At 39.7% G+C, this 461,373-nt stretch carries 413 protein-coding genes, 14 tRNA genes, 1 other RNA gene, 4 pseudogenes and 1 riboswitch (2 of these 433 running past the window's edge); of the genes and pseudogenes, 275 read left to right on the forward strand and 157 right to left on the reverse strand.

What is annotated here, in order from left to right; genetic code table 11:
- The 7 genes from AC27I2_RS05340 to speD form a co-directional block, all read left to right on the forward strand.
- Nucleotides 1–24 carry the 3' portion of an HDOD domain-containing protein gene (locus AC27I2_RS05340; RefSeq protein WP_487203663.1) on the forward strand. Its footprint begins 1,140 nt before the window's first position, so the window shows 24 of its 1,164 coding nt (coding positions 1,141–1,164); its start codon lies beyond the left edge, outside the window; the stop codon is at nt 22–24.
- Nucleotides 25–402: 378 nt separating this feature from the next.
- Nucleotides 403–1,608 (forward strand): aspartate aminotransferase family protein, encoded by a 1,206-nt coding sequence (locus AC27I2_RS05345; RefSeq protein ID WP_487203664.1) that lies wholly within the window; start codon nt 403–405, stop codon nt 1,606–1,608.
- Nucleotides 1,609–1,693: 85 nt separating this feature from the next.
- The gene (gene astA, locus AC27I2_RS05350; protein ID WP_058405972.1) at nt 1,694–2,710 is read left to right on the forward strand and encodes an arginine N-succinyltransferase; all 1,017 of its coding nucleotides are present in this window, start codon (nt 1,694–1,696) and stop codon (nt 2,708–2,710) included.
- Nucleotides 2,711–2,725: 15 nt separating this feature from the next.
- Nucleotides 2,726–4,195, forward strand: coding sequence for a succinylglutamate-semialdehyde dehydrogenase (gene astD / locus AC27I2_RS05355; RefSeq protein WP_487203665.1), 1,470 nt, complete (start codon nt 2,726–2,728; stop codon nt 4,193–4,195).
- A gap of 125 nt (nt 4,196–4,320) precedes the next feature.
- Entirely contained in the window at nt 4,321–4,668 is a 348-nt protein-coding gene (locus AC27I2_RS05360; protein WP_006791285.1) for a DUF3802 family protein, read from the forward strand.
- 90 nt (nt 4,669–4,758) lie between these two features.
- Entirely contained in the window at nt 4,759–5,172 is a 414-nt protein-coding gene (locus AC27I2_RS05365; RefSeq protein ID WP_487203666.1) for an OsmC family protein, read from the forward strand.
- An 88-nt stretch (nt 5,173–5,260) separates the two neighbouring features.
- Nucleotides 5,261–6,073: an adenosylmethionine decarboxylase gene (gene speD, locus AC27I2_RS05370; protein WP_006791283.1), complete on the forward strand. Its 813-nt coding sequence runs from the start codon at nt 5,261–5,263 to the stop codon at nt 6,071–6,073.
- 95 nt (nt 6,074–6,168) lie between these two features.
- Here speD and AC27I2_RS05375 read toward each other — a convergent pair whose 3' ends face one another.
- Together AC27I2_RS05375 and AC27I2_RS05380 are read right to left on the reverse strand one after the other, a co-directional pair.
- Nucleotides 6,169–7,512, reverse strand: coding sequence for a M24 family metallopeptidase (locus AC27I2_RS05375; RefSeq protein ID WP_487203667.1), 1,344 nt, complete (start codon nt 7,510–7,512; stop codon nt 6,169–6,171).
- A 126-nt stretch (nt 7,513–7,638) separates the two neighbouring features.
- On the reverse strand, nt 7,639–8,922 hold the full coding sequence (locus AC27I2_RS05380) for an aromatic amino acid transport family protein (protein ID WP_487203668.1): 1,284 nt from the start codon (nt 8,920–8,922) through the stop codon (nt 7,639–7,641).
- A 354-nt stretch (nt 8,923–9,276) separates the two neighbouring features.
- On the opposite strand from AC27I2_RS05380, the gene AC27I2_RS05385 reads away from it, so the two are divergent.
- From AC27I2_RS05385 to AC27I2_RS05425, 9 genes are all read left to right on the forward strand, one after another.
- Nucleotides 9,277–9,525, forward strand: coding sequence for a hypothetical protein (locus AC27I2_RS05385; RefSeq protein ID WP_487203669.1), 249 nt, complete (start codon nt 9,277–9,279; stop codon nt 9,523–9,525).
- Nucleotides 9,526–9,673: 148 nt separating this feature from the next.
- The gene (locus AC27I2_RS05390; RefSeq protein ID WP_487203670.1) at nt 9,674–10,063 is read left to right on the forward strand and encodes a hypothetical protein; all 390 of its coding nucleotides are present in this window, start codon (nt 9,674–9,676) and stop codon (nt 10,061–10,063) included.
- Nucleotides 10,064–10,156: 93 nt separating this feature from the next.
- Nucleotides 10,157–10,525 (forward strand): DUF7674 family protein, encoded by a 369-nt coding sequence (locus AC27I2_RS05395; protein WP_058405978.1) that lies wholly within the window; start codon nt 10,157–10,159, stop codon nt 10,523–10,525.
- A 163-nt stretch (nt 10,526–10,688) separates the two neighbouring features.
- Entirely contained in the window at nt 10,689–11,486 is a 798-nt protein-coding gene (locus tag AC27I2_RS05400; protein WP_487203911.1) for an alpha/beta fold hydrolase, read from the forward strand.
- Between the two features lie 291 nt (nt 11,487–11,777).
- Complete coding sequence (locus AC27I2_RS05405) at nt 11,778–12,140, forward strand: hypothetical protein (protein ID WP_257903628.1); 363 nt, start codon at nt 11,778–11,780, stop codon at nt 12,138–12,140.
- Between the two features lie 118 nt (nt 12,141–12,258).
- Nucleotides 12,259–12,540, forward strand: coding sequence for a hypothetical protein (locus tag AC27I2_RS05410; RefSeq protein ID WP_058405981.1), 282 nt, complete (start codon nt 12,259–12,261; stop codon nt 12,538–12,540).
- 47 nt (nt 12,541–12,587) lie between these two features.
- Nucleotides 12,588–12,842: a hypothetical protein gene (locus AC27I2_RS05415; protein WP_487203671.1), complete on the forward strand. Its 255-nt coding sequence runs from the start codon at nt 12,588–12,590 to the stop codon at nt 12,840–12,842.
- A gap of 71 nt (nt 12,843–12,913) precedes the next feature.
- A complete protein-coding gene (locus AC27I2_RS05420) occupies nt 12,914–13,327 on the forward strand; it encodes a hypothetical protein (RefSeq protein WP_487203672.1) in 414 nt (137 codons plus the stop codon).
- Nucleotides 13,328–13,363: 36 nt separating this feature from the next.
- A complete protein-coding gene (locus tag AC27I2_RS05425) occupies nt 13,364–13,660 on the forward strand; it encodes a hypothetical protein (RefSeq protein ID WP_138527320.1) in 297 nt (98 codons plus the stop codon).
- 116 nt (nt 13,661–13,776) lie between these two features.
- Here AC27I2_RS05425 and cysQ read toward each other — a convergent pair whose 3' ends face one another.
- Genes cysQ through cysG form a run of 6 tightly spaced genes read right to left on the reverse strand, consistent with a single transcriptional unit; the run spans nt 13,777 to nt 20,735 of the window.
- The gene (gene cysQ, locus AC27I2_RS05430; protein ID WP_487203673.1) at nt 13,777–14,544 is read right to left on the reverse strand and encodes a 3'(2'),5'-bisphosphate nucleotidase CysQ; all 768 of its coding nucleotides are present in this window, start codon (nt 14,542–14,544) and stop codon (nt 13,777–13,779) included.
- Between the two features lie 5 nt (nt 14,545–14,549).
- A complete protein-coding gene (cysC, locus tag AC27I2_RS05435) occupies nt 14,550–15,146 on the reverse strand; it encodes an adenylyl-sulfate kinase (protein WP_487203674.1) in 597 nt (198 codons plus the stop codon).
- 33 nt (nt 15,147–15,179) lie between these two features.
- Nucleotides 15,180–16,904, reverse strand: a complete 1,725-nt coding sequence (locus AC27I2_RS05440) for an SLC13 family permease (protein WP_138527319.1) — start codon at nt 16,902–16,904, stop codon at nt 15,180–15,182.
- A 31-nt stretch (nt 16,905–16,935) separates the two neighbouring features.
- A complete protein-coding gene (gene cysN / locus AC27I2_RS05445; RefSeq protein ID WP_487203675.1) occupies nt 16,936–18,360 on the reverse strand; it encodes a sulfate adenylyltransferase subunit CysN in 1,425 nt (474 codons plus the stop codon).
- Nucleotides 18,360–19,259: a sulfate adenylyltransferase subunit CysD gene (gene cysD, locus AC27I2_RS05450; protein WP_006791269.1), complete on the reverse strand. Its 900-nt coding sequence runs from the start codon at nt 19,257–19,259 to the stop codon at nt 18,360–18,362. Before cysD ends, cysN begins: the two co-directional genes overlap by 1 nt.
- 51 nt (nt 19,260–19,310) lie before the next feature.
- A complete protein-coding gene (cysG, locus tag AC27I2_RS05455) occupies nt 19,311–20,735 on the reverse strand; it encodes a siroheme synthase CysG (protein ID WP_138527318.1) in 1,425 nt (474 codons plus the stop codon).
- 278 nt (nt 20,736–21,013) lie between these two features.
- On the opposite strand from cysG, the gene deoC reads away from it, so the two are divergent.
- From deoC to AC27I2_RS05535, 16 genes are all read left to right on the forward strand, one after another.
- The gene (deoC, locus tag AC27I2_RS05460; protein WP_487203676.1) at nt 21,014–21,754 is read left to right on the forward strand and encodes a deoxyribose-phosphate aldolase; all 741 of its coding nucleotides are present in this window, start codon (nt 21,014–21,016) and stop codon (nt 21,752–21,754) included.
- 13 nt (nt 21,755–21,767) lie between these two features.
- Nucleotides 21,768–22,616 carry an SPFH domain-containing protein gene (locus tag AC27I2_RS05465; RefSeq protein ID WP_487203677.1) on the forward strand — a complete coding sequence of 283 codons (849 nt, stop codon included), beginning with the start codon at nt 21,768–21,770 and terminating at the stop codon, nt 22,614–22,616.
- Between the two features lie 106 nt (nt 22,617–22,722).
- Nucleotides 22,723–22,799: transfer RNA gene (locus AC27I2_RS05470), tRNA-Trp, on the forward strand.
- Between the two features lie 132 nt (nt 22,800–22,931).
- On the forward strand, nt 22,932–23,309 hold the full coding sequence (gene secE, locus AC27I2_RS05475; protein ID WP_058405990.1) for a preprotein translocase subunit SecE: 378 nt from the start codon (nt 22,932–22,934) through the stop codon (nt 23,307–23,309).
- A 4-nt stretch (nt 23,310–23,313) separates the two neighbouring features.
- Entirely contained in the window at nt 23,314–23,871 is a 558-nt protein-coding gene (gene nusG / locus AC27I2_RS05480; protein ID WP_006791264.1) for a transcription termination/antitermination protein NusG, read from the forward strand.
- Between the two features lie 214 nt (nt 23,872–24,085).
- Entirely contained in the window at nt 24,086–24,514 is a 429-nt protein-coding gene (gene rplK, locus AC27I2_RS05485) for a 50S ribosomal protein L11 (RefSeq protein ID WP_002958879.1), read from the forward strand.
- Nucleotides 24,515–24,517: 3 nt separating this feature from the next.
- Entirely contained in the window at nt 24,518–25,222 is a 705-nt protein-coding gene (gene rplA, locus AC27I2_RS05490) for a 50S ribosomal protein L1 (RefSeq protein ID WP_006791263.1), read from the forward strand.
- Nucleotides 25,223–25,544: 322 nt separating this feature from the next.
- Complete coding sequence (gene rplJ, locus AC27I2_RS05495; RefSeq protein ID WP_054206867.1) at nt 25,545–26,039, forward strand: 50S ribosomal protein L10; 495 nt, start codon at nt 25,545–25,547, stop codon at nt 26,037–26,039.
- Between the two features lie 73 nt (nt 26,040–26,112).
- On the forward strand, nt 26,113–26,475 hold the full coding sequence (gene rplL, locus AC27I2_RS05500; RefSeq protein ID WP_006791261.1) for a 50S ribosomal protein L7/L12: 363 nt from the start codon (nt 26,113–26,115) through the stop codon (nt 26,473–26,475).
- Nucleotides 26,476–26,745: 270 nt separating this feature from the next.
- A complete protein-coding gene (gene rpoB, locus AC27I2_RS05505) occupies nt 26,746–30,771 on the forward strand; it encodes a DNA-directed RNA polymerase subunit beta (RefSeq protein WP_058405991.1) in 4,026 nt (1,341 codons plus the stop codon).
- A 104-nt stretch (nt 30,772–30,875) separates the two neighbouring features.
- Nucleotides 30,876–35,051: a DNA-directed RNA polymerase subunit beta' gene (gene rpoC / locus AC27I2_RS05510; RefSeq protein ID WP_219422934.1), complete on the forward strand. Its 4,176-nt coding sequence runs from the start codon at nt 30,876–30,878 to the stop codon at nt 35,049–35,051.
- Nucleotides 35,052–35,245: 194 nt separating this feature from the next.
- Nucleotides 35,246–35,620 (forward strand): 30S ribosomal protein S12, encoded by a 375-nt coding sequence (gene rpsL / locus AC27I2_RS05515; RefSeq protein WP_002958885.1) that lies wholly within the window; start codon nt 35,246–35,248, stop codon nt 35,618–35,620.
- 97 nt (nt 35,621–35,717) lie between these two features.
- On the forward strand, nt 35,718–36,188 hold the full coding sequence (gene rpsG, locus AC27I2_RS05520) for a 30S ribosomal protein S7 (RefSeq protein WP_004588211.1): 471 nt from the start codon (nt 35,718–35,720) through the stop codon (nt 36,186–36,188).
- Between the two features lie 27 nt (nt 36,189–36,215).
- The gene (fusA, locus tag AC27I2_RS05525) at nt 36,216–38,330 is read left to right on the forward strand and encodes an elongation factor G (protein WP_006791258.1); all 2,115 of its coding nucleotides are present in this window, start codon (nt 36,216–36,218) and stop codon (nt 38,328–38,330) included.
- Nucleotides 38,331–38,392: 62 nt separating this feature from the next.
- Nucleotides 38,393–39,577 (forward strand): elongation factor Tu, encoded by a 1,185-nt coding sequence (gene tuf / locus AC27I2_RS05530; protein WP_006791257.1) that lies wholly within the window; start codon nt 38,393–38,395, stop codon nt 39,575–39,577.
- 320 nt (nt 39,578–39,897) lie between these two features.
- On the forward strand, nt 39,898–41,364 hold the full coding sequence (locus AC27I2_RS05535; protein ID WP_487203678.1) for an NAD(P)H-hydrate dehydratase: 1,467 nt from the start codon (nt 39,898–39,900) through the stop codon (nt 41,362–41,364).
- Nucleotides 41,365–41,369: 5 nt separating this feature from the next.
- Here the strand turns inward: AC27I2_RS05535 and AC27I2_RS05540 are convergent, their stop codons facing one another.
- Nucleotides 41,370–41,768, reverse strand: a complete 399-nt coding sequence (locus AC27I2_RS05540; protein WP_487203679.1) for a VOC family protein — start codon at nt 41,766–41,768, stop codon at nt 41,370–41,372.
- A gap of 79 nt (nt 41,769–41,847) precedes the next feature.
- Nucleotides 41,848–42,228, reverse strand: coding sequence for a hypothetical protein (locus AC27I2_RS05545; protein ID WP_487203680.1), 381 nt, complete (start codon nt 42,226–42,228; stop codon nt 41,848–41,850).
- Between the two features lie 324 nt (nt 42,229–42,552).
- Between AC27I2_RS05545 and AC27I2_RS05550 the strand changes: the two genes are divergently transcribed.
- Nucleotides 42,553–44,535, forward strand: a complete 1,983-nt coding sequence (locus AC27I2_RS05550; RefSeq protein ID WP_487203681.1) for a methyl-accepting chemotaxis protein — start codon at nt 42,553–42,555, stop codon at nt 44,533–44,535.
- A 120-nt stretch (nt 44,536–44,655) separates the two neighbouring features.
- Here the strand turns inward: AC27I2_RS05550 and groL are convergent, their stop codons facing one another.
- The 3 genes from groL to AC27I2_RS05565 form a co-directional block, all read right to left on the reverse strand.
- Nucleotides 44,656–46,305, reverse strand: a complete 1,650-nt coding sequence (groL, locus tag AC27I2_RS05555; RefSeq protein WP_487203682.1) for a chaperonin GroEL — start codon at nt 46,303–46,305, stop codon at nt 44,656–44,658.
- Nucleotides 46,306–46,354: 49 nt separating this feature from the next.
- Nucleotides 46,355–46,642, reverse strand: coding sequence for a co-chaperone GroES (locus tag AC27I2_RS05560; protein ID WP_006791252.1), 288 nt, complete (start codon nt 46,640–46,642; stop codon nt 46,355–46,357).
- A gap of 110 nt (nt 46,643–46,752) precedes the next feature.
- Complete coding sequence (locus AC27I2_RS05565; protein ID WP_058403830.1) at nt 46,753–47,229, reverse strand: FxsA family protein; 477 nt, start codon at nt 47,227–47,229, stop codon at nt 46,753–46,755.
- Nucleotides 47,230–47,399: 170 nt separating this feature from the next.
- On the opposite strand from AC27I2_RS05565, the gene cutA reads away from it, so the two are divergent.
- From cutA to AC27I2_RS05640, 15 genes are all read left to right on the forward strand, one after another.
- Complete coding sequence (cutA, locus tag AC27I2_RS05570; protein ID WP_058403829.1) at nt 47,400–47,720, forward strand: divalent-cation tolerance protein CutA; 321 nt, start codon at nt 47,400–47,402, stop codon at nt 47,718–47,720.
- A complete protein-coding gene (locus AC27I2_RS05575; protein ID WP_487203683.1) occupies nt 47,720–49,510 on the forward strand; it encodes a protein-disulfide reductase DsbD in 1,791 nt (596 codons plus the stop codon). Before cutA ends, AC27I2_RS05575 begins: the two co-directional genes overlap by 1 nt.
- Before the next feature lie 229 nt (nt 49,511–49,739).
- Nucleotides 49,740–50,192, forward strand: a complete 453-nt coding sequence (aroQ, locus tag AC27I2_RS05580; protein ID WP_058403827.1) for a type II 3-dehydroquinate dehydratase — start codon at nt 49,740–49,742, stop codon at nt 50,190–50,192.
- A 44-nt stretch (nt 50,193–50,236) separates the two neighbouring features.
- On the forward strand, nt 50,237–50,704 hold the full coding sequence (accB, locus tag AC27I2_RS05585) for an acetyl-CoA carboxylase biotin carboxyl carrier protein (RefSeq protein WP_008128370.1): 468 nt from the start codon (nt 50,237–50,239) through the stop codon (nt 50,702–50,704).
- Nucleotides 50,705–50,730: 26 nt separating this feature from the next.
- Entirely contained in the window at nt 50,731–52,071 is a 1,341-nt protein-coding gene (gene accC, locus AC27I2_RS05590; RefSeq protein WP_058403826.1) for an acetyl-CoA carboxylase biotin carboxylase subunit, read from the forward strand.
- Between the two features lie 126 nt (nt 52,072–52,197).
- Entirely contained in the window at nt 52,198–52,665 is a 468-nt protein-coding gene (gene tsaE, locus AC27I2_RS05595; protein ID WP_487203684.1) for a tRNA (adenosine(37)-N6)-threonylcarbamoyltransferase complex ATPase subunit type 1 TsaE, read from the forward strand.
- A 27-nt stretch (nt 52,666–52,692) separates the two neighbouring features.
- Complete coding sequence (locus tag AC27I2_RS05600) at nt 52,693–54,036, forward strand: N-acetylmuramoyl-L-alanine amidase (protein ID WP_487203685.1); 1,344 nt, start codon at nt 52,693–52,695, stop codon at nt 54,034–54,036.
- A gap of 36 nt (nt 54,037–54,072) precedes the next feature.
- Entirely contained in the window at nt 54,073–55,914 is a 1,842-nt protein-coding gene (gene mutL, locus AC27I2_RS05605; protein ID WP_487203686.1) for a DNA mismatch repair endonuclease MutL, read from the forward strand.
- A 10-nt stretch (nt 55,915–55,924) separates the two neighbouring features.
- The gene (gene miaA / locus AC27I2_RS05610) at nt 55,925–56,842 is read left to right on the forward strand and encodes a tRNA (adenosine(37)-N6)-dimethylallyltransferase MiaA (protein ID WP_487203687.1); all 918 of its coding nucleotides are present in this window, start codon (nt 55,925–55,927) and stop codon (nt 56,840–56,842) included.
- An 81-nt stretch (nt 56,843–56,923) separates the two neighbouring features.
- Nucleotides 56,924–57,187 carry an RNA chaperone Hfq gene (hfq, locus tag AC27I2_RS05615; RefSeq protein ID WP_006791241.1) on the forward strand — a complete coding sequence of 88 codons (264 nt, stop codon included), beginning with the start codon at nt 56,924–56,926 and terminating at the stop codon, nt 57,185–57,187.
- Between the two features lie 15 nt (nt 57,188–57,202).
- The gene (gene hflX / locus AC27I2_RS05620) at nt 57,203–58,486 is read left to right on the forward strand and encodes a ribosome rescue GTPase HflX (RefSeq protein ID WP_006791240.1); all 1,284 of its coding nucleotides are present in this window, start codon (nt 57,203–57,205) and stop codon (nt 58,484–58,486) included.
- Between the two features lie 106 nt (nt 58,487–58,592).
- Nucleotides 58,593–59,753 carry an FtsH protease activity modulator HflK gene (gene hflK / locus AC27I2_RS05625; protein WP_138530678.1) on the forward strand — a complete coding sequence of 387 codons (1,161 nt, stop codon included), beginning with the start codon at nt 58,593–58,595 and terminating at the stop codon, nt 59,751–59,753.
- A gap of 14 nt (nt 59,754–59,767) precedes the next feature.
- Nucleotides 59,768–60,646 carry a protease modulator HflC gene (gene hflC, locus AC27I2_RS05630; RefSeq protein WP_058403820.1) on the forward strand — a complete coding sequence of 293 codons (879 nt, stop codon included), beginning with the start codon at nt 59,768–59,770 and terminating at the stop codon, nt 60,644–60,646.
- 211 nt (nt 60,647–60,857) lie between these two features.
- Complete coding sequence (locus AC27I2_RS05635; RefSeq protein ID WP_008128387.1) at nt 60,858–62,171, forward strand: adenylosuccinate synthase; 1,314 nt, start codon at nt 60,858–60,860, stop codon at nt 62,169–62,171.
- Between the two features lie 111 nt (nt 62,172–62,282).
- On the forward strand, nt 62,283–62,921 hold the full coding sequence (locus AC27I2_RS05640) for a tetratricopeptide repeat protein (RefSeq protein ID WP_487203688.1): 639 nt from the start codon (nt 62,283–62,285) through the stop codon (nt 62,919–62,921).
- A gap of 96 nt (nt 62,922–63,017) precedes the next feature.
- Here the strand turns inward: AC27I2_RS05640 and AC27I2_RS05645 are convergent, their stop codons facing one another.
- Nucleotides 63,018–64,865, reverse strand: coding sequence for a cation:proton antiporter (locus tag AC27I2_RS05645; RefSeq protein WP_058552588.1), 1,848 nt, complete (start codon nt 64,863–64,865; stop codon nt 63,018–63,020).
- A gap of 832 nt (nt 64,866–65,697) precedes the next feature.
- On the opposite strand from AC27I2_RS05645, the gene proB reads away from it, so the two are divergent.
- Both proB and AC27I2_RS05655 read left to right on the forward strand, forming a co-directional pair.
- On the forward strand, nt 65,698–66,804 hold the full coding sequence (gene proB / locus AC27I2_RS05650) for a glutamate 5-kinase (protein WP_058403834.1): 1,107 nt from the start codon (nt 65,698–65,700) through the stop codon (nt 66,802–66,804).
- Nucleotides 66,801–68,048 (forward strand): glutamate-5-semialdehyde dehydrogenase, encoded by a 1,248-nt coding sequence (locus tag AC27I2_RS05655; protein ID WP_487203689.1) that lies wholly within the window; start codon nt 66,801–66,803, stop codon nt 68,046–68,048. Before proB ends, AC27I2_RS05655 begins: the two co-directional genes overlap by 4 nt.
- 61 nt (nt 68,049–68,109) lie before the next feature.
- On the opposite strand, the gene AC27I2_RS05660 is transcribed toward AC27I2_RS05655, so the two are convergent.
- The 4 genes from AC27I2_RS05660 to AC27I2_RS05675 all read right to left on the reverse strand — a co-directional run bounded on the left by AC27I2_RS05660 (nt 68,110) and on the right by AC27I2_RS05675 (nt 74,716).
- Nucleotides 68,110–70,317 carry a two-component system response regulator gene (locus AC27I2_RS05660; protein WP_487203690.1) on the reverse strand — a complete coding sequence of 736 codons (2,208 nt, stop codon included), beginning with the start codon at nt 70,315–70,317 and terminating at the stop codon, nt 68,110–68,112.
- 46 nt (nt 70,318–70,363) lie between these two features.
- Complete coding sequence (locus AC27I2_RS05665; RefSeq protein ID WP_487203691.1) at nt 70,364–73,228, reverse strand: ATP-binding protein; 2,865 nt, start codon at nt 73,226–73,228, stop codon at nt 70,364–70,366.
- Complete coding sequence (locus AC27I2_RS05670; RefSeq protein WP_487203692.1) at nt 73,228–74,490, reverse strand: ABC transporter substrate-binding protein; 1,263 nt, start codon at nt 74,488–74,490, stop codon at nt 73,228–73,230. The genes AC27I2_RS05665 and AC27I2_RS05670 overlap by 1 nt, the downstream gene beginning before the upstream one ends.
- A gap of 150 nt (nt 74,491–74,640) precedes the next feature.
- Nucleotides 74,641–74,716 (reverse strand) — tRNA-Ala (locus AC27I2_RS05675).
- 166 nt (nt 74,717–74,882) lie between these two features.
- On the opposite strand from AC27I2_RS05675, the gene AC27I2_RS05680 reads away from it, so the two are divergent.
- Nucleotides 74,883–75,278 carry a putative periplasmic lipoprotein gene (locus AC27I2_RS05680; protein ID WP_058403813.1) on the forward strand — a complete coding sequence of 132 codons (396 nt, stop codon included), beginning with the start codon at nt 74,883–74,885 and terminating at the stop codon, nt 75,276–75,278.
- Between the two features lie 2 nt (nt 75,279–75,280).
- The gene (locus AC27I2_RS05685) at nt 75,281–75,781 is read left to right on the forward strand and encodes a prolyl-tRNA synthetase associated domain-containing protein (RefSeq protein ID WP_058403812.1); all 501 of its coding nucleotides are present in this window, start codon (nt 75,281–75,283) and stop codon (nt 75,779–75,781) included.
- On the opposite strand, the gene AC27I2_RS05690 is transcribed toward AC27I2_RS05685, so the two are convergent.
- Nucleotides 75,748–76,896, reverse strand: a complete 1,149-nt coding sequence (locus AC27I2_RS05690; protein ID WP_487203693.1) for an MFS transporter — start codon at nt 76,894–76,896, stop codon at nt 75,748–75,750. The genes AC27I2_RS05685 and AC27I2_RS05690 overlap by 34 nt on opposite strands.
- 195 nt (nt 76,897–77,091) lie before the next feature.
- On the opposite strand from AC27I2_RS05690, the gene AC27I2_RS05695 reads away from it, so the two are divergent.
- The 4 genes from AC27I2_RS05695 to AC27I2_RS05710 all read left to right on the forward strand — a co-directional run bounded on the left by AC27I2_RS05695 (nt 77,092) and on the right by AC27I2_RS05710 (nt 80,250).
- Entirely contained in the window at nt 77,092–77,631 is a 540-nt protein-coding gene (locus AC27I2_RS05695; RefSeq protein ID WP_058403810.1) for a DUF2058 domain-containing protein, read from the forward strand.
- Nucleotides 77,632–77,813: 182 nt separating this feature from the next.
- Nucleotides 77,814–78,137 (forward strand): c-type cytochrome, encoded by a 324-nt coding sequence (locus tag AC27I2_RS05700; protein ID WP_058403809.1) that lies wholly within the window; start codon nt 77,814–77,816, stop codon nt 78,135–78,137.
- Nucleotides 78,138–78,280: 143 nt separating this feature from the next.
- Nucleotides 78,281–79,048 carry a class II aldolase/adducin family protein gene (locus tag AC27I2_RS05705; protein ID WP_487203694.1) on the forward strand — a complete coding sequence of 256 codons (768 nt, stop codon included), beginning with the start codon at nt 78,281–78,283 and terminating at the stop codon, nt 79,046–79,048.
- A 26-nt stretch (nt 79,049–79,074) separates the two neighbouring features.
- A complete protein-coding gene (locus AC27I2_RS05710; RefSeq protein WP_487203695.1) occupies nt 79,075–80,250 on the forward strand; it encodes a mandelate racemase/muconate lactonizing enzyme family protein in 1,176 nt (391 codons plus the stop codon).
- A gap of 70 nt (nt 80,251–80,320) precedes the next feature.
- On the opposite strand, the gene AC27I2_RS05715 is transcribed toward AC27I2_RS05710, so the two are convergent.
- The 8 genes from AC27I2_RS05715 to zapB form a co-directional block, all read right to left on the reverse strand.
- Complete coding sequence (locus AC27I2_RS05715) at nt 80,321–80,695, reverse strand: hypothetical protein (RefSeq protein ID WP_219422780.1); 375 nt, start codon at nt 80,693–80,695, stop codon at nt 80,321–80,323.
- A gap of 51 nt (nt 80,696–80,746) precedes the next feature.
- A complete protein-coding gene (locus AC27I2_RS05720) occupies nt 80,747–81,586 on the reverse strand; it encodes an amidohydrolase family protein (protein ID WP_138530695.1) in 840 nt (279 codons plus the stop codon).
- Nucleotides 81,583–82,311, reverse strand: a complete 729-nt coding sequence (locus AC27I2_RS05725; protein WP_487203696.1) for an SDR family NAD(P)-dependent oxidoreductase — start codon at nt 82,309–82,311, stop codon at nt 81,583–81,585. The genes AC27I2_RS05720 and AC27I2_RS05725 overlap by 4 nt, the downstream gene beginning before the upstream one ends.
- 20 nt (nt 82,312–82,331) lie before the next feature.
- Nucleotides 82,332–82,820 carry an FKBP-type peptidyl-prolyl cis-trans isomerase gene (locus AC27I2_RS05730; protein WP_058552576.1) on the reverse strand — a complete coding sequence of 163 codons (489 nt, stop codon included), beginning with the start codon at nt 82,818–82,820 and terminating at the stop codon, nt 82,332–82,334.
- 64 nt (nt 82,821–82,884) lie between these two features.
- Nucleotides 82,885–84,372 carry a LysM peptidoglycan-binding domain-containing protein gene (locus AC27I2_RS05735; RefSeq protein WP_487203697.1) on the reverse strand — a complete coding sequence of 496 codons (1,488 nt, stop codon included), beginning with the start codon at nt 84,370–84,372 and terminating at the stop codon, nt 82,885–82,887.
- Nucleotides 84,373–84,427: 55 nt separating this feature from the next.
- Nucleotides 84,428–85,450, reverse strand: a complete 1,023-nt coding sequence (locus AC27I2_RS05740; RefSeq protein ID WP_487203698.1) for an MBL fold metallo-hydrolase — start codon at nt 85,448–85,450, stop codon at nt 84,428–84,430.
- Nucleotides 85,451–85,512: 62 nt separating this feature from the next.
- Entirely contained in the window at nt 85,513–85,818 is a 306-nt protein-coding gene (locus tag AC27I2_RS05745) for a cell division protein ZapA (protein WP_058403801.1), read from the reverse strand.
- Nucleotides 85,818–86,048 (reverse strand): cell division protein ZapB, encoded by a 231-nt coding sequence (zapB, locus tag AC27I2_RS05750; RefSeq protein ID WP_058403800.1) that lies wholly within the window; start codon nt 86,046–86,048, stop codon nt 85,818–85,820. Before zapB ends, AC27I2_RS05745 begins: the two co-directional genes overlap by 1 nt.
- 448 nt (nt 86,049–86,496) lie before the next feature.
- Here zapB and AC27I2_RS05755 point away from each other — a divergent pair, with 448 nt between their 5' ends.
- The gene (locus AC27I2_RS05755; protein WP_058403799.1) at nt 86,497–87,336 is read left to right on the forward strand and encodes a 23S rRNA (adenine(2030)-N(6))-methyltransferase RlmJ; all 840 of its coding nucleotides are present in this window, start codon (nt 86,497–86,499) and stop codon (nt 87,334–87,336) included.
- Between the two features lie 94 nt (nt 87,337–87,430).
- Here AC27I2_RS05755 and AC27I2_RS05760 read toward each other — a convergent pair whose 3' ends face one another.
- Both AC27I2_RS05760 and AC27I2_RS05765 read right to left on the reverse strand, forming a co-directional pair.
- A complete protein-coding gene (locus AC27I2_RS05760; RefSeq protein WP_487203699.1) occupies nt 87,431–87,997 on the reverse strand; it encodes a PhnA domain-containing protein in 567 nt (188 codons plus the stop codon).
- A 75-nt stretch (nt 87,998–88,072) separates the two neighbouring features.
- A complete protein-coding gene (locus AC27I2_RS05765; RefSeq protein WP_235591411.1) occupies nt 88,073–88,813 on the reverse strand; it encodes a substrate-binding periplasmic protein in 741 nt (246 codons plus the stop codon).
- A 161-nt stretch (nt 88,814–88,974) separates the two neighbouring features.
- Here AC27I2_RS05765 and AC27I2_RS05770 point away from each other — a divergent pair, with 161 nt between their 5' ends.
- From AC27I2_RS05770 to AC27I2_RS05800, 7 genes are all read left to right on the forward strand, one after another.
- Nucleotides 88,975–90,240 carry an EAL and HDOD domain-containing protein gene (locus tag AC27I2_RS05770; protein ID WP_487203700.1) on the forward strand — a complete coding sequence of 422 codons (1,266 nt, stop codon included), beginning with the start codon at nt 88,975–88,977 and terminating at the stop codon, nt 90,238–90,240.
- Between the two features lies 1 nt (nt 90,241).
- A complete protein-coding gene (locus AC27I2_RS05775; RefSeq protein WP_487203701.1) occupies nt 90,242–90,859 on the forward strand; it encodes a paraquat-inducible protein A in 618 nt (205 codons plus the stop codon).
- Nucleotides 90,860–90,927: 68 nt separating this feature from the next.
- The gene (locus AC27I2_RS05780) at nt 90,928–91,293 is read left to right on the forward strand and encodes a hypothetical protein (protein WP_487203912.1); all 366 of its coding nucleotides are present in this window, start codon (nt 90,928–90,930) and stop codon (nt 91,291–91,293) included.
- 147 nt (nt 91,294–91,440) lie between these two features.
- On the forward strand, nt 91,441–92,799 hold the full coding sequence (locus AC27I2_RS05785; protein WP_487203702.1) for a TolC family protein: 1,359 nt from the start codon (nt 91,441–91,443) through the stop codon (nt 92,797–92,799).
- Nucleotides 92,799–94,298, forward strand: coding sequence for an efflux RND transporter periplasmic adaptor subunit (locus AC27I2_RS05790; protein ID WP_487203703.1), 1,500 nt, complete (start codon nt 92,799–92,801; stop codon nt 94,296–94,298). Before AC27I2_RS05785 ends, AC27I2_RS05790 begins: the two co-directional genes overlap by 1 nt.
- Nucleotides 94,295–97,414, forward strand: coding sequence for an efflux RND transporter permease subunit (locus AC27I2_RS05795; RefSeq protein WP_487203704.1), 3,120 nt, complete (start codon nt 94,295–94,297; stop codon nt 97,412–97,414). The genes AC27I2_RS05790 and AC27I2_RS05795 overlap by 4 nt, the downstream gene beginning before the upstream one ends.
- Nucleotides 97,415–97,592: 178 nt before the next feature.
- A complete protein-coding gene (locus AC27I2_RS05800; protein WP_487203705.1) occupies nt 97,593–98,048 on the forward strand; it encodes a hypothetical protein in 456 nt (151 codons plus the stop codon).
- Nucleotides 98,049–98,113: 65 nt separating this feature from the next.
- Here the strand turns inward: AC27I2_RS05800 and AC27I2_RS05805 are convergent, their stop codons facing one another.
- The 3 genes from AC27I2_RS05805 to AC27I2_RS05815 form a co-directional block, all read right to left on the reverse strand.
- On the reverse strand, nt 98,114–99,601 hold the full coding sequence (locus tag AC27I2_RS05805) for a Ppx/GppA phosphatase family protein (RefSeq protein WP_487203706.1): 1,488 nt from the start codon (nt 99,599–99,601) through the stop codon (nt 98,114–98,116).
- Nucleotides 99,594–101,681 (reverse strand): polyphosphate kinase 1, encoded by a 2,088-nt coding sequence (gene ppk1, locus AC27I2_RS05810; RefSeq protein ID WP_487203707.1) that lies wholly within the window; start codon nt 101,679–101,681, stop codon nt 99,594–99,596. Before ppk1 ends, AC27I2_RS05805 begins: the two co-directional genes overlap by 8 nt.
- Nucleotides 101,682–101,776: 95 nt before the next feature.
- Nucleotides 101,777–102,283, reverse strand: a complete 507-nt coding sequence (locus AC27I2_RS05815; protein ID WP_487203708.1) for a glycine cleavage system transcriptional repressor — start codon at nt 102,281–102,283, stop codon at nt 101,777–101,779.
- Nucleotides 102,284–102,647: 364 nt separating this feature from the next.
- On the opposite strand from AC27I2_RS05815, the gene AC27I2_RS05820 reads away from it, so the two are divergent.
- The 7 genes from AC27I2_RS05820 to AC27I2_RS05850 all read left to right on the forward strand — a co-directional run bounded on the left by AC27I2_RS05820 (nt 102,648) and on the right by AC27I2_RS05850 (nt 111,292).
- Nucleotides 102,648–104,882 (forward strand): ABC transporter permease subunit, encoded by a 2,235-nt coding sequence (locus tag AC27I2_RS05820; RefSeq protein WP_487203709.1) that lies wholly within the window; start codon nt 102,648–102,650, stop codon nt 104,880–104,882.
- 15 nt (nt 104,883–104,897) lie between these two features.
- A complete protein-coding gene (pstA, locus tag AC27I2_RS05825) occupies nt 104,898–106,547 on the forward strand; it encodes a phosphate ABC transporter permease PstA (RefSeq protein ID WP_058403785.1) in 1,650 nt (549 codons plus the stop codon).
- A 27-nt stretch (nt 106,548–106,574) separates the two neighbouring features.
- Nucleotides 106,575–107,402 (forward strand): phosphate ABC transporter ATP-binding protein PstB, encoded by an 828-nt coding sequence (gene pstB, locus AC27I2_RS05830; protein ID WP_006791197.1) that lies wholly within the window; start codon nt 106,575–106,577, stop codon nt 107,400–107,402.
- Between the two features lie 46 nt (nt 107,403–107,448).
- A complete protein-coding gene (gene phoU / locus AC27I2_RS05835; protein ID WP_058403784.1) occupies nt 107,449–108,150 on the forward strand; it encodes a phosphate signaling complex protein PhoU in 702 nt (233 codons plus the stop codon).
- A 144-nt stretch (nt 108,151–108,294) separates the two neighbouring features.
- The gene (locus AC27I2_RS05840; RefSeq protein WP_058403783.1) at nt 108,295–108,972 is read left to right on the forward strand and encodes a TIGR00153 family protein; all 678 of its coding nucleotides are present in this window, start codon (nt 108,295–108,297) and stop codon (nt 108,970–108,972) included.
- 39 nt (nt 108,973–109,011) lie between these two features.
- On the forward strand, nt 109,012–110,280 hold the full coding sequence (locus tag AC27I2_RS05845; RefSeq protein WP_010556661.1) for an inorganic phosphate transporter: 1,269 nt from the start codon (nt 109,012–109,014) through the stop codon (nt 110,278–110,280).
- Nucleotides 110,281–110,362: 82 nt separating this feature from the next.
- Complete coding sequence (locus AC27I2_RS05850; protein ID WP_058403782.1) at nt 110,363–111,292, forward strand: hydrogen peroxide-inducible genes activator; 930 nt, start codon at nt 110,363–110,365, stop codon at nt 111,290–111,292.
- Nucleotides 111,293–111,322: 30 nt separating this feature from the next.
- Here the strand turns inward: AC27I2_RS05850 and AC27I2_RS05855 are convergent, their stop codons facing one another.
- Nucleotides 111,323–111,535: a hypothetical protein gene (locus tag AC27I2_RS05855; protein WP_219422769.1), complete on the reverse strand. Its 213-nt coding sequence runs from the start codon at nt 111,533–111,535 to the stop codon at nt 111,323–111,325.
- 183 nt (nt 111,536–111,718) lie between these two features.
- Nucleotides 111,719–114,244 carry an EAL domain-containing protein gene (locus tag AC27I2_RS05860; RefSeq protein ID WP_219422768.1) on the reverse strand — a complete coding sequence of 842 codons (2,526 nt, stop codon included), beginning with the start codon at nt 114,242–114,244 and terminating at the stop codon, nt 111,719–111,721.
- 193 nt (nt 114,245–114,437) lie between these two features.
- Here AC27I2_RS05860 and queA point away from each other — a divergent pair, with 193 nt between their 5' ends.
- The 7 genes from queA (at nt 114,438) to AC27I2_RS05895 (ending at nt 122,723) form a co-directional block, all read left to right on the forward strand.
- Complete coding sequence (queA, locus tag AC27I2_RS05865) at nt 114,438–115,469, forward strand: tRNA preQ1(34) S-adenosylmethionine ribosyltransferase-isomerase QueA (protein ID WP_487203710.1); 1,032 nt, start codon at nt 114,438–114,440, stop codon at nt 115,467–115,469.
- Between the two features lie 184 nt (nt 115,470–115,653).
- Entirely contained in the window at nt 115,654–116,781 is a 1,128-nt protein-coding gene (gene tgt, locus AC27I2_RS05870) for a tRNA guanosine(34) transglycosylase Tgt (protein ID WP_058403779.1), read from the forward strand.
- A 25-nt stretch (nt 116,782–116,806) separates the two neighbouring features.
- Nucleotides 116,807–117,142: a preprotein translocase subunit YajC gene (yajC, locus tag AC27I2_RS05875; protein ID WP_058552555.1), complete on the forward strand. Its 336-nt coding sequence runs from the start codon at nt 116,807–116,809 to the stop codon at nt 117,140–117,142.
- 19 nt (nt 117,143–117,161) lie between these two features.
- Nucleotides 117,162–119,021 carry a protein translocase subunit SecD gene (secD, locus tag AC27I2_RS05880; protein WP_058403778.1) on the forward strand — a complete coding sequence of 620 codons (1,860 nt, stop codon included), beginning with the start codon at nt 117,162–117,164 and terminating at the stop codon, nt 119,019–119,021.
- 9 nt (nt 119,022–119,030) lie between these two features.
- Nucleotides 119,031–119,984 (forward strand): protein translocase subunit SecF, encoded by a 954-nt coding sequence (secF, locus tag AC27I2_RS05885; RefSeq protein WP_219422766.1) that lies wholly within the window; start codon nt 119,031–119,033, stop codon nt 119,982–119,984.
- Between the two features lie 129 nt (nt 119,985–120,113).
- Nucleotides 120,114–121,901: a bifunctional diguanylate cyclase/phosphodiesterase gene (locus AC27I2_RS05890; RefSeq protein ID WP_487203711.1), complete on the forward strand. Its 1,788-nt coding sequence runs from the start codon at nt 120,114–120,116 to the stop codon at nt 121,899–121,901.
- Between the two features lie 12 nt (nt 121,902–121,913).
- Nucleotides 121,914–122,723 carry a substrate-binding periplasmic protein gene (locus tag AC27I2_RS05895; RefSeq protein WP_487203913.1) on the forward strand — a complete coding sequence of 270 codons (810 nt, stop codon included), beginning with the start codon at nt 121,914–121,916 and terminating at the stop codon, nt 122,721–122,723.
- 63 nt (nt 122,724–122,786) lie between these two features.
- Here the strand turns inward: AC27I2_RS05895 and suhB are convergent, their stop codons facing one another.
- Nucleotides 122,787–123,590 (reverse strand): inositol-1-monophosphatase, encoded by an 804-nt coding sequence (suhB, locus tag AC27I2_RS05900; protein ID WP_058403774.1) that lies wholly within the window; start codon nt 123,588–123,590, stop codon nt 122,787–122,789.
- Between the two features lie 250 nt (nt 123,591–123,840).
- Here suhB and AC27I2_RS05905 point away from each other — a divergent pair, with 250 nt between their 5' ends.
- On the forward strand, nt 123,841–124,257 hold the full coding sequence (locus AC27I2_RS05905; protein ID WP_138530727.1) for a VOC family protein: 417 nt from the start codon (nt 123,841–123,843) through the stop codon (nt 124,255–124,257).
- Nucleotides 124,258–124,316: 59 nt separating this feature from the next.
- Here the strand turns inward: AC27I2_RS05905 and AC27I2_RS05910 are convergent, their stop codons facing one another.
- Complete coding sequence (locus AC27I2_RS05910; protein ID WP_138530729.1) at nt 124,317–124,973, reverse strand: LiaF domain-containing protein; 657 nt, start codon at nt 124,971–124,973, stop codon at nt 124,317–124,319.
- Between the two features lie 319 nt (nt 124,974–125,292).
- Between AC27I2_RS05910 and AC27I2_RS05915 the strand changes: the two genes are divergently transcribed.
- From AC27I2_RS05915 to AC27I2_RS05930, 4 genes are all read left to right on the forward strand, one after another.
- Complete coding sequence (locus tag AC27I2_RS05915) at nt 125,293–125,856, forward strand: BON domain-containing protein (protein WP_058403771.1); 564 nt, start codon at nt 125,293–125,295, stop codon at nt 125,854–125,856.
- A gap of 63 nt (nt 125,857–125,919) precedes the next feature.
- Entirely contained in the window at nt 125,920–126,078 is a 159-nt protein-coding gene (locus AC27I2_RS05920; RefSeq protein WP_006791179.1) for a YqaE/Pmp3 family membrane protein, read from the forward strand.
- Between the two features lie 286 nt (nt 126,079–126,364).
- Nucleotides 126,365–126,441, forward strand: a tRNA-Ile gene (locus AC27I2_RS05925).
- Between the two features lie 203 nt (nt 126,442–126,644).
- Nucleotides 126,645–127,226 (forward strand): outer membrane beta-barrel protein, encoded by a 582-nt coding sequence (locus AC27I2_RS05930; protein WP_487203712.1) that lies wholly within the window; start codon nt 126,645–126,647, stop codon nt 127,224–127,226.
- A gap of 72 nt (nt 127,227–127,298) precedes the next feature.
- Here AC27I2_RS05930 and AC27I2_RS05935 read toward each other — a convergent pair whose 3' ends face one another.
- The gene (locus AC27I2_RS05935; RefSeq protein WP_487203713.1) at nt 127,299–128,114 is read right to left on the reverse strand and encodes a DUF4437 domain-containing protein; all 816 of its coding nucleotides are present in this window, start codon (nt 128,112–128,114) and stop codon (nt 127,299–127,301) included.
- A 176-nt stretch (nt 128,115–128,290) separates the two neighbouring features.
- On the opposite strand from AC27I2_RS05935, the pseudogene AC27I2_RS05940 reads away from it, so the two are divergent.
- Nucleotides 128,291–128,959: pseudogene (locus AC27I2_RS05940) on the forward strand (substrate binding domain-containing protein); the annotation flags it as partial.
- Nucleotides 128,960–128,977: 18 nt separating this feature from the next.
- On the opposite strand, the gene AC27I2_RS05945 reads toward AC27I2_RS05940, so the two are convergent.
- Entirely contained in the window at nt 128,978–129,307 is a 330-nt protein-coding gene (locus tag AC27I2_RS05945) for a 5-carboxymethyl-2-hydroxymuconate Delta-isomerase (protein WP_058552548.1), read from the reverse strand.
- Nucleotides 129,308–129,511: 204 nt separating this feature from the next.
- Between AC27I2_RS05945 and AC27I2_RS05950 the strand changes: the two genes are divergently transcribed.
- The 6 genes from AC27I2_RS05950 to AC27I2_RS05975 all read left to right on the forward strand — a co-directional run bounded on the left by AC27I2_RS05950 (nt 129,512) and on the right by AC27I2_RS05975 (nt 134,515).
- Nucleotides 129,512–129,994: a CreA family protein gene (locus AC27I2_RS05950; protein ID WP_487203714.1), complete on the forward strand. Its 483-nt coding sequence runs from the start codon at nt 129,512–129,514 to the stop codon at nt 129,992–129,994.
- Nucleotides 129,995–130,012: 18 nt separating this feature from the next.
- The gene (locus AC27I2_RS05955; protein WP_487203715.1) at nt 130,013–130,786 is read left to right on the forward strand and encodes a hypothetical protein; all 774 of its coding nucleotides are present in this window, start codon (nt 130,013–130,015) and stop codon (nt 130,784–130,786) included.
- 11 nt (nt 130,787–130,797) lie between these two features.
- On the forward strand, nt 130,798–131,424 hold the full coding sequence (locus AC27I2_RS05960; RefSeq protein ID WP_487203716.1) for a LysE family translocator: 627 nt from the start codon (nt 130,798–130,800) through the stop codon (nt 131,422–131,424).
- A 26-nt stretch (nt 131,425–131,450) separates the two neighbouring features.
- The gene (locus tag AC27I2_RS05965) at nt 131,451–131,942 is read left to right on the forward strand and encodes a gamma-glutamylcyclotransferase family protein (protein ID WP_487203717.1); all 492 of its coding nucleotides are present in this window, start codon (nt 131,451–131,453) and stop codon (nt 131,940–131,942) included.
- A gap of 13 nt (nt 131,943–131,955) precedes the next feature.
- The gene (locus AC27I2_RS05970; protein WP_487203718.1) at nt 131,956–133,497 is read left to right on the forward strand and encodes a serine hydrolase; all 1,542 of its coding nucleotides are present in this window, start codon (nt 131,956–131,958) and stop codon (nt 133,495–133,497) included.
- A gap of 100 nt (nt 133,498–133,597) precedes the next feature.
- Entirely contained in the window at nt 133,598–134,515 is a 918-nt protein-coding gene (locus AC27I2_RS05975; RefSeq protein WP_487203719.1) for a histone deacetylase family protein, read from the forward strand.
- A 15-nt stretch (nt 134,516–134,530) separates the two neighbouring features.
- Here the strand turns inward: AC27I2_RS05975 and AC27I2_RS05980 are convergent, their stop codons facing one another.
- From AC27I2_RS05980 to rsmD, 14 genes are all read right to left on the reverse strand, one after another.
- Nucleotides 134,531–134,824, reverse strand: a complete 294-nt coding sequence (locus AC27I2_RS05980) for a DUF4144 family protein (protein ID WP_487203720.1) — start codon at nt 134,822–134,824, stop codon at nt 134,531–134,533.
- Between the two features lie 2 nt (nt 134,825–134,826).
- Entirely contained in the window at nt 134,827–135,636 is an 810-nt protein-coding gene (locus tag AC27I2_RS05985; protein WP_487203721.1) for a DUF2797 domain-containing protein, read from the reverse strand.
- Between the two features lie 23 nt (nt 135,637–135,659).
- Complete coding sequence (locus AC27I2_RS05990) at nt 135,660–138,200, reverse strand: EAL domain-containing protein (RefSeq protein ID WP_487203722.1); 2,541 nt, start codon at nt 138,198–138,200, stop codon at nt 135,660–135,662.
- A 109-nt stretch (nt 138,201–138,309) separates the two neighbouring features.
- Nucleotides 138,310–139,593, reverse strand: a complete 1,284-nt coding sequence (gene purD / locus AC27I2_RS05995) for a phosphoribosylamine--glycine ligase (protein ID WP_487203723.1) — start codon at nt 139,591–139,593, stop codon at nt 138,310–138,312.
- Between the two features lie 16 nt (nt 139,594–139,609).
- Nucleotides 139,610–140,431 carry a class I SAM-dependent methyltransferase gene (locus AC27I2_RS06000; protein ID WP_487203724.1) on the reverse strand — a complete coding sequence of 274 codons (822 nt, stop codon included), beginning with the start codon at nt 140,429–140,431 and terminating at the stop codon, nt 139,610–139,612.
- A 101-nt stretch (nt 140,432–140,532) separates the two neighbouring features.
- Complete coding sequence (gene purH, locus AC27I2_RS06005; protein ID WP_487203725.1) at nt 140,533–142,119, reverse strand: bifunctional phosphoribosylaminoimidazolecarboxamide formyltransferase/IMP cyclohydrolase; 1,587 nt, start codon at nt 142,117–142,119, stop codon at nt 140,533–140,535.
- Nucleotides 142,120–142,444: 325 nt separating this feature from the next.
- Nucleotides 142,445–142,735 carry a DNA-binding transcriptional regulator Fis gene (fis, locus tag AC27I2_RS06010; RefSeq protein WP_002957804.1) on the reverse strand — a complete coding sequence of 97 codons (291 nt, stop codon included), beginning with the start codon at nt 142,733–142,735 and terminating at the stop codon, nt 142,445–142,447.
- A gap of 19 nt (nt 142,736–142,754) precedes the next feature.
- Nucleotides 142,755–143,726 (reverse strand): tRNA dihydrouridine synthase DusB, encoded by a 972-nt coding sequence (dusB, locus tag AC27I2_RS06015; RefSeq protein ID WP_487203914.1) that lies wholly within the window; start codon nt 143,724–143,726, stop codon nt 142,755–142,757.
- Between the two features lie 281 nt (nt 143,727–144,007).
- Nucleotides 144,008–144,889, reverse strand: a complete 882-nt coding sequence (gene prmA, locus AC27I2_RS06020; protein ID WP_487203726.1) for a 50S ribosomal protein L11 methyltransferase — start codon at nt 144,887–144,889, stop codon at nt 144,008–144,010.
- A 66-nt stretch (nt 144,890–144,955) separates the two neighbouring features.
- Entirely contained in the window at nt 144,956–146,800 is a 1,845-nt protein-coding gene (gene rpoD / locus AC27I2_RS06025) for an RNA polymerase sigma factor RpoD (protein ID WP_058403752.1), read from the reverse strand.
- 124 nt (nt 146,801–146,924) lie between these two features.
- The gene (gene dnaG / locus AC27I2_RS06030) at nt 146,925–148,676 is read right to left on the reverse strand and encodes a DNA primase (RefSeq protein ID WP_487203727.1); all 1,752 of its coding nucleotides are present in this window, start codon (nt 148,674–148,676) and stop codon (nt 146,925–146,927) included.
- A 240-nt stretch (nt 148,677–148,916) separates the two neighbouring features.
- Nucleotides 148,917–149,363: a GatB/YqeY domain-containing protein gene (locus AC27I2_RS06035; RefSeq protein WP_487203728.1), complete on the reverse strand. Its 447-nt coding sequence runs from the start codon at nt 149,361–149,363 to the stop codon at nt 148,917–148,919.
- A 19-nt stretch (nt 149,364–149,382) separates the two neighbouring features.
- On the reverse strand, nt 149,383–149,598 hold the full coding sequence (gene rpsU / locus AC27I2_RS06040; RefSeq protein ID WP_002957797.1) for a 30S ribosomal protein S21: 216 nt from the start codon (nt 149,596–149,598) through the stop codon (nt 149,383–149,385).
- Between the two features lie 145 nt (nt 149,599–149,743).
- A complete protein-coding gene (rsmD, locus tag AC27I2_RS06045) occupies nt 149,744–150,349 on the reverse strand; it encodes a 16S rRNA (guanine(966)-N(2))-methyltransferase RsmD (protein WP_138530600.1) in 606 nt (201 codons plus the stop codon).
- A gap of 206 nt (nt 150,350–150,555) precedes the next feature.
- Here rsmD and ftsY point away from each other — a divergent pair, with 206 nt between their 5' ends.
- The 4 genes from ftsY (at nt 150,556) to rpoH (ending at nt 155,366) form a co-directional block, all read left to right on the forward strand.
- The gene (ftsY, locus tag AC27I2_RS06050) at nt 150,556–152,313 is read left to right on the forward strand and encodes a signal recognition particle-docking protein FtsY (RefSeq protein ID WP_487203729.1); all 1,758 of its coding nucleotides are present in this window, start codon (nt 150,556–150,558) and stop codon (nt 152,311–152,313) included.
- An 85-nt stretch (nt 152,314–152,398) separates the two neighbouring features.
- Nucleotides 152,399–153,076, forward strand: coding sequence for a cell division ATP-binding protein FtsE (gene ftsE / locus AC27I2_RS06055; RefSeq protein ID WP_058404528.1), 678 nt, complete (start codon nt 152,399–152,401; stop codon nt 153,074–153,076).
- A complete protein-coding gene (gene ftsX / locus AC27I2_RS06060) occupies nt 153,073–154,059 on the forward strand; it encodes a permease-like cell division protein FtsX (RefSeq protein WP_487203730.1) in 987 nt (328 codons plus the stop codon). Before ftsE ends, ftsX begins: the two co-directional genes overlap by 4 nt.
- A gap of 443 nt (nt 154,060–154,502) precedes the next feature.
- Nucleotides 154,503–155,366 (forward strand): RNA polymerase sigma factor RpoH, encoded by an 864-nt coding sequence (gene rpoH, locus AC27I2_RS06065; RefSeq protein ID WP_008128777.1) that lies wholly within the window; start codon nt 154,503–154,505, stop codon nt 155,364–155,366.
- Nucleotides 155,367–155,633: 267 nt separating this feature from the next.
- Here the strand turns inward: rpoH and AC27I2_RS06070 are convergent, their stop codons facing one another.
- From AC27I2_RS06070 to gpmM, 4 genes are all read right to left on the reverse strand, one after another.
- A complete protein-coding gene (locus AC27I2_RS06070; RefSeq protein WP_487203731.1) occupies nt 155,634–156,389 on the reverse strand; it encodes a divergent polysaccharide deacetylase family protein in 756 nt (251 codons plus the stop codon).
- Between the two features lie 76 nt (nt 156,390–156,465).
- On the reverse strand, nt 156,466–157,713 hold the full coding sequence (locus AC27I2_RS06075) for a S41 family peptidase (RefSeq protein ID WP_487203732.1): 1,248 nt from the start codon (nt 157,711–157,713) through the stop codon (nt 156,466–156,468).
- 34 nt (nt 157,714–157,747) lie between these two features.
- On the reverse strand, nt 157,748–158,887 hold the full coding sequence (locus AC27I2_RS06080) for a murein hydrolase activator EnvC family protein (RefSeq protein WP_487203733.1): 1,140 nt from the start codon (nt 158,885–158,887) through the stop codon (nt 157,748–157,750).
- A gap of 3 nt (nt 158,888–158,890) precedes the next feature.
- Nucleotides 158,891–160,435 carry a 2,3-bisphosphoglycerate-independent phosphoglycerate mutase gene (gene gpmM, locus AC27I2_RS06085; protein ID WP_487203734.1) on the reverse strand — a complete coding sequence of 515 codons (1,545 nt, stop codon included), beginning with the start codon at nt 160,433–160,435 and terminating at the stop codon, nt 158,891–158,893.
- A gap of 271 nt (nt 160,436–160,706) precedes the next feature.
- Between gpmM and AC27I2_RS06090 the strand changes: the two genes are divergently transcribed.
- The 4 genes from AC27I2_RS06090 to gpsA are packed head-to-tail and all read left to right on the forward strand — an operon-like array spanning nt 160,707 to nt 162,962.
- A complete protein-coding gene (locus tag AC27I2_RS06090) occupies nt 160,707–161,138 on the forward strand; it encodes a rhodanese-like domain-containing protein (protein ID WP_058404523.1) in 432 nt (143 codons plus the stop codon).
- Between the two features lie 32 nt (nt 161,139–161,170).
- Nucleotides 161,171–161,428, forward strand: a complete 258-nt coding sequence (grxC, locus tag AC27I2_RS06095; protein WP_058404522.1) for a glutaredoxin 3 — start codon at nt 161,171–161,173, stop codon at nt 161,426–161,428.
- Between the two features lie 34 nt (nt 161,429–161,462).
- Nucleotides 161,463–161,951 (forward strand): protein-export chaperone SecB, encoded by a 489-nt coding sequence (secB, locus tag AC27I2_RS06100; RefSeq protein ID WP_006794821.1) that lies wholly within the window; start codon nt 161,463–161,465, stop codon nt 161,949–161,951.
- 3 nt (nt 161,952–161,954) lie between these two features.
- Nucleotides 161,955–162,962: an NAD(P)H-dependent glycerol-3-phosphate dehydrogenase gene (gene gpsA / locus AC27I2_RS06105; protein ID WP_487203735.1), complete on the forward strand. Its 1,008-nt coding sequence runs from the start codon at nt 161,955–161,957 to the stop codon at nt 162,960–162,962.
- 72 nt (nt 162,963–163,034) lie between these two features.
- On the opposite strand, the gene trmL is transcribed toward gpsA, so the two are convergent.
- The gene (trmL, locus tag AC27I2_RS06110; RefSeq protein WP_058404519.1) at nt 163,035–163,499 is read right to left on the reverse strand and encodes a tRNA (uridine(34)/cytosine(34)/5-carboxymethylaminomethyluridine(34)-2'-O)-methyltransferase TrmL; all 465 of its coding nucleotides are present in this window, start codon (nt 163,497–163,499) and stop codon (nt 163,035–163,037) included.
- Nucleotides 163,500–163,604: 105 nt separating this feature from the next.
- On the opposite strand from trmL, the gene AC27I2_RS06115 reads away from it, so the two are divergent.
- Nucleotides 163,605–164,522 carry a cation diffusion facilitator family transporter gene (locus AC27I2_RS06115; RefSeq protein ID WP_487203736.1) on the forward strand — a complete coding sequence of 306 codons (918 nt, stop codon included), beginning with the start codon at nt 163,605–163,607 and terminating at the stop codon, nt 164,520–164,522.
- On the opposite strand, the gene AC27I2_RS06120 is transcribed toward AC27I2_RS06115, so the two are convergent.
- Genes AC27I2_RS06120 through AC27I2_RS06130 form a run of 3 tightly spaced genes read right to left on the reverse strand, consistent with a single transcriptional unit; the run spans nt 164,482 to nt 167,515 of the window.
- On the reverse strand, nt 164,482–165,429 hold the full coding sequence (locus tag AC27I2_RS06120) for an alpha/beta fold hydrolase (protein WP_487203737.1): 948 nt from the start codon (nt 165,427–165,429) through the stop codon (nt 164,482–164,484). The two genes, AC27I2_RS06115 and AC27I2_RS06120, sit on opposite strands and share 41 nt — an antisense overlap.
- Before the next feature lie 3 nt (nt 165,430–165,432).
- A complete protein-coding gene (locus AC27I2_RS06125) occupies nt 165,433–166,848 on the reverse strand; it encodes an ATP-binding protein (protein ID WP_487203738.1) in 1,416 nt (471 codons plus the stop codon).
- Nucleotides 166,826–167,515 carry a response regulator transcription factor gene (locus AC27I2_RS06130; RefSeq protein WP_138530584.1) on the reverse strand — a complete coding sequence of 230 codons (690 nt, stop codon included), beginning with the start codon at nt 167,513–167,515 and terminating at the stop codon, nt 166,826–166,828. The genes AC27I2_RS06125 and AC27I2_RS06130 overlap by 23 nt, the downstream gene beginning before the upstream one ends.
- 184 nt (nt 167,516–167,699) lie before the next feature.
- On the opposite strand from AC27I2_RS06130, the gene AC27I2_RS06135 reads away from it, so the two are divergent.
- A complete protein-coding gene (locus tag AC27I2_RS06135) occupies nt 167,700–168,191 on the forward strand; it encodes a Spy/CpxP family protein refolding chaperone (RefSeq protein WP_487203739.1) in 492 nt (163 codons plus the stop codon).
- Between the two features lie 97 nt (nt 168,192–168,288).
- Here AC27I2_RS06135 and yacG read toward each other — a convergent pair whose 3' ends face one another.
- The 8 genes from yacG to nadC form a co-directional block, all read right to left on the reverse strand.
- Nucleotides 168,289–168,519, reverse strand: coding sequence for a DNA gyrase inhibitor YacG (gene yacG, locus AC27I2_RS06140; RefSeq protein ID WP_487203740.1), 231 nt, complete (start codon nt 168,517–168,519; stop codon nt 168,289–168,291).
- Between the two features lie 110 nt (nt 168,520–168,629).
- Entirely contained in the window at nt 168,630–170,306 is a 1,677-nt protein-coding gene (gene pilB, locus AC27I2_RS06145) for a type IV-A pilus assembly ATPase PilB (RefSeq protein WP_138530578.1), read from the reverse strand.
- A 132-nt stretch (nt 170,307–170,438) separates the two neighbouring features.
- A complete protein-coding gene (coaE, locus tag AC27I2_RS06150) occupies nt 170,439–171,071 on the reverse strand; it encodes a dephospho-CoA kinase (RefSeq protein ID WP_487203741.1) in 633 nt (210 codons plus the stop codon).
- Between the two features lie 17 nt (nt 171,072–171,088).
- Nucleotides 171,089–171,982 (reverse strand): prepilin peptidase, encoded by an 894-nt coding sequence (locus AC27I2_RS06155; RefSeq protein WP_487203742.1) that lies wholly within the window; start codon nt 171,980–171,982, stop codon nt 171,089–171,091.
- Between the two features lie 111 nt (nt 171,983–172,093).
- Nucleotides 172,094–173,323 (reverse strand): type II secretion system F family protein, encoded by a 1,230-nt coding sequence (locus AC27I2_RS06160; RefSeq protein ID WP_487203743.1) that lies wholly within the window; start codon nt 173,321–173,323, stop codon nt 172,094–172,096.
- Between the two features lie 88 nt (nt 173,324–173,411).
- Nucleotides 173,412–174,608: an O-antigen ligase family protein gene (locus AC27I2_RS06165; protein WP_487203744.1), complete on the reverse strand. Its 1,197-nt coding sequence runs from the start codon at nt 174,606–174,608 to the stop codon at nt 173,412–173,414.
- 209 nt (nt 174,609–174,817) lie between these two features.
- Entirely contained in the window at nt 174,818–175,237 is a 420-nt protein-coding gene (locus AC27I2_RS06170; RefSeq protein WP_487203745.1) for a pilin, read from the reverse strand.
- Between the two features lie 528 nt (nt 175,238–175,765).
- Nucleotides 175,766–176,611: a carboxylating nicotinate-nucleotide diphosphorylase gene (gene nadC / locus AC27I2_RS06175; protein ID WP_487203746.1), complete on the reverse strand. Its 846-nt coding sequence runs from the start codon at nt 176,609–176,611 to the stop codon at nt 175,766–175,768.
- Nucleotides 176,612–176,827: 216 nt separating this feature from the next.
- Between nadC and ampD the strand changes: the two genes are divergently transcribed.
- From ampD to AC27I2_RS06230, 11 genes are all read left to right on the forward strand, one after another.
- On the forward strand, nt 176,828–177,382 hold the full coding sequence (gene ampD, locus AC27I2_RS06180; RefSeq protein WP_487203747.1) for a 1,6-anhydro-N-acetylmuramyl-L-alanine amidase AmpD: 555 nt from the start codon (nt 176,828–176,830) through the stop codon (nt 177,380–177,382).
- A 13-nt stretch (nt 177,383–177,395) separates the two neighbouring features.
- Entirely contained in the window at nt 177,396–178,247 is an 852-nt protein-coding gene (ampE, locus tag AC27I2_RS06185) for a beta-lactamase regulator AmpE (protein WP_058404509.1), read from the forward strand.
- Nucleotides 178,248–178,633: 386 nt separating this feature from the next.
- On the forward strand, nt 178,634–179,383 hold the full coding sequence (gene pdhR / locus AC27I2_RS06190) for a pyruvate dehydrogenase complex transcriptional repressor PdhR (protein WP_138530562.1): 750 nt from the start codon (nt 178,634–178,636) through the stop codon (nt 179,381–179,383).
- 90 nt (nt 179,384–179,473) lie between these two features.
- Complete coding sequence (aceE, locus tag AC27I2_RS06195) at nt 179,474–182,140, forward strand: pyruvate dehydrogenase (acetyl-transferring), homodimeric type (RefSeq protein WP_487203748.1); 2,667 nt, start codon at nt 179,474–179,476, stop codon at nt 182,138–182,140.
- 10 nt (nt 182,141–182,150) lie between these two features.
- The gene (aceF, locus tag AC27I2_RS06200; RefSeq protein ID WP_487203749.1) at nt 182,151–184,061 is read left to right on the forward strand and encodes a pyruvate dehydrogenase complex dihydrolipoyllysine-residue acetyltransferase; all 1,911 of its coding nucleotides are present in this window, start codon (nt 182,151–182,153) and stop codon (nt 184,059–184,061) included.
- A 334-nt stretch (nt 184,062–184,395) separates the two neighbouring features.
- Nucleotides 184,396–185,823, forward strand: a complete 1,428-nt coding sequence (gene lpdA, locus AC27I2_RS06205) for a dihydrolipoyl dehydrogenase (RefSeq protein ID WP_039038017.1) — start codon at nt 184,396–184,398, stop codon at nt 185,821–185,823.
- Nucleotides 185,824–186,073: 250 nt separating this feature from the next.
- Complete coding sequence (locus tag AC27I2_RS06210) at nt 186,074–186,766, forward strand: tRNA-uridine aminocarboxypropyltransferase (RefSeq protein ID WP_487203750.1); 693 nt, start codon at nt 186,074–186,076, stop codon at nt 186,764–186,766.
- An 802-nt stretch (nt 186,767–187,568) separates the two neighbouring features.
- Nucleotides 187,569–188,573 carry a Fe(3+) ABC transporter substrate-binding protein gene (locus tag AC27I2_RS06215; protein ID WP_487203751.1) on the forward strand — a complete coding sequence of 335 codons (1,005 nt, stop codon included), beginning with the start codon at nt 187,569–187,571 and terminating at the stop codon, nt 188,571–188,573.
- A complete protein-coding gene (locus tag AC27I2_RS06220) occupies nt 188,573–190,204 on the forward strand; it encodes an ABC transporter permease (RefSeq protein ID WP_487203752.1) in 1,632 nt (543 codons plus the stop codon). The genes AC27I2_RS06215 and AC27I2_RS06220 overlap by 1 nt, the downstream gene beginning before the upstream one ends.
- Nucleotides 190,205–191,254 carry an ABC transporter ATP-binding protein gene (locus AC27I2_RS06225; RefSeq protein WP_138529152.1) on the forward strand — a complete coding sequence of 350 codons (1,050 nt, stop codon included), beginning with the start codon at nt 190,205–190,207 and terminating at the stop codon, nt 191,252–191,254.
- Nucleotides 191,255–191,301: 47 nt separating this feature from the next.
- Nucleotides 191,302–192,201: a Dyp-type peroxidase gene (locus AC27I2_RS06230; protein ID WP_058404501.1), complete on the forward strand. Its 900-nt coding sequence runs from the start codon at nt 191,302–191,304 to the stop codon at nt 192,199–192,201.
- Here AC27I2_RS06230 and argR read toward each other — a convergent pair.
- A complete protein-coding gene (gene argR, locus AC27I2_RS06235; RefSeq protein WP_006794541.1) occupies nt 192,198–192,665 on the reverse strand; it encodes a transcriptional regulator ArgR in 468 nt (155 codons plus the stop codon). The two genes, AC27I2_RS06230 and argR, sit on opposite strands and share 4 nt — an antisense overlap.
- A gap of 224 nt (nt 192,666–192,889) precedes the next feature.
- On the opposite strand from argR, the gene mdh reads away from it, so the two are divergent.
- Entirely contained in the window at nt 192,890–193,822 is a 933-nt protein-coding gene (mdh, locus tag AC27I2_RS06240; RefSeq protein ID WP_487203753.1) for a malate dehydrogenase, read from the forward strand.
- Between the two features lie 81 nt (nt 193,823–193,903).
- Here mdh and ispB read toward each other — a convergent pair whose 3' ends face one another.
- Complete coding sequence (gene ispB, locus AC27I2_RS06245; protein WP_058404499.1) at nt 193,904–194,875, reverse strand: octaprenyl diphosphate synthase; 972 nt, start codon at nt 194,873–194,875, stop codon at nt 193,904–193,906.
- Nucleotides 194,876–195,296: 421 nt separating this feature from the next.
- On the opposite strand from ispB, the gene rplU reads away from it, so the two are divergent.
- From rplU to AC27I2_RS06270, 5 genes are all read left to right on the forward strand, one after another.
- Nucleotides 195,297–195,608, forward strand: coding sequence for a 50S ribosomal protein L21 (gene rplU / locus AC27I2_RS06250; protein ID WP_006794538.1), 312 nt, complete (start codon nt 195,297–195,299; stop codon nt 195,606–195,608).
- A 16-nt stretch (nt 195,609–195,624) separates the two neighbouring features.
- Complete coding sequence (gene rpmA, locus AC27I2_RS06255) at nt 195,625–195,882, forward strand: 50S ribosomal protein L27 (protein WP_002957747.1); 258 nt, start codon at nt 195,625–195,627, stop codon at nt 195,880–195,882.
- Nucleotides 195,883–196,023: 141 nt separating this feature from the next.
- Nucleotides 196,024–197,175, forward strand: a complete 1,152-nt coding sequence (gene cgtA / locus AC27I2_RS06260; protein ID WP_058404498.1) for an Obg family GTPase CgtA — start codon at nt 196,024–196,026, stop codon at nt 197,173–197,175.
- 71 nt (nt 197,176–197,246) lie between these two features.
- Nucleotides 197,247–197,738 (forward strand): type 3 dihydrofolate reductase, encoded by a 492-nt coding sequence (folA, locus tag AC27I2_RS06265; RefSeq protein ID WP_475604963.1) that lies wholly within the window; start codon nt 197,247–197,249, stop codon nt 197,736–197,738.
- Nucleotides 197,739–197,817: 79 nt separating this feature from the next.
- Nucleotides 197,818–198,192: a DUF3718 domain-containing protein gene (locus AC27I2_RS06270; RefSeq protein ID WP_487203754.1), complete on the forward strand. Its 375-nt coding sequence runs from the start codon at nt 197,818–197,820 to the stop codon at nt 198,190–198,192.
- Between the two features lie 157 nt (nt 198,193–198,349).
- Here AC27I2_RS06270 and AC27I2_RS06275 read toward each other — a convergent pair whose 3' ends face one another.
- From AC27I2_RS06275 to coaBC, 3 genes are all read right to left on the reverse strand, one after another.
- Entirely contained in the window at nt 198,350–201,124 is a 2,775-nt protein-coding gene (locus AC27I2_RS06275) for a S9 family peptidase (protein WP_487203755.1), read from the reverse strand.
- A gap of 161 nt (nt 201,125–201,285) precedes the next feature.
- Nucleotides 201,286–201,873 (reverse strand): nucleoid occlusion factor SlmA, encoded by a 588-nt coding sequence (slmA, locus tag AC27I2_RS06280; RefSeq protein WP_058404494.1) that lies wholly within the window; start codon nt 201,871–201,873, stop codon nt 201,286–201,288.
- A 101-nt stretch (nt 201,874–201,974) separates the two neighbouring features.
- On the reverse strand, nt 201,975–203,168 hold the full coding sequence (gene coaBC, locus AC27I2_RS06285; RefSeq protein WP_487203756.1) for a bifunctional phosphopantothenoylcysteine decarboxylase/phosphopantothenate--cysteine ligase CoaBC: 1,194 nt from the start codon (nt 203,166–203,168) through the stop codon (nt 201,975–201,977).
- Nucleotides 203,169–203,309: 141 nt separating this feature from the next.
- Between coaBC and radC the strand changes: the two genes are divergently transcribed.
- The 3 genes from radC to rpmG all read left to right on the forward strand — a co-directional run bounded on the left by radC (nt 203,310) and on the right by rpmG (nt 204,658).
- Nucleotides 203,310–203,984 (forward strand): RadC family protein, encoded by a 675-nt coding sequence (gene radC / locus AC27I2_RS06290; protein WP_487203757.1) that lies wholly within the window; start codon nt 203,310–203,312, stop codon nt 203,982–203,984.
- 270 nt (nt 203,985–204,254) lie between these two features.
- The gene (rpmB, locus tag AC27I2_RS06295) at nt 204,255–204,491 is read left to right on the forward strand and encodes a 50S ribosomal protein L28 (RefSeq protein ID WP_004335549.1); all 237 of its coding nucleotides are present in this window, start codon (nt 204,255–204,257) and stop codon (nt 204,489–204,491) included.
- An 11-nt stretch (nt 204,492–204,502) separates the two neighbouring features.
- A complete protein-coding gene (gene rpmG, locus AC27I2_RS06300; protein WP_058404491.1) occupies nt 204,503–204,658 on the forward strand; it encodes a 50S ribosomal protein L33 in 156 nt (51 codons plus the stop codon).
- 392 nt (nt 204,659–205,050) lie between these two features.
- Here the strand turns inward: rpmG and AC27I2_RS06305 are convergent, their stop codons facing one another.
- Nucleotides 205,051–207,186: a S8 family peptidase gene (locus tag AC27I2_RS06305; protein ID WP_138529144.1), complete on the reverse strand. Its 2,136-nt coding sequence runs from the start codon at nt 207,184–207,186 to the stop codon at nt 205,051–205,053.
- Nucleotides 207,187–207,516: 330 nt separating this feature from the next.
- Between AC27I2_RS06305 and AC27I2_RS06310 the strand changes: the two genes are divergently transcribed.
- From AC27I2_RS06310 to AC27I2_RS06335, 6 genes are all read left to right on the forward strand, one after another.
- Entirely contained in the window at nt 207,517–208,575 is a 1,059-nt protein-coding gene (locus AC27I2_RS06310) for a BaiN/RdsA family NAD(P)/FAD-dependent oxidoreductase (protein ID WP_487203758.1), read from the forward strand.
- A 184-nt stretch (nt 208,576–208,759) separates the two neighbouring features.
- Complete coding sequence (locus AC27I2_RS06315) at nt 208,760–210,871, forward strand: hypothetical protein (protein WP_487203759.1); 2,112 nt, start codon at nt 208,760–208,762, stop codon at nt 210,869–210,871.
- Nucleotides 210,868–212,976, forward strand: a complete 2,109-nt coding sequence (locus AC27I2_RS06320; protein WP_487203760.1) for a hypothetical protein — start codon at nt 210,868–210,870, stop codon at nt 212,974–212,976. The genes AC27I2_RS06315 and AC27I2_RS06320 overlap by 4 nt, the downstream gene beginning before the upstream one ends.
- Entirely contained in the window at nt 212,957–213,424 is a 468-nt protein-coding gene (locus AC27I2_RS06325; protein WP_487203761.1) for a hypothetical protein, read from the forward strand. Before AC27I2_RS06320 ends, AC27I2_RS06325 begins: the two co-directional genes overlap by 20 nt.
- Nucleotides 213,417–214,910, forward strand: coding sequence for a tyrosine-type recombinase/integrase (locus AC27I2_RS06330; protein WP_487203762.1), 1,494 nt, complete (start codon nt 213,417–213,419; stop codon nt 214,908–214,910). Before AC27I2_RS06325 ends, AC27I2_RS06330 begins: the two co-directional genes overlap by 8 nt.
- Before the next feature lie 15 nt (nt 214,911–214,925).
- Nucleotides 214,926–215,345, forward strand: a complete 420-nt coding sequence (locus tag AC27I2_RS06335; protein WP_487203763.1) for a hypothetical protein — start codon at nt 214,926–214,928, stop codon at nt 215,343–215,345.
- Nucleotides 215,346–215,671: 326 nt separating this feature from the next.
- Here AC27I2_RS06335 and AC27I2_RS06340 read toward each other — a convergent pair whose 3' ends face one another.
- On the reverse strand, nt 215,672–216,796 hold the full coding sequence (locus AC27I2_RS06340; protein WP_487203764.1) for a hypothetical protein: 1,125 nt from the start codon (nt 216,794–216,796) through the stop codon (nt 215,672–215,674).
- A gap of 76 nt (nt 216,797–216,872) precedes the next feature.
- Between AC27I2_RS06340 and AC27I2_RS06345 the strand changes: the two genes are divergently transcribed.
- The 3 genes from AC27I2_RS06345 to AC27I2_RS06355 all read left to right on the forward strand — a co-directional run bounded on the left by AC27I2_RS06345 (nt 216,873) and on the right by AC27I2_RS06355 (nt 218,135).
- The gene (locus tag AC27I2_RS06345; RefSeq protein ID WP_487203765.1) at nt 216,873–217,001 is read left to right on the forward strand and encodes a hypothetical protein; all 129 of its coding nucleotides are present in this window, start codon (nt 216,873–216,875) and stop codon (nt 216,999–217,001) included.
- Nucleotides 216,998–217,135 (forward strand): hypothetical protein, encoded by a 138-nt coding sequence (locus AC27I2_RS06350; protein ID WP_487203766.1) that lies wholly within the window; start codon nt 216,998–217,000, stop codon nt 217,133–217,135. The genes AC27I2_RS06345 and AC27I2_RS06350 overlap by 4 nt, the downstream gene beginning before the upstream one ends.
- A 100-nt stretch (nt 217,136–217,235) precedes the next feature.
- A complete protein-coding gene (locus AC27I2_RS06355; protein WP_487203767.1) occupies nt 217,236–218,135 on the forward strand; it encodes an NYN domain-containing protein in 900 nt (299 codons plus the stop codon).
- Nucleotides 218,136–218,351: 216 nt separating this feature from the next.
- Here AC27I2_RS06355 and AC27I2_RS06360 read toward each other — a convergent pair whose 3' ends face one another.
- Genes AC27I2_RS06360 through AC27I2_RS06370 form a run of 3 tightly spaced genes read right to left on the reverse strand, consistent with a single transcriptional unit; the run spans nt 218,352 to nt 220,721 of the window.
- Nucleotides 218,352–218,687 (reverse strand): hypothetical protein, encoded by a 336-nt coding sequence (locus AC27I2_RS06360; RefSeq protein ID WP_487203768.1) that lies wholly within the window; start codon nt 218,685–218,687, stop codon nt 218,352–218,354.
- Nucleotides 218,688–218,696: 9 nt separating this feature from the next.
- Nucleotides 218,697–220,187, reverse strand: coding sequence for a DEAD/DEAH box helicase (locus tag AC27I2_RS06365; protein WP_487203769.1), 1,491 nt, complete (start codon nt 220,185–220,187; stop codon nt 218,697–218,699).
- A complete protein-coding gene (locus AC27I2_RS06370) occupies nt 220,188–220,721 on the reverse strand; it encodes a hypothetical protein (RefSeq protein ID WP_487203770.1) in 534 nt (177 codons plus the stop codon).
- 93 nt (nt 220,722–220,814) lie between these two features.
- Here AC27I2_RS06370 and AC27I2_RS06375 point away from each other — a divergent pair, with 93 nt between their 5' ends.
- The 7 genes from AC27I2_RS06375 to AC27I2_RS06405 all read left to right on the forward strand — a co-directional run bounded on the left by AC27I2_RS06375 (nt 220,815) and on the right by AC27I2_RS06405 (nt 230,905).
- Nucleotides 220,815–221,060, forward strand: coding sequence for a helix-turn-helix domain-containing protein (locus tag AC27I2_RS06375; RefSeq protein ID WP_487203771.1), 246 nt, complete (start codon nt 220,815–220,817; stop codon nt 221,058–221,060).
- A 349-nt stretch (nt 221,061–221,409) separates the two neighbouring features.
- A complete protein-coding gene (locus tag AC27I2_RS06380; protein WP_487203772.1) occupies nt 221,410–222,987 on the forward strand; it encodes a type I restriction-modification system subunit M in 1,578 nt (525 codons plus the stop codon).
- On the forward strand, nt 222,971–224,176 hold the full coding sequence (locus AC27I2_RS06385; RefSeq protein ID WP_487203773.1) for a restriction endonuclease subunit S: 1,206 nt from the start codon (nt 222,971–222,973) through the stop codon (nt 224,174–224,176). Before AC27I2_RS06380 ends, AC27I2_RS06385 begins: the two co-directional genes overlap by 17 nt.
- Before the next feature lie 3 nt (nt 224,177–224,179).
- Nucleotides 224,180–227,425, forward strand: a complete 3,246-nt coding sequence (locus tag AC27I2_RS06390; protein ID WP_487203774.1) for a type I restriction endonuclease subunit R — start codon at nt 224,180–224,182, stop codon at nt 227,423–227,425.
- 17 nt (nt 227,426–227,442) lie between these two features.
- Nucleotides 227,443–228,831: a GmrSD restriction endonuclease domain-containing protein gene (locus AC27I2_RS06395; RefSeq protein WP_487203775.1), complete on the forward strand. Its 1,389-nt coding sequence runs from the start codon at nt 227,443–227,445 to the stop codon at nt 228,829–228,831.
- A gap of 17 nt (nt 228,832–228,848) precedes the next feature.
- On the forward strand, nt 228,849–229,946 hold the full coding sequence (locus AC27I2_RS06400; protein ID WP_487203776.1) for a DUF3696 domain-containing protein: 1,098 nt from the start codon (nt 228,849–228,851) through the stop codon (nt 229,944–229,946).
- A 5-nt stretch (nt 229,947–229,951) separates the two neighbouring features.
- The gene (locus AC27I2_RS06405) at nt 229,952–230,905 is read left to right on the forward strand and encodes a hypothetical protein (protein ID WP_487203777.1); all 954 of its coding nucleotides are present in this window, start codon (nt 229,952–229,954) and stop codon (nt 230,903–230,905) included.
- Nucleotides 230,906–231,037: 132 nt separating this feature from the next.
- On the opposite strand, the gene AC27I2_RS06410 is transcribed toward AC27I2_RS06405, so the two are convergent.
- Nucleotides 231,038–232,219 carry a BaiN/RdsA family NAD(P)/FAD-dependent oxidoreductase gene (locus tag AC27I2_RS06410; protein ID WP_487203778.1) on the reverse strand — a complete coding sequence of 394 codons (1,182 nt, stop codon included), beginning with the start codon at nt 232,217–232,219 and terminating at the stop codon, nt 231,038–231,040.
- Nucleotides 232,220–232,298: 79 nt separating this feature from the next.
- Here AC27I2_RS06410 and AC27I2_RS06415 point away from each other — a divergent pair.
- A pseudogene (locus AC27I2_RS06415) lies at nt 232,299–232,490 on the forward strand (NAD(P)/FAD-dependent oxidoreductase); the annotation flags it as partial.
- A 166-nt stretch (nt 232,491–232,656) separates the two neighbouring features.
- Nucleotides 232,657–233,469, forward strand: a complete 813-nt coding sequence (locus AC27I2_RS06420; RefSeq protein WP_235591518.1) for a tetratricopeptide repeat protein — start codon at nt 232,657–232,659, stop codon at nt 233,467–233,469.
- A gap of 237 nt (nt 233,470–233,706) precedes the next feature.
- On the opposite strand, the gene AC27I2_RS06425 is transcribed toward AC27I2_RS06420, so the two are convergent.
- On the reverse strand, nt 233,707–234,633 hold the full coding sequence (locus AC27I2_RS06425) for a manganese-dependent inorganic pyrophosphatase (protein WP_058405759.1): 927 nt from the start codon (nt 234,631–234,633) through the stop codon (nt 233,707–233,709).
- A gap of 118 nt (nt 234,634–234,751) precedes the next feature.
- Here AC27I2_RS06425 and AC27I2_RS06430 point away from each other — a divergent pair, with 118 nt between their 5' ends.
- Both AC27I2_RS06430 and mutM read left to right on the forward strand, forming a co-directional pair.
- Entirely contained in the window at nt 234,752–235,267 is a 516-nt protein-coding gene (locus AC27I2_RS06430) for a hypothetical protein (RefSeq protein WP_058405760.1), read from the forward strand.
- On the forward strand, nt 235,267–236,076 hold the full coding sequence (gene mutM, locus AC27I2_RS06435; protein WP_058405761.1) for a bifunctional DNA-formamidopyrimidine glycosylase/DNA-(apurinic or apyrimidinic site) lyase: 810 nt from the start codon (nt 235,267–235,269) through the stop codon (nt 236,074–236,076). The genes AC27I2_RS06430 and mutM overlap by 1 nt, the downstream gene beginning before the upstream one ends.
- A gap of 81 nt (nt 236,077–236,157) precedes the next feature.
- On the opposite strand, the gene AC27I2_RS06440 is transcribed toward mutM, so the two are convergent.
- From AC27I2_RS06440 to lptD, 7 genes are all read right to left on the reverse strand, one after another.
- Nucleotides 236,158–238,173 carry a methyl-accepting chemotaxis protein gene (locus AC27I2_RS06440; protein ID WP_487203779.1) on the reverse strand — a complete coding sequence of 672 codons (2,016 nt, stop codon included), beginning with the start codon at nt 238,171–238,173 and terminating at the stop codon, nt 236,158–236,160.
- Nucleotides 238,174–238,328: 155 nt separating this feature from the next.
- Nucleotides 238,329–239,129: a symmetrical bis(5'-nucleosyl)-tetraphosphatase gene (locus AC27I2_RS06445; RefSeq protein ID WP_487203780.1), complete on the reverse strand. Its 801-nt coding sequence runs from the start codon at nt 239,127–239,129 to the stop codon at nt 238,329–238,331.
- A gap of 12 nt (nt 239,130–239,141) precedes the next feature.
- Nucleotides 239,142–239,531 (reverse strand): Co2+/Mg2+ efflux protein ApaG, encoded by a 390-nt coding sequence (apaG, locus tag AC27I2_RS06450; protein WP_006793227.1) that lies wholly within the window; start codon nt 239,529–239,531, stop codon nt 239,142–239,144.
- Nucleotides 239,515–240,321, reverse strand: coding sequence for a 16S rRNA (adenine(1518)-N(6)/adenine(1519)-N(6))-dimethyltransferase RsmA (gene rsmA, locus AC27I2_RS06455; protein ID WP_010556602.1), 807 nt, complete (start codon nt 240,319–240,321; stop codon nt 239,515–239,517). The genes apaG and rsmA overlap by 17 nt, the downstream gene beginning before the upstream one ends.
- The gene (gene pdxA, locus AC27I2_RS06460; RefSeq protein ID WP_058405765.1) at nt 240,318–241,310 is read right to left on the reverse strand and encodes a 4-hydroxythreonine-4-phosphate dehydrogenase PdxA; all 993 of its coding nucleotides are present in this window, start codon (nt 241,308–241,310) and stop codon (nt 240,318–240,320) included. Before pdxA ends, rsmA begins: the two co-directional genes overlap by 4 nt.
- Nucleotides 241,311–241,312: 2 nt before the next feature.
- A complete protein-coding gene (gene surA, locus AC27I2_RS06465; protein ID WP_058405766.1) occupies nt 241,313–242,608 on the reverse strand; it encodes a peptidylprolyl isomerase SurA in 1,296 nt (431 codons plus the stop codon).
- A gap of 39 nt (nt 242,609–242,647) precedes the next feature.
- Nucleotides 242,648–244,894 carry an LPS assembly protein LptD gene (gene lptD / locus AC27I2_RS06470; protein ID WP_487203781.1) on the reverse strand — a complete coding sequence of 749 codons (2,247 nt, stop codon included), beginning with the start codon at nt 244,892–244,894 and terminating at the stop codon, nt 242,648–242,650.
- A 112-nt stretch (nt 244,895–245,006) separates the two neighbouring features.
- Here lptD and AC27I2_RS06475 point away from each other — a divergent pair, with 112 nt between their 5' ends.
- Genes AC27I2_RS06475 through djlA form a run of 3 tightly spaced genes read left to right on the forward strand, consistent with a single transcriptional unit; the run spans nt 245,007 to nt 247,549 of the window.
- Nucleotides 245,007–246,008 (forward strand): aminoglycoside phosphotransferase family protein, encoded by a 1,002-nt coding sequence (locus AC27I2_RS06475; protein WP_487203782.1) that lies wholly within the window; start codon nt 245,007–245,009, stop codon nt 246,006–246,008.
- On the forward strand, nt 246,005–246,670 hold the full coding sequence (gene murU, locus AC27I2_RS06480; protein ID WP_487203783.1) for an N-acetylmuramate alpha-1-phosphate uridylyltransferase MurU: 666 nt from the start codon (nt 246,005–246,007) through the stop codon (nt 246,668–246,670). The genes AC27I2_RS06475 and murU overlap by 4 nt, the downstream gene beginning before the upstream one ends.
- A gap of 21 nt (nt 246,671–246,691) precedes the next feature.
- Nucleotides 246,692–247,549 (forward strand): co-chaperone DjlA, encoded by an 858-nt coding sequence (djlA, locus tag AC27I2_RS06485; RefSeq protein ID WP_487203784.1) that lies wholly within the window; start codon nt 246,692–246,694, stop codon nt 247,547–247,549.
- Here the strand turns inward: djlA and AC27I2_RS06490 are convergent.
- The 3 genes from AC27I2_RS06490 to rapA all read right to left on the reverse strand — a co-directional run bounded on the left by AC27I2_RS06490 (nt 247,532) and on the right by rapA (nt 252,306).
- Nucleotides 247,532–248,437 carry a DUF3530 family protein gene (locus AC27I2_RS06490; RefSeq protein ID WP_487203785.1) on the reverse strand — a complete coding sequence of 302 codons (906 nt, stop codon included), beginning with the start codon at nt 248,435–248,437 and terminating at the stop codon, nt 247,532–247,534. The two genes, djlA and AC27I2_RS06490, sit on opposite strands and share 18 nt — an antisense overlap.
- Before the next feature lie 120 nt (nt 248,438–248,557).
- A complete protein-coding gene (rluA, locus tag AC27I2_RS06495; protein ID WP_058405772.1) occupies nt 248,558–249,211 on the reverse strand; it encodes a bifunctional tRNA pseudouridine(32) synthase/23S rRNA pseudouridine(746) synthase RluA in 654 nt (217 codons plus the stop codon).
- Between the two features lie 200 nt (nt 249,212–249,411).
- Complete coding sequence (rapA, locus tag AC27I2_RS06500; RefSeq protein WP_487203786.1) at nt 249,412–252,306, reverse strand: RNA polymerase-associated protein RapA; 2,895 nt, start codon at nt 252,304–252,306, stop codon at nt 249,412–249,414.
- 307 nt (nt 252,307–252,613) lie between these two features.
- Between rapA and AC27I2_RS06505 the strand changes: the two genes are divergently transcribed.
- Nucleotides 252,614–253,978, forward strand: a complete 1,365-nt coding sequence (locus AC27I2_RS06505; RefSeq protein WP_487203787.1) for a PhoH family protein — start codon at nt 252,614–252,616, stop codon at nt 253,976–253,978.
- Nucleotides 253,978–255,360 (forward strand): PhoH family protein, encoded by a 1,383-nt coding sequence (locus AC27I2_RS06510; RefSeq protein ID WP_276756676.1) that lies wholly within the window; start codon nt 253,978–253,980, stop codon nt 255,358–255,360. Before AC27I2_RS06505 ends, AC27I2_RS06510 begins: the two co-directional genes overlap by 1 nt.
- 207 nt (nt 255,361–255,567) lie before the next feature.
- Here AC27I2_RS06510 and AC27I2_RS06515 read toward each other — a convergent pair whose 3' ends face one another.
- Entirely contained in the window at nt 255,568–256,581 is a 1,014-nt protein-coding gene (locus AC27I2_RS06515; protein WP_276756678.1) for a hypothetical protein, read from the reverse strand.
- A gap of 221 nt (nt 256,582–256,802) precedes the next feature.
- Nucleotides 256,803–257,171, reverse strand: coding sequence for a hypothetical protein (locus AC27I2_RS06520; RefSeq protein WP_219422329.1), 369 nt, complete (start codon nt 257,169–257,171; stop codon nt 256,803–256,805).
- Between the two features lie 676 nt (nt 257,172–257,847).
- Between AC27I2_RS06520 and AC27I2_RS06525 the strand changes: the two genes are divergently transcribed.
- The 10 genes from AC27I2_RS06525 (at nt 257,848) to AC27I2_RS06570 (ending at nt 267,424) form a co-directional block, all read left to right on the forward strand.
- A complete protein-coding gene (locus tag AC27I2_RS06525) occupies nt 257,848–259,872 on the forward strand; it encodes a histidinol phosphatase (protein WP_487203788.1) in 2,025 nt (674 codons plus the stop codon).
- Nucleotides 259,853–260,149, forward strand: a complete 297-nt coding sequence (locus tag AC27I2_RS06530) for a hypothetical protein (protein WP_487203789.1) — start codon at nt 259,853–259,855, stop codon at nt 260,147–260,149. The genes AC27I2_RS06525 and AC27I2_RS06530 overlap by 20 nt, the downstream gene beginning before the upstream one ends.
- Before the next feature lie 114 nt (nt 260,150–260,263).
- Nucleotides 260,264–261,166: a hypothetical protein gene (locus AC27I2_RS06535; protein ID WP_487203790.1), complete on the forward strand. Its 903-nt coding sequence runs from the start codon at nt 260,264–260,266 to the stop codon at nt 261,164–261,166.
- Nucleotides 261,167–262,222: 1,056 nt separating this feature from the next.
- Complete coding sequence (locus AC27I2_RS06540; RefSeq protein ID WP_375164308.1) at nt 262,223–262,558, forward strand: type II toxin-antitoxin system RelE/ParE family toxin; 336 nt, start codon at nt 262,223–262,225, stop codon at nt 262,556–262,558.
- On the forward strand, nt 262,555–262,842 hold the full coding sequence (gene nadS, locus AC27I2_RS06545) for a NadS family protein (RefSeq protein WP_011074394.1): 288 nt from the start codon (nt 262,555–262,557) through the stop codon (nt 262,840–262,842). The genes AC27I2_RS06540 and nadS overlap by 4 nt, the downstream gene beginning before the upstream one ends.
- Before the next feature lie 279 nt (nt 262,843–263,121).
- Nucleotides 263,122–263,463, forward strand: coding sequence for a DUF4258 domain-containing protein (locus AC27I2_RS06550; RefSeq protein WP_008109362.1), 342 nt, complete (start codon nt 263,122–263,124; stop codon nt 263,461–263,463).
- Between the two features lie 9 nt (nt 263,464–263,472).
- Nucleotides 263,473–263,916 carry a helix-turn-helix domain-containing protein gene (locus AC27I2_RS06555; RefSeq protein ID WP_487203791.1) on the forward strand — a complete coding sequence of 148 codons (444 nt, stop codon included), beginning with the start codon at nt 263,473–263,475 and terminating at the stop codon, nt 263,914–263,916.
- A gap of 992 nt (nt 263,917–264,908) precedes the next feature.
- Nucleotides 264,909–265,859: a PIN domain-containing protein gene (locus tag AC27I2_RS06560; RefSeq protein WP_487203792.1), complete on the forward strand. Its 951-nt coding sequence runs from the start codon at nt 264,909–264,911 to the stop codon at nt 265,857–265,859.
- 93 nt (nt 265,860–265,952) lie between these two features.
- Nucleotides 265,953–266,987 (forward strand): hypothetical protein, encoded by a 1,035-nt coding sequence (locus tag AC27I2_RS06565; protein WP_487203793.1) that lies wholly within the window; start codon nt 265,953–265,955, stop codon nt 266,985–266,987.
- Nucleotides 266,988–267,139: 152 nt separating this feature from the next.
- A complete protein-coding gene (locus AC27I2_RS06570) occupies nt 267,140–267,424 on the forward strand; it encodes a hypothetical protein (RefSeq protein ID WP_487203794.1) in 285 nt (94 codons plus the stop codon).
- 204 nt (nt 267,425–267,628) lie between these two features.
- On the opposite strand, the pseudogene AC27I2_RS06575 reads toward AC27I2_RS06570, so the two are convergent.
- A pseudogene (locus AC27I2_RS06575) lies at nt 267,629–267,787 on the reverse strand (IS982 family transposase); the annotation flags it as partial.
- Between the two features lie 259 nt (nt 267,788–268,046).
- Nucleotides 268,047–268,355, reverse strand: coding sequence for a hypothetical protein (locus AC27I2_RS06580; RefSeq protein ID WP_487203795.1), 309 nt, complete (start codon nt 268,353–268,355; stop codon nt 268,047–268,049).
- A gap of 454 nt (nt 268,356–268,809) precedes the next feature.
- Here AC27I2_RS06580 and AC27I2_RS06585 point away from each other — a divergent pair, with 454 nt between their 5' ends.
- The 8 genes from AC27I2_RS06585 to AC27I2_RS06620 all read left to right on the forward strand — a co-directional run bounded on the left by AC27I2_RS06585 (nt 268,810) and on the right by AC27I2_RS06620 (nt 277,462).
- Complete coding sequence (locus tag AC27I2_RS06585) at nt 268,810–269,499, forward strand: ATP-binding cassette domain-containing protein (RefSeq protein ID WP_487203796.1); 690 nt, start codon at nt 268,810–268,812, stop codon at nt 269,497–269,499.
- Nucleotides 269,500–269,607: 108 nt separating this feature from the next.
- Nucleotides 269,608–270,819, forward strand: a complete 1,212-nt coding sequence (locus tag AC27I2_RS06590) for a DUF3440 domain-containing protein (protein ID WP_487203797.1) — start codon at nt 269,608–269,610, stop codon at nt 270,817–270,819.
- Between the two features lies 1 nt (nt 270,820).
- Nucleotides 270,821–271,453: a ParB N-terminal domain-containing protein gene (locus AC27I2_RS06595; RefSeq protein WP_487203798.1), complete on the forward strand. Its 633-nt coding sequence runs from the start codon at nt 270,821–270,823 to the stop codon at nt 271,451–271,453.
- A gap of 384 nt (nt 271,454–271,837) precedes the next feature.
- Nucleotides 271,838–273,238, forward strand: coding sequence for a tryptophanase (locus AC27I2_RS06600; RefSeq protein ID WP_487203799.1), 1,401 nt, complete (start codon nt 271,838–271,840; stop codon nt 273,236–273,238).
- Nucleotides 273,239–273,310: 72 nt separating this feature from the next.
- Nucleotides 273,311–274,570 (forward strand): aromatic amino acid transport family protein, encoded by a 1,260-nt coding sequence (locus AC27I2_RS06605; protein ID WP_487203800.1) that lies wholly within the window; start codon nt 273,311–273,313, stop codon nt 274,568–274,570.
- Nucleotides 274,571–274,581: 11 nt separating this feature from the next.
- Nucleotides 274,582–275,691, forward strand: coding sequence for a carbohydrate porin (locus tag AC27I2_RS06610; RefSeq protein WP_487203801.1), 1,110 nt, complete (start codon nt 274,582–274,584; stop codon nt 275,689–275,691).
- Between the two features lie 104 nt (nt 275,692–275,795).
- Nucleotides 275,796–277,004, forward strand: a complete 1,209-nt coding sequence (locus AC27I2_RS06615; protein ID WP_487203802.1) for an EAL domain-containing response regulator — start codon at nt 275,796–275,798, stop codon at nt 277,002–277,004.
- 101 nt (nt 277,005–277,105) lie between these two features.
- Nucleotides 277,106–277,462 carry a RidA family protein gene (locus AC27I2_RS06620; protein ID WP_487203803.1) on the forward strand — a complete coding sequence of 119 codons (357 nt, stop codon included), beginning with the start codon at nt 277,106–277,108 and terminating at the stop codon, nt 277,460–277,462.
- A gap of 564 nt (nt 277,463–278,026) precedes the next feature.
- On the opposite strand, the gene AC27I2_RS06625 is transcribed toward AC27I2_RS06620, so the two are convergent.
- Nucleotides 278,027–279,207 (reverse strand): IS3 family transposase gene (locus tag AC27I2_RS06625; RefSeq protein WP_487203804.1). Its coding sequence is split into 2 segments (ribosomal slippage): nt 278,027–278,949 and nt 278,949–279,207, totalling 1,182 coding nucleotides; the frame shifts between segments, so codons are not numbered across the junction.
- A 66-nt stretch (nt 279,208–279,273) separates the two neighbouring features.
- Between AC27I2_RS06625 and AC27I2_RS06630 the strand changes: the two genes are divergently transcribed.
- From AC27I2_RS06630 to AC27I2_RS06665, 8 genes are all read left to right on the forward strand, one after another.
- Entirely contained in the window at nt 279,274–279,669 is a 396-nt protein-coding gene (locus AC27I2_RS06630) for a hypothetical protein (RefSeq protein ID WP_487203805.1), read from the forward strand.
- Between the two features lie 64 nt (nt 279,670–279,733).
- On the forward strand, nt 279,734–280,525 hold the full coding sequence (locus tag AC27I2_RS06635; RefSeq protein WP_487203806.1) for a hypothetical protein: 792 nt from the start codon (nt 279,734–279,736) through the stop codon (nt 280,523–280,525).
- Nucleotides 280,526–280,902: 377 nt separating this feature from the next.
- Nucleotides 280,903–281,766, forward strand: coding sequence for a WYL domain-containing protein (locus AC27I2_RS06640; protein ID WP_487203807.1), 864 nt, complete (start codon nt 280,903–280,905; stop codon nt 281,764–281,766).
- Between the two features lie 101 nt (nt 281,767–281,867).
- The gene (locus AC27I2_RS06645; RefSeq protein ID WP_487203808.1) at nt 281,868–283,388 is read left to right on the forward strand and encodes a type I restriction-modification system subunit M; all 1,521 of its coding nucleotides are present in this window, start codon (nt 281,868–281,870) and stop codon (nt 283,386–283,388) included.
- Nucleotides 283,378–284,637, forward strand: a complete 1,260-nt coding sequence (locus tag AC27I2_RS06650; RefSeq protein ID WP_487203809.1) for a restriction endonuclease subunit S — start codon at nt 283,378–283,380, stop codon at nt 284,635–284,637. The genes AC27I2_RS06645 and AC27I2_RS06650 overlap by 11 nt, the downstream gene beginning before the upstream one ends.
- Nucleotides 284,638–284,652: 15 nt before the next feature.
- A complete protein-coding gene (locus AC27I2_RS06655) occupies nt 284,653–287,577 on the forward strand; it encodes an RNA-directed DNA polymerase (RefSeq protein WP_487203810.1) in 2,925 nt (974 codons plus the stop codon).
- A 13-nt stretch (nt 287,578–287,590) separates the two neighbouring features.
- Nucleotides 287,591–290,884, forward strand: coding sequence for a type I restriction endonuclease subunit R (locus tag AC27I2_RS06660; protein ID WP_487203811.1), 3,294 nt, complete (start codon nt 287,591–287,593; stop codon nt 290,882–290,884).
- Between the two features lie 5 nt (nt 290,885–290,889).
- The gene (locus tag AC27I2_RS06665; RefSeq protein ID WP_487203812.1) at nt 290,890–291,717 is read left to right on the forward strand and encodes a M48 family metallopeptidase; all 828 of its coding nucleotides are present in this window, start codon (nt 290,890–290,892) and stop codon (nt 291,715–291,717) included.
- A gap of 140 nt (nt 291,718–291,857) precedes the next feature.
- On the opposite strand, the gene AC27I2_RS06670 is transcribed toward AC27I2_RS06665, so the two are convergent.
- Genes AC27I2_RS06670 through AC27I2_RS06685 form a run of 4 tightly spaced genes read right to left on the reverse strand, consistent with a single transcriptional unit; the run spans nt 291,858 to nt 298,666 of the window.
- Nucleotides 291,858–292,331, reverse strand: coding sequence for a hypothetical protein (locus AC27I2_RS06670; protein WP_487203813.1), 474 nt, complete (start codon nt 292,329–292,331; stop codon nt 291,858–291,860).
- Entirely contained in the window at nt 292,328–294,412 is a 2,085-nt protein-coding gene (locus tag AC27I2_RS06675; protein WP_487203814.1) for a hypothetical protein, read from the reverse strand. The genes AC27I2_RS06670 and AC27I2_RS06675 overlap by 4 nt, the downstream gene beginning before the upstream one ends.
- A complete protein-coding gene (locus AC27I2_RS06680) occupies nt 294,409–297,192 on the reverse strand; it encodes a hypothetical protein (protein ID WP_487203815.1) in 2,784 nt (927 codons plus the stop codon). The genes AC27I2_RS06675 and AC27I2_RS06680 overlap by 4 nt, the downstream gene beginning before the upstream one ends.
- On the reverse strand, nt 297,179–298,666 hold the full coding sequence (locus AC27I2_RS06685; RefSeq protein WP_487203816.1) for a tyrosine-type recombinase/integrase: 1,488 nt from the start codon (nt 298,664–298,666) through the stop codon (nt 297,179–297,181). Before AC27I2_RS06685 ends, AC27I2_RS06680 begins: the two co-directional genes overlap by 14 nt.
- Nucleotides 298,667–298,753: 87 nt before the next feature.
- On the opposite strand from AC27I2_RS06685, the pseudogene AC27I2_RS06690 reads away from it, so the two are divergent.
- The 3 genes and pseudogenes from AC27I2_RS06690 to AC27I2_RS06700 form a co-directional block, all read left to right on the forward strand.
- A pseudogene (locus AC27I2_RS06690) lies at nt 298,754–299,002 on the forward strand (PhoH family protein); the annotation flags it as partial.
- Nucleotides 299,003–299,067: 65 nt separating this feature from the next.
- Nucleotides 299,068–302,856 (forward strand): hybrid sensor histidine kinase/response regulator, encoded by a 3,789-nt coding sequence (locus tag AC27I2_RS06695; RefSeq protein WP_487203817.1) that lies wholly within the window; start codon nt 299,068–299,070, stop codon nt 302,854–302,856.
- Nucleotides 302,846–303,745 carry a diguanylate cyclase gene (locus tag AC27I2_RS06700; protein WP_487203818.1) on the forward strand — a complete coding sequence of 300 codons (900 nt, stop codon included), beginning with the start codon at nt 302,846–302,848 and terminating at the stop codon, nt 303,743–303,745. The genes AC27I2_RS06695 and AC27I2_RS06700 overlap by 11 nt, the downstream gene beginning before the upstream one ends.
- A 41-nt stretch (nt 303,746–303,786) precedes the next feature.
- Here the strand turns inward: AC27I2_RS06700 and AC27I2_RS06705 are convergent, their stop codons facing one another.
- Nucleotides 303,787–304,167 carry a DUF3192 domain-containing protein gene (locus AC27I2_RS06705; RefSeq protein ID WP_058405812.1) on the reverse strand — a complete coding sequence of 127 codons (381 nt, stop codon included), beginning with the start codon at nt 304,165–304,167 and terminating at the stop codon, nt 303,787–303,789.
- Nucleotides 304,168–304,393: 226 nt separating this feature from the next.
- Nucleotides 304,394–305,338: a D-2-hydroxyacid dehydrogenase gene (locus AC27I2_RS06710; RefSeq protein ID WP_138529126.1), complete on the reverse strand. Its 945-nt coding sequence runs from the start codon at nt 305,336–305,338 to the stop codon at nt 304,394–304,396.
- A 102-nt stretch (nt 305,339–305,440) separates the two neighbouring features.
- On the opposite strand from AC27I2_RS06710, the gene zntR reads away from it, so the two are divergent.
- The 4 genes from zntR to AC27I2_RS06730 all read left to right on the forward strand — a co-directional run bounded on the left by zntR (nt 305,441) and on the right by AC27I2_RS06730 (nt 308,571).
- Nucleotides 305,441–305,851, forward strand: coding sequence for a Zn(2+)-responsive transcriptional regulator (gene zntR, locus AC27I2_RS06715; protein ID WP_058405814.1), 411 nt, complete (start codon nt 305,441–305,443; stop codon nt 305,849–305,851).
- The gene (locus tag AC27I2_RS06720) at nt 305,838–306,929 is read left to right on the forward strand and encodes an SO_0444 family Cu/Zn efflux transporter (protein ID WP_487203819.1); all 1,092 of its coding nucleotides are present in this window, start codon (nt 305,838–305,840) and stop codon (nt 306,927–306,929) included. The genes zntR and AC27I2_RS06720 overlap by 14 nt, the downstream gene beginning before the upstream one ends.
- 159 nt (nt 306,930–307,088) lie before the next feature.
- The gene (locus AC27I2_RS06725) at nt 307,089–308,213 is read left to right on the forward strand and encodes a 1-acyl-sn-glycerol-3-phosphate acyltransferase (protein ID WP_058405892.1); all 1,125 of its coding nucleotides are present in this window, start codon (nt 307,089–307,091) and stop codon (nt 308,211–308,213) included.
- 112 nt (nt 308,214–308,325) lie between these two features.
- The gene (locus AC27I2_RS06730; protein ID WP_058405816.1) at nt 308,326–308,571 is read left to right on the forward strand and encodes a DUF1289 domain-containing protein; all 246 of its coding nucleotides are present in this window, start codon (nt 308,326–308,328) and stop codon (nt 308,569–308,571) included.
- Here AC27I2_RS06730 and AC27I2_RS06735 read toward each other — a convergent pair.
- Nucleotides 308,568–309,266, reverse strand: coding sequence for a hypothetical protein (locus AC27I2_RS06735; protein ID WP_487203820.1), 699 nt, complete (start codon nt 309,264–309,266; stop codon nt 308,568–308,570). The two genes, AC27I2_RS06730 and AC27I2_RS06735, sit on opposite strands and share 4 nt — an antisense overlap.
- 125 nt (nt 309,267–309,391) lie before the next feature.
- On the opposite strand from AC27I2_RS06735, the gene AC27I2_RS06740 reads away from it, so the two are divergent.
- Genes AC27I2_RS06740 through AC27I2_RS06750 form a run of 3 tightly spaced genes read left to right on the forward strand, consistent with a single transcriptional unit; the run spans nt 309,392 to nt 314,532 of the window.
- Nucleotides 309,392–309,595, forward strand: a complete 204-nt coding sequence (locus AC27I2_RS06740; RefSeq protein ID WP_024596204.1) for a DUF3283 family protein — start codon at nt 309,392–309,394, stop codon at nt 309,593–309,595.
- Between the two features lie 2 nt (nt 309,596–309,597).
- The gene (locus tag AC27I2_RS06745; protein WP_487203821.1) at nt 309,598–309,999 is read left to right on the forward strand and encodes a GNAT family N-acetyltransferase; all 402 of its coding nucleotides are present in this window, start codon (nt 309,598–309,600) and stop codon (nt 309,997–309,999) included.
- Between the two features lie 24 nt (nt 310,000–310,023).
- On the forward strand, nt 310,024–314,532 hold the full coding sequence (locus tag AC27I2_RS06750) for an EAL domain-containing protein (protein ID WP_219422307.1): 4,509 nt from the start codon (nt 310,024–310,026) through the stop codon (nt 314,530–314,532).
- Between the two features lie 59 nt (nt 314,533–314,591).
- On the opposite strand, the gene AC27I2_RS06755 is transcribed toward AC27I2_RS06750, so the two are convergent.
- A complete protein-coding gene (locus AC27I2_RS06755) occupies nt 314,592–317,261 on the reverse strand; it encodes a bifunctional acetate--CoA ligase family protein/GNAT family N-acetyltransferase (RefSeq protein ID WP_487203822.1) in 2,670 nt (889 codons plus the stop codon).
- Between the two features lie 113 nt (nt 317,262–317,374).
- On the opposite strand from AC27I2_RS06755, the gene AC27I2_RS06760 reads away from it, so the two are divergent.
- Nucleotides 317,375–318,091 carry an SIMPL domain-containing protein gene (locus tag AC27I2_RS06760; RefSeq protein ID WP_487203823.1) on the forward strand — a complete coding sequence of 239 codons (717 nt, stop codon included), beginning with the start codon at nt 317,375–317,377 and terminating at the stop codon, nt 318,089–318,091.
- Nucleotides 318,092–318,325: 234 nt separating this feature from the next.
- Here the strand turns inward: AC27I2_RS06760 and AC27I2_RS06765 are convergent, their stop codons facing one another.
- From AC27I2_RS06765 to AC27I2_RS06800, 8 genes are all read right to left on the reverse strand, one after another.
- The gene (locus AC27I2_RS06765) at nt 318,326–318,994 is read right to left on the reverse strand and encodes a hypothetical protein (RefSeq protein WP_487203824.1); all 669 of its coding nucleotides are present in this window, start codon (nt 318,992–318,994) and stop codon (nt 318,326–318,328) included.
- A 119-nt stretch (nt 318,995–319,113) separates the two neighbouring features.
- The gene (locus AC27I2_RS06770) at nt 319,114–320,946 is read right to left on the reverse strand and encodes a DUF885 domain-containing protein (protein ID WP_487203825.1); all 1,833 of its coding nucleotides are present in this window, start codon (nt 320,944–320,946) and stop codon (nt 319,114–319,116) included.
- 85 nt (nt 320,947–321,031) lie between these two features.
- Nucleotides 321,032–322,168 carry a radical SAM family heme chaperone HemW gene (gene hemW / locus AC27I2_RS06775; RefSeq protein ID WP_487203826.1) on the reverse strand — a complete coding sequence of 379 codons (1,137 nt, stop codon included), beginning with the start codon at nt 322,166–322,168 and terminating at the stop codon, nt 321,032–321,034.
- On the reverse strand, nt 322,165–322,764 hold the full coding sequence (locus AC27I2_RS06780) for an XTP/dITP diphosphatase (RefSeq protein WP_058405823.1): 600 nt from the start codon (nt 322,762–322,764) through the stop codon (nt 322,165–322,167). Before AC27I2_RS06780 ends, hemW begins: the two co-directional genes overlap by 4 nt.
- A gap of 4 nt (nt 322,765–322,768) precedes the next feature.
- Nucleotides 322,769–323,215 (reverse strand): DUF4426 domain-containing protein, encoded by a 447-nt coding sequence (locus AC27I2_RS06785; RefSeq protein ID WP_058405824.1) that lies wholly within the window; start codon nt 323,213–323,215, stop codon nt 322,769–322,771.
- Between the two features lie 60 nt (nt 323,216–323,275).
- A complete protein-coding gene (locus tag AC27I2_RS06790) occupies nt 323,276–323,809 on the reverse strand; it encodes a YggT family protein (protein ID WP_058405825.1) in 534 nt (177 codons plus the stop codon).
- 26 nt (nt 323,810–323,835) lie between these two features.
- A complete protein-coding gene (gene proC, locus AC27I2_RS06795; RefSeq protein WP_058405826.1) occupies nt 323,836–324,657 on the reverse strand; it encodes a pyrroline-5-carboxylate reductase in 822 nt (273 codons plus the stop codon).
- Between the two features lie 17 nt (nt 324,658–324,674).
- Nucleotides 324,675–325,388 carry a YggS family pyridoxal phosphate-dependent enzyme gene (locus tag AC27I2_RS06800; protein WP_487203827.1) on the reverse strand — a complete coding sequence of 238 codons (714 nt, stop codon included), beginning with the start codon at nt 325,386–325,388 and terminating at the stop codon, nt 324,675–324,677.
- A gap of 2 nt (nt 325,389–325,390) precedes the next feature.
- On the opposite strand from AC27I2_RS06800, the gene AC27I2_RS06805 reads away from it, so the two are divergent.
- Together AC27I2_RS06805 and AC27I2_RS06810 are read left to right on the forward strand one after the other, a co-directional pair.
- The gene (locus AC27I2_RS06805; RefSeq protein WP_006793191.1) at nt 325,391–326,431 is read left to right on the forward strand and encodes a type IV pilus twitching motility protein PilT; all 1,041 of its coding nucleotides are present in this window, start codon (nt 325,391–325,393) and stop codon (nt 326,429–326,431) included.
- Nucleotides 326,432–326,440: 9 nt separating this feature from the next.
- Nucleotides 326,441–327,571, forward strand: coding sequence for a PilT/PilU family type 4a pilus ATPase (locus tag AC27I2_RS06810; RefSeq protein WP_010556578.1), 1,131 nt, complete (start codon nt 326,441–326,443; stop codon nt 327,569–327,571).
- 70 nt (nt 327,572–327,641) lie between these two features.
- Here AC27I2_RS06810 and ruvX read toward each other — a convergent pair whose 3' ends face one another.
- The 6 genes from ruvX to AC27I2_RS06840 all read right to left on the reverse strand — a co-directional run bounded on the left by ruvX (nt 327,642) and on the right by AC27I2_RS06840 (nt 332,181).
- On the reverse strand, nt 327,642–328,091 hold the full coding sequence (ruvX, locus tag AC27I2_RS06815) for a Holliday junction resolvase RuvX (protein WP_058405828.1): 450 nt from the start codon (nt 328,089–328,091) through the stop codon (nt 327,642–327,644).
- 128 nt (nt 328,092–328,219) lie between these two features.
- On the reverse strand, nt 328,220–328,777 hold the full coding sequence (locus AC27I2_RS06820) for a YqgE/AlgH family protein (RefSeq protein WP_058405829.1): 558 nt from the start codon (nt 328,775–328,777) through the stop codon (nt 328,220–328,222).
- 124 nt (nt 328,778–328,901) lie between these two features.
- Entirely contained in the window at nt 328,902–329,852 is a 951-nt protein-coding gene (gene gshB / locus AC27I2_RS06825) for a glutathione synthase (protein WP_219422302.1), read from the reverse strand.
- A 76-nt stretch (nt 329,853–329,928) separates the two neighbouring features.
- Nucleotides 329,929–330,663: a 16S rRNA (uracil(1498)-N(3))-methyltransferase gene (gene rsmE, locus AC27I2_RS06830; RefSeq protein WP_487203828.1), complete on the reverse strand. Its 735-nt coding sequence runs from the start codon at nt 330,661–330,663 to the stop codon at nt 329,929–329,931.
- 74 nt (nt 330,664–330,737) lie between these two features.
- Nucleotides 330,738–331,214 carry a hypothetical protein gene (locus AC27I2_RS06835; protein WP_058405832.1) on the reverse strand — a complete coding sequence of 159 codons (477 nt, stop codon included), beginning with the start codon at nt 331,212–331,214 and terminating at the stop codon, nt 330,738–330,740.
- A 73-nt stretch (nt 331,215–331,287) separates the two neighbouring features.
- A complete protein-coding gene (locus tag AC27I2_RS06840) occupies nt 331,288–332,181 on the reverse strand; it encodes a DUF350 domain-containing protein (RefSeq protein ID WP_058405833.1) in 894 nt (297 codons plus the stop codon).
- Nucleotides 332,182–332,258: 77 nt separating this feature from the next.
- On the opposite strand from AC27I2_RS06840, the gene glnE reads away from it, so the two are divergent.
- On the forward strand, nt 332,259–335,051 hold the full coding sequence (glnE, locus tag AC27I2_RS06845; RefSeq protein ID WP_487203829.1) for a bifunctional [glutamate--ammonia ligase]-adenylyl-L-tyrosine phosphorylase/[glutamate--ammonia-ligase] adenylyltransferase: 2,793 nt from the start codon (nt 332,259–332,261) through the stop codon (nt 335,049–335,051).
- Between the two features lie 102 nt (nt 335,052–335,153).
- Here glnE and AC27I2_RS06850 read toward each other — a convergent pair whose 3' ends face one another.
- The 3 genes from AC27I2_RS06850 to tolC form a co-directional block, all read right to left on the reverse strand.
- The gene (locus AC27I2_RS06850; RefSeq protein WP_058405835.1) at nt 335,154–335,726 is read right to left on the reverse strand and encodes a toxin co-regulated pilus biosynthesis Q family protein; all 573 of its coding nucleotides are present in this window, start codon (nt 335,724–335,726) and stop codon (nt 335,154–335,156) included.
- A 44-nt stretch (nt 335,727–335,770) separates the two neighbouring features.
- A complete protein-coding gene (lpxL, locus tag AC27I2_RS06855) occupies nt 335,771–336,697 on the reverse strand; it encodes an LpxL/LpxP family Kdo(2)-lipid IV(A) lauroyl/palmitoleoyl acyltransferase (RefSeq protein WP_138529101.1) in 927 nt (308 codons plus the stop codon).
- A gap of 98 nt (nt 336,698–336,795) precedes the next feature.
- Nucleotides 336,796–338,136 (reverse strand): outer membrane channel protein TolC, encoded by a 1,341-nt coding sequence (tolC, locus tag AC27I2_RS06860; RefSeq protein ID WP_487203830.1) that lies wholly within the window; start codon nt 338,134–338,136, stop codon nt 336,796–336,798.
- Nucleotides 338,137–338,287: 151 nt separating this feature from the next.
- Here tolC and AC27I2_RS06865 point away from each other — a divergent pair, with 151 nt between their 5' ends.
- From AC27I2_RS06865 to rraB, 9 genes are all read left to right on the forward strand, one after another.
- Nucleotides 338,288–338,926, forward strand: a complete 639-nt coding sequence (locus AC27I2_RS06865) for an NUDIX domain-containing protein (RefSeq protein WP_138529097.1) — start codon at nt 338,288–338,290, stop codon at nt 338,924–338,926.
- Nucleotides 338,927–338,959: 33 nt separating this feature from the next.
- Complete coding sequence (locus tag AC27I2_RS06870) at nt 338,960–339,418, forward strand: DUF1249 domain-containing protein (RefSeq protein WP_058405839.1); 459 nt, start codon at nt 338,960–338,962, stop codon at nt 339,416–339,418.
- Complete coding sequence (locus AC27I2_RS06875) at nt 339,405–340,190, forward strand: metallophosphoesterase (protein ID WP_138529095.1); 786 nt, start codon at nt 339,405–339,407, stop codon at nt 340,188–340,190. Before AC27I2_RS06870 ends, AC27I2_RS06875 begins: the two co-directional genes overlap by 14 nt.
- A complete protein-coding gene (locus tag AC27I2_RS06880; protein ID WP_058405841.1) occupies nt 340,175–340,735 on the forward strand; it encodes a YqiA/YcfP family alpha/beta fold hydrolase in 561 nt (186 codons plus the stop codon). The genes AC27I2_RS06875 and AC27I2_RS06880 overlap by 16 nt, the downstream gene beginning before the upstream one ends.
- A 42-nt stretch (nt 340,736–340,777) precedes the next feature.
- A complete protein-coding gene (parE, locus tag AC27I2_RS06885; protein ID WP_487203831.1) occupies nt 340,778–342,667 on the forward strand; it encodes a DNA topoisomerase IV subunit B in 1,890 nt (629 codons plus the stop codon).
- A 29-nt stretch (nt 342,668–342,696) separates the two neighbouring features.
- The gene (locus AC27I2_RS06890; protein ID WP_487203832.1) at nt 342,697–343,791 is read left to right on the forward strand and encodes a PQQ-dependent sugar dehydrogenase; all 1,095 of its coding nucleotides are present in this window, start codon (nt 342,697–342,699) and stop codon (nt 343,789–343,791) included.
- A 10-nt stretch (nt 343,792–343,801) separates the two neighbouring features.
- A complete protein-coding gene (parC, locus tag AC27I2_RS06895) occupies nt 343,802–346,099 on the forward strand; it encodes a DNA topoisomerase IV subunit A (RefSeq protein ID WP_487203833.1) in 2,298 nt (765 codons plus the stop codon).
- 225 nt (nt 346,100–346,324) lie between these two features.
- Nucleotides 346,325–347,038, forward strand: coding sequence for a 1-acylglycerol-3-phosphate O-acyltransferase (locus AC27I2_RS06900; RefSeq protein ID WP_058552433.1), 714 nt, complete (start codon nt 346,325–346,327; stop codon nt 347,036–347,038).
- Nucleotides 347,038–347,373 carry a ribonuclease E inhibitor RraB gene (gene rraB, locus AC27I2_RS06905; protein WP_058552432.1) on the forward strand — a complete coding sequence of 112 codons (336 nt, stop codon included), beginning with the start codon at nt 347,038–347,040 and terminating at the stop codon, nt 347,371–347,373. Before AC27I2_RS06900 ends, rraB begins: the two co-directional genes overlap by 1 nt.
- A gap of 217 nt (nt 347,374–347,590) precedes the next feature.
- Here rraB and AC27I2_RS06910 read toward each other — a convergent pair whose 3' ends face one another.
- Complete coding sequence (locus tag AC27I2_RS06910; RefSeq protein WP_487203834.1) at nt 347,591–348,562, reverse strand: zinc transporter ZntB; 972 nt, start codon at nt 348,560–348,562, stop codon at nt 347,591–347,593.
- A gap of 268 nt (nt 348,563–348,830) precedes the next feature.
- Between AC27I2_RS06910 and AC27I2_RS06915 the strand changes: the two genes are divergently transcribed.
- The 3 genes from AC27I2_RS06915 to AC27I2_RS06925 all read left to right on the forward strand — a co-directional run bounded on the left by AC27I2_RS06915 (nt 348,831) and on the right by AC27I2_RS06925 (nt 351,277).
- Nucleotides 348,831–349,253, forward strand: coding sequence for an ATP-dependent zinc protease family protein (locus AC27I2_RS06915; RefSeq protein WP_058552430.1), 423 nt, complete (start codon nt 348,831–348,833; stop codon nt 349,251–349,253).
- A gap of 73 nt (nt 349,254–349,326) precedes the next feature.
- Nucleotides 349,327–350,232, forward strand: coding sequence for a 30S ribosomal protein S6--L-glutamate ligase (rimK, locus tag AC27I2_RS06920; protein WP_058405848.1), 906 nt, complete (start codon nt 349,327–349,329; stop codon nt 350,230–350,232).
- Nucleotides 350,219–351,277, forward strand: a complete 1,059-nt coding sequence (locus AC27I2_RS06925; protein ID WP_058405849.1) for a succinylglutamate desuccinylase/aspartoacylase family protein — start codon at nt 350,219–350,221, stop codon at nt 351,275–351,277. Before rimK ends, AC27I2_RS06925 begins: the two co-directional genes overlap by 14 nt.
- Before the next feature lie 63 nt (nt 351,278–351,340).
- On the opposite strand, the gene AC27I2_RS06930 is transcribed toward AC27I2_RS06925, so the two are convergent.
- The 4 genes from AC27I2_RS06930 to recQ form a co-directional block, all read right to left on the reverse strand.
- Nucleotides 351,341–351,910, reverse strand: coding sequence for a mechanosensitive ion channel domain-containing protein (locus AC27I2_RS06930; RefSeq protein ID WP_487203835.1), 570 nt, complete (start codon nt 351,908–351,910; stop codon nt 351,341–351,343).
- Between the two features lie 120 nt (nt 351,911–352,030).
- On the reverse strand, nt 352,031–353,740 hold the full coding sequence (locus tag AC27I2_RS06935) for a BamA/TamA family outer membrane protein (RefSeq protein WP_487203836.1): 1,710 nt from the start codon (nt 353,738–353,740) through the stop codon (nt 352,031–352,033).
- A 198-nt stretch (nt 353,741–353,938) separates the two neighbouring features.
- Complete coding sequence (locus AC27I2_RS06940) at nt 353,939–354,223, reverse strand: DUF3630 family protein (RefSeq protein WP_008128966.1); 285 nt, start codon at nt 354,221–354,223, stop codon at nt 353,939–353,941.
- A 7-nt stretch (nt 354,224–354,230) separates the two neighbouring features.
- On the reverse strand, nt 354,231–356,054 hold the full coding sequence (recQ, locus tag AC27I2_RS06945) for a DNA helicase RecQ (RefSeq protein WP_058405853.1): 1,824 nt from the start codon (nt 356,052–356,054) through the stop codon (nt 354,231–354,233).
- A gap of 107 nt (nt 356,055–356,161) precedes the next feature.
- Between recQ and AC27I2_RS06950 the strand changes: the two genes are divergently transcribed.
- Nucleotides 356,162–356,617 carry a thioesterase family protein gene (locus AC27I2_RS06950; RefSeq protein WP_201020880.1) on the forward strand — a complete coding sequence of 152 codons (456 nt, stop codon included), beginning with the start codon at nt 356,162–356,164 and terminating at the stop codon, nt 356,615–356,617.
- Nucleotides 356,618–356,668: 51 nt separating this feature from the next.
- Nucleotides 356,669–357,589 (forward strand): EamA family transporter RarD, encoded by a 921-nt coding sequence (gene rarD / locus AC27I2_RS06955; RefSeq protein WP_487203837.1) that lies wholly within the window; start codon nt 356,669–356,671, stop codon nt 357,587–357,589.
- An 8-nt stretch (nt 357,590–357,597) separates the two neighbouring features.
- Here rarD and AC27I2_RS06960 read toward each other — a convergent pair whose 3' ends face one another.
- Nucleotides 357,598–358,833: a GGDEF domain-containing response regulator gene (locus tag AC27I2_RS06960; RefSeq protein ID WP_487203838.1), complete on the reverse strand. Its 1,236-nt coding sequence runs from the start codon at nt 358,831–358,833 to the stop codon at nt 357,598–357,600.
- 85 nt (nt 358,834–358,918) lie between these two features.
- Nucleotides 358,919–359,293, reverse strand: a complete 375-nt coding sequence (locus tag AC27I2_RS06965) for a MaoP family protein (protein WP_006793159.1) — start codon at nt 359,291–359,293, stop codon at nt 358,919–358,921.
- A gap of 92 nt (nt 359,294–359,385) precedes the next feature.
- On the opposite strand from AC27I2_RS06965, the gene AC27I2_RS06970 reads away from it, so the two are divergent.
- The 8 genes from AC27I2_RS06970 (at nt 359,386) to ung (ending at nt 367,025) form a co-directional block, all read left to right on the forward strand.
- Nucleotides 359,386–360,240, forward strand: coding sequence for a LysR family transcriptional regulator (locus AC27I2_RS06970; protein WP_487203839.1), 855 nt, complete (start codon nt 359,386–359,388; stop codon nt 360,238–360,240).
- 185 nt (nt 360,241–360,425) lie between these two features.
- On the forward strand, nt 360,426–361,355 hold the full coding sequence (locus tag AC27I2_RS06975) for a porin (RefSeq protein WP_058405857.1): 930 nt from the start codon (nt 360,426–360,428) through the stop codon (nt 361,353–361,355).
- Between the two features lie 47 nt (nt 361,356–361,402).
- A riboswitch (cobalamin riboswitch) is annotated at nt 361,403–361,541 on the forward strand.
- Nucleotides 361,542–361,617: 76 nt separating this feature from the next.
- On the forward strand, nt 361,618–362,418 hold the full coding sequence (locus AC27I2_RS06980) for an ABC transporter ATP-binding protein (RefSeq protein WP_487203840.1): 801 nt from the start codon (nt 361,618–361,620) through the stop codon (nt 362,416–362,418).
- A gap of 1 nt (nt 362,419) precedes the next feature.
- Nucleotides 362,420–363,424 carry a FecCD family ABC transporter permease gene (locus tag AC27I2_RS06985; RefSeq protein WP_058405894.1) on the forward strand — a complete coding sequence of 335 codons (1,005 nt, stop codon included), beginning with the start codon at nt 362,420–362,422 and terminating at the stop codon, nt 363,422–363,424.
- 2 nt (nt 363,425–363,426) lie between these two features.
- Nucleotides 363,427–364,908: a cobyric acid synthase gene (locus AC27I2_RS06990; protein ID WP_487203841.1), complete on the forward strand. Its 1,482-nt coding sequence runs from the start codon at nt 363,427–363,429 to the stop codon at nt 364,906–364,908.
- Entirely contained in the window at nt 364,901–365,500 is a 600-nt protein-coding gene (gene cobO / locus AC27I2_RS06995; RefSeq protein ID WP_058405860.1) for a cob(I)yrinic acid a,c-diamide adenosyltransferase, read from the forward strand. Before AC27I2_RS06990 ends, cobO begins: the two co-directional genes overlap by 8 nt.
- Nucleotides 365,500–366,363 (forward strand): cobalamin-binding protein, encoded by an 864-nt coding sequence (locus AC27I2_RS07000; RefSeq protein ID WP_487203842.1) that lies wholly within the window; start codon nt 365,500–365,502, stop codon nt 366,361–366,363. The genes cobO and AC27I2_RS07000 overlap by 1 nt, the downstream gene beginning before the upstream one ends.
- Nucleotides 366,363–367,025: a uracil-DNA glycosylase gene (gene ung, locus AC27I2_RS07005; RefSeq protein ID WP_058405862.1), complete on the forward strand. Its 663-nt coding sequence runs from the start codon at nt 366,363–366,365 to the stop codon at nt 367,023–367,025. Before AC27I2_RS07000 ends, ung begins: the two co-directional genes overlap by 1 nt.
- Nucleotides 367,026–367,094: 69 nt before the next feature.
- Here ung and AC27I2_RS07010 read toward each other — a convergent pair whose 3' ends face one another.
- Together AC27I2_RS07010 and tal are read right to left on the reverse strand one after the other, a co-directional pair.
- The gene (locus AC27I2_RS07010) at nt 367,095–367,283 is read right to left on the reverse strand and encodes a DUF3545 family protein (protein ID WP_006793150.1); all 189 of its coding nucleotides are present in this window, start codon (nt 367,281–367,283) and stop codon (nt 367,095–367,097) included.
- 296 nt (nt 367,284–367,579) lie between these two features.
- Nucleotides 367,580–368,530 (reverse strand): transaldolase, encoded by a 951-nt coding sequence (gene tal / locus AC27I2_RS07015; protein WP_058405863.1) that lies wholly within the window; start codon nt 368,528–368,530, stop codon nt 367,580–367,582.
- A gap of 221 nt (nt 368,531–368,751) precedes the next feature.
- On the opposite strand from tal, the gene yaaA reads away from it, so the two are divergent.
- Nucleotides 368,752–369,531: a peroxide stress protein YaaA gene (gene yaaA / locus AC27I2_RS07020; RefSeq protein ID WP_487203843.1), complete on the forward strand. Its 780-nt coding sequence runs from the start codon at nt 368,752–368,754 to the stop codon at nt 369,529–369,531.
- A gap of 125 nt (nt 369,532–369,656) precedes the next feature.
- A complete protein-coding gene (locus tag AC27I2_RS07025; protein ID WP_487203844.1) occupies nt 369,657–370,613 on the forward strand; it encodes a mechanosensitive ion channel family protein in 957 nt (318 codons plus the stop codon).
- A gap of 769 nt (nt 370,614–371,382) precedes the next feature.
- Here AC27I2_RS07025 and AC27I2_RS07030 read toward each other — a convergent pair.
- Together AC27I2_RS07030 and srmB are read right to left on the reverse strand one after the other, a co-directional pair.
- On the reverse strand, nt 371,383–371,703 hold the full coding sequence (locus AC27I2_RS07030; RefSeq protein WP_006793146.1) for a BON domain-containing protein: 321 nt from the start codon (nt 371,701–371,703) through the stop codon (nt 371,383–371,385).
- A gap of 240 nt (nt 371,704–371,943) precedes the next feature.
- Complete coding sequence (gene srmB, locus AC27I2_RS07035) at nt 371,944–373,170, reverse strand: ATP-dependent RNA helicase SrmB (protein ID WP_058405865.1); 1,227 nt, start codon at nt 373,168–373,170, stop codon at nt 371,944–371,946.
- A gap of 75 nt (nt 373,171–373,245) precedes the next feature.
- On the opposite strand from srmB, the gene AC27I2_RS07040 reads away from it, so the two are divergent.
- Complete coding sequence (locus tag AC27I2_RS07040; protein ID WP_487203845.1) at nt 373,246–373,947, forward strand: tRNA1(Val) (adenine(37)-N6)-methyltransferase; 702 nt, start codon at nt 373,246–373,248, stop codon at nt 373,945–373,947.
- A 151-nt stretch (nt 373,948–374,098) separates the two neighbouring features.
- Nucleotides 374,099–376,108, forward strand: a complete 2,010-nt coding sequence (locus AC27I2_RS07045; RefSeq protein WP_487203846.1) for an alpha-amylase — start codon at nt 374,099–374,101, stop codon at nt 376,106–376,108.
- Nucleotides 376,109–376,200: 92 nt separating this feature from the next.
- Here AC27I2_RS07045 and fldB read toward each other — a convergent pair whose 3' ends face one another.
- Nucleotides 376,201–376,722 (reverse strand): flavodoxin FldB, encoded by a 522-nt coding sequence (gene fldB / locus AC27I2_RS07050; protein ID WP_487203915.1) that lies wholly within the window; start codon nt 376,720–376,722, stop codon nt 376,201–376,203.
- 94 nt (nt 376,723–376,816) lie between these two features.
- On the opposite strand from fldB, the gene xerD reads away from it, so the two are divergent.
- The 15 genes from xerD to AC27I2_RS07125 all read left to right on the forward strand — a co-directional run bounded on the left by xerD (nt 376,817) and on the right by AC27I2_RS07125 (nt 390,903).
- A complete protein-coding gene (gene xerD / locus AC27I2_RS07055; protein ID WP_058405869.1) occupies nt 376,817–377,743 on the forward strand; it encodes a site-specific tyrosine recombinase XerD in 927 nt (308 codons plus the stop codon).
- Nucleotides 377,744–377,805: 62 nt separating this feature from the next.
- Nucleotides 377,806–378,534, forward strand: a complete 729-nt coding sequence (gene dsbC, locus AC27I2_RS07060) for a bifunctional protein-disulfide isomerase/oxidoreductase DsbC (RefSeq protein ID WP_006793140.1) — start codon at nt 377,806–377,808, stop codon at nt 378,532–378,534.
- Nucleotides 378,535–378,614: 80 nt separating this feature from the next.
- Nucleotides 378,615–380,336, forward strand: a complete 1,722-nt coding sequence (gene recJ / locus AC27I2_RS07065; protein ID WP_487203847.1) for a single-stranded-DNA-specific exonuclease RecJ — start codon at nt 378,615–378,617, stop codon at nt 380,334–380,336.
- A gap of 144 nt (nt 380,337–380,480) precedes the next feature.
- A protein-coding gene (gene prfB, locus AC27I2_RS07070; RefSeq protein ID WP_096801177.1) for a peptide chain release factor 2 occupies nt 380,481–381,579 on the forward strand; the annotation gives its coding sequence in 2 pieces (ribosomal slippage) (nt 380,481–380,555 and nt 380,557–381,579; 1,098 coding nt in all).
- 26 nt (nt 381,580–381,605) lie between these two features.
- Nucleotides 381,606–383,141, forward strand: coding sequence for a lysine--tRNA ligase (gene lysS, locus AC27I2_RS07075; RefSeq protein WP_487203848.1), 1,536 nt, complete (start codon nt 381,606–381,608; stop codon nt 383,139–383,141).
- 281 nt (nt 383,142–383,422) lie between these two features.
- Nucleotides 383,423–383,605: a hypothetical protein gene (locus AC27I2_RS07080; protein ID WP_058405874.1), complete on the forward strand. Its 183-nt coding sequence runs from the start codon at nt 383,423–383,425 to the stop codon at nt 383,603–383,605.
- Nucleotides 383,606–383,733: 128 nt separating this feature from the next.
- Nucleotides 383,734–383,826 (forward strand) — tRNA-Ser (locus tag AC27I2_RS07085).
- A 35-nt stretch (nt 383,827–383,861) separates the two neighbouring features.
- Nucleotides 383,862–383,938, forward strand: a tRNA-Arg gene (locus AC27I2_RS07090).
- A gap of 47 nt (nt 383,939–383,985) precedes the next feature.
- Nucleotides 383,986–384,062 (forward strand) — tRNA-Arg (locus AC27I2_RS07095).
- A gap of 49 nt (nt 384,063–384,111) precedes the next feature.
- Nucleotides 384,112–384,188 (forward strand) — tRNA-Arg (locus tag AC27I2_RS07100).
- Between the two features lie 260 nt (nt 384,189–384,448).
- Complete coding sequence (locus AC27I2_RS07105; RefSeq protein ID WP_487203849.1) at nt 384,449–385,624, forward strand: exo-beta-N-acetylmuramidase NamZ family protein; 1,176 nt, start codon at nt 384,449–384,451, stop codon at nt 385,622–385,624.
- Between the two features lie 9 nt (nt 385,625–385,633).
- Nucleotides 385,634–387,286 (forward strand): penicillin binding protein PBP4B, encoded by a 1,653-nt coding sequence (gene pbp4b / locus AC27I2_RS07110; RefSeq protein WP_487203850.1) that lies wholly within the window; start codon nt 385,634–385,636, stop codon nt 387,284–387,286.
- A 177-nt stretch (nt 387,287–387,463) separates the two neighbouring features.
- On the forward strand, nt 387,464–388,840 hold the full coding sequence (locus tag AC27I2_RS07115; RefSeq protein ID WP_058404842.1) for a Na+/H+ antiporter NhaC family protein: 1,377 nt from the start codon (nt 387,464–387,466) through the stop codon (nt 388,838–388,840).
- 309 nt (nt 388,841–389,149) lie between these two features.
- A complete protein-coding gene (locus tag AC27I2_RS07120) occupies nt 389,150–390,400 on the forward strand; it encodes an AAA family ATPase (RefSeq protein ID WP_487203851.1) in 1,251 nt (416 codons plus the stop codon).
- A gap of 8 nt (nt 390,401–390,408) precedes the next feature.
- On the forward strand, nt 390,409–390,903 hold the full coding sequence (locus tag AC27I2_RS07125) for an RloB domain-containing protein (RefSeq protein ID WP_487203852.1): 495 nt from the start codon (nt 390,409–390,411) through the stop codon (nt 390,901–390,903).
- Between the two features lie 16 nt (nt 390,904–390,919).
- On the opposite strand, the gene AC27I2_RS07130 is transcribed toward AC27I2_RS07125, so the two are convergent.
- From AC27I2_RS07130 to AC27I2_RS07140, 3 genes are read right to left on the reverse strand one after another with little or no spacing between them, the layout of a single operon-like run.
- On the reverse strand, nt 390,920–391,531 hold the full coding sequence (locus tag AC27I2_RS07130; RefSeq protein ID WP_487203853.1) for a hypothetical protein: 612 nt from the start codon (nt 391,529–391,531) through the stop codon (nt 390,920–390,922).
- Nucleotides 391,518–392,108, reverse strand: coding sequence for an RNA polymerase sigma factor (locus tag AC27I2_RS07135; RefSeq protein ID WP_487203854.1), 591 nt, complete (start codon nt 392,106–392,108; stop codon nt 391,518–391,520). The genes AC27I2_RS07130 and AC27I2_RS07135 overlap by 14 nt, the downstream gene beginning before the upstream one ends.
- Nucleotides 392,109–392,122: 14 nt before the next feature.
- Entirely contained in the window at nt 392,123–392,758 is a 636-nt protein-coding gene (locus tag AC27I2_RS07140) for an energy transducer TonB (protein WP_487203855.1), read from the reverse strand.
- 146 nt (nt 392,759–392,904) lie between these two features.
- Between AC27I2_RS07140 and AC27I2_RS07145 the strand changes: the two genes are divergently transcribed.
- The 3 genes from AC27I2_RS07145 (at nt 392,905) to AC27I2_RS07155 (ending at nt 394,491) form a co-directional block, all read left to right on the forward strand.
- Nucleotides 392,905–393,411, forward strand: a complete 507-nt coding sequence (locus AC27I2_RS07145; protein ID WP_487203856.1) for a DUF3087 domain-containing protein — start codon at nt 392,905–392,907, stop codon at nt 393,409–393,411.
- 21 nt (nt 393,412–393,432) lie between these two features.
- Complete coding sequence (locus tag AC27I2_RS07150; RefSeq protein WP_487203857.1) at nt 393,433–393,882, forward strand: low molecular weight protein-tyrosine-phosphatase; 450 nt, start codon at nt 393,433–393,435, stop codon at nt 393,880–393,882.
- Nucleotides 393,883–393,978: 96 nt separating this feature from the next.
- Nucleotides 393,979–394,491: a hypothetical protein gene (locus tag AC27I2_RS07155; protein ID WP_058552401.1), complete on the forward strand. Its 513-nt coding sequence runs from the start codon at nt 393,979–393,981 to the stop codon at nt 394,489–394,491.
- Between the two features lie 79 nt (nt 394,492–394,570).
- On the opposite strand, the gene AC27I2_RS07160 is transcribed toward AC27I2_RS07155, so the two are convergent.
- The gene (locus AC27I2_RS07160) at nt 394,571–395,683 is read right to left on the reverse strand and encodes an energy transducer TonB (RefSeq protein WP_487203858.1); all 1,113 of its coding nucleotides are present in this window, start codon (nt 395,681–395,683) and stop codon (nt 394,571–394,573) included.
- A 543-nt stretch (nt 395,684–396,226) separates the two neighbouring features.
- Between AC27I2_RS07160 and AC27I2_RS07165 the strand changes: the two genes are divergently transcribed.
- The 6 genes from AC27I2_RS07165 to csrA all read left to right on the forward strand — a co-directional run bounded on the left by AC27I2_RS07165 (nt 396,227) and on the right by csrA (nt 402,295).
- Entirely contained in the window at nt 396,227–396,850 is a 624-nt protein-coding gene (locus AC27I2_RS07165; RefSeq protein WP_219422276.1) for a GTP cyclohydrolase II, read from the forward strand.
- Nucleotides 396,851–396,927: 77 nt separating this feature from the next.
- Nucleotides 396,928–397,716 carry a BPSS1780 family membrane protein gene (locus tag AC27I2_RS07170; protein WP_487203859.1) on the forward strand — a complete coding sequence of 263 codons (789 nt, stop codon included), beginning with the start codon at nt 396,928–396,930 and terminating at the stop codon, nt 397,714–397,716.
- Nucleotides 397,716–398,168: a regulatory protein RecX gene (locus tag AC27I2_RS07175; RefSeq protein ID WP_006794350.1), complete on the forward strand. Its 453-nt coding sequence runs from the start codon at nt 397,716–397,718 to the stop codon at nt 398,166–398,168. Before AC27I2_RS07170 ends, AC27I2_RS07175 begins: the two co-directional genes overlap by 1 nt.
- 19 nt (nt 398,169–398,187) lie before the next feature.
- Nucleotides 398,188–400,788, forward strand: a complete 2,601-nt coding sequence (alaS, locus tag AC27I2_RS07180) for an alanine--tRNA ligase (protein ID WP_487203860.1) — start codon at nt 398,188–398,190, stop codon at nt 400,786–400,788.
- A gap of 6 nt (nt 400,789–400,794) precedes the next feature.
- Nucleotides 400,795–402,003, forward strand: a complete 1,209-nt coding sequence (locus tag AC27I2_RS07185) for an aspartate kinase (RefSeq protein WP_487203861.1) — start codon at nt 400,795–400,797, stop codon at nt 402,001–402,003.
- Nucleotides 402,004–402,103: 100 nt separating this feature from the next.
- Complete coding sequence (gene csrA, locus AC27I2_RS07190; protein WP_004587515.1) at nt 402,104–402,295, forward strand: carbon storage regulator CsrA; 192 nt, start codon at nt 402,104–402,106, stop codon at nt 402,293–402,295.
- A gap of 51 nt (nt 402,296–402,346) precedes the next feature.
- Here the strand turns inward: csrA and AC27I2_RS07195 are convergent, their stop codons facing one another.
- The 3 genes from AC27I2_RS07195 to AC27I2_RS07205 all read right to left on the reverse strand — a co-directional run bounded on the left by AC27I2_RS07195 (nt 402,347) and on the right by AC27I2_RS07205 (nt 403,364).
- Nucleotides 402,347–402,814, reverse strand: coding sequence for a YcxB family protein (locus tag AC27I2_RS07195; RefSeq protein ID WP_058404829.1), 468 nt, complete (start codon nt 402,812–402,814; stop codon nt 402,347–402,349).
- Between the two features lie 133 nt (nt 402,815–402,947).
- A complete protein-coding gene (locus AC27I2_RS07200; protein WP_006794346.1) occupies nt 402,948–403,139 on the reverse strand; it encodes a hypothetical protein in 192 nt (63 codons plus the stop codon).
- 51 nt (nt 403,140–403,190) lie between these two features.
- Nucleotides 403,191–403,364, reverse strand: a complete 174-nt coding sequence (locus AC27I2_RS07205) for a DUF1328 family protein (RefSeq protein WP_006794345.1) — start codon at nt 403,362–403,364, stop codon at nt 403,191–403,193.
- Nucleotides 403,365–403,887: 523 nt separating this feature from the next.
- Here AC27I2_RS07205 and AC27I2_RS07210 point away from each other — a divergent pair.
- From AC27I2_RS07210 to AC27I2_RS07230, 5 genes are all read left to right on the forward strand, one after another.
- On the forward strand, nt 403,888–404,133 hold the full coding sequence (locus tag AC27I2_RS07210; protein ID WP_487203862.1) for an OadG family protein: 246 nt from the start codon (nt 403,888–403,890) through the stop codon (nt 404,131–404,133).
- 9 nt (nt 404,134–404,142) lie between these two features.
- Entirely contained in the window at nt 404,143–405,924 is a 1,782-nt protein-coding gene (gene oadA, locus AC27I2_RS07215; protein ID WP_487203863.1) for a sodium-extruding oxaloacetate decarboxylase subunit alpha, read from the forward strand.
- Nucleotides 405,925–405,937: 13 nt separating this feature from the next.
- Nucleotides 405,938–407,068, forward strand: coding sequence for a sodium ion-translocating decarboxylase subunit beta (locus AC27I2_RS07220; RefSeq protein WP_058404826.1), 1,131 nt, complete (start codon nt 405,938–405,940; stop codon nt 407,066–407,068).
- Between the two features lie 139 nt (nt 407,069–407,207).
- Complete coding sequence (locus AC27I2_RS07225; protein ID WP_058404825.1) at nt 407,208–408,179, forward strand: aldo/keto reductase; 972 nt, start codon at nt 407,208–407,210, stop codon at nt 408,177–408,179.
- 12 nt (nt 408,180–408,191) lie between these two features.
- The gene (locus AC27I2_RS07230; RefSeq protein WP_487203864.1) at nt 408,192–408,368 is read left to right on the forward strand and encodes a hypothetical protein; all 177 of its coding nucleotides are present in this window, start codon (nt 408,192–408,194) and stop codon (nt 408,366–408,368) included.
- Nucleotides 408,369–408,520: 152 nt separating this feature from the next.
- Here AC27I2_RS07230 and AC27I2_RS07235 read toward each other — a convergent pair whose 3' ends face one another.
- Nucleotides 408,521–409,834, reverse strand: a complete 1,314-nt coding sequence (locus tag AC27I2_RS07235; protein WP_487203865.1) for a peptidoglycan DD-metalloendopeptidase family protein — start codon at nt 409,832–409,834, stop codon at nt 408,521–408,523.
- A gap of 323 nt (nt 409,835–410,157) precedes the next feature.
- Here AC27I2_RS07235 and tyrS point away from each other — a divergent pair, with 323 nt between their 5' ends.
- Complete coding sequence (tyrS, locus tag AC27I2_RS07240) at nt 410,158–411,357, forward strand: tyrosine--tRNA ligase (RefSeq protein WP_058552097.1); 1,200 nt, start codon at nt 410,158–410,160, stop codon at nt 411,355–411,357.
- A 66-nt stretch (nt 411,358–411,423) separates the two neighbouring features.
- Here the strand turns inward: tyrS and AC27I2_RS07245 are convergent, their stop codons facing one another.
- From AC27I2_RS07245 to folE2, 4 genes are all read right to left on the reverse strand, one after another.
- Complete coding sequence (locus tag AC27I2_RS07245; protein WP_058404822.1) at nt 411,424–412,368, reverse strand: cobalamin biosynthesis protein CobD/CbiB; 945 nt, start codon at nt 412,366–412,368, stop codon at nt 411,424–411,426.
- Nucleotides 412,369–413,076: a 5'-methylthioadenosine/S-adenosylhomocysteine nucleosidase gene (gene mtnN, locus AC27I2_RS07250; RefSeq protein WP_487203866.1), complete on the reverse strand. Its 708-nt coding sequence runs from the start codon at nt 413,074–413,076 to the stop codon at nt 412,369–412,371.
- Nucleotides 413,077–413,189: 113 nt separating this feature from the next.
- Nucleotides 413,190–413,783, reverse strand: a complete 594-nt coding sequence (locus AC27I2_RS07255; protein WP_006794335.1) for a DUF2726 domain-containing protein — start codon at nt 413,781–413,783, stop codon at nt 413,190–413,192.
- A gap of 104 nt (nt 413,784–413,887) precedes the next feature.
- Nucleotides 413,888–414,808 carry a GTP cyclohydrolase FolE2 gene (gene folE2 / locus AC27I2_RS07260; RefSeq protein ID WP_487203867.1) on the reverse strand — a complete coding sequence of 307 codons (921 nt, stop codon included), beginning with the start codon at nt 414,806–414,808 and terminating at the stop codon, nt 413,888–413,890.
- Nucleotides 414,809–415,023: 215 nt separating this feature from the next.
- Between folE2 and arcB the strand changes: the two genes are divergently transcribed.
- Nucleotides 415,024–417,342, forward strand: a complete 2,319-nt coding sequence (gene arcB / locus AC27I2_RS07265) for an aerobic respiration two-component sensor histidine kinase ArcB (protein WP_487203868.1) — start codon at nt 415,024–415,026, stop codon at nt 417,340–417,342.
- A gap of 7 nt (nt 417,343–417,349) precedes the next feature.
- On the opposite strand, the gene arcA is transcribed toward arcB, so the two are convergent.
- From arcA to trmB, 4 genes are all read right to left on the reverse strand, one after another.
- Nucleotides 417,350–418,066, reverse strand: a complete 717-nt coding sequence (gene arcA / locus AC27I2_RS07270; protein ID WP_006794331.1) for a two-component system response regulator ArcA — start codon at nt 418,064–418,066, stop codon at nt 417,350–417,352.
- Between the two features lie 452 nt (nt 418,067–418,518).
- Nucleotides 418,519–420,123, reverse strand: coding sequence for a sensor histidine kinase (locus tag AC27I2_RS07275; protein WP_058552102.1), 1,605 nt, complete (start codon nt 420,121–420,123; stop codon nt 418,519–418,521).
- A 150-nt stretch (nt 420,124–420,273) separates the two neighbouring features.
- Nucleotides 420,274–421,299: a methyltransferase gene (locus tag AC27I2_RS07280; protein ID WP_487203869.1), complete on the reverse strand. Its 1,026-nt coding sequence runs from the start codon at nt 421,297–421,299 to the stop codon at nt 420,274–420,276.
- A 45-nt stretch (nt 421,300–421,344) separates the two neighbouring features.
- Nucleotides 421,345–422,070 (reverse strand): tRNA (guanosine(46)-N7)-methyltransferase TrmB, encoded by a 726-nt coding sequence (gene trmB, locus AC27I2_RS07285; protein ID WP_006794328.1) that lies wholly within the window; start codon nt 422,068–422,070, stop codon nt 421,345–421,347.
- 163 nt (nt 422,071–422,233) lie between these two features.
- Between trmB and mutY the strand changes: the two genes are divergently transcribed.
- Entirely contained in the window at nt 422,234–423,295 is a 1,062-nt protein-coding gene (mutY, locus tag AC27I2_RS07290; RefSeq protein ID WP_487203870.1) for an A/G-specific adenine glycosylase, read from the forward strand.
- Between the two features lie 34 nt (nt 423,296–423,329).
- Nucleotides 423,330–423,602 carry an oxidative damage protection protein gene (locus AC27I2_RS07295; RefSeq protein ID WP_058404815.1) on the forward strand — a complete coding sequence of 91 codons (273 nt, stop codon included), beginning with the start codon at nt 423,330–423,332 and terminating at the stop codon, nt 423,600–423,602.
- Between the two features lie 59 nt (nt 423,603–423,661).
- Here AC27I2_RS07295 and AC27I2_RS07300 read toward each other — a convergent pair whose 3' ends face one another.
- Nucleotides 423,662–426,436, reverse strand: a complete 2,775-nt coding sequence (locus AC27I2_RS07300; protein WP_487203871.1) for an ATP-binding protein — start codon at nt 426,434–426,436, stop codon at nt 423,662–423,664.
- Between the two features lie 339 nt (nt 426,437–426,775).
- On the opposite strand from AC27I2_RS07300, the gene AC27I2_RS07305 reads away from it, so the two are divergent.
- The 9 genes from AC27I2_RS07305 to AC27I2_RS07345 all read left to right on the forward strand — a co-directional run bounded on the left by AC27I2_RS07305 (nt 426,776) and on the right by AC27I2_RS07345 (nt 433,672).
- Nucleotides 426,776–426,851 (forward strand) — tRNA-Phe (locus AC27I2_RS07305).
- Nucleotides 426,852–426,907: 56 nt separating this feature from the next.
- A tRNA-Thr gene (locus AC27I2_RS07310) sits at nt 426,908–426,983 on the forward strand.
- A gap of 49 nt (nt 426,984–427,032) precedes the next feature.
- A tRNA-Phe gene (locus AC27I2_RS07315) sits at nt 427,033–427,108 on the forward strand.
- A 60-nt stretch (nt 427,109–427,168) separates the two neighbouring features.
- Nucleotides 427,169–427,244, forward strand: a tRNA-Thr gene (locus AC27I2_RS07320).
- Nucleotides 427,245–427,293: 49 nt separating this feature from the next.
- Nucleotides 427,294–427,369 (forward strand) — tRNA-Phe (locus tag AC27I2_RS07325).
- A gap of 79 nt (nt 427,370–427,448) precedes the next feature.
- A tRNA-Thr gene (locus tag AC27I2_RS07330) sits at nt 427,449–427,524 on the forward strand.
- Nucleotides 427,525–427,891: 367 nt separating this feature from the next.
- Nucleotides 427,892–429,307 carry an efflux transporter outer membrane subunit gene (locus tag AC27I2_RS07335; protein WP_487203872.1) on the forward strand — a complete coding sequence of 472 codons (1,416 nt, stop codon included), beginning with the start codon at nt 427,892–427,894 and terminating at the stop codon, nt 429,305–429,307.
- Nucleotides 429,297–430,592, forward strand: coding sequence for an efflux RND transporter periplasmic adaptor subunit (locus tag AC27I2_RS07340; protein ID WP_487203873.1), 1,296 nt, complete (start codon nt 429,297–429,299; stop codon nt 430,590–430,592). The genes AC27I2_RS07335 and AC27I2_RS07340 overlap by 11 nt, the downstream gene beginning before the upstream one ends.
- Nucleotides 430,589–433,672 (forward strand): efflux RND transporter permease subunit, encoded by a 3,084-nt coding sequence (locus AC27I2_RS07345; protein WP_487203874.1) that lies wholly within the window; start codon nt 430,589–430,591, stop codon nt 433,670–433,672. The genes AC27I2_RS07340 and AC27I2_RS07345 overlap by 4 nt, the downstream gene beginning before the upstream one ends.
- A 155-nt stretch (nt 433,673–433,827) precedes the next feature.
- On the opposite strand, the gene ssrS is transcribed toward AC27I2_RS07345, so the two are convergent.
- A non-coding RNA gene (ssrS, locus tag AC27I2_RS07350) (6S RNA) lies at nt 433,828–434,010 on the reverse strand.
- A 193-nt stretch (nt 434,011–434,203) separates the two neighbouring features.
- Between ssrS and AC27I2_RS07355 the strand changes: the two genes are divergently transcribed.
- From AC27I2_RS07355 to AC27I2_RS07370, 4 genes are read left to right on the forward strand one after another with little or no spacing between them, the layout of a single operon-like run.
- Nucleotides 434,204–434,767: a UPF0149 family protein gene (locus AC27I2_RS07355; RefSeq protein WP_487203875.1), complete on the forward strand. Its 564-nt coding sequence runs from the start codon at nt 434,204–434,206 to the stop codon at nt 434,765–434,767.
- A gap of 34 nt (nt 434,768–434,801) precedes the next feature.
- Nucleotides 434,802–436,124 carry a Xaa-Pro aminopeptidase gene (gene pepP, locus AC27I2_RS07360; RefSeq protein ID WP_487203876.1) on the forward strand — a complete coding sequence of 441 codons (1,323 nt, stop codon included), beginning with the start codon at nt 434,802–434,804 and terminating at the stop codon, nt 436,122–436,124.
- 14 nt (nt 436,125–436,138) lie between these two features.
- Complete coding sequence (gene ubiH / locus AC27I2_RS07365; RefSeq protein ID WP_487203877.1) at nt 436,139–437,326, forward strand: 2-octaprenyl-6-methoxyphenyl hydroxylase; 1,188 nt, start codon at nt 436,139–436,141, stop codon at nt 437,324–437,326.
- Complete coding sequence (locus AC27I2_RS07370) at nt 437,323–438,489, forward strand: FAD-dependent monooxygenase (protein WP_138529811.1); 1,167 nt, start codon at nt 437,323–437,325, stop codon at nt 438,487–438,489. The genes ubiH and AC27I2_RS07370 overlap by 4 nt, the downstream gene beginning before the upstream one ends.
- 153 nt (nt 438,490–438,642) lie before the next feature.
- On the opposite strand, the gene AC27I2_RS07375 is transcribed toward AC27I2_RS07370, so the two are convergent.
- Complete coding sequence (locus tag AC27I2_RS07375; protein WP_487203878.1) at nt 438,643–439,842, reverse strand: alpha/beta hydrolase-fold protein; 1,200 nt, start codon at nt 439,840–439,842, stop codon at nt 438,643–438,645.
- 367 nt (nt 439,843–440,209) lie between these two features.
- Between AC27I2_RS07375 and rpsF the strand changes: the two genes are divergently transcribed.
- From rpsF to alr, 9 genes are all read left to right on the forward strand, one after another.
- Nucleotides 440,210–440,551, forward strand: a complete 342-nt coding sequence (gene rpsF, locus AC27I2_RS07380; RefSeq protein WP_006793724.1) for a 30S ribosomal protein S6 — start codon at nt 440,210–440,212, stop codon at nt 440,549–440,551.
- 44 nt (nt 440,552–440,595) lie between these two features.
- Nucleotides 440,596–440,913: a primosomal replication protein N gene (priB, locus tag AC27I2_RS07385; RefSeq protein WP_006793722.1), complete on the forward strand. Its 318-nt coding sequence runs from the start codon at nt 440,596–440,598 to the stop codon at nt 440,911–440,913.
- Nucleotides 440,914–440,925: 12 nt separating this feature from the next.
- Nucleotides 440,926–441,153 (forward strand): 30S ribosomal protein S18, encoded by a 228-nt coding sequence (rpsR, locus tag AC27I2_RS07390; protein WP_006793721.1) that lies wholly within the window; start codon nt 440,926–440,928, stop codon nt 441,151–441,153.
- A gap of 35 nt (nt 441,154–441,188) precedes the next feature.
- Nucleotides 441,189–441,641, forward strand: coding sequence for a 50S ribosomal protein L9 (gene rplI, locus AC27I2_RS07395; RefSeq protein WP_058405123.1), 453 nt, complete (start codon nt 441,189–441,191; stop codon nt 441,639–441,641).
- A 231-nt stretch (nt 441,642–441,872) separates the two neighbouring features.
- Complete coding sequence (locus tag AC27I2_RS07400) at nt 441,873–442,421, forward strand: RNA polymerase sigma factor (RefSeq protein WP_487203879.1); 549 nt, start codon at nt 441,873–441,875, stop codon at nt 442,419–442,421.
- Entirely contained in the window at nt 442,408–442,893 is a 486-nt protein-coding gene (locus AC27I2_RS07405; RefSeq protein ID WP_487203880.1) for a hypothetical protein, read from the forward strand. The genes AC27I2_RS07400 and AC27I2_RS07405 overlap by 14 nt, the downstream gene beginning before the upstream one ends.
- Nucleotides 442,894–442,902: 9 nt before the next feature.
- Complete coding sequence (locus AC27I2_RS07410; RefSeq protein WP_487203881.1) at nt 442,903–443,838, forward strand: DUF4097 family beta strand repeat-containing protein; 936 nt, start codon at nt 442,903–442,905, stop codon at nt 443,836–443,838.
- Nucleotides 443,839–443,948: 110 nt separating this feature from the next.
- On the forward strand, nt 443,949–445,328 hold the full coding sequence (gene dnaB / locus AC27I2_RS07415; protein WP_006793716.1) for a replicative DNA helicase: 1,380 nt from the start codon (nt 443,949–443,951) through the stop codon (nt 445,326–445,328).
- Entirely contained in the window at nt 445,328–446,407 is a 1,080-nt protein-coding gene (gene alr, locus AC27I2_RS07420) for an alanine racemase (RefSeq protein WP_058405119.1), read from the forward strand. Before dnaB ends, alr begins: the two co-directional genes overlap by 1 nt.
- Before the next feature lie 14 nt (nt 446,408–446,421).
- Here alr and AC27I2_RS07425 read toward each other — a convergent pair whose 3' ends face one another.
- On the reverse strand, nt 446,422–446,661 hold the full coding sequence (locus AC27I2_RS07425; protein ID WP_006793714.1) for a DUF2960 domain-containing protein: 240 nt from the start codon (nt 446,659–446,661) through the stop codon (nt 446,422–446,424).
- 108 nt (nt 446,662–446,769) lie between these two features.
- Between AC27I2_RS07425 and AC27I2_RS07430 the strand changes: the two genes are divergently transcribed.
- Genes AC27I2_RS07430 through AC27I2_RS07440 form a run of 3 tightly spaced genes read left to right on the forward strand, consistent with a single transcriptional unit; the run spans nt 446,770 to nt 448,489 of the window.
- On the forward strand, nt 446,770–447,021 hold the full coding sequence (locus AC27I2_RS07430; RefSeq protein ID WP_006793713.1) for a YkoF family thiamine/hydroxymethylpyrimidine-binding protein: 252 nt from the start codon (nt 446,770–446,772) through the stop codon (nt 447,019–447,021).
- A gap of 34 nt (nt 447,022–447,055) precedes the next feature.
- Complete coding sequence (gene pnuC, locus AC27I2_RS07435) at nt 447,056–447,679, forward strand: nicotinamide riboside transporter PnuC (protein WP_008131932.1); 624 nt, start codon at nt 447,056–447,058, stop codon at nt 447,677–447,679.
- 3 nt (nt 447,680–447,682) lie between these two features.
- Nucleotides 447,683–448,489 (forward strand): phosphotransferase, encoded by an 807-nt coding sequence (locus AC27I2_RS07440; RefSeq protein ID WP_487203882.1) that lies wholly within the window; start codon nt 447,683–447,685, stop codon nt 448,487–448,489.
- On the opposite strand, the gene AC27I2_RS07445 is transcribed toward AC27I2_RS07440, so the two are convergent.
- Entirely contained in the window at nt 448,486–448,668 is a 183-nt protein-coding gene (locus tag AC27I2_RS07445) for a hypothetical protein (protein ID WP_006793710.1), read from the reverse strand. The two genes, AC27I2_RS07440 and AC27I2_RS07445, sit on opposite strands and share 4 nt — an antisense overlap.
- A 247-nt stretch (nt 448,669–448,915) precedes the next feature.
- Between AC27I2_RS07445 and AC27I2_RS07450 the strand changes: the two genes are divergently transcribed.
- The 3 genes from AC27I2_RS07450 (at nt 448,916) to AC27I2_RS07460 (ending at nt 452,888) form a co-directional block, all read left to right on the forward strand.
- Nucleotides 448,916–448,990, forward strand: a tRNA-Arg gene (locus tag AC27I2_RS07450).
- A gap of 213 nt (nt 448,991–449,203) precedes the next feature.
- Nucleotides 449,204–451,420, forward strand: a complete 2,217-nt coding sequence (locus tag AC27I2_RS07455) for an EAL domain-containing protein (protein WP_487203883.1) — start codon at nt 449,204–449,206, stop codon at nt 451,418–451,420.
- A gap of 199 nt (nt 451,421–451,619) precedes the next feature.
- Nucleotides 451,620–452,888 (forward strand): cyclic di-GMP phosphodiesterase, encoded by a 1,269-nt coding sequence (locus AC27I2_RS07460; protein WP_058405115.1) that lies wholly within the window; start codon nt 451,620–451,622, stop codon nt 452,886–452,888.
- On the opposite strand, the gene AC27I2_RS07465 is transcribed toward AC27I2_RS07460, so the two are convergent.
- Entirely contained in the window at nt 452,848–453,171 is a 324-nt protein-coding gene (locus tag AC27I2_RS07465) for a hypothetical protein (RefSeq protein ID WP_082653626.1), read from the reverse strand. The two genes, AC27I2_RS07460 and AC27I2_RS07465, sit on opposite strands and share 41 nt — an antisense overlap.
- Before the next feature lie 284 nt (nt 453,172–453,455).
- Here AC27I2_RS07465 and AC27I2_RS07470 point away from each other — a divergent pair, with 284 nt between their 5' ends.
- Entirely contained in the window at nt 453,456–454,733 is a 1,278-nt protein-coding gene (locus AC27I2_RS07470; protein WP_138529795.1) for an outer membrane protein transport protein, read from the forward strand.
- 111 nt (nt 454,734–454,844) lie between these two features.
- Here the strand turns inward: AC27I2_RS07470 and AC27I2_RS07475 are convergent, their stop codons facing one another.
- From AC27I2_RS07475 to pepA, 3 genes are all read right to left on the reverse strand, one after another.
- Nucleotides 454,845–457,700 (reverse strand): valine--tRNA ligase, encoded by a 2,856-nt coding sequence (locus AC27I2_RS07475; RefSeq protein ID WP_487203884.1) that lies wholly within the window; start codon nt 457,698–457,700, stop codon nt 454,845–454,847.
- Between the two features lie 53 nt (nt 457,701–457,753).
- Nucleotides 457,754–458,200: a DNA polymerase III subunit chi gene (locus tag AC27I2_RS07480; RefSeq protein WP_058405111.1), complete on the reverse strand. Its 447-nt coding sequence runs from the start codon at nt 458,198–458,200 to the stop codon at nt 457,754–457,756.
- 149 nt (nt 458,201–458,349) lie between these two features.
- Nucleotides 458,350–459,861, reverse strand: coding sequence for a leucyl aminopeptidase (gene pepA, locus AC27I2_RS07485; protein ID WP_058405110.1), 1,512 nt, complete (start codon nt 459,859–459,861; stop codon nt 458,350–458,352).
- Nucleotides 459,862–460,170: 309 nt separating this feature from the next.
- Here pepA and lptF point away from each other — a divergent pair, with 309 nt between their 5' ends.
- Together lptF and lptG are read left to right on the forward strand one after the other, a co-directional pair.
- On the forward strand, nt 460,171–461,283 hold the full coding sequence (gene lptF / locus AC27I2_RS07490; RefSeq protein WP_058405109.1) for an LPS export ABC transporter permease LptF: 1,113 nt from the start codon (nt 460,171–460,173) through the stop codon (nt 461,281–461,283).
- Nucleotides 461,280–461,373 carry the 5' end (the start) of an LPS export ABC transporter permease LptG gene (lptG, locus tag AC27I2_RS07495; protein WP_058405108.1) on the forward strand. The gene runs 974 nt beyond the window's last position, so 94 of the gene's 1,068 nt are visible here — the first part of the coding sequence; the start codon lies at nt 461,280–461,282; its stop codon lies off the right edge, out of view. Before lptF ends, lptG begins: the two co-directional genes overlap by 4 nt.

A 461,373-nucleotide genomic window follows, 5' to 3' on the forward strand; every position in this document is an offset into this window, starting at 1 on the left:
AATCTTGCTATTCAAATTGACTAAAAAATTAAATTTTTTGTTAATTTTTTTACGACTATTCATTCATTTCTATTTTTTTATTCACCTTGTTATTTAGCCTTAAAAGCCCATACGTCTTAGTGCTCATGCGGTTAATTGTGAAAAATTTTGTGTAATTGGGTATGCAAATAGTTATTCACTATCTATGAAATAATATCTTAAGCCCTTTATTTTCAAGGGTTACATGAAAGTTTTTAACGAGACAGCTAACAGTAATTCTGAAATAATGGGCGTCTGAAAATTGAACCACAAAGCAATTTTTTGTACCAAACAGACACCTGAACGTACTAAAAAGCTTGGTTAATATTATTAGCCAAACACCTATTTTATGCTTTGTGTCGATCACAATTAAGAGGAAATAAAATGACAGTCAATCGCGAATTATTTGATCACGTAATGGTTCCTAACTACGCACCTTCAAGCGTAATTCCTGTTCGAGGCGAAGGCTCTCGCGTATGGGATCAACAAGGTAAAGAGTTTATCGACTTTGCTGGTGGTATTGCTGTTAACTGTCTTGGCCACTGTCACCCTGCATTAGTAGGCGCATTAAAAGAACAGGGCGAAAAAATTTGGCACCTATCAAATGTAATGACCAATGAGCCGGCGCTTCGCTTAGCTAAAAAAATGGTTGATGCAACCTTTGGTGAAAAAGTTTACTTTGCCAACTCGGGTGCAGAAGCAAACGAAGCTGCACTTAAATTAGCGCGTCGTTTCGCACTTGATAAATTTGGCCCAGAAAAGTCACAAATTATCGCATTTAATAAAGGCTTCCACGGCCGCACATTCTTTACTGTAACGGTTGGCGGCCAAGCAGCATACTCAGATGGTTTTGGTCCTAAGCCGGGCGATATCGTACATTGTGATTACAATGACTTAGCAGCATTTGAAGCGCTAATTAGCGACCAAACGTGTGCAGTAATGATGGAACCACTGCAAGGTGAAGGCGGTATTGTTTCGCCAACTGACGAGTTTGCTCAACAAGTTCGCGATTTATGTACTAAACACAACGCCCTGCTTATTTTTGATGAAGTGCAAACCGGTGTTGGCCGTACAGGCGACTTATACGCATACCAAGGTTTAAACGTAGTACCTGATATTTTAACTTCAGCTAAAGCATTAGGTGGCGGTTTTCCAATTGGCGCTATGATCACAACTACTGATATTGCACAGCACCTTAAAGTAGGTACTCATGGTTCTACTTACGGCGGAAACCCGCTTGCATGTGCTGTTGCAGAAGCCGCATTTGATACTGTTAACACACCCGAAGTACTTGCTGGTGTAAAAGAAAAAGCAGCCCTATTTAACGAGCTACTTGCAGCGGTAAACGAAAAATACAACGTATTTAGCGAAATTCGCGGTAAAGGTTTATTAATTGGCGCCGTAGTAAATGAGCAATACAAAGGCCGTGCTAAAGAGTTTTTAGTAGCCGGTACTGAACAAGGCCTCATGTCGTTAGTAGCAGGTGCTGATGTTGTTCGTTTTACACCCTCTCTTGTTATCCCAGAAGCGGATATTCGTGAAGGTATGGCACGTTTTGAAAAAGCAGTAGCAAGCGTAGTAAACGCATAAGCTGTTTTAGCCAATCTATCGAGGGCAAACATTGTTTGCCCTATGAATCCTATTTACCGTTATTGATAAGGGAGCAAGCGGACTCATGATGATCCTTCGCCCAATCCAGCAAAATGATTATTCAGCATTACTGACAATTGCCCATGAATCGGGCCATGGTTTTACATCTTTGCCTTTAAACGAAGAGCTATTACAAAAGAAGATTGACCATTCAGTAAGCTCATTTGCTAAACAAACGTCACAACCCGGTGACGAAGGCTACTTGTTTGTTCTTGAAGATAGCGAAACAGGTGAAGTAGTAGGTACTTCGGCAATAGAAGCTGCTGTAGGCCTAGATGATGCGTTCTATCATTACCATTTAAGTAAAGTGATTCATTCTTCGCGTACACTAGACGTTTACAAAGCAGTCGATATTTTAACGCTATGTAACGACTACACCGGTGCAACAGAATTATGTACGCTATTTTTAAAAGACGGCTATCGCAAAAACTGTAATGGCAAACTACTGTCTAAAGCACGCTTTATGTTTATTAAACAACACCAAGCGCGTTTTGCAGAAACCGTTATTGCAGAAATGCGCGGTGTGTCTGACGAAAACGGTAATAGCCCGTTTTGGAAATGGTTAGAAGAACATTTTTTCTCAATGGACTTTCCAACAGCTGACTACTTAACCGGTATAGGCCAAAAAGTGTTTATTGCTGAACTTATGCCTAAATACCCAATTTACGTCAATTTACTCAGTAAAGATGCGCAAGCGGTAATCGGTCAAGTTCACAACAATACACGCCCAGCGATTGAATTATTAAAAAGTGAAGGCTTCACGTTTAACGGCTACGTTGATATTTTTGACGCAGGCCCAACAGTTGAAGCAAAAGTAGATAATATTGCTACAGTACGTAACTCACACGATTTTATTGTTGAAATTGGTGAGCAAACGGGCGACACCATGGTGTTGTTAGCAAACGACAAGCTTGAAAACTTTAGAGCGACCGTTACACCAATGAGTTTCGACGAACGCGCTAAAACCGTTGTGTTATCGCAGCAAGTCGCCGACGCCCTGCAGCTACAAACAGGCGATACTGTTAGCGCAACCCCAGTTTAATTTAGGAGAAAGTATATGACTCATCCTGCACAATTTATTAATGGTCAATGGTCACAAGGCCAAGGCACAGAATTTAACTCAGTAAACCCAGCAAATAACGACGTTATTTGGAAAGCATCGTCAGCGACTGCTGAGCAAGTTGATGCCGCCGTTAGCGCTGCGCGTGAAGCGTTTTATGCATGGGCAGACAAAAGCTTTACTGAGCGCCTAGAAATAGTAAAAGCGTTCGCAGCACAATTAAAAGAAAACAGCGAAGAGCTTGCAATCACTATTGCTCAAGAAACTGGTAAGCCACTATGGGAAACGCGCACTGAAGCGGGCGCTATGGTTGGTAAAATTGCCATTTCTGAAAAAGCATTTTTAGAGCGCACAGGCGACGTAGAAAACGCAATGCCACTAGGGCGCGCCATGATCCGTCATAAGCCGCACGGTGTTGTAGCGGTATTTGGCCCATATAATTTTCCGGGTCACTTACCAAACGGCCATATTGTGCCAGCGTTATTAGCGGGTAACACGGTTGTGTTTAAACCATCAGAGCTAACACCAAAAGTTGCCGAGCTTACGCTTAAACTATGGGAAAAAGCGGGTTTACCAGCTGGCGTTATTAACCTTGTTCAAGGTGAAGTAGAAACGGGTAAAGCCCTTGCTGCTCACAAAGGTATTGATGGTTTATTCTTTACTGGTTCTTCACGCACTGGTCATATTTTACATGAACAGTTTGCAGGTCAGCCGGGTAAAATTTTAGCGCTTGAAATGGGTGGCAATAACCCACTTATTATCACCGACGTTGAAGATACCAAAGCAGTTGTACACGATATTATTCAATCAGCGTTTATTTCAAGCGGCCAGCGTTGTACCTGTGCTCGTAAGTTATTTTTACCTAAAGGTAGCAAAGGCGATGCAATTTTAGAGCGCCTTATCACTGCAACAAAAGCCATTAAAGTAGGTAACTACGATGATGCAGATCAGCCATTTATGGGCTCTATGATCTCATCAGCGGCGGCAGCAGGCATGGTTAAAGCACAAAGCGAGCTAGTTGAACTTGGCGGTAAGGTACTTGTAGAGCTTGAGCACACAGCGAATACGGGCTTTGTAACGCCAGGTATTATTGAGTGTTCAGCAATTGGCGACTTCCCAGACGAAGAGCATTTTGGCCCACTTTTAAAAGTATTTCGCTTTGACGACTTTGACAGCGCAATTGATAAAGCAAACGACACAAGCTTTGGTTTATCAGCAGGCTTACTCAGTGACAGCCAAGCTGATTACGACCACTTTTTACGTCGTATTCGTGCTGGTATTGTTAACTGGAATCGCCCAATTACGGGTGCGTCTAGCGCTGCACCATTTGGTGGTATTGGCGCATCAGGCAATCACAGAGCAAGCGCGTACTACGCAGCCGACTACTGTGCATACCCTGTAGCTTCAGTAGAGCTTGAAAAAGTAGCCATGCCAGCAACATTAAGCCCAGGCTTAAAAATAGATTAAGCACTCCTTAATGAGTATAAAAGCAGCTTCGGCTGCTTTTTTTATATGCTTAAATCACAAAGCTAGCAATCAACAGCGCTTTCTGCTTAAATCAGCGTAAGTAATATTATTAGGTGGTGAATATCATGGTTTTAGATAGGCAAGGGTACGATGATTTAATCATGTATCTAACTCAAAATTTAGCATTGTTTGAGAAGCCAGGTGTAATAAAACCAGGCGCTCCAACGGTAATGGAACTCATAGAAGATGTTATTGCCGAAAACGTTATGCTAATTTGTGAACAGCACACAAACCTCAACACAGAACAGCGCAGCTTAATTGTACGCGAGGTTGATGGCATTGTTTACGACTTACAAGAAGTACTTAGCAGCATTACGTCACAGCCTGTTACGGTTGAGCAACATGAGTTTATTGACGAATTTGCCAGCTTAATTAAAAACCTCTTCGACAGCGCTGTTTCGCAGCAGTATTAAGCCCCAATTTATAGTGCCGCGTATCGCATTTTCGTTTGCAACTGCGGCCAACTTGCTTACAATCAACAAAAATATTTTTGAGATAAAAACATGCAAGCAAATGTAAAGTGGGTCGAAGGCGACACGTTCGTAGGTCGTTCTAATTCTAATCACAACGTAGTATTTGATACCGGTAACGATAGTGCGGCACCTAGCCCAATGGAAATGGTGTTGATGTCGGTTGGCTGTTGTTCATCGGTTGACGTTGTGGGTATTTTAAAAAAAGCTAAACAAGACTTTTCAGACGTTCAAGTACAATTGAGTGCTGAACGCGCCGAAACGGCTCCTCGCGTATTTACTAAAATCAATTTACATTTTGTTGTTACAGGCAAAAACGTGTCTGAAAAGCACCTTGCACGCGCTGTTACTTTGTCTGCTGAAAAGTATTGTTCTGTTGCATTAATGCTTGATAAAACAGTAGAAATTACTCACAGCCATGAAGTTGTGCAAGAACAGGTAAAATAACGCTTTTTCCACGAGGAAAATTCGTATAAAATCCGCGAACTTTTCATTCTGCAGGTGCAGATTTCACTAATTTATAGGTTGGTTTATTATGAACAAACCCTTCGATAAACTTAAACTTCATGGCTTTAACAATTTAACCAAAAGTTTAAGCTTTAGTATTTACGATATTTGCTACGCAAAAACCGAGCAACAACGTAAAGAATATATTGAATATATCGATGAGCAGTACAGTGCAGATAGACTAACCGACATTTTAGGTGAAGTTGTTGATATTATTGGTGCCAATATTTTAAATGTTGCACGCCAAGATTATGAACCGCAAGGCGCCAGTGTGACTATTTTGGTTTCGGAAGAGCCAGTAGAAGAGCAGCAAAATTACGATGCTGACGAAGCGCCAGGGCCACTCCCTGATTCAGTGGTTGCGCACCTAGATAAAAGCCACATTTGTGTACACACATACCCAGAAGCTCACCCTGATGATGGTATTTGTACATTCCGTGCTGATATTGAAGTATCTACGTGTGGCATTATTTCGCCACTTAAAGCGCTAAACTTTTTAATTCATAGTTTAGAGTCTGACGTGGTAACAATTGACTACCGTGTTCGTGGTTTTACTCGCGACGTAAACGGCGTTAAGCACTACATTGACCACGCAATTAACTCTATCCAAAACTTCATGACAGACGATACCAAAGAAGCGTACCAAATGATGGACGTAAACGTGTATCAAGAAAATCTGTTTCATACCAAAATGATGTTAAAAGAAACCGATCTAAACACTTACTTGTTTGGTCTTTCTACAACTGATTTATCGGATGATGAAGAAGAAGAAATTCGTTCTAAGCTAAACCGTGAAATGCAAGAAATATTCTATGGTCGTAACCTGCCAGAAACTGAATAACAGTCACGTTAGTTAAATAAAAACGGCGCTCATTGAGCGCCGTTTTTGTATGCGTTAATAAAAATACCTATAAATTACTTACATCAGAGTTCAGGTTATTTAACAAGTAACAACTCGGTTTGTCGGCCGTTTAAGTACCACACGCCGGTTTTATCAAAAATGGCGTCTTCTTCTAGCATTATGCGTATTTCTTTATTCCATGGTTTTATAAACACCGCATTGTTAAGCTCAATAGAATAAGCGGTATTTAAATGCAATGGGTAGTCGCCATCGCCGGGCACACCTTGTTGTGAATCCCACATACCCAGTGTGGTACCCGCAGCATGACCATGATAGCCAAGCGGGTGCGTATAAATAGTGGGTTTTAAACCTTGGGCAATGGCTTTTTCGCGAGCGGCTTTTAATACCTGATTACCCGTTTTACCTTCGCTAAATTCAGAGGTAAAAATGTCTTGGAGTTTATTGCCTTTTTTAAGCGCATCAACAAGGTAAGCGGGCGCGTCTGTTTCGCCAGGTTTTAAAACATAGGCATGTTGTTGGGTGTCGGTATTTAAGCGTAAGTACGTAATACCAAAATCGACATGCAGTAAGTCACCCGCTTGAATAACGTTATCGGCGTAGCCATTCGTAAAGCTGTCTTCGTGATCGAACGATTGGCTGTCGGCGCGTTGTATTGCAATACTTGGGTGAAACCATGTTTGTAGTTTTAGCTCTTTTACACGCTCTCTAAACCACCACACTAAATCGTCGCTGGTTGTTTTTCCTACCGTAATTATATTGCTTGAAAAACCCTCAGCAATAATAGCGTGCGCAATAGCAACAATGTGTTTATACATGTCTATTTCTTGAGGAATACGCTGCTCTAACCAGGCAACTGCCAAAGGCTCGGCCGAGATTATTTTATTTTTATAAGTACTGGGTAAGTTGGCCATTAAGGTATTGTAATCGCCCAGCACTAAACCGTCGGCATGCCCCCAATCGGTAGACGTATTAAGTGCAATATTACTTGGTTTGTAGCGCTCAATAATGTCGTTCAATGCTTGCCACTGGTTTGGCTGCGCCTTTTTATCCCACCCTTTTGTAAATACATTGCCTATTTTATAGGGGGCAATAGCGTAAGCATCAACTTTGCCTTGCTCATTTAAGGCAAAGAGTAAAATAGTGGTACGCCTTGCCGATAACCAGGTTGCTGGCAGCATTGTTTTTAGTATGGGATCTTCGTTGTATTCGCGGCTAATAAGCAGCCACATATCGATGTTGTGTTGCTTCATTAGGCTGGGCATTAATGTGTTTACCCTAAGCTCGGTTATATTATCTATAAACGCTGCGCGTTCTTTCATTGATAAAATAGCAGGCACGCCATCGGCTTTAGCTAAGGGACTTAAAACAAGCGTGGTAAGTAAGCTTACGCAAAGTAGGAGTTGTTTTGTAAGGTGCATAATTGTTTTATTTTTAGGCTAGTTAATTTATAACATGCCTTAATGGCAGCCATAAAAAAACATTTTGAGATAAACAGCACATAAAAAAGCCCAGCTAACTAGCTGGGCTTTGCTCGAATAGGTGTGCTATTTAATCATGCTGTAAATAAGTGCAAATACCGCAAGCGCACCCACCGCTAATACAAACAATGTGCTTAAACGGTTACGATACTTATGCAGAGCCGGTACTTTATAAACCGCAATCATAGGCATGATAAATAATATCATGGCAATAATAGGGCCCGACAGCTGATCCATCATATCGAGTATGCTTGGGTTTTTAACTGCACAAAACCAAATAGCAAAAAACATAATAACTACGCCAATTTTATCTACCGTTTTAGCACCAAGCTGTGTTTGCTTAGTTACCAAGCCTGTAAAGCTTTCGCGGGCCCCTAAAAAGTGACCTAAAAACGACGACGTAATGGCAATAAAGGCAACTAAAGGCCCAAGCGTTGCAATAAACGAGTTATGGGTAATGTTAGCAAGGTACGATAAAACTGAGACGTTATCAGCTTTTGCTTGTGCCATTTGCTCACTTGTTAACGACAGTACGCACGAAAATACAAACAGCAATACAAACACAATTAACAGTAAGCTTGTGCGTTTTAAAATGGCTTCAGATTTGCGTGTAGCAAGGTCGTCATAGTGTTCGCGTTGTACATGCACAAAGCTTGAAATAGCCGCTGCATGGCTAAACGAAAACACAATAATAGGAATAGATAACCACAGCGTTTTACCAAAGCTGCCCACTTCAGGTAGGCTCATGTCAGGCATTTGCCAGCTAGGAATTAAATACAACGATAAAAAAAACAAAATACCTACAAGCGGGTACACCAAAATAGAAAACGCGCGCAGCATTAAGCGCTCGCCACCCATCATAAGGCTTATCATACCGGCTACCAAAATACCCGAAAGTACCACGCGCGACGGCGATTCCATACCCAGCTGGTTTACCATAAAGCTGTCTACCGTGTTGGTTAAGCCCACACCGTAAATAAGCAAAATAGGGAATATAGATAAAAAGTACAACAACGAAATTAATCGCCCAGCATTAACGCCAAAGTGTTCTTCAACTACATCGGTAAAATCGGCATGCTTATTTTTAGACGATAATACAAAACGAGCTAAACCACGGTGGGCTAAAAAGGTCATCGGAAACGCTAAACACGCCATAATGATCAGCGGCCAAAAACCGCCAATTCCAATGTTAATAGGTAAAAATAAAATACCCGCACCAACGGCGGTACCAAAAAGGCTTAAGGTCCACTGCGTATCGTGCAGGTTCCATTTAGATTTAGCGCTTGAATTTGCACTTGAATGCGTGTGTGTTGATGCATTTGAATGCGTTGCATCTAAAGGTGTTGTCATGTGTGTGTGCCCGTCCATTATTTATAATAATAACCGCGCCGAAGGATATAGTTTTTAGCCCACTTTTTCATGTTTTTAGCGCCCTAGAGCCGCAATTAACTGCGTTAAAATAGCCCCCAAGTGTCATGAATACGAAACAGCGGTGTAAAAGTAAACAAAGCCACCACAAGGTGTTAAAAGCGCATTAATGACACCCTTTACTTTTTTCTACACGATAAAATAACTCTCTAAAATATAATATTTATAATTGGCAAACACTTACACGGTTTGTTATTAATAGATGTTCATAAAATAAGGATGTTTTCATCTGGAAGTAATGAAAGTGTTTTTTGTTAAATTATCAGGGTTTTCATCGTGTTAATCAATATAGTTTTTACTGAAACAGCAGTAATATTAACGAAAGTCGAATATAAATCATTCAGGGAAATGCAAAATGATTTTTGTGACTTCAAAGCGTCACTTGGCCCTTGGACAGAGTGTGAAGTTATTGATTATCTAAATTTTGAGTATTCAAATTTAGTACCGAATACTAGCGACCAATTAAAAAAGCTTAAATCGAGTGGGCACAAAGAAATTGTACTTACTTTTTGCGATAAGGCATAAACCTAATAACTCAATAAATTAACTCACTTTGATACATATATGAATTGCAGCTTTGCAATTTATTTAGAGGTTTTATCATGTTTATAGGCAACAATCATTAATGCGCTGCTTCACTAACTGGTTGGCTAGACTTAAGTTGGAATCAAATTTGAAAATGATTATTGTATTAATATGTTTAATAACCTCTTTTAATTCCTTCGCTTGTTTTGTTCAACCAGAAGGGTTAACAGAACAACATGAAACTCAATTAATTAATTACTTAATTTTTGCTGGTGTTCTAATGACTGCAGCTATATTTATTAGGGCTTCATATAATATACAAAAAATTTGGATTCCAATTTTATTGCTGGTTATTTTTGGGTATTTTCCAATGTATCTGTATATGCTGGAAATAGCAGGTGTATCACCTTATTCAGGCTCCTGTGGTGCTCCTGGGTTTGTTTACATTGGTAAAGTATTAGCCATTGGTATGGCCTGTATTTTTGCACTTGAAGCGGTTTTATTCTTTAAGGGCAGAGGAAGTAGAAAAGTAAAATAATAAGCTCAGAATTCATTTTTATTCAAGATGAAGATAAATAACAGTTTATAATTTTCATCGGCATCTGAATGACTACTTATTAACAGGAAATATATGGCAGACCAAGAAATAAGACAATTTATTGAGGATATACAATCTAAGTTTCCAGACGTCATACCGCTAATGGATAAGCACGAAGAATGTGAGTTCGCTTTTCGTATGGAGGAGTTCGCAAATTTAACAACGTTTGCATTCAACGAACATAAAAACGCCGACGCCCTAAAGCATTTGTCATACATGAGTCTAAAACTAGACACTGCAAGTCCTACCGAGTTTGATTACATAGATACCTATTATGTTGAACACTTGTTTTGGAAAGCGACCCCTATTGGAATTGAAATGGGCTGGTCACTCGTTCCCGACAAACTAAAAAAGCTATACTTAAATTTTCATGGCCAAGCGCCTCAAATACGCTGTCAGTAAGAGTAGGGCGTTATTATTTGTTTTTCTTTAAAAACCAAAACCTGCCCCGAAAAGTTGTTAAGTAGGAGTGATTGTTCTGAACTTCATAAGCGATTTTTATTAAACTCCGTTATACTTCTAACAATTAAATATGGCAAATGAAGTAAATAGGCCGCTAACTGCAATGAGCACAGATATTCTTTTTCATACTATTTTTCCGCATGAAACCAGTAAAACATGGGTTGTATTTGTCCATGGTGCAGGGGGGAGTTCGGCAATTTGGTTCCGTCAGCTTAAAGCCTATAAAAAAGAATATAATGTATTGCTGCTCGATCTTCGTGGTCACGGTAAATCGAACAACTTAGTGCAAAACTTTGTAGATAATAATTATTCGTTTAATAAGGTCTCTAAAGACATCATCGATGTGTTAGATCATAACAATATCCCTAGCGCACATTTTGTTGGTATTTCATTGGGCACCATTCTTATTCGTAATATTGCTGAAATTGCGCCGCAATATGTTTGTAGCATGGTGCTAGGTGGCGCGGTGACTCGCTTTAATACTCGCAGCAACACTTTGGTTTATTTAGGTAATACGTTTAAACACTTCTTGCCGTATATGTGGCTGTATCGTTTATTTGCTTTTATTATGATGCCGAAAAAGCGCCATAAAGAGTCTCGGCTTTTGTTTGTTCGTGAAGCAAAACGCTTGTGCCAAAAAGAGTTTATAAAGTGGTTTAAATTAGCCATGGACGTAAACCCCTTAATGCAGTATTTCAAAGAAAAAGACATCGATATACCCATTCTTTATATTATGGGTAAAGAAGATCATATGTTCCTTGGCCCGGTTAAAGAAATGGTAAAGCGCCACAAAAATAGCGTACTGCAAACTATTCACCATTGCGGCCATGTTTGTAACGTAGAGCGCCCAGACTTATTCAACCAGCACTCGCTTGCGTTTATCGCCCAGCAAAACCGATAAAGGTCGTAGCTCTTAAAAAGCGTTCAATTAATGGCAAGTCTTAAAAACGTATAATAGCCATCACTTGTTGATTGGAAACGGTCATTCTTTTGCCTTTATCCTTTAGCTAAAAACACTGTATTGCTTCATGCCGCACTCTTTTACACATAGTAAAATACCTCGATTAATATAATTTTATAATTGGCAATCACTTACACAGTTTGTTACTAATAGATGTACACAAAATAAGAACACGCTCATGTTAACTATAAGGGTGTAATTTGAGCAAGTTACTAGAATGCAGGGAAGTGTGTGAGAACATTTTTAGTTTTAATATCATTACTTCTTAGTGGGTGTTCTCCAATTTGGAAGGAGCAACCTTATAAAGTGTATTACATTGACGGTACCAAAAGGTTAGGTTACAGCCTTGGTCAGGGCGCATATATTGGGCGACTGGATGAACCAATAAATATTAAGTCAAACGAGCAATATATTTCGGTTTATGCTTGTCCGCATAAAACTTGTGCTTTTTACTATATTGATAAAATCAAAGATAACAAGTTTGCTGAACACAAGGAGTTTGTTTATGGGCCATACACAAAAGCTCAATTTGCAGCAATAGCCAAAAAATTAGGGTTACCGACTATAAATTCCAGCGTTAAAACCGCAATTTAATAAAGGTTAAAAACCTTACTTAGATTTTCACAGGCTTCAACACGTCCAAATATGTTAACTAAAACGCCTATTAAATTTTATAAATAAAGAACTTAAAGAAAAAATAAAGGCAGTCAGTATGGATAAAAAGAAAGCCATTGTTATATTGCTCGGCATAGTATGGTTTATGTTAGGAGCTGCTTTTTTCATAGGTTTTGAGTCAGTAGAAAAGTTGTTGTTTTGTGTGTTTGTATTTTTCTTTTGTTATAGATATATCTATGCATTTATATTAAATAGAAGTATTTATGCACCATACACCGGTGAGGAAATTCCTCCTACTGAAGGTAATTTAATAAAGCGGCTCTTTATGCTGATTATAGGTATTGGTGCGTGCACCTATTTTACTTTCTTTATCCCTTAAAAAGCATATTTGCCCAGTAGCTCTTTATATTATTAGGTGTCAGCAGGATGAAAAATAAAGATAACGGATATCCTTATCTCAATATAGACCGACTTACGTATATTTATAAATGTGTTAAGTGCAAAGCTCATATTGAAAAAGGCATGGCAACCTGTTATAGATGTGGCTATGAATTCACATCTAGCGATATTGATAAAATGCTCAGAGAGTATAAAGAAAACTATTCAAAAAACTGGCACGTTAAGATTTATTTTGTGCTGTTTGTTGGAGGGATAGTGCTTTTATTGCTGAATATAAATTAAGTGTATTCTATTAAAAAAGAGTTAGGATCAGTGTTTTACTTCCACTCAAAGCTATAAATTATAAGGTTATTATGAACAACGTATTGTTATTATTATTTATTTTTCTAGCCTGTGCTTGCACTTCAACTCATAAGATAGATTCAAACGTTGAATTTGAACGACTCTATGCAGCACTAAAAATGGAAGAGATCTTAAGTTCATTTGGGGGAGAAGTGAATATTAGTCCTGAAAAGATACTTTCAGAAATACTAAGGGATTTACCCGAAAGCCAAAAGCGGGCCTTCATTGAGTCAATGCCTTCAACAGTTATGGCTGACCCAATTAATGTCAACGCAGCTAAAATTATTTTTAAAAGCAAACTTACTTCATTATTAACTGCACAAGAGTTAAAAATTGCTGCTGACTTTTATTCTAGTAATATTGGTTTAAAGGCGCATCGAGCGATTATAGATGCAGAGATAGCTGTTTCAGAATCGTTAAACTAATTTTTCTTTCGAGATGAAATAAAAGGAATTTAATAAATGGCACTTTTATCGATTTCAGTGGGCGTTGCGTTTTTTGCAGTTGCTATTATTTGGTTTGGGTTTAGCGCTATATTTGGCCAAATGGAAAATTCAGGTTTTGCATTTGGTTTTATATTAGGTGTGTTTCCTGCGTTTATTGGCTTGGTTTTAATAGTGCCTAGTACGCTTTACCGAACTGTTTTTGTATTTTCCCAAAAACCTGAGCAAACCCGAAAGGAAAAGGTTATTTTATCGCTTGGTTTGTTTATAACTTTGCTGTGCTTTAGTGCGCTTATTGAGTTAACTTTTACATAATAAATAACTTAAGCGTTACTAAGCATTTTACTTTATGCTCACTGAGCAACTTTCATAGTAAAAGCTATCACTTGCCTAGCTGACAACTGATAGCTAACCACTCAAAACTGCGCTTACTATTCTATCGCACTCACCACAAAATACGGATTCAAGTATTCATCTTTGGTGTTGTAAATAAGTGGGCTGCCATCAAGCTTAGTCACTTTAGCACCGGCTATTTCAGCAACTGCATGGCCTGCACCTGTATCCCATTCACACGTTGGGCCTAGGCGCGGGTAAATATCGGCACTGCCTTCGGCCACTAAGCATAACTTTAGTGAGCTGCCTTTTGATACCATTTCAACGTCGTCAAAGCGTTTTACAAATTCAGCTAAATCGGGAGATGGGTGCGAGCGGCTACCTACAACGCGTATTAGCCCTTTATTAGGCTTAGTGGTTACTTTTAGCTCTATACGCTCATCGCCTTTGTCTTTAAAAGCGCCAATGGCGTCAGCAGCTAGGTACGATACGCCAAGTGCAGGGGCATCGACAACTGCGAGTACCGGTTTTCCGTTTTCGATTAGGGCTATGTTTACGGTAAATTCGCCGTTCTTTTTAATAAACTCTTTAGTGCCGTCGATTGGGTCTACTAGCCAGTAGCTTTTCCACGTTTGGCGAATAGCCCAGTTTATGTCGGCGTTTTCTTCACTAAGAATGGGTATGCCGGGCGTAAGCTGTAGTAGCCCCGCTACAATGATCTTATGAGCTGCTAAATCGGCGTCGGTTACTGGGCTTTCATCGGCTTTGTATTCAACGTTAAAGTCCTTTTCGTAAATCCCCATAATGGCTTTTCCTGCGGTGCGGGCAAGGATGAGGGTTTCTTCTAGCAGTTCGGTTTGGTTCATTGGGGTTAACCTATTATATGCGTTTGTTTTAGATACGTTATCAGTTGGGCAACCGATTGGTCTAGGGAGTTTTTACTTGTATCTAAAATTATTTCAGGTTGGGTGGGGACTTCGTAGTTTGAGTCGATCCCAGTAAAGTGTTTTATTTCACCTGCGCGTGCTTTTTTGTATAGCCCTTTTGGATCGCGGCTTTCACATACATCAAGTGGGGTATCTATAAATACTTCAATAAACTCACCGTCGTCTACTAAGTTACGCACCATGTCGCGTTCAGATCTAAAAGGCGATATAAACGCAGTAAGCACTAACAAGCCTGCGTCGGTCATTAGTTTTGCGGTTTCGCCTACACGGCGAATGTTTTCTATGCGGTCTTCGTCGCTAAAGCCTAGGTCTTTGCATAAACCGTGGCGTACGTTGTCGCCATCGAGCAGGTAAGTGTGTACACCTTGCTGATTAAGCGCCGCTTCGAGTGCGTTGGCTACGGTGCTTTTACCTGAGCCTGAAAAACCGGTAAACCATAAAATAGCCGGCTTATGTTTTTTTTGCTCGCTACGTTGTGCTTTAGTGGTTGCGTAGTTATGCCAAACTATATTTTCATCCATAGTGATGTGTCTCTTATGCTGTTTGCGCCAGTATTAAAACGGAAATACTAGCGGGATCAGGGTTAATACCGTGATTGAATAAATAATAGAAAGGGGCAAGCCCATAACAATGTAATCTTTTAAACGATAATTACCCGCGCTATACACCATTAAATTTGTTTGATACCCAAATGGTGATATAAAACTTGCCGATGCGCCAAAAGCAACTGCCATAATAAAGGGGAGCGGGTCTACATTAAAGCCAACGGCAAGTGAATACGCAACCGGAAACGACAACGCAGCGGCGGCATTATTTGTAATCAGTTCGGTAAATAGTACGGTCATTAAAAATATGGCTATAAATGCGCCGTACGGGCCAAAGTCGCCAAGCACCATAAATAGCGCACTCGATATTTGCCCAGCAAGCCCTGTGCCTATCATTAATTTTGCAAGGCCAATGGCGCTACCTACTACAACAAGTAACTCAAGCGGAAAGCGACGTTTTATTTCGTTAAGTTTTATGGTGCCGCTGAGCATTAAGCCAATAAGTAATACCAATAAGCCTTTGACTAACGGCACGACCCCAAAAATACTTAAACCCAGTACACCGACAAAGCTGAGCAATACAATGTTAGATTGTTTGGGTGCGAGGTGGGTTTGTAAATCAAGGCCTGAAATATACACAAACTCGCGCTTTAAATTAGGCAGGCTGTAAAAGTTTTTACCGGGTGCCAAAATGAGTGAATCGCCGGCTTGTAATTGCACTTGGCCAAGGCCGCCTTGAAGGCGGTCGTGCCCACGGCGAATAGCAATAACAGCGGCGTGAAACTGCTCGCGAAAACGGATTTCTTTTACTGTTTTGCCTATAAATTTAGACGACTGGCTTACGACCACTTCAACTAAATGTTCGATGTCTTTTTCATGATTGTCGTGCACTACTTTTAAACCATCAAAACGGGTTAATAGCGGCACCGACTTTATATCCCCCACAAACAATAGTACGTCGTTTTGTTGGATAATTTGCTGAGGCGTTACTGCGCATATACGTTCGTTATTCCGAATTATTTCAGCGAGGAACAAGTCTTTTAAATCGCGTAGGCCGTTTTCTTCTACTGTGCGGCCTATTAATTTAGAGCCTGTTTGTATTTTACCCTCAAGGTAAAAAGGAACGACTTCTTGATCGCTCTTGCCGTTGTCGGGTAAGTATTTAAGCATGACCAAAATAGTAATAAGGCCAACACTAAGCGCCCCCAAACCGACTAAGGTAAAGTCGAAAAAGCCCAAAGGCTGCATGCCGGCATCTACCGCAAAACCGTTAACTATTAGGTTTGTTGAAGTACCAATTAGGGTAATGGTGCCGCCTAAAATAGCCGTGTACGACAGCGGTAATAATAGCTTTGAGGGTGAATGATTGGGGTTATCTTTTATTGCACTAATAAGCGAGGCAACAACTGCCGTGTTATTAGTAAACGACGATAAAAATGCGCTGGAAAGCCCCAGCTTTGTTACCGACTTAACTAAGCTACCTTTAGATAACGACATGGATAGCTTTTGAATTAATGTGGTTTTTTCGATTGCAATCGACACTAATACCAATAGTACTAATGTAATAAGTGACGGATTTGCGTAATTAACGAGCATGCTTTCTAGGTCAATTAGCCCCGCTAAGTAGCTGGTGCCAATGGCGCTTACAAATAACCATGCTGGATTAATGCGGGTGCCAAAAAGGCACCCGACTAAGGTAAGCATTATGCCTGTTAAAACGAGCTGCTCTACCATGCTTTATTATTCCTAACAGACATTAATAAACTTACAGTTTTGAAATATCAAGCGCTTGCCAATGCGGGAAGTGCTTGCGTACTAAGCTATTAAACTCAACTTCAAAGTCACTAAACTCGCCTTTGCTTTGCTCGCTTTGCAGTACGTGTTCAATCATACCTGCTGCAACCGTTAGGTTAGACAAACGATCGATTAGAATGAATGAGCCTGTTTCGTGGTTATTGTGGTACTCGTCGGCCAAAATAGTTTCGGTTAGTTCAAGTGTTACAATTGCTATTTCGTTTAGCTGCAGTGAATCGGCTGTGCCGTGTTCAAGCGTGTTCACATCGATGGTGTGATCAATCTTTTTAACTACCGCTGACGTGTTTTTGCTGCCTAGTTTTAGGTTGTAGTTTTTACCTAACACTAATGGCGACTCATGCATCCATACAATTTTAGCTTGAAGCTGATTAGTAACGGCGGCGGTTGAGCTTGCCGGCACGATTACGTCGCCGCGGCTAATATCTATTTCGCTATTTAGCGTGATAGTAATTGCTTGGCCTGCTTCTGCTGTGTCTAGGTTGCCATTAAAGGTGACAATTTCTTTAATGCTTGAATTTTTACCTGACGGTAATACTTTTACAGCGTCGCCTACTTGTAGTTTGCCCGATGCTAATGTGCCCTGAAAACCACGAAAGTTTAGGTTAGGGCGTATTACATATTGCACAGGTAAACGTGCTTCAAAACCAGTATCGGTTTCGGCTGCTGGTGAGTCTTCTAAAAGCTCAAGCAGTGGCTTGTCGGTGTAGTAAGGTGTATGCGCAGAACGCGTTACTACGTTGTCGCCTTTAAGCGCCGACATAGGTACAAACTTAATGTTTGATACGTTTAGCTGTTCGGCAAATTTAAGGTAATCGGCTTTAATGCGTTCATATACGGTTTCGTCAAAATCAACAATATCCATTTTGTTAATGGCTACAACAAACTGTTTAATGCCTAGCGAGTCACAAATAAAGCTATGGCGCTTAGTTTGTACTTGCACGCCGTAACGCGCATCAACCAAAATAATGGCAACATCGCTTGTTGATGCACCCGTTACCATGTTGCGTGTGTATTGCTCATGCCCAGGGGTGTCGGCAATAATAAATTTACGTTTAGCCGTTGAAAAATAGCGGTACGCTACGTCAATGGTAATGCCTTGTTCGCGTTCAGCTTGAAGGCCATCAACGAGTAGTGCAAGGTCAAGATCTTCACCTGCATTACCTACTTTTTCGTTGTCTTTGTGAAGTGCAGCTAACTGATCTTCATAAATTTGGTGGCTGTCGTGTAACAGGCGGCCAATCAGTGTTGATTTACCGTCGTCTACGCTGCCACAGGTAAGCATGCGTAATAAGCTTTTGTCTTGTTGGCGTGCTAGGTAGGCGTCTATGCCTATTTCTTTTACTTCGTTAAATGTATCGTTATTTTGGCTAGACATTAGAAATACCCCTCACGTTTTTTCTTCTCCATTGAGCCTGCTGAGTCATGGTCAATCACACGGCCTTCGCGTTCTGATGACGTAGATAGCAGCATTTCTTCAATAATTTCGGTTAATGTACTGGCTGTAGATTCAACGGCACCGGTTAGTGGGTAACAGCCTAAAGTACGAAAACGGACCGATTTCATTTGTGGTACTTCGCCTTCTTCAAGTGGCATACGTTCGTCATCAACCATAATGAGTGTGCCGTCACGTTCAACTACTGGGCGCTCTTTAGCTAAGTAAAGTGGTACCATTTCGATGTTTTCTTGATAAATGTATTGCCAAATATCAAGCTCAGTCCAGTTAGAAAGTGGGAATACACGAATGCTTTCGCCAGGGTTTACTTGGCTGTTGTAGGTGTTCCAAAGCTCTGGACGCTGATTTTTTGGATCCCAACGGTGGTGCTTGTCGCGGAACGAGTACACACGTTCTTTTGCACGCGATTTTTCTTCGTCGCGGCGTGCGCCACCAAAGGCGGCATCAAAACCGTATTTATTAAGTGCTTGCTTTAACCCTTGGGTTTTCATTATGTCGGTATGTTTACCCGAGCCATGAGTAAAGGGGCCAACGCCCATTGCTAAGCCTTCTGGGTTTTTGTGTACCAGTAGATCAAAGTCGTACTCTTTTGCTATTCGGTCGCGAAATTCAATCATTTCACGAAACTTCCAGTCGGTGTCTACGTGTAATAACGGAAACGGAATTTTTGCAGGGTAAAACGCTTTACGCGCTAAATGCAAAAGTACCGACGAGTCTTTACCAATTGAGTAAAGCATTACTGGGTTCTCAAACTCAGCGGCGACTTCGCGCATGATTTTGATACTTTCAGCTTCAAGTTGCTGAAGATGAGTTAAAGCCATTGTTAGTCGTCCTACTAAAATGATTAAAAGTTATAAAGTTAAATTTGGTTACTAATTTGCTATATCGGTTAACGGTTGCGCATAGCTACTTGTTTGGTTGTTTTGCCCAAACCATGCAAGTTGCGAGTGCAAGGCGGCTACTTCACCAATAATAAGTAATGCTGGCGATACAATGCTGTTGCGTTCAATTAAATCGGCAAGGTCATCTAATTGGCCTGTTACTACACGTTGATTTTTGCGCGTACCATTTTCGATTACGGCAACTGGCGTGTCGGCTTTACGGCCATGTTGCAATAGCTCAGCTTGAATGTGCGGTGACTTAATAACGCCCATGTATATAGCAAGCGTTTGATTTGGCTTAGCGAGCGATTGCCAATCAAGTTCTTGGCCGTCTTTTTTACAATGCCCAGTTACAAATTGAATAGCCTGAGCATGATCGCGATGCGTAAGCGGAATACCTGCATACGCGCTACACCCTGCTGCAGCTGTAATTCCCGGTACTATTTGGTAATTTACGTTGTTGGCAGCCAATACTTGAACTTCTTCACCGCCGCGGCCATAAATAAACGGGTCACCACCTTTAATTCGGCACACTTTTTTACCTTGTTTAGCGAGGTCAACCAACATTTGGTTAGTATCTTCTTGAACAACACTGTGATCGCCTAAGCGTTTACCTACACAAATTAGGTCGGCATCACGGCGAACCAGCTCCATAATTTCGTCAGACACTAAAAAGTCATATACAACGACATCGGCCTGTTGCATAAGTTGAAGCGCTTTAAGGGTTAAAAGTTCTGGGTCGCCAGGGCCGGCACCTACCACATAAACTTCGCCTTCGGGCTCGGCTTTTGCATCTAGCATTTGTTCAAGTTGTTGCTCTGCGCCTTGGGTGTCGCCGGTTTGTACTTTACTTACAACCGATGAGTCGAACACGCCTTCCCAAAATTGGCGGCGGTCTGAAAAGTGCTTAAAGCGCTGTTTTACTTTATCTCTAAAGCCACCCACCAGTGTGGCAAGTGGGCCAATATGTTGTGGTATTAATGTTTCTAACTTTTCGCGTAAACGGCGTGCCAGTACAGGAGCTGTGCCTGCACTCGAAATAGCAATTGTAATAGGGTTACGGTCAACAATTGAAGGGAATATAAACGTGCATTTAGGTTGGTCATCAACCACGTTTACAAACACATTGCGTGCATTGGCAAGCTCAAACACAGTGTTGTTCACTTCGTCTCGGTCGGTTGCAGCAATAACTAGCATTTTTCCGTTTAGGTGCGACTCGTCAAAGTAGGCGTCTATTAGGGTAACTTCGTTGTGTTGTGCGTGTTCTTTTAACTCGTCACAAAACCAAGGTGCCACTAAAGTGACATCTGCACGGGCTTTTAAAAACGCGCGGCACTTGCGTAATGCGACCTCTCCACCGCCAACAACCAATACAGGTTTGTTGTCGAGTTTGGTAAAGATAGGTAAATATTGCACGTTTGTAACACCTCTAAACAATTTTATAAAAACGCTCTAATCTGTTGCGCAGAATATAGCGGTTATATGTAAGTAAAAAATAATTAAAACCAAGTTTATATAACCAAAAGTTATATTGGGTGGCGGTTTTAAGCCTAAGGCTGAGTTAACAAGGGATTGCGACCAGTTACAAGTAAAATAATAAGCTTAGAGTGTTTGGTTATGAGCTATAGCGAGTTTTTTTTAATTTGTTAATATGAAGCATATTAATTTGACCCAAGTAGGGCAAGGGAGTTCGTATGACAAAACAACAAGACGCATTACTCGCGGCAAAGCTTATGGATTTAACTAGCTTAAACAAAAGCGATACTACAAAAGATATTGAAACTTTGATCAATAGCATTAGGCCAACATTAGGCACACCGGCGGCAGTATGTGTATATAGCGATTTTGTTGACGATGCAAAAATAGCGCTTGCTGCACGAGAGCTTAGCCACGTTAAAGTTGCAACGGTGACTAACTTTCCGACAGGTGATGCCCCATTAAGCGATGTAATTAACGAAACTCTCATAGCCATTGAACGCGGTGCCGATGAAATCGACCTTGTTATCCCCTATAAAAAATTAACTGCAGGGGATACGCAAACCGCGCTTAACTACGTAAGTGAAAGTAAAAAAGCATGCGGCACTAAAGCTCAGCTAAAAGTAATTATAGAAAGCGGTGAACTAAAAACCGAGGCGTTGATTGCCCAAGCGACCGAACTGGCTATTAAAGGCGGTGCTGATTTTGTAAAAACCAGTACCGGTAAAGTGGCTATAAACGCGACGCTTGAGTCAACTAAAGTAATTTTAACGGCCATTAAAAACTCAGGTAAACGAGTGGGTTTTAAAGCGGCAGGTGGTGTTAAAACGGTGGCTGATGCCAGTGAATATTTAGCACTAGCCCGTTCAATAATGAGCGATGACTACCTACAAGCCAGCACATTTAGGTTTGGTGCTTCAAGCCTATTAAGCGATGTATATAAAGAATTAGAAAAATAATAAAGGATAAATAATGAGAGCAAGAAATTCAGGGATGCAAAGTTTGGTTAATAATTTAATTAAAGGTGCCTTTGTTGTCGGTGTAATTGGATTTGGTTTAACCGCGTGTACTAACCCGAGTACTCCCGCAGGCGAAGAAGGTTATGTTTACGAAAAACCACGGGTATTTGGCGAAGGTGGTTACCAAGGTACCATGATAGGGCCTGCTAATTATGGTATGTCACTGTTGCGTAATGAAGTGGTGAACATAGATATGCGGCCTAATACGTATACCGAAACATTTAGAATATTAGCTAATGATGATTTGAACATTAAATTTGATTTTCACGCTGTTATTGCCATTCAAAGTGGCTCAGTGCGAACCGTTGTTGAACAATATGGTGCAGAAAATTGGTACAAACGTTTTGTGCGTGAAACGTTTAGAACTTACGTAAGAGATACCGTGCAAAAGTACGACAGTGGTGAACTTAAAACAAACCGCGAAAAAATAGCACTAGAGGTCACCCAACGTTTGCAAAATTATTTATCAACCACCCCCTTTAAGCTTGCTAATGTGGTTGTAGGTAATATTAACTATCCCGACATTGTTGCTAATGCGGTTGAGAAAAAGCTTGCTGCGCAACAATTGCTCGCTGAAAAAGAAACACAAAAAGAAATTGCGCGAAAAGATGCAGAAATACGCGTCGAAGAAGCGAAGGGGATTGCGCAGGCACAAAAAATTATTAACGCTACGCTTACGGCTAATTATTTACAACATGAAGCCATAAATGCGCAAATAAAAATGGCTGAGTCGCCAAACCATACAACGGTTTATATTCCTGTGGGTAATAATGGCGTGCCACTCGTTAAAGGGGCTAATTAAGCCTTTTTATTATTAAGGACTTAATTGTTTATCGAGATTTTGCATTGCGTGTATCTTTTAGGCTTGTGTAAATGATTTGCGTAAGTATAATAGGCATCCACTTTGCAGGGGCGTAGTTCCAATTGGTAGAACAGCGGTCTCCAAAACCGACGGTTGGGAGTTCGAATCTCTCCGCCCCTGCCACTTTACTCACTAATATGAGTAAGTCTGGGGTTAAAAATCGGTTTAAATAAGTCTGTTTTTAAGTTTAGATTTTAATGGATTAACCCTGCCGACGCGTAGGGTTGTTGTGTCTGTAGTTAAGGTAATAATATTATGAGCACGAATGTAGAAACACCATCAAGTGGGATGGAGTCAGTAAAGTGGTTAGTAGCAATCGCGCTACTTGCAGGCGCAGTTGTTGGTAACCATGTGTATGCAGATCAGTCTGTATTACTACGTGCTATCGGCGTTGTGGTTGCAATAGCGGCCGGATTAGCCATTGCCTCACAAACTTTTAAGGGACGTACCTTCCTTGCTTTTGCTAAAGAAGCTCGTATTGAAGTACGCAAAGTTATTTGGCCAACGCGTCAAGAAACTACCCACACGACATTAATTGTAATGGTTGCAACCGTGATTATGGCACTTATCCTTTGGGGATTAGATGGCATTTTATTCCGCGCTGTTGGCTTTTTAACTGGATTGGAGATCTGATCCCATGTCGGATGAGAACAAAGAAATTAAATTACGTTGGTACGTAGTACAAGCATTTTCTGGTTATGAAAAGCGTGTAGCTCAAACGTTAACTGAACACATTAAAATTGAAGGTCTTGAAGAGAGCTTTGGTGAAATATTAGTACCAACTGAAGAAGTTGTTGAGATGCGCGCTGGCCAAAAGCGTAAATCTGAGCGTAAATTCTTCCCAGGTTACGTATTAGTACAAATGGATATGAATGACGCTAGCTGGCACTTAGTGAACAGCACAGAGCGTGTAATGGGCTTCATTGGTGGTACATCTGACCGTCCAGCGCCAATTAGCTCTAAAGAAGCTGACCGTATTCTTAACCGTTTACAAGAAAATGCTGAAGCACCTAAACCTGCTACATTATTTGAACCAGGTGAAGTTGTTCGTGTTACTGATGGCCCATTTGCCGACTTTAGTGGTGTGGTTGAAGAAGTTGACTACGAAAAAAGCCGCGTAAAAGTATCTGTACTTATTTTTGGTCGTTCTACGCCAGTTGAACTTGAGTTTGGTCAAGTTGAACAAGATAAGTAATTGATTAAAAAAGCTTCGCTAGAGTTTTTATAAATTTTGGCACGAAGCTTGAAAAAGGCCGCTGATTAACTTATAATCAGCGGCCTTTTTGTATTAAGGTAAAAATTTATTTTTACTATACAAAAAGTACGAAACCAATTTTTAAACTGGGAAGCCGTTAGAGTACGCGTCCTCGCGCGCACAAGGCTAAGACCCACCAAATGAGGTATTTATAATGGCTAAAAAAGTTGAAGCTCTAATCAAGCTACAAGTTGCCGCTGGTATGGCTAACCCTAGTCCTCCAGTAGGTCCTGCACTAGGTCAACACGGTGTAAACATCATGGAATTCTGTAAAGCGTTCAACGCACGTACAGAATCTATCGAAAAAGGCGCTCCAGTTCCTGTAGTGATCTCTGTTTACGGTGACCGTTCATTTACGTTCGACATGAAAACGCCACCTGCTGCTTACTTACTTAAGAAAGCTGCTGGTATCAAGTCAGGCTCAGGCCGTCCTAACACTGATAAAGTAGGCACAGTAACTCGTGCTCAACTTGAAGAGATTGTTGAGACAAAACGAACTGACCTTACAGCTGCCGATATGGACGCAGCGGTTCGCACTATCGCAGGTTCTGCGCGTGCGATGGGCTTGAACGTAGAGGACTAAGAAATGGCTAAATTAACTAAACGTATGCGTACTATCCGCGAAAAAGTGGAAGTAACTAAAGATTACGAAATCAATGAAGCAGTTGCTCTTTTAAAAGAGTTAGCAACAGCTAAATTCGTAGAAAGTGTTGACGTTGCTGTTAACCTTGGTATCGATGCTCGTAAATCTGATCAAAACGTTCGTGGTGCAACTGTACTACCTAACGGTACTGGTCGTGACGTTCGCGTTGCAGTATTCACACAAGGCGCTAACGCAGAAGCTGCGAAAGAAGCCGGTGCTGAATTAGTTGGTATGGAAGATCTTGCTGAGCTAGTTAAAAAAGGCGAGATGGATTTTGACGTTGTTGTTGCATCTCCAGACGCTATGCGTGTTGTTGGTCAACTAGGTCAAATTTTAGGTCCACGTGGTCTAATGCCAAACCCTAAAACTGGTACTGTAACACCTAACGTTGCAGAAGCAGTTAAAAATGCGAAAGCTGGTCAAGTGCGTTACCGCAATGACAAAAATGGTATCATCCATACTACTATTGGTAAGGTTGATTTCACAGCTGAGCAACTTCAACAAAACCTTGAAGCTCTAATTGTTGCACTTAAGAAGGCTAAACCTTCTCAAGCTAAAGGTGTTTACTTGAAAAAAGTAACTATCTCTACAACAATGGGCGCAGGTGTTTCTGTTGACCAAGCTACTTTAAACACAGTAGTTGCTTAATTTAGTGTTTACATGGCACGAAATTTGTACTATAATTTCGCGCCATTTTGTTGATTAATTTATTAATTAGCAAAGTAAAGAATTCGGGTTGAAGTCCATAATTTCGGTGCGCCTTTGGCAAATCGATAAATTGGGCTTCCGTCCAAGACCGTAGGCGGCTTAGGCCTTAATTTTACCTACGTAGACGGTGTAGACCCCAGATAGATTTTTCCTAATCCTTCTGGCTCTCGCCGTAAAAAGCATCTCTACCTTTGTTTGGTAGGGAAGAGTAGAACAGGGGAAACCGATTGTCGGTAACCCCATTAAACCAGGAGTAACACCCATGGCTTTAAATCTTCAAGGCAAAAAAGCAATAGTTGCTGAAGTCAACGAAGCAGCCAATGGTGCTCTATCTGCAGTTGTTGCAGATTCTCGTGGTGTAACAGTTGGCGCAATCACTGCCCTTCGTAAAGAAGCTCGTGAAGCTGGTGTATGGATGAAAGTTGTTCGTAACACTTTAGCAAAACGTGCTCTTGAAGGAACAGATTTTGAGTGTCTTTCTGATTCATTTGTTGGTCCAAGCTTAATCGCTTTCTCATCAGAGCACCCTGGTGCTGCTGCGCGTATCTTTTCAGATTTCGCGAAAAAGAATGAGAAATTTGAGCTTAAAACGGCCGCTTTTGAAGGTAACGTAGTAGATGCAGCTATGCTTGCAACTCTACCTACATACGACGAAGCTGTTGCACGCTTAATGAGTGCTATGAAAGAAGCGTCTGCTGGCAAATTGTGTAAAACAATTGAAGCAGTACGTGTACAGAAAGAAGAGCAAGCTGCTTAATTTTAAGTTGTTTAATCCTTTCGGTGTAAAATTTATTTGGACCTAGAGTCCGTTAATTATTAGGAAATTTGTAATGTCTGTATCTAAAGACCAAATCCTTGACGCAATTGCTGAAATGTCAGTAATGGACGTTGTTGCTCTTGTTGAAGCAATGGAAGAAAAATTCGGCGTAACTGCTGCAGCTGCTATGGTAGCAGGTCCTGCTGCTGAAGCTGCTGAAGAGAAAACAGAATTTGACGTAATCCTTACTGGCGCTGGCGCTAACAAGGTTGCTGCAATCAAAGCTGTTCGTAGCGCTACAGGCCTTGGCCTTAAAGAAGCTAAAGCACTTGTTGAAGCTGCTCCTACACCTGTTAAAGAAGGTGTATCTAAAGAAGAAGCTGAAGCACTTGCAAAAGACCTTACTGAAGCTGGTGCTGAAGTTGAGGTTAAGTAATTTAGCTTACGCTAAGTTCGCTGCCTGAGAAATCAGGCAAGGGCTGGTGATTATTTAATCACCGGCCTTTTTGCGCTATGGAGTGATGCACTCTTATAGCGCAAATAAAATCTAATTATTTCTTTACTTTCAACGCTTTATAGTTTGCTAGTGTTGAGAAGGGATTTAATTAGAACAACAATAAAATGTTGTAAATCTTGGCATAGCTGCCAGTTAAGTCTGTTCTTACAAGAACAGGTCGGGTCAAAGATCAGCAAGCTGAGGAACCCCATGGCTTACTCTTATTCTGAAAAGAAACGTATCCGTAAGGATTTTGGTAAACGTCCACAAGTTTTGGATATACCTTTTTTACTGTCTACACAGTTAGAATCGTTTAAAAAATTCTTAGTGCCGGACGCTGATGGCGATCATGGTTTGGAAGCTGCCTTCCGTTCTGTGTTCCCTATAAAAAGCTACTCGGGAAATTCTGAGCTTCAATACGTAAGTTACCGTATTGGTGAGCCAGTTTTCGATGTAAAAGAATGTCAAATTCGCGGTGTGACTTATTCTGCTCCACTTCGCGTGAAACTGCGTCTTGTTGTTATGGACAAAGAAGCTCCAGGCACAGTTAAAGACATTAAAGAGCAAGAAGTTTACATGGGCGAAATTCCGCTCATGACCGATACCGGTACCTTTGTAATCAATGGTACAGAGCGTGTTATCGTTTCTCAGCTACACCGTAGCCCTGGTGTATTCTTTGATAACGACCGCGGTAAAACTCATTCATCAGGTAAAGTATTATATAACGCACGCGTTATTCCTTACCGTGGTTCATGGTTAGACTTCGAATTTGATGCAAAAGATAACTTATATGTACGTATTGACCGTCGTCGTAAATTACCGGCGTCTATCATATTACGTGCACTTGAGTACTCTAGTGAAGAAATCCTAGATATCTTCTTCGATACAACTGCGTTTGAAGTAGCTGACGGTAAAGTTCTTATGGAACTTGTACCTTCGCGTTTACGTGGTGAAACTGCCGCTTTTGATATCAAAGGCGAAGACGGTGAAGTACTTGTTGAAAGTGGGCGTCGTGTTACGGCTCGTCACATCAAGAGTATCGAGAAAAAAGGCATTACTCAGTTAGAAGTACCTCATGAGTACATCATTGGCCGTATTATTTCTAAAAACTACGTTGATGAATCAACGGGTGAAGTTATTGCAAATGCGAATGATGAATTAACTCTTGAGCTTATGGCTGAATTAGTTAAAGCCGGTCACACTACCATTGATACATTGTATATCAATGAAGTGGACAGCGGTGCTTACATGTCAAATACATTGAACATTGACTCTTCAAGCAACCGTTTAGAAGCACTAGTAGAAATTTATCGCATGATGCGCCCAGGCGAGCCACCGACGAAAGACGCGGCTGAAGCCTTATTCCAAAACTTGTTCTTCTCTGAAGAACGTTACGACCTTTCAACTGTTGGTCGTATGAAGTTTAATAGCCGTGTTGGTTACGATTCTGACACAGGCCCAGGCACATTAAGCAAAGAAGACATCGTGTCTGTTATGAAGGTATTAATTGCTATTCGTAACGGTCAAGGCGATGTTGATGATATCGACCACTTAGGCAACCGTCGTATACGTAGTGTTGGCGAAATGGCTGAGAACCAATTCCGTGTTGGTCTAGTACGTGTAGAACGTGCTGTACGTGAGCGTTTAAGCTTGGGTGACCTTGACGCGATAATGCCACAAGATCTTATTAACGCTAAGCCTATTTCGGCAGCGGTTAAAGAGTTCTTCGGCTCGTCTCAGTTATCACAGTTTATGGACCAAAATAACCCGCTATCAGAAGTTACGCATAAGCGTCGTATTTCTGCATTAGGTCCGGGCGGTCTAACTCGTGAACGCGCTGGCTTTGAAGTACGTGACGTTCACGTAACTCACTACGGTCGCGTATGTCCAATCGAGACGCCAGAGGGTCCAAACATCGGTCTAATTAACTCATTGTCTACGTACGCACGTACAAATGACTATGGTTTCTTAGAAACACCTTACCGCAAAGTGGTAGACGGTGTAGTAACTGATGAAGTTGATTACTTATCAGCCATTGAAGAAGGTCAGTTTGTTATCGCACAGGCGAACTCAAACTTAACTGAAACCAATGAGTTTGTAGATGAACTTATTCCATGTCGTCACAAAGGTGAATCAACCTTTATGGGTCGCATGGACCAGCAATATATGGATGTATCACCACAACAGGTGATCTCTGTAGCAGCAGCACTTATCCCGTTCCTAGAACACGATGATGCTAACCGCGCATTGATGGGTTCAAACATGCAACGTCAAGCAGTACCAACATTGAAAGCGGATAAACCGTTAGTAGGTACAGGTATTGAGTTAACACTAGCGAAAGACTCTGGTGTAACGATTGTTGCAAAACGTGGTGGTGAAGTAATGTATGCCGACGCAAGTCGCATCGTTGTAAACGTACATGAAGAAGAACGCATCCCTGGTGAAGCGGGCATCGACATCTACAACTTAACCAAATACACACGTTCTAACCAAAATACATGTATTAACCAAAAACCAACGTGCATGGTTGGTGAACCGGTTACTCGTGGTGACGTGTTAGCAGATGGTCCTTCGACTGACTTAGGTGACTTAGCCCTTGGTCAAAACCTTCGCGTGGCATTTATGCCATGGAACGGTTACAACTTCGAAGATTCAATCTTACTATCAGAGCGCGTAGTTGAAGAAGATCGTCTTACGACTATCCACATTCAAGAACTACAGTGTGTTGCCCGTGACACTAAATTAGGTCCAGAAGAGATCACTGCAGATATCCCGAATGTGGGTGAATCTGCACTAGGCAAGCTTGATGAATCAGGTGTTGTTTATATTGGTGCTGAAGTTAAAGGCGGCGATATCTTAGTAGGTAAAGTGACTCCGAAAGGCGAAACACAGCTTACACCTGAAGAGAAGCTACTGCGTGCTATCTTCGGCGAAAAAGCATCTGACGTTAAAGACAGCTCTTTACGTGTACCAAATTCTGTAACTGGTACCGTAATTGACGTGCAAGTTTTCACCCGTGATGGTGTTGAAAAAGATAAGCGTGCGTTAGAAGTTGAAGACATGCAGCTTCGCGAAGCGAAGAAAGACTTCAACGAAGAGTTCCGTATTCTTGAAGCTGGCGTTTTAGAACGCGCTCGCAAGCTACTTGTAGCTGCTGGCTTTGATGAAAACAACTTAGTGTCATTAAATGCTGAAAAACTATTAACTCAAAGCCTTGCTGAAGAAGATAAGCAAGCTGAACTTGAGCAACTAGCTGCACAGTACGATGAACTTAAAGCTGAATACGATAAGAAGTTTGAAAACAAACGTCGTAAAATTACTCAAGGTGATGACCTAGCACCAGGCGTACTTAAAATTGTTAAAGTATACCTAGCTGTTAAACGTCGTATCCAACCGGGTGATAAGATGGCGGGTCGTCATGGTAACAAAGGTGTTATCTCGACTATCGTACCAGTAGAAGATATGCCATACGATGACAAAGGTCGTACGGTAGATATCGTACTAAATCCACTAGGTGTACCATCGCGTATGAACATCGGTCAGATCCTTGAAACACATATGGGTCTTGCTGCACGTGGTATCGGTGAGCGTTTAGAAGAAATGATGAAAGAGCAACGTGAGCTTCATGAGCTACGTGAATTCATCAAGCAAGCTTACGAAATTGGTGAATCTCGCCAAGTTGTAGACATTGCAAGTTTCTCTGATGACGAAATTCGTCGCCTAGCTGAAAACTTAAAAGGTGGTTTACCAATCGCTACTCCTGCATTTGATGGCGCTAAAGAAAGCGAAATCAAAGACATGCTAGAGCTTGGTGGATACCCTAGAAGTGGTCAGGTTACACTTTATGATGGCCGTACTGGTGATCAGTTTGAACGTCAAGTAACCGTTGGTTACATGTACATGCTTAAACTTAACCACTTGGTTGATGATAAGATGCACGCGCGTTCTACTGGTTCTTACAGCCTTGTTACTCAGCAGCCGCTGGGTGGTAAAGCACAGTTCGGTGGCCAGCGTTTTGGTGAGATGGAAGTATGGGCGCTTGAAGCTTACGGTGCTGCTTACACTCTACAAGAAATGCTAACAGTGAAGTCGGATGACGTGAATGGTCGTACTAAGATGTATAAAAACATCGTTGATGGTAACCACAAGATGGAACCAGGTATGCCAGAATCGTTCAACGTATTGTTGAAAGAAATCCGCTCACTGGGTATCAACATCGAGTTGGAAGAAAATTAAGCCAATTAGATGCTGCAGTTAACGCTGCAGCATCTGTTACGGCTGAATAGAATGTAGGGACGAGATTACCCGTCCTCAAGATTAACTCCGACAGGAGAGCTAAGGTGAAAGACTTACTTAAGTTTCTGAAGCAACAAAATAAGACCGAAGAATTCGATGCAATTCGCATTGGTCTTGCTTCACCAGACATGGTTCGTTCATGGTCATACGGTGAAGTAAAGAAACCTGAGACTATTAACTACCGTACTTTCAAGCCTGAGCGCGATGGCTTATTCTGTGCCCGTATTTTCGGCCCAGTGAAAGATTATGAGTGTTTATGTGGTAAATATAAACGCCTTAAACACCGTGGTGTGATCTGTGAGAAGTGTGGCGTTGAAGTTACACTGACCAAAGTGCGTCGTGATCGTATGGGTCATATTGACCTTGCGAGCCCAGTAGCACATATATGGTTTTTAAAATCATTACCGTCACGTATCGGCTTAATGCTAGATATGACGCTTCGTGATATTGAACGTGTTCTTTACTTCGAATCATTCGTAGTAACTGAGCCAGGTATGACAACGCTTGAGCGTGGTCAGTTACTAGGTGAAGAAGAATACCTAGATGCATTAGAAGAGCACGGTGATGAGTTTGAAGCGAAGATGGGTGCTGAAGCAGTTTTAGACTTGCTTCGTGAACTTGATCTTGGCCAATTAATTGCTGAGATGCGTGAAGAGTTACCAACAATTAACTCTGAAACTAAGCGTAAAAAAATCACTAAACGTCTTAAATTAATGGAATCGTTCCACCAATCAGGTAATAACCCTGAGTGGATGATCATGACAGTACTTCCAGTATTGCCACCTGATCTACGCCCATTAGTACCACTAGACGGTGGTCGTTTTGCAACATCTGATCTAAATGACCTTTACCGTCGTGTTATTAACCGTAATAACCGTCTTAAGCGTCTATTAGATTTAGCTGCACCAGATATTATCGTACGCAACGAAAAACGTATGTTACAAGAAGCGGTAGATGCGCTACTTGATAACGGTCGTCGTGGTCGTGCAATTACAGGTTCTAACAAGCGTCCGCTTAAATCTCTTGCTGATATGATCAAGGGTAAGCAAGGTCGTTTCCGTCAGAACTTACTTGGTAAGCGTGTAGATTACTCTGGCCGTTCTGTAATCACAGTAGGCCCTACGCTTAAGCTTCACCAATGTGGTCTTCCTAAGAAGATGGCACTTGAGTTATTCAAACCGTTTATCTATGGCAAATTAGAGCGTCGCGGCATGGCTACGACAATTAAAGCTGCTAAGAAAATGGTAGAGCGTGAAGTTGCGGAAGTATGGGATGTATTAGACGAAGTAATTCGTGAACATCCAGTATTACTTAACCGTGCACCAACACTTCACCGTTTGGGTATCCAAGCGTTTGAGCCTGTGCTTATCGAAGGTAAAGCGATTCATTTGCATCCATTAGTATGTGCGGCGTACAACGCCGATTTCGATGGTGACCAAATGGCGGTACACGTACCGTTAACAATCGAGGCACAGCTTGAAGCACGTGCATTGATGATGTCTACAAACAACATTCTATCTCCTGCGAATGGTGAGCCAATCATCGTTCCTTCACAGGATGTTGTATTGGGTCTTTACTACATGACCCGTGATTGCATCAACGCAAAAGGCGAAGGCGCAATATTTAAAGATCCAAAAGAAGCAGAAAAAGCATACCGCAGTGGCAATGCAGACCTTCACGCTATTGTGAAAGTACGTATTAGCCAGTCAGTTGCTAACGAACACGGTGTAGTAGAAGATACTACAACGGTTATCGAAACAACCGTAGGTCGTGCAATTCTGTCTCTAATTTTACCAACTGGTATGCCGTTTGAGTCAATCAACCAGCCACTAGGTAAAAAACAGATTTCTAGCTTGTTGAATGAATGTTACCGTCGCTTAGGCCTTAAAGACACCGTTGTGTTTGCTGACCAAGTTATGTACACCGGTTTCCATTACGCAATGAAGTCTGGTGTTTCTATCGGTATCGATGACTTAGTTATCCCACCGGTTAAAGCGCAGATCATTGAATCAGCAGAAGCTGAAGTAACTGAAATCAACCAACAATTCCAATCAGGTCTTGTAACGGCTGGTGAGAAGTACAACAAAGTTATCGATATCTGGTCACGTGTAAATGAAAACTTATCACGCGAGATGATGGCTAACTTGTCGAAAGACACCGTTATAAACGCGAAAGGTGAAGAAGTAGAGCAACCGTCATTTAACTCAGTGTTTATGATGGCAGACTCAGGTGCTCGTGGTAGTGCCGCTCAGATCCGTCAGCTAGCAGGTATGCGTGGTCTAATGGCACGTCCAGATGGTTCAATCATCGAGACACCAATCACGGCTAACTTCCGTGAAGGTCTAAACGTACTTCAGTACTTCATCTCAACGCACGGTGCGCGTAAAGGTCTAGCCGATACTGCACTGAAAACTGCGAACTCGGGTTACCTAACGCGTCGTTTAGTAGACGTTGCGCAAGATTTGGTAATCAACGAAGACGACTGTGGCACAGAAGATGGCTTAACAATGAAACCGCTTATTGAAGGTGGTGATGTTGTAGAAGCACTTCGTGAACGTGTTCTTGGTCGTGTTGTTGCTGAAGATATCGTTATTCCAGGTACTAACACAGTACTTGTAGAACGTAATATCATGCTTGACGAAAAACTGTGTGACCTTTTAGAAGAGCACTCAGTAGATGAAGTTCGCGTACGCTCAGTTATTACATGTGATAACGACTTTGGTGTATGTGCTAAGTGTTATGGTCGTGACCTTGCACGTGGTCATATCATCAACGCGGGTGAATCTGTAGGTGTTATCGCGGCGCAGTCAATCGGTGAGCCGGGTACACAGCTTACGATGCGTACCTTCCACATCGGTGGTGCAGCATCAAGAGCGTCAGCTGAAAATAATGTACAAGTTAAAACTAACGGTACATTAAAACTTCACAATGCTAAGTATGTGTTAAACACAGACGGTAAGATTGTTATTACTTCTCGTTCAACGGAAATCACTATCATCGATAGTCATGGCCGTGAGAAAGAGCGTTATAAAGTACCTTATGGTGCAGTATTAACAGTTCAAGACAATGCAGAAGTTCAAGGTAACGACATTGTTGCTACTTGGGACCCGCATAGTCACCCAATCGTTCTTGAGCACAAATCAAAAGTATCGTTTAGCGATATCGATGACTCGAATACAGAGACACAAACCGATGAACTAACCGGTTTAACTCGTATCGTAGTTAAAGACCTTGCTAAAGCGAATGCTAAAGAGCCTAAACTTATCATCGAAAGTGATGAGCGTGGTCTGCAAGAAACACGTCTTCCTTCATTCACAACGATTGAAGTAACAGATGGTGCGACTGCAAACCCTGGTGACGTGTTAGCACGTATCCCGCAAGAAGGTTCTAAAACTCGTGATATCACGGGTGGTCTACCACGCGTAGCCGACTTATTTGAAGCGCGTAAACCTAAAGAGCCAGCTATCTTAGCTGAGATCACAGGTACTATTAGCTTCGGTAAAGAAACTAAAGGTAAGAAGCGTTTAGTTATTACTCCACCAGAAGGCGATCATTACGAAGAAATGATTCCTAAGTGGCGTCAACTTAACGTGTTTGAAGGTGAGCAAGTGTCTAAAGGTGAAGTTATCGCCGATGGTCCTGAATCACCACATGACATCTTACGCTTACGTGGTGTGACTCATGTTGCTAACTACATCGTTAACGAAGTGCAAGAGGTTTACCGTTTGCAAGGCGTTAAGATCAATGACAAGCACATTGAAACAATTATCCGTCAGATGATTCGTAAATGTACAATTATACACGGTGGTGATACTGAGTTCTTAGCGGGTGAGCAAATTGAAGTAGCTCGCGTTAATATCGCTAATCGTGACCTTGAAAAACAAGGTAAAATCCCAGCGAAGTTTGAAATACAACTTATGGGTATCACGAAAGCATCACTAGCGACAGAATCTTTCATCTCTGCAGCGTCTTTCCAAGAAACAACACGTGTTCTTACAGATGCAGCAGTGAATGGTAAGAGCGATGAGCTTCGCGGTCTGAAAGAAAACGTAATTGTGGGTCGTTTGATCCCAGCCGGTACCGGTTTTGCGTATCATCAAGATCGTATGGCTCGCCGTAAACAAAGCAAAGAAGTAGTAGAAGAGCAAACAGTAAGCGCTGAAGAGGCAACTCAAGCACTAACTGATGCACTAAATGCTGATTTGTCTGGAAATCAATAAACTGTTCTTAATCAATGCATTAAGAGATCGTAAGGCAGTTAAGTGCTGTCTTACGATTAGTTTAGGTTGACAGGTTAAACTTTGCTCATTAAAATTCCGCCACCCATTTACTTGTGTGCTAATTGCAGGCAAGTAATAAAGGGCGGATTTTTTTATTTTTTTCAGTAGTAATTTTAATTTCAGGAGCTATTTAAATGGCAACTATTAACCAGCTAGTGCGTAAGCCACGCCGTAGCAAGGTTACGAAAAGTAACTCAGCTGCACTAAAAGCGTGTCCGCAAAAGCGCGGTGTATGTACTCGTGTATATACAACTACACCTAAGAAACCAAACTCAGCGTTACGTAAAGTAGCTCGTGTACGTTTAACTAACGGTTTCGAAGTAACATCTTACATCGGTGGTGAAGGTCATAACCTTCAAGAGCACAGTGTAATCCTAATCCGTGGTGGTCGTGTTAAAGATTTACCAGGTGTGCGTTTTCACACTGTACGTGGTGCACTTGACTGTGCAGGCGTTAGCGACCGTCGTCAAGCTCGTTCTAAATACGGTGCAAAACGCCCTAAAGGGTAATTGTATTCCGTTAGTAAGGCCAAGCACTAAATATCATTAATTATTGTTTTGGGTGATTGACTCGAAAGAGCAAACCTGAATAAACCGGAGATACAAAATGCCTAGAAGACGCGTAATAGGTCAACGTAAAATTCTTCCAGATCCTAAGTTCGGATCGGAACTTCTTGCTAAATTCGTTAACATCGTAATGTTAGACGGCAAGAAATCTACTGCTGAAAAAATTGTTTATGGTGCGCTAGACGTGGCTGCTGAGAAATCAGGCAAGTCGCACCTAGAAATCTTTGAATCTGCACTTGATAACATCCGTCCACAAGTTGAGGTTAAATCTCGCCGTGTTGGTGGTTCAACTTATCAAGTACCAGTTGAAGTACGTCCAGTTCGTCGCAACGCATTAGGTATGCGTTGGTTAGTAGACGCTGCACGTAAGCGTGGCGAAAAATCTATGGGCTTACGTTTAGCTCAAGAAATCGTTGACGCTGCTGATAATAAAGGCACTGCGGTTAAGAAACGTGAAGACGTTCACCGTATGGCTGAAGCGAATAAAGCATTCGCTCATTACCGTTGGTAATCTGTCCTTAACCTTTAAGAGGATCATATGGCACGTACAACTCCACTTGAGCGCTACCGTAATATCGGCATAGTAGCTCACGTAGATGCAGGCAAAACCACCACAACAGAACGTGTTCTGTTCTACACAGGTCTTTCTCATAAGATCGGTGAAGTACATGATGGCGCTGCAACTATGGACTGGATGGAGCAGGAACAAGAGCGTGGTATCACAATCACTTCTGCTGCAACAACGTGTTTTTGGAAAGGGATGGACGCTCAATTTGACGCCCATCGTATCAATATTATTGATACTCCAGGACACGTAGATTTCACCATCGAAGTAGAGCGTTCTTTACGCGTACTTGATGGTGCGGTAGTTGTGCTTTGTGCTTCTTCTGGTGTACAGCCGCAAACTGAAACAGTTTGGCGTCAAGCGAACAAATACGAAGTTCCGAGAATGATCTTCGTAAATAAAATGGATCGCACGGGCGCTGACTTTTTAGCTGTTGTTAGCCAGGTGAAATCTCGTCTTGGAGCAACGCCTGTTCCAATTCAGTTGCCAGTAGGCGCTGAGGACGACTTTAAAGGTGTTATTGACCTTATAAAAATGAAAGTGATTAACTGGAACGAAGCGGACCAGGGTATGACTTTCACATATGAGGCAATACCGGCAGATCTTCTTGAGTCAGCTGAAGAATGGCGCTCTCATTTAGTTGAAAGCGCTGCTGAAGCCTCAGAAGAACTAATGGACAAATACTTAGAAGGTGAAGAGTTAAGTGAAGCAGAAATTAAAAATGCTTTACGCCAACGCACATTAGCCAATGAGATTGTTCCAGTAACTTGTGGAAGCGCATTTAAAAACAAAGGTGTTCAAGCGGTGCTTGACGGCGTTGTTGAATACATGCCTTCACCAGAACAAGTTAAACAAATCCAAGGTATCTTAGAAGATGGTACCGAAGAGGAACGTCCAGCTGATGATAAAGCGCCGTTTGCTGCACTTGCATTTAAAATTGCAACAGACCCGTTTGTTGGTACTTTAACCTTTTTCCGCGTTTACTCTGGTACTGTTAAACAGGGTGACGCGGTATACAACCCAGTTAAAAGTAAGCGTGAGCGACTTGGCCGTATCGTACAGATGCATTCAAACTCTCGTGAAGAGATCAAAGAAGTCTACGCAGGCGACATCGCGGCGGCTATTGGTCTTAAAGACGTTACAACAGGTGAGACGCTGTGTGCTCCGAATTCAATTATTACGCTTGAGCGTATGGAATTCCCAGAACCAGTTATCTCTGTTGCGGTTGAGCCTCGCACAATCGCTGACCAGGATAAGATGGGTATCGCGCTAGGTAAACTAGCGGCTGAAGATCCGTCTTTCCGCGTACAAACCGACGAAGAATCAGGCCAGACAATTATTTCTGGTATGGGTGAACTTCACCTAGATATTATCGTCGACCGTATGAAACGTGAATTCAGTGTTGAATGTAACGTTGGTAAGCCGCAGGTTTCATACCGTGAAGCTATTCGTTCAACTGTTGAAGTTGAAGGAAAGTTCATTCGTCAATCAGGTGGTCGTGGTCAATATGGTCACGTTTGGTTGAAGCTTGAACCGATGGATATTTCGGATGATGATTCTCCAATTTACGAATTCGTTAACGAAACCGTAGGTGGATCAGTTCCTAAAGAATACATCCCAGCGGTAGACAAAGGTATCCAAGAGCAAATGTCTCAAGGTGTACTGGCAGGCTATCCTTTACTTGGCGTTAAAGCGACTTTATATGATGGTTCATTCCATGATGTAGATTCGAATGAAATGGCATTTAAAATTGCAGGTTCATTAGCTATGAGAGACGGTGCGCTTAAAGCAAATCCGGTTCTTTTAGAACCACTAATGAAGGTTGAGGTAATCACTCCTGACTCAAACATGGGTGATGTAGTTGGCGACTTAAACCGTCGTCGCGGCATGATCGAAGGCATGGAAGATGCACTTGGTGGACTTAAGCAAATAAATGCGCAGGTTCCACTGTCTGAAATGTTCGGTTATGCGACTGCTTTACGTTCTGCAACTCAGGGTCGTGCTTCTTACTCTATGGAGTTTTTGAAGTACGCTGAAGCCTCAAAGCAGGTTGCAGATACAATAATTTCAGCTCGCGCTGTAATATGATTTTAGCTTGTCTGGCTCAATAGTGAGTCAGGCTTTAATTTCTTAATTAGGAATTTTTTAAGATGGCAAAAGAAAAGTTTGAACGCGTAAAACCGCACGTAAACGTTGGTACAATCGGCCACGTTGACCACGGTAAAACTACACTAACTGCAGCAATCACTAACGTACTTGCAAAAGTATACGGCGGTGTTGCTAAAGATTTCGCATCAATCGATAACGCTCCAGAAGAGCGCGAGCGTGGTATCACTATCTCAACGTCACACGTTGAGTACGACACACCAACTCGTCACTACGCACACGTAGATTGTCCTGGTCACGCCGATTATGTTAAAAACATGATCACTGGTGCTGCACAAATGGACGGCGCTATCTTAGTAGTAGCTGCAACTGACGGCCCTATGCCACAAACACGTGAGCACATCCTACTTTCTCGTCAGGTTGGCGTACCTTACATCATCGTATTCATGAACAAATGTGACATGGTTGATGACGAAGAGCTACTTGAGCTAGTAGAAATGGAAGTTCGTGAACTTCTTTCTGAGTACGATTTCCCAGGTGACGACTTACCACTAATTCAAGGTTCAGCTCTTAAAGCACTTGAAGGCGAGAAGCAATGGGAAGACAAGATTGTAGAGCTTGCAGAAGCACTAGATTCTTACATTCCAGAGCCAGAGCGTGACATCGATAAGCCATTCATCATGCCTATCGAAGACGTTTTCTCAATCCAAGGTCGTGGTACTGTTGTAACTGGTCGTGTTGAAGCGGGTATCATCAACGTGAATGACGAAGTTGAAATCGTTGGTATCAAAGAGACTACTAAGTCTACTTGTACTGGTGTTGAAATGTTCCGTAAGCTTCTTGACGAAGGTCGTGCTGGTGAGAACATTGGTGCACTATTACGTGGTACTAAGCGTGAAGACGTTGAACGTGGTCAAGTACTAGCTAAGCCTGGTTCAATCAACCCACACACTACATTCACTTCAGAAGTATACGTACTTTCTAAAGATGAAGGTGGTCGTCATACTCCATTCTTCAAAGGTTACCGTCCACAGTTCTACTTCCGTACAACTGACGTAACAGGTGACGTACAGTTACCAGAAGGCGTAGAAATGGTAATGCCTGGTGATAACATCAAGATGACAGTAACTCTAATCGCACCAATCGCGATGGATGAAGGTCTTCGTTTTGCTATCCGTGAAGGTGGCCGTACTGTAGGTGCTGGTGTTGTAGCAACTATCGTAGAGTAATAATTAACATTTAAGTTAATTAATACAAAAAAACCCGAGCTTAGTCTCGGGTTTTTTAATGCCTGTAATTTATGTCATGTGAAGGTGGCGCTCTTACCTTAGGCGTAGGTGCTTTGTAGTAACGTTCAATGAGTAATATTTAGCGTTTAAGCTTTTAATACCTGAACAAAAGTGATTAGTTTTCAGTTATGTGACCCGGATAAATATGTGATCTTTAGTGCGTTTTAAGAAACGAACTTACCTCGATTAAAAGCTCACAAAACTAGCCGCTTGATATGTGTATTTGATAAGGTAGGGTGTCACTTATTTGAGGGGTCTTCATGCTAAATAAACTAATATTTACTGCAAAAGAAGTTAGGGATAACGAGGCACTGGCAGCCAAAAATAGCGATTGTGAGTTATTTACACTCATGCAGCGCGCAGGGGAGGCTGCATTCAACGCGTGGAAAAACTTTAATGCAAAGCATACCTTAGTCGTTGTGGGTCATGGTAATAACGCTGGGGACGGTTATATTACCGCGAGACTAATTAAGCAAGCGGGTAAGCGAGTAACTTTGTGTGCCGTTAACCCTGAAAAAGCACTCACAGGAGATGCTGCAAAAGCGTTTAAATTGTGGCGTGATGAAGGCGGTGAAGTTAATGCTTATACGAGTGAGTTATTAAACCGAAGTGATTTAATTATAGATGCAATGCTAGGTACAGGAGTCACAAGCTCGGTTCGCGATAATTTTGCTAAAATTATTAATGAAATTAACGTCAGTAATAAACGTGTATTGAGTATAGATGTACCCTCAGGTATCAGCGCAGATACTGGCCAACCTTTAGGTATTGCTATACAAGCAAGTAAAACAATAACCTTTGTAGGTATCAAGCAGGGGCTTACAACGGCTACAGGTAAACAACATTGCGGGGAGTTAATATTTGACGATCTAAATATTGGAACTGCATTTCTTGAGCTCGCTTCTTCAAGCGGCACACTTATAAATATTAAGAGCTTTAAAAAGCTTGGTGCGCGTAACCTAAATAGCCATAAAGGAACTCATGGTAAACTCCTCTGTGTAGGCGGCAATGAGGGAACGGCCGGTGCAATCCGATTAACCAGTGAAGCTGCACTTAGAGCAGGAGCGGGTATGGTAAAAGTATATACGCATTCAAGTTCTGTAGTGCCTGTAAGCATTGATAGGCCAGAATTGATGGTAAGCAGTGGCAACCTACAACAAGCGCTTGAATGGGCTAGTAGTGTGGTAATAGGGCCCGGCCTTGGGAAAAATAAATGGGCACAACACACGTTTGAAGAGGTCATATATTATTGCCAAACTAATAGCATACCACTGGTTATTGATGCCGATGCCCTAAATTTATTAGCTAAACAAACCTCATCTTACACGTTAAAGCAATGCGTACTTACACCACACCCAGGAGAAGCATCAAGGCTATTAAGTGTAACGACTCAGGAGATTGAATCTAATAGATTTGAAAATGCCCGACTGTGTGCAAAGCGCTATAATGCGACTTGCGTATTAAAAGGTGCTGGCACCTTAATTGATAATGCTGAGAACACGTGGGTGTGTGAAGACGGCAATCCGGCACTGGCCGTGGGTGGTAGTGGCGATGTACTCACAGGTATTATTGGTGCTTTATTGGCTCAGGGTTTAAATATTGATGAAGCAGCGCGTTATGGTGTAACACTGCACGCTAAAGCCGGTGATATCGCCAGTGAGCGAGACGGGCAGCGGGGTATGCTCCCCTCAGATTTATTTAAAATAGTTAGAGCGTTAATAAATTAAACTTTCTAATTTTGTTGAATTAAATCCCACTTATTACCGTATAAATCCTCAAAAACAGCAACCGTTCCGTAAGGTTCATTACGAGGTTGTTCATTAAAGACAACACTGTTAGCTAACATGTTTTCATAATCACGCCAAAAGTCGTTGGTATTTAAAAATAGCCAAACACGCCCACCTGCTTGGTTACCTACAGCATCAAGTTGCTCTGGCTCTGTGGCTTGAGCGAGTAGTATATGTGTTCCATTACTGTTAGGCGGAGTGATCAAAACCCAGCGTTTACCTTCGCCTAAATTGGTGTCTTCCACTAATTCAAAGCTTAACTTTTTAGTGTAAAATTCAATAGCGTCATCATAATCTTTTACGACTAAGGCAATACTACCAATATGCTGTTTTATAGCTGACATAAATAACTCCCAGTTAGTGTTGCTGCGCATTTTTACATATCAGTGTGTGGTTTGTGTAGGGTTGTAGGATATTTGTAGGTTATATTTCTTCATCCGGCGGGTCGCCTGAGTCTTCTTTACGTTTACGCTGCTCTTGTTTAGCTTTTTGAACATTTTCGTAGGTAGGTGGCGGAATAGGCATCAATGAGATAAGCGGGAAAAACGCTAAAAATAAATATGCCCCCTTCGACATACTTTTACCCCAAGTAATCATTTTTAACAAAAGCCAAACTATTAAAAGCAGCAATGTCGAGACTAGGGTCACAAGCACCGCAAAAAAAGTAATTCCATTACTATTAAGTATGTCCATGGTGTCGCTTTTTAACTTATACGTTATTACTACTTTGGGGGTAAATTGAACAATATCAATATCAATATCAATATCAATATCAATATCAATAACAAAAGTATTAAAAAGCAAAAAACCAGCCGAAGCTGGGTTTTTATATAAGCAAGGTGCTTAAACGGTGACGATTACATCATACTGCCCACTCACACCCTAAACGACTGATAATTAATTAAAAAGTAAAAAACACAAAATGGGATACCCCACATTGTACCCCTGACTAAATTATGTTCACTTCTTTCACAACCAAAGTCAGAATATTGAATTAATTGCAATAATGCAGCTTCGATAGTGCAAGAAACTAGAAAATATTAATTACGCATTATGTACTACAATTGATATTAATACGTATACCATTTGATGTTATTAGATACTAATTAAAAATAAAAAGGTTATTATATGAAAAAATGGCTTATCAAATATATTTCTAGTCATTTGACTGCAGTTGTATTACTTCCATGTTTTCTTTTGGCTGGTGTTATTTTTTATGACGTATCTACTGCTCTAAAAAAAATGTCTGATGCAACACAAGTCGAAGCCAACGCCTTTTTAGTACATAAGGTATTAAATTTAGTTCATGAAACCCAAAAAGAACGTGGAATTTCAGCTGGATACATAGGTTCTAAAGGACAATTGTTCAAACAAGATTTAAGTAATCAGCACAAGAGTAGTGACAATAAACTGAATGAATTACGTAAAACAATTAAAGAATACGGGGCATCAAGTTCAATAGAAAAACACATCAATCAATTTGTGACATCATTTAGTGATATTCAGTCAATTAGAAGCTCTGTAACAAGCCTATCAATACCTACAGCGGAAGCCATAAAGTTTTACAGCGATATTAATAAAGATGGTTTATCAATGGTTATTGAAGCAGGTCGCTTAACGAGAGATGCTTTAATTTCAAAAGAACTGTTTTCAATTTACAGTTTTTCAAGTACTAAAGAAGCCTCGGGCATAGAGCGTGCTGTTTTATCAAATGTGCTTGCTTCTGATAATTTTACTCTTGATTTAAGAAATTTACATATCAGATTATTAACAGAGCAAGATGTTTATATTCATGAGGCATTAGATGCTTCCCCACCTGAAATGCATAATATTTTTGAACAAGCCTTAAAAGCACCTGAATTTAAACTCGTTAATAAATATAGAGACCGTGTTAAAGATAAAAACAGTGGTTTTAATATTAGTTCTACAGAATGGTTTCAAGCAGCAACCCAGCGAATAAACAAATTAAAAGAAGCCGAAGAAAGTGCACTAGTGCTTGTGGATAAAACAGCAAAAATAACCAGAGAAGAATCTATTACCTTATTAGTTGTTGAGTCATTAATATTAATTGCAGGTTTAACCATTACATTAGCATTATTTATCTCCTTAAGAGTTCGTCATCAACAATCAGACAAAATAGTGAAAGGTATAAATATTGCCGTGAAGGAACGTAACTTAACCGATCAAATTGAAGTAGTTACCTTTGATGAACTCGGCAAGGCAGCCACTAATATTAATATTCTTACACTACAGTTTGATGAAGACTTGGTTGAATTTCATCATTTATCAAACCATATTTCTCATGCAACGCATGAAACAGCGGCCGCTATCAATCAGAGCCAAAACAACCTTATTGAGCAAGAAAAAGGTATTCAAACCATTGCCTCTGCAACGGAGAAAATGAATGTTAATATTCAACACATTGCTGAATCTATGAATGATAATGCCCACGCGGCTAAGCTAGTATCTGAACAGTCGATAAAAGGTCAAGAAGTGGTTAGAGAGGCCGTTGTTGTTATTAAAACAGCTTCAGATGATATGGAAAAATCTGCTACCTCTGTAAATACGCTTAATGAACGAGTGGGCAATATTTCAGGCATGGTAGACATGATTCAAAGTATTGCAGAACAAACTAATTTGCTCGCACTTAACGCGGCTATTGAAGCGGCAAGAGCAGGTGAACAAGGAAGAGGATTCGCCGTAGTTGCAGACGAAGTGCGTAATCTTGCACAAAGAACTCAACAATCTACCCTGCAGATATCTTCACTAGTCACTGAGCTGCAGCAAAGCTCGACAGAGGCTTCTCAGGTCATTATGCATGGTAAAGAAAATGCAACTTTAGCGGCCTCAAAAGCTGAAGAAATTCAAGTTTCTTTAGGAAGCATTGTTGATTTGGCCAACCAAGTTGAAAAGGTTACGGAGTCCGTATCAGAAAATACTCGTCAACAAAGTAACGCTATTGATGACGTTAGTCGCAATATTACCGATATATTTAATACCGCGACAGAAAATGTTGCAGGGGCAGAGCAAATATCAATATCAGCATCAAAAATTGCTACTTCTGCTACAGAAATGGATAGACTAATTGCACGCTACACTATTTCTCAATAGTAAAAATAACACAAGCTAACATGCCACCGGTAGTAATAGCCAAAAAAGCCCGAATATTGCTATTCGGGCTTTCGCTTATATGGTGTTTGGACTACGAAAAATAGAGTCGAAACTCTATTTTTACATCATTCCGCCCATACCACCCATTCCGCCCATGCCACCCATATCAGGTGCACCAGCAGATTCATCTTTAGGGATTTCAGCAACCATAGCTTCGGTTGTGATCATTAGACCCGCAATAGAACCTGCAAACTGTAGTGCAGAGCGCGTTACTTTAGTTGGATCTAAGATACCCATTTCAATCATGTCGTTGTATTCGCCAGTTGCTGCATTGTAACCGTAGTTACCTTCGCCGCCTTTAACTGCGTTAATAACAACAGATGCTTCATCACCCGCGTTAGTTACGATTTGACGAAGTGGGGCTTCCATTGCACGAAGTGCAACTTTAATACCGTGGTTTTGATCTTCGTTGTCGCCAAGTAGTTCAACTAGCTTGCTAGCTGCACGTACTAGGGCAACACCACCACCCGGTACTACGCCTTCTTCAACCGCTGCACGCGTTGCATGTAATGCATCTTCAACACGGTCTTTTTTCTCTTTCATTTCAATTTCAGTCGCAGCGCCTACTTTAATTACTGCAACACCGCCGGCAAGTTTAGCCATACGCTCTTGTAGTTTTTCTTTATCGTAGTCTGATGTTGCTTCTTCAATTTGTGCTTTAATTTGAGCAACACGACCGGAAATGCCTTCTTCTTCGCCAGCACCATCGATAATAGTTGTATCGTCTTTAGTGATAACAACGCGCTTAGCTGTACCTAGGTCTTCAACCGTTGCTTTTTCAAGCTCAAGGCCAATTTCTTCTGAAATAACAGTACCGCCAGTTAATACAGCAATATCTTGTAACATTGCTTTACGACGGTCACCAAAGCCAGGTGCTTTAACCGCTGATACTTTAACAATGCCGCGCATGTTGTTCACTACTAGTGTTGCAAGTGCTTCGCCTTCAAGGTCTTCTGCGATGATAAGTAGTGGCTTGCTTGCTTTAGCAACGGCTTCAAGTGTTGGTAGTAACTCACGGATGTTAGATACTTTTTTATCTACAAGTAGAATAAATGGGTTATCTAACTCAACGGCGCCTTTTTCAGCGTTGTTGATGAAGTAAGGAGATAGGTAACCACGGTCAAACTGCATGCCTTCTACAACATCTAGTTCGTTTTCAAGTGATTGACCTTCTTCAACGGTAATAACACCTGTATTACGGCCTACTTTTTCCATTGCCTCTGCAATGATGTCGCCAATTTCTTTATCAGAGTTAGCTGAAATAGTACCTACTTGAGCGATAGCTTTAGTATCAGCACAAGGAACTGAAAGCGCTTTAAGTTCTGCAACAGCCGCAATGACTGCTTTGTCGATACCGCGCTTAAGATCCATTGGGTTCATGCCTGCAGCAACCGCTTTAAGGCCTTCATTAACAATAGATTGTGCAAGTACTGTAGCGGTAGTTGTACCATCGCCTGCTGCATCATTTGCTTTAGATGCAACTTCTTTAACCATTTGCGCGCCCATGTTTTCAAACTTGTCTTCAAGTTCGATTTCTTTTGCTACAGATACACCATCTTTGGTGATCACTGGAGAGCCAAACGATTTATCTAGTATAACGTTACGGCCTTTAGGACCTAATGTAACTTTTACTGCGTTTGCTAGGATGTTTACGCCCGTTAGCATTTTAGCGCGTGCGTCGCCTGCAAAAAGTACTTCTTTAGCTGCCATGTTTTAAATTCCTCTAAATTCTTAAATATGTGTTAAACGAAAAGTAGGCTTAGCCCACAATGCCTAAAATGTTGTCTTCACGCATGATCAGGTACTCTTGACCTTCGATCTTTTCAGTTTTCTCAACATATGAGCCAAATAACACAGTGTCACCGGCTTTTACTTCTAAAGCTCTAACGTCACCGTTATCTAAAATACGACCATTACCTACGGCTACTACTTCTCCGCGAGTTGATTTTTCAGCTGCAGAGCCAGTTAATACAATACCGCCAGCAGATTTTGTTTCTTCTTCTAGACGTTTAACGATTACGCGATCTTGTAAAGGACGAATGTTCATGTTTTTTAGTTCTCCTAACAGTTTCTGAACAATACAGAAAAAAGCTTTTCTAATTTGCATTCATTAATGGGGGTAGAGTGAAAAATTCCAAGAGAAAAAATGATAATTTTTTAATCTTTTCGTTCAAACTCACCATCAATGGTTGTTGGTTGTTCGGTTTGATGTTGGTCACGCATTGAATGTGGTTGTTGAGTATAAGGTGAAGCGCCTTGTTGCATACCCGCACTCATTCGTACAGTTGCTTGACTTGCAAGGCCTGCAGCTAATTTATTACGAATTGCAGGGGTTAATAAAAGTAAGCCAAAAACGTCTGTCATAATGCCTGGCGTTAACAGTAGTACACCGGCAATAATAACGCATATTCCCGTAAATAATTCTTTAGCAGGCATTTGGCCTTGCGCCATTTGCGTTTGCGCATTTTGTAGTGCGCCCATGCCTTGTTGCTTAACCATTTTAGCGCCTAAAACTGCAGTAATAACAACCAATGCAATAGTCGCTACACCGCCTATTACGTCGCTGACTTGAATTAACAATGCGATTTCGATAATAGGAATGATAATAAACAACACAAATAAAAATCTAAACATAATGCTCTCTAAATAGGGTACTCGTAAGAGTTGATGAAATATAAGTGAGGGTTGATAGGTCTCTTTTCAAGGTTAATGAGTAGGTAGTGTCATTTAACTGGATTTCTACACATTGGCTTACCTATCAGATACTATGAAGCTAGACATCGTTCAACAAGTAAAGGTTCATAATGAATACACAATTTAAATTAATTTTTACTACCTGTAAAAACGAAGCTGAAGCACGCATGCTTGGCAAAGCCTTGGTAGAAAAAAAGCTGGCTGCGTGTGTAAATATTTTACCCGAAATGTCTTCTATTTATATGTGGGAAGGCGAGGTGAAAGAAATGACAGAAGTTAAAATGCTAGTGAAAACCAAAACAGAGAAAATGAACGATGTGTTTTTAACGATAAAAGCGATGCATAGTTACGAAGTACCCGAAATACAAGTTATTGACATAACAACCGGAAACTTAGCCTATTTTAATTGGATGGATGAGGTATTACATTAATGCGCTTTTTGTTTTTGCTATTAGTGACATTATTAATAGCCCCTGCGAAGGCTACACCAAATAATGTGCTTAACGATTTATTAGCGCCCACGCAGCAAACCTTTTTACCGGTAACACAAGCGTTTGAGTTTGACTTTGATCAGCAAGGCCGCACCTTGTTTATTGGGTGGGATATTGCGCCTGGTTACTATTTATATAAACAAAAAATAGAAATACTCGCTAAAGACGCCAGCATTGAAGTAGGAAACTTAGGTGATGGCGAAATTATCGAAGATGAATTTTTTGGTAAAACAGAGGTGTTTTTTCAAAGCGTTAGTATTATCAGCAAACTGAGTAACGTCAATGAAGGCGCTGTAGTAAAGGTGCGTTATCAAGGCTGCGCTGAGGCTGGGCTATGCTACCCCCCAGAAGTTATCTCAATCCCATTAAGTGTTATTGCGGGCGAGCAACCGCAAAGTGCAGCAACGTCTAGTACCGCAAGTGCCTTAACCGACTCAACATCGCAACCAGATGCCGCAGCACTCAAAAAAGACCTTACTTTTACAGAGCAACTAGCTAGACAAAGTTTAGCGATTAATTTATTCGTATTTTTTGCAGTGGGGGTTGGGCTTGCTTTTACGCCGTGTGTGTTCCCGATGTTTCCTATATTGTCGAGTTTAATTGCAGGGCAAAAAAACTTATCAACTAAAAAAGCCTTTGCACTTTCGTTCATATATATACAAGGTATGGCGGTGACTTATGCGGCGCTTGGATTAGTTGTTGCAGCATTAGGTGGGCAAGTACAGGGGTATATACAGCATCCCTACGTACTTATTAGCTTTAGCTTATTATTTGTATTACTGGCTATGTCGATGTTTGGGTGGTACGAAATAAAACTCCCTAGCAGCATGATGAGTAAGCTCACGCAGGTAAGTAATAATCAAAAAGGCGGCAATTATGTTGGCGTATTTTTGATGGGGGTATTATCGGGTTTAATTGCATCCCCTTGTACCACGGCGCCGCTATCAGCTGCTTTATTATATGTTGCGCAAAGTGGTGACTACTTAGTGGGCGGCTTAACGTTGTATGTATTGAGTTTAGGGATGGGGCTACCTTTATTATTGCTTGGCACATCAGGCGGTAAATTACTGCCTAAAGCGGGTGGTTGGATGGAGCAAGTTAAAACGCTGTTTGGCTTTGTGATGTTGGTAGTTCCGCTAATATTATTAGAGCGCTTGGTCAGTGCCAACATTATATTACTTATGGCAGGTATATTGGCGTTAGCTGCTGCTTTGTACTTACACCATTGGCAAAGTAATCAGCAGCAAAGTAAATTAAAAACAGCGCTATGGTTCGCGGCCATGTTGTTGGTATTTACTGGCTTTAGCTTAGCAAAAGACTATTTTTGGCCTGTACAAATTCAAGCAAGTTCACAAAACAATGAGTTTAAACACGTTGCCAATTTAGCCGAGCTAAAAGTCGCGATTGCTGACGCAAATAAACAAGACCGACTTGTTATGGTCGACTTGTACGCCGACTGGTGTGTGGCATGTAAAGAGTTTGAACATTACACCTTTCCTGATGAAAGAGTGCAAAAAGAGTTTAGTCATTATCAGTTAATCCAAATCGATTTAACTGAAAGTGACAGTAAAACCATAGCGCTAATGGAAGAGTATGACGTATTCGGTTTACCGAGTATTTTATTTTTTAATACTCAAGGACAAGAGCTAAGTGCGTTGCGTGTGACGGGCTTTTTAAATGCTGACGATTTTGCTAAACATCTTGCTACAGTGCGTGCCAGCGCACAATAATAGTGCAATAAAGCCACTTAAGTTTACTAAGTGGCTTTGTTCTTCATACCTTTTAAAATGTACCCATAATAGTGATTGGACCAGTATTTTGCTGTTATTTACGTCGAAATCACTATAATACCCAGCTAACGTGAGAAAATGTTGCAATTTAGCTTTTTTATGCTTAGTTTAAAGTGAAAAAATAGCTGGCAATGGCTTAACTCATTACTTAGAGGGTATATCGCGTATTATGGCTGCAAAATTAAAGATTTTAGTTGTTAATGGTCCAAATTTAAACATGCTAGGAAAGCGCGAACCAGAAAAGTACGGTACGCAAACACTTAGCGAGATTATGAGCGAACTAACAGATACCGCTAATAGTCTGAATGTTGAACTTACGCACTTTCAAAGTAATGGTGAGCAAGCGCTCATAGAACGAATTCATAATGCTTGGCAAGCGGTTGATTTTATTATTATTAACCCCGCAGCATTTACGCATACAAGCGTTGCATTACGTGATGCATTGTTAAGTGTTGATATTCCGTTTTATGAGGTGCACTTGAGTAATGTGCACGCACGTGAAGCTTTTCGCCATCATTCTTATTTTTCAGATGTGGCACAAGGCGTTATATGTGGATTAGGTGCAATGGGTTACCACGCAGCATTAAATGCAGCAGTTAACCGGTCGCAAAACGCAATTTAATTTTAAAAATTAACACACTAACAAACTAACAGGCGGGTCGTGTAATGGATATTCGCAAGATAAAAAAACTGATCGAATTAGTAGAAGAATCGGGCATTGCTGAGCTAGAAATCACTGAAGGTGAAGAGTCAGTACGCATAAACCGTAATAACATGAGTGCGGGTCCAGCTTACCCACAATTTGCTCCACAACAATATGCACCAGCTCCTGCACAGCAGGCTCCAGCTCCAGCAGCACCTGTAGCAGTTGAAGCAGAAGCAGCACCTGCTGCACCAACGGGTCATCAGGTTAAATCACCTATGGTTGGCTCATTTTACTCAGCATCTTCTCCAGAAGCACCTGCTTACGTAGAAGTGGGCTCTAAAGTTAATGTAGGCGATACTTTATGTATCATTGAAGCCATGAAAATGATGAACCAAATTGAAGCTGATAAAGCGGGTACTGTACGCGCAATTTTAGCTGAAAACGGCGAGCCAATTGAATTTGACCAACCTCTATTCATCATTGACTAATAGCATAACGTAAAAGGCCAACTCTAATGTTAGATAAAGTAGTCATAGCAAACCGAGGTGAAATAGCACTTCGTATATTGCGCGCCTGCAAAGAGCTTGGGATCAAAACGGTTGCTGTTCATTCAACGGCGGATCGCGATCTTAAGCATGTATTGCTTGCAGATGAAACCATCTGTATTGGTAAGCCATCAGCAACAGAAAGTTATTTAGATATACCGCGCATTATTGCTGCGGCCGAAATAACTGATGCGGTAGCGATTCACCCAGGTTATGGTTTTCTTGCAGAAAACGCAGATTTTGCAGACCAAGTTGAGCAAAGTGGTTTTGTATTTATTGGGCCAAAAGGCGACACAATTCGCCTAATGGGCGATAAAGTATCTGCTATTGCCGCAATGCGTAAAGCCGGCGTTCCCTGTGTACCGGGTTCTGATGGTCCTGTAACAGATGATAACGAACGCAACATGCAAATTGCTAAGCGCATTGGTTATCCGGTTATTATTAAAGCCGCTGGTGGCGGTGGTGGCCGTGGTATGCGTGTAGTGCGTAATGAAGCTGAATTAGTAAATTCAATTTCGTTAACGCAGCAAGAAGCTAAACAGTTTTTTGGTAATGGTATGGTTTACATGGAGAAATACCTTGAAAACCCACGTCATATCGAAGTACAAGTACTAGCCGACGGACAAGGTAATGCGGTTCACTTAGGTGAGCGCGACTGTTCAATGCAGCGTCGTCATCAAAAGGTTGTTGAAGAGGCTCCTGCACCAGGCATAACAGCTGAAACACGCAAGTTTATTGGCGAACGCTGTACACGTGCATGTATTGAAATTGGTTACCGCGGTGCGGGCACGTTTGAGTTTTTATACGAAAACGGCGAGTTTTATTTCATTGAAATGAATACCCGTATTCAAGTTGAGCACCCAGTAACAGAAATGGTTACAGGTATCGACTTGATCAAAGAGCAGCTAAAAATAGCAGCGGGTCAGCCATTATCGTTCACGCAAGACGACGTCGTTATTCGTGGCCATGCCATTGAGTGTCGAATTAATGCTGAAGACCCTGAAACGTTTATTCCGTCACCGGGTAAAATTACACGTTTTCACCCAGCTGGTGGGTTAGGTATTCGTTGGGACAGCCATATTTATGCTGACTACACAGTACCACCGCACTATGATTCGATGATTGGCAAGCTAATTACTTACGGCGAAAACCGTGATGTGGCTATTGCCCGTGCACGCAATGCACTAAACGAATTAGTAATCGATGGGATTAAAACAAACACGCCTTTGCATAAGCGTATTCTTGCAGATGAGAATTTTCAAAATGGTGGAACTAATATTCACTACCTTGAGAAAAAGTTAGGTTTGTAATCTTCCTAAAATATAAAAACCGGCTTAGGCCGGTTTTTTTATGCCTGAAACTTCAATTTATCGCCATAAATAAATAATCTGGTATGATTAGCCAATATGCGCTTTTAAGTTAATTTTGAGGTAGTAATGACCCGTAGTTTTGAATTTCACTTAAATGATGAACTTGCAACTGTTGCAATGGGTAACCAAGTAGCAGCGATTATTGAGCAAGGTGCTGTGATTTATTTACATGGTGATTTAGGCGCTGGCAAAACAACGTTTACACGTGGTGTAGTGCAAGGCTTTGGCCATACAGGCAAAGTTAAGAGTCCAACTTATACACTGGTTGAACCTTACGAACTTGAGCGTGCGAACGTATATCACTTTGACTTGTATCGTTTAGGTGATCCAGAAGAACTCGAATTTATGGGAATACGCGATTATTTTTCACCACAGGCTATTTGTATTGTAGAGTGGCCGGAAAAGGGGGGGGAATTTATTCCTGTGCCTGATTTAGATATAACGCTAAGCTATGTAGGTGACGAGCGTAAAATTGTAATCAATAGTGCCAGTGAGCGTGGTGCAGCAATTGTCGATAAACTAAAAAACAAATAATAAAATAGTGAAGGCAGTAATTATCAAATGAATCGAGGTGTAATTAAACGATTAGTTTACCTCATGGTTTTTACCATGAGCTTTTCTTTGTGGGCACAAAACACAATAAATAGTGTACGTGTTTGGCCATCTCCTGATAGTACACGCGTCGTCTTTGATTTAGACGATAAACCTGATTTTAGTTACTTTATGCTTAAAAACCCAAGCCGATTAGTGGTCGATTTAGAAAATACCAAAGAGCTTAAAATACTACCGGGTGTACCACCTAAGCACCAGATTGTTAGCAAATTACGTTACTCAAAGCCTAAAAATAAACAAAGTGTTCGCTTAGTGTTTGAACTAAGCGAGCCTGTAAAACCGGTACTCTTTGCACTTGCGCCTACAGGGCCTTACAAAAATAGGCTTGTGGTAGATTTGTATAATAAGAGTGAACCTAAGGTGGTTCCTTCACCTGCACAAAAAGCTGCTAAAAAACGCCAACTTAGCCAAGAGCGAGATATTGTAATTGCTATTGATGCAGGGCATGGCGGTGAAGATCCTGGCTCAATAGGGCCATCTGGTACGTATGAAAAGACGATTACATTGCAAATTGCTAAACGCCTTGAGCGAATGATCGACGCGGAACAAGGCATGATTTCGCGAATGGTACGAAGCGGCGATTACTTTGTAAAACTTAATACACGTACACATCGAGCTCGTCAGAAAAAAGCAGATTTTTTTGTATCTATTCATGCTGATGCATTTACAAGCCCAGGCCCTAATGGTGCATCCGTTTGGGTTTTATCACTGCGTAGAGCCAACTCTGAAACGGCCAAATGGATAGAGGATAAGGAAAAACACTCTGAGTTACTGGGTGGTGCGGCTGATGTAATCAAAGATGCCGCTAACGAAAAATACTTAGCGCAAGCATTGCTTGATATGTCGATGGATCATTCAATGAAAACCGGCTTAAACGTTGCCGAAGAAGTGGTTAAAGAACTTCGTAAAGTTGCTAAACTTCATAAAAAAGACCCGCAGCATGCTAGTTTGTCTGTACTTAAGTCGCCTGACATTCCGTCTATTTTGGTCGAAACTGGGTTCATATCTAACCCTCGAGAAGAAAAATTACTAAAAAGCCCAAATCATCAAGAGCGGTTAGCAAAAGCGATATTCACGTCCATTAAAAATTACTATTTGAAAAATCCACCGGATGATTCGTTGTTTGCAAAACTAAAATCGCAATACCCCACCAAACATAAAGTACGTCCGGGTGAGTCTTTAAGCATGTTGGCAAATCGCTATGGGGTGAGCATTAGTAAAATAAAAAAAGTAAATAAGCTGAGCTCAAACACGCTTTTTATTGGTCAAGAGCTCGACATACCGCAAAGTTAATCACATAAATCAGCATGCAGTTTGCTAGGAAATATCATGAATATTGAAATACTACCCGCTCGTTTAGCCAACCAAATTGCCGCAGGTGAAGTGGTTGAGCGCCCAGCGTCGGTAGTAAAAGAGCTTGTTGAAAATAGCCTTGATGCAGGTGCAACGCGTATTCAAATTGATATAGAGCGTGGTGGTCATAAGCTAATTCGTATACGTGATAATGGCTCTGGCATAGGTAAAGAAGAACTCACACTGGCGCTTTCCCGTCATGCAACAAGCAAGCTAAAATCACTTGATGATTTAGAAAACATTTGCTCACTTGGCTTTAGAGGCGAGGCGTTGGCCTCAATTAGCTCAGTATCGCGATTAACACTCAGCTCCAAACCTAAAACTCAAGACGCTGCGTGGCAAGCATTTGCAGAGGGTCGTGATATGGCTGTGCAAGTTAAGCCGATTGCTCACCCCGATGGCACTACGATTGAGGTGAAAGATTTATTTTTTAATACCCCTGCACGGCGTAAATTTTTACGTACCGAAAAAACAGAGTTTACCCATATAGATGAGCTTATTAAGCGCATAGCGCTGAGCCGGTTTGATGTATCGATTACGTTGACCCATAACGAAAAAGTAGTTAGGCAATACCGTGCAAAAACAGATCCCGCTCAAGCAATAACGCGTGTTGCACAAGTTGCAGGTAAAGCGTTTGCAGAGCAAGGACTCCATATCCAATCTGGAGAAGCTGGTTTACAACTGCATGGCTGGGTTTTACCGGTTGGCTCAGCTAATACGACGCAGTACACGTACGTAAATAACCGTATGATGCGCGATAAGCTAATATTACACGCTATTCGTCAGGCGTTTGAAGAAGTGAGTGGGGTACAAGAGTTGCCTGGGTTTGTGATTTATATTGATATTGACCCACGCCAAGTTGATGTAAATGTGCACCCAGCAAAACACGAGGTACGCTTTCACCAAGGCCGTTTAGTTCACGACTTTATATTGCAAGCTATTAAGCAAGTTGTAGTGCCATTACAAGGTGAGTTTAACAATGAAGCAGTAATGACAACGGATGAGCATTTTCCTCCCTTTATTCATGCTGTGCATTCGTCAACATTTAAAGACGAAGCCAGAGGCAATTTCGACTATCCTAAGTCTCAGTTACAACCAAGTTACTCAGCTAGTTCGGGCTCATCAGGTGCTCCTGGGGCTAAAAATAGTGGTGGTGAGTACAGGGCTCCATCCAGTGCAAACCATCAAGACGTGAATGCGTTTTATCAGGGAGTGAGTGAACAACACGCAGCACACTTTGATGCGGTGGCGCAAACCACTCAGCAAGATTCATTAGCACCTAAGCAAAGTACTATGAATAGGGTGTCTATTATTAGCCTGAATGATGGAAATTGCGTTTTTGGTGCCCAGCAGCAACTTTATTGCTCACATTTTAAATACGTCTTGGTTGATGATTGGCATGAACAAATTAAGGAGCTGGGGAGCCTTGAAGGTAAAGCATTGTTATTGCCTGTACGGGTTAATTTATCAAAAGAGGATTGTTTACTAATAGAAGCACAGCAATCGTGGTTCACGCTGTTAGGCTTTGAATTAGTAATTGAAAAGCAATTTGTTATGGTTAAAAAGTTGCCTTCATGCTTGTATTTACTTGATGTAAGTAATGCCGTTGACGAACTGCTCAGTGCATGTAAAAAATCGCTTGAAAACATAGAGAGCTGGTTAAAATGGCAGGCTGAATGTATACCGCCGCGCTTTTATGCAAGCAATGTATTTATAACTCAACAAATGCGCTTACAAAATAATCCGCAAACTATTGAACGCTTGCGTGAAAAAGCAGTTAAAATAGAGCTAAGTCAGTATTTAGCGCAATTAAATTAGGGTGTTCGTGTTGAGTCAATTACCAGTTATATTTTTAATGGGTCCCACTGCTGCAGGTAAAACAGCATTGGCTATTTCTTTGTGTGAACACTTAAATACAGAGATAATCAGCGTCGATTCAGCATTAGTGTATAAAGGTATGGATATTGGCACCGCAAAACCTGACGCAGAAGAATTAGCTCGCGCCCCACATCATCTTATTGATCTGCTTGACCCGAGTGAAACGTATTCTGTTGCAGATTTTAGACGCGATGCTATAAAAAAAATTGATGAATTTCATCAACAAGGTAAAGTACCTGTATTAGTTGGAGGTACAATGTTGTACTTCAAAGCACTTATAGATGGTTTATCGCCTTTACCTGAGGCAAACCCGGCTATCAGGGCTCAACTTGAGTCAGAGGCTAGTGAGTTTGGCTGGCCACATTTGTACCAAGAACTAGTAAAGATAGATCCACAAGCGGCACAAAAAATGAGTGAAAACGACTCGCAAAGAATTAACCGTGCGCTAGAGGTATATCGATTAACCGGTAAAACAATGACTGAACTGCAAAAGCAAAAGCAGCCGCCTTTACCGTATACTTTTCATCAATTTGCCATTGCGCCGCAAGAGCGAAGTGAATTACACCAGCGAATTGAAGAAAGGTTTAAAATAATGATAGATCAGGGGTTTGAAAATGAAGTTTCGGCCTTATATCTACGTAAAGATTTACACCACAATATGCCTTCTATTCGTTGTGTGGGCTATAGACAGATGTGGGATTACCTTGCGGGTGAAGTAAGTCATGATGAAATGGTATTTCGAGGTATTGCAGCAACTCGGCAATTGGCTAAGCGTCAATTGACCTGGTTGAGAAGTTGGCCTGATGTTACATGGTTAACAACCGACGATGAAGAAAACTTGCATCATGTAGTAAGTTCGCTAAGCTAGTAGTAGTTGGATATGATTTAGCTTTATTAAATGAGTTCAGCCACTTAATTATAATAACACCTAGAACGAAGGAAGAATAACATGGCAAAAGGCCAATCGTTACAAGACCCATTTTTGAATGCACTACGTCGTGAGCGCATTCCGGTATCAATCTTTTTGGTTAATGGCATAAAATTACAAGGTAAAATCCAGTCATTTGATCAATTTGTTATTTTACTTGAAAATACGGTAAACCAAATGGTTTACAAACACGCAATTTCAACAGTTGTACCTGCTCGCGCAGTCAACTTCCAAGGTGTTCAAGGGAGCGATGACACTGAAGAACCAGAAGCTGGAAACTTTTAATTAGGAGCGTAATGCTTGTTTGACCGCTATGAATCCGGCGAACAGGCAATTTTAGTTCATATCGACTTACCTAAAGAAGGGGATCGTGAAGATCTTCATGAATTAGAAATGTTGGTATCTTCTGCTGGTGTTAGTAGTTTGGCGGTTGTGCAAGGCAGCCGTCAAGCACCACATCCGAAACTATTCGTCGGTACCGGTAAAGCAGAAGAAATAGCTGAGATTGTCAAAATCCACAATGCAGATGTCGTTATTTTTAATCATCAACTCAGACCGTCACAAGAACGCAATTTAGAGCGTGTTTGTCAGTGTCGTGTGCTTGATAGAACGACCCTTATTCTTGATATTTTTGCTCAGCGTGCACGTACCCATGAGGGTAAACTGCAGGTTGAATTGGCACAACTTCGTCACATGTCTACTCGGCTGATCCGAGGTTGGACCCACCTTGAACGTCAAAAGGGCGGTATTGGTTTACGTGGACCAGGTGAAACTCAACTAGAAACAGATAGACGTTTATTACGTGTACGTATTCAAAGTATTCGAGCGCGATTACAAAAAGTGGCTGTTCAACGTGAGCAAGGCAGACGTGCGCGTAATCGTAATGAAATTCCAACGGTATCGTTAGTTGGTTACACCAATGCGGGCAAATCTACATTATTTAATCGTATAACAGACTCTGAGGTATATGCTGCCGACCAGCTTTTCGCGACGCTTGATCCAACTTTACGTAAACTTGAGTTGGGTGATGTTGGCCAAGTGATTTTAGCTGATACTGTGGGCTTTATTCGTCATTTACCTCATGATTTAGTGGCTGCATTTAAAGCTACATTAACCGAAACACGTGAAGCCGATTTACAGCTACATGTAATAGATGCTGCTGATTCGCGAATTAAAGAAAATATTGAGCAAGTGCAATCGGTGCTTAAAGAGATTGAAGCCGATGACGTCCCGCAGCTATTGATTTATAATAAAATTGATGCGCTTGATAATGTTGCTCCGCGTATTGATCGAGATAGTGAAGGCCAACCTATAAGAGTATGGTTGTCTGCACAAACAGGTGAAGGGTGTGAATTACTAAGCGAAGCCATTAGTGAGTTACTTGCTAAAAAAATGTTTAGTGAAACGCTTTTATTAACCCCTTTATACGGGCGTTTAAGGGCTTCACTGTTTAGCTTAAATGCGGTGCATGAAGAGCGATTTGATGAACAAGGTAATTGGCTGCTAGATGTTAGGATGCCAATGGTTGAATGGAATCGCTTAATTAAAGAATTTGGTCCTGAAATTGTTGGTTTTATCAACTAAGACTAAAAATTGACGTTTAAATGTCGGTTTTTGTATGAGAAACGCGGTAGATTTGATAGATTTAACACAATTTCCTAATTTATTTAGATAACAATGGAGTATAGCTATGGCCTGGAATGAACCGGGTAATAATGGCAATGACAAAGATCCGTGGAACAATAAAGGCGGACGTGATCAAGGCCCACCTGATTTAGACGAGGTGTTCCGCAAGTTTAGTAACAAGTTCGGCGGCTTATTTGGCGGTAAAAAATCCGGCAATGGAAGCGGTGGCGGACTTGGCGGAGCCGGTATTTCATTTATCCTCATTATCGCTGCTATTGTGTGGGCGTTAAGTGGTATTTACACGGTTAAAGAAGCCGAACGTGGTGTTGTTTTACAATTTGGTAAGTATGACCGAATTGCTGAACCAGGCCTGCGTTGGAAAATGACATTTATTGAAACGGTTATCCCAGTTGATATTGAAGCCGTTCGTTCACTGTCGGCGTCTGGTTTTATGCTTACTGAAGATGAAAACGTGGTAAGCGTTGAGTTTCAGGTGCAATACCGTGTTATTGACCCATACCTTTACAAGTTTAGCGTAACGAATGCTGATAGCAGCTTAGAAGAAGCGTTAGATAGTGCACTGCGTTATGTTGTTGGTCATGCAAAAATGGACCAAGTTTTAACCAACGGCCGTGAAGTGGTGCGTCAAAATACATGGGATGAGCTTAACAAGGTAATCGAACCATACAATCTTGGTTTAATTGTTACTGATGTTAACTTTAAAGATTCTCGTCCACCAACTGAAGTTAAAGATGCGTTTGATGATGCGATTGCAGCACAAGAAGATGAAGAACGTTTCATCCGTGAAGCAGAAGCATATGCGCGTGAAATTGAACCGCGTGCACGTGGTCAAGTAACACGTATGACGCAAGAAGCTGAAGGTTACCAAGAGCGCATTACATTAGAAGCACAAGGTGAGGTTGCTCGTTTTGAGAAACTATTACCGGAGTATCTAGCGGCTAAAGAAGTAACCCGCGAACGCTTATACATTGATGCAATGGAAGAAGTGTTAGGCAGTAGTTCAAAGGTGTTAGTTGATGTGAAGGGTGGTAATAACATGATGTACTTACCTCTTGATAAAATCATGGAAAAGCAAGGCACAGCAACACGTGTTGCACTACCAAGCTCAAGTGACATTCAAGACTTAAGAAACAAAGTAAATACATCTCGTAATAGCACCGTTAATAGCAGCAATGACCGCTTTAACAACGATCGCTTTAACTAGGGGAGATAAGCATAATGAAAAATTTTAGTTTAGTAATATTACTAGTTGCCATTGTGATGTCTTTCTCGTCGGTATTTGTTGTACCTGAAGGGCAAAAAGCAATTGTGCTATTGTTTAGTAAAGTACAAAAAGATAACGATGATCAAGCGGTTGTTTATGGCCCGGGCTTGCATTTGAAAGTCCCATTTTTTAGCCAAGTACGTCGTATTGATGCGCGTATACAAACGCTAGATGGTACGCCGGATCGCTTTGTTACGAGTGAGAAAAAAGACTTAATTGTTGATTCGTTTGTTAAATGGCGCGTTAATGACTTTAGTGCTTTTTACCTGCGTGCCCGTGGCGATAAGCAATATGCTGAAACGCTACTTGAGCAAAAGGTTAATAATGGCCTTCGTACTAACTTTGGTACACGTACAATTCGTGAAATTGTATCGGGTGAGCGAAGTGAGCTTATGGAAGAGGCATTAGTTCAAGCATCTGAGAGTGCTCGCGAGTTAGGTATTGAGGTGCTTGATGTACGTGTTAAGCAAATTAATTTACCTCAAGAAGTAAGTAGTTCAATTTATCAACGTATGCGTGCTGAGCGTACTGCTGTTGCTAAAGAACACCGCTCTGAAGGTCAGGAAAAAGCAGAGACTATTCGTGCAAGTGTTGACCGCCGAGTAACGGTTATGCTTGCAGACGCTGAGCGTAATTCTCGTTCAGTGCGTGGTCAAGGTGATGCAGATGCCGCGGCTATTTATGCAAATGCGTATAACAAAGACCCAGAGTTTTTTAGCTTTGTACGTTCTTTAGAAGCGTATAAGAAAACATTTAAAGGTAAGCAAGACGTTATGGTGCTTTCACCAGACAGTGACTTCTTCCAGTATATGAAAGGCGCTAAAGCGCAGTAGACTATATTTTTACTTTTAAATTATAAAGCCCCGCACATGCGGGGCTTTTTGTTAAATACAATCTAGAACTTTAAATCACTGTTATATATGTGGTTATTTACTCATATTTTAATTTAATAATTCTTCGCAGAAAAAATAAGCTGAACAGGGGTGATCTTTACTTGGGTTTTCTGGTAAAATCTCGTCCTAATTTTCTCTAAGTGAATTTACAATGGGTAAAAACGTTGTTGTATTAGGCACCCAATGGGGTGACGAAGGTAAGGGTAAGGTAGTTGACCTCCTTACGGACAAAGCATCTTTAGTAGTTCGTTATCAAGGTGGCCACAATGCAGGTCATACTTTAGTTATCGAAGGTAAAAAGACGGTTCTACACCTTATTCCATCGGGTGTATTACGTGACAATGTTAAATGTGTGATTGGTAATGGTGTTGTTTTATCACCAGAAGCGCTAATGAAAGAAATTGGCATGCTTGAAGAACGTGGCGTTCCAGTACGCGAGCGTCTTTTAATAAGTGAAGCATGTCCGCTAATTTTACCTTTCCATGTAGCATTAGATGTAGCCCGTGAAACTGCTCGTGGCGATAAGCCAATTGGTACAACTGGGCGTGGTATCGGTCCTGCGTACGAAGATAAAGTAGCACGTCGTGGTTTACGCGTAGGCGACTTATTTAATCCAGAATTATTTGCAGCTAAACTAAAAGAAGTACTTGAATACCATAACTTCACATTAGTTAATTACTACAAAGTAGATGCTGTAGATTTCCAAAAAACGTTTGATGATGCAATGGCTGTTGCAGATATCTTAAAAGCAATGGTTGTTGATGTAACTGAGCTTTTAGACCAAACACGTTTAGCAGGTGAGCACATTTTATTTGAAGGTGCGCAAGGTACATTACTTGATATTGATCATGGTACTTACCCTTACGTAACATCTTCAAACACGACAGCTGGTGGCGTTGCTACTGGTGCTGGTTTTGGTCCATTAAACCTTGATTACGTGTTAGGTATTATTAAAGCATACACAACACGTGTTGGTTCAGGTCCTTTCCCTACAGAGCTTTACGATGGTCTTGATAAGCAAGATCCGGTTGGTAAGCACTTAGGTGATAAAGGCCATGAGTTTGGCGCAACAACAGGTCGTCTTCGTCGTACTGGTTGGTTAGATGCTGTAGCAATGCGTCGTGCGGTTCAAATCAATAGTATTTCGGGTTTTTGTTTAACTAAGCTTGATGTTTTAGATGGCTTAGAAACACTTAAAATCTGTACTGGCTACCAGCTTGAAGATGGTACGGTTACAAACGTAACACCATTAGCTGCTGAAGGTTACGAGAAAGTAACACCAGTATATGAAGAAATGCCAGGTTGGTCTGAGAATACCGTAGGTGTAACTTCACTTGAAGGCTTACCAAAAGCTGCAATTGATTACATCAAACGTATTGAAGAAATCACAGGTGTTCCAATTGATATTATTTCTACCGGTCCAGATCGTGTAGAAACTATGGTACTTCGCAACCCATTTGCGTAATAACCTAAAATGTAAAAAAAGCTGCTTAATGCAGCTTTTTTTGTGTCTAAAATTCACCTTGGAACGATCTTTGTATATTATTTGGTAAGATTATTTTTGCACGTGGTGAATATGCGTCTATTTTTAAGAAATTCAGTATTAGCTGTATCGTTAGTGTCAGTATCTTTATTTATATCTTCCAATACGTTAGCGGATGAATCGCCTGCCGCAGTGCCGTTATACACTGAATCAGAGCTTATTGCGCTTATAAATCAAAATGCACATTTGCAGCGAGTAAAGGCAGATGATTGCCAGCTAGTTCAAGATATTGAAGCGCGAGCCAATAAAATGGCATTGCCTTCGTATCAGTTTTTATATGGCGATATGCTTGCTTATAATGTGTGTGTTGAGCGAAACGTAGAGCTAGGTGTGTATTATATGAGAAAGTCTGCTGAGCAAGGTTTAGCGGCAGCGCTTGAGCAGTTAGGTCGCTATTACGATACTGGAAGGTTAGTGCAGCAAGATAAAGCAATGGCAATTACCTATTTACGCGAGGCTTCAGCGCAAGGTAATTTAAAAGCGCAGTTACGATTAGTGAAGTTGTTTAATGATGGCTATGGTAGTCCACGCGATTTTGAAGATGCGTACCGCTGGTTATTTAATTCTATGGTGGCAGATAAAGCAACGCATAAGAAAATTGAAAGCGCCTTAACAAAGCTGGCTCAAAAAATGCCAAATAGTGTCGTAGAGCGTGCGCGGTTACCTATGTAATAGCAATCTACAGTAAACCTTAATTAAGCCTTACTGTAAATTTAACAAAAAAAAGCCCTAACATAATTAGGGCTTTTTTTGTGGACATTACTTTATTTAACTTTGTTCTTTGTCTTTAGGCTGCGGATCTTTTAACAAAGACATTTTTGGTGGTTGCAATGCAACAATTCGCTCACCTTCTTGTGGTGGTTTTTCCATGTTAATTGTAAATGGTGTTACTTTAGCTGGTGTATCGTCATCGCTGTCTTTATCCCCTTTAAGAATAAACAAAGGAATAGCCTCAGGGTTCATTTCTTGGTATTGCTCCCAACTAAACTCATCTGAAATACGGGTAGCGCTCACTTTTCCGCCTTTAGCAATCACGCTGCTTAAACGAGCATATGAGCCTTCATCACCAAATAAAATTTGACGCGATAAAAAAGTTGCACTGTCTTTGTTGGCTTTAGCATGTGTTGTCGATGAGCGTAGCGAAAACACGTTTTTTTCATTGAGTAAATGAGAAAAGTATTGTACACCTAACGCATTATGGTGACGGTTTGGTGAAAGCGCTAAAACACTTCGAATAGTGGTGAGCGGTAAGTATCGTTCAGCGTGCTCTGATTGTGGGTTACCGTAATAGCAAGGTAAGCCATCCATGCGCGCCATTTTGCAGTTCTCCCAGGCTGGGTCTGAAAGGTGTACAGGAATATTTTGCTCTTTCAAACCACGTCCTATTGCACGTGACACATGGTTAGCCCCAATGATTAATATAGTATTAGGCGATGGTTGGCGCACACCGAGTAGCTTAGCCACAGGTATAGCTGTTAGGCTTTGTAGTACCACAGTGATAATAATAACGGTAAATATAAGCGGGACTATTTTTTCTGCATCGGCCACACCTGCTTCCATCATACTAAGCGCAAACACCGAGCCAACTGCTGCGGCTACAATACCCCTTGGTGCAATCCAGGCGAGCACTAAGCGAGACTTAATTGGAAGGTCTGTGCCAAACGTTGAGATAGCAATACATAAAGGGCGTGCTACGAATAACACAATTGCTAAAAATATAAATACATCACTGTCTAACATCATTAAATCGGAAAGCTGTAGACGGGCTGCGAGTAAGATAAACAATGTTGAGATAAGTATCATCGACAAGTCTTCTTTAAACTCTAAAACAGAATCTATTTCTAAGTCGTCTTGATTAGCAAGCCAAATGCCAAACACAGTAACTGCCAGTAAACCTGACTCGTGGCTTAAGTAATTTGACACAGAAAAACTGATTAATACCAGCGCTAAAATACCAAATTTATGTAATTCAAACGGTAGCCACTCACGGCGCATTAATTGGGTTGTCACCCAGCCAGCTACAACACCTATTGTTAAGCCAACACCTACTGTTTTAACTAAGGCGATAACAGTATGGCTTAATACTTCACCTTGCCCAACAAGCATGACAGCTTCAAAAACCAGTACAGCAAATAATGCCCCGATAGGGTCAATAACAATTCCTTCCCAGCGTAAAATGCGGTCTATGTCTTGAGTAGGGCGCATGGAATTTAATAACGGTGCTATTACTGTAGGGCCCGTTACAACCAAAACAGCGCCGAGCACCGCAGCAACTCGCCAATTGAGCTCAAGTAACCAATAAGCACTTAGGCTAATAACAACACAGGTTGCAATCATACCAATGGAGCAAAGATTTCTGACTACTTTACCAATCCCTTTTAGCTCTCTAAAGTGAAGAGTAAGAGCACCTTCAAATAAAATAACAGCCACACTCAATGACACGACTGGAAAAAGTAAGTCGCCTAAAAGTGCATCCGGGTCTAAAACACCACTAAATGGCCCAAGTAACAAGCCAGTAAGCAATAAAAAAAGAATAGCGGGTACTCTAAATGCCCAGGCTACCCATTGGGCAAGCACAGAGCAAAGTGCGATACCGGCTATGTAAATTGCTGACATAGATTAAGAATTCCTTATTATGATTTTATCTAAAGTATAACGTTATTAATTGTTATTAAAGGGGTATACACGGGAAAATCAACTATTGCTAATTAATTTTAGCCGCTTATACAATATTAGTACGTATTAATTATGGTTAGCGTAACTAAATATTTTATAAATTATCAATAATTGTTGCTATCTCATTGTTTTAAAATTAAAAATCTCTAATTTTAAATGTTTTATAATGTGGTCGTTTGAATTTTAGCCTTGATCTTACTCCCTTATTTGGCGTATTATACTTCGAGTTCGAATAATTAGGTATCTAATTAAATTATTTAGGGAATAAATTTACCGTTAATGTTACGGTCATATTTGCTAGGTATAATCGTTATTTAGAAGCTAGTTGAGTATTTGAACATCTAAAATTTAATTTATTCGATTACTTGATACGGTTTATCTCAGCTATATAAAGTTTGAGTTGAATTGATATCTTTCAATGTTTAATCCCCATCGTGGCGGTTAAATCTCGGTCCTATAGTCTTCACCCTATCTGTTGGTGTACCAGACTTTAGAGGCTCTATGTATGTTGTTAATAGAAAAGCCACCAAGGCTTTTTACAGCGATGCATAAACAACACTTTTTAAACTTTCTTATAGGCACTACTTTCATTGCAAGGTATCTGCTTTTTTATATCTGAGCTTAAATTTAAAACATTACTTTTAGATTTTGGCTTTCTTGTGTGCGTTTAAAAGTGTTGCTAAAAAAAACAAATTCGAAGCTGCATTTACGGGTAGCTATTTAGTTTAGCTCATTAACACTGAGCACAGATAAAATGGAAAGTAGAAGACTTATGCAAAAGTTAAATTGGCGACGCATTGTATTAAAAGTAGGTAGTGCACTAATTGCACCAGATCAAGACGGTTGTCGTTCTCGTTACATACTTACTATCGCACAGTTTATTGTTCGTTGTCGTGCTCGCGGGATTGAAGTAATTTTGGTTTCATCAGGTTCGGTCGCAGCGGGCTCGCATCTATTTCCATCAGACCAGCCTCGTTCAGTTGTATTGAAAAAGGCAATGGCCGCAGCGGGTCAAACTGAAATGATTGCTATGTGGGACCGCTTCTTTGATTTTCCATCTGCCCAGCTTTTGTTAACTCATGGCGATTTGCGTGACCGTGAGCGCTATCAGAGCATTCGTGAAACCGTATTTACTTTGCTTGAACATGGTGTACTGCCAATTATTAACGAAAATGATGCAGTAACAACTGATGATCTAAAAGTGGGTGATAACGATAATTTATCAGCAATGGTGGCAGCTGCTGCCGATGCAGACGCTTTACTTATTTTTTCAGATGTTGATGGTTTATACGATAAAAATCCGAATCTTCATGACGATGCTGTTTTATTACCTGAAATAAAATCAATTGATGAGTCTATTTATGCCATGGCAGGATGTGCTACAAGCTCTGTAGGTACTGGCGGAATGAAGACTAAGATTGAAGCTGCAGAAAAGGCAACATCGCATGGTATTGCAACGTACATTATCAATGGTTTTAAAGAAGAAACATTTAATCGCTTACTCGCGGGCGACAATCCAGGCACGATATTTTCACCATACGAAAAACCAATGCAAGACTCGGTGCACTGGATGACACATACTGCAAATGAGCAGGGTGAAGTTGTGGTTGATGGATCGTTTGATGAGTCAATTGAAGGTGAAACAGGCATTATTCGCGGTGATGAAATTGTTGAAGTACATGGTGAGTTTGCAATTGGTGACACCATACTGGTTAGAAGTGAAGATGGTACGCGTTTAGCTAAAGCGACCGCAAATTACAGTAGTTGTTTGTTGAATTTTATTGCGGACAACGAACAAAGTGAATTTAGTGAAAAAATGCAGGACTCTATTGGTCCTGTCATTTCAGAAAAAGATATCGCATTATTGGAGAAGTCATGAGTTTAATTACGGATATTTCGCGTCAAGCAGCTAAAGCTGCAAACACACTTGCTTTACTCGACACCGAGACAAAAAATCAAGTATTAACAGAGATGGCTGCGGCATTAAGAGAGCAAAAAGCATTTATAATTCAAGAAAACGAAAGTGACTTAAGCGCTGCTCGCGACAACAATCTACCCGCGGCAATGGTTGATCGTTTAACACTGAACGATGAACGCATTGAATCGATGGCTGAAGGTATCGAAGTAATAGTGAGCCTTGATGATCCAGTGGGCCAACTTCGTGAAATTACGGAACGACCTAATGGTATAAAAATTCGTAAAATGCGCGTTCCGCTAGGTGTTGTTTGTATGATTTATGAAGCACGCCCTAATGTTACAGCAGATGCCGGTGCTTTGTGCTTTAAATCGGGTAATGGGGTTATTTTACGCGGTGGTAAAGAGGCACTTAAAAGCTCACAAGCTATTGCAAGTGTAATGCACACTGTACTTGAAAAGCACAACTTACCTGTTTCATTAATCTCAGTTATTCCAGATCCCGATCGTGGACTTCTTATGGAGTTAATGCAACAACGTGATAGCATCGATTTAATCATTCCTCGCGGCGGTGAAGGGTTGATTAACTTTGTTACCGAGAACAGTACGATTCCTGTTATTCAGCATTACAAGGGCGTTTGTCACCTGTACGTAGATAAAGATGCTGATCTAGAGGTTGCGATTAATTTATTACTTAACGGTAAAACACAACGAACGGGTGTATGTAATGCACTTGAAGGCTTGGTTGTACACGAAGATATCGCCGATGAATTCTTAAACCTGTGTGCTGTAGTGCTTCGTCAGGAAGGTGTAAAGATCAACGCAGATAGTTTTGCGGCTAAATACTTTGATAATGCAACGGTGTTGGCTGACAATGAATTCGGTGAAGAATACCTTGAATTAGAGATTGCGATACGCGTAGTGCCTACATTTTCAGCCGCTGTTGAGCACATTGCTCAATTTGGCTCAAATCATACAGAAGTTATTTGTACTAAGAACCAAGCCGCAGCTGAGTTGTTTCAACGCAGCGTAGATGCGTCAGTCGTGATGGTAAATGCATCATCTCGTTTTTCTGATGGTTCGCAGTTGGGGTTAGGCGCAGAAATTGGCATTGCAACGTCTAAGCTTCATGCGTACGGTCCTATGGGACTTGAATCACTTACTACAGAAAAGTATTTAGTGAATGGCGAAGGTCAAGTTCGCGAATAAATTTTATATTAATTTAGCAAAAAGCCGAGCATAGCTCGGCTTTTTATTTTAATGACAAAAATCATTTTAATTTAGCTAGCCAATCGTTTACTGGCTCAGGTTTATGCAAATGATAACCCTGTAGTATCACCTCCGGATATTCCTGTAGTAAATCGAAGTGCGATTGGTTTTCGACACCCTCTGCAACAACGTCTAATTCAAATAAACGTCCCAAACTCACAATCATATCTATTATTAGTTTATCATTTTTATTTGTTGGCGCTTCGAGCACAAAAGAACGGTCTATTTTAAGTTCTTGAATCGGTAATTGCTTTAAATATGTGAGGCTTGAATAGCCAGTTCCAAAATCATCAATTGATACTTTTACACCCAATTTTTTGAGGTTATGCACAGCTTCAATAGCAGAGTCCATATTATTTAGTAGCGTACCTTCAATAATCTCTATAGTGAGTTGCGACGCAATAACATTATTAATTGTTAGCTGTTCAACTAAAAAGGCTAAAAAGCGTGGCTCATGGAAATGTCGACCACTTATGTTTATTGATAAACTTAAGTGAGGGTGCGTTTGATTAATCTTAGCTAATGTTTTTAAAGCATTTTCACATACCCAGCAGTCTAAGTCATAAATAACGTCAGACTCTTCTGCAATAGAAATAAACTCACTGGGGCTAATAAAGCCTTTCGTTGTGTGTTTCCAACGAAGTAAAACCTCAGCTCCTTTTAAAATTTGATTACTATCATATTGGGACTGTAAATAAAGTGATAACTCGTTATAAGCGATTGCTTTACGTAGGTCTTGCTCAATTTCAAAACGTCTTTTTGCTTGTTCACCAAATGAGGTGTCAAAAAATGTAACTCGGTTACCCCCTTTCTCTTTTGCTTTATAGCAGGCAGCTTCACAATTTCTGATAGTCTCAATAGCGCTTTCCCATTGCCCATGTTGCGGGAATATATACATACCAATACTTACTGTTAGGCTAACCTCTTGCAAATCAACAAAAAAAGGTAGTCTTACGGATGTAAGAATTTCTTGTGCTTTTTTCTCTGCAATAATTTGAGCCCTAGCTCTGCCAATGCCTTTATCTAGGACTGACAACGTTGCAAAGGCATCGCTTCCCAAGCGGGCAATAATATCACTATTATCAGTATTTTCATGGATACGCTTCGTTAGTTCTTTTAGGACATGGTCACCGGCTAGCAGGCCCATTCCATCATTAAACGAGTGAAACCCATCTACATCGATAATAAAAATATAGGCAAAATTTTTGTCAGTGGAACAGTTTTGTAATTGCTGTTCTAACTGCTTTAAGAAGCTGTTACGATTAGGTAGGGCGGTTAATTCGTCATGCCAAGTTAAGTAATCTATTCGCTCCTGAGTCACTTTTAGGCTTGATATATCGCTAAATACACCGATGTAGTGATCGTTGGTATCGTGTTCATTTTTTACAAGGCTTAACGTTAGCAGTTCAGGATATAACTCACCACTTTTGCGTCGGGTAACTAACTCACCACTCCAGTAGCCGGCTTCACTTGCGTGTTGCCATACTTGTTCAAAGTTTATATTTGGCTGATTATTTTGTTTGATATCGTGAATGTGCATATTTAACGAATCAGCTTCATCGTAACCCGTGATGCGGCAAAATGAAGGGTTAACCGCGATTATTTTGCCTGCACTGTTGGTTATCACAACACCGTCAGCTGTACTTGTTAGTGCGTGAAAAAAGAGTTGATGTTTAGATGATAGTTGTTGTAATTCTTTTTCTCTAACATCGAGCTCCATCGCTAAAGATTCTATTTCAAGCAGCTTGTCATGTAGGTCAAAGTTTTTCTCTATTAATCGGTCTAGCATACCTTGTGCTGTTATATGTGTACGAATGCGAGCTCTTACCAAGGCTAATTTATAAGGCTTGTGAATATAGTCTATGGCCCCCATAGCAAAGCCTTTTTCTTCGGACTCTTCTTCTGTCAGTGCGGTAACAAATATAATGGGGATCCCTTTAGTGCTTGGTTTGCCCTTTAAAATATTACATACTTCATAACCATTCATTCCCGGCATCATTATGTCGAGTAAAATTAAATCTGGGCGGGTAGACTCAATAAAAGTTAGTGCCTGCTCCCCACCTGTCGATATTCGAACATCGTAGTCGGTTGAAAGTCCTTCTACCAAAACATGTAAGTTACTTGGTTCGTCATCAACAATTAGAATTAAAGGTTTTTGTCGCTGCGCTTTTTGTTCACTTTTATTTGTGGTGGAATAAGTTAAATGCACTATTAATCCTTTTTACATAGTATTTAAGCTCTGTATCGCTCAATCATTAATGCTTTGTGTCTGCTTTATATGTTTCAATAATCGAAATTACAGACGGGTAGTCGAAATTATTAATCGCCTCTATTAATTTAGATAAGCCGTGTTCAGTATCATAGCTATTCGCTTCTAAATGCCTTTTTAGGTCGTTTGGGATAGGACGAGACGCTAATGCTAGTGAGTGAATCTCATTTATCACTACCAGCTCATCTTCGAGATTGTGTCGTTTCGGCTCTATTTTTTCCAAATTGAGTGTCGCTAATAATTCTTTAATAGAAAAAAGCGTTGCTGCCAAATTTTCTTTTAATAAATCTATATTCAGCGAGTTTTCCTCAAGTAGTGCTTTTTCAGTCTCTAATGCACATTTTTGCAGCTTTTCTAGCCCTAATGTACCCGCTAACCCCTTCAGTGTATGCACCGTTCGCTTTAAAGTAGCAACATCATTATTGTTTATTAATAAATCAGCCTTCGCTGAAAAGTTATTATTACCATCTATAAACCGAGTAAGCAATGTCATGAGTAAGGTTTCATTGTTATCAACGTTTTGCTTTGCTTTTACTAAATTTATTGTTTGCAAATTATCTCTACTTTTTAGGTGTTTATCTAAGCTTTCGTAAAGCGCGTCAAATACAATGGGTTTAACCAAAAAGTCATCCATGCCTGCATCAGCGGCTGCTTTTTTATCTCTGGGCTCTACAGCAGCACTTAAAGCAATAATAGGCATATTGTAACCTTTAGCTCTTAGTTGTTTAGTGGCTTCAAGGCCGTCCATATGGGGCATTTGTATATCCATAAATACAATGTCAAAGTGTTGAGCTGATACTTTATCTATAGCGTCTAGCCCATCGTTTGCAATTGTTGTATTAAGGTCAAATTTACCTAGCATTGCAGAGGTTATTTCTTGGTTAAGTTTGTTATCGTCCACAACAAGTGCTTTATAATCCGTTAGTTTTGGCAGGGCTACCTTTGCAGGTAATGGGTCATTTTTGCCAGCAGTATCATTAATTAATTGCTGTTCTGCAATGGTGAATGGAAGAGTAAATAAAAACTCACTTCCTTTGCCAAGTTCGCTTTTTACTTGTATGTCACCACCTAATAATTTGGTTAACTGTTTGCTAATCGTTAGGCCAAGCCCTGTGCCTCCGTACTTTCTTGTTGTACTTGAGTCGCCTTGAGCAAATGATTCAAACACCCTATCAGATTGGGCTTGCGTCATACCAATTCCGGTATCACTAATGCTAAAGCGCAACTGTACTTTGTTTTCTTTTTGAAAAATGACTTCTATGGTTAATGACACCTCACCCTTATCGGTAAACTTAATGGCATTACCAATGCAATTATTAATTATTTGATTTAGCTGTATAGGATCGCCCAACAGAGTCATATGTCTGTCGGCATGCACAACACAATTTAATGCTAGTCCTTTTTGTTGTGCATTAATCGAAAATAAATCTTCAACGTTAGATACGATCGTATCAAGTGTAAAAGGAATTTTCTCAAGTTTGACGTTATCAGAATCGAGTTTTGAAAAGTCTAAAATATTGTTTAAAACTTGCAGCAGGCTCTGCGCACTAGAAAATGCTTTTTTAGCATATTGCTCCTGCTTAGCGGGCATTTCACTACTTTGTAAGAGTTGAAGCATACCCAATATTCCGTTCATAGGAGTGCGAAGTTCATGGCTCATATTGGCTACAAAATCTATTTTTGTTTTATTTGCTCTGTTTGTTTCTTCTATTGCACGTGTAAGGTCCGTATTCATTTCTGCCATTTTTACATTTAAAGCGCGTGTTTCATCAAGTAATTGCTTCGTTTCCTCACTTTTTAAATAAAGCGTATTAGCTGCTTTTAACACAGATGCAATTTCGGTTAGCTTTGCATGCTTATTTTTTAGTTTAATCGGCTCACCTTCATTCATACTATTAAGTAACAGGGTAAGCTGTGAAATAGGCTTGATAACAAAGGTAAAAATAAAATAACAAAGGAGTAAAAGGATAATTAAAATTAAAAAGGTAAACAGGCTGCTTTGCTTAGTTTTTTTTGTCAATTCGCTATTAAATTGTAATTTAGCCAAGTTTAGCTTTTCTTCTTCAGCGCTTTTAATTTTATTAGATAGGTATAAAAGTTCGTTTTCGATCCCTGTAAGCACTACATTTACAGAGTACGTATAACTGCGAGTTAGAAGTATTAGTTGGTTATGTGTTTTTTTTAAATTAATTGTTTTATCAAGCAAGGAGTCATTAATAGCCGACATACGGTTAATTTTTGTGTGCAAAAACTCTAGATTTTGCTTCACATTTTGAGCTTCATCAAAATTAGGTTTATAAAGGTAGCTGACAGCTGCATGCTTAAGGTTACTAATGGTTAGTAAAATATCATTGTAGAGAATTTTTTTATCTTCATTTGATAGTGACTCAAGTGCCATTACCTTTTTTTGTAGCTCTTCAATGGGCTGTTTAAATCCAGATGAGTATATTTGCTCGCGCTTTTGTCTGTTAATAACTACTTTTTCAAATGTAGTTTCATAGTTTTTTAGGTGCTCGCTGAGGCGGGTAAGCATATTTTTATATTCAGGGGTTTTGTCTAGTGTGTTTAATGTTAATTGCCCTAAATGACTATTTGCTTGGTCTAAATATGTTTTAAACTTTGCAATATTATTTTTATTAGCGTCATCAATAAATGAAACTGCATGACTTTGTAAGGCGATGACATCTCTTTCTAGCTTTACGACAGCTTCACTTTTACTAACTGCATTGTTTTGAATGTTTTGCAGGCTGGTTAACGATTTTTGCAAGTGGTTAAATAAATAACTTTGTAAAAGAAGCAGTCCAGCTAGTACCGCTAAGGTCGCAATTATTTTTGATTTAATAGAACGCATTATCGGCTTATCAACTCATACCACTTTTGTAAACTGTAGTCGTAGGTTGGCATAACGGTATTCCATACTGCAACATTACTGAAGCGTTTAGTATAGCTTCCGCCATTTCTTTGCTCGCCTTTTCTAACCGCAATATTGCCATTTGTTTCGAGTAAATCAGTGTTTGCGATTTTGCCGTCATACCAATAGTCCCATTCATCCTGTGAAAGTAGTGGTTTAGAGCGTTGTGGGTTACTTATGTAATAACCTTGACGAGCAATAAAAGCACCGGGCCATCCAGATAACCACCAATTCATATAATCGTAAGATGCATCCTTTACACTATCATGGGTTTGTGACGACAAGCACATTACACCATGCCAGCCTCTGTAGCCTTCTTTAGGTGCTGCAAAGCGCACATTTATGCCTTGGCCATTTAGCGCAGATACCGCAGGAGAAAACATACTTTCAATATGAACGCGTTCATCTTTCATAAACTGAACAGATTCAGGTGCTGAGTTCCAATAACCGCTAAAGTGGCCTTGGCGTTTGAGCTCAAGCAGTACCTTAAATAAGTTATCCAATTCAATACGAGTCATTGCCCCTATATTGTTAATTTTCACAAGCCCTTTTGCTTTAGCAGCAAGCGCTAAGTCAAATAAACCAATAGTAGGCGCATTCACAATACCTACTTTTCCTCTGTGTTGCTCATCCAGTAACCATCCCCAACTTTCAGTTTCATAGGCAATTCCGGGTTTAATAAATTTAGTGTTATAACCAAAGGAGTCTACATTGTGCACGTAGGGTAAAAAGCTTATTAAGTCGCTTTCTTGCTCACTGAGCGTGCCATCAGGTTGTACATTTAATATTTTAAAGGGAGCGTCGCCGGCGCCAATACTGGCGTTTTCTGACAGCTTACCTGTTTTTGTGAGGCTATTTATTTCGTTAAAATAGGTAAGGCGTTTTTTTTCTATAGGCTGTATGGAGCCTGCGTTCCACAATACATTAATACTGTTTGACCACTGTTCGTATAAATCAAATGAACTAGGGTCCATTGATGCTCTTTGTAAAACTGCGGCACTGCCAGCGGGCGTAAATTCAATATTAATGCCTAAATCACTCATGGCTTGCTTACGAATCGCATCTTGTAATGTTACATGCGTCCCTAGCACTCTTATCGTTGTTTTATTACGAGCAAATACATAAGGAGCGTGCGTTATTGCTCCTGCAGTTAAGCCTATAGCTGCAAGTTTTTTGAGTGTTGAGCGTTTTGGAGAGTCCATGATTAACCTAAGGCATTAATAGATATACAAGTATGTATAGCTAATAATTGATAAACACTCAAGCTAATAGAGATAAATGAAAAACAAAATAAAATTAATGAATTAGGGTATTTCGAAGTAAAGATTATATCTAAGAAAGGAGTAGGAAAGTGGTGGAGCTAAGCAGGATCGAACTGCTGACCTCCTGCGTGCAAGGCAGGCGCTCTCCCAGCTGAGCTATAGCCCCACATTCCTAGTTTATGTAAAACATAAACGCTTGGCTGCTGAGTTCCAAGCGGGACGAACTTTAAGTTTTTTTATAAATTTGGTCAAGTATTTTTTCGCTAATTTTCACTGTTTAGATGAATTTTTGATAGACTCGGCTTAATTACTCATTAAAACGACAGAAAATAATGAAAAAAAGTTTTTTTGCACTGGTAGTTTTACTTTCGGGGTGTGCATCAAATGAAGAGCCGCCTTTTGAAATAAACACTAAGCAGTTTTTTGAAAAACAAGACGAGCAAGGGAATAATGTATTTGCTTATGTTGTATCGGTTAAAGCTAAGCACCGTGAAAACTTTAACCTTGATCGTGGGCGCAATAACAGGCCTTCTCGCAGTGAGGTTAAAGAATATATTGAGCAAGAACACTTTGAAGAGTCGAGTGTGTTAAAGCTTAAGTTAGAAGACAGGGCCGTCGAATTATTAAAGCAAGAGCTTAAAACGCGTGAGTATTGCGCTAACAAACATGAAATAACAGAAGTTCTATGGCGAGATCTCAGTGTGCAACTAAGAGGGCGTTGTTTGTAACTATGTTAGCTGACAAAACAAAGCTAGAGGCGTGTTTAGCGCATTTAGATATCAATTACGACGTTATTGAACATCCACCTTTGCATACTAGTTTAGCAGCTGATGAATTATTGCTTGAACGTCCAGGTACACGTTTAAAAAATTTATTTTTGCGTGATAACGAAGGTAAACGTCATTTTTTAGTTATTACAGCTCACAATAAGCAGTTAGATCTAAAAGCGCTTTCAAAACAGCAAGGGTTGTCGCGTTTAGGGTTTGCTTCAAGCGAGCGTTTAGCAACCTATTTAAAAGTTGCGCCAGGGTGCGTATCAATGCTTGCCTTACTTAACGACAAACAAAGTGCGGTAACCGTATGGTTAGATCAAGATATTTGGTTTGGAGATCTATTTCATTGCCACCCATTTGAAAATACACAAACGTGGATTTTGAGCAAACCAGACTTAGAAGCTTTTTTTGAATACACAGCACATCAACCGCGAGTTATGTTTTTACCGTCAAAGTGAGCCCAAATCACAAGCAATAATCCGCACAAACACATAATAAGCAGGGTTAGCATAAAGGGTGTTTGTCCGTATTTTTGGTATACCACACCTGGTAATAACGAGCCAATGGCACCTCCACTGTAGTAAAATGAAACATACCCTCCATTTGTCACGCTTGGTGGTGCCTCACTTATTTTATTAACCAGTGGGGCTGCGGTTGAATGAATAATAAACATAGCCGCACAAAATAGCGTGAATGCAGTTAAAAAGACGCTAAGCTGGTGGCTCATGAGCACAACAATACTAAGGCTGTAAAAAATGAAGGTCGCCCCTAATGCGTGCCAAGCTGAGGGCGCTTTTTTTAATAGCCAAGGCGTGGCAATAGAAGCCAAGGCTCCAATTAAGTAGCCACTGTAAACCAAACCAATATCACGCGTGTTTGTAATTAAAAATGTACTTTGCAGTATAAATGGCAAATAATTAAGTAAGGCTGCAAAACAAAAAAACATACAAAATACAGCGCCATAAACTTTTAAAACAGGGCCCTCCTTAAGTTGTTTGATGTAATCTAGAGGCGATTTTTGAGCGTGAGTACCAATGTTGTTGAATTTATGGGGCTTAATTAGCATAGCTAAAAAAACAAGCATAAAAGCAATTAAGTAATAAAAGCTTTGCCAATGCCATAAGTCGCTAAATAGCGCAGCAAGTACCCTTCCAAAATAACCACCTGCAATACTGCTTCCTATATAAAGAGTCATATTTTTTTGAAGTGTATCAGCGGTGAAACTTATTCCTATAAAGCTGGTCATGGCGGTTAATGCTGCAGGAAGGGTAAGGCCTTGTAAAAATCGTACTAATAGTAAGAGCTCAAAACTTGGTACCCAAATAAATACTAAGCAGCTAAAGCCCAGTACTATCATTGCAATACGAAGTATTTTTAAAGGATTTTGTTTGGCTAGAAACAGGCCATACACTAATGGTGCAATAGCTAAGGGCAGCATTGTTGCCGTCATTAAGCTGCCTGCTGTGGCAGGCGATACGCCAAACTCACTAGCAAATAAGCCGAGTAGAGGCTGAGGTGCGTAAAGCACGAAAAATGTAACAACAGAGCAAGCAAGTAGATGAATTAAGCGCATTATTTTGCTTTTAGGTAACTAGTTGGCTTTTTTATTGTATTAAAAATCCCCCAGAATTGATAATTAAAAAGTACGCTGTTGTCCCATATCATGCTAAGTATAAAGGAGTTTATTAGATTAATGTCGATAGCGCTGTTATTTAAACTCGTAGGTGATTAAAATAACGCTAATACTAGTTTTTATTGGAACAATGCCATGGGTTCATTACAAGACCAATTGCTGCAAGCAGGGTTAACAACATCGCATAAAGCTAAAGTTGCTAAATCAGAAAAACGTAAGCAACAAAAAAAACAGAAAAAAGGGGCAACAAGTAACCCTAATGATCTGCAAAAGCATATTCAACAAACTAAGCTTGAGCAGCAAAAAAAGGCGGAAGAGTTAAACCAAGCCCGCCAAGTGACTTTAAAACAGCGTGAGCAAGAAGCGCGTGTTAAGCAAATTTTAGAACACAACAATCAAGATGCTATTCGTGGTGAGCGAACCTTTAATTTTACTTACGATAAAAAAGTAAAAAGTATTGAAGTGAATGAAAAAACTCAAAAAGCTTTGTCGGGTGGTCGTTTAGCGATCTGTGTTCTAGAGGGGCAGTTTTACGTATTAGAAGACGAGCCAGCACGTAAAGTGGCTGAAGTAGACGAAAAATACATTGTTTTTCATGTTGAACCTGAAAACAAGCCTAAAGATGAAGACGACCCATACGCAGATTTTGAGGTACCAGACGATTTAGTTTGGTAACAATCAATTAAGCGCCTGCTCATTTTTGTTTGCTAAACTAGTTTTAGGTAAATAGAAACGAGCTAGCAGTGCAGGGTTAAGTTGATCGTCTAGCATCGTTTCTAACGTATGCTTTTTATTTGATTATTGACTACAATCAATTGAACAGTTTTTTCTAACCGTCAAAAAGAAGAGTAAATACAATGAGCAAGATGAAAACACTACTACTAGGCGCGGGCATTAGCTTAGCCGCAAGTTTCTCGTTTAATGCAGCTGCCGCTGATGGTGCCGCATTATACACTGCAAAAAATTGTCAAACCTGTCATGGTGCAGATGGTAAAGCACCAATCATGGGTATGTATCCTAAACTTAATGGTCAAAACAAAGATTATTTAGTTGCACAAATGAAAGATATTAAGTCGGGTGCACGTAATAATGGTATGTCTATGGCTATGAAGGCAATGGTTGCTACAGTAACTGACGAAGAGTTTGAAGCTATTGCAGACTACTTATCTAAAGTAAAATAACTCAAAGTAGTTATTAACCCTTTAAAAAACAGCCACACAAATGTGTGGCTGTTTTTGTTTGTTGATTGCTATAAAACGCAGAGTGTTTTAGACTTCTAAACATCTATTCGCATTCATTATCTGCGTATTTTAAAAGGTTTATTATGTTTGATTTACCCCAACTTGATTTAAAAAATAAAGTGTCTGCTCAAGAGTGGCAACTACGTGTCGATCTTGCGGCATGTTACCGGCTAGTGGAGCATTTTCGTTGGGGAGACTTAATTTATACGCATTTATCGGCTCGTTTGCCCGGGACTGACCATTATCTAGTTAACGCTTTTGGGTTAACATTTGACGAAGTAACCGCGTCAAACTTAGTTAAGGTTGACCTAAACGGGAATATAATTGACGACACTCCCTTTAGCATTAACCCTGCTGGCTTTACTATTCACAGTGCAATACACGAGGTCAGAGAAGACGCGCATTGCGTTATTCATTTACACACCAAAGAAACCATTGCTGTGGCTACCCAAAAAAAGGGTTTATTGCCATTGAGCCAGTATTCAATGTTTTCGTTACCGTCGCTTTCATATCATGGTTACGAAGGCCTTGCAGTTAATGATGATGAGCGCAAAGTACTACAGGATGACTTAGGTTCAAATAATCATATGTTATTAGTCAACCATGGTGGCTTAACGGTAGGCCCGACCGTAGGCGATGCGTTTATGCGTTTTTACGACTTACAACGCGCCTGCGAAATACAATTAGCGCTGCAAGCTAGCTCGCAAGAAGTTATTCCTGTACCTCAACCAATTATCGACAATATTTATAACCAAGCCAACGTGGTACACAGCGGCAGCACTGGAGGCCAGCTTGCTTGGCCTGCGATGCTACGAAAAGCATATCGGCTTGATCCCAGTTTTGCAAAATAACCCGAACAGGTTAATAAGGAATTTTTATGAAGGTAAATCGCGTAGAAGTATTTGATATTCACTGTCCAGAGCGCCCAGCGTGGACACCTGTATTTGTTCGCATCCATACTGATGAGGGCATTAGTGGTGTGGGTGAAGCCGGTCTTGCTTACGATTTAGGCCATAGCGCGGCCGCCGCCATGATCAAAGAAATGGCAGATGCCTTTTTAATTGGTCACGACCCGTTTCAAACAGAAAAGCTGTGGTCTCGTATGTTACGAGAAAGCTTTTGGGGTTTAGGCGGTGGACCCGTTGTGTACGCTGCAATGAGTGCTATTGATACCGCGCTTTGGGATATTAAAGGTAAAGCGCTTGGGTTACCGGTCTATCAATTACTGGGTGGTAAGGTTAACGATAAACTTCGTACTTATGCATCGCAACTGCAGTTTGACTGGGATAGCGAATTTAAAGCACTAGTACAGCCACAAGAGTATGCAGAGGCGGCATTAAAAGCCATAGCAGAGGGTTACGATGCAGTAAAAGTAGATCCAATTCAATACGATAAAGACGGTAATACGTATTACGATCGCACTAATATTATTTTACGCCCAGAAATGAAGTTATACCGCGCGCGTATGCAAGCTATTCGTGAAGCTGTGGGCGATGAAGTCGATATTATTTTTGAATGTCATAGTTTACCGGGTGCCACATCAGCTATTCAAATTGGTGAAATAGCCGAAGAATTTGATTGTATGTATTTTGAAGAGCCTGTGAACTACTTAAATCACTCGTTGCATGCCAAAGTAGCGGATAAAGTTAACGTACCCATTGCGGGCGGTGAGCGCTTGTACAACCGCTGGGGGGTTCGTCCTTATTTAGAAGATCAGAGTATTGACGTGCTTCAGCCAGATATAGGGTTATGTGGTGGTTTTACTGAAACTAAAAAAGTATGTGATTACGCCGATATTTTTGATGTACGTATTCAGGCGCACGTGTGTGGTGGACCTGTTGCGACAGCTGCATCGTTACACCTAGAAACCGCTATTCCTAACTTTTTGATACATGAGCATCATACTTATGCGATTAAAAAGTGGAACCGTGAATTGTGTTTACAAGATCCACAACCTAAAAATGGTTTCTTTGAAGTGTCTGAGGAGCCAGGTTTAGGTATTGAGTTAAACGATGAAATTGTGATGCGTTCACAACGAGTAGAAATAAAATAATAACTAAGCTTTGTCTTAATTTAAAAAGCCGGTAAGTGACTATTCACTTACCGGCTTTTTATTAGCAACATTAAGGTAATTCGTTCATTACGCACTTAACGCCTTTGAGCTCTCGCGTGGCTTTGCTATCTACGTGGCGTATAAAGCATTGTTTATTTTTTATCATCAGTTCAAATTGGTCGGGCGGATTAAGCTGATGACTTTTTATAATGTTATTTTTGTTTAGATTCCCCAGCGTAACCACACTATTTTTTGTAAATACATCGTCAGCTAACGTTATGTTTTGCATATTCGTAATGGTACTAATTACTTTGTTAACCGCGCTTTGATTAGGCGCTAAAAGTAGTGCATGTTGTAATTTGGGGGTTGGTTCAGCGCGTTGCGACACACAGCCACTTAATAAGGCGCACCAGGCTAAGCTCACAATGAATAATGTATTTTTCATAAAACCTACGCCATTTTAAGCATAATAGAATTTAAATATAACGACTTTTACTTACACTTGGTAGTAGTGCATTGCATTTGCATAGCTGAGCTTATGCCATAGGCTATGGCTTTTACACAGCGCGTAATGCTGATGCCATAGCGCATTGTAATGAGTGTTTATTTGGCATACCGGAAAGTTACTAGCAAACATAATACGCTGCTCGCCAAAGTGTTGTAAAAGCCATTTAAAGCATGCTTCTTGTTGTGCTTGTGTCAGGCTTAATAACTCAAAGCCAGAAAATTTAATAGCAATGTTTTTATGTTGGGCGAGTAATTCAACGCTTTGTTGCCAAGAGGCTAAGTCATCAGGCAACCCTGCATGATTAAGAATAATTTGTAGATGAGGTAATTGCTTTGCACAGTGAGCAATATGATTAGCTACGCTAACGTTGTGTAGTTCAAATTGCGCTTCAAAATGCAGTTTATTTGTCGCTAATAAATCAAGATTATGAATACAACGAGGGCTTTTTAGCCTTATAGCATCATCGCCTTCTGTTATATCTCTAATGCCACATAGGCTCGAATGCGCCAGCGCATCGAGCGCGTCACTAAATTGCTCAGCAAGCGCATCTATTTGGTTAAAACTAATGGCTTTAAATGGCACTTCACTTAAATGCTTACTTAGCCAATTAAGTTCATTGATAGGGGCCGAATTATCAAAGCCCGCTTCTATGTGTACAATACCCGCAAGTTCAAAATCAGTACTTTTAACAAGTTGCTCTGCACTTATTGGTTGTTTTATTTTGTCTAAATTGGGCCATGCTGGTGGGTTTTTGCCTTGTAACCAAGTGTACTGACCATCAAGTAAATTAAAAAAATGAACATGCGGGTCAATTATCTTGGTACTCATTGGGCTGTATAGCCGCCATCAATACTTTGTAAGCTACCAGTAATAAAGCTTGCGTCGTCACTTGCTAAAAAACTCACAAGAGCGGCTACTTCATCGGCTTGGCCTAATCGGTTTAGCGGTTGCAGGCTTGCTTCTTCTACCACTATATCGGCTTTGTTTGCACCACTTTTATCGCAGTAAGCGTCAATTGCGTTATGAAATAAAGGGGTTTCAATTGTGCCTGGGCACACTGCATTAGCACGAATGTTAAAGCGTGCGTAATCAAGTGCCGTGGTTTTTGCCATAGAGGCGAGAGCATGCTTAGTAAGGTTGTAGGCAAATGAATTGTGCTTAGCAATTAATGCTTGGTCAGACGCTATTAATATAATAGAACCCGCATTATTTGCTTTCATACAGGGTAGTACACTTTGTACAGCCGCGTAGGCACCTTTTACATTAAGCGCAAATAGCGCATCGAGCGTTTGCTCATCAGTGCTTTCTATATTTGCGCTTAGGTGTTTTCCAGCATTAGAAACCAGTACATCAATACGTTGAGATTGTTTATATACCGCTTTGATAGAGCGTCGAACAGCATCCACATCACTTACATCGCAATGATGAAAAACGCCCACATCGCTCGGTGTGATATCAAGGTTGTGAACCTCATAGCCACTACTTAGCAGGCGTTTTATTACCGCTAGGCCAATCCCTTTCGTTCCACCTGTTACAATTGCAACTTTTGACATACGGGTTCCTTTTTAGCTAATTAGTGAGCGTGGCCACAGCCGCCTTCAGCATGAACATGGCCATGCGAAATTTCTTCGCTAGTTGCTTCGCGTACCGATACAACTTCTACATCAAATGTCAGTGTTTTACCTGCAAATGGGTGATTCAAGTCACAATCGGCATTAAAACGACCTACTTTAACAATCGTCACCTGATGACGGCCTTGGTTAGACTGAACCATTGCAGTCATGCCTGGCTTCCATACTTTAACATCGCCTTGTAAGTGCTTAAGTGGTATACGTTGAATTAAGTCATCAACACGCTCACCATAAGATTCACTTGGCTCAAGCGTTACACTAAATTTTTCGCCAGCGTTTTTACCCTCAAGGGCTTTTTCTAAACCAGGTAACATACCTTCGCTGCCATGAATGTAGCTAAGTGGCGCATCATTTACACTGCTTTCAATTTGTTCACCCGCTTCACTAAGCGTGTAGTGAAACTCTACTGCCGAATTTTTACTAATTTGCATGCTGTTCTCTTTAAAATAACTATGTTGGGGCGTGATTTTACGCGAAATAGATTGGTTTATAAACTTAACGTGGTTGATTTAGTGTTTTTTGCAAATCGTGTAGTAAATCTTGTTTGATTGGCTGCGCTTGTGGTTTTTCTGCTTGAGGGATATAAAGCACTAACTGACGGCCGGGTTTTAAAATGCTGGATGCCGACAGTTTATTCCATTTGGCCAAATCGCTATGTGGTACATCGTAAAGTTGGCTAATGCTCCACAGGCTATCACCGGTTTTTACGGTGTAGTCTATTTCTATGGTTGGGATAGCAATGTCTTCTTGGTGTTCTAAATAAGGGCTTATTTTGTAATCTATAGTTAAGGAGTTTGGTAGGGTTTTGGGTTGCCCAACCAGTAGCTTTTCGCCTACGCCAATAAAGTTGTTGGTTTTGTTATTGAGTTGTTTTAGCATTTTTACCGACATGCTAAAGCGTTTGGCAATAGCATAAAGTGTGTCGTTTTGTTTTACTCTGTATTCACCTGCAAAATTAGATTTAAAAAACTGACTTTTTAATAATGCTTCTTGGCCTATTGGTAGCAATAAGGTATGTGGTCCGTTTGGCGAGCTTTGATTTTTTAAATACCCTTGGTTTATCGCATGCAGCTGCTTTGAACCAATACCTGACAGCTTGGCAATAACCGAAAAATCGAATTGCTGGCCTATATTCATTTGTGTGGTGAGTGGTTTATAGGCAAGTTTTGGCTGCCTCATACCTTTTTGTGGATGTTTAACTAAATAACTTAAAGCGAGCAATTTTGGCACGTAATCGGCGGTCTCTTTTGGCAAGCTTAGCGACCAAAAGTCAGTGCTTTTTCCTCGTTTAGTGTTTTTCTCTATGGCCCGTTTTACGCGTCCTTCACCGCTATTATAGGCTGCCAATGCATGTAGCCAATTGCCGTTAAAACGCTTATGTAAATAGCTCAAGTAATCAAGCGCCGCATCAGTAGAGGCTAATACATCTTGGCGACCGTCGTACCATTGATCTGACTTAATACCAAAGTGATATGCTGTCGCACCTACAAGTTGCCATACCCCAACGGCTTGTTGCGATGAGGCAACCGTGGGCCTAAAGTCACTTTCTACAAAAGGTAGCAGTGCTATTTCCATGGGTAGGTTTCTTTGCTCTATTTTTTTTACTATGTGATACAAATAAGGCGCTGCACGTTTACTTACCGTGGTTAGGTATTTAGGCTGTTTTAAATACCAGTTAATGCGTTTTTTTAAAGCTCGATTTTGATAAACCGTAAAATGTAAGTTGTTGGCAATATGCACCCACAAATCAGTTGTTTTTGGTGGGCGCTTTTTTACAACTCTATTTTTAACTTTGAGTGGGGGAGTGTTTTTTTCAATAAGACTGGTTTGTTGCTCTGGGTTTACTGTGGCAGTTACGTTTTCGTGATTTGCGTAATCAGGCTCAAAATGAGTAAATATTTGAGGCGTTTCCGCCTGCTTTTGCTCGGTTGATTCACAACCAAACAAAAAGAGTCCTAAAAAGCATAATATCAAACTGCGCATAATGATCACTTTAGTCAATTCCTTTTATTATTTTAACACAATCCGTTGTGTTGGGTTATTTTGAGCTTTTAGCGCGGTTAAGTCCCGCTTGTAAAAATAACTGACTCGACTTTTTGTTAAGCGTGTCTTGCTGGTAGGGAGCAAGCACTTTTTGTGGAAACGTTTCTATGAGTGATTCAGTCGCAAGATTTTGATTACTTTTGACATGCTCAGTTAGTGCATTTAAAAATGCCAGAGGCTGCTTGAGTTGTTGCTTGTTAAGTATCCCGCCATGCCCGGGTATAATTAGTGATAGCTTTTCATTGTCAATATATTGCTTTAATAAAGTTTGCCAACTTTTAAGTTCACCGTGTCCCGGATAGGGAAGCCAATCAACAATGTCGCCACCAATAAGTATGCTTTCATTGTTTGTAGTAACGGTTAAATCGCCATTAGTGTGCGCTATATGGGGGGTAATATTTAATTCAAAACTGCCTAGGTCAAGTGTTTTACTTACTGCCAATGCTATGTCTGGAGGGCTAAGCTTATATTTGCGCCAACGAAAAAGTCGTGCTTTAGCCAGTTCTAGCTTTTCTCGCCATGCTGTTTGTTCTTCTTTGGGGATTGATGCTAAACGCTGATAGCTCAGTTCAATGCTTTTTTCATAGCTGTCGAGTTTATCAGTGTAGGCTTTTTGATAGGTTTTAAAGTCTGCGCTTACTTGCTGGTGGGTGATAAGTTTGGCATTAGGATAAAAGTGTTGAATAACTGCCATGCCCAGTAAGTGATCGTCATGATAATGGGTTGCAACCAAATAACAAAGAGGCGTTTTAAGGCGTTTTTTTAGTTCAACAACAAGTTGTTCAACACTTGCAAAATTTCCACTGGTATCTACTAGTAAAGCGCATTCATCACCCTCAATTAATACTTGGTTAGAGTCGTAAAAACGTAGAGCGTCTTGTTGTTTTAAAAATTGGATGTTGTTGTTAATGGTTTGCCAGCTAATGGCTGCATTTGAATTGGCTGTGACAAAAAGTAAACCTATTATTAGGAATGTATATTTTAACGATGAGTGAATACCAGGTAAGGAGTACTTCATTAACTATCTCTTGCAGGCCAATTATTACCCTAATGATAAACAAAAAGCGCAGGTTGCGCTTTTTATTTTTTTTGTTTTGGGTCACTTGCCAAATGTTGACTCAGTTTATCAACAAGCTGGTCTTGATGTTGCTGCTCAACAGTTGCTTGTGTTTTTGCTTCAAGCAAATCGTGGCTTAAATTAAGTGCTGCCATAAGCAATGCTTTTTGATCGTTTCGAACGGTTGAACGCTGTTTCATTTGTTCAACTAAGTCGTTTAGATTTTTAGCTGCTGCTATCAATGCCTCTTCTTGCCCTTGCGGACAAGCAAATTGCTGCTCTTTACCTAGCAACTCAACAGTGACCCGCTGGTTTTGCAGCTCAGACATTAGCTAGCCTGTTGTGCGCTTTGTAATTTATCTAGTAAGCCAGATAACGTTGTGCTGGCATCTTTTTGCTTTTCTTCGTTTTCAAGCGCTTCTAGTTGTAAAAGTTCGTTATCATCAGCGAGTTTACTATTTTGCTCTTTTAAGCTAGCAACATCAGTTTGTAATTGATTATTGCGTTCAATAAGTGAATCGATCAGTTGTTCGAGTTGTTGAAGAGTAGTGTTGTCCATAAGGCGCTCATATAACTGTAATTAATGTCTTGCAAATGTAAAGCAAAGTGCATTGATTTACTAGCATTTACGCCAGTTTTAGCTGATTTTTCTTCTTTGTTAAGGGATAATTCATACAACGTGCTTTTTTGTTCAGAAACGGTTCATTTAAGCGCCCCTTATCCGAGGCGTTATTGGACTTTGCGAATTGAAATTTGTTTAAATTAGGGGCTATTTAATCGTGGCGCGAGGTTTGTAACCCAGTGGACTCGATAACTGCTCCTGCGTTACTCTCTGAGTTACATTCATGTAAGAATAACCACACTATGTAGGTTCTACCTTGCCTGAAAATCCAATAAGCTGCTGAAAGTTTTACCTTGGAAGGTTAACAGACCCTAGTGCAAGTTGCTAAAGCCCAGTGCTTATGGTTCACTTGCGATATTAAATTGCGTATGGCGAAAATAAAATAATGCTTAGTTACAGACACTCATTTCATGCGGGTAATCCGGCCGATGTTCTTAAACACCTTGTGTTGGCTCAGGTCCTTAAATATCAAACAATTAAAGATAAGCCGCTTGATTACATTGATACGCATTCTGGCGCCGGTTTTTTTGAACTTGCTGCAGCTGATGCCCAAAAAACGCAAGAGTACCAAGACGGTATTGAAAAGTTGTGGACTCACACAAGCCAGCATGAAGCACTTAACGAATACATTGAGCTAATTAAATCGTTCAATAATACGAGTGACCTCGATTTTTATCCGGGCTCGCCAAAAATTGCTGAACATTATTTACGCCGCCAAGATAAAGGCTGGTTTTTTGAATTGCACCCGCGAGACTTATTGCTTTTAGAGGATAATATGCAGGGTAAGCGTTCTATTCGAGTGCGCGGCGAAAACGGGTTTACCGGTTTAGTTGGGTTATTGCCACCTGCATCACGCAGGGCATGTGTATTAATCGACCCGCCATACGAAGTAAAAGATGATTATGAGTGCGTTGTAAAAACATTAGTTAAAGCGCATCAACGATTTGCAACGGGTACATACATGATTTGGTATCCGGTTGTTGACCGAGAGCGCATTAACAACATGGAGCAGGGTTTAATTGACTCCGGTATGCGAAATATTCAGTTATTCGAGCTGGGAACAGAGGCCGATACTGACGTCCATGGTATGACTGCATCCGGTATGATAGTGATTAATCCGCCATGGAAGCTTAAACAAACTATGGATGCGGTATTACCTGAGTTAGTTTCGTTACTAAGTAAACCAAGCGGCTTTTATAGGTGCGAGCAACTCGTCGACGAATAACGACTATTCATAAAAATGCCCAGCATTGCTGGGCATTTTTGTACTACTGTATTACTTTCGGTTAAAAGCGAAAATAGTGTGAATTATTTTGCACTTACTTTTTTACAAATTTAGTAAGAATCACAATTCGCTGGCCATCAACACGCCCTTCAATGTGCTCTGGGTTACTGGTTAAACCAATATTGCGTACCGCAGTGCCGCGTTTTGCTGTAAGACTACTGCCTTTTACATCCAAGTCTTTTATGAGTGTCACGGTATCGCCAGCTTGAAGAACCACGCCATTACTATCGATATGCTTAACGTCGTCATCTTCTGCAAGTGCTTTTTTAGCCCAAGCCAAGGTCTCTTCTTCAAGGTATATCATGTCTAGAGCGTCTTGTGCCCAGCCATTATCTGGCGCTAAGCGAGATAGCATTCTATACGCAACAACTTGAACTGCAGGTGTTTGGCTCCACATGCTGTCGTTTAAACAGTGCCAATGTGTTGGCGTTATATCGACTGTGTTTTCAATTTGTTCTTTGCATGCTTGGCAAGTGTAAATGCATTTATCTGAATGGGTATCCGTAATCGGCGGAACTTCATAAACAGATAAGTCATTAGTAGCTGTACATAATTCACATTGGTTATTGCTGCGTTCAATTAAAGCTTTTTCAATACTCATAGGGACTACTTTTTTGGTCGAGTTGATATTTTTGCGTAGTATAACTCAGCACAATGAGTGTGTGTTATAAATCCCTTAATTTTGTGTGGGTATATCTTGCATGTATTTTTTAGCTGCATTTGTTATGTAGCCGTTGCCATGTAGATTTTTTATTGTTTTATTAATAACCGGTAATAAGTGTTTGTGTTTACTCAATAAGCGAATTCTTAAAAAGCCATGAGAATATTGAGCACCAAAACCCATACTCAAATTTAGCTGTTGTGACCAATATAAGGCAGGTAGTTTACTTATAATGGCAACATCGACTCTTTTACGAACAAGCGCTTCCATGAGTTCTTTTTCTGAGGGGAAATCCACTCGATTAAATGAATCATCACTATGGTAATAATACCCTAATACGGTGCCTACATTTTTACCTGTTAGATTTGAGATGTTTTTCCATTTGCTTGAGTTTTCGGGCAAGGTTACAAGCATTTCGGTGACCGTAATTAAAGGGTCTGAAAACACATACATGGTGTTATTGCGCTCGCTTTGGGGTAACCAATTAAGCGAAATAACATCAAAGTCTATAATGCCTTCATTAAGATATTTGGTGATTCGTTTTGTAGGTAGAGGTTCGTGATAAGCAGATATGTTGGCATCAACAAGGACTTTTTCAATGATTTCAGGTAATACGCCAGGGTGATCTGGGTTATTTGTGTAATAAGGGTAGTGACTCCCAGATGAGCTAATATTGTATTTTAACGTATTCTGTTTTTCTGTTGCCAAAGTAAAAAGCGAGCATATTGCACAGCACGTTATTAGTAACCATTTCAAACAAGTCAAACTTCCTCCTTCGCTAAGAAATTTTTACTAGTTTTATTTACTTTGCATAGTATTGCAACGATTAAGATATTTTTACTATACTTTTAGTATCCAACATAGATTAGACTCAAAGGAGTAAGCTTAATCTTATATAACCTTATAGGCGAATTATATTGAACGTGTCTGATACTCCATCGCTAACACCTACTTTGACACAATATGTTGCTCGGCAACCAATATTTAATGCCGAAAAAGCAGTGTTTGCTTACGAGCTACTTTACCGAAACTCAGCAAATAATGCGTTTCCTGTCGGTACGAGTGATGAGCACGCAACCAGCCGTTTGTTTTTTAATACGCTGATGCTGGTTGGCGCAGAAAAGCTCACTGCCCACCAACTTGCTTTTGTGAATCTTTCTACAGATGCCTTGTTAGATGAATTCCCTAAATTATTAAACCCAGAGCATACTGTCATTGAGATTGTAGAGCGTACGGTAAATATTGCAGCGGTTGCCAGTCGTATTAAAACACTAAAAGGTCAGGGGTATATATTTGCACTGGACGATTATGACGGCGATGAAAAATGGGAGCCGCTACTCGCCCTTGTTAACTACATAAAAATTGAAGCTGAAGAGCCTATTATTAAAACTAACATGCGGGTTAAAAAGTTAAAACGTAGCTACCCTCATTGCAAAATAATTGTAGAGCGAATAGAAACCTACGATCAGTTTATAAACTTACGCGATGCAGGGTGTGATTATTTTCAGGGGTTCTTTTTTGCTCGCCCAGAAATGCTCACTTACAGTGGAGTCGACCCTTCAAAAGTTACCGTTTTCGAACTCCTTAAAGCAATAGCAAAAGAATCGTTATGCTTTGAAGAAATTCATCAGCGTGTAGCTAAAGATGTAGGAATAACGGCGCGAATTTTACGTTTAGCAAATGCGCGCTCTGGTAATAGTAATTTAGTTATCACGTCTATATCGCAAGCTGTTGTTTATTTAGGTGAAGACGTAATTCGCCAATTTGTGCGCGTATTAGCTGTTAGCGATTTAGGAATAGATAAACCCACAGAGTTAACTAAATTTGCTCTTGTACGCGCTCGGTTAATGGAACTTATATTAACAGAAACAAACAAAAATTTATCTCAGCAAGGTTACTTGGTGGGATTGTTTTCGATGCTTGATGCAATATTAGATATTGAGCTAGCAACTATTGTAAAAGAGTTTACGCTTGATAAAAGCATTACAGATGCTTTGCTAATGCAAACCGGTTTGTTGGGTGATTGTTTATTGCTTACAAAAGCGATTGAAACTAAAAATTGGCCAATGGTTGAAACACAACTTAAGCTGGTTAACCCAGAGATAGAAATAGAAAAAGTATACAGTTTTATATTAGAGTCAATGCTTTATAGTGATGATGTAATAGAAGTTATGAGCGAATAAGATGCGTAATTTTTTATCTGTTGTAAGTGTTGTTATTGCTTTATGTTTGTTATTTCCGGGTATTACAAAACCAGTGCTAACAATTGAGGGAAATATTGATAAATCAAAACTTGCTCAAGCGGGTATTGAAATGTTAGCAGAAGAAGGCGATGGCCGAACGCGCAGTATGCTAATGATGTTTTCAAACATGTTGGGGCTAGATAAGTTAGAAGGCGAGATTAGCGCCTATAGCAAAACGCAAAGTATTTACGGCACTATTAAAGACCTAGCAAATAATAATAATTTGCTTGTTGCTATCTTGGTTGGTCTTTTTTCAGTGGTGGTGCCAAGCCTAAAGTTATTATTACAGCTACTGTATTGCTGCTTACCAGTGAATAAGCTTAAGCAAGTTTGTGGCAATATTGTGTGTGCGCTCAGCAAATGGAGTATGGTTGATGTATTTGTAATAGCGTTAATTGTTACGTATTTAGCAGGCAATGCACATGCTAAAAGTGGTGAATTGCTTGTTATGAATGCACAGTTTGGTGAAGGGTTTTGGTACTTTAGTGCCTATTGTCTATTTGCAGTTACTGCCAGCTATTTAATTAAAACTCAAACCAAACTACATAACACGCCCTAAATTATTTGTAGTCGTTTATAAGTTACTTTAAACTCTCTTTTTTTGATTGGGGTATCATTTTGCAACGCATGTACACTATTTTACTTACGCTTACTTTACTGCTCACGTTTGTGGGTCAGTCTTTTGCGTCTGTAGCAAGTGAATGTGAAATGCCTCATCAGTCTAATGCTCACGTTAATATGCACTTGGGTAATACCAGCGAAGGGAATAACAGCGCTCACCATACCATGATGCAAATGGATTGCTGCGATGACGAGGCGACGGCTCAAAACGAATGCAGTTGCCCCGTTAATGGCTGTACCGCTAACTCAATGCTTAATGTTGATATTTTATTGGTTACTGCAGTTATTATTACTGAAAAAGTGAATACGCCCGAATTAAGTGCTCAAACAACCTCTCCCAAATCACTTTACCGCCCTCCTATGTTTGCTTAAATAGCAGGATAGGTGTGTCTAAATTTTATGAACTTCTAGCTGACTTTGACCCTTTGAAAACGTGATTAGTTTTCTTATTCGGTGCGGCTGATATAAACACCTTTCTTGCCAATTTAAATTTTTATTAATTTTTAAATGGAGCAAGCGATGAATTACGCTTTGAAAATAAACGCAGTGCTATGTTGTTTGACTTTGTTCAGCAGTGCGGCGAATACCCAAGAAGAAAACACGACAGGCGCAACGGATAAGTATAACTCACAGAGAACGCTAAACTTATCTCACGCCCTTAGTTATGCACTTGAAAATGATCCGTGGTTATCTGCAAGCCGCCACCAAGAGCAAGCCGTTATGGCGCAGAGTATTATGGCGGGCACTTTACCCGACCCAACACTCACGCTTGGTCTGATGAACTTACCAACAAATGGTTATGCGTTTGATCAAGAAGGGATGACTCAATTTAAGGTAAGTGTAAGTCAAAAGTTTAGCCGCGGTGATAGCCTAGCACTCAAGCAAGCGTCACTTTTGCAGTCATCGCAGCAATACCCATGGCAGCGAGCTGATAGGTTAGCTCAGGTAAAAGCGATAGTTACCGAGTTTTGGCTAAATGCTTATAGGGCACAGCGCAGTATTAACTTAATAGAGAAAGACAGAGAGTTATTTACTCAGCTTATTCAAATAACTGAGGCCAGCTACGCAAGTACACAGGGTAAGACACGCCAGCAAGATATTATTCGGGCCCAGTTAGAGCTTACCCGCTTAGAAGATAAGCTACTCACACTTGAGCAACAACTTCACAGTGCTAAAAATCGGCTAGCGCAATGGTTGCCCATAACAATGTTAGAAAAACCTTTAGATGGTAAATTTATAACCCCTCCCGCGCTTACTAATTTTAATACACTTGAATTTGGTCAACTTATACAATTACTTATGGCTCACCCAGCCATTGTAGCCATAGAGCAAAGTGTATTGGCCAAGCAAACACAAGTGCGCCTAGCTAAACAAAGCTACCAGCCACAGATAGGGGTTAATGTAGGGTATGGCTATCGAGCAGACACACCAATGGGCCAATCAAGGGCTGACTTACTTTCTGTGGGGGTTAGCATTGATCTACCTTTGTTTACAGATAATAGGCAAGACCAACAAGTTAAATCGGCTATATCGATTGCGGAGGCGACTAAAACACAAAAAAGAGTCGCTTTGCAAAAACTCAAAGGCATGTATTTTAAAGAATATAGCCAGCTATCTCAGTTACAAAAGCGAAATACACTATATCAAAATACGTTATTAGTACAAATGGCTGAGCAATCACAAGCAACCTTAAATGCTTATACGCGTGATGACGGTGACTTTTCTGATGTAATGCAAGCGCGTATTGGTGAGTTAAATGCCAAAATTGACGCGCTTAATATTCAAGTAGATAAACACATTATTATTGCACGGCTAAATTATTATATAAGCAGCTTAGACTCCCAAGTTATGGGCGAACTAGTAGGGGATTCAGCCTGATGAACGCTAATTTAAAACTATTAATTGCCGCTGTTGTGGGAGCAGGCTTTTGGGCTGGTCTTACGCAAATTACATTTAATGAAAAACCGGCAACTACCGAAAAACACCCCTTGTATTGGGTCGCACCCATGGACAGTAATTATAGGCGTGACGCTCCAGGCCTCTCTCCTATGGGGATGGATTTAGTACCTGTTTACGACGAAGCTAGCAATAGCGAAATTGAAAAAGGGGTAGTTACTATTTCGCCAGTGGTAATTAATAATTTAGGGGTGAAAACCACAAAAGTGCAGTTAAAAGCACTGCAAAATAATATTAATACACTGGGGTATGTGCAATATAACCAAGATGAAATGACGCATATTCATCCTCGTGTAGAAGGGTGGCTTGAAAATTTATACGTAAAAGCGCAAGGCGATAAAATCAGCGCAGGCGAACCTTTGTATACCTTGTACTCACCGCAGCTGGTTAACGCACAAGAAGAGTTTTTATTGGCAGTAAATAGAAATAACAATGTGCTAATTCGTGCTGCAAAAGCACGATTAGAGTCGTTAAATGTATCTGCTGAATTTATCGAGCGCTTACAAAAAAATAAGCAAATAATGCAAAATATTACCTTTTATGCGCGTCAAAGTGGAATTGTTGATGAGCTGAATGTGCGAGAAGGTTTTTATGTAAAGCCAGGTACATCAATGATGAGCATTGCTCAACTTGATGAGGTATGGGTAGAAGCTGAAATATTTGAGCGCCAATCGTCGCTTATTAGTGTTGGCTTGCCGGTAACCATGACTCTTGATTATTTAAAGGGAAAAGAATGGCAAGGGCAGGTTGATTATATTTATCCTGCGCTCGATGCTCAAAATAGAACACTTCGGGTCAGGCTCCGGTTTGAAAATAAAGACCTTGAGCTAAAACCGAATATGTTTGTTCAGGTAGTTATTCATACAAAGGTGAGTAAGCCTCAGCTTGTAGTACCAAAAGAAGCTGTAATTCGTACGCAACATCAAAACCGTGTAGTTGTCGCATTAGGTGAAGGGCGCTTTAAATCTGTTGAAGTACAAGTAGGGCAAACAAACCTTGATGAAACGGTTATTTTGTCAGGTGTGATGGCAAACGAGAGTGTGGTCACATCGGCACAATTTTTAATAGATTCTGAGTCGAGCAAACGTTCAGACTTTAAGCGAATGGAGATGCCAGCAGCTCATGCGAGTAACGATGTTACCTCTCAAAATGCAACTGTAAATGGCGTTATAAATGCAATAGATGCACAAACGCGAGTTGTAAATATTAGCCGCGAAGCTATTCAAAAATGGAACAGAGGTCCAGCAACAATGAACTTTGTATTAGCATCGCATATAGAGGCTAGCTCTCTTGTGAAAGGCCAAACCATTAATTTCACATTTAGCATTATGAATGATGATTTTGTGATCACCGCTTTAAACCATGTTGAAATAATGGATCACTCCTCAATGCAACATATGATGGACGAGGAAGTAAAATGATTGCTGCTGTTATTCGCTGGTCTGTCTATAACCGGTTATTTATATTATTGCTTACATTAATTTTAGTGGGTGGTGGTGTGTTTGCCGTTAAAAATACGGCAGTAGATGCCTTGCCCGATTTATCGGATGTGCAAGTTATTGTAAAAACATCGTATCCGGGGCAAGCACCGCAGGTGGTACAAGACCAAGTAACCTTTGTGCTTACTACTGCAATGTTATCGGTACCAGGGGCAAAAACCGTAAGAGGTTTTTCATTTTTTGGCGACTCGTATGTTTATATTATTTTTGACGACAGCACCGATTTATATTGGGCACGTAGCCGAGTGCAAGAATACCTAACACAAGCTGCAAACCGTCTGCCTGAAGGCGCAACGCCAGAACTTGGACCCGATGCATCGGGCGTAGGTTGGATTTATTTATATGCATTGGTTGATAAAACAAATAAGCATGACATAAGTCAGCTAAGAAGCTTACAAGATTGGTTTTTAAAATTTGAATTACAAACCGTACCGGGTGTTTCTGAGGTTGCCTCTGTAGGGGGGATGGTTAAGCAGTATCAAGTAAATGTCGATCCTAATAAGTTACGTGCTTACGGCATTCCGTTGAGCCTTATTCAAACTGCAATAGAGCAAGGAAACCAAGAAACAGGCGCCTCTGTTATTGAAATGGCCGAAGCGGAATATATGGTTACCAGCACAGGTTACATTAAAAGTGTTGCCGATTTAGAGGCTATTCCATTAGGTACTAATGCAAACGGTACCGCTTTGCAGTTACGCGATGTCGCAAATATTCGACTTGGTCCCCAGATACGGCGTGGCTTAAGTGATCTTAACGGTGAAGGCGAAGCTACCGGTGGCATTGTTGTTATGCGTTATGGTGAAAATGCACAAAAAACCATTGAACTGGTTAAGGCCAAGCTCGAATCGCTCAAAAAGGGACTGCCCGAGGGCGTTGAGATTATTCCTGTTTACGATCGCTCAAACTTAATTAACAACGCAATAAATAATCTGACTAGCAAACTTGTTGAAGAACTTGTTGTTGTAGCGCTTGTGTGTGTTGTGTTTTTGTTTCATGTACGCTCATCTTTGGTGGCTATTATTACTTTACCGCTGGGTATATTAACGGCGTTTATTGTAATGTATTGGCAAGGAATTAACGCTAACATTATGTCTTTGGGCGGGATTGCGATTGCCATAGGGGCAATGACCGATGGCGCCATAGTTATGATTGAAAATATGCATAAGCATATGGAAAAAACACCACTGACTGATCAAAACCGTTGGCAAGTCGTTATCAAAGCGACAAGCGAAGTAGGCCCTGCGCTGTTTTTTAGTTTATTAATTATTACCGTCAGTTTTTTGCCTGTCTTTATTTTAGAGGCGCAAGAAGGGCGAATGTTTTCACCTCTCGCTTACACTAAAACTTATGCTATGGCGGCCTCAGCAGGGGTAGCGATCACCTTAGTGCCTGTATTAATGGGTTATTTTATAAGAGGCAAAGTAATACCTGAAAATAAAAATCCCGTTAACCGGTTGCTTGTAGCAGCTTATCGCCCTTTGCTTAGCTGGGTGCTTAATTACCCAAAAACGACCTTAATATTTGCTTTAGTTATGACCTTGGTAGGTTTTTACCCACTGAACAAAATAGGTAGCGAGTTTATTCCACCACTTGATGAGGGGGATTTAATGTATATGCCCACTACATACCCCAGTATATCAATAGCTAAAGCTCGAGAGGTGTTGCAGCAAACAGATAAATTAATCGCAACCGTGCCGGAGGTTAAAACAGTATTTGGTAAAGTTGGAAGAGCCGAAACAGCCACCGATCCGGCCCCACTAACAATGATTGAAACGTTTATTCAACTCAAACCCAAAGACGAATGGCGAGAGGGAATGACGCTTGAAAAACTCAAAGCCGAACTTGATGCATTAGTTACGTTTCCTGGTTTAACTAATGCGTGGGTTATGCCGATTAAAACACGCATAGACATGTTGGCAACCGGTATTAAAACCCCTGTAGGTATTAAAGTGGCAGGTCCGCAGTTAAGTGAAATCCAAAAAATTGGCGAGCAAATAGAAACACTACTTGCTGATATTAAAGGAACCGTCTCTGTTTACTCTGAACGAGTTGCAGGTGGACGCTACGTAAAAATTGATATAAATCGTGAAAAAGCAGCGCGTTATAATTTAAACATAAGCAATATACAGCAAGTTATAGCAACGGCTGTTGGCGGTAAAAATGTAACACAAACAATAGAGGGGCAGGCTCGTTATTCGGTTAATTTACGTTATCCGCAAGTTTTTAGAGATTCACCTGAAGCCCTTATGTTATTACCCATTGTGACGCCGCAGGGGCAGCACATTCTTCTTGGAGATGTTGCCGATGTATTTGTTGAAAATGGCCCCTCTGGCATTAAAAGTGAAAATGCACGTTTAAATGGTTGGGTTTATATTGATATAGATGGCGTAGATATTGGTCGCTATGTTGAAAGCGCGAGAGCCGTGCTAAATGAACGCTTGATATTGCCTTCAGGGTATTCTATTTCATGGGCTGGGCAGTATGAATATATGCAACGTGCAAAAGAGAAGCTCACCTACGTAGTGCCTCTTACCTTGGCCATTATTGTTGTGCTGCTCTATCTTAATTTTAAAAGCTTTGCTGAGGTAACTATTATTATGTGCACACTGCCATTGGCTATGATAGGGGGTGTATGGCTCATGTACCTTGAAGGCTTTAACTTTTCAGTCGCCGTAGGGGTCGGTTTTATTGCACTGGCTGGTGTCGCGGTAGAGATTGGGGTGATTATGCTGGTTTACTTAAATCAGGCATATCAAAACATGTGCTTAACAGCTAAGCGAGCTGATAAAGCACTTTCGTTAGCTCAGTTACAGCAAGCAATTATTGAAGGTGCCGGCTTACGTGTACGCCCTGTAATGATGACGGTGGCTACTATTGTTATTGGTTTATTACCTGTGCTTTATGGAACGGGTACCGGTAGTGAAGTAATGAGCCGAATTGCAGCGCCTATGGTGGGTGGAATGGCGAGCGCGATAGTATTGACCTTATTGGTTATTCCTGCGGTTTACTTATTATGGAGAAAAAAGGCTATTAAGTAACAGTGATAGGGTAATGACTTATCATTGCCCTATAAAAATTACCTATCGTTTGTAAGTTATTCTACTAATTTACATTTTAATTTGTCTATAAGGTTTAACCCATTGTTTTAAAGTGTATTTTTTGTTGGTATGATTCAAGCAACCCGTAACTTATCAGTTAACTAAGTAAGGAATGCACATGCAAGTTAAAACAATTAAAGAGGTATACGACTGGACTGTATTATTTCATACGCAAATGGCGGCTAATTTTTATAGCGTGAAACCAATACTTGATGAGCGTAATGCCATGCTGGTGGATTATTACCTTAATTACGAAAAAAAACTCGCTGAAGATTTAGTGGGGTTTAAAGCGATTACCGAAATTAACACGCTCGACACATTTTGCTATGAGTACTTCGCCAGCAACCCTGAACTTATTACGTTTAACGATATCAGCAAAGATAAACAGTTAGATGAAAAAGCAATTCAAAATTACTTATCGGGCCAGCATCAAAAAGTGATTGCGCTTTACGGTTACCTGCTTGAACGTTCAGAAACGGAACATGCTCAAGAGAAGCTAGCGCAGCTACTAGAGCTTGAAAAGCAAAGGCTTAAACAAATGATGCAAAGTACAAATCGTCATATGGATATGTAGTTACATCAGGGGAAGTAAAAACAAGCAGGGTATAAATGCCCTGCCATACACTTTTTTAAATTCTATTATGAGCAGCTAAGACTTATTCCGACCTTTTTTAAATAACGTTGTTCTAGTGCTAAGTCAGCGTCTAGCAATGTATGTTCTTGCAAATAGTTATCATGAAACTTAATGAAAAGCCCCGTGCTATTGGCGCTAATATCCATATTAGGCTGCTGGCTTGTTTGTCGCTTTTGATTAAATAAAATGGCTAATCGCAAAATAGTAACAAGCTTAATGACATGTTGCTGTGCGATAGTTGTAAACTCTGGTAGTTCATCTAATTTAATTTTTTTACGGTAAAATCGAATTAGCGAACTTAAAATGAGCTGTTCCTGCTGAGTAAAACCAGGAAGTTGACTGTTTGCCACAATATAGGCACTGTGCTTATTAATTCCTGAAGAGTTTATAGATAATCCAATCTCATGTAATTTTGCCGCCCAGGTTAAAAGTGCTGTGTCGTCATTATCATTAAGTTGCCATGCCTTACCAACTCGCTCGTAAATCCAAAGTGCTGTGTTTGCAACCTGTAAAGCATGCGGTTTATCAACTGTATATCGTTCACTTAAGTTATTAATTGTGTTGCTACGAATATCTTTATCAGCCAGCTTCTGCTGCATTTCGTGAAGTAATCCCTCTCTTAAAGAGAAGTCACTATACGTAAGTTCGTTAATCGAAAATTCTTTAAAAATAGCAATAAGAATGGCAAGCCCTCCACATAGGCTTTGCTGACGCTCAGGGGTTAACCCTTCAATACAGATATTATCGATGTGTTTAGCAGCAATACATTGTTGTTTAAGAGTAAGTAAATCCTCAATATTTATAAATGATTGTTGTGGATTTTGTGCATTCACCATGGTTAATATTGACTTTATAGTGCCCGACGTACCAATTACATTTTGCCAACCCTCGCGAATGTAGTTAGCATAAATAACTTCGATTTCTTGTTCTGCTTTTGTTTCAGCTCGATTAAAGCGCTTGGCTGTAATAGCTCCGTCACTAAAAAATTGTTTTGTGTAGCTAACACAACCCATATTTCGACTAGTAAGCAGCTTATGCTTAAAGTGTTTGCCAATAATAAGTTCGGTACTGCCTCCGCCAATATCGATAATAAGGCGGTTTTCTTCATTATGAATATAATGAGCCACACCCTGATAAATAAGCCTAGCTTCTTCTTGCCCGGGGATCACGTCAATATGAAATGGAAAAACGTTACTTGCTTGGGTTAAAAAGGCATGAATATTTTTGGCGCGCCTAAAAGTGTAAGTCGCAGCTACTTTTACATTACTAGAAGGAAAGTCTTCAAGTGTATTTGCAAACTGTTTAAGTACACGTAGCGCACGGTCTATCGCATCTTGGTTTAGCCTTAATTTATCGTCTAGGCCATCAGCTAAATAAACACGTTGTTTCTCTTTATGCAAAATTTGCAATGTGCCATCCACTTCGCGCGCAACGACCAAGTGAAAGCTATTCGAACCTAGATCGACGGCTGCTATTGATGGATGATTATTCATTATTATAGTTACTTTCCCATTTTTTTAGGTGGTCGTAAATTGCAATCTGTGAGCGAATTTTTCTTCTGTTACCGCGCCTAACATAGGTGTTTTTTTGCTCGCTATCGATTAGCCGAGCTTTGGTACGGTCTTTAAATTGTAGCTCTAAAATATCGATAATGAGTTGTTTTAATTTATTATTTAAAATTGGCACGCCTACTTCAACACGTTGATCAAGGTTACGTGTCATCCAATCGGCAGACGAAATATATACTTTATCGTCACCATTATTACCAAACACCATGACTCTAGGGTGCTCTAAAAAGCGATCAACAATACTGATCACCTTTATGTTTTCGCTGAAGCGAGGCACCCCAGATATTAATGAGCACATACCCCGTACAATAATTCGAATCTTTACACCACGACGACCAGCATAATAAAGCTTATCTACAAGTTGCTTATCAACTAAGTTATTTACTTTAATTGTTATTCTCCCTGCAAAACCATCTTCAACATGCTTTATTTCTTTATCAATCAGATCAAGTAATGTGTCGCGGGCATTGACAGGGGAGATCATTAAATATTCAAAATTAAAGGGCTTATAGCTGCTTTCTATAAATTTAAATACGCTATCGCACTCTTCACAAATGCCGTTATGTTTAGTGAAAAGGCTAAAGTCGGTATAAATTTTAGCTGTTTTTTCATGAAAGTTTCCGGTACCAATATGAGCATATTTAACAATTTTGTTTTTTTCTTTACGGTGAATAACACACAGTTTGCTGTGTACTTTTAGTGCAGGTATGCCAAAAATAACTTTTATTCCCGCGCTGCTCAGTACTTTAGCCCATTCAATATTGTTCTGTTCATCAAAGCGTGCTTTGAGCTCAACCATTACGGTTACGCTTTTGTCGTTTTTAGCGGCATTAATGAGTAAAGAAATAAGCCGGGACTTGCTCGCAACACGATAAATATTTACTTTTATTTGCGTTACCATAGGATCAAATGCGGCTTGGCGAACATATTCTAATAAATGATTAAACGTGTGGTATGGGTAGTAAAGTAATATATCCTGCTCGCTTATTGCGTCAAATACACTGCTATGTTTATTAAAAGCAGTACTTTGTATCGCTGGGAGTGGTTTGTTTTCAAGGTATTGGCGACCGACATTAGGAAAAGCAATAAAATCTCTAAAGTTGCGGTAGCGACCTGCAGGTATCAACGCATCATGATGACTCACATTTAAACGTTTTTTCATCACTTTTAACATACTTTCGGGCATGCTTTCGTCGTAAACAAGGCGAACAGGCTCTGCATAAATACGTTGCTTGAGTCCTTTTGACATTTTATCGAGCAGGCCTTCTTCTAGTTCGTCGTCTAAGTTGTATTCGGCATCTCGGGTGAGTTTTATTGCATGGCCTTGAATTTTATCAAAATGAAAAAAGTTACTAAAAACATCATTTAAAAAGTAAGAAATAACATCATCAAGCATGACAATAGTTTTACGGCGACGTGTTTTTTCAGGCGGTAATATAATAAAACGAGGAACACGGTCTGTGGGTACTTCAAGCATAGCGTAGTGGCTTTTTTCGTCACTCATTTCAATAAACAAGTAGGTCATGGTGTCGTTTATGTAATCGGAGTAATCTTTATTTTCATTAAGTAAAATAGGCGATATATGCTGTAAAACTGTGTCATGAAAATACGTTTTGAGCCAATTGAGGTGAAATTCTGTTAATTTTTCGGGGCGGTCAACATGGATATTATGAGTGGTTAAATCATTTAAAATTTGTTGATGTATTAGGTTAAATTTTTTGCCTAGTTGCAACACTTTTTGCTGAATTTGACTTAATAAAGCTTCGTCTTCTTCAAAGTTAGCATCGGGGAGTTTGTTTAATAAAATACGGCGTTTAACATCGGCAACACGCACTCTAAAAAATTCATCAAGGTTATTAGAAAATATACCTAAAAAGCGCATGCGTTCAATTATTGGATTGTTTTTGTCTTTAGCCTCTTGCAGTACGCGCTCGTTAAATGACAGCCAACTAAGCTCTTTGGCAAAGTATTCAATAGTTTGAGTGTGTTCTATGTGGGCATTCATCGTATATTCCATTATCTAACGCTAAATGAAATATAAAACAATTTAATGACATTAAAATGACATGCGTGTCACTTGTATGACACGCAATATAAGAATTACGCTTCTTCTGTATCTACTATCAAATCGCTGGTTATTGATTCAAGTGCATCAATAACTTCGTCTTTATCCATTCCGTTAGGTAAGGTAACAGTTGCAACAGCGCTAAAAATAGGGACTCCCCAGTTGGGAGCGCTTTGTTGTCTTGAATTTAAATGAGTAATGCTTGCCCCTTTGTGTCGTATTACGCTTGCAAGCTCTTGGACAATACCAGGGCGATCATTCCCTGTGATAACTAAATTGATTTGTTCACGTGGTGAAGGTTCGATTTCAGTATTGCCAGCTTCAATACGTACTTCAAGTTTTGGTAAAGCGCTCAGCGCATTTTGCAGTTCCTGAAAATGCTCTTCGGCAACTTCTAGCTGAATAATGCCTGCAAAATGACCTAATAAATGGCTAAGATTACTACATAACCAGTTGCCATGATTTTTTAAAACTACTGATGAAATATCTTCTACTAAGCCTGGACGATCCTTTCCTAAAATAGTTATTACCAACTGCTTCATAAATTGTGCCTCTCTTTAGCCTGAAGAATGTAAATGCGTAGGCATTAAATAAAGTTATGTTTTGATGCTGTTGCGCTATTATAAATTTATGATTTTATTGTACTAATGATTAATTTAACGTGAATGAAAAAGGTAAGCGCATTCCTTAATGTACCATTTGAGTATTAACCTCGTTAAATGCTTTGTCCAATTATTTTTGTTATTTAGTTCCTCTGTTAAACACCTTATTTTCATCTTAATTAATACAATAATATATGCCACCTTAGATATACCTTTAATTAAAGTGCTTATTATGACCGTTGTAACATTACTGTCATCTTGATGAAATATAATTTATGGAACGTTAAGATTTAAAGGTGTTTTGATGACTTCCAATCCGAATAAACCGTCTTTTAATACGGATCGAAGCCGTCTATTTAAAGACAGGTTTGCCAAATTTGGCATAACCGCCGGTGGAGTAATGGTATTAATAGCGCTGTTGTTAATATTTTTCTACCTTCTTTATGTAGTACAGCCAATTTTTGAGTCGGCTAAAGTTGAAAAGCGCGACAGTTTCACTGTAAGTAACGCAGATCAAATCGTTGGCTTAGGTGTTGAAGAGCAAACCGAAGTTGCTTATTTGCTTAGCCAGCAAGGCCAAGTTGATTTTTACAATGTAGAAAAAGCACGTTTTGGTAAAAAACTTAAAACACTTAATGTTGCTCTTCCAAGTGAAGTAACAAGCTTTGCAACTAGCGCACCGTTTCAAGGCCAATACGCATATGGTTTAGAAAACGGCACTGTGATGGTGGTTGTACCTAAGTTTTTAGTTACCTTTCCAAATAACGAACGTAAATTAACGCCCCGAGTTGATTACCCGCTTGGTGAAATGGCGTTAGAAGTTGACGCTCAAGGCGCTGCAATTAAACGTTTTGCGTTTACTCACTATGAAGATAAAACGGCGGTTGTTGCATTAACCGCAGATAAGCGTGTTTTATTTAGCAGTTTTGTTGCCGAAGAAAACATGTTTACGGGTGAAGTTGAGTGGGTTGTTGAGAGAACAGAGCTTGATATTGAAGGCCGTGTAGATGAGCTTTTAATTTCGCCAGATACAACACGTACGTTTATTCGTTCAGCTAATCAAATTTACGTTTATGACACGCGCGACCCAAGTGAAGTAGAGCAAATTCAATTATTATCAGCTAATGAAGAAAGCGCTAATATAGTGTCGGCTCAGTTACTAGCGGGTGCAAACTCATTAATGCTTGCTAACGATAACGGCGAAGTATCGCAGTGGTTTGAAGTAAACACAGATACTGGCCGTCAGTTTCAAAAAATTCGTGCGTTTGAAACAACTAAACAAAGTAAATTAAATATATTTACAGAATTTTATCGTCGTACTTTTTTCACTACCAGTAGTAACGGTGAGCTGGGTGTTTACTACACAACAAGCGAAGCTAAGTTGTGGCAAGGTAAAGTAAGTGAAGGCGAAATTAAACACTTTGCAATTGCACCGCGCTCAAATGCAGCGTTAATTTTAGCGGATGGCAAGCTAACGGTATTAGAGGTTCACAACGAACACCCTGAAGTAACTTGGTCTGCGTTATGGCAAGAAGTATGGTACGAAGGTTACCCAGAGCCTGCATATATTTGGCAATCAACTTCTGCAAGTGATGACTTTGAATCTAAATTTTCGCTTGTGCCTATTTCGTTCGGTACAATTAAAGCGGCTTTTTACGCCATGTTATTTGCAGTACCTATTGCGATTTCGTCGGCAATTTACACTGCGTACTTTATGTCGAGTGGATTACGTAAGGTTGTAAAGCCAACCGTTGAAATAATGGAAGCACTTCCTACTGTTATTTTAGGCTTTTTGGCGGGTCTTTGGTTAGCCCCATTAATTGAAGAGCACTTACCTGCAATTGTTGGCTTACTCATTTTATTACCTGTGGGTATTTTAGGTTCAGCACTTGCTTGGACAAAATTACCAGCGAGTATTCGCCATAAAATACCTGAAGGGTCTCATTCAATTATTTTAATTCCTGTTGTATTAGTGGTTGGTTGGTTATCGTTTGCGATGAGCGAAACAGTAGAACTGTGGATGTTTGACGGGAATGTACGTCAGTATCTAACAAACGAGTTAGGCATGACATTTGACCAACGTAATTCATTGGTAGTCGGTATAGCAATGGGTTTTGCAGTGGTTCCTACTATCTTCTCTATTGCGGAAGACGCTGTATTTAGCGTACCTAAGCACTTATCAAATGGTTCACTAGCATTGGGTGCAACTCAATGGCAAACACTAGTTCGTGTTGTGCTGTTAACTGCAAGCCCTGGTATATTTTCTGCGGTAATGATGGGCCTTGGCCGTGCCGTGGGCGAAACCATGATTGTACTCATGGCAACAGGTAACACACCGATTATGGACTGGAGTATTTTCCAAGGCATGAGAACGCTGGCGGCTAATATTGCGGTAGAAATGCCTGAATCAGAAGTAGGTAGCTCGCATTACAGAATATTGTTTTTAGCAGCCTTTGTACTATTCATATTCACCTTTGTATTTAACACGTTAGCTGAGTTTGTTCGTCAGCAGTTACGTGAAAAATACAGCTCAATGTAAGTGGGGAGACACGACATGGTAAAGCAGTGGTTTAAGTCTGGTTCTCCTTGGATTTGGATGACCGGCGGTGCAGTGAGCATCAGCTTGATTTCGGTTTTAGGTATATTAGCAATGATAGCCTGGAAGGGATTGAGTTTTTTCTGGCCTTCTCAAGTTGTACAGTTTGAGCTTGAAGGCTCAATTGCAAAGCAAACCGTTATTGGTGAAGTTTACGACCGTGAACTCGTACCTAAAGAGCGTTTGGCAGCAACAGGTGTTGATGTTTCAGCATTTGATAAAGAAGAATTTGAACGCTTACTTATTAAAACAGGTAACCGTGAATACGTAGATTTAGATTTTCGTTGGATACTTGAAACCGACATAAAAGCAAAGTCTACACCCGCTACGCTTGCAGTATTTGAACGTAGCAAAAATGGTAACTTTTACGGCTATGTAGAAAGTGTATTTAAAGATGGTAAACCAGTAGAGGGTGATAAGGTTGATGCTTTATATGACCTTGTTGAGCGTGCTGTAGATTTAAACGATGAAGCATTAGATTTACAAAATGGCGATATAGGTCATATTAACTATGAACTTGAGCGTCTACGTTTAAAAGAGAAAAGCTACCTACTTGACAACCAGTTAACAGATGAACGTGTTGCAGAGCTTGCAAAAATGCGCGCAGAATTACGTGCAGAGTACGGCGAACTTGAAAAAGAGTTATTTGCACTGCGTAAACAGGCTAAGCGCGACCATGTTACAGTTAAAGATATGCGCGGCGAAATAGTCACGATCCCAATGTATCAAGTACTGGATGTGTGGTTTCCGAACGACATGGGCTTTTTTGCAAAGCTAGGTCATTACTTTGGTCAATTAGGCAAGTTTGTATCTGACGATCCACGCGAAGCAAATACTGAAGGGGGCGTATTCCCTGCTATATTTGGTACTGTATTTATGGTTATGTTGATGGCCGTGATAGTTACGCCGTTTGGTGTTGTTGCTGCTATTTACTTGCACGAATACGCGGCTAAAAATGCGGTCACAAAAATGATTCGTATCGCGGTAATCAACTTAGCGGGTGTACCTTCCATTGTTTATGGTGTATTCGGTTTAGGCTTTTTTGTATACATGCTTGGTGGCAGTATTGACCAGTTGTTTTACCCAGAGTCTTCACCAACGCCAGTATTTGGCACACCGGGTGTAATGTGGTCTGCATTAACATTGGCAATACTAACGTTACCCGTGGTTATTGTATCTACGGAAGAAGGTTTATCACGTATTCCAAGCACTGTGCGTGACGGTTCGTTGGCATTGGGTGCAACTAAAGTTGAAACCCTATGGCGTATTGTAATTCCAATGGCAAGCCCTGCAATTATGACGGGTTTAATACTGGCTGTTGCACGTGCAGCAGGCGAAGTTGCGCCACTGATGTTGGTAGGTGTTGTTAAAATGGCACCCACGTTACCACTAGACGGCAACTTTCCGTATTTTCACTTAGACAGAAAGTTCATGCACTTAGGCTTTCATATTTACGATGTTGGCTTCCAAAGCCCGAATGTTGAAGCGGCACGTCCGCTGGTATATGCAACGGCATTTTTACTTGTGTCGGTTATCATTACACTCAATATAACGGCCATTGGTATACGTAACCATTTACGTGAAAAATTCAGATCGCTTGAACACTAATTAGTAAAGATTTAATAGGTAACAAACATGATTACAGTCGCTCCAAAAGTAAACCAAGCCAATTTGGGCATGAAGTTAGATTTAGACAATTTAACAGACGAGCAAAAAGCGTTAGAGATTAAAGATCTCGATCTTTACTACGGTGATAAACAAGCGCTTAGTAAAGTTAATATGAACATTCCAAAAGGCCAAGTAACGGCGTTTATCGGCCCATCTGGTTGTGGTAAATCAACATTACTGCGTTGTATTAACCGAATGAATGACTTAGTTGATATTTGTCGAATTGAAGGTGAAATACTCCTTCATGGGCAAAATATTTACGATAAAAATGTAGATGTTGCGGCGCTTCGCCGTAATGTGGGAATGGTGTTTCAGCGTCCAAACCCATTTCCAAAATCGATTTATGAAAACGTAGTCTATGGTCTACGCTTACAGGGCATTAAAGAAAAGCGTAAGTTAGACGAAGTAGTAGAGCAGTCATTACGTGGCGCAGCTTTATGGGATGAAGTAAAAGATAGATTACACGACAGTGCCTTTGGTTTATCAGGCGGTCAGCAACAGCGTTTAGTGATTGCTCGTTCTATTGCGATAGAGCCTGAGGTTTTATTGCTAGATGAACCAACGTCGGCACTTGATCCAATTTCTACTTTAGTTATTGAAGAGTTAATTAACGATTTAAAGAACAAATTTACCGTTGTTATTGTTACGCATAACATGCAACAAGCAGCGCGGGTATCTGACCAAACAGCCTTTATGTACATGGGTGAGCTGATTGAGTACTCAGATACAAATACCTTATTTACAACACCAACGAAGAAAAAGACTGAAGATTATATTACAGGTCGTTACGGCTAAATAATTAACAGTACTGTGTTGTACAAGATTTAGAGAGAAGGTAATTATGGAACATAATATTAATAAGCATATTTCTGGCCGCTTTAATCAAGAGCTTGAAAATGTTCGTAACCATGTACTAAGCATGGGTGGATTAGTTGAACAGCAACTAAGTAGTGCACTTGATGCGGTAAGCACAAACGATGCAGAACTTGCAGAAAAAGTGCGTCAAAACGACTACAAAGTTAATGCCATGGAAGTGAGTATTGACGAAGAATGTACGCGTATTATTGCGCGTCGCCAGCCCGCGGCTAGCGATTTACGTTTGGTGATTGCTATTGCAAAAACCATTGCTGACTTAGAGCGTATTGGTGATGAAGCTGAGCGTATTGCAAAAGTGGCTCTTGATTCCTTCACTAAAGATCAACAAGATTTGTTGGTGAATATTGAAAATATGGGTCGTCAGGTTCTAAAAATGTTGCATGATGTACTTGATGCGTTTGCACGCATGGATGTGCAACGCGCATTTGAAGTACACAAAGAAGATGCTAAAGTTGATCGTGAATATGAAGCAATAACACGTCAAATTATGACATACATGATGGAAGATCCACGTTCAATTCCAAAAATTATGGATTTAGTTTGGTCAGTGCGTTCATTAGAGCGAATTGGTGACCGCTGTCAGAACATTGCCGAGTACATTATCTACTTTGTAAATGGTAAAGATATTCGCCATATATCACAGGAAGATATTGAAAAATCGCTTTAAAGTTCATTAGCGCATTTTTAACAAAGCGGCTATAGGCCGCTTTGTTTATTTAGCTATAAGTTAAATAATAAAAACCGTTCACAATTGTTGTGAATACTGTAAAATCGCATGCTGCACGCATGTAATTTGATTAAAGGGTCAGTTATGCCTACAAACGCGTTTTTAGGAGTTTTTGCAAAATCTCCTTTCAAACCAATGGAAGATCACATCAAAAAAGTTCATCAAGCAAGTAAAGCTTTGATACCTTTTTTTAATCACGTTTTTAAAGAAGAGTGGACACAAGCAGAAGAGCTTCGTATTACTATTCGTAATTTAGAGCGTGAAGCCGATGACATGAAAAGAGACATACGTTTACAGTTACCACGCGGTTTATTTATGCCGGTAGAACGTACAGATCTGCTCGAATTAGTAACTCAACAAGACAAAATTGCAAATAAAGCAAAAGACATTGCTGGACGTGTAATCGGTCGTGAAATGACCATACCAGCAGTCATGCAAGCTGATTTCTTGGCTTACTTAACTCGTTGTGTAGATGCAACTAAACAAGCATCTAAAGCAATAAACGAGTTAGAAGAGCTATTAGAAACAGGCTTTAAAGGTCGCGAAGTGACCTTAGTAGAAAAAATGCTCGTTGAATTGGATGCAATAGAACAAGACACGGATGACATGCAAATTAAAGTACGCCGCCAACTACGTGAAGTAGAAGGTGAGCTTAACCCTGTAGATGTAATGTTTTTATACAGCATTATTGAATGGGTTGGCGAGCTTGCAGATATTGCAGAGCGCGTAGGATCACGTCTTGAGCTGATGTTAGCTCGTTAATTTAAAATCAGTTCAAACACGAAAGATTAAGGTTATACAATGGATATCATTGCATCTTACGGCACGGTATTAGTTTTAATTGCCGCGGCTGTTGGTTTTTTCATGGCTTATGGTATTGGCGCGAACGATGTTGCGAACGCCATGGGTACATCTGTAGGTTCAAAAGCATTAACAATTAAACAAGCTATTTTAATAGCCATGGTTTTTGAGTTTGCTGGTGCTTATTTAGCAGGGGGTGAAGTTACATCAACTATTCGTAAAGGAATAATTGATGCTGCACCGTTTGCAAACATCCCAGAACTGATGGTACTAGGTATGATTGCCGCATTATTTGCTGCGGGTTCATGGCTATTAATCGCTTCATTCTTAGGTTGGCCAGTATCAACAACTCACTCTATTATTGGTGCAATCATTGGTTTTGCGCTAGTTGCAGTGGGTACAGAAGCAATCCAGTGGAATAAAGTAGGCGGTATTGTGGGAAGCTGGATCATTACACCAGCGATATCCGGCTTTATTGCGTACCTAATATTCATGAGCGCACAAAAGCTTATATTTGATACCGATGCACCATTAAAGAACGCTAAGCGCTACGTACCAATCTACATGGGTTTAGCCGGTTTTATCATGGCTTTAGTTACGATCAAAAAAGGTTTAAAGCACGTTGGTATTAACCTAGGTTCTGTTGAAGGCTACGCGCTTTCAATTGGTGTTGCAGTGGTTGTTGCCATTATTGGTAAAATTGCTATCTCTCGCTTAAACATCGACCCTAAAGCTGACAAGCAAATGCAATTTAATAACGTAGAAAAAGTGTTTGCGGTATTAATGGTATTAACGGCTTGTTGTATGGCATTTGCTCACGGGTCTAACGACGTTGCTAATGCAATTGGTCCACTAGCTGCTGTTGTAAACATTGTTGAAAACAATGGTGAAATTGCTAAGAAAGCAGCGATTGCTTGGTGGATTCTTCCTCTAGGTGGTTTTGGTATTGTTGCAGGTCTTGCTATTTTAGGTAAAAAAGTAATTAAAACAATTGGTGAAGGCATTACACATTTAACGCCTAGCCGTGGTTTTGCTGCAGAACTTGCCGCTGCCTCTACTGTTGTTATTGCATCAGGAACTGGTATGCCAATATCTACTACTCAAACCTTAGTGGGTGCGGTATTAGGTGTAGGTATGGCGCGTGGTATTGGTGCACTTAACATGAGCGTTATCAGAAACATTGTAGTTTCTTGGGTAATAACGTTGCCAGTTGGTGCTGCCCTTGCTATTGTTATCTTCTACGTACTGAGAACCGCATTTGGGGTTTAACAAAAAAGTACTAAAAGACTTTTAGCTTGAAAAGATCTCAATGCCCTAGGTATTGGGGTCTTTTTATTTGTGGAAAGAAAAAATGACCAATCTTCCGAGTATTAAACAGCTTCAGTATTTACTTGCTGTTCATCAGCACCAGCACTTTGGCCGCGCAGCCAGTGCCTGTTTTATTGGCCAGTCGACACTAAGCAGTGCCATTCAAAACCTTGAAGAAACGCTAGGTTGTCAACTTATTGAGCGTGAAAACCGAAGCCTTATGTTTACAAGCATAGGAGAAGAGGTTGTTGAGCGTTCACGAAAAATAATCAATGACACTATCAGCCTAAAAGAGCTTACAAAAAGTTTTTTAACGCCGCTTAGCGGGAAATTAACCGTTGGCGTGATCCCGACTATTGCTAGCTTTATTGCTGCGCCTTTGTATCATTTTTGCCAGCAAACTTTTTGTGAATTAGAGTTGGTATTAATTGAAGATACCAGCGATAAGTTATTGGATAAGTTAGAGCATGGACACATTGATTTAGCGTTATTGGCACTACCGTATGCAACCGATAAGTTTCATACTCAAATTTTAGCGAAAGATCATTTTAGTCTGGTGCACCATAAAGATTATATGCCAGCAAAGGGCGTAGAAGACTTTAATTTATTACCAGATGCCAGTGTGTTTTTGTTAGAGCGAGAGCACTGTATGACGGGTCACGCGCTGAGTGCGTGCCATTTAAACCGCTCTAGTTGTATTAACCCATTTGAAGCGGCAAGCTTGCATACGTTACTCAGTATGGTTGAACACCAGCTCGGGGTGACCTTTTTACCACAAATGGCAATTAATGCCGGTATTTTAGATAATAAACAGATGGTAGCCACGCCTTCACAAAGCGATGCCTATCGCGATATTGGTATTCTCTGGCGAAAAACAACAGGACGTATTCGCGATTTTAAATTGTTTAGCCAGCAGCTTGAGGTGTTTTTACAGCACCAATGTAGTTTAAACTTTAATGAGCCAGACAAATAAAATTAACCGCTATTAAAAAGTTAAAGCAGCCTACAATGGCTGCTTTTGACGTTCAACGTGGCTTTCAAATGGTTCCAGTTCAGGTAAAAAAAGTAAGTAAATCCATACCACTACATTAAAGTAGGGTATGCACCCTAATGCAGTAAACACCTTAACGGGGTAACCTTTTAAACTTGCATACCTGTAACATTGGTAAGCAATAATAAAGTGAATGATCAGTAATAATATAACTAGTTGCGCCATACCTTCCTCCCTAAAACCCTTGTAGCTTAAAATTAACGATGTGTTGCTAGTGGGTAATGTCATGTTTATGCAGTGTAATCCTTTAAATTACATGACATCCTCTTTATCTGATAAAGAAAGTATAGGCAAGAAAGAAGATAATGGAAGAAAAAAGTGACGTGAAATTGTTCGAATTTGTTAGTTTTAATCTAGGCTATTGTTGGTAATACTTTTATTTTGATAAATTTTTTCAAGCTCATCATTTATTTTTTCAACGGGCACTGGGCGAGCAATAAAGTAACCTTGCCCGTAGTCCACACCAATATCTTTTAAAGTAGAAAATATTTCTTTATTTTCAACATACTCTGCAACAGAGTACTTATCAAGTGAGCGGCTAATATCGTTAATTGCTTTTACTAAAGCAAGGTCAATAGGGTCATTAAGCATGTCGCGAACAAACGAGCCATCTATTTTTACATGTTGAGCAGGCAGCTGTTTTAGGTAACTAAAAGTACTAAAGCCGGTCCCAAAATCGTCTATTGAAAAGTGGCAACCTAAAGAGTTGAGTTTTTCAATCATCTTACGTGTAGCTTGTATGTTATTTATGCTTGCGGATTCGGTGATCTCAAAAATTATCCGAGTGGCGGGAACATTGTACTTTTCAAGGTTCGACTCAATGAGTGGTAGCAGTCGCTCATCTAAGAATGATTGCGCAGATAGATTAATAGCAACTTGGCTAAGTTGAGGGTATTTTGCAACACTTTCAATCGCATTTCTAATTACGCACTGGTCCATTAAAAAAGTGTCGTTCAGCATTTCTAGTGACGGAATAAACTGATTAGGGTAAATGAGAGTGCCTTTAAGTTTTAACCGCAATAGCGCCTCAAAGTACGCAACTTTTTCTGCTTTAAAATCCCATATAGGCTGGTAATGTAATTCAATATTATTTTGTTGAAGTGCTTGGCGGATTTCGTGCCCCCACTCAAGACCTGTTTGAAGCGTGTTGTTTTGCGCATCTTCTTTTGAGTAGCAATGAACTAAATTACGGCCTAAGTTTTTTGCAATATACAAAGCAATATCGGCTTGCTTTAAGCACTCATTTGGGTCGTTATTGTTTACTGTAATTTGCGTTAAGCCGATAGAGCAGCTTATTGTGTAGCTTTGCTCTTTAGACTTAAAGGTATGCTGCTCTATGGCACTACAAACACCTTCTGCAATAAGGTGCGCATCAAGTAGGTTCATATTTTTTAGAATGACGGCAAATTCATCGCCACCAATACGACACACTAAATGTTCTTTTTCAATGTTGTCTTTAAACAGCTGTGCCACATCTTTTAAGACCAGGTCGCCTTGATGATGGCCTTGGCTATCATTAATAATTTTAAAATGATCAAGGTCAATGTAAATCAAGGCATGCTCAACATCGCTGTGAGTATGTTTGGGTTTACAAATACGACTTAGCTCTTGGTCAAAGTGGTATCGGTTGTGTAGGCCAGTTAATGGATCATGTAGCGCAAGGTGGCGTAATTGAAGTTCGGCTTGCTTACGTTCGTGAATGTTATCAATAGTGACAGTGATCGTTGCATTATTACGTCTGTTTTTAATTAGCTGCAACCGACATTCAACCCAAATTTGGCCTCCCTTTTTATGTTGGAGTTTTATTTCTATTTGTTGATGATCGGTTCCACCTCCGAGTATATCGTCGATGGTTGCTTTTAGCTTTATTTGGCATTCGCCAGTATAAAATTGAGTAAGGCTTTTTTGTAGGCTCGATTTAACGCCAAATCCACTTAAGGTTTCCCAAGCTGGGTTTATAAAGCGAATTTTTCCTAACTGGTCGAGCTCAAGTACAACAGTATTAAGATGCAATAATATGCGCTGATGAGCTGAAAATAGTTCTTTATACCTTACTTCGCTTACGCTTAACTGCTCTACTTTTTGTGCAAATTCGGCGTAGCTCACCATAAAGTCTTCTCGGCGAGCGGCATGATCACATACTTTATTTAAAAATGAAGGTTCGTAAGGTGCACGAATAAAATCGGTTACGCCCGATAACAAAAGCTGCTCGGCATAGTCTGCATCAGCATTATCTATAATAGTTACAATGGCTTGCTTAGGGTTGTGCTGTAAAATATTTTCAACGAGTAAGCTAGATTCATCGGCTTTTTCTTGCGTGGTATCAAGTAACACAATAGAGAATTTTTGCTGATTGTATTGGTTAAGTGCGGCTTTACACGTTGTAACATGTGTAATAGCAAAGTTGAGTTTTAGTTCTTCACTTATAGACTCAACTTTATTGGCGTGAGGCTCTAGTAAAAGGAGGTTGAGTCGACTGCTTTTTTCTAAATGTGTAGATAAAACATTAGCCAAAACTTGCGGTAGCATGTCTTGGTTTTCAAAAGGTAAAACAGCATCGATTCCATAACTACGGGCGGTTGTTTCTGCAATTCGTTCGCAGTAAGTCGGTGGCATAAGCAAAATAGGGGTGTTTTTAGGGGTTTTTAATAGCCCGGAGCGAATCATACGAGAAAAACGCCAACCGTCTATTTTCCCCACATTCAGCCCCGTGATAATAATATCAACAGGTTGTTGCTTTAGAGTTTTAAGGGCTTCCTGGCTATCGTTTGCTTCAATAAAACTAAATACGTTAAGCTTTTTTAAAGTATCTTTAATTACCCTGCGCTCAGCACGGCTTGCATTTAAAATTAGCAAATTTAATTGTTCTGCCACGCAGGAGGTCCTAAAAATCGTAACTTACTACCATTCCTAAGGGTAATGAGTTTTGTTAGCAAGAACAAGTAGATTTGAATAATCACTTTGAATAGAAGGACGCTTAGGTTTACAGAAGTTGAGCTGGCTTCTTGAGCTTAATTGACGATAGATATACACTTGGCGCGATTTTTAATGATGTGGATTACCAACTATGCGCGTAGCTGACTTTAGTTTTGACTTACCCGATGAATTAATTGCTCGCTTTCCAAAAAAAGATCGTACGAGCAGCCGCTTATTAAGCCTTGATGGTCCAACAGGTGAGATAAGCCATAAAGTATTTAGTGATATTCTTGAGCTAGTTAACGAAAACGACTTACTCATCTTTAATAATACGCGAGTAATACCTGCGCGTATGTTTGGTCAAAAAGCATCGGGCGGTAAGGTTGAGGTCCTTGTAGAACGGGTATTGGATGAGCACCGCGTACTTGCCCATGTTCGTGCAAGTAAATCATTAAAACCAGGTAATGAGGTTATTTTAGAAGGCAAAGCTAAAGCCACTATGATTGCCCGTCACGATACTTTATTTGAACTTGAATTTGATCACAGCAAAAATGTACTCGATACACTTAACGATATTGGTCACATGCCATTACCGCCTTATATAGACCGACCAGATAATGAAGCTGATCGCGAACGGTATCAAACAGTCTACGGTGAAAAGCCTGGGGCTGTGGCAGCGCCTACAGCAGGCTTGCACTTTGACGAGTCGCTTATGGCTGCGCTTAAAAATAAAGGTGTAAAAATGGCGTTCGTTACGTTACACGTAGGTGCAGGTACATTTCAGCCCGTGCGTGTAGAGACGATTGACGAACACGTAATGCATTCAGAATATATTGAAGTTCCACAAGATGTGGTAGACGCCGTTGCACAAACTAAAGCAAATGGCGGGCGTGTTATCGCTGTTGGCACCACATCAATGCGTTCACTAGAGTCGGCTGCCAAAATACATGGCGGCAAGCTAGACACTTACTTTGGCGATACCGATATCTTTATTTTTCCGGGTTACCAATTTAACGTCGTCGATGCCATGGTCACTAATTTCCATTTACCTGAGTCAACGTTAATTATGTTAGTGAGCGCGTTTAGCGGGCAAGATAATATTATGGGTGCTTATAACACTGCAATAGAACAAAAATATCGCTTTTTTAGTTATGGCGATGCTATGTTTTTAACACGTAAATAGCACTGTTTTATTTATTATTAAATAAAAGTAACACTCAACCCCAGCATACTTGCTGGGGTTTTTAGTTGTAGATGATTATCACGATCGAATTTACCGCAGCTAATAGTATTAGCAGTGCAAAAAGGGTAGAATCGAGCGGTTAAATTATAGCTTGTTGGACTGTTTTTCCGACATTGAGGATGATATGAAATTTGAATTAGACCGCACCGACGGTAAAGCGCGCCGCGGCCGCTTGATTTTTGACCGTGGTGTAATAGAAACGCCCGCATTTATGCCTGTAGGTACTTACGGTACTGTTAAAGGTATGACACCTGACGAAGTAAAAGCAACAGGTGCACAAATTTGTTTAGGTAATACCTTTCACTTAATGCTTCGCCCTGGTACTGAAATTATTAAGCAGCACGGCGATTTGCACGACTTTATGAATTGGGATTTCCCAATTTTAACTGACTCAGGCGGTTTCCAAGTATTTAGCCTTGGCGCAATGCGTAAAATTACCGAAGAAGGTGTTTTATTTCAATCACCAGTAAACGGTGATCAAATAATGATGTCGCCAGAAAAGTCAATGGAAGTACAGCGTGATTTAGGTTCGGATATTGTAATGATATTTGACGAATGTACGCCGTATCCAGCAACTGAAAAAGAAGCTAAAGATTCAATGGAGCTGTCTCTTCGTTGGGCAAAACGCTCAAAAGAAGGGCATGGCGATAACCCATCTGCGTTATTTGGTATTATTCAAGGTGGCATGTACCCAGAATTACGTGCACAATCGCAAGCTGGTCTAGAAGAAATTGGCTTTGATGGTTATGCGTTAGGTGGTTTATCAGTTGGTGAACCTAAAAACGAAATGATGAATATTCTTGATCATTGTGCTTACAAAATGCCTGAAGATAAACCACGATACTTAATGGGTGTGGGTAAACCAGAAGACTTAGTTGAATCGGTACGTCGCGGCATAGATATGTTTGACTGTGTTATGCCAACGCGCAATGCGCGTAACGGTCACTTATTTATTACTACGGGTATTATTAAAATCCGTAACGCTGTGCATAAAACAGATACCGGTCCACTTGACCCTGATTGTGATTGCCATACGTGTAAAAATTACTCGCGCGCTTATTTACATCACCTTGATAAATGTAACGAAATTTTAGGTGCACGACTAAACACAATACATAACTTACGTTACTATCAACGTGTTATGGAAGGCCTGCGCAATGCAATTAGCGAAGGTAAACTAGAAGAATTTGTAAAAGATTTTTACGCTCGCCGCGGCCAAGACGTGCCAGAGCTTGCAGATATAAAAAATTAAACTTTAAATTTAAAGAGGAAGTATTATGAGTTTATTTATTTCAAACGCACACGCATCAGTTGGCGCTCCTGCAGCCGGTGGCGGTATGGAAATGCTAATTATGTTAGCTATTTTCGGTTTAGTTTTTTACTTTTTAATTTACCGCCCACAAGCTAAGCGCGTTAAAGAGCATAAAGGCTTAATGAATGCGATGGCTAAAGGCGATGAAGTACTAACCCAAGGTGGTTTAGTTGGTAAGATTGTTAAAATTGCTGAAGATAAAGACTTTATCGTTATCTCTTTAAATGAGCAAGCAGAAGTGACAGTACAAAAAGCATCTGTATCTGCTGTATTGCCAAAAGGCACAATGAAGTCGCTATAAAAATAATAAGGACGACCCCGTGTTAAACAAGTTTCCAGTGTGGAAGTATTTACTTGTTTTAGCTGTGGTTGCCATTGGCCTTTTATATGCTTCTCCAAACTTGTATGGCCGTGATCCGGCTATACAAGTTTCGGGTGCTAAAGGTGCTGATGTTGATCTCAGTGTTGTAGACAAAGTAAATGAAACCCTTAAAAAACATAACGTAGCGGTTAAATCAACCAAGCTTGAAGGCGGGCAAATACTTGTTCGTTTCAAAAATGTTGAAGAACAATTAAAAGCGCAAGACTTATTGCGTGACTCGCTAAGTGACGATTACATTTCAGCCATTAATATGGCGCCTGCTCAACCTCTTTGGTTAAAATCCCTTGGCGGAAACCCAATGAAGCTGGGTCTAGATTTAAGTGGTGGTGTACATTTCACCATGGAAATCGACATGGCAACAGCGGTTGATAACCAGCTTGAGCAAATGGAACAAGATTTCCGTAGCGATCTGCGTGAAGAAAAACTTCGCTATCGCAGCGTTCGTCGTGTAGCCGGCTCTGACCGCATGCGTGTTGAAATGCGTAACGAAGAAGATAAAGACGCCGCAGAGCGCTTTTTAGAATCTCGTTATCCACTTAACGTATACATTGATGACAGCAGTAACGATAATGCATTTTTTGCCACCATGAGTGAGCAAAAGCTAAAAGAGATTCGTGATTACGCCATCAAGCAAAACGAAACAATTATTCGTAACCGTATTAATCAAATTGGTGTTGCAGAGCCCAACGTACAACGCCAAGGTGCTGAACGTATTATTGTGCAATTACCTGGTGTGCAAGATACCGCTCGTGCTAAAGAAATTTTAGGCGCTACGGCGACACTTGAATTTCGTGAAGTAGACGAAAACGCTGACCCAAGCGCAGCAGCTCAAGGCCGTATCCCAGCGGGTACTGAAATGATCATGAGCCGCGACGGTTACCCTGTAGTACTTAAAAAACGTATTATTCTTGAAGGTAGCCATATCACTGGCGCGCAATCTGGCGCAGATGAATACCAACGTCCACAGGTAAGTATTTCACTCGACAGCAAAGGCGGTTCAAAAATGAATGCCTTTACTAAGCGTGCTATTGGCAAACGTATGGCAACGGTATTTATTGAATACAAACCATCAGGTAAAAAAGACGAAAACGGAAAAGCACTTCCGCCTATTAAGGTCGAAGAGGTTATTAACGTGGCAACGATTCAAGCTCGTTTAGATCGCTCTTTTCGTATTACCGGTATCGATAACCCAGCAGAAGCACATAACTTAAGTTTACTGCTTCGTGCCGGTGCGCTTGTTGCACCAATTCAGATTGTTGAAGAGCGCACAGTAGGCCCAAGCCTAGGCCAAGAAAACATTGAAGCGGGTATGACCGCGGTTGCACTTGGTTTTGCGTTTGTACTTGCCTTTATGCTTATCTACTACAAGGGCTTTGGTTTAGTAGCTAACTTAGCGCTTGCTGCTAACTTAGTGCTTATTGTTGGAATAATGTCACTTATTCCGGGTGCTACGTTAACCCTACCGGGTATTGCAGGTATTGTACTTACAGTCGGTATGGCGGTTGACGCTAACGTACTTATTTTTGAACGTATTCGTGAAGAGCTGGCCGATGGTCGTAGCCCGCAACAAGCCGTTCATTTTGGTTACGATAGCGCATTTAGCACTATATTTGATGCCAATATCACTACGCTAATTGCGGCAATTATATTGTTTGCTGTGGGCACAGGCCCAATTGCAGGCTTTGCCGTTACATTGGCTATTGGTATTTTAACTTCAATGTTTACAGCCATTGTTGGTACCCGAGCGGTGATCAACTTATTTATTGGTGGTAAACGCATTGATAAACTTTCTATTTAAGGAGCAGACATGCAAATTTTAAGTTTGGGTAGTAGAACCCTTCGTTTCATGTCTCTTCGAAAAGTAGCAATGGGCTTTTCTACGCTATTAATTGTTGCGTCGATAGTTTCAATGTTCACGAAGGGCTTGAATTTTGGTCTTGATTTTACTGGCGGCACAGCGGTAGAAGTGGGTTTTTCTCAGCCGGCAGACCTTAAAAAAGTGCGTAATGTACTTGGTGATAATGGCTTTGCTGATGCATCAGTACAGCTATTTGGTTCGAGCCAAGATATATTAGTGCGCTTAGCGCCACGTGGTAGCGACGTAAAAGCTGAAGTTATTGGTAACCAAGTAATTGATGCACTAAAGAAAGCGGACGACAGCGTAGTAATGCGCCGTATTGAGTTTGTTGGCCCAAGTGTCGGTGAAGACTTAAAAGAGCAGGGTGGCCTAGCCATGTTAACTGCACTTATTTGTATCTTAATCTACGTTGCATTTCGCTTTGAGTGGCGATTTGCTGTTGGTGCTGTAGGCGCGCTATTACACGATGTAATTATTACGTTAGGTTTGTTTTCAATTTTGGGTTTAGAGTTCGATTTAACTATATTAGCGGCAATATTGGCGGTAATAGGTTACTCACTTAATGATACTATTGTTGTATCTGACCGTATTCGTGAAAACTTCCGTAAAGTACGCATCGACGATACCGTTGAAATTATCGATATTTCACTTACGCAAACACTTAACCGTACTCTTGTTACATCAATCACCACTATTTTGGTATTGATTGCATTGTTTGTATGGGGCGGACAAACTATTCATGGTTTTGCTACTGCATTATTGTTTGGTGTATTTATTGGTACGTATTCATCTGTATATGTTGCAAGCTCAGTTGCGCTTGCAATGGGGGTGAGTAAAGAAGATTTAATACCAGAAGTAATAGAAAAAGAAGGTGCAGATCAAGATCCAATGGCAATGCCATAATCTTAAATGCATTAAAAAAACCGCTCAATGAGCGGTTTTTTGTTGCCTGAAATATAAGAATTTGAAATAAATATGTCATACACAGTTGCTATTTTATTGCTCTAATCAAAATGATAATTGAGCCCAGTAGTGACCCTTCAACGACAAGCCTTAGAGGCTATTTTATATAGCGGGGAAGTAGCCACGTTATTTCAGCCTATTTTAGATATATCTGGTCAGCTCATTCTTGGTTATGAGGCACTTAGTCGCGGTCCTCAAAGTAGCCCATTAGAAATGCCCAACACGTTATTTAAAGCTGCGCATCAAGAAGGCCTTATTTCTGAGTTAGAGCTGCTGTGCCGCTCAAAAGCAATAGAAAACTTTGTTAAGCTAAATCTGCAAGGTAAGCTTTTTTTAAATGTAAGCCCAAAAACGTTACTCGATCCTTGCCACCCAAAAGGCGAAACACGACACCTAACCGAGCATTTTGGTTTAGCGACTAATCGTGTTGTTATAGAAGTGACAGAGCAAGACAAAGTAGATAACGACGACTTATTAATTAAAACCATTGCGCATTACCGAGAACTGGGCTTTACCATTGCGATTGATGATTTAGGGGCTGGCTACTCTGGCTTGAAACAGTGGTCGGCACTACGTCCCGACTATGTAAAAATAGACCGCTATTTTATCGATCATTGCGATCAAAGTGAGGTAAAAAAAGAGTTTTTAAAATCAATTATTGTTTTAGCTAAAGCAACAAACACCTTAGTGATTGCAGAGGGCATTGAACGCTCTGAAGAGCTAGCATTGGTTGAAAGTTTAGGCATTAATAACGTACAAGGTTTTTTATTTGAACGACCTAACTTGAAACCAAGCCGTGATTTTAGCTCTGCGCAAATACAAGCCCTTACATTTAAATTATGTGATCAGTTTGACCAATCAATGGCAATTGGTGCGCTAAGCCAGCCACAAAAAGCTATTGCAAGTGATACCCGTTGCAAAAACGCGCATTTACTTTTTGAGCAAGATAAAACAATTATTAGCATACCAGTAATCAATCAACAGGGGCGGCCTGTTGGCTTACTACATAAAGACCAACTTACCGAGGTGTTTGCAGCACCCTACGGTCATGCCCTTTATGATAAGCGCCCTGTTATAGAGTTAATGGATAAACAACCCCTAATTGTTGATGAAGACCAAAAGCTAGATACGGTGAGTAAGCAAATAACTGAGCAAGACTTCGATATTAGGCGCCATATTGTTATTACTAGAGATAGCAATTATTTAGGGCTCGCGCCACTAAGAGATATTTTAAAACACATAACAGAAGAAAAAATTCGCCACGCACAGCACGCTAATCCGCTAACAATGCTGCCAGGTAATGTCGCTATTAACGAGGCTATAGAGCAAAGGTTACGCAATAAAAATAAATTTCACCTAGCTTATATTGATCTGAATCACTTTAAACAGTTTAACGATCTTTATGGCTACGCTAGTGGCGACAGTGTCATTAAATTATTGGCTGATGTAACAGTGCAAGCCTGTGTAAATAGTGCTAACTTTGTAGGGCATATTGGTGGTGACGATTTTATGGTTGTTTTTGATCAAAATGATGCGGTAAGTATTTGTAACCGTATTATTGAACAGTTTGAATATCGTTCTCGTACCTTTTTTACGCCCAACCATATAGCCAGTAAAGGTTATTGGGCTACAAATCGTGAAGGTGAAAAGCAGTTTGTACCGTTACTTACCTTATCAATAGGATTAGTTGAACCCGATTTACAGCAGTGTAAAAATAGCCATCAGGTTGCAGCATTAGCAACGGATGCAAAGAAAGAAGCCAAACGATTTCGTCATAGCTATCTTTTTACATGCAAGCGAAGGCGCCCAGCGCCTGCAGTAGTGCGATTAGCAACTAGTAAAAAGGTAATTTACTAATAGGTGATCATGATGTTGCCATTAAAGTGTATCGTATGCGTAGTTAGCTTGTTGATTGGAAATGCTGTAGCAAGCGAAGTAAATAGTGTAAAAATTCCGAAAGATCAACATGCGCATTTTGCTCGTGATGATTACCTCTATGATATGCTAACCAAGGCATTGATAAGAGCCCAATATCCTGCCGAAATAGAACTTGTTGACGTACACCCGCATCAGCAGCGTAACTTAATGTCACTTGATGACGGCTCGCTTGATTTATATTGGAGCATGAGCAGTCCTGAACGAGAGTCATTAGCCACGGCTATTAAAATTCCATTGTTTAAAGGGTATATAGGTAAAAGAGCGCTAGTTACTAATAAAGAAAATTTAGATAAATTTAAAGACATAAAAACGCTTGAGCAATTATCAAAGCTTAGTTCGGTACAGGGGCACGACTGGCCTGATATGCGCATATTGGTTAATAACGGTTTAAATGTGAGGCCATTATCAAACCTAAAAGCCATGTTTGCGCTTACTAGCCAAGGCCGCATAGATTATTTTCCGCGCTCATTTATTGAAGTAAATTCTGAGCTTTTAGAGCCACAGCATAAAAATTTACGTGTTGTGCCTAATTTATATATTAGCTACCCAACAGCGTTGTATTATTTTGTCTCTAAGGATAAACCCGAATTAGCGAAAGCGGTTGAGCAGGGAATAAAAATAATGCAGCAAAATGGCGAGTTTGATGCGCTATTTTATGAATACTTTGCAACAGATTTAAACTCCCTTCCTTATACAAAAGGGGAAACTATTGAAATTAAATTGGTAAACCCTTACTTTTAAAAACAAAAAAGGAGCCTAGGCTCCTTTTTTAGTTGTACCAATTATATTGGTAAAAGCAATTTATTAGCGAAGTAACGACTCAGTTAACACTGGACGAATTTCACGAATAATAGCTTGAGTCAGTTTTGGTGCGCCACAAATGATATTGCCACTGTGGTTATAGTTATTACCACCAGCAAAATCGACAACCATACCACCCGCTTCTTTAACCATTAGCTCGCCTGCAGCAGAGTGCCAAGGTTTTAAGCCAATTTCAAAAAAGCCATCAACACGGCCAGCTGCAACATACGCCATGTCTAATGCAGAACAACCTGCACGACGAATATCAGCAGTATGAACAAATAACGCTTTAAACGCTTCAGTGTATGCGTCTGTATGTTGTTTATGCTTAAAAGGGAAGCCCGTTGCTAAAACTGTACCAGCAAGAACGGTTGTTTTGCTTACGCGTAAACGTTTGCTGTTAAGTTGTGCGCCTTGACCTTTAGATGCAGTGAAAAGCTCACCACGGATTGGATCATAAATAACGGCTTGGTCTAAACGACCTTTAACTTTAAGTGCAATAGAGATTGCGTAATGTGGGATACCTTTGATGAAGTTTGTTGTTCCATCGATAGGATCTACAATCCATTGGTAATCATCATCCTTGCCTTTATGTTCACCTAGTTCTTCGCCCACAACAGAGTGAGTAGGGTAAGACTGTAAAATAGTGTCACGGATTACGGCTTCGGCTTCTTTATCAATATTAGTTACTAAGTCGTTAGCGCCTTTTTGTTGCACTTCAACTTTTGATAAGTCTTCGCTAGCGCGAAGTAAAATTTTGCCTGCGTTACGCGCAGCGCGAACCGCAATGTTTAACATTGGATGCATGGAGTTACCTTTGGGTTGTAAAAGAACGTTTGTATATTTCAGCCGGCGTATTTTAGCTACTTTTGACATAAAGTAAACAATAAACCCTAAATACTTGTGAGTGTTTTTTGTACAGCATTGAAAGTGTTGCACATTTAATTTAAATCATCGTGTATCTGCTCTATTACATATAAAAACTATAAAAAAGCACTTTACCTAAAGTTAGCTTGAGGTTTTATGATGCGTTTAAATTAACTCACAAGGACACAGTATGTATTTAGAACACGTAAACTTAGTTGTTAAAAACATCGATACCATGATTCGTTTTTACCAAGCTATTTTCCCGCATTGGGTAATACGAAGCGAAGGACGGGGTGATTGGTATGGAAAACCAAGGCGTTGGATCCACTTTGGTGACGACACGCAATATATAGCAATGAGCGATCATGGTGAGGGTGAAAACAGAGCGCTTTCAGGACATCAAGTTGGTTTTGCTCACTTTGCTTACGTAACGGCTAATTTAGATAATACGGTATCACGTTTAAATAAAGCGGGTTTTGCAGCATATAAGCACGGTACTAAAAATCCATTTAGAAAAAACATCTACTTCAGAGACCCTTCGGGTTTTGAGGTTGAGTTTGTAGAGTATTTGTCCGATGTTCCTGCTGAGCGAAATAATGATTTATAAGCCTGCAATTATAATATGGCTGCTAAAAAGCAGCCATATTAAAGCAAATACGGTTGTACTTATTTGTTACTTACCCCTAGCTGTGCCTTCAAATCGTTTGCAAAGCTAATAAACTTTTCTTTTATGGTACGCTTTACCTTTACTTCAACCGACCCTAATATTGCTTTGCCTTCAATATGAATGGTAGGGCCTTGGCGCTTATTTAATGTGACTGATTTGTTTTCTAAGGTGCTTAAAATACAAAACATTTTAGACACTACATTAACATGCTCGGGTACATAAATTTCGTCGCTACCAAAAATACAATTAACATGAATTGTCACGTTTTGATGTGTAAATATAGCGTCGGTGAAATCGAGTACCACAGAGCCCATATAATTATTTAGGTAAATATTTTTAGGCACTACCCATTGTCCGCTTCTCTCGTTTGAGCCCAAAATACTACGAAGTGTAATATCGTCATCACTATGCTGTTGTGCACTGTAATTTGGCGTAAACTGCGATTGTTTTTCAGCTTTGTATTGCTTGTCGGTATTAAGTGTTAGGTCTTCTACTAACGTTAGCAGCACTAAATTGTCTTTGGCGTCCATTGCTTGATCTAATCGTCTTTCAAATGCCTCAACCGATATAACGCCATGGCTATAGTTATAAATTAACTGATCAATCACCTGTTCGCGTACTTGCTCTATTGGGCGGTCTTCAACTTTAACTGACATGAGTAATTCCTTATTGTATTTGCTATTAGCTAACTAGATAGCAAACCGTATACCACAATTAATTTTATTTATAATCAATGATTTAGTTTTATAGTGCTGAATTGTTAGTTGTTATATTAACGATACATTAACCAAAATAGCAATAATCTAGTAATTTTCACACTTTGAGAAAGTTTTACTCACTTCCCTGTAAATAGGGGGAATACGCCAAAGCTGTAACAATACAAATTTATCATTAAGTGATTGATTTTTAATGTTAAATAAAGTTGGCTTGATGTTCGCATTAGTTAAAGTGTCTTTAATCAAAAGGAGAAAGATTATGAAAACATTTAACAAATCTATTATCGCCGCGTTAGTTCTTGGTACAACAGCAATGGGTGCACATGCAAACAGCTGGGAAAACGAAAGTAAAGATGCTTGGATTGATGGCAAGGCAGAAACTGTGCTTCTTATGAACACAGACCTAAACAACTTTGACATAAACACTGATGTAACAAATGGCAAGGTAGTACTTACAGGTAAAGTTGATAGCGAAGTAGAAAAAGAGCTAGCAGAAGAACTTGTACTTAGTCTAGATGGCGTCATGGACGTTGAAAACAGCCTAACCGTTGTTAAAAACATGAGCGCTAAACATACAGATTCTAAAATGATGGATGATGATAACGACCTAACGGACGCTAAAATCACCACCGTTATTACAACACGTTTCCTATTTGATTCAGAAGTAGGTGGAACCGATATTGATGTAGATACCGATAATGGTGTTGTTACATTAAACGGTTCGGTTGAATCATCAGCGGAGAAGCAGTTGGCAATCGAAATTGCTAAAAATGCTGAAGACGTTCGTGATGTGGTAGATAACTTATCTATCGTAGCTGAATAACGTTATACTCAAAGCCCAGCATTGCTGGGCTTTTTGTTTTTAATTGTTTGAAGGAGCTAAATAATGGATATCATTCGTATAATACTGTCTGTTTTGCTGCCACCACTGGGTGTTTTTTTACAAGTGGGCTTAGGCATGCATTTTTGGATTAATATTTTATTAACGCTATTGGGTTACTTCCCTGGGTTAATACATGCAATTTATATTATTGCTAAAAAATAATGCGTTGCTGAGTTATGTTTATGCTAGTTGTAAGTAAATATCGCTCAGCGCATTCAATTAATAAATATTATTTTTAATGGTTTTTACCGTACCCACTCAAAATTTTCCCAAATTTAACCACTCTGCCCCTTTAAAAGATTACAATTTAAGCAGTTAGCTTACTGATTGTTAAAATAAAGGTTTTTGGTAGTGACAAGCCCTAAAAAAGTTTTTATACTGCAACCCGCTTTAGTCGCTCTGTGGCTAAACGCTTTAAAAATTAACTGCCTTGCAGTTATATAAAGTTGGCCCCTTAGCTCAGTTGGTTAGAGCACACGACTCATAATCGTTAGGTCCCCAGTTCGAGTCTGGGAGGGGCCACCACTTTTCAAATCTTCATAAGTATATTCTAGTAAATACCAATTTATTACACACTCAAAACGCTAATTTCTATATTATTTATTTTGCTTAACTTATATCTTGATTCTTAATTAATCTATTAACTTTCTTATTGCAATCAATAATATAGATGTGTATTTTATTGGGTACAACAATGTGTTGTTTAAATATATCTAAAAGGAAGTACCATGAAAATGAATAAAGTAGCACTCTTATTATTAAGCTCAGTTTTTGCCACCCCAGCTGCATTTGCAGAAACACCTAACTTTAATTATGTGTCTGGCGGTTACTTAAATGCAGATCTTGATGGCGATGATGCAAATGGTTGGACGCTTGATGGTAGTAAATTACTAGGCGATAACTTTTTTGTTTCTGGTCAATATAAGACTGTAGGCGACTCAGAAGATGGTTTGGATGTAGATCTAAATTGGTTGAGCGCAGGCGTAGGTTACCGCACTGCAATGAGTGAAAGCACTGACTTTTATGGTTTAGTAACGTACGAAAACATTGAAACTGAAGTATCGTACAGCGGTAGTGATTTGTCGGATGATGAAAATGGCTATGGATTATCTGTGGGTGTTAGATCAATGCTAACTGATAGCATCGAAATTGATGGCCGCTTAGGTTACATTGATATTGCAGATGACAGTGAAACAGCTATTACGTTAGGTGCTCGTTATTATATAAATACAAACTTTTCTGTAGGTACTAGCTACACCACAATAGATGATTTAGATTATATTAGCTTAACTGCACGTTACAGCTTTTAATCACCAGCAGTTAATTGAGCGCACTAAGAGGTGCGCTTAATTGTTTATGTTGCTTTAGGCAATTAGCACTTCCTAATTTACTTGATATGTTTCATTACTACGAATGTAAATAGTTGCAGGAATATTGCTTTTGTTTTCAAGCGAGTGAATGAATTTTCCCGCAGATTCTATATAGCTGCCTGCACTTAGGTTTTGTAAGTTACCTTTTGAGCTGTATTGCACACTGCCTGCAATTATTACTGCGCGAAACTCATATGTATTTGTGCTAATTTCTCCCTTAAAACCGGCTGGTAGTTTTATCATTGAGCCATAGCTTGCATCTGTATTTCCCCACAGAAACGTTGTTTGTACTGCATTAGCATTAATATTATTTATGTCGCTTTTGTTTAGCCAAACCAGGTTGTCTTTATGTAAGTTTAATGGGCGTTCGCCATTATCAAACTGTTTGTTTGTAGGTTTTACTAAATAAGGACCAGAATCTATTTCTAGGTAAATTAGATTTGTAGTGCCATTAGCTGCAGTAGTGTGGTTTTCACCGGCGGGTTGTGTCCAAAATGATCCTGTTGGCATCCACATTTTTTCAGCTGTGGGGTCGTCATTGTGCATTTGACCTTCAATTACGATACCTCGGTAAGTAATGTTATGAATGTGCGGCGGAGACTCGAACCCTTTTTTAAAGCGTACTAGCATACCTGTTGGAGTGTCTGCAGTACGATCGCCCCACAAATCAGCTGCACCAGGACTTTGCTCGCCTCTTAATGGGTTTAAGTAGCCCCATTTTACTTTGTTGGCAGGTATTACTTTTGACTCGTGTTCGTCTGCAAAAGTAGGTGCAGATATAAGCGAAGTTGTGAGCATTAAAGCTGATAAAGCAATTTTACATTTCATAAATAGTTTCCTTTACGTTGAATACAGACACAATAGCGAGTGTTTATCATTCGATAAATAGGCTAATGTTTAATACAGTTTCGTTAAAACGTGAATAATAGTTTTTTAGGGCCTGTTTATCTCTCAAGGTTGAATTTGCACCAGTCTGTTTGGTATTTAGACAAGGCAGAGCCTATGCTGTGTCGTCTGAAATGGGACGTAATTTAATGCGTGTTTTGCTCAATGATATTATGAATGCCCATAGTTCTATAACATTGAGGTTGCATGCAAGTGATAGCCGTGCCGATTTTTATCGTGATAGGGTTGATGTTGCACTAAGGGCGATGAAAAAAGGCGTAGCCCAGGATCTTAACTTATATGGGTTTAAAATTTGTAATATTCCACACGTGGTGTGTGCTTCACCTAGTTACTTAAAACTCAATGGCGAGCCGTGCGTGCCGAGCGACTTAAGCGAGCATAATGCATTACTTTATAAACTTTACGAAGTCGTGCATGCTGATTGGGAATTTTATGATAATACGCAGCAATACAAAGTTAAAATGAACAGTGATAGGGCTGTAAACGATGGTGATATTGTAAGGCGCTGGTGTATTGATGGTGCCGGGATCGCTAAAAAGTCAGCTATTGATGTGGCAGACGATTTGCTTAGCGGTAAGCTCAAACGAATAATTCCCAATTATAAAGTCCCGTTAACAGAAATGTGGCTAGTGCTTCCGAGCAGGCAGTTTATTTCGCCTGCAATAAGGCTGATACGTGATGAGTTAAAAAGTAAAATAATGGCGCTTAGGGCATCGCTATTGGCAGAGCATATTCTTAGTGAAGATGAGTGGCCCTGTGACGACTAGCACAAGGCCGTATTTGTGTTAGTTTTTACGGTAAATCTCGTGATCCATGTCGTAAATATTGACGCTTAAACTGTCAGATTCCCTGCAATAGGTTTTTAAACACGCAAGTAGGTGCTCACTTAACATTTGCTTTTGCTCTACTGTTCGCCCTGCCATAATATGCGCCTGTACATGTATAAACCCTTCTTTGCCTACACCTAACTGATACTGCTGATATGCAACTGCGCGAGTTTTAATAGTTTCTAAATCAAATAAACCGCTTTCGAATGTACAGTTATGAATTTTTTCAACCAGTACTTGAGGTAATACAGGTAGGTCTTCTGAGTGCTCAATAATAATGTGCGGCATGTGGGTGGTTCCTATTGGTTACGGCATTAAGCGTGTCGTTAATTGTAACAAATACACGAGGACTCGCTAAACCCCATACGGCTAAAATGTTTGTTTTAAACTAATTTAATTGTGCTGATTTTTGATGTTAGTATAAAAACACACAGGTGAACCCAAGCTTATTGAAATAAGCGTATAAAAACCGAGTTTAAGTTAAGGATGAATATGAAACTTCAGCAAAAAATTAAACGTTTAGCCCTGCTTATGGGCGCAGTGGTTACGTTAAGTGCCTGCTCTGATGATGTTGCGTCAGTGAGTTTAGGTTTGTTTACTACAAAAGATGTGGTGGTGAACTCGCAGCAAGATCCGATTATTAAAGGCGTAACGTGTCACATCAGTCATGTTGAGGCCGACTTAGACTTTTCTGATCCGTCAGATATGTCGATTGCGTGTCGTCAAACAGGGCCTATCACCGCGGAGCAATTACAAGAAATTGATCGTAGTAAGTCTGGAGAGGTGGTGTTTAAGTCATCAAAGAGCGTTTTATTTAAATCGTTAAAAGTGCGTCGAATATACGATGCAAAAACGCGTACTTTATTGTACTTGTCGTATTCAACAAAAGAGTCGAGCGGCAGCCATCACCATGCATTATCAACTGTACCGCTATATAACACAAAGGCGTGGCAATGGGCACAAGAACAAGAATAACTAAATTAAGAGCACACTATGTTAGCGTTATTTAAATCAGCGCCCTTGTTAGAGCAACAAGAGCAACAATGGCTTATTGATACTTTTATTTGGGCTGTCGAAAATTTTGATGCTGCGTTTTTTACCAAACACACACAAATAATATTGCCTACAGGGCAATACTTTCCTGATTCGGTATCAAGTATTGAGCAAATGGCCACAAGCGTATTTAAACGAGTCACTTCTTATGCGGGAATGAGCGCATGGCCAATTCAATTAGTTGCGCCCCAGCAATTACAACCGCAAGTGTTTCCACGTTTTGAGTTTAGTAGTGCAATTCGTGGTGAGGGCTGTCAGTTAATTGTGCCGCCGAGCCATGCTATTAATATTTCGTTTAACCCTAATCAAATAAATCAGCCGCAAGATTTAGTAGCCAGCTTTGCCGGAACTCTGGCTACAATTATGATTCATCATGTTGGTGTATTACCCCCAGGTGGAAAAGAATTTTTACCTCAAGCAGCTGATGCGCTTGCCTGCTTTTTAGGGTTTGGTGTAATGATGAGCAATACGGTGTATCAGTTTAAAGGCGGATGTGGCTCTTGTTATAACCCGTACGCAAACCGTGAAGCACAATTGAGCGAAACACATACGGTATTTATGCATGCATTAGTTTGCTACTTTAAAAAAGACACCCTCTCTAAAAAGCACTTAAAGCCCCATTTACGAAGCCAGTTTAAAAAAGCGCAAAAAGAAATTAAAGCCCTAGTGAGTGAATCGGCTAATCCGTTATTACTAGCTTATGCACCTAACTAGCAAGGACGCGTGTGGTTTATTTAGATGAATTTTTATTAATTGTGATTGCTCACTTTTTTGCTGTTGCGAGCCCAGGTCCTGATTTTGCTGTTGTGCTTAAGCAAAGTGTACAACAAGGTAGGCGAAACGCATTATGGACGAGTGCAGGTGTTGGCGGCGCTATTTTGTTGCACATCGCTTATTGTGTATTAGGTGTGGCGCTTATTTTATCTCAATCGCCCAGCTTATTTATGGCACTTAAGTATGTTACAGGCGCTTATTTGACTTACCTTGGCATACAAGCATTAAGAGCCGCTAAGCCGAGTGAATCATCAGCCGATAATATTGAAAACAAACAAGCCCCTGAAGAGTCTATTTGGGTTGCTTTTAGGCGTGGTTTTTTCACTAATGCACTAAATCCAAAAGCAACGTTGTTTTTTATGTCGTTATTTACCTTGGTGATAAGCCAAACAACGCCACTGAGTATACAAATTGGTTACGGTATTTATATGGCGCTTGCCACATGGGCATGGTTTTCTGCGCTCTCGTTGGTACTTTCTAAAGCCTATGTTCGTGGTTTTTTTCAGCAACACGGCTACTGGTTTGACCGAGGTATTGGCGTTATTTTAATTGCGTTGGCTATTCGCGTTGTTATTTAATTTATGCAATACAAGTAGGAGTAAATATGCCCTTATATAATTTTTCGTTTGGATCTAACATGTCGTCTAATCGTTTGTTGGCACGTTTGCCAAATGCTAAACGTATTGGTACAGCAGTACTTAAAGGGTATGAGTTGACCTTTGATATGCTTTTTTCTGATGGCTCAGGTAAATGCAGCATTCAAAAAGCTGATAAAGCGGATGCCCTAGTATACGGTGTAGTATATGAAATTAACGCTGACGAAAAAGTCACTTTAGATGCAATAGAGGGCCCTGGTTACGATTGTGTAGATATAACGGTTGAGCTGTTAACCGGGGAAATTATTGATACTCATTGTTATATTGCTAATACTCATGACGAGAGTATTTTACCCTACGATTGGTACGTTAAACACGTTCATCGCGGAGCACTTGAAGCGGGCGTACCAAAGGCTTACAGTGATGCCATACTTAATCGCCCACAAAAGAGTGATCCTAATAAAGAACGCGCAGCAATAGAATTTGCAGTGCATCAATAATAAAAGGACTGATATGAAACTGACCAAATTAGCGGCTTTTGCACTGCTAGCCAGTACTACTTTTAGCAGTTGGGCACAGGTTGACACTAACAAAATAGAAGACGTAATTAAAACCTCTATGGCACGCTTTGATGTACCAGGAATGGCGGTTGCGATTGTTGAAAATAACGAGGTTGTGCTAGCAAAGGGGTTCGGTACGGCAAACCTAAATACAAAGGCTGAAGTAAATAAAGATACGTTATTTGGTATAGCATCAAATACAAAAGCATTTACCAGTGCTGCGTTAGCTAAATTAGTCGATGAGGGGAAATTACGCTGGGACGACCGCGTAATAGACCATTTACCCGAATTCAGGTTATACGACTCATATGTAACCCGTGAAATGCGAGTTCGTGATTTATTAAGCCACCGCAGTGGCTTAGGGCTTGGGCAAGGCGACTTAATGATTTGGCCAAGCACAGATAAATCAGTCGCTGATATTCTATCGGGGTTAAAATATTTAAAACCAGCTAGCAGTTTTCGTAGTAGGTACGCATATAACAACCTGATGTTTGTGACTGCGGGTGAAGTTGTAGCGCGTGTATCTGGAATGAGTTGGAACGATTACGTTGAAAAACATATTTTACAGCCACTAAAAATGACCAATTCACGCGCAGGTTTTTCGCGTATTCCAAAAAGTAACAAAAACTGGGCAATAGGGCATATTCCTATGGAGGGGAGCCTGCATCCATTTTTTGTAAATTACTTAGAAGATTTTAGAGGAGCAGGCGCTATCGCATCCAGTGTAAGCGATATGAGTCAATGGCTACTAACTCAACTCGCTGGTGGCAAAATGCCCAATGGCGAGCAATTGTTTAGTGAAAAACAACAAGCGCAAATGTGGCACCCACATATAACCTCTATGGCGTCTAAAAGTGCCTTTGAGGCATATCATCAACAGTTTAGAGGCTATGGGTTAGGTTGGAGTATAGAGGACTACCACGGGTTTAAAAAACTAGGCCACGGTGGTGGTATTTTAGGGATGGTGTCGCAAGTCACTTTGCTTCCAGAAAAAAAGCTCGGTATTGTTATTTTGTCTAACCAGCAAGCATTTAGTGCCTTAAGTGCAGTTACACACGAAGTACTTGAGGATGTGCTCAATCTAGAGGATAAAGATTGGGTCGAAGATTTGGCCAAAAAGCATTTTGAAGGCAAACAAAATGCGTACGCTAATGCTACACCATCTGCACCTGCGGATTATCAGCCACAGTTACCTAATATTAATTACACGGGCACATTAAATGATGACTGGTATGGCGATGTCATTATTGAAGAGCTAGATGGTAAGTTACGAATTGATTTTACTCATACAAAGCGTTTAAAGGGGGAGCTTGAGCACTACACTGGCAACACGTTTATTGTTAAGTGGGACGAAAAGCTACTTGAGGCCGATGCGTTTATACATTTTGAAATGAGCACTGCAAACCGTGTAAAGCGTGCGAGCATGCAGGCGGTTTCAACAGCGGTTACCGACTTTAGTTTTGACTTTAGAAATCTAAATTTAAAAACCAAATGATTAACGCTCGGGTTATATAGTTATACACCAAAGTCACAAAGCCACCGTTAGGTGGCTTTGTTATATTAAACGCTCATATTAGTTTGCTTAGGAGCATTTTATGCGTACTGCAGTTATTTCACACCCTCATTGCCGTAAACATAAAATGATAGACGACCACCCAGAGTGCCCCGAGCGCTTAGATGCAATTACCGACCGCTTACTCGCCAGTGGCGTCGATGTGGGGCTAAAGCATTTACAAGCGCCTAAAGCTCAGCGAGAACATTATTTATTAGCGCACGATGAGTCGCTTGTTAACTTAGTTGAGCGCTTAATTCCTCAAGAGGGGTTAAATAGCCTCGATGGCGATACATGGCTTTGCCCTGAATCACTTAAAGCGATTGAGCGCGCTGTTGGTGCCGGGCTGTTAGCTGTAGATGAAATACTAGCAGATAAGCTAGATGCGGCTTTTTGCTCTGTACGCCCGCCTGGTCATCACGCAAACAAAAACGCATCATCTGGATTTTGCGTATTTAACAACTTAGCTATTGCTGTTAAGTATGCCCAAAGCAAGGGAGTTAAACGAATTGCGATTGCTGATTTTGATGTGCACCATGGCAATGGAACCCAAGATATTTTTATTGATGATGAAAGTGTATTGCTTTGCTCGTTATTTCAATACCCGTTTTACCCAAATACAGCTGTAAAAAACAATAGCCATATTGTTAATTCGCCGTTACCCATTGCCAGTAATGGCGACGATTTAAAAGAGGTGTTTAATACTCAATGGTTAGAAAAATTAAAGGCTTTTAAGCCCGAGTTGTTATTTATAAGTGCAGGTTTTGACGCACATGTAGAAGATGACATGGCAAGTCTGAACTTTGTAGAAGACGATTATATTTGGTTAACTGAACAGCTATGCAAAGTCGCAAAAGAAAACGGCTGTAGCGGGATTGTATCGTATCTGGAGGGAGGTTATGCGCTATCAGCATTGGGTAGAAGTGCTGTAGCGCATATTAAAGTGCTTAGCGAGCAATAGTGATTAACACTGTGTTTAAAGCCCGAGTAAATCAAATGCCTGTGAAGTAGTTAGCGTTTTAATTTTACCTAGACAACAATGCCCTTCATTTAATAAATGAGCAGTAACAAGCTGTGCTAGCTGTTCTTCAGTTAAGGCTGAGCAAAGTTGACCCTGCAAGTTAAGGTATTCACCTTGTTTATTAAGCACTCTCACATCGTTTAGTTCACTTGAAGTAATGCCATGTAAGCACTCATTTTGATCTTGCTGGTTGTGTGCTATTTCAAGCTCATTATAGATAACCATTAACTGTGGAAAGCTGTTTAACATAGTTAGCCTACGGTCACTTCGTATGAAGTAAATTTTCGTATATTAATAACGCCGTTATCAAATATTAAATATTGGCCTTTAATACCTTGTAAAATACCGCTTACAACGGGGTTTTTATCAAAGTTAAATGAGCTGATTTTGGTTGGGTATTCAGTGACTGGAAAGTTTAAATCAACCACGTCTTCATCTAATTGCTCTATGGCTGTTGCGCCAAATAGCTCACTAAGCTCGTTTAATTTTTCGCTAATTTGCGGAATAAGTTCAGCGGCAGCGGCTTTGAGATCTATAGCTTCGTTCTGACCTTTAAGCATATTACGCCAGTTAGTTTTATCGGCAATAAACTCGGCTAATGCAACTTCTACCAAGCCCGACTGCAAGCGTGTTTGCACTTTAAATATAGGTAAAGCCTGAGTGGCGCCTTGATCAACCCAACGCGTAGGAATTTGTGTATGGCGTGTGATTCCCACCTTTAAGCTTGAGGTATTAGCTAAATACACATAATGTGGGATCATACAGTTTTCTTCGCCCCACAGTGGCTCTCTGCATGTGCCTTGATCGTAATGGCAAGTTTCAGGTTTCATGATGCACATATCGCAGCTAGCCAGCTTACGCATACATACAAAACAATGGCCTTGAGAATAACTTTTTTTGGTTTTTTTACCGCAGTTAGCGCACAAAATAGTGCCGCTAAAAGTAAGCGTTAACTCTTTACCTATAAAGGCATTTAAATCAACTAGCTCATCACCAACGGGAAGATGATATTGAACGGGTTCTGTTAAACTCGATTTTAATTTACGCAGTGTGCCTTGCATCTTTACATAGCCCCTAAAGATGTTTAAAAAGAAGAGTCTAACATTTTTAAACTGTATTGGCTTTTTAAGAAGTTAATGTACTCAGGATAAGGTAATGCTTTAGCGTATAAATAGCCTTGTGCGCGGTCTGCATTCATTTGTTTTAATAGCTGGTGGATCTCTTGGGTTTCAACACCTTCTACAGTAATTGATAAATTAAGCTGATGCGCCATATCAATTGATGTTTGCACTATGACTTGGTGAGCTGGATTATTGACTAAGTCAAAAACGAATGACTTGTCTATTTTTAGTTCGCTAAAATGGTAATTAACAAGGTAGCTCAGTGATGCGTAACCTGTACCAAAGTCATCCAGTACAACTTTTATGCCCAAAGCTGATAATTCATCAACTAATTTAATAAGCACGTTTTGGCTTTCTACAAAAGCAGATTCAGTTAATTCAAACTTAAGTAAGTGAGCGGGAGCCTGATGCTTAATTAATATATTTTCTATTTTTTCAGCTAAGTTATTAATGGCTAAGTTTTTAGCACTTAAGTTAACACTAATTGTGTGCTCTTTATGGCCGCTGTTAATTAGCTCTACAATATCTTTACAAGCTTGTTCAATAACCCATAAGGTGAGCTCGTTAATTATGCCTGTATGTTCAGCCAAAGTTATAAGCTCTTCAATCGAAATATTATTATAGGTTGGGTCAGGCCAGCGAAGAAGTGCTTCAGCTCCTGTGACTTGATTATTGACTAAATTTATTTGTGGCTGGTAATACAGGGCAAGTTGGTTTGTTTTGATCGCTTTTTGCAAATGAGCTGCCAAACTAACATCCATTATTATGTTGTTATTAACCGCAGACGACGCAACGCGATCTACACGCCCTTTGGCATCTTTTAAAGCTAAATAACCGCGCTTTAACCAGTATTCAAAATCATTACTTTGGTTTGCACTACTAATGCCTATTGTGTAATTGAGCTGCAGGCTTAAACCTTTAATTTCATATTGCTTAGGAAGGTTACTAATTACTTTTGCAAGCACCGTTTTGAGTATATCTGAGTTTTGAGTTTTAGTTGAAATACAAGCAAATACACCACTGTTTAAGTCAGCCAGCCGAGGACTGTTATTTAAATCGGTTTCAAGATTTGTAAACTCTCTTTCATGCATTAATTCATTTTCTAGATGCTCAGCAATATGCTTTATGAGGGTATAACCTTGGGTTGATGTAATGATGGTATTAAGCGAATTAAAATGACATATTTTAATTAAGCACAAAGTGGTAGAGCGGTTTTGGCTTTGCAGTGCCATAAATGCTTGTTTGAGCTTAGAGCTATTGAGCAACTTAGTTTGCTGAGTGTGGGTAGCATGATATAAAGCACGTTCTCGTTGATAGCGTACGCGATCTGCCAACGCCATAGCCATTAATACAATTTCACATAAAATTGCCACCAAAAAGGCATGGCGAGAGGTAAAACTGTAATCAATAACGCCTGTGAGCTCTAGTGGTTGTATTAATGCACCTAAAATGAGTGGCACCCACGAAAAAACGTAAAATTTAGCCCATCTAAAACCACTACGTAGCTTTTTATAAATTAATATAGAGCATGCAACATATAATAGCCCTAATACGCAAAAGAAGAGTGGCGCAGCGATGTTTTCAGGAATAAAAAAACTAGCTACCCCCAAAATAAACATAAGATAAAGCAAGGCTTTACTCATAGTGTATCGCCAGCACTTATCTTTATGGTAGCGTAAAAACATAGTACAAAAGGCGAGAGTAAAAAACGAAACTGCGTAATTACTCACAATGACTTTGTGATGAAAAAATAGTTGCCACTCTAAAGGCCAGAGGTAAAAACCAAATCCAAGCACAATACCCATTAGTATCAGTGCGCTAATTATGTAACCTATATAAACAAGGTAAACACGGTCTTTTATGCCAAAATAGAGTACTAGGTTGTACAGTGCAGCCATGAGTAATACGCCAGCAAATATTCCCCAAATACCTGTTTGAGAACGCATGAGATCTACAAATTCTTTATCGCGGTATAAATTGATAGGTGTTTTGCTAATGCCTACCGTATCTACCTTAATTACGAGGCGCTGCGATGACTTTTGCTCCATTAAAAAGTTGATGTGTGGCACGCTGTACTGAAACAAAGTCAGTTTTTCTTCTCTATCGCCTAATTTATATGTTTGTAGTATCTGGTTTTGTTTGTCTAAACGATACACTGTTAAGTGATCGGCCATTGGGTTATCAAAGTGAGCCACCACCTTTTGACTTTTTTGGCTTTTGTTTTCTAAATCAAGAAACAGCCAATAATTTTGCTGAGTAAAGCTCCAAGGAATTTCTGAAAAAGGGGCATGGGTGAGTAAATTCGGTTGCTTAATAATTGTATCGAATGTTTTGCTTTTGGTTTCATCAATGTAGTAGGCGTGATTGAGGTACATTGGTGATGTTTTATCAATTGTGTAACGAGTAGGCACTACTAAATTAGAAGCCAATGTATTGATAATAAAAAATATAAATATCAAAATGGCAACAGCTAGTGAATGGTAGCGTAAAGCTCTAAGTTCCAATGTATGCTTACTTTTTAAAAAATTTTAATCAGTGTAGCACTAAAAAAGCGCAGGCGAACTGCGCTTTTTTAGTTAAATTAACTGGTTATACCAATCAATTATTACTAACTTACTGCTCGCGGGCAATGGCACGATAAGCAATATCAGTACGGTATTCCATGCCGTCCCAGTTAATACCTTTAATCAGCTCATAAGCACGTGCTTGAGCCTCGGTTACGGTATTACCTAGCGCAGTTGCACATAAAACGCGTCCGCCAGCAGTCACAACGTCATTACCGCTTTGTTTAGTACCTGCATGAAATACTTTTTCGCCAGCAGGGTAGTTAACTTGTAAGCCTGAAATAGCATCACCTTTAGGATAATCTCCTGGGTAACCTTTAGCCGCAAGCACGACACCTACCGCTGCGCGTGGGTCAAACTCAATGGTGGTTTTATCAAGCTCTACACGATTAGCCGCTTCTATCAGCTCAACTAAATCTGATTGTAAACGCAGCATCATAGGTTGTGTCTCAGGGTCGCCAAAACGACAGTTATACTCAATCACTTTAGGTGTACCTGAGCTGTCTATCATTAAACCTGCGTATAAAAAGCCAGTGTACGGATGACCTTCTTTTGCCATGCCTTCTACTGTCGGGATGATCACTTCATCCATAATGCGTTGGTGGATTTCGTTTGTCACCACTGGCGCAGGAGAGTAGGCACCCATACCGCCAGTATTCGGACCCGCATCGCAATTATAAGCACGTTTATGGTCTTGGCTTGTTGCAAACGGTAGAACGTTTTTACCATCTACCATCACAATGAAAGACGCTTCTTCGCCATCCAAAAACTCTTCAATTACTACGCGGCTACCTGCATCACCAAAGGCATTGCCCGCTAGCATATCGCGAATAGCGTCTTCAGCTTCGCGCTCGTCCATTGCGACAATAACGCCTTTACCTGCGGCTAAACCGTCAGCTTTAATTACAATTGGCGCGCCTTTTTCTTTTAAATATGCAAGGGCAGGGTCTATTTGTTCAAATGTTTGGTAGTCGCCAGTAGGAATATTGTGGCGTGCTAAAAAATCTTTCGTGAATGACTTCGAACCTTCAAGCTGGGCAGCACCCGCTGTTGGACCAAATATAGCCATATTATGTTCACGAAATTTATCCACAACACCCAATACTAACGGTACTTCAGGCCCTACAATGGTAAGTTCAACATTATTTTGCTGAGCAAAGTTTAATAACCCATCTAAATCTTCAACATTAATTGCAACATTTTCGAGTTTAGGTTCAAGGGCTGTACCCGCATTACCTGGAGCTACAAATACCGTGTTTACTTTTGTGTTTTGAGCGGCTTTGAACGCAAGTGCGTGTTCGCGGCCGCCGCTGCCAATGACTAATACATTCATGGCGTACTATTCCTATTTAAAGCGGTTTTTTAAATTTAAGCGTCATACGGTCGCTTTCACCAATAGCTTTATATTTTTCAGCGTCTTGTTCGCCAAGTCTTAAGCTAGGTGGTAGCGTCCACACCCCTTTAGGATGATCGGCTGTATCTTTTGGATTAGCATTAATTTCACTAGTTGCTGCTAGCTCAAATCCTGCTTGCTTTGCAAGGTCAACCACGTAGCTCTGTTTCATATAACCTGATGTTTTCTGATCGTCGTCAGCACGGTTTTCGGCTAAACGATGCTCAACTACACCCAATGTACCACCTGGTTTTAGTGCTTTATAAAACGCTTTAAATGCGCTTAATGCACCGTCTGTATCTTTACCCATGTACCAGTTATGCACATTGCGGAAGGTAAGTACCATATCGGCAGATTCTGCAGGTGCAATATCTAGGTGGGTTAAAGGGGCAAACTCTGTAATTTTAACATTACTAAAGCGTTCGTCTTCAGCTACTTTTTGTTTAAACGCCGCTAATGAACGTTGATAGTAATCAACCGATGAGTCGCTAGGGAAATGAGCAGCGTAATATAAGCCTTGCTCTTTCAATGCTGGCGCTAAAATTTCACTGTACCAACCACCGCCTGGCGCAATTTCAACAACGGTCATTGACGGTTTAAAGCCAAAAAATGCCAATGTTTGCTCAGGGTGGCGATATTCATCACGAGCACTATTTTTAGCGCTTCGCTCGCTTGCTTTTATTGCGTGGCTTAGGCTTGATTCATGGTTATGGCTTAATGCCATTGTTGAAGTAAGTGCTAGGCTAGCAACAAGTAGAGACTTTAGTGCAAATTTCATCGTTTGTTCCTTCACATTAAAATTAGGAGTTAGAATAATCAGAATACGTGAATTGCTTGCAAACAAAAAGGGTTAAACGTTGAGCTTAACCCTTTTTGTGATTAGTGGCGAAAGTGACGCATGCCAGTGAAGACCATGGCCATGCCTGCTTCGTCAGCTGCGGCAATAACTTCTTCATCGCGCATTGAGCCACCTGGTTGAATTACGGCAGTAATCCCTGCTTCTGCAGCAGCGTCTATGCCATCGCGGAATGGGAAAAACGCATCCGACGCCATAACAGAGCCTGGGACTTCTAGGTTTTCATCAGCAGCTTTGACACCTGCAATTTTTGCAGAGTAAACACGGCTCATTTGACCTGCGCCTACGCCAATGGTCATACCGTCACGGGCATAAACAATCGCGTTTGATTTAACAAATTTAGCGACTTTCCAACAAAATAGTAAATCTTTAAGTTCTTGCTCAGAAGGTTGACGCTTAGAGACGACTTTTAAGTCGCCTTGGGTAACCATACCTAAATCACGGTCCTGAACTAGTACACCGCCATTTACACGTTTAATGTCGTGACCGGTTGCTTTACCACTCCACTGCCCGCACTCTAATAAACGCACGTTCTTTTTCGCTTCAACAATTTTTGCCGCTTCGCTCGAAACGCTTGGTGCAATAATTACTTCAACAAATTGGCGGTCAACAATAGCTTGAGCTGTTTGCGCATCAAGCTCACGGTTAAAGGCAATAATTCCGCCAAACGCTGATGTTGGGTCTGTTTTAAATGCACGCTCGTAAGCTGCAAGAATGTTTTCACCAATCGATACGCCACACGGGTTTGCATGTTTTACAATGACACACGCTGGTACATCAAATTCTTTAACACACTCAAGCGCTGCATCGGTGTCTGCAATGTTATTAAACGAAAGCGCTTTACCTTGTAGCTGAGTTGCTGTTGCCACTGATGCTTCACTTACATCATTTTCAACGTAAAAAGCTGCGTCTTGATGTGAGTTTTCACCGTATCGCATGTCTTGCTTTTTAGTAAACTGCATATTAATAGTGCGAGGGAATTTAGTATCTTCAGCAGCTTCTTCGGTGTAATCAGGCACCATTTTACCAAAGTAGTTAGCAATCATGCCATCGTACTGTGCTGTATGCTCATAAGCGGCAATAGCTAAATCAAAACGTGTTTTATACGTTGTTGAGCCACTGTTGTTTTGCATTTCACTAATAACACGGTCGTAGTCGCTCGCGTTTACCACAATTGTTACATCTTTATGGTTTTTAGCTGCTGCGCGAACCATGGTAGGACCGCCAATATCAATATTTTCAATGGCATCTTCAAGGCTGCAGTTTTCTTGAGCGACAGTATTCGCAAAGGGGTATAAGTTAACTACAACTATGTCGATTGCAGAAATGTTGTTATCTGCCATTACATCTTCATCTTGTCCGCGACGGGCTAAAATGCCGCCGTGAATTTTAGGGTGAAGGGTTTTTACGCGGCCATCCATGATTTCAGGGTGACCGGTGTGATCTGAAACTTCAGTCACTTTTATGCCGTTATCAGCAAGGAGTTTACACGTACCGCCAGTTGATAATATATCAACGCCTTGCGCTTCTAGTGCGCGTGCAAATTCAACAATACCGGTTTTATCAGACACACTTAATAGTGCGCGACGAATGGGACGATGAGTATCCATTGTAGTTTGATTTCCTCAGTTAATGAGCTAGCTTAGAAGCGGGCATTTTAACTGATTACGACTCAAAAAACGACTTATAAAGCGCCAATAAGCGTGAGCATTTTGCAACATCTCTACTAAATTGTACGCATAAAAAAAGCACCCTAAGGTGCTTTTTTTGCATGATACCAATTGTATTGGATTAGTAAGCAGTTATAACGATAGAAAAACAAGTCTATAACAAGGCAAAAATTTTACAGTGTAGTTATTCTACATAAGAAATTTTTAACGCCGTTATGGGCTTGTTTAGCTCGTTAGAATGCTTACGCTTTCAATATAATTGGTATTAGTTCATGCCGTATTTTTTAAGCTTTTTACGTAAAGTACCACGGTTGATACCTAGTAAAATAGCTGCACGAGTTTGGTTACCACGTGTGTATGTCATTACTTCTTCAAGTAATGGCGCTTCTAGCTCTGAAAGAACAAGGTCGTATACGTCTTGCACATCTTGACCGTTAAGCTGTTTTAAGTAGTGGTGAACAGCTTTTTTTACTGCATCACGCAATGGCTGCGGTTTCTCGTGTGACTGAACATGAGGGTTTGTGATAAATGGAGAAGTCACGTTTTGTTCGAACATTATAAAGTCTCTTTCTTTCTTAGTTAGCTGCTAGTGTTTTAAAGTATTGCTCTAATGCGACGACCTGTGCTTGTGGGTTGTCGAGCGCATTAAATACTCGCCTAAACTGACCATCACTGTCATGGGTTTGCAAATACCAAGATACATGTTTGCGAGCAATTCTCGCGCCCATTGGTTCACCGTAAAACGCATGGAGGTTTGTTAAATGCTCCATTAAAATACTGCGCACCTCTTCAATAGCAGGTGGCTGCATGTGTTCACCAGTTCGCAAATAGTGGTCTATCTCCCTAAATATCCAAGGGCGACCTTGGGCGGCTCGACCAATCATAATGGCATCTGCACCCGTATAGTCTAAAACCTGTTTTGCTTTTTCTGGTGAAGTTATATCACCATTTGCAACAACAGGAATCGACACTGAACGCTTTATATCCCTAATCGTGGCGTACTCTGCTTCACCTTTATACATACATGCGCGTGTTCGCCCATGTACAGCCAGTGATGCAATGCCATAACGTTCAGCTATTCTCGCAATCTCTACACCATTACGGTTATCCGGATCCCATCCAGTACGGATTTTAAGTGTCACAGGGATATCAACAGCATTAACGACTGCATCAATAATCTCTTCCACGAGTTCAGGAAACTGTAATAAGGCAGAGCCTGCGAGTTTCTTGTTCACTTTTTTTGCTGGGCACCCCATATTTATATCTATGATTTGTGCACCGTTAGCAACATTGAATTGTGCGGCCTGCGCCATAAGCTCAGGATCAGCTCCTGCAATTTGCACCGCGCGTATACCCGACTCACCGCTGTGATCCATACGGTTCATCGACTTTTCAGTTTTCCAAACCTTTGGGTTTGACGATAACATTTCAGACACAGCAAGCCCGGCGCCTAAACGACGGCAGAGTTGTCTAAATGGTCTGTCTGTAATGCCGGCCATAGGCGCAACAATTACATTATTCTCAAGTTGGTATTTACCGATACGCACTGTATTCAATAGGCCTCTTTTCAAGGGGCGCTAAGTTTACGGCTTTTTTGACAAAAATCAAAGGCTATAAATTGAACAAAAGTGACTTTTTTTTGCTCTTTTCGTATTGACATTTGATAACCGTATGACGAAAGGGTTTATTTGGGTGAAATTTGAACGAATGATGTTTTTATAATAAATATTGTTTATTTTTTATTTTGTAAAAAAATAGTAAAGCCTGTTAAATACAGGCTTTACATACGACTTTTGAGTTAATACTCTAAAATTGTTAATGTACGTGATTAGCTATTTTTTGTACCGCTAACACGGGTCCAATCACCTTCAACGGCAATATCATCTAGCTCAATAAAGGGGGCATAGATATCAGCTACTGACTGGGCTTGCTCTTCTAATATACCCGACATGGCAATTTTACCACCGGGTTTTAACAACCCTAAAATTACACTGTGCAGTTCGCGTAGCGGTTGAGCTAAAATATTGGCAACAACAATATCGGCAGTAAACTCAGGTTGATTTTCCGGAAGGTATACTTCTAACTTGTCTGCAACGCCATTTCTATTTGCGTTATCAAGGCTTGCCTCGAGTGCTTGTGGATCAATATCAATCCCAATCATGCGCTCTGCACCGAGTTTAATAGCAGCAATACCTAGAATGCCTGAGCCACATCCAAAATCGACTACGGTTTTACCGGTTAGGTCTTGGCTTTCTAGCCATTTTAGACACAAAGCAGTTGTTGCGTGCGTGCCTGTGCCAAATGCAAGGCCTGGATCAAGCAAAACGTTAACAGCTTCTGGGTCTGGAATGTCACGCCAGCTAGGACAAATCCATAGCTTCTCGCCAAATTGAATAGGGTGGAAGTTATCCATCCACTCACGCTCCCAATCTTTATCTTCGAGCTGCTCAATTTTGTATATGAGTGATTCGTTTATTTCATTATGGCGCTTTAATAATGCAATCACTTCGTTCATATTGTGATTAGCTTCGAATAGACCAATTACGGTGGTGTCTGCCCAAAACTCTACAGTGCCAATTTTAGGCTCGTAAATAGGGGTGTCTTTAGCATCTATAAAAGTAACAGACGCACTGCCTGACTCCATTAATAGGTCACTTACTGCATCTGCCGTTGCAGCATTGGCATTGATACGGATTTGGATCCAAGCCATGATTTTTTCCTTTAAATAGAAAAAAGGCCGCAACAGCGGCCTTTTTAGTTTTTACATAGCGCTAAATTATTTAGCGTCTAAAAAGCTTTTCAGTAAATCTGAGCGAGAAGGGTGGCGTAATTTACGCAGCGCTTTCGCTTCTATTTGACGAATACGCTCACGTGTTACGTCAAATTGCTTACCTACTTCTTCTAAAGTGTGGTCGGTATTCATATCAATACCAAAACGCATACGAAGTACTTTTGCTTCACGCGCTGTAAGTCCAGCTAGTACATCGTTAGTTGCGCCACGAAGCGACTCCATTGTTGCCGAATCGATTGGCGAATCAATGGTGGTATCTTCAATAAAGTCACCTAAGTGCGAATCTTCATCATCACCAATGGGTGTTTCCATCGAAATTGGCTCTTTAGCAATTTTAAGTACCTTACGGATTTTATCCTCAGGCATCATCATGCGTTCTGCTAATTCTTCTGGATTTGGCTCACGACCCATTTCTTGTAACATTTGACGAGAGATGCGATTAAGTTTATTAATCGTTTCAATCATATGTACCGGGATACGGATAGTTCTTGCTTGGTCAGCAATAGAGCGAGTAATAGCCTGGCGTATCCACCACGTAGCATAAGTAGAGAACTTATAACCACGGCGGTATTCAAACTTATCTACTGCTTTCATCAAGCCAATGTTACCTTCTTGGATTAAATCTAAGAATTGTAAGCCACGGTTTGTGTATTTTTTAGCAATTGAAATTACAAGACGTAAGTTTGCTTCAACCATTTCTTTTTTCGCACGGCGGGCCTTTGCTTCACCAATGCTCATTCGACGGTTAATGTCTTTAATGCGCTCAATGCTTAAACCTGTTGTTTGCTCAATAATAGATAGCTTATTAATACAGCGAATTATTTCAGGTTTAACTTCTTCTAGTTTAGCTGAGTACTTTTCATTATTTGAAATTTCTAAATCAACCCACGAAGCGTCAGTTTCGTTATTAGCAAAGTGCTTAACGAATGCTTTTTTAGGTAGCTTAGCAATCTGTACAGCTTGTTTCATGATTAGGCGTTCTTGAACACGAACACGATCCATCATTTCACGCATGTTATTTACCATGCGATCAAACTGTTTAGGAATTAGTTTAAAGGTTCTGAAAAGCTCGCCAATTTCAAAAATAGCAGCTTGTGAATCAGGATGTGAACGACCTTTAGCTTCAAACGTATCACGTGCTTTATTGTATAAATCACGTAAGTTTTCAAAATGAATTCGAGCTTCTTCAGGATCTGGGCCTGTGTCTACTTCTTCTTCATCTTCATCGTCGTCGCTTTTATCTTCATCGTCATCGTCGTCATCAAGTTGTTTTTCACTTAATTCTGAACCAATGTTAGTTGCTGAAATTGGCGCTTCGTCTTCGTTTGGATCAATAAATCCTACGATGATATCGCTTAAACGCATTTCTTCTGCTTCAAACTTATCCCACTGCTCTAGTAGGTAAGTAATTGCTTCAGGGTATTCAGCAACCGAAATTTGTACTTGGTTGATCCCTTCTTCAATACGCTTAGCGATTACAATTTCGCCTTCGCGTGTAAGAAGTTCAACGGTGCCCATTTCGCGCATATACATGCGAACGGGATCGGTAGTGCGGCCAATTTCTTTTTCTACCGTAGCAAGTGCAGCAGCGGCAGCTTCAGCTGCGTCTTCGTCTGTCGTTGTTTCTTGCATCATTAATTCATCGGCATCAGGCGCATTTTCGCTAACCTTGATACCCATGTCATTAATCATGCTTATGATATCTTCTACTTGATCTGAGTCAATTATGTCTTGTGGAAGGTGATCATTTACTTCTGCAAAAGTTAAGTAGCCTTGCTCTTTACCTTTTTGAATCAGAAGTTTTAATTGTGACTGAGGAGTTGGATCCATAGAGATTGTTTCTTCCACTCTGATAAGTTGATACAACAGGCGCCATCACTTGGTTTACATTAATGCCAACCAGAACAATGTGACGCAGTGAATAGCACAGTATAACATCCAAAACTAGATCTGACTAGCTGTTAGTCGCTTTTAACGCTGTCATTAGTAAATGACATTCTAGCCTTTCGTCGCTATTTAGACCTTGTGTCTTGTCCTTTATTAATAGGGTCTCTAGTCGATAATTTAAACACTGATCTTCAATAAATTTAAAAGTATTTTTAAAAACAGTCTCTAAACGCTCTTCATTTATTTCATGTTGCCAAGTAGCGAGCTTAATAAGAGGCTCATAATCGTCAGTATCTCTAAAAAATTCGAGTAGCTGAGCCGTAGTGATATTCTCTTTTTCAAGTGCTTGTTGCTGCAAGCGAAGCAATAAACCAATACCTGCAATGTTCATTTGTGCAAGTTCTGGTAAATAAGGAACGCTTATAGCTAAGTTGGGATGCTGAACTAAAATACCGATAGCCTGTCGCATCGGGGTTATTTTAAATTTTCGCTCAATAGCGTGCTGTTGTTTTGGTGTTTTTAAGCGGTTATTAAGTTGTTCACGCGTGCGCCCAATTAATCGGCCTAATTGCTCTAAAATGTTTTCTTGATAAAATTCACTCGGAATTTTTTCAATGAGTGGCAACGCTGCACTAAGTAATTTTGCTTTACCTGAATCTAATGTTAAATCAATTTCTTGGCTTAATTTATTAAACATAACTTTAGTAAAGTCATCGGCCTCACTTAAACGCTGTTCGAATGCATCTTTACCTTCTTTTTGCACTAATGAATCGGGGTCTTCTCCGTCAGGTAAAAATACAAAATTTAATGCTTTACCGTCATTTAAATAGGGGAGTGCATTTTCAAGTGCTCGCCAAGCTGCGTCGCGTCCAGCTCGGTCGCCATCGTAACAACAAATGACCTTATCGGTTGTTCTGAATAAGGTATGCATGTGCTCGCTTGTTGTTGCTGTTCCCAGTGCTGCAACGGCGTATTCAATCTCTTTTTCTGCAAGTGCAACAACATCCATGTAGCCTTCTACAATAAGAATGTGCGCTAACTTTTTGTGCGCTTGTTTTGCTTCATAAAGGCCATAAAGTTCAAACCCTTTATGAAAAATTCGGGTTTCTGGAGAGTTTAAATATTTAGGGCCTTGATCAGCTTGCATAACGCGTCCGCCAAAAGCGACTACTCTGCCGCGTTTATCACGAATAGGAAACATTAAGCGGTCGCGGAAAAAGTCGAACTGCCTGCCGGGTGTTTTTTCTGAGGCGAGCTTTAATTCTACGAGTTGCTCTTTTTGTTCTTTATTACGACCAAGTTGCAAACATAAACCATCCCATTCACTAGGGGCGTAGCCAACCATAAACTTTTTAACGGTTTCGCCGCTCAGTCCTCTACCTTTAACATAGTCAATGACTGCGGCCGAGTTAGCGTGGTGCTTAAGTTGGTGCTGGTAAAAGCGAGCTGTATGAAGCATCAAATCGTAATCTGAGCGTTTTTGCGCTGCGGTACGTTCTGGCGCCGAACTACCCCCTTGTTCGCGAGGCACGTCTAAGTTAAGCATACTGGCTATTTCTTCAATAGCATCAACAAACTCAAGCTTTTCGTACTCCATAACAAACGAAATCGCATTCCCGTTAGCGCCACAGCCAAAGCAATGATAAAACTGTTTATCTTGCGATACAGTAAATGAAGGTGATTTTTCGTTATGAAAAGGGCAACATGCCTGATAGTCCTTGCCGGCTTTTTTTAGGCCAACTTTGGAGTCTATCAGATCGACAATATCGGTTCTGGCAAGTAAATCATCTATAAAACTTCGTGGGATCTTTCCAGCCATTAGTAAAATACAGTCCTGAAATATTAAGAAGAATAACGAAAGTGAAACTCACAATTTATACCAGTGAGGTATAAACAATAGGACCTTAACTTACCAAAATGACGGCTAAATAAATAGAGTCAGTATGAATAATTTCATTTTTTGAATATAGGCCTAAAGTTTACTTTTTAGTGACGTAAAAACAAAGAAACCGAGCGCAAGGCTCGGTTTACTTCAATTATACTTTACGTATAGGGAGTGTTAGGCAGTTAATCTTTGCTTAATTAAACCAGAGATCTTACCCATATCGGCGCGACCTTCAGCTTTGCTTTTGATTATACCCATCACTTTACCCATGTCTTGCATACCTGCTGCGTTAGTATCAGCAATAGCCTCGTCAATGAGAGCTATGATTTCTTCTTCGCTCAATTGTTGAGGTAAGAAGGCTTCAAGTGCTGTTATTTCATTGGCTTCAATTTCAGCTAAATCATCACGCCCAGCATCTTTATACTGAGTGTAAGAGTCGCGACGCTGTTTAACAAGCTTTACTATAACGGAGGTAATACCTGCGTCGTCTAGTGTTATCTGCTCGTCAATCTCACGTTGCTTGATTGCAGCAAGTACCATGCGAATAGGGTTAAGACGTTGTTTGTCTTTAGCTCTCATCGCATCTTTTTGCGCATCTTTTAGCGTTATTAAAAGGCTCATTTATACAAGACCAAATGTATTAGTATAATTTAACGCGACGAGCGTTATCACGAGAAAGTTTTTTCATGTGACGCTTAACTGCTGCAGCTTTTTTACGCTTACGCTCAGCTGTTGGCTTTTCATAGTGCTCGCGACGACGAACTTCTGAAAGGATACCTGCTTTTTCACATGAACGCTTGAAGCGACGAAGTGCTACGTCAAACGGTTCGTTCTCTCTTACTTTAATTACTGGCATTAAAAATTCACCTACCTAAATTATGAGCGTTGCTCAAGTTGATCAAACATTGATCAAGTGGTTCAAAAATGGTGCGGTATTGTAATCCGAAGCAACACCACATGTAAAGGATAATATTAACAGAAACCCATAGCGTTAAACAGTCTTAATTTGTTTGGCGACGGTAGAGCCTGCTAAACACTTGTCCAGATTTTTTTTCTTTAATTAACAGCCAGTTAGTTGGGATGTTGAATGTATTTAGATCGCTCTCAACTTCAACATAAATAAGCGCATCTTCGTTAAGCCAGTTATTTATTTCTAATAAGTTACAGCTAGTTTGGGCTAAATTTTTGCGAAAAGGCGGGTCAACAAAAACCAAATCAAATGGCGTGTTAATATTTTTTTGTTCTAAAAATGAAAGTGAGTTTGTATGTTTTACCTGCGCATTGATCAGTTTTAGCGTTGAGATATTCTGCTCTAGTTGCTTTGCTGCACTTGGGTCAAGTTCTAAAAATGTAGCGTTGCTTGCAAACCGTGAAAGTGCTTCAAATCCTAATCCCCCTGATCCTGCAAAACAATCGAGAACATTTGCGTCGCGCGTGTCTTGCATCAACCAGTTAAATACCGTTTCTTTGATCCTGTCGGTTGTGGGGCGTAAGCCTTGTACGTCTTTTACTGGAAGCTTACGGCCCCGAAATTGCCCACTTATCACTCTAATAAAGCCATCAGTAGATTTGCTAATTGCTTTATTTTTAGTTGTTTTATTTCTCATTTAGCTCACTAAAAAATGGTATCTGGGATCTAGCTCAGATAATATTGTAGTAGATTACGTATAGCTTCATTTTTCAACCGCATTAAAAGTGTTACTATTGAACACTTATGTTTTGAATGGTTGTTTGGCTGGCAAAGTATGTTGGCTCTTCCAAGCTATTTTCAAATTTTAGTTTATCAGATTTTTATAAGTGGTTATTAGCAAGTATGGCAAAAAAAAGTAAATTAATGTCTTGGCTCGGCTTTGGTAAGTCAGATAAGAAACAAGCCGAACAAAAAGCAGAGGCTGATAAACAACAAGCTTTAGCAGAGCAGGAAGCTAAACGCTTAGAAGAACGCGTTGTCGCTGAAAAAGCCGAACAAGAGCGTGTTGCTGTAGAGCAAGCTGAAAAATTAGCAATAGAACAAGCAAATGCTGAACTGCTAGCAAAAGAACGTGCTGCAGCAGAGCAAGCAGAGGCCCAGCGTTTAGAGCAGGAACGCGCTGCTGAGCAAGCTGAGGCGCAAGGTTTAGAGCAAGAGCGTGTTGCAGCAGAGCAAGCAGAAGCCCAGCGTTTAGAGCAAGAGCGTATAGCAGCTGAACAAGCAGAAGCGCAGCGTTTAGAGCAAGAGCGTATAGCAGCTGAACAAGCAGAAACGCAGCGTTTAGAACAAGAACGTATAGCAGCAGAGCAAGCAGAAGCCCAGCGTTTAGAGCAAGAGCGTATAGCAGCTGAACAAGCAGAAGCGCAGCGTTTAGAGCAAGAGCGTATAGCAGCAGAGCAAGCAGAAGCGCAGCGTTTAGAACAAGAACGTATTGCAGCAGAGCAAGCAGAAGCGCAGCGTTTAGAACAAGAACGTATTGCAGCAGAGCAAGCAGAAGCCCAGCGTTTAGAGCAAGAGCGTATAGCAGCTGAGCAAGCAGAAGCCCAGCGTGTAGAACAAGAACGTATAGCTGCAGAGCAAGCAGAGGCGCAACGTTTAGAGCAAGAGCGCCTTGCTTTAGAAAAAGCTAAGCAAGCAGAAAAGAGCAAGCAAGAAGAAAAACCTAAAAAAGAAGGGTTTTTCTCTCGTCTTAAAAAAGGGTTACTAAAAACTCGCGTTAATATAGGCGCTGGCTTTTCATCTATTTTTAGCGGTAAAAAAATAGACGATGACCTTTTTGAAGAGCTGGAAACTCAATTATTAACGGCTGATTTAGGTGTTGATACGACCATGAAGTTAATCGATAGATTAACGGATGGTGCAAATAGAAAGCAGCTGAAAGACGGCGATGCACTGTATGAATTAATGAAGCAAGAGATGGCCAGCATGCTCAAGACTGCTGAGCAGCCATTAATAATACCCGCAGAAAAAAAACCGTTTGTGATTTTAATGGTAGGTGTAAACGGTGTTGGTAAAACAACGACCATTGGTAAGTTGGCAAAACAGTTTCAAAATGAAGGTAAGTCGGTCATGCTTGCTGCGGGCGACACTTTTAGAGCCGCTGCGGTTGAGCAACTTCAAGTATGGGGTGAGCGTAACAGCATCCCGGTTATAGCACAGCACACCGGAGCCGATAGTGCATCGGTGGTATTTGATGCTTTTCAGGCTGCAAAGGCGCGTAATGTTGATGTGTTAATTGCTGATACAGCTGGCCGTCTGCAAAATAAAGATAATTTAATGCAAGAGCTTGAAAAAATAGCTCGCGTAATGAAAAAAATAGATCCTGATGCACCGCATGAAGTTATGCTAACAATAGATGCTGGCACAGGGCAAAATGCGATTAGCCAAGTAAACTTGTTTAACCAATGTGTAGGTTTAACGGGTATTACTTTGTCAAAACTTGATGGTACAGCAAAAGGTGGGGTTATTTTTGCAGTAGCGGATAAGTTTAACATTCCAATTCGTTATATTGGTGTTGGTGAAGGTATTGATGATTTACGTTCTTTCAAGAGCGATGACTTTATTGATGCATTATTTAGCCAAGATGAGGACGACGTTTAATTTACCAAGAAGGGAGCTTGCTCCCTTTTTAATTGCAAGGAATACCAATTGCATTAACACTTTAATGAGGTTGGCATAATAAAAAATGATAAACTTTCAGCAAGTAAGTAAAACCTATCCAGGTGGGCATCGAGCCCTCGAAAAAGTTAATTTTCATATCAAACCCGGCGAACTTGCCTTTTTAACAGGTCACAGTGGCGCAGGTAAAAGTACGCTTTTAAAATTAATTAGTTTAATGGAACGCCCTTCTGCCGGTAATGTGTTTATTAATGGTATTGATTTGAATAAAGTTAATTCGCGTCAAATTCCTTATGCACGACGAGATATTGGTATTATTTTTCAAAATCATCGATTACTAGAGCGATACACTGTATTTGATAATGTTGCGCTACCGTTGATCATTGAAGGTACTCACCGTAATCAAATTGCAAAGCGTGTTCATGGTGCGCTCGATAAAGTGGGTTTAATCGATAAGGTTAAATGTCACCCATCTATGTTGTCAGGTGGTGAGCAACAGCGAGTTGGTATTGCACGTGCTATTGTTAATTCTCCGCCAATTTTACTTGCTGATGAGCCAACGGGTAACCTAGATCCTGAACTGTCTATGGAAATACTTAAATTATTTGAAGACTTTAATAAACACGGCACAACCGTACTTATTGCTACCCATGACTTAGGGCTTGTTGCGCGCATGAAGTATAGGAGCTTAACGTTAAAGGATGGCAGAATGCTTGAAGATCCATTAGCGCAGGGGGCATTATGAGTTTATTGTTTAAAAGCCGCCAAAACAAAAACGAAAAACAAAAAAAATCATTTATTTCAAATGGCTATTTTTTTATCGTTAATATTTTCCGTCAAGGGATTCATAGTCTGGGTGAAATGTGGCGAACACCACTGGCATCTATGATGACAATTGCGGTACTTGGATTAAGCTTAACGCTTCCTGCCACACTTTACTTAGTGGTTAAAAACGTGCAGCAAGTAAGCAGTGGCTTTGAAGAGGCCAGTGAAATATCGTTATTTGTAAAACAAACAATGACGAAACAAGAAACAGCAACGTTAGTTAAGCGCTTAGCCTTATACCCTGAAGTAGAGAGCGTAACGTTCATTTCTAAGCAGCAAGCATTAAAAGAATTTCAGGAAGTGTCAGGTTTTGGGCAAGCGCTAGAATATCTAGATAGCAATCCATTACCCGATGTTGTGCTAGTCACACCCACCAAGCGGCACCGCCAGCCTAATGCTGCAAAGGTGCTTTTAACTAAGTTAGAAGCGGAGCGTGAGGTTGATTTTGGCAAGCTTGATATAGCCTGGTTAGAGCGCTTAAATGCACTACTTGGCTTGCTAAAAGAAAGTGTAATAACCATTACCTTGTTATTATTAACGTCTGTAACGCTCATAATAGGTAACACTATTCGCTTATCTATCATGGACAAAAAAGAAGAAATACAAGTAATGAAGCTTGTAGGTGCTACAAATACATTTATACACGCGCCATTTTTATGGACCGGTATTTGGTATGGCGTTATTGGTGGATTGTTTGCTTTTATATCCGTTGCGCTAATGATGTGGTGGCTTTCTTCAGCCGTAAATAGCGTGGCTGGTGTGTATCAAACTAACTTTTTACTCATTGGTTTAACGCTTAGCGAATTTGGCTTTTTGGTTTTACTTGCTACAAGCTTGGGGTTTGTTGGCTCTTACTTATCTGTAAATAGATACATTAAAGAAATAGAGCCAGACAAAGTGTAATAGGTACCTGCATAGCTCGTTGCTAATTAAGCGAGCTATATAGGTTATGCTATTGATGTTTTATTCACTTTAAAGTGAAACTTTTTTGAATAGACATTTAACTTTATGAGTGTGTTGCTCTCTTCCTCATCTACACAAACTTATATAAGTGAACTAACTCAGTGCTTAGCGCGTATGCTAACTAGTTGGGTTGTACAGCCTCTATATAAACTGTCACATTTATCTACTACCCTCCATATTTGGCATGAATTGTAAATAAGGTGAAAAACTCACGTTAACCACCTGCAATCCCTTAATTCATCGCTTATTCAGTCGCTTATAGTAGACTTCAATAACGCTAAAAAACCGCTTGATTTATGCTTTAAAAAAGTTTTAAATTGGGGTTAGCACTCTTAGAGAAAGAGTGCTAAGATGGTTTCAAATGTTTATCACCGAGGTGAAAAATGAGTAAAGATTTATACGCAATGGCACTTACAGTTGGACAACAAAGCGCAAGCATGGATGGCTATCTTCAAGCGGTGAGCACTATACCTATGCTTAAAGTTGAAGAAGAGCAAGAACTTGCTAAAAAGCTTCAGGAAGAAGGCGATCTTAGTGCTGCAAAGCAACTCATTATGTCGCATTTACGTTTTGTAGCGCATATAGCAAAAAGCTACTCGGGATACGGTTTACCACAAGCTGACCTTATTCAAGAAGGTAATATAGGCCTGATGAAAGCGGTTAAACGTTTCGACCCAAGCGTGGGTGTTCGTTTAGTCTCATTTGCAGTGCACTGGATTAAAGCTGAAATACACGAATTTGTTCTGAAGAATTGGCGTATTGTTAAAGTAGCTACAACTAAAGCACAGCGTAAATTATTTTTTAATCTTCGTAAAAATAAAAAGCGTCTAGGCTGGTTTAACCAAGCAGAGGTTAGCACGGTTGCTAGTGAGCTGGGTGTAAGCGAAAAAGAAGTGCGTGAAATGGAATCTCGCATGAGCGGTCAAGATATGGGGTTTGATTTAACGGGTGACGATAACGATGACGCCCCAACAAGCACTTATTCACCGGTACAATATTTAACAGATGGTTCTGCCGATTTAGCCGATGACATTGAACAGCAGCAATGGCAAGAACAATCACATACTCGTTTGTTCAGCGCACTTAAAACACTTGATGAGCGTTCACAAGATATAGTTAGTGCTCGTTGGTTGTCAGACGATAAAGCAACACTGCAAGAGCTTGCTGAGAAATACAGCGTATCAGCTGAGCGTGTTCGTCAGCTTGAAAAAACAGCAATGAAAAAGCTTCAAAGCGCTATGAGTTGATACGTTCTAAAAGCGTAACATTTTAAAAGCCCTGCATGAAAATGCAGGGCTTTTTTGTTGAAAATTAATAATGTACACAAATATCATGCCGATTCACTTATGAGGCCGGAAAACGTGTTGATAGCTAGGGAGAAAAATTGCTATTTATTTGTTCTAAATGAGAATTTTTTCACGCAGTCAGCGACACATTTAGTTCCGCAAAATGATTAAGTATCATTGCGGATGGGTATTATAAAGCATAAGAGACAAATACCTTATTTGATTTAATTATCGCGCGCTAATTGTTTTTCCTTGAGCCTGCGCTAACTGAATGTACTTGCGTTGTACTAACTGAGAAACTGGCACTAATTCATAGCCTTGTTGGCTCAGCTCTGGCAGTGCTTTACGCAAAAAATCTATCGTCTCTGGGTAGGGGTGGGCAATGGCAATAGCAAAGTTGTGTTTAGTTGCTTTTTGTTTTAGTTCATCGAGCCTAAACTGAAGCTGATCTGCTGTTGTTATGTTGTCTAAAAAAACATGACGACTAACATTTTCGACCCCAAAAAAATTGGCGGCATTTTGTGCTTGGCTTAGGCCTGTTGTCCGGCTATCTAAAAAGTATAACTGACGCTTTTTAAGTACTTCCATTGTCCATTTCATGGCTTGGCTTTGCTGAGTTAATGCCGAGCCCATGTGATTATTCACGCCTCTAACCTGCGGCAAACTTGCTAGTGCTGTTCCTAGGGTTTGTTGTAGTTGAGCTTTGTCCATATCAAGGGTTAGCGCACCTGGCCCAAGCGCTTTGCCGTTAAGCGCCTGCATAGGCACATGTAACAGTAACTCTTTATTTGCTTTGCTAGCACGTGTTGCAAAAATTTGTGAATAGGGGGTGTGGGGCAAAATTGAATAGGTCAATTGCCCAGGTAAGGTTAAAAACTCTAAGTCTCTTTGGTGGTAGCCTATATCATCAATGACTATCGCTATTTGTTTAGCGTTGGCGTTAGCGCTAAAGCAAGCAATACATATACTGATAAAAAGCCACATTCGTATGTTTTTGTTAATAGTATTCACGTTTATAATTTTTATTATCTTTTTCTCAGTAAATGCCAGAATTTAACTGTTACTGCATGCTGAGTAATTGTTTTGCTTTAACTAATTGTAAATCAGCTAAGGTATTAACAAGCTGGTTTTGGTTATTTTTTGCTTGCTCATTTTTTATTATAACGGCTTTATTGTTTTGTGGAAGTATTGTTTGATTAATCGTCACATCGGGTGTTATTCCAACGCCATCAATTGATTTACCAGAAGGGGTAAAATACTTTGCAGTGGTGAGCTTTAATGCAGTGTTACCATCCCCTAACGGTATAAGTGATTGCACCGACCCTTTCCCAAACGATTGGCTTCCAACCACTTTTGCTCTGTGGTTATCTTTTAAGGCACCGGCTAAAATTTCGGCCGCAGAAGCTGAGTTTTCGTTAATAAGTACAACAATTGGGGTGCCTTTGAGTATGTCGCCCCGTTTAGCATAAAAAGCCTGGTTAGCGTCAAAGTATCGGCCCTTAGTTGTAACTATTGTTCCACTTTGTAAAAAGAGATCCGAGACCGCAATCGCACTTTTTAACGTGCCACCGGGGTTATCACGTAAATCAATAACAAGTCCTAATAATGGGGAATCGTAATTATTTTGCATCGCTGCAATTTGCAGTGCTACTTCATGTAGCGTGTGATTAGAAAAACTATTGATAGCTAAGTAGCCAATGCCTGACTCTAAAATTTTACTGGTTACACTTTCTAGTTGTATTTGCGTACGAGCTACGTTAAACGACACAGGGGCTGGGCTTTCATTTCGCTTAACGGTGAGGTTAATCGTTGTAAATTGATTTTCTTTTATTAACACGGCCACCTCTTCAACGCTGAGCGTGTTTACCGCTTTTTGATTAACACTTACAATAATATCGTTTGCTAATATCCCCGCTTTTTTGGCTGGAGAGTTACTCACCACATTGACAATTTTTATATCTTTATTAACTTTTTTAACCTCAATACCAATGCCTGTGTAGCGGCCATTGGTATTGTCAAATAAGGCGTCTAACTCGTGTTGATTTAGGTATTTAGAGTAGGGGTCTAGCTTTGAGTATAAGCGCTCAAATTGTTTGTTGTTGTATTGTACATAATGGCTGTTTTGTAGATCTAAATCGTCAACATAATAAGCGTGTATGTTAAATAAAATTTCATCGATTTGTTGGCTTTTTAGATTTTTTACTGAGCTTGCGAGTGCACTGTTAAATATTAAAATAAAAGTGAATAAAAGCAGGCTGGAAACATAGCCTGCTTTTTTAAATGCGGGTATTACATTATTGTTTTTCATCAGCTACTCCTCAGCGGAGCAGCGGTTTAGTCAATTAAATTCGTCTGCACCATTTTACGGGGTTTACTGCGCGTCCTTTGTGTCGTATTTCAAAGTATAGACCAGAACTTGCCTGCCCGCCGCTTTGACCAACCAACGCTAATGTTTCACCTTGTCGTACCATGTCACCTACGTCTCTTAGTAGCGTTTGGGCATGGCCATACAAGCTCATAAAGCCTTCACCATGATCGACTACAATTACCCAGCCATAACCTTTTAACCAATCTGCAAATACAACTTGCCCATTGTGGACACTATTTACATTGGTACCTTCTTTTGCACCTATAAGCACGCCTTTCCAGTCAATGCCGCCATGCTTTCGTTGGCCAAATGTGTGCTGTAATTTCCCTTTACTCGGCCAGTTTAATTTCCCTTTATTTTTATTAAGACCAAGTAATTCTATTTTTTCTGTTTTTTCTTTTTCAAGTTCTTCAATAGTGGTAACCAATATTTGCTGATTTTCTTTTAAGTAATCGATTGAGCTTTTAGTACTTGTAAGTTGAACCTGAAGGTTCCTGAGGTTTGCCTGGCGTTCACTTTGTGCATTTACTAAAGCTGTTTGACGTTTTTTTTGCTCATCGTACAAAGCTAATAGCTTTTCTTTTGTTTTATTTAGTGCAATTTGGTTTAACGTGATTTGTTGTTTAAGTTCTTTTAATTCTTCTATCTGTTCAATTCGTGCTTTGTTGAGGTAATTATAATAGCTCAGTGTGCGCTCAAATTGCGCTGTGTTTTCTTGATTCAGTAACATTTTAGAGTAGTCATCACCACCTGCCATGTAAGCACTTTTTAACTGCGCCCCTAAAATACGTTGAAATTCGATATGTTTTTTATCTAGCTCATCAGCTTTTTTTTGTTGTTGATTTTGCTGTTGCTGGGTTTCTTTAACAGACTGCTCAGCCATGTTGAGTGCTTTAGCGTTTTTAGCTATTTCAAGCTCATGGCTTTTAAGGTTTTTTTGAAGTTGAGATATTTTTTTTCGTTGTTGATTATACTCAGATTGGCTTTGTTCAAGTGCTTGTTTCACCTGCGAGAGATCTTTTTTAGTGCGATCTTCATTGGCAACTGCTGATGCAGTCACCAATGAGGCGAGTATTAAGCCGCACTTAAAGTATCGGTTAACACGTTTAATCATGGGTTATTTCAACGTCATGATGGGCGTGCCAGTCATTTCTCTTGGCTGCTCCATGCCCATTAAGTGCAGCATAGTAGGGGCAACATCACTTAATGCTTTACCCTCTGATGGTGTAGCATCGCGACCAACATAAATAAATGGCACCGGTTCACTTGTATGCGCGGTATGTGCTTGGCCCGTTTTAAGGTTAGCCATTTGTTCTGCATTACCATGATCGGCCGTGATCAGCGCTTCACCGCCAAATTCATTTAATGCATCAACTACACGGCCAATACATGCGTCAACGGCTTCACAGGCTTTTACGGCGGCATCAAATACACCTGAGTGGCCAACCATATCGCCATTAGGGTAGTTACATATAATGGCGTCGTATTTCCCACTTTTAATAGCTTCTACGAGTTTGTCGGTCAGCATTTCTGAGTTCATTTCAGGTTGTAAATCGTAGGTTGCTACTTGTGGTGAAGGGATTAATTCACGCGTTTCACCTTCAAATTCGTCTTCTCGTCCGCCACTAAAAAAGAAGGTAACGTGTGCGTATTTTTCTGTTTCAGAAATACGTAATTGCGTTTTACCTTGCTTTTCAAGCCATTCCCCTAATACGTTAGTAAGAGGAGTTGGGCCAAATGCAACGGGTGCGTCTATATCGGCCGCATATTCTGTCATCATGACAAATGCGCTAAGAGCCGGAGATTTTTTCTTGGTGAAGCCGTCAAACTCAGGCTCTACAAAGGCGCGTGTAATTTCACGTGCTCGGTCTGCCCTAAAGTTTGCAAAAATAACGGTGTCGCCATCATTAATCTGCGCCGCTTCGGTACCTTCTGGTGTAATAGTTGTAGGAGCAACAAACTCGTCGTTTTCATCGCGCTCATACGCTGCATTTAATGCGGTTACGCCATTGGCGTAGTTAAATTCTCCAATGCCAGAGGTCATTACATCATAGGCTTTTTCTACACGATTCCAGCGGTTATCTCTATCCATTGCATAATAACGACCAACGAGTGTTGCTAATCGTCCACAATTAAGTTTTGCGAATAACGATTCTATACGCTCAATAGATGCTTTGGCGCTGCGCGGTGGTGTATCACGACCATCTAAAAATGCATGAAAATAGAGTTCCTTAGCACCGCGTTTAGCAGCCAGCTCTATGGTTGCAACAATATGGTCTTCATGGCTATGCACACCACCCGGGCTCAATAGCCCCATAACATGAACAGCTTTTCCAGCGTTTACTGCTTTATCAATATTTTCAACAAGTGCAGGGGTTGAGTCAAATTCACCGTCATTTATCGCTTTGGTGATCCGAGTAAAATCTTGATACACGATACGACCAGCACCTAAGTTTACGTGCCCAACCTCAGAGTTACCCATTTGTCCATCAGGGAGACCTACATCAAAACCAGACGCTGAAATTAACGTGCGAGGGCGAGTCGCCCATAAATCGTCTAATACTGGGGTGTTTGCAGCGAGTATTGCGTTGCTTTGCTCGTCTTCGCGATATCCCCAACCGTCTAAAATCATTAATACCAGTGGTTTTTTATGTTCAGTCATAGTCACTCCTAAAAGTTAGCACCTGTTTAGCTTTAGCATACCGTGTTTTGTTACTTGAATCAGCATACAAAACAGCATATTAAATTTTTTCACTTAATTGAATATCGTATTGATGACGATGTGCGGTTAATAACCTTTATATGGGGTGTTTTTAGTACTTTTAAACTCTGTGTAAACTCGCATTTTAAGTTGGTTTGGGTATACTTGCGTGGCTAAAGTCTAAAATGTCTAAAACATTGCGTTTTGGGATGTAATTTATAGTGGAAGTCGAATGGATCAATATATTGAATTTATAAGCAATCACCCTATTTTAAGCCTAGCTTGGGTTGGTATTGTTTTTCTTATTGTCAGTGGTTGGATAAAAAGTAAGTTTTCAGCTATCCGTCAAATAAACCCTCAGCAGCTAACGCTACTTATTAATCGTGAAGACGGTCAAGTAGTCGATATGCGTGCACAAAAAGAGTTTACGTCTGGTCGTATTTCGGGTGCTGAACATTTAAGCCCTGAAAATGCAAAAAAATCTGACTTTTCAGCCCTTGAAAAGTACAAGACTAAACCCATTATATTAGTATGTACTACAGGTATGACAGCCCAAGGTACAGCTACAGCAATGCATAAAGCCGGTTTTGAGCAGGTTTATGTATTAGCAGGCGGAATGGGTGCATGGCAATCTGCTAGCTTACCAACGATAACAGGTCGCTAACCACACTTAGCTAGACCGATAGAGGATTTATTATGAGTAACGTTGTTTTATACACCAAGGCATATTGTCCATTTTGTCAGCGCGCTATGGCGCTTTTAAAAAGCAAAGGCGTTGAGTTCACTAATTATGATATTGGTGTACAACCTGAGCTTCGTGATGAAATGATCACTAAAGCCGGTGGCGCAAGCACTGTACCGCAAATTTTTATTAATGATGAACATATCGGTGGCTGTGACGACATGATGGCTATTGAAGCGCAAGGCAAACTTGACGCTAAGCTACACGCTTAATTTAATTATAATAACGAACAAGTTAGGAATAACAATGAACGAAGAAACTCAAAACGCAGCAGCGGCACAAGACGCAGGCGCACAATTTACTATTCAACGAATTTACACTAAAGACGTGTCGTTTGAAACGCCAAACTCTCCGGCAATTTTTCAAAAAGAATGGACGCCAGAAGTTAAGCTAGACCTAGATACTCGCTCTAACAAGTTAGACGAAGGTGTATTTGAAGTTGTTTTAGCATTAACGGTTACAGCATCAATTGGCGAAGAAACTGCGTTTTTATGTGAAATTCAACAAGCGGGTATTTTTACTATTGCTGAGGTTGAAGAAGTACAGCTTGCTCATATGCTAGGTGCATTTTGTCCTAACGTATTGTTCCCATATGCACGTGAAGCAGTATCTAACCTAGTAAACCGTGGTACTTTCCCACAGCTGAACCTTGCGCCAGTAAATTTTGACGCGTTATTTGCACAGTACATGCAACAACGTACTGCGCAAGCTGACCAGGTTACAGCAGACGCATAACTTATGAGTACAGCAACTTCAGCTGTTACTGTATTAGGGGCGGGGTCTTATGGCACCGCCCTTGCTATTTGTTTAGCCCGAAATGGTCATAACGTGACGCTTTGGGGACGCAATAGCGACGACGTTGCCACGCTTGCAGCTGAGCGGAAAAATCAACGTTACTTACCTGACGCACCATTCCCAGAAACGCTAAAACTAGAAGCCGATTTACAACGTGCAGTTGCTTGCAGTGCTATTGTGCTCGTTGTTGTGCCTAGCCATGCATTTGGCGACACGCTTGCGCAGATAAAGCCTGCGTTGCAAGCCGATGCAAAAGTAGCGTGGGCGACTAAGGGTCTTGAGCCCAATACGGGGCGCTTATTACAAGAAGTTGCACAACAAGAGTTGGGTGATGAAATGGCACTTGCGGTACTCTCGGGTCCTACATTTGCTAAAGAAATGGCAATGGGTTCACCAACAGCTATTTCTGTTTCGTCTACTTCAGCTGAGTTTGCACAGCAGCTTGCTGATTTACTGCATTGTGGTCGCTCGTTTCGTGTGTATAACAATGATGACTTTATTGGTATCCAACTGGGCGGCGCGGTTAAAAATGTAATTGCTATTGGCGCGGGTATTTCTGATGGCGTAGGTTTTGGAGCAAATGCTCGTACAGCCTTGATCACTCGAGGCCTTGCTGAACTGACTCGGTTAGGTTGTGCGCTTGGGGCTAAGCCAGAAACCTTTATGGGGATGGCGGGTTTGGGTGACTTAATTTTAACCTGTACCGATAACCAATCGCGTAATCGTCGTTTTGGTTTAGCACTGGGTAAAGGTGAAAGTGTTGAAGCCGCTATTGAGTCGATAGGCCAAGTGGTAGAAGGCTTTAGAAACACCAAAGAAGTGTATTTACTTGCCCAGCGTGCAGGCGTTGAAATGCCTATCACTGAACAAATCTATAAAGTACTTTATGAAAATAAAGACATGAAAGCCGCTGCTATGGCATTGCTAGGAAGAGAGCAACGCTCAGAATAGCTTTCATCATTGTGAGTAAAACTAAAAAACCGACGTAATGTCGGTTTTTTGTTTGCTTTAATAAAGCAGGTATTACTGCGCGTTTGGAAAGCCCAGCTGTCGCCATGATTCGTAAACAAATACCGCTACCGCATTTGATAGGTTCATGCTTCGGCTATTGGGTTGCATTGGAATACGCACGCGCTGATCGTTTGGTAGCGCTTGAATCATCTCATCGGGAAGGCCGCGTGTTTCAGGTCCAAATACTAGGCAGTCGCCTGCTTCGTAACGTGCTTCATGATGAAATTGGCTACCTTTAGTCGTACACGCATATACCTTTTTGGGTTTACATTTTTCAAGGTAGGCTTCAAATGATGCATGGCGCTGAACATGGCTGAATTCATGGTAATCAAGGCCTGCACGCTTTACACGTTTATCGTCCCACTCAAACCCTAAAGGCTCAATTAAATGCAACGAAAAACCGGTATTTGCACAAAGGCGGATAATATTCCCCGTGTTAGGTGGAATTTCAGGTTGGTATAAAACAATATCCAGCATAATTAGCCTTTTTAATTAACGGTATTTGACGGAAGGAGTATACACGAAACCCTTAAAAAAAATGATATACTCACAGCATGAATACTCTTATTAGCGGATAAAAACGTGCATAACCGCAGTTACGAATTTTGGGTTAAAGCTTCTAGCATTATTACTATGGTAATGGTGAGTTTAATGATTGCAGCAAAAGCGTGGGCTTGGCTTGCTTCAGGCTCAGCTTCAATGCTTGGCTCGTTAACAGACTCATTAATGGACATTACCGCTACATTCATGAGCTTCTTAGTTTTGGGTTACGCACTGCGTCCGGCTGACGATGATCACCGGTTTGGTCACGGTAAAGCCGAGGCATTAGCAGGGCTTGGGCAAGCTGCGTTTATAGCAGGTTCGGGCTGTTTACTGGCATTCCATGGTATAGAGCGTTTATTTAATCCTATAGAGCTTACACATTCATTATTAGGTGTATGGGTAAGTGCTTTTGCTATTGCTTGTACTTTGGTGATTGTTTTTGTGCAAACCAAAGTAATTAAACATACAGAGTCTATTGCTATAAAAGCAGATTCGGTGCACTACAAAGGTGATTTGATTTTAAATGCCGCCGTTTTAATTGCGATTGCTTTATCTTATTACGGAATGATGTATGCCGATCCTATTTTTGCAATAGGGGTCGCAGGCTACCTACTCTATAACAGTTGGGATATTGCCAGAGATAGTGCCGATCATTTAATGGATAAAGAACTCCCCGACGATGAAAAGCAAAGTATTTTTGATATTGCTAAAGAGCATACCGACGTGCATGGTGTACACGGAATTCGTACTCGCCAAGGTGGTAAAATTAAGTTTATTCAAATGCATTTAGAGCTTGATGACCATTTAAGCCTGATCCGAGCTCATACTGTGGCCGATGAAGTTGAAGCGATGATAGGTGCTCGTTTTGAATCAGAGGTTGATATATTAATCCACCTCGATCCGCTGTCGGTTCTGACTAAGCCGTCACCGACTCACAAAACTGATACAAGCTGTTAAGCACTGGCTGGCGTATTTCATCACATTCAAAAAATAGTTCATGTTTAGCGTCAGCAAAGCTTTCTAGAGTAATATTTGCGTGCTTATTGGCCAGCCTATAGTGCGCTTCATTATCGACAACCACATCGTTTTTAGCGCTGGCAATATAAACTGGAATATCAATATTGAGCTCATCTATTGAGGCTAAAAAAGTAAAGGTTGAGTTTAGCCATCCATAGGTAACCCCGCCAAGTTGCAATAAAGGCTCTTCGTTATAAGTTTGTCTAAATAAGCTATAGCGTACTTCACAGCTTGTTAATACGTTTAAAGGAAATTCCTCAGGGGTATAATCGGTTTGCCCAAGTGCATAGCTAAACTGAAAACCAAGGCGTACGGCATTACTTGCAATTATTCGGGCTAAAGGCTTTGGGATCCCTTTGGTGTGTATATCAAACATGGGAGCTGATAAAAACGCACCGCTAAAACTATGCTCATAGTTTGCCAAATAATCAAATGCAATAGCACCTCCCATCGAGTGGCTCACTAATAGCTTTTTACCTTGCCAAACGGTGTCGACTATTTGAGTGTTAAATAAATTAAGATCGGCACTGTAGTCACCAAAATTATTTACATAGCCTTTATGTTTATTTTTTAAATAGCGGTAAGAGCGACCTTGTCCTTGGTGGTCAACAATGAATACAGCAAAATTATTAGTGTAAAGCTCCCATAATAACTCTTTGTATTTATCGAGCCCTTCGATTCTGCCCGAGCTAACAACTATGGCAACATGAGCTTTATCCGGCTGGGCATGCGCGTAAAATAACTGCCCATTAGGCGTATTTAAATACGCTTTAACTAATGTGTTTTGATAAAAATCATTAATGGCTGATTGGTTACCTTTAAGCTCGCGCTCACTACTATAAAACATGGTTTACTCTTTGATTATTGGCAGTGTGATATTAGCACACAAGCCGCCCTGATCTTTATTAGATAAAACTAAGGTGCCATTATGAGCTGTAATTGCATTTTTTGCGATAGCTAAGCCTAAACCGGTTCCGCCACTGACTCTATCTCTAGCATCAGATTGCCTAAAAAACGGCTCACATAGCTTATCAAGCTGGTTATTTGGTACACCAGGGCCATCATCACATATTTCAATATGTACGGTATCTGCATGCGATAACGTTATATTTATGGTGTTATTTGCATATTTAATGGCATTACGCAGTAGGTTTTCAAGCGCGCTGGCAATCAGGGCCTCATCGCAGTTAATGGTTACTTTTGTATCGCCAGATATTGTGAGCTGTTTATTACATTGCTTTGCTTCAAACTGTGCATCGTTCAATACGTGTTCAACAATAACTTGTAGCGATTGTTTTTGCAGCGAAAGAGTTTGGCTTTTCGCCTCTAAACGAGAGACTTGCAAAACGTCAGCAATCATTTTGTCGAGCTGGTTCGCTTCTTTTTCTATTCTTACTAAGTACGGCTGACTTGCTTCGTTTGCTTGCATTTGTGCTAACCCTGTTGCCATTTTTAATCGAGTAAGAGGGGATCGCAATTCATGAGATATATCGGCGAGCAAACGTTTTTGTGAGCTTATTAGCAGCTCTAATTGGTTTGCCATGCTGTTAAAGTCACGGCCAAGAACACCCAATTCGTCTTTTCGGTTTGCTGAAATAGAAGCGCGTGCGCTTAAGTCACCAGAAGATAGTTTTACAGCCGCTTTTTTTAAGCTATTTATAGGCGCTATTAAATTGCGGCTAAACAAAAAGCTTAAAATTAAAGACGCGCTAATAGCAATTGATATTTTTATCCAGCCAGGCATTAGCTTTAAGCGTATAAATAAAGGAGGCTGATTGTTTATGTCTATTTCATATAAATAAAAAGTGCCTTCGGGTAGTGTTAATTGAACAGGGCCAAATGCTTGGTATTGCTCTGTAAACACAACTTGTGGCGGCATGTTTTTTGTAAAATTAAGCAAGCTTAAATCTATATTTGCTGGAACGGTTTTATTAGTTAGCGAGTCTTCAGATTGCTCAGCGCTTAAATATAATAGCTTACGTTTAGAAAGTCGTGGATGTGAAAGAATACTATTAAGCGAACGCTTATGCTTAAATGCAGAGCGTTCTATGCTTTTAGCGGTATAGGCTAAGTTTTTTTCTATTGGCCCTTGTAATGGCTCGTTACTCACTAAGTTAAGAGCGCCTATATTACTAAAAAAAATAAGCGCGGTAACAGTGCCGATTATAGTCACCCAAAACCATGTAAATATTTTAAAAAATAAGTAATGCTGAGGGTGCTTAAGCCAATAAAAAGCGCTGGGCTTATTCGCCTTGAATGAAAACATAACCCGTGCCTCTCATTGTTTTAATTCGTTCGGTTTTGATGTGCTCTGCTATTTTTTTCCGGATATTACTAACATGCATATCAATAGAGCGGTCGAACGATGCTAAACGTCTGCCTAATACCTCTTCACTTATTTGTTCTTTACTAACAACTTCGCTAGCATTTTTACATAAAAGCGCGAGTATTTCGTACTCTGTGCCAGTAAGCGTGAGCGTGTGCTCATTTATTAATGCTTCCCTTGCCCCAAGGTTTATCGTCACCCCATTCACAAGCAGCTTATTTGTGTTAGTAACACCTAAACTATTTATATGTTCAATGCGGCGAGTAATTGCTTTTACGCGGGCTAGTAACTCTCTGTGATTAAACGGCTTTGGTATATAGTCGTCAGCGCCAAGCTCTAATCCAAAAATACGGTCAAAGTCTTCCCCTTTCGCAGTAAGCATAATAACGGGCGTAAGTTTTGTTTGCCTAAGCTGTTTTAGTACTTCAAAACCATCTAAAGTAGGTAGCATTACGTCAAGCAATATTAATGCATACTCGTTGTTTTGTGCCAGCTTTAGGCCTTGTGCGCCATCGTGTACGCTCTGTACTTCAAACCCTTGGGTAGAAAGGTATTCGCTTAGTAATTCACAAAGACCCGTATCATCGTCAATCATTAATAGTTTCATTTACAAACCCTTAGGTAATATGTCATTTCTTTATTTTACGCCCTTAATTGGTCAAAAGTGAATCTTTACACAACCTTTACACTGCTTTGCGTTACTTTGCGTTGAGTTAGTTATAGTTAACTCACAGGCTAAGCAGTCACAACGACAGCTAACCACAACCGACCCAACAGTTAAGGTGATGATTATGACTAAAGTAAATACACTTTCAAAATTAGTACTTATTTGTGGCCTAGCAACAGCCACTCTTGGCGCAGGCAGCGTATTAGCTAAAGGCGGCATGCATGATAAGCAAGGCCACTCTCAAGCGCGTTTTTTACTCTCTGAGCGCGGCGCCAACAAGCTTGATTTAACCGACGAGCAGCAAACTAAGCTTAAAGCTATTTTTGAAGCACAAAAAACGCAAATGAAAGCCTTAAGAGGCGGCGATAAAGAAGCACTTAAAGAAATGCGTGAAACGCATAAAGCCAAAATGGATGCATTACTTAGCGCTGCAACATTTGATGAAAATGCAGCTAAAGAGCTATTGAATGCACGCCAAAGTAAAGGCGAAGAGTTTGGTTTAATTAAGCTAAAAACGCAGCACCAAGTAATGCAGGTACTTAACGCTGAGCAGCAAGAGAAGTTTGCTAAAATGCAAAAGCGTATGGGCAAAAAGCACCGTAAGCAAAGAGGTTAATTTCCCAAAATATAGGTTGCCATAACCTTATATTTTAGCTTAAGCACTAAAAAGCCAGCAATTAGCTGGCTTTTGTTTTTATAGATACTTTATGACATTACTTAAAAAAGTCATCTTCGTTTTTAGCCATCATGGCTTCTATGTCTTCAATCATGTCTTGGTTTATTTGATCTGCTGATGTAATGGGCGCTGAAATTTTATTATTTTCAAACGACCATTCACCTAGGTCAATGAGTTGGCAACGCTTAGAACAAAATGGGCGATGAGGGCTTTGCTCAGACCACTCTACATTTTTTTTACAGGTTGGACAGTTTACAACAGTAGGCATGTTTTACTCTCTACATTTTTCTTAGCCTAAAGGCTGGTTAAACTTTTTAACTTCCAGAGCTTAGGTTAGTCATTAGCGCTCGCTATAAAAATAAAAAGCGCTAAATAGCTTTACATATTGGTTACGCGGTTTATTTCTGCAAGTGACGTTAAACCATCAGCGGCTTTACGTAAACCCGATAGGCGTAAATTATTAAAACCGGCTTTTAATGATACCTCAGCGATTTCTAATGAGTTACCGCCGCGCATAATTATTTGTGCAATTTCTGGTGTAATTTGCATTACTTCGTAAATACCGACACGGCCTTTGTAGCCATCGGTACAGCTATCACACCCTTTAGGTGCATAGAGAGTCATATCGTCAATTTGCGCTGTGCTAAACCCTTGGCGAGATAGCTCTTCGCTTGGCAATTGCTCTGGTGTTTTACATTTTGGGCATAAACGACGTGCTAACCGCTGTGCAATAATTAAACTAATAGAGCTGGCTACGTTATAGGCGGGAACGCCCATATTTAATAGTCGGGTAATGGTTTCTGGTGCTGAATTAGTATGCAATGTAGATAAAACCAAGTGACCCGTTTGCGCCGCTTTTATTGAAATTTCTGCGGTTTCAAGGTCACGTATTTCACCCACCATTACCACGTCGGGATCTTGACGTAAAAACGCACGTAGCGCATTAGCAAAGGTCATGTCTGCTTTAGGGTTAATTTGTACTTGGTTTATTCCTTCCAAGTTTATTTCAACCGGATCCTCAGCGGTACTAATGTTTCGCTCAGGTTGGTTTAGTATGTTTAAACCCGTATAAAGAGAGACCGTTTTACCTGAACCGGTTGGGCCTGTAACCAGTATCATACCTTGTGGTTGACCAAGTGCATCCATGTATAGCTTTTTCTGTTCTTCTTCGTAACCAAGTACATCAATACCTAGCATAGCGCTTGATGAATCAAGAATACGCATTACTATTTTTTCGCCCCACAGCGTTGGCATAGTACTAACACGAAAATCGATACTTTTTCGCTCAGTAATTTTTAATTTAATTCGGCCATCTTGTGGTTTGCGCTTTTCGGCAATATCAAGTCGCGACATTACTTTAATACGAGCAGAAAGCTTAGTTGCTAATGTATTAGGTGGGCTTGCCACTTCGTGTAAAATGCCATCAATACGAAAACGAATGCGGTACTTGTGCTCGTAAGGTTCAAAATGTAGATCCGATGCACCTTTTTTTATCGCGTCCATTAAAATTTTGTTAATGTAAACAATAATAGGCGCATCGTCTTTATCATCATCTTGTGGTGTAGATTCTTTTTGGTTTTCTGTGTCAAGGTCGGCAAATTCTTTAAACTCATCATCGCTTAAATCTAAGCTGCCGGTTGCGTCTAGCAATTGCTCAATTTTATTATCGAGCTGAATATAATCAACAACGACAATTTCGCATGAAAAGCCGGTACTGAATTCAAAGTTTTCGAATGCGCCGTAATCGGTTGGATCAGAGGCTGCCACATAAACCTTTCGGCCTTTTTGGACCAACGGTAAAATATGGTGCTTGCGGATCAGTTTTTCTTTTACAAGGTCGGCAGGAATAGACGCGGGGTCAAAGTCTTTTAAATCAAAATAGGGAACACGGAACAAATCAATACATTGCTCTGCTAACTCTTTACTGTCTATTTTTCCGCATTTAGATATCAGTTCAGCTGTTGAGGCAAACTCTTGCTGCTTTGCTTTTACCGTATCGGCATCAATACGCCCAAGCGTAAGAAACTTTCTTAATAACGGTGAGTTAATATTCATTGCGCACCTTTTTAATCCTTCAGAGAGAGTAATTTATCAGAAAAAAGAAGGGGATTACATTACTCTTCACAATCTAGGCTAAATTTATTAATTAATATAGGAGATTAGTTTGTTTTGACTCGGTTTTACAATTTAAGTTGCTGGCATTTGTGCCATGTGTAGATAACTTTTATGAAGCTCTAATAAGTCGTGGTTAACGTCGTTAAGTGCGCGGTCGTTATTTAAAATATCATCTGCTTTTTTTTGTTTGTCTTCGCGTGACATTTGCGCTGCAATAATCGCTTTTACTTGCTCAACACTTACATTATCACGCGAAGCCGTGCGCTCTATTTGCACACTTTGAGGTATATCAATCAGTAGCGTTCGATTACACAGTTTATCAAGGCCGTTTTCAAACAAAAGTGGCGCTACAAGAACAACGTATGCACTTTTAGCGGTAGTAATATCGTTATGTATTTTGTTTCTAATAAGTGGATGTAATAGAGTGTTTAGCCATTCTTTGTCTGCATTGTTAGTAAAAATACGTTCACGCAGAGCGCTTCTGTTGAGTGTGCCATCGCTCAATAAAATACCTTGACCAAATTTACTCACAATGGCATTTAAACCATCGCTTTTAGGCTTCACAACTTGGCGCGCAATAATGTCGGCATCAACTATTGTTATACCCAGCTGCTCAAACATATTACTTACCGCTGTTTTGCCACAGCCTATACCGCCTGTTAAGCCAAGAACCCAAGGTGATGTTTTAATATCAGATTTGCTCATTTTAGTGCGCACTCAAGTTAGTAACCAATTAAGTTAAAATACGCGTTTTGCAATTGGTTACCCCACAGTAACGTGATCCAACCAGCAATTGCTAGGTAGGGCCCAAATGGGATGGGGGTTGCTTTGTCTTTACCCTGAATACTTAACAAAGCGATACCAATAATGGCGCCAACAACACTTGAAAGCAGTATTATGGTGAGTAACGATTGCCAGCCCAATAGTGCACCAAATAAAGCTAAAAGTTTAAAGTCGCCATAGCCCATGCCTTCCTTGCCTGTTAACAGTTTAAATAACCAAAAAACACTCCACAAGCTTAAATAACCTAAGGCGGCCCCCATAATAGCATCAGTTGGCGTAATTGTAATTCCGGTAACGGCGGCAATAAGTGCTAGCCAAACAAGCGGCAAAGTTAGCTGATCGGGCAGTAGCATGTGGTCTATATCAATAAAGGTCAGTGCCACAAGTGCCCACGTGATCACTATGTATAATAATGCTTGTTCTGTTGCGCCAAAGGTATAAGCAACCACTAAGCTTAATAGAGCGGTAATGGCCTCGATAGCGGGGTATCGAATAGAGATAGGGTTGCTACAACTTGCGCATTTACCCTTAAGTATTAACCAGCTAATAATAGGTATATTTTGCCAAGGTTTAATGGCCTTTTTGCATTTAGGGCAGGTAGAATTTGGTTTTACAAGATTAAAAGGCTCGCTGGTATTTTTGGGTTTAGCTGTATTGGTATTTAGCTCGTCACCTAATAATAGCCTACACTCGCTTTGCCATTCACGTTGCATCATAAGTGGCAAACGGTAAATAACAACGTTTAAAAAACTGCCTACACATAAACTAACTAAGCCAACAGTGGTTAAATAAAACCAGAGTTGGCTTTGCATTACTTCAATAATACTTTGCATTATAAACCTGAAAACTGCTTTAAAAAAAAGTGATAGAGAATCAATGAGAAGACGTTAGCCGCCAACCTTATAAAAACAAGGCTCTCTTTAATTCCTGTAAATTTTTATTAATTAAATTACAGAGCCTAACTGGAAAATTGGTAAGTACATAGCCACAATTAACCCACCAACAAGCACACCAAGTACCGCCATAATAAGTGGTTCTAACAGGCTTGAAAGGCCATCAACCGCATCGTCAACCTCTTGCTCGTAAATAGTCGCTACTTTAGCCAACATGCCATCGAGTGAGCCAGATTCTTCACCAATGGCCACCATTTGAATCACCATATCAGGGAATATTTTAGAGTTACGCATAGCCCAGTTCATTTGGTTACCCGAGCTTACCTCGGCTTTAATATCTAAAATAGCATAACGGTACACTGCGTTACCCGAGGCACCTGCAGCAGAGTCAAGCGCATCAACAAGTGGTACACCTGCCGCAAAAGTGGTTGAAAGTGTACGCGCATAACGGGCAACAGCGGCTTTGTTTAAAATCATGCCAATAACAGGGAGTTTTAATATGGCTCTATCGGTTGCATCTCTGAGCTTTAAGCTTCTGAGCTTAGCTTCTTTAAATGCATAACCAAAACCAACAATTACAATTAAAATCATCCACCAATACTCTTGCATAAATTCAGATATACTGATTACAAATAAAGTAAATGAAGGGAGTTCAGCACCAAAACCTGCAAATATATCTTGAAATTGTGGCACTACAAATATTAGCAAAATAGAAGTTACAATACCTGCAATGACTAATACAGATATTGGATAAAACATCGCTTTTTTTATTTTTGACTTTAACGCTTCAGACTTTTCTTTGTATAACGCAACACGGTCAAATATTTTATCGAGTGCACCGGATTGCTCGCCCGACGCCACTAAATCACAATATAAGTCGTCAAAATAACGAGGGTGTTTTCTAAGTGCTTGCGATAAAGGCTGACCTGCTTTTACTTCATCGCCTATGGTTTCCATTAGTTTACCAACACTTTTATTGGTTGAACCAGAGCCAATCATTTCAATAGCTTGTATAAGCGGTACACCCGCCATTAGCATGGTGGCAATTTGGCGGGTAACAAGCGCTATATCTTTAGGGGTGATTTTTTGAACACTTTGAATGCCAAATAAAGGCTTTGGCTTACGCTTTACTTTTGATGGCGTAATACCCTGCTTACGTAATTGTGCTTTTACAAGTGCAATGCTATTACCTGTGAGCTCTCCTTCAAGTTTTTTCCCTCGGGCACTTACACCGACCCACTGAAATGTATCGAGGCCTTTATCTTGTTGTTTTTTTGCCATGAGATTATCCAGCTGAATTAATATTATTAAAGAATTCTGTACCTAGCATAACTTAAACGAATGATTCTTGGTAGAAATATACTTTACATTAGAAACGTTGACCAATGGACCAAAATCTAGGCCCATAAATATAACCATTATCAGGGTCGATATTATTATAAATTTCTATTGCTTTTTGTAAGTATAAAAACCAAGCAAGAACGAATACACACGCCAAAAATAACTTAGCATATATATTTATATGAATATATTTGTACTTGTTTTTATAAAGCCTGCCAATAAGTAAGCCCCACATTATAAATAACAAGGTTTGTGAAACCGGCATCACATGTACACCAGAGAATAGTGAGTACGTAATACCAATAGCAAAAGAGTAAAAAATACTTTCCGTGATTACATCTTTTTTATGATTTTTTAAGTGTATTATAGATTTTCTAAATGTATTAAAAATTACGATTAAAATACATATAAGGGCTATTCCTCCCCACTCATTTAAAACTTCTATCAATGAGTTGTGAGGATGGCTAAACGGTGCTGAGCTTCCGAGAGACATTTCAAATACACCAGGACCATTTCCAATAAAAAAATGTTTCCATGATAGGTTAGAAAGTGTATTTAACCATAAATCAATACGGCCTGAAGAGGATGTACGAAGTATATCGGCCCCTCCTTTATTCAATGAGTCTAAAATATAAAAAGTGATACAGCTAAGAGCTAGGCAAACTAGCCCGGTTAAAATTTGCTTTTTTAAGGTTGTTTTCAGTATGAGAGCAAATACTGAAAAAATAAAAAATGAGAGCAAGGCCCCTCGGGCTTGGCCAATAAAAATTAGTAATAGATTTAAAAATAAAACAATGAATACGATGCGTTGAATACTTTGAAATTTTAGCAGTAATATTAAAAAGGGAAGAATAAAAACCTGTACCTGATTAAAAAAGCGAATATTAATAAAGCCAGAGTAGATTATGTAGGGGTTTAAAGGTTGCTGCTCTGCTAGTGTAAAAATTATGTTGAGTAGGCAAACCAAAACCAAACTTGTGTGTGCTATTAATAAGGTATAAATAATGAGTAACACAGATTTTTTATCATTTATAGAACTTATATAGAGCATTGCCCCAAAAAGTAGGCTGATGTGAAATGTGTAAAGTAAACTGAAGCTTTTTTCCTGATTAGCTTGAGACGATAAGAAACCGAAAAGAGAAAAAACTAACAAAAACATTGCGCTTCTTTTATCAAGTATAACTGCGAAAGTATGTTTTTTGCTTTGTAATAAAACTGTAAGCATTAGCGCGTAAAGGCTGAGTAGGAAAGTTATTTGGAATATACGTTGGTGATTATGGTAATCGTAAGAAACCATTGGCATTAAAGGTATTAGCGTACATAGAAAAAAAAGGTTGATAAACGATGACTTTATTATATTTACCATATTCATAAATTCTGATTCTTACGCATTAAAAAAGCGCCATTTAGGCGCTTTGATTGTTTGTAAACTTGTTAAGACTGTGGACAACTTTTAGGGGCCAAATCTTTACTGTCTGCTGATAGTGCTGTTGTAGCACATGACCAAGCACCCTGAGCACTGCGGCTCCATGTCAGTGTAGCCCCTGTAATTTGTGTAGGAGCATTGGCAATCACGCAAACTATTGAATCAGCCGTTGTTGTTATAGTGCAGTTTTCAGTTGATGCACTAAGTCCAATATCTGCTACTGCAGGTGTTCCAGTACCATTATTCTTTTCTATTTCAAAGCCCGTGCGTCCGGCTGAAATTTCTGCTAAGCCAGCTGTCAGTTTTGAAGTAGCTTGATAGCTAGAGTATGCAGGCAATGCTACTGCAGCAAGAATACCGATGATTGCTACTACAATCATTAATTCAATTAGGGTGAAACCCTGTTGTTTTTGAGTCATTGTTTTCATGTTTCCTCTCCTAAAGGATAGATTGTGTAAGTTAAATCACTTAATTGGCATTATGCCGAGCTTAATTTAACTGATTTACTTTACAGTTTTGCTTAAAATAAACTTTTTGCGCTATCTCTCGGTTTGAATGATATTATCCGCGCTACATTTGCACTTTAGCTTTAGGGTATGAAACACAAAAGCTAGGTGTGAATTCATTATATTTTATATGTAACTTGCTATTTATAAATTGGATGCAAATAAAGTCTACCAGCAGCCAATAAAAGTGTAGGAATAAATAACAAAAGTTGCTTATTAACTTTAATTTAAACGTTAATAACTCATTATTTATTACGAGCTTTTATAATAAAACAGTACAAGTGTATCATTTTATTTTAGTTAATAGCACGTTACTTTTCCTAAAACAGCTAATTAATTTAACAAATTGTTACAATTAGTTATTTTTAACTATTAAATTACTTTTGTTTTAACTTGTCAACGCTTTAGCATTTATTAAATGTAGAACTAAATTATTACTTTGGCTATACATCATTCAAAACGCATCGATAAATCGATTGATTGTAAGTTTTTTGTTAATGCACCGCTAGATATAAAGTCTACGCCCGCTTGAGAATACGTTTTGAGTGTTGCTAACGTCATATTGCCTGACACTTCTAATTTAGCGCGTTTGTTAGTTAAAACAACCGCTTGCTTAATTTGTTCAACGCTAAAGTTATCAAGCATGATAATATCGGCGCCTGCGTCAATGGCTTGCTTTAGTTCTTGCAGCGATTCAACCTCAACTTCAACCGGTTTACTCGGGTGGTTTAGTTTGGCCTGAGTAACGGCTTTATCTATACCGCCGCAGGCTGCTATGTGGTTTTCTTTAATTAAAAACGCATCAAACAATCCTATGCGGTGGTTTGCGCCACCGCCGCATTTTACTGCATATTTTTGTAAGGCTCTGAGCCCCGGAATAGTTTTGCGGGTATCGAGTAGCTGGGTCGTTGTGCCGCTGAGTTCTTTTACATAATGCGCAGTGGTGGTTGCTGTGCCAGATAAAGTTTGTACAAAGTTAAGAGCGGTTCGCTCTGCCGTTAAAATTGCGCGGGCTGAACCTTTTGCTGTAAACAGGGGGCTGTTGGCCGTTACAAAGTCGCCATCGCTAACAAGTACTGATACTTGTACTGTTGGGTCCACTTGCTTGAATACTTCAATTATGATGTCTTTTCCACAAAATATGCAATCTTCACGAGTTATAACTTTTGCACTAGCTTGCTCGTTTTGTGGGATAAGCTGAGCGGTTATGTCACCATCGGCTGCAGTTTGGTAGTTTAAGTCTTCGTCGAGCGCAAGGGTAACAAGTTGACTAAGTAAAGTGTGCGAAATAGACATGGCTAAAAGCTCATAAGCATTAATAAATTAAAGAAAATTTTACTATGTTTAAATAATGAATAGAAGCGCTTTTAATTATTAGCGTATAGCTTAGGACTTTAATAGTAAAATGTAAGCCACTTTTAATTGCTTACCTATTTAGGCGGGGCTTAGTCACTATCATTATTTTTACAAATCCTTTAGCATCAAGATTATAAATAGTTTGGTAATAATGTAATGGCAATAGATTTAAATGGGGTTTTAAAAGCTGCAACTCAGCGAGCATGTACGCACTATGATGAGCGCCCTGAACATACAGATATTACCTTGTTGGTCATTCATAATATTTCATTACCAGCAGGGCAGTTTGGTACCCCCTTTGTGGATGATTTATTTATGGGGTGTATTGACTGTAATTCGCATAAAAGCTTTGGTGATTTAAAAGGGCTGCGCGTCTCAGCGCATTGCTTTATTAAACGCACCGGTGAGGTGGTCCAATACGTGCCATTTAGTAAGCGCGCTTGGCATGCGGGCGTATCTGAATTTGCAGGGCAAACTGCATGCAATAATTATAGTATTGGTATTGAGCTTGAAGGCACCGATACAACGGCTTATACCAGCGCTCAGTACGCCTCGTTATGTCATTTAAGTAAATCTATAATGCAACGCTATCCAAAAATTACCCCTTCGCGTATTGTGGGGCACTGCGATATTGCACCAGGTCGTAAAACAGACCCCGGCCTTAGCTTTAACTGGCCATTATTTTTAAATATGCTTGAGCAACCAAGTTGAGAGAGTCAATGTCATGATTTTAGTATCTATTATTTTAGCGTTAATTTTAGAGCGTTTAGGGGCACGGTCTAACTATTGGCAAATAAGCTATTACGCCAATGGCTATTTAAAGCGCTCCAACCGCTTACTTGCCCGTAACGGTTTATTTAGTTCGGCAATTGGCTTTTTAATTTGGCTGTTTTTACCTGTAGTAGCCATGGCATGCATTTATAGCTTGTCAAATTTTGTGTTGTGGGAGTTGGCTATTAATATTGCTGTTTTACTTGTTTGTTTTGGTTGTGCAAAGCAGCGCGCTTTATATAAAGCCTATTTAAACGCACTCACACGAGATGATGGTACTGCAGCCTCTTTATATGCATTGCAAATGGGGCAAAAACGTACTGAAGATCAACAAGGCGGTGAAACCTTTGGGCAAACACTTGCTTGGGTAAACTTTAGATTTTACTGTGCGGTTATTTTTTGGTTTGTGGTTTTGGGAGCACCAGGCGCTGTTTTATATGCTCTTGTGCGTACCTTTGCTGATTTAGTACGAGACAACCACAAAGTGATATTTGCTAAACATTTTAAGCTAATACATAAACTACTTTTTTGGTTGGATTGGTTACCCGCACGTATAGCGAGTTTTGGTTACTTAGTGATTGGTAACTTTAATAAAGGCACTAGCTGCTGGTTACATTATGCGCTTGATTTTTCAAGCCCTAACCGAAAGGTCGTCACCTATACTGCGCTTGCAGCAGAGCAAGTAGAGAAGCGTTATTATGGTTGCACTTACGAGGCAACGTGTATGATTAAATTAGTTAAGCGTAATGTGCTATTTTATTTAGTTTTAATTGCATTACTGACCCTGTTTGGTGGCTTGTCTTAACACCTTATTTATTTTTACAGCCTATTTAAAAGCAAAGCACTTATTTACCCCAAAGTGCTTTGCCTTTTGGTTACCTTTTCTATTTAAACATTGCGATTAGCCCCTCCTTTAAAATAGAGTTAAAACTCTAAATTTATCTGGTCAGACCATTTGAATGGCCACCTTATCAGTTACTCAAAATTAAGCTATATTGTGTATTGTTTGATCTTCGTTCAAAATGCGTTACGCTAATATCCCCGTGCAAGTAACCTGTAAATTGACAGCTATATGGGTTTTTGATAACGTATTGCAAATTCTTGGTATGACCAATTTACCTTTTGGGTAAATCTTATAACTTTAAGCCCCAATTTTAGGGCTTGGTATTTATACAACGCGGACGTTGATTCATGTCTTTAAAGATTAAAGCAGCAAAATTATCTGATGTTATTTTACAGCAACTCGAAAATATGATTCTTGAGGGCTCGTTAGCACCAGGAGAAAAGCTGCCTCCAGAGCGTGAACTAGCAAAACAGTTTGAAGTGTCTCGTCCTTCGCTGCGCGAGGCCATCCAAAAGTTAGAGGCAAAAGGGCTCGTTACGCGTCGTCAAGGCGGTGGTACGTTTGTAAAAAATCAGCTTGAAGAAGGGCTAACTGATCCATTGTTTGAGCTGATAAGTAAACACCCTGAATCACAATTTGATTTACTCGAATTTCGTCATGCATTAGAAGGTATTGCTGCTTACTATGCAGCACTACGAGGAACGAGTAATGATTTTACTAAAGTAAAACAAAGCTTTGATCAAATTGCGCTATCGCAAGATGACTTACAGCAAAAAGCAAAAGCAATTAATGCCTTTCATTTTAGTGTGGCTGAAGCCTCACATAATGTTGTGTTATTGCACTTGGTTAGAGGTATGCAAGCGCTGCTTGAACAAAATGTATTGCAAAATTTAACGGTTTTATTAGAAAAGCCAGATATTAGCAGTCAGTTAGCTCAGCACAGGCGTTTGTTAATGGATGCGGTTATTGACGGCAATCCAGAGCAAGCTCGTTTAGCAAGTAATGCGCATTTAGCGTTTATTGAAGAAGCATTGCTTGAAGCGGGCAAAGAATATTCGCGAATTGAACGTAGTTTAAGACGCACCAAACAAAATTAAGCTAATACTCTATTACTTGAACACACTAAGTTAAGTATCAGTTGTATTAAATTAACAACATTCGTATTTTAAACATAAGGAAACCTCCATATGTCTGAAGTCAATAAAATTGACGTAGACGCGCTAGAAACACAAGAGTGGTTACAAGCTCTTGAATCAGTTGTGCGCGAAGAAGGTGTTGAACGAGCTCAGTACTTACTTGAGCAAGTATTAGAGCAAGCCCGCTTAGATGGCGTTGATATGCCAACGGGTATTACCACGAACTACGTTAATACTATCCCTGTAGATCAAGAGCCTGCTTACCCAGGTGATGTGAATCTTGAACGTCGTATTCGTTCAATTATTCGTTGGAACGCGATTATGATCGTTCTGCGTGCATCTAAAAAAGATCTCGACTTAGGCGGCCATATGGCGTCTTACCAATCGTCAGCTGCTTTTTACGAAGTGTGTTTTAACCACTTCTTCAAAGCACCAAACGACGTAGACGGTGGCGACTTAGTTTATTACCAAGGCCATATTTCTCCGGGTATTTATGCACGTGCATTTGTTGAAGGGCGTTTAAGCGCTGCTCAACTAGATAACTTCCGCCAAGAAGTTGATGGTAAAGGTTTACCGTCGTACCCACACCCTAAATTAATGCCTGAATTTTGGCAGTTCCCTACAGTATCAATGGGTTTAGGCCCAATTGCATCTATTTACCAAGCGCGTTTCTTAAAATACCTAGACGGTCGTGGCTTAAAAGACACTAAAAACCAACGTGTATATGCGTTTTTAGGTGACGGTGAAATGGATGAGCCAGAATCACGTGGTGCAATCTCGTTCGCTGCTCGTGAAAAGCTAGACAACCTATGTTACCTAATTAACTGTAACTTACAGCGTTTAGATGGCCCAGTAATGGGTAATGGTAAAATTATTCAAGAACTAGAAGGCCTATTTAAAGGTGCTGGTTGGAACGTAATTAAAGTTGTATGGGGAAGCGGCTGGGATATTCTGCTTGCTAAAGATACAACAGGTAAATTACTGCAGTTAATGAACGAAACTATTGACGGCGATTACCAAACATACAAAGCAAAAGATGGCGCGTACGTTCGTGAGCATTTCTTTGGTCGTTACCCAGAAACAGCAGCCCTTGTTGCAGATATGACCGATGACGAAATTTTTGCACTTAAGCGTGGTGGACATGAGCCATCAAAACTTTACGCAGCATTCAAAAAGGCCGAGCAAACTAACGACCGTCCTACTGTGATCCTAGCTAAAACGGTAAAAGGTTACGGCATGGGTGAAGCAGCTGAAGGTAAAAATATTGCGCACCAAGTGAAAAAAATGGACATGAGCCATGTTGAACACTTACGTGACCGCTTAGGCTTACAAGATTTAGTCTCTGAAGAAGCAATTAAAGACTTACCTTACTTAGAGCTTGATGAAAGCTCTGAAGAGTACAAGTACTTGCATGCTCGTCGTAAAGACTTAAAAGGTTATACACCCACGCGTATTGCAGAATTTTCTGAGAAGTTACAGTTGCCAGAAGTCGAAGCGTTTAAGCCATTACTTGAAGAGCAAAAACGTGATATTTCAACCACAATGGGCTTTGTTCGTGCACTTAATATTTTATTAAAAGATAAAGGCATTGGTAAAAATATTGTGCCAATTATTGCCGATGAAGCGCGTACCTTTGGTATGGAAGGTTTATTCCGCCAGATTGGTATTTACAACCCGCATGGTCAAAACTACACCCCTCAAGACCGTGATATTGTTTCTTACTACAAAGAAGCAACATCAGGGCAGGTACTTCAAGAAGGTATTAACGAGCTAGGTGCAATGTCGTCATGGGTGGCTGCTGCAACATCATACAGCACGAACGATTTACCAATGATCCCGTTCTACATTTACTACTCTATGTTCGGTTTCCAACGTGTTGGCGACATGGCATGGATGGCGGGTGACCAACAAGCACGTGGTTTCTTATTAGGTGCTACTGCCGGTCGTACAACACTAAACGGTGAAGGCCTGCAGCATGAAGATGGCCACAGCCATATTCTTGCAAATACGGTTCCTAACTGTATTTCTTACGACCCAACGTACGCATTTGAAGTAGCAGTCATTGTTCAAGATGGTATTCGTCGTATGTACGGTGAAAACCAAGAAAACATTTACTACTACCTAACGCTTATGAACGAAAACTACCATCAGCCAGCAATGCCAGAAGGCGCTGAAGAAGGTATTCGTAAAGGTATTTACAAGCTTGAAAGCTACGAAGGTAAAAAAGCCAACGTACAGCTATTAAGCTCAGGTACTATCATGACGGAAGTACGCAAAGCTGCGGCAATTTTAAGTGAAGATTACGGCATTGCATCAGACGTTTATTCTGTAACGTCATTTAATGAGCTTACCCGTGATGGCCAAGATGTTGAGCGTTTCAACATGCTTAACCCAGAAAGCGAGCAAAAAACAGCTTATATTACGAGCGTATTAAACGACTCAGTAACTGTTGCCGCTACCGATTACATGAAAAACTACGCAGAGCAAGCCCGTTCATTTATTCCTAGCAATAACTATAAAGTGTTGGGTACAGATGGTTACGGTCGTTCTGATAGTCGTGAAAACTTACGTCGTCACTTTGAAGTTAACGCAAGCTACGTTGTTGTTGCAACGTTATCTGAACTTGCTAAACGCGGTGAAGTTGAAAAGTCTGTGGTTGTTGACGCGCTTAAGAAGTTCGACATCGACACTAATAAACTAAACCCACTGTACGCATAAGAGGTTTGCAATGAGTATTGAAATTAATGTTCCAGATATCGGTGGCGATGACGTAGAAGTAACCGAAATCTTAGTAAGCGTTGGTGACAAAGTAGATGTTGACCAATCTTTACTGACTGTTGAAGGCGATAAAGCTTCAATGGAAGTACCTGCTGCGCAAGCGGGTACTGTAAAAGAAATTAAAGTAAATGTTGGCGACACGGTAACAACGGGCTCTTTAGTGTTTATATTTGAAGGCGAAAGCGCTGGTGCTGATGCAGCACCAGAAGCACCTGCTGAATCAACAGCCCCGGCTCAAGCTTCAGGTTCTTCAACTAAAGAAGTAACCGTACCAGATATTGGTGATGATGAAGTTGAAGTAACCGAAATCATGGTTGCTGTTGGCGACACTGTTGAAGAAGAGCAATCTATCTTAAACGTTGAAGGCGACAAAGCGGCTATGGAAGTGCCTGCACCGTTTGCAGGTACTGTAAAAGAAATTAAAGTCGCTACTGGCGATACAGTTAAAACGGGTTCTTTGGTATTTGTTTTTGAAGTTGCTGGTTCAAGCGCTCCTGTATCAGATGAACCTAAGCAAGAGTCTGCACCAGCAGCGCAAGCTGAAAGTTCTGCATCAAGTACAAAAGATGTAAACGTACCAGATATTGGCGACGACGAAGTTGAAGTAACCGAAATCATGGTTGCTGTTGGCGATAGCGTAGAAGAAGAGCAATCTATCTTAAACGTTGAAGGCGACAAAGCGGCTATGGAAGTACCTGCACCATTTGCAGGTACTGTAAAAGAAATTAAAGTAGCTACTGGCGATAAAGTTAAAACAGGCTCACTTATTTTTGTTTTTGAAGTGGCCGGCAGTGCACCAGCAAAAGCAAAAGCATCTGCGCCTGCTGAGCAAAAGCCAGCGGCTGCACCTGCAAAAACCGAGTCGGCACCAGCACAAGCTGCACCTGCGGCTAAAGCTAACAATGAAAGCTTTGAAAACAACAGCGCGTATGCACATGCATCGCCAGTTGTTCGTCGTTTAGCCCGTGAGTTTGGTATTAACTTAGCTAATGTAAAAGGCACGGGTCGTAAAAACCGTGTGGTTAAAGAAGACGTGCAAAACTATGTTAAAAACTTAGTTAAGCAAGTTGAGTCTGGTCAGGTTTCAGCATCAGCAGGTAACGCCGGTGGTAGTGAGCTGGGCTTAATTCCTTGGCCTAAAGTAGATTTTGCTAAGTTTGGCGAAATTGAAGAGAAAAAATTATCTCGCATCCAAAAGTTATCGGGTAAAAACTTACACCGTAACTGGGTACAAATCCCACATGTAACACAGTTTGACGAAGCGGATATCACAAGTCTTGAAGCGTTCCGTAAAGAACAAAACGTGTTAAGCGAGAAGAAGAGGCTGGGCGTTAAAATTACACCACTTGTGTTTGTGATGAAAGCCGCAGCTAAAGTACTTGCAGAGTTCCCAACGTTTAACTCGTCGCTGTCTGAAGATGGCGAAAGCTTGATACTTAAAAAATACATTAATATAGGTGTGGCAGTAGATACGCCTAATGGCTTAGTTGTTCCTGTGTTTAAAGACGTGGACAAAAAAGGCATTATTGAGTTATCTCGCGAGCTAATGGACGTGTCTAAAAAAGCGCGTGAAGGCAAGTTAACTGCATCAGACATGCAAGGCGGCTGTTTTACTATTTCAAGCCTTGGTGGAATTGGCGGTACGGCATTTACGCCGATTGTTAACGCACCAGAGGTAGCTATTTTAGGGGTATCTAAATCTGAGATTAAGCCTAAGTGGAACGGTAAAGAGTTTGAGCCTAAGTTAATGGTTCCGTTATCTATGTCGTACGATCACCGAGTGATTGATGGCGCACTAGCAGCACGTTGTACAGCAACACTTGCAAGCTACATGAGCGATATACGTCAATTAGTGATGTAACACCAATTTTATTAAAAAGGCGATCATTCTAGCGATTTAAATAGCACGTTAACGGCGTCAGAAATTACTCATATAGGAAAAACTATATAGCGTAATTTCTACCTTGTTATAGCGCTATTTTCCTGTCGCGTTAATTGCTCGCTAATTTAATTCAATTGATGTTTGTAAGAAAAACAAAATCAAATCCCAGCCGGTTGTTTTTAGCTGGGATTTTTACTATATGCAATGATACAATCTTTGCACTATTTGTGAATTGCTCTGATTTTCTGCCCATGCAGAAACATGGCAGTTAAATTTTAGGGCAGTGTCCCGTTCAAACAATTAAGGTAATAGCATGAGCAACGAATTAAAAACTCAAGTTGTTGTACTAGGCGGTGGCCCGGGTGGTTACTCTGCAGCTTTCCGTGCTGCTGACTTGGGCTTAGAAGTTACACTAGTAGAATCACGTGAAACATTAGGTGGTGTTTGTCTTAATGTTGGTTGTATTCCTTCAAAAGCACTTTTACACGTAGCTAAAGTAATTGATGACGCAGCTGAAATGTCATCTCATGGTGTTACTTTTGGCGCACCACAAATTGACTTAGACAAAATCCGCTCTTGGAAAGAGTCTGTTGTTGGTCAGCTTACGGGCGGCTTAGACGGCATGGCTAAAATGCGTAAAGTTAAAGTTGTACCAGGTTATGGTAAATTTACGGGTAGCAACACTTTAGCTGTTGAAGGTGCTGACGGCACAACAACTATTACATTCGACAACGCGATTATTGCCGCAGGTTCAAAACCAGTTAACTTACCTTTCATCCCAGAAGATGATCGTGTAATTGACTCAACGGGCGCATTAGAGCTTAAAGATATACCTGAAAAACTACTTGTTTTAGGTGGTGGTATTATCGGTCTTGAAATGGGTACTGTTTACCGCGCGTTAGGTTCTGCTATTGATGTTGTAGAATTTGCTGATCAATTAGTTCCTGCAGCTGATAAAGACATCATCAAAATTTACCAAAAATACGTAAGCGATAAATTTAACGTTATGCTTTCAACTAAGGTTGTGGGTGTTGAAGCGAAAGATGATGGTTTATACGTTACATTTGAAGGCAAAAACGCGCCAGCTGAGCCAGTACGTTACGATAAAGTGCTTGTTGCAGTAGGTCGTACGCCTAACGGTAATTTACTTGATGCTGAAAAAGCAGGCGTAAATGTAGATGAGCGTGGCTTTATTAACGTTGATAAACAGTTGCGTACTAATGTAAGCAACATTTTTGCAATTGGTGACTTAGTTGGCCAACCAATGCTTGCGCATAAAGCGGTTCACGAAGGTCATGTTGCTGCTGAGGTTATCTCTGGTCAGAAGCATTTCTTCGACCCTAAATGTATTCCTTCAATTGCCTACACTGACCCAGAAATTGCATGGGTAGGTGTTACTGAGAAAGAAGCTAAAGAGCAAGGTTTAAGCATTGAAACTGCGGTATTCCCGTGGGCTGCGTCAGGTCGTGCAATTGCATCTTCTCGTACTGAAGGTTCTACTAAGCTTATTTTTGATAAAGAAAGCGGCCGTATAATCGGTGGTGCCATGATTGGTATTAACGCGGGCGAAATGCTTGGCGAAATCGGTTTAGGTATTGAAATGGGGGCAGATGGTGAAGATTTAGCGCTTACTATTCATGCTCACCCAACATTGAACGAGTCAATTGGCCTTGCAGCTGAAATTTTTGAAGGTTCAATCACTGATTTACCAAATAAAAAAGCAGTTAAAAAGAAGAAGTAATTTCTTTTAACTAACACCGCTTTTTTAAAACCCAAGCTACGGCTTGGGTTTTTTGTTTTTATAACTGTTAATTTTAAAAATATGCAAAGCTTGCTTTGATAAAGTGCCATTTTATTTTGAGCTGATAGCTGATAGCTGATAGCTGATAGCTGATAGCTGATAGCTGATAGCTGATAGCTGATAGCTGATATCTATTCATCATGTTTTTAGCTACAATACGCGCCGAACAATTTATAGGTAATTAATCACTGTGACTCACTCATCCCATAATTCAGTACTGGTATTACGCGCTCAGCAAATTAGTGAATCTCGTCGCGAATTTAATGCCCGTGGCGCTAAGCTAGCACGTTGTGAGCAATGCTTAATTGCAAAGCATTATTGTATTTGTGAAGGTGTAGAGAAAGCGCAATGCAATGCTGCAGTGTGTTTATTGATGTACCATAACGAAAGTTTTAAACCTTCGAATACTGGGCGTTTAATTGCCGAAATTATACCTGATAATCATGCTTTTAAATGGGATAGAACTAACCCAGATGATGCGCTAATAGCGCTCATTAATGATGAGCAATATCAGCCAATGGTTATTTTTCCTGCTGAAGATGTAGAAGCGGGGCGGGCAATTACACAAGTAAATATTGAGTCTGGTAAAAGGCCGCTGTTTATCTTTTTGGATGGCACATGGCGTGAAGCGAAAAAAATGATTCGCAAAAGCCCATATCTAGATAACTTGCCCGTATTGTCTATTACAGCTGATAAGTTATCAGACTACCGTTTACGTGTTGCGCCGCATGCGCATCAGTTAGGTACAGCTGAGGTAGGTATTTTAGTGCTAGCACTCGCTGGTGAAATAGAGGCCGCTGAAAAGCTTGAAGATCACTTTATAAAGTTTCGAGATGCGTATCTTATGGGAAAACGAAATAAAGGCAGACCGGAGTCTATTTAATACCGATTGCATTGGCTATGAGTATTAAATTTTGGGCAAAGAAAAGCGCGCTCTATTTCTAGGCGCGCTTGCGGAATCTTCTAATTTTTTGCATCCTGCAATTGAACTTAATCAACTCCAATTTTTACTGTTCCATGTTTATTGCTATATTACTTTTTAGTTCTATGCAATGTAAGCCAATCCGGGCTTGTATCCTTTATTCCTAAACGTCCTGTTGTGGTAAAACCTATTACCAAATCCTTCATTTGCACTTCCTAGTGCTTCCATGTTGTTATCAATCCATTGTGTTGCCTGTTAATAAGGCCTGTCCTTTTTATTCCTTCAACATCCTGTTAAGCAACATTCCAATGTTACACTCCTTTATGCATCTTCCTGATGCTGTCCTTTTATTAACAATCCATTGCGATGCTCATCCTGAGCCTGTCCTAACTCCGTGTTGTCATTTATAACCAGTCACTGGTTTATCGAGTAATTAATCCCTGTCCTTTTACTCGTTAAGCGTCATTGCTTAATTGATGGGTTAAGTATAGGCGAATGGCCTAACTAAAGTAGGACAAAAACACGATACAGTTTATGTATTATTATTGTTAAATACTATAAAGGTTAATTTTATCAATAGTTTAAGTTTATTTTGGTAGGTTTTTAATCGGCGTTTTACTTATAAGCTGGCACACCCGTGAGATATCTCTTACAAAGTATTTCTGTTTTGGACGTTTTTTTGGTATTTATGGCTATTTAGGGTGTGCACTTTTTAACTGTTCACGGTAGAATTATTGATAATAATTACTATTTAGGTGGAATAATGAAGAAAACACTCGCTATCGCTTTAGGGTTTATCGCATCGGCGCCAGCCTTTGCAAATGATGTTGTTAATATTTACTCTTTTCGCCAACCTTTTTTAATACAACCTATTTTAGACGGTTTTACAAAGCAAACCGGTATTAAAACAAATGTTGTGTTTGCTAAAAAAGGATTAATTGAGCGTGTAAAACGTGAAGGTAAACATAGTAAAGCCGATTTAGTTTTAACGTCTAATTTTAGTGCACTTATTCAATTGGAAGATTTAAATTTAACTCAAACAATTAATAGCACTCACGTTGATAGTAACGTACCTTCTGCCTTTCGTGATGGTGATGGACAATGGGTCGCGTTAACAAAACGCGTGCGAAATGTATATTCATCAAAAGATCGTTTGGGCGCATTACCAAAACTAACTTACGAAGAACTGGCTGATCCAAAATATAAAGGGCAAATTTGCACTCGTTCAGGTAAACATCCGTATAACTTAGGGTTGGTTGCTTCAATGATTGCGCATCACGGTGAAGCGCAAACTAAAACATGGCTTGAAGGCGTTAAGGCTAATTTAGCACGTAAACCACAAGGTAATGACCGTGCTCAAGTTAAAGCCGTTAAAGAGGGGCTATGTAATCTTGCGTTAGGCAATAGTTACTATTTAGGTAAAATGTTGCAAGACGAAGAACAAAAAACATGGGCAGAGGCAGTGCACATTAATTTCCCTAATCAAATTGATCGTGGCTCACATATCAATGTATCGGGGGCTGTTATTACTAAATATGCTAAAAACCCTGAAAATGCCTTGAAACTCATAGAGTATATGACCGACAATAAAGCGCAAAATATGTATGCATCGCTTAATATGGAATACCCAGTTAAGCCTGGTGTTCAATTATCCAGTTTGGTTGCATCTTGGGGCAGCTTTAAAGAAGATAGCTTGCCACTTGATGAGATCAGTAAATATCGTCCGTTAGCGCTTAAGTTAATTGATGAGGTGAAGTTCGATCTTTAATGACTTATAAATTTAAGCTGTCTAAATGGCAGCTATTCGCGTGGTCGACAGGCTTGGTTTTGTCGGCCCCGTTGTTCTTCCTCTTATTTGAATCGCTACAAGGCAACTCCGAGGTTTTTACTCACCTTTGGGATACGGTGCTTTGGGATTACATTGCTAATACTGTACTACTTATTTTAGGGGTGTGTGTACTCAGTAGTGTTATCGCTTTGCCACTTGGTTGGCTAACCGCTTACTGTAACTTCCCAGGTAAAAAACACTTTGAATGGGCGCTCATGCTGCCTCTTGCCATGCCTACTTACATTATTGCCTACGTGTATACCGATTTACTAGATTATGCTGGGCCCGTGCAAATTACTCTAAGGGAGTGGTTTGGCTGGCAGTCACCCAGTGATTACTGGTTTTTTGATATTCGCACTTTGCCTGGTGCAATAGTCATGATTGCTTTGGTACTTTACCCCTATTTATTTTTAATTTTTAAAACAGCTTTGAGAGAGCAGTCTTTTAAATTGGTACAGGCAAGCCAATTAATGGGACTTTCCCCAACTAAAAGTTTTTTTAAAGTGAGTCTTGTATTGTCTCGAGGCTCTATTGTTGCGGCCCTTGCGCTGATCAGTATGGAAACAATGGCTGACTTTGCAACCGTTAGCTATTTCGCTGTTAGCACGCTAACAACGGCGGTTTACGACACATGGTTTGGGTATTACTCATTGACTGCCGCTGCAAAAATATCAGGTGTTATGTTGTTATTGCTATTTTTAGCGCTTATGGCAGAGCGCTTTAGTCGTCGTAATCAAGCCGTATTTGAGCGTCAATCGGGTGTAAATAGCGAGGCACTTTATATTTTAAAGGGTAAGTCGGCTTGGTTAGCGACTGCATTTTGTAGTGTGGTTTTGCTTGTGTCTTTTGTGATCCCCATTGCGGTATTACTTAATTACGCGATTACCTATTTTGAAAAAGCGTGGAATGCTGAGTTTTTCAATTATGCATGGCAAAGCCTAAAAGTGGCAGGTGTTGTGAGTCTAATAACAATTGCATTGGGTGTATTTGTTGTTTTTTATCAACGTATAGCATCACATTCGTACCCACTTATTCCTGGGCGACTAGCGAGTACAGGTTATGCGCTACCTGGTACTGTGCTTGCCATTGCTGTGTTATTACCTCTTACCGTGTTAGAAAATGGCATTAATGCAGCATTAGAGTCATACAATTTAGACATAGGTCTGCTGCTAACAGGCAGTGTGTTTACTATAGTGATTGCTTATGTCGTTCGGTTTTATGCGATTGCTCACGGTGCAATAGAGTCGAGTTTTGTGCGTATTAGTCCATCGCTTGATATGGCAAGCCAGTCTATGGGTAAAAGCCAAGGCCAAACTTTGCGCTTAGTGCACCTACCTTTATTAAGACGAGGCTTACTGACCGCTGCGTTATTAGTGTTTATTGAATGCATGAAAGAGCTGCCCGCAGCTTTACTCCTGAGGCCATTTAATTTTGAAAGCCTAGCAACGCATGTTTTCCAGTATGTGAGTGATGAGCAATTAGAGCTGGCTTCTATATCTGCTTTGTTTATTGTTATTGTTGGATTTATCCCTTTGTATTTTATTAATCGTTCTATGGAGCAACACAGTTAAATGAGTAGTTTAATTTTGCAAGGTGTAAGCTATCACTATAACGGTACAAAGGTGATCGAAGACTTAGATTTAACGGTGGGTAAAGATGAGATTGTGTGTTTACTTGGTGCAAGTGGCTGCGGCAAAACCACTACACTAAAAGCCATTGCAGGTTTAGTTGAGGCTAAGCAAGGAAGTGTATTTATTGATGGTAAACTTGTCAGTGATGAATCAACATTTATTGCACCAGAGCACCGAAATATAGGTATGATGTTTCAAGATTACGCGTTGTTTCCTCATTTGAGCGTAGCAGATAACATTGCGTTTGGGTTAGGTAAAATGAGCCAATCCGAAAAACAACAACGTGTAGATGAAATGCTTCAGTTAGTGCATTTGTCGGGTTGTGCCGATAGGTTTCCTCACCAGCTTTCCGGAGGGCAGCAGCAACGTGTTGCGATTGCACGTGCATTGGCCTACAAACCTAGTTTGTTATTACTCGACGAGCCCTTTTCTAATATAGATACTCAAGTTAGGTTTGAGTTAATTGCTGATATTCGCCGCATTATTAAGGCGCAACAAGTATCAGCGGTATTTGTTACCCATTCCAAAGAAGAGGCGTTTGCTTTTTCAGACACGCTTGCCATTATGCATCGTGGAAAAGTTGCCCAACAAGGCACGCCAGAGCAGCTTTTTGCTGCGCCTAGGTCAAAGGTGGTTGCAGAGTTTCTTGGTCAAGGCATATACTTACCCGCACAAGCATTAACGGCAACTGAATATAAAACACCTTTTGGTACTGTTGAGTCTGATACGCAAGCAAGCCACAATTCATGTAGTGGTGAGTTATATGTGCGACCTCATCAAATTGAACTGGTGAAAGAGTGTCAAAGTGACAAACTCAGTAAACGGGCTACAATATTAAGTCGTCGCTTTATTGGTTCTGCTCATATTTATAAAGTTGTCATAGCCGAGCAAACGCTTGAAGTTGCAGCGCAATATGGCCAATCATTTGAAATCAATGAGCAGGTTATAATAAAAATAAAACCCCACACAGTGAACTTTTTTGAATCGTAATCAAATGTTATTTACTGTGTTTATATCTGTAAAACTGAGGAATAACAATGGCGCAAGCGCAATCTGGGATTTGTGCTGAAGCAAACCTACATGGTTTGCATTTATTTTTTAATGTGTTTGATGGTCAAGACGAATCATTGCGCGCTAAACTAAAGCAAGTAAGCGCTATTGAAGAAGAGTTTAACGATCAGTTTTCAGAGTCAATGTTGTCATGTGTTGTTGCCATTGGTGCCCAATATTGGCCTCATATCCTTCCTGAATATATTCCTAGTGAGCTGCAAAGCTTTCCCAATATAAATCATTCAGATCACCAAATGAGTGTCCAACCGTGTGACTTGTTTGTGCAGGTGCGTTCCGATAGAGAAGATGTAAATCACTTATTTGCACTGCAAGTTTTAAAGCTTTTTGCACCTGATGTAGAGCTGGTGGAGCAAATTCGTAACTTTCGCTTTTTAGATGGCCGAGACTTTAACGGCTTTATTTATGGTGGCGATATGCCACATGGTAGAAAAAAACGAGCAACCGCGTTAATTAATAAACCAGGGTGTTTTGAAGATCAGGGAAGTTATATTCATGTTCAACGCTACAAACACGACTTAACTGTTTGGCAGCATTTATCGCTCAGTGAACAAGAACAAATAATGGGCCGTACACGCCTAGATAACACGTTAATAACCCCTGCGTTAAATACGAGCCATGCCACGCGCAGTGAATTAAAAGATGAAGAAGGGCAACCCCTTTTGTTGAATCAAAGTATGCCTTATGGTGATGTTTATGAACAAGGGATGTTATGCATAAGCTGCGCAAGCACTGGGACTGCATTTGAGGCTGTATTGAATAGCCGTTTAGGTGAGGGGGAGTGTTACGACCACTGGCTTGATTTTACTCAAGCCGATATGGGGTCAGCTTTTTTTGCCCCCTCAGTTGGGTTTTTAAAGCAAATTTAAACCGTATCAAACAAAATACGTACACGTTCAAGTGTTACGTCTATTTCAGAAATTTTTGCTGGAGCAATAAATATAGTATCGTCTCCGGCAATAGTACCGAGTACACCATCGGCCTTTCCTAACGAGTCAAGTAAGCGGGCAATAAGCTGCGCAGCACCTGGGCTTGTGCGAATAATGATCATCATTTCATTATGCATAATATCAATTACTAACTGGCGTAATGGGCTTTTAGCTGTAGGCACTCCCATTTCAGCGGGGAGGCAGTAAACCATTTCTTGCTTAGCATTACGGGTACGCACAGCGCCAAACTTACTTAACATGCGTGACACTTTACTCTGGCTTATATTATCAAAGCCTTGCTCTTTGAGAGCATCAACTATTTCGCCCTGAGAGCCAAAGTTTTCTTCTTTTAAAAGAGACTTAAACGCTTTTACCAATGCTTCTTGTTTATCTTGAGGTTGCATAGTCTTTATTCATTATTGTTATTTATGCTGTAAATACTACACAAAAATGAATAATTATGCAGCAGTTGTTTAGTCAACTTGACAGTTTGATGCGATAAACCACCAAAGTTTACAACTATGGTCGAAAATATCGCAAAATAGGCCCGATAAATTTGTTTTTAGGCGCTAATTTCATTATCTTAAGGGCCACAAGTATTTCCTACCTCAAATGACGGAGAATTCCAATGAAAGTTGCTGTATTAGGTGCTGCAGGCGGTATCGGTCAAGCATTGTCTTTACTATTAAAAACAGGCTTACCGGCTGGTTCTGAATTATCACTTTACGATGTTGCACCAGTTGTACCGGGTGTTGCTGTTGACCTATCACACATCCCAACTGATGTTAAAGTAGCAGGTTTTGGCGCAGACGATTTAAACACAGCGCTTGAAGGTGCTGACATTGTTTTAATTCCAGCGGGTATGCCACGTAAACCAGGTATGGATCGTGCAGATTTATTTAATGTAAATGCCGGTATCATCAAAACACTAGCTGAAGGTATTGTTGCTAGCTGTCCTAAAGCACTTGTGGGTATTATTACTAACCCAGTAAACGGCACCGTACCTATTGTTGCTGAAGTGTTTAAAAAAGCAGGCACATACGATGCAAGCCGTGTATTTGGTATTACTACGCTTGACGTCATTCGTTCAGAAGCATTTGTTGCTGAACTTAAAGGTGTAGACGTTGCTACAGTTAAAGTACCTGTAATTGGTGGTCACTCTGGCACAACTATTCTTCCTCTTCTTTCTCAAGTTGAAGGTGTTACTTTCACTGAAGACGAAGTTGCTGCGCTTACTCCACGTATCCAAAATGCAGGTACTGAAGTAGTAAATGCTAAAGCCGGTGGTGGTTCAGCTACATTATCAATGGGTGCTGCTGCAGCACGTTTTTGTATGTCTTTAGTTAAAGGCCTACAAGGTGAAGAAGTTGTAGACTATGCATATGTTGCTGTTGAAGATGGTGATGCAGAGTATTTTGCACACCCAGTACGCTTAGGTAAAAACGGCGTTGAAGAAATTCTTTCTTACGGCGAACTTAGCGCTTTTGAAGAAAAAGCGAAAAACGACATGCTTGAGACTCTGAAAAAAGACATCAAAGAAGGTGTTGATTTCATGGCGTAATAGCCAAATTGAGCATTAAAAAAGCCTGCATTTGCAGGCTTTTTTGTTGATCTAAATTTATTTACATCGAGCCACTAAATATTAATGGTCACGGTCTACCGCTATGCGGGCTAAGCTGACTAATGCGTGTTTGTAATCAGATTCAGGTAAAAAGTTTAGGCAAGCAATTGCTTTATCAGCTTCTAATTCGGCTTTTTTCATTGTGAACTCTAAAGCATTGGTGTGCTTTAACGCATCTAATATAGCCTCTAAATTGTCCATTCCGTTACTGTGCTCAATGGCGTCTCGGATAAGCTGCTTTTGCTCACTGTTACCATGTTGCATGGCATATATGAGCGGTAGGGTAGGTTTTCCCTCAGCTAAATCATCACCAATATTTTTACCTAGCTGGTCTGCATCGGCATTATAATCCAGCACATCGTCAACAAGTTGAAATGCCGTGCCTAGGTGCATGCCATACAAGTTTAACGCATTGAGAGTGGCTTCATCATTGTCGGTAATAATGGCTGCAAGCCCAGTTGCAGCTTCAAACAACTTAGCTGTTTTAGAGTATATAACTTGCATATAGCTGGCTTCGGTTGTGTCTGGATCGTTGCAATTCATAAGTTGCAGCACTTCACCTTCAGCAATAATATTGGTTGCATCAGCAAGTATTTGCATAATTTGCATTTTGCCCAAACCGACCATCAACTGAAATGAGCGCGTGTAGATAAAGTCGCCAACTAATACGCTTGCAGCATTTCCAAATTCAGCGTTAGCTGTAGGCGTGCCTCGGCGCAAATTTGACTCGTCAACAACGTCGTCGTGTAATAAGGTCGCGGTGTGAATAAACTCAACAATGGTCGCAAGCGTAATGTGGTCTTTACCTGTATATCCTAGCGCTTTGGCTGCTAGAATAGCTAACATAGGGCGAACGCGTTTGCCGCCGCTGTTAACTATGTATAAACCAAGTTGGTTTACTAACGCCACATCTGAGCGCATTTGCGCATGTATAAGTTGATTGACGTCATTCATATCGCTTTCTATTAACGCCTGGATAGCTTTTATATCCATTGATCTCCGAGCCAATTTTTATGTGTGAACGGCGCAGATTGTACAACAAAAAACGCACTAGCTCGATATTTTGTGACGATTGATTTAAAAAACCCACTTAAAGTGCTTAATAAGTGCTTAATTTAATAACAAGTCTGTTTAATTATTGGGCAGTAAAAGTGATTTTTGAGTTTGAAGAATGAACTGCACAGGTTGCATTTTGCTCAGTAGGATTATTTTTACAAAGAGTTAAAAAGCGCTTGGCAAAAGGCTTAATTAATATAAAATAGAGAAAATATTGAATTGCTCTCAAAGCAGCTACTTTTTATTCATTTTAATTACAAAATAGGCTTGCTAGTTATTTCGCGTTAGCGTAAACTTCGCGCCCTATCGAAGAATATTTTAGTTGCACCGATTTGAGGGTGCACAGACGGAGTTAATTATGTACGCGGTTTTCCAAAGTGGTGGTAAACAGCATCGTGTGACTGAAGGTCAAACGATTCGTCTTGAAAAATTAGACGTTGAAACTGGTGCGGCAGTTGAATTTGATTCAGTGCTTTTAGTTGCTGATGGTGAGAAGATCGAGATCGGTGTACCGTTCGTAAACGGTGGTAAGATAACAGCTGAGGTTGTTTCACATGGTCGCGGTGAGAAGATTAAGGTTGTTAAATTTAGACGCCGTAAGCATTCTCGTAAGCAAATGGGCCACCGTCAATGGTTCACAGAAGTTAAAATCACTGGCATTAGCGCTTAATTAGAGGTACTTAGAAATGGCACATAAAAAAGCAGCTGGTAGTACTCGTAACGGTCGCGATTCAGAAAGCAAACGCCTAGGTGTTAAGCGTTTTGGTGGCGAATCAGTTCTAGCGGGTAGCATCATTGTTCGTCAGCGTGGAACACGTTTCCACCCTGGTACAAACGTAGGTATCGGTAAAGACCACACTATCTTCGCAAAAGCAGATGGTAAAGTTCAGTTTGAACAAAAAGGTCCTTTAAACCGTAAATACGTAACTATCGTAACTGAGTAATCAGTAAGGTAGTTAAAAAACCCCGCCTTTGCGGGGTTTTTTGTTTTGAGAAAAAAATATATACCAAAGCCAAGCCTGCAATCGGCTTGGCTTCGGTATATAATGTATAAATTAGCAAGCCAATCCCTAAAGTGAGTAATCATGAAGTTTGTAGATGAAGTAGAAATTCGCGCAGAGGCCGGAGACGGCGGAAGCGGTATCGTGTCTTTCCGACGTGAAAAATATGTCCCAGATGGTGGGCCTGACGGCGGTGACGGTGGAGACGGTGGTAGTGTTTATCTACAGGCTGATGAAAACTTAAATACCCTGATTGATTATCAGTTTGAGCGCTTTCACAGAGCTGAGCGCGGTACAAACGGGCGTAGCCGAAACTGTACAGGTAAAAAAGCAGATGATTTATTTGTAATGGTGCCAGTGGGTACGCGTATTACCGATGTTGATACGCAAGAAGGGCTTGGGGATTTGACTCAACATGGTCAACGAATTTTGGTTGCAAAAGGTGGTTTCCACGGCTTGGGGAATGCACGTTTTAAATCAAGTACTAACCGAGCGCCTCGTCAAAAAACATTAGGTACCCCCGGTGAAGTACGTAACTTAAAACTAGAGCTACTACTATTAGCCGATGTGGGCTTATTAGGTTTACCAAATGCAGGTAAATCAACGTTTATCCGCAGTGTGTCAGCAGCAAGGCCAAAAGTAGCCGATTACCCATTTACAACACTTATTCCTAATTTAGGTGTGGTGCGCCCTGAAGCTAACAAGTCATTTGTAATAGCTGATATACCAGGGTTAATTGAAGGTGCATCTGATGGTGCTGGTTTAGGTATTCGTTTCTTAAAGCATTTAGAGCGCTGTCGTGTGTTATTGCACATCATTGACGTAATGCCTGTGGATGGATCAAATCCAGTCGATAATGCGTTTGCAATTATAAACGAACTGCATCAATACAGTCCTAAGCTTGCAGAAAAGCCGCGTTGGTTAGTATTTAATAAAATAGACTTATTGCCTGAAGATGAAGCACAAGCATTATGCGATGCGATTGCACAAGAGCTAGGTGAGTCTGAAAATATCTATAAAATTTCAGCTATTAACAAGCTGCATACTCAACCGCTTATACACGACATTATGACATTGCTTGACAGCATGCCTAAAGAGAAGTTTGAGCAAGTTGAAGATGAAGAAATAGAATTTAAGTGGGATACCTACCATCAAAAAGCCACCAAAGGCGACGATGATGATTGGGATGACTGGGATGAAGATGATTACGATGTAGAAGTAGTCTACGAACGTTAATTTTAATTAAATATAAAAAGGAGCAGTGGCTCCTTTTTTGTTTTTTAATAGTAAAGTATTAGGTATTTAATGTGATTATTTCAATGATTGCCGCCATGGCAAATAACCGTGTTATTGGTCTTGATAATAAAATGCCGTGGCATTTACCTGCAGATCTCCAACATTTTAAAGCCGTTACTACAGGCAAGCCTGTGATCATGGGTCGTAAAACTTTTGAGTCTATTGGCCGTCCTTTACCTGGTAGACGCAATATTATTATTACGCGCAACACTGAATATAAGGCTGAAGGTATTGAAACGGTAACAAGCCCAGAAGCCGCGCTGAGCTTGGTTTGTGATGTTGAAGAAGTGATGATTATTGGTGGTGGAAATGTTTATCAGCAGTTTTTAACACAAGCTGAGCGCTTATATTTAACCTTTATTGATCTTGATGTAGAGGGTGATACACAGTTCCCTGATTATCAAGCTATTGCAAATTGGGAAGTGAAAGAAGAGCAAGTTAAACTGCCAGACGAAAAAAATAAACATAGTTATAAATTCGTAACTTTGTATAAATACTGCTAACATTATTGCGTAAGGTTAACTAGGTTGGTACAATATTAACCAGTTAACGTAGGAATAAAGTACCAAACAAGGGTCAACAATGTTTAAATTATCAAAGTTAGTTGTTATTTCTGCTATTGCTGCAGGTTCACTTTCGTACACTGCTCCAGCAAAGGCTAATGATCAACTAGCGCTATCTATTTGCGAGTATATCGCAGCAGATGATAAAAACCGTTTACGTAGCAAGCTAAAAAGCTCTCGTGTAAAAATTCGTAACATATATGATTCTATTCAATGTAACGGTAATAACTTATTGCGCCATGCCGTTGCCAGCAATGCTGTAGATGCAGGTGAGTATATTGTTAAAAACTTATCTAAAAGTTCATTGTCAGACGGTGCTGACTTAGCGTGGGCTGAAGGCAATCACGCAGGTTCTGCGCTTATTCCTGTAATTAAAGACCGTGCTGGTTTGTAATTATTAGTAATTTAAAAAAAGCCGCGATTATCGCGGCTTTTTTGTTGCTGGAAAAATAATTGACTATTTATAGGCCGATATTACTGAGTAATATCGGCCTCTATCTGTCTGAGTACTCTGATCAGCTTTTATCATGTTTATTTATGAATGTCTCAGTTCACTCACTTATAAATGCTTCACCTTCAATCATCCATTTAGCTGCAGGCTGACCTTTTAGGTAATGATCGAAGTACTGCATCATACGGACTGAAAAATCGACCTGATTTGGGAATTTTTTAAGGTGATGCGGTTCACCTTCATACTGTAAAAAAGTGGCATCTTTGCCTGCACGACGCAGCGCTAAATAGTACTGCACCCCTTCGTGCCATGGTACGGCATCGTCTTTGTCACCAAACATAATTAAGATTGGCGTATTTACTTTGTCGGCAAAAAATACAGGCGAGTTTTCAATATACAACTCTGGCGCCTCAAATAAGTTTTTACCTATGCGGCTTTGCCCTGTTTCGTACTGAAACTGGCGAGCAAGGCCTGACTTTAAGCGTATGCCACTGTATGCGCTGGTCATGTTAGATACCGGCGCGCCTGATACAACTGCTTTAAACATATCTGTTTGGGTGATCATAAATGCACTTTGGTATCCAGCCCATGAGTGGCCTTGCAAGCCAATTTTGTTTGGATCAGCAATACCAAGATCTATTAACTTTTGGGTAGCGTTGATCATAGTTTGCGTTGACGATTTGCCCGGGTGACCTATTTCAAAACGAATATCAGGTAAAAAGATGGCGTAGCCATTTGATGTAAACATTGGGAAATTAGGGCGATGATTTAACTCCATTTTAGGAAAATCAAACATACGCTGGCTCATGTAACGATAAAAATAAACGACAACAGGCACTTTATCGCCTTTTTTGTAACCGTCAGGTTTTATTAAAACACCTTGTAAGTCTTCACCATCAAAGCCTTTGTAGTTAATCAGTTCAGGTTTTTCACCCCAAGCAAAATTTGCGGTTTGAGGGTTCAAATCAGTTACTTTTTGTGTGGTTAAAAAGCTTAAGTCGGTTTGATAAAAATCTGGGAACTGATGATAAGTCTGTTCTGTAAATAGGTATTTATCTGCTTTCTTGGCTTTTTTAACAATATCAAAACGTTTATCACCACTGAGTACTTTAGTGATGGTCGTGTTTTCTAAATCAAGCTTAGCCACTTCGCTTTGCTTTGTTTGAAGGTTAACAGCAGTAACTAGCAGTGTTTCATCTTGTTTAAAGCCTACCTGGCTGTTATCGAGCTTAATGACGCGATACTGTGTATTAGTCTGCTTTCCATTTGTTAAGCGTTTAGCTTGCTTGGTGTTTACATTAAACGCCCAAATATCATATTTGCTATAAGCAAGTACTTGGCTGCTATCGCTCATCCAGCCTGCAAAACCATAGCCTGGTTGATCTGATGGGTAATCGTGTTTGTCGTCGGCAAAGATTGCTTTTAGGGCTTGTGTAACCGGAGTAACCTTATTGTTAGCTAATTCTTTTAGTTGTATTTGGTTGTCGGCAAAGTAAGCCGCAAATAAGCCATTAGGAGAAAGAGAAGGCCTAAAAGGGCTATTAGTCACAATAGGAGTTTGCTTGCCTGTATTGATGTTTACAGCGTAGTAATCCGCAAAAAATCCGCCATACATTATTTTTTCTAAATAGGGGGTGTTTGACGAGCCTAGCAAGGAAGTATTGCGCTCTGTATTGAGAGCAACACTCGGCATTGCAGGGGTACTGAGTTGAACCACTTTTTGTGAATTTACATGATATACGGCTTCGTAGTGACGGTGCTTATTAACCGCGTTCCATTGTTGTTTCTCGCGTGGTTTTATCTCTGGGTCTTTATTATGCCAAATATCCAAGCCTTTTTGCTCGCGAATGGTCTCAATGTCATAGAGTGAGGTTTCATCTACGAATTCTTTTGCTTTTACTTTCGCTGCAAGTTTTGGTCGGTTTTCAAAGTATAAGCGTTTGCCGTTTTCTGACCAGCTTAGTTTTGCAGTTTTGCCTATAGTCCACTCTTTGTTTGAAGATTCAATAGTTAAAAGTGTTTCGTTTTTCCATAATTGTAGTGAGTGGTTTCGTCGGCGAGTATCTTCGTTTACATAATTACCCAATGTAAATGCCACGGTTGTTTCGATTGGGTGCCACGCTATTTTATTCGCAACAACACCGGGTTCATCAATTAGCACTTCACTTTTAAAAGATGTAAGTGAGATTAGCTTTATTTGGTTGTCGTTACCATCATGGTAACTTTGGCTTAGCAAAAGCTGATCATTGGTAGCACTTATACTGTAACTAAAAACGTTATCAATAGTTTCACTTTGTTGGTTTTTTAAATTAACAATAACAAGCGAGTAAACCTTGTCTTTTTTGTCAGGTGAAATGGCGCTGCTGTCTTCCTCTTCACTCTCATCCTTGGTATTTTTTTCTACATTATCAGTTTTATCTGCTTTTATATCTAAGCGATACGCAAGCCATACCCCATCGTTTGATAATGCGTAGTCTTTTACATTCTCAAAACTTTTTTGCTCACCTGTTTCAGTATTCACTAGCACTAAGTTATTTTTAAGCGTGTTTTTTTTCTTGGTGGTTTCTTTTTCGAGTAATGTGGGTACTTGCGTAAAAGCAACCCAGTTAGCCGCTTTGTTTATAAGCGGTTTTGTACCTCGTTCAACTTCACTTATTAAGCTGTTATTTGTTAAAGAGTATACTTGGCCTGTCGCATTGCCGCGATATGGCGTAGCACTCAAAGATAAAATACGGCCATCTTCAGATAGCTGTGTGCTTTTGGCTGATTTGAAGTTAAATACGTCTGTAAATTCTAATGCATCTTTTGCACTAGGCGCGGTGCTGACTAAGCTAGTAATAAATGCGCTACTAAGTAGGGTGAGCTTTGTTTTCATTATTGAATCTCGTTTTTTAACATTATTTGATTGTAACGAGTTTGGCTAATATTTCGACCAGATAGGATAAAAGGCAGGTAGCGACGATAAGTAACAGGTATAAACAATAAAACGACCATTTGGTCGTTTTATTTAGATTAAACTTGGCAATTTAAATGATTTTAAAGCCAGATTTTTTGTAACTCAGGCCATTGTTTTTCAAACTGAACACTGGGCTTCGTTTTAAAGTCACTACGAACAAATTGGTTCATTTTTCCTTCAACGTAAGCAAGTAAAAAGTTAGCTAGTGTAAGTTCATCACTTTGAAAGTTTTTACCTTCACGAAGTTTTCGTTCCCTGAGGACTTGCTTAAGTTGAGTTTCTAATTTTTCAAAAAAGCTTTGTACGCGTTCACGTAAGCGCTCTTGCTCACCTTGCAGTGCATCACCTGTTAGAATACGAGTAATACCTGGGTTTTTTTCGGCGAACGTTAAAAGCAAGAGTAGAATATTATAAATGCGGGTTTGGCTTTCTTTTTCGTTTTCTAAAATGAGGTTGATGCGCGATAAAAGAGTATCTTCAATAAACTCAATCAAGCCCTCAAACATGCGCGCTTTGCTAGGGAAGTGACGATAAAGTGCCGCTTCAGATACGCCTACCTCCGCAGCTAATTTTGCTGTGGTGATACGCTGGCCCGGGCTTGTTTCTAACATTTGTGCGAGTGCTTGTAGTATTTGCTCTTTGCGATTACTTCTTTTTGTCGCAGGCATGAACATTCCTTTTTTATTAGTTATTTTTAGCTAGCGCTAATCATTTTTTGTTCAAATGAAAGACGTATGTTAATGTTTTATTCAGTTTGTTTCCAGCCTTTTTATAGATGTTTAGCCAGCTGTTCGATCACTTTTAGGGCAATTTCCGTTTTGCTGTTTACAGCCAATTCTAACTGTTCATTTTGCCAATATAGGGTAAGCGCGTTTTGGTCAGAATTAAAGCCCAAGCCACTTAGCGATACGTCGTTTGCACAAATCATATCGAGGTTTTTATTGACTAGCTTACCTTTTGCATAGGTTTCTACGTTTTGCGTTTCGGCGGCAAATCCAACAGTGTATGGGCGGTTATGTTTAATATTAGCAACGGCGGCAATAACATCAGGGTTTTTTACCAAGGTGAGTGTTAGTTCGTCGCCTTGTTTTTTCATTTTTTGAGTCGCTACTTCTGCGGCTCTGTAATCTGCAACTGCTGCACAGCCTATAAACGCATCTGACTGTGGCGCATAGATTAGTGCTTCATTTAATAATTGCTCTGCACTTTCTATATTTATAAGGTTTACGCCAATAGGGGCTTTAATAGTTACAGGGCCTGAAATTAAATTAACGTTAGCACCGAGTAGTAACGCCGCTTCTGCAAGTGCGTAACCCATTTTTCCAGAACTATGGTTTGATATAAACCTAACAGGGTCAAGTGGCTCACGGGTTGGGCCTGCCGTTATAGTAATTGTTTTACCGGTTAAAATTTGAGGAGGTTGCTTTTCAACACACAGCGCTACTAGCTCATGTGGTTCAAGCATACGACCTGCGCCTACATCTCCACAGGCTTGCTCTCCTTTACCCGGGCCCCAAATAAGTACGTTACGTGCTTTTAAGGTGGTTAGGTTTGCTTGCGTTGCTGCATGTGCATACATTTGCTGGTTCATGGCTGGGGCTACGGCAACTTTTGCTGGGGTCGCAAGTAGTAGGGTAGTCAGTAAATCGTCTGCAATACCAGATGCCATTTTAGCAATAATATTACACGTTGCAGGAGCAACTAAAATAAGGTCAGCCCATTTGGCAAACTCAATGTGTCCCATTGCAGCTTCGGCCGCAGGGTCTAGCAATGAATCCGATACTATTTCGCCGCTAACGGCTTGCATTGTGAGTGGTGTAATAAAATGCTTAGCCGATTCGGTCATAACAACCTTTACTTCACAACCATGGTCTTTTAATCGTCTTACAAGCTCAGCGCATTTATAAGCTGCAATTCCACCGCTAATACCCAATACAATTTTTTTGTTTGTTAACGTCATCATGGTTGTCTATCAATCTTATTAAATATTGCGCCTAAAATAACAAATCTTTTACGGTTCAGCTAAGTTTTTAATTTAAAATTGCAGGCTAAATTTTAATTTTGCATTACATTTATAAGACAGCTTGTTACTCAAGGATGAAAAATGCAATTGACCTCTCTGCCTAATTCTTTGCGCCCGCGTGAAAAGCTCATTGAAAAAGGCGCTAAATCGCTAAGTGATGCAGAACTTCTCGCCATATTTTTACGTACTGGGCTCCCGGGAATGAATGTGATTGAGTTAGCTCAACACTTACTGAACGAAAATAAAACCTTACATAACTTGTTTAATGCCAGTATGGATGAGTTTTGTTCACAAAAAGGGTTGGGAACGGCAAAGTACGTTCAATTACAAGCGGTGCTTGAATTAAGCCAGCGTTATATGCAGGAGCGCTGCCAACGCGATGCCGTGTTTAACTCCCCCAACTCAGTATATGATTATTTAACGATTCAAATGCGTGGGCTACAGCAGGAGGTGTTTATGGTGCTTTATCTTGATAGCCAAAACCGCTTAGTAAAAGATGAAATTCTTTTTTACGGCACCATTAATGCTGCTAGTGTGTACCCCCGTGAGGTGGTTAAAGCTGCACTGAAAAATAATGCCGCGGCCGTTATTTTTGCCCATAATCACCCAAGTGGGATTGCAGAGCCTAGCCAAGCCGATAAACTTATTACTAATAAATTACAGCAAGCACTGCAATTAGTAGACATAAACGTACTTGACCATATCATTGTGGGAGGTGAAACATGCGTTTCGTTTGCCGAGCGAGGCCTTATTTAACTCTCTTTAATATAGAAATGTGCTAAAAATGAGCGGTTTAATGCATTTTAGCAAATTAGTTTAATTTAAATGCAGTTTTTACTTTCCCTAAGGGCATTCGATCTTTATAATTGGCCGCTATCAAATTTACATATGAGCTGGTTGGATAGATCAGTATTTGATCTTTGACTGTAAAAGCTGTATAAAGAGCGCCCTTCGATTTATCTAGGGCAGAAATACACGGCCTTAGATTAAATTAAGCTCGAGCGAAGTTATTGGAGATATATAGACATGTCTAAAGTATGTCAAGTTACAGGTAAGCGTCCAGCGGTTGGTAATCACCGTTCACACGCGAGAAACGCGACTAGACGTCGTTTCCTACCTAACCTACAAACACACCGTTTTTGGGTTGAAAGTGAAAAACGTTTTGTAACATTACGCACTACTACTAAAGGTATGCGTATTATTGATAAAAAAGGCATCGACACGGTTCTTACTGAAATCCGTGCTCGCGGCGTTAAAGTTTAAGGATCTGAATCATGCGCGATAAAATCCGTTTAGTTTCAACTGCCGGTACTGGTTTTTTCTACACTACTGACAAAAACAAACGTAACATGCCTGAGAAGATGGAAATCAAAAAGTTTGATCCAAAGATTCGTAAACATGTTGTTTTTAAAGAAGCTAAAATTAAATAATTTTAGTTCTTTTAGAATATAAAAACCCAGCTTAGGCTGGGTTTTTTGTTTTCTGGTGGTGAGTTAGCAATATATTTGAACTAGTACTTATATCAAACCAGCCACAGTATCAATCAATTTAAAAAGCTAAACCTGACGCTAATACCAATCAGCAATAATACTTAATCATTTTGCGGGGCTAAACGTGTCGCTACTTGCGTTAAAACCCCCTCATTTAGAACAACCAAACAGCAATTTTTTGCCTAGCTATCAACACGCTTTTCCATCCTCAAAATAGACCACTTAATTAAGCGAGTAAGCATTAAACCCAAATAAGCTGAAACCTTCTTACTCATAAAAAAGGCCAAACAGTCAGTTTGGCCTTTACTATCCCAAAGATTATGAATTTACTATTATGGTTGGTATTGTCCGCTAATAGTTAAACCAGAAAAGGTTCTGTAAGCATTTACACTTAAATGCCATGTACCGGCTTGCGGGTTATTGAAGGTACATGTTTCAGCATTACCGTTTTTATATGGACGACAATCGTAGCTAGACGATGTTGGTTGACTACCAAACTTCACAAATAAATCAGCATCACCCGTGCCACCAGAGCTAGTTACAGTAAATGTAGACATGCCTGCAGGTACATCTAGCGTGTAGTGTTTCCACTGACCAGCACTTGCACTTACATCACTCACAGTACCGCCACCTGCTTCAGGTGTGCCTGAACCGCCACCAGAAGATGCACCTGTAATATTACCGACTAAACTAACACCTGAATAAGCAGAGTAACCACGAAGCATTACATGGTATGTGCCTGCTGTTGGATTATCGATAGAACACTCTTCGCTGTTGCCGCCTTTGTAAGGACGACAGTCGTAGCTTGATGTCGTTGGTTGGCTTCCAGCACGAACGTATAGATCAGCATCACCTGTGCCACCGCTCATTGTAAACGTAACATTCGTTGCTCCGCTTGGTACGGTCATTGTGTAAAAGTCTTGTGCGTTAGCACCACCGCTTAAGCCTGTTTTAGCTTCGCCATCAACAAGTTCACTATCACCTGTTGTAGGTGGTGTTGTGCCGCCACTTGCTGCGGCAACAGCAGCTGCTGCATCAACAATACCTGTACCACAGTTGTTACATGTTGCAGGGAATGAGCGCGTAGACGATTTTAAAATACTCTCTATTTCATCAGGCGTAGCATTTGGCTTTGCTTGCTTGATAAGTGCAGCTACACCCGCTACGTGCGGAGCCGCCATAGATGTACCTTGAGAGAATGAGTAGCTATCAGTCGATGGAGAAGACGATCCTGAGTTATACGTAGACAGAACACCTTCAGAGTCGTTAGCGAAGCTTTGCGCGCCACCTGGTGCTGCAACATCAATATTGCTACCGTAGTTTGAGTAATAAGCACGGCCACCATTTCGGCCAACAGACGCCACATTAACTACACCACTACAGTTACCTGGGTTGTAGTTAGCTGAATTATCGTTGTCGTTACCTGCTGCAATAACAACAACAGCGCCATTGCTGCGAGCTGTATTGATTGCATTTTGTGTTGTAGAACTACAAGAGCCGCTGCCACCTAAGCTCATGTTAATAACATCAGCTGGATTAGGGTTTCCAGGAATGCCCGATACGTTACCGCCAGATGCCCAAATAATGCCGTCAGCAATATCAGACGTTAAACCACCACATTTACCAAGTACACGCACTGGAACTACTTTCGCATCATAAGCAACACCGGCTACGCCTTCACCATTATTTGTAACGGCCGCAACAGTACCTGCAACGTGAGTACCATGCCAGCTAGAACCTTGCGCACCATTATTACCACATTCACCGGCTGCGACTGCATCGCCCGGATCACGTGCATCGCTATCACGTCCGCCGCCATCATTAGCAACTGACAGGTTAGAAATCATATCGTAGCCTGGCAAAATATTAGCGTTTAAATCAGCATGAGGGCGGTAACCTGTATCAAGAACAGCCACTACTACACCACTACCTGTTGCGGTGTCCCAAGCCGTTGGTAAGTTTAGACCGCCAGCTTGCTCATAGTAGTGCCACTGGTCACCATAGCGCGGATCGTTTGGTGTCGCAAAAGGTTTTAACATTTGGTCAACTTCAATGTACTCAACGTTGCCTGAATCAACCATTTCTTGCATAAACTCTTGCGCTTCTGCTGCGCTAAGCTTTTTATCAGCTCGCATAACGTGGTGGTTATTGAGTGCCATTGCGCGAATGTACTTTGCTTTTACCTTTCCTTTTTTAGAAGCAAAGTTTTTAACAAAGTTTTTTGCACGCGCTTTCATGTTTACAGGGCTTTCATCTGCAGTTGAATAACTCAGTGCGTCAAAATTGTTATTTTTATATTTAATGATGAATTGCGTTTCAAAGCCACTTTGATTTTGAAGTTTAGCCGTTGTATCTGCCACTGAAGGGCCAATTGCTTGTGCTGGGTTAGCCATGCTTGATGCAGTAGCAAAAAGCGTACTAATGGTAAGTGCTAATGCACACTTATTAAATGTCTTACTTGTTGTCATAATTTTCCCTAGATTTTTTATTAGTTATATCGTGATGGATTGTCACAATGCAGGTACAAAGGTAAATTATGTGTTAACAAAGTTAAAATACTAAATCATTATGTCCCTATTTCATTTAGTTATAACGAGGGTTTTAAAGGGGTTTGTCATTGTTTTGTATTTGTCAGACAAAACAAAAATGAGATAAAAGCATTGCTTTTTGATTTGTATTTTTAATACTTCTAAAAAGTAGAAAATATATTTGTTGTGTTATTTGTAATAATGAATTCTGTACATTGCTGGCGATTAAATTTTGCTATAATCGAGCAAATTGTTAAGTGAGATAAACAAATGACCCAGGTAGATGTAATTGTAATTGGCGCGGGCGCGGCAGGATTAATGTGCGCGGCGCAAGCCGGATATCGAGGCCGACATGTTACAGTGCTAGACATGGGTAAAAAGCCGGGTCGTAAAATTTTAATCAGTGGTGGCGGGCGCTGTAATTTTACAAACGAAAACGCCGCACCAGAAAACTATTTATGCGGTAATCCACATTTTGTTAAATCATGTTTGAGCCGTTACACACAACATGACTTTATTGAGCTGGTGGACCGCCACGGTTTGGCATACCATCATAAAACGTTAGGCCAGCTGTTCTGCGATAATAGTGCTCAAGATATTGTTAATATACTTCTTACCGAATGCGAGTGGGCAGGTGTAAACATAGCCTTGCGTAGTGAAGTGATTAATGTTCAAAAAACAGAGTCGGGTTACAGCGTCACTACAGAGCAAGAGACTTTGCATTGTGAGTCGTTAGTGGTTGCATCGGGTGGGCTTACTATGCCCAAATTAGGTGCTACACCGATTGGTTATAAAATTGCTGAGCAATTTGGGCTTAACGTATTACCTACTATGGCGGCGCTTGTGCCATTTACCCTTCATCAGCACGACAAAGAGCGCTTTGAAGGGCTATCGGGTATGAGTATTCCGTGCGAAGTCACAAGCGAAGACGGCACCACATTTAAAGAAAATATATTATTTACGCACCGTGGTTTATCTGGTCCTGCAATATTACAAATAAGCTCTTTTTGGCGTGCAGGGCAAGCTGTTACCATTAACCTACTTCCAGAGATAGATTTAAAACAGCAGCTTGCAGATTGGCGAGAAACGCAATCGCAAAAATCATTTAAAAATAGCCTAGCAACAATACTACCTAAACGTTTTATTGAAATATTACATGAAAGCGCTGCAATGCCTGATTGTAATATTAATCAGCTTACTCATAGTCAAATTGACGAGCTTGCTAATTATATCCACGCGTGGCAAATAAAACCTAATGGAACTGAAGGGTATAGGACACCGGAATTCCATAGTTACTATTCGTCAAAAAACTCACAAAACATCCATTAAACCACTAATAAATAAAACCTTCTTTATCCTGCCATTACTAAATTTTGACGATTTTTTTTGACGATTTTATCGGAGTAACATCGTTTTCTATTGCAATTAAAACTTGACTGTGTATGATATAATTTAGTTTCGTATATTGACTGGTTGTTATTTGTTGTGTATTTTGAGTTTTCAAGAGGTGCTCATGATACGACTAGATTTAGAAAAAAATGTTTTTTGGTATACGAGTCAAAGCGGAAAACCTAGTTCTGTTGGTTTGGGTAATCTTGTGAAACTCAAACGTGGAAAAGAGATATTAAATAATTTGCGCTTGTATTGTTTAAATGATAATCCAAGAACTCTATATTCAAAGGTAAGAAAAATTGCAAATATATTTGATGCTGGTTTTGCAGTTGGGTTGCTCCCTCCAAGCTACTCAGAGCCAAATAAATGGCAGGAATACATTAATGACCTTTTCTTCTATTTTTTGAAAGATGAATCATCTAAAGCCAAGATAGATACTCGACTTGCTAACTGGAATAAAATTTCTACTCTTTTCCTAAACTACCTTCAAATAAAAGGTTTGATTCCAGAAAGTGTGCTTATTAATAAAGTTCCGGCAAATCTACTTTGTGAAAAAGATGAAGATGAAAAAGTTTTAGGTGATAACTCAAAAGAATTAGTTGAGAGTAATTCAAGCATTGCAGTTTCATCTAATAACCTCAAGAAATTGATTTCTACAATCGATCCATCTCAGACTACTCAAGAGTACCTTGATGACTTTATATTTGACTTGGATACTAAGCTCAACTCTTTAGAGAGAGCATTAGAGCGCTATTGGAAAACAATCAAAGCATACTTCGATTTTGGAAGCGACTTGCTAGAAAAGGTTAACAAGAAACAGCTTAATGAAAGAATGCTTCGAAAAGATCAAAATAAATATTATTTTTTTGAAAAAGAAGCAGGACTCCCACCATGTCGAACTCATATTTGCACTATTAAAAGTAACGAGAACCTCGCTAATCTACTCTATTTATGCAAAGAAGTAGACCATAGTTATTATAGTCCTACCGTGAAATCTAAGCCTCATTTCCCAAATGCTACAATTAGTAGTCAAATAAAAAAGTATGGCTTCAACCCTTTTGATAATACAAGCGAAAGAACACTAAACTTTATTCCCCAAATAGAACTTATTCCTTATGCAGATAGGATTAATTGGTGTTTGGGTAATCTAAAGACTAGAGATATTGCATATCTAGTTGCTCTGGTATTAATTAAATGCCCAAAGTTTAATTTTGAGCCTCTACTATTTTCTAAATTCGTTGATAAATCAGGTGCACTTGTTCTTGCCGAAGAAAACGATGACCAGGACACTTCATTCAAAGTTGATAAAAAAAGAGGCAAAAAAATTCAAACAGAAATATTGGATCCTATAAGTAAAGAGGTATTTGAGTTTCTAACGCACATTCAATCAAAAAATGAATCATTAAGGCAGAATGGAATAGAAAGTAATTTTGTTTTTCTCTGTTTAGATAAGAGCAATAGCCAGTTTACAGTGCCATCATCAAATCGAATTATCAACTGGATATTAGGATACAAAGAAAAGTCAAAGTCTGCTGAGCAAAAAGACTTAAGTGACTTTTTTCCATCTCTTAAAACATGCGGTTTAGGCAAGGGAACTGTATCTTTTAAAGCTATTCGCGCGACAATTGCTGTGTTGGAATGGCATAAGACAGGTAGTCTAAAAAAAGCATGTAAGAAAATTGGTAACTCAGAGAAAGTGTTGATAGAACACTATATACCTCCAGCTTTAATAGATATTGTTCGTGAGAAAACTGTTCGACTTTTTCAAAATGCAATGGTCATATCTTCTACTATTGCAGAGCCTGAACTTATGGCTAGAGCAAGTGGCATAAACACGGAGAAACAGTTAGAAAAATTTATAAATGAATTGTTTAAACAGACAGGTATGGAAGCTCCTTCTCTATTAGCACCTCTTGTTAAGAATAAATTAAAAAAACAAACGGTAGGTAAACTATTTGGATTAGTGGGGTGGAAACCCCTATCACGTCTTTACGCTTTTCACGAAAGTGTTCTTTCAAGTGGTTTAAGCTCTAAGGAGATCAAAAAGATTAAATTCAATAATGGTCTCACCGCATACTCATTGTACCGCTTCGCTAAAATAATGGATTTGTCATTATCTACACATCGCATTCCTGAATATCAAAAAACGCATCAGAAAGCTAAGGCAGAGTCTAAAGAGTTGATTCAAAAATGTTTTAAAGATTTCGAATCTGAAGTCGGGTTTGCAATATGACAGCTAATCTAAAGTTGATAGAGCAATTATCATCAAAATATCGAACGATTAATAGTCCAGATAATATGCTGAAAATTAAAAACCTGCTCTCTGATACTCTTGACGATGAGTGGGTTTTGTCCAGCAAGAAAGCGATAAAACAAGACTGTGGTAGTTACAAATATGCTTTCAAAATGAAATGGGATCGATATTTACCTAATCACACATACTTGAACTCACCTGAGAACCGAAATTTCAAAGAGTTTATTCAACAAGTCTTCTCACAGTTTCTGTGTAGAACGGATATTACAGAAAGCCAAAATATTTTTAATTTATCACCCTGCATAATGATCTTTATTGGATGGCTTTATTTGAATGAAAAAGAACTGAAGCCTAATAAGAATTATCTAAAAAACATCAGTAACTTTGATTTAACTAAGTTTTTTTATGCCTTTACTAGGCATGGTCATTTAGGGGTTTTAAATATTCCTCAGCGTATTATGAATCAGCTTCAAAATGAGCTAGAAATAAAAATATATAAAACTGATAACCTATATTTCTTAAATGAAAAGCAAATTGTAGAAATAGTCAATTACCTTGAGAAGCTTGATTTATATACAACAAATGCTTTTGGATGCGAAATTATAGATCTTCACAAGTTTAGAAGTCACTTTGCTCTTGCTACGACGGAAACATACGGATCCAAATTTAAAGCTTTCATTAGGCAATTCGAGCCTGAGATGCTTAATAAGTACCCAGGTTTGTTAGTTAAAAGTAGAAGAACTAGTGAATATCCATCTCACAAAACCCCCCTTATTTCTGAGGTGATAGCGAAGCCAATAAGTTATAGACATGCGAAGAAGCAATTAAATTTAATTGTTGGCTTATTTGCACAGTACCCCTCATTTCCGACACAAATTAATCCACCTTCCTTTTACGATAAAGAAGAGCTGGAAAAGATGATCAATGCGTACTGTCACCCAGAGGGGCATACTGTGTGTCCGCCTTCTGAAATCGTGACGTTTTATCTAAATAGATCAATCAAGATTTTGCTGGATCATGCAGATGATATTCTAAAATTCTATATCGAATCCACTTCACACTTTATAAACCAGCGCTGGATAGGAACAAGTTTTTCTTCAAAAAGAAATAACTACATAAAAAATAATATTCCCACTTCATTGGCAGCAATATTTGGAAAAAGTATTAACGTTAGCGGATATTGTCTTAACACAGCTAAAAGTTATGATTTTGAAAGTTTTAGAAATAACCCGACGCTATCAGATCTAATGTATGTACTATTTGGCGCTTGCTTCGTTGCTATCACGAGTTTACTTCCCTACCGTATAAATGAACTTGGTGACTTGCTAAACAATTGTTTATACAAGAAAAAGGGAACAGGTTTTTACATAAGAAAGTCTTTTTTAAAAACAGGGATCAGCGGGGAAAAAATTAGTGGTGACAGGCCAATTCATTATATCTCAGCTAAAGCTGTTATGTGCTTTAAACATTTCAGAAGATTTTCAATCGATGTCTGCTCAAATAAAAAAAATTCCAAATATTTACTCTTTGGGTTGGATCTTAATAGTACAGAACTCAAAGCGTCAGCTAAAGGAGATAGCTTTGCAAAGCAATGTATCAAAAGATTTGCTGATTTTATTGAAGTGCCATTAGATGATTTCGGGCGAAGATGGTATGCAAATATTCATGAGCTTCGCAAGTTCTTCATTATCAATTTTTTCTGGTGCTTCAAACACGGACATTTAGATACGCTGAGGTGGGCTGTAGGTCACTCCAACTGGAATCACCTAGATCAATATTTAAGAGAAAATATCGGGGAGGATAGATACCAGACAATTCAGAAGCAATTTCTGAGTATGCAATTATTTTCCTATGTTGAAGAGGGACGCTCTGAAGTCGAAGGGATATCAGAGTTGTACAACGATCTTTGTGAGCAGTTCAATGTTGACGAGCTATCTATTGTCCATAAGCAAAAAATACAAGAGCAAATCGACATGGGGCTATTTGATAACTATGAAATGAAAGTTTATTCAATTTCAGACTCCACAGAGCAATTCAATTTTGCGATCAGGATGGAAAAGCGTGATGACAGAAATGCAGCTTGAAAAAATTAATTCTATTAAGAAATTAGTAAGAAGGCTAAAGATGCTCAAGTCTGCCCCAAGTTCTGACCTAAAGTTAGTTAAAGCTTGCAAGACACAAGAGAGTTTAATTGCATATGAAAGTAAAAAGCTGGGGATAATCTCTATGTCTCTTGGCTCCTTCAAAAAATATGCTGATCTTATCGAAAAAAACTACTTTTCAAAGAAGATAGAGCCGCTGCGTAAAACTATTTCTGGCAAATCTTATTCTTCGCAGAAAATAAAGAGTCAGAGTGTTATCAAGGTTGATCCTGATACGCAGCGTTTAGCTGTAGTCAGAGCATACAATGAACTTTTAAAGCTTACAGCTCCTTTAATTGAAAAAGATAAAAGCGTTAAAGAAGATTTTCAGGAACATATGAAAAAATTTCGCGGCATTATTGGTATCACGGAGGCTCAAAAAAATGAGTAAAACTCAGCTATATAAAAAAGTTACAGGTGTACCAATCGGTGAAGTTACATTTTATGATGAAATCACGGGGGAGGTTTTACATGTTAGAGATTCTAGCGTTCAATTTTCTTTTAAATACCCAAATGGAAAACCATGTATTCCAGTAGAGCTTTATCTGACAGACAAGTTAAAGTTCTTAAAAGAGGGGACGGTAAAAAATAAGGCCGGACATGTAAGCCATTTGATTCGATGCATGTTTCACCTAAAGTTTGATTTTGAAGATCTTACAACTCAAAAAATTGAAAAAATATACCTCATGTTCTCTTCTGAAAAAAAAGAAGACGGTTCTAAACGTCGTAACCGGAATACTCAAAAAACTATTTTAAAAACATGGGTGGAATTCTTAAAATGGTATGCATCTTATTTTTGCCTTGATGAAAACTTCATTGGAGTAAGTAACAATTGTCGAATTGAGCTTATAAAAAAGCAAAGCAAAGACTCTCACGGCATCACACATACCTATGATTTTTTTCCATTAAAAATTGATTCTGATACTACAGACCCCAAAAAAGCTATAACTCAAGGTTTAATAAGAAAATTGTGGCTTGCACATCAATCTTTAACTCTTAAAGAGAGAAAAAAAGTATCAACCAAAATCGTAAACAAATTCAGCAAAAAGCAAGTTGAAGAGCACTTTGCTTTTCTCAAGGTTAGAAGGGAGTTAATGCTCAGAGTATTTGAAGCTTTGGGAGTACGTCCTAGTGAATTGATTAAAATACCAAGGCTAATCAATATAGACAACCTGCGGGAAAACAAACTATTTATACTCGGAGCGAAAGGAGGGAAAGATAGAACTATTTCAATTGATGTTAACCTAGCAAAAGAACTTCAAATGTACTTTCTTATGCATATTCCCAAATTGCAAACGAGGTTGCTGGACGCAGGAATTTTAGCAAAAAATCAAGAAATTGAAGATGTATTAATCCTAAACCCTCTGTCTGGGCAGGCAATTAAACCTGGTACAATTTACCAACTTTTCCGAGAGTTAAAAATTGAAGCTGATGTTAAACAACAATTATGCGCAAGTATGTATCGCCACCGTTTTATCACGAACCTCGTTAAACTACATTTAAATTCATTCATAGAGAGTAGCCCAGAAAAAAGCCGTTACAACACTAGTAAAAGCGATTACACGGGGATCTTGAAAAAAGTTGCGATGCTTACGGGGCACAATAACCCACTGTCTTTACTGCATTATATAGATTTAGCGTGGGATGAATTAGATGTCTTTGCTGGGGCTAATTCTGCCAAAGTGATTCAAGATAGAGTAATGTCTATGCAACACAGAATTGATTCAATTATTTCTGATAGTAATACTCATGGCTCAAAACCTGAAAAGCTGTATGAGTTTTTGCATGAGCTTAGAGAGATGACAATCATTAATAAATCTAGCATTACTAAAGAGCAATCCATTGATATCCCTGATGAAGTTGAATACTTTGAGTAAAGTAGGAGAGAAAATATGATTCATAGCACAAATGATTTTTTGGAAATAATATCCAAATGCTCTGAAGAGCTTGAGGGTAGCGAACTGAAAGGCTCTGTTGTCGAAGATTCGTTTGATAATTTTAAAAAGATAAAATTGACTGCGTACAATAAATTGCTTAACGAACATGTTTCGTTTGTCACAAACTCTGGTTACACCTCATTATTGCCAGTAGTTGGAGGACATGTCCTTAAAATAAAAATTTATTCGAAATGTGATACTCAAAAAGAGATTTTCGGAATATCTAACATATCAGGAGTTCACTCAATTGATGATAACGCATATTTATCGTCAATTTGTCATACCTTATCCGACGGTGGTGCTCTAGAGCATTTTGGGAAGTACCAAACAATTCAAAATACTTCAGAGCTAGCGCATTTTATGAAAGAGCTGTAGTTTCTATTATTAGCAAATTGCACATTCCGATCTACCTGAACCAATGCGCATTTTTATTTGAACCATCAATAACTTTCGTCTAGGCCAAAAGCGGCTGATGAGATTGGAACAGGCATTGAAACTGGACTATTCTATGCAATAAGCATGGACTTGTAACTAGCTGATATTGTTAACAAAGATTTTATAGTGGTTTATTATCTCGATAAAAAGAGGGGAAAATAAACCAGTATCGCCTTACAAATAAGTTTTTTACGCGTAGTGTCATTGAACTTTTTTGACATTAAGTTTTCGACTAATAGCTTTACTCTTATTAATAAATGTTTAGGTTATGGGGAGAGCACTCCAGTTTCCTGAAACTGATAAAACCGTTTATGTATTAATTTTTTAAAATCATCATAGCTACTAAATAAATCACTGACTTTACTTGGATGAAGACCATTCTTCATCAAATCTGATTGGACAAAAGTGAATATATTGACGAGAAAATATGAAAGCAGTCTAATATCGTTCTCAGTATCTGAATAAGGTATACGCAATATTGCTAGATCTGCTCTGAAATCATCAAAGGTAAACAATTCACCTTTACGCCACCTTTCAAACCTTTTCTTTATCGCTTGAATATCAGGATCTACTGTATCGATTTCAGCATACATCTTATCTTTGATCTTTAGAGTTTCGTCATTAGATTGAGCTTTTAGAATGTCTCGAAAAAACTGATTCCAAGAAAGTTTATCTTTACCGTATGTATCTTTTGCCCAAGCAGTTTTTGTTTTTTCTAGAAGAATTTCTGAAGATGGGATTAAGTAATGTTGACCATTCTTAGTTTTATACTGAGGTAAAACCTTATTAAGTACACTGTTTACATCATTTTCAGATAACTTTTCTAAAAAAATTTCTATAAGTGCGCAAAAATACATCGCTAAATTGCATATATATAATGCTGATTTTTCAACAGTTGGCTCAGGAAGCCCTATACTCTTGGTAAGTAGCCACTTCTCTAGGTAAACATTTATTTGGTTAATATCCGTGTTTACTTGCAGCTCTGCAATGAATTTTTTCTCTAATTCACAATGGGCATGGATAAAGTCGAGATACTCGTTAACTTTTTCGTTATCCCATAATCTACTGGCTTTAAAACCATTGATCATAGATTGAACAATAAACCACGCGCCAATGGTCTTTAAATCGATGTCTTCAATCGGTGTAGCCAGTAGTAAGGTCTCATCAAATTTTAAAAATTCATATAATTCATCCGTGAGTTGGTCATTTACTTCTGAATTTCTGATTTTCCTGAAGATACTCTGATCGTGTGTAATCGAAGAATCTTGTCTGCGTATCCTTGCAATTTTAACAAGTAAATCTGACTCTGAAGCGAAACAGTTTATCCCTTTTGATATTAGGTTTGGCACCTGGTTAAAAATAAAACCATTATTAAATTGTTGATGTGTCATATTTCATTGAAATGTCCCTTTTTTCATTTTGTTATTAATACACAATTTAATTGTGGAAACAAATGAGGAGAACGTTATGAAACCACAAGACAATAGCTCAAATATGAAAAATGCGAACAAAGGCTCAGATGGTGTGAACAAACAGTATTCGCAAGTACAGGGTAACAAAAGTAAGCAGCTAACACACCAAGGAGAAAAAAAATGAGTAGAACACCAAACGATGATCGAAGTGATAGCATGAACCCAAATAACGATGCGTATTGGGATAGCTTAGATAATCACGCAAACCAACTAAATCCAAACCACTATGAATATCACGGTGACGATAGTGAAGACTAAGGGTAATTTAATGTATCTTCCAGCCTAGTTTGGCTGGAAGATATTGAAATTATGCGTTTATTTAGTTTTACTAAACCAGCAAGGAATAACAGGATGTATTATGGAAAAAGTATTTGCAGTTTTAGTTGATGGTGAAAATTTTAAATCTGAAGCGTTTACAAGGGTACTTGCTGAAGTTGAAAAACAAGGTTCAGTAGCTCTTAAGTGGGTATACGCTGACTGGACTAATAGTTGTAACAAATCTTGGGAAGATGTTCTTGAGTTGACAGCTTCTCGCCCTAAACAGCAATTTCACTATACTAAAAAAGATGATGCCGACCATGCTCTCATTATGGATGCAATAGAATTAATTAATAATAACAAACGTATTAATTCTGTATGTTTGGTTACCAGTGACGGTGGCTTTGCTAGTTTGGCCCAGCGTATCAGAGAGTACGGTATTTACAGTATGGTAATAGGTGAGAAAAAATCTCCAAAACGATTAATCAGAGCTTGTGAGAATTTTGTCGATATTAATAATATCGATTGTGACGATACAGTCGAAACTGATAAAGATCTTGATTTGGAAGCGTTATTAATCAAGGCATATCATCGTGCAGAGATTGATGGGGAGGTCTATCTAGGTAATTTTGGAACCGCAATCAAACGAATAGACCCTTCATTCGATCACCGAAACTATCAAGTTGCTAGCCTCAAAAAACTTATAAAAAGCTGTGATGATATTTTTCAGATTACCCAGGAAACTAATGACAGGTTTTATTTCACACTCAAGATGAAATTGAAAGGAGTTGAAGGCAAACTGGTAAAATGCTTTAAAGGGCAAGGGTTTGGTTTTGCCAATCACAATAAAACAAAGTTTTTTGTTCACAAAAGTGAATTCACAAACCCTCAAGATTGGACAAGTGTAAATACTGGTTCAAAAATCAAATTTCAGTTTGACGAGAAAAACTCGAAAAACGGGAATGAGATACGAGCTTTGAATATCTCTATTGCTAATTAATTGGCCCGCCATAATAATGCTTTTTTTCACTGTAGCGGCAGGTTAATGTCACTAATAGTGGAAAAAAGCACTTTTGTGAAAAGCATAACCTACCAAAAGATTTAGATATTTTGTTTTGATTATAGGTTCGACATATTTACCAAAACGGTTAACTTTCTATTGTTCAATAATAAATGTCAGATTAAGCCAAGCCTAATTCAATTCAAGGTAGCTATATTAGTCCAGTTCGTTTACTAGCACCTCTGATAATTTGATTTGTTTAATCAGAGTGTCGCCTTTGACGCAATGGATGATTTCTGAAAGAACCTGTCCCGTGTATGTTGTATACCTGCCTTCTTGATTAATAGGTAGGCGATAACAAGAACCTGATTTTTGAGGCCAAACCCAATATCCCCCGCAGTCTGATAGGCTAGGAGGTTCTTTGGAACCAGAGCTAAGTCGCCATGAATCTCCATCTAAGAAGCCGCCGCGCCAACTAGCAAATATTTTGAAAAAGACTTCTCTTTCTTGAGTGAATTTCAAAATTACCCATCCGTGCGGTTTATGGATCATCTTATACACCTATACAGCTAATCGATCTAAATCAGCTAACTTATTTTTAGCCGCTTCAGAAATTAAAAACGGCTCAAGATCCGTTACTTTTAAACTGTCTTGCCTATACTTGCCGACAATACCCATTGACCAAGTTGAATCGAGAGTGCTCTTGTTTTCTTCTTCGCTAATTTGTGTAGATTCTTTTTCATCGAGACTAAAAATTGGTATGTTTTCAATTTCGATTGCTGAAACCTGTGAGCTAGTCATTTCAACATCATCAAAAATAGCTTCATCATCAATCTCGGTCTCGATAGGCTCATCCATCTTCACCATCTTAATTTTGCTAACACCGTCAGGAATGTCTTGGCACATGCGTTCAGCATAGCTCATGAGCTTTGGCTCAGCGGGCATAAACATAAAAGCTTCTTGATTTGGCGATCCTGTCTTTCTAAGAACTCGTCCAAATATCTGCCTAAAATACATTTCAGTCGTGATATTTGTTAAGTTACAGCATACTTGCAGGCGAGGGATGTTTGTTCCTTCGCTAACCATACCAACGCTAATTAGCCATTCTTTACTGTTACTTCTAAACTGTTTAATTTTTAATGAAGGTTTCACTTCATTAGTTGTAACTATCTCTCCCCGTTTGGCAAATTCAGACCACATAATATTTCTTATCTTTTGGGCATGTTCAATAGAAGAAGCGATGACTAAGCCACCTGCGTTCTTATTAACTTTCCTAATTTCGTCTAGCTTAATGATTGCACGCCTCGTAACCTGTTTAGTTACCACGTTATCCGTAACAATCTTTGAATATGACGTTGCTTTTGCGGCCAGTAAAGAAGTAAAGCTGTTATAAACATTTCTTTCCTTCGTTTTAGTTATAACGATTTTGTCATTGTCTACAGCAACGATTTGAGGAATACGGCAAACCCCATCTTTGATAGCTTGTTTCAAGCCATAAACATAGTCACATTGAATTTTTTGCCCATCACAATACTGAGATAGCGCAATTGGTAATGCATCAGATCGCCAAGGAGTACCAGTTAGCGAAATGGTGAAAGCTGCTTTATCACGGATCTTTTCGATAATTGGTGCGCCCCATGCGTTAGCATTCTCACTTGAGGAGCCAGCACAGTGATGAATTTCATCAAAGATCACGAATACCCTAAAACGATCAAATAATTTCCAAGTGTCATTATCGAGAGTTCCAAGTTTTTGGTAAGTGAATGCATCACCTAAAGAGCCAACTTTGCCATTAAATTCAGTTTTAAACTGTGCGGTGAGTTCATCACTAAAATCTGATGATACGATTGACGACGGTGAAAAACATAATACTAAGTCTATTAAACCAAGTTCATACATTTTTCGAGCTAACGTTGCCGCCATAATAGTTTTGCCAGCTCCAGGTGTTGCGAGCGCTAGGAAGTGTTTTTTAAAATCACTAGGGTCTGTTGAACTGGTGAATTTTGGAATTGCTGAGTTAATACAATCAGACTGCCAACTTCTTAATTTCATTTATTTTTTCTCTTTTAACTTTTTTAAAATCTCTTCCTTTGCTGCTATTTTTCCTTTCAAAATATGCTTTTGCTCTCTGGCACTTCTAATTGGTTCCGTTAATTCGGAAGCAACGTTAGGGTATTGCTGTCTCATATTAATAAAGGTGTCTAGCGCCCCCATCGTTTCCAGTAAGTCAGCATTTAGTTCACTAAGCTGCACTCTTATTTTGTTAGTCACATCTAAAACGCCACTATTATCACTTTGTACTATGAGTAATGAAGGGTGAAAATTTGGAGACTTTTTAAATCTACTTTCTTTTCCATTTTCAGAAGTTGATTTAGACAATAGACCTTTTTTTACAAGTTTATTTAACTCGTCGTAAATGAATTGACGAAGCTTTCTTTTATCTAATTCTTCGTCATTAGATAGTGCAATAAAAGCTGCTCTAATCTCCGTCACTGAAAATCTATCCATATTCTTCATGCAAATTACTTGTTTAATCAAAGGCTCTATTACCATTTTTACACCCAAAATTTTGATAAAAAAGTTCATTAAAGAACATATATGTCAATTTATTTCATTATATGTCATGGGTTGGCCTGCCGCAATATGAGAACATTTATCTTTTATGTTATGGGATCTTGAATGCAACCAGTTCAAAAGCTGATTGGCATGAATATTAAACTCGCGAGAACTAAGCGCTCCATACCTCAGGCTAAACTGGCAGAAAAGATTGGCATAGAGGCGAGTTACCTGAGTCGTATTGAAAGGGCTGTAGTGCCTGTTTCATGTGAAAGGGTTTATGAGATAATTCATGTTCTTGGGTGTAAACCATCGGAGATATTTCCTGAACCATCTGAAGTAGAAACGAAGCTAAATAGAGAGAAATAACCAGTGATTCTCTTTTCGTTTATTTCTTAACGGAAAAATTGCTAATTTCTAACACCTCACAATGTTCAACTTATTGTATAATCTTTCATTTTTCCATACTCTCTAATGGTATCTAAGAAAAGTAAAATTTATTAATTCAATACGTTGATAGATTCAATTTATTTTAAATATCTTTGATATGCTGAACTCAATTCGCTAAAAGTTAGCAATTTGAGTGTAGTAATGCGATGCATGGATAGAAAAAGAATAAAGTTAGTAATAAGTCGGCTCTACGAACTTTCAAATTTGTGAGCTTATTGATAGTTCAGGCTTATTCATAGTTTTTATTTTAATCTTAGGAAAAGGTTGAATGGCTAAAAAATCAGTAGCAAAGAAGAAAGAAAAATCATTTGAAGAAACACTATGGGATGCAGCAAACAAGCTGCGAGGTAGTGTTGAATCGTCAGAATACAAACACATCGTATTGAGCCTGATTTTCCTCAAGTTCATCAGTGATACGTTCGAGAAGCGTAAGCAAGATCTGATTGATGCAGGGCAAGAAAAGTATGTTGATTTAGTTCAGGCATACACTAAAGAAAATGTCTTTTACCTTCCTGAAGAGAGTCGTTGGAGCTTTGTTCAGCAAAACGCTAAACAAGAAGATATTGCTCTAAAGATCGATACCGCTTTAAGCACCATCGAAAAAACTAACAAAGCACTACAGGGTGCATTGCCTGATAACTATTTCTCTCGTCTTGGTTTGGATGTCAGCAAGCTATCTGCGCTGATTGATGTGATTAACAACATCGACACATTAGCCAATCCGCACGAAGATGTGGTTGGTCGAGTCTACGAATATTTCTTATCTAAATTTGCGATAGCAGAGGGTAAGGGTAAAGGCGAGTTCTACACACCAAAGAGCATCGTTAACCTAATCGCAGAATTGATTGAGCCATACAAAGGTAAAATCTATGACCCTTGCTGTGGTTCGGGTGGTATGTTTGTTCAGTCAATGAAGTTCATTGAGAACCATAAAGGCAATAAGAAAGACGTTTCTGTGTATGGTCAAGAGTACACAGGCGCAACCTACAAACTAGCGAAAATGAACCTCGCTATTCGTGGTATCTCTGCCAACCTTGGCGCAGCCGCAAAAGATACCTTTGCCAATGATCAGCACGAAACTCTAAAAGCTGATTTTGTTATGGCAAACCCACCATTTAACCAAAAAGACTGGCGAGCTTCTGATGAGCTTGTCGATGACCATCGTTGGGATGGCTACGAAACACCGCAAACAGGTAATGCCAACTATGGTTGGATTTTGCATATGGTTTCTAAGCTGTCTGAGAACGGAGTAGCTGGATTTATTCTAGCTAACGGTGCGTTATCAGGCGATGGTACAGAAAAAGCTATTCGCCAGAAACTTGTCGAGAATGGTTTAGTAGAAGCGATCATCATTTTGCCGATGAAGATGTTCTATACCACCGATATCAGTGTGACACTTTGGGTTATTAATAAGAACAAGAAAGAGCGAACGGTTCCACACGAAGACCTGACTCGTCATTACCGTAATCGTGAAGACAAAGTTCTGTTTATGGACTTACGTAAACACGGTGAAGCATTTGAGAAAAAGTACGTTCAATTCTCTCCAGAGAAAATCTCTGAAATTGCTGAAACGCTTCACACTTGGCAAGAAGTACGTGCCGAAACCGAATACAAAGATATTGCTGAGTATTGTTACTCTGCGACTAAAGAAGAGATCGCAGCAAAAGACTACTCATTAGTGCCAAGTAAATACATCGAGTTTAAGAATCACGATGAAGATGTCGATTTTGACCAGAAAATGAGTCAAATGCGAGATGACTTTACAGCACTATTGAAGCAAGAAGAAAAGTCGAAATCGGAACTTTTATCTGTATTTGAAGAGTTGGGCTATGAGATCACACTATAAGCGTATTGGTGATTACGTCACCCAAACCAAACTAAAAAATACGGATGACTCTATCTCTTCGCTTAAAGGGATAAACATCAATAAACACTTTATGCCTTCGGTTGCGAATATCAATGGTACAGATCTAAGCAAGTACCGAGTTGTTAAGAAAAATCAATTTGCATTTAACCCAATGCACGTTGGTCGAGATGAAGTGTTACCTATCTCGATGCTTGAAGATGATGAACCAATCATTGTATCGCCAGCATATGTGGTTTTTCAGGTAAAGGATGAAGAAGAGCTTTTACCTGCATATCTGATGATGTGGTGTAGACGCTCGGAGTTCGACCGAAACGCTTGGTTTATGACTGACAATAGTGTCCGTGGTGGTTTTAGTTGGGCTGATTTCTGCGATATGGAACTACCAGTCCCATCTATCGAGAAGCAGCGAGAAATTGTGCGTGAATACAATGTGGTGAATGATCGTATTGCACTAAACGAACAATTAACTCAAAAGCTAGAAGATACCGCTCAAGCTATTTACAAACAGTGGTTTGTAGATTTTGAGTTCCCGATCTCAAAAGAATATGCGCAATCCATCGGAAAGCCCGAACTTGAAGGGAAGCCCTACAAATCCTTTGGTGGTGAGATGGAGTATTGTGAAGAGCTTAATATTCAAACTCCAATTGGATGGGAGCCAATTGCTTTAAGCGAGGTGGCGGATATAAAGGCAGGTGGTGATAGACCAAGTACAGTCTCAGACTTTGCAACAGAGGAATGCAACGTACCTATCTACGCTAATAGTACAGAAAATGAAGGTTTGTACGGGTATACGAACAAAGCCAAAGTCAAAGAAAATAGCATCACTGTATCAGCTAGGGGAGCGATCATCGGATATACGGTTCTAAGGTTGGAACCATTCGTACCGATTGTTCGATTAATAGTTGTCACTCCGAAGAAACAAGAACTATTGAATTACTTATTTGAGTCTATAAATCAGTTTCAGTTTGATAGCGCAGCCTCAGCACAGGGACAGTTAACTGCACCAGAGATGAAAGGACGGATTATCTTATCTCCATTACCTAATACTTTAAAAAAATACCAAAAAACAACGTCTACTTTGATTCGCAATATGAGAAACATTAAAGAGCAAAGTAAAACATTGAGTAACTTGAAATTGGTCTTATTACAAAGAATGTCAAAGGCTTAACCAATGAAATTCACAGAAGAAAGGCTAGAACAAGCCATTATTGAACTGCTAGGGAAAGAAGGCTATCCACATACACGTGGTGAGGTGATTGAGCGAGCACCTGAAGATGTGCTGATTAAGTCCGATCTTCGTGAATTTCTAGCCAAACGTTATCAAGCGGAGGATATTACAGCCTATGAGATAGAGCAAATTATCCATAAGCTTGAGTATCTTCCAGCATCTGATCTTTACGATACCAACAAAGCCATAATGAAGTTAGTCTCTGATGGTTTTCTCCTCAAGCGTGAAGATGCAAGCCAGAAAGATTTATACATTCAGCTTATTAACTTTGATAGTGTTGTTGCTGCTCTTGAATCAGAGGCTAGTGACCAGCTAAAAGTTGCTGAATCGAGTCTAAGTTACTTACCAATACAAGACGGTAATATCTATCGCATTGTTAACCAAATGGAGATACAAGGCTATGAGCTGCGTATCCCTGATGGGATTCTTTACATCAATGGCTTACCTCTTGTGGTGTTTGAATTTAAGAGTGCCATTCGTGAAGAAGCGACTATCTATGATGCGTATAAGCAGCTAACCACTCGTTATGATCGAGATATCCCTGAACTATTCAAATACAACGCTCTATGTGTGATTAGTGATGGTGTGAACAGCAAAATGGGGTCGTACTTCGCCCCATACGAGTTCTTTTATTCTTGGCGTAAAATTACGGGTGAAGAGAAGCTAGACAAAGACGGTATTGATTCACTGTTTACGATGATCAGCGGCTTGTTTAATAAGAAACGACTCACTGATGTGATACGTCACTTTATCTACTTGCCTGATACCTCAAGCAAACAAGAAAAGATTGTTTGTCGTTATCCTCAGTATTACGCAGCAACAAAGCTTTTTGCCAATATCAAACAGCATATGAAGTGCTTTGATGAGCACGGCAAGTTGTTGAGTGGTGACGGTAAAGGTGGTACGTATTTCGGTGCGACTGGTTGTGGTAAGAGCTACACAATGTTGTTCTTATCTCGTCTACTGATGAAAGATGTCGAATTAGGTAGCCCAACCATTATTCTCATTACTGACCGTACCGATCTGGATGATCAGCTTTCTGGTCAATTCACTAATGCAAAAGGTTACGTGGGTGATCAAAACATCATTAGTGTAGAGAGCCGTGCTGAACTTCGTGAACACCTGAAGGGGCGTAAAAGTGGTGGTGTATTCCTGACTACCATCCATAAATTTACGGAAGATTTGGAGCTGCTTACGGAGCGAACCAATGTCATTTGTATCTCGGATGAAGCGCACCGCAGCCAAACCAATTTAGAACAGAAAATTACCGTTACTGAAGACGGAGTGAAAAAAACTTACGGCTTTGCTAAGTATCTTCACGATTCTTTACCAAACGCTACTTATGTCGGCTTTACTGGCACCCCCATTGACGCAACGCTGGATGTATTTGGTGCGGTTGTCGATAGCTACACAATGACAGAATCGGTTTACGATGAAATTACTGTTCGTATTGTGTATGAAGGCCGAGCAGCAAAAGTGCTACTTGATGGTCGCCAGCTTGATGAAGTCGAAAAATACTATAAAGAGTGTGAAGACGCTGGAACAAACGAATATCAAATAGATAAAAGCAAAACGGCGATGGCGAGTATGTCTACCATACTAGGCGACCCAGATCGTATTAAAGCCATAGCGAAAGACTTTGTTGAGCATTATGAGAATCGTGTTGAAGAAGGCACTACTCAAAAAGGCAAAGCAATGTTTGTTTGTAGCAGTCGTGAAATCGCCTATCAGTTCTACAAAGAACTGCTTGAGCTTCGCCCTGAGTGGGATGAAGTAAAAGTCTGTGAAGACGGTGCAACTCTATCAGAAAGTGATAAGAAGAAAGTTAAGCCGATGGAGCGAGTCAAGATGATTATGACTCGCAACAAAGATGATGATAAAACGCTTTGGAAAAAATTGGGTAATAAAGAGCATCGTAAAGAGTTAGACCGTCAGTTTAAAAATGGTAAATCAAACTTCAAAATCGCTATTGTGGTTGATATGTGGTTAACAGGCTTTGATGTGCCGTTCCTAGACACCATCTACATTGATAAGCCTTTGCAAAAGCACAATCTGATCCAAACAATTTCAAGGGTGAACCGCAAATTTGAGGGCAAAGAAAACGGTTTGGTCGTTGATTACATAGGCATTAAAAAGCAAATGAATCTTGCGCTGTCGCAATACACAGGCGGACAAAAGCAAGACATGGAAGATATCAAGCAATCTGTAGTTGTGGTGAAAGATCACTTGAGCTTACTGGATGCTTTGTTTCATAAATTCGATTCAAAACCGTACTTTATCGGGACTCCACTTGAGCAATTACATTGCTTAAATGCTTCTGCGGATTATGCACTGCGAACCCCAAAATTTGAAAAAACCTTCATGGACTTAGCGAAGCGCTTGAAGTCTGCATATGATATTTGTGTGGGAAGTAGCGAGCTTACACAAGCCCACAAAGACAAAATTCATTACTACTTAGCGGTTCGCACCATAATATTCAAAATTACCACTGGCGGTGCGCCAGACATTGAGCAAATGAATAGGAAAGTTCGTGATTTAGTAAAAGATGCACTGATCAGCGATGGCGTTGAAGAAATCTTTAAACTTGGTGATAACACTGACGGTGAAATCGATATTTTTGATGATGATTACCTAGCAAAACTAGAGGTCATCAAGCAACCAAATACAAAACTTCAATTGCTACAGCAAATGCTAGCCAAAGCAATTGGCGAGTTCAAAAAGACCAATAAAGTGAAAGGCGTAGACTTTTCTAAAAAAATGAACATGTTGGTTGAAAAATACAACAAACGTGATGAAAAAGATGTGCTGCGTTCAGAAGTGATCGGAGACTTTTCAGACGAAATTATTAACTTATACAATGAGCTAAGAGAAGAAATGGCTTCATTTGGAGAAATGGGGATCGATTTCGAAGAAAAAGCATTTTACGACATATTGATCACTTTGGCGCAAAAGTACGACTTCACTTATCCAGAAGAAAAGCTGCTTGACCTATCGAAAGAAGTAAAGAAAGTGATCGACGATAAAGCCAAGTATACTGATTGGAATAAGCGTGACGATATCAAAGCAGAATTGCACTTCGATTTGATATTGCTGCTCGATGAATGGGGTTATCCACCCATCGATCGAGATGAAGTGTATAAAGAGATTTTTGAACAGGCAGAGAACTTTAAAAAGCATAATGCAGCATGACAAATAACGGGTGAAAAATGGAAACTCACAATAATAACGAAGAATTAAAAGATGAAATAGAAGGTTTAGATGAAACACCCTCTGAATCTTGGGGAGATTATCCGTTAGACACTGTTTTTGTGCGGAAAGAACCTAGAACGGTGGGTGATATTGTCAGCCGAATCGACAAAGGAAGATACAAATTAGATCCTGACTTCCAGCGAGACTTTGTTTGGAACCCAACAAAACAATCGCGACTTATTGAATCAAGTCTTATGCGAATTCCATTGCCTGTTTTATATGTTGCTGAAGACACCGATGGCAAAATAATAGTTGTTGATGGATTGCAAAGGCTGACAACGTTTCAACGCTATTTGAACAATAAATTTGCCCTTAAGGACGTTGGCAGCTCCGACCCTGAATCGCTGATAACCGGAAAAAAATTTAATGAGTTGCCTATCCACCTCCAAGAAAGAATAGAAGATACGCAACTTACGCTATACATATTAGATCCAAAAGCGCCTGAAAGGGCTAGATTAGACATATTTGAAAGAGTTAATAGTGGTGAGCCATTAACTAGACAACAAATGCGGAATTGCCTTTATACAGGGAAGTCAACAAAATGGCTTAAGGAAGCTTCTCTAATGGAGGAGTTTTTAAAAGCTACAGGTCGTTCATTAAGAACGAAATCAATGAGAGACAGAGAGGTCATTAATAGATTTTGCGCTTTTTACATTCTTGGGTTTGAGTCCTACAAAGGCGATATGGAAGAGTTTCTAGCTGAAGCATTAAGTAAAATGAATAATATGGACGATGAATCATTGAAGAAAATGGCTGAAGATTTCTCTAGTGCTATGAAGTTGAGTTATGACCTATTTGGCAAGCATTCATTTAGAAAATCTCTATCGAAGGATAATGGTGATGACTCACGTTCTGTCCTTAACATCTCATTATTTGACGCATTAGCTTCTCAGCTTGCTTTAAATCATCATTTCTTGAGTGGATTAACTTCGAGCTTAATTAAAGAAAGAATATGTAAATTAATGGAATATAGTAAGTTTATGTCTGCTATTTCCTACTCGACAAACAATACTATTGAAGCCAAAGCTCGCCACCGTTTGGCGCATAAAATACTCAGTACAGATGGAAGTGTAAGTGTTAATGAGATCATATATTCAGATATTGTTGAAGAACATTTTTATTCTGCTGTGATGCCCATTCCAAAAGAGGAATGTTTAATTATATCAAAGGCTTTTCATGCCAAAATAGAAGAAGTGAAGCAACTTACAGATTGGGATGTTAAAGAAGATATTCAAAGTGATATTTATTTCGATCTTGTAGTTGATTTGGAGCAGTATGAATTAAGTGATATGCAACATAAGCAACTGATTTCAAAATTAATTCAGCAAGCAAAAGCACTTAACTAAGGCAAAAAGGGACTTTTATGCTTAATAATATATACATAGAAAATTTTAAATGTTTTAAAAAGCAAAACATTCCAATGGCACCGTTAACTCTTTTTACTGGGTTTAATGCCGCAGGTAAATCCAGTGCTATACAAACGTTACTTTTAGGCCGACAACTACAGAAAAACTCTACTGGGGAGTTGGCAGCGCCTTTAAATGGTGACTGTGTAAAATTAGGAACGGTTGGGGATGTAAGGTGTCATTTTGGCTCTGAAAAAGAAATCATAATTTCATATACAACTAGTGAAAATAAATTAACCTTAACTCTAGATGCGAGTAATAGAGAAGCAAATTCATTACCATTCAGTGCTAAAACAGAAGGTAGCTTTTCTCAAATAGAGCGCGTTTTGAAAGACGTTATATATATTAGTGCTACTCGAAATGGAACATTAGATGTTTTCCCCATACCTGATACTCCCTTTCCAATTAATGCCGATGTAGGTGACTGTGGTCAATATGCACCTTGGTGGTTTGCTAAGTATATAGATGAAGAAATACCCTCTAATAAGTTAGACAAGGATGAACCAGCAAACACGCTAAGAAGGCAGTTTAATGCTTGGGCAAACAAACTTTTCCCTGGAACCGAAGCGTCGGTAGAAGAGTTAGAGCGATTGCCCTTAGTCAAGCTTGAATTAAGAACAAGTAAACAGCAACAGTTTAAACGCCCTGTAAACATAGGTTACGGATTAACTTATGCTTTCCCTATTTTGGTGGCTGGGCTACTAGCTCAAGAAGGACAAATATTAATAGTCGATAGCCCTGAAGCCCACCTTCATCCCTTAGGTCAATCAAAAATGGGCTACTTTTTAGGTGCAATGGCGGCAGCTGGAGTTCAGGTTGTTTGCGAAACTCATAGTGACCATGTTTTGAATGGTATTAGATTGGCGGTAGCAGATAAGACGATTACAAATTCAGATGTAGCTATACATTTTTTCCAACCACAGCGTAGTGATAAAGAAGAGAGTCCATTAATAACTTCTCCTCAAATAGACCCTAAAGGAAGTCTCAATAGTTGGCCTGATGGTTTTTTTGATCAGACTGATAAAGATCTCGCTAAATTAAATGGTTGGACGTAATAAATATGGAATGGATTCTCAACGATTTATCTCTAAAAAATAAATATGCATCTTCAAATGATTTTTTCTCGGATATAGAAGAGTTTCTTAAATTAAGGTTTTCTAACAGGTTAATTCATGAAAACTTTTTATGTCCTAGAAGCATTGGAGATATCGAAGTTTTTAATGATACAAAATTTTCTCAATTGGTTCTTACTGAGGCCCCTAAAGACTTAAAAAATCAAATTATGTCTTGGGTAAGTAAAAATGGGCCTTTTTGGTGTGACCGTAGAACAGAAAATGAAGATGACTATTTTGAGCATAACAATATTGATGTAACTGATTTTGGCTTAGGAGAATGCACGAGAAAGTCAATTATTTCGCAGCTCGTTGCTTCTTACAGCTTTTCAGGGCTTTATGATGTTTCCCCCTTACAAGTCCAACATGGCTTACCTGAGGATATTCTTGGTATATATAGTATTGAGAACTTTTGGAATACTGAACAGCTATTAGAGTCTTGTGAAGCATCCTTACCAGATCCAACAAACTGGGAAATAGCATTAGAAAGACTTTCTGAAAAATATACAAATTTAATGTTTTCGACCTGCTTATTGGAACAAATCTCGACCCTACCATATAACAAAACCGTATATGACAGGATGCTGGAGCTTTGTCGTGTATTAGAAGAATACTTAGCTAGTCGAACTGAAGGTGGTTTAGGGACAGAAGAAACAGATAAGATATTAAATGAGTTTTTTCGAGGAAGAAAAGCATGGTTTTCTGATGAAACAGATACTGACAAGAAGGGCTTTGAACATCAGCTGAAGTTTCTTGATACTAGGGATGGGGAAAGGAAGTCATATAGTTTTCATGGGAAAATTAAAACACCTCAAGTGAGAGTTTATTTTGAGTGGCCGATACCGCTTGAGCAAAAAGACATTCAGATTGTTTACTTCGGGCCAAAAATAACTAAAAAGTAGCGCCTAAAGTGGTTTATTATCTCTGTTTTTAAAAGGGGATAATAAACCACTATAAATAAGTTAACTTATAAATCTATAAGTTACACGCGCCATATGTCGGGTTGAATAACCTAGCGTTTTAAGACTGCGGTTCTAAACATTCTGACCTGCTACCCAACCTGATGACCAAGCCCATTGAAAATTATAGCCCCCAAGCCAGCCTGTAACATCAACAGCTTCACCGATCATGTATAGCCCTTTGACGGATTTACATTCCATAGTCTTAGAACTGAAGTGGTCTGTATCTACACCACCCAGCGTCACTTCAGCTGTCCTGTAACCTTCCGTTCCTGAAGGTTTAATTTTCCAGCTATGAATAATTTCCACTAGATGAGCTTGTTTTTGATGATCGAGTTGCTTAATTGGTACATTTTCTAAACAGTTAAACTCAAGGAACTTTTCTACAAATCGTTTCGCAAAAATACCAGAAAGGAAGTTTTTAAGAGTTAAATTTGGCTGGCTTTCAACAGCCTCTTTTAAAGTATCTTCAAATGCGCCCCTAGGGAAAAGATCGATAGATATCTCATCACCTGCATCCCAATATGAAGATATCTGTAAAACAGCGGGGCCTGAAATGCCTCTGTGAGTAATTAGCATGTCTTCAGAAAACGATACGTTGTTAGTCGTGATGGAAACAGGCATTGAAACTCCAGAAACCTCAGCTAATTTATCTTTAAGTTCAGGCTGAAGCGTAAATGGTACTAACCCAGCTTTCGTAGGTAACACGTTTAATTCAAATTGCTCCGCGACTTTGTATGCGAAAGGTGTTGCACCTAATTTCGGCATGGACAGACCTCCGGTTGCGATAACTAAACTTTCACACTGATAATCACCGTTGTTTGTTTTAATCAAAAAACCATCTTCCTTTTGGTTTTTGACATCAAGAATTTCTGTTTGAAAGCTAAACTGAACCGAATTATTTTCACATTCAGACATTAGCATTGAAACAATGTCTTTTGCTGAGTCGTCGCAAAAAAGTTGGCCCAACGTTTTCTCATGATACTTGATTCCATACTTTTCTACTAAAGCAATGAAATCCCATTGAGTGTATTGACTCAAAGCAGACTTACAAAAGTGAGGGTTGTTAGATAAATACTTTTCAGGTTCGACATAGTAATTAGTGAAATTACATCTACCTCCACCAGAGATCAGAATTTTCTTCCCTGGTTTTTTAGCATGGTCAAGGATTAAAGTCTTTCTTCCCCTTTCTGCTGCGCTAGAAGCACAAAATAATCCAGCTGCACCAGCACCGATTACAATAACATCAAATTTCAAACTTAAATTAACCTAAAAATATGTTTTGAGTTATTGTATCACCGTATTATGAGAACAAGAATTTTTGACGAATTTATATGAGCTATGGAATTCGGCTGAAGTCACCCTTGGTGGTATAAATACAGATGAACTAAGCTCTAAAACGTTTGAAGCCAAAAAATCAAAAGGCTTGTATTTTATAGGGGAAGTTACCGATGTAACTGGTTGGCTTGGTGGGTATAACTTTCAGTACGCTTGGAGTTGTGGCTTTGCAGCGGGGCAATACGCGTAGTTATTTTATTCATTGTTAAATACAGCGCACTCATATTACACTTACTACTTATGTGGTTAATATGAGTGTTCTGATGTTAAAGCATGTTTTAATTGTTTTTTTGCTTTTTTATATAAGCCAGGGTGTAAAGGCCTCTGAAAATTTAAGTGATCATGAAGTGTTTTGTATGCAATCAGACCAAGACTGCTTAACCTACATTAAATCTCGCCTTTTAAATGCGCAAAAGAACTCCTCTAATTGGTATAAATTGAAAACATACGAATTTGACTATTATTTTGATTATCAAGAATTCGATAACCTTCATAGCGCATTAAGCCCCTTTGTTGACCAAGAAGAATTACCTGGTGCATTTAAAATACAAGTTTATTTTTATTATGCTAAATCACTTAATTACTTAGGTAATAAACAACAAGCAAAAGCCTATGCGGCAAAAGCATTTGCTCAACTTGATGAAATTTATAATGTATTTGGTGATCCTTTAAGGCTTGTAGAGCTGGCTAATTTACAGCACATATTTGGTGATAAAAAAAAGGCTCTTCGTGTATTGCTCGATGCTGAGCAGCGCTATGCAAAAAGTAATGATGTTATTTTTCACTTTGAGTTACACATTAATAAAGGGCATATTTTTTATAACTGGCAACAGTACCCTCAAGCGATAGAAAGTAACTTAAAAGCCTATAACGCTATAAAAAATACAGAGCATGATGCAAAAACGGCAATAGCATTAGGTAATTTAGCGTTTTCTTATTTTAAACATAATGACTTTAATAACGCTGTAAAATATTTCAAAACTGCGTTCAATTACATCGAACCGGATAGCATTTACCACGCAACCTACAGTTTACGTTTAGCGCAATCATATTGGGAGCTGGGTAATAAAACGCAAGCAACTTTGTGGTTAAATAAAATAGATATAGATAATGTCGAACTCTCAAAAAGCCATGCAAAAGTTTATGATGAACTAAAAAGTAAAATCTAAAACTTGTTTGTTCAATCTAGTGTTCGATTTTGGTAATTAAATCTCATTGATAGCAAGGCAAAAATTTAGTAAAAATAATTGTCCTAAATTAGGCGTTTTAAATATTATTTGAGTTATATTTTTCCTCGACTTGATTAAGGCTTACTGCGGGATTGTAGTTTGTGCTTTAAGTTTAAAAATAAAAAAGCCGATACTGCATATGCAATATCGGCTTTTTAGTGTTATTTATTAAAGCTATTAGGCTTTAGCAAACGCATCTTGTAGTGGTGGTACTACTTGCTTTTTACGGCTTAATACACCGTCTAACCATACTTTATCATTTTCTGGTTTTACGCCGTAAGCCTGCTCAACTAGGTTTGCATCGTCAGATACAATCAGCATTTGTGAACCTTCTTTCATGATATCGGTAAGCAGTAAAAATACAGAGTGGCGGTTGCCTTCTGCTTTTAACTTAGCAATATCAGCTTCAAGGTCAGCTTTAATATCGTCAAATACAGCAAGGTCGATTACTTCTAGTTGGCCAATACCTACTAGGTTACCGTTCATGTTGAAATCTTTAAAGTCACGCATAACTAAGTCACGTGCAGGTGTATCTTCTACTGCAGACTTAACGCGGAACATATCCATGCCTAGTTCTTTAAAGTCTTCAATACCCGCAATTTCAGCAAGTGCTTCAACACATTTAATATCGGCAGTGGTACAGGTAGGTGATTTAAATATTACGGTGTCGCTTAAAATTGCACACATCATAATACCAGCGATGTCTTTAGGGATTTCTACGCTGTAAAAATCGTACATCATTTTAATAATGGTGTTTGAACAACCTACAGGGCGAATCCAACATTCAAGCGGAGTAGATGATGTTAAGTCACCTAATTTATGGTGATCTACCACGCCAACAACACGGGCTTGGTCGATATCATCAGGGGCTTGTGTTTTTTCTGTGTGATCCACAATATACACATCTTCGCCAGCGTAGCTTAGTTTAAGCTCCGGGGCTTCGAAGCCAAATTTATCAAGGATAAATTGAGTTTCTGGTGAAACATCACCAAGACGAGTTGGTATTGCCGGCTCATCAATTTGGTTTTTTAAATAAGCCAGTGCAATTGCACCACAAATAGAATCTGAATCTGGGATTTTATGGCCCACTACATACATAGACATTGACGGAACTCCTTTAAATTTGTCGATATTCTAACAAAGTCTGTGCTCTTTAACATATAGACAGTGCAATTAAGTTTTAGTTACACTTTAAAATATTGAATTTACTAGGTGTATAACTATGCGACTGGGCCGTAAAGGGTGGAACAACGTTATAATCTTCTCGATGTTGATTATGATTTTCTTTTTAAATGGCTGGCATAAGCAGTTTTTAAGTGCTGAAAAAGAGCCTACATTGCAAGCTGTATTACCTGCACAAAGCTTTGTTTTAACACTCAGTTTTGTTGATCAAAAAATTGAGCGTATTGGTACTAGTTGGCGTACAACTGCGATAAAGAAAGACGCACCTGTTTTTTGGTCTGCATCTGAACTTCAATTACAAGAGCTTGTTAACCTTTGGCAAGGTATTCAGCTTTTGGTGGTTAATGAATCGGTGGTGTTTAACCCCAATGCGCCTTTGTTTGTTGCCACATTTGAACTAGCTGGAGAAAGTTTGCCTTGGGTATATTTACTTTACAAAGGAAATAAGCAGTATTACTTGCTAGAAAAAAGTACTCAGCGTGTATTTGCACTTGATATAAATGCGGCAAAGCAGCTGTTTCCTAGTTATGATTTTTCACTAAGTGAGCCTAATTAATGCCTGAATTACCAGAGGTAGAAGTGAGCCGTATGGGGATCACTCCCCATATAAAAAACCAAGTTGTCACTAAGGTTAATATTTATAATGCCAGTATGCGCTGGCCTGTACCTGATGATGTTTACCAGCTAGAAGGGTTAACGGTTACTAGTATTGAGCGCCGTGCAAAATATTTATTACTGCATTGTGAGCTTGGTAGCACTATTTTACATTTAGGTATGTCGGGCAACTTACGGGTTGTAGATAAAAGCGAGCCTTTAAAAAAGCACGACCATGTAGAATTTGTATTTGGTAATAATAAGGCACTGCGCTTAAACGATCCACGCCGCTTTGGCTGCTGCTTGTGGCAAGAGCCAGATCAAGTACATAAGTTGCTTTCAAAGCTTGGGCCAGAGCCACTTACGGATGATTTTTTTGCAAAGCGGGTGTACGAACAGTCGCGCAATAAAAAAGTACCGGTTAAACAGTTTATTATGGATAACGCTGTGGTTGTTGGTGTAGGAAATATTTACGCTAATGAGTCATTGTTTAAAGCAGGGATACATCCAAAACGCGAAGCTGGGAAGGTTTCTCTTAAACGCTATCAAGCACTTATTCCGATAATAAAAGACACGTTAGCGGCCGCTATTACCCAAGGTGGTACAACCCTTAAAGATTTTGCACAAAGTGATGGTAAGCCAGGCTATTTTGCACAAGAGTTATTAGTGTATGGGCGAAAAGGAAAGCCCTGTTTAACGTGTGATAATGAGTTAGAAGAAATAAGGCTGGGGCAGCGTAGTACCGTTTTTTGTTCACATTGCCAAAAGTAACTACCTTTACTTTTTTAATGCTACAAAGAAAACCCCGTTAACACAGTGTGCTAACGGGGTTTTTAATATATTCAAAGCGTTTTATACTTTAAATTCGTCTACCGATAAACGCAGCTCTTCGGCTAGTTTTGCAACTTCAGAACTTGAGATGTTAGTTTGACTTGCGCCTTCAGCTGTTTGTTCTGCAATAGCAACAATAGACTCTAAACGTTCGCTAATTTCTTCAGCCACTTGTTGTTGCTCAAGTGCTGCTGTTGATATTTCTTCACTCACGTCATGGGCTTGCGATACCGCAAAGGTAATTGAATCAAGCGCGGTACTTGCTAAGTCAGTTTGCTCCACACACGATACCGCACGTTGCTTACCTTTAGTCATTGCTGTTACAGCCGCTTCTGCGCCAGTTTGTAGCGATTCAATCATTGATTGGATCTCTTGGGTCGATTCTTGCGTTTTACTTGCCAGTGAGCGTACTTCGTCTGCTACAACGGCAAAGCCTCGGCCGTATTCACCTGCACGGGCGGCTTCGATTGCGGCGTTAAGCGCGAGTAAGTTAGTTTGATCTGCAATACCACGAATAACATCAAGTATGCTGCCAATCGATGCGCTATCTTGATGAAGCTTATTAATAACTTGTGAAGCGTCATCGACTTCGCGCGCAAGTTGCTCGATAGTTGCTTTGTTATTGTTTGAAATACCTTTAACACGTTCAGCTTCTTTATCTGCGTTTTTAATTTCGCTTAATGCTTGCTGTGCACTATTACTTACTGTTTGCGATGTGCTGCTCATTTCAGTCGTTGCTGTTGCTGCTTGCTGCACTTGTGCCTGCTGATTGCTAATAGCTTGGCTTGATTCAGCAGTAATGGCTGAGGTTTCTTCTGATGCAGCTGCTAATTGAGTAGAACGAGAAATAATACCTTTAATTAAGCTGCGTAAGCTGTCTATTAAGGTATTACAGCTTTTTGATAGCTCGCCAAATTCGTCTTTAGCGCTGTCATCTAAGCGTTGAGTCATATCACCACTGGCTACAATATCTAAAATTCTGTTTACTTCGGCAAGTGGTTTTGTAATACGGCTTACGGTTATATATGCAATGGCGATGGCAAGTAAAGTTGCGATAACCATGCCAACCCACGTCCATAAATTTGCTGAGTCTACGTCATTACGAACGCCTTTCTGCAGCTCAAAAGCAACATTACTTGCTTGCGAAACTAACTCATCAATTTGATTAAGTGCTATTTTTGTTGCGGCTTCTGAATCGGCTAGCTCTTTTTCAGTGAGCGCAATTGAATCAATTAAACGTTTTTTATTCGCGGCTAAACTGTTATTACCTTTTACGTTACTCTCAAGTGCTTCAACATGCTCTTTGAGGTCATTAAACAAGTCGCTATGGCTTTGCTCAATAGCCGGTTTAATTAGCGCAACAGTGCGTGTTACTTCTTCAAGGTAATAGGTTTGCTCGCTTTTAACGATATCTAATGTGGTTAACGTTTTTACTGTTAACATATCGGTACTGTTGGTAACCACCGACATAAAGTTATTTTCTAAATTATTTGCAGCTTGAAAAGCACGAGGGTGGTCTTGTTCAAACCCCTCTATATCTATTATGTCTAAAACGACTGAGTTAGCATCTTCTGCGCTAAGCTCAATGGCTTCAATTTGTGCAGAGAGTGTTTTATTTAATGCTAGTTGTTTATTTTTATCTTCTAGTAAGTTTTCAACAATACTTAAAAAGTTTTCATAGGTTTGCTCAACACTTTGACTGCTTTTGCTTAGTTCGGGATCGTTTTTAACAACGCTCTGAAGCTGTGCATGGAGTTCGTTAAACGATTTCTTTTGTTCTAAAACTCTTTTTTTAATGGGTTCGAGCTCACTTGCAGATGAAGTATAAAAGCTTGCCTGTGCTGCCTTACTCATTAATATGAATTCAGCTTGTAGCTCTGAACTTTTGTTTAATGCCGGTAATGATAGCTGGTTCACCTGCTGAGTAGAACGGTCTATATTAGCTATTTTAATTAACGAATTGCCGCCAATAATTAAAAGTAATAGCGTGATAAATATAAAACCACCCCAAATACGTTGGCTCACTGTTAGATTCATATGGATTTCCACTCAAAGATACTTTAATTAAAACTTATCGGCTTTTATTCGGATAAGTTAAGTAATTAAAATCAATTACTTTAATTAATTTTAACTATTAGTTTATAAATCTAACAGATGTATTGGAATTTTTCAGGTTATTTAGGTAAAAAGAGTCACTTTTCTATAAATAGATTTTTTGTTTTAAGTTCCATTAACGTCATCCCGTTACCCCACACACAGCCAGTGTCTAAGGCATGAACATGGTTAACCCCTGTTTTACCCTCAAGAGATGCCCAGTGACCAAAAACAATATCATTCTTAAGTATGGCAATGTTAGGGTGCATAAACCAAGGTGTTAACGAATTACTATCTGCTATTGCGCCTTTTGCATTAAGGTCAAGCATATTATTGCGGGTTAAAAAACGCATTCGGGTAAAGTAATTGACTATGTATCTAAATTTTTCATAGTCATTAAGTGTTGTTGACCACGCTTTAGGATGAGGAGAGTACATATGCTCAAAAAAGTTTTTTGCATTCCCTGATTGATAACAACTTTGAGCAAACTGTGCGTGTTTCAATGCCTCTTCAATTGACCAATCAGGATTAAGTCCTGCGTGTGAAATAAAGCAATTATGTGTTTCTAAATATAAAGCGAGTGGTTGGGTTTGTAAAAAAGAGATATAACGTTTAAGTAAGTTGCTTTTAAATATAGGAGCTAATTTATCTTTTGGATTAGTCGGCTTATTTAAAAAGTAGCAAGCAATCATGTGTAAGTCATGATTACCCAGTGTGATGGTCATGCTATCTTGATGTTGATAGATGAAATCAAGGCAAGCAAGTGAGTCTGGCCCACGGGCAACAATGTCACCAACTAAATATAGGTGATCTTTACTTGGGTTAAAATCAACCCGTTGTAATAAGGTGCTAAATTCTTTAAAGCACCCTTGTAAATCACCTATTGCATAATCGGCCATATAGCGTTTTTGCTAATGCAAAATATTAGGGCAAGCTAAACGAAACACATTGATAGGTGCTTCAAACTCTGCACCAAACTCGTTGCGTAGCGTGTAGTGGCCTTGCATTGTACCTACTGGAGTGTCTAGGATAGCACCACTGGTGTATTTGTAACTTTCACCTGGGCCAATTGTTGGGGTTTCGCCAACAACGCCTTCGCCTTCGACTTCAACTTCTTTACCGTTTGCGTCTGTAATTAACCAATAACGGTGCAATAGCTTAGCACTGCATAAGCTATGATTTTTTATTGTTACAGAGTAAGCAAATACGTACTTTTCGATTTCAGGTTGCGATTGACCTTCAACATAAAATGTTTCTACAGACACCTTTACAGGTGACCCAATATTACTGCTCTTTGTCATAAATCCAGTTAGCTATATCGATAAATTGTTGTAGAGACAAGCTTTCAGCACGTAATGTAGCATCAATACCTATGCTTGCCATTTCATCGGCTGTTAGTAAGTTGCCAAGACTGTTTCGTAATGTTTTACGACGTTGATTAAACGCTTCTAAACAGACTGTGTTGAGTATTTTTACGCTTTTGGCTGTACGTTGCTCCGGCTTTTTAGGAATTAAGCGAATAACTGCAGAGTCAACCTTAGGGGCTGGCTTAAAGCACTCTGGTGGCACTTCAATTACAGGCATTGCATTACAGTAGTACTGAGTCATTACACTTAAACGACCAAACGTTTTACTACCAGGGCCTGCAACCATGCGTTTTACAACTTCTTTTTGAAGCATAAAGTGCATGTGCTCAATGTTATCGGCAAACTCAAAAAGATGAAATAACAATGGCGTAGAGATGTTATAAGGTAAGTTACCAAACACTTTTAACTTTTTGTCATCTTTAACTAAGCTTGCAAAGTCGTATTTCATTGCATCGCCTTGATTTACTGTTAATTTTGGCCCTAAAAAAGGGTGTTCAATTAAGCGTTTTGCAAGGTCTTTATCTAGCTCTACAACCGTTAGGTGTCCGCTAAGTTCAGCTACAGGCTCGGTGATTGCACCTAGGCCTGGGCCTATTTCTACTAAATTATCTTCTGGTTTAGGATCGATTGCTGAAACTATTTTATCGATGATCATTTCATCGAATAAAAAGTTTTGTCCAAAACGTTTTCGGGCGCGGTGTCCTAAATGTACTTTATCGGTCATTGATTTTGTGCTTTTTCATGGGCGAGCTTGATTGCTTCGCGGATCGCTAATTCAAAACTTCCAACATCAGCGGTGCCTGTACCAGCTAAATCTAGCGCTGTACCGTGGTCAACTGAAGTGCGAATAAAAGGTAAACCCAACGTGATATTCACCGATTTACCAAATCCTTTGTATTTTAGCACAGGTAAACCCTGATCGTGATACATAGCAAGTACGGCATCGGCTTCAGAAAGGTATTTATCTTGAAATAATGTATCGGCAGGTAGTGGACCAATTAAATTCATACCCTGGCTTCTTAAAATATCAAGGGTAGGGGTAATTGTATCTATTTCTTCACGGCCTAAGTGACCATCTTCACCAGCGTGTGGGTTTAGCCCACAGACTAATATACGCGGCTTTTCAATACCAAACTTGGTACGTAAGTCGTGATCTAAAATAGTGGCAACCTTGGTCAGGCGGTCTTCGGTGATTGCGCGAGAAACATAAGCCAGTGGAATATGTGTTGTCACAAGCGCAACACGAAGTCCTTCAGTGGCTAATAACATAACAACATCTGCAGTGTTTGACTGCTGTGCAAAATACTCAGTATGGCCACTGAACGAAATACCGGCTTTATTAATAATGCCTTTATGAACAGGGCCTGTAACTACAGCATCGAATGTGCCATCCATGTTTTTTTCGCTTGCGATACGCAAGGTGTCTAACACGTATTGGCCATTAGCATCGTTAAGTACGCCTAGCTCTACATCATCACCTAAATTGACTTGATGAATATACACACAGCCTTCAGGTGTTGCTTTAGCGGGAGCGTTTTCATCAAACTCAATTAGGTTGATAGGTAAACCTAACAGCTTTGCTCGTTCTTTTAATAGTTTGGCATCAGCAAGCACAACAAGTTGTGCGTCCCATGCTTGCTGAGCAAGCGTAATAAGCAAATCTGGACCAATACCGGCAGGTTCCCCTGGTGTAATTGCTACTCTTAAGGTCATATTTATTCGTCTGTAGGGAAAATTTCAACATGGGCTTGTTCGCGCATTTCTTGCTGCCAGTTGAAGCTTTCTTCTTTAAATTTACGGTTAAATAGCATGCCATGTGCGCGGTTACGTTTAGCTAACTCAGTTTTATCAGCAACACGTTTGTCGAGTAGTTGTACTATATGCCAACCAAACTGGGTTCTAAATGGCTCACTAATCTCGTCTTGCTTGAGCGATAGTAATGTATCTCTAAACGCAGGAACGTAGGTTGTTGGATCAGTCCAGTCGTATTCGCCGCCTTTAAGTGCAGAGCCTGGATCTTCTGAATATTCTTTCGCGAGTTCGCCAAAATCAGCATTGCCTGCACGCAAGTCTTTAGCAAAACCAGCAAGCATGTTACGTGCTTTTTCTTCGCTTAAAATTATCGAAGGTTCAATAAGTATATGGCGCGAGCGAACCTCAGTTGTTTCTACCACTTGTAGGCCACGCACATCTTGGACTTTAATAATATGAAAACCAGCACCTGAGCGAAGCGGTCCTACAATAGCGTCTTTCTTTTTGCTCTTTACAGCTTCAGCGAAAAGAGAAGGCATTTCGTTTATACCCATCCATCCTAATTGGCCTCCTTCAAGTGCTTTTGAGCCGCTTGATGATGAGATTGCAATGCGTTTAAATTCTTGGCCATCGTTAAGTAATTCAATAACTTTATCAGCACGTGTTTTAGCCGCTGAAATTTCCTCTGCTGTTGCTTCGTTAGGAATATCAATCAGGATGTGGCCAATGTCATACTCTTCAGCACTTTGACCTTGGCTAGCCATAATTTTTAATAAATTATCGACTTCTTGCTCACTGATATAAATACGTCGATCAACATTTGCGCGAGTAACCTGTTGTGTTGTGATCTCTTTACGTATTTCTTCACGGTATGCTTGAAAGCTATCGCCTGATGCTTCAACTGTGCGTCGTAAATCGCTAATTGTGCCGCCTTGCTCTTTTGCTATGTTAGCGAGCGTTTGATCTAATTGGCTATCAGAAATTTGTAACCCCATGCGCTCTGCCATTTGCATCATTAGTGCTTGGCTAACTAAACGTTCCATGGCTTGCACACGTAAAGTTTCGTCTTTAGGTAATTGCTGACCTTGTTCTTTTGCTTGTTTTTTTACACGATCAACAATGGAGTTTACTTCGCTTTGTAAAATAACACCTTGGTTTACAACGCCAACAACTTTGTCTATTTCTACTGGTTCAGCAAATGCACCTTGGCACAGACTGATACTTAAAACGGTTGATACTAATAATTTTTTTAAAGTCATGTTCTATTTACTACTCTTGCTAATAGTATGTTTGTGATACTAGTTATTAAGAAAATACGGTCTACGATAGCCAAAAATACCTTGTTGTAATAGTTTTTGTGCATCATAGCGGCTTTTACTACCCAGTCCTTTTAGTACAAAATTAAAACTAATACCTGAATCAAAGGTGGCTTGTTCTGTACCTATTGACTGATTTAAATCAGTTTCGATCTGGCGGTGACCAGTAATCTGGAACGCCCAACAGCATGATTCATACTGTAATCCACTTAATATTTCGACGCTTCGGTTGTTTTCAAGGTCACGGTGGTAGCTTGCAATAAACTGCCATTCATCACTTATTGGAATACTTGTGAATACACCTGTTTGCTCGATTGTATTTCCTGAGACATCATTTGCATAGCGATGGTTCAATTGCACAAGCTGATTATTATCACCTTTGTAATCTAACGTGGCATTTGATTGGATCATCTGTTTGCTGTCAGTGTTGTATTGTATCCCCGCAGAGAAATACCAACGACGGTGCCAATGTAACATGGTTTGCGCTGCAAATAATGCATTGTAATTTGTATCTGAGTTTAAATTTTGCTCGGTTGGCTTGGCATCATCAGATAAATAAAATATTTGTCCGGCACTAAAGTTAAAAATTTCTTCTTGTTTTTTATCAAATAAACGCGTTGTTGCACCCAGCGTAAATTGATTTGCAGCGGCTATTCGATCAACGCCAGAAAAACGCGTATCTCTAAATAAGCCGTAATAATCGTCCTGTAATTTGGTTGTATCGTATAAACCAATATCAGACTGATCCTTGTTAGGTGTATATAAATACTGAATTTGTGGCTCTAATGTTTGAATACCATCTTCTACAAGGTAGGAAGTATCGCGCTCAAAATTAAGCTGTGAATATAAACGTACTTTTGGCAAAGTACGCGAAACGCTTTGCTTAAACTGTGTGCCAGATAGGTTACCTTGTTGGTCGTAGTTTGTTTGTAATAAGCTAACTTCAGATAAAAATGACCATGCGTATTGATCGTAATCAAACCGCGCTTTTGGCTCAATATGAACTCGTGTTGCTTGATCAATGATTGCTGAGCTATTGGTAAAATGGCTCAACTCGCCAGACACGCTAAAATCAAAATGATCAAATTTCCATGGTGCTGTTTGTGTAAAGCTAATTTGTGGGATCGCTGTGTACGACTCTAAGTGATCACCCAGCACCTCAAAGTTTTGTACTTTTATATCGGTCCGCCATGTGTCACCTAAATGGGTCAGTACGCCGGTACGATAAAGCTGAGTGTCAGTTTTACTCGCATAACTTGATTCTAAATCAGTAATGTAGTTATCGTCGCTTACATTGGTAACATCTACACTTGCTCGCCAGTTTTCATTAAAGTAACTTTTTTGCTGCCAATGGAACATGTAGCGCTCATCAAGCGCTGGTTCTGAGTCATCTTTATTTAGATATTCTATTCCTATTAGGCCTTCATGTTGCTCGGTTAAGTATCTAAACTCGGTTTGTAACTGTAAACCTTTGTTAGCCATATAACGTGGCGTGATAGTGGCATCTAAGTTAGGTGCAATATTCCAATAGTAAGGAGTAATGGTTTCTAAACCATACTTGTCTGAGCTTGAAATACTAGGCGTGAGTAATCCCGACTTACGGCGCTCGTCTAATGGAAAAGTAAAATAAGGTAAATATAAAACAGGGGTATCTAGAATTCGCAGTATGGCATTGTGAGTTTCGCCCCAGCCTTGTTCGCGAGATAAGTTAATCTCGTCGGCTTCAATTTCCCAAGCTGGCGTTTCTCCCGGACAAGCAGTAAAGCTTGCATTCATCAGTACTAAGCCAGAATCGTTTATAGTGAGCTTTTCAGCACCACCTTTACCTTGTTGTTCTGTTAGCTTGTAATCAGCACCTAGTAAGCTTATTTCTGAATTATTTAAATCGGCATTTAAACCAGAGCTATTTACATTACTTACAGCATCGCGATATACAATCGGGCCAGTGGCATTAAGTAAACCACGTTGCTTGTCTATCAATGCAGTTTGTGCGGACAAACTCATATTAACGGTGTTAATATCAACATTGCCGCTAAATTCGGCACTTTGAGTACCAAGGAGTTCTACATCATCAGCTTTAATGTCAACATTACCAAGCTTAATGCCAGGTAGCGGTTGCCAAGCTCTGGTTTGCATTGAAGTGCCACAAAGTTTGTGTGTCAGTTCAGTTTCGGCAAGCGATGGTGCGCTAACTACGCTTAGCATCAAAATGCCCCAGGTTTTGCTCATTTATTGACCCTAATGCTGTGTGTATAAATATAATTTACACATAATAAAGGAAAATAATGGCAAATACAGTAATTGACCTAATTAACTTAGTTAAAAATAGATATCTTATAAAATGACACGCTTTGATAATTTACAACAGTTCATAATGGCCCACTTTGGCAAACAGCCAGATACACTTGAGGCCATAACCGGAGATGCAAGCTTTAGGCGTTATTTTCGCTTAACAATTAATAATCAGCACTTTATTGTAATGGACTCCGATCCATTAAAGGTCAATAACGCACCGTATTTATCTTTGAACCAAGTTTTTACCGACCAAGGTTTTTTGTTACCGCATATTATTAAAAGTGATGAACAACAGGGTTTTTTTATTTTAACTGATTTAGGCAGCACACACTTAGCCGACATGCTTAATGATGCAAATAGAACCAACTATTACACACAGTTAATAAGTTTATCAGCCAAGTGGGCAAAAACCCCTGAAGCCTCAGATATGTTGGCCTATGGTAAAGACTTTATAGCGCTTGAATTGTCGATATTTAGCCAATGGTTAGTAAAAGATTTTATTGCTGAAAATGTTGATAAAAATCAGCTTAAAATGTGGGAGTCGAGCTGCGCTCTACTCACTAAAGCCATGCTTGAACAGCCCACAGTAACAGTGCATCGCGACTACCATAGCCGTAATATTATGCACAGCAATTCGCAGTGGGCGATAATAGATTACCAAGACACCGTGCGCGGGCCGCTTTGTTACGATTTAGTTTCGTTATTACGCGATTGCTATTTTAAGCTACCCGATGATGAGCTCGCTCAACTATTAGTATTTGGTTATAACGAATTTAAACGTCAAGGCTTAGTCGCTAACACGTCGTTTGAGCAATTTAAAGTTTGGTTTGACTTAACCGGTTTACAGCGTCATTTAAAAGCCGCTGGTATATTTTGTCGGCTGTATTTACGTGATGGTAAAATAGGTTATTTAGCTAATATTTTGCCCACCCTTGAGTATATTACAGAAATTGCTGCACGTTACCCCGAGCTCAATGCGCTCGGTGATTGGGTTAAAAATACAATAGCGCCAAAAGTGATTAAAAAATTAGAGCAGGTAAGCTTATGAAAGCCATGATTTTAGCCGCAGGACGTGGGCAGCGTATGATGCCGCTCACTCACGCTATGCCTAAACCTATGCTTAAAGTGCAAAATAAACCATTAATAGAGCACCATGTTAATAATTTAAAGGCCGCAGGTATTACCGACATAGTGATAAATCTTGCATGGCAAGGTGATAAAATTAAAGCGTACTTCAAAGATGGTAGTCAATTTGGTGTAAGTATTGTTTATAGCCAAGAGGTTGAAGGCGGCCTTGAAACCGCAGGCGGAATTATTCAAGCACTTCCGTCATTAGGTGAATCGTTTATTGTGATTAATGGCGATGTATTTACCGATTACGATGTAAGCTCACTCATGCAATTGCATTTACAGCCAGGAGAGGCGCATTTGGTGCTTATTGAAAATCCACCTCATAATCCTGATGGCGATTTTGCATTGAGTCATTTATCGCCTGAGAGTCCAAAATATACGTTCTCGGGTATTAGCCGCTATCAGGCTGACTTTTTTAATGGTTTAGAGCCAGGCATTCGCCCGCTTGGGTCGTTACTACGAGAAAAACTAAGCAAACACTTAGTATCTACCGAGCTTTATATTGGTAGTTGGGATGACATAGGCACACCAGCGCGTTTAACGGCATTAAATGAGCGCTTGGCGCAAGCCGACACATAATTAATAGGAGTAGCAGTTTACATGTGGGGAAAAATACTCGGATTTTGCTTTGGCTTTATGTTTGGCAAAATTTTTGGTGCTATTTTAGGTTTATATCTAGGGCATTTATTTGATAAAAGTTTAAAAAATAATTTTGATAAAGCAGGTGGCTTTTCAAGTTTATTTAATGGTGACGATGTCCATCAACGCCAAGCGTTATTTTTTTCCAGCTGCTTTGCAGTGATGGGCCATATTGCAAAGTCTAACGGCCGAGTAAGCGAAGTACATATAAAAGCCGCCAGCTTATTTATGGATGAAATGGGCTTAAAAGGCGAAGAACGCCGCGAAGCACAACATGCGTTTCAGGCGGGTAAGCAAAGTGACTTTTCATTAAAAGAAACCGTTCATGATTTTAAAGAACGTTTTGCTAAGCGTCATGATTTACTGCAATTATTTTTAGAAATACAAATTCAAATGGCGTTTTCTGATGGCATTTTGGCTGAACAAGAAAAGCAATTACTGAGTGATGTTAGTAAACAGCTAGGCATTTCTAAAACTCATTTTGCGTTTGTGCTTAAACGCTATCAAGCTGAGTTTAATTTTAGAAAACAGCAACAGCGTTATCAACAGCAGCAAGGGCAAAGTAGCAGTTATAAAGAAGGTTCAGGCCATCATGTGCCACCTAATAACAACATGAATCGTACTCAAGCGCTTGGGCTTTTAGGGCTTAACGAAGGAGCAACAGAGCGAGAAGTAAAAGTAGCTTACCGTAAGTTAATGGCGCAACACCACCCAGATAAATTAGTATCGCAAGGTTTACCAAAGCATATGATGGAATTAGCCGTTAAAAAAAGCCAAGATATTCAAGCGGCCTATGAATATTTAAAAAAGGCGGCGTAAAAAGCCGTCTATTTCTTTTGTTAGCCGAGCATGTTGTTGCGGCTGATCACGAAGCCCAAATAATTGGCGCTGGCGGTAGTCGAATTTAGCGTTTCGGTTAACCCAGCGCTGGCGATTTTTTAGGTTAATTAAAATGTTGCGATTGTCGCCGGCGTAATAAATATCTAAAAGGGCAGGCGTAACAAGAGACGTTGTTTGGTTTAGGCTTTTATTGCGTTTTGCATTGGGTAAATAGCTACTTAAACTAATAAGCGCATCCACGCGTTCTTGCGGAAAATCTGCATAATATTCAGTTAATACCCCTGCACTGGTGCCTTGGGCAATAATAACAATATTGCTAGGCTCTTCCATCGCTGTTTGGTAAAGGGCTTTGTAGCGCGCCAGTAAATTTAATTTGTAGTTGTCGAGTACTTCATCACTGACGGCTTCAATAGCATCCACATGGTGAGGCGCTTCATTTTTACTTGAAACATTAGGCTGCTCTGACTCACTGTTGGCTTGACTCTCTGGTTCAGTGGCGGTGCTTGGTGCTGTTTCTGCGGCCGTCTCTGCTATTTTACTCGCTTGCCAATCAATATCAGGGGTGGTCATCGCATAGGTGGTGTAGCCTAAATTGTTAAGCTCCTTGCGTAAGTAACTCATTCCTGAATTATTGGTAGGGGTTGATTGCCAGTCGGGGATCAGTAATACAGTCCCTCTAAAATCAGCACTCATGTATTCACTGTGCAAACTTAAAAACTCAGTTTCACCTGCCAATAAGGTTTTCACTTCATCGCTGGGTAGAAGGCGTTTAATATCGCTATTTTCAACACTCGAAAAAGAAGGCGGAGCAATATGTTCAGCGGCAGTTGCAGGCATTGCTAAAAGGGCCACGCAGCTACATGCCATGTAACACAAAGTCTTTTTAATTAATTGCAAAAACACCATAACACGCTCAACTAGTGGTCATTAGTTAGGTATCGGCATGTTTAACTAAAAGTTTAACCCTTTGCTAAGTAATTGAGCCCGTTAAAACTCGGGTTCTGCTTCGAAGGTCATTATTTGCTCGGTGACTGGGTGTTTTAGTTGCAACATTTGTGCGTGAAGTTGTAAACGCGGAGCGGCTGCAAGCGCCTCTGTGTGGGCATAGAGTCTGTCACCTAGAATAGGATGGCCAAGGCTTAGCATATGTACACGTAATTGATGTGAACGACCAGTAATAGGAGTGAGCTCTACGCGAGTGGCGCTTTCTTCTCGTTCAAGTATTTTATAGTGAGTGAGCGATGGCTTACCATTTTCATGATCCACCATTTGCTTTGGGCGATTAGGCCAGTCGCAAATAAGTGGCAAATCAACAGAACCATTGTCTTGTTCAAGTTGCCCAAATACGCGAGCAATATACCGCTTAGCAGTTTCACGTTCTTGAAACTGCATGCTTAAATGCCTATGGGCAGCTTTATTCATAGCAAGGCAAAGTATGCCGGAAGTTGCCATATCAAGGCGGTGAACAATACGTGCGGTTGGAAACACGCGATTCACTCGGTTAATTAAGCTGTCGGCATGTTTAGGATCTTTACCAGGAACCGTTAATAACTCACTTGGTTTATTAACAATGAGCAAGTCGTCGTCTTGAAAAAGTATGGTTAAATACGGGTTCATTGGGGGATTGTAATTAACTAACACGGCCGACCTTAATGATTTTGAAGGGCACTATTTTAGGGGAGCAAGGGCAAAGGCTCAAGGAAAACATTGATAGTCTGTACAAAGGCTTCTAATTTATATGCCTTGTTTGAATATAAAAAAGCGCGGTATAAATACCGCGCTTTATTAAGCTGTCATTTTTACTAACGACTGACAGCTATAAACTTAAAGCTCAAAAACCCCTAGTGCGAAACCACTATTAAGCGAATTGCATCTAGTTGTAACTGCGCTTTTTCAATGTGCGTAGTCAACTCGCTGCGCTGCTTATCAAAGAAAGTAATTTCTTCTTGGCGAATATTCGGGTTAATTTGTTTAAGGGCTTCTAAACGAGATTGTTCTTCAATTAGCGTGCTTTGCATTTTAGCTAGCGACGCTGCACGAATAACATCGAGTTTTTCTTGTGCCATGTCTTTTGCAGTCGTGATCATTGGGTGAATTGCGCTTTGCAATGCACCTGCCAGTTTACTTGCTGTTTGACGACCGACGGCTGAAAGCTGTTGGTTAAACCCGTCAAATGCGACGTTTTCGCCTAAGTTATTGCTGGCTTTATCAAGTAATATACGAATAGGGGTAGGGGGTAAAAAGCGGCCCACTTGCAATACTTTAGGTGCCATTGCTTCGGCAACAAATATCAACTCAACAAAAAAAGTGCCCGCGGGAAGTTTTTTGTTTTTAAGTAAGGCAACCGATGCGCTACCAAAGTCATCGTCACAAATCATGTCCATTGTGCCCTGTACCATTGGGTGATCCCAACTAATAAAGTGTACATCTTCTTGTGAAAGTGCGGTATCGCGGTCAAATGTAACTGTCATTCCATCATCTTTAAGCGATGGGAATGACGCGTTTAACATGTGTTCAGTAGGCTTTAAAATAATGGTGTTCTCGCCTTTATCCTCTTGGCTTACACCAAAAGTGTCGAACACGTTAATCATGTAACTTGGCAGTTCAAACTGGTTATCGAGTTTTTCTATGTCAGTAACCAGAGAGTCAGCAGCACCTTGGCCAGAAGAATGCAGCTCTAATAAACGATCTCGCCCGCTTTCCATTTTTTTACGTAGCACGGCATTTTGTTGCGCTACTTGTGCTAGCATTGGATCTAGCTCGTCTTCATCACAGTTATGCGCTGAAATGTATTCAAGTAAATCTTCGCGAAACTCTTTATATAATAACTGACCAGTGGTTGATGTGGTTTCAAAGGCATCTAGGCCTTCGTTGTACCAACGCAATAATACTTCTTGCGCTGTGTTTTCAAAATATGGCACGTGAATATTCACGTCTTGTGTTTGCCCAATGCGGTCCAAACGGCCAATACGTTGCTCAAGTAAATCAGGGTTTAGTGGTAAATCAAATAACACTAAATGATGCGAGAACTGGAAGTTACGACCTTCAGAGCCAATTTCTGAACACAATAGTATTTGTGCGTTGTCGTATTCGTCGGCAAAAAATGCAGCCGCGCGGTCACGCTCTATAATTGACATACCTTCGTGGAAAACCGAGGCTTTAATTGCTTCGCGTTCACGTAGTATTTGCTCAAGGCTAATAGCGGTTTCGGCTTTGGCACAAATAAGAAGTACTTTTTCGTGTTTTAGCGTTTTAAGTGTGTCGATTAACCAATCTACACGTGGGTCAAATAAGCCCCAACTTGCACTTTCGCCTTCAAACTCTTGAAATATTTTTTCAGGAAAAAGAGCGCGATGTGCACTTAGTTCTGCATTTTGAATACCGCTCATGCTACCAAGTACAGACATGGCCGTTTTGTACTGTTTTGGCAATGCCATAGGGTAAGCATGTAATTTACGGCTTGGGTAGCCATCAATGCCACTGCGGCTGTTTCTGAATAATATACGGCCAGTACCGTGACGATCGAGCAACATATTAAGTATTTCTTTACGCGCTGGTAAATCGCCTTGCTGCGCTTTTTCAAGAATAACGGTAATGTCGGTTTCTTTTAATAGCTCAATAAGCGTTGCTTTTGCATTATCGTCAAGAGCTTGATCTTGTAATAACTGGTTTGCCGCTTGCGCTACGTCTTTGTAATTTGCTTCTTCTTCTTTAAATACGTCGTAGTCGTAAAAGCGGTCTGGGTCGAGTAATTGTAAGCGCGCAAAGTGACTGCTATGGCCTAGCTGATCTGGCGTTGCAGTAAGTAAAATAAGGCCAGGGATATCTTGGCTAAGCTCAGCCATGCGTTGATATTCAGTGCTTGGTTTACCGTTATTAATGCTTAAGTGGTGCGCTTCATCAACAACTAATAGATCCCAATCAGCCAATGTGGCTTGTTCAAACCAGCGCTTTTTCTTGGTTAAAAACTCAAGGCTTGTAAGGACAAGTTGCTCTGTATCAAATACGTTTGGTGAATCGGCAAAGGCTTCGTCGCAACGCTCTTCATCAAAAATAGAAAAACGTAAGTTAAAGCGGCGTAGCATTTCGACTAACCATTGGTGCTGCAGGTTTTCAGGTACAACAATAAGTACGCGGCTTGCGCGGCCACTAATAATTTGCTGATGCAGTATCATGCCTGCTTCAATCGTTTTACCAAGGCCTACTTCATCAGATAAAAGTACGCGTGGTGCGAAACGTTTACCTACTTCTTGGGCAATATAAAGCTGGTGGGGTATAAGATTAGCACGCTGACCAATTAAGCCTTTAATAGGCGATTGTTCACGTTCAAATTTATGTTGCCATGTTTGGTAACGCAGTGTGTAACGATCAAAACGATCTACTTGGCCGGCAAATAAACGGTCTTGTGGCTTATTAAACTTTATAAAATGATCTAAAAAAGTTTCTTTTAACTTTGCTTCTTCGCCATTATCAACACGGGTGCCCACGTAACAAAGTAGTTCACCCTGAACTTCAATAGACTCTACTTCTAATTCCCATTCTTCAACGCTTTTGATCACATCGCCTGGATTAAATGCCACACGGGTAACCGGTGCTTCTGCTGTAGAGTAAACACGGTTTTCGCCACTGGCTGGAAATAATATGCTGACCTGTCGGCCTTCAATGGCAACAACGGTGCCTAATCCTAAATCTGACTCTGTATCACTGATCCAACGCTGACCTAAGGAAAAATTCATGTATGTCTCGTCTATGATGAAAAAGGCGGCTATGTTACCTGTAAGCTAACACCACTGCAAGGCGCTATTTAGCTCACTTTTAATTAATTTTATAAGTGTTAATTATAAAGAATAAAACCGCCATTTTTTAACCTATTAAAAAGGTAAATAAAAACTAAATTCAGGTTGTAATAAAACGGACTTTTATGGCAAATAGACTAAACTTTCAATATGCCTTGGCAATTAAGTATTGCAGGTTTTGATTTTTGCCCGTTTTACTTAGTTATTTTGGTATAGCATAAAAATCATAAAACGTAAGGAAAGTGCTATGGAAAAAGCTTCGAACCTTGAAAGTAAAATGTATGTGCTAGACACCAACGTACTCCTCCACGAGCCCCTCGCTTATTTGTCTTTTCAAGAACATAACGTGGTTATTCCGATGACCGTACTTGAAGAGCTTGATCACATTAAGGACCGAAAACACGATGTAAGCCGCGATGCCCGCGTTGCAATTCGTGGTTTAGATGAGGTACTTAAAAACGCAACCCCTGAACAAATGCTACAAGGCGTTGCTTTGCCAAGTAATAAAAAGGCTAAATCGAGCTCTGCCGGCACGCTCATTATTGTTAATGACCATTTATTTGCAGACTCAATTTCGGGGTTGCCGGGCAATGAAAACGATCATCGGATTATTAATTGTGCGGTATATTTACAAAAGCAGCATAGCGATTCAAAAGTGATATTGGTTACCAAAGACATAAATATGCGCTTAAAAGCAAAAGGCGCAGGACTTAAATATGTAGAGGATTACCGAACTGATCAGCTTATTGATGACATTAGCTTGCTCACTAGCGGTTATAAAAAAATAGAAGGTGATTTTTGGGGACATGTAGGGCAGTGCAACACAGAGCAACATGGGCGAGATACGTTTCATCATGTGCCTAAAAATCTAATACCAGATGTATTTTGTAATGAGTATTTACTTGATGAGGGTAATCACTTTGCGGCTAGGGTAAAGTCGTTTGATGATGAACACATTACTATAAAAGATATTAGTGTTGAGCGGTTAATGCATCATCATGCATGGGGCGTTAAACCTAAGAATATTTATCAAGGTATGGCGCTGGATGCATTACTTGATACTAGCATTGAATTGGTAATATTAACTGGACCTGCAGGGTGTGGAAAAACATTACTAGCGCTTGCTTGTGCGCTTGAATTGGTTATTGAAAAAGGTATTTACGATAAAGTTATTGTAACTCGAAACACGCCTGAGATTGCAGAATCTATTGGTTTTTTACCTGGCACGGAAGAGGAAAAAATGGCGCCGTGGCTTGCCGCTATTACCGACACGCTTGAGGTACTGCACAAAGGCGACGAGAACCCACTATCTAGCCGAAATTACATTATGGAAAAGGCCAATGTACAGTTTAAGTCGGTTAATTTTATGCGTGGCCGCAGTATTCAAAATGCGGTTGTTATTTTACAACCCCGAATTGAAAATAATTTAAAGTTTTTACCTCTTTGTTTTTCATGGCCTATAGCAAAAGTAAAAAGAATTTTCAAAAAAATTGATTTCTTTAACTACTCTAAGCAGTCCCATAATTGCAAACTTTTACTAAATATTCGAAATTTACGAGAAGAGTACTACACACAGTCTCGCAACAATTTAACTATTTTGGAGGCTGCGTAATGAAAAGCTCTATTGATAATCGAAATCCTCGTGTACTTGATACATCAGCATTGGTCCATGATCCTAAATCGCTTCTTTCCTATCGTGATGATGTATACATTTGTTTAACCGTGTTGGAAGAATTGGACAATCTTAAAGAGAGAACTAATAAATCTGTAAGTGCAGATGCACGGATGTGTATAAGAATGTTGGAAGACATCATAAATGGACATACAGCCGAGGAAATGGAACTAGGTATTCCTTTACCATCTACCGAAACCGCCCAGAGAGGAAAGCTTTTCATCGGAATTGACACTCAATTGGATATGGCTAGGGAGTTAAAGCACGGGATAGGAAGTGACGCTGATAACAGAATAATTAATTATGCTTTATATCTTCAAAAAGAACTCGATAAAGATGTAACAATTGTTAGTCGTGATATTAATATGCGGTTGAAAGCTCGAACAGTTGGAGTTAGGGCTGAGGACGTTGCCGTAGATAATCAAATATCAGATATTGATCTTTTATACACAGGTGTACAAGCTTTTGAAGGAGATCTTTTTAATCGAATTAAATCAGACAAAGACTTCAAGGTTTCAGGAGAAGTTTATACATTCCCAGTAAGCTTATTTAACGATGAAGTTCAGCCAAACATGTATTGGTACGATGAAACTGGACACATTGGGCGAATTTCAGAAGTTACAGATATTGAGGTATACACAAAGTTATTGCCTCGTAAGCACGAAAAAGTATGGGGTATTTTGCCTAAAAACCAGAGACAGGCGGTGGCTTTAAGCCAATTAACAGACCCTTATTATGATTTAAATATTATACTTGGCCCAGCAGGCTCCGGGAAAACTTTTTTAGCCGTTGCGGCAGCGTTACATCAAGTATTAGAGTTGAAAAAATATAAGAAAATAGTAGTTGTTAGGTCTCGGGACTTCATGGACGACGATCCCGGCTTTTTACCTGGTGATTTAACCGAAAAATCAATGCCACTATTAGCAGGTATCACAGATGCACTTATATCAATGCATTCAGGTGATAACAATGAAGGTAATATTAGTGCAACTGTTGAGCATGTCATAGAGCGTGCCAATATAGAGTTTACCTCTATGGCTTATTTTCGAGGCAGGTCTATTGATGATGCTGTTTTAATTATTGATGAAGCACAAAATATGACCCGTGCTCAAATTAAAGGAATGCTTAGTCGCGGTGGAAAAAATTGTCGAACGATTGTACTTGGTAATCTAGCGCAAATAGATGATAAATTTGTAACAGCAGCTTCTTCTGGTGCAAGTGCGGCTGTTAATGTTTATAGGAATTATGAAAAAGGCTCGGTGCTCATATTTGATGAAGTCGAGCGCAGTAGCTTGGCTGAATTCACTGAAAAGAATATGTAGAAGTCAAAATTCAATTCAAATCATTTAAAATATTGCCATAATAGCCACTGCTTTTAGTAGTGGTTTTTTTATTTTTTAAAGAGGGCACTACTCACTATAGCGGACAAAATGGGTTTAATTTGACTCAAAAGCTAAGTGTCCTGCCAAGCATATCTAGTAGCAATATTTTTCGTATCAGAAAATATTCTTAAGCATATATTTGAGTGCTCACAATGCATTCTCAATAAAATCAACATAAGCGAATGGCCTAACCCAAAAAAAACATGAGGCTGGCTCCAAAGCTATAGGGTAGTCGCAAGCATCTTTATGACTTAACAGATTCTTTTTAATTTCGTGATAGAACAGGGGTAATCTAACATGCTCATCATCTACCACTAAATACTCTAAAGTTAGCTTTTGCAATCCAAAATTAATGATAAATCTCTGTTTTTCATTTGTATTTTTTACCAAGAAGTTCACTTCAGGCGAAGCTACAACACTTTTAATTGAAATAGTAGGACAGAGCGGAAAGCCGAATACAGTATATTCTTCACCCTCAATTTGAAATGGAATGGGTAGTAAATCTGGATTATTGTTACTTATATCTGTTAAAAAATCCGTACAGTTTAAGAGCCAGTCGATATGACATTCTGTATTTTTACAAGAAATGTACTCGGCGCGATTAACTTTAGTTTTTGCCTTATTACTCAAAGAATAAGCTGATAACTCATCTAATTTAAATTTGGTGGCGATCAATCTAAATGGGGTGTTATTCACTTGAATATCTGAAAATAAAACAAAGTGGTTATTTGACTGTGTCTTAAAATATGGCTCCCAGCTTAATTTTAACTCATCAACTTTAATAATATACTTTGATTCGTCATCAAGCCCAAAGAGTTTGTATAAAAGTGAAATAAGTTGAGTTCGTGTTATGTTTATAGTCACTAACTTTTCTAATCGAAGAGCCATTTTTTCTATATTTTGGTGTAGTGCGTGTACTAAGTTACAGCCATCAACTTCACAAATGAGTAAATATTTAAGTTTGTCATTCTCTAATAAACGATAAAGCCCTTTCTTTTCTCCATCACTTTTAACGGAAGAACATAAATCATTAAAATTGATACTTTCATAAATTGCTTTTGCTAGTAGGTCTTTGCCAAAGTATGCAGGCAAATTAAGGTACTTTTCTAAAAATGTGGCTTGAAGATTTAATTTATAGACTAATTGAGTTGTTGTGAGCATTTGTTGTATCCAACTTTTCGATCAAAACACTAGCCTACCAAACGCCGGTTTCAATCTTATAGATAAACAAATTTTCGGATGCTCCGCTTTGCCGTTATTCATTGTTAATTTCAATAAATTGGTAGGCACAGGCTGTCCGTTCAGCCTGTTTACAATCTAAAGGATAAGAAACGGTCTGTAAAGAGTGAGGGTAATACCCATCTCTGTAATTTATACAAATGTTATTTTATTTTTCTCATGAAATCAGAAGGTTCAATACCAAAAGCTTTAATTATTATATCTTCTATTTTTCCATCCACATAGTTGGTGTTCAATGTATTGTTAAGGTTACGCACAATATTGTTCATATGGGCATCAAGTAATTTGTACAAGAAAATATCAGAATTTGGCTGAAGTGAAGCCAATAGCAATAATTGGTTATCAAATAGGTCAGAATTTAGTGAATCTCTCAAGTGAACCCAATCATCACATTGGTAGACACACATAGCTAAATGAGATTGAGCTTGTCTCAATGGAACATTAGTATTTTTAGAGAGACGTTTTGCTTGACGTTTAATGTTCGAAAGAAGTTCGTCGTTTGATAGCGACATTATTTCACCAATAGAAATACTTCAACACAAAGCCCACGCACTTTATATCGAGTATATTTATTGGAAAAACTTAGTTTGATAATTCAGGGTAAACTATTTGGCTCGCCAGTGGGAGCTGGCCTCCCTGCGAGGCCATAGCTTTAAAAAGTTAAGCTATGGCTATTATTACATATTTTTATAAATAATGAATAAAGTAATACGTTCAACAATGTTCAGCAGAGTTAAATTTCGACTTCAATATTTAGTCGCTCATATTTGACCTAAAAGTTTCGATGAATAAAATAGGACTTTATCTTATAGGCAGCTAAGAGCGACCAAGAGACACTCACTGTAATCATGTGCTATCAGCTCAATTCTATAAAGCGGACATTCCCCCAACTCATTTATGCCCCAAAACAAGTTAGGGTAAATCCTTTAATGGCTGCTTTGAGCGAAGCAGGTATTTAAAGTGTTAATGAATAAATAATCAATTCTCGGTTATAGAGTAGTCTAAACAATTGTAATTCCTTTTGCCTATGTGTAAGTTATTAACAATTAAATTAATAAAATCGTATTTTGATAATTCTGGAAATTGACTCATTGAGTGTTAACGAGAATTCTCGGTAATACGCTGTTATACGGTAGTTCGAGCATTGCTCTGCATAGGTACGTATACTAATTAGAAAGGGAATATTCGTTGAAAAAAATTGATCTCCATTTGCATACAGTCCCTACATTCAGTGATGCACACTTTGAATTTTCATTTGATAAGCTAAATGAATACGTTACGGTGGCAGAACTTGATGCTATTGCTATAACAAACCACGATGTTTTCGATCTCGCACAATTTAAAGAGATTCAAAAAGTCTTGGATTGCATAGTATTCCCAGGCATTGAAATTTATGTTGATAATGGTCATATCCTTCTCATTTCAGAGAATGAAAACTTAGATGATTTTCAACTCAAAGCTAACAATGTATCTGAAAAAATAAAGAAGGCAGGAGATAATATAAATGTCGAAGAATTAATTCAGATATTTGGAAATCTCAATGATTATTTAATTATTCCTCACTATCAGAAAAAACCATCCATATCAAAAGACACCTTTGAACAACTACGCGCCTTCATAGATGCAGGAGAGGTTGACAGCCCAAAGAAATTTGTTCGAATGGCAAAGGATGAGAATGAAATAACTCCTGTGTTATTTAGTGATGTAAGGATTAAGGATGGTTTACGTAAGTTCCCCTCAAGGCATACCTATATTGATTGTGGTGAGTTAACAATTTCTGCAATCAAGCATAGTTTGAGTGATAGGAGCAAAGTTGCTTTATCAAAATCTGATGGAAATAAACTGTTCCAGATATTTGATGATGGTCAACAACTTTCTACTGGTTTGAATATTGTTCTCGGGGCAAGATCTTCTGGCAAAACTGTGACTTTAAATCGGATCAATGAGGAATGTAAAAACGTAAAGTATATTCCTCAATTTTCACTAGTGCAGAGAGATGATTCCAACTATGAAAAGGAATTCAATGAAGGTGTAGCTCGAAAGAAAAGCAATTTTGTTGACAAGCACTTGGCCCCTTTTAAAGCAGTATTAGATGATGTAAGTACCATTGACCTTATTACTAATAGACGTAAAGTAGATGAGTACCTTGAAACTCTAATGAAACAAGCAGAAGAGGTAAGTAAACGAGACGCTTTCTCTAAAGTTACTCTATTTAATGAGTCACAATTTGAAATAAGTGAAGAGAAAGGACTTACACACCTCATAACCTCTGTTCGACTATTAATTGAAAATATTGAGTACAGAGATGTAATTGATAAACATATAAATGTAGATGATTTGAAGGCTCTAGCATGTGAGTTAATAGAGTCTCTTTGGGAAAAAACACTTAGCACAAAGAAGAAAAACGTTGTTAATGAGGCAGTACGGGAGGTAAAAAGTAAACTCAAACTTCGGTCTTCTAGCACACAAGTGAAAGATGTTGATTTGTACAAAGTAATGATTGAACATCAAAAGACTTTGAAATTTAATCTAATCGCCAAACAATTACAGACTGAAAAAATTATTCATGAAGAAAACATTCAAGGCTTTAAAGTTGTTTGTAAGCAACGAGCTTTTAACGGTGCTGGCGAAGTTAAAAATGTAAGTGGTAAGAAAGTCGCCTTTACTAGTGCCTACAAAGAATACTCTTCCCCATATAAATATCTTCTTGAGTTAAAAAACAATGAGGCGTTAACTCCTTCTGAATTCTATAAATACTTTGCATGCATTGAATATGAAATTCTTAACAAAGATGGGTTTAAAGTTTCAGGTGGCGAAAGATCAGAATTCAGACTGCTTCAAGAAATTAAGGATGCTCAAAACTATGACTACTTATTAATTGATGAGCCCGAGTCTTCTTTTGACAACATTTTTTTGAAAGGAGAAGTGAATCAAATATTGAAAGAGCTCTCACAAACTATGCCTGTAGTTGTTGTAACACACAACAGTACCGTTGGAGCATCTATTAAGGCTGATTATGTAGTTTATACATCCAAAGAAGTTGAAAATGGTGAAATTGTATATCGAAGATATTCTGGTCACCCATCCGTTAAAGAGTTAAGTACTGTTGATGGAATAAAAATGAATAACTTCAAAGTGACTATAGACTCATTAGAGGCTGGTGAAACAGCATATACAGAAAGAAAGAGTGGTTATGAAAGCATTAAAAATTGAAAATTCTCAGGGATTCTTTTTGAAAGAAGACGGTAATTATGAATCTTTAGATAAATTAGATAAAGCGATATTACTTCAACTAGTTAACATCGCTTTGGAAGATGATTACGTAATTGATGAATATGATGAATCTATACTTAAGAACCAAGCTCATCAAATAATTTACAAAAGTATTAGCGAAAAGCTTAACGATTTACATCTAAGACGGCAACAGTTTCGTGATACTTCAGAAAACCTATACCTAGAAGAATATGAGAAATATAAGGCTCAGGGATGAACTAACAAGCACTTTTAAGTCGGAACTCCAATAGTTGGCTGAGTTCGCTACGCTATACATTTTAGCCAACTATTTTCGTCCGCTTAAGTGGGCGTTATACGGAGGTAATTTAACATGGGCGGAGTTGCTATTCCGTTTGTCATAGATAAAGCTGGTAATATGATCAAAATCGACCAATATGAAGATCTAGGTTATCCCAAACCTATATTTTGTGGAGGTAGAAGTTGTCAGGCGAGAGTTACACATGTTGCGGGGCATAAAAGGAGAAATACTGGTAAGCTAATTCCAGCTATTTTCCGCTTGTTTCAAAATTTTGACCACTCAGATAATTGCAGTTTTAAAACCTCGGGTAACTATGAAATAGAGGCTAAAATTGGAACCTCAAATGTTGAACATGCTATTGCAGATGGTGAGACTTTGTTTAGGGTTCATATTTTAAACCACGAAGAGGCATCGCAGTTAAAGAGAAAAGAAGAAATCTTCGCCGACCAGATTCCTGAAGTTACGACAAAACGTCTTTTTTTCAACAGGGGCAAGATGCCCTGTTATGTTAAAGCTTGTAGCGATTTAGCCAAGTTATATGTATATGGAAAGAAAAACCCTAAAGAGCGTGATGGTCTTGAAATCAAGGTCAATAAAAGTACCGTCAAATGGAAAGATTTTTTCTTTGGAATTGGGCAATATCTTTATTTTCAACATTGCCTAACTAAAAGCAAGTACGTAAATGCAGCTATTGACCTAAAGATTACGCGGAAAGTTTTTTCTGGTGTGGTAGACGACTTTGAATATTTTGAGTGCAAACCGAAAAAAGTCAAAGGGTTGAAAGTTTATCCGGTTATAAGAATCTCCAAGAAACTCAAGTTACCGAACATTGATTTCGACAAGCAGTTTCTGGTCTATGGGAAGTTTCGCCTACGAAGTGCCGAAGAACCTAAAATATCAAGTGCGTATAATTCAGTAGAGTTTATGACAACTCTAGTGGACTTAAAGCAAATAGGTGAAGTTCCCACCGTATAACAAACTGTTTAAGAGTGATTTGAAACGCGTAGCATTTTTACTAAGCGTTGATTTTAGTGTTTAAAATGGTATGCGTGAGCTTCGGTATTCCGTTGCTCACAACTTAACAGGGTGCTACCCCATAGAAATTTCTATCCGGAATTTACCTGATACAGTCGACGTTCTAACACGCTTTTGTCCAAACTCGTGTCAGGCCGATCAGTTCTGGCACGTTTATGCCCCGCAATGAGCTGGATAGTAAAGTGGAAAAATAAAGGGGAAAAAAAACCAAGAAAACTTGGGTTTTATTTTCCCATAAAATGGGGAACGAATTTTTTTAACTTTAAAAAATTTAGGTCTAAGTTAATCACCTGGTTTGTGATCATGTGGTTTTAACGGCTTATGTTTACTTGGTGTGTTAGTTCGTTGTCTTTTATCCGGCGTTCCATCATCATTTTCTCTTTTCGGTCCTGGTTTAATGAACATATGTATACCCTTTGTAATGGTTTAAGTTGTTTATTCACCATTATAATAACCACTTTTTTACTAAAACATAGACTTAAAAATTTAAAAACAGTAAAGAAATTTATTGGTAAGGGTAGAAATTTAACTATTTGTGTTCATCATTGGCTTGTTTTTCATTTTATCGAATTATTACTCTCTGTTTAAAGCTGGCTTATCGATTAAAAATCTAATCCTAATGTACTATTTCATATAAATGGTTAATGTCTTGAATGTGGTAGCTACTGCCCTTATGACGTTGAATTTAGCCATGTAGAATTTTTTATTCTATGATATCCGATATTGCACAAAGGACTGTTTAGTTCGCATTAGTGACGGTAGTCTTAAATTTTTGCCCTATATTTTTCTCATCTGAACCATCCGAATTAGAGCAAATAATCTAGCACGTTTCAGTCTAAAACTGAGCCCGTGAATCACTCTGGCCCAGACTGATTCACTAAAGCAGTCTGGGCCAGAGTGTGTGGTATCAACAAAATGGCAAATGATCCTGTGTTGATTACCACATTCTTATAGTGTACACTGTACACCATAAAGGTGGCGTAAGGATTTTAATTAGTGAGCCATGCTATTGAGTTTGTCGAAACCTCGATCTTTACAAGACAGATCAAGGAACTTGCAACAGATGACGAACTAAAGGATTTGCAAGCAGAGCTTATTGCTCAGCCGGATAAAGGCGATATTATCAAAGGTACAGGTGGCCTACGAAAGGTTAGAATGGCTGTAGGCAACAAAGGGAAGAGTGGCAGTATACGAGTGCTCTATGTCCTTGCTCTGGCCGATAAAATTTACCTGGTACTCGCTTATCCAAAAGCAGTTAAAGATAGCCTAACTGCGGAAGAAAAGGCCAAATTAAAACTAATCGTTCAATCACTTAAAGGAGAGAGCAAATGAGTATATTTAACGAACTTCAAGCCTCCCTTGAAGAAGCGGTAGAAATTCATCATGGTCTCAAAAAGCCCGCTCGAGTAACTCGTTATGAAGTTGCCGACGTTAAGTCAATCCGTGAAGATTTGCTTAAAGTGACACAGGCCGAATTTGCTGCCACGATGGGTGTCAGTGTAGACACTGTTAAAAGTTGGGAAGGTAAACGCCGCAATCCTGCGGGATTAGCAGCTAAAGTGCTCGCCACGATTCAGCAAGATCCTAAAATCTACGCAGCCCTTGCTGCTCACTAAAATTATTCAAAGGCCCTTCTTGGGCCTTTGAATTCCCCCTATCTGAATCATTACGCGCATCACATTGGCATTTTGCGCGAGTTTCGGGCTCACGCGCTTTGATCCAAACTCGTGTCAGGCCGAACAGTTCTGGCATGTTTATGCCCCAAGACGAGTTAGGAAAGAAACTCACCCTTCTGCTGACGGCGATAGTAAGTTCGTTCAGAGTTTTTTCAAGTAATAGTTGACAACACGTTGCCTCCCTATCAAAATGATAGGTATCAGATTGATAGGTGGTTCATGGTTGAAAATAATCCACAAGGCGTTAAAGAATTCCCTCTTACAGAGGGAACAGCCAGAAAAATAATGAATGATCTGGCAGAGAATTATACCCACAGGATTCGATGGAGCAAGCATGTTAAACAACGCATGCATGAACGAGGGGTTACTACAGCACAAATAATTACTCTACTTAAGAGTAAACACTCGGTGTTCAGAGAGGGTCCATACCCTGAGGCCTCTGGAGATTGGAAATTTAACTTGAAAGGTTTAGCAGCGGGCAAAGTTATTGAGTTGACTGTTGCACTTAAGAATCATCATGACAGTCCTATGTCAGTTTTAGTAACTGTATGGATAGATTAAGAGGTTGATATGTACCATTATACTGAAAGCGGTTTATCAAACGTGTATCTAAAAAATGGTGTTACCGTTGAAGAAATCGATGGTGAAGAATATACATGTATTGATGATATGAACGGACTTCATAGCGCAATAGCACAGGCTGTTGTAGACAGCAACAGACCTCTTGCGTATGAGGAATTTAAATTTTTACGTATTGAAATGAATGTTTCTCAAAAAATGCTTGCGACACGTTTTGGTGTGGATGAACAGACAATTGCACGTTATGAGAAAGGTCAAACAAAAATTCCACGTACCACAGATGCGGCTTTAAGGGCTTTGTATATGGAAAGCCAAGAGAAAAATAATCCCGTAAGTTATTTTCTTGATTTACTGTCGGATACTGAAGCTGAGGAAGCTGCAAAAGTAATTCGCCTAGAAGAAATCGAAAACCATTGGGAAGAAGTAGAAAGCTAAGCCTTAAACTACTCAGCCAAAAAGCCGACATTAAGTCGGCTTTTTGGCTTCTATTCATCTTATGCAATGCTAGATAATTTGTGGTTTGTATTTCATACTAATTTATATGAAGACACGATAATACGCTCCTCATCGTCATTATTCGTAGCCAGTAAGCACATACCCTAAACCACTTTAAAGTGTAGTTCTTAGGTGTGAATGACTATATCTCGCTCTTTGCCGAAGTTCGGCTTAGTGCTATCAGTCGTAACTCGTTTCCTGCCCCAAAACGAGTTAATTTAAATGCTCTAAGGGCGGCTTTGAGCGAAAACCGCTCATATTTTAAATACTGCCCCAAAATGAGTTAGAAGATTTTACTGAGCAGGCTTATAGCAATATCTACATCTGCTGTAAATCTCGAGTGTAGACACATTGCTAAAAAGGTTTATACGCATTCGCCACTACGTTTTTTAGCTTATGCATGTCGTAAGCGAAAGTTAGCGTTAATAAAGGTTCAATTAACACGCAAATGCAAACTAGTGCAGACAAAACCAGAAACAAAGTTATTGATACCGCATTGGTCTTGTCAGTCATACAAGGTGGGTATGTTACGGTTTATTGGTTGGTGATTGCATATGTGTCGACAAATCAAATAGCGCGAACGAGTTAGCATCTTTGCTTGCTGCATAAAATCAAAGAGTTAACCTGCTTAACTGCTCAGGCTGGCAGCAATTGTGCGTGCAAAAAATATAGTTGTTTATCTAGCCAAACTTAGGTGTAATGGAAATATAATAGTGACTGAGTAACGCAGGGATAGCTTAGATACGATAGACACGGCAGTAACGTTGGCTTGATATCGCTTAGGCCATAAAAAGCAAATTCCCATAGCATAAACAACACCAACTCTGTCGCACCGAGCAGGTAGCGGCTCAGTCCAACAAGCGATTATGTAACACAAACTGCGTGTCGCATAAATACTAAAATGTTAAGCATCACAAGGAATTACTGAAGTAATGCAACTATTTATCGATACAAATATATTTTTCACATTTTTTAATCTATCTAGCGAAAGTATTGATGAATTAAAAAAGGCTCTTGTTCTTCATGAACATAACCGCCTCACTCTATGGCTGCCTGAGCAAGTAGAAGACGAGTTTTGGCGAAACAGGGAGTCTGTTATTAATCAAGTAATTTCAGAATTCAAGAAAGAGTCTCAGAACGGGCAAGTTCCACAGATTGTTAGGTATTCCGATAAAGCAGATGATCTAATTCAGAACCTCAAGGAATACAAAAGGCTGAAGCAGGATATTCTCAAAGATGTTAGTGAAAAAATTGAAGCACAGAATTTAGAAGCTGACGAAGCAATTAATGAGATATTTGGATCTGGGGAAAAGATTAAAAGAACACAGGAAATAACAGATTCTGCACTTCTTCGTTATGATCTTGGAAATCCTCCTGGAAAAAAAGGATCATACGGGGATGCAGTAAATTGGCTGAGTTTGTTGCAAGCAGTCCCAGACGATAATGACCTACACATAGTTACTGATGATGGAGACTACTTCAGTGAGCTTCATAAAGACCAAGCAAATGAGTTCTTGAGACGAGAATGGAAGAACAAAAAGAACGGTGATCTATTCGTTTATAAGCGACTTTCTCAGTACATATCAAAAAACCATCCAGAAGCGACGAATGTGGCCGAGATAGAAAAGAATATTGCTATAGAAAACTTGCAAGATTCTGGGTCATTCCAGCGTACACATTCTGTCATCTCAGAGCTAAGTTCGTTTGAGTCCTTTAGTCAGTCTCAGGCAATGAAAATTATCGAAGCATATCTTATTAATGAACAAATTAACTGGATTGCAAAGGATGCGGATGTGAAGGCTTTTGGCGACAAGATAGCAGAAGCCCATAAAGATGATATTGAAGAAGAAAAACTCAATGAATTTAAAGAGCTGTTCGAGTAAATGCTTAACAAGCGCAGGCTGTCGGAACGCCTTTCCGCTCCTTCGTCGCTACAAGTCGTCCGCAGCTGCGGGCGCTAGCTTTAAGGGGTAGTTATGGAAGATAACCGTATTTTAGCGTATCTAGATCACAACGTATTGGACTTGATAACTAAAGGCGATCCTCATCAAGTTAGGGAGCTGCTTAAAAACAATAACCTCACTCCAGTCTATTCAGATGAGACTCTAAAGGAAATTCAGAGGTCAAAAGGCTATGAATGTGGCTTTATTGAAATACTAGAAGAGATCGACGCAAAGTATATAGAGCCAATTCTCGATCAAAGCTTTAAACAAACTGGGCAAGCAAACATTCATTCAGTTCTAGCAAGTGATACTTATAAGCGCTTTTTAGCAAATCAATCGGAAAGCTGTAGTGGCGATTTTGGCATGTCTGAGATGCTCATGAAATTTTACGGGGGACAATCAGATAAGTCTTTTGGAGAAATCTTTCAGCAAGGTTCTGTTGATTTACAAAAGTACATGATGGAAGCTTTAGAAGGAATTGACGAAATTGCGCTAGATGAAACCATAGATATAGAAAGTATCAAAAAGCTTATTGCAGATTTGCCTGCGTTGATGAGCAGCCAATCTTCGAGAGTAGCAGAGGAACTTGATGAAAGAGGCGAGTCCCCAGTTTCAGAGTTCGAGGCCAAAACGGGAATTGGGCCAGTTATATTAAAAAATGTAAAACCGCCAAACGTGGTGGAAAAAATATGGCAGATTTTATCAAGCATTGAAGGATTCTCAGGAATTGGTATAGAAACATTTTTTGGAGTAAAACCTCATAGCTTTGAAGCAGATTCGGATAGAGAAAGAACTATTCAAGAGAAAGTCAACGCAGTCTATCACCAGTTAAATTTTCTCGGTTACTATCGTGATTCAAAAATGAAAAAAGATAGAAGATTTCGGGCATCCTTTAGTGATATGACGCATGCAGGTGTTGCTTCATTTTGTCATTTTTTTCTGTGTAGAGACGAAGATTTGGTAATGAAGGCTGCTGCGGCTTATGAATATTTAGGCGTAAACACTAGAATATTGCACTATAAAGCTAACAAGAAAATGCAGCCGACCGCTGACGCGTCGGCTGATTAGGGAGTTACCGAATAAATACTCTAACACGTTTTTGTCCATTGACGAGTTATAAACATAACTCGCCTTTGCCCCAAGGTGAGTTACCGCAAATACTCTAATTAGGTGACCGAAATTAGTTGACCACTACACATCCTGCCTTTAATGATGAGAGAATGAGATTTGATGTTGTTCTTGTTGGAACTAAAATCTCCCAGAATGATACTCAAATTACAAGGCGGTTGAAAGACCTTGCTGGTAAGGGCGGCGCGGGCCTTGTTTCCGGGGCGGATGAAAGAATTCGAGTATACGTTAAAAGTTGGTCTACAATTTTTAATGATTTCGAGGTGACTCATAGAGCTTTATTACAAAAGCTAAAAATTAAGAGAAGCGAGCTAGAGTATAAATCTAAGCAAACCCTTGTGGATGAATTGCAAATACCCGCGAATGGCATCGTTTAGTTTTTTCCGTTAGCTTTTATAATTTAGGCTATTTTTTTTCTCAATTTCTTTTGCAAACTTCTATAGCCCTAAAGCTCTTGTTTTAATAGCGGGTTTCTGCTTAGTGCTCTAAGCTTATAGTATAGCCACCCACTTGAACGAGCTTTAAAAGCGCCGTTTCAACTATAAAATCATGATTAACCTGAGATCTGGTTAATCCAGCATCTAATTATTATCATTTAACAGCTCAAATTCTTGAGTTGTTAAATCCAGGGAAGGCTTGTCCTTTTTCAAACAGTAAGCGATTAAACCACTTAACAGATTAAGCATAAAACTATGAATGCTGCGGTGTCTGGAGTGCCCAAAGTAAGATATATTTTTCAATTAGTCATTTACCGTTTTAGCCACTTTTCAAAAAACAAAGTACATAAATCATCGACATTACAATAGGTTTCTACTAGTTTATTCATGCTCGTTCCTTTTGGTCTTATCTTTAACTTGGTCGAACGATCGGATCTTAGAACGAGTAATTAGCTCCTTCGGTATTTCTACTTCTTATCCAGAACTCAGGTTGATTACTTAAATTCTGAATTTGATTATCCATACCAACCCTTGACAACAGTAAGGCTGAAAAAATACAGAATTAGGCACTTCCGTAGTCTTCGAATAAGTTGTAGGAATAATGGGATAATCGCTCATTAAAGAGTATTTGTAGCACAACTTCAGTCCTATCAAATTTACTTTTATGAATGAGTAAATCAAGTATAACCAATTCATAGTTACAGTTAGTTGCTTGGGATAAATAAAATAATTGTTTTTCAGTGAGAAAACGAGACCCCTGTCTTACAGCAGATAGCTTTTGACATGAAATTGATAGGTCATAGGCTATTTGCTTATCTGTAGTAAACCCTTTTTTGGCTTTAAATTTATCTAGTAAATTATTGATTAGCATCATTTACCTTATTTTTTTCAAAATTTCATTACAAAAAATGCTCAAATCCACATTTGAGTTAATTAGATAACTACCACTTTTAATTATTTGACACAAGAAAGGATGATTAACAAAAAAGGGTAACTAACTGTTAATCAAGTTGAAGTTTTTAAATATACAAAAAAAATTAACTACCTGATATTTTGGGTTTTAATTCTTTATTGGAAAGTTACCTGTTTAGCAAGGTTGTAGTTTCTGACGTTTAGATTCGTTTTTATCATCGTTGAATATACACAAAAAATGAACATATTAATTAAATTTGATGATAGCCATTTAATATTTTAATGGGGTACTTTACTGACTGAAAACTGTATGGGTGCAATAACTAGAAAGAGAGAGATAATTTTAATCTTTCTCATAGGTGTACGTTGTTAATAAAGTTTTTCACTATTAGCTTTTTTAGGGGGGAATAGTAATGAGTACTGATTATTGTATAAGCCTAAGGAACGTATCTTTCAAAAAAAACACTAATGGATCAATTAATAATATTAATCTAAATATATTGAAAGGCCAGCTAGCAATTATAATTAGCTTTGAACAATCAACATTAAATAATTTGTTAAAACTATTACGCGGCGAAGAAAAACCAGACGAGGGGGAAGTCGTTTATTTAGGCGTGGACCGTAATGATATTTTATTTTTACCTAAGTTTGATGAAGAAAATGAGCACTATCCTGTTACTGTTTTTAATCTTGTTAAATTTGCCAGCTTTAGTTGCTCTGAATTGCTCTATAAAAGTAAAAAACATATAAAAAATCTTGTAAACGAAGTAATTTCTAAAGTTGGAATGAGCCATTACGCAAAATGTTATATCCATGACCTTTCATTGAGCCAAATTCAACGAGTCAGATTTGCGAGGATCATTTTACAAAACCCAAAAGTACTAATATTAGACAAACCTTTCCTAAAAGTTAACTCAAAGACAAAAAAAGACTTACTTAATCTTTTAAAAAATATGCTAGCTAAAAACATGACTATCGTAGTGATAAATAACACATTAGACGACTTTAAAAATATGCATTCACAATTAACTTTTATCCATGAAGGGGTCGTTTTTACGAAGGCATTATTAACACCAAGCTATACCAACTTTATTAAAGGATGAGTTTTTATTATATGAACACTTACTTAAACTCAAAAGCTTACCGTACCTATTTTTAAGTAAGCTTGTATTTTTATTACTATATTTAACTTATCCATAGTAGGGAAAGTAATGAAACACTATTTAGAAATAGATGTGTATTCTGCTGCATGTGAGCGCCTTGACTACATTTTTAGCCATTTTAAACATTTTTACGTGTCTTTTTCAGGAGGAAAAGATTCTGGGGCCTTATTAAATTTAACCATTCAAAAAGCTGAAGAGTTAAATCGTTTACCTGTTGATGTTTTGATTGTAGATTTTGAAGCTCAGTACCAAAACACTATTGATTTCATTACAAGAATGGTTAAAACAGGCAAGGTTAACCCTTACTGGATTTGTTTACCAATAAGCTTGAGAAACGCTGCTTCCCAGTTCCAGCCAAAGTGGCGTTGTTGGGATAAAGACTGTACCTCAAAATGGGTAAGAGAAATGCCTAAACAACATGGAGTCATATCAGATATTAACTATTTCCCATTTTTTAAAATTGGAATGGAGTTTGAGGAGTTTGTAATTGAATTTGCAAAATGGTACCAAAAACAAAAAGAATCCCCTGTTGGTATATTGATTGGAATTCGTGCAGACGAATCACTTAATAGATACAGAACTATAAAAAATAAACATAAAGCTAAGTTTTTAGAAATACAATGGAGCACTAAACTCGAAGACAAAGTGTATTCTTTTTATCCAATTTATGACTGGAAAACGAGAGATGTTTGGATTGCTAATGGTAAAAAACAATGGGATTACAATAGAGCATATGATCTTATGCAAAAAGCGGGGGTCAGTTTATCCCAACAAAGGCTATGCCAACCTTTTGGAGATGATCAAAAAAAAGGCTTGTGGTTGTATCAAATACTTGAACCTCACACATGGCAAAAACTAGTAGAGCGAGTTGAGGGATGTAACTTTGGTGCTCGCTATAGTAAAACACAAGGCCATATTCTTGGCTATTATCGTTTTGATTTACCTCCTGGCTATACTTTTAGGCAGTACAGTAAGTATTTGCTAAATACAATGCCCCCGCCATTAGCAAATCACTATAGGGAACGAATATTCAAATTTTTAATGTGGTGGCGGCATAATCGTAAAAGATTTGGAATAAAAAAGATCCCAGACTATACAAATGTAAAACTAGAAAACAGTAAAAAAGTGCCAAGCTGGAGGCGCATTTGCAAGGTTTTAATAAAAAATGACTATTGGTGTCGTGGTCTTTCATTTGGGCAGACAAAGTCTTTGACTGAGCACTATAAAACCCTTTATGAAAATTACCTTAGAAGGAGTTAGCATGCAAAACCAATTTGAAGTAAATAAATCACTTCCATATAACGAAATAATTAGAAGCTTAAAGGACTTTGCTTCCTTTAAAGAGCCCCATAGCGATAAAAAAGTTGAGTTTTATAATCATATTGTTTCGCTATTATCTAATTGGATTAAAAGTCCATACCCTGTAACCCAATTACAGCTTTTACATGTCAATAATATTAAGGAAAATCACTATAACCCTAACTTAGTTGCGCCTGTAGAGTTTGAGCTTTTACGCCATTCAATTGAGAAAGACGGCCTGACTATACCTATTATTGTTAATAAAACTAAAGATAAAGGTATTTATACAATTGTTGATGGCGCTCATCGCTTTGCTATTTTAAAGAGCATAGGCTTTGACTACATACCATGTGTTATATTAAATAAATCAACCTTAGAGAATGTAGCAACATCGGTTAGACATAATATTGCTAGAGGAAAACACCAGGTAGAGCTCACCGCAAAGCTCGTAATAGAGCTTAAAAATTCAAATTGGAGTAATGAGAAGATACAAAAAGAGTTAGGCATGGATGCAGATGAAGTACTTAGAATGCAGCAAATTACAGGTCTTGCAGAAGCTTTCAAAGATGATGAATTTTCTCAAGCTTGGAGTTAGGCATAATGCAAATTTAGAGCTTTATTTGCATTATGAATATAGATATATACAAAAAAGTTATTAACATTTCCATCTAAAATTTTGACTATTATTGCATTTAATTGTATAAGTTAATCATCATAGTTTTTAACAACCAAACAAAAAGGGGGAACAAAATGTCTTTTTTTAAATTTATTTATGCTTTCCCTTTAATCATATCGGCGGTTGCACACTTCAACTGGTTTACAGCCGATCCTCAAATTAAAAATCCATCCAAAAAACTCTATTTAGTCTAAGAATCCCCTTTCTTTCGAATTAAAGTCATTCCGTTTTTCGTTTCTGCTTTAGCAGTATGCGTGTGACTTTTAGATTAAATATTCAATTATTTTGATTAAGAGTTTTATTATGAAAAATCTACCTCAACCTTATAAAATCAAGGCCGTTGAGCCGATCAAGTTATTATCTTCAGAACAGCGTTTAGCCGCATTAAAAAGCGTTGGCTATAACCCATTCTTGTTAAAAAGTGAGGATGTTTTTATCGATTTATTAACAGACTCTGGTACCGGTGCTATGAGTCAAGCTCAATGGTCTGCAATCATGAGTGGCGATGAGTCGTACGCTGGTAGCCAAAGTTTTTATCGATTAGAGTCTGCTGTAAATAAAGTTTTCAATTACAAATATGTCATACCTACCCATCAAGGCCGAGGGGCAGAACAAATTCTTTTTCCAGTTTTAATAGACAAAATGAAAAAAGATAAAGGGGGTAGTAAACCTGTTTTCATCTCAAATTATCATTTTGACACAACTGCCGCTCACGTTGAGTTAAATAGTGCAAAAGCGGTAAACGTCGTGGTTGATGAGGCTTATGATTTAAGTAAACACTTTGATTGGAAAGGAAATTTCAACCTATCAAAGTTGCGCGAAACAATAAGCAAGTATGGTTCAGAAAATATTGCCGCTATTATTATAACCATTACATGCAATAGCATGGGGGGGCAGCCTGTTTCACTTGGAAATATGAAAGCTGTTTATGGCATAGCACAAGAATTTAATATACCTGTTGTAATGGATGCTGCCAGGTTTGCAGAAAATGCCTATTTTATTCGTGAGCGAGAGCCCCTTTTTGAAAATGTAAGTATTGAAGATATTGTTTTAAAAATGTTTCAGTATGCGGATATGTTTACTATGTCTGCAAAAAAAGATGCCATGGTAAACATCGGTGGACTTTGCTGCTTTAAGTACGATGAAGCTATTTATCGTGATGTACAAGCTTTATGCATTCCAATGGAAGGCTTTGCTACGTATGGAGGGTTAGCAGGGCGAGATATGGATGCGTTGGCAGTCGGCCTGTTTGAAGCTATAAACCTCGAATATTTAACCGCACGAATTGAGCAAGTCGACAAATTAAATCAGCAGCTTAGTAAAGCAGGTATACCCGTTCAAAATCCAAGTGGTGGCCACGCTGTTTTTATTGATGCAAAAGCTATGTTACCTCATATTCCAGCAGAAGAATTCCCAGGGCATGCTTTAGCTATAGCCTTATACCTTGAAGCAGGTATTCGTTCGGCTGAAATTGGCTCACTTCTTTTGGGCAGAGATCCAGATACTGGAGAACAAAAGCCATCTCCAACAGAGTTATTGCGTTTAGCTATCCCTAGACGAACATACACAAATGAACATATGGACTATGTCGCAAAAAGTGTAATCAGCCTCCTAAAAGTAAAAGAGAACATCCCAGGGTGTCGTTTTACTTATGAACCGAAGATCCTTCGCCATTTTTTAGCTCGTTTTGAGCCAATGACCTAACACAACCCAACCACTCTAATAGCCATTCTGCTTTAACTGAATGGCTATTATTTATAATAATTAGGGGGATTTATGAATGAACTAAAGAAAGTTTCTATTGTTTATGGTGCCACCGTTGTTTTTAGTACAGCTGTTGGTGTCGGAATGACTAGCCTACCAATAATAAGTACTGGAATGTGGTTTACGCTGAGTGTTGCAGTCATATTTTTAACTGCACTCTATATTGTTTTAGCAGGAGCTTTGTTACTAGAAGTAAACATGAAGTATCCGGCAGGAACTGGAATCCACATGATGGTACATGACTTACTTGGCCCAAAGCATGCTTTTTTAAACGATTGCATGATGCTTTTTAATGGTTTTATTCTTTTATACGCTTATCTAACTGTTGGCTCTGAAGCTATACAATTTTACTTTAATAAAGTGTTAAGTATTGATTTAAACCATTCCTTAGCAGCTATATGTTTTGCAATTTTGTTTGGAGTTATTTTTTACTTACCGCCTTTAATCATTAGTCGGTTTTTAACAGTCTTTATTGCTTTGATGTTATTGTCGTTTTTGTATATATCGTATGTTTTAGCTTTAAATTTCGATATCAAAAATGCGTTTACTCCCGCTTTTGCATCTTCGAGGCCTGAGTCCACCAGTTTATTCCCATATATCTTCATAGCACTCCCTTATTTTATGGCTGCAATGGGTTTTCAGCAAACGATCCCAATGTTAAGGGAGCTTTATAACAATGATGCAGTGAGAGTTTACAAAAGTATTTTATTGGGAATCACAATAGTCTCTGTACTCTATTTAGTGTGGCTTTTTGTCATAATGGGGGCGCAATCACAAAGCTATATGATTACGTCGCTCTCTTCTGGAGAGAGTAAGTTAGAGAATATTGTCTCTACACTAAGTGAAAATAACAAAGTACAGGCATTGATGTATTTTTTTATTCAGGTTGCTATTGTCACTTCTTTTATTGGTGTAGCAAAGGGGCTGCTGGACTACTTAAAAGATCTCTGTGTTACTCATTATAATCTACAAGGAATCTATCCTAAACTTCTGGTTATTTTACCTCCTCTAGTTCTCTCAATATTTTTTCCCTATGGCTTTTTAATTGGTATTGGCTTTGCTGGATTAGCTGGCGCCATTTGGGGTGGCTTTTATCCTGCATTAATGGCAATCAAGAGTAGGAAAAAAATAGTCGGGAACGCTAAAGATTCAACGTTTGAAACCATAGGTCATTCCCTATCCCCTAAGTTCACCTTGTTTTATAGCATTTTAATTGTACTGGTAATGCTCCTTAGTTTGTTCAATTTATTACCAAATTACCCAAATTTATAAGAGAGATTATTATGTTTAATTCAACTATTGATTTTAAATTTCTGATTAAGGTTATGTTTTTAACTTTTTTTTCTGTTGGAGTTTTAGCCAAAGCAACAAATAGTAATGGTTTTCAAAATATAGATGCCGATTATTACTCATATTCGACCTCAGCAACAAATACAATACCCGAGCAAAGTAAATTCTCATCTTCAGGTATTTTCCGATTGTATGGTAACTATGCACTTGAAAATACGGACATCATAAAGTTTAAAGTCGAGTACAGAGACACTTATACTACTGTTACTCCGAAAGATTTTGTCATAAATAATGTGGGAGCAGTTGGTTTAATTGAGCCTCAATTCAGTGATATCGGATTTAGATTGACCAATTTGTATTGGCATAACAATTTAACTGAAAAAACTGAAATTAATATTGGCTTTTTAGATACAACTAATTACTTAGACACCTACATTTTAGGTAATCCTTGGGCTGGATTTAATAACTTTATCTTTAGTACGGGTTCTGGGACATTGACCATGCCAGATGAAGGAACTTTAGGGTTATCTATTAAGCATATATTTGATAATAATTACTATGCGTTGGCAAGTGTTACAGACGCGAATGCTTTGTCTAGCAGGCCATTTGACAACCTCATGCGTGGAGAGTTTTTTAAATCAATTGAATTAGGTTGGGTACAAAGTGTAGATGAATTTTACACAAAAAATATACACCTTTTATATTGGGAGTTAGACGGAGGTAGCAGGCTAAGTCAACAAGATAGCTCTGGTTATAATTTTTCATTGGCTTATCAGGTTCAAAACTTTTTGCCTTTTATTAGAGCCGGTATTAGTGAAGGTGATGCAAGCTTGCTCTCTAGAAATATAACCTTAGGTACGGGGTATTTTCTTAATAATTCTCAAAACTCAACATTTGGCTTCGCAATAGGTTTTGGGGAGCCAAATAAAGAGTTATTTAAGCGTCAATTAGAACATCAAACTACTACAGAAATATTTTTAAAAACCACGGTTGGACCAAACCTAACTTTAACTCCGAGCCTTCAGTATTTGCGTGGCCTCCCTTTTAACTCTGAGGAAAATAACGCGTTAGTAGCTGGATTAAGAATGAATTTAACGCTTTGATAATAAACAGCTTTTAATTTAACTCTTTAATTGCAGCTTTAGACCATAGATTGTCTTAGCTGCAATTAATTTAAAGTTTGCGGAATAAAGTGGGAGTGAAAAAAATGAATATTTTATTAGTAATAGCTCAAAAAGAGATTGAGGAAAGAATAAAAAAACAATTAGTGTTTCTCTTTCCTGACCGGAAATTTAATTTCAAAGAAGCTGGAAGCGTAGGTCAGGCAATTATTCAACTAAGCGCTTCCAATATCAAAGACACTAATTTGATAATTTGTGATTTGAACTTGCGCGAGGGAGACGGGTTAGAGTTAATTAATTATTTAGCAATAAGTAAATTTAAAAAAATCCCTCTAGCAGTCACTAATGTAACCGACTTTAGGACTTTTCAATTAGTTAAGTCAATCATTTCTGGTTTCCAGCTTAATTGCGTCGGTGTTTATCAGTCCCCTTTAAACTGTAAAAACTTGTTTAAGGACTTTTTAAAAAAAGCATCAAAGGAGGAGACTACAACTTTAACAGCATTAGCTTATAAACAGAAATATATCTTAGAGCTATTAAATGAGGAAAATTTGTTTTTACATTATCAGCCCAAAATTGACTTATCTTCTGGGAATATTATTGGTTTTGAGGCATTAGCTAGAGTGCGTTCAACTAAAAATAAAGTTATACACCCTGAGGAATTTGTACCTTTAGCTGAAAAGGTTGGCCTAAATACTCAACTATCTATGCTTGTTTTAAATAAAGCGATTACTCATTGGAAAATGCACCCTTATTTAAAAAAATACTCACTATCGATAAATATAAGTGCTACTGATTTAGTGTCAAAGGCTTTTTCAGAGAATGTCATTAAAGCACGCTCAGACTCTATGGATATAAAGCTTTTATTCGAATTAACAGAGTCACAGACAATTATTGATCAGTATCAGGCTAATAAAGTTCTTAACGAATTCATAGATTATGGAATTTTAATTTCCTTGGATGACTTTGGTATGTGCCATTCTAACTTTTCTCGTTTAGATAGTTTTCCATTTAGTGAGATAAAAATAGATAAAGCATTCGTTAATGATATCGACACAAATAAAAAGCATTTTTCAATTGTTGAATCGCTTTTAGATTTAGCTAAAAAGTTAAATGTTCAAGTTACAGCTGAAGGAATTGAAAGCTCGGTTGTTTTGAATAAATTGATAGATCTAGGCTGTCCTATTGGACAAGGCTATTATTTTAGTAAACCTATCCCAGGATATTTACTCCATGATTGGATTGAAAAATATACTAATAATCTAAAAGTAGAATCACTCAGTTTATGTGAATAAATACTTTTTTATAGCTAAAACTAAACTCTGGTAAGAGGAAATTAACCCAAAAATTGAACTTGCTCGAAAGAGTAATTTAAATAACTTTATGAGGTAACCCTATGTCAATTAATCGCAAACAAATAACCCAAAGGATGAGTGCCAGTGTCGCACACAACGGTACAGTTTATTTATGTGGGCAGGTATGTAAAGATGCCAATGAAGGGATTACAAATCAAACAATTTCAATGCTTGAAAAAGTAGAAGACTTACTTGAAGACGCAGGGAGTGATAAATATCATTTATTAAGTGCTACTATTTACATAAAAAATATGGCCTTATTTGAAGAAATGAATGATGTTTGGGATAAATGGGTGCCACAAGGAAAAGCACCAGCAAGGGCATGTGTACAAGCTAAAATGGCTCGCCCAGAATTATTAGTTGAAATATCTGTTATAGCCGCAGTTATAGATTTTTAAAGTTGTAAAAGGACATTAATTAGAGAATTAAGACCAAGTTGACTTAGTCGTATTGTATCTATTTTAATGTCCTGCCAACCATAGAAAACCATAAACTGAATTTATACTAAATCGCAACCTCTGAAGCCTCATATTTAGCACTACTAAACTATGGATGGGCGTTATGAATCTAGTCATTTGACGTTTCAAATGTGAAGATGAAAATTAGACTTCACTATATGACATATAACACCATAGCAATGCTAACAATCATGGCATGACGGCTTAAAAGCCTATCGTAGTAGCAGGTTCACCTTTAGCCTCTGCCCAGCTCTCGCAGCCCGTGAACTTAAACTTATTTTGCGCGGCATAAAGAGAGATGGTATCTACAAAACATTTCTTACCACAGAGAAGACAAGGCAAATAAAACATGTCTTTAATCATTTTTTCTGCGTGCTCTGTACCCTCTGTGGTGAATAAAATCACTTCAAGGTCTTTTTGCACAAAGAGAAGTGAATGAGGAGTAAATGAGCAAATACCACCTATTAGCCGTCGCCCTGCTCTGCCCCCCAAAAAGTGTAGTGGTCAACTAATTTTGGCCACAGTTTTAGAATCTTGGTATCTAACCTCAGATTCATTTGGTGCTAAACCTGCATTATAATGATGTGGTCTAACATTATTGTAATATCCGTTAATATAATCACTCACACTATATTTAGCTTCTTTAAAGTTCTCATATCCAATCTTTGGCATCCACTCCGATTTAAAGCTTCTAAAAAATCGCTCCATCGGCGCATTATCCCAACAATTTCCGCGTCTGCTCATACTTTGTGTAATTTTATAGCGCCATAAACGTTGGCGGTACTTCAAGCTTGTATAGTGGCTTCCTTGGTCTGAGTGAAACATTAATCCACTTGGCTTACCTCTGCTTTCATACGCGAGTTCAAGCGCTTTTAGCCTTAAGTTAGTATCTGGCGACAACGACATGGCCCAACCAACGACTTTACGTGCAAATAAATCAACAACGACCGCTAAATAAGCCCAGCGATTGCCTGTCCAAATATACGTCACATCACCGCACCACACTGTATTCGGCTCAACAACATCAAACTGCCTGTCTAACAAATTTGGGATTTCAAGATGCTCATTACCACCCCGTTTATACTGATGTTGTGGTACTTGGCAGCTCTCTAGTTTTAGTTTAACCATCAGCTTAGCGGCGCGATAACGGCTTAATTCAAAATCGTTATTCGTTGCGATTGCCGCGATTGTCCGTGCCCCAGCTGAACCGCCGCTCATTGCATGTATTGCTTTAACTTCAGCCTCTAGCCTTACTTGCTCTGGCGTCGGCGTTGTATCCCGTACAGCCCAATATTTATAGCTGCTGCGATGCACATTGAACACGTTACACAGCACGCTAATTGGGTAACGCTCTCGTTGATTTAGCTTCTCAATTAACGAGAATTGTTCAGGGAGTCGGTCATCAAGAGAGCGGTAGCCTTTTTTAATATATCCTTTTCTAATTCAATGCGTTGAATTTGCTTTTTAAGTTCACGAATTTCAATTTGTTCGGGTGTCATTGGTGAGGCTGTGGGAGCCTGGCCATTCCGCTCTTGCTTTAATTGAGTTACCCACTTACTTACAGTTGATTTACCAACACCCATAGCCTTAGCTGCATCTTCTTGTGTGTAGCCTTGGTCAACTACAAGCTGAGCTGTTTCTAATTTGATTGCAGCAGAGTACGTTGCGCGTTTTAATTTTGTCATTTTTTCACCCAAATTTGTATGCTTATTAGCATAACATTTCTTTCTTAATGACTGACCAAATTAACTATGCCACTACAAGACGAGAGTGAATTTGAATGGGAAAATTTAGATTACATTGAAATATCTGAGATGAATGATGATGAAAGAGCAATTACGTTGCTCCTTAGTAAAGCAAACAATTTAGATTCATCAGTTCAACGAGAGATTATTTGTGCGTTAAATTACTTAATTAAAAATCACACCAACCTTTTAATCAAACCCCTTAGCTGGCTTTTCGATAACTTTCATATGTTTCATCACTCAACAATTGCCTCAATCCTTGAGCTTATATCGATTGAAATAAAACAGCTTAAGTCATTATTACTAGAGATAAAGCCATCGATAAAAAAACTTATAGGGGCGCAAAACTTGTACATACACAATGAAGTTGAGAGTATTTTTAGTGAGTTAAGTAATGAATAGCAACATCATAAATGCAATAAATAACTCATAATTTATCAATTATTTAAGTTCATTAGGGGTTGAGGTGGACTACGTAATAAACGTAATAATACGGAACTTTAATGAAGATGAATTTGAGCACTTTATTAATAGATCCAACGCGATGCTTTCTCCGAACACTTATATCTATGATTTAGTTTTTAAGCATGTAAATGAATTTTTATATCAACAATATAGAGAATCAGTCATTTTTGAAGGCGATGGAAAAATAGATGTTAGAACAATGATTGCAACATCTAACTCTCTTGTTAATAGACCTAACTTAGTAAAGCCGCTTGATAAACCAACTGGATTTAGTGCTCCTGATGAATTAAACGATTTTGTTGTCATTGCTAGATTTGAGCGTCAGTTTGAAGATAGAGATTATGGCAGCAACACCAGAGGCAATCGCGCAGTGGTATGTGAAGGTTGCCTGCCAATGAAAATTAAAATGAACCCCTTGAAAAGCTTTCCTTGTACTCAAGACATTTGGAAAGATGAATACTGTTATGGTACTCCGGTAATCCAAGGATTCTGTTTTAATGAAAATAGCTTAGAAGCAGCACAAGTTATTTGGATGAATGGTGAACTGCTGAGTATATTAGGCTTGAGTGTAGATAATCATGATAACGGACTCAGAGCCATAAATGAAAATGGTGAAGCCGTTTTGATATATCGTTACTGGAGAGAAAGTTTAATCGGAAAAGGGCCTTCCTTTGTTGGTTTAGATTCCAATATCTCAAAATTAGAAGGTTGTGATTTAATTTTGAGAAAAGACTTCTATGAAAAGTTAAAGGCGATTATTCCTGATATGGTTTTCTACACAGAAATAATCTAGTTAAATCTGTAATCCTCCTTGAAAAACGTCGCTATGGTAATATTATTCTAGAGGTATGGGCTGATTTAGGGAGGAGGCGAAGCTCACTTTTTCTAACTTAAAGGTAACGTTCTAGATCAAAAATGCTAAATTATTTCTGTCCATTGACGAGTTATAACTTAAGTTTCGCTCTTGGCTTTTGGCTCACACTCGATATTCATATATGCTTCCAGATTATAAGCCTAATTCACATTTGAATATTTTGATTAACTGTAAGCTATCCGTCGTTTTTTTAAGAAGGGTACAAACAAAGCAATCAAAATGATTTCATCATATTGATTGCTCCTTTTTTCTATTTCGGCTAATGTACTGTGATTAAAACTTGGTTTTATTAGAGTATGAAGCTAAAAAATTTGACTCATTCACAACGCGAGCGCCTTGCTTTTATTGACTTTAGCCTTGAGTTTTTTGGTCAAATAGCAAGAGCCGACCTTATCCAAAAATTTAAAACTGGTTTAGCGTCGTGTACGCGCGACTTAGCGCTATATAAAGAATTAGCACCAGGCAATGCTGTGCTTATGCACGAGAATAAGCGCTATATTCGCTCAGAGGGCTTCAGAGCCGTTTTTAAACATAACCCTGAATTTGTGCTTAATACATTAGCAAAAGGCTTTGGTGAAGGCTTCTCGTTGCCACAAGAACGCTCTGAGGTATGTTTTGATGCAATTCGATTAGTTCACCCTAAGCCGAACGTTGTTTCGGCTATCGTAAGAGCAATTTATACACACTCTGCAATTAAGTGCCAGTATGAGTCGCTAACCAGTGGCACAACTCAACGAGAGCTAGTACCTCATGCCATTGTTAATAATGGGCACCGATGGCATGTGCGCGCTTACGATCGAAAAAGCGGTGAGTTTAGAGACTTTGTCTGCACACGATTTGAGCGCGTCGAATTAATTACAGAAGCACCAAAAAATAATGAATTAGCTGATACAGACACCGCATGGAATACCTTATGTGAATTGCAATTAGTACCACACCCAAAGCTCATTCATAGCAGAGCAATTGAAATGGATTATGGCATGATTGATGGTGTACTCACACTAGAAGTTAGAGCAGCATTAGCAGAGTATTTACTCCGACAGTGGAATGTTGATTGCACTAATGAGGCAAAATTAACTGGTGGTGAGCACCAATTACATTTAAAAAATAAAAACAGCTTGGTTGATTTAATCAACTTTTCTATAGCGCCAGGTCAATAACACATTGCAATATACGGCTTAAAGCCATTGCCATTCATGCACTTGAAAGCATTGACTAATACAATCAGATTGAACAAATTAATAACAAGGACTTAAAAAATATGACCACAACCAACCAAATCAATCAGGACGATATTAACAAAGCGGTGTGGAACGCCTGCGACACCTTTCGCGGTGTGATCAGTGCCGATACCTATAAAGACTTCATCCTCACTATGCTGTTTTTAAAATACATCTCTGATGTATACAAAGACGAATACAACAAGCTAATTACTCAGTATGGCGATAACCCCGACTTAATCCACGCTATGATGTCTAAGCAGCGTTTTGTATTACCTGAAGGCTCAAGCTTTTGGGACTTATACGAAAAGCGCTATGAAGCAGGCAATGGCGAGCGTATCGATAAAGCCTTACACGCACTAGAAGAAGCCAACGGCAGTAAGCTTAAAAACGTATTCCAAGACATCAGCTTTAACACTGACCGCTTAGGCCAAGAAAAACAAAAAAACGATTTACTGCGCCACTTGTTAGAAGACTTTGGTAAAGACATTTTAAATCTAAGCACAGAGCGTGTGGGTAGTTTAGATATCATTGGTAATGCCTATGAATACCTTATTAAACACTTTGCCGCAGGCAGTGGCGCGACCGCTGGCGAATACTATACCCCGCCGGAGGTCTCAACCCTTTTAGCTAATGTTTTAGAACCTGTTGAAGGCGACCAAATATGCGACCCGTGCACAGGCAGTGGCTCGCTGCTATTAAAATGTGGTGCTATGGTACGTAAAAACTCTGGTTCAAAAAAATACGCATTATTTGGACAAGAAGCGATTGGTTCAACTTGGGCGCTAGCCAAAATGAACATGTTCCTCCACGGTGAAGATAACCACCGTATTGAATGGGGCGACACCATTCGCAACCCACTACTAAAAGAGAAAGACGGTAACGGTTTACTGCACTTTGATGTAGTAACGGCAAATCCGCCATTTTCATTAGATAAGTGGGGCCATGATGATGCCAGTAACGACCCATATGGGCGTTTCCGCCGTGGTGTACCGCCAAAAACCAAAGGCGACTATGCGTTCATTAGTCATATGATTGAAACGCTTAAGCCTGAGAGCGGAAGAATGGGTGTGGTTGTGCCGCATGGTGTGTTATTTAGAGCATCAAGCGAAGGCAAAATTCGTCAACAACTGATTGAAGAAAACCTGTTAGACACCGTTATTGGCCTGCCAGAAAAGCTGTTCTTTGGTACAGGCATTCCAGCCGCCATTTTGATATTTAAAAAGCACAAAACAGACAACAACGTGTTGTTTATTGATGCCAGCCGTGAGTTCAAATCAGGCAAAAACCAAAACCAATTAACTGATGAAAACATTCAAAAGGTTATCGACACCTACAAGGCACGTGAAAACGTAGATAAATACGCCTACCTAGCCAGTTTTGATGAAATTTCCAAAAACGATTTTAACCTAAACATTCCGCGTTATGTTGATACCTTTGAAGAAGAAGCTGAAATCGATTTAGTGGCAGTTCGCACTGAGCGAGTACAACTTAAAAATGAGCTGCACACCCTTGAAGCGGAAATGGAAAGCTACTTGAAGGAGTTAGGTTATGGTGCTTAAAGAATATTTGCCATCTCACTTAGGTGAAATACCTGAAGATTGGAAACGAGTTCGATTTTCCGATGTCATGACTGTTAGACAGGGACTACAAATTGCTATTTCTAAGCGTCTTAAAACTCCAACAGCTCATTCAAAAGAGTACATAACAATTCAATCGATAAATAAGCAGGACCAAGAGCGTGAATACGTAGAACCTACTAGCCCTCGTGTTATTTGTTCTAAAGATGATGTTTTGATGACTCGAACAGGTAACACAGGAATTGTAGTTACTGATGTTGAAGGTGTATTTCACAATAATTTCTTTTTAATGGATTTCAATAAAAAGCAGATAGAAAAGAAGTTTTTGATCAATTACCTTCGTTCAAAGCGAGTTCAACATCTGATTTTGACTAAAGCTGGTGCCAGCACAATACCAGACTTAAATCATAAAGATTTCTACTCAATTGAGTTCCCTTTGGCACCACTCCCAGAACAACGCAAAATCGCCAAAATTCTATCCACTTGGGATAAAGCGATTAGCACTACTGAGCAGCTAATCGACAACAGCAAACATCAGAAAAAAGCCCTAATGCAACAACTGCTCACAGGCGCTCATACCCAACGAAAGCGCCTACTTGATGATTCAGGTAAACCGTTTGAGGGTGAATGGGAAGAGGTTAAGCTTGGGGACTTGTCGACAAAGATTACTAAAGGGACAACTCCATCGACAAATGGGTTCAGTTTTCAACAGCATGGGATTAATTTTATAAAGGTAGAATCGATCTCTTCAACAGGAGCATTTAATAAATCTAAGTTTGCATATATAGATAATGACTGCCATGAATCCTTTAAACGCTCTCAATTAGAAAAGGATGACATTTTATTTTCTATCGCAGGTGCACTAGGTCGCACAGCTATAGTTGAAGACTCAATTCTTCCTGCCAACACTAATCAGGCTTTGGCGATTGTCAGGCTTGGCGGAAGACTTTCTGAGCACAGGTACATTAATTATTATCTAAACTCCCCTCGAATTACGTCTCTTATTAAAGGGCTTACAGCAAAGGCAGCTCAGCCAAATTTAAGTTTAAAGGATGTTAATAGTTTAACAATATTACTACCATCGCTTAAAGAGCAGGAAAAAATAGCTGCCGTACTTACTAATGCCGATAAAGAAACCGAGCTATTACAACAACAACTTACTGACTTAAAAAAAGAAAAAAAAGCACTGATGCAGCAACTGTTAACAGGCAAACGCAGAGTCAAAATTTAAGATAAGGAATATCGAATGTTAACTCCTATAAAAGTTGAGTTAGGTTATAAGTATTTAAAAAGCTATGCTTACTTTGAAAATATTAATTTATTTTTAAAGGCAAGAGTTGCCGACTTCGAATCTAGGGCAGTAAAGGACAACAATTTGTTTCAACAACTGTCTGAAACAATTTTTAGCGGTGAATTGACAGATAATGCCCCCCTCGCTGAGTTAATAAATAAAGTTGACTTTAAGTTGATTGCTAAAGGGTTTGAAAATGATAGTGCAAGTAATGAATCTAACTATGTGACAAATTACAAAAGTGCAGAGTCATATAAAGTCAGTAAAGTTAATTATTTTTTTGATGGACCCGCTGAGCTTTGGTTAATAGATATATTGTGGACGCTTCATGTTGGCCCTCTATTTGATAATACTCTTTCAAAGGATTGTTATGGAAATAGACTTAAAGCTAAGTGCTTTAGTTTAATTGAACCTTCAAATAGTAGTGACTCTAAGGATGTATTTACCAGTTATATTAATCAATACAATCATTGGCGAAATGGAGCGATTTCGACAGCTAAGCAAGTAACCGAAAAAGGTGATGATGTTGCTATATTAGCTATAGATATTAAACAATATTTTTATAATATCGATTTGAAATTTCAAAAAATCACGGCCGAAATTGAATCGTTAATAGTCGATGATGAAGCGCTAGAATTAGCATTATTTCTTACTAACCTTTTAGAAAAAATTTACAGAAAATACAGTGATAAAATAAAGCCGCAATTAAAGTATACCCATAAAGAATGTGAGAATAATTTAGGTTTACCTATAGGATTAACATCTTCTGCGATATTGGCGAATTGGTGTTTAAGTGACTTTGATAGAAAGGTATCTGATATTGTTAGACCAGCATACTACGGTCGTTATGTTGACGATATTCTTTTTGTTTTTAAACGGACTAGACTTCAAAAAAGCAACGTCGTCAAAAGTTTCATTGAAGATTATTTATCATCTGTAATTAGTATTGAAGATGATAAATTTGGAGTAACTTCAGAGTTCGGTAACTTGGAAGTCCAGAAAGAAAAGATTCAGCTTCATCAATATCACTCTAACCATAGCACAGCAGGGCTAGATGTTATTATTGAAGCACTACAAAAGCAAAGTAGTGAATATAGATTGCTACCTGATGGATCGAGTAAAACAGACTTAAGTAGCTACGCCAACGAATTTCTTTACGATGGACACGAAAGGAACTTAAAAAATGTTTTAAAAGCTTCCGAAAGTGAAGGTGGTTTATCTCAGTTTTTGTCTAAGCAAATAGCTCTAGCTCAAGGATCACGCCAAAGTCATCATAGAGATTTATTAATTGATATAACAAAGCTTTTCAAAGGACAAAATATATTGCGTTTTTTTAGACTTTGGGAAAAGGTTTACCAGTTCGCTATAGTCCTTAGGGAATACAATATCGCAGCAAAGTTCTATCAGAATCTTCAAATTGAAATTAGTCTTATAAATAGTGCAAGTATTCAATACCGTAAAAAGCAACAAATTTTTATTGAAACCCTAAGAGATCATATTAATCAATACAATAATATTTCATTTAGTATGGTTATAGCTGCTTTAGATATAAAATTGCTCCATCAAGATTTCAGTAGTTTTGTGATGACGCCTTGGCCTAGTTCAAATTTTGTAAAGCCGAAAGCAGATTTAGATAGAATTATTGACGAAAATAGACTGAGGCTACTAACTCAAAATATTCGTTCAGCTAACTTATTCAAGCATCACTTATCAGCATGGTCGCTGGCTAACTATACTGATGTTGAAGGAGATTTAACCTGTCAAAGAACCCTATTAGGCGTGGGAGACCTTAAACTAAATAAAACTAAAGTTAATTATACCCCCCGATATATTCATTTTGATGAATGGCAGACTTTTGATTTGTTCAGGTCGCTGAATGAAAACTCAGACCTACCGAGTTGGATTAAAGAATCAGAAGCGAATTACTTTCGAGAAACGGGTAATTCAATTAGTAATTTTAAAGTGTGTGAAGAGCCTATACAAAGAGATAAGGTTCGAACTCACCATATAGTTGTTGGTCAAAACTTTAACAGATCAGAGCTTAAATTAGGGCTAGCTAATTTTGTTGTGCCAGATATTGATATTGCTTCAGCGTTAAGAGCTGATGTACCTACAAATTTAAGTAATAAGCGTCAGTGCTCATTAAATTCAATGCTAAACTCAGCAGTAAGAGATGATGTAGATGTTTTAGTTTTTCCTGAAGTGTCGATTCCTGTGGAATGGTTGCCGAATATGGTTCATTTTGCAAGAATAAATCGAATAGGTTTAATTTTTGGTTTAGAACATTGGGTTGTAGGTGGAATTGCTCACAATCTTATTGTTGAAGTCTTACCATTTCAATCTAATGGTAAATATAACTCTTGTGTGATTCTACCTAGATTAAAAAATCACTATGCCCCTGCTGAGCAAAAACTGCTGCAATCATTGCGGCTTCATCAGCCCCAAGTACAGGAACTCTCTTATCATAGAGTTAGTTGGAATGGAACGAGCCTATCTACATACAATTGTTTTGAGCTTTCAAATATTAGCCATAGAGTGCTATTTAAATCACAGTTAGATTTACTCGTAGCGTGTGTTTGGAATCGAGATACTAATTACTATCAACATATATTAGAGTCAACTGTACGAGATTTACACTGCTATACAGTTCAATCAAATACATCTCAATATGGTGGTTCATGTGTACTTCAACCAAGCCGAACTGAAAATAAAACTCTGCTGTATGTAAAAGGTGGTGAAAATAGTTCAGTTTTATCTACGAAGCTTAATATTAAGAAACTAAGACAGTTCCATTACCAGCTGAGTTCGACTGAAGCTGATAAGGGTGGATTTAAGCCTCTACCTCCGGGCTTTGATCATGACGAACTAAATAATCGATAGCAGGGAGAGCTAGATGGTACAAACTACAATGAGTTTTAAAGAAGAATTTAGCGCAAAAATTCCCGCGCTTACGCTGCTAACTAACTTAGGCTATACGTTTATTCCACCAAGTGAGTGTGAAGCCTTTCGCGGTAACACGTTAACAGGTAACAAAAAAAGTACCCATCAGGTGGTGTTGTTACCTGTAATGCGTGCCTTTTTAGCCAAGCAGACATTTTCGTTTGCAGGTAAGCAACATACGCTCTCAGAAGCGGCCATTGATAAGGTAATGCATGAGCTGAACCCTGCCATGAACCTTGGGCTAAAAGCCGCTAACGAAAAAATTTATGATGCGCTAATGTATGGCGTGAGTGTGACTGAATTTATTGATGGTAAAAAAGCCTCGCCCACTATTAAGCTGATTGATTGGCATAATATTGATAACAATGCGTTTCATTGTACCGAAGAATTAGTAGTACAAAATGCAGAGGGTACGGGCAACCGCAGACCTGATATTGTGTGTTTTGTAAATGGTTTGCCATTAGTGGTGATTGAGGCAAAACGCCCCGATTCAAACAAAGAGGGTAAATCGACCAACTTTGAAGCAATCTCCCAGCATATTCGTAACCAAAAGCAGGATGAAATACCGCATTTATATGCCTATAGCCAGTTACTGTTAGCCATAAATGGACATGAGGGCTTGTATGCAACGTGCGGCACCCCTGAGAAGTTTTGGGCTAAGTGGAAAGAAGAGCAAATACCGGAAGCTGAATTTGTTAGGCTTAAAAACCATACGCTGCGTGATGAGCAATTAAATGCGCTCTTTAATCATCGCCCTGCAAAAGATAAAACAGATTACCAGTCACTTATTGCCGCAGGTGAACTGACGGTAACCGACCAAGACAGGCTGATTGTAAGTTTATTACGCCCTGAACGCCTACTGGATATGACCCGCCTGTTTACTTTGTTTGATAAAAAAGCAGGCAAGATTGTTGCGCGTTATCAGCAAGTATTTGGTATTAAGGCGCTGATAGAGCGTATTAATACGTTTGATGACACTGGCGCACGTGAAGGCGGTGTTATTTGGCATACCACAGGTAGTGGTAAGTCGTTTACTATGGTGTTTTTATCAAAAGCGCTTATTTGGCTTGAAGAGCTAGCGCAGTGCCGCGTAATCATTGTGACTGACCGCGTTGATTTAGAAGACCAGCTAAGCCGTACTTTTGCTTCGGGTGGTGTTCTCACCGACCGTGATAAAAAAGATGCAATGGCGACCACAGGTAAGCGTTTGGCTGAGCAAATTGGTCAAGGTAACGAACGCGTTATTTTCTCGATCATTAATAAGTTCGGCTCTGCCATAAAACACAAAGACTGTTACAACGATAGCCCTAATATTATTGTGTTAGTGGATGAAGGCCACCGCAGCCAAAACGGTGAAAATAATATCCGTATGCAGCAAACCCTGCCTAAAGCTGCTTTTATCGCCTTTACAGGTACGCCGCTATTAAAAGACGATAAGACCGAAAACAAGTTCGGTAAAATCATTCACTCTTACACGATGCAGCAAGCGGTTGAAGATAAAACCGTGACCCCATTGCTGTATGAAGAACGTATTCCTGAGCTAAACGTTAACGACAAAGCGATTGATGCATGGTTTGATCGCAGTACCAGTAAGCTGAGCGACAAACAAAAAACTGATTTAAAAAGAAAGTTTTCGCAAAAAGGTCAGATTTATCAAACTGCCGATCGCATTATGTTAATTGCCTACGATATTGCCGACCATTTTCAAAACTTTAAGCATCAAGGTTTAAAGGGCCAACTAGCCTGTGACTCTAAAGCCTCTGCAATACGCTACAAAGAGGCATTAGATAAAATTGGCAGCGTTACATCAGTTGTGGCAATGTCGGCTCCTGACACACGTGAGGGGCATGATGTTGTTGATCAAGAAAGCAAAGACATTGTGCAAAACTGGTGGAAGACCAATGTTGATAAGCTGGATGAAAAAGCCTACACCAAAGCCATTATTGAAGACTTTGCTAGAGATGACGGCCCTGACATCATGATAGTGGTTGATAAACTGCTAACGGGCTTTGACGAGCCAAAGAACACCGTACTGTATATTGATAAACCCCTTAAAGAGCACAACCTGATTCAAGCCATTGCTCGCGTAAACCGTTTGCATAGCAAAAAGCAGTTTGGCTACTTGATTGACTACCGAGGCATATTAAAAGAGCTTGATACCACCATAGAAAAGTACCAAGACCTTGCTGAGCGCACTCAAGGCGGCTTTGATATAGACGACCTAAAAGGGTTGTACAACAGCATGGACACCGAGTATAAAAAACTACCAGGATTACACAGTGATTTATGGGCGATATTTGAAGGGGTTAAAAACAAGCAAGATGGCCCTGCTTTACGCCAAGCATTAGCGCCAAAAGTACATGAGGTTGGTGGTAAGCTTACCGACACTAATCTTAAAAAGCGTGATGACTTTTACTCAATACTCACGGCATTTTCAAACTGTATGAAAGTAGCGCTACAGTCAGCCACCTACTTTGAAGATAAGTCGTTCGACAACAAACGTGACTTGTACAAACGTGACTTAAAAGCCTTTGTAGATTTACGTAAACAAGTGCGTGAAGATGCCGATGAAACTATTAACTATGATGAATACGCTGAAGATATCCGTAGCTTGCTTGATAAACACATAGCGGGTATTGAAGTAAAAGAACCTGATGGTGCGTATTTAGTTGGTAACTTGGGCAAAAACGTTAAGCCACAGGATATGAATGATGACGAGGCTCGTAACCAAACAGATAAAATCACTGGCCGTATTACCAAGATGATTGAGCAAGACTTAGCAGATGATCCTTATGCTCAAGAATATTTCTCTAAGATGCTTAAAAAGGCGATTGAAGATGCCAAAGCCATGTTTGATGCCCCAGTTAAGCAGTACATCCTATTCGCTGACTTTGAGCAAGAAGTAAAAGACCGCAAAATCGCTGATGTTCCCAATGACTTTATGGATGACGCAGGCAAGTTAAACAAACATGCCCAAGCCTATTTTGGCCTGTTCAAACATTTATTTGATAGTGAGCTTTTAACTGAAAAGGCACTGGATAATGAGAAATTGGTAGCGCTTGCTTTTGATATTGATGCCGTCGTAAATGACGCGGTTGCTGAGTATTCCATTAACCCTGCGGAAATTGAAAACGCCATTCACATGAAGTTATTACCCATACTGTTTACTGAGCTTGGCCTTGATAACGCACAAAAGTTGATTGAAGAAGTGTTAAAGATAACCCGATTAGGTATAGCTAGAGGCTAATGTAAGTGACGCAAAAAACGGTAGCCGCTGCTATTTATTCTGAAAAAAGCAGCGCAACAACCAACGAACACGGTGTTTTTACTTATGGTAACGACACCATTCGCTATGACGTTATTCGTAAACCAAAGCCTAGTGATACCGCTAAAAAAATAGCACGTAAAGTCGTTATAAAGGTTCACCCTGATCAACGTGTTGTTGCAAGCGTGCCTCATGATGCTGGCGAAGATGCTATTAGCGATGCCATGCATAAGCGTGCAAGGTGGATATGGCAGAGTATTAATGACTTTGCAAAGCAAAAAGATACGGTATTACATAAGCGTTATGTGAGTGGCGAAACGCAATTTTATTTGGGAAAGCGTTATGTACTCAAGGTCATTGTTGATGCTGAGCAAGTGCCTAACGTAAAGCTAAGCCGTGGCAAATTGAACGTAACAATCAAGCATGAAGTCAGTAAAGATATTGATGATCGGTTGGTGAAAATTAAACCGCTAATCGACAAGTGGTATCAACACAAAGCTAAAGCCATTTTTCATGAACGACTAGCCGAATTGCTTCCGAAAGCGACTTGGGTAATAGGTATTCCTTCATTTCGCGTAATGGCAATGAAAAAGCAATGGGGTAGCTGCTCAACTAAAGGTAACTTGATGCTCAATCCTCACCTTATTAAAGCCCCAAAGGAATGCATTGACTATGTGATCCTTCATGAGCTTTGCCACATTGCAGAACACAACCATAGCGAACGCTTCTGGCGTTTATTAACTCAAGTAATGCCGAACTGGAAAGAAGTAAAAGCCAAATTGGATGATATGGCGGAGATGTATTTGAATGAGTAAAACACTTCTTAGTAATTTAACTAATAAGTGTTAAAGCTATTACTAATCACTACCGGTGTACTAGCTCAGACTAGATCTGACGTTACTTATTTTTAAGGATATGGCTGTTAGTTTAGATTTGAGCTACTCCCTAAATATACTTATTCTTTAATGGTTTTATTAGATACTAACTCTATAATTTCTCCAGTAGATTTATTTACTCTAATTTCCTTATGTTGCCCAGAGTGCTTAATTTGATTTTGTAAGTCAGCATTAACGAGCCTTAGTTTATCTATTTCTGCGTACATTTCATGTAATAATACCAATAACTCTTCAAGTTTATCGTCGCTTACTTTAGGGTTTGTGTTATTTTTTTTCTTTTCTTTAGTTAGCTTTTTTTTTAGTTCAGCAATCTGAGTTCTGAGTTGTTTTATTAATTCATCTTTGTTTTTTTCTTCCCAATGTAGTTGAGCTATTTCAATAGCTTCTCGTAAATTAACCCATTTTTCTTCTGCTTTTGATAGATTTGCGATATTTCTTTTGGCCCTAGTTGCTACTGCATTTTTGGTTATTTTACTGCCGTCAGATTTCATTTCATAAAAAGCACACTTAATATCGTCGTATGCATTGCTCATGCCTGTGTTCCTTCATTTTTATCTGACTTCGCTTCATCTAAAACATAGTCAGCGGCTGTTATATTGTTTTTCCAGTTAATGGCAAATAGCTCATATTCATCTTGTTGTTCTTTAGGTAGACTTGAATATGTTGCTAATTTTTGCGATGCCTCTTTTTTAATTATTTGCCAGTTAATTTTGTGGCGTTTACTAATAATTTTACTGCCGCAATAAACGCAGCCACTAGGTATGCCAGCGCCTTTTATTTTACATGCTTCTCCTGCCGTACAATACCCAGTAGGCAAGCCGCGAATGCTTTGAATATTTTTCACAAAGAATTTTTTTAGCTCTTCGATTGAACTGAAGTGGATTTGTTTGATTAAATTGGAATGTCTACTTTGACTATCAGTAATACCTATTATTAGATCTTTTGAAGTTTTATTAATTTGTTCACCAGCGCCACCTTTTAATGATTGCGACTCGGCCTGGTCAATTAATTCTTCAGCAATACGTTCAATTAAAATTTCACTAAACTCTTCTGTAGTTTTAATTAAACTCATCGAGGCTAAAAATGCTCTTCGAGTATAAACAAATGTCATCAGACTAGATAAATGTTTAAATTGATATCTAATATCATCAAGCTCACCTAACTTATTGGCTATAACAAAGTAGGCTAATGTATGCCTAAACATATGAGCAGTCAGCCTCAGCTGATCCCCAGGTTCGTAAGGGATGCCTCTGTTTTTACCTCGAACTCCTTTGTAGTTAGACTCAAGGCGTTCAAGCTCTGCGATGTCTTCACTATCTAGAGTTAAATCAAAAAGTTCAGCGTTCTCTTTATTTTTAACCTCGAATTTTGTGAATCTTCCTGAATTACTAAAACTAACACTACAGCTGCTGGGTGAAACACCGAAGAGACGGTTATTTTTCAATCCTTCTTCCAAGTTGTGTGCTTGTCGGTTTCCAATGTTGGCTCTGTAAGATGACAGAACAGCTTGTGCCCTCTCTTGCATACCAATCACATATTTCTCAAGTAATTTAATAGATTCGTATACTTCAGCGTTTGAGAACCATTCCATTTCAACTTTACTGTTATCTGTTTTGGTCATTGTTGCCGTTAAGTAATAAATACCATCCTTGTAGCTGGCACACCCAAGCTTACATGTCAGTACTTCGTTATATCGCATTCCTGTATAGGCTAAGATGTTTAAATATGTAGCCAACTTTAAATCAGCTAAGCTCTCAGATAGTTGAATGAATTCCTCTCTGTTTGTCATGTTTCTGACGTGTTTTTCAATTAACTCGAATGTGTCATTTTCTGGAGGGGGTTCAAGGGTAGCATTCATTAAACTGTCAATTAAATCTGAGTTTAATTCGAGCCATCGATCAATTTTTCTTTGAGACTTTTCAACTACTTTAGAAGTAAATTTTAAAACCCTTTTCATTACCTTAGTCGGGATGACTGGGTGCGAGTAAGTTATAGAGCTCGGATGATAAAGTTTATTTAAGTCTTCAATAAGGTCAAGAAAAACACTGCATACTTTGGGGCCAAATAATTTGTAGCTTCGTTGCACATTAAATAATTTAGTAAATGAGTGAGTTTGCTTGTAAATAGTAATCTTGGCGATTTCGTAAAGGTAATCTTTAATTAAGTTTCTAATAACTAAATCAGGTTTAAATTCCAACTCATGGAAAGAGGAGTAACCTCTCTTCCTTATAAAGCCCGCGATCAAGTTTAAATAAGTTATATCATTCTGGAGCGTAGATATTTTGAAAGGCTTACCACCAACAACGTCACCATGTGTTAATTTAAGTAATGCATAGATACGAAGTTGATATGCTAGCTCATCTTCACCGCTAAAAGTTACATTTCTTTGCACTTCTTCATAGCTATACCAGGTATTATCACCAAATTGAACGCTTCTATTTTGTTCAATGTATAATGCTTGATTTTCCCACAACTTAATTTTGTTAAAACAGTTTGAATCATCAACTTTAAAATCTTCTAATACCTGATTTAAAGGCTTTATTGTGATTAGCCCTTGATGTGACTTTACTATCGCTTTATCTAGTAATGTTGTTTTGGTGATTTCTTTGATCATAGCAAACCTGTATCTTTCCAGTGTGGGTGAATACCTTCAGCTTTTAATAATTCTTCTCCATCAATTACTGCTTGAAAGTCGAGTTTAGCAATATCATCTAATATACTGTTAATTCGATGTTTAAGTTGCTTTATGTTTTCTAGTTGCTCTGTAATACCATCAAATGTTGCAGCGGAACTTTCCATATCGGCAACAACAAAGTCTCGATATGATAGCAGTTTCCAGACATGCTCTTTATCGGCAATACAACGATAAAACGCGCACCATAAGCATGCATTAAAATCTGCACATGCTTGTTCATTAGCATCTCGCTGGCTTAATAACTTTCTGTTTTTTGACTCAAAAGCTCTTACTACTGATTTTTCTTTTGAATCAGTACATACACCATTTGGAACTTTTTTACCGTTATCCGGTGGCGTCATCAAAATAATTACGTTATCCGTAACATCGCGAACAAAATAATCAGCCATCGTTTTTGTTGCTCTGTTTATTGTTTTTGCAACATCTTTGTCATCTTGCATCAGATAATGACGTAAGAAAGTTGCATATGAGTGTTGGCTAGCTTTTTGATACCACTTGAATTCTTTGGCTACTTTTCTATAAATGTAGTTAAGGCCTGTTTTTCTAATCTTGTTTACACTAAACATAACTTCACAACCAAGATCAGCTAAAATTTTATCTATAGTTAGCTTAAAACGACCTGCTGATAATACTAGGACCTCTTTGTTGCCTAGATTGTTTGTTTCTGGGTAAACAAAAATTCTTTTTGATAAATTGCTGGCGGAAGGTTGATAAGAAGCTGTTAGTTCAATAGCTGACTTTATATCAAAAACAACTGATGCAACTATTTCGTCGGCTAAGATACCTTCTTTTTCAATATTCTCAGCATTTAACTCAAATTTATGCCATTGCGTTTGATAATCAGCCCTGCGTTTAAATAGGCGAATAGCAGGTGTTTTATTTGAATGTAATGGGGTATTTAAGAAAAGTAGGTCAGTGGTATTGAGCTCTAACGTAGGAGTGAGATTCCAACCAGTCTTTAACATGACTTTTGCAGCATAAAGAGCAATTTTTTCTTTAACTGTAAGAAATTTTTCAGAAGAAAGTCCTATTTCAATAAAGTACGCTAATTTAACTACGTCCTGATACGAGTATAGCCTATTTTGATTTTGAGAAAGCTGAGCTTGGTGTTGCTCTCTTAACTCAGTGCTAACGGGAAAGCTAATTATTGTATCTAAACCATAGAACGTTAGTAACTTATCAATTGCACTCTGGTATTGCTTTGCTGTAACTATTGATAAATCATTACGCTTTGACTTTAATTGAATGGCTTCTCTTATAGCTTTTAAAATTTCAAAGTTATTTTCTACAAATGCGTGAACTCCATTCTGTGCAATGAGCTCCATTTGTTTGTCTGTTAGTGATGATACATTATTTTTTAAAGCGTTAGCCATATCAACAATATAGCCTTTAAGCGTAATAATACCTATGCTCTCACCATCAATTCGCTTCGTAAAGACGTCATGATACTCGGCTAAGTTTTGATAATACTTATTGGTATTATTGTAGATCCATTCTAACCTTTGATACTGTGTAGTATCACTTTCCTTTAAGTAGTAGACTAATGAGTATGGTAGTAAACTATATAAGATGATTTTCTTGCCAGTAATGAAATGGTAAAGACTTAACGCGGCGTTTAGCATCAATAAATATTGGTACTTATGTTTAATACTTGCGTCTTGATAAAGTTTATAAAGAAATTTAAATATTTTTTTGTCATTAGCAGCAAGACCAGATATACCGTATTTGCTGAGTAAAACAACTGTTGGGCGAGTAATATCACCACCGTTATGTAGCCACTTCAGAAACGATAAAGACGTACTTTTAACTTGAGCCTTCTTAGGGGCAGGGGCGTTTGCCAACTGATTTTTTAAAAAAGCATCTATTTCCTCGCCAAATATTGGCGATATACTTCGAGCGTAACTAGAAATTTCTGCTTCTGTTTTAAGATAATTGATTTTTGCAGCACCCCATACATCTGGATGTAAGTATTTTAGAAAAGGGCCAAGGTGGCTATTGCTTATAAGTGGTGAAATAAATGCCTTATCTCGCAACATTGCTACTAATGGCAGTTTGGCTTGTTTGGTCTTACTAAAACTATCGTGTTGGCAAAGACCTATAATAGCAGAGGATGTTCTAAGGATGTTGTCTCGAATCGATAAGTTTTTAATACTTGCTTCCAGTAATGAAAGGTGGTCTAAATATCTTTGAAGCAACACTCGAATCTCTTTTAGCTGATGAAATTCAAGCTTGTGTAACTTTACTAAATCAATTGAAATTGATTCATTAGTTAATCTAAAGGGAGCGCTAATTTTGTTATTGTTAAGATGAAACTTAACGATGTTCTCTAAGGCTTCTTCGACCCTCGTAGCATAAGCTGGCAGCTTTACATTAATAAGCTCGTTGACACAAAAGTATTCTATTTCTTGCCAAATCTCAAAATCTAATAAAGCGTCGAAACCTTCAGATGTAATTGCAGAGGCTGTATTCGTATTTACTCTCTCTAGTGCTAAAGGTAATAAGTGTAGTAAAGTTATACAAGAGTTGCGCAAACGACTCATTGAAATAGCAGCATGATCATCTTTACTAATATTATTTTCCTTGTCGTATGTTCTATTAAATAAAACGTCTAACTGTTTGGCTATAGTTGAAGAGTAAGGTACAAAACGAGCGGGAATACGGTTTGACCTACGCTTTTTGTCTAATTTAAGCTCTGGCATTTGTACTCTCACTCATTAATAATTTATCAACATCCCCATATATATCTTGTACCCACTCTGACATTGCACCATATGCATCTACACCGACACTTTTGGCAAAATCGATGTATCTTTTTGTAGTTTTGAAACTCTCATGACTCATTAAGGTCATTAGTATTTGCCGAATTGAACTTTCTGACTCATTTTTTTCAATTAAATATTTTGCAATGTAAGTTGCGAAAGTAGCACGTAAATCATGAAATGTACGCGTTAGTACTTCTAATCCACGCTTCTTTTGTTCTTTTCTAATAATAGAAATGGTATTTCCGGGAGTTTCTTCACTAATTCGTTCTCCTGAGCTATTCATAAACAAAGGAAGTGGTTGTTCATCATTGTTCATACGATAACTCGTTTCATGTTTAGTACGCTGCCTCATATTTTCAGATGATAAAGTGTGAAGGTATAAAAGTTTCATTAAGGATCGTGCAATAGTAAGTCTTACTGGCTTATGGCCTTTGCGAACTATGGTTAGTTTAGGAATGTGATTTTTGTGTTCTTCTTTGTCTGGATCAAAAATATCCTTCTGATCAATTGCAGAAATTTCGAAAGAACGAAGTCCACCCAGTAGTGCACACTGTAAATATATCTTGTAAGAACGCTTTTGAGCAGTAGTAGTCTGTAATAGTTGTGTGAGTTCTTTTGAAGAATATGGTTGCAGTACTTTGTCAGGTGAGTCTTCTTTTTGTTTTATTGTGTTAGGTATACTTAAGTTACTGACCCATTTCCATAACCCTCCAGAACGTGTTGAGCTGGTAGGTAATTGAAACAGCGCGCTCTGGCCATTTTTGGTTTTAGACGTTATGCGGACTTGCTTGTATTCCAAGGAGAAGGGAAGGCTGTCTATAGAACCGCGCTTATGACTCCAAATGTAAAATGTTTTAACAGCCCTTATTCTCTCTTGTGCAGTATTGAAACTTAGGCGTTTAGCTTTGTCCTTAGTTGTTACTCTATCGCACAAATGTTTGTGATAGCGCCAAACAGGTAACCGTGAAATATCATCGTCTACTGACTGCCTAGAAAGTGGTGCGGCAATAACCTCAAAATAAGATGCACCATCTTTAATGAGCCAGTCCAGAAACGCTTTTAAATGCTTAGCTATACCACGAACGGTTTTTACGTCTAACCGCTTGCCTGATTGACTAGCGTAATAAGCGTCGCTAAAAGCTTCACTTCCCCTTTGATTTTTCTTGAGACTGAAGTGGCCTTCAAAACGGTGGCTCAAGAACAAGTTCATTTCTTGGCATTCGGTAATACGATCAGGATGATATAGCAGAGGGAAGCTTAGTTCTTTTTTGTTATGGCGATATGAATGAGCTCTGATGCCATCTACAATCTGAATAGGTTCTCCTGCTTTATCCTGATGAAAATACATTCCTTTTCCAAAATTGACAGGTTTATTAATAATTTTAGATTTTGTTGTAGTTGATGCAATCATGCTTATTAACCTCTGGGTAAATCTTATTTGTAAAAACTTTTTTATTCAAGGTTCTTTTAGGTATGATAGTATGGTATCAGTTCGGGGGTGATTTTAGATGAAAGCCAAAATTTAACAGCGTCTCAACTTAAAACAATTATTACTCGGTGCGGTGAAGGAACCAAGCTCATTTGTACTGGTAATTTGGCACAAATAGACAGTAATTACTTAACCCCAGTCACATCAGGTTTAACCTATATTGTGGAGCGTTTTAAAAACTTTGAAGGCTGTGCAACTATAAATCTCAATGGTGTTGTACGTAGTCGATTAGCTTCATTTGCAGAAGAGAATTTATAACTTGCGCTTAACTATTTGGCTCGATAGTCTAATGATTGATTTTCGGGCCAAATAGCAGATTTCACGTGAATTTTTTACCTCTCAAACATTACTACCGCTCTTTAATTGTTGCCCTGTTGGTGCCTTTAATCGTTGCATTTTTACTGTGTTTACATATTTACAATATTAAGCTTGAGCGCACCGTTGAAAAACGTGAAGCCGATTTTTTAAATGTATCGGCTCAGATAAACCATGGTATGCAGTCAGTTAACGATTTAATGGCTAGCATGCTGGATTTATACGCGCAGCCCACTTTTAGCAAACCAAGCAGCAAGCTACTTGAAGGCATTAATCAATACGATGGGTATTATTATCGGCACTTTACCGTCCAAGGAACAGAAATTGTAGGAAAAGGAGACGTTGACCTTTCACCAGACTCGCTTTTAAAGTGGCAACAGCTTGTGAAACTAGGATCATCATTTAATACTACGTTAGCACTTATGCAATCACTTACTGCGGTGGCATATGTTGATGAAAGTGGTGCTGCATTTGTATCAAGACGAAATAAAAGCAAAAGCCTGTTACTAACAGAGATTCTTGAAGGGCGTTTTAGGCCCGATTTTAAAAACAATCTACTCTCTTCTAGCCCTATAGTTAACATAGATGGTAAGGCTTATTATTCAATTGGACGCCAGCGAGAATTAGGCTCAAATGACTACATTATTGTTATTTATGATGTGGAAGTTATGTCTGCGTGGTTAAAAAAAATAACACCAAGCCAAGGTGAATATATATTTATTAATCGTTTTGATGAGGTTATTGCCAGTACACAAAGCCCTGTAGCTCAGGGATTAACATTAAACGAACATTGGCCTGAAGTGTCAACCACAGGTGAAAAGTTAACAGTATTAACCAGCAGTACCAATTTCTTTATGCAGCCCAAAGCTAACTTGCCTATTCATGCTGCATTTTATGAGCCTAAATCAAACTTAGTAAATACAATTAGGTATGAAGTTTTACTTGAATTTGTATTTTTAACACTGTTTTTAAGTTTAATGTTTAGTGTGTTTTTTTGGTTAAGCCAGCGTATATTTTTGAAACCTATGACGCATTTAATGCACTACCTAGAGCAAAGCGATACCGACGCTACAGTGCAATCTAATTATCAAATCCCCATTAATTGGCAACCCTGGTTTACTAAAATTAAGCACGTATTTGCTAAAAATCAACAGCTGGTGGAGTCGTTGCAGGAAGTAAACCGAGAGTTAGACGAAAAGCTTAAACTTCAATCAGAAAAACTAACGCGAAGTTATCAAGCTAAAGAGCGGCACTTAGCATTACTTAATACAATGTTAAATAGTGTTCCTGATTTTATATATTTTAAAAATATTGATGGATCATTTTTAGGATGTAACAAGGCGTTTGAAGCCTATATTGGGCGCGGTCAAAGTGCGTTAGTGGGAAGGCGTATACAAGATATAACCACAGAGCATGAACAAATAAGTGTTTTAGAAAAGCAAGTGTTACAAAATAGAAGTAATGTTCAGCAGCGTGTTGATAATGAGGATAAGTCCTATCAATTAACGATTGCGCCTTTTTATAATGAACATCAGCACTTACTTGGCACAATGGGAATTGGTAGAGACATAACTGAGCAGCAGCAAACGTTACACGCGCTTAAAGCTTCTGAGTCTAAATTTAGAAGCGCTATTGAGTTTGCAGCTAATAGTGTTGTGCTGTTATCACTAGATCAAACAATTTTGCAAGTTAACAAAGCAGCACGAAAACTGTTTATTGAACACAATGTATTGGTAGGAGAACAGCTTAAGTCGCTGTTTGACGACAGTCAGTGGCTGGAAATTAAAACAACGTTAGCGCAATTGCTTGATGATAAGAAAGAGGTCTACCATTTAACACTAGCACGAGGAAAGCTGACGAGTTGGTTACAACTTAGCGTATCGCTTGTGTGGGATGAAAAGCGTGAACCTTCATATTACGTTATCCACTTACAAGACGTGAGTGCACTAACTAAAGCGAAGCATAATGCTGAGCGTGCAACCCTTGCCAAAAGTCGCTTTATAGCGAATTTAAGTCATGAGATTCGTACCCCATTGAATGCTGTTTTAGGTTTGCTCGATATGCTAATAGAGCAGGGGCTGACAAACAGACAATTACAGCAAACAGATCAAGCCAAGCAAGCAGCAGAAAGCTTATTGCTTATGCTTAACCGTATGCTTGATTTTGCCAGAGTAGAAAGTGCGCAAGCTGAGTTAAAACTAAGCCCATTTAGTGTGGTTGAACTCGTTGATATATGCGATAGCTTAACCGGACCTTTGTGTGAGCAAAAAGGTGTAGAGTTTATTATTGACATTGACCCTTTAATTTCCCCTAATTTAGTGTGTGACAGCATCAGGTTGCAACAAGTATTGGGTAATTTATTAACGAATGCTGTTAAATTTACTCATAAAGGCTCAATAACTTTAAAAATGGAGCTAATCGATGGCAACAACCAAGAGCAAGAAATTTGCTTTAGCGTAATAGATACAGGTAGCGGAATAGGTAAAGACGATCAACTGCGTTTATTTGATGCATTTACACAAGGCGATGAATCATCAACCAGAATTCACCAAGGGGTGGGGCTAGGGCTCGCTATTGTTAAGCATGCGGTTTCTCTTATGGGGGGAGAAATAGCCCTAAACAGTGAAAAAGGCCTTGGTTGTGAGTTTTACTTCAGTATTAGTTTGCAGGTAGATGATACAAAAAATCAGCTATTGCCTGTTGATGCTTTGGCTATTATATCCCAGCGAAGCCGAGCTTTAAAACGCGCGGTAGACGCCTATTCAGAATTAACCAGTATTGACTTGGATGAAGCGTTGAATTACCCAATTAAACTCTCGGGGTGTACACAGCTCATTGTTGATGAGGCGGATTTATCTGAGCTATTAAATGTCAAAGCAATACATGACTCACTTACTTCACAAGCAGTATCGGTGATTATTATTAATCATCAACTGACCTTTAGTTCATCAATGAGTGAAGGCTTATTAGCGCAGCATGTTAAAGCATCTGCACTAGGGCAGCGATTGTTTGATTTGAGCAGTAGTCCTGCATTAAAGCACATAGCCAGTGATGTAAATATAGATGCGGCTAAACCAAACAAAGAAGTATCGGGTTTATTGGTCTTGGCAATTGACGATAATCAACTAAACTTAGAAATTATAAGTAGTGTTCTAAAAAAGGCTAATATAAATGTTGTAACTTCAACTAATGCCTCTGACGGTATGGAGCTACTGCAGATTTTGAAACCTGATCTTATATTAATGGATGTACAAATGCCGCATATAGATGGTTGCCAAGCTACGGCATTGATTCGTCAACAGTTTGACGATAAGCAGTTACCTATATTTGCACTAACAGCACATTGTGAACCTGCTGATGTAGCGCGTTCGCTAAAATGCGGTATGAATAAACATTTAACTAAGCCTGTTGTAGCAAAGGTACTGCTTGATGCGATTGCTGATACACAACTTCCAGCTAAAACAATGTTTTTTGATAGAGCGTTTGCCTTAGCTCAGTTTAGTGCTGATGAGGCCTTACTGAACAATATGGTGGATAAATTTGCCAACCTTTGCGAAGCTCAATTACAACAAATTGACGAATGTACCGCTAAAGGTGACTTGGTACGTTTAGTGCATAGTATCAAAGGAGTATCAGGTAATTTGGGCTTTAAACGGTTATCGTCTTGTGCACTGCAATGCGAGCAAAACCTCAAAGCAACGAATGATCCTGAAGATGAAATATTAAAAGAGCTTATTATGCAGTTGAAACAAGTTATTGTATTTATTAGAGGTCTGGAGGCAGTTGATGTCAAATAAAGCCAAAGTGCTTGTAGTTGACGACGATCCTCTTAACAGGCTAGTGCTTGAGAAAACGTTAGGTGAAGAGCATGAGGTGTTTTTAGCTAAAAGTGCAGAGGAGGCGCTTGCTTTTGTAAGAACGACACATGTAGATTTAATTTTACTTGATATTGTAATGCCCGTTATGAACGGCTTTGAACTTATTGTTAAGTTCAAAGAAAACCCTATTACTCAGGCTATTCCAGTTATTTTTATTTCTGCTAACCAAGAGCATGCTGATGAATCAAAAGGGTTAGAGCTCGGCGCGATGGACTATATTACTAAGCCATTCAGTGCTTCTATTGTAAGAGTGCGAGTACGAAATCAATTATTGATAAAACAAAAAAATGATTTACTTGAAATGTTAGCGTCCATTGATGGATTAACTGAAATACCCAATCGACGCTACCTTGATGAAAATTTGTCTCGAGAGTGGCGAAGAAGTAAACGAGGCGGCTCGGTGCTATCTGTACTGTTAATGGATATAGATTATTTTAAGCGATACAACGATACATACGGCCACAGAGCCGGTGATGAATGTTTAAAAAAGGTTGCCCAATCTCTTTTATCACAATGCAAACGTGGTAGTGATTTTATTGCCCGCTATGGTGGAGAAGAGTTTGCTGCTATTTTACCTGATGTATCGAAAAAGGAAGCAATTGCGTTTGCAAATAAGCTCAGAAACGCAGTAAACGAACTAAATATAGAGCACAAAACATCTTTAAATGCACACTGCATAACTATCAGTATTGGTGTTGCAACCATGGAAGGTGGCCGCTCAACCTCAGAGCATTCATTATTAGAAGAGGCTGATTTAGGGTTGTATGAAGCAAAAGAGGCAGGCCGTAATAGAGTGGTCGCTCACTAATATTAAAAAAGCGCCAGTAACGTACTGGCGCTTTTTGTGTTTTAGTGGCTAACCATATTTAATGCGCTATCACCAATACCGATTAGTTTATCGTTTTTAAATATCAGTGGCGTACACTCATCTTTAGTCATTTTCCCATCTGAATGAATACTATGAGTCGCATAGAATAAGACTTGATAAACATCATCCCCTTTTTTTAATAACTCGGTAAAGTTAGGGGTTTTAAGCGTTGTTAATACCGACTGATAACTACTATCCATTTTTAGCTCTGAAATAGCTTCGCGATTATTTTTATGTTTTGTTTGCCAGCTCGTTGAGTCATTACCTGCCCAGTGTGTTTCTGCTTCGCCATCAGAAACGGCAATAACACAACCCGTTAAAAAAGGAGTAATAAGTGCAGCTGCTAGTAGAGATTTATTCATTTTTATATGTACCTTAATCGTTTTTGCTTAATTATTAATGATAGTAAGGCAAAGTATACGCCAAGTTTAAATTTATTTATAATCAATTACTTATGTTTTTCTAGTTGTTTTTTAATTTTAAAAAATAGAAAAATTAGCAAAAAAAACCATTTTTTAGTTTATTTAACCTAAGCGCTGATTAAGTTATTTACTATTCAGAGCTCAGGTTACTTGGCTAAGACAAGTGCTAAACTAAGCGGCTACGAGATTCTCCTTGCTTGAACGCTTTTATATTTAAACTTACTTCTTTGACTAATCGTACGATTGACTCAGTGCTTGCCCACGCAATATGGGGTGTGAGTAATAGGTTGTCCCCTTTATAATTGGCTAGCGGATTTGAATGTTCTGCGGGCTCTTTCGTTAATACATCGACCCCTGCGCCAGCAATAATGTTTTGCTCAAGTGCCGTTGTTAAATCGGCTTCATTAATTATACCGCCACGTGCTGTGTTAATAATAAGGCAGTTGGGCTTCATCATATTAAATTCGTTGAGCGTGATTAGGTCTCGGGTATCGTCTGTTAGTGGGCAATGAACACTAATTATATCGGCTGTTTTAATAGCTTCATCAAAAGGCGTTCGGCCATCACGACATGCTGCGCCTTTGCGCTCAGACATAACTACATTAGCACCAAATGCGTCAGCTACTTTTGCAACGGCTTGCCCTAGCGTGCCGCCGCCGATAATGGTGAGTGTTTTACCTTGTAAATCATTAAAGCTGTAATCAAGACGACAAAACATCTCACTTTTTTGCCATGCTCCTTGTTGGCAATCAGCTTGATAACGATGAGTATTTCCAAGTAGGTTTGTTATTAAAGAAAAGGTGTGTTGAACAACTGAAGGTGTAGAGTAACCAGCAACATTTGTCACTGCGATGCCAAGCTCTTTAGCGGCTTCTAAATCGACATTATTAGTGCCCGTGGCGCTTACACATATTAGTTTTAGATTTTTTAGCCGGCTAATTGTTTCGCGATTTAACACCACTTTATTAGTAATTAAAACGTCAGCTTCTTTGCTGTGCTCAATAACTTGCTCTGGACTGGTAAGGTCATAGGTCGTAAGGCTTCCCAACTGCTCTATGCAGGCAAGAGATGTATTTGCTAATGTGGCGTTATCGAGAACGGTAATTTTCATGATGTATCCTAATTAAGTAAAATAATTTTAATACTTGACCTTGGTGTGTACTCTAAGGTTTATAGTTGGCATCAGTTGAGAATACACTCATTGGAGAAACAAATGAAAATAGGTGAGTTTGCAAATCAGTTAGGTGTCTCAACAGATACCCTAAGATACTATGAAAAACATAATTTGTTAACGCCATTAACTCGAACAGAAGCCGGTTATCGTGATTATGGTGAGGCATCACTGAAGCAAATGAAGTTTATTTTACGTGCTAAAAATGTTGGTTTTAGCTTGTTAGAGATCAAAGAGTTACTGCAAATAAAATTTAAAAAGCACCAGCATTCGTGCCATGAAGTGAAAGATTTAACGATACAAAAGCGTGATCTAGTTGCAGAGCGCATTGCTGAGCTAACACGTTTTCATCAATCGCTATCGGTACTTGCTGATAAGTGCTGTGGCGGACAAGAGCCCGCTGATAACTGTTCAATATTAACAACCTTGGAGGACATCGATGGACTTACTTAATAATTTTTGGCAGTTGTTTTTAGTATCTGCCCCTTGGTTAATGCTGGGTTTGTTGATTGCTGGGTTATTAAATGTGTATTTACCGGCCAATTTTTTAAATAAACATTTGGGTAAAGAAGGCTTTTTGACCACAGTGAAAGCGGCTTTAATTGGAGCACCGATGCCGTTGTGTTCATGTGGTGTTATACCTGCTGCAATAGGCTTAAGACGCGCAGGAGCTTCAAAAAGTGCGACTACAGCGTTTTTAGTATCGACGCCTGAAACGGGGGTTGATTCTGTGTCTGTGTCGTATGCGTTATTAGGTCCGTTTATGGCTATTATTCGTCCCATAGCTGCGATTTGCAGTGCTATTGTTGCAGGTGTGTTAGTGGGGCGAGATACTGATAGGCAGCAGACAAAGCCAACGGCAGATGCGCAAACAAAAATCAGTTGCTGTGCGTCTAAAACGGCGGAGCCAGAAGTCAAAACCAGTTGCTGTGATAAACCAAACAAGGCATTGCAAAGTCAATCGCAGAAGATACGACGAGCGATAAGTTTTAGCTGCAATAAACTACTATCAGATACCATGGTCTGGTTAATGATTGGTTTATTCTTTGCCGCATTGGTACAAACTTATGTTCCAGAATCATTTTTAACACAGTGGGGCAGTGGGATTCTGGCTATGCTGGTGGTGATTTTGATCAGTATACCCATGTATATTTGTGCCACTGCATCTACGCCTATTGCTGCAGGCTTGTTATTGAGTGGAGTATCGCCGGGAGCGGTGTTAGTGTTTATGCTCGCAGGGCCGGCAACAAATATTGCTACGTTAGGTGTGGTTGCTAATGAGCTTGGTAAGCGTGCTGTATTCGCCTATCTCACAGGGGTTATTGGGGTTGCGTTGATTTTTGGTTTTTTAACGGATTATTTAGTAATGGAGTTTGGTTTCGTTGTTTCCCCCCTACTAGGTGAAGAGCATCAAGTATTACCCCATTGGCTAAGCTTTGTTTGTGGTGTAATTTTAATCGCACTTATTCTGCGTTTGCTTGTCATAGCACTACAGGCAAAGCGAAAGGTAACTGGTAAGAGCATTTCTTAATTTATTGTTATATAAGTACTTTTAAGCTTGCTTATTAGTGTGTATTAAATTGCAATAGTCTGACTTAGTTCGCATTTTAGTTTGCCTGAGTTATACTCGAACCAATAATGCAAACGGCACGTATTTTACGTGCCGTTTTTTAACTTTATAGATGCAGTAATGAGTGAATTAGAAGACAAGTACGCAGACATAAGACCTTACAACGACGATGAGGTTAACGCATCGCTAGCGCGTTTAATGAGTGATGATGCATTTATAGATGTCATTGCTAAGTATAACTTACCGCGCTTTCTATCAGCAGTGCCATTTATTGCCCGCCCATTGGTAAGAAGCCAACTACGCAAAAAGTGGGGAAAAGTAACAAACGTTGAAGATGTTCAAAATGAAGTTGCTAAATATTTAGATAAACTTATAAAACGCACAACCTCAAAAGTTACCTTTTCAGGTTTAGACAAGCTAGATCCTAACCAAGCTTACTTATTTGTTTCTAACCACCGCGATATAGTGCTTGATCCTGCACTTGTAAACTGGGGGCTATATCAACATAAAATGAAAACGGTGCGTATTGCAATTGGTGACAACTTACTGCAAATACCTTACATAACAGAACTAATGCGTTTAAATAAAAGCTTTATTGTTAAACGCTCTGCTAAAGCACCTAAAGAAATGTTAAAAGCGCTTACTCAATTATCATCGTATATTTATGACTCTTTAATGGGTGGCCACTCTATCTGGATTGCACAAAAAGAAGGTCGAGCAAAAGACGGGTTCGATCAAACCGATCCGGCACTATTAAAAATGCTACAACTCAATGGCCGAAAACAAAAAAAAGAATTTGGTGAATATATTAAAGAGTTGAAAGTAGTCCCCGTGTCTATTTCTTATCAATACGAACCTTGTGCTATAGCAAAAGCTAAAGAGCTTTATCATAAGCAACAACATGGTGAATATATCAAGTCGGCGGGTGAAGATATTTTAAGTATTGTTGAGGGCTTTAGTACGGCAAAAGGTCATGTTCACCTTGCTTTTGGACTACCTATTGAATCTCAATGTGATAGCGCTGAAGAGTTAGCCACTACAATTGATCAACAAATAGTGGATTCGTTTTACTTACACCCAGGCAATTACATTGCAGGTGGCTGTAAAGAATCGGTAATTAACTCTCCAGATACAGCAACATTTGAACAACGAATGTCACAAGTGCCTGAAGAGCTTAAGCCACTTGTATTAGCGATGTACGCCAAACCATTTCATCGCAAAGCACAAATAAATACGAGACCCTAACTTTATTAGCGTTAAATAAATTGTGTATAAAGTAGCAATAATATTGCTACTTTTTTTTTGTTTAAAAATAACGCTATACTAAATACAAGACCATAATTGAGCGGCGAATACGATGCAACAAATTGAAATATTTGATATTCCAAGTCCTTGTAAAAGTATTTGCTTAGTTAACAATAGGGGGTACTGCAAAGGATGCTACCGCAGCCGTGATGAACGGTTTATGTGGAATTCGCTCACTAACGCGCAAAAAAAGAAAGTCATCAGTTTGTGCCAACAGCGTTATAAGCGTTATTTACTCAAAAAACAGCAAGCACACGGTGGTGATAGCGCAATATATCAGCAGGGCTTTGATTTTTAATCATACATATTATATTTGGCTTTGAGCGCATAAACGGTGCCATTATTGTGAAGTTTATTTAAGGCTGTTTTTAACCCGTCAATTAAGTGCGCATGTCGTTTATTTAAGTAGTGGTAAACAGGCGTTACACGTAACACTTCTTTTTGATAGCAAAGAGCATGTTGATTTATTGGCTGGTTGTCTGATGCAAAATCAAGTAACAATATGCCTTTCACTTTTCCTTGGGTAAGTAAGTTTAGCTGTGTGCTTAAATTTTTTACTTCAATAACGTTGCCATCAAAATGCGTATTTTTTATATATTGAGCTTGTATTGGGCAATTAGCTAAAATAGCAATATTATCAAGCCGCTCTAATATGCTTTGTTGGCAATTTTTATAAAGCAGCAACTTAAATTTGAATAATTCGAAGTCTACGCGCAGTAGATTTGGAAAATCAATTTCTATGCTGCTGTCTCGGCCAAGTTGTCCATCAAGCACCCCATTATTGGCAGCTCGTAATGCATTTTGGGGGCTAAAATCGATAAGGTGAATATCGTAGCCTATTTCTTTATAGGCAAGACTAAGGAGCTCTAATACATAATTTGCCTGCGGGACGTTATCGGGGCGATTAAATGTCAGCGTATTTTGGTTGCTATAACTGGCTGCGCTAAATATTAAACTAATTAATAGAAACAACATACTACAGCGTCTTTGCATTATCATTTCCAATTACAGCTGAGATAAATAAATAAGACGCGTATAATAGCAATATGCTTGGTTTTTGCCCAGCAATTCAAGGGCCGTTCTTGAAACTGTAACAATTCAAATAATGAGGAAAACCTGTGAGTTTTAACTTGTGTTTATTACCGCGTGAAGAAAAATATCAAATACAGCTCGATTACGAGGCTTCATTTTGGGCCTATCAAATTAAACGCAATAAAAAAACGCGTGAGCAAGTTTATAACACAATCCATAGTCGCCCCGTTGCGGAGCAAATGGTGTTAAAGCAAAAGTTTGAGCAATATTTAGCATTAATGCTTAGTTAAAAATGTATACCACCCAATTATTAGACACAGTAAAAACACCCTTGGTGAATAAATTTTACAAAGTCCATGGAGTTAGCGGGCGTGCTAATAAGCAAGATCAAGTGTGGGTTATTTATTTAGGCATACACATAGTGGCCGCTTGTAGGCTACAAAATAAAACCACATTTTTGTTTTTATCTACGGTTTATGTTGCGCCAGAACATCGTTCAAAAGGGGTGGCAAAACAATTAATAACCGATCTTTTAACGCATCAGCACATGCATGTTTATACCTTTGCATTTAAAAACATTGCCGATTTATACCGCAGTATTGGTTTTAACCAAGTGTTAACATATACTCCTGAAATACACGTACTTTTTGATATGTATAAGCACCGAAACATTGTCGCACTAGAGTACCCATAAAATAAAAAACGATATGGAATGACCATGAGTAAGGGCGTTAATTGGATTTTAAGTTGCTTAGTAGTTTTAATAACTATTTTTAGTTACCAGGCTGGTGCACAAGTAAAGCGTTTATCTCCTAGTGAAGGTTTATCTCAAAGTTACGTTAACACCATACTAATCGATAATAATGGTTATTTATGGCTTTCTACTGAAGGTGGTTTAAATCGTTATGATGGCTATCAAGTAACGCCTATTAATGGCCCTAATGGTGAGCTTGAAGAAGCAATAATTGATCGTATATACCAAGACTTAGATGGATATATATGGATTGCCTCATTACTTGAGGGGCTTTTTAGATACGACCCGACTACTGACACTTACAAGCAGTTTTTAGATCCCCCCAGTAATGAAGAACAAATTTTTAATCAATCAGTTTTTAGTATGGTGGCTGCAGACTCAGATTCTTTGTGGATTGGACGAGGGCGAGACTTTGCAAGACTTGATGTACAAACTGGGGTTATTGAGTCTATTTTTGAGCTACCCAGTGAATTTAAAAACACCTTAGTAAGAAGTTTATTTCATTACAATGGCTATATTTTTATAGCGACCACTCATGGCGCCTATGTTTATGATATTGCAAATAATTTAACCCGTCCACTGCAGCATTTAAAGGGCGAAGCTGATCATATTTATCAAAACAACGTGAAGTCGTTTGCGTTGGGAGAAAATGGCCAGTTATTAGTGGGGGCCGTAAAGGGGATGTATCAGGTTGATATTAGCGATTTGCCAAGCATGTTTGAGCGTCCTGATATTGCCTTTAAAAATAAGGTATTACTGGCCGACCTTAATGTGTGGAAGATAGATTACAACCAAGGTGAAATAGATCTAGCTACAGATAAAGGGCTATTTAAATTTGATTTAAATACCGGTGAATTGATAAAAAACACACGAATTACACAGAGTAAGTATACCCTAGCCGATACCAGTATTATTGATATGGCTAAAGATAAGACAGGGGGGGTATGGGTTGCTACAAAAAGTGATGGTGCTTTTTATCTATCTAAAGATACATACCATTTTAATAATGTTGATGGCAGTTTATTAGGAGGAGACGGTTTATCCCACCATTCGATATGGGGAATAACCGAGTTTAACGAAAAGCTTTGGCTTGCGACAAATAATGGATTAACTGAAGTTGATTTAAAAACGAATACCAGCAAGGTTTACTTAAAAGATTACAAGGCTGACCTATACACCAGCGATTTTAGTATTTGGCAAATAATGCCATATAACAATAAGCTCTGGCTGAATACAAACCGAGGTTTACTCATTTTTGACCCAAATACTTATCAAGTGAGTGAGCCAAAAACAAAAAATAAAGCAAACCAAGATCATATAACTGGCTGGGTACATGGCGTTACTCTAATGCCTAACGGCGATTTATACTTTATGCATCGTGATCACGGTGCATTTGTTTACAACATAGATAGTCAAATTGTCACTCGATTGGGGGGCGAATTGGCACAGTTTAACCCGTTTTTAGCGCATGGATTTTTACCTCCTTTACCAAATAAACCCGATTGGCCGCTGTTTTTTAATGCGGGTATTTTATATCAATTAAATCCGACTAACTTAGCGTTAAAGATGATCTATAAAGTACCTAAGCAGCATGAGAATGTTGCGATAAGTGTGCTTTCATACGTGATAGATAATAATGATGTTTTATGGATCTCATTGTCTAACTTTGGCTTGATAGGTATTGACTCATCAACCTACGAGCACGTGCATACTATTGATCTAGATAAAAACAAACTAGGGACATTACTTTATAGCATGGTGCTTGACGATGATGGCATGATTTGGATGAGCAGTCATAAAGGGATATGGCGTTTAAATCCTGTAACACGCCATTTTCAGCAGTTTAGTACAGCAGAAGGGCTTTTATCTGCTGAGTTTAATAGCTCTGCAATGGCTAAGCTTAAAGACGGACGAATTGTATATGGCGGTTTAAAAGGGTTAACGTATTTTCATCCAATGGAAAACCAAAGTTACCAACCACTAATAGAGCATGTAAATATTACACGAGTAAATTTAATGTCGCGAGAATTATCCCGCGATTTAAAACAGCCCCTCAATGAAATAATATTAAACCACGATGATATTGGTCTTGAAGTGGCTTTTTCAGCAATGGCTTTTAGCAATCAAGAACGCATTATTTACGAGTATCAACTCGATAACGGGCAAAAAACCTATGCGCGTAACAATAACCGGGTCCTTTTTCCTAAGTTAAACCCGGGTAACTATACATTAAAAGTATGGGCAAAAGACCCGTTAACGGGAAGCTATACCAAGCCTGCAACATTAAAAATAAAGGTTAAATATCCCCTTTGGCGCGCTCCTTATTTTATGGTGCTGTATGCCGCGTTATTTTTATTTTTTATTGCAATGTGGGTAAGGCGACGTAATAAAATTCAACGTATTTTGTTAGCCGCTCATAAAGAAAGTAAAGAGAGTGAGTCGCGCTTAAAACTCGCATTAGAGGGCAGTGAGTCGGGTGTATGGGATTGGCAGTCAAGTAATCCAAGTATTTACCAGCCTCGCTTAAGTAATGAGCTTGGTTACAATAACGATACTGTTAACCTGGATGAATATTTAGCTAAAATACATCCTCAAGATAAGCAATTATTTCGTTTAGAGTGGCTAGAGTTTTTATCTACCGATAAGGGCTACTTTAACTGCACATACCGTGTGCGTCATGCCAAAGGCTATTGGCGTTGGTATAAAGACTTTGGCAAAGTGGTTGAGTGGGATGAAAGAACGCCCCAAAAAGTAGCGGGTACATACACTAATATGACCCGTGAGATGGTTTACGAAGAACATGCTCGCTTATTTACCGCTGCGTTTGAGCAAACCCGTGATTGGGTATTTATTCTCGATAAAAACTTTAATGTACGTGCCTCTAATAAGTCGTTACAAACGGCGTTTAACTTTGCTGCAGAGCCCACCTCAAGCCGAACGCTACACTTGGGGATGTCGCCAAAAAATCGTGTTGATTACTTACGTATTATGAAAAAGCTCTCGGAGGGAGAGCATTTTTCCTGCGAAGACACTGTGTGTCTTCATAACGGCGAAACGCGTCATGTGTTAGTAAAAATAAGCGCGGTCGCCGATACAGAGCAACGTTTAAGTAGTTACGTGATAATTTTAACTGATATACACGCACAAAAATTGGCCGAAAGTGAATTACACCAATTAACTAATTTTGATGTTTTAACGGGACTACCTAATCGTACTCTGTTTAATGATCGTGTTGAACATGCTCTTGAGCAAGCTCAAAAGCACCTATGCAAAGTTGCTTTATTACATATTAATATTAAGCGTTTTAAATATTTTAATGATTCACTTGGGCATGAGGCCGCCGATGAACTTATTAAAAAAGTAGCCGAGCGATTAAAGTGTTCATTGCGTTCCTCAGACAGTATCGCACGGTTTGGAGGAGATGAATTTGTTGTGCTTGTTGAAGATATTCAACAAATTGAAGAAGTGCTTCTTATTTGCACAAAGCTAATGGATTGCGTGAACCAAAACATCAGCATTAACGAGCAAGTGGTAAATATTAATTTAAGCATTGGTGTTGCTATTTCTCCCGATGATGCAACGCAAAGTAGTGCGTTGTTGAAGGCCGCTAATATTGCGCTTTACCATGCCAAGGGAGCGCTTGAGAGTAATTATCAATTTTATAAACAAGAAATGAATAAGCATGTTCAAAAAGCGCTTCACTTAGAATCGCAGCTGACAAAAGCTTATCAACAGCATGAGTTTTGTAATTACTATCAACCTATTATAAATGCCCAAACTTATACAACAGAGGGCTTTGAGGTTTTACTACGTTGGCCTGAAAATAAGCTTATTGAAACGCAGGAGTTTTCTCTTGCGGCTGAAGGTGTTGGGTTAATAACTAAAATAATGCTGCAAACATTTGCAAGAGCATTAACAGAGCTTAATAAATGGCGAAAAGTATCGCCCGAGTTGTATTTATCAATTAACTTATCGGCTTTAGATTTTGAGTTTATAGAGCTCGTGCCAGAGATAAAAAAAGCACTTATTAATGCTAATGTGCCATCGGAGGCAATTGTATTTGAAATAACCGAATCTATTTTAATGCGCGACTCGAGCCTTGCACTGCAAAGTATGAAAAAGTTAAAAGAGCTAGGCTGTAAGCTGTATATGGACGACTTTGGGACTGGTTATGCATCGCTTACTTATTTAAAGCGTTTTCCTATTGATGTCCTTAAAATTGACCGAAGCTTTGTTCAAGACATAGGTATTGACTCTGATGATGAGGCCATTATTGAATCAACACTCACACTGGCGCATAGTTTAGGAAAAGAGTGCGTAGCGGAAGGTGTTGAAAGTAAGCAGCAACTTACATTTTTAAGCGCGTTAGGGTGTAAACATTTTCAAGGTTATTTGTTTAGTAAGCCGGTGCCTAGTTTAGATGTTCCTGCGCTTATAACACGTGACTGGCAAGGTACTTTTAGCGAGAGCTAAAAAACATTAAACCTCATAAACCCAGGTATAGGCGCTTTGCGCCTTGCCTGAGCGTTGTATTATTTTGTGTTGAGTACCATGTTAATACTGCCTTCTTCAAAATCGCGGCTAACTTTAAAGCCCAACTTACGGGCGAGTTCAATCATCCCTGTGTTTTCTGGTAATGTTATGCCCTCAATCCATTCAATGCCTTGGCGTTTACAGTGATTAATTGCTGCGTTCATTAATATTCGTCCAAGGCCCAGACCTTGGCAATCAGAACGTACAACAATAGCAAATTCTGCGTGTATATTATCAGGGTCCATAATTACACGCGAAACCCCTAAGGTACGTGTTTTTCCCTCTGAGCGTTGGCAAACAATAAATGCCATTTCGCGGTCGTAATCAATTTGAGTCATTTTTGCGAGTTGGTCATGATTAAACTGAGGTAACTCACCAAAAAAGCGTTTGTAACGATCTTCTTTATTAAGTGATTGATCAAATGCCTTATGGGCCTGTTCATCTTCAGGTTTAATAGGCCTTAGCGTTGCTTGGGTATTATTTTTAAGGGTCACTATTTCAACAAGTTCAATTGGGTAAGGGCGAATACACAAGCGTTTACGGTTACTTTTTGACTGGTATTTATTTAGGGTTATGGTGGCATCAAGCACTAAAAACTGCCCATTACTAGCAAGAATAGGATTAAGTTCCATTGCGCTGATATCGGATTGATCGATAACCAGTTGCGAAATCCGTGTGAGCAACGCGCATAAACGATATTTGTCGACCTTTTCGGGCAAAATGCGATCTTTAAGCACGCCTTTATCGTGAGCTGCGGCAATTAAATACTTAGCTAGGTTCATGTTAAGGGGAGGGAGAGCTACTGCTGCTTGAGCGTATTCAAGCCCGGTACCTGCTTCGCCAAGTAAAATAACGGGGCCAAAATTAGGCTCTGTTTTAATGGCAATACGCAATTCATTAGCACCTGCACGAGGGGCCATTTTTTGTAAGGAAAACCCATCAATCGTCGCATCTGGGTAAGTATTTTTAATACGAATCAGCATCGCAAAAGCCGTTTGTTCAACTTCACTTGCATCATTTAGGTTTAATACCACGCCACCGACTTCAGACTTTGAAGCAATACTTGGGCTTATGAGCTTAAGTGCGACCGGAAAGCCAAGTTCAATGGCTTGCTCTTTAGCTTCGGTTGGGGTGTAAGCTACTTTAGTTTCAATGCATTCAACACCGTAGTGGCTTAATATCTGGCTTGCACTGTGAGTGGGTAAATAGGTTTGCTCCTCGTCTAAAAATTCAGAGATTAATGCTGTAGCGGCGGCTTTATTTATTTTTGCATCGTCGGTGTTTGACTCAGGTGTTTGCGTTAAATGCTTTTGGTTTCGACGATATGTTACTAAGTGCATAAAGGCGCCAACGGCCCCTTCAGGTGTTCGATAAGTAGGGATTGCATTGTTAGCGCATATTTTTCTGGCTGCAAAAGAGGCGTCTTCTCCCATAAAGTTGGTAAACACATAAGGACGAGCCATTTTTGGCAACGTTTGCAGCGCTTGAACAATAACATCGGCATAGTCTTCACTTGGCGCCAGTGCCGATGGTGTATGTATTATTAGTAAGTTCTTCACTTCTTTTGCATGCAATAATATTTCTAATGCTTGTTTGTAACGCGCTGGTGCTGAGTCACCAAAAATATCAATTGGGTTAGAGGTTGTTTCTGAGCGGGGGATAACGTGATTAAGCGCACTGCGTGTTTCGCTACTAAGCGCCGCTAACTTTCCAGAACGTTGAATTAGCTCATCAACCGCCATAACACCCGGCCCCCCACCATTTGTTAAAATAGTAAGCTGTTCAACTTGTAATAATTTTGGGTGCATTGCTAGTGTTTGTGTTGCTGCAAATAGCTCGCGTAGGTCGTTAACGCGCAGCATACCCGCACGTTGAAAGAGCGCATCGTATACGGCATCAGAGCTTTGTTTTCCACCGCTATGGATCTCTGCCGCAAGAGCGCCAGCATTTGTTTTTCCTGTTTTTATGGCAATAACGGGTTTACTAAATGCAGCCGCTCTTGCTGCAGAAATAAAGCCACGAATATCTTCAATGTTATCAATATAAAGCAAAATGGCTTTAGTTTTTGCATCACGCCCTAAAAAGTCGAGCAGCTCGTCAAAATCTATATCTAAACACCCACCCACAGAAACAAAGTACGAAAAGCCAATATCTTTATTTTTAGCCCAATCTAATATGGTTGAACATACCGCTGCAGATTGCGATACAAATGCAATTTTACCCGGGCTTGCCACTGTATGAGAAAAGCTGGCATTTAAACCAATATGGGGAATTAATAGCCCTAAGCTATTAGGGCCTAACAAAGTGACGTTATGTGTTTGAGCGCATGTTTTTAGCGTATTTTTTTGATCATTCGTTAAGCCATCGGCAATAATAATAGCGCTTTTACAGCCAAGCTCGCCAAGTTGGCTAATGATGTCTAACAGAGTATTTTTATTGGTACAAATAACGGCAAGGTCAGGCACTTTAGGTAACTCAGTAATACATGAGTATGCAAGCACGCCATGAACAGCACTATAGCTTGGCGTTACGGGCATGATCGGCCCTTTAAAACCGCCTTGTAACAAATTACGCATAACGACAAAACCGGCACGAGAGGCGTTATTTGACGCACCTATTACTGCCACTGAGCTTGGGTTAAAAAACTGACTAATTCGCTTTAGGCTCATTGCGTTTCCTTAGCTTTAAAATTTTGCGTTATGTATTGTCTCAATGTACTCTGTTTGAGAGGTTATTTCGAGTTTATAGATGCGTATTATTGATATCAACCAAGGAGTGTTCTGTGATTAAAACACCTGGTTTTCACACTGTGCTGGCGGCTATTTTTTTAAGCCTAGGCTTAATTAGCTTAGGGTTTATTTTAAAAAGTGCAGCACTCAATGTAAAAGAAATGGAGCGCACCGTACAAGTTAAAGGGCTAGCAGAGCAAGAGGTAATTGCCGATACTGTTATATGGCCTTTGCAATTTAGCGATGCAGATAACGACCTTGAAAGGTTGGTGAATAGGGTTGAGAAAAAAAACGCCGCCGTGATCGCATTTTTAAAACTGCATGGTTTTGATGACGCTGAAATATCACTTGGTAGCCAATCGATTGTCGATAAACAGGCGCGCGAGTACGGCAATGAAAACCAGCAATTTAGGTACATTGTTCGTTCAAATATGACCGTGTATTCTAGCGCTGTAGACAAGGTACAAAATGCACTGAGCAAAGTAAGCCAATTAGCTAAACAAAATATTGCCATAGTGCAAGATAGTTACGAAACACGTGTTGAGTATATTTTCACAGGCCTAAACGATGTAAAACCGGCCATGGTGCAACAAGCAACTGAAAAAGCGCGCGAAGTGGCTAACAAGTTTGCAAGAGATTCCAATTCAAAATTAGGCAAAATAAAAACAGCTCGCCAAGGGCAGTTTAGTATTACTAACCGCGATTCAAATACACCACAAATAAAAAACGTAAGAGTAGTAACCACTGTTGAGTACTACTTAAACGACTAAGGGCTATTTAATATTCGAGATTAAATTTACAGCGGTGTAGTTAGTATCTATGTAGGGAATAACCTATCAGGGTGAGTTATTTCTCATAAATAATTAATAACGAGTATAGTCAAAAGTATACGCTGAAAAGAGGGCCGTTAGGAGGGGGCATTAAGCTCACTAGGTTATAAATCTCGTTCCCCGGAAAGTAGCCCTTAGCGTGGGCTACTTTTAATCCACCAAGGTTACCACGACCTAAACCGCTTTAACTAAATGTGCAACTTGTGCGGTTGAGCGTTGCAGGTATGCAGCACTAAGTAAAATACTGGTTTCGTTAAGGCTCATGCCTTTTAATATATTTGCCAGCTGCTGTTTAGCTGTTGGGTTTTGTTTTTGTTCTATCTCCATCAGAGCTAACAGCGCTGAAAATTCATGCTTAACCGGTGTGTTTGGTTTATTTGCATACGCAATATAACAAGCAACAGGTGTTAGGCCTCGAGCATTGGGTTGAGCAAGCGCTTTTACTAGGTCCTCGTTAGACTCAAATAACATTAATGAGCGTACATAATTAAACGCCAGCTTTTGGGCATTAGCGTGTTTAAATACAGTGTGTAACACGTTATTACCTTGGGTGTCTTGTGCTAAAAAGCCCTGGCTTTCCTTAAGCGCAGGCGTAAAAAACGTCAAGGCATCTGTGGTTGTTAACTGATTGATAAAAGGTGCAGGTGGCGTATTGGTTGTTAAAATACGTGTTGCTACATTTTGCATAAAGTCGTACTTAATACTCATACGTAAAGCGCTTTCGTAAAGATGATTAAGCTGCTGTGTTTGTTGGGCTGGACTTAACTGCTTAAAATCATTATCTAGCTCATCTAACTGATGCTTTGAAATGCGTGCGTTAAGTAATTGTATGCATAACTCCATAATTTTACGCCTCTAAATACCTTTTTGTTTAGCTTAACCTATTATTGCGAATAGGTATAAGGTACAAAATACAAAAAAGGCCGCATAAGCGACCTTTTAGTTAACTCTATGAATGAGTGTTAAGCTTTTTTGCTTGCTACCCATTCATTTACAAAGTTCTCTAGTACGTTTAGTGGTACCGGGCCATTTTTAAGCACTACATCGTGAAATTGACGAATATCAAACTTGTCGCCAAGTTGCTTTTTAGCGTCTTCACGTAGCTCTAAAATTTTCAACATACCTACTTTGTAAGCGGTTGCTTGCGAAGGCATTACAATGTGACGCTCAACCATTTTAACACCGTCAGATGTGGCATTAGGCGTGTTATTTACGTAGTAATCAATCCCTTCTTGACGAGTCCACTTCATTGCGTGAATACCGGTATCAACTACTAAACGACACGCGCGCCATAACTCCATAGAAAGGCGGCCAAAATCTGAATATGGGTCTGAGTACATACCCATTTCTTTAGGTACAAGTTCAGAGTATAAACCCCAACCTTCAATGTAGGCTGTGTAGCCACCAAATTTACGGAACTTAGGCACGCCTTCAAGCTCTTGCGAAATAGCTATTTGCATGTGGTGACCCGGAATACCTTCATGGTAAGCCAATGCTTCCATTTGGTACGTTGGCATCGCTTCCATATCATAAAGGTTTGCGTAGTAAATGCCTGGGCGTGAACCATCTGGCGCCGGCTGTTGGTAAAATGCTTTACCTGCCGCTTTTTCACGGAAGGCTTCAACTGCTTTTACTTTAAGATCGGCTTTTGGCTTAACAATAAATAGCTCATCAAGACGCACTTTCATTGTGTCGATCATGGCTGTTGCTTCGTCAAGGTAGCGTTGTTTACCCTCAGCTGTATTTGGGTAGTAAAATTGCTTATCAGTTTTCATAAACTGCATAAACGCTTTTAGGTCGCCTTTAAAGCCTACTTTATCTTTAATTTCACGCATTTCGTCATGTATACGGCTTACTTCTGATAGGCCAATAGCATGAATTTCTTTTGCAGTTAAATCAGTGGTGGTTGTACGTTTAAGTGCATTATTGTAAAAGGTATTACCCTCAGGTAATTTCCATGCGCCATCACGGTCATCTGCACGCTTTTCAAGTTGTGCTAGGTAGTTAATAAGCTTTGAGTAAGCTGGTTTAACTGCCGATTTTAACGCGTCAGTTGCTTCGTTAATAAGTGCATCTTTTTCATCTTGGCTGATTTCAAGTGCGGTTACTTTGCGTTTAAAGTCTGCTAAAAGTGTTGAGTCGTCACCTTTTTCAAACGGTGCACCTTGAATAATGTTTTTGCTTGAATCAATAACATGTGGAAACACAAATTTAGGCGCAATAATGCCTTTATCTGCACGTGTTTCTAAGTCAGTTACTAACTGGTCAAATACCGTAGGCACGCCATTTAAACGCGAAATGTAGTCTTTTGCTTCTTTAACGTTACTAATTGAATGTTGGTTTATTAAAAATGCAGGCACCATAGAGTGCGTACCAAACATTTGGTTTACCGGGTAGTTGTGGTAACGCCATTTAAAGTCAGCAATTGAGCTTTCTAGGTCTTGTTTTTTTAAGTCGTAGCTTACTTTTGTTGCATCGTCTAGCAGGTCGCGATTAATTGTGTTTAGGGCAACTAAATCGGCTTTAGTTTCAGCTAGGTCTTTGAGTTTTTGCTCTTCGCTGCCGTCATCCCACTTATCGTAATCTTTTTTAATACCCATGTAAGTTTGGTAAACCGGGCTGCTCATGACATCACGGTTAAAGGTATCTTCAAAAAACGCATTGGCTTTGTCAATTTCGCTTTGCACAGGTTGCGCTTGTACAATTGGAGTGGTTACAGATTGTTGTGGTGCTTGTTGGCAACCAGCAAGGAGTGCAACACTCACAGCTGCTGCAATAAAGGTAAGTTTACGCATTGTTTTCCCTTTTGTTGTTAGAAACCCATTAGGGTATTTTAATTTTTCATGTATTCGCTTTACATGACGTATAACGCCCAATGCATTATACGAACAATTCTAGCAGGTCATTTAAAAAGCGATGCCCTTTAAGGCTCACTTGCCAGTGACCGTCTTTTTCTATTAATAAACCGGTGTTTATGGCTTTATTTAAAGCTGCTTGTTGGCTTTGTAATGGCTGATTAGTCAGCGTACTGTAGTCTTCAATCGGGCATGGTTCGACAAGGCGAAAGCGATTCATAAAAAACTCAAAGGCCAAATCGTCTTGTTCAACGTGCCAACTTTTATACAAATAAGGTTTTACCATATCCATGTAGCCACGGGGATGTTTGACCTTTTCAGTTCGGGTAATTATGCCAGTTTTTGCATTGGTGACCTTACCATGAGCACCACAGCCAATCCCTAGATAATCGCCAAACCGCCAATAATTTAAGTTATGTTGGCATTGATAGCCCGGTTTTGCATACCCTGAAATTTCGTATTGTATATAACCAGCCTTTGCAAGTAAGGCTTGGCCTTGCTCTTGAATATTCCACAGAGTTTCATCTTGAGGCAGTGTTGGCGGTTTAGATGCAAACTGAGTATTAGGTTCAATAGTGAGTTGGTACCACGAAATATGTGGGGGATCGAGCGCAATAATTTGCTTTAAATCACTTAATGCATCATCTAGGGTTTGCCCTGGTAAGCCGTGCATTAAATCAAGATTAAAACTATTTAAACCAGCCTCTTTGGCTTGCTCTGCTGCATGAGTTGCTTCGTTAGCACCATGAATGCGGCCCAGCGCTTTTAGCTTATCGTTTTGCAGGCTTTGTACGCCAATTGAAATGCGGTTTATACCCGCTTTTACGTACTCTTTAAAGCGGCCTGTTTCTACTGTACCTGGGTTTGCTTCGAGGGTTATTTCACAGTTATCGGCGAGGCCTATAAGGCTATCTACTTCGCTTAGTAAGCGTGTGTAAGCATCACCAGTTAATAAACTTGGCGTACCGCCACCAATAAATATACTGTGAATTTTGCGCCCTTGCACTAAGTGTAAGTCGGCTTTTAAATCGTCTATTAAATGCTGAACATATTCGGCTTCTGGTATGTCACCTTTTTGTCCATGGCTATTAAAATCGCAATAGGGGCACTTTTGCACACACCAAGGTACGTGCACATATAAACTTAAAGGAGGAAGAGTCACAGGCCGCCTTTTAATTTTAGCTCATTTAGCAAAGCCTGCAATGCTTGACCGCGGTGGCTCACTGCATTTTTTTGTGCTTTTGTAAGCTCGGCGCTTGTACACTCAAGTGACGGAACATAAAAAACGGGGTCGTATCCAAAGCCACCTTCACCATGTTGAGTTTTTGTAATCTTACCTTCCCAACTCGCACTACAGATGAGTGGAGTCGGGTCGTCTGCGTGGCGCATTAATACCAACACACACCAAAAGCGGGCGCTACGCACTGGGTTATTGGCAAGCTCAGCTAATAGCTTGTCTATGTTATCTTGATCGCTTGCGCCTTGTCCTGCAAAACGAGCAGAGTAAACACCAGGTGCACCATTTAAGCCATCAACTTCTAAGCCGGAATCGTCAGCAATTGCTGGCATACCGGTAATTTTAGCTGCGTGGCGAGCTTTAATAATGGCATTTTCAACAAACGTAGTGCCCGTTTCTGCTACTTCGCCAACGTTAAAATCACTTTGTGGAACTACATTAATATTAAGTGGGCTTAGCATGTTGGCCAGCTCACTTACTTTGCCAGGGTTGCCCGTGGCAAGGACTAAAGTTTTGTTCATAATATTATTTATCTACGTAAAATTTTTGCTGAAATTGCAATGTTTGAAATTGATTATTTTGCTGTATTTCAATTTCAAAGCGCAGTATTTCTTCGTTTGTAAAGTCGACTTGGGCAAGATAATAAACTGACTCACCTTCAATTACTTCTTTAAAGTTTAGCGTTTGTTTATTACCAAGTAGGTTTCTAGCTGTGCCAGATAACGTTGCCTTTTGAGCTGTGTTCTCTGGATTGTTTTTTAACACAGAAATATTAACAATTCCTTTATAGCCACTGCGTTCAAGCCCATATGCTTTGGCGATTTGTGGCTGAATAAAGGTTGATGGAAAGGCAATGTAATGTACTTGCCACGGACCTAATTCTTTATATTGCCCGCCCAATGTTTGTTCGCTGTGTGCGTTAAACGCGAGTGTTAAACAAGCAATAAAACAAAATTTAATTAACCGATTCATTGTTCACTCCAAAAAATATAAAAAAGAGGCCATAAGGCCTCTTTTGCTAAAAACAAAAACTTAGGCTAAAAAGTCCATCAACAGCATTTGTAAAAATTGAATACCAATAATTAATACAAGTACTGATAAATCTAAGCCGCCCATTGGTGGAATAATTTTACGAAGTGGCTTAAGCATTGGCTCAGTAAGTTGATGGAAAACCGCTTCAATAGGGTTATAACCTTGGCTTACCCAGCTTAAAATTGCGCGGATAATTAATACCCAAAATACCAAGTTTAAGCCTTCTTTTAATACGGTAATTAGGGCTTGAATAAACACCGGTTGTGCAGCCCATGCGCCGTAAATTACCAACATTAAAGTACTAATTTTGGCAATAGCTACAATAAATGCCAGCAATAGTGAGGCTAAATCAAGCCCCCCTAACCCGGGTATAATTTTACGCAAAGGGTTAACTGCAAACGACGTTGCTTTAACCACAAATTGGCTCATTGGGTTGTAAAAGTCGGCTTTTGCCCACTGTAGCCAAAAACGCAGCAGTACCACCATCAAAAACAAATCAAACAGGGTACTGATTAAAAATTGCATGGCATTCATAGTGTAACCTTCAATAAAAAGTAGTTTTAAAGTTCTTTTTCCATTTGCATCGCTCGAGCAATGCACGCATCCATGGCATCGCCAACGGTTTTAGTTAAGCCTTCGTCTTTTAAGTGCTCAACTGCGGCATGTGTAGTACCGCCTTTAGATGTTACGTTTGCGCGTAGCTGAGAAATACTAATTTCTGGTTGGCTTAACGCCATTTCGGCAGCGCCAAGTGCTGTTTGTTGTACTAAGCGACGGGCATCTTCATCATTAAAGCCCAGCGCTTTAGCTTTTTCTTCAATGGCTTCCATAAATAAGAAAAAGTAAGCTGGTGATGAACCTGTTACTGCGATGATGTCGTTAATCTTTGCTTCTTGGTCAACCCACACCACAATGCCAGTGCACTCGAATACTTGCTGAACAAATTCATGTTCTTGGTGCGTTTCGCCAGCACCAAATAAGCCAGACACGCCACGCCCTAGTAAAGACGGTGTATTTGGCATGCAACGTACAATTTTTACATCTTGCCCTAACATTTCGCGCAAACGGCTTACTGTTAAACCAGCAGCTACTGAGATAAATAGTTTATCACTGAAGTCGATGCCCGATTCTTGAAACGATTTACATAGGTCGCCCATCATTTGCGGCTTAACAGACAAAACAATTACATCAGCATCGCGTAGGGCTTCGTTATTGTCACTGGTGGTTTGCACCTTGAAATCGGCTGCTACCTTTGCAAGCTTTTCTTGGTTGCGGTTAGTCGCAATGATGTTATTTGCGTCAAAGCCGTTTTTTACCATGCCACCAATAATAGCGTAGCTCATGTTACCTGTGCCTATAAATGCGATTTTTTTATCTGACATAAATCTGTTTTTACCTTTTAAGTTCGTGTTCCAAAAATGTCGGTTCCAATCCTCACCATAGTTGAGCCTGCACTAATTGCGGCTTCAACGTCATTACTCATACCCATAGATAGAGTGTCTAACTGTGGATATTGGGCCTTTAGTTTATCAAAGCAAGTTTGTAATTGCTCAAAATATTGAATTTGCGTACTTGGGTCGTCACTTTTTGCGGGAATAGCCATCAAACCACGCAACATTAGCAGGTCACATTGGCTAATAAATTCAGCAAGACTGGCTATGTCATCGGGATGACAACCTGATTTAGCCTCCTCGGCGCTAATATTTACTTGAATAAGTACATTCAGAGGTTGTTTAGTGGTTGGACGCTGAGCATTAAGCCGCTTGGCTATTTTGATCCGATCAACGCTTTGCACCCAATCAAAATTTTCTGCTACTAAAGCACTTTTATTTGATTGAATAGGGCCAATGAAATGCCAAATGATATCGCTATATGAGTGCAGTTGAGCTATTTTATCTACAGCCTCTTGAACATAAGACTCACCAAACTGGCGTTGGCCATGATTATAGGCAGCAACAATATCGTCGCTAGGTTTGGTTTTAGACACCGCCAGCAAGGTTATTTCATCTTTGCTTCTGTGTGTATTTTTTGCTGCGTTTGCAATTCTTGCATAGGCGCAAGTGAGTCGTTCTGCTATTGTAACCATATAATTATCAGCCAGTTGTGGAGTCATAAATGGATATTACCGAATTATTAGCGTTTAGTGTGCAACACAATGCATCCGATTTACATTTATCGTCGGGTGTTTCACCTATGATACGCGTAGATGGTGATGTTCGCCGCATTAATATACCAGCCCTTGCAGATAAAGACGTAAACAGTTTAGTTTACGATATTATGAACGATACTCAGCGCAAAGACTACGAGCAAAACCTTGAAGTGGATTTTTCGTTTGAAGTTCCCAATCTTGCGCGTTTTCGTGTTAATGCCTTTAATTCAAACCGCGGCCCTGCGGCAGTATTTCGTACTATACCCAGTGAAGTATTAACACTTGATGATTTAGGCGCGCCAGATATTTTTAAAACAATATCTGACAACCCACGCGGATTAGTGCTTGTTACTGGGCCAACGGGTTCGGGTAAATCAACAACACTTGCGGCTATGGTTGATTACATAAATCAAAATAAACATCACCATATTTTAACGATTGAAGATCCAATTGAATTTGTTCACGATAACAAGTTAAGTCTAGTCAACCAACGTGAAGTACATCGCGATACGCACAGTTTTTCAAACGCATTACGCAGTGCTCTGCGTGAAGACCCGGATGTTATATTAGTGGGTGAGCTTCGTGATTTAGAAACTATTCGTTTAGCAATGACCGCTGCGGAAACTGGTCACTTAGTGTTTGGTACGTTGCATACAACTTCAGCACCTAAAACTATTGACCGTATTATTGATGTATTCCCTGGTGAAGAAAAGGCAATGGTACGCTCTATGTTGTCAGAGTCATTGCGAGCGGTTATTTCGCAAACACTCCTTAAAAAAATTGGTGGCGGGCGAGTGGCAGCCCATGAAATTATGATAGGTGTACCTGCCATACGTAACTTAATTCGTGAAGACAAAATTGCACAAATGTACTCGTCTATTCAAACTGGCGCCTCAATTGGAATGCAAACAATGGATCAATGTTTAACAAATTTAGTTAACCGAGGCATTGTTACCAACACCGCAGCGCAAGCTAAAGCGCAAGACAAAACACAATTTGGTGGTTAAGGAATTATCATGACTTTATCTTTAAACCGTTACTTAATCACTATGATTGAGAAAAAAGGCTCTGATTTATTTGTATCTAGCCGTTTACCTGTGAGTGCAAAAATAAACGGTGAATTAATTCCTTTAGGCGACGACAAACTCACTGACGAAGAGTCTCTACAGTTGGTTGAGTCTGCGATGAGCGAAAAACAAAAAGCAGAGTTTCATGCTACCAAAGAATGTAACTTTGCTATTGCAACGGATGAAGGGCGCTTTCGTATTTCAGCGTTTTGGCAGCGCGATAGAGCGGGTATGGTTATTCGCCGAATTGTGACACAGATCCCCGATGTCAGTGATTTGGGCTTACCCTCTACACTCACCGACGTCATTATGGCAAAGCGTGGGTTAGTTTTGTTTGTTGGTGGAACAGGAACCGGTAAGTCGACCTCATTAGCCGCCTTAATTGGATACAGAAACCGAAATCAACGGGGCCATATTTTAACAATCGAAGATCCTATTGAGTTTGTTCATGAGCACCGTAAAAGTATCATTACCCAGCGCGAAGTAGGCCTTGATACAGATAGTTTTGAGTCAGCGCTTAAAAGCTCATTACGTCAAGCTCCTGATGTTATTTTAATTGGTGAAATACGTTCGCAAGAAACCATGGAATACGCATTAAGTTTTGCTGAAACGGGTCACTTATGTGTGGCTACACTGCATGCCAACAATGCTAACCAAGCAATCGACCGTATTATGCATTTGGTGCCAAAAGAAAAACACGACAAGCTAAAATACGATTTAGCACTTAACTTACGCGCCATTGTAGCGCAACAATTAATCCCCACCTCTGATGGTGACGGCCGCGTTGCCGCCATAGAAATATTGCTTAACTCACCGATGGTGGCAGAGCTGATTAAAAACGGCGATATTGGCGGCATTAAAGAGGCTATGGCTAAATCTAATGACATGGGCATGCAAACCTTTGACCAAGCCCTTTTTGAGTTATACAGGCAGCAACGTATTAACTATGCAGACGCATTGCATCATGCTGACTCACCAAATGATTTACGCTTGATGATTAAGCTGCGCAATAACGAACAACAAGGTGCAGGGTTTTTACAAGGTGTTACCATAGATGGAATGGGAGATGACGATAACTAATTTGTTATTTTCATTAAAAAACGCGACTTTTAAGTCGCGTTTTTAGTATTTAACAACCCTAATTGCAGTGTTACTCGCCGTAAAATGATTCAAAAAAACTTTCTAAAATAATTACCGCAGACATATTATCTACATTTCCTTTACCCAGATTTTTATAACCACCTTGCTCAAATAAACGGGCTTTTGCATCTGCGGTTGTTAGGCGTTCATCTTGTGTTTGTACAGGAATGCCATAGTGATTATGTAATCTATTAGCGAACTTTTTAGCTTTAAATGTCACCTCTTGTGAAGTGCCATCCATGTTTAGCGGTAAGCCGACCACCATTAAATCTGGCTGCCATTCGTCTACTTGCACTGCGATATGATCCCAGTTTGGAATACCGTCTTGTGCTTTAACTGCTTTGAGACTTGATGCGCTGCCAGTGAGTTCTTGCCCCACGGCAATACCGATACTTTTGGTGCCAAAATCAAACCCCATTACTGTGCGTTCGCCTTGTGGCTTAAATGTTCTTTTTGTCATTGATAATGTTTTACTTAGGCTGATTTTCAAGCCGTTATGTTAAAGGTTTACATAAAAAAATTCACTTGTAATAGCGTATCTATTTTCAAGTGAATTTATATTATGAACTTAATTTAGAGAGGGTATATTTACGCATGCCCTGCTTCAGGGCTGAGTTGGCTTATATCAAAGCCAAGCATCGAAACGGCTTTTTCCCATCGCTTTTCAGCGGGCGTGTTAAAAATAATAGCCGGGTCAGCTTCTATTATAAGCCAACTGTTATCAAGCAGTTCTTGTTCTAATTGACCCTGTTCCCAACCTGCATACCCTAAGGTGATAATAAACTGCTCGGGGGCATGCGACGTCGTTAAGCTTGCAAGCACATCTTTAGAGGTTGTGATCATAATGTCACTGCTTAGTTTTTGACTTGAGGTATACCCGAGTTTTGGGGAGTGAAGAACAAATCCTCTGTCAGTTTTAACTGGGCCACCGGCAAATACTGCCACTTTTGCAGCTTGCTGGGTTTTGTCGTTGTCTATTTCTATTTTATCTAAAAGCTCACCAACGGTAACATCAATAGGTTGGTTGATTACCAACCCCATAGCCCCATCTTCATTGTGCTCACAAATATAGGTAACGGCACGTTTAAAAAAAGGGTCTTGCATCGACGGCATTGCGATTAAAAAATGATTTTCTAATGATTGCATAGATTTCACCCTTTTAGTTTATGAATACTATTTGAACTTTGAGTATGGCATAGATATATACATAGCGTATAAAAAGTCCATTAATGGCATGAAATACTTATATTAATGGACTTTCTTGTGGTGTTTATTTAGCGAGCTTGCGTTCAATTGCGTCAAATAAAATACCGGTAATAGATATATCATAAGCGGCTTCAATTTCACGTACGCAAGTGGGAGCCGTTACGTTAATTTCGGTGAGCTTGTCGCCTATAATATCTAATCCTACAAACACTAACCCTTTTTCTTTAAGTGTAGGTGCAACCGCTTGTGCAATTTTTAGATCTGATTCGCTAAGTGGACGCGCTTCACCACGACCGCCTGCAGCAAGGTTTCCACGCGTTTCACCATTTTGTGGAATACGCGCTAAACAGTATGGAATTACCTCGCCATCAACAACCAATACGCGTTTATCGCCTTGTGTGATCTCTGGCACATAATTTTGCACCATCGCAAAGCGGCTGCCATGCTCGGTTAGGGTTTCGCAAATAACACCTATGTTTGCATCATCATCTTTAACACGGAAAATTGAAGCGCCGCCCATACCATCTAGTGGCTTTAAAATAATGTCTTTGTGCTGTGCTAAAAATTCACGAATTTGTTTTTGGCTGCGCGTAACTAAGGTATCTGGCGTGTGTTCGCTAAACCATGCAGTAAATAGCTTTTCGTTAGCATCACGTAAGCTTTGTGGTTTATTGATAATTAACGTGCCTTCATCTTCAGCGCGTTCTAAAAGGTACGTTGCGTAAATGTACTCCGTGTCAAAGGGTGGATCTTTACGCATTAAAATTACGTCAAGATCGGCAAGTGCAATGGTGGTTTTTTCTTCCAGCTCGTACCATTTTTCTTGGTTGTTGAATACACGCGCTTTTGCTGCGGTGGCGTACGACTTACCTTTACGAAGTGATAAATCATTCATCTCCATGTAGTAAATTTCGTAGCCACGCGCTTGCGCCTGCATCATCATTGCAAAACCGGTGTCTTTTTTAATGTTAAACCCACTAATAGGATCTGAAATAATACCTAATTTAATTGCCATGCGCTGTGCCTTAATCTATGTGTAATTGCTACTAGAGTTTACTAATAGCTTTGATATGAGGGTGTTTTTAGCTATTTCAATTAGCTAAATCGCCAAATTGCAGCTGTAATGCACTTAAGACCGTTAAAGCGGCGGTTTCAGTTCGCAAAACACGTGGGCCTAAACGAATATCAACAAATTCTTGTTGTTTAGTTTGTGCTATTTCTTCGTCAGTAAAGCCGCCTTCTGGGCCAACTAAAAAACGAACGCCATCTTTGGGTACCGTAATGGTTTTAATGCTGTGCTCTGCGCGAGGGTGAAGCGTGAGTTTTATTGCGTTGGTTGATTGCTCAAGCCACTGCTTTATGTCTATAGGAGGGTGAACAACCGGCACATAATTACGCCCCGATTGTTCGGCTGCTGCAATCGCTATTTTTTGCCATTGTTGATGCTTTTTAGCAAGGCGGTCGCCAATGAGTTTTACACCACAGCGCTGACTAAAAATAGGGGTGATTTCAGTGATACCTAGCTCAACTGACTTTTGAATTGTAAAATCCATTTTGTCACCACGCGATACACATTGACCCAAATGAATTTTTAATGGTGATTCAACATCGTGAGGATTAAATTGCTGCGGCATAACCACCACATTTTTTTTACTTACTTCAATAATTTCACTGAGGTATTCACCGCCTTCACCGTTAAAAATAGACACATGCTCGCCTACTTTCATACGAAGTACTCTGCCTATGTGGCCAGCTGCATCGTCATCGAGTGACACGGGAGTGTTAAGTGTAATAGAAGACGCTTGGTAAATATGAGGAACTCGCATGTGCTTTCACTTATAAGTTGGCGATAAAGTTATATATCGCTATGGTAAGTAAGCTGCGAGCTAGGTGCAATTATTTATTGTTTATTAAGTAATTCTGTTAACTCAATTATATCAACAGAGGTATCGGCTATGTCGGTATGACAAGATAAGTGATTTGAAAAACCTTCGTCTGTTACAGGGCTAAAGGCAAAACCGCTTTCATCTTGAGTGACTAAAAAACGTTTGTCATGCAATGAGTTATAAATAAATCGTTGTTTTTCATCAGCCAGTAAATAATCTGTTTGATTAAACAATACGCCCTGTATATCGTGATGCTCATGCAAGTAGCTGGCAAGTTCCGAAACGCTAATTTCGTTTTCAAAATCGCAATAGCAGTAGTCTTTAATGAGTTCATCAAACATCATTTTAACTAACTGGCGGGTGTTGGCCCCTGCAATTACTAGGGTGCTAGGGGCACCTCGCTTTGCACTATCAAAATAGTGACCAGCAAACGCTCTGCTAAACTCGTTATCTATATCAATTAATAGATAGTTAGTAACTTCAAATGGCATAATGTCCCAGTGCAATTAAGCAAAGTGTTATGTAAGCAGGTTTAGTGTAAGCCCAAGCGAAACATTTTTAATGTTAAATAGAAAACATGCTAATTAGTAAATAGCCTATTGCACAAAAAACGGCAAATTCAATACACGCTATACCTATGTTGTCTTGGTGATCAACTTCAAGTGCAGCATCAATATTAGGTAGCGATATTTTTTTTACAACAAATGTTAATGCATATAAGAGTATCCACATTACACCGCAATGCATTACCAGTGTAAACAGGTTTTCAACCATTTTACCGTTTTGAAACGTTGCACTTGATAAACCCGCATAGGACGCAAGTGCTAAACCAATTGATTTACCAGCATATCGAATACCAATTGAGGTGTTTTCTAAATTAAAATTACTTTGTAAAGACGCACCTTGATTGGCTTTTGCAAAGCGATGTTCACGAATTTTACTATCAAGTGCAAACATTCCTTGCAGTAAAAAAAAGCTAACTAACGCGATTAATAAGTTACTAAAACCTTGAGTGTGGGTCCATGTATAAATACCGAGTGTCATAATAAAGTTAGCTATTAACATGCCTGAATCAACCAATGCGGCGCATACATTTTGTTTTAAAATAGCGGCTTCTTCATTAAAGCGATGCAATATCCATTTTCGGTGAATTAAGTGTCCCACTTTTATAAATGAAAATAACAGTACAATTAATACAGCCACTTTAAGTGGATTGGACTGTGCGGTGTTGACACTTATTTCATCAAACAAAAAGGCAATGGTTGCAATAACAACCGAAATCTCTGATGCAAAGTTGATCCCCATAGCAAAGTTATCATGCTGGGCTAATTCATCTTTAAGCGCTTGTTTTAATTTAATTTGAGTTATTATTCTTAATAAAAAAATAGTTAAGCAAATAACAGCAAAACTAATAGTAATCGCAACAAAACTAGTGTTAGATAAAGATAAATATGACATGGTTATCCTAATTAGAGTTAACCTTTAAGGTTTTAATCATTCTAGTACGGTTACTGATGATATAAAAGAGAGGATTGATGAGTAACGTAATACAACTTCCTATTCAATTACAAAAACTTGGCCTGCAGCGTTATGAACAGCTTTACCCGCAGCACACGATAGAAAATGAAGTTGTAAGGTTATTAGCGTTAAGCGACTTTGCTTGGCGCTGTATTCAGTCGCAGCCGGATTTAAAAAGCGGGTTACTATGCGAAGCAGAAATTAAAAGCAGAGACATACCTTCTCCCTTTGAAAACTTAACATTGTCAGATATAAACGAAGCACAATGTCATCAGATACTTCGTAAATATCGTGAAAAATACTGGCTAAAAGTCGCTTTTCTAGATTTATGTTGTCACAACCCGATTGCAGATAGCATTGAATATATTAGCCTACTTGCAGATAAATTAATCCAAAGCGCTAACGAATGGGCGCACGCGCAAGTAGCCGCACTCAATGGTGAGCCTTTAGATGAGCAAGGACACGCTTTGCCTTTAATGGTGCTTGGTATGGGCAAGTTAGGCGGTAAAGAACTTAACTATTCTTCCGATATCGACCTTATTTTTGCATACCCTCGCAGTGTTAAAACTCAAGGCGGCCGAAAAAGTATCGAGGCGCAGGTGTTTTACACAAAAGTAGCCCAAAAGCTAATAGCTGCACTTAATCAAACCACAGGGGATGGACAGGTATTTAGGGTCGATATGCGCCTTAGACCGTTTGGTGAAAGTGGCCCGCTGGTCATGAGCTTTAACGCCATTGAAGATTATTACCAAGAGCAAGGGCGTGATTGGGAGCGTTATGCCATGCTCAAAAGCCGTTTAATTGGTACGCCTAATCATTACTGGGATGAATTTAATCAATTACTTAAACCTTTTGTATACCGGCGCTATATTGATTTTTCGGTGATTGAATCGCTTCGTAAAATGAAACTTATGATTGCGCAAGAAGTCCGCCGTAAACGTTTAACCAATAATATAAAATTGGGGGCTGGCGGGATTCGAGAAGTTGAATTTATTGTTCAAGCACTGCAAATGGTGCGCGGTGGGCGAGAGGCTAATTTACAAACGCAATCGTTACTCAATGCGTTAAACCAATTAGCGTTAAACCAAGTTATTGATGATAGCGAAGCAAAAGAGTTAAAAAGTAATTATCTTTATTTACGAAAAGTAGAGCAATACCTGCAAATATTTGACGATCAACAAACGCAAACTCTGCCAGATGATGACATAAACCAGCAGCGGTTAAATTACTTATTAGCAAAGCCAGACTTTGCTGCCTTAGTAAACGACATAGAGCGGGTAATGGGGCAGGTGCATAATGAGTTTATACAGGTAATAGGGGAAGAGACCGAGCCGCTAGATACCAATGAAGGCGCCTTTATAAGTGCGTGGGATCATGGCGATGTTAGTTTTTTAAATGAGCCTAAAGACGAATGGCAAGCTCCTTTACAAGACTTTAAGCTTCGTTTGTCTAAAGTCAAAGTAGGAAATAGAGGGCGTGAAATACTCGACAAACTCATGCCTGCCATGCTTAAACAGCTGAGCGACTTTAATGCCAGTGCAAGCGTATTTAGTACTGTGTGCCAAATTCTTAATAAAATTATTTCCCGCACGGCTTACTTAGAGTTGCTCTATGAAAACCCAGGCACGTTAAAGCAGTTGGTTTCTTTATGCTGCCACAGTAAGTGGATTGGCGAACATATTTCTCGCTATCCTATTTTACTTGATGAGTTAATTGACCCTGCCGTGCTTTATAAGCCAACACCATTAAGCGCCTATAAAGACGAGATTCGTCAGTATTTTTTACGAATAGAACACGACGATTTAGAGCTACAAATGGAGTCGTTGAGGCAATTTAAGCAAACTCATCAATTACGTATTGCCGCAGCAGATGCAACCGGTGTTCTTGATGTAATGAAAGTAAGCGATCACTTAACTGCATTGGCAGAAGCTATAGTTGAGCAGGCGGTAAATATTGCATGGCACAACACAGTAAAGCGCTTTGGTATGCCGCCCAATACCGACCACGAGCATAAAGGCTTTGCCGTTATTGCCTATGGTAAAACGGGTGGTTTTGAAGTGGGCTACGATTCAGATTTAGATCTTGTGTTTGTGCATAATCACGATGGTTCTAGTCAAACCAGTGGCGATAAAGCAATTGATTCACGCCAGTTTTATTTAAAGCTTGCCCAACGTTTAATGCACTTATTTAATACGCGAACGGCATCGGGTATTTTATATGAGTTAGACACGCGTCTTCGCCCTGAAGGTGCCTCGGGGTTGCTTGCTATCAATTTAGAAAGCTTTAATCACTATCAACAAACACAAGCGTGGACATGGGAGCATCAAGCGCTGGTTCGTGCTCGTATTATTTTAGGTCAAGATGAGTTAGCCGAGCGCTTTTCACAAATTCGTAAAAATATACTTTGCCAGTCGCGTGAAACGGCTATGTTAAAAGATGATGTCATTAAAATGCGAGAAAAAATGCGCGGTCACCTTGCTAAAGGCAACAGCCAGCAATTTGATTTAAAGCAAGATGCGGGTGGCATGGCCGACATTGAATTTATTACGCAATACCTTGTTCTTAAAAATGCACATGATAACGAGCAGCTAAGTGTATTTTCTGACAATGTAAGAATACTGACTGATGCTGCTAAAATAGGGAGTATTACAAAAGAGCAAAAGCAGCAGTTAATTAAAGCGTATATTGACTACCGTTCGTGCTACCACGTATTAAGCTTAAATCAGCAAGGAAAGCTAGTTGAACGCGAACAGTTTTTACAAGATATAACGAATGTAACTGCAATTTGGAAAGCGGTTTTTGAACTGTAGTGATATGGATTTTTTAATCATATTCATTCGCTTTGTAAGCAAATAAGTTTTAGTGATGTGCTTATGAAAAAAATCACGCAAAAGCGTGATTTTTTATACAACTCAAATATTGAGTTTTAAACAGTTAGCGCGCACATATTCAGAGGGTAACTCAGTTATAACAGCCGCTCTTTGCTTATTACAAAAGTAGGTATAGACCTCGTGTTCAAAGTCATCATTTATAGCTCTGCCCACTTGGTACAGGGCTGAGGTGAAATTACTGTCGACCCTAAAATGATCTTTAACGACATAGTCTTTACTTAAGTACCAATAAAGCTCAATACCTTCACTTTTAGCGTATTCAATTAAAACATCTTTTAATGTTGAACCGTTTTCGAAGCGTCTAGGCTCCACACTCCCTGTCCAACTCGCCGGCATGGGGGTAACAGTGCGCGTGCGCTCAGCTAAAACTCTATCGACAGTTTGATCTGGTTTTTTTAAACTCAAAACGTATTGATCGCGTTCTTTGTTGCTTTTAACTTGATTTCGAATAGAGGCGTAAAAGCGGGATAATCCTTCGGCAGCAGCATTTTTAGATTCTTTTAAATCCAATGTAGGCACATTTCCCATTAAAAAATAGGCCGCAAGTGCTATTAATATTACCGCAAATGACAAATATCTAATCCAAAACCACATTACAACGACCACCCTTATTTTTTCTTATTATTGTTATACCATTACTACTTGTAAAATGAAGGAGTATTTTTATCAGGTCGTGTTTTAAAGCGGCGGTGAAGCCACATATATTGCTCTGGCGCTGCATTAATTGAGAGCTCCATGCGTTGGTTTACGCGTGTAACATCGGCTTTGTCATCACCGCTTGGGAAGTTTTCAAGCTCTGGGATAATTTCTAAATGGTACTTTCCATTTTCGTCTCGGCGGGTAATTAAGCTCATTGTTTCGCAATTTTTACTGCCAGCAAACATCAGCGTACCGGTCGTGGTTGCGGTATCTTGTACAGCGTAAAAAGGCACAAATTCGCAGCGGTTACGGCCGTAGTCTTGATCGGGTAAGTAGTAACACACCTTTTTATTTTTTAACGCTTTTAGTAAGCCTTTTACGTCTTTTTTACCGACCAAATATTCATTGGAGCGAAGGCGACCATTAGTCGTAAAGTATTCCATTAACGGGTTATTGTGCGGGCGATAAAAACCAACGCCCATGCAGCCTAATCCCATTAATCGGCCTGCCATTTCAAGGTGTAAAACATGGGGTACTAATAATAAAACCCCTTTGCCAGAGCGCTGCACTCGCTCAAAGTGTTCAAGCCCTTTTAAAGACCCTAACGCTTTTTGTGCACGCCACTTTGGCCACCACCATGCCATTCCGGTTTCAACCATCGCAATGCCAGTGTTTTCCATATTTTTTAGCACTAATGATTTTTGATCTTCGTCACTCATTTCAGGAAAGCAACGTTTAATGTTTACTTCGGCGATGTGTCGGCGGCGTTTCATGTATTTATGAACTAAACGGCCAAGTAGTTTGCCCAAGGCTAATTGAAGTTTTTGCGGAAGCCAAGAAATTAGGTATAAGAAAAAAACGCCAATCCACGTCAGCCAGTATCGAGGGCCTAAAAAAGATGCTTTAAAAGGAGATGAGGTGACCACAAAAATTGCTCTAAAATTAAAAACGCTAGTTTAACGCTAAGCGCTGCAAAATACAAAAAGCCAGCATGTAGCTGGCTTTGTATGTGTTTTGTGACTGTTTATGCTGCTTTTAAACCCTGATTTATAGCTGCTAGGTCTTTGCTTGTTAGTGTACCCGCCGCTTGCTTTAAACGCAGAGTAGACAGCACATAACGATAACGTACATCAGCAAGGTTACGCTTAGCATTGTATAGATTTCGTGTGCTTACAAGTACATCAACAATTGTACGTGTGCCTACTTCAAAGCCTGCTTCTGTTGCTTTTAAAGCACTTTGGGCAGATACAACAGCTTGCTCTAGCGCTTTATAGGTTGCTATGTCAGACACTACTTGATTGTAAGACGTAATAACCGTGCGGGTAATTGCGCGGTAATTGGCTTCGTAATCTTGGCTAGCAGCAACGTAAAATGCACGTGCTTGATCGGTAGCTGCAACTGTTGCACCCCCAGAGTATAGAGGGAGACTAAAGTTAAGCCCTACTGAGGCAGAATCTGCACGAGGTGTTTTAGTTAGGCTTGTACCATTTATATCTGTATCTGTTAAAGAGTCGCCATAACTTGCGTTTAGAGTCAGTTTTGGATAGTGCCCCGCCCTTGCCAGTTTAATTTGATCTTGCGCTATATCTACCGTTACTTTAGCAACTTGCAAGCTAATATTTTTATCTTTAGCCATATTTAAAAAGTCGCTAGAGTCTCGAGCAGGCTTAGTGGTAGAAAATGTCTCTGTGTTTAAAAAGTCTAACTTTGCGTGGTATTTACCCGTAATTTCTCGTAGTTGCTCACGCGCTGTTTCTACTGAGTTATTAGCAATAATTTCTTGTGCAACTGAATTGTCGAACTGTGCCTGTGCTTCGTGTACATCGGTAATTGCCGTTAAACCAACAGCGTAACGTTGTTTAGTTTGTTCAAGCTGGCGCTCGATGGCGCGTTTTTCTGTTTTAATAAACTCAAGGTTATCAATAGCACTTAAAACGTTAAAGTAGCCTTCAGCAACGCGAACAATTAAGTTTTGCTTAGCTGAATCGTATTGAGCGTTTGCTTGCAAAGCTTGTTTATCTGCAATGTCTAATGAGTTCCATGCGCCTAAATCAAACAAAGTTTGGCTTAAGCTAAGGCCACGTGTGAACTGCTCAGAGTCACTTTCAACTTTTTCGTCCGCACTTTCAAAAGAGGTTGAGTCACTTTTTGTGTAACCCATTGTTAAACCAATTTGCGGCAATAATGCAGCCATTGCAGTATCTACTTGATAAGATTGTGCATCTGCTTGGGCTTTTGCTTTTAAAACGGTAGGATCGTTGGCCGTTGCAATTTCAAAAACTTGTAGTAAATCTTCAGCGTTTGCTGCTGTTGTGCCTAATGCGCATGATAAACTAACTAGCGCCGCAAGAATGTTCTTTTTCATGTGTTGTTCGGTCCTTAGACAATTTTTATACTAAAACCATGGTAACCTGTTTTACGTAATAACTAAAAATAAAAAGAGTAAAACAGTGCGTCGAAATGTAACAGAATATATTAACGTACTTCAAAGTTTTTAATAAGTAGAGGATGCTTACGTGCCAGATAAAAAACTTGTTCAGTTTACGCATAAAGATGTCAGCGTAAAGCCGGTTAAAAATTTGTATAAAGGCTTTTTTCAGGTTGATTTGTATCAGTTTGAACACGCCTTGTTTGCGGGCGGTAAATCAAAACTTATTAGTCGCGAGATTTTAGAGCGTGGAGACGCCATTGCCGTGCTGCCTTACGATCCGGTGTCAGATACTGTGCTTTTAATAGAGCAAATACGTATAGGGGCTATTAAAAGCAAGCATTCTCCCTGGCTGCTAGAATGTATTGCTGGCATGACTGATGGCAGTGACGATTATGAATCGGTAGTAAAAAAAGAGGCGTATGAAGAGGCTGGGCTTAATTTAACAGAACTTGAATTTATGCTTTCGTATCTTTCAAGCCCCGGTGGTACAACAGAGCGACTACATTTGTACCTTGCACGAGCCGATTTAAGTAAGGTTGAATCTGGTGTGTATGGCCTTGAAACCGAGGGTGAAGATATAAAAACTCACGTACTTAGCGTTGATGATGCACTAACTCGCCTCAATAACGGTGAAATGGATAATGCCGCAACGGTTATTTGTATGCAGTGGCTTGCGCTTAACCATGAAAAAATGAAACACAAGTGGACAGACTCTTCTTCATAGCCGCAAATGGGCTAACAGTATAATGGTGGTATTTTGACAGTACAATTAGCAACAAATCGATATATCCAAAGCCTCCCAAAGTATTTAACGCTTTGTGAGCACAATTACTTACGACTTTTAAAATTATTACCGCCTGAGCGAACGGTTGGCAACAGCCGAGAAGTAAAGCTGGGCAGCAGTGAGTTTGCGACTAAAGTTGATGGTAGTGCAAAATACACCATGGATATTTCGATTAAGCAGCTAAGCGGCATGCTAAAAGGGATTGCACCGCTTTATTTAACGGTTAGGTTGTATCACGATGCTAAAGTGGCTGAAATTATTCATCACGATTATCATCAGCGCATTAAGCCTTCTTATGGTTATCCTAATCCCAAAATGCATCAAAAAGATGAAAAGTACCAACTTAATGCATTTTTATACGACTGGCTTGTCGCCTGTGTAGAGCATGGACAAGCAACATTAAATTGGGATGTAAACAATGGCTTGGTTTGATGACCCTTATCGCATTGATAAATCGTCGCTACGCATAGCACACATTACCGATTGCCATTTATTTTCTGATAAAACGGGTGAGTACTTTGGCGTAAATACCGCACATTATTTTGTACATGCGCTGGCTCATATGGCTAAACAATCCCTTGATTTTGTAATATTTGGCGGCGACCTTACGCAAGATCACAGTGCAGAGTCCTATTTTTTGTTTAGTGAGCTTATTGAGCAAAGCGATTTAACGTGCCCTGTTTTTTGGGTGCCGGGTAATCACGATGACATCATGTTACTCAACAGAATGAGTGGTGGGCAAATAAATCGCGCTAAACATATAGTCGCAAATGGCGTTGAGTTATTACTTATTAATTCAAAAGGGCCAACCCCTGCAGGGTGGGTGAGTGGGGCACATTTGGACGAAATGACCGAGCGCCTTATCGCATCTTCTAGCCCCAAAATAATATTTTGCCACCATAACCCACTCCCCATTAATGGCTACTTAGACAAACACATGCTGGAAAACGGGCCACAATTACTTAATATATTAGTTAATAGCGAAAACGTTTTTGGTTTGTTTCACGGCCATGTTCACAATGAATACATGCAAACATTTAGAACGCTCCCCATCTACGCGACTCCTGCCAGCTCGGTACAGTTTAAAAAACACAGTCCTGATTGGATACAACAAGACATAGGGCCAGCATACAGGCTGATATGTATAAGCACGAAAAAAGATAATATAAGCACAGATATGGAAGTAGTATGGCTAAACGGGTAATCTATATTCATGGTTTTAATAGCTCAGATAAATCATATAAAGCTGTGCGCTTTGGCGAGCTTATGGCACACTATGACGTTGACTATTTTGTACCGTGCCTAAACCATGAGCCCATACAAGCCATCATAGCGCTTGAGCAATTACTTACACCTAATACTGTTTTATTAGGAAGCTCATTAGGTGGATTTTTTGCCACGTATTTATCGCAGCGTTATCAAATTCCTGCAGTGGTTATAAATCCCGCGGTTGCGCCATATAGTTTATTAAAGCCGTTGCTTGGTTTAAATTATAATCCGTATCAAGATTATCATTATGAATTGAATAACAGCCACATAGCGGCTTTAAAAGCATTGGCTGTAGATGACTTAAAACACCCTGAATTGCTGTATTTATTACAGCAAACAGGCGATGAAGTATTAAATTTTCAGCACGCAGTAAATTATTATTCGCAATGTAAACAAAGGGTCGAGTTTGGTGGCGATCATAGCTACCTTGGTTTTGAACAAACCTTTGCAAGTATTGTAGATTTTCTTAAAATCACGTAAAACTAGTTAAGCATAGCCTTAGCGCATATAAAGATAAAAACTATGAGTGATCAAAATTATAACGCCGAAGCCATTGAGGTACTCAATGGATTAGATCCGGTAAAAAGACGCCCTGGGATGTACACTGATACTGTACGTCCAAACCATTTAGGCCAAGAGGTTATCGATAACAGTGTCGATGAAGCTATGGCGGGTCATGCAACTAAAATTGAAGTAATTCTACACGAAGACAATTCGCTTGAAGTCAGTGATGACGGCCGTGGTATGCCAATCGATATTCACCCAGAAGAGGGTATTCCTGGGATAGAGCTTATTTTTACTAAGCTGCATGCCGGTGGTAAATTCTCAAACAAAAACTACCAGTTTTCAGGTGGTTTACACGGGGTAGGTATTTCGGTTGTAAATGCATTATCTACACGTGTAGAAGTAACCGTTCGCCGCGATGCACAGCAATATAGAATGGCGTTTGAAAACGGCGATAAAGTTGAGGATCTAAACGTTATAGGCACTGTCGGTAAACGCAACACCGGGACTACCGTGCGCTTTTGGGCCGATGCCAGCTATTTTGACTCTGCTAATTACTCCATAACCAAGCTTAATCATTTATTGAAAGCTAAAGCGGTACTTTGCCCAGGTTTGCGTATCAAATTTGTTAATAAACAAACAAAAGAAACCCAAGAGTGGTTTTACGAAACCGGCTTAAAAGATTATTTAATTGAAGCGGTTAAAGGTTTTGAAACGCTGCCACAAGACCCATTTGTAGGTGAGTTTAAAAGCGCTATTGAAGGCGTAGATTGGGCCGTAGTATGGCTGCCAGAGGGCGGTGAATCTATCGCTGAAAGCTACGTAAACTTAATCCCCACTGCGCAAGGCGGCACGCATGTTAATGGTTTACGCCAAGGCTTACTTGAAGCCATGCGAGAGTTTTGCGAATTTAGAAACTTATTACCTCGTGGTGTAAAGCTTACCCCAGACGATATATGGGAGCGCTGTAGTTATGTGCTTTCGGTTAAAATGCAAGACCCTCAGTTTGCAGGCCAAACAAAAGAAAAACTATCTTCACGCACGTGTGCGGCGCTTGTTTCGGGCGTTGTAAAAGATGCATTTAGCCTTTGGTTAAATGAACACACAGATACAGCAGAGTTGTTAGCTGAACTGTGTATATCTAATGCACAAAGTCGTTTAAAAGCCGCTAAAAAAGTAGTGCGTAAACGCGTAACAGCAGGCCCCGCATTACCGGGTAAACTTACCGACTGTAGTGCAGCCGATAACGACCGCACCGAACTATTTTTAGTAGAGGGTGACTCTGCTGGTGGCTCGGCAAAACAAGCCCGTGACCGTGAATTTCAGGCAATTATGCCTTTGCGTGGTAAAATTTTAAATACGTGGGAAGTAGAGTCTGGGCAAATACTAGCATCACAAGAGGTGCATGATATTTCGGTTGCTTTAGGTATCGACCCCGACTCAGCCGACATGAGTGGGCTACGCTATAATAAAATTTGTATTTTGGCTGATGCAGACTCTGATGGTCTTCATATTGCCACTTTGCTGTGCGCCTTGTTTGTTCGTCACTTTCCGCAGTTAGTAAAAACGGGTCATGTATACGTAGCAATGCCGCCATTATTTAGAATCGATATTGGTAAAGAGGTATATTACGCCCTTGATGAAGAGGAAAAAACAAGCATCTTAGCGCGTATTGAGGCAGAGAAAAAACGCGGTAAAGTTAACGTACAGCGATTTAAAGGATTGGGTGAAATGAACCCACTGCAGCTTCGCGAAACCACCATGGATCCAAACACCCGACGCTTAGTTCAGTTAACACTGGATGAAGAGGCACAAACTATGGAAATGATGGATATGTTGCTTGCTAAAAAACGTTCACCAGACAGACGCCAATGGCTTGAAGATCATGGTAATAAGGCGCAAGTATAATTACTGGTGTTTGTCATTAGGAGATACAAATGAATAAATTACTAGCAAGTGTATTGTTGCTGTGTATAACAAGTGCCCCTGTTATGGCTAAAAATATACTCGATAAGCTCACTGTAGCACCTGGTTTTGAACTTAGCTTATTTGCAGATGACGTTGAAAATGCGCGTCAAATTGCGGTATCTAAAAAAGGTATTGTTTATGCGGGCTCTCGTAAAGCGGGCAATGTGTATGCGTTAATAGATCATAATAGTGATGGTGTAGCAGACAAAAAAATTGTGGTAGCGAGTGGCTTAAACATGCCATCAGGGCTCGCAATTAAAGAGGGAGATTTATACGTTGCTGAGGTGCACCGTATAATTCGATTTAAAAATATTGATACCCAATTAAAAGATCCAAAATTTGATGTGATTTACAGTGCACTTCCATCAGAGCGCCACCATGGCTGGAAGTTTTTACGCTTTACACCCACAGGGGAATTACTCATTCCGGTTGGTGTGCCCTGTAACATTTGTGCTGAAGATGAGCGCTTCGGTCGTATTTTCTCACTTAATGTAGAAACCAAACAAATTAAAACTGTAGCGCAAGGTGTTCGCAATTCGGTTGGGTTTGATTTTCACCCAAGTACTCAGGCTTTGTGGTTTAGTGATAATGGCCGCGACATGATGGGCGATGATATTCCACCAGATGAAATAAACCGCGTTAGCACTGAAGGTGAGCATTTTGGTTTTCCTTATATTCACGCCGGTGCAATTGTTGATCCTGAATTTGGTGAAGGTAAAAATATTGCTGATTACACGTCTCCTGCGCTGGCACTCCCTGCCCATGTTGCCCCATTAGGTATTCATTTTTACAATGCAAAACAATTTCCAGCAAGCTATAAAGAGCAATTGTTTATTGCCGAGCACGGGTCGTGGAATCGTAGTAAAAAAGCAGGCTACAAAGTCGCTGTAGCAACCATAGAGCAAGGCCGTGTGACTAAATATACACCGTTTATTACCGGCTTTATGAAAGACGAAACAACATTTGGACGCCCAGTTGCATTTGCAGAGTTAGGTGACGGCAGTCTGTTAGTAAGTGACGATTACGCCAATGTAATCTACCGCGTAAGCTATAAGAAAAACTAGGTAAGCTTTAATGAGTGATACAGATACCTTGCTGATGCAAGGAATAGAGCAACAAACAATGGGGCGCTTTACTGAAGACGCCTATTTAAACTATTCCATGTACGTGATCATGGATCGTGCTTTACCTCATGTGGGTGATGGCTTAAAACCCGTGCAGCGTCGTATTATTTACGCGATGAGCGAATTAGGTTTATCGGCCGCTGCTAAATATAAAAAGTCAGCCCGTACCGTGGGTGACGTACTCGGTAAATATCACCCGCATGGAGATAGTGCCTGTTACGAAGCGATGGTATTAATGGCGCAACCGTTTTCGTATCGGTATCCACTTGTTGACGGCCAAGGAAACTGGGGGGCTGCTGATGATCCTAAATCATTTGCTGCAATGCGTTATACAGAAGCGCGTTTATCTAAATTTTCAGAAGTACTGCTAAAAGAGCTTGGCCAAGGCACCGTTGATTGGACGCCAAATTTTGATGGCACAATGGATGAGCCCTTAGTATTACCTTCGCGCTTACCGCATATTTTACTTAACGGCATTACCGGTATTGCTGTTGGTATGGCGACTGATATTCCGCCGCATAATGTGCGAGAAGTTGCCAGTGCATGTTGTTTATTACTCGATAAACCAAAAACAGAACTTGATGAATTATTAGAGCTAGTACATGCACCAGACTACCCAACCGATGCCGAAATAATTACCCCAAAAGCCGACATTCATAAAATATATAAAACCGGTCGAGGCTCAATTAAAATGCGTGCGGTGTATACCGAAGAGCAAGGCGATATAGTGATCACCGCGCTTCCGCATCAGTGTTCAGGCGGTAAAGTACTTGAGCAAATAGCAGCGCAAATGAACGCGAAAAAACTGCCTATGATTGCTGATTTACGTGACGAGTCAGATCACGAAAATCCAACACGTATAGTGATTATACCTCGCTCTAATCGTATTAAAGCTGAGCCATTAATGGCTCACCTGTTTGCGACCACCGATTTAGAGAAAAACTACCGTGTTAACTTAAACATGCTCGGGCTAGATGGCCGCCCGCAAGTCAAAGACCTGCGTAGTATTTTAAGTGAATGGCTCATGTTTAGGCGCGAAACTGTTCGTCGTCGTTTGCAGTATCGTTTAGATAAAGTACTTGCACGCTTACATATTTTAGAAGGCTTATTAGCAGCGTTCTTAAATATTGATGAAGTGATTGAGATTATCCGTAGTGAAGATAAGCCAAAGCCTATTTTAATGCAGCGCTTTGATTTAACCGATATACAAGCAGAAGCTATTTTAGAGTTAAAACTTCGCCATTTAGCTAAACTAGAAGAGTTTAAAATTCGTGGCGAGCAAGATGAGCTTGCCAAAGAGCGTGATAAGTTAGAACTAACACTTGGTTCAGATCGTCGTATGTCAACGCTGCTTAAAAAAGAAATTCAAGAAGCTGCAGAAATGTATGGTGACGATCGTCGCTCACCAGTTATTGAACGTAGCGAAGCTAAAGCCCTTAACGAAAAAGATTTAATACCATCAGAGTCAGTGACTGTTGTTCTTTCAGACAAAGGGTGGGCACGTGTCGGTAAAGGGCATGACTTGGATGCAGAATGCTTAAGTTATCGTTCGGGTGATGCCTATAGGGCTTCTGCGCGTGGTAAGAGTAATCAGCCCGCTGTATTTTTAGACTCAGCTGGGCGCGCGTTTGCTACTGACGCACATAGTTTACCGTCGGCACGTAGCCAAGGCGAGCCTATGACGGGGCGCTTTAACTTAACATCGGGTGCTAACTTTGAGCATGTTGTTATGGCTGAAGATAACCAAGTGCTGCTTATGGCGTCAGATGCCGGTTATGGTTTTATCACTGATTTTAAAGATCTTGTGAGTAAAAACAAAAACGGTAAAGCGTTAGTGAGTGTGCCTAAAGGCGGTATTTTACTACAGCCAATTAGAGTGAGCGATGTAGCTAGCGATTACTGTATGGCTATTTCTAATGAAGGGCGAATGCTTTTATTTCCACTGCGCGATTTACCTAAGCTAGGTAAAGGTAAAGGCAATAAAATTATTTCTATTCCTGGTGCAAAGGTACAGGCTCGAGAAGAGTTTGTGAAAGTACTGGCTGTTGTTCCGCTTGGAAGTAGCGTTACATTACATGCCGGCAAACGCAAGCTAACCCTTAAACCAACAGATTTAGAGCATTACCATGGAGAGCGAGGTCGTCGAGGTAACAAATTACCGCGAGGCTTGCAACGTGTTGATGAAGCCGTTGTTGAGTTAACACCTCAAGATGAAGAGCCTGTTGAAAGTGCAACAGATGAATCATAAACGTTGAGTTAAAGTATTACGGCCTGCAATTGCAGGCCGTTTTTGTTTATAGAACTCTATTTTTATCATCTTATTGTTTTGTGTTAGGCAATTAATTTTAGTATCGACTCTATTTCAGCGTACAGTTGTTCGCTATTGTCTCGTCTGTGTCACAAAATAACGCTATAATAGTGTCATAGTGCGTAATGACACGCGCACCGCACACAATTGATTTGGAGAACGAGTTTGTTAGCTGTAATACGTGTTTTTATTATGTTTATGTTTATATTATTGAGTTGTATTTTTGGTTTATTGCTTTCATTAGTTAGGCCCTTTCACCCAAATAATGTTCACATAATTGCAGGTTGGTTTGGTTCTATGGCCAAAATGATCGGTGTTAAATTAGTGCTTACACGCCATAAAGATGCTGAAAATATTGGCCCTGCAGTGTACGTTGCTAATCATCAAAATAGCTATGATTTATTTACAGTACCAGCAATGGTACCAAAAAACTGTGTAAGCCTTGGTAAAAAGAGCTTAAAGTGGATCCCATTTTTTGGTCAGCTTTATTGGCTGTCAGGTAATATTTTAATAGATAGAGCAAATCGTTCAAAAGCGGCTGGTACTATTTCAAAAGCAGCTGAAAAAATAAAGAAAAATGGTTTATCGGTTTGGGTTTTTGCTGAAGGTACTCGCAGCTATGGGCGCGGTTTATTGCCTTTTAAAACAGGTGCTTTTCATACCGCTATGAGCGCCGATGTGCCAGTGGTTCCCGTATGTATGAATACAACGCACAAAAGCATTAAGCTAAATCGTTGGGATAATGGTACAATTTACATCGAAATGTTAGCGCCTATATCACTTGATAAAAGTATAAGTGCGCGAGAGCACGCTCAAAACGTACATACTGTTATGGCTGCTAAAATAAACGAATTAGATGCTCAAGTGAGAGAGAAATAATGGAAAACTGGCGCGAAATAAGTGAAGACATCGTAAGTTCATTACTTGAAGATGGATCAGATCCTGAAATACTTTATGAAGTAGAACACCACTTTGTGTGTGAAGACTTCCCTAAGCTAGAGCAAGCTGCATTGGCTGCTTTTAAACTAGGTTACGATGTTGAAGAGCCAGCAGAGCTTGAGCTTGAAGATGGCAGCAAAATTTGGAGCTTCGACATAGTAGTAGAAGCTGAGCTAGACGTAGACGTCATTATGGAAGACGTTGATAAACTAGCAGCGCTTGCTATTGAGTGCGACGTTGAATACGACGGTTGGGGCACTTACTTTCAAGAGTAATTAATAGCTCTATACAAATATCAAAAAAGGCGAGCATTTAACAATGCGCGCCTTTTTAGTTTTTAATTGATTGCTATATCAGGTTCATATCAATACTTAATAAACTTGAAGGGCTAAATCTGGGAGGCCATGGTTTAAACTTATGTATTTAGAATAACTAAACATTTGCCCTGTCATGACATGATTTTTCAGCCTCAAGATAGATTACTTAATACTATTAGAGCCATTTTTTATTTTTAAAATACACGCCAATACCACCGGTAAGTATCACTAAAAACACAATAAATAGCGTAAATGCGTAAGGGTTGTCTGTACCAGGTATACCGCCTACGTTAACCCCAAGCAAACCAGTTAAAAAGCCTAAAGGTAAAAACAAGGCTGCCACCACTGACATCACATACATACGTTGGTTTAACTGCTCAGAAACATGGTTAGTTACTGTTTGTTGAATAATTTGTGCGCGCTCTATCGAGCTATCTAGCTCTTCAAGGTAGCGAATTAGTAGGTTAGTGGTTTCGTTTAGTTTTGCTTTATCGTCATCCAAAAGCCACTCATAATTACCGTTTACCATTGTAGTGAGCGCCTCTTTTTGAGGTTTTAAATAACGTTTTAGCGCAATAGTTTGGCGGCGTAACTGCGATAGCGCTTGGTTGTCAAAGCGCTTACTTGGCTCGTCAATTTCTTCTTCAAAGTCATCAAGTGTTTCATCTAAAGAATCAATAACACTTTGCATGCGTGAAGTCAGTTTTTGTGTAATAGCGCACACAAGTTCAGATATAGAGCACGGGCCTTTATTATCCTTTAATGAAGTGAGTACATCGTCAATAGATAAAAGGCGACGCTTACGAGAAGTGATGACTATATTTTCGTTAATAAATAAACGTACCGACACCATGTCTTCTGGGCTTTGCGCCGGATTTAAGTTTACACCGCGCAAAAACAGCAAGTGCCCATTTGTAGACTGAGTAATACGTGGGCGTGTTTCATCAGCTATAAACGATTCTAATTCGTAATCGGTTAAAAGCTCACAGTGTTTGAGCCAGTTCACAACATCGGTTTGGCTATAATCCATATGGACCCATAACTTACCTTGCTGAGGTTGCCAGTTGTGAAGATCTTCGCTGCTTTGTATAGCGCGAGCACCGCCTTTTTCATCAAGCACTAGGGCGTGAAGCAAACCGTTAATCATAATAATGTCTCATAATAGTGTAATTTTAATACTATAAACTATAGTGTATCTAACTGACCAAAACATATTTACTTTTAATAAGTTAAGATACTTTTTAAATTATTGGTCTAGCCTAAATACTGGCTTAATTATATTGCAGCAATACGTGCATTGTGAGACTAATAGGCATTAAAGATCAATCAAATTGATTCATCGGTAAGATAAATTTATTTTGTTGGTCTTTTTATTTCTATAGCGTATAAACCTCTTTTTTACTAAGGGCACATTTATGACGACAAAAATAACAATAGGTTGGCGTGAGTGGTTAAGTTTACCTGAGCTTGGTATTGAGCGGATCAAGGCTAAAGTTGACACCGGAGCACGTACTTCATGTATTCATGCTATTAACATTGAAGAATACGAAGTTGATGGCGAAAAGTGGGTTAAATTTATAGCTCAACCATTACAAGATGACGAAGAGACTCAGATTACTTGTAATGCTAAAGTGAAAAAAATGAAATACGTAACCAGTTCTAGTGGTGAAAAGCAATTGCGTTATTTTATAGAAACAACATTACACGCGGGTGAACATAGCTGGCCTATTGAAGTCACCCTCACAAGCCGCGCAACCATGAAGTTTAGAATGTTGCTAGGTCGAACAGCCATGGAGAATCGTGTCGTTGTTGACACGGCATTATCTCATTTATTATAAAAAGTATTGGGCTTATGCTGCAAAAAGCAGCCATTAAGCACCAATGCTGTAAAATTTAGTTAAGGTTTTAACTATGAAAATCGGTATTTTATCTCGTAACAGAAAGTTATATTCAACACGTCGCTTAATCGAGGCTGCAGAGGCTCGTGGGCACGAAGTGAAAGTAATAGACGCACTTCGCTCTTACATGAATATAAACTCTGAACAGCCAGAAATTCACTATCGTGGTGAAAATTTAAAAGATTTTGATGCAATTGTGCCGCGTATTGGCGCATCAGTCACCTTTTACGGCTGTGCAGTTTTACGCCAATTTGAAATGATGGGGGTATACCCAGTAAACGAATCTGTGGCTATTTCTCGTTCGCGCGATAAATTGCGCTCATTGCAGTTATTGTCACGCAAGGGCGTAGGCATGCCTGTTACAGGTTTTGCGAGTAAACCAGATGATGTAAAAGATTTGTTAGAAATGGTTGGTGGTGCACCGGTTGTTATTAAATTACTCGAAGGTACACAAGGGATTGGTGTTGTACTGGCTGAAACGCGTAAAGCTGCAGAGAGTGTAATTGAAGCATTTATGGGCTTAAAAGCTAATATTATGGTTCAGGAATACATTAAAGAAGCGGGTGGTGCGGATATTCGCTGTTTTGTATTAGGTGATAAAGTAATTGCAGCAATGAAGCGTCAAGCGCAAGAAGGTGAGTTCCGTTCAAACCTTCACCGTGGTGGTAGCGCAACGTTAGTACGTATTACGCCTGAAGAGCGTAAAACAGCAGTTGCTGCTGCTAAAGCGATGGGATTAAACGTAGCAGGTGTGGATTTACTTCGTTCATCTCGTGGGCCTTTAGTGATGGAAGTTAACTCATCACCAGGTCTCGAAGGTATTGAAATAGCAACTGGTAAAGATATTGCAGGTATGGTGATTGATTTCATCGAAAAGAATGCCTCAAGTAAAGGAACCGCAACTCGTGGCAAAGGTTAAAATTAACCGCCCTTTCACTTTATTAGGTGAAAGTATTGGTGTTGGTGAACGTAAAACGTTAGCTTTAGAAGCTGCAAAGCTTTACACCCACTCACCCCTTAATATACCTATAGAGGTTGTTAATGGCGTAATGGAAGGCCCTGTACTGATGGTATGTGCCGCTATCCATGGCGATGAGCTAAATGGGGTAGAAGTTGTTCGTCAATTACTGGCTAAAATAGATCCAAACCAGCTACGTGGCACGCTTATCGCTGTGCCAATTGTGAATGTGTTTGGCTTTATTCATAAGTCGCGCTATTTACCAGACCGTCGCGATATGAACCGAAGTTTCCCTGGTTCTGAAAGAGGGTCGCTAGCGGGTCGTATGGCGTATATGTTTTTCAATCAAGTAGCGGTGCATTGCACGCATATTATTGATTTACATACAGGGGCTATTCACCGAACAAACTTGCCACAAATACGTGCAAATTTGGCGGATGAGGCTACTGCGCAGATGGCCAAAGCCTTTGGTACACCTGCGGTGATTGATGCCTCGCTACGCAATGGTTCACTAAGAAGTGAAGCGGCTAATTTAGGCATACCGGTTATTACTTATGAAGCGGGTGAGGCACTGCGTTTTGACCCAATTGCAATAGCCGCCGGCGTGCAAGGGGTTGACTATGTAATGCGCCATTTAAAAATGATGCGCGGCAAACGCCCTAAAAAACTACCAGAGCCTGTTATTGCAAGCTCTACAAGCTGGGTACGTGCTGAAGTAGATGGCATTGTACGTGCTCAAGTGTCGCTGGGTGAGCGCGTAACAAAAGGGCAAATACTTGCTTATATAAGTAGCCCGCTTGGTGACTCTGAACTTGAGTTACTAGCACCTCGAAGTGGTATTGTAATTGGTCAGCAAACTATGCCATTGGTTAATGAAGGTGATGCAGTTTTTCATATTGCTTATTTTGCTCATGCTAATAGCTTGGTTGAGCAGCAATTAGAAACATTTATTGATGAAATTAATGATTTAGATGAAGAACTAAAAACTGCAGAGTTAAATAACTAACCCTTTAGCAGCTATTAAAAAGCCGTTTTAGTTACTAAAACGGCTTTTTTTATGCAAAATTTATTATTTTTTAGGGCCTATAATCCGCTTAATTACCGGCGCTTTTGATTGTTTAGGCTCTGCGTTTAAAACGAGTACAGGGCGCGTAACAAATAAATTATTTGGGTAAATTACGCGGTGCCCATCAATATGTTCAAGTACAACATTCATTAAGCCCATCTCGACAATTCTACCTTCAACATGATTTGCGCCGTCAATAATACGTACCCAAAAACCAACGCGGCAGTCGTTTTGGATAAACATTAATAAAAATGCGGTCAGATTGCTCAGTAATGACCATGCTGCAAATAGCGCGACACCTAACATTGCAAAGAGTGACGAGCCCAGAACCAGTAGCCCTCGTAGCTCAATACCCCAAAATACTAACACTAAACATAACATGACAAAGGCGAGAATAATTTTAAGTAGTAACTCTGCGCGGTATTTACGATGTAAATCTACTTTACCTTTAATGGCTTGCTCAAGTAACTTTTTAGTTAGTTTTAATAGCACTGGAAAAAGTAACAAGGCAATAACGGTCACGATGAGTTTATATTGATCGGTGAGTAATTCTAAAACATCTAAAAATTCCAAAATAGCGCCTTTTACAGTTATGTGGTAGTTAAAAGTAGTAAATATAGCAACACGTTAGGTTGAATTTCAACTAGCTTAAAGGCCTTAGTTTAGCGTGTTATTTTGGCGCTAAGTAGCAATTTAAAACGATTTTTTTACACTGACAAGCCACTGCACAGAGTCGACATCGTCAGCGCTATCTATGGGAGCGGCTATATCAAGATGGATCATAGTGCCTGCATTTGCTCTACTCGGCGCTAGGCGCAAACCAACGCCCACATTTTTGAGTACATGATTATTTTCGTCGTTTGTTTGGTTATTAAACCATGCTCTACCAATATCTATAAAGCCCGCGCCACCTACTTTAAATAGTTGTAGTAAATCGTACTCCCAGTAGTAGCGTTTTTCTAGGCTCACTAAAAAGCTACGGTCGCCATGTTGGTAATCCATAGGGTAACCACGCAGGCCTGTTTCGCCACCTAAGGTAAGCTGTTGGTCGGCAGTTAGGTTTTTTGCGTATTGCACGCGGCCTTTTACATACCAAGATTGATCAACACTTGTATTTAGATAATATTGTACTTGCGATGTCGCTTTAAAGTTTTCGAGTTGCTTTTGTTCTTCGTTCCAAAATCCCTCTAAATCCGTGCTAAAACGCCAAAGCGTATTATCGCCAGAAAAATGGGCTGTTTTCACATTAAGCGAATAAACAAGGCGGCTATCATCGTTACTCAACGATTCATCTGAATAACCCAGCAGTGCTTTTGCATTCCAACCTAGGTTTAAATCTTCAGTGCGATAAATGCTGTCAAAATTACGCACCTTAATAAAATTATCCTCAAACCAATGACCACTAATATAGGGATAACTGTAGCTTCTATCTTTAGCTAAAGGCTCAAATGTGGTTTGAATGGCACTGAATGTATGCTGCTCATCTACATAACCTAAGCTAATTCGCTGAGTCCAGCTATTACTAAGTGCTTTAGAGTGGCCGATAAAAATGCGATTTAGATCAGTTGTTTGATCAAACTCACTGATCTCTTTTCCTCGTCGGTATAGTGATTCTTCTCGTTGTTCTGAATAACTTAAAATACCGTAACTGTAAGGTGTGTCTATGGCATAAAATGGATAAGTAAGCTCAAGTAAATGACGCTTACCATCGCTGTTATCGGCATACTCTATGCGACCACGGTAGCGGCTAGAAAAAATATTAGGATCGTCGTAAACAAATAAGTAACCACTGCGGTCGCTGTCGGTTGTGCGAGAAAAAGACAATCTTTTTCCCCAGCCAAACAAGTTTGATTCTCTAAAACCAATACTCGATTTATTTTCTCCACCGCTGCGGCTAAAGTTTATTTCTGGCAAGAGCGTCCATAAATCACGGGTAATTACTTTAACATCTATATCGCCATCACAGTTTTCTGTTGCGCTAATTTGTGCGTCGTAAAGGTAGTTTTCTTTTCGCAGCAAGCGCTCCGATTCAGAAAGTTTTTTAGCATCGTAAAGATCGCCAGAGTTAAAAAGCAGTAGGTTTTTGATTACTTCAGGTTCAGTTTGAATGTGCGCGCGGTTAGCAAATCTAAACAGTGCGTTATTTTCTTCTTCCAACGCAGTATTAAATACATTGAGTTGTTCTAGCGTAATAGTGGCAATTCTAGCATTTGGTTTTGTAGCAACCAGTAGCGTTTCATCGCTGAGTTGGCGACGTAATTTTTCTTCACTCAAATGTATTGATGATTCAAGCGGGCAGGTACCTGTGTTTGTAGGAAATGGCTCTGCATAAGCATTAGACATTAATAGACACAGAACAATAACCCCAACACAACAGGGTGAAAACCACGTATTACTGATCATTTAACCCCTTATTTACTGCGTAGTAAACTACACCCGTAATATTAGCTTACATCATTGTTATTTAAATGTAAGTAAAAAGCATAGGGGTTAAAAAATAATTAATTTAGTTTATTAAAAACTATTTGTTTAAAAGAGCCGTTTAGGTGTTAACTATTGCCCGATTATAAAAACAGTTTATTCATCCATCGCTAAATCGGGTTAATTTAAATAAAAAGCCAACGCGGCTAATAAATGTTCTGCTTCAGGCCCTTCGCCGTTAATCCAAATACTTTGACTGTAATGCTCGTAATTTAAATTAAATGTTTGTTGGCTATAAGAAAAGCGCACCTGATGCCTATCGGCTCCCGCCGAATACTCGCTAATAGCGATATCGTCCGAATGTAGGAATAATGTACTCCACAGCTCAAAGTCTTCATCGTGAGGTGGCTCTGTCGGGGTAATGATGATGCATTGGTGTGTGTGGTCGTAATCTATTTTGCTCATATTATGCTTATTGTGTGGCTAAGTAGTTGCGAATTGCTGTTAAAAAAGCACCGCCATATTTATTTAATTTGGTAAAACCAACCCCCGACACTTTTAAAAATTCACTGTCGTTAGTAGGCATGAGCTGCGCCATTTCGGCTAACGTTTTATCGTTAAATACCACATACGGTGGCACATCGTCGGCATCGGCTAGCTCTTTGCGTAATGAACGCAAGCGAGCGAATAGTTTTTTATCGTAATTAAATTGTGCGAGCTTATCTTGGTATACGTGTTTTGCTTGTAATCGAGGCTCAGCTAATTGCAGTGCATATTCGCTTTTTAATATAGCGCGGGCGGCTTCGGTTAATCGCAACGAAGCGCCTTGCGTTATATCTTGGCTTAGTAACCCTTGGTGAATGAGTTGGCGTAAAATACTCAGCCAAAACTCACTACTTCTGTCTTTACCAATACCATAGGTGCTCAACTGGTGATGATTGTTATCGCGAATACGACTCGTGTTGGCACCGCGTAATAGTTCTACAATGTACCCTAAACCAAATCGCTGCTCAGCTCTGTATACACACGAAAGTGCTTGCTGGGCAACAAGCGTTCCGTCAAAGCTTTTAGGTGGATTTAAGCAAATATCGCAGTTACCACATTGTTCTCGTTGGTATTCACTAAAGTAGTTAAGCAGTATCTGACGACGACACGTTTGCGCCTCAGCAAAGCTTGCCATAGCATTAAAGCGTTGCTCTTCTACTCTTCGACGTTGTTCATCGTCAATGTCTTCAAAAAATCGCCTTACACGGCCTATATCGGCAGGATCAAAGTACATGATTGCTTCTGCGGCTAAGCCGTCGCGTCCTGCTCTGCCTGTTTCTTGATAGTACGCTTCTATGCTTTTAGGTATGTCGTAATGCAGTACAAAGCGTACATTGGGTTTGTTTATACCCATACCAAAAGCCACAGTAGCAACGACTATTTGGATATCATCACGGGCAAACCCTGTTTGCACAAACTGGCGTTGTTCATTGCTCATCCCTGCATGGTAAGCGGCTGCATTAAGGCCTGCATCGGCCAGCTTTTCTGCTATGTCGTCAACACGCTTTCGACTAGTGCAATAAATAATGCCACTTTGGTTTTTTTGTTCTTTTAGGTAGCGCAACAGTTGCACCATAGGTTTAAATTTCTCTTCTATGGTGTAACGAATATTAGGTCTGTCGAAACTGCCAGTGTGAATGTAAGGCTGCTGAAGTTTTAACTGTTCAACAATATCAAAGCGTGTGGCTTTATCTGCGGTGGCGGTCAGGGCCATCATAGGCACGTGAGCAAAACGCTGCTTAAGTTCGTTTAAGCGAAAATAATGCGGCCTAAAATCATGCCCCCAATGCGACACACAATGCGCTTCGTCAATGGCAAATAAGCTTATTTTTAAATGCGATAATCGCTCTAAAAAGTCACGTTGTAATACTTTCTCTGGGGCTACATATAATAGTTTAATAAGCCCTTGGTGAAGTTGCTGATAAACTGACTGCTGTTCTTCGCGTGCTAGGCTGTTATTCACATAAGCCGCTTTTACACCTAAAGCTTGAAGCTGCGCAACTTGATCTTGCATAAGTGAAATAAGTGGTGAGATAACAATAGTAACCCCTTCAAGAACTAATGCCGGAATTTGATAACACACAGATTTCCCGCCACCAGTGGGTAGCAAAACAAGTGTGTCCTGACCATTTAAAGCGGCATCAATAACGGCTTTTTGGCCATCTCGAAATTCGCTGTAACCAAACACTTGTTTGAGGACAGTCTCGGGTTTTCGCACTAACGTGCTTGAAGGAAGCGTAGATGTATTCATTGGCGAGTATTTTAGTGTTTTTTTTATAAGATGTCTTTAGCTTTACGCTCGTAGTTTTACACAAGGTATGTTTTACTCGTTTTACCTATTAATTTCAGAGAATAATAATGAATAAAGAAATGTTAATTGAACAAGTGGGTGCGCTATTTGTAAATGGCATGCCGTTTAATCAATTTTTAAATATATCGGTAGAATCACTTAGCCCAGAACAAGCTAAAATTACATTTCCCTGGCAGGATGTTTTTATAGGTAACCCAGCTCAAAAAATTCTTCATGGTGGGATTATTTCAGCCGTACTTGATAACGTAGGCGGCATGCTTGCAGCGGCCAGTGTGATAGACAAGCTAACCGATTTAGAGATGAACAGTGTGCAAAAAAAATTAGCAACACTTGGCACTATTGATTTACGCACTGATTATTTGCGCCCAGGAAAAGGGGATGTGTTTACCGCCAGTGCCACGCTTATTCGTTCAGGTAATAAAGTGTGCGTGTGCAGAATGGAATTACATAACGAGCAATCAGTGCAAATAGCTTTTGGAACAGGCACGTATTTAGTTGGATAAAATCTGTTAGGCGAGTAAACTGGCGACCTTTTAAATCACTAAGTGTTTACTATGCCAATTGTTACCGAGCAGCGTAAAGGCGCAATTTTTGCTTGTCTTGCTTTTGTTATGTGGGGTCTTGCCCCCATTTATTTCAAGTTAATCCAACATGTGACCGCATTTGAAATCTTAATGCATCGTGTGGTGTGGTCAGTCGTATTTTTAATTTTAGTGGTGAGTGTTTTAAAGTACTGGCGTAAAATTAAGCACATTATAATACAGCCTAAGCTGATGCTAATGTTAGTTATTACCTCTGGCTTACTTGGTTTTAACTGGGGTTTATTTATATGGGCGATTAACAATAACCATATGCTTGATGCAAGTTTAGGTTATTACATAAATCCGCTTTTAAATGTTTTGTTAGGCATGATTTTTTTAGGTGAGCGCCTCCGTAAATTTCAAGGGTTCGCTGTTGGGTTGGCATTCTCTGGGGTGATACTTCAATTAGTAAGCTTTGGCTCGTTTCCTGTGGTGGCGTTTTCACTTGCTATATCGTTTGCACTGTATGGCCTATTACGAAAAAAGCTGCCTGTTGAGGCGTTACCCGGTATATTACTCGAGGCATTAATATTATTGCCAGTAGCACTGGTTTACTGGTGGATGATGACACCTTCTGCTACATCAAGTTTGCCTAATAACGATTGGCTTACCAACTTATTACTTATAAGCGCAGGCATTGTTACCACACTACCGCTGCTTTGCTTTACAGGGGCGGCTAAACGCCTGCAATATACAACCCTTGGCTTTTTCCAATACATTGGGCCTAGTTTAATGTTTATACTTGCTGTGGTGTTTTACGATGAGGTATTTGATACTGAAAGGCTTATTACCTTTGCGTGTATTTGGAGTGCACTGGCTATTTTTAGTTGGGATTCTTACCATCAATCACGTAAGCGTAAAAAAGCGGCCATTACAGCCGCCGAAATTGCTTAAATTTTAGTTTAACTGACTACCTTATTTCGGCCGGATTCTTTCGCCTTGTAAAGTTTTTGGTCGGCCTGTTTTAATAACGTATCCATTTGATAAACAGGCCCTGTAGAAAAGCCTATTGAAATGGTCAGTTTTATCTTCTCTTTACTAAATTCTTGGCTGTTATTTTCTACAAAATACCTAAACCCTTCGAGTCGTTTGAGCGCTTCTTGCGGGGTTTCATCTGCAAAATAAACAGCAAATTCTTCGCCACCTAAACGCGCAACTAAATATTTTTTAAAGTATTTTTTAAGGCAGATAGCCAGCCCTTTTAAAACCTGGTCGCCTGCATCATGGCCATAAGTGTCGTTAATAGATTTAAAGTGATCTATATCAATCATGGCCAGTGCGCCGTTTACCTTTTTGAGACTAAGCTCTTTAAGAGAGTTATTTGCTTGCTCAAAGAAATAACGACGATTAGGGAGGTCAGTTAGGTAATCTGTGTTGGCTTGGCGTTTTATTGTCGCTATTTGTTCAAGCATGCCAACGTTTTGGCTTAGCCTGCAATAAAACTCTTCGTTATTAAACGGTTTATGCAGGTAATCGTTTGCACCATTTTTTAGGAATAAGCTTGATAGCTCAGATGAATCAGCACCAGAAATACCAATAATTGCCTTTTCATCGTTACTGTAAATTCTGCGAATTTCGCTACACAACTCATCGCCGTTCATATTGGGCATTTCGTTGTCGGTAATGATCACTGAGATATCGGGTGAGTTAGCAAGAACTTCTAGTGCTTTTTTTCCATCCTCAGCTTCAGATACTTGATATTTGTGACGTAACAATAAGCTCACAACATAGTGGCGGGTAGATATAGAGTCATCAACAACTAATACTTTTACATTTTCATTGCGAGGTAAACGTTTTAACTGTTTTTCAAGATATTGATAGGCCTGTTTATTTTCTTTTATTATATAGTCAATAATAGGGTACTTTTCTACCATGTTACGCGTTTTTTTATCTATATTTCCCGTCATAACAATGGTAGGAATTTCAGCGTCTACAGTGCAGGGAATCGCTTCACCCATTGGTGCGTCAGGCAAAATAAAATCAACAACCGCACAAAAATAATCGTTTTGGCTAATCAATACTTTTGTTTGTGCTAACGTTTCTGCTACATCTACCTCGTAGCCTACCTTTAGCGCTATGTGTTTTTGCACAAGCGCTATAGCAGGTGTATCTTCAACTATTAATATCTTTCGCTTCACGGAACACCTAAATTATATTATGCAAAAATGCTGCTTAATACATGTTGTAACCGTAAAAGCGCCAAAAAGCAAATTGGTTACGTGTTTATAAGCTGTCAGATTCTGAATAACTTTCATGATTTATTGGCGCAGGGCTCGATATTTTAGAGCGCCCAAACAAGGTATGAAACTTCGTTTTACACGTTGTAAGCTTTAGGTATTTTAGCCATGCTCGCTCAATCGGATTAGTTGGTTCTTGTGAGCCAGTTACTACGGCTACAAAATTTTCTTGGTGCTCATTTTGTGGTTCAATCGTCTTACTATATAAACCTTTTAAAACAATGCCATGTTGTTCTAGTATACTGGCTTCTAATAAGGTGAAATTTCCGCTGCGGCTAAAACCACGTGGAAAATTTTGATCATCATAAAATTGACGTTGGCTAACAAATGCTTGGCGTAGTAATGAAATGTTAATGCTCATAGCTATATCCTCATACCCTTATTAATTATTTGGAGTATGATGCAAGTTTGGCAGTTTTTTAAACAAGTTATTTTTATCGTGAGGATAAAAAAGTGGATATCGATTTATTAAAAACATTTGTTGAAGTAGTGCGCACGCGTCATTTCGGTAAAGCCGCAGAAAACCTATATATAACGCAGTCGGCGGTAAGCTTTCGTATTCGCCAATTAGAGCAAGGACTTGGCGTTAATTTATTTATTCGCCAGCGCAATAATATTCAATTAACGGCGCCTGGTGAGCGGTTATTACCTCACGCGCAAATGATCATAACCGGTATGCAGCGGGCGAAGGTAGATGTGGCCCTTGCCGACAACATGCATAAACAAATTAGCTTAGCGGGCACCCCTAATATCTGGGATGCTTTTTTACAGTTTGGCATTACTAATATCGTGTCGGCTATGCCGGGGGTATCTTTGGTGGCTGAAGTTAAAGCCCAACAAGAAAGTACGCGATTATTGCTTGAGCGCACGCTTGATTTAGCCATTTTATTCGATCCACCAAAAGTAGATGAGTTAGTTGTTGAGCGTATTTGTGAGCTACCTATTATTCCTGTGAGTGGGTATGACACGGCAACAAACGAGAATTTTTTTGATAATCAGTACGTGTATGTTGACTGGGGGACGACATTTTCGCTTTGGCATGCACGCCAGTTTACCGGTAAAACCCCTCCTTACTTTAGAACAAGCACCGGCCGAATTGCACTCGATTTAATTTTGCAATGTGGTGGCAGTGCATTTATTCCTCATGTTTTAGTAGAGCATCATTTAGAAAATGGTGAATTATTTCATGTAAAAAACGTAGAAAATACGTCAAGAGATATATTTGTAGCCTACCATAGAGATAACGAGCAAAAGGAACTAATAGAAACACTAATAAATTTACTTCCTACTATTGAGCCTAACGCTTAAACGTTGGAGGTTAAGTGGGTACATATTTGCTTGATTAGTGTTCGTGTCCTTTTGATTTCAAAAATAATGCAGTTTTATTAACTTTAAAAGTCAAAAATATTTCATTTGTAATATTTCTGTCATTTAGTGGTGACAAACTGCAGTCGTTTTAAAAATTAGTCTTTTGTGATTATCGAGGAAATAACATGAAATTTGTAAAATCGAGCTTATGTGTCGCTTTGCTAAGTGGTTTATCTTTTAATGTACTTGCAGACGTGGATGTTTACGGTAAAGCAAATGTAACTGTGCAGTCTACAGATGACGGTGAAGGGTCGTTTACTGAAATTAAAAGTAACGCATCTCGCTTTGGTCTTAAAGGTTCTGAAAAAATTACCGATGGCTTAGAAGCAGTTTATAAGTTTGAGTTTCAAGTTGATGTAACTGATGCAGACTCAAAAGGCGACGACGATAATATTTCTGCGCGTAACCAATACGTTGGTGTTAAAGGCTCATTTGGTCAGGTAGTAGTGGGTCGTAACGACACGGCGTTTAAACAAGCGCAAGGTAAACTCGATTTATTTAATGACCTTGAAGGCGATATTAAAAACGTATTCAAAGGTGAAAACCGTTTAGGTGATTCAATTTCTTATGCGTCAAACTCATACGAAGGCTTTAAAGTACTTGCTACTTTTATTGCTGAAGATGATGTAGATGCAGATAACGGTTATTCAATGGCTGTAACATACGGTGATTCAGCGCTTAAAAAGAGTGCAATTTATGCCTCAATTGCAGCTGACAGCGAAGTAAACGGTTATGATGTAGTGCGCGCATCAATCCAGGGTAAAGTTGAAGACTTTAAACTAGGTGCTATGTACCAAACTCAAGAAAAAGTAGACGGTTCAGCTGAAGGTGACGGTTACTTATTAAATGCGGCATACAGCATGGGTAAAAATACATTTAAGGTTCAGTATCAGGCAATGGACTTTGACGATAGCGATGATAAAACAGCTATTTCGGTTGGTGTTGATCACAAGCTTAACAAAAACATTAAAGTATTTGGCTTTTACTCAAGCTTTGATATGGACAACAACGTAGACCAAGATTACTTAGGTTTAGGTATGGAATATAAGTTTTAACGATTAGTTAAAACACTCCCTTTTTAACCGCGCTGTTATTAGCGCGGTTTTTTTTGCTTTAAATTATTTACTTACCCGCCCATAATAGAGCTTCATTTGGAATGAGGTGCAATTCCTCAACTGTTCCCGCAACTGTAATTAGCACTTTGCTTTAAGTCAGATACAAATCAATTTTTAATGAGCGGGCCTACTCATGCTAATTTTAATGTACTCCTTTTCGGTAGTTGCATTACAAGTGGGTACTCGTGTCTAGGACAGAGTATTGCAAACTAAAGCACCATTATTAAACGTTCAAAACCTTTCGTGGGGAATAGCAAATAAATCTATTCTCAAACATATTAATGTGCAAATACCCGCAGGTAAATTTGTTGGCTTAATAGGGCCCAATGGTGCAGGTAAATCGAGTTTACTGCGTTGTTTATATCGTTTTAATAAGCCAAGCGAAGGGGTTGTAGAGTTTAATAACCGAGATATTTGGCAGCTCAAAAGTGACGAATATGCAAAGTGCGTTGCTGTTGTTTTGCAAGAAGCACCATCGCATTTTAACTTGTCGTTATTTGATGTTGTGGCGCTTGGCCTCACTCCTCATAAATCGTTATTTAGCTCTACATCGCAAAGCGAAAAAACACAGATCACTCAAGCTATAAAAACGGTAGGGCTTGAGCAGCACACCAATCAAAATTTTGAATCGCTCTCTGGAGGAGAAAAACAACGCGCACTCATTGCACGTGCTATTGTTCAGCAACCTCAACTGTTAATAATGGATGAACCCACTAGCCACCTTGATGTTAAGTACCAAATACAGGTGATGGAATTGGCAAAGTCTCTAGGTGTTACGGTGTTTGCTTCATTTCATGATCTTAATTTAGCCGCGGCTCTTTGCGATGAGCTCGTAGTCATTAAAAACGGAGAAATAACGCATACCGGTTCGCCCGCAGAAGTACTCACTGAGCACATGCTTGATGATGTATTTGGTGTATGCGCACAGATAAATAGCCACCCACAAGAATCTCAGCTTGGCAAAAGCACACCTCATATTACTTATTTTTATGGTTATAAATAACATGCTGGCCTCTCGATTTCGCCATTCTGCGGCGCTATTTATGTTTATTGTCATTGCTACAGTAAGTCTGTTTTTAGCTTTGAGCTTTGGCGCAACAGATACGTCAATAAACGATGTATTTAACAGTCTTGTGCATTTTAATGATTCGTCACTGACCAGCCGTATTATTTTTGAATTAAGAGTGCCGCGCACATTATTGGCGTTTTTGGCCGGTGCAGGTTTAGCTATTGCGGGGCTAATTTTACAAACAGTGACACGTAACCCATTAGCCGATCCCTATTTATTTGGTATATCGTCAGGTGCTTCGTTTGGTGTAGTTATCCTTATGGCATTTGTGGGTATTAGCGCGGGCGTTGCCCTTTCTGCGGCGGCGCTACTAGGTAGTTTATTAGCAATGAGCTTGCTTATATTAATAGCCACAAGGCAACAAGGTGGGCAGGTTGAATCGATGTTGTTAGCTGGTGTTGCACTCTCATTTTTATTTAGTGCATTTACTAGTTTGTTACTTTATTGGAGTGAGCCGCAAGCCGTTGCCGCTATTTTATTTTGGACCTTGGGTAGTTTTGCACGTGCGCAGTGGGCAACTCTATGGATACCATTTTTAGTGATTACATTGTGTACCTGCGTAATGATTAGCTTTAGGCGCCAACTTAATGCCATGTTATTAGGTGATGAAAGTGCCATAACTCTTGGTGTTAAAGTGAAACGATTTAGGTTACTGATGCTAATTTTAAGCTCATTAATAACCGCTGTGCTGGTGGCAATGTGTGGTGGTATTGGTTTTGTTGGGTTAATGGTGCCACACATTGTGCGCTTTTTTATCTCGCAGGGAACCGTCGCAGGGCTATTAATAACAAGCTTAGCAGGAGGCACATTTATGGTATGGGTCGATGTACTGTCACGTTCTTTACTACAAAATCAAGAGCTGCCTGTTGGGGTGATCACGGCCGCTGTGGGAAGTGCGTTTTTCTTAAGTTTACTCTTTTTTAGAAAATCGAAGGTATAGCCATGAAAACGCTTATGATACAAGGCACGACCTCTGATGCAGGAAAAAGCACCCTGGTGGCTGCGCTTTGTCGAGTATTTGCAAATCAAGGTATAAAAGTCGCACCGTTTAAACCACAAAATATGGCACTTAATAGCGCAGTGACAAACGACGGTGGCGAAATTGGCCGAGCACAAGCTTTGCAAGCTATTGCTGCTAGAGTCGAGCCCGAAACTGACTTTAATCCCATATTACTTAAACCCAATAGCGACACTGGCGCGCAAGTTATTATTCATGGTAAAGCGATTAGCAACATGGAAGCGGGTAAATACCACGATTATAAAAAAGTCGCTATGGATGCCGTCATTACATCACACGAGCGTTTAGCAAAACGGTTTGAGTTGTTATTGGTGGAAGGTGCGGGAAGCCCCGCTGAGATAAATTTGCGTGAAAACGACATCGCTAACATGGGCTACGCTGAAAAAGTAGACTGCCCGGTGATCATCATTGCCGATATAGATAAAGGTGGTGTATTTGCTCATTTAGTGGGGACATTGGCATTACTTAGCGAGTCAGAGCAATCACGTGTAAAAGGGTTTGTAATTAACCGTTTTAGAGGAGATATAAGTTTACTGCAAGGAGGGCTTGATTGGTTAGAGAACTATACAAATAAGCCTGTTTTAGGTGTACTGCCATACCTCCACGATTTGACTCTCGACGCGGAGGACGCTGTTGCAATAGGCAATAACGTCACCCATGCAACTATCAATATTGCAATATTATTAGTGCCACATATTAGTAACCATACCGATTTTGACGCACTGCGTTTACACCCAAATATTAATGTTAACTATGTACGCTATACGCAGGTAATTCCTGATGTTGATCTTATTATTTTACCAGGCAGTAAAAACGTACTTGGCGATTTAACTTTCTTAAAAAATGAAGGGTGGGATAGGCAAATAAAACGCCACTTACGCTATGGGGGTAAAGTGCTTGGAGTTTGTGGTGGCATGCAAATGCTGGGTAATATTATCCACGATCCAGAGGGGGTTGAGTCGTCATTAAAAAGGGTGAATGGGTTGGCTTTATGTGATTTTGAAACCACACTGAGCACGCAAAAAGTACTCTCTAAATTATCAGCGACGATGCAGTTAAATGATTTACAAACACCGTGTAGCGGCTACGAAATACATGCAGGTATTAGCAAAGGGGCCGCGCTTAATAAGCCATTTTTAACTTTTAATGAGCATCCAAGTGGGTTTGAAACAGATGGTTTTATAAGTGACGATAACGCAATTGCGGGCACTTATTTACACGGTTTATTTGATGAGCCCAACGCCACTATGGAAATTTTAAAGTGGGTAAAACCAACTTTACAGCTTGACCCAATAAGTATTGATACACACCGCGAACAGCAGTTAGCGCGTTTAGCAACTATGTGCGAAACACATTTAGATATAGCGCAAATTATCTCGATTTATAAAGGACACAATAATGACTGAACAGACAAACGACAAGCATAAACAGCGCCAGCAAAAAGTAAAAGAACACGTAGATGCCCGTGTTGAAGCTGCGCAAGAGGTTAAAGGTATTTTTCAAGTCATTACTGGTAATGGGAAAGGTAAATCGACCTCTGGTTTTGGTGTGGTAGCACGCTGTGTAGGCCATGGTCAAAAAGCCGCTGTGTGTCAATTTATAAAAGGGACATGGGAATGTGGTGAGCGTAATTTATTACAAGGCGCAGGTGTTGAATTTGCTGTAATGAATACTGGTTTTACGTGGGATACACAAAATAAAGAGGCTGATACTTTAGCAGCGCAAGCAACATGGCAAGAAGCAAAGCGCATGCTTGCCGACAGCAGTATTAACTTAGTACTACTTGATGAGCTCACTTACATGGTGACTTATGGCTACATCGACTTAGACGAAGTAGTGAGCGCACTTAATAATCGCCCGGCTATGCAATCGGTTATTATCACAGGGCGCGCAGCGCACAGAACATTGACAGACCTTGCCGATACAGTGAGCGAAGTGCGCAATGTAAAACACGCATTCGATTCAGGTGTAAAAGCACTAGAAGGGTTTGATTACTAGTGATTAAATTGCTTTTTATAGGGTTAATGCTGTTTAGTTTACAGAGCAATGCAGTGGCGAAGTTAGAGCCTGAGCCTGAGCCTAAAAAACTACGTATAGTTGCACTTGCCCCACACATAGTTGAAAACCTATTTGCTATTGGTGCAGGTAGCAATATTGTGGGTACCGTTGACTATGCTGATTACCCACATGAAGCAAAAAATATAGCTCGCATTGGCGGGTACTATGGCATTTCTCTTGAGAAATTATTAGCTTTAAAACCTGATTTAGTGATTGCCTGGAAAAGCGGAAATCAACAGGAAGATATATCACAAATAGAGCGCTTGGGTATCAAAGTGCATTTAAGCAACCCTACAAGCATAGAAGGCGTGCAAACTGAACTACTCACTCTTGGTAAATTAACAGGGTACGAAAAGCAAAGCCAACAGGTTGCCAAAGTGTTTAAGCACAAGTTAACCGCTATTATAAAAAACCAGCAAGGGAAGCTGCCTATATCTGGTTTTTATCAGTTATGGGCCGAGCCAATGATGACCATCAGTGAAAGCACATGGATTGGTCAATTAGTAAGTACCTGTCATGTAAATAATGTATTTGCTAATAGCACGACCCAGTACCCACAAATCAGCATTGAAAATGTCATTGTTACTAAGCCTCAGGTGATTATTATTCCTGACGAAAAGTCTAATACCCCGCAGCCAAATGTTAATTGGAAGGCATGGCCAGAAGTGCCTGCGGTTAAAAATAATCAGTTTATTCGCGTTAACGCCGATTTACTTCACCGTTTTACACCGCGTATGCTAGATGGACTGGCGGATATGTGTGATAAAATAGACGCGTCACGAAAACAAATAAAGAGTATGTAATGAGCGACTGGGATACATTTTTACACAACGAGTTACAGCAACCTTATATGCAGAAAACCTTAAACGGAGTCGAAAACCGCCGAGCGCAAGGTGTTGCTGTTTATCCCCCTGAATCGCTCGTATTTAATGCATTTAATGTCACGCCTCTAAACGATATTCGTGTGGTCATTTTAGGGCAAGACCCTTACCACGGTGAAGGGCAAGCTCACGGGTTATGTTTTTCTGTTCTGCCAGAGGTAAAAAAATTACCACCCTCGCTTAAAAATATGTACAAAGAGCTGGCTACAGATATTGAGGGTTTTGTTATACCTGAACATGGTTACTTGCAAACCTGGGCTGACCAAGGCGTATTTTTACTAAATACTGTTTTAACGGTAGAGCAAGGACAAGCACATTCGCATAAACATTTAGGCTGGGAGCAATTTACCGATAATGTTATTGCTCATATTAACGCGAACTGTGATGGGGTTGTGTTTATTTTGTGGGGAGCGCATGCGCAAAAAAAAGGAAAAGGCATAGATAGCACTCGCCACTCTATTTTGAGTGGTCCGCATCCGTCGCCGCTGTCGGCTCATCGAGGCTTTTTTGGTTGTAAGCACTTTTCGCGAACTAACGAACTACTGTTAGCGCAAGGTAAAAAGCCCATAAATTGGCAGGTTTAGTTAAATAAGTTTGAACATTAAAAAAGCCCTCATAAATGAGGGCTTTTGTGTAATTGGTGGGTATAGAAATTAAAAATCTAGCTCATCAATTGCAATTGTGTCTGCAAAGTAATCAAATTCCTCTAATTCTTTACGTAGACGTTGTTTATCTTTTATTGCTTCTATTTCGCGCCATTTTCTTTTTTTGTTCTTCTGAGAGGTTTTTCTTTTTTCATCAGGACCTTCTAGTATCTCTAATATATCGTTTAGGCTATCCATGAACTTCTCCTATTGATTTTATTGACCTCAAGAGTACCTATACCACAGGCCTAGCTAAAATAGAATAAAAAAGTGACAGAGATGTTACAAAATTGTGATGGTTAAATGAAGGTTTATACCAGTAAAGTATTGTTTTTAAATATGAACACGTGAAATACAGTTTACGAAAAATTTAAGCCGATGAGAGTTATTTTTCTATAGATAAAAATGTGAGGGAGGTGGGTTTATTAGCCCACACTTTACAGACATAAAAAAACGCCGTAAATAATACGGCGCTTTTTTATTTTTTCAGCAAATTACATTGCCTTGAAGCGTTCTTCTAATTGCTCTTGTGCTTGTGCAAATGAACGAATACCTTCAGCTAGCTTTTCAGTGGCCATTGCGTCTTGGTTATGTAACCAACGGAATTGCGCTTCTGTAAGCGGCTCAGGTTTTGGCTCTTTAGGAATATCACTTTCTAGTAAATATTCTTGTGCGCCTTCAAGGTTACCTAAGTCTTCTAAAAGGTTAGGGCTAATAGTTAGCTTGTCACAACCTGTAAGAGCAATAATTTCACCCGTGTTACGGAAACTTGCACCCATAACCACTGTTTTGTAATCATGGCGTTTGTAAAACTCAAAAATGCTGCGTACTGATTGCACACCAGGATCTTGTAGTGGATCCGTTGGTTTTTCCATACCGTTGGCAACGTGCCAATCTAAAATACGGCCAACAAATGGCGAGATTAGAAATACATTTGCATCAGCACATGCACGGGCTTGGGCGTCGCTAAATAATAAAGTAAGGTTACATTTAGTCCCTTCTTTTTCTAACTGCTCAGCGGCTTTAATACCTTCCCATGTAGACGCAACTTTAATTAAAATTTTGTCTTTGCTTACACCTTCTTTTTCGTAAAGGCTAAGTAGAGTGTGTGCTTTAGCAATGGTTGCTTGAGTATCAAACGATAAACGGGCATCTACTTCTGTAGAAATATAACCTGGTACAATTTCACTAATTTCTTTACCAAGTAATACAGCAAAATAGTCACATGCAAGTTCTAGTTGTTTAGCTGGCTCTTGCTCGGTTTCTTTTGCATAGCTCCAAGCTTTATCTAGGTAAGGCTTATAAGCTTCAATCTCGCTCGCTTTTAATAAAAGCGACGGGTTTGTGGTTGCATCTTCTGGTTGATGCTTTTTGATCGCTTCAATATCGCCAGTGTCGGCTACGATAGATGAATGTTGTTTTAGCCTTTGTAGAGCTGAAGTCATTTGCTTTCCTCATTCCAAGCAAGTTAAAAGAATAATCTACCCTTAATATATAACATCCATACTGCAACAGTGTGACAATGCTTGATAGGTCTTATGTCCTTATCAATTAAAAAACGGCAATGTATGAATTTTTAAGGGAGGATTTATTTAAACAAAACGTGCTTTTCGTTTCATTTAATGTTGAAATTGACATTAAATAATTTACAAGTCAATAGCTAACTATGATCACTGTTATTTCACCTGCAAAAAATCTTGATTACGACACGCCACCGGCAACCGATAAGTTCACTCAGCCTGAATTACTCGAGCATAGCGAGGAACTCATGAAAGTATGCCGTGAACTAACACCTGCGCAAATTGGCAGTTTAATGAAAATTAGCGACAAGCTTTCAGGCCTTAACGCAGCGCGTTTTAGCGAATGGTCGCAACCTTTTACCTCTGATAACGCCAAGCAAGCCGCGCTTGCTTTTAATGGTGACGTATACGGTGGGTTAGAGGCGAGCACGTTAACTGCAAGTGACCTTGATTATGCGCAAAGCCATTTGCGTATATTATCTGGATTATATGGTTTATTAAAACCGCTTGATTTAATGCAAGCGTACCGACTAGAAATGGGCACTAAGCTTGAAAACTCGCGAGGTAAAAACCTGTATGAGTTTTGGGGCAGTATTATTGCTGACAAACTAAACGAAGTAATAAAAGCACAAGATGCACAATATCTCGTTAACCTAGCTTCAAACGAATACTTCAAAGCGGTAGATACAAAAGCGCTCAACGCGCAAATTATTACGCCGCACTTTAAAGACTGTAAAAATGGGCAATATAAGGTCATTAGTTTCTACGCTAAAAAAGCGCGTGGCATGATGGCGCGTTACATTATAGAAAACCAAGTAACGCAGTTAAGTGAGCTAAAAGAATTTACCGTTGCAGGTTATTACTTTAGCGCTGAGGCAACAACTAAAGAGTTAGAGCCTGTATTTATGCGCAACGAACAAAGCTAACGTGTTAAATACAGCTAAACATATATTTAAAAAGCCATGCAATGCATGGCTTTTTATATGCTGGCGCTAAACTTGCACCTATGAGTAAAGTATTCACATTATTATTTACTCATAGGTGCACAAAAATGATCAGCATACCCTCGATAACAGAAGCCGAAAAACTTATCGAAGAAAAACTCGGCGGTTGGTTTGATGTTGTTATAAGTCACATCCCTAATTTTATAGTGGCGGTTATTATTGCCATTATATTTTCAATGTTAGCGCGCTTTGCTGGCAACCTGATGAAAAGCATATTGCGCCGTTCACTCGACTCACAACAAATAGCCGATTTAATGGCCTCTATATTTAAGGTTATTGTACTGTGTGTTGGGGTGTTTATAGCGCTGGATTTTGTGGGGTTAAAAGGTACGGTTACCTCTTTATTAGCCGGTGCGGGTATTGTTGGTTTAGCCATAGGTTTTGCGTTTCAAGATATGACCGAAAACTTGATTGCGGGTATCGCAATGGGTATACGCAAACCCTTTAAAACAGGAGACGTAATAGAAACCGACGATGTGTTTGGTTCAGTACACTCAATAAACCTGCGCAACACGCTAATAGAAAGCTTTTACGGGCAGTTAATCTTAGTACCTAACAAGGTATTATTTAGAAATGTGTTAAAAAACTACACCACACTCGGGGTTAGACGCATCGAAGTACCGGTAGGCATTTCGTATGGTGACGACATAGAAAAAGCGAAAGAAGTTATTGTAGATAAGATTAACGATTTGGACTTTGTTATTCGTAAAAACGAAACCGATGTTTATGCCGAAGGCTTTGGTGACAGTAGCATTAATTTATTGGTGTGGTTTTGGATTAAATACCCAGGTGAACCAGACTTTATGACAGTGCGCCATAAAGGTGTAGTCGCCGTTAAACAAGCGTTGGATGAAGCTGATATTAGTATTCCATTTCCTATTCGTACGCTCGATTTTGGTATTAAAGGCGGTGAAAAACTCGATGCCATGATCAGCGATAAAATAAGCCAGCAATCATCAAATAAAGGCAACGCTAGTGGAGCAGATTCAAGCCAAAACGAATAAATGAGCCATTAATACCATTGGGAATTATTTACTCACTCTTAGCGCACTTTTACATTTATATGTGCGCCGTTAGCTAAAGAAAAAATGACTTACGAGTCACAACAACTAAATGCAGCTTTATAAAGCTGCATTTTTTTATGGCTACTTAAATGTTTGAGAAGGTGAGAACAACGTTAACTAATTATAAATTTATGTCTACTTACCTTTTGAGATGAAATTGGAAGCGGGCTATGTAATATATCGATAAGGCTAAGGCTATTGTGTAGTTACTTCCCGAAACCGACGATAACGCAGCATAAATATAAAACATGCAGTAACCTTTGAGGTCCCCCCATAGGTTGCTTCTCCTTGTTGCTTAAAGAATAGGTCATAAAGAGCAAGTAGGGCATATGAGCTGTATACGACTTTAAGTTATACGTACATAGGCGTAGTCATTAAAATAATGCAGAAGTAGGGACCGAGCTTACTGGGTCACAAATCGCGCACCTTAGTTATGTTACGCCTAGATAGAACACGCTTTAATAATGGCAGTTAAACAGGCCTAGCCTTAATATAAATTTATTATTTAAAGGGTAAATTGTTTAGGCAAATATCAGGTTGTAAGGTATGCAATTTACAATTGGTCTTTGGCGGTAAATAAGAGGTAATTAAAGCAAGTTTATTTTTGTAGTTAATGTGAGTTGTAAGTAACTACAGGCACAAAAAAGGCGCAGCATGTGTTGGAGTTGCGCGCTGCGCCTAGGATCAATTGAGTTAATAAAAGTGTGATTTAAATAACACTAATTTTGTTACGAATGATTTTAACCCCATCCATATTTTCTAAAAATTTTTGTGCAAGCGCACGTTCAAAACCTGTTTGCGCTTGACCATGTAATACTACCTCGCCATCTTTAACCTGAACGCGAATATTGCTTAATGCAAAGTTAGGGTTAGTACGAAGTGTGCTGGTAATGGTTTGTTGTAGGTTAGGTTGAGTTGCTACGCTGCTCACTACGGCTAGGTGCGTTGCTGCACTCACTTTGGTAGCACATGCTAACAAAAATAAACAACAAAACGAAACTAAAGCAATAGTTAACTTTAAGCGGTTCATAACTCAATCCTTTTATATCAATTAAAAATTTAGCCAAACCATTAAGTATTCTGGCTATTCTGTCTCTAATAATACAAGTTCAGTGCCATTGTTAATTTATTGAAATATAAGGTTATTTCATTAAGTGGGAATTCAGGTGGGCAATAATTACATTTAAATGGGTAGGTGTTACATGCTCTGGTTACATTTGTAACGCGTATTAAAAAGCCGGCATGCGCCGGCTTTGATAAAAATGCTAAGTTATTTTTTCTTTTTAACTTTCGCTTTTTTCTTCGCTTTCATTTTTACCGGATCTTTACGCTTTTTAGCGGGTGGCTTAGCTTCTTTATGCTGCGGCTCTATGCCTTTAATTACACGACGTTTAAGCTTTTGTTCAATGTAGCGTTCTACTTTGTACAAAATACCAATATCGTGCGCTTCCACTAATGATATAGCGATACCTTTTTTACCTGCACGACCCGTACGGCCAATTCGGTGTACATATACGTCAGCTGTTCGTGGCATGTCAAAGTTAATAACATGGCTAATGTCAGATACGTCAATACCTCGGGCGGCTACATCTGTTGCAATCAATATTTTAGTGCGGCCGCTATGAAAGTTTTCCATTGCTTTCATGCGCTTGTCTTGGGGCATTTCACCACGCAGCCAGGCGGCTTTTACGCCGTTATTAGTTAATTCACCAATGAGTGTTTCTAAACGCTCACGGGTTTTAACAAACACAATAGCTTTACTAACGTCTGGGCCGTTAAGGGTATTGACTAAAAGTTCTAGTTTATGGTGGTAATCATCAGCAAGGTGAACCCACTGGTGAATTTTAGCTTTTTCTTTGCGTGACGATTCAGCTTCAAGTAGAGCAGGGTCGTTTAATGTGGTTTCTGCAAATCGCTCTACGCTGTCGCCCTCAAGGGTAGCAGAGAACAAAAAGCACTGACGGCGGTTTTTAGCTTCGTCACAAATACGGCTCATTTCTTTTTTGAAACCCATGTCTAGCATGCGGTCGGCTTCATCAATAATAAGCATTTCGACGTGTTCAGCATGAAAGTTTTCAGTTTCAAGGTATTCCATTAATCGCCCTGGAGTGGCAATTAACACGTCGTTATTTTTTTCAAAAATTTCTTTATGCGTTCCGTAGTTAATACCGCCGGTTACTACACCTATTTTCAGGTGCGTACGTTTTGCTAGTAACTCACATTGCTCATGAATTTGATAAGCCAGCTCACGTGTTGGGGTCATTATTAATACGCGAGCAAAACCAGGTTCACGGCGCGGAAAATCCAATAAGTATTGAATAGCAGGAATTAAAAATGCCGCTGTTTTACCTGTGCCAGTTGGCGCAGACGCTAAAATATCACGTCCCTGAAGGGCTTCAGGAATAGCTTGCTGTTGAATACTGGTCGGCGTTTCGTAACCCATTTTATTAATGGCGTCGAGTAATTTGGTATCAAGATCAAATTCAGAAAATTGCATAGAGTGTCTAAAATAGTGGACAATTACCTTGATTATACGCGCTATGCTGCGCTTGGTGAATGAAAAGGTGAAAAAATGTCTGGTTTTGCATTTAAACAATTTAAGGTTGAACACGACCATTGCGCAATGAAGGTTTCAACCGACGGCATTTTGCTTGGCGCGTGGGCAAACTTAACAGATGCAAACACGTTATTAGATATTGGCACAGGCACAGGGTTATTGGCGTTAATGTGTAAGCAGCGCAGGCCAACATTGAGTATTACCGCGGTTGAAATAGATAAAAACGCATACAATCAAGCATTACAAAACGTAGCAAATAGTCCGTGGCCAAATATAACTATTCAGCACCAAACTATTCAAAGCTTTAATAGTGATGCTCCCTTTGACGTAATCATTTCTAATCCGCCTTATTTTAATCACAGTCTAAAAGGCAATAATGCTGCCCGAAACACCGCACGCCACACTGATGATTTAAGCTTTGAGGAGTTAATTAACGCGTTTAGGCAACTAAGTCATTCACAGTCACGATTTTGTTTAATACTGCCAAGCACTGAGGCCGAGGTATTTATTGAACTTGCCGTTAAACATGGACTTTATTTAAATGCACACTGCCAAGTGCAAGCGACACCTAGCAAACCTATAAGCCGCAGTTTAATGACATTTAGCTACCTACAATCACAAACCGACAATTCAACGCTATGCATTAGAGAGTTAAACAACAATTACACCACTGATTACGTTGCTTTGTGTAAGGCGTTTTATTTAAAAATGACGTAACTGTATGGATGATTATCTAATAATAAAGGATAGTTTACCCATAATGCATACGTATTCAGTTGTTATTTAATCAACCCTAAGACTAGTGTTAACCACTTGTAAATAACGAAGAGCATGTTGTTTAGCTCGCCAACATTTGGAAACACACACTATGAAGCTGAATAAAATTGTCACCACCGCCGGTTTAAGCCTAGGCTTGCTTTTACCTAACCTTGCAGCTGCTGCACCCACTACGTTTGTTCATTTATTTGAATGGAGTTGGCCCGATGTCGCACAAGAGTGTGAGCAGTTTTTAGGACCAAAAGGGTACGCTGCTGTACAGGTTTCTCCACCTAACGAGCATATTACAGGCAACCAATGGTGGACTCGCTATCAACCTGTGAGCTACCAACTGCAAAGCCGAGGCGGTAACCGAACGCAGTTTATAGATATGGTCAACCGTTGTAAAAGTGCAGGGGTCGATATATATATAGATACCCTAATTAACCACATGGCAGCTGGGAGTGGGAATGGCGTAGCGGGAAGCACGTTTGGGAATAAACAATACCCAATTTATAGCCCACAAGATTTTCATGAAAGCTGCTCAATTAACCCAGAAGATTACGGTAATAACCGTTATCGCGTTCAAAACTGTGAGCTGGTAGGGCTTGCCGACTTAAACACATCTTCAAATTACGTGCAAAATACCATAGCGGCTTATATTAATGACCTTCAAGCTATTGGAGTAAAAGGCTTTAGGTTTGACGCGGCTAAACACGTAGCCGCTAGCGATATTCAAAGCCTTATGGCTAAAATAAACGGCTCGCCGTTGGTCTTTCATGAAGTGATTGATCAGGGAACAGAAGCCGTTGATGCCTCTGAGTATTTAAGTACAGGGCTTGTTACCGAGTTTAAATACAGTACACAACTCGGTAATACATTTAGAAATGGCTCACTTGCGTGGCTAAGTAATTTTGGTGAAGGGTGGGGCTTTATGTCAAGCTCGTCGGCGGTCGTATTTGTAGATAATCACGACAATCAGCGCGGGCATGGTGGCGCGGGTAATGTAATTACTTTTGAAGATGGCCGTTTATACGACCTAGCTAACGTATTTATGTTGGCGTATCCGTATGGTTACCCAAAAGTGATGTCGAGTTACGATTTTCATGGTGATACCGATGCAGGCGGGCCAAGTGTTCCCGTTCATAACAATGGTAATTTAGAATGCTTTGCAAGCAATTGGAAGTGTGAGCACCGGTGGTCATATATTGCTGGTGGCGTTGATTTTAGAAATAACACCGCCGACAACTGGGCTGTGACAAATTGGTGGGATAACACGAATAATCAGATTTCATTTGGCCGCGGTAGCTCAGGTCATATGGCTATTAACAAAGAAGACTCAACGCTTAATGCTACTGTGCAAACAGACATGGCACCTGGTCAATATTGTAATGTATTAAAAGGTGAATTGTCGGGCGATGCTAAAAGTTGTAGCGGTGAGGTTATAACCGTTAATAATAACGGCACTATTAATTTAAATGTGGCGCCGTGGGATGCCATGGCAATTCATAAAAACGCTAAGTTATCACAAGGGTCGACTTCAACCCCGAATGATGATTGGCAGCGTACCGTTATTTTTATTAACGCACAAACCCAAAGTGGGCAAGATATGTTTGTACGCGGCGGAATAGATCATACCTATGCCAATACAAATTTAGGAAGAAACTGCCAAACAACCAATGTTGAATGCGCGATGCCTATTCGCCATAACAATTTAAAAAATGCCACTACAAGTCCATGGAAAGCAAACGATAACTTTCTAGATTGGTACGGTATAGAAAGCGGGCAAAGTACGCAAGCAGAGGGGACAGCAGCCGATTGGACTACAAACGTGTGGCCAGATGCGTATGGTACACAAAAAACAGTGGCCAACGACGGTTTTGGCGTTACACCGCTTAATATTTGGGGCGAACACTATTGGATGCTAGATGTAGATATGGATTGCAGCAAAGCGGTAAATGGGTGGTTTGAGGTAAAAGCATTTGTAAAAAATGGTCAAGGTTGGGAAAGCAATATTAACCAAGCCAATACACCCTATGCCAGCACTAACCATGTGGCACAGTGCGGAAAAATTAATATGTTTAAATTTAATAGCTCAAGTGTAGATATTCGTAGCTTTTAAACCTATTCGTTAAGTTTAGCCTTATGCATTAATACTAAAGCCAAACACCTAAGCGTGTTTGGCTTTTTACTGCAAACATTGCGCTTGAGCAGTTAAAGCGTTTCGCCGTACTCGGTCATTACTTGCTCAACCCAGCTGGCTATGCGTTCATCGCTTAGCTCGTACTGGCTGTCTTCATCAAGGGCGAGCCCTACAAACTGTTTGCCATCGGGGGTGAGTGCCTTTGAAGCTTCAAACTCGTAGCTGCTGTCGTTTGGCCAAAGGCCAAGTTGTGTAAATGTTTGTGTGTTTATTTCGTCGTGCAGCATACCTAGAGCGTCTTGAAACCACTGTCCGTAACCTTGCTGGTCGCCCATGCCAAATAAAGCAATGGTTTTACCATGTAGGTTTACATCTTTTATGTCGTCCCATTTTGACTCCCAGTCTTCTTGTATTTCGCCAAAGTCCCATGTTGAAATACCAAAGATGATAAAGTCGTACTGCTCTGCATTTTTTAGTGGTTCGTCTTTAATATTGTGAAGGCTGACTATATCGTCACCAATAAGGTCACGAATTTTTTCTGCTGCCATTTCGGTGTAGCACGTAGTAGAGCCAAAAAATAAACCAATTTGCATCGTATTTATCACTGTGTAATTGCCTGATATGATAGGCTCAAGTTTACCGTAAGGTATTTTTAATTGATACCTTAGCAAAGCATGAGAGCATAATGTGACAACGCTATCTGACGATTTTTCAGAAAATAAAAGCAGTATGAGCACCAATAGCGACTACCTAGAAACCTTTTTAGATAGCCTTTATTTAGAGCAAGGTGTAAGCGAAAACACATTAAGTGCTTACCGCAGCGATTTAGATAAGTTTTGCCAGTTTTTAAAAGGCGAAAACTTAATGACGGTAACAGGGCACGACATTGAAAGCTATTTAGCGCACCGGGTCGACTTAGGCCTAAAGCCGCGCAGTACAGCGCGCAGTATCAGTGCGTTAAAACGGTTTTATCAGTATTTTGTACGTGAAAAACTGATTACCGATACACCCATGTTAAACATTGCTCAACCCAAAGCGGGGCAATCGTTACCTAAAACACTTTCTGAAGCCGAAGTAGAAGCGCTTCTTAACGCCCCCAATACTGAAGAGCCAATGGGACTGCGCGATAAGGCGATGCTTGAGTTACTTTACGCCACAGGCCTGCGTGTCAGTGAGTTGGTTGGGCTACGTATGGAGCAAATTAACTTACGCCAAGCGGTTGTGTTTGTAAAAGGTAAAGGCAACAAAGAACGTTTAGTGCCGCTGGGCGAAGAAGCCATGCATTGGCTTGAGCTTTTTTTAAAAGTTGGGCGTGCACAAATGATCAAACACGCCACCGACTTTGTATTTCCGTCAAAGCGTGGTGTAGGCATGACTCGACAAACCTTTTGGCATAGAATCAAACACTATGCTATTTTGGCATCGGTTGAATCGCCATTATCACCCCACACATTGCGCCATGCATTTGCTACGCATTTATTAAATCATGGGGCCGATTTACGTGTCGTACAAATGATGTTGGGACACAGCGACCTATCAACAACGCAAATTTATACTCATGTTGCTAATGAACGGTTAAAATCGGTACACGCGCAGCATCATCCGCGCGCTTAATTTGAAATAAAATAGTATTAAGCCGGTCAATATATTAAGTATTTTTAGGATAGAGAGAAGTTATGAAAAAATTAATGTTAGCAGGTGCCATGTTGTGCACAAGTATGAGTGCATTGGCAAATGACGTTGCAGTAACGCCAAATGCTAATGATCCTATTGTTACTAAGTTTGCGGCACTTGGCGTAACAGTTAAGCAAATAAATCCAAGCCCAGTGGCTGGTTTAAAAGAGCTAATCACAAACAAAGGCGTGTTATACGCAAGCCCAGACGGCCAGTTTTTAATGCAAGGCACGTTAATCGATTTAGACAATCGTAATAACCTAACAGAGCAAGCTTTAAATAGCGTGCGTGCTGAAGGTATTACAGAATATGAAGAGTCGATGATTGTGTACAAAGCACCAAACGAAAAACACAGCATCACTGTATTTACTGATATTAGCTGTGGTTATTGTCGTAAATTACACCGTGAACTAAACGATTTGCTTGATGCGGGTATTACCGTTAAGTATTTAGCGTTTCCACGTGGTGGCTTACAAGGTTCGGGCTACGCAGATTTAATGAATGTATGGTGTGCGAAAGATCAACAAGAGGCGTTAACAGAAGCTAAAGCAGGTGAAAGTACCACTGCAGTTGCAGGTTGCAGTGCGCCCATTGCTGAGCATTATCAGCTAGGTCAAAGCTTTGGCATTAGTGGCACGCCAGCCATTATTTTAGATGACGGTACAATGATCCCAGGTTACCAACCTGCTGCTGCATTAAAAGCAGCGTTAGATGCTAATAAAGCATCTTAATAACGTGTTTATGTTTATAAAAAGGCCTTAATGGCCTTTTTTTGTCTTTTTAATACGACTCAATAAGTTAAAAAACCTGCATGAAAAAACTGATCATTGCGCGCGAAAGCGTTAACGATTCGCACTTACCGAGTCATTTGCATCCGGTTATAAAACAAATTTACGCGACTCGTCGTGTAGTTGATGCCCAAGAGCTCGATAACGGTGTTGCTACGCTTCACGACTATAAATTGTTTAAAGACATCGACAAGGCAAGTGCATTACTCGTCGATGCGCTTAAGGCGCAAAGCCACATTTTAATTGTGGGCGACTTTGATGCCGATGGCGCAACCAGTACTGCAACCTTAATGCAGGGGTTGCAAATGTTTGGTTTTCAAAATTTAGATTACCTCATTCCAGACCGCTTTAGCTTAGGTTATGGCTTAAGCCCCGCACTGGCCGAACAAATAGTACAAATAAAACCCGATTTAGTGATCACCGTAGATAACGGTATTTCCTGTATTGCCGGTATTGATATTTTAAAATCGGTAGGTATAAAAGTGTTGGTTACAGATCACCATTTACAAGGTGAACAGCTTCCAAATGCCGACGCCATTGTAAATCCAAACAGGCACGAATGTAACTTTCCGTCAAAGTCGATTGCCGGTGTAGGCGTGGCGTTTTACTTATTAATTGCACTAAGAAGCCTAATGCGCGAACAAGGTTACTTTACACAACAAGCGCCGCCTAATTTAGCAAACTTATTAGACATAGTTGCGCTGGGTACAGTAGCTGATGTAGTTGCGCTTGATGCAAATAACCGAACACTAGTACACCAAGGTTTAGCGCGTATTCGCAGTGGTAAAACACGCCCAGGTATTACAGCTCTTATTGAAGTGGCTAACCGAAATGCAGCACGCCTAAGTGCCAGCGATTTTGGCTTTTCGCTTGCGCCGCGGTTAAACGCAGCAGGGCGATTAGACGACATGAGCTTAGGCATAGCCTGTTTACTGAGTAACGATATAAACCAAGCAAGGCGTATTGCAGGCGAACTCGACAGCTTAAACCATGCAAGGCGTGAAATAGAGCAGGGCATGCAAGCTGAAGCGCAAGCCGTTCTTGATAGGCTCGCCTTTACCGACGACAACATTCCTGATGCTATTTGTTTGTTCCAAGATGACTGGCATCAGGGCGTTATTGGTATTTTGGCTGGTCGCTTAAAAGAAAAATACCATCGTCCAACCGTTATTTTTGCTGGTGGCGAAAACGGCGAAATTAAAGGCTCGTGCCGCTCCATTGAAGGGCTACACATGCGCGACCTACTCGAAGGGTTAAATACCGCGGACCCCCACCTAATTAATAAGTTTGGTGGCCATGCCATGGCGGCGGGTTTAAGTATAAACGAGCAAAACTTTAACGCCTTTAAAAAAGCGTTTGATGCCGCAGTAAGTGCGCAATTAAGCGAAGAAAGTAAGCGTTGTATTGTGTTTACCGACGGTGAACTGCCAAACGACTGCTTTACCATGGAGTTTGCCCAATTATTAAAGCAATCAGGTCCATGGGGGCAGCAGTTCCCAGAGCCGGTGTTTGAACATACCTTTGAATTAATTCAGCAACGTATTGTTGGTGAAAAACATTTAAAACTGGTGCTTAAACATCAATCAGGGCGGTTAGTTGACGCTATTGCTTTTGGTATTGACGTAAAAGAATGGCCAGATACCGAAGCGCGCTTTGTTAAAGTGGCTTATCAACTCGATATTAACGAGTTTAGGGGTAAGTTTAGCCTACAGCTAATCGTCCGAGAGCTTGAAAAAGTACATTAAAAAATATGCACAATACATGCATAAAAGGCTAATAAAACGCGCGATTTTTTGTTAAAATCGGGCGTTTTTATCATTTGACGATAACTTATTGCGGATATTCCTTAAGTCGGGCCGTAATAATCTAGCCATTTTGGAGTAATGTACATGTTTGAAGTGAATCCTGTGATTAATCAAATCAAGGAAATTCGCGATCGTACTGAACTGCTTCGGGGGTACCTTTGACTACGCTCTTAAACAAGAGCGCCTAGAAGAGGTTAACGCCGAACTTGAAGATTCAGCTGTATGGAATGAACCTGAACGCGCACAGGCACTTGGCCGTGAAAAGTCAGCATTAGAGGCGGTTGTTGAAACAATCGACAACTTAGTTGCTGGCGCTGATGACGTTGAAGGCTTGCTTGAGCTTGCAATAGAAGCGGAAGACGAAGACACCTTTGACGAAGCAAATGCAGAGCTTGAAGGCCTAAACGAGCAATTAGAAGGTTTAGAGTTTCGTCGCATGTTTTCGGGCACGCACGACGCAAACGATGCATACCTTGATTTACAATCAGGTTCAGGCGGCACTGAAGCTCAAGACTGGTGTAACATGTTACTTCGCATGTATTTACGCTGGGGTGAAGCAAAAGGCTTTAAAGTTGAGCTAGTAGAAGCAACCGATGGCGATGTAGCCGGAATAAAAGGCGCAACAGTTCGCTTTGTTGGCGAATATGCTTACGGTTGGTTACGTACAGAAACAGGTGTGCACCGTTTAGTGCGTAAAAGCCCATTTGACTCAAGTGGCCGTCGTCATACGTCGTTTGCGTCTGCATTTGTATACCCAGAAATAGACGACAATATTGAAATTGACATTAATCCGTCTGACCTACGTATAGACGTGTACCGTGCATCGGGCGCGGGTGGTCAGCACGTTAACACCACCGAATCAGCAGTACGTATTACGCACGTACCTACAAACACGGTAGTGCAATGTCAAAACGAGCGTTCGCAACATAAGAATAAAGCCCAAGCAATGAAGCAATTAAAAGCTAAATTATTTGAGCTAGAGTTACAGCAGCAAAATGCTGAAAAACAAACGCAAGAAGATGCAAAGTCAGATATTGGTTGGGGGAGTCAAATTCGTTCATACGTTCTTGATGACTCGCGTATTAAAGATTTACGCACCGGCGTAGAAAACCGCAATACCCAATCGGTACTTGACGGTAACTTAGACAAATTTATTGAAGCCAGCCTTAAATCTGGCCTATAACCACCAAGCTAATAAAGAGCTAAAAAATGACTGATAAAATCCAAGACGAAAACAAGTTAATCGCTGAGCGTCGCGGCAAGTTAGATGCTATTCGCGAAAATTGCCCAGCCAACGGTCATCCAAACCAATTCCGTCGTGAACATTACACGGCTGATTTGCAAGCTGAGTTTGGTGATAAAACAAAAGAAGAATTAATTGAGCTACAGCACGTAGTATCAATTGCTGGTCGTATTCTTGCCAAGCGTGGTCCGTTTATGTCTATTCAAGACATGAAAGGCCGTGTACAAGTTTACGCATCAAAAGACGTACAAAAAGATTTAAAAGCAAAATATGGCCAACTTGATATTGGCGATATTATTGGTGTTAAAGGCCCACTTAATAAATCAGGTAAAGGCGATTTATACGTAGATATGGCCGAGTACGAATTACTTACTAAGTCACTACGCCCATTACCAGAAAAATTTCATGGCCTTTCAGACCAAGAAACTAAGTACCGCCAACGTTATGTTGATTTAATTACTAACGAAGCAACGCGCGAAACATTCCGCATTCGCTCACAAGTAGTTGAAGGCATTCGTCGTTTCTTAGCAGAGCGCGACTTTATGGAAGTAGAAACGCCCATGCTACAGGTTATTCCTGGCGGCGCATCTGCGCGTCCATTTGTGACTCATCATAACGCGCTTGATATCGACATGTACTTACGTATAGCGCCTGAGCTTTACCTTAAGCGTTTAGTAGTAGGTGGTTTTGACCGCGTATTTGAAATTAACCGTAACTTCCGTAACGAAGGGTTATCAACGCGTCATAACCCAGAATTCACTATGATTGAGTTCTACCAAGCGTACGCTGATTACATCGACCTGATGAACATCACCGAAGACATGCTACGTACTGTTGCAACTAACGTATTGGGTAGCCCAATTGTTATTAATACAACAAAAGACGAAAACGGCGAAGTAATCGACTCAGTCGAGTACGACTTTGGCCAACCGTTTACACGTTTAAGCATGGCTGACGCTATCTTAAAATATAACCCTGAGTTTGATGCTGCGGTATTTAACGACCCAGAAAACCACTTTGAAGAATTAAAAGCGTACGCTAAACAAGTACACGTAAAAATTCCTGAAAACTGTGTGTGGGGCCCAGGTAAGTTTTTATGTGAAATATTTGAAGAAACGGCTGAGCACATGCTTATCCAACCTACATTTATTACAGGTTACCCATGGGAAGTATCGCCACTGGCGCGTCGTAACGACGAAAACCCATTTGTTACCGACCGTTTTGAGTTTTTTGTTGGCGGACGTGAGCTTGCAAATGGTTTCTCGGAGCTTAACGATGCACAAGATCAAGCTGAACGCTTTACTCGTCAAGTTGAAGAGAAAGACGCCGGTGATGATGAAGCAATGCACTACGATGAAGACTACATACGCGCACTAGAGTACGGTTTACCGCCTACCGCTGGTGAAGGTATTGGTATTGACCGATTAGTCATGTTGTTTACTGACTCATCTACAATTAAAGACGTTATTTTATTCCCGCATATGCGCCCGCAAGCTGACTAAGCTTAATGTAAAATAACACCCTGAAACGCCGCTTAATTGCGGCGTTTTTGTTTTAATTTTGTTTATTCATAGCTAATAAGACCATTATTCATATATTAAGCTATTGATATTTAGTTGTAATTTTTTTATGAAAATTTTTATGTGCATATAACAAATTAATGAGTAACTTTTAAACATTATGTTGTATTTTTGTAACTTTGTTAGCTACAATACGGCCAAATTTTAAACGGCCTAACTTTTAGGTGCTGTAAATAATAAAAACGGATTTATAAAATAATAAAATGACAGATAAAACTATCGAAGAGTCGGAAGAACTCAGTCAAACCGAGCGAGAGCGAGAAGCGTTTTACCGAGCATGTATTGCCGAGTTTCAACAACTAGGTTATCAAGAGCAGTACCTGGCTAGTTTAAAAGATAAATGTGCACCAACCGACGACACACTTACGCCTAACGAAGAGAGTTGATTAGCTTAAAAATTAGGCTTCTTTCATATAAAAACATAACATATGTGTGTTCTGTAACCATATAGACACTTTTGATAGAAAAGTGTTTGACATATTTTCTGAAATCTTTATTATACGCCCCACAAGACGGAGAGGTGTCCGAGTGGCCGAAGGAGCTCCCCTGCTAAGGGAGTATAGAGTTTGTAGCTCTATCGAGGGTTCGAATCCCTCCCTCTCCACCATTTTTTAAATGGCGAAATCTTGTAAACGTAAAGATGGGCGCATAGCTCAGCTGGATAGAGTACCTGGCTACGAACCAGGCGGTCGGAGGTTCGAATCCTCCTGCGCCCACCACTCTTTACACACTCTGCTCAGAGTATAAACTAGCAAATAGTAAAAGTGGGCGCATAGCTCAGCTGGATAGAGTACCTGGCTACGAACCAGGCGGTCGGAGGTTCGAATCCTCCTGCGCCCACCACTTTTACAACACTCTACTTAGAGTATAAACAAGTAAAAAGAATGAAAGTGGGCGCATAGCTCAGCTGGATAGAGTACCTGGCTACGAACCAGGCGGTCGGAGGTTCGAATCCTCCTGCGCCCACCACTTTCTATTACTACTAAAGTTAATAGAAAAGAAACCGACGAAAGTCGGTTTTTTTATGTCTGAAATTTGAGAAAGCTTTCAGATATCAGATTTTAGTTAAGCCAAACAAACACCCCTGTTAAAAACTTCAGCGTAGACGCAGAACTTGTTCGCGTGAGAAGCGCAGCTTCTAATTACTTATGTATTTACTCAAAACCATTCACTGCTCTTTAACCTAAGCTGTGTTATTTTAAACGCCTTGTTTAAAAGGATCTTGCTGTATGTTTAAAACCGTATTTTTTATATTCTTATTTATTTTAAGCGCACTTTTTACTGTTAACGCACCCGCAAATGAAGCAAAGCAATCAATAACCGTGGGGGCTGAGCAACCTGCTTTATACTTACCGCAATTAAAAAATAAACGTGTTGGGCTGGTGGTAAATCAAACCTCTTTAGTTGGGCCTATCCATTTAGTCGACAGCCTGCTGACTAAAAATATAAACATCACTAAAATTTTTGCACCCGAACACGGCTTTAGGGGCGATCACGATGCTGGTGCTCATGTAAAAAATGCAGTTGATAGCAAAACTGGAATCCCGCTTATTTCTATTTATGGCAAAAACAAAAAACCAAGTGCGGAGGCACTTAGCAATGTAGATGTTATTGTTTTTGATATTCAAGATGTGGGCGTACGTTTTTATACCTACATAAGCTCTATGCATTACATGATGGAAGCCGCAGCCAAGCAAGGTATTGAATTTATGGTACTAGATAGGCCAAACCCGAATATTGCCTATGTTGATGGGCCAGTTCTTGAACGCGAATTTAAGTCGTTTGTAGGAATGCACCCAATCCCAGTCCTGCATGGCATGACGGTAGGCGAACTTGCTAACATGATCAAAGGCGAGGGCTGGATCAATAAAGCAGTCGATCTACAGCTCACCGTGATCCCCGTTGATCGTTACACACGCACAACCCGTTATAGCTTACCTGTAAAGCCCAGCCCTAATTTACCAAACGATCAATCAATCGCGCTTTACCCGTCGCTTTGCTTTTTTGAGGCTACACCTGTAAGTATTGGCAGAGGTACTGACTTTGCATTTCAGGTAATTGGTTACTCGCCCGTTGCGCTTGGAGAGTTTAGTTTTACACCACGCTCTATTAAAGGCGCCTCAGCAAACCCTAAATTTAAAAATACCTCTGTAAAAGGGCTCGATTTACGCACGGAAAATACGCATGGGCTTAATTTAAGTTACTTAATAACGGCTTATAGTAAATTAACTAAAAACAATATTACCTTTTTTGAACGCGCTGATTTTATGGATAAACTAGCAGGTACTAATAAGTTACGTTTAGCTATTGATGCAGGGCAGTCGGCTGAGCAAATAAAGCAAGGCTGGCAAAGCGGCCTTACACGATTTAAGGCGCAACGAGCGCCTTATTTGCTATATAAGTAAGGCCTAACCATGCTATTTACTTTAAAAAATACCCGCTTAATTCAAAACACGTGGTTAGTTGCTTTGAGTTTAATTATTGTGGGCTGTGGTAGTACACATAATTCATTAAAATCGCAGCAGGTGCTGACTAAAAGCCAGTTAGTACAGCTGCCAAATGCGCAAGTTGTAGCCCGCTTTCCTGATCCAAACCCAAGTAGCCGGTTTTATGTAAACAACCGCGGCACATTTAAAGCGTATAAAGGGCGTGGCCAATTATTAATACAAAACTACAGCGCCGAAAGCGCCGATATTTATATTAACAACCAAAAACTTAATACCAATACATTAACCGCTAATACGCTTTATAATTACAGTTTAGCGGCGCATCCCCATAATGGTATAAACACATTTAAGGTAGAAAATATTTTACCTAAAGGCACAAGCTTAACGCTGCGCTTTGCATTTCCCACTTTAAATTTAACGCCTACTAAGCCTATTGATTTTACAGACGTTGATGAACTCATTGAGCGCGATATTAAAGCGGGGTTTCCTGGTGCAGTACTGGCAGTTGTTAAAAATGGCGAGTTAATAAAGCTCAGTGCCTATGGCGATGCAAAGCAGTACCAACAAAACGATTTAATGCTACTGCGCCCAGAGCCTATGCAAACACACACTCTGTTTGATTTAGCCTCAAACACCAAAATATTTGCCACTAATTTTGCACTTATGAAATTAATAAGCGAAGGGCAATTAAATATAAACAAACCTGTGCAAAGCTATGTGCCCGAATACACCGGCGATGGGCGAGAGCAACGCACAGTAAAAGAGTTACTTACGCATACCGCCGGTTACCCTCCCGTGTTTGATTTTCACCGAAAAGATACGCAGCAAGGCAATACATTTTATTCTCAAAATAGCCAAACCACTAAACAGCTTTTGTTAACAAAAGTACCGCTTAATAACAAAAGCCCAGTGCAACATGTTTATTCTGATATTGATTACATGATTTTAGGTGTACTGGTTGAGCGCATAACAGGGCAGCCACTAGACGGGTATTTAGAGCAGCACATTTATGCGCCCCTTGAACTGAGTAACACGCTATTTAATCCACTTGAAAAAGGGTTTGAACGCAATCAATTTGCAGCCACAGAGCTTAGCGGTAACACCCGCGATGGGCGTATTACTTTTGATAATATTCGTACTCATGTTTTGCAAGGTCAAGTTCATGACGAACGCGCATTTTACTCGTTTGGCGGCGTTGCAGGGCATGCAGGATTGTTTAGTAACGCTCACGATTTGGCTGTGCTGTGTCAGTTACTACTAAATAATGGCGGTTATGGTAACGAGCAATTATTTAGCGCAAGTGCCTTGGCGCAGTTTTTAACGCCGCAAAGCACTAACGAAACGTATGGCCTAGGTTTTAGGCTGGCAGGCAATAATCAAGCACGGCGTTGGCATTTTGGCCCTTATGCCAGCGCACAAGCTTATGGCCATACAGGTTGGACAGGCACCGTAACGGTGATCGATCCCGCTTACGATTTAGCGATTGTTTTGCTTACTAACGCGCGCCACACTGCAATTAAAGGTACACAAAAACGTTATGAATTTACAGGCAAACAATTCGAAACCGCTCAGTACGGATCTGTGGTATCGCTTGTTTACGAAGCGCTGTTAAATCAATAAATTATCGTATAGGTTAAAATGGGCTAATACAGTTATACCCAATGGCTTATTTGCAGGTGACTTGGCAACATCAATCCATTAAGCTAGGCGGTTTACTCCATTAAGCCACTTTTTAAGTATTGGGCTTAACATATAAGCGTTTAAGCGCGGGTTGTTAATAATTAAGGTTAACTTTTTATGCATTGGTATTCTATTTTACCGCCGCTAATTGCGATAGCTATCGTGTTTTGGCGCAAAGAAGTCATTATGGCGCTGTTAGTTGCCGTGGCGTCTTCTGAGTTTTTACTTGCCTTACAAGGTGAAGGAAATAGCGTATTTACAACGTTTTTAAATACCATAGAGCGTATTATTTCGGTGGCAAGCTCGCCGGGTAATAGCCGCATACTCATATTTAGTATTTTAATAGGCGCCTTACTTGCCTACATACGCGAATCTGGCGGTGTAGCAGCAACGGTTAACTTATTAATGAATAAAGGGGTCGCAAAAGGTAAGCGCCAAGTTGGCTTTTTAACTATGTTTACCGGCGTTGCGGTGTTTATAGAGTCAAACCTAAGCGTGCTTACGTCGGGTATTTTGTCACGCGGCCTGTTCGACAAATTTAAAATGAGCCGTGCACGCCTTGCCTACATTATTGATAGTACTAGCGCACCTGTGTGTATTTTAATACTCCTTAACGGCTGGGGCGCATTTGTGCTGGGTTTATTAGGTAATTACGAATTGGGCGAATCGGCCGTATCGGTACTGTGGGGCAGCGTAGGTTATAACTTTTACGCCATAATCACCCTGGTTATTGTTTTTTACACCATTGCGTTTGATAAAGTACACGGCCCAATGAAAGAGGCCGAGCAAAAATTAGAACTACAAACAAACGAGCTAAAAGAAGAAGTAAAAGGTTCTAAAGCACGCTTTATGCTAGTGCCACTCATCACGCTAATTGCCAGCATGGTAGGCTTTATGTTTTACACTGGTAATGGTGTATTAGCAGAGGGTAGCGGCTCTAAATCGGTATTATACGCAACTGTGCTCGCTATTGTGGTTGCTTACTTATTAATGATTAGTTCGCGCCAATTCACTCACCATCAACTAGTTGATACTGGCTTTAAAGGCATGGGTGAGTTACTTCCATTGGTAAGTATTGTTTTGCTTTCACTCACACTGGGCGCAAGCTTAAAAGATCTAGGAACGGGTGTGTTTGTTGCCTCCTTAGTAGGCGACTACTTACCTATTTATTTAATAGTGCCCGTGCTGTTTTTGACAGGGGCGGTTATGTCGTTTACTACGGGGACATCGTGGGGTACGTTTGCCATACTTATCCCTATTGGCGTACCGCTTATACAAGCATTAGGTTTACCACCTTCATTGGTTGTAGGCGCTATTTTAGGTGGCGGCATATTTGGCGATCACTGCTCGCCTATATCCGACACCAGCGCGGTATCGGCGCTTGCATCGGGGTGTGACTTACTCACCCACGTTAAAACACAGCTACCGTACGCGTTATTTGGTGGCGCACTGACCTTTATTGCTTATTTGGTTATTAGCATTATTGTGTTGTAAACACATTTCAGAACGCTACAGTTCTAAACATTCAAAAGCCTGCTTAATTGCAGGCTTTTTTGTTTACACGTAGCTTGGGTTGAGTGACACGAAACCCAACGGATCTCCAAATTAATTTTGCAGCTTGTACGTTAAGTATTATTGCCTCTGATTTGAATGTCATAAAATTATCAATTTCTCAAATTAGTTTGTATATGTAATAAAACATAAAATAATTACTATAGTTTATTGAGTTAGTTTAATAGACATCCTTAATTAAACATATATACTAAACCTGTTAGGACGTATTTTCGTCTCAAGGAGTTTAGTATGATAAAGAAGTTGAAGTTTAATAATTACCAGTCTTACTTAAATGACACCGAACTTGATTTTAGTGTTGCAGCAAAATATGCAAATAGCTATTTTGATACTAAAGATAGTAACGGAATAAAATATGCCCGAGTGACAGCTGTATTTGGTGCGAACGGTTCAGGTAAGTCATCGCTTCTTAAACCATTATCTTTTATTTCTTGGTTTATTTCACATTCCTTCCATGATTTATCAAAGTCTGATTTAATTCCTTTCCAGCCACATTTTTCAGCTAAAAATAAGCCTACAAACATTGAAATTGAGTTTCAAATTAATCCTCCTGGCGAAGATTCCGAAAAATTAGATTTTAAATATACCTTAAAGTTAACCAGAGAACGTGTTTTGCTCGAAGAGTTAAAGCTTAAAACTTCACGCTTATATTCTCGTGTATTTAAACGGGAGTATGATGAGCAGAAAAGAAAATATACTAATATCTCTTCATCTTTTTTAAATAATGATGGTCGGCTTAAAGATACGCCACATAACTGCTCTTTTATCTCATATATTGCAAGACTAAATTATGATTTATTACAGGATATAGATAATGAATTCATTTATGAAAAGCTAGGTATTATAGACTTTATTTATCCACATTTTTTTCTTTGTATATCTAATATTACAGAAAATGATAAAGCTGATTTTAATGGCCTGCATCATGAAACTACTGAAGTATTTCTAAAACAGCCAGAAGTTTTTGAAGCTGTTAAAAACTTAATTTGTAAGTTTGATATAGGAATTAAAAATATTGAAATTAGATCTAAAACTATAATCAATATGAATAAAGAGGAAGAAAGGAACATCCCATATTTTGAGCATGAATATAACGGAGAATCTTATTTCTTACCTATATTTCAGGAATCAAGAGGCACTAAATCTGCTTACACATTGCTATGTCATATAATACAAGCGCTAAACTTTGGTACGTTAGCAATTTTAGACGAATTTGATAATGACCTTCATCCAATGCTAACTAAAGAAATTATTGAGCTTTTTGCAGAAGAAAATAATGAAAAAAATGCGCAATTAATTTTTACCACGCATAATACAGAGTTATTAAAAACATTACGTAAGCAGCATATTTACTTTGTAGAAAAAGAAGATTCTATTTCAGATGCCTATAGAGCAGATCAGATAGAGGGATTGAAAGAAAGAGATAATTTGAATAGTAAATACTTAACAGGCGCTCTCGGTGGCGTGCCAGATATACTATAGGGATTGTTATGGGTAAGAAAAAAATAAGAAGAGTAATTTTAGTTGTAGGGGAAGGGCAAACTGAAAAAGCATTCTTAAACCATTTAAAATCTATTTTCAAAGGGCAATCTAAAGTTCAAGTTAAAAGTGCCGGAGGGAAAGGGCCTGACAACGTATTAAATAGTGCACTTGCGGAGTATAGGCAGGGAGCATTTTCAGAAATATGTATATTTATGGATAATGATCTACCTATACCGGTAAAGCTATTGAAAGAGTGTGAAAAAAAAGGGATACAGATTATAAAGAATGAGCCTTGTGTAGAAGCTACTTTTCTTATGCTTTTAGGTCAAAAAGTTCCCCCTCATCCGAACAATAATAACTGCAAAAAAGAGTTTTCAAAATATACCGATAAATCTACAACATGCTCGAATACATATAATAACCTTTTTCCTGCTGAATGTTATGTTGAGGCTGTAAATGTGATTCCTCAAATTAAAAAACTAAAAGACTTCTATCTTAATTAGTTACCACTCAAATCATCTAAGCCCCACACTGCTTAACCCCAGCCCCCGCATGTTTAAGCCCTACAATCTGCCCTTTGCCGTTATGTGCCATGGCCAGCATATCACCCGTATTTATATTACTTTCAATTGCATGCTTACCTTTTAAATCGCTGAGCAATGACTGCTTAATTTGCACTAGCACCTCGTCATGACAGCTGGCTATGTACCAGTCGTTATCGACCTTTACGAGCGTGCCGTATTCTATGTGGCGTTGCTGGTGGCGGCGTAAATCGTTTGCTAATTGGGTGTCGAGCACGCGTTTTTGTTGCGTTATGGCGCTTGCGTAGCTGCCTGTTTGATCTATTTCATGTGTTGTGATGAACGAGTAGTCGTGAATGTCTATGGTGTTTAATACGGTTGTAGGGGCAGTATTTATTACGTTGTTGCTGTCGAGCACTATAAAGGCCAGTAAGCCCAGAGCGCAGGTAAGGCTTGTGAGTTGCAGGGCAAAGCCTAACTTTTTAGGTTGTTTTTGGGCTACGCTGTGTTTTAACGCCTGTTGTTGAGCATGCGAAAGGGTGGTACGTGCTTTACGCGCTTTAAAGTGGTTTGACAGCTTTTCATCAAACTGCTCATCAGGCTTGTTCATTATAATCTCCTAATAATTGTTTTAGGTTTTGTTTGGCGTAGCGCAGTCTTGTTTTTATGGTTTGGGCGTTGCTTTGCGTTATAAGCTCTATGTCGGCAAGGCTAAAACCTTCTTGTTGTAAGGTGATGGCTTCGCGCTGCACAAAGCTTAGTTGTTTGAGCGCCGTGTTGAATGCTTCGTAACTTATGTGTGTGTCGCCTATGTGCGAGTCATTATGTGTTAATTCGCTTTGGTTGCCACTTTGCAAAGGTTGTAGGCTGTTTTCGTCCAGCTCTACAAAGTGTTTTTGTTTACGGTATTCGTCTATTAGGGTGTTGCGTGCAAGTTTAAATAACCACGCTTTAGGCGTGGTTTGCGCTTGGTAAAGGTGGCGCTTTTCAATTACTTTTAGCCACGTTTGCTGGCTTACGTCGTATGCTAAGTGAGTATTAGACTGCGTAACTAGGTAGTGGTATAAATCGTTACTGTAGAGGGCAATAAGCTGCTCTAAGTGACGGTTTTCTCCACTTTTTGCATAACGCGCCATGCAGTCTTTGCTGGGCGTTTCAAATAACCAGGTTTTAATACTCATTAGCATAGGCGTTTAGTCCGTTAAATAGAGTTATCTAATTTAAAATCAAGTTGAACTGTTTGATCTGTTTGTAATTGTGCCACACCTTCAATTACTTTTGGGCGGTATTTCCAACGTTTAATAGCGCGCAGTGCTTCGCGGTTAAAAATACGTTTTGGTTCGGCGTTTAAAACTACCGCGTCAATTACTTCGCCAGTGGGCGAAATATTAAAGCTAAGTTGTACCCAGCCTTCTATGCCATCACGCGCAGCAGTGGTTGGGTACTTTGGATTTATGCGCACAATGGGTGAGGCATCTCCCGTTGGGCGGTTAAGGGTATTGTTAATGCCGTCACCAAAGTTATCCATTATTAATGGCGGCGCCGTGTTGATTGCCATAACGGGGTCGGCACTCGGTGTTACCCGCGGTGGCGCTTTAGGCGGCACTTTTGGTGTAGGTGGTTCTGGCATTTTATCTATGTGCCTTACTTTTGAATCTTCGGGCACTTTAAATATTTCAACCGTGATTTTTTTGCCAGGGTCGAGTGGTGCGCGTTGGTCGCCACTGATTAGGTATTGCATAAATGCAAAGGCGGCAAAGGTCATTGCTGCACCACCAATAACGGCGGTTGATGTTTTTATAAATGTTGGGTTAATTGGGGTTTCGAGTGTGTGCATAAGCCGCTCCTAGTTAACTCATTATGGTGTTTTCAGAGCTATAACGGGTGGCAAATCAAAAAGGGGTGAAATATTTTTATAAAAAATGCGGGGTTTAGTTACAATAGCCTTTCGCATTCTTTTACTCATTAACTTTTTAGGCTGTTATGCAACTCATTGAAATAAATAAAGCGCGTTACCGTAAGCATTTAAACCGGGTAATTGCAGGCTGTGCGGCTTCGCTTGCGGCGGGGAGCTTAGCTATATCGCAAACGCTGATTGCGTTGTTTCCGGATGAAAGCGGAAGCCATTTTCATTGGAACTTAACCGGTGTGGTTATTACAAGTTTAGCCATTGGGTGGTTGTTAAATAAATACCGTACTCATCCTTATATGACCGAAGTGGTTTATGTATGGGAGCTAAAACAGGCACTTAATAAAATAACCCGTAAAATGCCAAAGTTAAAAGCGGCTGGGCGCGAGGGTAACCCTTTTGCGCTATTAGCCATTCATTACAGTTATGCGGGCTCGCGTTTATTATGGCAGCTAGACGACAACCTTATAACAATGGAAGACCTAGCCATTAAGCAAGCTGAGTTAGATTCGGTTGCTGCACAGTTTAATTTAACGCTTAATGCTGACGATTACGAAGAGAGCATATTAAAACAGTTTTAAAGCCCAATTTAAGGAGCCGCAATGAAAAAGGTATTGATTGTATGTTTAGGTAATATTTGCCGTTCACCTACTGCCGAGGCGGTACTAAAAGCGCGTGCAAAAACCTTGGGTGTAAAGGTGGTGGTCGATTCTGCAGGTACAATTGGCTATCACGAAGGTAATCCGCCCGATAGCCGTTCAATGGCGGCGGGTGAAAAACGTGGTTACAGTTTTAAGGGAATATACTCGCGAAAAGTACGCACTAGCGACTTTACCGAGTTTGATTTAATTTTAGCGGCCGACAAACAAAATTTAGCTGATTTAAAAGAGCAGTGCCCAGCGCATTTACATTATAAATTAGCGTTGTTTTTAGAGTACGGCGATCAAAGTATTAGCGCTATACCCGACCCATATTACGGTGGTGACGACGGCTTTGAAAACGTGCTCGATTTAATAGAAGCGGCAAGCGATAACATACTTGCTAAAATGTAAGCGCCTTTTATCAGCTTTGTTACATTAACGAACATTTGTTTTATTGCCCTTTGTTCCTTAATTAAGTACGATTTATGCTTACTTAAAAGGAATGTTATGAATACAAAAATATTACTACTGGCTTTATCACTTAGTTCGGGTTCTGCTTTTGCCAATGATGTGAGCTTTTCGATTGGTGGTGGCTACCCTTATTTGCTTGTTCCCGAAGCGTCTTTATCGGCAGACAACAATACCCAGCGCTGGTATGCAAACTATAAAATTGGCCTAGATGATGGCTTTTCTGTGGGCTTTGAACAAGCTGTAAGTAATAACAATAAACATGCATTTGGTGTATTAGTTGGGGCTATTGGCGCACGTGATACCGATCAACCATGTGAAAGCACAAACACTGACGACATTGCTAGCGAGCTGGGTAATATTTTTGGTTGTGCGCTCGGGCAAATATTTGATGATGAAACCACACATGGTGTTGGGCTTACATACAGTTATAACTTTAACGGCTTAAATAGTCGTGGTTTTAGACTCATACTTGATGCGGGCTACGGTAAAACAAGCGACAGCAACGAAAAAAGAGCCGATGGGGCTATTCGTATCAGTTACGAGTTTTAGGACGCCGTAAACTAAAACAACACTAAAACAATACAAAAGTAAAAGGCGCTAAATAGCGCCTTTTGCATTTGTAAAACCGCTAGCGGTTTATTTTAAAATCTATTTGCACCTGAGTGCTTGCTACTACAGGGCTTCCGTTTTCAAACTTGGGTGCGTAACGCCATTTTTTAAGTGCCTCTAGTGCTGATTTTTCAAATGCGTGGCCACCTTCTGAGCTTATTACTGATGAGTTTTTTACAAAACCCGCGGTGTCTACATCAAACTGAAGAACAACAATACCATCTGTATTTTGGCGGGCTTTATTTATTGGGTACTTAGGCGGTTGGCGATAAACCGGTGTTTGTTCTTGTGAATCTTTCCATGGCACCATTTCAGCAATGGCTAAACAATGTTTAGTTGCTTGCTCGCTTTGACCTGTTTTTTCGTAAAGGTTTACAAGTTTTGAGTGCGCGGTAAGTTCGGCGTTATGATCAAAGCTTAGGTTGCTATCGAATACCGAAACAACATGGTTTAGACGCTCAATCGCTTTTGTATATTTTTTCTTACTTTGTGCAAACGAGGCGACTAAAAAGTCTGCTTTGATTCGCTCAACCGTGTTTTCGTCTAAATTTTCACGGTAGTACTCATCGGCTTCGGTTAGCAATTTTTGGGCTGCACGAAATTTTTTATGTGCAAACTTACTTGCTAACAACGACGCGGCTTCAAATTGCATATCGGCAACAAATTTTGGTTTATTTTGTGCTTTGGCAATGTCGATTATACGTTCGAGATGATCTTCTGCCAAAGACGCTGATTTAGCATTTTCGGCTTTACCTAAAAGTGCGTCGAGTGTTTGTATTGAATTTTTGCCGTGGTGATCAGCTAAAATTGTATAAGCTTGCGAGTAAAGGCTGTAACGCTGTTGCCTGATGTTTTTTTTGCTGCTTGTTGTGCTTGGCGGTGTAATGGCTTTAGCATAATTAATAGCAAGGTTTGCTGTGTTGTCGCTTTTATCACCGTAAAAATTAAGCCCTGTGGTGTAAGCCTGTTTTGCGGCTTGCTCAATATCGTGTTTTGTTTCTACAGCGTTTAGGTAGCTCTGGTAAGCAGTTGAAAATGCGGCTTTAGCGTTATCAGCTTGGCTAGCAAGTGCATTATTTGTAAAGGCAGATAAGCTTAATCCAACAAGTAGAGCAAGGTGTTGTGGCTTCATAATGATCCTTATTAATTGTGAACCTGAACGTTGAATAGTAACGCATTTTTAAATCGCTATTTTAGCGTTAGCTGCATTAAATTTAATTGAATAGGCATGTAAAATTACGAATAATCTAATTAAAAGTAATTTACTACACATGATAACTGTTGTCATTGTATAGGTACAAAAGCCACTGTTATATGCTGATTTAATGTGTTTTTTAATTAGCATGAACGCTGTTTAAGAGAGTTTCTAACATGTTGAATAATGGTGATATTTAAATTTTATTTTTCTAGTCAGAGATTTTCAATGAAACAAGGCGAATTTACGCGTAAATAGCAGGCCTATTGCAAGTAAATTCAACGGAGTTAGCGCTAAAATAGCTGCTAAAGATAGGTTTATTATTCAGAGTTCAGGTTAATTAGGTTTAATCATTGAAAACAGGGGCTGTCGTCGCCATATAATTGCGATAAACAGTGTTGTACTACGATCTAATTTTACTCTTTTGTGATATTATCACTTTATTGTCGTGTCGTAGTTATTTAAATATTTGGATTTGTCGTGGCGCAAGTAAGAGCAAGAGTCCAGCTAAATGTTGGCAAAAACAGTGATATCCCTGCAGAAATAGTGTCATTTACTGACCTAAAAGATGGTCAAGAGCATATTGCTATGGTGTTTAATAACGCAGATACCGAGCAAGATGTACCGCTTATTCGTATGCATTCGGAGTGTTTAACGGGGGATGTATTTCATTCATCACGTTGTGATTGCGGCGAACAGTTAAACGAATGTATTGAAATGATGCATGAGCAAGGCGGTATTTTGTTGTATTTACGCCAAGAAGGCCGTGGTATTGGTTTATACAATAAAATTGATGCTTATGTACTGCAATCGCAAGGTATGAATACCTATGAGGCCAATAATCATTTAGGTTTTGCAGATGACTTACGCGACTTTTCTGATGCGGTATTAATGCTTAATGCGCTTAATTTAAAGCACGTTAAATTAATGACCAACAACCCTAAAAAGCTCAATGCCTTAAAAGATGCGGGTATTAAAGTTGATACGGTTATTGGTACACATGCACACATAAAAGCGGGTGTAGCAGGTAATAAAGCCTACTTAGAAACCAAAATAAAGTATGGCGCACATATGCTAGATATTAAAAAAATTAAAAAACCTTAATATTACTGATCTGCCTCTGTGATCCCACCCAACGCCAAGTTATACTTGGCGTGTTTCGTTATAAATTAAGAGCAAGTATGTCTACACAATTACGAGTATTTAAAGCAGATGCCGGGCTAAAGTGGTTAAAAGCGGGATGGCTTATTTTTAAAACCCAGCCAATGACGTTTATTTTTATGCATTTATTTATTGGCATTGTGGGCTTACTGTCTTTGTTTTTACCTTTACTGCAAGTGGTTGCTGCACTGGCTACGCCTTTTTTAACTGCCGGCTTTTATCAAGCGGTGCTGACCAAGCAGCAAGGCGGCAAAATTATGTTGGCTGACATTCTTAAGCCATTTTCAGCCAAAGGAAACCGTTTAGGTTTGGTGCGTTTGGCGTTATACCAAATGGGGGCGGGTATTTTAATGGCGTTATTAGCAAACGGTTTATTTGCCGATGCCGTAGCAATTATGAGCCAGCCAGGGCTTGAGCCTCAGGCTGCACTTGAGCAAACTCTTGTGAGTATTTCGGGTGCGAGTGTTATTTTATTTTTTATGGCCATGCTTATTTATTTAACGGCCTTTGCCTATGCGGTACCGCTTGTTTATTTTAATAAAGAGCAACGTATTTTAACGGCGCTTAAGCAATCGCTTATGGTTTTTTATCATAATTTGTTTCCGCTAAGTGTTTTTGGTGTTATTTGCGTACTATTTATGGCGGTTTCTATGTTCTTATCGTTCTTACCACTGTTGATTTTAATGCCGATTTGCTACATTAGTTTTTTTGTTTCTTATCAGGCGATTTTTATGCCGGTTGTCCCGCCAAGTGACGACAAAAATGTTAAGCCACTTAGCAGTGAAACAAGCGGACGCTTTGACGCTTAATGGATGATAAGTTAAAACAAAAATTAAAAAATTATGTACTTTGGTTACTCGGACGCCAAGAATACTCGCGCCGTGAGTTAACCTTTAAATTACAGCAAAAAGAAGCCACAGATGAGTTTATCGAAAACTTGCTTGATTGGTGCGAAAAGCACAATTTTATAAACGAGCAACGTTACTGTGAAGGCTTTGTAAGAAAACACATTTTTAAATGCCATGGGCTTAAGCGAATTCAAAGCGAGGCCATGGGCAAAGGGATTGACCGTTCTCTACTTGAAAGAGTAGTTGAAGAGCTTGAAATAGACTGGTTTGAGCTTGCGCAGGATGCGTACAACAAAAAATATTCAAATACACCGGCAAACCTCGACTACAAAGACAAGGCTAAGCGCGTGCGCTACTTAATGTATCGAGGTTTTAGCTATGAACAAATCGATTTTGCAATGCAATCACAGTAAATACAAGTGAGATTTTCACATGCAGCACATGACTACCGCACAAATTAGGCAACAGTTTTTAGACTTTTTTGCCAGCAAACAACACCAAGTTGTTCCTTCAAGCTCGCTTATTCCGGGTAACGATGCCACGCTATTGTTTAACAATGCCGGTATGGTGCAATTTAAAGATGTATTTTTAGGCGCTGAATCTCGCCCATATACACGTGCAACAAGCTCACAGCGTTGTGTACGTGCTGGTGGTAAACATAACGATTTAGAAAACGTGGGTTACACGGCGCGCCACCACACATTTTTTGAAATGTTAGGTAACTTCAGTTTTGGTGACTACTTTAAGCAAGAAGCTATTAAGTTTGCGTGGGAGTTTTTAACTGAGGTTGTTAAATTACCTCAAGAAAAACTGCTTGTTACTATTTATCATGATGATGAAGAAGCGTTTGAGTACTGGTCAAAAGATATTGGCTTAAGTGAAGATCGCATTATTCGTATTGCTACCTCAGACAACTTTTGGTCAATGGGCGATACAGGCCCGTGTGGTCCGTGTTCTGAGATATTTTACGATCACGGTGAGCATATTTGGGGTGGTCCTCCAGGCTCTCCAGAGGAAGACGGCGACCGTTTTATCGAAATTTGGAACCTAGTATTTATGCAGTACAACCGTCAAAGCGACGGGACAATGCTGCCACTACCTAAGCAATCTGTAGATACGGGCATGGGGCTTGAGCGTATTTCTGCTATTTTGCAGGGCGTTCATTCAAACTACGAAATCGATTTATTCCAAGGCTTAATTGCAGCAGCTGCAAGTGTCACTAACGCGCAAGATATGGACGATAAGTCACTTCGCGTAGTAGCGGATCATATTCGTTCGTGTGCATTTTTAATTTCAGATGGTGTTATGCCATCTAACGAAGGCCGTGGTTACGTGCTTCGTCGTATTATTCGCCGTGCAGTTCGCCATGGTAATAAGCTTGGCGCACAAGGCGCGTTTTTCTTTAAATTAGTTGCTGCACTTATTGAGCAAATGGGTCAAGCGTACCCTGAGCTTGCTAAGCAACAAGAAATTATCGAAAAAGTATTACGCATTGAAGAAGAGCAATTTGGTAAAACACTTGAGCGTGGCTTAGCTATTTTAGAAGAAAGCTTAAGTGACCTTAAAGGCGATGTGATCCCAGGCGATTTAGTATTTAAACTTTACGATACCTATGGTTTCCCTGCCGATTTAACAGCCGATGTTGCGCGTGAACGCCAAATGACGATTGATCATAAAGGCTTTGAAGAATGCATGGCTGTACAGCGTAAAACTGCACAGCAAGCGGGTAAATTTGGTGCTGATTACAACGAGCAATTAAAATCAGATAAACACACTGACTTTAAAGGCTACGACAGCACGCATTACAGTGCGACAGTGGTTGAAGTGTTTGCTGGTGGTGAGGCCGTACAGTTATTAGAGGATGGCCAAGAAGGTATTGTTGTACTAGACCGCACACCGTTTTACGCAGAATCTGGCGGCCAAACGGGCGATACAGGCACAATTACAGTTGCTGGTGGCGAGTTTAATGTGACTAACACCACTAAATTGGGTAATGCATTTGCGCACCACGGTACAGTACAAGGCCGTATTGGTGTTAACGATAAAGTGGATGCCACTATTGATGACGCACGCCGTGATCGTATTAAGAAAAACCATACAGCTACGCATATTTTACATGAAGCATTACGCCAGTTATTAGGTGAACATGTAAGTCAAAAAGGCTCGTTAGTTCAAGCGGATCGTTTACGATTTGATTTCTCGCACTTTGAAGCCGTTACTAAAGACGAGCTACGTGATATTGAGCGTGTAGTTAACGACGAAATTCGCCGTAACTTTGCACTTAACACTGAGCTTATGGCTATTGATGATGCTAAAGCGAAAGGTGCTATGGCGCTGTTTGGCGAAAAGTATGATGACGAAGTACGCGTAGTAACCATTGGTGATTACTCAATTGAGCTTTGTGGTGGTACACACGTTGAGCGTGCGGGTGATATTGGCTTATTCAAAATTGTATCTGAAAGCGGTATTGCTGCCGGTGTTCGCCGTATAGAAGCAGTAACTGGCGCAGATGCAGTTGCTTATGTAAGTGAGCAAGAGCAACAGCTTAGCGATGTAGCAGCGCTTGTGAAAGGCGATAGCGCATCAGTACTTGAAAAAGTAACAGCATTACTTGAGAAGTCTAAAGGCCTTGAAAAGCAAATTGCTCAGCTTAACGACAAGTTAGCGAGCGCTGCAGGTGCGTCTTTACTTGATTCGATTGTAGAAATTAATGGCGTTAAGCTATTGGTTGCAAACGTTGAAGGTACTGAGTCTATAGCGCTTCGTGGTATGGTTGATGACCTTAAAAACAAGATTGGCTCAGGTGTTATTGCCCTCGGTGTTGCCAGCGGCGAAAAAGTAAGCCTAATTGCCGGTGTGACTAAAGACTTAACTGGTAAAGTAAAAGCCGGTGAGTTAGTTAACCACATGGCCGGCCAAGTAGGCGGTAAAGGTGGCGGCCGTCCTGATATGGCACAAGCCGGTGGTTCTGAGCCACAAAACCTTGCTGCTGCACTCGATAGCGTTACTGCTTGGTTAACTGAGCGTACTTAAGCCTAAGTGGCGTTAATTGTACAAAAGTATGGCGGCACGTCGGTTGGCTCAATAGAGCGAATAGAAGCGGTCGCCGACCTTGTTGTTAAAACTAGGCAACAAGGTCATCAAGTGGTTGTGGTGCTCTCGGCTATGTCGGGAGAAACCAACCGCTTAATTAATCTTGCCAAACAAATAGATTCCCGTCCAAGCAACCGAGAACTCGACGTGCTAATTAGTACCGGCGAGCAAGTATCGGTTTCTTTATTGGCTATGGCTATAATCAAACGCGGCCACTCAGCCGTAAGCCTGCTTGCCGATCAAGTTAATATTCAAACCGATAATATGTTTGGTAGAGCCCGCATTACAGACATTGCAGCTACGCGTTTAAAGCATGAACTTGAGCATAACCGTATTGCTATTATTGCCGGGTTTCAGGGGCGTGATGTTGAAGGCAATATAACAACCCTTGGCAGAGGCGGCACTGATACGTCGGCGGTAGAAATAGCCGCGGCTATAAAAGCCGACGAATGTCAGATCTATACCGATGTTGATGGCGTATATACTACAGATCCTCGGGTTGAACCTAACGCACGAAGAATGAGTAAAGTGACCTTTGCTGAAATGCTAGAGTTGGCAAGCTTAGGTGCTAAAGTATTGCATATTCGTTCTGTTGAGGCGGCGGGTAAACACAATGTTCCACTAAGGGTGCTTTCGAGCTTTAATCCCGATGAAGGGACATTGATTACGTTTGAGGAAAACGACATGCCAAGTAAAGTTGTTTCGGGTATTGCATTTAACGCAGATGAGTGCTTAATTAAGTTACAGGGTGTACATAGTGGCACTCAAAATCTTGTAAAAATATTGAAACTTTTTGCTGATAACGGCATCGAAATAGATATGATTAATCAAGTTAATCATATCTTTGAAAAAATAGACTATGCTTTTACTGTGCACTCGAATGACTACCTGCAAGCACTTGAATTACTAACCGAGAAAAAGGTGTCCTTAGGTGCTGAAAATATAAGCGGGATAACAACCATAGCAAAAGTATCTGCTGTTGGTATGGGCATGAAATCGCACTGGGGTGTTGCTAGTTTATTTTTTGATGCATTGGCGCAGGAAAATATTAACGTGGTTTTAGTGTCTACTTCAGAGATTAAAATCTCTGTTTTAATAGATGAAAAGTACCTTGAGTTGGCAGTTCGTGCATTACACAAAGCATTTTTAACGTAAAGTAGATAGATAGTGAGTTTTTACTTACTTTTTAGTCTATTTTTCATTAATATGGATAAGCGGAATCTTATAATTTTAATTGGAACATGGGAGCAAGAGAATGCTAATACTAACTCGTAGAGTAGGTGAAACCCTTATGATCGGTGACGAAGTAACAGTGACCGTTTTAGGTGTTAAAGGAAATCAAGTTCGAATTGGTGTAAACGCACCAAAAGACGTATCAGTGCATCGTGAAGAAATTTACATGCGTATACAAGCTGAAAAGTCTAACCCTAATCCGGGCAATGCTTAATCAACACGTATACCTAGCTAAATAAATTATTTAGTTAAGTCAAAAAGCCACTCATTGAGTGGCTTTTTTGTTTATAAAATCGAGCATTTCATCTGTGAGTATTTGCTTTGAAATATATTGCAGGCTGTTTTTATTTTTAATTAACACGCCCCGTGGCGTTTCAATTACCTCAGCGATGTCTTGCCAAGCTAGTTGGTAGCTTTTGTAATGGTTTGCCGATTTAATGCCTTCATCATCAAAAGTGAGTGTAACCTCAGAACCTGATGCTCGGCTAAACATTTGTCTGGTCACCCACCATGGCCTGCGGTAATAAAAAGCAACGCATTCAAGCACAGCAACCATGATCAAAAATGTTCCTAAATAATGATCAGCTAAACCGTAAATGCTAAATAAACCAAGCGAGACTAACAGTACCAGTAAAAAGTACTTAGGTTGTGCGCGTTTGCTGTAAGGAAGTGACTCGTCAAAGCATTCGTAAAAGTAGGGTTTATCAAGTGTGTAGGTGGTTGAAAATGACATAGTGCCTTGCTTTAAAAATCGTTTTATATATTTTAGCAAGTTCGCTTATAAATGAGCAGCTTTATAATGCGTGCATTTATTTTAGGCACAAAAAAACGGCTTAAGAGCCGTTTTTTTAATAATATACTAACGATTAACAGTTAGTTTCTTCAGCGTTTACGCCTTCTTTCACTTCTTCGCACGTATCTTCAACAGAATTTTGTACATCTGTTACTACTTCATCGATACGTTCACCGGCTTCTTCTGCGTTGTTATCTTGACAACCCATGATGAAAAAACTTGCGAAAAGACCAATTAGTGCTGCTTTTAAAGTTGTAGAGTTCATAATGTAATTCCTTGTAAATAAATAAAATTGTAGTGTTAGTTGAGTATATGCCTACCTGGGCGATTTACCACGTAGCGCACCCGAAACTAACGAAATAACTAAAAGTACTATAAAAATAAAGAATATAATTTTTGCTATACCAGCTGCGGCACCTGCTATGCCACCAAAACCCAACACTGCAGCGATTAAAGCAATAACTAAAAATGTGATTGTCCAGCGTAACATTGTTTTCTCCTTGGTTATCAAATTTGTACACAATAGTTAATGCCAGTACTGTGCCATAATGTATTTTTGTTTTATATCAGTATCTTGCGTGTTTTTGTTTGTTTTTTGACTTTGTTAAATAGGTAACTTTTACGTTGGGTTGTGTAACTTATTCACACACAAGTATAGGTTGCAATTTAAAGATGCTTAAAAAAGCCTCTCTTGGTAAGACCAATTAACAAGTTTGTTTTTTTCTACACATTATGAGTGATTTTAGGTTCAGTAAAGTACGGGGAATTCGGCTTTGTTAAAAATTCAGCTATAGCTTATAAATATAGTGAGTATTTTTTGTGTGTATTATGGGGTGTTGATGGGTAAGGGTTTTTACTCTGGTTAATAAATTTGGTTATATGTTATTTTTATTTTAATTGGTTTTACCAATTTACAATGGCTAGACAAAGATATTTGTTTTGTTATTATCTAGTGAATAAATATTTAACTAAATCGACTTTTTATTTTCGATATGGGTTTCAAGGGGAGAAAAATGGATATAGGTGCTGTACTTACAACCGCTGGTAGCTTAATGCTGACAGGTATGGTTGGAGTGTTTGTCTTTCTTTCGATATTAATTGGCGCAGTTACAATAATGTCTAACTTAGTGGCGCGTTTTAGCTCTGCTGAAGTTGCGACTCCAGTTAAGTCACCATCGTTTAAATCTCAAGGTGTGCCAAATGAGCACATCGCTGCTATTAGTGCTGCCATTGCTCAGTACAAATCAAATAACAAATAAGGGGCACACATGGCTAAATTAAAATTAACAGAATTGGTTCTTCGTGATGCGCATCAGTCATTACTTGCCACGCGTATGCGCTTAGGTGACATGCTACCGATTGCAAGTAAATTAGATGATGCAGGTTACTGGTCAATTGAATCGTGGGGCGGTGCGACCTTTGATTCTTGTATTCGTTATTTAGGTGAAGATCCGTGGGAACGTATTCGTGCGCTTAAAAAAGCGATGCCAAATACTAAGCAGCAAATGCTATTACGCGGTCAAAACTTATTAGGTTACCGCCATTATGCTGACGATGTTGTTGAAAAGTTTGTTGAGCGCGCACACAAAAACGGTGTTGATGTGTTTCGTATTTTTGATGCAATGAATGATGTACGTAACCTAGAAACAGCCATTAAAGCGGCTGTTAAGGTGGGTGCTCATGCTCAAGGTACTATTTCGTATACGGTAAGTCCTGTTCATACACTTGATATGTGGTTAACGCTAGCCAAGCAATTAGAAGAGCTGGGTTGTCATTCAATTTGTATTAAAGATATGGCGGGTTTGTTAAAGCCATATGACGCAGAAGAGCTTATAAAAGCGCTGAAAGAAACAGTGTCGATTCCAATTGCTATGCAATGCCATGCTACAACAGGTTTAAGTACTGCTACGTACCAAAAAGCGATTGATGCAGGTATTGATATGCTTGATACCGCTATCTCGTCTATGAGTATGACTTACGGTCACTCAGCAACAGAAACCATTGTAGCAATTGTTGAAGGTACAGCGCGAGATACTGAGCTTGACTTAAACCAACTTGAAGAAATTGCAGCTTACTTTAGAGATGTTCGTAAAAAATATGCAGCGTTTGAAGGGAGTTTAAAAGGCGTAGATGGACGTATTTTACTCGCTCAAGTACCAGGTGGCATGTTAACTAACATGGAAAACCAACTTAAAGAGCAAGGTGCCGCTGATAAGCTTAACGAAGTACTACTTGAAATACCGCGTGTACGCGAAGACTTAGGCTTTATTCCTCTTGTTACACCAACATCACAAATTGTGGGTACTCAAGCTGTACTTAATGTGCTGACAGGTGAGCGTTATAAAACTATCACTAAAGAAACCGCAGGCGTTTTAAAAGGCGAATATGGTTTAACACCAGCTCCAATGAATAAAGAGCTGCAAGAGCGCGTACTCAATGGCAGCGACGTTATTACGTGTCGCCCTGCTGATAACATTGCTCCTGAGCTGAAAACACTTGAAGCTGAGCTATTAAAAGAAGCACAAGAGCAAGGTTTAACGCTTGCTGAGGATAAAATAGACGACGTACTTACTTATGCGTTATTCCCACAGGTTGGTTTAAAATTCATCAAAAACCGTAATAATCCTGATGCATTTGAACCGGTACCAAGCGAAGAAAATAACACAAGTAAATCGCCAGCCAAGTCATCAGCAAGTAGTAATAGTGTTAAGGCTGAGCAATACAGCGTTAAGGTAGACGGTAAAGTTTACGACGTTGTCGTAGCGCAAGGCGGTGAACTTAAAGAGGTCACATTAAAAGATTCAGAGCATTTACCTCAGTCTGCTTCAGTGGCTTCGGGTGAAACGCTAAATGCACCTTTAGCAGGTAATATTTTTAAAGTTAAAGTGAAAGCGGGTCAGGTTGTAAACGAAGGTGATGTTGTTGTGATTATGGAAGCCATGAAAATGGAAACTGAAGTACGTGCAATGCATACAGGTACAATTGCTGAAGTGCTTGTGTCTGAAGGTGACTCAGTGACCACCGGTGACGCAATTATTGCGTTGGCTTAAGGAGGTCGTATAAATGGAAGGTCTTTTAAACCTTTGGCATGCAACAGGTCTTGCTAACTTTACGTTTCCTGGCTTGATAATGATTGCTGTAGGCTGTTTGTTATTGTTTTTAGCGATATCTAAAAACTTTGAGCCTCTGCTTTTATTACCAATTGGCTTTGGCGCGATATTAACTAATATTCCGGTTGCTGGTATGTCTGACCCAGGCGGACTTTTGTACTCAGTTTACTATGTGGGTATAGATACCGGGATTTTTCCGCTATTAATATTTATGGGTGTTGGTGCATTAACTGACTTTAGTGCGCTAATAGCAAACCCACGTATGTTATTGCTGGGGGCTGCGGCTCAGTTTGGTATTTTTGCGACCTTGTTTGGTGCAATTTTACTTAACTTCATACCTGGTTTTGAGTTTTCGCTTCAAGATGCATCAGCTATTGCTATTATTGGCGGGGCTGATGGCCCAACGGCAATATTTTTAGCCTCAAAGCTAGCGCCTGATTTATTAGGGGCAATTGCAGTAGCTGCTTACTCTTATATGGCGCTAGTACCAATAATTCAGCCTCCTATTATGCGTGCACTTACAACGCCTGAAGAGCGCCAAATTAAAATGCCTGAGCTACGTAAAGTATCTAAAAAGGAAAAAATTATTTTTCCACTTATGGTACTCACTGCAACCGCGATGTTTTTACCAGCAGCAATTCCGCTAGTAGGTATGTTCTGTTTAGGTAATTTAATGCGTGAGTCGGGTGTTGTTGACCGTTTAAGTAACAGTGCGCAAAACGAAATTATCAACATAACGACCATATTTTTAGGTTTAGCGGTTGGCTCTAAGCTTGCAGCAGATGATTTCTTAACGCTAGAAACTATTGGTATTTTAGTGTTGGGCGCCCTTGCTTTTGGTATTGGTACAGCGTCAGGTGTATTTATGGCTAAAGGCTTAAATAAAATATCTAAAACACCTATTAACCCGTTAATTGGTGCCGCTGGTGTATCAGCTGTTCCTATGGCTGCTCGCGTAGTAAATAAAGTGGGACTTGAAAATAACCCACATAACTTTTTACTTATGCACGCAATGGGTCCTAATGTGGCGGGCGTGTTAGGCAGTGCGGTTGCTGCAGGTATTTTGTTGGCACTTGTTGGCTAAATTGATTTTAGATTTCAACCAACCATTGAGCGCAGTTTACTGCGCTTTTTTTTGCCCTGAATTTCTGTTCGTTAATGGTTTCTTGTTTTAAGTTTTTTGTTTAAAGTGGTGGTTCTTCGCAATTTTAAGGATAGTCATTATGCTTCACACTCCACTGGCTCACTATTTACCTAATGTTAGTAAACTTGTATTTGGATGTATGGGGTTGGGAGGCGGTTGGAATAAAGACCCAATTACCAGCGCACATCTTAAACAAACCCACGAATGCATTGATAACGCGATTGAAGGCGGCATTAATTTTTTTGATCATGCAGATATATACACTTTTGGTAAAGCAGAACAGGTATTTGGTCAGGCACTGAGTGAGCGACCAGAACTTAGAGAGCACATGTATATTCAGTCAAAATGCGGAATAAAATTTGCTGACGACCAGGGCCCTAAGCGCTATGACTTTTCAGCAGATTGGATTGAGCAGTCGGTAGAAAACTCACTTAAGCGATTAAATACGCAATACCTTGATGTACTAATGCTTCATCGTCCAGACCCTTTAATGGAAGTTGATGAAGTTGCACGTGTATTTAGCTGTTTAAAAGAAAGTGGCAAAGTAAAACATTTTGCCGTATCAAACATGCAGCAACACCAAATCAACTTTTTACAGCATGCCCTTGATATGCCGATTGTTGCTAATCAAATAGAGGCCAGTTTGCAAAAACATCAATTTATAGACGAAGGTCTGTATGTTGGTAACAGCGACGGTAAAGACATTAACTTTACGCCCGGTAGCATTGAATACTGCCGCAGCTTTGATATTCAAATACAAAGTTGGGGTAGCTTGTGCCAAGGTTTATATACCGGTGGCGATTTATCAAAGGCGTCGCAAGCCGATATCAACACAAGTATTTTAGTAAATAAACTTGCTGCAATTTATGGTACCTCTGCTGAGGCAATTGTACTTGCGTGGCTGCTGCGCCACCCTGCATCGATTCAACCCATTATTGGCACCACTAACGCTAAGCGTATAAACGCATCGTGTGAGGCTATTAATGTTCATTTAAGCCGAGAGCATTGGTATGCCCTATATGAAAGCGCTAAAGGCTGTGAAGTGCCATAAAGAGGGTTTTTAATGAACGTAATTATTATTTTAGTGTGTTTATTTGTAGCGTTGGCAATACTGATCCCATTACTTGAAAAGTACCAAAGCAAAATAGGGCTTGAGGGGGCGGCAAAATACAGTAAATATATTTGGCCATTAGTGATGGTCTCTTTAGTTATTCAACTTATTTATGTATTAATGAATTAGGTGTGTAAAGCTATTAATATAAAATTAAGATGCAAAGCCTTTAATGAAGAACGGCTCTATGTGAGCTCACTAGCTTATTCTTAACACAAAGATACTAAAAAAGCCCTTGCAGGTTAAACCTGCAAGGGCTTTTTAATAAATTAATAACGCGGTTACTTAAGTGCTAGTTGTAACTCGCGATTACGCTCTAATTGAGCAATAAAGTTTTCGGCAATAGGTTTAAATTTAGCAAGCTCAGAGCGGGGGAGTGGCTCAGACTTTGGTAATTTAACCGTTTTAGGATTACGGTGAACACCGTTAACCAAAAACTCATAATGTAAATGCGCGCCAGTCACTCGACCTGTAGCACCTACAGTACCAATTTTGTCACCTTGTTTTACTTTTTGACCTGTTCTAACAAGCTTTTTGTTAAGGTGTAAATACTTGGTGACATACTGTGTACCGTGGCTAATAAATACGTAGTTACCATTGTACTTACTGTAACCTGCCTTAACCACCTTACCATTACCCGATGCAACAACGGGTGTGCCAGTACGTGCAGCGTAATCAATACCACGGTGTGCTTTTACTTGCCCTGTAACTGGGTGTAAGCGACGCGGGTTAAAACTCGAGCTTATATATTTAAAATTAACGGGGGCACGTAGAAATGCTTTTTTCATACTACGGCCTTCGGGGGTATAAAAATTGCCGTCGGTGTGTCGAATTGCTGTAAAACGTTGCCCTTGGTTAATGAACTCAGCCGCTATAATTTTACCGGTACCGATAAATTCGCCTTCAACATAGTGAGACTCATAAATTAAACCAAATTGATCGTTTTTACGAATATCGTTAGCAAAGTCCACATCCCAACCAAAAATATCAGCAAAGTTCATTATTTGGCGCTCGCTTAAACCCGCTGCAATTGCAGAAGTCCAAAAGCTGCTAGAAATTTCACCGCCAGCTGTTTTGGTCAGCGTTTCTATTTCTTTGCTATCTATAGATGTATTGTAGTTCCCTTCGTCGTCTAGAGTTACATACAACGTATCTGTTTTAGAAATAACGTAACGCAATTGCGCAAGTGAGCCATCTTTACCGGTTGCAAAGCTCAGTACTTCGCCTGGGTGAATTTTAGTTAGCTTACGAGTTTCTGCGTTAGTGTTAATTAGCTTATGTAGAGTTTGCGCTGAAAAGCCCGCGCGTTTAAATATAATTGCTAAGTTATCGCCCGTTTTTACTTGGTGGTCGACTAAATCGTATTCTGGAAGTTTTTCGGCTGCTTGCTCTGAATTTAACTCGGTTAATTTTTCGTTGTCATCAACTTTAACTTGAAGCTCGTAGCGCTTGCCAATCTCTAATGCATTTGCATTGTTGTCTTTAGACGCGGTTGCTTTCTCAGATGGAAGAAACGTCAAGGCGGCAATAGCAGAAACCAAACATAAGATAAGCAATTTGTGTTTTTTGGGGAGGGTATTAACCACGTGAACCATAACGTGCCTTTTTCTGCTGTCAAGATAATAAATACATAATATTGCAGGATATACCTAATATTGTGCGAATACCAGTGCTTTGTAGATTTTAAATCGCGCTGAATTACGCTAAAATCGGGCTTTATATGCCTTTTTAGCGCTTAATTTACCTCAGACTGTGCGTATTTTATTTAGTTGCATTAATCACTTAAAAAGTTGTTTTAATTAGGTAGAAATTTGTTATGTTAGTTGCACATATAAGTTTGATTTAGCCCTTGTTAAACTAAGGTTATACAAAACAACTAGTAGCCCTCTTTGTTGGCAGAATTTTGGAGTAATAGACTGTGGATTTACAAACCGCTCTTGCAGAGATAAAACGCGGTGCAGAAGAAATATTAATTGAAGACGAGTTAGTTGAAAAACTAAAGTCGGGCAAAAAGTTAAAAATCAAAGCGGGTTTCGATCCAACAGCGCCAGATTTACACTTAGGGCATACAGTACTAATTAATAAAATGAAAACTTTCCAAGACTTAGGTCACGAAGTTATTTTCTTAATTGGTGATTTTACGGGCATGATAGGTGATCCAACCGGTAAAAACGTGACACGCAAACCGCTTACCCGTGAAGATGTTCTTGCCAATGCTGAAACGTATAAAGAGCAGGTTTTCAAAATTCTTGATCCTGCAAAAACAACCGTTGCTTTTAATTCAACGTGGATGGAAAAGTTAGGCGCAGCAGGCATGATTAAACTAGCTGCTAACCAAACGGTTGCGCGTATGCTTGAGCGTGATGACTTTAAAAAGCGATACAATGGCGGACAGCCAATTGCAATACACGAATTTTTATACCCGCTAGTACAAGGTTGGGATTCGGTTGCTTTAGAGTCAGATGTAGAGCTTGGTGGTACTGATCAGCGCTTTAATCTACTTATGGGGCGTGAGCTTCAAAAAGTTGAAGGCCAAAAGCCACAAACTGTTTTAATGATGCCATTACTTGAAGGTACTGATGGCGTTCAAAAAATGTCTAAATCTTTAGGTAACTATATTGGTATTACTGATGCACCTAATGACATGTTTGGTAAAGTGATGTCGATTAGTGATGTATTAATGTGGCGTTACTACGATTTACTAAGTGGTCTTTCGATTGAGCAAATAGCAGCGCAAAAAGAACGTGTTGAGCAGGGTACTAACCCGCGTGATATCAAAATTGAACTTGCTAAAGAGCTTATTGCACGTTTTCATAGTGAAGAAGATGCACAAGCTGCACACAACGATTTTATTCAACGTTTTCAGAAAAAAGCGCTGCCAGATGAAATTCCTGAGCTGACAATAACCATTGCAGAAGACACTATTTTAATCGCTAACTTATTAAAAGAAGCTAATTTAGTTGCCAGTACATCAGAAGCGATGCGCATGATAAAACAAGGTGCAGTTAAACTGAACGGTGAAGAAAAAATCACCGATACCAAACTAGAAATAGCAAAAGGCACAACAGATATTTATCAAGTAGGTAAACGTAAGTTTGCAAACATTACCGTAGCTTAAGTATACGGGGAATAAAAAACCAGCTGAGGCTGGTTTTTTTATATTCAATTTTTTACTAAGTAAAGCTTAAATGCTTTTTAGAATTTCAATACACACAATAACGAGTACCCAAAAGGCACGCGCCTGATTAAGCCGATTTAATACGGCTGGCACATCGTCAGCGTTAGGTAGCCTATCAGTACCAACACGCATTTTGTTATACCGCTTATTAAAATACATAGCGGGCCCACCCAGTTGCACGCCAAGTGATGCTGAACATGCACTGAGTAACCACCCTGTATTTGTTTGATAGAAGTGTTGGCCATAGTGTTTTATATAATGAATACTTTGTTTTGTGGCCTTACTCGCAGCAATTGTTAGGGACAATAAACGTACCGGAATATACTCAATAACAAATAAAATAAGCTTTAATGGTTTTAAAAATGCGCTGTTTGGTGAAACATCATGGCGCCATGCTTGCTGCATTAAGGTAAGTAGTCGGTACCCAAGAGCTGCAATGGGGCCTAAAAGTAAAAAAATAAATATAACTACAAAGTAATAACGGGCAGTGCGAAGTATTAAGCTCTCTATAAGTGCTTTAATAATGCCGGCTGTAGAAAGCTTGCTTACTTCACGTGCGAGTATCGGTTTTAATAGTTCGCGCGCGGCTGACTTTTGGTTTTGCTTGGTCAACTTTGCAATACGACGCGCTTTTTTGTTGAGGCTTTGGCTTTCAAGGCAAAGGTATAAAATAAGGCCTGCCAGTAACTCGGGGTAAAATGCAAATTCAAGCAGTAAAGTAATAATTATTAAAATAACACTGAGCACCAGCACGCTGGCAAGGATGGCTGCTAAATAGTGGTAGCTGTTTGTATTTTGTTTACTATAAATACGTTTGCCCATGGCGCGAAACACGGCCACTAAAACGGTATTAGGGTGGTACCAACTAACGAGTGGTAAAAAGCGCTCAGCAAGGAGCGCTATTATGAATACAATAAAGTCCAAATGGTTTTGAACAATATTGCTAAGCATTTACAGTGTTACAGCCGTTAGCTTTTCAAGCAGAGCAACAACCATTTTAGATGAGTTAATTGATGCTGTTTCTAGGTACTCTTCAAATGATTGTGGCGATTCTTTACCTGCAATATCAGACATTGAACGAATAACAACAAAAGGTGTTTCAAGCGTATGACAGGTTTGCGCAATAGATGCACCTTCCATTTCTACTGCAAGCATTGAAGGGAAGTCGCTGCGCGCTTTATCAATACGAACAGGGTCACACATAAAAGTATCGCCAGTACAAATAAGGCCAACCAAGGTTTTAACTTCGCTAATTTGTGCAATAGTTTGTTGTGCTGCTTCAACCAACTTAGGGTGCGCAACAAAACCTGCAGGCATTTGCGGTACTTGGCCAATTTCGTAGCCAAAAGCGGTTACGTCTACATCGTGGTGACGAACTTCTGACGATATGACGACATCGCCAACACTTAATGATGGATCAAAACCGCCAGCAGAGCCGGTGTTAATAACGCAATCAGGTTTAAAGTTATCAATAAGTAATGTAGTTGCAATGCTTGATGCTACTTTACCAATACCTGATTGAACAAGAGTAACTGTACAACCCGCTAATTCACCAGTGTAAAATGTAAAACCTGCTTTAGTTAAAATAGCTGGGCTTTGCATTGCTTCACGCAATATTTTAACTTCTGGCTCCATTGCGCCAATAATACCAACATTCATAGTGTTTGATTCCTGAGTTTGAATAGCATGATTATACGTGAAGTTAACAATAAAAAACAAAAAAGCGAGACATTTAAAATGCTCGCTTTAATGCAAGTTTAGTCACTTGATAATTATATTTCGGCTAATGCTGTTGAATGGGCTTTAGCTTGTGAAGGTGATAAAACGGCAGGTTTGTGAACTCGGTTGCGCAATGGGCGCTGAGCTGTTGGTGCAGGTTTGCCTAACTTAAACATAATGGCATCGCGTACTTCTGATGGACGATAGCCTGCTTTTACCTTCATGCGAATGTGTGGAATACCTGCAGCTTCTAAAGCGCCATTCACAAACCAGTCTCGCTGTGCTTTATGGCCATCTTTGTTGGCGTTATTTACTAAATCAACGGCGGCAACTATGGTCATCTTTTCTTTGTCGATTAACACAAAATCAAGCTGCTTATTTTTGGCTTTGGCAATAGCAGCGCGTTTTGATTTAGGTGATAAGCCTTCTTTGCAGTCGATGACATCAATAAGTTTAACTCGGCTCACAATCTTGTATTGATCGCCAATAGCACGCTCTAATAGATTTAAAAAGGCGCTTTCTACTTGCGTAAATACGCTTTGTTTACGTTTGAAAGGATAAGGATTACCGCCGTCGTCACTAAATTTTGACGCGGCAATTGATGCACCTACCACTAATACTAAAATCGACAATAAAGCGAATTCCATACGGTAACTCCATAACAACAAATTGACACTGTTTTGTTAAAGCAATTACTGTGCCTAAGTTGTATATGAATTACCGAATGGCGATTTAAGATAACGCAGGTGTTTTACGCTTTATACCCGCCGTTAATACCTTTTACAGCAACAGCTACGGCATCGTGTGCATGAAGCGATTCGTAATGGTTTATTTGTAGCCAGTAATCTGCGTAACTGTCTGCTTCTAATATTGCTTTAATTTTACGTGCTGCATCTTCGCAAAACATTAAATTTTGACCATTTAAACGGGCAAATTCTTGCTCATCTTCACGCTTTACTGCCGCTTGTACTGGCGTTTTGAGCTCGCCTTCAAGGGTGTTTATTAAGTTAACTACATCAAACTCCTGGATGTTGCTATCGAGCTTAACTTTTACGTTAGCAATTGAGCGTTGCGAGTGAGGTGTTGCCACAATGCCTTGTGTTGTGCCAAGCCAATCAAGTACGTCTTTTTGGTTGAGTGTGTCTTGGTTAAACTTTTCGCTGAATGCGTTTTGTATCAGCTGGCGTGCAAGTGCTGCCGAACAAGGGCAAGTAGATGAGTAGGTAACATCAACAGTTAGCTCGTAACTAATAATATTGTTTTCAATTGTACTTGTCAGTGTAATTGGATAGCTTTTCCAGCCAGCTTTCCCACTTAAAAGAGATTTGCGCCGAAGTGGAAGCTCAAATTTAAACTCAATTTGCGCCTTATTACTCAAGCCTTCATGGCTTGATATAAAGGTATTAAGCGCTTGGCCAATTGTTTTAGGATTCACTTGTTGCTCTGTTGAGAGTAAATCAAGCGCTAAAAATAAGCGCGACATATGAATGCCTTTGGCGTCTTCTTTATGTAAGTTTACAAATGCGCGCGCTTTAGCATTAACGGTAACAGGGCTTAAATCACGCGATTCAAAAATAAATGGCAGTTCAATTTCACCCATGCCAACCCAGTCTAATTTACCTGTTTGTAATGCGGGAGCGGTGTCGGCTATATCGGGCATATTGGTTTGCATGCTATGTTACTCGTTATTGGCAATGATAAGGCGCCTTATTTTACACGAAATAATCAGTGGCTGAAACGAGGACTTTATTGCCAGTCAAAATCGCGTATGAATTTTTACTGTTTTTGTCGCACAACACGAAAATAGCGAATAGAAAAATGCTAAAATCTGTAAAATAGCATTGCCTTACTTATATTTAAGCAAACAGCAAAGAGATAAAACTACGTATGACCGATTATTCTTTGAGCCCTTGGGTTCGGGTGCTTTCAAGTTCTATAGCGCGATTTGGCGAGTTAAAAACGGCTGCCATTTGTTACGCTTTATTTTTAGCTGCGTCTCTTATTTTATCGAGTATGTTTTATTACGTAGCGATAGGTGAATTGTTTCTTGTAGATATTTTGGCTGTGGTATTTTTTTCAGCTGTAGTGTCACCTCTAATTATTAGCGTACTTATAAACTCAATTCGTCAGTTAGACGCTTCATACGCCTACTTAGATAGCGCAACCAAACAAGAAAAGCTATTAAACCAAACACTTAAAGATAATATTAATCGGCTTAATATTGAAATAGATGAACGTAAAATGGCCTTTCATGCCAAACATCGCGCCATTGAAGAGCTTCGTAGAGAAATTGCAGAGCGCAAAAAAACACAGCAAGAGCTAGCTCAGCAAAGCATGTTACAGCGCTCAATTGTTGATTCATCCCCCGATTTATTTTATTACCGCGACAACAATGGGGTATTTGCTGGCTGCAATAAAATGTTTGAAGAAGTAATGGGGAAATCAAGCCGTGAGCTCATTGGTAAAACGGTAGAACAAATATTTCCAAATGACTTTTTATCTGAAGTACTACGCACAGACAAAGAGGTAGAGCAAACTCACAAAGCAATCACCATCGATGTAGGTTATGAAGTTGATGGTGCAACACGCTGGTTTGAATTGCGAAAACTTCCTTTTATAAACGATGAAGGTGACTACATTGGTTTGCTTGGCTTTGGGCGTGATATTACTAGCCGTAAAGAAGCCGCTGAGGCTCTTGAAACCGCATATAAAGATAAAGGTAAGTTTATTGCTACATTAAGCCATGAGTTGCGTACACCGCTTAATGGTATTGTGGGTTTAACACGCATGTTGCTTGATACCGACCTTAATAAGCAGCAGCGCAGTTGGTGTAATACGGTTTTTTCAAGTGCAGAGACGCTCGGGAATATTTTTAACGACATTATAGATTTAGATAAAATAGACAGAGAACAGCTCGATATTGCTGCAAACTCTATCAATGTATCTGATTTTATAAACGATGTTGTGAATTTTGCAGGTTTAATTACAGAGCAAAAAGGGCTGGAGTTTGATATTGAACGAAATGGTAAGCTAGACATATATGCGCTGCTTGATCCCACTCGTTTACGCCAAGTGGTTTGGAACCTGATAAATAACGCGGTGAAGTTTACCCAGCATGGCAAAGTAATACTTGAATGTAGCCGTGAAAATCGCCCTGAAGGTCCGTGGTTAGTTATTAAAATATCAGACACAGGGCAAGGTATTCCTCAAGATCAGCTTTCTCGTATTTTTGATATGTACTACAAAGCACCTGACTTACAAGGCACAAATGCCATTGGTTCAGGCATTGGTCTTGCGGTAACCAAAGCCCTAGTGACCGCAATGAAAGGCAGTATTACAGTAAATAGTACAGAGGGTGAGGGCAGTTGTTTTACAGTACAAATACCGCTTAGTTTATGTATTGCCCCCACAGAGCAGAGCTATGTTGGACGAGAGCTTTACATTTTACTTGTTGAAGATGTACCGCTTAATGCAGAAATAGCTACTAATTTATTAGAACAACGCGGTCACGAAGTGTTATGGGCTGAAACAGGCGAAGATGCTCTTTCGTTTGTAGATACCGAAGATGACCTAGATCTAGTATTACTTGATATGCAGCTACCCGATATAAATGGGGACGAAGTTGCAAGGCAAATTCGTGCCGATAGTCATTTTGATAACCTGCCTATTGTTGCACTAACCGCTAATGTAAGAAGTGCAGAAGAAGAGCTTGAAGGTATTTCTATTCAAGGCGCTCTAGCTAAGCCTATCAATACAGTAAAGCTTGATAAAATGCTTGCTGACTTGTTTGATATTAAGCAAGCTCAATGCACCGAGCCACAGCTAAAAGTAACCGACGAGGCACTTAAAGATATTGATGCACATTTGCTAGATGTTGAAACAATAGAAGACTTTGTGAACTCAATGGGGTTAGTTATTTTTCGGCGCAGCAGTCAGCTATTCGAAAAGCTAAATCCGCAGTATCAACAAGAGCTACTTACATCATTAAATACAGGCGACAGGGAAGAGTATAAATCGGTTGCGCATAAGCTTAAAGGTGCTGCAGGTTCTGTTGGTTTAAACGATGTTCAACTGCATGCAAAAGTGATGGAGTACGGCGCAATAGAAGAGTCAGATGAGGTGCTTGAGGAGTGGCTACTCGTGTTGGCAAATAAAATAAATGAAGGACAACATGCCCTTCATTTATTTCTACAGCAATTAGAATGAACGCTGATTAGCTGTCGATTTTACCAATAAAGCGGTAGCCTTCACCATGAATGGTGCTGATAAGCTCTGATGTAGAGTTATCGCTTTCAAAATGCTTACGAATACGGCGGATAGTTACATCAACAGTACGGTCGTTTGCACGAAGTTCACGCCCAGTCATATGTTTAATCAGTTGTTCACGGCTAAAAATACGACCCGGAGAATCAAGCATTAAACGCAATGCTCTATACTCACCTTTAGGTAAGCGTTTAGCATCGCCATTAGGAGATGTTAAACAGCGGCTGTTTTCATCTAATTCCCAACCGTTAAATGTAATAACGCCATTGGTTTCAAGCGCTGATTCATCATCACTTAGACCTGTACGCGTAATAAGGTTGCGAGCTCTAATAGTCAATTCACGAGGGTTAAATGGTTTAGTAATGTAATCATCAGCGCCAATTTCAAGCCCTAAAATACGATCAACATCGTTATCACGACCTGTTAAGAAAATAAGGCCTACTTTGCGTTTTTGGCGTAGTTCACGGGCTAATATAAGGCCGTTTTTGCCTGGAAGATTGATATCCATAACTACGAGATTAACGTCGTCGTTATTTGTAAGCTTGTCATGCATGTCATCGCCATCAATGGCTTCAATAACTTTGTAACCTTCAGCTTCAAATAAACTAACGAGGTTTAGTCGAGTTACGTCTTCATCCTCTACGATTAGAATGACTGGCGTTTGCATTATTAATTAACCTTTTTGGAATATTTTATTTACAAAAAATCGGTATTTAGTATAAATCCGACTACTAGAGATTATAGGATTATATCCAATTGTTAACAAGAAAAAACAAGTTGGATAAAAATAAAACAGCAAGAGTTCAAAGTTTGCTCAAAAAGCCCGTGCAAAAACTACTGTTAAATTGATCATTACACGTATGAAGTTCATTTACTTTGAAAATTTATGGACCGGCTGACTATGCAAAACTGTTAAATAATCAGACTAATTCAAAGTTAAATTATATCACTATCTAATCTTTCATCAATGTATGTGATATCGCAAAAGTAATAAAGTTCAAAAAATTGCGCTCTATAAACGATAACTATTACCCTTACTTGTCACATGAAGCATAAATATGGTCGATAAGCAGTAATTCAAGGAGTGTAAGCAAATAAATACACTTGGTTACTTCACTTTTAAGGGATGGTTATGATGAATCGCGCACCGTGTTTTTTTTCTAAATCAATTAATATGTGGCCGCCTAAAGCTTGTGTTACTAAATTGTAAACTAAGTGCATACCTAGTCCACTCGCTCCTTGCCCTCTTTTTGATGTTACGAAAGGATCGAAGATCCTATGTTTAATTTTTTTGTCTACACCTTGGCCATTGTCACTGTAAATAATAGTGAGTTTTTTACCCGTTAACTCCACATCAAACTGTATTTCGTTATTTTCATTACCTATAAACCCATGTAGCAGAGAGTTTGTTAGTAGTTGTATAAATACTTGTTGTAGTGGTTCAGATTTGCTTTCTATTGTTAAGTCGGTTGCACAATTTATGTTTATAACAGGTTTTTTCTCTTCAAGTTCAGAGCTTATTGATGTCAAAACATCCGTTATTAACTTATGAATATTGATGTAGGTAGTTACGTCATCATCTTGAATAACCGCTACTTTTTTAAAAGTTGAAATTAAGTCTGCTGCACGGTTTAAGTTACGGTAAATTAAATCTAAATTTTCTATGCCTTCATCAATAAAGCGCTTTAATTGATTTGAAGTCAGCTTTTTGTCGTCAAAGCTAATTTGTAAATCAGCTAACTTATCGCGCAGCAAGGTTGAACTAGTAATGCCAAGCCCTATTGGGGTATTAACTTCATGCGCAACACCGGCGACCATTTGGCCAAGGGATGCCATTTTTTCATTTTCAACAATTTGTGTTTGATACTGATGCATACGCTCAAGGGTTGACAACAATTCTTGATTTGCCTCTCGTAAGGCTATGGTTCGTTGGTTTACTTTTTCTTCTAACCCCTGGTTAAGCTGTTTAATTTCTTCTTTGTCTTTTTCATGGCGGGTCAGTTGTTTTTGAGTGCGTGTAAGCATGATATTTAAACTGTTTGAAAGCGCTGATATTTCTTTTACGTCGGTTACAGGTGCGCGTACATCGTAGTTATGATTTTTTGATACGTCTTGTAATAGCATACTCAATCTTTCTATCGGTCGGGCTATTCTTTTTTGAACATTTATTGCAATAAAATACACAACAACAAGTATCAATAAAGTAAGTAAGGCATCCACAACTATTTTTTGTTTTATATAATCGTCTAAGCTTTCAAGGCTACCGCGCATGTATACATGGCCAACAAGCTTTTCATTATGAAAAATTGGCTTTATTAGTTCAATATCTTCGTTGGTTATACGTGGTGTTTTTAGTTCCTCAATACTGTCGATTCTGAGGGGGACTGGTGGCGTTTTTTTTGCGTTGAAACTAATAAAAAAAACAGGCTTTTGAGATGCTTGCTCAATAGAATAAACATGTATGTTTTTAACTAGAGGGATTTTTTCAAAGTATTTAAGGCGTTTTTCTTCTGTTTCTCTGTCATCTTCAAAAACTGACTTTCCTGCGTCAAAGGCAACAATTTCAGCGAGAATAACGAGCTTACTAACTATTAATTGTTTTTGCTCTTTAACACTTAGGTAAGTCGATATAGAAATCGATAACGACAAGCAAATAGCAGTTATAAGCATGATTAAGTTTATAAGTGCTTTACGAATACTGCTTTGATGAACTTTTCTAGGCATTATTAAAGTGTCGCCTGAGTCGTTAAGTTTTATTATTTTATTAGTTTAGCAAAGAAGGCAGAGAGTGGCGCAAAAAAATACATAAAATTAAGTATACATTCAAATACTAAGCCAAACATATTAATTGTTTAACTTAGCATTTAAGCGTGTTTAACTGCTATATACGGCAAATTTATTGTTTTTGAATACGGTTTGATACGTTTCAAATTGTGTTTCTAAAATTGGCGGGTATTTTAAAAAGCTGTTTGCAACAATAGTTAGCTTTCCGTTTTTAGTTAAATGCTGTTTAGCGTTAGCTAAAAACGTTTCTGCAACGCTGTAGTCTGTAGCAATTCCTGTGTGAAACGGCGGATTACTCACTATTAAATCAAACTTACCACTAATATTTTTAAGGCCATCACTGAGAATTGCTTCACCAGTTACCCCGTTTAACTTTAAAGTTTGAGTTGTTGCATAGGTTGCAAGTGCGCTTACGTCGCTACATACAAATTCAAGAGCTGTATTTTTTAACCCTAAGAAGGTCGCAATTAAGCCAGCACCACAACCAAAGTCGAGTACTTTACCTTGTTTAGTTGAAGGGGCATTTTCGAGTAGCATTTTCGTACCAGCGTCTAAACAGCCATGGTTGAACACGCCAGGTACGCTAATAGCTGAAAATGATATGTCGGCAATACTAACTGTAAATGTTTTATGGTAGTGGCTAATATCAAATTGCGCATTAAGTTCAATTTGAGAAAATGAGTACAATACGCAGTGTTTAGCCGAATCAATTTTATTACTATATTCAGTTTTAGCTGCTAATTGCTTTTCAATGGATTTAACGCCACTTTTATTTTCACCAACAACTAATAACTCTGCGTCGGCAGTTATTACAGCGCGTATGTTATCAAGGGCCATTAAAAGCTCTGGTTTTGATTTAGGATAATAAAGAATGACTAAATCATAATCACTGCCAGTAATGGTGTGGTTAACTTTTACATCAACACCATGAGTATTTTTAGCAAATTCACCATTAGCATGGTTATAGCTAAACGCTGTAATTTTGCTATTTGGATTAAGCGTTTTAAGCTCAGCTAAAAAGCCATCTTGAACAAAGTTGACCACCAATATAGATTTACCCGTTAATGCATCACTATTTCGCAGCAACAGTAAACTTGGGTTGGTTAATACGCTCATAAATGGCTTTGCCTTACAGTATGTTAAATTAATATAAAAGTGTAATTACTTTGTGCGCTCAAACATTAAGTCCCAAACGCCGTGACCTAATCGGTGGCCGCGTTGCTCAAATTTGGTAAGAGGGCGTAAATCAGGGCGAGGCACATAATCGTTAGTTTCTGATTGATTTTTATAACCCGGGGCAGCTTGCATAACTTCTAGCATATGTTCTGCGTAGTTTTCCCAATCAGTAGCCATATGAAAAACACCGCCTATTTTTAATTTAGAACGTAGTTTTTCAGCAAATTCAGTTTGTACAATACGGCGCTTATGGTGGCGCTTTTTGTGCCATGGGTCTGGGAAGAATAATTGCAATGTAGTTAGGCTTTCATCGCTTAGGCAGTCAGCAAGTACTTCTACAGCATCATGTTCAAACACGCGTAAATTAGTTACACCCGCTTCGTCGGCATCCATTAAGCATGCACCAACGCCTGGGCGGTGTACTTCAATACCAATAAAGTTTAAGTGTGGGGCATTTTTAGCCATTTCTACAAGCGACTTGCCCATACCAAAGCCTATTTCTAGCACTACATCATTGTTGTTGCCGAATACTTGGCTTAAATCAAGCATGCCGTTTTTATGCTCTAAGCCCATTGTTGGCCAGCATTTTTCGATTGCAGCGGCTTGGCCTTTGGTTAATCGACCTTCGCGTTTTACAAAACTGCGAATGGTGCGGATGTATTTACCTTCTTGCTTAGCTTGCTCGAGGTTGGTATTGCTTGATTCACTCATATCTTATTGGCCTGACAAAACAATGTGTTTAAAAATGGTTGCATATTATCCCTGACGATGGCCTCAATCACAAGTATTAGCTGGTTTTACAGCCTCTATAGCTTGATCTTTTTACTCACTGCAATAGACTGACCCGCCATTGAGCATGAGTAAAAAGTATAATATGTTGGACTTAAATAAAGAGCAGTCTCACTGGTTTTCAAAGCAAGTAGTTGATTGGTATCACCTTCATGGCAGAAAAACGCTGCCGTGGCAATTGGGTAAAACGCCTTATAAAGTGTGGGTTTCTGAGGTTATGCTTCAGCAAACTCAAGTTGTTACTGTGATCCCTTATTTTGAAAAATTTATGAAAAGTTTTCCTGATATTATTGCTTTGGCTAATGCCGAAGAAGATCAGGTACTACACCATTGGACTGGTTTAGGTTACTACGCTCGCGCGCGAAATCTTCATAAAACAGCAAAAATAGTTCGCGACAAATACAACGGACAGTTTCCTCAAACGCTTGAAGAGGTTATTGATTTGCCGGGCATAGGCCGCTCTACAGCTGGGGCTATATTGTCATTGTCGCTTGGTCAACATCACCCTATTTTAGATGGGAATGTAAAGCGAGTATTGGCACGCTATTTTATGGTTGAAGGGTGGTATGGTGTAAAAAAAGTAGAAAACCAGCTTTGGCATTTATCGTCGCAATTAACACCTAAAAATAATGTGACAGAATTCAACCAAGCTATGATGGATTTAGGTGCAAGCTTATGTTCACGTAGCCGCTTTGATTGTGAGGCGTGCCCGTTAAATAGTCGCTGTGGTGCGTTTAATGCGAGTAAAGTTAAAGAGTTTCCTCATTCGAAGCCTAAAAAAGCAGTGCCTAAAAAAAGCTGTCATCAGCTAATTATAAAGTGCGACGATAAGGTCCTTATGGAAAAACGCCCTAGCTCTGGTATTTGGGGTGGGTTGTTTGGTTTTTTCGAGTTTACTGAACGCCAACAGCTAGATGACTTTTTAGCTCAACATGGCTTTATATCAGAACTTGAACCATTAGCGGCGTTTACCCATGTATTTTCTCATTTTGAGCTGACTATTAATCCACATATATTAAATCTTAAACAAATCCCGGATGTAATTAACGAACGTCAGCTAGTTTGGTACCCGCTAGATCAATCAGTGGAAGTCGGTTTAGCTGCGCCAACTAAAAAGTTGGTTAAACAAATTGCACCAATAGGTTAAACTGTTGGCATTTAACGCTTAAGAGAAATTAATTATGGCACGTACTGTATTTTGTCAAAAGTTACAAAAAGAAGCCGAAGGCTTAGGTTTTCAACTTTATCCGGGTGAAATTGGTGAAAAGATTTTTAATAACATCTCTAAAGAAGCTTTTGCTCAATGGCAACACAAACAAACGATGCTAATTAACGAAAAGCATTTAAATATGATGGACCCAGAGCATCGTACATTTTTAGAAGAGCAAATGGTTGGCTTTTTGTTTGAAGATAAAGATGTAGAAATTGAAGGCTATAGACCGCCTGAAAAATAAATAGTAATTACAATAAAAAAGGGGCTATTAGCCCCTTTTTTATTGTTAATTATAAAGTGCTAAAACTCTTCGTTTTCCTGCTCTGCCTTTCTAACTTGCTCTTTTAAAAATTGAGCCGCTTTAGAATATTCAATTTCTAACTGATCACGTAAATCAATTAATTCATCGGTTGTTAGCTCTCCCGCTTTGCATTTATCTTCAAATGCACCAGCTAGAGTTCCTACTGTTTGCGCACCAATAGTTTTAGATATAGATCTAAGTTGATGGCAGCCTTCAATTATTTCTGCCAAGTCATTGACCATAACACCAGAATTTATAGACTTAATTAAACTTTGACTTTGCTCTAAATACATCTTGAAAAAGCGTAGTTGCTTTGCTTTATCGCCATTTACGTATTTAGAAACCGCATCCATGTCTATGGGGAGCGCCATGCTTTGTTGAGGGATTAACTCTTGTTTAGGTGCTTGCTTATCAAACCAGCGTTTAAGAGTATCTTCTAAGGCATTTAGCTCTATAGGTTTAGTAATAAAGTCGTTAATACCTACGGCTAAACAGCGCTCTTTTTCACCTTTAAGGGCGTTAGCTGTAACTGCCACAATATAAGGTTGAGCGTCTATAGCTTCTAGCAATTCAGCTTCGTTACGAATTTTTTCAACCATGTCGTATCCTGACATTTTTGGCATGTGTAGATCGGTTAAAATAAGTGAATAGTTGTTCTTTCTCCACATATCCAAGCCTTCTTCACCATTGTTTGCAACCTCTACGCCATACCCTAATATATGCAATTGGTCGGTTAAAACTTGCTGGTTTAGAAGGTTGTCTTCAACAAGTAAAATCAATTTATTTGATTCTCTAGCTTGCTCTACATTTAAATAGTTATTAAGTGTTTTGGCTTTTTTAATTTGTTTTGGTTGATGCAAGCCTGCGGCAACTAAAATCGAAAGCATAAAGTTAGATTTACAAAGTGGAGATGCATTGATGTAAAAAATATTTTTATGGTTAATGGCTGCTTCGTCTAATTTACTCAGTACAACAACTTGTTGATTGTAATCTTCTAGTGAATATAACAGGCGCCTTAATAGAGAGTTAATATCATCAATGTTATCAATGCCATCAGCAACCCAAATAGCACCTTCAGTGTTTTGGTGTTGCTCAATTTCTTTTTCTGTGTGTGCGTAAATAACTTTTGCCCCCATAAACGATAAATAACGATACATTATTTTTTCGCGTTGAAGATTGTTACTTACAACAATAATTGGTTTGCCGTCTAAGGCATTTTTATGAGCATATTTTATTTTACCTGAAGTACTAAAAGGCAGTTCAACGGTAAACTCACTGCCAATACCAGCATGGCTATTTACATGAATCGTCCCTAACATTAATTCTGTAAGGCTCTTACAAATAGAAAGCCCTAAGCCGGTGCCACCAAACTCCCTGGTTATCGAGCTCTCAGCCTGAACAAACGGGCTAAATATGTCTCTTAGCTGAGCTTGTGTCATTCCTTTGCCGTTATCGGTTACGCAAAAGCGTAAGGTAAAGTGATCGGCGGTGTTATGCGCAACCTCAACCGAAATTCTTACATGGCCCTGGGTTTTTTCATCGGTGCTTGTGAATTTAATTGCATTGCTGCACAGATTATAAAGTACTTGGCGCACACGTACGCTGTCACCGACTAGATTTACTGGAATATCTGGCGCAATTGATAGCTCTAAGTCGAGTTCGCGTTTTTTAGCAACCGACGACAAAACGCGAGTTACTTCTTCTAAGGTATCGCCAACTGAAAAAGGGGTTGGGTCAATATTAAGCTTACCGGCTTCAATTTTAGAAAAATCTAAAATATCGTCCAAAATACTCAGTAATGAGAATGCTGATTCGCGAATAATAGTACTTAAGCGATGCTGAGCACCATCTAGCTCGGTTTGACGCAGTAAATCAATGGTACCAATAACACCATTCATCGGCGTTCTGATCTCGTGGCTCATAGTAGCTAAAAAGGTGGTTTTAGTTTCGCTAGCTCTTTGTGCTTTTAAGGTTTCTCTCTCGAGTGCAATAGTGCGGTTTTGTACCTCTGACTCTAAGCCATTTTGTAGTTTTTTCAGTTCTTTTTGTACCGACTCGTTATCGCTTAGGGCTGTTTGTACTTGTTTAAGGAGTACATTTATATTTTGTGCAACGACGCCTAAACCAATATCAAGTTGTTCATTAATATTACTATTATAGTTACCTTGTTCTGTAATAGCCTGAAGCTCTTGTGACAGTGAGTCGGTACTCTTACGCAAACGCCCATTAATATACACATTAAAAAGTAACGCAAAGATAAATAAAGAAATAACAGTTGCGATTGCAATGCCATATGCAATTACTTGAGAGTCTTGCATGCTTAATGGTGGTTGGGCTAACTCCTGCTTAATAATTAGCTCACCAATTGGCTGGTCGTTAAGTAAGAGAATATGATGCAACACACCTGTGTTCTCATTATATTGTGTAATTTTAATAGACTCAGGTGCGGTCTCGCTATTGCTATAAACGAGCTGTGTATCAGAAGTCGCGCTGAAACGATAAAGAGTGTATTCAAACTCATCATCTAAAGAGGATGTTAAGTCGAGTAATTGCTTAACCTTGTCCTGGCCATACATTGTTAGCGCGTCGATCATTGGCTGGTTTAATGTAGATGCAAGTGTTTTAATATTTACCGATTGTTCAGGTTGAACTACTTGTGTTTTATTTTTTACGTAGAACGAGTAACCAAATACGGCAAGTGCGGTAACTGCAATATTAAATATTAAAAAAAGTGGTAATAACCCTTTTACCGGCGAAGAGAATTTACTCTGCATTGAATGTTCCCATTGATGTGTTTTTGCTACTTTAGCCATTAGCATAGGTATCTGAACTAATCGTACCATTTACCAAAAATAATTCACTACGGTTTTAGTCTGATTTAGTTATAATATTTCATATATATAGACTGGTTTGTGGTAAAAATGTACGTTATCAATAAAAAACGTACTGAGTTGCTTGAAAACCGTTCAAACAGTCGTAAAGGATAAAAAAAAAGTTGACTTGTAAGGGCAAAACTCGTTTAATACGCCGCACGCCCAGACAGCTGGCTCAGTATAGGTTGTTGGGAATTGCATTAAAAATCTATTAAGATTTTTAATTAGCACTGTTAAAGTGCCTCGATAGCTCAGTTGGTAGAGCAGAGGATTGAAAATCCTCGTGTCCCTGGTTCGATTCCGGGTCGAGGCACCATTTATAAGTTATCAATCTTTAAAATTGATGAAGTGCCTTAGCACACAGTTTAGTGTGCCGACTTAGCTCAGCTGGTAGAGCAACTGACTTGTAATCAGTAGGTCAACCGTTCGACTCGGTTAGTCGGCACCATTTATTTTGATTAAGTGTTTTAACAACATTTAATTAGCACTGCTTAAGTGCCTCGATAGCTCAGTTGGTAGAGCAGAGGATTGAAAATCCTCGTGTCCCTGGTTCGATTCCGGGTCGAGGCACCATTTACAAAAAAGTTATCAATCTTTAAAATTGATAAAGTGCCTTAGCACACAGTTTAGTGTGCCGACTTAGCTCAGCTGGTAGAGCAACTGACTTGTAATCAGTAGGTCAACCGTTCGACTCGGTTAGTCGGCACCATTTATTTTAGTTAAGTGTTTTAATAATATTTAACTAGCACTGTTTAAGTGCCTCGATAGCTCAGTTGGTAGAGCAGAGGATTGAAAATCCTCGTGTCCCTGGTTCGATTCCGGGTCGAGGCACCATTTATACAAAGCCTTGCTTATGCAGGGCTTTTTTGTTTTTAACCCGTGTTAAAACCTACCTTTTCAAATAATTTAGCGTGCCGACTTAGCTCAGCTGGTAGAGCAACTGACTTGTAATCAGTAGGTCAACCGTTCGACTCGGTTAGTCGGCACCATTCCTTCAATAGTAATTTCAATGCACTGTAATCAGTAGTCTGCTTAAGTAGCCTACTTATTCTATAGTGTTAATCACTCACCTTTAAATTATCAATTGCCTATTACGTTTTGTTGTTTGTATTTTTGCAACTTTAAAACGCCTATAAAATTTTTAATAACTTTTATGGGCTGTTTGTAAGCTAAATATTGGAGTCTTTGATTAGTGTGTTTATTTTCACTGTTGCTGATCATTTAATCATTTTTGCCGTATAACTTACTTATTCGTTTACTCACCGCTAGCTATGTAATGTTATGTAAAGTAAGTTGAGCAAAATTAGTCAAGGTGCTTGAATTACATTCATAAATAGCAGTAATTCAGGTTAAATTATGATTTGGCAATGCAAGCCAACTTTATTGGCAATTAGTGTGATGCTGCTCAGTGGCTGTGCGAGTAACTTAAACCCTTCGCAGCGCGAACAAGCGCCGAACGCTCTTCCGCAGCAGTGGTCACAACAAGCAGCAAGTTCAGTTTTGAAAGTCGAAGATGAATGGTTAACACAACTAAACACTCCGCTACTGACAAAATATGTTGAACAGGCGCTTAAAAACAACCAACAACTTTTACAAAATAGCTACGATGTTGCAATTACTAAGCAGCAACTTATAGCAACAGGGGCAGCGCTATGGCCAAGTTTGGATTTATCTACGCGTACTAGCCGTAGTAAAAATAACCGGCCTGTTAGTTATAATAATGCTAGCTCCGTAAGCTTAAATTTAAATTATGAAGTTGACTTGTGGGGCAAGCTGTCGGATTCAAAGCGTGAGGCTAACCTTTCTTATTTAGCGCAAAAATCGCGTTTTGAACAAGCAAAACAACAACTCGTTTCAGATGTTGTAAAAGGCTGGTTTGATGTTGTGTCTGCGCAGCAGTTACTCGATTTATATAAGCGCCGTGAAGAAAATGCTAAGCAAAACCTCGATATAATTGAGTCGGGTTATCGCCAAGGTATTAACGAGGCACTTGATGTTTATTTAGCCCGCAATGAGCTTAATAACGAACGCTCACGCATTGCCACTCAAACAGCGAGTCTATCAAGTGCAGCAAGAGTGCTTGAGCGCTTATTAGGTGAGTACCCAAAAGGGGTCATTGCAGCAAGTACTGACTTACCGGTTATTGAGACCGAAATCCCAGTTGGAATTCCTTCAGAACTCATCACTCGAAAGCCCGCATTACTTGCCAGTTGGTACGAGTTATTAGCTACAGATGCGTCATTGGCTTATGCACATAAGCAGCGCTTTCCGAGCTTAAACTTAGCGGCAAGCTTAAGTGATAGTACCGACAGAGTGAGTGATTTGTTTTCCCCTTCAAGCCTTGCATGGTCTTTACTCGGAAGTATCTCGGCACCTATTTTTGAGGGCGGTCGTTTACAAGCCAATGAAGAAATTGCGCGCCTGAATACACAAAAGCAAGAACAGCAATATTTACAAACCTTGTACGATGCATTTGCTGATGTAGAAAATGCAATATCGCAGCAGCAGTCTTTAAAAGCGCAGTACACCAGCACCCTTGAAGCACAAAAAAATGCACTTGCTGCCGAGCAGTTATCGTTTGAGCAATATCAAAGTGGCTTAGTAACTTATACCACGGTACTTGATGCACAAGGTCGCTCATTTGATGCGCAAAGTTCATTAATACAAATTAAAAATCAATTAATCGCAAATAGAATCAACCTACATGTTGCCCTTGGTGGTGATTTTGAAAAACCGTCAGGCGACTTAAAGAGCAATAACGATGAAAACTAAAACAGCTAAAATTATTATTCCAGCCGCGGTTGTTGTTGCCGCTCTTTTAATTGTGTTTTTTATTAAGAGTAATCCGCCAGAGGCGAGACGTTTTGGCTCAGCACCAAAAGCAGCAATTAGTGTGTCTGTACTTGAGCTTGTGCCTCAAAGCTATCAAGTAATGATAGACAGCTACGGTACGGTAAAACCAAGAACTCAAAGCTTACTTGTTGCTCAAGCATCTGGGCAAATAACTGAAGTGAGTGATGAGTTTAGAGAAGGTGGCTTTTTTGAAAAAGGCGACGTGTTATTAAAGCTAGATGATAGAGATCATCAGGCAGAGGTTAAATCTGCGCAAGCTAACTTGCTCACAGCAGAGCAAAGCTTATTAGAAGAAAAGGCCCGCGGGCAACAAGCACTGACTGATTGGAAGCGTCTTGGTGGTTCAAGCCAAGCCAGCAGCCTGGTATTACGTGAGCCGCAATTAGCAGCGGCGCAAGCACAAGTGCTATCGGCTCAGGCTACCCTTGAAAAAGCAGAGCTTGATTTAGAGCGTACAAAGGTTACTGCACCTTATGCTGGGCGCATACTGAGTCGCAGTGTCGATTTAGGTCAAGTAGTGAGTAACAATACCCAACTTGCCACTATTTACGCTATTGATAGTGTTGAAATTCGCTTACCAATAAAAAATAAAGACCTTTCGTTTGTTAACCTGCCAGAGCAATACCGTGATGGTGCTAAAAACCAAGCGGGTTCGTTAGTTAAATTTAGTTCTGATTTAGTGGGTGAGCAAACATGGCAAGGTCAACTGGCACGCACCGAGGGCGCAATTGACGAAAACGCGCAGCAACTATACGTGGTGGCAAAAATAGACGACCCATATAAATCGACCGCTAGTAATCAGTATCCCATTAAAATAGGGCAATACATAAAAGCGCAAATAGCGGGTAAAACGGTGCAAAATGCGTTGATCATTCCTAACAGTACAATTTATCAAGGCACCTATGTTTACGTAGTTGAAGGTGACGTATTAAAGCGTAAAGACGTTACTTTTGCATGGCAAAACGCCAACCAAGCAATGATCAAAACCGGTTTAAAAGCGAATGATAAATTAGTTGTTACGCCGCTAGGGCAAGTAAGTTCAGGCACTAAAGTGAGTATTTTAGGTGCGCAGCCAAAAGAAAAAGCATCTAAAAGTAAGCGCCCGACTCGTGAGCAGCTAGAGCAAAAAGCAAAAGAGCTTGGTATAAGTGTTGAAGAGTTAATAAAAAAACGTCGCGCGGCCAAGCAAGGAGATAGAGCATGATTGCTTGGTTTACCAAAAACCATGTTGCTGCCAACTTATTGTTAGTAACTTTGTTGTTGTCGGGACTATTTAGTTTATCCAGTAAAATACCACTGGAAGTATTTCCGTCCTTTGAAACCGATATGATAAGCGTAGGTGTAAGCCTGCGTGGTGCAACCCCTGAAGATGTAGAGCAGGGCGTGACTATTCGTATAGAAGAAGCGGTGCAAGACTTAGAGGGTATTAAACAAATATTTAGCCGCTCGTCAGAGGGCTCAGGCTCTGTAACTATTGAGGTTGAAAGCGGTTACGATCCACGTGAGTTATTAGCTGATATTAAAAGCCGAGTAGATGCAATTAATACGTTTCCTGGCGATGCAGAAAAACCAATTGTTGCGCTAGCTGAGCGTAAAAGAGAAGTAATAGCCGTTACCGTATCAAGCGATTACGGCGAAAAAGAAACGCGTGAATATGCCGAAAAAGTACGAGATCAAATACTTCGCTTACCTAACGTAACGCAGGTAGAGCTAAGTGGTGTACGAGACTACGAGTTAGCCATTGAAGTTAGCCAAGACACACTTCGCCAGTACAACCTAAGCCTTGCGCAAATATCGAGTGCTATTGCTAATTCAAGTTCTGATATTTCTGCTGGTAACTTAAAAACAGAAGGCGGCGATGTACTAATTAGCTCAAAAGGGCAGGCTTATCGTAAAGACGAATTTGCTAGCATAGTTGTAAAAAACCAAGCCGACGGAACAATTATTCGCTTAGGTGACATTGCTACAATTAAAGACGATTTTGAAGAAACGCCAGTGCGCACCCGTTTTAATGGTAAGCAAGCGGCGTTTATAGACGTTTACCGAATTGGCCCGCAAAGTGCGATAACCGTGGCTGACGATGTTAAAAATTATATTCAAGAGCAGCAAGCCACGCTACCACAAGGTTTTAAACTAAGTTATTGGGACGACGACTCAGAATTAGTTAAAAGCCGTATTGCCACTTTAACCAGTAATGCTTTACAAGGTGGTATTTTAGTACTGGCACTGCTCACGCTATTTTTACGCCCAGCAATTGCATTTTGGGTGTTTATTGGTATTCCTGTATCGTTTATGGGCGCATTTATCGCGATGCCAATTTTTGGTGTAACGTTAAATATAATGAGCTTATTTGGCTTTATTTTAGTACTTGGTATTGTGGTTGATGACGCCATAGTAACCGGCGAAAACGTGTATACCCATTTAAAAACGGCAAAATCGGGTGAGCAGGCTGCTATATTAGGTACTCAAGAAGTGGCTACTCCCGTAACCTTTGGTGTACTGACGACCGTTGCTGCCTTTTTACCTTTAGCATTTATTGAAGGGGCGCGGGGCGCCTTATTTGCACAAATTCCGGTAGTGGTTATTCCGGTGTTACTGTTTTCGCTAATTGAATCTAAATTTGTGTTACCAGCACATTTAAAATACATAAAACTACGCCACCAAAAAGGTGAACCATCAAAGCTTGAAGCGATTCAACAACGCTTTGCAGATGGCTTTGAAAGTGCAATTTTAAAATATTACCAACCTATATTAAACACTGCTTTGCGCCATAAATTAGCAACGGTCAGTTTATTTGTTGGTGTGTTTTTTATTATTTTAACCATGATCACCAGTGGTTGGACTAAGTTTATCTTTTTCCCACGTATTCCTAGCGAAACTGTACGAGTCAATCTAACACTGCCAACAGGTACACCGTTTGAAGTAACTAATAAATACGTAATTGATATGTCTGAAAAGGCGCAGCAATTACAAGACAAATATCGTGACCCTGATACAGGCGAAAGCGTTATTTTAAATATACTAGCGACTACTGGCGGACGTGGCGGTGTGTCAAACTCTGGCGCGGTACGCTTTGAGATTACACCTGCAGAAAAGCGTGAGTCAGATATAGGTTCGCGAGAGCTTGCTAGTGAATGGCGCGATTTAATTGGTGTGATTCCTGGTGCAGAAAGCCTAACATTTAGAGCTGAAATTGGCCGAAGCTCAGACCCAATAGACGTTCAACTAAGTGGTACTTCACTAACAATATTACAAGATGTTGCTGATAACATTAAAAACCGTTTAGCAACGTATCCTACGGTGTTTGATATTGCTGATAGTATGTCAGATGGTAAAGAAGAGTTGCGTATAGAGCTTACACAACAAGGTTTAGCGCTGGGTTTAAATCGTGTAAATGTAGCAGGACAAGTGCGTAATTCGTTTTTTGGCTCGCAGGTTCAACGTATTCAACGCGGACGAGACGACGTGCGTGTAATGGTGCGTTTGCCTATCGATGAGCGCCGCTCGATAGCTGATTTACAAAATATACTAATTAACACCCCCGATGGCGGCTCTGTGCCATTGTCGCACGTGGCAACACTTACGGCAGGGCAAAGCCCGTCAACCATAAACCGTATTGATCGTTACCGCACACTAAACGTGACAGCTGATATAGAAAAAAATAACACCAACATGACGGTGCTTCAAGCTGACCTAGCACAATACCTAGACGAGTTAATGCAACAATACCCGGGTGTTGACTATAAACTCGAAGGTGAAGCCAAAGAGCAAAGAGAGTCGTTTGGCTCATTGGCTTGGGCGTTAGTGTTTGTGTTTTTTATTATTTATGCGCTATTAGCCATTCCGTTTAAGTCATACATGCAACCAATTATTGTTATGAGCGTTATTCCATTTGGCATGATTGGCGCTGTAGTCGGGCATTGGATAATGGGTATGGACTTAACCATTATGAGCTTACTAGGTATGCTTGCATTAATAGGTGTGGTAGTGAATGATTCGCTTGTATTGGTCGATTTCATCAATAAAAAACGCAGCGAAGGTGGCGATTTAATAGAGGCCGTTAAACTCGCTGGCGCATCGCGCTTTCGCCCGGTTATGCTCACCAGTTTAACCACTTTTATTGGTTTAATGCCATTGCTGTTTGAAAAGGCAACTCAGGCGCAGTTTTTAATACCTATGGCGGTAAGTTTAGGGTTTGGAATTATTTTTGCGACCTTTATTACTTTATTGCTAGTCCCAGTCAATTACATGTTGATGGAACGTTTTCAGGGCTGGTTTAAATAATATTAAAACGGGTTAATACAAAAGCTGTAGGTATTCAATTGCCTGCAGCTTTTTTGTTTTTAGCTGTACAAAATTGAGAGTTTTTTTCGTTAGATAGATAAGCGTAGATAGATGAAGAAGTTTGTATGTTCGTGAGAGAACGCAGTTAGATAATGATGTTCCCCAAGATACGGTACTCGGTTTCAGTCCTGAAACCAGAAGGTTTCAGGGCGGGAATCTGCGGTTTACCGTAGGCTTCTCGGTACATGCCAAGCTTGCACAATAGTAGACGAACAGAAACCCTGGTATAAAATTTATCGGCTCAGGGACTTAACCCAGCTCCAGTATCCCAGGGAACAAATTAAGTATATAAGACATAGTCCAATCCTTAAACCCAAAACGTAAAAAATTAAGTTGTTCGCTTAGTTTTTCTGCATCTTTAACTCACTGTTTACTTTATTGCGTGGTTTTTGAGCTTGATCATACAATTAATTGGAGTTGCTTTTTATCGAGTGGTAGCATTGCTTTAACTAGCAAAGCGAAGACTTGATTATGAACGATTTACCAGATTACGAAAAAGCCCAACTACTTTTAGAAAAAAACGAAATATTTGTCTCTCCTGCCGAAGCACATGGCGTTATTAGTGGTTTATTAGCATGCGGTCTAAGCATTGATGACAAAGAGTACCTAGGCCTTTTAAGCGATGTATTTAACGATGGTGAATCGTTCGGTAACGGTTTAAAAACGTTTTTTGGCACTATTTATAAGCAAGTTGTTGCAAGCTTTAATGATGAAGAATTTCAGTTTGATTTATTTTTACCAAGTGATGACGAAACACTCATCGATCAGGCTAATGGCCTCGTATCATGGGTATCGGGATTTATGCTTGGTTTTGGTTTAAAGCAAAAAGACTACGGTAAGCTGTCGGCCGACGTGAAAGAAGTTATTAGCGACTTTAGCGAAATAACACGCCTAGATACGACTTTCGAAGAAACTGAAGAAGATGCTAACGCACTGCACGAAGTGATTGAATATGTACGTGTATCGGCACTACTTTGTTTTGCCGAGCTGGGTGAAGAGCAAAGCAGCCAAAATGATAAAAAAACGCTTCACTAAACTTAATTAAAAAAGTACTACGGGTTAGCTAATAATGGTTGAAATACAAAAGTCAGAGTTTAAAGCACGCAGAGAGCGCCTACTTGCACAAATGGATGATAACAGCATTGCGCTGATCCCGGCTGCTAGTGAAGTAACGCGAAGCCGTGATACTGAATATGCTTTCAGACAAGACAGCGACTTTTTTTATTTAACCGGTTTTAACGAGCCCGATGCTGTACTCGTGCTTTGTAATAACAGCGATACACCCAGTACCCTTTTTTGTCTTGATAAAGACAAATTAGCTGAAATTTGGCATGGCCGCCGTGTTGGTTTTGATAAAGCTAAAAGCGACTATTTATTTGACGAAGCCTACCCATTAAGTGATTTAGAAGAGAAGCTGCTTGAACTGCTAAATGCTAAAAATGCGATTTATTTTGCACAAGGCGCTTATGCTTCATTTGATAGTAAAGTGTTTTCGTTATTAGGCACTTTGCGAAGTGGTACTCGAAAAGGCCTTAAAGCACCCAGTACGTTAAAAGAAATACGCGGCCTTATTCATGAAATGCGTTTGTTTAAATCGCCGGGCGAAATAGAGGTAATGCGAGAAGCCTGTCAGATTAGCGCCCGTGGACACATGCGTGCTATGCGCTTTTCACATGCAGGGGCAACTGAATTTCAATTAGAAGCAGAGCTTCATCATCATTACGCAATGAACGGTGCGCCCCATCCAGCTTACGGCACAATAGTAGGAAGCGGTGATAACGCTAATATTTTGCACTACACGCAAAATAGCGATGTGCTTAAAAATGGCGACCTAGTATTAATTGACTCAGGTTGTGAGCTGCAAGGCTATGCCGCCGATATTACGCGTACTTTTCCCGTAAATGGCAAGTTTAACGAACAGCAAGCCGCGCTTTATAACATTGTACTTAAAGCACAAGAAGTGGCTTTTGAAGAAATTAAACCCGGCGGGTTTATGTCGCATGCCAATAAATTAGCAATGGAAGTATTAACCCAAGGTTTGCTTGATTTAGGTATTTTAACCGGCGACTTTGATGAACTAATGGCGCAGCAGGCATGTAAAGACTATTACATGCATGGCCTTGGGCATTGGCTGGGGTTAGATGTGCACGACGTAGGCGACTATAAAATAAATAACGTTGAGCGAGCATTTGAACCCGGGATGGTCTTAACTATAGAGCCTGGGCTTTACATTAGCGAAGACTCAAACGCGCCACAAAAATACAAAGGTATTGGTATTCGTATAGAAGATAACTTACTCGTTACCGAGTCGGGCTTCGACAACTTAACCATTAACGTGCCTAAAACAATCAGTGAAATAGAAGCGCTAATGCAAAGCGCTAAAAACGCATAAGCTTGGAGAGTAAAGTGGCTAAGCAGTTTGATGTTGTAGTAATTGGTGGTGGGTTAGTCGGCGCGAGTTGTGCACTGAGTATAAGTAAAAAAAATCCCAGCTTAAATATTGCAGTGATTGAAGCAAATCAAGTAACCACCGATTATCACCCAAGCTTTGATGACAGAAGCATCGCACTTGCCCAGCAATCGGTAGAGTATTTACAAAGCCTCAATTTATTTGAAATAAATGCTCCCTATGCAGCGGCCATAAAAAAAGTGAGTGTGTCAGACAAAGGGCATTTTGGTAAAACCCATATACAGTGTGATGAATTTGCTAAACCCTCTTTAGGGTATGTTGTTGAGGTTAATCCGTTTGGGCGCGCGCTTTATCAGCGATTAGTGCAATCAAACATGAGTTTATTTTGCCCCGATAGCGTAACCGATATAAAACAAACGCTGCATAGCAACGCACTGACTTTGCAAAGTGGCGAACAACTTAACGCTAAGCTAATTATTGTAGCCGATGGCGCGCAATCTCCGACACGCCAACTAATGGGCCTTAATTTTAATACCCAGCCTTATGAGCAAGGCGCTATTATCGCCAATATAGAAGTAGCTGCAGGACATAATAACCATGCCTTTGAGCGCTTTACCCAGCATGGCCCAATGGCACTATTACCAATGAGTAACAACCGTTATTCATTAGTATGGTGTATGGAAAAAAGCCAAACCGATTCGTATATGGCTTTAAATGAAATCGAGTTTTTAAGTGCATTACAATCAGCCTTTGGTTACCGCGCAGGGCAATTTGTAAAAGTGGGCATGCGCGCAAGCTACCCGCTGGTTTATGGGCAAGCCGAATCGCTAATAGCTCATAGAACGGTGGTTATTGGTAATGCCGCCCATGCTATTCATCCTATTGCAGGGCAAGGCTTTAATTTAGGCCTGCGTGATGTACAAGTACTGAGTGACTTAATTGCCAATAGCCCTAATGAGTTAGGGAGCTATGCGTTTACACGCGAGTACGAACAGTTGCGCCGCCAAGATATAAATACGGTGATGACCTTAACTGATGCATTAGTGAGGTTATTTTCAAATTCATCTCGAGTATTAGCGCTAGGTCGTAGTATTGGCTTGTTTTCGATGGATTTATTTCCCGCATTAAAAGCCCCATTAGCAAAACAGCTAATGGGGCAAGTTAAACAAGGTTCACGTTTATGAAGCAAACACAGGTTTGTATTGTTGGTGGTGGTTGCGTAGGGCTAACGTTAGCTCTGGGCTTAGCTAAGGCTAATATTAGTGTAGTGGTACTCGATGCGGCATCAACACAAGCCCCTCCAAATAATGAATACGGTTTACGCGTAAGCGCATTGAGTATTGCAAGCCAAACATTATTAGAGCAGCTAAACGTATGGCCACATATAGTAGCAGAGCGAGCGTGTGCCTATACGCGTATGGATGTTCGTGATGCCGACAGCTTTGGTAAAATAACCTTTAATAACGAACAACTTGAGCTTGATCATTTAGGGCATATAGTTGAAAACGACATTATTCGCTTTGCACTTATAAAAGCGCTTGAGCAGCAAAGTAGTGCAACGCTAATGTTTGATACCGAGTATCAGCAAATACACCAGAGTGAATCAGACGTATTTATAACCCTTAAAAGCGGCGAGCCTATTATTGCTAAGTTGCTGGTGGCGGCTGATGGCGCAAATTCAGCTATTCGCAAACAATTTAATATGGCGCTCAGCTTTAAAGATTACGACCACCACGCGCTAGTTGCTACGGTCAAAACCAAAGAGCCACATGCAAATACTGCCCGCCAAGTGTTTTTACCCACAGGGCCACTGGCATTTTTACCGCTAAGTGATGCCAACACCCATTCAATTGTGTGGTCTACCAGCCCTAACCACTGTGATGAATTGCTAGCAATGGACGACACCGCCTTTAATAAAGCGGTAATGGCCGCCATAGATGGCCAATGCGGTTTATGTGAAGTGCAAAGTAAGCGCGTCGCGTTCCCACTTAAAATGCGTTACGCCCAACAATGGGTTAATGGCAACGTGGTATTAATGGGTGATGCAGCACATACCATTCACCCATTGGCAGGGCTGGGTATGAACCTAGGCCTAAAAGACGCCGCTTACTTAATTGAGCTGTTAAGCAACGAAACTAAAGAGTTTGCAAGCACCCGAACCCTTCGCGATTACGAGCGTACCCGCAAGCTCGATGCACAAAAACACATAGCCATGATGCAAGGGCTAAAAGAGTTATTTGAAGGCGCAAACCCAGTTAAAAAACTAATACGTGGAGTCGGCCTGTCACTCGTTGATAACCTAGGTCCAATAAAACACTTATTCGCCAAAGAGGCGATTGGTAAATAAATTAAAAGCTGCGCTTTTCACGCGAGCAAGCTCGGCGTCTACAATAAATCTTAATACCGAGTTTGGTTCTAACTGTAGGCGTTTAGCTTGCTGACGCGCGAGCGTCGCTCGTAATTACTATCGTTAGTTAAAAAGCGCTTTGCGTTAAATCAGTTACAAATTCTTTTGTGCTTCATTCACCATATCTTGCAGTGCATCAACTAACAGTGGATCCCGCGAGTTTTGTTTAGCAAGCTTTAGTGCATGTTTCATACTGGTAACGGCTTCTTTAAATTGTTTGTCAGCCGTGTAACCTTGCGATAACCGCATATGGGAGTAAGCCGCATTAGGATAATCGCGAGTAAAGTGTTGAAGGGTAGTTATCGCTTTTTTTGTGTTGCCAAATTTTTGCTGGCTATGGGCAAACTCTACGTACACATCTTGTGGAATTTTAAGCTCAAATCCGTACTTATCACTCAGTGCTTGGTAGTAACCTGTAATAAGCGATACATCAGCGAATTTTCCGTGCTCGTCAGTTACTTTAAATATCAGGTCGCTAAATAAGTGAATGAGGCTATCGCTAAGGGCTGGAAGTATAGTGCCCATATGACTAAAAGTAGGGTAATGCTTATATTCCCATTTAAGCTGCGTAGGCATTTGCTGTTCTAAATTGACTAACGTATTTAATGCGCCTGTATAAAAACGCGCGCCTTCACTCGCTACACTAATAAATAACGCTTGGGCACCTTTAGGGTGTTTAGTGTATTTGATAATGTTATTTTTTAACTCTTCATCACTCCACCAACTGTTTGGGCTTATAGCGATGTAGTTGTTAAATAATTCAGGCTGATTAACTAAAGTATAAAGCGTTAATGTACCTGCATTAGAGTGACCAATTAAAGTGCTGTAGCCGTTAGTTGAGTAATTACTGTTTATGTAGGGCATGAGTTCGTCAGACACAAACTTTAAAAAGTTGTCGGTTTGCCCAGCCTCCGGCCATTTGTTTTTAACAAAGGTTTGAAACTCAGTTTTAGGCTCACCTTCTACTTTAGGTAAGTAATCACGAACGCGGTTAGTTGTATCAATAGCAACAAGCATGGCATTAGGTATTTGCTCGTAATCAACAAGGGATTTTATAACGCCAGACGCCGTATAAAAGTGCTCAACACCATCAAGTAAATAAATAACATAAAGCGGTTGGTCGTCTTTTACAGTGTCAGGTATAAAAATTCTGATAGGTCTATCTTCGTTAAGTATTTTTGATTGTAGAACAACTTTTTTACCAACGGTTATATCGGTTGTAGCGGTGTTTGAATAGCTAAAAAAAGAGGTGCTAAAAGTAAGTATCAAGGCAAGCGATAAAAAGAGTTTCATAAATATCCTTATTTAATAATGTGTTGCTTAATAATTGCACGGCTTTAGATTTGAGTAAATGTTTATGTTTAAGATGAAAGCGTAAAGTTTAAGTTATTAAAGCTGCGTTTTCATGCGAGTAAGCTCGGCGTCTACTAACAAACCCCAAAACACTTAGCTTTATTGCAGCAGTTGATATAAAACGGGCGGATAGTAATGCCATGTTAGTGGCTTTAACACTTATCTATTAAAGCTTAAAAAACCTGCTTGCTTAATTATCCTACTAAGCGTAAAATGCGCGCTCATTTCGGCTTTTAAACTATTAATTCCTTGCCTTAAACCGACCGGCCGAAACGGTAGAAGGCTCTATTAACCGTAAGGAATATCCATGCGTCATTACGAAATCGTATTCATGGTTCACCCAGATCAGAGTGAGCAAGTTGCTGGTATGATCGAACGTTATACTGGTTCTATCACTGAAGCGGGTGGTTCAATCCACCGTCTTGAAGATTGGGGCCGTCGTCAATTGGCTTACCCAATTAACAAGCTTCATAAAGCTCATTATGTTCTTATGAACGTTGAAGCACCTACTGAAGTAATCAGCGAGCTAGAAACTACTTTCCGCTACAACGATGCAGTGCTTCGTAACTTAGTTATCCGCACTAAATCTGCAGTAACTGAAGCGTCTCCTCTTGCAAGAGAAGAGAAGAAAGAAGCACCAGCTGCTTAATTGTTTTGAGTCCAAGCATGGCGTTTAACTGGCGGTAAATATAAATGGTTAGCCCTTTTATGAATCAGCTGGTTTTATCTGGGGTAGTTTGTAAAACACCCAAGTTAAGCCAAAGCCCTGCTGGCATCCCGCATTGCATTTTTGTTTTAGAACATAAATCGATGCAAACCGAAGCAGACCTTAACCGTAATAGTTATGTAAAGCTTCAGGTTGTTGCCAGTGGAAAGCAAATGCAACAACAGACTCAACATTTGCACGTTGGGCAGGCATTGCAAGTGAGTGGTTTTTTAAATCGCCACGAAGGTCGTAACGGCCTTAGCCAATTGGTTTTGCATGCTCAGCATATAGAAAGAATTATTTGAGGAATTAATCTCATGGCACGTTATTTCAGACGTCGTAAGTTCTGCCGCTTTAAAGCGGAAGGCGTACAACAAATCGATTACAAAGATCTAGCTACTCTTAGAAACTATGTTACAGAAAGTGGCAAAATCGTACCTAGCCGTATTACAGGTACTAGCGCTAAATTTCAGCGCCAGCTAGCAACTGCTATTAAGCGTGCTCGCTACTTAGCCCTTCTTCCATACACTGACTTACATAAGTAAGCAGCGGATTAACAGTTTTTAAAAGGTGTAGAAACATGCAAGTTATTCTACTAGATAAGATCGCTAACCTAGGTAGCCTAGGTGAACAGGTTGTAGTTAAATCTGGTTTCGCACGTAACTTCCTTTTCCCTCAAGGTAAGGCAGTTCCTGCGACTAAAGCTAACATTGAAACGTTTGACGCTCGTCGCGCAGAACTTGAAGCGAAAATCGCTGACCAGTTAGTTGCTGCACAAGCACGCGCTGAAAAACTAGAAGCATTAGCAGAAGTTACTTTAGTATCTAAAGCTGGTGACGAAGGTAAGTTATTCGGTTCAATCGGTACTCGTGACATCGCTGACGCTATCTCAGCTGTTGGTGTTGAAGTTGCTAAGTCAGAAGTTCGTTTGCCTCTAGGTACTATCCGTGAGACTGGTGAATTTGACGTATCAATTTCTGTTCACACAGACGTAACGGCTACTATCAAAGTAATCGTAATCGCTGAAGCTTAATTTTAAATTAAGCGACAAAAGCCGTGCTTTAGCACGGCTTTTTTGTGCCTAAAATTCAGTGTTTTAATTATTAATGTAATAAAGCCTCCTACTACTCTTCTTATTTAGAATTTAAAACTATTTAAATTTATTTTCATTTCATTCAAACCTTTTACCGCTGTTATTGCGTCTAACTTATCAATACACTTGAAATGGTACCTATACCATAATAATTAAAAGGTGATATCACGGATGTTACACGTTAAACCCGAACAGCCCGCTGAGTGCGAAAATGCATTGATAGAGCGCGTAAAATCGGGTGATCAAAGTGCATACACACTGCTTTATCAGTTGCATATTAAACGCGTTTACGGTTTATGTTTACGCTTATTAGCGGACCAGTCGCACGCTGAGGATGCCGCGCAAGAAGTGTTTGTTCAGGTGTGGCACAAAATCGCGATGTTTGATGGTCGTTCGCAGTTTTCTACTTGGTTACACAGTGTGGCGAGTAATATTGCGATTAACTATTTACGTAAACAAAAAAACTGGGTGCAAAAAGTCGTTAGCATTGAACAAAATGGCATGGATGAGCAATCGGCTAAAGACTGTAAAGGCTTAAACGGCTTAGATAAGTTAATTGTTAGGTTGCCTGAGCGCGCACGCATGGTGTTTGTGTTGTTTGCAGTAGAAGGATATCGACATGAAGAAATAGCAGAGCAGTTGGGTATTGCCGTTGGGTCAAGCAAATCGCAATATCATCGAGCAAGGCAGTTATTACAAGAGTGGTATGAAAATGAATAAACCAAACTTTGACGACTTTTTAGATAAATCATTAAACACGCTTGATAAAGAAATAGCCCCACAAAAAGATTTGTGGGCAGGCATAGAAAGAGCCATTGTAAATACTCATAAACCTAAGCAATCAGCGACTACTTTATGGCCAAAGTTAAGCGCAATTGCGGCCTGTACCCTTGCCGCACTAGTGGCACTCAATATGTTTGTAATAAACCCTAAACCACAGCCGGTTGTGGCTATAAGTGACTATTTTGCACAGCAAAAGCAAAGCTTGCTGGTGCAATATAAAAATCAAGATGCCTTGACCGATAATTGGCAAATACAATTACAAGAGCTTGAAGAGGCAGAGTACGCCATTAAGCAAGCACTTAAAAACGAACCCGAAAACCAAGCATTGCTAACAATGTTAGCGCAGATTTATCAACAACAACTTGATTTGATTAATAAGGTGCATGCACCTCGTTGGCAAAGTATTTAGGAGATTAACATGAAAGCAATTTTACTAGGATTAAGCTTATTTCCACTTGCTGCATTTGCAGGTGAAAAAATTGATAAACAAATAGAGGTTTCAAAAGGTGGTACCGTTTTTATTGAAAATCAGCGCGGTGAAGTAAGTATTGCTGGGTGGGATAAAAGCGAGTTTAAAGTAGTGGGCGAGCTTGACGATAAGGCGCAAGGCCATGAACTCGAAACGAGAGGCGACAATACATATTTTGTTGTAAAAATGCCACGTAAAATGGGCTGGGGCAGCAATGGCGACGGCTCTAAGTTAACTATTTATATGCCGCACAGCAGCGCATTAGACTTTCGTGGTGTTAATGTATCGGTGATAGCTAAAGCACTTAAAAATGGTGCAGAAGTTAATGTGGTTAACGGTGAAATTACCGCGCAAGATTTAGCCGGTAATATTAAGCTAACTAGCGTTAACGGTGATGTGAATGCACAAAGCCTGAGCGGTAATATTCAATTTGAAACGGTAAACGGCGAAATTAATGATGAACAGTCAAGTGGTGAGTTACGTTTTAGCGCTGTGAATGGTGATATTAAGTCAACAACAAGCGCGAACGATGTTCGACTTGAAAATGTGAACGGTGACATAAACTTTAACTTAGATAGCATCAAAAACTTACGCATTAATACTGTTAATGGCGAAGCTGAGGTTCGTATTAGTGAGTTGTTAGACAGTGCCGATGTACGTTTTGAGTCCGTAAGCGGCGATGCTGAATTTTTCTTTCCTGCTAATGTATCGGCTAAATTTGAGATTGAAGCCCATGCTAATGGTAAAATTATTAATAAACTTAGCAGCGATAAAGTAAAAAAAGCCAAATATGGCCCAGCTAGCGAGCTTGAGTTTATTATTAATGGCGGCAATGCCGACATTGAAATGGATACCATAAGTGGTCGTATTGAGCTTAAAAAGTAAATCGTAAACTTTTGAGTTACAAAAAGCAGGAAAAGATTTCCTGCTTTGCTATTTGCACAACCCCGGCAAGTCGATAGAATAGAGCCATTCAATTTTAGTACTGTGAAGTTATGGCCAAACCAGATAAGCAAGTCGATACCCTTAAAGTTCCTCCCCATTCAATAGAAGCTGAACAATCTGTTTTAGGTGGCTTAATGCTTGATAACCAAGCATATGACCGCGTAGCCGAACTTGTTGTATCTCAAGACTTTTATACTCGCACGCACAAGCTCATTTTTGAAGCAATGACAGAGCTTGCAGAGTTGGGTGATCCAATCGATTTAATCACGATTTCTGAAAGCCTTGAAAAAAATAATAAACTTGCTGGTATTGGTGGCTTTGCTTACTTAGCCGAAATAGCCAAAAACACACCGAGTGCTGCCAATATCGATGCATACGCAAACATAGTACGCGAACGTGCCGTTGTTCGTGAAATGATTGGTGTTGCAAACGAAATAGCCGAGGCCGGTTTTAATACCGAAGGGCGCACCAGCCACGACTTATTAGATTTTGCCGAGAGTAAGGTATTTAAAATTGCAGAGCAGCGCTCAAAAAGCACCGAAGGCCCGCAAAGCATACACAACATACTCGAAAAAACCGTTGATAAAATAGAAGAGCTATACCAATCTCCGCAAGATGGTGTAACCGGCGTGAGTACTGGCTATGCTGACCTTGATAAAATGACCACAGGTTTACAGCCGTCTGATTTAATTATTGTAGCCGCGCGTCCTTCTATGGGTAAAACCACCTTTGCGATGAACCTTGCAGAGCACGCAGCTATGACTCAAGACAAGCCCGTGCTTATTTACTCATTAGAGATGCCTTCAGAACAAATTATGATGAGGATGCTTGCATCACTTGGTCGTATTAACCAAACTAAGGTACGTACTGGCCAGCTAGATGATGACGATTGGGCGCGCCTTTCATCAACCATGGGTTTATTGATGGAAAAAGGCAAAATGTATGTAGATGATGCATCAGGCCTAACACCTACTGATGTACGTTCTCGTGCACGTCGTATTGCGCGCGATCATGGTGGTATTAGCATGATCATGGTCGATTACTTACAATTAATGCGTGTACCGAGCTTATCGGATAATAGAACACTTGAAATTGCAGAAATTTCGCGCTCTCTTAAGTCACTTGCAAAAGAGCTTAAATGTCCGGTTGTTGCGCTTTCGCAGCTAAACCGTACGCTTGAGCAACGTGCTGATAAACGCCCAATTAACTCTGATTTACGTGAATCAGGTTCAATAGAGCAAGATGCCGATTTAATCATGTTTATATACCGTGATGAAGTGTACAACGAAGACAGCACTGAAAAAGGCATCGCCGAAATCATTATAGGTAAACAACGTAACGGCCCAATTGGTAAAGTGCGCCTGACGTTCCAAGGACAGTTTTCTCGTTTTGATAATTACGCAGGCCCTGCGATGGATGACGAATATTAATGCGTTTAGCCACTGCTGAAATTAATTTAACGGCACTTGCGCATAATTTAGCGCAGGTAAAGCGTTTTGCACCAAACAGTAAAGTTATGGCGGTATTAAAAGCCAATGCTTACGGCCATGGTTTGGTTAAAATTGCTCAACATTTAAATGATGCAGACGCATTTGCAGTAGCCCGTATAGATGAAGCTTTAGCGCTTCGAGCCGGCGGGTTAACAAAACCGATTGTGTTACTTGAAGGCTTTTTTAATAAAGACGATTTACCTATTCTATTGGCCAATAACTTTCAAACTATTATTCATGATGAGTATCAGCTTGCCGCTTTGGAAGAAGCCGAGCTTGAAGCGCCGTTATTGTGCTGGCTTAAAGTAAATACAGGCATGCACCGCCTGGGTATTGCCCCCGCGCAGTTCGATGAATTTTATATGCGCTTGCAAAATACGCCTAATGCCAATAACACCGTTAATTTAATGACTCACTTTGCCTGCGCGGACGATGTGAATAACACTAAAACAGCACAGCAAATTTCACAGTTTGACTGCCTAGTAAATAATATTAACCAAGCACATTGTTTATCAAATTCGGCAGGCATTATTGCGTGGCCGAATGGCCATGGTGATTGGGTACGCCCTGGTTTAATGCTTTATGGTGTATCACCTATGGCTAACGCATTGGGTGAGCAGCATCAGCTTAAACCCGTTATGCGATTAACGACACGTGTTATAGCCGTGCGCCATGTTCCAGCTAACGAGGCCGTGGGATATGGTGGGCGCTGGAAAAGCGATAAAGCGACTCAGTTAGCCGTGGTTGCTATGGGGTATGGTGACGGTTATCCGCGTCACGCAAAAGAGGGCACACCGGTTGTTATTGGTAAGCAGCGCTACGGTATTGTGGGCAGTGTGGCAATGGATATGATTAGCGTAGACATAGGCCAAAACGAGCACAACATTAAAGTAGGCGACAGAGTCACAATGTGGGGCCCTGAGCTACCAGTAGAAGAAATAGCACAGTGCGCCGATACCATTCCTTACGAGCTCTTATGTAATATTACACCGCGCGTAAGTTATGAGTATCAGGCGTAATTAAACAGTGGTAATTACTCTTTAATAAAGTAAATATCACTAAAGCCCATGCGGGCAAATTCTTGATCACGAAAGTTACGAACAGAAGCCGACCCTTTAGAGGTCATTTCTATTTGTTGTACCATGCTTAAATAATTGGTTAAATCAATGCCTTCGGCAGCAGCAATTGCTTGATACATGTCGTGGTATTTGTCTTTAGCGAAATTTATTTCGCGCGGTTGGTTTTTAAATTTGTAGGTTATTCTGCGTGCCATATTAAGCTCATTGTAATTGAGTATTACAGCGATTTTACACTGTATTTAGTAGCGGCTCTAGCATTGAATGACACGATATAACTAGGCACCTAAACCATAGGGTTAATAATGAAATTATCAGTAGAGATTAGTAAGTACCCACTTCATCAAGATTACATTCCTTTTATTAAAGGCTTTATTGATCGATTAAACGAGTACGATGGTTTAAAAGTGATTACAAATACACTATCGACACAAATTTTTGGCGATTATGATTTAGTAATGCAAGTACTCAATACCGAAATTAAACGTTCATACGAAGAGTTTGGAAAAGCTATTTTTGTGTGTAAGTTTTTGTCTGGCGATTTATCGCCTCAGTAGTTTTTTCGCCACAATTTAACGGTAACAGCACACTATGGAATTTATAACAAAAACCTTAAGCGGTTTTACTGCCATGTCGCATTGGGAATATATTGCGGTTGTGCTATCAATTGCTTATTTATTGTTAGCTATAAAAGAGAGCCTTTGGTGCTGGCCGGCTGCGTTTTTTAGTACACTAATTTACACTATCATGTATTGGAATGGCGCATTGCTAATGGAGTCGTTACTTAACTTTTATTACATGTATATGGCGGTATTTGGCTGGGTAGTATGGCGAAAAGGTAAAGCTAATAATAACAATCTGAGTATTAGTTCTTGGTCAATGGAACGTCATGCGCTGTTAATTATACTTACCTCTATTGCGGCGACAGGCATAGGGTATTTTATGACTAACTATACGCATGCTGATTTTGCCTACTTAGATAGCTTTACAACCTGTTTTGCTGTTGTGACCACTTATTTAGTTGCGAAAAAAATTCTTGAAAACTGGCTGTACTGGATAGTCATAGACGCAGCTTCTATGTATTTATATTACGAGAAAGGCTATTACCCAACGTTAGCGCTTTTTGTGTTCTACACCATTATGGCAGGGTGGGGCTTTAAAACTTGGTACGAAGAATACGAGCAAAGCCAAGCTAAGCCACTCGCACAGCTTTAATTTATGAGTGATTACACTGGGCTTATAAACAAATGTCGTGCGTTTATAGCGCCAAGGGACGTTATTTCACATGTGCCTTTATCACAAGGTTTAAGCAACGAAAACGTCTTAATACACAGCATTCAAGGGAGGTATTTATTAAAGCGTTACAAAGACCATTGGCCAGAAAATGCCTTAGAGGCGCAGCGTATTCTGAGTGCGTCAAATATATGTCCTTCCCCCGCATGGCTTGATAAACAAAACCAACTTGCTGTATTTCATTACTTTGACGGTAGCACCGCAACTGACTTATTAATCGATGATGTTATTAAAAAGCTTGCTGCTGTTCATGCTTACTCGATTGTCACTGAGCCTATGGATATAGCCCAAGAGCTAAACGGCTATAAATGGTCATCTGTGTATATTGAGTATCAGCAAAAAATTAATGCAGCGGTTAACTTTATTGCAGCTATGCCTATTGAGCTTGGCTTTTGCCATAATGATTTAATTAAAGACAATATAATAGTGAATGAGTCAGGCGCATACTTAATTGATTTTGAGTACGCGAAAACAAACGACGTGTATTTTGATTTGGCCGCACTAAGTATTAGTTTTGAGCTCAATGAGCAGGTTGATAACGCGCTATTAGATAGTTACGTTAAATATAAAGATGAACAAGTAGGGTTTGTGAAATCAACGGATAAGCTTAATTGTTATAAGCTTTTGTTTTTGGTTTTAAGTATTGGTTGGTATGAGCAGCGCGACATAAGAGCTCCAGCGAAAAAATTACGCGCGCAGCTGCTAAAATTTAGTGCAGCATGTGGCTTTTAAAGGCCACCAAAACGCGCTGCTAATTCTTTATATTTTGCTACTTCATCTGCATCAAACTGCGGTTCGCCGTTTTCATCCTCTGACTTAGCGATTAATAAACTTTCACGTGCAAGACGTTTTACGCGTTCTTCTTTAACACCTAAAAACTCAGCAACTTGCTCAGTAGACATCAAACTCATTATTACTTCCTCTCATTAAATATTTTTATTTCTGTGACAATGATAGTTAAAATGTTGCTAAAGCGTAACTATTTTTATCGAATATTAATAAATAACGCGTTTTTATAAAATAGTCACATGTTTTCTTTAAAAGTGCCTAATTAATAATCATATAAACTAATGTCGCTAGCATTTGTGTAAAGATGGCTTTATCATTGGCGCATGCTAATACATTGATATCGCGAGTTGATGTGGCGGCAGCAAATGTGCTCTCGTGGTGAAATGGATATCACGTGGCCCTCCGGAGGCTGAGTTGTAGGTTCGATCCCTACCGAGAGCGCCATTTGATTTTTATTTAACCTTGCTCAATACCTTACCTGCATTTTTATATTCCCTCTCTAAGTATTAGCTATCTTGCTTAAATAGGCTTTAGTGCCTATTGTTTTGATTATTATAAATATCTAATTATGCCATTGGTGCGTTGTGTTTGTGCTATTCAAATACATCAACAGGCAAAAGTGTATTAATACATTCGTATTTTTGGGAAATACAGTAAATGGATAGTATTGAGCAGCTTAAATTTGATCTAGAAAAGGCATATGCCAAAATATCTGAGTTAGAAAAAAATACGTGTTTTAATGATTTATTTTTAACTATATTTAACACCTCTCCGGTTCCATTTGTATTGAGTGACGTTAAAAGCACTATAATTCATGCCAATGATGCGTTCGTTAATTTGTATGGTTATGGGGCAAGCGAAACCTCCACATTAGATGCATGGTGGGTCAAAGTACTTCCCAATAATTATTTTCGTGAGTGTGTGCTCCGCTCGTGGCAAAAAAAACGTATCGATTCAGAAAAAATGAATACTCGTTTTGAGCCAATGCAGCTAACTATACAGTGCAAAAATGGGTTTAAACGTACTGTACTTGGCAGTGCCGTCCCCTTACAAAATGGGGGAGCCAGTATTATTTTAAATATTTTTTATGATATTACTGAACTTGAGCATCAAAATGACCAAATACGAGATTTATCCAATGTCATTACTGAATTAACCCTTTCTCTAGAGCAGCAAAAAAAAGAGCTCATACGCGAAAAACAAAAAGCCTCAGCAAACACAGAGCGGTTAAGTTTAGCTATGAAGGGCGCTAACGATGGGCTTTGGGATTGGGATATAGCTAACGAAAAAATGTATTACTCACCGCGATGGAAATCGATGTTGGGCTATGAAGAGGACGAGCTTACAAATAGTTTTGCTACATGGGAAATGCTTGTTCACCCTGACGATCTCGCTCCAACAGTTGCTAAAATCCATTCATTTATGGAATCTAAAACTAAGCACTATGAAGCTGAGTTTAGAATGCGCCATAAAAACGGTAGCTATGTAAATATTTTATCTCGTGCTTTTGTTGTTGAAAGTGAGGAAGGTGAAATTACTCGTTTAGTTGGCACCCATGTAGATATAACGGCAAGGAAAAAATCAGAAGAGAAACTCAGTTACCAATCATCTCATGATTCACTCACTGGTTTAGCAAATAGAAGAGAGTTTAAGCGTTGCGTTGAGCTTTTATTATTAGTACCGGCTGAAAAACGAGTTGATCATGCTTTATGTTACATGGACCTTGATCAATTTAAAGTGGTTAACGACACCTGTGGTCATTTAGCTGGCGATGAGTTACTGCGTCAGCTCGGGTCTTTATTGCAAAAAGTAGTGAGAAAAACAGATGTGGTAGCTCGCTTGGGAGGGGATGAGTTTGCCGTGTTAATGGAAAATTGCTCATTTGATAACGCCCATCGTGTAACTAGCTTAATTCAAAAGGAAATAGAGGATTATAGATTTGTTTGGGAAGGTCGCAGCTTTCGTATAGGTGTAAGCATGGGGTTGATCCAAATTACCGATAAATATGTGGATTTTACAGAGGTGCTAAAGTTAGCTGATGTTGCTTGTTATATAGCAAAGGAGAAGGGACGAAATAGAATTCATGTTCATTATGATGATGACGAAGAGCTCGCAGTGCGCCAAGGCGAGATGCAGTGGGTAAATAGAGTTCAAGATGCAATAGATGAAAACCGCTTTAAAATATACGCACAATTAATTGAGCCACTCGCTTGCGATAAAAATAAACATTATGAATTGCTATTGCGCATGGTCGATAAGCAAGGAGGTATAATTCCTCCGGGTGCTTTTTTACCTCCTGCAGAGCGCTATCAACTGATTGTTAAAGTAGATAGTTGGATGATTGAAAACGCATTTAAGATGATTCTAAATAACCCTAACTTTCTCAAAGGGGTTAATTTCTTGTCTATTAACCTTTCTGGGCAGTCACTTACTAATGAGGATTTTTTAAAATTCGTTACAGAGCAGCTCAAACTATTGGGGGAGCACAGTGTAAAAATTTGTTTTGAAATAACCGAAACAGCCGCAATTTCGAACCTTGAACTTGCTAGTAAGTTTATTACCCAATTAAAAGTGCTAGGGTGCCGCTTTGCACTAGATGATTTTGGTAGTGGATTATCATCATTTGGGTACCTGAAAAATCTCAAGGTTGACTACCTTAAAATAGATGGAATTTTTGTTAAAGATATAGCGGTCGATCCGATTGATCATGCAATGGTAAAATCAATAAACGAAATTGGCCACGTTATGGGTATGAAAACCATTGCTGAGTTTGTCGAAACTTCACAAATTAAGCAAATCCTATTAGAAATGGGTGTAGATTACGCACAGGGTTATGCAGTGCATAAACCGCAGCCAATTGAGAAACTCTTCTAAGTTATAAACACATTTAACTTCCAGCAGCTTGATCAAAACCACTTATCTTATTGTGTTATATATTTATTTAAATGTGTTTTTTAAGTGGGTTATAAGCAATCCTTTATAGTCATTTATTAACGTAAATGAAACAAATGTTAGACTTTTAGAGGTGTAAAATGCTATCTATGGTGTTTAATTACCTATTTTAAAAACCTCTATGCTTATTACTTTACCTATCACTGAACTTGTTCCCGGCATGTATGTCGATAGCGTAACTAAGCAGCATGAAGGTGTTAATGGAATAAAAATAAAAACCAGTGGTTTGGTTCGTGAAAAATCAATAATAAAACGTTTAGCAACAGAAGGTGTGCTTGAGCTATTAATTGATTTTACTAAAGGCGATGCAGCCATTCCTGCTAAGTACAAGCCAACTCCCAAGTCGCCTGCAAAAAATAAAAACTCAGCGCCTACAAAGCTAAATGACCAAACAAATACAAAGTCTACCAAGGTTAAATCAAAACCTGTAAATACTCCTGCAAGTATAACCCTTGAGCAAGAGTTTGCTTCAGCAAGCGAAGGTTACGAGCGCCACAGCAAAAAATTAAAATCGTTATATGGTGATATAACTGCAGGCATGGCCGTCAATGTAAAAGTACTTGATGAAATAGCTAATGAGATAGTTAGCTCTGTTTTTCGTAATACTAACGCTATGACCATACTTACTCGCGTAAAAGATAAGCATAATTATAACTGGCGACACATGATTAACTGCGCCATTTTTACCGCGGTGTTTGCTAAATACTTAGGGTACAAGCAAGGGGTTGTTCAGCAGTTGGCAATGGGCGCATTACTCCATGATTTAGGCCAAGCTAAAATACCGCAAGGTATACTTTCAAAGCCTTCTAAATTAACTGATTTTGAAATGAGTGCGGTAAAAAAGCATGTATCGCAAGGGCTGATATTAGCAAAAGAGGAGGAGGGTGTAACGCCAGTCATGTTGGACATGATAGTAAATCATCATGAACGATTAGATGGCTCTGGTTACCCCAGAGGTGTTGACGAAAAAAAGCTGAGTCGTGCTGCGCGTATCATGGCTATTGTTGATGTATATGATGCGATGACGGCTGATAAGCTATACAAAGAAGGCGATGAACCTATTAATGCATTACGCCATTTGTTGGCTAATAACACGCTATTTGATGCTGAATTAGTGCAGCGCTTTATAAAGTGTTTAGGAGTCCACCCTGTGGGAAGTATTGTGAAATTAACTAACGAGCGTTTGGCTATCGTGTTAGAGGGAAACACCCAAAACCCTATAAAGCCAAAAGTTAAATTATTTTACAATGCAAAGCATAATCATCACGTAACGCCTAAAGATATAGATTTGAGTACTGACAATCAAGAGCTTAAAATTTTAGCGAGTGTAAAGCCGATGGATTATCAAATTAATTTATCTCGTTTACTAAAAGATCATCTGCTCGTTTAGTTTTAGTGCATTGGCGTTTTTGGTTTGCCTGAGCCGATATAAACGCGCCTAAAAAACAACTTCCCATTAGTACCAACCACAACAAAGTGCCAAGCTCTACGTGAAGGGCTAAGCAGCAAAATATGAGCGATACAGCAGCACTTAACATAGCCCCCAACCAGTAACGATTAACAGGGTTATCGCATTGCCCGGCCTGTGTGCATGCGCAGTAATTTGCCTTATAAAAGAAAAATACACTGGCTCCGCAAAAAAGAAGACCCACCATAATTAGAACAATCAGCACAGTTTTAAACCTTTGGTTATTTTAAAAAGAGTTTAAAATGCAGTGTATTTGATGTCAATCTAAATGATAATTAATTACATTTAGAGTAATTGCTCTAATAACATATTTCTTGTCCGATGAGTTTTAAATAGTTGTTAAAATGTAGTTAAAAAACGTGTTTTTTAGGTGTTTTTGGTGTGATCATGAAGTTTTTTTATAAAAATTAATGTAGTGTAGCCGGGTTTTGAACATAAGTAACAACACACATAGCTACCCAAACAGTGAGTTTGGTTAAGGACACAACAATGAAATTTTCTAAAACGCTTATCGCAGCCTCGCTTGCATTTGTTTCAGCTGACTCTTTTGCAGCTGCGTTTCAACTAGCTGAGCAAAACGCATCAGGTTTAGGCCGTGCCTATGCTGGTGAAGCATCTATTGCAGACGACGCGTCTGTTGTTGCACGTAATCCTGCTTTAATGACTGTATTTAAAGATAAGCAACTAAGTGTTGCTGCTATTGCCGTTGTTCCAGATGTGAGCCTTGAAGGCACCGGCACAAACAATGGCATTGACGTGAACGCATTAGATGACGACAGCATTGCTCCTAGCGCTGTTATTCCAGCAACGTATTTCACTATGCCAGTAAACGACAGAGTATCAGTTGGTTTTGGTGCATTTGCTAACTTTGGTCTAGCGACAAAATTTGATGACGATTACGCGGCAGGTCAAATTGCCGGTGAGACAGAAATTGTTACCGTTAATATGAATGCAAGCGTTGCCTACAAAGTAAGCGAGCAGTTCAGCTTTGGTATTGGCTTAAATGCAATTTATGCAGAAGCTAAAATTATTCGTAAGTTTGGTGCATCTGCGTTACCAATCCCTGCCTCAACAGATGCAGTAAACCTTGAAGGTGACGATATTGGTTACGGCTTAAATGTTGGTGTAATGTACCAATTAGACGAAAACAGCCGTTTTGGTTTTAACTACCGCACAGAAACTGATATCACGTTTGAAGGTGAATACTCAAACGAGCTACCTTCTGCATTTATTCCTGGTGGATTAGACGGACAACTTGAACTTCCTGGTTCGGTTGAAATCACGCTACCTGCTATTGCTGAGTTTTCTGGTTCGCACCAGTTAGATGAAAAACTAGGCCTACACTACAGTGTTTTGTGGACTGGTTGGAGCAGCTTTGATTCATTAGAAGCGCAAGTAACTGCGCCTACGGGTGATAAGTTTAGCGCATTTGAAAAAACAGAAGACTTCTCTGACGCGCTTCGTTACTCAGTAGGTACTGACTACCAGTACAACGAAAACCTGTTGTTGCGTGCAGGTATTGCGTTTGACGAGTCACCTGTATCACAACAGCATTTATCAATCTCTATTCCTGATACAGACCGTTTTTGGTTCTCTTTTGGTGGTAACTATACGATTGATAAAAACTCAAACGTTGATCTAGGCGTAAGTATTATTCGTGGTAAAACACAAAACTACACTGAAAAAGACAACTTAGGCTCGCAGTGGTCTTTTGAGTCTAAAGGTCATGCTACGCTTATTGGCGCGCAGTACAACTACACGTTTTAATGTAGGAGTGCCTTGTGGTTAATCACAGGGCACACAAAAGCCGCTCACTTATTAAAGTGAGCGGCTTTTTTAATGCCCATTAAATGATGTTAATAGGCATTTTATGAAAGTTTATAAGCTTTCTATTTTAGTTTTTTGCTCAAGTAGCTTAGTTTTAGCATCGGTGAATTCAGCTAATTTAGCGTTTTCTTTAGCAAGTACAGCCTCTGGTGCGTTGTTTACAAACTTTTCGTTCGCTAGTTTGTTTTGCACTTGTGCTAAGCCTTTTTCAGCTTTTTCAAGTTGCTTATTAATACGTGCAAGCTCGGCTTCAACATCAATTAAGCCCGCCATGGGGATCATAATTTCAAGGTTGCCAACATAAGAGGTTGCACACGCAGGTGCCCCGTCTTTGTTTTCAAGCATTGTAAACTCTTCAAGTTTAGCCAATGATGCTAAGAATGATTTGTTCTGCTCAATGCGGCGTACATCATCGCTTGATGCGTTGGCAAGTAACACGCTAAGCGGTTTACTTGGGCTAATATCCATTTCACCACGAATATTACGAATCGCTAAAATGAATTGCTTAACCCACTCTAAATCGTCCATCGCTTGTGCATCAACACTTGCTTCATTATAAACAGGGAAGCCTTGTACCATAATGCTAGTGCCTGCTGTTTCAAGGCCTGCAAGTGGTGCTACACGTTGCCAAATTGTTTCTGTGATGTATGGCATCATTGGGTGCATTAAACGCAGTAAGCTTTCAAGCACGGTAATTAGCGTATGGCGTGTACCGCGCTGTTGTGCTTCACTGCCTTTAAATAATACGGGTTTAGTTAGCTCTAAGTACCAATCACAAAATTGATTCCACGTGAATTCGTAAAGCGTGTTAGCAGCTAGGTCAAAGCGGTAGTTATCAAGGTGCTCTGTGTAGGTTTTAACGGTTGCTTCGTATTGGCCTAAAATCCAACGATCAGCAAGTGAGTACTCTTTTTCAGCATCGCTTGCAAAACCACAGTCTTGCTCTTCTGTGTTCATTAATACGTAACGGCTTGCGTTCCATAATTTGTTACAGAAGTTACGGTAGCCTTCAAGGCGGTTCATATCCCAGTTAATATCACGACCAGTAGATGCCATCGCAGCAAGGGTAAAGCGAAGTGCATCGGTACCGTGAGCTTCAATACCATTTGCGAATACTTTGCGGGTATCTTTTTCGATTTTTGCAGCAAGTTTAGGCTGCATCATGTTGCCAGTACGCTTTTGTACTAAGTCTTCAAGCTCAATGCCGTCAATCATGTCTAGTGGGTCAAGCACGTTACCTTTTGACTTAGACATTTTATCGCCGTTATCGTCACGTATTAAGCCCGTTACATACACGGTTTTAAACGGCACTTGTGGCTTGCCGTTTTCATCTTTTATAAAGTGCAGCGTCATCATGATCATGCGCGCAACCCAGAAAAAGATAATATCAAAGCCTGTTACCAACACGTCAGACGGGTGGAAGGTTTTTAAATCATCGGTATTTTCTGGCCAACCTTGCGTTGAGAACGTCCACAGTGCAGATGAGAACCACGTATCAAGTACATCTTCGTCTTGGCTTAGCGCAACATCATCTGCAATGTTGTTATCGCGGCGCACTTCTGCTTCGTCGCGACCAACAAATACGTTGCCTTCGCTATCGTACCAAGCTGGAATGCGGTGACCCCACCAAAGCTGGCGTGAAATACACCAATCTTGTACGTCGTTCATCCACGAAAAGTACATGTTTTCGTATTGCTTAGGTACAAATTGGATGTCGCCGTTTTTAACTGCGTCTTTTGCAGGTTCAGCAAGTGGCGCAACACGTACATACCATTGGTCGGTTAGTAGTGGCTCAATTACTACACCAGAGCGGTCGCCGTAAGGAACGGTTAGGCCATGGTCTTCAATTTTTTCAAGTAGGCCAAGTTCTTCAAATTCAGCCACAATTGCTTTACGTGCAGCAAAACGGTCAAGGCCATGAAAGCGCTCAGGAATTGGCGCATCAAGTTCAAGCTCTTTACCGTCAAAGGTGTATGTTTCACCTTGCGTTAAAATTGCGGCGTCCTTATCGAAAATGTTTATCATCGGCATTTGATGACGCTTACCTACTTCATTATCGTTAAAGTCGTGCGCTGGGGTTATTTTTACACAACCCGTGCCTTTGTCTTTATCGGCATGTTCATCAGCAACAATTTTAATACGACGATTAACGATAGGTAATAAAATGTCTTTACCAATTAAATCTGTGTAGCGCTCGTCATCTGGGTTTACTGCAACACCAGAGTCACCTAGCATGGTTTCTGGACGCGTAGTAGCCACTATAATGTAGTCTTTACCGTCTTGTGTTTTAACGCCATCAGCTAGTGGGTAGCGTAAGTTCCACATGTGGCCTTGTTTGTCTTTGTTTTCAACTTCAAGGTCTGAAATAGCAGTGTGTAATTTAGGATCCCAGTTTACTAAGCGCTTACCGCGGTAAATTAGGTTTTCTTTATGAAGGCGAACAAATACTTCTTTAACTGCTTCAGATAGGCCATCGTCCATAGTAAAACGTTCACGATCCCAATCAACCGATGCGCCAAGACGACGAAGCTGCTTGGTAATTGTGCCACCAGATTCGTTTTTCCACTCCCAGATTTTATTAATAAAATCTTCGCGGCCTAAATCGTGGCGTGTTTTATCTTCTTCAGCATGCAGTTTACGCTCAACCAACATTTGCGTTGCAATACCTGCGTGGTCAGTACCTACTTGCCATAATGTGTTGTTACCTTGCATGCGCTTAAAACGCGTTAAGGTATCCATTATTGTATCTTGGAAGGCGTGGCCCATGTGTAAGCTACCCGTGACATTTGGCGGCGGGATCATAATTGAATACGGTACGCCTTGGCCAGATGGCTTAAAGTAGCCTTTTTGTTCCCAGTCTTGATATAGAGACTGTTCAATATCTTGCGGATTGTAGGTTTTATCCATTACACAGAACCTTAAATAAGTACTTAAATTAGTTGGTTAGTTTGCCAGAGTGGCTAGCTATTAATATCTTGCGTGGTGAGATTGGCACCGAGTTGGCGTAGCTTTTTAAAACGCTCGCGGGCTGCTTGTTTAGCAGCAGGTTCTACGGGGACAAAATCAAAAACTTGGTTAAATCGACGAATATAATCCGGTAATTGGGTGGCCAAGTTTATTAAAACTTTTCGGTTGCCAACAGGTGGCGTAATACCAATTTCTACAGGGGCTCCGCCTTTGGGGCCTTCACCTTGTAAATTGTGTGGTACAAAACTGTCTGGGTCGAATGCCCAAATTATTTCATCAATGGCGCAGGCGGTTTCGTTGTCGTTTACACAAATAAAGACACGTTGCCCATTTCGATACTGATCGGCTGCAACTTGTGCAGCCAAAGCAAAATGATCATCAGCCTGAGCTTTAGACTCATCCTGTTGCTTTAGAACGAAAAATTTAGCGTTCATGTTCATTGTATCGGGCTTTCCCATGACATTGAATGTGTACTAGGTTAATACACATAAATTAAGAGGCAGATTTTGCCATATAACGGGGTTTGCTTCAATTAATACACAAATAAATAAGGCGCCGTGTGGCGCCTTATTTTTAGCTAAATAGGTAATTAATCTTGCGCTGCTTCGCTTACACCCGCTCTGTTTAATAAATACTGAGTTAGCATAGGAACAGGGCGGCCAGTAGCGCCTTTATTTGCACCACTTCGCCATGCAGTACCTGCTACATCTAAATGTGCCCAATTATATTTTTTGGTAAACTTAGATAAAAAACACGCCGCAGTAATTGTGCCAGCCGCACGGCCACCTAAATTGGTAAAATCAGCAAATGGGCTTTCTAGTTGATCTTGATAGTCGTCCCATAGCGGTAGTTGCCATGCACGGTCGCCACTTTGCTCAGACGCTTTTAATAAGTCGTGGGCAAGGGGGTTATGGTTTGCAAGCAAACCCGTTGCATGCGCACCTAATGCAACAATACATGCACCTGTTAGTGTTGCTACGTCAATGACTGTATCTGGGTCAAAACGCTCAACGTAAGTTAACGCATCGCATAATACTAAACGGCCTTCAGCATCGGTGTTAAGTACTTCAACCGTTTGCCCCGACATCGTTGTTAAAATATCACCAGGGCGATAAGCATTTGAGCTTGGCATGTTTTCACAACCCGCTAAAATACCTATTACGTTTATAGGCAACTGCATTTGTGCCAGTGCGCGCATTGCGCCAATAACACCCGCGGCACCCCCCATGTCGTATTTCATTTCATCCATGCCTTCGCCAGGTTTTAATGAAATACCGCCTGAGTCAAACGTTAAACCTTTGCCAACAAGTACTATTGGCGCTTGATCATCGCTTGCACCTTTGTAGTTAATAACCGACATCACAGATTCGTTATCACTACCACGGCCAACCGCTAAGTATGAGTTCATACCAAGCTCAGCCATTTTTTCTTCGCCAATAATGTCAACGGTGATGTTATCAAAATTGGTAGCCAGCTCTTGAGCTTGTTCACCTAAGTAAGCTGGGTTACAAATATTGGGTGGCATGTTTGCTACGTCTTTACATAGTTTACTGCCAGCTGCAATTGCTAAGCCATGCTCAATAGCGCTTTCGCCAATAGTGAGTTCGCGGCGTGTGGGTACGTTGAATACAATTTTACGAAGTGGACGACGCGGGTCTACTTTTTTACTTTTAAGCTGATTAAACGTGTATAGGCAATCTTGCGTTGTTTCAACGGCCTGACGTACTTTCCAGTAAGTATCTCGGCCTTTAACGTGCTGCTCTGTTAAAAAGCATACTGCTTCCATAGAGCCTGTATCGTTTAAGGTATTTATTGTTTTAGAGATAATTTGTTTATATTGCTTGTCATCAAGCTCGCGCTCTTTACCACAGCCTACAAGTAAAATACGCTCGCTTAATACGTTAGGGACATGATGCAATAATAAAACTTGTCCAGGTTTCCCTTCTAGGTCACCACGGCGAAGTAGATTTGAAATATAACCATCACTGATTTTGTCGAGTTGTTCACCAATGGGGGATAACCTGCGTGGCTCGTAAACGCCAACGACTATACATGCGCTGCGTTGCTTTTCTGGGCTACCACTTTTTACGCTAAATTCCATTGTTGCTCCTGGTTGTGAGTCATTTAAGCTATTAAATAAGACCAAAAATAATATTTTCTAGTATTAGCTGCTCAGCTTATGTAGAGATAATACTCATTTTAGCTGATTTTTACCGACTCTTACTGTGTAATTGAACTTTATATGCTTAAGGGCTACTAATGCAACATTATATCTTGCACTTAGGTAGGATAATTAATTTTGATGGCTTATAATAATACCCTATTTGTCGGTATAAACTGTTCAAAATAGCTATTTAACTATTCGACACTCACTATTGTGGTGAAATACTAAGTTTAACAGGGGCGAGCATTGCTTATTTTTCGTTATTTGACCGCTGAGGTTTTAAAATCGCAGGTCGCCGTATTTTTAACTTTAATGACCATTTTTTTATCACAAAAGCTGGTGGTTATTTTAGGTGACGCATCAGAGGGGAGCATTCCTGCCCAGTTAGTGCTGTCGATGATTGCGTTAAAGTTACCACAGCTTGCCTCGCTGATTCTTCCATTGAGTATATTTCTAGGCATTATTTTAGCCTATAGCCGTATTTATGCCGATAGCGAAATGACGGTATTAAAAGCATGTGGTGTGAGCGAATGGTATGTAGTGCGTGTAACTTTAATATCAAGCGCAGGTTTGGCGCTTTTGGCTGGCGCATTAACTATGTACCTAGCGCCATGGGCCAGTGAACAAGAATATCAATTAAAAGAGCAAGCTAAAGCTGACGCAGGGCTATCAGCACTAAGGGCTGGTCGTTTCCAAGAAACAGGTAACGAAAAAGCCGTAGTGTTTATCCATAACATTGAGAATGGTGGAAAAGAGTTAAACAAAGTGTTTGTTGCACAGCTGCCAAATAGTGATAACGATGAGTTAGCTCGACTAGTATACGCAGAGCAAGGCGTGGTAATTGAAGCGCAAAACGGTGAGCAACAGTTAGTGTTAACCGATGGAAAACGATACGAAACCGACGGCACAACGGCTGCATTAAACCTGACCGAGTTTGATGGCTACAGTGTGCAAATTCGCGAACAAGAAATAGAACATCAACGCCGTAAATTAGAAGCCGTGCCAACTAATCAGTTACTCGCCATTAACACCCCTGAGTCTATTGCTCAATGGCAGTGGCGTATCGCTATACCCCTTTCTATACCACTTCTTACTTTGCTAGCAGTGCCGCTAAGTGTGGTTAATCCTCGTCAGGGTAAATTTGCTAAATTAGTACCTGCTATCAGTTTGTATCTTGGGTATTTTATTTTATTAAATGCCGCTAAATTTGCGATAGAAGATGGCAAAATACCGCCGTCAATTGGGCTTTGGTGGATTCACCTGAGCGCGTTATTTATTGGTGGCTTATTAATTATTAAAGGTCGACCAATTGGTGCTTTGCTTAAAGCTGTTGTTACTAAGCGGGAGCTAAGCTCATGATGAAAACACTCGATTGGTATTTAGGGCGCAGCATTTTACAAACGACAGGCTTTGCCTTGTTGGTTTTAGTTGGGATCAGCACCTTAATTA

The sequence above is a fragment of the Pseudoalteromonas sp. NH0006-46 genome, from assembly GCF_057547735.1.

Coding starts and splice junctions, on each gene's coding strand:
- AC27I2_RS06745 (WP_487203821.1), top strand. CDS start 309,598: ATGTATACCACCCAATTATTAGACACAGTAAAAACACCCTTGGTGAAT.
- AC27I2_RS06375 (WP_487203771.1), top strand. CDS start 220,815: ATGCAACCAGTTCAAAAGCTGATTGGCATGAATATTAAACTCGCGAGA.
- AC27I2_RS05380 (WP_487203668.1), bottom strand. CDS start 8,922: ATGACAACACCTTTAGATGCAACGCATTCAAATGCATCAACACACACG.
- rplI (WP_058405123.1), top strand. CDS start 441,189: ATGCAAGTTATTCTACTAGATAAGATCGCTAACCTAGGTAGCCTAGGT.
- cgtA (WP_058404498.1), top strand. CDS start 196,024: ATGAAGTTTGTAGATGAAGTAGAAATTCGCGCAGAGGCCGGAGACGGC.
- AC27I2_RS05845 (WP_010556661.1), top strand. CDS start 109,012: ATGGATATCATTGCATCTTACGGCACGGTATTAGTTTTAATTGCCGCG.
- AC27I2_RS06515 (WP_276756678.1), bottom strand. CDS start 256,581: ATGCTCACAACAACTCAATTAGTCTATAAATTAAATCTTCAAGCCACA.
- AC27I2_RS05540 (WP_487203679.1), bottom strand. CDS start 41,768: ATGTCAGCTATAAAACAGCATATTGGTAGTATTGCCTTAGTCGTAAAA.
- AC27I2_RS05680 (WP_058403813.1), top strand. CDS start 74,883: ATGAAAAAAAGTTTTTTTGCACTGGTAGTTTTACTTTCGGGGTGTGCA.
- rplA (WP_006791263.1), top strand. CDS start 24,518: ATGGCTAAATTAACTAAACGTATGCGTACTATCCGCGAAAAAGTGGAA.
- AC27I2_RS06940 (WP_008128966.1), bottom strand. CDS start 354,223: ATGAGCAAAATAGATTACGACCACACACACCAATGCATCATCATTACC.
- secE (WP_058405990.1), top strand. CDS start 22,932: ATGAGCACGAATGTAGAAACACCATCAAGTGGGATGGAGTCAGTAAAG.
- AC27I2_RS05655 (WP_487203689.1), top strand. CDS start 66,801: ATGAGTTTAATTACGGATATTTCGCGTCAAGCAGCTAAAGCTGCAAAC.
- AC27I2_RS06425 (WP_058405759.1), bottom strand. CDS start 234,633: ATGTCTATGTATGTAGTGGGCCATAAAATCCCAGATTCAGATTCTATT.
- AC27I2_RS05905 (WP_138530727.1), top strand. CDS start 123,841: ATGTATTTAGAACACGTAAACTTAGTTGTTAAAAACATCGATACCATG.
- AC27I2_RS07205 (WP_006794345.1), bottom strand. CDS start 403,364: ATGTTACGCTGGACAATCACATTTTTAGTTATTGCTTTAATCGCTGCA.
- AC27I2_RS06345 (WP_487203765.1), top strand. CDS start 216,873: ATGAAACCACAAGACAATAGCTCAAATATGAAAAATGCGAACAAAGGC.
- AC27I2_RS06305 (WP_138529144.1), bottom strand. CDS start 207,186: ATGACAACAAGTAAGACATTTAATAAGTGTGCATTAGCACTTACCATT.
- purD (WP_487203723.1), bottom strand. CDS start 139,593: ATGAATGTATTAGTCATTGGCAGCGGCGGCCGCGAACACGCACTTGCG.
- AC27I2_RS06390 (WP_487203774.1), top strand. CDS start 224,180: ATGAAATTCACAGAAGAAAGGCTAGAACAAGCCATTATTGAACTGCTA.
- parE (WP_487203831.1), top strand. CDS start 340,778: ATGAGTGATCAAAATTATAACGCCGAAGCCATTGAGGTACTCAATGGA.
- AC27I2_RS07125 (WP_487203852.1), top strand. CDS start 390,409: ATGGGTAAGAAAAAAATAAGAAGAGTAATTTTAGTTGTAGGGGAAGGG.
- tolC (WP_487203830.1), bottom strand. CDS start 338,136: ATGAAAAAGAACATTCTTGCGGCGCTAGTTAGTTTATCATGCGCATTA.
- AC27I2_RS05745 (WP_058403801.1), bottom strand. CDS start 85,818: ATGTCTGAGCTGCAAAACCAGCGGGTCACTGTTGAGTTGCTAGGTAAA.
- AC27I2_RS06655 (WP_487203810.1), top strand. CDS start 284,653: ATGTTAACTCCTATAAAAGTTGAGTTAGGTTATAAGTATTTAAAAAGC.
- AC27I2_RS06640 (WP_487203807.1), top strand. CDS start 280,903: ATGAAGCTAAAAAATTTGACTCATTCACAACGCGAGCGCCTTGCTTTT.
- rplU (WP_006794538.1), top strand. CDS start 195,297: ATGTACGCGGTTTTCCAAAGTGGTGGTAAACAGCATCGTGTGACTGAA.
- AC27I2_RS06160 (WP_487203743.1), bottom strand. CDS start 173,323: ATGGCAAAAAAACAACAAGATAAAGGCCTCGATACATTTCAGTGGGTC.
- AC27I2_RS06355 (WP_487203767.1), top strand. CDS start 217,236: ATGGAAAAAGTATTTGCAGTTTTAGTTGATGGTGAAAATTTTAAATCT.
- mutM (WP_058405761.1), top strand. CDS start 235,267: ATGCCTGAATTACCAGAGGTAGAAGTGAGCCGTATGGGGATCACTCCC.
- AC27I2_RS07170 (WP_487203859.1), top strand. CDS start 396,928: ATGTCTACACAATTACGAGTATTTAAAGCAGATGCCGGGCTAAAGTGG.
- glnE (WP_487203829.1), top strand. CDS start 332,259: ATGAGTAACGTAATACAACTTCCTATTCAATTACAAAAACTTGGCCTG.
- rpsR (WP_006793721.1), top strand. CDS start 440,926: ATGGCACGTTATTTCAGACGTCGTAAGTTCTGCCGCTTTAAAGCGGAA.
- AC27I2_RS05800 (WP_487203705.1), top strand. CDS start 97,593: ATGCAAGTTAAAACAATTAAAGAGGTATACGACTGGACTGTATTATTT.
- AC27I2_RS05665 (WP_487203691.1), bottom strand. CDS start 73,228: ATGCGTTCTATTAAATCAAAAATAATTGCGACCTTAGCGGTACTAGCT.
- tuf (WP_006791257.1), top strand. CDS start 38,393: ATGGCAAAAGAAAAGTTTGAACGCGTAAAACCGCACGTAAACGTTGGT.
- rplL (WP_006791261.1), top strand. CDS start 26,113: ATGTCTGTATCTAAAGACCAAATCCTTGACGCAATTGCTGAAATGTCA.
- AC27I2_RS06620 (WP_487203803.1), top strand. CDS start 277,106: ATGTCAATTAATCGCAAACAAATAACCCAAAGGATGAGTGCCAGTGTC.
- AC27I2_RS05855 (WP_219422769.1), bottom strand. CDS start 111,535: ATGGCGCAACTAGTTATATTATTACTGATCATTCACTTTATTATTGCT.
- rpsF (WP_006793724.1), top strand. CDS start 440,210: ATGCGTCATTACGAAATCGTATTCATGGTTCACCCAGATCAGAGTGAG.
- AC27I2_RS06725 (WP_058405892.1), top strand. CDS start 307,089: ATGAGTGAATTAGAAGACAAGTACGCAGACATAAGACCTTACAACGAC.
- AC27I2_RS05535 (WP_487203678.1), top strand. CDS start 39,898: ATGCTAAATAAACTAATATTTACTGCAAAAGAAGTTAGGGATAACGAG.
- AC27I2_RS07245 (WP_058404822.1), bottom strand. CDS start 412,368: ATGCTTAGCAATATTGTTCAAAACCATTTGGACTTTATTGTATTCATA.
- AC27I2_RS05780 (WP_487203912.1), top strand. CDS start 90,928: ATGTACACTATTTTACTTACGCTTACTTTACTGCTCACGTTTGTGGGT.
- zapB (WP_058403800.1), bottom strand. CDS start 86,048: ATGGACAACACTACTCTTCAACAACTCGAACAACTGATCGATTCACTT.
- AC27I2_RS06585 (WP_487203796.1), top strand. CDS start 268,810: ATGAGTACTGATTATTGTATAAGCCTAAGGAACGTATCTTTCAAAAAA.
- pilB (WP_138530578.1), bottom strand. CDS start 170,306: ATGAATATTAACTCACCGTTATTAAGAAAGTTTCTTACGCTTGGGCGT.
- AC27I2_RS05415 (WP_487203671.1), top strand. CDS start 12,588: ATGAAAAATAAAGATAACGGATATCCTTATCTCAATATAGACCGACTT.
- ispB (WP_058404499.1), bottom strand. CDS start 194,875: ATGGATATAAAAGCTATCCAGGCGTTAATAGAAAGCGATATGAATGAC.
- AC27I2_RS06560 (WP_487203792.1), top strand. CDS start 264,909: ATGCAACTATTTATCGATACAAATATATTTTTCACATTTTTTAATCTA.
- proC (WP_058405826.1), bottom strand. CDS start 324,657: ATGTCAGATAAAAAAATCGCATTTATAGGCACAGGTAACATGAGCTAC.
- pepP (WP_487203876.1), top strand. CDS start 434,802: ATGGTTGAAATACAAAAGTCAGAGTTTAAAGCACGCAGAGAGCGCCTA.
- trmL (WP_058404519.1), bottom strand. CDS start 163,499: ATGCTGGATATTGTTTTATACCAACCTGAAATTCCACCTAACACGGGG.
- AC27I2_RS06155 (WP_487203742.1), bottom strand. CDS start 171,982: ATGCAAAGTATTATTGAAGTAATGCAAAGCCAACTCTGGTTTTATTTA.
- AC27I2_RS05360 (WP_006791285.1), top strand. CDS start 4,321: ATGGTTTTAGATAGGCAAGGGTACGATGATTTAATCATGTATCTAACT.
- radC (WP_487203757.1), top strand. CDS start 203,310: ATGCAATTGACCTCTCTGCCTAATTCTTTGCGCCCGCGTGAAAAGCTC.
- AC27I2_RS06165 (WP_487203744.1), bottom strand. CDS start 174,608: ATGCTTACAGTTTTATTACAAAGCAAAAAACATACTTTCGCAGTTATA.
- ampD (WP_487203747.1), top strand. CDS start 176,828: ATGGCAATAGATTTAAATGGGGTTTTAAAAGCTGCAACTCAGCGAGCA.
- AC27I2_RS05465 (WP_487203677.1), top strand. CDS start 21,768: ATGAGAGCAAGAAATTCAGGGATGCAAAGTTTGGTTAATAATTTAATT.
- fis (WP_002957804.1), bottom strand. CDS start 142,735: ATGTTCGAACAAAACGTGACTTCTCCATTTATCACAAACCCTCATGTT.
- AC27I2_RS06360 (WP_487203768.1), bottom strand. CDS start 218,687: ATGATCCATAAACCGCACGGATGGGTAATTTTGAAATTCACTCAAGAA.
- rplJ (WP_054206867.1), top strand. CDS start 25,545: ATGGCTTTAAATCTTCAAGGCAAAAAAGCAATAGTTGCTGAAGTCAAC.
- AC27I2_RS05840 (WP_058403783.1), top strand. CDS start 108,295: ATGCCTACAAACGCGTTTTTAGGAGTTTTTGCAAAATCTCCTTTCAAA.
- surA (WP_058405766.1), bottom strand. CDS start 242,608: ATGACTTTAAAAAAATTATTAGTATCAACCGTTTTAAGTATCAGTCTG.
- rpoB (WP_058405991.1), top strand. CDS start 26,746: ATGGCTTACTCTTATTCTGAAAAGAAACGTATCCGTAAGGATTTTGGT.
- AC27I2_RS05395 (WP_058405978.1), top strand. CDS start 10,157: ATGGCAGACCAAGAAATAAGACAATTTATTGAGGATATACAATCTAAG.
- ftsX (WP_487203730.1), top strand. CDS start 153,073: ATGAGTTTATTGTTTAAAAGCCGCCAAAACAAAAACGAAAAACAAAAA.
- cysN (WP_487203675.1), bottom strand. CDS start 18,360: ATGTCTAGCCAAAATAACGATACATTTAACGAAGTAAAAGAAATAGGC.
- groL (WP_487203682.1), bottom strand. CDS start 46,305: ATGGCAGCTAAAGAAGTACTTTTTGCAGGCGACGCACGCGCTAAAATG.
- AC27I2_RS06320 (WP_487203760.1), top strand. CDS start 210,868: ATGACAGCTAATCTAAAGTTGATAGAGCAATTATCATCAAAATATCGA.
- AC27I2_RS07345 (WP_487203874.1), top strand. CDS start 430,589: ATGATTGCTTGGTTTACCAAAAACCATGTTGCTGCCAACTTATTGTTA.
- AC27I2_RS06310 (WP_487203758.1), top strand. CDS start 207,517: ATGACCCAGGTAGATGTAATTGTAATTGGCGCGGGCGCGGCAGGATTA.
- rraB (WP_058552432.1), top strand. CDS start 347,038: ATGGAAAACTGGCGCGAAATAAGTGAAGACATCGTAAGTTCATTACTT.
- gpsA (WP_487203735.1), top strand. CDS start 161,955: ATGAGTACAGCAACTTCAGCTGTTACTGTATTAGGGGCGGGGTCTTAT.
- mutY (WP_487203870.1), top strand. CDS start 422,234: ATGTTGGACTTAAATAAAGAGCAGTCTCACTGGTTTTCAAAGCAAGTA.
- AC27I2_RS05400 (WP_487203911.1), top strand. CDS start 10,689: ATGAGCACAGATATTCTTTTTCATACTATTTTTCCGCATGAAACCAGT.
- rpmB (WP_004335549.1), top strand. CDS start 204,255: ATGTCTAAAGTATGTCAAGTTACAGGTAAGCGTCCAGCGGTTGGTAAT.
- AC27I2_RS07475 (WP_487203884.1), bottom strand. CDS start 457,700: ATGGATAAAACCTACAATCCGCAAGATATTGAACAGTCTCTATATCAA.
- AC27I2_RS06700 (WP_487203818.1), top strand. CDS start 302,846: ATGTCAAATAAAGCCAAAGTGCTTGTAGTTGACGACGATCCTCTTAAC.
- AC27I2_RS07175 (WP_006794350.1), top strand. CDS start 397,716: ATGGATGATAAGTTAAAACAAAAATTAAAAAATTATGTACTTTGGTTA.
- AC27I2_RS05700 (WP_058403809.1), top strand. CDS start 77,814: ATGAGCAAGATGAAAACACTACTACTAGGCGCGGGCATTAGCTTAGCC.
- mdh (WP_487203753.1), top strand. CDS start 192,890: ATGAAAGTTGCTGTATTAGGTGCTGCAGGCGGTATCGGTCAAGCATTG.
- AC27I2_RS07275 (WP_058552102.1), bottom strand. CDS start 420,123: ATGCCTAGAAAAGTTCATCAAAGCAGTATTCGTAAAGCACTTATAAAC.
- AC27I2_RS06705 (WP_058405812.1), bottom strand. CDS start 304,167: ATGAATAAATCTCTACTAGCAGCTGCACTTATTACTCCTTTTTTAACG.
- AC27I2_RS06565 (WP_487203793.1), top strand. CDS start 265,953: ATGGAAGATAACCGTATTTTAGCGTATCTAGATCACAACGTATTGGAC.
- AC27I2_RS06680 (WP_487203815.1), bottom strand. CDS start 297,192: ATGCCAGAGCTTAAATTAGACAAAAAGCGTAGGTCAAACCGTATTCCC.
- AC27I2_RS07115 (WP_058404842.1), top strand. CDS start 387,464: ATGCATTGGTATTCTATTTTACCGCCGCTAATTGCGATAGCTATCGTG.
- AC27I2_RS07370 (WP_138529811.1), top strand. CDS start 437,323: ATGAAGCAAACACAGGTTTGTATTGTTGGTGGTGGTTGCGTAGGGCTA.
- AC27I2_RS06965 (WP_006793159.1), bottom strand. CDS start 359,293: ATGAGCATTAACATTTCATTACTACGCCAAGCATTTGTTAGCCAACGT.
- AC27I2_RS05575 (WP_487203683.1), top strand. CDS start 47,720: ATGCGCTTTTTGTTTTTGCTATTAGTGACATTATTAATAGCCCCTGCG.
- AC27I2_RS05910 (WP_138530729.1), bottom strand. CDS start 124,973: ATGTCAGTTAAAGTTGAAGACCGCCCAATAGAGCAAGTACGCGAACAG.
- hfq (WP_006791241.1), top strand. CDS start 56,924: ATGGCAAAAGGCCAATCGTTACAAGACCCATTTTTGAATGCACTACGT.
- AC27I2_RS06350 (WP_487203766.1), top strand. CDS start 216,998: ATGAGTAGAACACCAAACGATGATCGAAGTGATAGCATGAACCCAAAT.
- AC27I2_RS06770 (WP_487203825.1), bottom strand. CDS start 320,946: ATGCGTAAACTTACCTTTATTGCAGCAGCTGTGAGTGTTGCACTCCTT.
- ung (WP_058405862.1), top strand. CDS start 366,363: ATGAGCGACTGGGATACATTTTTACACAACGAGTTACAGCAACCTTAT.
- AC27I2_RS06675 (WP_487203814.1), bottom strand. CDS start 294,412: ATGATCAAAGAAATCACCAAAACAACATTACTAGATAAAGCGATAGTA.
- AC27I2_RS07400 (WP_487203879.1), top strand. CDS start 441,873: ATGTTACACGTTAAACCCGAACAGCCCGCTGAGTGCGAAAATGCATTG.
- AC27I2_RS07010 (WP_006793150.1), bottom strand. CDS start 367,283: ATGGATAGCCTAAACGATATATTAGAGATACTAGAAGGTCCTGATGAA.
- srmB (WP_058405865.1), bottom strand. CDS start 373,170: ATGCAATTTTCTGAATTTGATCTTGATACCAAATTACTCGACGCCATT.
- AC27I2_RS07405 (WP_487203880.1), top strand. CDS start 442,408: ATGAAAATGAATAAACCAAACTTTGACGACTTTTTAGATAAATCATTA.
- AC27I2_RS07135 (WP_487203854.1), bottom strand. CDS start 392,108: ATGCTAATGAGTATTAAAACCTGGTTATTTGAAACGCCCAGCAAAGAC.
- AC27I2_RS07480 (WP_058405111.1), bottom strand. CDS start 458,200: ATGAACATGAACGCTAAATTTTTCGTTCTAAAGCAACAGGATGAGTCT.
- AC27I2_RS05690 (WP_487203693.1), bottom strand. CDS start 76,896: ATGCGCTTAATTCATCTACTTGCTTGCTCTGTTGTTACATTTTTCGTG.
- AC27I2_RS06075 (WP_487203732.1), bottom strand. CDS start 157,713: ATGAAAAACAATAATGTAATACCCGCATTTAAAAAAGCAGGCTATGTT.
- purH (WP_487203725.1), bottom strand. CDS start 142,119: ATGGATACTCATCGTCCCATTCGTCGCGCACTATTAAGTGTGTCTGAT.
- AC27I2_RS07255 (WP_006794335.1), bottom strand. CDS start 413,783: ATGGAATTCGCTTTATTGTCGATTTTAGTATTAGTGGTAGGTGCATCA.
- AC27I2_RS06750 (WP_219422307.1), top strand. CDS start 310,024: ATGAGTAAGGGCGTTAATTGGATTTTAAGTTGCTTAGTAGTTTTAATA.
- ftsE (WP_058404528.1), top strand. CDS start 152,399: ATGATAAACTTTCAGCAAGTAAGTAAAACCTATCCAGGTGGGCATCGA.
- cysQ (WP_487203673.1), bottom strand. CDS start 14,544: ATGAACCAAACCGAACTGCTAGAAGAAACCCTCATCCTTGCCCGCACC.
- AC27I2_RS06645 (WP_487203808.1), top strand. CDS start 281,868: ATGACCACAACCAACCAAATCAATCAGGACGATATTAACAAAGCGGTG.
- AC27I2_RS05915 (WP_058403771.1), top strand. CDS start 125,293: ATGAAAACATTTAACAAATCTATTATCGCCGCGTTAGTTCTTGGTACA.
- lptD (WP_487203781.1), bottom strand. CDS start 244,894: ATGAGCAAAACCTGGGGCATTTTGATGCTAAGCGTAGTTAGCGCACCA.
- astA (WP_058405972.1), top strand. CDS start 1,694: ATGATGATCCTTCGCCCAATCCAGCAAAATGATTATTCAGCATTACTG.
- AC27I2_RS06850 (WP_058405835.1), bottom strand. CDS start 335,726: ATGTGGTTTTGGATTAGATATTTGTCATTTGCGGTAATATTAATAGCA.
- aroQ (WP_058403827.1), top strand. CDS start 49,740: ATGGCTGCAAAATTAAAGATTTTAGTTGTTAATGGTCCAAATTTAAAC.
- pbp4b (WP_487203850.1), top strand. CDS start 385,634: ATGCTATTTACTTTAAAAAATACCCGCTTAATTCAAAACACGTGGTTA.
- AC27I2_RS06890 (WP_487203832.1), top strand. CDS start 342,697: ATGAATAAATTACTAGCAAGTGTATTGTTGCTGTGTATAACAAGTGCC.
- rpsG (WP_004588211.1), top strand. CDS start 35,718: ATGCCTAGAAGACGCGTAATAGGTCAACGTAAAATTCTTCCAGATCCT.
- rarD (WP_487203837.1), top strand. CDS start 356,669: ATGCCAATTGTTACCGAGCAGCGTAAAGGCGCAATTTTTGCTTGTCTT.
- djlA (WP_487203784.1), top strand. CDS start 246,692: ATGTGGGGAAAAATACTCGGATTTTGCTTTGGCTTTATGTTTGGCAAA.
- recQ (WP_058405853.1), bottom strand. CDS start 356,054: ATGAATACATCTACGCTTCCTTCAAGCACGTTAGTGCGAAAACCCGAG.
- AC27I2_RS06840 (WP_058405833.1), bottom strand. CDS start 332,181: ATGTCATATTTATCTTTATCTAACACTAGTTTTGTTGCGATTACTATT.
- gpmM (WP_487203734.1), bottom strand. CDS start 160,435: ATGACTGAACATAAAAAACCACTGGTATTAATGATTTTAGACGGTTGG.
- AC27I2_RS06580 (WP_487203795.1), bottom strand. CDS start 268,355: ATGCTAATCAATAATTTACTAGATAAATTTAAAGCCAAAAAAGGGTTT.
- proB (WP_058403834.1), top strand. CDS start 65,698: ATGCAAAAGTTAAATTGGCGACGCATTGTATTAAAAGTAGGTAGTGCA.
- AC27I2_RS05635 (WP_008128387.1), top strand. CDS start 60,858: ATGGGTAAAAACGTTGTTGTATTAGGCACCCAATGGGGTGACGAAGGT.
- AC27I2_RS06125 (WP_487203738.1), bottom strand. CDS start 166,848: ATGTTTTCATTCAAGGCGAATAAGCCCAGCGCTTTTTATTGGCTTAAG.
- yaaA (WP_487203843.1), top strand. CDS start 368,752: ATGATCACTGTTATTTCACCTGCAAAAAATCTTGATTACGACACGCCA.
- AC27I2_RS06385 (WP_487203773.1), top strand. CDS start 222,971: ATGAGATCACACTATAAGCGTATTGGTGATTACGTCACCCAAACCAAA.
- AC27I2_RS05670 (WP_487203692.1), bottom strand. CDS start 74,490: ATGGACTCTCCAAAACGCTCAACACTCAAAAAACTTGCAGCTATAGGC.
- AC27I2_RS06070 (WP_487203731.1), bottom strand. CDS start 156,389: ATGTGGCTTTTTATCAGTATATGTATTGCTTGCTTTAGCGCTAACGCC.
- rpsU (WP_002957797.1), bottom strand. CDS start 149,598: ATGCCAGTAATTAAAGTAAGAGAGAACGAACCGTTTGACGTAGCACTT.
- pstB (WP_006791197.1), top strand. CDS start 106,575: ATGATTACAGTCGCTCCAAAAGTAAACCAAGCCAATTTGGGCATGAAG.
- alaS (WP_487203860.1), top strand. CDS start 398,188: ATGCAGCACATGACTACCGCACAAATTAGGCAACAGTTTTTAGACTTT.
- AC27I2_RS07430 (WP_006793713.1), top strand. CDS start 446,770: ATGAAATTATCAGTAGAGATTAGTAAGTACCCACTTCATCAAGATTAC.
- AC27I2_RS05805 (WP_487203706.1), bottom strand. CDS start 99,601: ATGAATAATCATCCATCAATAGCAGCCGTCGATCTAGGTTCGAATAGC.
- trmB (WP_006794328.1), bottom strand. CDS start 422,070: ATGAGTGAATCAAGCAATACCAACCTCGAGCAAGCTAAGCAAGAAGGT.
- AC27I2_RS05790 (WP_487203703.1), top strand. CDS start 92,799: ATGAACGCTAATTTAAAACTATTAATTGCCGCTGTTGTGGGAGCAGGC.
- AC27I2_RS07280 (WP_487203869.1), bottom strand. CDS start 421,299: ATGAGCGTATTAACCAACCCAAGTTTACTGTTGCTGCGAAATAGTGAT.
- tgt (WP_058403779.1), top strand. CDS start 115,654: ATGAAATTTGAATTAGACCGCACCGACGGTAAAGCGCGCCGCGGCCGC.
- AC27I2_RS05725 (WP_487203696.1), bottom strand. CDS start 82,311: ATGTCAAAAGTTGCAATTGTAACAGGTGGAACGAAAGGGATTGGCCTA.
- AC27I2_RS06935 (WP_487203836.1), bottom strand. CDS start 353,740: ATGATCAGTAATACGTGGTTTTCACCCTGTTGTGTTGGGGTTATTGTT.
- AC27I2_RS06090 (WP_058404523.1), top strand. CDS start 160,707: ATGGATCAATATATTGAATTTATAAGCAATCACCCTATTTTAAGCCTA.
- rpoD (WP_058403752.1), bottom strand. CDS start 146,800: ATGGATCCAACTCCTCAGTCACAATTAAAACTTCTGATTCAAAAAGGT.
- dsbC (WP_006793140.1), top strand. CDS start 377,806: ATGAAAAAATTAATGTTAGCAGGTGCCATGTTGTGCACAAGTATGAGT.
- AC27I2_RS05895 (WP_487203913.1), top strand. CDS start 121,914: ATGTTGCCATTAAAGTGTATCGTATGCGTAGTTAGCTTGTTGATTGGA.
- AC27I2_RS05420 (WP_487203672.1), top strand. CDS start 12,914: ATGAACAACGTATTGTTATTATTATTTATTTTTCTAGCCTGTGCTTGC.
- AC27I2_RS06805 (WP_006793191.1), top strand. CDS start 325,391: ATGGATATTACCGAATTATTAGCGTTTAGTGTGCAACACAATGCATCC.
- AC27I2_RS06315 (WP_487203759.1), top strand. CDS start 208,760: ATGATACGACTAGATTTAGAAAAAAATGTTTTTTGGTATACGAGTCAA.
- prmA (WP_487203726.1), bottom strand. CDS start 144,889: ATGGCTTGGATCCAAATCCGTATCAATGCCAATGCTGCAACGGCAGAT.
- mutL (WP_487203686.1), top strand. CDS start 54,073: ATGAATATTGAAATACTACCCGCTCGTTTAGCCAACCAAATTGCCGCA.
- AC27I2_RS06590 (WP_487203797.1), top strand. CDS start 269,608: ATGAAACACTATTTAGAAATAGATGTGTATTCTGCTGCATGTGAGCGC.
- pepA (WP_058405110.1), bottom strand. CDS start 459,861: ATGGAATTTAGCGTAAAAAGTGGTAGCCCAGAAAAGCAACGCAGCGCA.
- yajC (WP_058552555.1), top strand. CDS start 116,807: ATGAGTTTATTTATTTCAAACGCACACGCATCAGTTGGCGCTCCTGCA.
- AC27I2_RS06430 (WP_058405760.1), top strand. CDS start 234,752: ATGCGACTGGGCCGTAAAGGGTGGAACAACGTTATAATCTTCTCGATG.
- AC27I2_RS07355 (WP_487203875.1), top strand. CDS start 434,204: ATGAACGATTTACCAGATTACGAAAAAGCCCAACTACTTTTAGAAAAA.
- astD (WP_487203665.1), top strand. CDS start 2,726: ATGACTCATCCTGCACAATTTATTAATGGTCAATGGTCACAAGGCCAA.
- AC27I2_RS07235 (WP_487203865.1), bottom strand. CDS start 409,834: ATGGTTCACGTGGTTAATACCCTCCCCAAAAAACACAAATTGCTTATC.
- AC27I2_RS05955 (WP_487203715.1), top strand. CDS start 130,013: ATGTTAGCGTTATTTAAATCAGCGCCCTTGTTAGAGCAACAAGAGCAA.
- fusA (WP_006791258.1), top strand. CDS start 36,216: ATGGCACGTACAACTCCACTTGAGCGCTACCGTAATATCGGCATAGTA.
- AC27I2_RS05560 (WP_006791252.1), bottom strand. CDS start 46,642: ATGAACATTCGTCCTTTACAAGATCGCGTAATCGTTAAACGTCTAGAA.
- AC27I2_RS06685 (WP_487203816.1), bottom strand. CDS start 298,666: ATGATTGCATCAACTACAACAAAATCTAAAATTATTAATAAACCTGTC.
- AC27I2_RS05775 (WP_487203701.1), top strand. CDS start 90,242: ATGCGTAATTTTTTATCTGTTGTAAGTGTTGTTATTGCTTTATGTTTG.
- AC27I2_RS06720 (WP_487203819.1), top strand. CDS start 305,838: ATGGACTTACTTAATAATTTTTGGCAGTTGTTTTTAGTATCTGCCCCT.
- AC27I2_RS05735 (WP_487203697.1), bottom strand. CDS start 84,372: ATGCGCAGTTTGATATTATGCTTTTTAGGACTCTTTTTGTTTGGTTGT.
- AC27I2_RS05550 (WP_487203681.1), top strand. CDS start 42,553: ATGAAAAAATGGCTTATCAAATATATTTCTAGTCATTTGACTGCAGTT.
- AC27I2_RS05640 (WP_487203688.1), top strand. CDS start 62,283: ATGCGTCTATTTTTAAGAAATTCAGTATTAGCTGTATCGTTAGTGTCA.
- AC27I2_RS05945 (WP_058552548.1), bottom strand. CDS start 129,307: ATGCCGCACATTATTATTGAGCACTCAGAAGACCTACCTGTATTACCT.
- AC27I2_RS06530 (WP_487203789.1), top strand. CDS start 259,853: ATGAAAGCATTAAAAATTGAAAATTCTCAGGGATTCTTTTTGAAAGAA.
- AC27I2_RS06780 (WP_058405823.1), bottom strand. CDS start 322,764: ATGAACAAAACTTTAGTCCTTGCCACGGGCAACCCTGGCAAAGTAAGT.
- rpmA (WP_002957747.1), top strand. CDS start 195,625: ATGGCACATAAAAAAGCAGCTGGTAGTACTCGTAACGGTCGCGATTCA.
- oadA (WP_487203863.1), top strand. CDS start 404,143: ATGGCTAAATTAAAATTAACAGAATTGGTTCTTCGTGATGCGCATCAG.
- recJ (WP_487203847.1), top strand. CDS start 378,615: ATGAAAAAACTGATCATTGCGCGCGAAAGCGTTAACGATTCGCACTTA.
- AC27I2_RS07425 (WP_006793714.1), bottom strand. CDS start 446,661: ATGGCACGCAGAATAACCTACAAATTTAAAAACCAACCGCGCGAAATA.
- AC27I2_RS05820 (WP_487203709.1), top strand. CDS start 102,648: ATGACTTCCAATCCGAATAAACCGTCTTTTAATACGGATCGAAGCCGT.
- AC27I2_RS07120 (WP_487203851.1), top strand. CDS start 389,150: ATGATAAAGAAGTTGAAGTTTAATAATTACCAGTCTTACTTAAATGAC.
- AC27I2_RS05850 (WP_058403782.1), top strand. CDS start 110,363: ATGACCAATCTTCCGAGTATTAAACAGCTTCAGTATTTACTTGCTGTT.
- AC27I2_RS07445 (WP_006793710.1), bottom strand. CDS start 448,668: ATGAGTTTGATGTCTACTGAGCAAGTTGCTGAGTTTTTAGGTGTTAAA.
- queA (WP_487203710.1), top strand. CDS start 114,438: ATGCGCGTAGCTGACTTTAGTTTTGACTTACCCGATGAATTAATTGCT.
- AC27I2_RS06130 (WP_138530584.1), bottom strand. CDS start 167,515: ATGAAACTATTAATGATTGACGATGATACGGGTCTTTGTGAATTACTA.
- AC27I2_RS07160 (WP_487203858.1), bottom strand. CDS start 395,683: ATGAAGCCACAACACCTTGCTCTACTTGTTGGATTAAGCTTATCTGCC.
- dnaG (WP_487203727.1), bottom strand. CDS start 148,676: ATGGCTGGAAAGATCCCACGAAGTTTTATAGATGATTTACTTGCCAGA.
- coaBC (WP_487203756.1), bottom strand. CDS start 203,168: ATGATGACGTTAACAAACAAAAAAATTGTATTGGGTATTAGCGGTGGA.
- AC27I2_RS05425 (WP_138527320.1), top strand. CDS start 13,364: ATGGCACTTTTATCGATTTCAGTGGGCGTTGCGTTTTTTGCAGTTGCT.
- AC27I2_RS06985 (WP_058405894.1), top strand. CDS start 362,420: ATGCTGGCCTCTCGATTTCGCCATTCTGCGGCGCTATTTATGTTTATT.
- phoU (WP_058403784.1), top strand. CDS start 107,449: ATGGAACATAATATTAATAAGCATATTTCTGGCCGCTTTAATCAAGAG.
- pstA (WP_058403785.1), top strand. CDS start 104,898: ATGGTAAAGCAGTGGTTTAAGTCTGGTTCTCCTTGGATTTGGATGACC.
- mtnN (WP_487203866.1), bottom strand. CDS start 413,076: ATGAATGTTGGTATTATTGGCGCAATGGAGCCAGAAGTTAAAATATTG.
- AC27I2_RS06505 (WP_487203787.1), top strand. CDS start 252,614: ATGGAAAAAGCTTCGAACCTTGAAAGTAAAATGTATGTGCTAGACACC.
- rsmE (WP_487203828.1), bottom strand. CDS start 330,663: ATGCGAGTTCCTCATATTTACCAAGCGTCTTCTATTACACTTAACACT.
- AC27I2_RS06785 (WP_058405824.1), bottom strand. CDS start 323,215: ATGAATCGGTTAATTAAATTTTGTTTTATTGCTTGTTTAACACTCGCG.
- ampE (WP_058404509.1), top strand. CDS start 177,396: ATGATTTTAGTATCTATTATTTTAGCGTTAATTTTAGAGCGTTTAGGG.
- AC27I2_RS05345 (WP_487203664.1), top strand. CDS start 403: ATGACAGTCAATCGCGAATTATTTGATCACGTAATGGTTCCTAACTAC.
- nadS (WP_011074394.1), top strand. CDS start 262,555: ATGAGTATATTTAACGAACTTCAAGCCTCCCTTGAAGAAGCGGTAGAA.
- cysD (WP_006791269.1), bottom strand. CDS start 19,259: ATGGCTTTAACTCATCTTCAGCAACTTGAAGCTGAAAGTATCAAAATC.
- AC27I2_RS06325 (WP_487203761.1), top strand. CDS start 212,957: ATGACAGAAATGCAGCTTGAAAAAATTAATTCTATTAAGAAATTAGTA.
- AC27I2_RS07130 (WP_487203853.1), bottom strand. CDS start 391,531: ATGAACAAGCCTGATGAGCAGTTTGATGAAAAGCTGTCAAACCACTTT.
- pdxA (WP_058405765.1), bottom strand. CDS start 241,310: ATGACCTTAAGAGTAGCAATTACACCAGGGGAACCTGCCGGTATTGGT.
- AC27I2_RS06475 (WP_487203782.1), top strand. CDS start 245,007: ATGACACGCTTTGATAATTTACAACAGTTCATAATGGCCCACTTTGGC.
- AC27I2_RS05815 (WP_487203708.1), bottom strand. CDS start 102,283: ATGAAGCAGTTGGTAATAACTATTTTAGGAAAGGATCGTCCAGGCTTA.
- AC27I2_RS06660 (WP_487203811.1), top strand. CDS start 287,591: ATGGTACAAACTACAATGAGTTTTAAAGAAGAATTTAGCGCAAAAATT.
- AC27I2_RS06630 (WP_487203805.1), top strand. CDS start 279,274: ATGCCACTACAAGACGAGAGTGAATTTGAATGGGAAAATTTAGATTAC.
- cysC (WP_487203674.1), bottom strand. CDS start 15,146: ATGGATGAAAATATAGTTTGGCATAACTACGCAACCACTAAAGCACAA.
- yacG (WP_487203740.1), bottom strand. CDS start 168,519: ATGCCTACTGTTGTAAACTGTCCAACCTGTAAAAAAAATGTAGAGTGG.
- lpdA (WP_039038017.1), top strand. CDS start 184,396: ATGAGCAACGAATTAAAAACTCAAGTTGTTGTACTAGGCGGTGGCCCG.
- AC27I2_RS06835 (WP_058405832.1), bottom strand. CDS start 331,214: ATGCCATTTGAAGTTACTAACTATCTATTAATTGATATAGATAACGAG.
- AC27I2_RS06600 (WP_487203799.1), top strand. CDS start 271,838: ATGAAAAATCTACCTCAACCTTATAAAATCAAGGCCGTTGAGCCGATC.
- parC (WP_487203833.1), top strand. CDS start 343,802: ATGAGTGATACAGATACCTTGCTGATGCAAGGAATAGAGCAACAAACA.
- cobO (WP_058405860.1), top strand. CDS start 364,901: ATGACTGAACAGACAAACGACAAGCATAAACAGCGCCAGCAAAAAGTA.
- AC27I2_RS07195 (WP_058404829.1), bottom strand. CDS start 402,814: ATGTCATTTTCAACCACCTACACACTTGATAAACCCTACTTTTACGAA.
- AC27I2_RS05720 (WP_138530695.1), bottom strand. CDS start 81,586: ATGAGTACCAAGATAATTGACCCGCATGTTCATTTTTTTAATTTACTT.
- AC27I2_RS05715 (WP_219422780.1), bottom strand. CDS start 80,695: ATGAAAAATACATTATTCATTGTGAGCTTAGCCTGGTGCGCCTTATTA.
- AC27I2_RS05760 (WP_487203699.1), bottom strand. CDS start 87,997: ATGAGTATTGAAAAAGCTTTAATTGAACGCAGCAATAACCAATGTGAA.
- hflC (WP_058403820.1), top strand. CDS start 59,768: ATGAAAAATTTTAGTTTAGTAATATTACTAGTTGCCATTGTGATGTCT.
- AC27I2_RS06490 (WP_487203785.1), bottom strand. CDS start 248,437: ATGGCATGTAGCTGCGTGGCCCTTTTAGCAATGCCTGCAACTGCCGCT.
- AC27I2_RS06875 (WP_138529095.1), top strand. CDS start 339,405: ATGGCTTGGTTTGATGACCCTTATCGCATTGATAAATCGTCGCTACGC.
- AC27I2_RS07460 (WP_058405115.1), top strand. CDS start 451,620: ATGCTTATTACTTTACCTATCACTGAACTTGTTCCCGGCATGTATGTC.
- arcA (WP_006794331.1), bottom strand. CDS start 418,066: ATGCAAACGCCAGTCATTCTAATCGTAGAGGATGAAGACGTAACTCGA.
- AC27I2_RS07210 (WP_487203862.1), top strand. CDS start 403,888: ATGGATATAGGTGCTGTACTTACAACCGCTGGTAGCTTAATGCTGACA.
- AC27I2_RS07470 (WP_138529795.1), top strand. CDS start 453,456: ATGAAATTTTCTAAAACGCTTATCGCAGCCTCGCTTGCATTTGTTTCA.
- argR (WP_006794541.1), bottom strand. CDS start 192,665: ATGCAACCTCAAGATAAACAAGAAGCATTGGTAAAAGCGTTTAAGTCT.
- AC27I2_RS07230 (WP_487203864.1), top strand. CDS start 408,192: ATGAACGTAATTATTATTTTAGTGTGTTTATTTGTAGCGTTGGCAATA.
- AC27I2_RS06595 (WP_487203798.1), top strand. CDS start 270,821: ATGCAAAACCAATTTGAAGTAAATAAATCACTTCCATATAACGAAATA.
- AC27I2_RS06420 (WP_235591518.1), top strand. CDS start 232,657: ATGCAATCAGACCAAGACTGCTTAACCTACATTAAATCTCGCCTTTTA.
- slmA (WP_058404494.1), bottom strand. CDS start 201,873: ATGCCTGCGACAAAAAGAAGTAATCGCAAAGAGCAAATACTACAAGCA.
- AC27I2_RS07080 (WP_058405874.1), top strand. CDS start 383,423: ATGACAGATAAAACTATCGAAGAGTCGGAAGAACTCAGTCAAACCGAG.
- AC27I2_RS06395 (WP_487203775.1), top strand. CDS start 227,443: ATGGAAACTCACAATAATAACGAAGAATTAAAAGATGAAATAGAAGGT.
- rpoH (WP_008128777.1), top strand. CDS start 154,503: ATGAGTAAAGATTTATACGCAATGGCACTTACAGTTGGACAACAAAGC.
- AC27I2_RS05695 (WP_058403810.1), top strand. CDS start 77,092: ATGGGTTCATTACAAGACCAATTGCTGCAAGCAGGGTTAACAACATCG.
- AC27I2_RS06370 (WP_487203770.1), bottom strand. CDS start 220,721: ATGAACTTTTTTATCAAAATTTTGGGTGTAAAAATGGTAATAGAGCCT.
- murU (WP_487203783.1), top strand. CDS start 246,005: ATGAAAGCCATGATTTTAGCCGCAGGACGTGGGCAGCGTATGATGCCG.
- AC27I2_RS06170 (WP_487203745.1), bottom strand. CDS start 175,237: ATGAAAACAATGACTCAAAAACAACAGGGTTTCACCCTAATTGAATTA.
- AC27I2_RS05930 (WP_487203712.1), top strand. CDS start 126,645: ATGAAAATGAATAAAGTAGCACTCTTATTATTAAGCTCAGTTTTTGCC.
- AC27I2_RS06755 (WP_487203822.1), bottom strand. CDS start 317,261: ATGAGCCTAAAGCGAATTAGTCAGTTTTTTAACCCAAGCTCAGTGGCA.
- AC27I2_RS06510 (WP_276756676.1), top strand. CDS start 253,978: ATGAAAAGCTCTATTGATAATCGAAATCCTCGTGTACTTGATACATCA.
- accB (WP_008128370.1), top strand. CDS start 50,237: ATGGATATTCGCAAGATAAAAAAACTGATCGAATTAGTAGAAGAATCG.
- AC27I2_RS05685 (WP_058403812.1), top strand. CDS start 75,281: ATGTTAGCTGACAAAACAAAGCTAGAGGCGTGTTTAGCGCATTTAGAT.
- AC27I2_RS06220 (WP_487203752.1), top strand. CDS start 188,573: ATGACTTATAAATTTAAGCTGTCTAAATGGCAGCTATTCGCGTGGTCG.
- AC27I2_RS06400 (WP_487203776.1), top strand. CDS start 228,849: ATGCTTAATAATATATACATAGAAAATTTTAAATGTTTTAAAAAGCAA.
- AC27I2_RS07150 (WP_487203857.1), top strand. CDS start 393,433: ATGAAAAAGGTATTGATTGTATGTTTAGGTAATATTTGCCGTTCACCT.
- AC27I2_RS05795 (WP_487203704.1), top strand. CDS start 94,295: ATGATTGCTGCTGTTATTCGCTGGTCTGTCTATAACCGGTTATTTATA.
- AC27I2_RS06000 (WP_487203724.1), bottom strand. CDS start 140,431: ATGAAATTTGCACTAAAGTCTCTACTTGTTGCTAGCCTAGCACTTACT.
- aceF (WP_487203749.1), top strand. CDS start 182,151: ATGAGTATTGAAATTAATGTTCCAGATATCGGTGGCGATGACGTAGAA.
- AC27I2_RS05710 (WP_487203695.1), top strand. CDS start 79,075: ATGAAGGTAAATCGCGTAGAAGTATTTGATATTCACTGTCCAGAGCGC.
- AC27I2_RS05730 (WP_058552576.1), bottom strand. CDS start 82,820: ATGCAAATTAGTAAAAATTCGGCAGTAGAGTTTCACTACACGCTTAGT.
- AC27I2_RS06765 (WP_487203824.1), bottom strand. CDS start 318,994: ATGGAGTTATGCATACAATTACTTAACGCACGCATTTCAAAGCATCAG.
- rplK (WP_002958879.1), top strand. CDS start 24,086: ATGGCTAAAAAAGTTGAAGCTCTAATCAAGCTACAAGTTGCCGCTGGT.
- AC27I2_RS06035 (WP_487203728.1), bottom strand. CDS start 149,363: ATGAGCCTTTTAATAACGCTAAAAGATGCGCAAAAAGATGCGATGAGA.
- speD (WP_006791283.1), top strand. CDS start 5,261: ATGAACAAACCCTTCGATAAACTTAAACTTCATGGCTTTAACAATTTA.
- AC27I2_RS06080 (WP_487203733.1), bottom strand. CDS start 158,887: ATGATTAAACGTGTTAACCGATACTTTAAGTGCGGCTTAATACTCGCC.
- pdhR (WP_138530562.1), top strand. CDS start 178,634: ATGTCTTTAAAGATTAAAGCAGCAAAATTATCTGATGTTATTTTACAG.
- secB (WP_006794821.1), top strand. CDS start 161,463: ATGAACGAAGAAACTCAAAACGCAGCAGCGGCACAAGACGCAGGCGCA.
- AC27I2_RS06810 (WP_010556578.1), top strand. CDS start 326,441: ATGACTTTATCTTTAAACCGTTACTTAATCACTATGATTGAGAAAAAA.
- deoC (WP_487203676.1), top strand. CDS start 21,014: ATGACAAAACAACAAGACGCATTACTCGCGGCAAAGCTTATGGATTTA.
- AC27I2_RS06670 (WP_487203813.1), bottom strand. CDS start 292,331: ATGAGCAATGCATACGACGATATTAAGTGTGCTTTTTATGAAATGAAA.
- AC27I2_RS05740 (WP_487203698.1), bottom strand. CDS start 85,450: ATGAAGTACTCCTTACCTGGTATTCACTCATCGTTAAAATATACATTC.
- accC (WP_058403826.1), top strand. CDS start 50,731: ATGTTAGATAAAGTAGTCATAGCAAACCGAGGTGAAATAGCACTTCGT.
- AC27I2_RS06800 (WP_487203827.1), bottom strand. CDS start 325,388: ATGACTCCACAACTGGCTGATAATTATATGGTTACAATAGCAGAACGA.
- rpsL (WP_002958885.1), top strand. CDS start 35,246: ATGGCAACTATTAACCAGCTAGTGCGTAAGCCACGCCGTAGCAAGGTT.
- AC27I2_RS06330 (WP_487203762.1), top strand. CDS start 213,417: ATGAGTAAAACTCAGCTATATAAAAAAGTTACAGGTGTACCAATCGGT.
- AC27I2_RS06950 (WP_201020880.1), top strand. CDS start 356,162: ATGAATAAAGAAATGTTAATTGAACAAGTGGGTGCGCTATTTGTAAAT.
- AC27I2_RS07410 (WP_487203881.1), top strand. CDS start 442,903: ATGAAAGCAATTTTACTAGGATTAAGCTTATTTCCACTTGCTGCATTT.
- AC27I2_RS07375 (WP_487203878.1), bottom strand. CDS start 439,842: ATGAAACTCTTTTTATCGCTTGCCTTGATACTTACTTTTAGCACCTCT.
- ppk1 (WP_487203707.1), bottom strand. CDS start 101,681: ATGAATGCCCACATAGAACACACTCAAACTATTGAATACTTTGCCAAA.
- rsmA (WP_010556602.1), bottom strand. CDS start 240,321: ATGACCGATAAAGTACATTTAGGACACCGCGCCCGAAAACGTTTTGGA.
- AC27I2_RS06650 (WP_487203809.1), top strand. CDS start 283,378: ATGGTGCTTAAAGAATATTTGCCATCTCACTTAGGTGAAATACCTGAA.
- AC27I2_RS07440 (WP_487203882.1), top strand. CDS start 447,683: ATGAGTGATTACACTGGGCTTATAAACAAATGTCGTGCGTTTATAGCG.
- AC27I2_RS07225 (WP_058404825.1), top strand. CDS start 407,208: ATGCTTCACACTCCACTGGCTCACTATTTACCTAATGTTAGTAAACTT.
- AC27I2_RS07145 (WP_487203856.1), top strand. CDS start 392,905: ATGCAACTCATTGAAATAAATAAAGCGCGTTACCGTAAGCATTTAAAC.
- AC27I2_RS06270 (WP_487203754.1), top strand. CDS start 197,818: ATGTTTAAATTATCAAAGTTAGTTGTTATTTCTGCTATTGCTGCAGGT.
- tsaE (WP_487203684.1), top strand. CDS start 52,198: ATGACCCGTAGTTTTGAATTTCACTTAAATGATGAACTTGCAACTGTT.
- AC27I2_RS06735 (WP_487203820.1), bottom strand. CDS start 309,266: ATGCAAAGACGCTGTAGTATGTTGTTTCTATTAATTAGTTTAATATTT.
- AC27I2_RS06225 (WP_138529152.1), top strand. CDS start 190,205: ATGAGTAGTTTAATTTTGCAAGGTGTAAGCTATCACTATAACGGTACA.
- tal (WP_058405863.1), bottom strand. CDS start 368,530: ATGACTTCAGCTCTACAAAGGCTAAAACAACATTCATCTATCGTAGCC.
- AC27I2_RS07455 (WP_487203883.1), top strand. CDS start 449,204: ATGGATAGTATTGAGCAGCTTAAATTTGATCTAGAAAAGGCATATGCC.
- AC27I2_RS06615 (WP_487203802.1), top strand. CDS start 275,796: ATGAATATTTTATTAGTAATAGCTCAAAAAGAGATTGAGGAAAGAATA.
- AC27I2_RS07335 (WP_487203872.1), top strand. CDS start 427,892: ATGATTTGGCAATGCAAGCCAACTTTATTGGCAATTAGTGTGATGCTG.
- rimK (WP_058405848.1), top strand. CDS start 349,327: ATGAAAATCGGTATTTTATCTCGTAACAGAAAGTTATATTCAACACGT.
- AC27I2_RS05980 (WP_487203720.1), bottom strand. CDS start 134,824: ATGTTAAACAGCTTTCCACAGTTAATGGTTATCTATAATGAGCTTGAA.
- arcB (WP_487203868.1), top strand. CDS start 415,024: ATGACCGATTATTCTTTGAGCCCTTGGGTTCGGGTGCTTTCAAGTTCT.
- AC27I2_RS06990 (WP_487203841.1), top strand. CDS start 363,427: ATGAAAACGCTTATGATACAAGGCACGACCTCTGATGCAGGAAAAAGC.
- zntR (WP_058405814.1), top strand. CDS start 305,441: ATGAAAATAGGTGAGTTTGCAAATCAGTTAGGTGTCTCAACAGATACC.
- AC27I2_RS06570 (WP_487203794.1), top strand. CDS start 267,140: ATGAGATTTGATGTTGTTCTTGTTGGAACTAAAATCTCCCAGAATGAT.
- rpmG (WP_058404491.1), top strand. CDS start 204,503: ATGCGCGATAAAATCCGTTTAGTTTCAACTGCCGGTACTGGTTTTTTC.
- AC27I2_RS06535 (WP_487203790.1), top strand. CDS start 260,264: ATGGGCGGAGTTGCTATTCCGTTTGTCATAGATAAAGCTGGTAATATG.
- AC27I2_RS06975 (WP_058405857.1), top strand. CDS start 360,426: ATGAAATTTGTAAAATCGAGCTTATGTGTCGCTTTGCTAAGTGGTTTA.
- AC27I2_RS06730 (WP_058405816.1), top strand. CDS start 308,326: ATGCAACAAATTGAAATATTTGATATTCCAAGTCCTTGTAAAAGTATT.
- AC27I2_RS06380 (WP_487203772.1), top strand. CDS start 221,410: ATGGCTAAAAAATCAGTAGCAAAGAAGAAAGAAAAATCATTTGAAGAA.
- AC27I2_RS05410 (WP_058405981.1), top strand. CDS start 12,259: ATGGATAAAAAGAAAGCCATTGTTATATTGCTCGGCATAGTATGGTTT.
- ruvX (WP_058405828.1), bottom strand. CDS start 328,091: ATGACAAAAAGAACATTTAAGCCACAAGGCGAACGCACAGTAATGGGG.
- AC27I2_RS05950 (WP_487203714.1), top strand. CDS start 129,512: ATGAAACTTCAGCAAAAAATTAAACGTTTAGCCCTGCTTATGGGCGCA.
- AC27I2_RS05985 (WP_487203721.1), bottom strand. CDS start 135,636: ATGCAAGGCACACTGCGTAAATTAAAATCGAGTTTAACAGAACCCGTT.
- AC27I2_RS06605 (WP_487203800.1), top strand. CDS start 273,311: ATGAATGAACTAAAGAAAGTTTCTATTGTTTATGGTGCCACCGTTGTT.
- AC27I2_RS06135 (WP_487203739.1), top strand. CDS start 167,700: ATGACTAAAGTAAATACACTTTCAAAATTAGTACTTATTTGTGGCCTA.
- AC27I2_RS05705 (WP_487203694.1), top strand. CDS start 78,281: ATGTTTGATTTACCCCAACTTGATTTAAAAAATAAAGTGTCTGCTCAA.
- grxC (WP_058404522.1), top strand. CDS start 161,171: ATGAGTAACGTTGTTTTATACACCAAGGCATATTGTCCATTTTGTCAG.
- AC27I2_RS07040 (WP_487203845.1), top strand. CDS start 373,246: ATGTCTGGTTTTGCATTTAAACAATTTAAGGTTGAACACGACCATTGC.
- AC27I2_RS06915 (WP_058552430.1), top strand. CDS start 348,831: ATGACGACAAAAATAACAATAGGTTGGCGTGAGTGGTTAAGTTTACCT.
- pnuC (WP_008131932.1), top strand. CDS start 447,056: ATGGAATTTATAACAAAAACCTTAAGCGGTTTTACTGCCATGTCGCAT.
- AC27I2_RS05970 (WP_487203718.1), top strand. CDS start 131,956: ATGAAACTGACCAAATTAGCGGCTTTTGCACTGCTAGCCAGTACTACT.
- AC27I2_RS07220 (WP_058404826.1), top strand. CDS start 405,938: ATGGAAGGTCTTTTAAACCTTTGGCATGCAACAGGTCTTGCTAACTTT.
- AC27I2_RS07025 (WP_487203844.1), top strand. CDS start 369,657: ATGATCAGCATACCCTCGATAACAGAAGCCGAAAAACTTATCGAAGAA.
- AC27I2_RS07030 (WP_006793146.1), bottom strand. CDS start 371,703: ATGAACCGCTTAAAGTTAACTATTGCTTTAGTTTCGTTTTGTTGTTTA.
- AC27I2_RS06445 (WP_487203780.1), bottom strand. CDS start 239,129: ATGGCCGATTATGCAATAGGTGATTTACAAGGGTGCTTTAAAGAATTT.
- aceE (WP_487203748.1), top strand. CDS start 179,474: ATGTCTGAAGTCAATAAAATTGACGTAGACGCGCTAGAAACACAAGAG.
- AC27I2_RS06555 (WP_487203791.1), top strand. CDS start 263,473: ATGTACCATTATACTGAAAGCGGTTTATCAAACGTGTATCTAAAAAAT.
- AC27I2_RS05440 (WP_138527319.1), bottom strand. CDS start 16,904: ATGGTAGAGCAGCTCGTTTTAACAGGCATAATGCTTACCTTAGTCGGG.
- AC27I2_RS06335 (WP_487203763.1), top strand. CDS start 214,926: ATGATTCATAGCACAAATGATTTTTTGGAAATAATATCCAAATGCTCT.
- AC27I2_RS05600 (WP_487203685.1), top strand. CDS start 52,693: ATGAATCGAGGTGTAATTAAACGATTAGTTTACCTCATGGTTTTTACC.
- AC27I2_RS05965 (WP_487203717.1), top strand. CDS start 131,451: ATGCCCTTATATAATTTTTCGTTTGGATCTAACATGTCGTCTAATCGT.
- coaE (WP_487203741.1), bottom strand. CDS start 171,071: ATGAGCAAATCTGATATTAAAACATCACCTTGGGTTCTTGGCTTAACA.
- AC27I2_RS05565 (WP_058403830.1), bottom strand. CDS start 47,229: ATGTTTAGATTTTTATTTGTGTTGTTTATTATCATTCCTATTATCGAA.
- csrA (WP_004587515.1), top strand. CDS start 402,104: ATGCTAATACTAACTCGTAGAGTAGGTGAAACCCTTATGATCGGTGAC.
- secF (WP_219422766.1), top strand. CDS start 119,031: ATGCAAATTTTAAGTTTGGGTAGTAGAACCCTTCGTTTCATGTCTCTT.
- AC27I2_RS07295 (WP_058404815.1), top strand. CDS start 423,330: ATGGCACGTACTGTATTTTGTCAAAAGTTACAAAAAGAAGCCGAAGGC.
- alr (WP_058405119.1), top strand. CDS start 445,328: ATGCGTTTAGCCACTGCTGAAATTAATTTAACGGCACTTGCGCATAAT.
- AC27I2_RS06880 (WP_058405841.1), top strand. CDS start 340,175: ATGGCTAAACGGGTAATCTATATTCATGGTTTTAATAGCTCAGATAAA.
- rsmD (WP_138530600.1), bottom strand. CDS start 150,349: ATGAGAAATAAAACAACTAAAAATAAAGCAATTAGCAAATCTACTGAT.
- AC27I2_RS07200 (WP_006794346.1), bottom strand. CDS start 403,139: ATGAACTCTACAACTTTAAAAGCAGCACTAATTGGTCTTTTCGCAAGT.
- nusG (WP_006791264.1), top strand. CDS start 23,314: ATGTCGGATGAGAACAAAGAAATTAAATTACGTTGGTACGTAGTACAA.
- AC27I2_RS06550 (WP_008109362.1), top strand. CDS start 263,122: ATGGTTGAAAATAATCCACAAGGCGTTAAAGAATTCCCTCTTACAGAG.
- cutA (WP_058403829.1), top strand. CDS start 47,400: ATGAATACACAATTTAAATTAATTTTTACTACCTGTAAAAACGAAGCT.
- AC27I2_RS06910 (WP_487203834.1), bottom strand. CDS start 348,562: ATGATTAACGGTTTGCTTCACGCCCTAGTGCTTGATGAAAAAGGCGGT.
- priB (WP_006793722.1), top strand. CDS start 440,596: ATGGTTAGCCCTTTTATGAATCAGCTGGTTTTATCTGGGGTAGTTTGT.
- apaG (WP_006793227.1), bottom strand. CDS start 239,531: ATGACAAAGAGCAGTAATATTGGGTCACCTGTAAAGGTGTCTGTAGAA.
- AC27I2_RS05365 (WP_487203666.1), top strand. CDS start 4,759: ATGCAAGCAAATGTAAAGTGGGTCGAAGGCGACACGTTCGTAGGTCGT.
- AC27I2_RS07140 (WP_487203855.1), bottom strand. CDS start 392,758: ATGCACACACTCGAAACCCCAATTAACCCAACATTTATAAAAACATCA.
- AC27I2_RS06710 (WP_138529126.1), bottom strand. CDS start 305,338: ATGAAAATTACCGTTCTCGATAACGCCACATTAGCAAATACATCTCTT.
- dnaB (WP_006793716.1), top strand. CDS start 443,949: ATGGCCAAACCAGATAAGCAAGTCGATACCCTTAAAGTTCCTCCCCAT.
- AC27I2_RS05935 (WP_487203713.1), bottom strand. CDS start 128,114: ATGAAATGTAAAATTGCTTTATCAGCTTTAATGCTCACAACTTCGCTT.
- AC27I2_RS06820 (WP_058405829.1), bottom strand. CDS start 328,777: ATGCAATCATTAGAAAATCATTTTTTAATCGCAATGCCGTCGATGCAA.
- AC27I2_RS05375 (WP_487203667.1), bottom strand. CDS start 7,512: ATGCACCTTACAAAACAACTCCTACTTTGCGTAAGCTTACTTACCACG.
- folE2 (WP_487203867.1), bottom strand. CDS start 414,808: ATGCAAACCAATATGCCCGATATAGCCGACACCGCTCCCGCATTACAA.
- AC27I2_RS07155 (WP_058552401.1), top strand. CDS start 393,979: ATGAATACAAAAATATTACTACTGGCTTTATCACTTAGTTCGGGTTCT.
- AC27I2_RS06520 (WP_219422329.1), bottom strand. CDS start 257,171: ATGTCGCTATCAAACGACGAACTTCTTTCGAACATTAAACGTCAAGCA.
- AC27I2_RS05920 (WP_006791179.1), top strand. CDS start 125,920: ATGGATATCATTCGTATAATACTGTCTGTTTTGCTGCCACCACTGGGT.
- gshB (WP_219422302.1), bottom strand. CDS start 329,852: ATGGCAATTAAATTAGGTATTATTTCAGATCCTATTAGTGGGTTTAAC.
- hflK (WP_138530678.1), top strand. CDS start 58,593: ATGGCCTGGAATGAACCGGGTAATAATGGCAATGACAAAGATCCGTGG.
- fldB (WP_487203915.1), bottom strand. CDS start 376,722: ATGCAAATTGGTTTATTTTTTGGCTCTACTACGTGCTACACCGAAATG.
- AC27I2_RS07105 (WP_487203849.1), top strand. CDS start 384,449: ATGTTTAAAACCGTATTTTTTATATTCTTATTTATTTTAAGCGCACTT.
- AC27I2_RS07045 (WP_487203846.1), top strand. CDS start 374,099: ATGAAGCTGAATAAAATTGTCACCACCGCCGGTTTAAGCCTAGGCTTG.
- ftsY (WP_487203729.1), top strand. CDS start 150,556: ATGGCAAAAAAAAGTAAATTAATGTCTTGGCTCGGCTTTGGTAAGTCA.
- AC27I2_RS07340 (WP_487203873.1), top strand. CDS start 429,297: ATGAAAACTAAAACAGCTAAAATTATTATTCCAGCCGCGGTTGTTGTT.
- AC27I2_RS06365 (WP_487203769.1), bottom strand. CDS start 220,187: ATGAAATTAAGAAGTTGGCAGTCTGATTGTATTAACTCAGCAATTCCA.
- AC27I2_RS06340 (WP_487203764.1), bottom strand. CDS start 216,796: ATGACACATCAACAATTTAATAATGGTTTTATTTTTAACCAGGTGCCA.
- AC27I2_RS06405 (WP_487203777.1), top strand. CDS start 229,952: ATGGAATGGATTCTCAACGATTTATCTCTAAAAAATAAATATGCATCT.
- suhB (WP_058403774.1), bottom strand. CDS start 123,590: ATGCATCCAATGTTAAACATTGCGGTTCGCGCTGCGCGTAACGCAGGC.
- AC27I2_RS07300 (WP_487203871.1), bottom strand. CDS start 426,436: ATGCAGAGTAAATTCTCTTCGCCGGTAAAAGGGTTATTACCACTTTTT.
- AC27I2_RS05755 (WP_058403799.1), top strand. CDS start 86,497: ATGCTTAGTTACAGACACTCATTTCATGCGGGTAATCCGGCCGATGTT.
- AC27I2_RS06610 (WP_487203801.1), top strand. CDS start 274,582: ATGTTTAATTCAACTATTGATTTTAAATTTCTGATTAAGGTTATGTTT.
- nadC (WP_487203746.1), bottom strand. CDS start 176,611: ATGTCTATTTCGCACACTTTACTTAGTCAACTTGTTACCCTTGCGCTC.
- lysS (WP_487203848.1), top strand. CDS start 381,606: ATGACTGATAAAATCCAAGACGAAAACAAGTTAATCGCTGAGCGTCGC.
- rapA (WP_487203786.1), bottom strand. CDS start 252,306: ATGAATTTTTCCTTAGGTCAGCGTTGGATCAGTGATACAGAGTCAGAT.
- AC27I2_RS06440 (WP_487203779.1), bottom strand. CDS start 238,173: ATGAATCTAACAGTGAGCCAACGTATTTGGGGTGGTTTTATATTTATC.
- AC27I2_RS05785 (WP_487203702.1), top strand. CDS start 91,441: ATGAATTACGCTTTGAAAATAAACGCAGTGCTATGTTGTTTGACTTTG.
- AC27I2_RS06230 (WP_058404501.1), top strand. CDS start 191,302: ATGGCGCAAGCGCAATCTGGGATTTGTGCTGAAGCAAACCTACATGGT.
- AC27I2_RS06790 (WP_058405825.1), bottom strand. CDS start 323,809: ATGAATGCCATGCAATTTTTAATCAGTACCCTGTTTGATTTGTTTTTG.
- AC27I2_RS06275 (WP_487203755.1), bottom strand. CDS start 201,124: ATGAAAACAAAGCTCACCCTACTTAGTAGCGCATTTATTACTAGCTTA.
- AC27I2_RS06215 (WP_487203751.1), top strand. CDS start 187,569: ATGAAGAAAACACTCGCTATCGCTTTAGGGTTTATCGCATCGGCGCCA.
- AC27I2_RS05975 (WP_487203719.1), top strand. CDS start 133,598: ATGCGTACTGCAGTTATTTCACACCCTCATTGCCGTAAACATAAAATG.
- AC27I2_RS05645 (WP_058552588.1), bottom strand. CDS start 64,865: ATGTCAGCAATTTACATAGCCGGTATCGCACTTTGCTCTGTGCTTGCC.
- AC27I2_RS06120 (WP_487203737.1), bottom strand. CDS start 165,429: ATGTTTTATAGTAGTGAGCGCGAGCTTAAAGGTAACCAATCAGCCATT.